Source organism: Psychrobacter sp. NZS113, from assembly GCF_015864825.1.
Lineage (GTDB): Bacteria > Pseudomonadota > Gammaproteobacteria > Pseudomonadales > Moraxellaceae > Psychrobacter.
The window spans coordinates 1-342,144 of record NZ_JADYWL010000002.1; the positions used below are offsets into that span (position 1 = coordinate 1).

Below are 342,144 nucleotides of genomic sequence, written 5' to 3' on the forward strand. Positions count from 1 at the left end.
GTGCCGGTGTTGGATTATTTGCCTTATGCGTTCTTCTGTTATTTGTCTTTGCTATTGACGCTGCTCTTTGGCTTTACAGGGCTGACTATTAGTCGAACAAAAAATCATTAAATGGTAATTACCTTGTTCATTACAAGGAGTAAAATATCGAAGAGGATATTGATAGAATGGCATAAAAATACCCCGATGAGCCTTTTATGGGACGCATCGGGGTATCTTATTTAGCTGTACTAGAAAGATGTTTTTACGCTTACTTTTCTACATTTTTGTTCAAAGTTTTTTTCAAAAAATGGTCGAATACAAATGGCCCAAAGGGTAAAAACGAACCAAGCACACCTGCAGGCATGGCCCAAAGCGGCATTTTTATTCTACCGACAGTAATCAGTAGGACAAGGATATAAGCGATAAATAATATGCCGTGTGCCATACCGATGTATTTTACCGCTTCGGGCATACCCATCATATACTTAAGTGGCATAGCAATGCCCATCAACAATAAGAAAGAAGTGCCTTCTAGATAGCCGACAACGGTTAATACCTTTAACGATGAATGCTGTTCTTTGCTAAGGCCAGTTGTTTCACTACTAGTAGGGCTGGTGGTCTGAGCTTGTGACACGTTGTGTTCCTTTCGATATTATTGAATGCACCATATGATACTGGCTTTGTTCCATGCTTTGAAGGATTGCTTTGTGTCAGTGACTATATAGTCTATTCTTAGGGTAGACCCCAGAACATGTTCTCACTTCAATCTCTTCAAAACTTGTGTATTTCCCATCCGTTCAGCATCATTTATATAGGCTCAGTTTTTACCGCCTTAGCTTTTATTATATGAGTCTTTATGTCTGTTTCAATCCTTACGCCAATAGACTTTAACGACCGCATCAGCGCGCTCTAATGTGAGTCTTTGTTTGAGTAATCGACGCAGTGATTTGGCGGCACCTGCTTCAAGCGCTCCCCAGACCTTATCGATTTTTAGCGGATGCGTGGCTAGATAGTCGCCGACTGTATTGTCTATCAATGTGGCTAACTCTTTTCCTGCATTTACCTGACCTGTTACCAAAGGCAGTACTGTGAATTTATTATCTGTATCGCTGCTGATGTTATCAGTGCCTATTTTTACGTCGTTAAAATAACTTTGATCGCCTTTATCTTGCGTGATACATAGGACGAGCGGTGGTAATGGATTGTCCCAAAGCTCCAGTAAGCGTGCTACGGTCGGCATCGAAGTCTCATCTGCCACTAGCAGCGCTTGGCCCTCATGTAGATGCTCAACTTTCTCTGGAAACTCGCGCTTACTGATTACGCTATCACCTGCTTGCAATGAGCGTGCCCAATTGCCGCCAGAGGTATCTCCGTGTAGAAACACATCAACCCATGCCTGCATGCCATCCGAGGTTGACCATGCTTTTCTTAGTGTGTAATAGCAATGAGAGCGCGAAGGGCGATCATGCTCATCAGTGACGTTATGCTCTAAATCAAATAAGTACGCATAGCCCGCTTCATGAACTGGTATGGGATTAGATGTATTACTTTCAGGCGATGTTAAGATCAGACGTAGCATATTTTTACTAACCAAATAGCTGTCTTGTACGGTAAAACGTTGCTCAGTCAGTTTGATGGTTTTTTTGCCGAGTTTTTTATCTGCACGTTGCTTGAGCAAAATATATTGCGTCTGTAGTTCGCTAAGCTGGGCGATAGACGCGGTAAATGGGATAAAAAAATTATGATCTTGAGCGGCTGTATTTTGAACGTTTGCGCGCGGATGTGCTGAATCGTTCGGCTGTACTCGTAGCGCGATACCTTCAGCATAAATATCAGTCAACTGTATATCTGCATTATCCATCTCATCGGTCGTTAGGGAAGTAAACGCCTTCAAAAATCCAAGCAACTCATCGAAATGTTCTTCATTGATATGAGCCACGGTACTTGGCAGCTCTGGAAGGTCTAATGGGGTATAGCCGTTTTCTTGAATTGGGCGCTCATTTGTGGCAGCTAAAGTAGAAGGCATCATATATATACTCACGAACAACAGTGAATGGGAGGTGAAAAGAATCATATTTTAAGTTAATGATAATTGTTTTTATTACTATTTACGAGTAAAATCAGTTTTTATTGGTTATCCAATATAAATACAATGATTTAAATTAATGATGAGTGTCTCTATGTTACGTGCAAACCAACTGACCATCAGCCGTCAAGGAAATACTCTGTTAGACAATGTCAGCTGTGAGATTGATACCAAGCAATTGGTGGCTTTGGTTGGACATAATGGTTCAGGCAAGTCAACCTTGATAAAAGCATTAGCAGGCGAGATGGCGAGCAATAGCGGTAGTGTCAATTTGGATGAGCGCAGTATCAGCGATTACAGTAGTAAAGAGCTTGCGCGACAAATGGCATACTTACCGCAGCAGTTGCCTGAAGCCGCTGGTTTTACCGTACGTGAGCTGGTTATGCTAGGCCGTTATCCGCATCAAAAATGGCTACAAAAACCCACTCAAATTGATAAAGATAAAGTAATAGAAGCCATGCGTATTACGCAAGTAGAAGCGTTCGCTGATCGTCTTACCGCCACATTGTCAGGTGGGGAGCGTGCGCGAGTTTGGCTGGCGATGTGTCTGGCACAAGACACGCGATATCTGTTACTTGATGAGCCACTGGCTGCACTAGATATGCACTATCAGTTAGAAGTCATTCAGCTGATTCGCCGTCTGGTCGATAAGCAAGGTTTGAGCGTGGTAATCATCGTACATGACATCAATCTGGCTGCGCAGTATGCCGATCGAGTGATTGCTCTAAAAAAAGGCCGCATCTGCCATAACGGTGATATCAAAAGTACCATGCAACCGGACATACTACACAATATCTTTAATGTTGATATGCAACTACTCAGCCATCCTATAACAGGGCAACCTGTCGCCATCGCTTAATGTCTGGCTCATCTTTTTTCTCATACTTGCTTACTTCACTTTATTTGCCCAAAAGATAGGCCGCCATGTTTCCTGCTCTTTATAAAAATAATATCTCAAAAAATGTCTCAAGAAATACTATCAAACCGTCAACCAAAGATGGTTCATCAGAATCTTCAAAAATACGCTTGAAGCGCTTGTCTCTCGTCGTAAGCCTGGCATTGACTACCATGCTGACCGCGTGTCAAGAACCAGTGACTGAGCAAAAAAACGTTCAGGCAGCTGCTCAAACAGACGTTCAGGTAGACGACGCGACTCGCAATAAAATTAATATTGTCTCACCTGATTGGGGTAACGCAGCAACTTTGACAGCGATGGGCTATCCTCCGATCGCGACTGGTGATGTTCGAGTATGGGACAGATGGGTAGGGACACCAAGCCTACCGCCTAACACGATTGACTTGGGTATTCGTTATCAGCCTAATGCTGAATTGGTCGCCCAGCTGCCAGTTGACTTAGTGGTAGATAACTCTTTTTATCAACATGCCCGCAATTTATATGGTGATGTGCCTGCCGAGTCTATTATGTTTGCCGCCAAAGGTGAGACAGCCAATTGGACAGATTATACTGAGCCCACTCGTAAACTAGGTGAGATAATTAATGAGCCAAAATTGGCAGAAGATTATATCGCCAAAAGTAAACAAGACATACATATTGCTAGTGAGCGTCTACAACAGCGCTATCCAAACGTTAAGAAATTTGCAGTGGTACAGTTTGCTGATGCCAATAACATGCGTATGTATGTCGCAAACAGTTTGTTTCAACCAGCGCTCATAGGTATGGGCAGACAGCTTAACGTGTTGGGCAAGGGTAATAAATGGGGGTTTGTACCGATACGCATGGGAGATTTAGCACAGTTAGACGCTGAGACCTGTCTCTTGATTATAGACCCCCTGAGTCCAATCACCCGTGCTGAGATTGATGACAGTTTGATCTGGCAGCGGTTGAGCTATGGCAATGAGCGCTGTGTGGGTGAGCTACCACCAGTATGGATATATGGTGGCATGTCATCATTGGTCAGTTTAGCCAACAATCTATCAGAAGTCACATTACAGGGCGGGGCCGCATCATGAGCCATAATACTGCCGATACCACCATCAATAACGTTGATTCTATGTCTTCACTTCCTCAGCAAGCCAAGCGCGAATCCCAACATAATAATACGGCTCCCAATCCGTCACCAAATTCGCCGTTACCAGAGGTTCCTACTGCTAGCACTTCGTGGCGATTATGGGTGATGCTTGTTGCTCTCATGGTGTTGTCACTATCGAGTGGGTGGGCATTAATCGATCAGGAGTGGACACGGCCTATCGCCGATCTACTAATGCCAAGCTCACAGTTAGACATTGCAAGTATGGCAACGCAGCTACATTTGGTAGCGACCAGTATCGTGGCGTTATTGGCGGGTGGGTTGCTCGGCGTTGTCAGTATTCTATTGCAGCAGCTGGTCAAAAACCCATTGGCATCAGACACCACTTTGGGTGTCGGTGTGGGTGCGCAATTGGCAATGCTAATCGTGACTTTGTTTTTGCCAAGCTTGGCAATTTACGGTGGTATTTATGTCGCCTTTGTCGGTGCGATTATCAGTATGGGTTTGGTATTTGCATTATCAGCGCCCAGTCGTTTTAACCCATTGATTTTGATACTTGCAGGCTTGGTGGTAAATATCTTGCTCGCTGCGGTTGCCAACGTATTGGTGCTGTTCTTCGCTGAGCGTAGTAATGGCATGTTGTCATGGGCAGCAGGGTTTTTGGCACAGAACAGTTGGCATACCAGTACGATGTTAGCCCTAACGGCTGTGGTGATGGCGGCTGTTTGTCTGCCACTGTTAAAGCCATTAACCTTAATGAGTTTGGATGATTCACAAGCCAAACGTTTGGGCGTGCCCATTAATGGTATACGGGCGCTGGTGGTGCTTATCGTGGCAGTGGTGACGGCCTTGGTGGTGAGTGAAGTTGGGCTGATTGGTTTTATTGGTTTGGGTGCTGCTAGTTTGGTTAATGCACTGGGTATCTCTTCTATCAGCAAGCGTTTGGGGGCAGCTTTTGCTCTGGGTGCATTGCTGTTATGGTTGACCAGTAATGTTGCTTTATTGCTAGAGCCTATACTCGATATGCAAATTCCAGCAGGTGCAATGACCGGTATCCTTGGTGCACCATTGATTATCTGGTTGATTCTCCGTCAGCGCCGTGAGCAGATAGAGACGGTGACCTCGATGGTTACTGGCAAGCCCGTATCGGTGCCATTGTGGCGTTGGGGGGTTGGAGTGGTCTTGATAATTGGGCTGGCGTGTTTATTTGTCCAAGATCTCAACGGGTGGGGGCTGAGTACTGATTGGGCGATTACCGAGCAGTATCGACTGCCTCGCAGTTTAAGTGCGGCAGCAACGGGCCTGATGTTGGCTGTCGCTGGTGTACTGCTGCAAACACTCACGCGCAACCCGATGGCGAGTCCAGAGGTATTAGGCGTCAGCTCGGGCGCGGCACTTGGCGTTATTTTAGGATTTCTATTATTACCAAGCCTGGGGCTGTCTGCCGGAGCGGGTACGTTACTGATTTCAGGACTGTCCGGTGCTATGGCAGTGTTATTGCTGGTCATTTGGCTAGCACGCAGAGTAAGTTCGGGCTATCTATTATTGGTGGGTATTGGTATTGCTGCCATGATGGATGGAGTGATGCACATGGTCAAACTATCTGGCGACCCACGCTTAGAGGCTATGCTCAGCTGGCTATCGGGTACCACTTATAGCGCGCAACCAAGCACCGTTTGGTATCTTATTGGCATTGCGCTTATTTTGTTTGTACTTAGTTTGCTAGTGATAAAACCGTTGCGTATTCTTGGGTTGGGTACAGGCGTGGCTCGTAATTTGGGTGTCGCGGTCACACCTGTGACGCTTGCGCTATTAGTACTGGTAGCGGCACTGAGTACAGCCAGTACGCTTGCTGTTGGGCCATTGAGCTTTATTGGATTGATGGTACCTCATTTGGCTACGTCACTGGGAGCAACAAAGCTAGAGCGTCAATTGCCATTAGCCGCTTTGCTCGGTGCAGGTGTGATGGTGATAGCAGACTGGATTGGGCGCTATGTTATCTTTCCTTATGAGCTGCCTGCTGGTACGGTGGCGGCTATTATTGGTGGCGCTTATTTTTTATGGTTGATTCGTAAAGTGCCCGTTGCTGTAAATTGATAGTTTTTGTATTGGCAGCATATTGGTAACACCATGGCCCCGTTTATCAGCAGGTCGGATAAATGGTGCTTTTTTGTGGGTTTAATACGCCATGCTTTGCTGTATGTCATCTGTCGCACTTAACGCTACCGCGACGAAAGCGGCAACTGTCGCACTGTTATTGGTCTGCTTGTATTGGATATGCACGGGTATGTGTGTGCTGACATTGTTTAGCGTCATAAAGTGACAGCCGTCACTATAAAGCTTGCGCACACAATAGGGCGCAATCGCTACCCCTAAGCTTGCAGCCACTTCAGTCACCAATGTCTGCATGTGTTTGGGTTGGCTAATGATATTGGGCGAAAACCCAGCCTGCTTACACAGTGTGATGGTCTCATCAAAGAGACCGACCGCTTCATCACGATTAAAAATAATAAATTTATCGTTTTTTAGCTGCGCCAAATCAATGGTTGTTTGATTGGCTAAGGCATGACTTTGGTTCACAATTGCTACCAACTTGTCGATATAAATACTGTGGCTGATAAAGTCATCGGCAATAGCGCTTGGCAATGGTCTTGAAAAAGCAATATCGATGCGGTCATTGTTGAATGCTTCTATTTGTTCGGTCACCGTCATCTCAAACAATGACACATGCACATGCGGAAATTTTTCTTTATAACTGCGTACCAGTTTAGCCATAAAGGTTAGGCAGGCCGAGCTTAGATGCGCAATATTGAGTGTTCCGACTTGTCCATCATGGGCTCGTTTGACTTGTGTCTTCGCTTGCTCTGCCAAGCTCAAAATAACAGCAGCGTCTTTCAGCAGTTGCTCGCCAGCGGGCGTGATAGTTACCTCACGAGAAGTGCGATTAAACAGCACAACACCCAATTCTGTCTCTAATGATGAAATATGACGACTGATAGCAGGTTGTACGGTATACAGCTCACGCGCCGCTTCCGAAAAGCTCTGGTACTTGGCCACTGCAATAAAGCTTTTGAGTGTTTTTATATCCATATCATTAATTCCTTTTATTAATGCCTTTCATAAAATCTTGCTCAGTCTTAAATTTTTTATCTATACATTATTCGTATGGATTCAATCATATATTATCATTTCTGTTATTAATTAAGGCGCTTTATAATCACCACATGATTGATTAAATGATTAGAGATAAAAATGGATAAGCCCGTACCAAGCCAGTCGTCAAACCAATCGACAAGCCAGTCGTTAAGCAGATTTATTTTACTGTTAATGACCACCGCGATTGCCGCAACTGCCGCCAACCTTTATTACAACCAGCCGATTTTACCGCTCATCGGTCATGAGTTTGATTTGACCAACGCGCAACTGGGTAGTATTCCGGCATTGACGCAGTTTGGCTATGCCTTTGCCTTGTTGTTTATCTCACCATTGGGTGACTCTATTGCGCGTAGACGCTTGATTGGTATTTTATCCTGCTTATTGGTGGCAGCATGCGGCTTTGCTGCCCTGTCACCAAGCTTACCTATACTATTGCTATCAGTGTTTTTGATCGGTGTCAGCGCCAATATTACCCAGCAGCTTATTCCTTTTGCCGCATCCATGGTGTCTCCTGAAAACAAAGGCGCAACCCTTGGTACCCTGATGATGGGATTGACCATAGGTATTCTATTATCCAGAACCTTAAGTGGGTTTGTAGGGGAGCAGTTCGGTTGGCGCAGCGTATTTGTGATGTCTGCCGTATTTGCTGCCATATTTGGAGTATTGTTACGGGTGTTTTTGCCAACCAATACGCCGCATACCACGCTGCGTTACTTTCCGCTTATCAAAAGTAGCTTATCACTATTTGTAAAACATAAATCCCTGCAAAAATTTACCTTAGCTGGCGCATTTTGGTTTGCCTCATTCAACGTACTGTGGGCAACGCTCGCGATTTATGTCAGTGATGCGCCGTTTAATTACAATGCACAGCAAGCAGGATTGTTTGGTGTGATTGCACTGGCAGGCGTGATAGGGGCTAAATCCTCTGGTAAATGGGTCAATAAGTTGGGCTCTAAAACATTAGTGATGATTGCATTGGCACTGGCAGCCACAGGATTCGCTATTACAGGATTGTTTGCAGGTAATTTGCTGTCGTTGATTGTCGGTATTATTTTAATCGACTTTGCTGTATTCAGCGCACAAGTGGCCAATCAGGTTCGCGTCTTTAGTATCAATCCAGCGGCTCAAAGTCGTATCAACGGTATCTATATGCTGGGTTACTATACAGGCGGGGCATTGGGGTCTATGGCGGGTGTCAAAGCTTTTGCCCTATACCAATGGCCAGGAGTGGTGGTGGTGAGTATCGCCTTTATCATCATCAGCGCAATATTCAATGCATTCGCCAAAAAATAAGTGATATCAGTACAGTTATATCCGTAATAGATATCGAAAGGACTAGGGACACATATGAACCAATTAAAAACCGCAGGTAGTTTAACCTTACTGTGTATTGCCAGTTTGACCATTATGGTCGGTACGTTACTGGCACCCGGCTTGGTTAGTATTTCGGCAGGCTTAGGCATTACCGACAACAGCGTGCTATTAATTACCTTGCCGTCATTGGGTGCGGTGGTATTTGCGCCACTGGCTGGCAAGCTAATCGATAAATATGGTGCATATAAACTCTTGATGATTGGTTTGTTTTTATACGGGCTCACGGGCGCCAGTGCTTATCTTCTACATGGGCCAGCACAGGTGTTTAGCAATCGGTTTTTATTGGGCGGCATAACGGCAGTCGTCATGGCGAGCTGCACGGTACTAATCTCCACGTGGTATCAGGGGGAGGCTCGCTTAAAGATGATTGCTAAGCAAGGTATGTCCATTGAACTGGGCGGGGTCATCTTCTTGTTTTTAGGTGGCTTACTGGCTTCACAGTTTTGGGCATTACCGCTATCGATTTATTTAGTAGCGTGGGTGTTTTTAGCCATGCTGCTACTGTTTGTACCACGGCATCATATAACTGCTGTAAACAATGAACAGATTGCCGAGGACGATAGCAAAACCATCATTAGTGGCTTATCTCTAAAAAATGTGTATCTTATCTCAACCTTAGCGATGACCATATTTTTTACCTCAACCGTGTTACTGCCCATCACCATGCATGAATTGAGCTATAACGAATCACAAATTGGTCAACTACTGGCCTTTATCTCTTTGGTGGCGGTCGTTACCGCAGGCTTCATGCCAAAAATAATCAAATGGTTAAATGAACCTAAAGTCTTGGCACTGGCATTTTTAGCATTTGCGTTGTCGTATATTTGCTTTACGCAAGCCAGTACCTTGCTATTAGTATTAGGCGCGCTATTGATTGGCATTGGCTTTGGTTTTAGTATTCCGCTGTTGAACCACATGACTGTCGAGCTAAGTGCTGCTAACGTACGCGGCCGCAACTTATCTTACTTTACGATGGCGGTGTTTTCGGGTCAGTTCTTCACATCATTTATGGAGTACATGCCGGGCGGCGCACACAACGTGTTTATTATGTGCAGCGTGTTCAGTGTCATCATTAGCATGGTTTTATTTGTGAAAGGTCGCAAAGCTGCTTGATAGAGCGCTTGTATTTTTTATAAGGGAACATGAAGGGAAGCAGCTAGCTTGCAGGTCGTGTTAAGCCAGTTGCTTTTTAAGCGTTCGTAAACGGCTTTTAAATTCTGAGCGGTCAACATAACAGCCTTTAAGACGACGCTCGCCCACATTTTCATCAAATGCATTACGTCCGTGCAGGACTCGGCGATTATCAAAAACGACCATTTGACCCGCTGCTAATTTCAACTCAATCTTATAGCGACTGTCTTTTAGTCGAGCCATCAGCTCTCGATAAGCAAGGTAGTAGTCGTACATAACATCACTTGGCAAATCAAAGATATCGGCAAGATGGGCGTTGTATTTGATTTCGACAATATTGCCAAAGTTGTCTAGATTGATGACGGGGTGGTGCTCACGGATATCATGAGCAGTGTCATGAAAACGAAAGGGGATGGCATATTCGGCAAGCAAACGAAAATACTCAGGCTGATCTTCTCTTAACTCTTCTAACACCCTTAGTCCATCCACAAAAGTAGATTCGCCGCCTATACTTTCATTACTCAAAAAATGTAAGAATTGATAGCCTGGAGGCAACTCCTGATTTGGCAAGTCGGTATGCAAAGGTAATGAGAGTGACGTATAAGCCAAATTAATCGGTGACTTTTCTGATATGACATCGAAGGTCATGCCGAAATTAGTCTGCCGCAGGTAATCAACTCGCATGGCTGTTTGTACACCAGCGTCAGAATCGTTCGGCATATTATCAATAATGGTAAGCCCATATTTATCCAGCGCACTCATCCACTCATATAAAGCGCTGTCACTGGTCATGATGCTCTGTTGGTCATACATCGGAATATGGTCAATAAACGTGCCATCCCAACTTTCATAAGGACTGCTATGGTCCTTGGCCAACGCAATAGAATAACCAAACTCACGTAACCAGCTTTGTTCAAAGTGGCTGATATGCGCTTGTTCTGACCATTCAATCGTCAGCGTTGTCTCATCAAAAGAGACGGATAGCGGATGGATATCTTTTGAGATACTCAGCAAATCAAAGCTACGCTCGCCAGTTTGCGGATGAAAAGCAGATGGGCAGTTATCACGCAGCCAGATATAGTGGTACGTACTGTCGATACCATCATTCCAGCGTATTTGAATAGCGCGGTCAATGAGCGCAACGGATTCTATTTGATAGTCAGTTGCTGCGATGTCTAGAGATGGTGTTGCTTGAGGCGTTTCCATTGGAGCAGACCCTACATATACATGAAGTAAAAATATATTTTACGGTATATTGCTAAGATCGGTTATTCAAACACTGAATTACGAATCACCTAATGGGCAATATCAATTAGCATGTGACAGAGCGAGTGATGTGGGTAATCTAATAGGAGGTAGCAGATAACTTGTATTATGGCTCATTGACATGAGGGATATAGTTGAGTTCAAATAATTCCAATATAAGGAAACCGTGTGCAAGCTATTGTATGGCTTTGCGAACGCCATTTTTAGCCCATTTACCGTTTACTGTTCAGATTGAGGACACGCCCTAACTAAGGAAGAATAAATGAGCAATACAAACAACGTCTGGCTGGCAGGCTTTAAATTAACTTCAATTAATTTTTATGATATCTATCCTGCTAATAGTAAAAAATATGACTTTCCTAAGCATTGGAAAGTACTTCAACGTATAGAAAAAACAGCTGACCCTAAGTTATTAGAAATAAAAAAGGTGTTTAAAGAAGAAATGTTGGAGCTATCCAAAGCTAGTAGTGGTTTTTTTAAGACCAATCACTTACCAGACAGCTTGTGGGTAGAGAGTAGTGACACCAAGCTACCGCCATCGTCTGAATATATTTTCAAGGTAAGAAGTGGTGGTGTTGTGTTTACCCAAGCCTGTGCTCAGCTGCTACAGCAGTTTCGCTTAGGGGAAAGTACGCTCACGCCAGTGCAAATCTACGACCTTGAGACACAGCAGCTGTGTAGTGAGGAGACCTTTTATTTTCTTAATTTGTGCGAGCGACGAGAGTACCTTCGAGACTTGGAGTCAGATGGTCTGTTGGTGTCTTTTATGACCGATGAAAAGGCTGTTCAGTATAGCGTTCGTGGTGACATCAAAAGTGGACAGTTACTAGTAGATCAGTCCGTACAGAACTGCGAGCTAGATCTATGGCACGACCCATTGTTGATGAGTTATGTATTTGTGTCCGATGCACTGCATGACGCCTTGGTACAAGCGAATATGGACAGTCAATGGGAGATGGTGTCTTGTCAGCTGGTTTAGATAAGATTACCCGCCAAACCTACTTTTACTGCGACCAGTGAGCACGATATCAGTTATCTTAGCTGATATGCTTATCTCTAGTACTACTAAAAATAAGCTGTTTATTTTGAAGTATATTCAAGCATAATGAAAAAAATTGAGGCTTCGTTCGCGAAGCCTCAATTGGTATAAGTATTCTATTTATCTCAAAACTGCTCTAACCAGTATTGCGTAAGCCCGCTGCCAGTGCATTAATACTACGGATTAATGGGTCTTCAACTTGCAGATTATTCAGCTCGCTGCTGGCTATATTATCTGTGCTATCTGAGCCATCTGCTTGTCTAGCACGCTTTAACAGCTCGATTTGAATATAGTTAATCGGGTCTAGATAAGCGTCGCGCCATTGCAGGGATGAAGCAAGGTTTTGCTGATTGGATAATAAAGAGTCTTGCTCAAGCAGAGAGTTCAATCCTGAATTGGTCAGCGTGTGTTCATCGGTGACCGCTGTCATGATTTTTTCGCGTAACGGCTCATCATCACATAGTTGGCTATAAGCCTCGGCAATATTCATATTGGCTTTGGTAAAGGCCATTTCGATATTACTGATAAACACGCTAAAAAACGGCCAGTGCTTATTCATCTCTTTCATTAATGCTTCGTCTTTTTTGACGCTATCTAGCGCACTACCGACACCATACCAAGCAGGTAGGGTAAAGCGTGCCAATGACCAACCAAACACCCAAGGAATCGCTCGCAACGTAGTCTTACTTGGTAGGCCTTTTTTGCGATGGGCAGGACGTGAGCCAATGTTTAATAAAGAGATTTCTTGTACAGGGGTGACCTCGGAGTAGAACTTATAAAACCCTTCGGTATGATCGGTCAGCTCGCGATAGCGTTTTTCACCTGCATCCGCTAAGCGTGCAAACAGCGCTTCATAATTTGGTAGCTCAGTCGGTTGTACCACAAACCTTGAAGAGCAGGCTTTGAGTGTGCCCGTGATACCCATGGTCAGCTCAAATACAGCGGTATCCGTATTGGCATACTTGGCATATAGCACTTCGCCTTGTTCAGTCACTTTAATCTGACCATGTAGCGTACCAGCGGGCTGAGCGGCGATAGCATTATGCGTTGACCCACCACCACGGCTCACAGATCCGCCGCGACCATGGAACAGTCGTGTTTTGATGCCGTATTGCTCAGCGATATGATTAATGGTTTGCTGTGCACTATAAAGCTGCCACGCCGAGGTAATGATGCCGCCATCTTTCGATGAGTCTGAGTAACCCAACATGATCTCTTGCGTATTATCAGTATTCTGTAGCAGTCCACGATACAGCGGATTATCTAACACGGCAGGCAAGATTTTATCGATGTTTTTAAGATCTTCGATGGTCTCAAACAAAGGTGCGACAGGTAGGTCAGCAGACAACTGGCCTTCGTCATCAATTCTGCATAAGCCTGCAAACCGCATGAGCAGCAATACTTCTAGTAGCTGGCTGGCATTATTAGTCATTGAAATCACGTAACTGCCAAAGGTGTCTTGGCCAACCAATTTGCGTAGGGTGGCGACTGAATTCATCAGTGCCAACTGCTCGCGTGTTTTGTCTGCTAGGTTGTCAGTATAGATGAGCGGTGTGCCCGGTTTTTCCAGCAAGCGTGTCAACCAGTCACGGCGTTCTAGCTCACTGAGCGCTTGATAGTCTGGGAGATTAGAGGCACTGGCAAAAATATCGGCAATGACTTCGCTATGATAAGACGACTCCTGACGGATATCGAGCGCTGCCAAATGAAAGCCACAGGTTTTGACCAGACGAATGACATCGAGCAATAACCCATCTGCATGTGCTGTGTCATGAGTATTCACGCTATGACGGATAATGCGTAGGTCTTCTAGTAACGCTTCTGGGTTGGCATACGCATCTCTTTCGGCCTCGATATCCGCGCCTTTGCTTTGAATGCGGCGATTGGTGGCTTTGACTTTAGTCAGAATGATAGAGAGCAGTCGACGATAAGGCTCATTACTATAATCATCGAGATTATAGTCAAATACCCGCTGATCGAGTTCGTCATAGTTTTTGATTTTGGCATACACCTCAGGCTCGACCGTCACGATCGTATCACTGTGAATGAGCTGGCGGCGCAGTTTTTTGAGCAATACTTGATAGTGGCGCAATACTGTGTCCGCATGCATCAATACAGCACGCTCTGTGGTTTCAAACGTCACAAAAGGATTGCCATCTCTGTCGCCACCGATCCAAGAGCCAAAGCTAATAAATGCGGGTAGTGGATAGTCTGTCAGCTCTGGGTAGATATCGATGATGGCTTTTTTAATGTTGCGATACACTTTAGGAATGGCATTAAACAAACTGGCATTAAAGTAGTGCAGTCCATTATTGATCTCATCATAGACCAGTGGCTTACGTGTACGCACTTCATCAGATGACCATAATAAGTCAATCGTTTGTGCGGTTTGGTCTTTTGCCTGCTCGTAAGCGACACTGTTTTTATCCAGATTGTTTAGCGCGTCGCTGTGTGTGAATAGGCTTTGTAACATGTTCATCGTCGTGCGGCGACGAGCTTCTGTAGGATGGGCGGTGAAGACGGGGATGAACTTTAGCTGATCAATCAGCTCTTGCATTTGCGCAGGTTCGATATTGCGCTCACGGCACTCAAGTAGCGTACGACGGAACGAGCCTTCCCAGCTATGTTCTGACTGCATGCGTTGGGCATGGCGTTGCTCACGTAGGTAGTTTTCTTCACTTAGATTGGCTAGGAAAAAATAGATAGAAAAGCTACGGATGACATTTTTTAAGGTTTGATTGTCTAAAGAGGCAATGAAGTCGATGAGCTGCTGCTTGTTTTCTTCGTTAGGCTCACGGCGCTGTTGAATAAAACCTTTACGCAGTCGCTCAATCGTATGGACTGTTTTTTCGTCAGTTTGGCGAGAAATCGCATCGCCTAAAAATGATCCTAATAAGCTGATGCGCTCACGTAATACGTTATTATCTATCGTCATGATTGCCCTTTTCCTTAAGTTAGTCAATGTGCTTTATCAATCGATTGTCACTGATTCTGATTCTGATTCTGGTTCTGATGGTGATTGGGGTTGATTATAATTGGCACTGTTTAAGCAATTTAACACATTAACCAAGTATCTAAAACCTATCAAACCACAATAATTTAGAAACAAGTTGCTGATTATCAAATGAGGAAATGAGGCAGTAGAAGTGAGTTGTGGAGGGGAGTCGATTGCTTGAATTGATGATTTTTTGGATGGTGTCGTTTGCATGCACAATTCGCGTTAGCGTTGAGAGTACGACCTTCCAACTGTACTGCTGGTACAAAGAAAGGCGTACTACTGATATAAGTTGCTTGCTAGCTGCATTACAGGCTGAAAGCCACAAAAAGATATCAGTAGTACGGCGCGTTATGTATGGTTAGCTATTTTTCACTGGTTTACCAAGATCTACGATGGCTTCTGCATCGATAGTAGTAGGGGACTTTGCTTGCTGACGTTTATCCCACCAAGCAAAGATGTTTGCCAATACAGAGCCGGATACAGAATGCCAGATACAAGCAACGGCAGCAGCGATGGCAGATTCTGCATTACCAGGGAAAAACTTGGTACTTAAACCCGTTGCCAAGCCTGCATTTTGCACACCAACCTCAATAGATATGGTGCGTTTTTTGGCTTTGTTCATACCAAAGAGTGCACCTGAGTAGTAGCCCAATACGTAACCGACGATATTGTGCACGGCAATGGCCAAAATGACGACCAATCCTGATTGTAAAAACTGACTGCCAAATACGGCTGCAACGCCGCCCACGATCGCGGCAAAAGCCAATACCGCAACGCCTGGCATAATGGCACGCACATCGTTAAACCAGTGCTTGTTGTGAAATAAAATATTTAGCATAGAACCAATAGCGACTGGTAACAACGTCACTAAAAGCATAAAGCGGAACATGCCCCAGCCATCCATTTCTACAGATTGACCCACCAGATAATTCAACCACAGCGGCGTCATCAAAGGCGCAATGATGGTCGAGACAGTGGTCATACCTACTGAAAACGCCACATCACCTTTAGCCAGGTAACTCATGATGTTCGAAGACACACCACCTGGACAAGTGCCGACTAAGACCAAACCTAGTGTCAAGCCGGGTGAGAGATCAAAAAGGCGAGCCACGCCAATTGCCAATATTGGCATCACGGTATATTGAATGATAGAACCAATAAAAATATCTAGTGGGCGCTTGGCCAATACTTTGTAATCTTCTTTGCCTAACGTCATACCCATTGCTAGCATGATGACACCCAGCACGATGACTTGGGTATCGCCTGTTACCCAAGAAAAAGTCGCAGGCTCTATAAATGTCACTGCCGCTGCCAAAATAATAACCAATGCTGTAAATCGACTCAATTGCTGACTTATCATCCCTAAAAACTGCATCTCTCACTCCTTCTAAGTCGAAAAATACTAAAGTATAAGTTTAAAACCGTTGTATTTCCAATAGGTTTGGGGTGTTTTTAGCCAACAATAAGTTGCTATTATGACAACTTTAAATGTCTTTTTGGTGCTGATATACCAGAGGCTATTTGATCAAAGTTACTCATACTCGACCATATCGTTACCTTTCTTTAAATTTCAAGAATTCGAGTCCCGTTATAATCAGTTATGATTTTGTTTACTACATCTACAAAGTGTATGCATGAAGCTTTATAGCAGAGTAGAGGTATGGCCAATTGGCTGACCTAGTAACAAATGCCATTCACTATAAATGTTGATATAAATTTAAAAGGTAATAACAATGAAAAACTTAACAATGAGCTTGATTTTAGCAATTACAACTGGTCTTGTAATGGCAGGACCAGCAAATGCTGCAAGCAGCAACACAAGCTCGCATCATAAAGATGAAACGACCATTCAGCATACCCAATCAGCAAAAGAGAAAGCTGCTGCCAAGAAAAAAGCAGATGCTAAAGCTGCGGCTGCTAAGAAACAAGCTGCTGCTAAAGCCGCTGCTAAGAAAAAAGCAGATGCTGAGGCGGCTGCTAAGAAAAAATTAGCGCACGAAAAAAATAAAAATAAGTAAGTAAAATGGTTAAAAGATAATCATTAACGCTAAAGCAAACTCAGAAAGATGATGACCGTAAAATATAATATGTCTATTCTTGTCATTATGTAGAAGCATATAACTTATTTACGTTGCTTATATTTATAAAATTATGTTAGTTATTAAGGCGTGTTTGCTAAACACGCCTTAAGCATATCCGCAGTTAGGAGAGCCTGTTTATGGACGTCCGATTTTATCGAAGTTCAACTTAGCCTACAAACAAGCAAAGCTGTTCAATCTTTCATACCTAATATGCGGACCATGTATGTTTTATACCATTCTGATTATATTTACCGTTAGAGATAAAACACATATTTAAATTAACCAATTACAAGGATTGTTACCATGCCTACAGCAACTAAATCATTGAGTGTTATTAAGCGTCTTTCTTTATTGGCGTTACTGACCACCTCTTCTTATGCCTTCGCGCTTGATGTTAATTTTGTGGACAGTAAATGGGATGGTAAGACCATTCCTGAAGGACAACAGTGTCAAAAATTTGATGGAGTTAAACCCGGTACGCCAAAGCTTAGCGTGTCTGGTATTCCAGCAGGGTCAGACAGTGTCGTGTTGGTATATAGCGACCGCGATTCAAAAAAGATGAATAATGGCGGGCATGGCATCATGAGTTACACCTTGGCAAAAGGCGCCAATAAGGTGCAATTACCGGTTGTGGCTGGACACAGTTATGAGATGCCAAAAGGTTTTGAGATGATAGCAGAGCATCGCGGCGCTGGCTGGGACAAGGAAGGGGCTTATATGCCACCTTGTTCTGGTGGTAGTGGGCATGAGTATTACGTCACGGTTCAAACGTATAAAGGCAATACGGTCACTGCTGAAACCGTGTTAGAGCTAGGTAAGTTTTAATCGGTAATGTGGTATTCGTTATAAAAAACATTATCATTTTTACCTGAGAATCGACTAAAAAATCGTCGCTGTCAGTATTATAAGTACCAATGTCACAAGTACCAGTGTCACAAGTGCTATGGTCGAATATCAATGGCAAGATTGAGGTTTTTTTAATAATTTATAATAACTATTAGGGTGTGTCCTCACTCTGAGCACTAAGCGTTAAATGGACTAAAAATGGCTAAATCTTTGTCAAACTGTATCAAGTAGCTTGCTAATATCTCGATATTATCTTTACTACTTTCCTTGTTTGGCTGTCATTTATCCCGTTTTTAGCCCCATTTTCAAAATGAAGGCACGCCCTAATGTTTACTGTTCATAATAGAGGGGTTTATGAAAACAAAGATACTTTACAATGGCATACTGGTCAGTATGGCATTAACACTAACCGCTTGTAGTCAACTTGCTGAGCAATATTCGGTAGAGGCTGCTAACGATACTAGTCAAACGCTAAAAACTGCTAGCACTGCTAATGGTGGTGTTGATATGACACGCATCAGCCAAGATGCCCTTGTAAAAGCCCCTGAAACTGTCGATTGTACATTAGAAAATGGCGCTGCTGCCAAGTGTGCAAAGATAGTAGTCAAGCACCAACCTGATAACTTAAAAATTGGTCCGTTTTGCCCAGAGACGCTAGATGACAAAGGTGGTGTCTGGAACTGGGATGGCGAAGAATCGGGGCTCTACCGTATCGATGAAAAGTTTTTAACGATGTTAGAGACGCAGGGTTATCAATTCTATGACGCTGACGGCAAGGTCAATATCGTTGATGTGCGTACGACCCAGCCAACGGAAAATAATGCCTGCCTGTCTGCCTCAGCTGACGAATCGGTCGAGATGACCATTTTATTGCCATTATCACCAGTCAAAGCTGACCAAGCAACCAGTCTAGGCACTGTAGCCAAAGTTGGATTGGCTCTTGATGGCGTGCCTATTTTTGCGGACGCGCCTTCAGTGCTACAAACCGGACACATGCCTGCGCTCGACACTTGCGGTGGCCATATTGATCCGGGTGGCTGGTACCACTGGCATGCCACATCAACAGATATCAACTCAGTGTTTGAGCATGAACATGTCGATGCTAGTTGTGCCTTAGAGCAAAAGGCTGATGCCCTGTTCGCCTATGCATTTGACGGTTATCCTATCTACGGTAGCGTGGACAGTGATGGCAAGATACCGACCGATCTGGATGCCTGCAACGGACATACTGGCGCAACCCTTGAAAACCCTAAAGGTGGTTACCACTACCATGCATCGACAGAATTTCCAAACTTACCAAGTTGCTTGAGCGGTGTAGTCGCTAAGGATAACTTCACGACCACTGCCAAACAGGGCATCGGCGCTCAAGGTGGAGGAGGTCCAGGAGCAGGTGGCCCAGGCCAAGGTTTGCCCCCAGGTTTTGATACGGCAGCTACAACACTTGGTGTTTCAGAAACTGAGTTGTTAAGCGCGATTATGAAAAATGGTGGAAGAGAGCTCGATACTGCTGCTGCTGCCAAAGATCTCGGTGTGACCGAAGCGGCTTTGAAAGCGGCCTTACCCAACTAAGATTGATCTCGTTAACCCTTTCAGACCGGCTAAGCTTTTTTATGTGGGTCTCGTTTTATAAAACCTACAAGCGACAACAATGATTTGTGGAGCTTGTAGGTTGGGTAAAATTCTAGTCGTCTCTATTCTTTATCAGACTCATTAAAACTTACTAATTATTAACAATTAATTTATATTATTTCTATACGGAATTAATCAATTATTCATATAAAGAGGATACTATTCATGCAACTTTCTACTGCTAAATTTGGCTTAAGCTGCTTAGCCTTGACACTCGCATCGGGCGGACTGTTCGCTTGTAGTAGCGAGGTGTCGAACACTAGTGAAAGTATGTCTACCAGTGTGTCTAGCAAAAATGCAGATACCGTCATGCCTTCGGTACAACCGTCTTATTTTTTGAGTGATGGCTTGGTTGAGCCTATTAGTAAGGTGTCATGCTCATTGTCAGATGGCAGCACTGGTGAATGCTATAAAATCGTTACCGAAAATAAGCCAAGTGACGTTGGTATGGGGCCGTGGTGTCCGAGCAATATTGCAGATGATGCCTCAAAAGGTGGGATTTGGCTAGAAGGCGGCGAAGTCCATGATGTTGATGGCGAATTCGTTAAAAACTTAGCAGAGTTCTATGGCGACAGTAATTGGAATATGTATAACAAAACTACTGGAAAAATCATGAAAACCTCAACGCTTGAGGAGTGTGTGGCCGCAGCAGATCCTAGAGTTGGCCCAGAATTCCGTAATTATTGCGTTGAGTGCTTGCCAGAGTACGTAGAAGACTTGACCGATACTTTCTTTATTCCGGTCACACCAAAAGCCGCAGCCAGTATTACTGAGTTCGGTGGTCCAGGCCCTCAGGCTAGAGGCCCATCGGTGCGCGGTATTGCTTTTAATGGCGTACGTTTTGATGCGCCAGCACCTGTCAGTAATATCTTAGGCGCTTACACGCTTGCGCCATTTGACGACGCTGGTGGGCATATCAACTCTCATGAAGGTTACCACTATCATGCTGCTACTGGTCTAACGACTAAGATTGAACAAGACGACGGTCATGCACCAATGATTGGCTATGCACTTGATGGCTATGGCATATACGCCAATACTGATGCAGAGGGTAATGAATATACCGATCTGGATGAAGCACGTGGACATTATGATGATGTGAGAGGGTATCACTATCATGTGGACAAAGCAGGCAATAACAACTTCATCAACGGACTGCGTGGTGTGTATGCTGAAGACTAGTTTGTCATCAACGACGGTTGCGTGCTTAGCTGCAGTTGTGCTGAGTATTGTGAGCGTCAATGCGACTGCCCACAACCCCAATACCTCGACTTTTATACTGTCGAAAGCGGCTGATGGCAAATATTTGGTGCGTCTAGATGGTGCTTTGACTGGAATAGAGGCGCAAATTAACGAAACGTACTCGACCGACGCGTATAAAACGGCGGAGGAGTTTCAGCGGTTAGCCAATGAGCACTTTGTTAAGTCATTGACTTTATCTATCAATGACCAGCCCATTAAAGTATTGAACCCCAATGTACAGCTGGGCCATGGCACACAGTTCTCTGCCGAGGCGCAGGGTATTGGCGATACGGTCGAATCTATTGATTTGACCAATACGTTCTTTAAAGACTTGCATGGCAACCGAATGACGGTCGTATTGCTGTCTGACCAATTTCCAAAGACGCAATATACGCTTAGTGATAGCAATGAGCATCATTTAAGTTTACAGTTGGTTGACGGTCAGTGGCAACAAAATAACAGCGATGCATTGCCTATGACAGCTGATGGTGCTCAACCGCATACTCATGATGGAAGTGGTCAAGAGGTGGTACATCATCATGACGAAGACGGCCATGACGTAGATAATCATTCGCATGAATCTGCTGATGATCTAGCACTAGATAGTGTTTTAGATGATGATAAAATAAAATTAGCAAGCACGCCGACATTGGCTGCAGCAGACAAGAGCTTGTTTGGTTCTATCTATGTATTGGGTATTGGTGCTGTAATAGCATTGTTGATAGGTGCAAGGTGGTTTTTTAAGAAAAAACAGTAGGAGCATGGCGCGTGGTGTCAATCTAGACATCACGTTCAGAGCTTTTCCCAAACAATATAAACAGGTCAGCATATTTCAAGGCTATTCAATTGAACACTGTGTCTACGCATCTTTTGTCTACGACTCGTGCGCCATCGAAATCAACACGTCTTAGACATCTGGCTCTTGCATTATCCATATTTTATCTGCTCTATAACGTGACGACTTTGTATAGTGTTTCATTATATAAACTCTACCCATCGACAATTCATAATCTCGCCATGCCGTTCGATAGCGCCATTCCTTTCATTCCAGCTATGATTGTTCCTTATAGCTGGTCGTTGATTTTATTTGTTGTCAGCTTTTTTTTAGTACGGACATCCACGCAATTATCTTTATTGAGTTATCGCCTAATCTTAGCGACCATCTTTGCCTGTTTGATCTTCTATTTTTATCCTGCTCGTTTTTCATTCAGTCGGCCGATACCTGATGATTGGACGCAGTTCGGCTATCAGTTTTTGCAATTGGTAGACAAGCCATTTAATCAATTGCCATCATTGCATGTCAGTTATGCCATATTGCTTGGCGTGTCATTATGGGATATTGCAGGGTCTAGAAAATCATGGGTTTCAGGGGCTTATCGGTTATTGCTTACTGGCATATGTACATTGATTGCTCTTTCCACGGTGTTGACGTATCAACATCATTTGCTAGACATGCTAGGCGGGGCAGTATTGGCCATTTTGGTGCTTATGCTGTCGAATCGAATCCGTAATGCACTGGTAATCAAGTATTTGGCAGTGGGTAGTATCGGGTTTTTGTTAATAGCGATTGCAGGGTTTTGCTTTGCTAATATGAGTATGATAGCGTTTGAGTCTATAGAAACCTTAGCTATTACTATTGCTCTATATTGGTTGATCAGCTTTACAATGTTAGCTTGCGCCTATCAACAGGCCAAACCAATACAGGATGCACGTTGGTTTCAAAAGTCCAATAGTGGACGACTCACCTTATATACTTGGATGAAGTTTGCGCCGATCATTATCATTTATAACGGTATGTCATTTTTGGGTCAATGGTATTTTAAAGTTTGCTCCAAAAGTCAAAGGTATCTACTCACACCATATTCTATCAATGACAGGGTCAAAGTGGTTGCTTCAGCTCGATTGATGCAGACGGATATAAATAATCATTTCACGTATTGGTTGTTTGGCTACGTTTCACTAGGACGGTCGATTTTTCCAGAAAAACTACCGTCTTCAGTTCATTATCAGATTATCGTCATTGATTTAGCTGCTGAGATATCTAGCCACGTTGATCATCTCGAAGCAGCTGCTAAAAATATGACGAGTACATCTGTCCATTATTTATATCTACCTCTACTAGACTTGCAGCCATTAAGTGATGTATTGCTCAAAGATTATATTGATCTATTTAAGCGAATTGATGCTTTGACGCGATCAGCTGAAACGCGAGTGATAACTGCTAATAATGACAGTCATATAGAGGATAGCCTCACCACGCTTATTAATTTCCATTGCGTAATGGGGTTATCACGTAGCATTGGCGTGCAGGTTTTGTATTTATTATATTGTGGTACGCTAACTGTCCATAACTATCAATCATGGATTGAGCATCATTATCCGCACGCGCACCTGAAAGATGCTTATCTACCCCAGTCATTGGTAGAAACGATGGCCAATTATAAATCTATCGAATATCCAACAACTCATTAATGGATACTAATATCAGTAGGTTTAGGTCTATTGGTTTCTCTTTATTTGGTCTTTACCTACTGTTTAATGTCTATTCAACTATGGAAATATCTATGAACGCTTCATTGCCTTGCTTGTACTCTTTTCGTCGCTGTCCTTATGCTATGCGTGCTCGTCTCGGTCTACTATTTGCTGAGTTACCAGTAGAGCTGCGAGAAATCACGCTAAAGAACAAGCCAGAGCAAATGCTAGCGATTAGTCCAAAAGGTACGGTGCCAGTATTGCAGCTTTTAGATGGTTCTGTGATTGAAGAGAGTGCAGAGATCATGATGTGGGCGCTTACGCAAAACGACCCTCAGGGACTGCTCAATGAAAGCGTTTTATCTCACGCTAATGCTCTGATAACACAAAACGATAATGAGTTTAAGCAGTGGCTTGATCGCTACAAGTATGCTGATCGCCATCTTGAAATGACTCAAACAGAATATCGACAAGAGGGTGAAGTTTTTTTACAGAAGTTAGAAGTGCTATTGACTCAGAATACGTATCTACTAGGTAATAGCGTGACGGTTGCTGATATCGGTATCATGCCGTTTGTGCGCCAGTTTGCCCATGTAGATCGTGAGGTTTTTTATAGCTTGCCGTATCCAAAGCTGCAACTATGGCTACAACATTGGTTGGAACACCCGTTATTTGTACAAGCCATGACTAAGTTTCAGCCATGGCAAGAGGGAGATGCGGTAGTGGTTTTCCCTGCTTAAACTTAGCGCATGTTATTGGAGGGTATTTAACAAGCTCTAATAACATACGCATTAAACATCCTAAGCCACTGTTACGTGTAAACGTGCCTCAGCATTGCCTTGAATGGCGTTCGAGTATGGACAAACCGTATGCGTGGTTTCGACTAGCTTTTGTGCTTGTGCCTCATCAATGCCCGATACTTCAACATATAAGTCGACGTCAAGGTTGTAGCTACCATCAGCTTTCATACCAATACCTACTTGAGCTGAGGTTTGAGAAGCGGTAATGGGCAATTTCATTTGCTGCGCCGTCAATGCTAGAGCGCTGTCAAAACAAGCAGCATAGCCCATCGCAAAAAGTTGTTCTGGATTAACGCCTTGTTTATCTTGTTCTTGAAAAGACACCAAATCAAAGCCCAATGATCCATCATCAAGTTTGGTATGGCCAGAACGGCCGCCAGTTGCTGTGGCACGTGTTTTATAAAAAATCTTCATGGTATTGTCCTTTTTATGGTTGGTCGTTGTTGCGTCATTTATGCAATCGAGTTGTTGTAAATCTGCCATATTTTTATGCACACTCAATCTTCTGCTTGTGCCAACGGTGCTGTTTGCACACCATTTTTTATATCGCTTCTATCTAGAGCTGATTGCTTGTCTACATACCCAGTATAAAAAAATATGCAGAAAAACGTTAGAACAAGTCGCTAATAAATTTGCCTATTTCTACAAATATTTATATTATTAAGCAGCTGTATTTTAAAATAAACCACCAATTACAGAGCAATAATAGATGCAACAAACCACCATCGAGCTTTTATTATCGTTACTTCCGAGAAATAAAGCCGTCGAGTCAGAGATTGCAGGTTTATATTTTTATTGTGCAGACAGACCAGAGGCGGTGGTCAGTTATATTCAAGAACCCAGTATTTGTATCGTATTGCAAGGCGAACGCGAGATCTATTTGGGCACGGAGTGTCAGTATTTTGACAATAGTCACTTGATGTTTTGTCCTGTCAATATACCTGTTAATGTACATATTCAGCAGGCAACCATAGAAACCCCTGTGATTGTGATGTCGATGAAGTTAAACCTTGAATGTATTCGTGATGTATTAGCAAAAATACAGCCGCAGCATACGGTTGATGAACGTTATCTCGGTATCAAATGGCAGCTTGATCATGCGTTATTAACCACGTTTGAACGGCTCATTGCGTTGCTGGATTCCCCAAACGACATTGGTTTTTTGGCGCCATTATTTCAGCAAGAAATTTACTATCGTTTGCTGAGTGCTCCGCAAGGTGAAAAACTAAAACAGTTAGTGGTGAATGGCAGTCATACGCATCGTATCACTCAAGCAACCAACTGGCTCAAAGAGCATCTGAGTGAACCTGTGATAATAGAAGACTTAGCGCATCACTGTGGCATGAGTGTGTCTGGATTTCATAAGCACTTTAAAGAAATTACCCAGTTGAGTCCATTGCAGTACCAAAAGAGTCTGCGGCTAATAGCTGCACGGCGTGCAATACAGTCAGGTGACAATCGAATCGCTGATATTGCGCTTCAAGTGGGCTATGAGAGTCCCAGTCAATTCAGTAGAGAGTATAAGCGGCTATTTGGCATCAGCCCTAGCCATGAACTGTTATAGAAAGTCATTATTAAACATGGACAACTCACGCTCGTTGAGCACAAAAAAGCGCTACCGTCACAGGAACGGTAGCGCTTTTTATTCATATCATTATCTAAAACAGGCATGAATAACAGCCGTCTTTACTTAGCCATTTTTTCTGTCTTGTTCAAACTTACTGTCTTTGTCTTTTGCTTTACTGTCATGATGATCTTCTTTATGCTTGGCTTTTTCTTTTGCTCGCATCTCTGCATCATGCCTAGCTTTCTCTTTTGCTTTAGGGTCTGAATGACGCTTTGATTCTGCTTCGTGCTTAGCTTTGGCTCTCATTTCTGCATTATGCTTGGCTTTTTGTTTGGCCTTGAGTTCGGCGTTATGCTTGGCTTTTTGCTTAGCTGCTATTGCATCTTTTTGTTTTTGAGTTAGATGATGCGTGTCTGGTTGAGACGCAGCATTTGCTGTACCCACCATAGCAAAGCAAGTAGATGCAGCAATCAGTGAACTGATGGCGATATTTTTCAAGTTGATGTTTTTCATAGTAAGATCCTTTAATTTTATTATAAGTATGCGTATTTATTAAGTAGTTGAATAGAACGTTGCTCTATCGATTGACGACCACTTTTTTTGTTGTAGGCTCTTCTTTAATCACCACCACTTTTTTCGCGGTAGGTTGTGCTTTGACTACGACCGCTTTTTTCGTATTTTGTTTGGCTTTAACGGCGGCGCTGGTTTTTGCTTTTTCTTTGGCTGCGATGGCATCTTTTTGTTTTTGAGTTAGATGATGCGTGTCTGGTTGAGACGCAGCATTTGCTGTACCAATCACGGCAAAGCAACTAGACAAAGCTAGTAGTGAACTGATGGCGATATTTTTTAAGTTGATATTTTTCATAGTAAGATCCTTTAATTTCATTATAAGTATGCGTATTTATTAAATAGTTGAATAGAACGTTGCTCTATTGAATAAGGAAATCATAACGGATCGCAGCGTTGCGTACGTTTATGAAAGTTAAAGAAAGGTGACTTTTCCATCAGATACTTGTCCATTTTTATCATCTTAAGTACTTTGTGCTAACGATGGGCAAGCTAGTAATACTCTAGAGACGATACTTACTTAATGTCATCACTTCATTTGATCCTAGAGCCTTAATACAGGATGATAACTCTGTCAGTGACTATGTTAAATGGCTATGTTAAATGACGGGCTTAAATATCATTTGAGTGAGCTATGTAATAGGAGAGGTAGCGCTTCAAGGAGCCTATGAGCGTTCAGTCAATTTAATAGAAAGTATAATCATTACCTCTTAGGTCTCAGCCCTAAGTCCTAGCTAGGACACTGCTATAAAAACTATAAATAAGCGTGGACAACCCATGTTCTGTTTGTCCAGTACAAAAAAGCGCTACCGTTTCAAAAACGGTAGCGCTTTTATTAATATCGTTATCTAAAATAGGTATTAATAATAGGCATACTTACTTAGCTATGTTTTCTGTCTTCTTGAAACTTGTCATCTTTATGTTTGGCTTTGAGTGCTGCTTTTTGTTTTGCCTCTTGTTTGGCTTTTAATATTGCTTTCTGTTTGGCCACTTGTTTGGCTTTGAGTGCCGCTTTTTGTTTGGCTACTTGTTTGGCCTTGAGTTCCGCTTTATGTTTTGCCTCTTGTTTGGCTGCTATTTCATTTTTTTGTTTTTGAGTCAGATGATGCGAGTCTGTTTGAGGAGCAGCAGTTGCTGTGCCGACCATTGCAAAGCAAGTAGATACAGCAATTAGTGAACTGATGGCGATATTTTTCAAGTTAATGTTTTTCATAGTAAGGTCCTTTTAATCTCATTATAAGTATGAGTATTTATTGAATGGTTAGAAATATATAAATAGAACGTCGCTCTATCGAATAAGGAAATCATAACGTATTGCAGTGTTACGTACGTTTATGAAAGTTAAAGAAAGGTGACGTTTTCTAGCTAATACTCAACTATTCACACTAACGCACGTGAGTTGTGCGAGTGATAGGTATGTTAGCAATACTCTAGAGAGGATACTTACTCAACATTATCAATCCATTTTTCCTTTTGAGGGCTTGATATATTCTGATAAGCTTTGTTAGTTACTCTATTAAGAGACTACATTATTAATGGATTGTGATACGAATAGAGTAGAGTAGGCGGTTATGACAGTAAGCAGTAAGCTGGCGAATGATATGTTGCTTGGTGAGTATCCAAATCGTTATCGAGAAATGTGTTAGACGGCATATGATTAATAGATAGAGGGTTTTTATAAGACTTAGAAAAGTTATTAGTGCTAACTTAGACGACTTTCCTATAAATTAAGTCCTCAATAGCTCAACACTGACTTGAAAGTAATAATTATCTTTAATACTCACACTGACATTACCTTTATGAGCTTGTGCAATCGTTTGAACGATTGATAACCCTAAGCCCGCTCCTGTGTGCTTGTTGTCTGTCTTATGATGACGATAAAAACGCTCAAATAATTTATCTGCCTCTAGTTGGGTCATTGGCTCATCTAAACGATTGGTCATCACGATTTTTAGAGAAGATGGCTTTAATGTATTTGGTAAGGTCTTTTGTAGACCATTCCTAGTTGTATGAGTCAGCGCAGAGTTTTCAGTCGAAAAGGCTTCAATAGTGATGCTACTATCACTCGCTGCATAATAAGTGGCATTGGATATCAAGTTGGCAAATAACCTCTGCAATAAACTCCCGTCTCCTAATACTGCATGGAAATTACCTGTTTTTTGAAAGGTAATGTCACGATCTTCCGCTACCAGCTCATAGTAAGAGAGAAGGTTGGTCATCATTGACTCGGTATCAATATAATTAAGCTGTGAGTCAGAAAGCCCTTTTTGTGTTTTTGCGAGTAGTAGCATATTGTTGATTAGCGCAGATAGCTGCTCGAGGGTGTCATGCTGATGATGCAGTTGTTCGACATATTCATTGCAGCTTCTATTTTTGCTGAGCATCACTTGAGTTTGGGTACTAAGCGTGGCAAGCGGAGTGCGCAGCTCGTGCGCAATATTATCCGAAAAGCGAGACAACGATTCAAAATTGCTTTCGAGGGTTGCCATCATGAGATTGTAAGATTCAGCCAGTGGTCGTAGCTCTCGAGGCATATCAGTAACGATGACTCTTTCATCCAAGCGTTCAGGATTAATGCCTTTCATTTTTTGGACGATGGTAGATAACGGTGCAAAACCCCAGTAGACACTCATGGCGGCCACTGATATCAGTAGCAGTGTGATTATCCCTAAAATAATACTTAACTGACGATTGAAATGTAATAGGTATTGCTGATGGACATCGATAGGTAAGGCAAGCAGTGCCAATGTTTGGTTGTTTTGAATAATAATGGCATGGTAATTTTTACCATTCATTGCCAATGGAAACTGTTGCTCATGGTAGGTGTCCCATAACGGCAATACTTGGAAGTCTTCAGGTAAAAAGGCTGAAAATCCACTAGGGGCACTCGATAGCAGTTTTCCATTTTTATCAAAAATAAGGGTTTTTATATCGTAATCAAGCCATGAAGTGTGCAGGTGGTCCGCATCAGCAGGTGCAGATAATGTCAAAGCATTGGAGAGATTGGTTTGCTCATCAATGCTATTGACACGCTTACGCAGGTTAAAGGCGGCATGAGACAGCATTTCATTATCCATTTGATCGAAATGGTTACTGACAGAGCGCTGAACCCAGATATAGATGATGGCTTGAGAGATAACAACAAATATCGTTAGTAAGAAAATAGTACGCCATAACAAAGGCAAGCGCCGATTATGGACATTACTATTCATTGTGTGCGTGCTCAGCATTGTCATTTTTATCGTCGGATACATCTAACTTATAACCCATACCTCGTACGGTATGAATCAGTTTTATATCAAAGTCATCATCGATTTTTAGACGCAAACGACGAATGGCAACATCAATGACGTTGGTGTCACTATCAAAATTCATATCCCAGACTTGAGAGGCGATGACAGAGCGCGGTAACACCTCACCATGGTGCTCTAAAAAGAACTGCAGTAGAGAGAACTCTTTAGCAGTAAGTTTTATGGTGGTGTGACCTCTATTGACTGTGCGCTTGGAGAGATCCATCTTTAAGTCTGCGATTTGCATGATGCTGCTTTTATAATCTGCTTGGTTGGCACGGCGTAGCAAACTCTTGATTCTTACAATCAACTCAGCAAAAGCAAAGGGCTTGGTCAGATAGTCATCACCACCAATCTCAATGCCTTTGATTCTGTCACTCAGATCATCTTTTGCTGTCAAAAATAATACAGGCGTATAGTTTCCAGCCGCTCTATAATTGCGAATTAACTCAAAGCCGCTAATGTCTGGCAACATGACATCCATGATTACCACGCTGAAATCATCCGTCATCAGCGCATGATGACCATCTAAACCAGTCATATAGTGGTCTACAATAAAACCTGCTTCGGTTAATCCTTTTTTAATATATTCACCGAGTTTTATTTCATCTTCAACCAGTAATACTTTCATATTTTCTCTATTTAGTATGGTGCGGGTATTTATGACAACTGAAGGGCATGGGTATGAATAGGGTAGAGGCCATTAATACTATCAGATGTTTAGGATTCAAGTTATATCAGTTTTTGATGCGTCACTTCTGTGTCGCAATATATGTTTGATAGAAATGATGTAGTTGGCATAATCATGAGGTTTCAACATCATATTAAAGGAAATGATCGTGTATTAGAATCCAAAGGCATCAACATGACAAAATTGTCATGTTGGTGTCATCTATCAGTCAGAATCAACTGTGTATTCTCCATGCTGATTTAATGGACTGTAATGCGAGTCCTACCAGTTTTAAAATTTCTATTAGCATTTAATTAAACCAATCGGGTTTACTGGTGTGGTCATTCAAATCAATGGCGGCTTGATTGATGTCCATCTAACCACAACATATCTAAATATTAAATTAATATCGGTACGAAACAAATCAGAGGCGGGTTTATGAGACACGAGAATAGCACCTATACATATAGGCATCACAAGATATCGAGTCATATTTTGTTAGTGGCACTGACATCGTTACTCTTTGCTTGTAGCCAACAACCAAGTACGGATGCGCAGCATATACAAAGTCTATCAAACCATAAATCTGCCACTACTGACTCGCAAACATTACAAGCAAGCTCTACTGAGATAGAGCCAGTCATGACTCCTGCAATCGAGTCGTCCACATCACTTAAAAATGTTTCAGTCACTGTCTATAAAACGCCAGATTGTGACTGCTGTGAGGGCTGGATAGAACATATAGAAAATCATGGTTTGAAAGCAAGCGTCCAACATCCTGAAGACTTGTCTTTATTTAAAGATCGTTATGATGTTCCGCAGCAGATGCGTACTTGCCATACTGCGGTTACCACAGATGGCTACGTCTTTGAAGGTCATGTTCCTGCAAAATATATGGCGCAGTTCTTAGCGAGCCCGCCAGCACAAGCCATTGGCCTTGCTGTACCGGGTATGCCAGTGGGCAGTCCTGGTATGGAACAAAAAAATAAATTTATGCCGTACCAAGTAATGCAGATGAATAAAGATGGTACAGCAGAAGTACACGCTGATAGTACTGGTATGGAGCAACCAAGTAAATTTGTACCGTACCAAGTGATTCAAATGAATAAAGATGGCACAACAGAAGTATATGCTGAGATTACATCTGCTCAGCAGCAACTATAACGCACGGCTATATATGGTGTGATCATTATCAATGATAAATACCAAGCACCTTATGCCTATCATAGCTAATATAACAACCTATTGAAAATGAAGTGCTTAAACATTAATTTTGATATCAGTACTATAAATTTAGAACCATGGAGAAGTACGATGATGAACGATACCGCTATGAATGGATCAATGATGAACGGAACCATGATGCAAGGTATGGGCATGGGTGGCATGATGATGTGTATGCTATTTGCACTATTGTTATTTGCAGTACTCATATTAGCTGGTATCGCACTGATAAAACACTTGCGCAAACCAGCAGCAATTGCATAATAAACGGCCTTATCTGGCAGCAGGAGATAGAGATAATGTGTCTGTCCCAAGTCCAAGTCCAAGTTATTAGAGATTGTTTTAAGCTGATGGTTCTCAACGGAGAGTTTGATTCAGTGTGATATACCATAAATAGAGCTGAACAATCTAATAGGGCTGACAATTTAATAAAATTGCCAGTCCTAATGGTATGGTGATGACGTCATTTAATATATTATCAAATGCTTATTAAAAGATTGCCAGTTAGTAAAAAAGGTTATTCAGGGTTGTCATTAATGAAGGTAACCAAAAGCTCGCCCAATACTTCACCTTGATCTTCTTGGAGGAAGTGCCCACCATTAGTAATAATCGTATGGTTTTGACCTTTAGTTCCCGGAATAAGCTTTTGCATTATCTTATCACCACCGTTAGTGACCGGATCTGAATCGCTGAATAGGGTGATGAACGGTTTTGTCCATTTACTCAGTTCAACCCAAGCCGCACGGTTCTTGTCTGAGGCAGGATCATTCGGTGTCGTAGGTACGAGTACAGGGAACTGTCTGGCGCCTTCTTTATAAGACTCATCAGGAAACGGTGCATCATAAGCGTCGATTACCGCCTGTGATAGCTCTGTGGTAGTACCGCTCTTAATAGCACCACCAACATTGAATAGTGGCGTTTCTTGTGAGAATTTTTGCCATTTCCGAAAGCCTTCCCCTGGATCATGATCGCCCGTAGGGAGCATGGTATTACCAGCGGCTACACGGGTAAATTTATCTGGGTGTGCTGCTACAAGGCGAAGTCCGATCAGACCACCCCAATCTTGACAAAACAGGGTAATGTTCTTCAAATCTAATTGGTCAAGTACCGATTGCATCCAGTCGACGTGACGCTGGTAGGTATAGTCTTCACGAGATGCAGGTTTGTCTGAACGTCCAAAACCAGGAAGGTCTGGGGCAATCACACGATGACCAGCGGCAGTTAATATTGGGATGACTTTGCGATATAGATAAGACCATGAAGGCTCTCCGTGTAACAATAATACTGGAGCGGCATCTTTTGGGCCTTCGTCGAGGTAATGCACACGTAGTTCACCCCCTTCGCTATCGTCGACTATTAAGTAGTTTGGCTCAAAGTCGTAATCAGATAGGTTCGCAAAACACGAATCAGGGGTTCTAAGTACTTTCATATATCATCCTTGTTATCGTTTAGGTCCATTAAATGTAACTTCAGGGCTGGGCTTTTGGTACGTGATGTAATAACTATACTCTATCTACTTCGACATTCTATCTACTTCGACGGGTAGTCATCTTAATCAGCAGAGGTATCTACTATAATGAACAAGCTCGCCTTGTATATTTAAAAAATACTTCAAATAAAGACTATATCTTACATACCTTTGTTCATGCAACATAGAGAGTGCTGAAAAAGGTATGAGTGATATGGCGTATCAATAGGGGTAAATTCAAACTTCATTAATAAATGGATTGCTATATATATACTTTATTATTTATGAACAAGCTTGGTATAAGCTTTACCTAATACCACGCCAAAGACAATGTGTAGCATCAAGGTTGCGATAGGTATCATGACACCGCTTGGCATATCTAAGCCAAACATCGCCTTGCCCATTATTGGCATCACGGCAACCATCATCACAAGCCAACCTACAAAACCTATCCCGATACCGAGCCCGACGAAGCTTTTATGTAAATTATTACCAGATGCTAATGCGATGCCAATACCGTAGCCGATAGATCCAATCATAAAGTGAGCCACCAAAGCGATGGCTTTACTACCACCCATTTTGGATGCGATCATCGCGATGATATCGAAATCAGGCATTAGTCCCATCATGCTTTTGAACATGAGTAGCAAAGACATGACGACAGTAGCGATAAATCCTGCAATTATTCCTGCTATATATTTATTCATGACCAATATCCCTTTTTTATGGTTTTATAATTATTCTTTCTTTTTTGAGATAATTTGCTCAACCAGTGTGACAAGATCTGACGCTATAAAGTTAGGAGTTGGAACATTAGGCGCGGGTAACATAGCGTTGTAAGGCCGTGTGAGAAATGCCCCTTGGCAGCCAACTGCTTGTGCGCCAATCGTATCCCAAAGATGAGAAGCCACTAGGCACATATCAGACATCTCAACTGACAGCTCTTTGGCCACCATTTGATAGGTCTCAGGTGCAGGCTTGAACTTCTCTACCGTCTCAACACTAAAAGACTGCTCAAAAAATTCACTCAATCCTGCTTTTTCAAGTGGTGTAGGAGAGGTGCTGCTCGCTGAATTGGTCAATGTCACGAGTCTAAACCCTGCCGCACGTAATTTGGTCAATGCAGGCGCAGCGTCAGGATGAGCGGGCATGTTACTCATGCGAGTTTTGAATTCTTGGATGTCATCATCTGTTAGCGTGACCTGATGGATATCAGCTGTCATCTGTAATGCGCCAACACCGAGCTCACCGAAAGATGTATAAAGACCGGATAAAGTCATGGCTTGAGAATACAGCACCAACTGAGCGAACCATTCTCTTAATATATTCTCGTTGTCGAATACGCGAGCAAATAAAGGTGTGAGGGTGTCGATATCTAGTAATGTCTCATTAACATCAAACACGATGATTGAGGGAGATAGGTTAGAGGACATAAAAGCTCCTTTTGATATATAGGTATTTTGAATATAGGTGCTTTGCATTTATAAGTATTAGAGCAACAGCATCAGTAGCTATTACAGTAACTGCACTTAAGCAAGCATTCAAGTTAATTTGAGTAATCACTCAAATTTAGAGTCGAGTTATATCCAGCTTTTTAAATAGCTCGCTTAACTTGCTTAGATTCTTTCGCTTAGAGGAGTTGGCTATATATCACTGAAGGGCATTGCGAAAGTTTTGAAATTCTTCAGATTGATCAAGTAGACTGCTACCTAGCGAGCGCAAATCATCGACTTGCTCAGGTTGTAAGTGAAAAGTGGTTGGCATCGCATCGAACTTTGCACGTTCGTTTTTATCTTTCACTTGATCAAAGGTTAATACTGAAAAATGCACTTCAACTTTAGGGGAGTCTGAGTCACGCTGAGCATTTACATGCTCACCCCATTGCAAAAACTCTTTTTTAGCCGATGAGACAGTTTCATTATTCAAAGTACCTAATGCGACCTCACTAGCAGCGGAAATAGTGTCGAGGAAACTAGGATCTTTACTCTCTAGTGACCACTCATGCTCTGAGTAGGTCTGCGCATTGGCAATGACGACCAGTACTTGTTTGACCTGGCGCAACTTGTCGGGGCTAAATGCGCCCGCCATATTCGGGACGTCGCCATATTGAGTCACAGGGCTCATCATTGAGCCACGAACGCCTAGATTATCGGTGACGCCGCCATCTACCAACCGAAGGACAGGCATGCGATCTGGCTGTGAATATCGGTCTAATGCACGGGCGATTGCATAACTGCGTGGTAGATGATCGTCTTGATTTAAAGCCTTATCCACCCAAGGTTGCCCACGCTCGGAGCAGTCAGAAAAGTTACGTAGGGCGATGGGAGCAAAGATGCCAGGCACAGACGAAGAGGCCATCACTGCATTGGCTACGGGATAGCTCGATAAATCTGAACATAAAAAGTCAAACTGCTGCTGAGTGAATGAGAACGTCATGGCGTTATTTAGGTCACTAGCATTGAGGATGACATAAGGCAGTTTACCCCGACCCATATCCGCAAAAGTCTTTTGCTGAAACAGACTGCTGTCTAAGTTATCCGCTACCAGATCGCCTCGATTGTATTCAGAGCTGCTCATAGCGATTAGGCTTTTTGGACGTAATGCAAGCCTGATCAGCCGAGACTGCCAGTCTTCATAAAGAAACTCTGGTGCAAACCGCTTAAAAATATCATCACCAAACAAGCCGTAATAAGCAGCGGTGTAACTGCCACCTGATACTGAGGAGATGACATCCACCTCATCTAACAGTCGACGCTCGACGCCATTGATAGTCACTGGCGTGTCACGCAGTTTTTCGAGCACGCCGTAGCTAAGCGCCGCTGCCCGTGTGCCACCACCAGAAAAGGCGAGCACCACAAAGACATCATCTGAGTTTTGAGGTAAATTATTATCAAAGTCGTAACGAGTGGTGGTTTTATCCGCTATGGGTTCGTTCCAGACTCGTTGCGTACAACCCGTCAATAGGCTAGATATAAGCATTAAGAGGAAAAGGATGAAGCGTAATCGAGGCGCAGCTATGTAGTGTGATAGCCTTTGAAGTAGGTGTTCGTAGTAAGTAGATAGATATATACGCATGCAAACTACCTCAAAATATATACAGTCAAATCCACATAAATTCGCTACATCGTCACCCTCGCTAACCATACTAATGTATAGCCTGCACTCGATTTCCTTGTATCGAAATTATTTGAACTCAACTATAGGTCAGGTCTCTTGTCTCTCAGTTATTTCAAAGCGGCTATCCGTGACACTTTTTATGAAGTTTTAGAGAGCGTTTGACGATTATTGTATTGACCTTTCTTATAATAGATAGCTGATGCGTTCGGTTCGCAGTTGATAAGTACGATTGTTGAATATAAACAGTAACGGTATAGCAATGGCCAGTCAAGATTAAATTGAGTGCCCATTCAATTTTGATAGCGGCGTGTTTAAGTTCGATACCTCTAGAAGACAGGTATTTTCGTTTTAATATAGAAATGGTCTGCTCTAAAGAGCGCTAAACAATCATGCGGCAGCCTAAAGTCTGATGATTGAGAATGACCATATATTAGTCATCGTCAGCATACTTATTCGCTAGGATCAGAGCCAGGTGGAAAGTCATGGCGCAGCTGAGATACGTTGTCAGTTGTCACTATATCAGTATAGTTATTTAAATCACTATGCACATATTGGGTAACCGCAGCTATCTGCTGATCATCCATCATGCTATGAAAAGAGGGCATACCGCGCAATCCGTTGATAAGAATGCTAATAATATAATATTTAGACTCCATTTTACTGTTGTTAGCCAATGGTGGGTAGTAACCCGCTCCCTGTGCACCTTCACCTTTGAGCATGTGACAACCCGCGCAGGAGTCGTCATAAAGCTTCTTTCCATTCGTAGCGAAAAACCCAGTCTTACCTTGTGTACTGCCTTCAAATTTGGCTAGCCATTTTTGTAAGTTAGCATCGTCACTCATTTTTGGTATAGCACTGACATCGACGATATCCATAGGCGGGCGTGTCAGTGCTTCTTTTGATAGATAGACGCCGCCCCAAGCCCCATTATTGCGGCTGGCCTGATCGTCAAACACCATGGGCGCTGTTTGCTGGCTGGCGATAGTAGCGGCGTTCTCGGTTCTATGCTGACTACAGCCTGACAACGTTATTAACGCTATCGATCCACCAACAACGAGGGTCATTATTGCCTTACCCGGGCTCAGCGGGCTAGATGATTGGATTGGGTTTGATGTCACCATATTCATGATTGTTCCTAATGTGCCTAGTCTCATTGTTATCATTTTTGCTTCAACGCCAGACTTGTTAACCAAAGACTTATGATTTAAAGACGTGCTATCCAAGTTTCTTGGCCTTTTGATGTAGGCGCTTGGCTGCGTCTAGCCCTGATAGGATTGCGCCTTCTTGCCAGGCAGGGATATGAGAGCAATGCTCACCCGCTAATACAATACGATGGTCAATACTGCAAAGCGACTCGTAATACTGCTGACGGCTCGACTCACTCCAAATACCATAGCAGCCGAGTGACCAAGGAATACGATGCCAAGCGACTGATGTACCTGCACGGAACTCTTTGGTGTATTGCGGATGAATCTGTTTGCCATAGGCGAGAGCCGCACTGATACGTTCTTTTGGTGTTAACGCATTGAATTTATAAGATGCCTCTCCAAAGCCATAAGCACCTAATAACACGCCTGAACCTGAGGTGAATAAGTCTTGTGAAGGGTAGGAGATTTGGGTAATGGGCAGATCCGTATAAGTGATGCCGCCATATATCCATTCATCCTCTTCCCAAAACCGTCGCTTAAACTCAAGACCTACTTTGTAGGAGGAGTCATAAGGCACTGCAGCCATGGCTTGCTTCATTGGCTCCGAGACATTGATATCAATTTGGGTCAATACTGACAGGGGGATATTGCAAATACACCAATCAGCACGAATACTTTTAACACCACTTGTTAAGTTGCTGCTTTCAGAGTTGCTGCCTTTAGAATTATTGGCATCGATATAATCAATCGTGACCCCTGTTTCATCTTGATGAATCTTAGTTACCTTAGCATTGAACTGGATCATATCGCGACATTCGCGGGTGAAAGCATCGCCGATTTTACCCATGCCACCAACAGGTTGAAACATGGCGGGTTGATGTACATGAACCGTATAGTTGTTATAGAGATCAGACCACATGCCTGAACTGAGTAGCTTGTCCATTGGAATGGGCGTAGAGGGTTGGGCATCGGGCATCAGACCACCCCCTGGATAGACGCTATAACCACGATGTTTACCCGTTTCATGGCTTTTGACATAGCGATAATCAGTATTGAGCACGCCCCAACCTTTGAGACCTTCTAACAGTTTTTCTTTGTCTTCTTTAGTCACCATATCATCCAAGCTGCCTTTATTGACGGCTTTGGATAATAGCTCTGATACATAGCCACGGATATCGCTTTGCACGTCACCTAAGCGCTGCGGCGCACCATTGAAATGGTTGGTGCGATGTAGATAAGCACGATCATTGGTTTGAATAAAGGGCTGTAATGCCACATTGAACTTTTTGCAATAATGAAAGACCGCATAGTGATGCACGGGCAGCCGCCATGGCCCACCGTTGAAGTAGTTGCCTTTTTCGAAGTCGCAGGTGACTTCTTCGCCTCCTAATTCCGTGTATTTATCCCCACTGTTTAGCGTCCAACTGCGTCCGCCGCCGCGATTCTGGTACTCAAGGACGGTGACTTTATAGCCTGCTTTGCGTAACTCATAAGCCGCTGTCAATCCACCTAAGCCCGCACCAAGGATTACGATGCTGGCGCCAGCAGGGGCGCCTTTTAGATCTATTTCTTTTTGAAAGCTAGACTCTGAGGCAAAGCCCAATGTGGTCATTGCCTGATACATGGCCGTCGCGCCAGCCGTCTTACCAATCATCGAGAGCAGTTGTCGCCGTGTAGGGGAATGTAGCAAATCTTTCATTTAAATGTCCTTATAGTGCTCAACCTCTATATTGTTATAGTCAATTCTCTATAAAGAGTGACAGCGTTAACCTCGCTTGAAGTATTACATATACATCTACACTCGGTTGCCTTGACTCTCTTTCAAACTGAATCAACTATATAAGAGGCAAACAGTCCGATTTGTTTTTGGGGTTAGCCTTTCTCTTTTATCACTCGCTTAACCTCGTCAGCACTTACATCACTACTGGGTAAACCGCCAAAGTTGATTCGCACATAATTGGTAATACTAGCAATCTGCGCGTGACTCAAGTCTTTTTCAAAGCCTGGCATCTTGGGTGCAGTATTGAATGCACCTTTTGCCCCAAATGCAATCACGCCGATAAGTGCATCAGGTTTAGCACGGCGGATGCTACTGAGACCGACGATAGCAGCATAGCGGGCATCAGGTTGCGCGTAACCATCGACACCGTGACAGCTGGCGCAATGAGTCAGATATAGGGATTTTGGTGAATTACTATTTCCCATTACTCTATTTGGATTGTTATTCTGACTACTGCTTTGATTGCTGATTTGATGACTGCTTTGATTAATACTGACATGAGACTGGTCGGCTTTCGCCTTAGCTAAGTAATCCTTTTGCTCAAGTAAATCATAGGTGATAGAAGTGCTTTTTGGGCTAGGGAGTCGAGCGACATTGACTGGTATTAGGTAATCATCCGTCTTGATTGCTGGGACGACTTTTAGATAGTTAGCCATCGCACTCAAGTCTTCATCAGTGAGATAGCGTGTACTATGTGCTACGGCTTCGGCCATGGGGCCACCGGCATAAGCTTGCTTATCAAGCTTTCCAGTACGCAAATAAGTAACGATGTCACGCTCAGACCAGCGCCCAATACCCGTATCGTTGTCAGGCGTGATATTAGGGGCAAACCACTTACCGAGCGGTGCTCCAGATAGATAGCGATCTTGATCGAGACCTTGGGTGAGATTGCGCGGCGTATGACAAGTGCCGCAATGCTCTAGATTATTTACCAAGTACTCACCGCGCTGCTGTACGGGAGTCAGTCCTGAGCGATTTTCGGTAGAGGGTACATTGATGACATTCCATGCCAGCATTAAGCTGCGGATGTTTAATGGAAATGGCAAATGAGTAGTCTTTTCAGGAGGTTTATCAATGATAGGTACTGTCTGGAAATAAGCGAATAAAGCGCTAATGTCAGCATCAGACATGCCGTGATAGGACGGATAGGGCATGGCGGGATAGATTTGATGCTTTGGCGCACGACCTTTACGAAGGGCATTTTTAAAATCAGATTCGGTATAGCTGCCGATACCATACTGCGTAGAAGGGGTAATATTGGTCGAATAAATATTGCCAATAGGCGTCTCTATCGGTACGCCGCCGCTGTAATCTTCACGGTGGCAAGCCATACAATCTGCCGTACGTGCCACATAAGCCCCGCGATTGGCAAGATCACTATTAAGTGGACTAACATTCGGCAGACTAGTTCTAGCAGGCAGAGTCTCTCTTGGGAAACTGACAGTGTCTGCCATCGCCACCGTAGAGATTGAGCTGAGCCCTAGTGTTAGCATTAGCGTTATTGCTGAAGAAAACGACCATGCTGGCATGACTGTAGAAAGTGGCTTCGTAATGTCCTTATAATGCTGATCAATCATTCTTAGTCCCTTTTCATAAGATGTCCGCAAGTCACCGATAGTGTCTACCAAAATAAAGCAAAGTGATAAAAGTTCATATTTTAAAAACGCAATGTCGTAAAATTAAAACTGACTGCTACAGCCTAGCGGCTTCAACTTTGATGTTTAAGTTAAGGTTTTTAGTCAATCCAAACCAGCCAAATTTGTTTATATTCCATTTTGTTCGATCAATCGTCGCAGTGAAGTCGCCACCGCAAACATCTTTTTTGAGGCTGGGGCTTAGATAACAATCAAACTTCGTGGCTGTTAGGCTAATAGGGTGTGTCTCACCATGTAGCGTCAGCTTGCCATCTACTCTTGTTACCTGTGGGCTTTTCTTATTTTGATCAAAATACCATTTCGTCGACTTAAATCGCGCTGAGGGGAACTTTTTTGCATTAAAAAAATCAGGCCCCGTTAGGCTGTTATTAAAAGATGGGTTGCCTGTATTGAGTGAGTCTATCGGTATGATTAATGAGATGTCACCTGTTCTTAGAATCGGGTCATATTGCAATTGACCTTTGATATCATAAAAGCCACCAGTAGTAGCAGAGGTTTTGAAGCGTTCAATGGCAAACCGTATATGAGTGCTGGCAGGATTGATAGCATAACTGGCGGCATAACTGTCATCTATAGTGCTGACAAGCAGTAATGGGATAATTGATGAGTAGAGATGCAGGGGTTTTTGATCAATAAAAAAGAGGCGCATAGCTACATTCCTTTGCGGGCTATTGATATATAAAGCGTTTATCAACGAGCACTATCCATAGTTCTGCTTAACGATAAGGTGGTTATTGTTTATTATTTATACATTATTTTTCAAGTGGTTAGTAGTGCTATTTTGGTAAATATATCATCATCAGTTCCATTTATACCCACAAGCTCATTTTAAGTGTTGGATGTTTCAATATCAGGCAGGCTGCTGTCGGCATGTCTTTTATTACTATTGGCGCTTTTGGATTTTTTCATTATCGAGTCTTTAAAGAAAAAGGTGGCGAGCGCACATGCTATGGTCAGTGACAGCAGCATCGATACCAATGTATGACTAAAAAAATGGTCACCAAAGAGCATTTTGTATAGTCCCATCGTCCAGCCTAAAACCGTCACACTCTCAAATATTCTATAACGATATTTTTTTAGGGTGGGTAAAAATACCAAACCATACAAAGAAAATCCTGCGCTGGCATGTGCGGCTGGAAAGCATTTGGCTGGTGTGTCGGCGACTATGTTTTGCCAAACATTTAGATACGGCAAACTCCCACCAAAGAGTGTTAAATGGTTGGGGCAACTCACATGTGTTACCCCTTTTAGTAACGCAATAGAAGTAGGGACTACGATAAGAATCGTCAAAAGATAGCTTATCTCACGAGTAGATAAAGGAATGATAAGTTTACGGAGCTTACTGCTATTGGTTGTAAAAGTACTATGCAGAGATTGTCTGTATTTCAAGATTAATACGGTAATCAAATAGAGTGCTAGGAGAATCAATAAGGTTTTAGGTCCATCATAAAAGATGAAAGCATAAGGCTGTACATCCTTTTGGATGAGCCATTGCCCATGGCTATAAAACAGTTCACTAATACGAATATCAAATTGGCTATGCTCAAAAGTTAAAGCCGCAATAATCGTTAAGCATAAGAGCTTAAGCCAAACCCAATCCGTTGAATTATCCTCTAGAATCATTTAAAACCTCAACTAGTCCTATAGTCAATTCTCTATAAAAGAGTTACCGCGTTAACTTCGCTTGAAGTATCACATATACATCTACACTCGGTTGCCTTGTCTCTCTTTTAAACTGAATAAACTATACATACATTATGGTAGTGATACTGCTCACCAAATACTGTTTAAGATAAAAAAGTCGATAATGCCATTAACCACAAAACAAACAGCAACAGTAATGCTAGAAACTGAGCAGCTGAACCGACGTCTTTGGCTATTTTTGCTAATGGATGTTGCTCAGTAGAAGTATGGTCGACACTCGCTTCGATACCAGTGTTGATAAGCTCAACGATTAAGGATAGGAAAGAGGCGAACACCAGCATCATTTTTATATTGACAGCGAAAGGCATAAATATGATGGAGGTGAACAGTAATAGATTGAGCCAGAGAACTTGTCTGAATGCGGCTTCGAACTTATAAGCAGCACGGAAACCATCTATAGAATATCCTGTTGCGTTTAGGAGTCGAGCCAGACCTTTTTTACCCTTGGCATTACTTGCAAAGCTGCCAGTCATCACAAGAGTATCAGGGGTGCTGTTATTTATAGAATAGGAATCTATCTGTTGATGGCCGATAGAAATGGTTTCGACATTGCTTATATTGATGCTCATATTGATGGCTCAATCGTTAGGGATATTTTGAGTGTATGGCAAGGAGTACGTAGTGCTTTCACTCGCCTTTCTTATCTCTGAAAATATAGAGTAAGTGCAATCATTTCTATAATTATTGTTTTAATGATCCCAGTGTAGGAGGTCACTGGTTAGCACTTGGGTATCAGTATGAGCGAGGCGCTGTTAAGAAAGCGTTAAGATGAGAGACTTTTGCTCTTTTATATTTATGCGATGTACTTATGCGATTGTTGAGTGTAGATGCAATACTTCAAGTGAGGTTAACGCGGTAACTCTTTTATAGAGGATTGACTATATAAGAGGCTACGTATAATAAATACTAAAGGTACTACCGCCTGTCTCATTGGCTTGGTGTGTTAGTTGCCAGTCCATATGGGTCATGATGCGTTGCACGATGCTAAGCCCCAAACCGCTGCCTTCAACTTGGTAGCTAGACTGATTTTTTGACAATGATTCGGTATCCAGTTGTTGGCCATTGCTCTGTTGCTCTAGGCGCTCAAATCTTTCATATAGCAAAGGCATCATTACTTCAGGAATACCAAGCCCTGTGTCCGTGACGGTGATTTTTTCGGCATCAATCGTAATGACTACCTCACCATCATCAGTGTATTGAAATGCATTTTTTATTAGATTGCCCAATGCCATTTTTAGTAGCTCGGGTCGTACGTACGCAAAATATTCTTGTTCAGCCATTACGGTGCAAGTCACTGCCTTATTGCGTAGCAAGTATCTTAAGCGCGCCACTTCATTTGAGGCAATATCATTGATGGAGGTTTGCGGTGTGTCTAGCTTTTCAGGTGCACGAGAGAGTAATAGTAAGGCACTGATAATCTCAGAAGTTTCTTTAGCAGTATTGCTAATGCGGTTGGTAAATTCACTTAAGTGACTGTCATGTTCTAATTGTGAGGCCAGTACCTCTGATGCTCCCATGATAATAGTCAAAGGGGTGCGCAGCTCATGGCTGACATCGCCTGTAAACAACTGCTCACGTTTTAGGTATTGCTCTAGTTTATGGTTTTTATCATCGATAGCGCGAGCCAAGACGCCAACTTCTGAAGGTAAGTGTGTCAGTTGGGATAGGTTTTGATGATCGGTTTCTACGGCTTTTTTTAAGTCTAATAGTGGTTTGGTGATTTGCCTAGAAGACAGCTGAGAGAATATCGCTGCGATTAATAAACTCAAAATGACAGCCGCTCTCAAGGCATTGGCAAAAATATCTTCTAAGCTTTCGAAGATTTCTAAAACCGGATAGTGACTCATTACCATCTCAACCCCTTCTACGTAGGTCAAGATATAAGCTTGTTCACCTTGCTGATCGATGAAAAAATGAAGGTTGGCGTGGGTTTTGCCAGACTCCTTGTTTATAGTGATCGACATTTCTTGCACTTTTTCATTCGCCAATGCTTGTAAATTGGCAGGTGCAACATCGTAGCGGTAAATTTTAATACCTGGGTCGGCAGTGTAAATAGGCTGATCGCCGTATTTCTCTTGACTGAGATCAAGCTGCTGTAATAGACGGGCCTTGACCAGCTCTTGTTCTATTCTGCTCTCCGCGTACAGAAAAATACTGACGAAAGTTGCGCAAAGCAATAAGGCAAATAAGAAGTAAGAGATTCGAAACTTGTTAACGATGGAGTCGATACTAAACATGGTATTTACTTCGTAATGAAAGGCAGAAAGAGAGGTGGCCATACAAATAGCTAAATATTCTTTATCACAGGAATAGGTTGTTAAAGCTATCAACGGATTTTATACTTTATCTGGATCAATGATTTGGTAACCCACACCAGGTATCGTGACTATCATGACTTGTACAAAGGGTTTATCGACTTGTGCACGTACACCATGCATATGTGTGCGCAGGGCATCGCTACTAGGAATGTCCTCACCCCATACCTTTTCTTCTAGCTCGTTTTTACTGACGACTCGAGGAGAAGTGCTCATGAGCACATTTAGTATCTTAAAGCCTGTTGGCGTGAGTTTTAGCGACTTTCCTTCACGTGTAATGGTGTGCTCTTCCGTGTTTAACGACAGCTTGCCGACTTCTATACTATGCTGGAAGTGGTCGTCTTGATGTCGACGTATAAGGGCTTTGATGCGTGACTCTAGTTCCACTAGAGAAAAGGGCTTAACCAGATAATCATCAGCACCACTATCGAATCCTGCGACTTTATCTGAAATAGTATCGCGCGCCGTCAGCATGAGTACAGGGGTTTTATTATGTAGCTCATCTCTTAGTTTTTTACACAGTTTTGTACCGTCCATGCCAGGTAGCATCACATCTAATAAAATCACGTCATAACGATTATTAGCAGCGAGCGTTAAGCCGCTAATACCGTTATGAGCATTATCCAACTCAAAGCCTTTGGGCTCAAAAAAAGCATAAATATTGGCCACAATATCAGGATTATCTTCAATAATAAGTATTTTGTACATAGATGTCTCGTGCATAAATGCCAGTCGTGAATGGATTAAAACGCTAACTGGCCAGCTTAAAAAAAGTGGGTTCTGCTGCCACTTCATCGGTTATGATACCGAAGAAACTGAGTAAAGTGGGCGTAATGAAATCATGTGATACGGGCTGATCGGTCATACGAGCAAGACTATGATTATCAATACTGTTACTAGTAGGCGACCAAATGATGACTGGTACCTGCTTTTGGGCATCGGGTGCAATACTATAGGGTAGGCCATGCAAATAAATATTGTTTTCTCCTAAGCTCTCGCCATGATCACTGATATATACCATCACCACATCATAGTCTTGCTCATAATTTTTTAGCGTATCAATAACGTTATCTAAGAAGTAATCGGTATAACGAATGGCATTATCGTAACCGTTGATAACAGACTGGTCATCACATTTGGCCAGCTCATTGGTCATGCAGACAGGGTTAAACTCTTCAAACTCGTTAGGGTAACGCTGGTAATAAGCAGGACCATGATTGCCCATTTGGTGCAGTAAAATAAGCGTATCTTTAGGTGTTTCGCTTGACTTAACAAGTTTGTCAAAACCATCGAGCATACCAATATCTCGGCATTCAACATCGCAGTTAGGGTTAGTCTCAGCGGTTTTGTAGTCTTCAAACGTGACGCGATCGGCCACACCTTTAGAGCTAGAGTTGTTGTCTCGCCAAATGACGTTGACACCTTGTTTATGTAGCGTGTCCAGTACGTTTTCATTATAGTTTGCATTCTTAGAATCATAGTTTTCTCTATTAGCATAACTGAACATACAAGGCACCGAGTAAGCGGTAGATGTCCCGCAAGAGGTCGCTTTTTTGAAACTATAAATGTCTGGCTGGCTAGCAAGTAATGGCATGGTATCGCGCTGATAACCATTGAGACTAATATGATCGGCACGGGCTGTTTCGCCGATGACAAATACCATTAGCTTAGGTTTTGCAGTATTAGTACTGGCTCCAGTAACAGGTGCTAGGCGCTTGGCATCGGTCGCACGCAGTACCAACGTATCAGGCCGACGTAGCTCATCAATGTAATCAGTGCCCAGTTTGATAACAGAATAGACAGGGGTGATGGGGTTGGCGTAACTACGGATTATCTTGTGCTGACGAAAAAAGGTGGCATATTGATCGCCTAAGGGCAAAAGGCATGTGCCTATAAAAGCAAGCGACAGTATCAAAGTCATGATGCGTTGTAAGACAGCACGACGTAAAGGACTACGCTTTATAGGGGTCTTGGCAATCATAAAAGCGGGTATGATGCCCAATAAAATAAAACGAATAAAAAAGCTTGGTGCCATCAGTCCCGTTACTTCAGCTTGGTCCGTCTCCATACTATTGATCAGCATATTGGTGTCAAATATCGTACCGTAAGCATCCGTAAAGTACCCGCATACAGCAGCTATCAATACCATCGCAATAAGCACGATCTTTGCAATTGGTCGATAGCATAATAGCTGGAACAGTAGCCACATGAGTCCGAATAACAGACCTGTGAGGGATGTTATAAAAGCAATATGCGTTCGAAAGGGATAAATATTCAGCACTTGCTCAAAAAAGCCAATATTCGCCGTGGCGACCAAGTAGAGCGCAACGATTATAATCAAATAATGGAGATTAATCTTGCGAGTAGACACTTTGCTTATTCTGGTTGTATCGCTATTTTTAGTATAAGTTTTAGTATCATTGGTGCTAATTAATTGAGGTATTGACATAATCTGGCTTCTCAACAGCGTTATAGGGAATATGTTCCTCACCATAACAAGGGGCTTGTTAAGAAGACGTTAAGGTAGCTGGGTTAAAGAGTCTTATAAATGATTAGCATTAGGCTTTTGGTCGTCCCTAACGCAAGACGCTTTGTCTACAGCCAGTATTTCTCTTGAACATAGGCAACACAGAGATTATAAAATGCTTGAGCGGGCGGAGAGATAGATTTATTGGCGAGTTTAAAGATACTGAACTGTCGGTCCAAAGATGGGTCAACTAAATCTATTCAAACTAGTTCCGGCTCATTCGCAGGGAAGGCAAGCTTGGGTAGAGTTTTTATAACAATGATATGGTTGCTGAAATTACAGCTCAAAACTTTGATATTGAAAACGATACTCAGCATTTTGATTCTATATATGCTAATTAGCAATTTGGCGCTTGCGTGATGTGCTCATCCCAATATGGCGGCGCGCCATAATAGTCTGTCATAAAGTCAATAAAACACCTGACTTTATGGGGCAGCAGTTTTCTATGAGCATAGACGGCATATAAGCCCAAAGGGTCGGGCTCATACTCAGGCAACACTACGACCAACTTACCAGTATGTAGCGCATCACTAGCAATAAAAGTCGGTTGCAGTATTAATCCTGCACCTGCAATGGCTGCTTCAACGAGTACGTCGCCGTTGTTACTGCGGAAGATACTCTGTTCTTTGAGTTGCTTCTTCTTTAAGTACTTATAAATTTGTCCGTTAGTTTCTATATTTATATAGCTGTAATGCAAATAGCGATGCGCTTCTAAATCCTCGAGTTGTTTAGGCATACCATGAATTTTTAGATACGCAGGCGATGCGCATAAAACCACACGAATAGGGGAAATTTGCTTAGCGATGAGTGATGAGCTCTCTAACTGTCCGATACGCAGTGCAATATCAAAGCCTTCTTCAACGATATCAACTTTTCGGTCGCTTAGCTGAAGATCAACGGTGACGGAAGGATATTGTGCTTGAAAATCAGTAATCAGTCTTGCCATATGCTTTAAAGCAAACGAGACAGGCGCACTGATTCGCAAGACTCCCTTGGGGTGCTGCTGTAGGCCGCCTAATTGCGCCGATATTTCATCAATACTCAATAAAATCTGCTGCGCGTGCGTAAAATATTGGCTACCACCCTCAGTTACACTTACTTTACGGGTTGTGCGATTAAGCAGTCGAGTATTTAGCTGCTCTTCTAATTTGGCAACATATTTGCTCACCAGTTGCGGCGAGAGCTGCATAGTGATGGCGGCTTTGCTGAAACTGCCCTCCGTCACGACTGCCACAAAGGCGCGCATCGCATCGATTCTATCCATGTTTTTTCCTGTATTTATCCTAATATCAAATACATTATAAACAATATGTTGATAATTATTCAATATAACTCAGCTTACTCTTTTATATCGTTGATAGTAAAGTGTGCCTATATCATTTCCGACACTATTTATCTTAATCATACATTCTGGAGTAAGCATCAATGACAACATCACTACTAAATAAAGTTTTGACATCGAACGCTGGAGCAGCGGCCTTAGTTCTTCGTATACCAGTTGGCCTGATTTTGGCAGCCCATGGCGCCCAGAAGCTATTTGGTTGGTTCGGTGGTAATGGGCTAGCAGGTACGGCTCAATGGTTAAGCAGTATGGGTATGGAACCTGGTTATTTGATGGCGATATTGGCAGGTGGTGCTGAATTCTTTGGTGGTCTTGCTCTGGTATTGGGTTTGCTAACTAGATCAGCCGCTTTAGCCGCAGCCTTTACCATGTTGGTGGCTATTTTTTCTGTCCATATCAGCAATGGCTTGTTTGCTGACAACGGTGGCTATGAATATGCGTTGACATTAATGGTGGCTTCGCTCGCGTTAATGATACAAGGGGGCGGAAGTTTCAGTATCGACAAAATGCTATCAGGAAAAGTAGAGCAGATTTAATAGTGGTGAGCAGTCGAAAACTTGTGTCATCTAGAGCTGTTTTTGAGCTTAAACATTGATATTTATCGTTGATTTATTCATCGTTGAGATAAAGCATAAGGGAGTAAAAGCGAATGGGCAACGCATCGATTTCAGTCACACAGCCAGTATTTTTTATACCGCATGGTGCGGGGCCATGTTTTTTTATGGATTGGCAACCAGCTGATACGTGGAATAACATGGCTAAATTTTTAAAAAGTATTCCTAATCGACTGCCTGAGCGACCAAAGGCTATCTTAATCATTAGCGCGCATTGGCAGATGTCTGAATTTAGTATTACGGCTGGCGAGCAACCTGAGCTCATTTATGACTACTATGGCTTTCCTGAGCATACCTATCAACTGACTTATCCTGCATGTGGCGCGCCAATATTGGCTGATCGGATTAGCCAACTGTTTACCGATGTAGGTATCACTAATGAAAAAAACACTACGAGAGGCTTTGATCACGGGACTTTTATACCCTTAAAGCTGATTTACCCTGAGGCCGATATTCCAGTGGTACAGCTATCACTACGTAACAATCTAGACCCGAAGGCGCATCTGGCTACTGGTCAAGCACTAGCATCATTGCGTAAAGACGGGGTGTTGATTATTGGTAGTGGTATGAGTTTTCATAATATGCGCGGCTATGGCGATGCAAGATTTACCGCACCTTCAGAACGTTTTGATGAATGGCTGACTAACACTGTGGAAACAGCAAATTTGGATAAGCGCCTCTCAGCCCTTACGAATTGGTCAAAAGCGCCTCACGCGCTTGATTCACATTTATTAGGTGCAGAAGAGCATTTGCTACCGCTTATGATAACGGTAGGAGCAGCAGGGAGTGATGTAGGGCGCAAAATCTATTCTGAGCAAGTGCTAAAAACTCAAATATCGGCCTTTCAGTTTGGCTAAATATGTTGAAACGTTTAATGCATGGTATTTCAGCGTGGTTGTCAAAAATAAAACATCCTTTGAATCTCAGACTCAAAGGATGTTTTAGATTAATACAGCAATTATTAATGACATATCAAAGTTGTCAAAGTGAGAGATAACGTCGCTTATTATTCGTAGTTTGCCACCACATTATTTCCATCAAGTTTGAATTTATAAGTATTGAGCACAATACTCTCATCATCTAAACACTGACCAGTAGCTAGGTTAAAGCGTTGCTTATAGATGGGCGAGGCCACATAAAGGACTTCTTTTGCTGTTCCTGTATCATCTGTAATCGTGGTGCCACCAATCAAACCTCGAGACAATACATTGGCTTGACTGAATGGATCGTAGTTATCAAGAGCAAATAAATCGTTCTGTTTGGTACGAAAAATAGCAATTTGTTTGCCATCTATCAGGGCGCAGACACCGGTTTCAGGAATGATATCGTCAAGTGTACAAATAGTCTGTTGGTTCATGAGGCGGTATCCTTAGTGATGATAATATTGCTCTGTATGAGTGGTAAATCATGAGTGACAAGCTGCAAGTCACAAAAACATGAGTCAAAAAACAGCGCCTTGCTTTTTGTGATAACTAACAAGGCACTCCTCCTTGGCTAGGCCAATTCAACCAGGTTGATGGTTGCTTTTTCCGCATCAGTCGCTGGGCGAATCTGCTCACGATCAGTCACGAAAACGACATTATCATCGCCTTTCTCACTGTTTACAAAATGACGGAAACGTTTGAGTTTTTCGGTGTCGTTAATCGTCGCCGCCCACTCACACACGTAATTGTCGACCAATAACTGCATTTGTGCTTCGAGCTCATCTGCTATGCCCAAGCTGTCTTCAATAATGACGGCTTTTAGATAATCAAGCCCGCCATCTAAGCTTTCACGCCATTTTGAAGTACGTTGTAGTTTGTCCGCTGTTTTGATATAGAACATAATGATGCGGTCGATATATTTGACCATGGTTTCGGTGTCCAGATCGGTGGCGAACAGCTCGCCATGACGTGGGGTGATACCACCATTACCACAGACAAATAGATTCCAGCCATTTTCAGTCGCAATCATGCCAAAGTCTTTACTTTGCGCTTCCGCACATTCGCGCATACAGCCTGACACACCCATCTTGATTTTGTGCGGTGAGCGTACGCCTTTATAACGATCTTCTAATCTCAAGGCGAGGCCAATACTGTCATCGACGCCGTAGCGGCACCAGTTGTTACCGATACAAGATTTCACGGTACGTAAAGATTTACCATAGGCATGGCCAGTCTCAAAGCCTGCTTGCACCAGTTGCGTCCAAATATCAGGCAATTGCTCCATGCGTGCGCCAAACAGATCGACCCGCATCCCACCAGTGATTTTGGTGTACAAATTAAACTGCTTCGCCACTTGGCCCAGTACGATGAGCTTGTCTGCAGTGATTTCACCACCCGGCACACGCGGTACGACGGAATAAGTGCCGTCTTTTTGGATATTACCTAAGTAGTAATCGTTACTGTCTTGTAGTGGTGTCAGCTCGGTTTTGAGTACGTAGTCGTTCCAGCACGATGCCAAAATAGAGGCGACTGTCGGCTTACATATCTCACAACCATGGCCGCTACCATGTTCAGTCAGTAATTCATCAAAGGTTTTGATACCGTGCACGCGAATCAGGCTATATAAATCTTGACGAGAGTAAGCAAAGTGCTCACATAAGTCATTGTTTACTTCAAAGCCCATGGCAGTGAGTTGATAGCTGACCGTATCTTTGACCATAGGGGCACAGCCACCACAGCCACTACCGGCACTGGTCATGGTTTTTACATCGCTGACAGAGTATGCGCCGTTTTCGACGGCTGAGCAGATAGCGCCTTTGGTCACGTTATAACAAGAGCAGATCGTGGCGGTATCTGGCAGATTGTCGATGCCCATCACGGGTTTTTCAACATTGGGTAATATCAGACTTTCTGGGTGTGCAGGTAGGTCAATGTCATTTAAATACAATTGCAGTAAGTTGTTATAGTCTTCGGTGTCGCCGACCAGTACAGCACCAAGCAAGCGCTTGTTATCAGGTGTGGTGACCAGTTTTTTGTAGATGCCCTCAGCAGGATTTTGATACAGATAGCTTAAACTGCCGTCACTCGTGCCATGTGCATCGCCAATACTGCCCACATCCACACCCATTAGTTTTAACTTGGTGCTCATGTCGGCACCCGTAAATGTCTGCTTGCTATCACCAGCAATTTGCGCGGCACAGATACTGGCCATGTTGTAACCGGGAGCCACCAGGCCAAATACTTTGTTGTCCCATACTGCGCATTCGCCTACGGCATAAACATGATCGGCATTGGTGCGACATTGCTCATTAATCAAGATGCCACCGCGCCCGCCCATTTCAATACCGCATTCTGGGTTGTTTTTAATAAGGCCATCTTGCGGTCTAATACCGGCGCTAAATACAATCATATCGGTCGTTAGAGAGGTGCCATCTGTAAACTGCATGGTTAAATGTTGTTCATCACCGCTGGGGTCATCAGAGTTGGGTGCAGTATTAGACAGAATCTCTTTGGTGTTTTTGCCTGTCAGTACTTTGACACCAAGTGCTTCTATTTTTCGCTTTAAAATCTCACCGCCAGCGGCATCAAGCTGAACGCCCATCAATTGCGGCGCAAACTCGACCACATAGGTATCAAGCCCTAGCGTCACGAGCGCTTTTGCGGCCTCAAGCCCCAGTAGACCACCACCAACCACCACGCCTTTTTTGACAGTGGGCAGCTCAGCAATCGCTAAAATCTCATCTAAATCCGCAATGGTACGGTATACGTGGCAATGCGGATGCTCACGGCCTGGGATGGGTGGCACAAAAGGATATGAGCCTGTCGCTAGAACCAACTCAGAGTACTCAATAATCTCGCCTGCCTCAGTAGTAATACGCTGACTGGCCGAATCGATATCCACAATACACTGATTCAAATGCAAATTAACTTTTGATAATTCATAGGCTGTTAAATCTACTAGGTTCAGCTTACTGGCATCTTTATGTTCAAAGTAGCTCGACAAATAAACACGGTCATAAGCAGGGCGGTCTTCTTCAGCAAATACATGAATGTCAAATTGCTGGTGTAGCCCTTGCTCAATTGCTCGTTCAATAAAGTGATGACCGACCATACCGTTGCCAATCACCACCAAATTGCCTTTATTTTCTGTGCTCAATGCAGTGCTACTCATGCGTCTGTCCTTAGTAATGGGGCTGGTTGGGTACGGTCATCGTTTATTTTTTTATCACGCTATAAACGGCTCCGTCCCTCAACAACAGCTGATAAACAGCATTTAATACCTACTATTACAGAGCATTCAATAATCATGCCATAGCACTTTGATTAGCTGGGTTTTTGCGCGTTGCTATTAGACATAAAGGTATGTCGTATCGGGAGCAGTCGCTTATGTACTAAGGTTTTTATATCAGCATGGTTAGCGTTGCTATTTGCCAAAAATCAGGGTGAGCACGATTGTTAACGACAGCGATATCAAAAATTAATGCACCAAAATAGACAATGCATTGCCCCAAGTTGGATGTTATTGCTGTTTATAAGGGAGGCTGATTGAGTGTTTTAAACCTGCTGTGTTAATGCTTTATTAGCATAAGCGTCAGGTGTGGCGATGGTTATAGACCCACCAGTAAAGGCGCTTGGATAATTAACGAGTGCTGACCTTTATACAGATTTGGCAGCGTATACAAATAACTGGCATAACCATTGCACCGCCTGAAACATTGCTACTTATCATTTTTGAATACTGCATTTTTTGAACACTTAGTACATTTAGTACGTTGTCAGAACCCTGAAGTTAATCGTTTGAGGAAGTTGCCTATGTCATCATCAGCCCCCGTTGCGCCTAGTAAAGACAAGCTTAATGTTTTGTCATTTACGGGTAAAAATAAAATCCTTCATTTAGGTTGGATGGCATTTTTCCTTACCTTTTTTGTATGGTTCAACCATGCACCATTTCTATCAGCGATTGGAGAGACACTCAATCTGAGTAAAGACCAAATCAAAACGTTACTCATTTTAAACGTAGCATTGACCATTCCTGCCCGCGTGATTATCGGGATGCTGACAGACCGTTTTGGCCCTCGCATTGTATATACCGCCATTTTAGCCATTGGTGCTATTCCTTGTTTTACCTTTGCGTTCGCTCAGGATTACAATACCTTGGCGTTGTCTCGGTTTTTACTGGGTTTTGTGGGTGCAGGTTTTGTGGTGGGTATTCGTTTGATGAGTGATTGGTTTCCAACCAATGAATTGGGAACGGCTGAAGGTATCTATGGCGGTTGGGGTAATTTTGGCTCGGCAGCAGCGGCACTGTTATTACCGACTATAGCGATTGGGGCTGCAGCAGTGTTCGGTGGCGATGAAGGTTGGCGTTATGCAACAGCCACATCAGGGGTCGTGATGGCGCTTTATAGCATCATTTTTTATAAGATGGCGCGTAATACACCCAAAGGGGCTACTTATTTTAAACCCAAAAAATCAGGTGCCATGATGGTGACGTCATCGGGTGATTTTTGGTTAATGATGGTTTTTAAATTGCCTATGTATTTGGCATTGGCACTATTGGCATGGAAACTATCACCTGATGGTGTAAGCTTACTGAGCCAGTCTAGTGTCACTATGGTCTATATTGGCCTTGCGATACTGTATGTTTACGAGTTCATCAGTAGCTACCGTTTTAATAAAGAGGTTTTCACCACGCCTGTACCAGTGGCACATCGTTATGATTTTAAGCAAGTAGGTATCTTAAATATTTTGTATTTTGCCACGTTTGGATCAGAGCTTGCCGTCGTGTCGATGCTACCTCTATTTTACCAAGAAACTTTTAGTTTATCGATTGTGATGGCAGGGGTATTGGCATCGAGCTATGCCTTTATGAACCTTATGTCACGTCCAGGCGGCGGTTGGCTCAGTGATAAGTTTGGTCGCAAAATAACTTTATTGATTTTGACAGCTGGTTTGGCCATCGGGTATCTATTGATGGGCTTCCTTGACTCAACGTGGCCACTTGCATTGGCACTATTAATTACGATGTTTTGCTCATTCTTTGTACAGGCAGGTGAGGGTGCTGTTTTTGCGGTAATTCCTTTGATCAAACGCAGTATGACAGGGCAGTTTGCAGGGATGACAGGCGCGTATGGCAATGTTGGGTCAGTGGTGTATTTAACGGTGCTGAGTCTGGTGTCTTATCAGGTGTTTTTCTTTGTGATTGCCGCCACAGCAGTGGCTGGATTCTTTGCTTTGTTTTTCTTAAAAGAGCCAGAAGGCATCATTATTGAAGAAATGCCAGATGGTACATTTGCCGAAATACAAGTGAGTCATAGATAGTACGGGGTGAAGACAGATGACGATAGCACACGCCAATAGAAACAATAGTCAAAATGCGGATGGTGATATGTACCAAAACGCTGATGAGATGGCGGTTCATTTTAATACAGGCAATCCGTCATCTTTAATAGGCTCAGGTCAGTTTGTTGCCAATGATGTCAGCCAGAGCATTGATAGCCACGCTATTGATGAGACTGGTGACAGTAAGAATATTGATGATGCTAGTACTGCATTATGGTGGCTTGATTTTTTCACTATGGCAGGTCGCAAGACGGAAAATCAAGACAGTGTACTTATTACCACCTGCTTGCCCTATCAATGTTCAGGTGAAGAATCATCTAGTGCCAATCGCTCAATATCTCAAGCAAGATCTCACCCGCCATCATCAGCCCCATTATTGGTATTGATGGCAGATGGGGTCAGCGCTTGTCAGTTTCCAAAACAGGCAAGTCGATTGGTGGTGAATACCATTGCTCACAAAATAACATTGGGGTTGACCGCACTGGCGCAATCACAAGATGAGACGTCATCCATCAGTTTTGACGATGATCAAGTCGCTAGTCTCATCAAAACAGCAGTCAATAAAGCCAACGATATCCTATATTTCCCTCAAGCGTATCAACGGGTACCGCCGTTGTTGTCTACGTTATCAGGCTTGCTCTGTATCGGTGACCGTATTCACCTGTTTCATACAGGCGATTCTCGAATATACCGCGTTGGGGTAGATTGTCTGACAGTATTGAGCAAAGATCATCGCGTGCACCGCGGCCAAGATAAAGGAGCGCTTGCGGCAGCTATCGGCGCAGATAGCCAGTTAGAGCTACAACAATCAGTATTTACCCTCCATCAAAACGAGTGTTTGGCCATCATGACGGATGGGGTGTATGAGCATATAGAGCCCACAGAGTTGCAGTTTGAGCTGTGCAGCAGTGCGACTGATATATTTCAGTTGATGGCTACTACGCACAAATTGCCGCTAGGGTTTAACACCAGTCAAGCCGTGTGCGAGCAAGCCTTTAGTGCAGGTAGTCATGACAATCTAAGTATGGTCATGCTGAGTATGAACACACGGTCAGCCCATTTTACTTCTATCAATGGCGCTAAAGGTATTGGTCATTTTGATGGCATTGACTTTGATAATTTGGATACAGTCATACATGATGTGAATCGCTATCAGCTGCCAACCGGTTTACAGATAGGCGACCATATTGATGGTTTTACTGTGATTGGTATTATTGCTCGTACGGCTCGCAGTCACGTGTACTGGGTGCAAGATGAAGACAACCATGACTTTGTTCTAAAATCACCCAGTTTGGACTCTGTAGCCGATGGCCACTATCTGCGTGATTTTTTAAAAGAACGCAAAATTGGTTTGAGCCTATCAAAACATCGCCGCGCGGGCGAGTCGGCTTACAATCAAGCTGACCCCAATCGATTGCCTGTCAATCCTGTATCCAACAATATCGGTCATAGTGTGGGTTCTGGCCTCAGTGAGTCGGGGCTACTGCGCTATTATCCGGTACCAGCAAGTACCACATACTTATATCATTTGACTGAATATATCGCTGGTGAGAGTTTACGGGACTTTATGGATCGTCATGCACCTTGTGATGTGTGGCAAACCTTTGATTTACTCACCAAAATTGGCATGGCGGTTCGAGTCATGCATCGCAACTATCTGTTGCATCAAGACATCAAACCCGAAAACATTCTTTTAACCAAATCTGGCGCCGTCAAACTGATTGATTTTGGTTCCGCCAGCTCCTCTATCTTAAAAGACAGCACCCGACCACCAAATGGTGATTTGCACTATGCTGCACCAGAATATTACACCGATGCACCAAAAGGCGTGCATTCTGACTTGTTCTCGATTGCAGTGATTGGTTATGAACTGCTGACGGGGCAATTGCCATTTAATACCCAAACACTAATGATGCCAAACCAAACACTAATGATGCCCGCGCAGCCGCTACGGCAACAGAACGTACCTGACGCCAGCCAACAGGCACTCATGCGTGCGCTGCATGTCAATACTAACGCGCGCTATCAAGCCATTGGTGAGTTTTTACAAGATTTTAACCCCGATAATAAGGCGCACAGCCGCGACCCAGAACCCCTCATTAAGCGTAACCCTCTACTGGTATGGCATGGCATTTGCTTCATAGAGTTTGTCATCATTTTATTATTGTTGGCATACTTTTCATGACACGCTGTTTTGCATTCAATGCTGCTCCGCGCGGCTAAGGGACTTACTGTTTATGTCGTTATCTATATCGCAAGCCGCCACTACGGTAGATACTCATACCAACACTCACGCCTTAGCATCAGACCATCAAAAAAACGCTGGCATCGTTATTATCGGGGCGGGCATGGCAGGCAGTCGTTTTGCCATTGAGCTTGCTCGCACGCAATCAAATGATGACACCGCCCGTTTGCCAATTACGTTAATCAGTAAAGAGCCGCACGTGGGCTATAACCGAATTATGTTGTCACCAGTATTGGCTGGCGACACAGCGTTTGAAGATACTTATTTATATGATAACTCAGAGTATGAACAGCTAGGTATCACCGTACTGGCTGGGGTTGCGGTAGAGACAATAGATACCAAGTGCCAGTGTATTGAGCTAGATGATGGGCAAACACTCAACTATGCCAAGTTAGTAATGGCCACAGGATCAACTGCCCGAGTCATTCCATTCCCCAATCACACAGCTAAGGGCGTGCATGTGTTTCGAAACCTTGCCGATGTGACCGCTCTGATGGACTATGCCCGCCAAGGAAAAACGGGTTTGGTGATTGGCGGTGGCGTACTGGGATTAGAGGCTGCCTGCGCGTTAGCGGCACAGGGCGCGAGCATGACGGTCATTCATATGGACGGTTATGTACTCAATCGCCAACTAGACCTGCCAGCTGCCGAGCTTTTGCAAGCTGAGCTCAGTCGCCGAGGGGTTGGTCTCGCGGTTTCTGCCCATACTGAGGCCATTGAGATGAATGATGCAGGAGAAGTATGCGGACTATCTTTAAAAGACGGGCGCACGCTAGCGGCCGATTTTATCGTGATGGCAGTAGGCGTGATACCCAATACAGCGCTTGCCAAGCAAAGCGGGATCGAGGTTAATCGCGGTATTGTGGTCGATGGTTTTATGCACACCAGTTGTCCCAATGTTTATGCCATTGGTGAGTGTATAGAGCGAGAGGGCGAGCTATTTGGAATGGTGGCTCCGGTCAATCAGCAAGTGGATACGTTGGTCACGGTTTTAAAAGATGACTTAATAGAAAACGATATAAATGTGATAGGCAATAAAGCTGCCGTACCAGATCACTGGGTTCCTTTTGTGAGTAAGCCGTTGTCATTGAAATTGAAAGTATCTGGTATGTCGGCATTTTCTGCAGGGCAAATCGCTTTTGATGACGAAGCCGCTGATACTGTTGAAACCTTCGTGTATCGTCAGCCTGACTTAAACCATTATCATTGTCTGTACCTCAAAGAAAATAAACTCATTGGCGCTGTGCTTTATGGGGACACCAGCGATGGCAGCTTTTATAGTCAGTTGATTATAGATAATGTTGATATTACGCCTATCAAAGACACACTCATATTTGGCGAAGCATATTGTCATTTGGATGAAATCACGCTTAACAATTCGCCAACTACGGAAGTAGATATAGAGCTTGATGATACGGACAAGAACATCAACCATCATAAAGTGGCCGAACTGTTAGAGGATGCATTATGAATGATGCTACCGCCAATCAATCTGCTGCTAGCAAAGTAGTGTCAGCTAATAGCCTACCTAGTAGAGTGCAAAAAACAACAGACCACGTCATTGAAACACATGACATAAGCGCTGCCAAACATATCAAAAAAGCACCGTTGTCATCTGATGGTAATTTGATTGATAGTTCGACTAATGACTTGTTCGATAGCTCGATCACTACTATCCGCACGACGTGCCCTTATTGCGGAGTGGGGTGTGGTGTTTTGGCGAGCGTGAATGAGACAGAGGTTCTGAGTGTCAAAGGAGATCCTGAGCATCCGGCTAACTTTGGTAAATTGTGCTCCAAAGGGAGTGCACTGGCACAAACATTGGGCACCGCGCGCCGCTTGACCGAGCCATATTATCAAAACAAGCAAGCAGTCATGCAACAGCATCAGCCTATGCAATTGGGTAATGATTTTAATGCTATAGACGTATCCGACAAGCCACTTACAAATCAGACAGACTGGGAAACCGTTTTAGATGACGTGGCCATTCGTTTAAATGACACCATCGCTAAGCATGGGCGAGACAGCATTATGTTTTATGTCTCAGGTCAATTGCTGACTGAAGACTATTACGTGGCCAATAAATTTATAAAAGGGTTTATCGGTAATAATAACATCGACTCCAACTCTCGGCTATGCATGTCATCCGCAGTAGCCGGGCACAAACGCGCGTTTGGCGCAGACCTTGTGCCGGGTAATTATGAGGATTTAGAGGCTTGTGATTTATTAGTGCTGGTAGGCTCCAATATGGCGTGGTGCCATCCTATTTTGTTTGGTCGATTTTTAGCAGCCAAAAAAGCCAATCCTAATAAAAAACTGATTGTGATAGATCCGCGCCGTACGGACTCTTGTGAGTTTGCCGATTTACATTTACCAATTGCTGCGGGCACGGATACACATTTATATAATGGGTTGCTGCATTACCTAGATCAGCAGGGTTGCCAGAATGATGAATATGTTAGCCAAAGCTTGGGCGTTGATGATGCGGTGAATGCGGCCAAAGCATGGAGCATTGATAAAGTCGCCAGTGCTTGCCAAGTGTCTGCGGAAAGTATCCGCCAGTTCTATGAATGCGTTGCCGCCACTGATAAAACAGTCACTGCCTTTAGTATGGGCGTCAATCAATCACAAAGCGGAACCGATAAGGTCAACGCCATCATCAACACCCATTTGTTCACAGGGCGTGTGGGCAAAGTAGGGGCCAGTCCATTTTCACTCACTGGACAGCCTAATGCAATGGGCGGACGAGAAGTGGGCGCCCTTGCTAATCTGTTGGCGGCGCATTTAGAACTAGACAATGATGATCACCGGCAGCTCGTGGCAGACTTTTGGCAGTCGCCTCAACCTATATCGCGCAACGTGGGGGTGAAAGCCTGCGATGCTGCCGCTGCCATATTGGATGGTCGTATCAAGGCCATTTGGATTATGGCCACCAACCCTGTGGTCAGTTTGCCAGATGCGGATAATTTTCGCCAAGCGCTTGCTGAATGTGATTTGGTGATTGTCTCTGACTGCTCGGTAGACAGTGACACGGTGAAGTGTGCTGACATTGTATTACCTGCTCAGGGGTGGGGCGAAAAATCTGGAACGGTCACCAACTCTGAACGGCGCATCTCTCGGCAGCGGACATTAATGCCTGCAGCAGGGCTTGCCAAACCAGATTGGTGGATACTGTCTCAAGTTGCCACGCGCATGGGGTTAACGGAATTTGATTACCAACACCCAAGTGAGATATTTAATGAGCATGTGGCATTGACCGCTTATGGCAATACGCACAACCAAAGCCCATCCAATTCTAATAAGACCTATCCTCGTTACCTGAATCTTAGCAAAGACTTGTCTGCTTTAATGACAGATGAGGTGCCAGCCGATAAACCTGCTCAACAACATATTAGCCAGCATATTAATCAGAACGGCAATCAAGCACATCAGCCAATCGCACTCAGTCAGCAAGCATACGAAGAGCTGTTGCCATTTCAATGGGGCGGTACGCGTATCTCTATGATTGATAAGATAAAACCTTTAGCAAATGAGAACAATAATCTCGCGGCTACTGTTACCAAGTTACAGTTAATCGCTATTACACCCTCTAATGAAGCGAGTGTAGCCAATGTACATCGACGTCAAAGAAGGCAAAAATCCCAACTGATTGGTGAGAAACGACCACCCTCTAAACACGAGTTTGAGCATGATACTCAACCTAAAAACCAAGTGGTTCATTTACGCCTGATTACGGGCAGGCTTCGCGATCAGTGGCATACCATGACTCGTACTGGCCTTGCACCGCAGTTAAACCAACATCAGCCAATACCAACACTGACCATACACGCTAACGATGCACAGCAACTGGGCGTTCAAGACAATGACTTTGTGCAACTGCATCGTAAGTATGAAAACTACGAAAAGTATGAAAGCTATGAGAACGGCGTGACCAGTGATGGCATAATCAGTGATATCACGATGAGTACGGCTAAGGATAGTAAAGAACCAGCGAGTACCGTAATGGCGCAAGTTGCCATTAGCGATACGTTGCGCGTTGGTGATGCATTTATGCCTATGCATTGGAGCAATGCTTTTGCTAGCTTCGCTCGTGTAGGTCCCCTTATTCCAACAGTAGTCGATCCGCATTCAGGGCAGCCAGAGCTCAAAAATTCAGCGATCAGTGTCACGCCCGTTCCTATGCAATCATTTGGCAAGATTTTGGTGCATCCTGAGTGGCAAGACGCCGTTATAGTGCAATTACGTACTATTTTGGCCAATTTTTCTGCCCAAGCGTCAGAGAAAGAATTGTCTGAAACAAAATGCGAAGCACGTTCAAATAATATTGTGCCAGAGGCATTACCTGCACTTACTTGGAGTTTGAGTCATCAAAATAATAGTGTATTGATTAATCTCGCTAGCCCGATGGTGGAGGCTAGCAGTACCTTAGCGTGCCCTGAGTTTTGGCAGCAGTTTATGGCCTCTATGCAATCATTATCACAGCCAAACTCTCAAGAGCGTGTCATGCATACAGCGTTTACGGTCGATAATGTACAGAATCAATTACGTTTTATTGTGACGCAATCTGCGCCTGAGACAGACTCAAATAACACTGCTATAAATCGTCAAGTATCTGATGATGAAAGGCTTAGTGCACAACTGATTATGGCTGTTTATGTTGCCCCAACGCAAAAGCTATTACCAAGTGTACGCTGGCTCGATAGCTGCTTTACGGATACTAGCCAAATACCTGTCAATCAACGATATAAATGGTTGCTAGCGGGGCGGCCTGCTAGCGGTTATGTCGATCCAGGTCCTTTGGTGTGCTCTTGTATGTCAGTTGGAAAAAACACCATCCTCAACGCTATCACGCAGCATAGTTGTACTAGTGCGACGGCAGTGGGTAAGCAGTGCCGAGCAGGTACTAATTGTGGCTCTTGCGTTGGGCAAATCAACGCATTAATCGCAGAATGTGCCCCCTTGGAACAAGCTTAGACAGTAGTGTGGCACGTCGCTTGCAACCTTTTATAGGCAACTACTGGTTGAGTGTGGTGTTATGAACAATAAGCCATTTTAGAGTAGGGGTTTATTCAAAACTTTGCTTTTAGTTGCCCATTTTGCTGTATTCACGCTGTTATCAGGAGTCATCACCATGACCAATATATCTGCCGCTACCTCAACGCATGAGACCTATCAGCTAATGGGTCAACACTGCGCAGAAAACGTGCAAACTTGCACCAAAAGAGGCACCGTGCATCTTATAGGCGCAGGATCTGGTGACCCTGAGTTATTAACCTTAAAAGCATGGCGAGTGATGCAGCGTGCAGAGGTAGTGTTGTATGACAGTCTGGTGTCTGAAGATGTTTTAGATATGTGCGCGACCACTGCTGAAAAAATATTCGTTGGTAAGCGCCGCGCCAACCATGCATTGCCACAAGAGAGTATTAACGAGCTACTGGTCAAACACGCGCTGGCAGGTAAAATAGTGGTTCGTCTAAAAGGTGGCGACCCCTTTATTTTTGGACGCGGTGGTGAAGAGCTACAGGAGGTGGTGCGTCATGGCATTCATTTTGAGTCTATTCCAGGTATCACTGCCGCAAGTGCCGCTGCTAGCCGTGCAGGAATTCCACTAACGCACCGTGACCATGCTCAGTCGGTCAAGTTTGTCACTGCTTGCAAAAAAAATGGCGCGCCTAATAATGATTATAGTGAGCTAATGGACAGCAGCCAGACAGTTGTGTTTTACATGGGTTTGCACCGTTTGCATGAGATGACACAAGGGTTGATAGCAAGTGGACGCGACAGCGAAACGCCTTTTGCCGTTATTAGCCATGCCAGTATGCCAACGCAGCAGGTACTTATCGGTACATTAAGTGATATCGCTGATCAGCAAGCTGAGGCAAAACTGCCAACACCTGCACTTTTAATCATGGGTGATGTGGTCGCTTTATATCATGAGTTTGCAGGCTACAACCTTGGCAATCTGGATAAAGCGTCATTTATAGACGTAAACGAAGTCATAGACAGTGAAGTTTTAGCACCCAGTCTTGAGAGTGTTGTATAAGTTGAAGAACGTCTAATAAAACAATCCTAAAAGTGTCTACAGCTAATCATCTCATACTGGGTTAAAACGGGCAGAAAGCTAAAACCAGAATTTAACCCCCGCAGTCAAACTACTGCTATCAACCGATTCATCTTCCTGACGTCGTTGACCACGAGCCTTGCCAAGCGCTGTCTCATAACTAACACCCACATAAGGGGCTAGCTGGCGACTGAACGTCTCATAAGTCAGCCTAACCTCAGCTTCCATCTCATTAAAGCCCTTGGTAATACCATTATCATGGTCATCTTTACTAAAGGCAGTCAATCCCATCTCCGGTATGACCACCCAATGCTGATCCAAACGCCATTCGTACTCTGCACCCAAATCAAGACGAAGTTGACCATCGGTATATAAGTAGGCTCTCGCATCTGTTTCGATGAAATACGGCGCGGTGCCGACAATACCTGCCATCACTGCAGCGTTATCGTTTTCAGTATCGTAAGCGACACCAGCTTCACCATTCCAAAAAATGCTCAGTGGTTTCCAATAAGCAAGGGAGCTCAAGCTATCTATTTCTTTATCATCTTTAGTCTGAGCACTACCTTCGGTACGTAGTCTTATACGATTGCTATCAGTACCATACCAACCCGTCGCCTCAAAGTTGATTTGGTCTTCATCAAACTGATAGCCCAAGTCGTCTACTGACACTCCCCATAATGGCATGCTGCCCATCATCATTGGCTTACCATACTGCCCGTAGGGAACCCCATTTGAGTAGTCTGGACTACGAGCATCAGCTGGTGGCTGCCCGCCTTGCATACCAGACATGTCCATACTGCCATGATCCATATCAGACATATCGCCTGACATGTCCATGCCGCTATGATCCATACCAGACATATCACCTGACATATCCATGCCGCTATGATCCATACCTGACATATCCATACTGCCATGATCCATGCCAGACATGTCGCCTGACATATCCATGCCGCTGTGATCCATATCAGACATGTCGCCTGACATATCCATGCCACTGTGGTCCATATCAGACATATCGCCCGACATATCCATACCGCTGTGATCCATATCAGACATCTCAGCAGCAGTGGCAAAAGAGGATGTGAGCAAGACTAGCGATGACAAACCAATGAATGGCAGATTTTTCTTAGATATTTTCATAATAAGCCTCATATTTGAAGGTTTGTTAAACGACGGCAACTTCTCGGAACATACCAGCTTCCATGTGATAAAGCAGATGGCAATGCCACGCCCATCGTCCAAATTCACCCGTCACATCAAAGCTAATCTTTTGCGCAGGCTGCACCACAATTGTATGTTTACGTACCTGAAAGTCTCCAGATGGCGTGCGCAAATCACTCCACATTCCATGCAAGTGCATCGGATGATTCATCATAGTGTCATTGACTAAGGTAATACGTACGCGCTCGTTTGGCTTAATATTGACAGGCGTTGCATCCTTAAACATGACACCATCTAGAGCCCAAATATAGCGCTCCATGTTACCCGTTAAATGTAGCTCGATCTCTCGGGTAGGCTTACGCTGCTCTGCAAATATGGCCTCATCGACAGAGCGCAGCTGACTATAATTCAGCACCTCTCGATTGATATTGCGCAGATTAATACCGGGATCATCGAGGTTCATACGTGGACTGTCGACACGCATATCAGATTTAAAGTCATACTCAGTCTTAGCATGCTTTGCTTTGTGGCCTTTGTCACCCATCGCACCCATCATATCGGCCATGGTTAGCCATTCGATTTTATCCATAGCAGGTATTGCAGCACGTGCGCCTTTTTTGGTAGCAAGCGTTGCTGCAACATAACCTGAACGGTCTATGTTTTGGGCAAATATCGTATGCGCATCTTTGGTCGGGGTGACGATGACATCATAAGTCTCAGCAACGCCAATACGGAAATCATCAATATCGACGGGTGCGACATCATTGCCATCCGTTGAGACGACGGTCATCTTCAGACCTGGTATACGCACATCAAATATCGTCTGTGCTGAGCCATTGATAAAGCGTAGTTTGACGGGCTGTCCCGCTTTCACTAGTTGTGTCCAATTGGCTGCTGTGGTCTTACCATTCATCAGATAAGTAAAGGTTTTTTCACCAGACAAATCCGTGAAATCTGTCGGCATCATGCGCATCTGATTCCACATTTTGCGCTTGTCGTGAGCGGCTTCTAGATCTGTTGCTGCAATATCGGCCAGCAGCTTTTTGAAGTCTGGTAGATGATAATTGTCAAAGTCTGCACGCTGCTTTAAAAGCTTCAAGAGATTATGCGGATCGCGGTGCGTCCAATCACTCAGCACGATTACATGGTCTTCTTCGATAGGATGACGTTCGCGACCTTTAGGCTCAATAACGATAGCGCCGAGCATACCAGTTTGTTCTTGGAACCCGCTGTGTGAGTGATACCAATAAGTGCCTGATTGCACCAGTTTGAATGTATAGGTAAAGGTGCTGTTCGCAGGAATACCATCAAAGCTAATACCTGGCACACCGTCCATCTCAAATGGAACGAGCAAACCATGCCAATGGATAGAGGTTGATTCATCCATCTGATTATGAACACGTATCACCACGGTATCGCCTTCACGCATCTTTAGCGTTGGTGCTGGCAGCGAGTCATTGATGAGTGTCGCCATGCTCTTTTTACCGTTCACAATAGCGGACTGTTTACTGACGTATAAATCAAACTCTGTACCGGTTAGAATGGGTACGATATGGTCAGATTTATCACTGTTGACGGCTACATTTTGCTGCCCTTTACCGAGCGCACTATTGGCAATAGACGGCAGCGTGGACAGCATGGATGCCCCTAATAGAGTAGAGGACCCTGTCAAAAAACGCCTGCGGTTAAGCATACTCTTGTTCATAATAATTTACCTAACTTAATCCATGAAATAGGAGTTGAGTCTATATAACTGTTGGCTCATTAATAGAACAGAATGAGCTATGTAAAGTGTTAATCAAACTATAATTGCTGCTGCGGTGTGTCAATAGTTGCATAAATAGCTGTTGAGCCATCTTTGTTAAGCTGCATCACTTTATATGGCATAAACTTATCCTGATATTCCATACCAGGGCTACCGACTGGCATGCCAGGTACGGCAAGACCGATCGCATCACTTGGCGGGTTTTTTAGGAACTGCGCCATATATTTGGCAGGGACATGGCCTTCAAAAACGTAGCCATCAGTAGTGACGGCGGTATGACAAGAGCGCATTTGCTGCGGTACGCTGTAGCGCTCTTTAAACAGGGACAAATCTTCAACATTTTGTGCGGTTGCGTTTAGGCCATGACCTTCGGCATAACCGACCCATTCTTTACAGCAGCCACAATTGGCATCTTTATAGACAGTAGCTGACACATTTCGCAAAATAGTTGATTGGGTATCTGAATGAGCACTGATAGGTATTATTTCGGCTTGTGGTTGCTCTCCTGGCTCAGTTTTTTGCGTAGCGGTAGTTGGCTCAGTCGCTGGTGTTGAGTCAGTAGCAGCGGCGTTAGGTTGATTACAAGCGGCAATCGCTAGCGATAATGGCAAGACCACGAACGCTGAGAGCACACGGCCAGATAACAGGTTGTGTTCACTAGAAAATATATTAGTATAGCGTCTCATAAAACCACTCCTAAGCGTCTGTCTGACGATCAAATTTATAAAAATTAAAGCCGTAACACTGACCAAAGTAGTACTGGTAAGGCTTAAAACGCAAATTGCAAAAAGCAGCACCATTGAGCACTGCATCTCTTACGAAAAATCAATGTTGCATTCCGGATCCATCACCTGACATATCCATCTCACCATCAAATGACATGCCCAACATATCATCGTCTATCCTAGTCGTTAACATGGTGTACTGGGCTTCATTTAATTCAGGTAACGATCTGATAAAAGCGACCATTGCCCACATTCTATCATCATCGTGCGAAGCGCCCCATGCTGGCATACCTGATGCCATAATACCGTGTTTAATGGCCCAAAAAGCTTGCTGAGCACCGGCATCGGTCTTATAGCGTTCAACCAATTCAGTATTGGTAAAATTGGGCGGCTTAGGATATAAACTTGCACTAAAATCAGTGTTTTCTACCCCAGGAGATAAGTGACAGCCTGCACACATATCTTTGTAATCGGCACCGCCCGAGCTGATCATGTCTGTCTTTTCTAAGTTTGGAACCGTAATGTCCTTACTAGCATTTGCTATTGAACGTGTACGTGCCGTTTCTAAAAAATTGTAAACCAGCGGACTATGGGCTTGATCAGCGCCGATATTTATCACACCACTGGTCACCACAATAAAAATGCCCACAATAGCGATAAAGACAGTAAACAGTATTCCTAGTAAAAACTTCATAGGTTTGTCCTAAAAATCCATTTTATTAATACCTAACTACGGCTCGACAAAACCATCTAACAATAATATTAAATTTCTACGATCCACTTCTATTAGATCAATGTTTAAGAGTCACTTTTACTAGCAACACAGTGTTTTTTATACATAGCTTTCATTTTTTCCATATTGGCCATCATTGCTTTCATTGATGGATCGTTCATATCCATCTTGCTATGATCCATTTTTTCCATCATTTGCATGTGCTTTTCCATTTTTTCACAATTCATTTGATCTTTTTCAGCATGCATTTTTGGATCATGTGCCATAGCAGAGGTTGAAACAACTAAGGCAACAGCTGTTGCTACGATTGATTTAGATAACCACATAATTAATCCTTTTTTGGTTTGATAATAGTATCGATAGTTGAAATTATTGAATCTGTTTAAAGTATAAATAAAAGTTTCTGACAGGAGCATGACTGCAAAATGACAATATTGTCATCTTGCAGATTTTGAGCAATGCTAAAAGAGTAGTGGGCTTGGTAGACTTATAACTTGAAAAAGAATTTGTCATGACCAAAAAGAGATAGAGTGACAGCGTTAAATCAAATTAGAAGCATTCATGCAGTTATTGGGTGATAAGGTCAGTCTGAGTGTGGTTGTTTAGTATTCGGGTTAGAAATAGCGACGAATACGTTATCCAACTGGTAGAACCAAGCGATTGGAAGTAAACTATTTGATGGCGTTGCTAGAGCGAAACAGGCTGGCGCACTCCATTACATCTTTATATAGTCGGTTCAATATAATTTGGATACAAGGAAGCCGAGGGAAAGTACTACAATTAGTAGACTAAGCGAGACTGACACCGTATCCAATTTATAGAGGATTGACTACATGCTTTTTAAGGCACAACTATAATGATTTATTAAGGAAAGACTATGCATATCACGGCTAATTTTGATGCAGGTAATATTGATATTATTAATTTAGACGATAAAAAAGACATTCAATTAGCGATTCGTCCAGACGTTGGCAAAGAGTTTTTTCAGTGGTTTAACTTTCGTCTATCCGGTCAGATAGGCGAGCAGTACGTTCTCAATATTATGAATGCCGGTGAGGCCTCTTATCTGGAAGGATGGGAGGATTACCAAGCAGTTGCGTCTTATGACCGTCAGGAATGGTTTCGTCTGCCAACCTCTTATACAGATGGCAAATTAACCATCGTGGCAGAGCTGGAGTGCGAAACCATTCAAATTGCTTATTTTGCGCCCTACAGCTATGAGCGTCACCAAGATTTATTGGCGGCAGTACAAATGCATCCATTGGTAACGCTAGAGCATTTAGGCGAAACCCTTGATAAGCGCGACTTGACGCTAGTTAAAATTGGTGATGGGGCTGCTAACAAGCGCAATATATGGATTACCGCTCGTCAGCACCCTGGTGAAACGATGGCTGAATGGTTGGTCGAGGGTTTATTGTATGGCTTGTTAGACAGTGATAATGCGACAGGCAAACAGTTACTAGACAAAGCAAACTTCTACATCGTTCCTAATATGAATCCCGACGGTAGCGTGCGCGGACACCTGCGTACTAACGCGGTAGGAACCAATTTAAACCGTGAATGGGAAAGCCCAAGCTTAGAGAAAAGCCCTGAAGTATTTCATGTGATTAATAAAATGAAAGAAACCGGCGTTGATCTCTTTTATGACGTGCATGGCGATGAAGCACTGCCGTATGTATTCCTTGCAGGCTCTCAAGGTACACCCAGTTATAGTGACCGTCTCGCACATTTACGTGATAAATTTTCAGACGTATTAAAGTTAGCCAGTGCTGACTTTCAGTCTGAGGTTGGCTATGAGATTGATGCACCGAGTGCTGCCAATATGACGGTTGCAACCAATTGGGTTGCTGAGCATTTTGATTGCCTTGCTAATACGTTAGAGATGCCATTCAAAGACAATGACAATCTGCCTGATGAGGAGATGGGTTGGTCACCAGAGCGCTCTGCTAAATTAGGTGAAGCGTCATTAGTAGCTATGCTTGCCGTGGTGGATGATTTGCGTTAGTTTTATTCCAGTAAGAGAAAATTCCAACGTTTTTTTTATCAGTGTAATGCCATTAACATCACAACGATATTAATGGCATTTTTAGGTTTGAGATAACACGAAATTGCGCTTATGGACCGTTTGATAATGCTCAAATTAAAGACAGCCAATACGATGAAAAATGTATTGGCTTATAGTATTTAGGCTTACTTTTATGAATGGTTAAGCCTTAATGAAAATAGCCTCTTCACTCAAGCGTGACTTGGATATTTTTGGATTAAAGTCATCCTCATGATGGTAGTCAAATGAGATGACGACCATCGTAGAATAGCCTTTGCTACGCAGGTCAAACTCGTCATCAATTGCTTTTAAATCTATCCCTTCTATCGGCACGATATCAATACTTAACAGACCAGCCTTCAAGTACGATTTTACCGTGGGCTTCTCTGTTTTCTAGCATTTGATGAGCGCGGCGCAAGTTGCTAGCAGTGATGGCACCTAGCTCGTGAGCCACGGTGGTTTTTAGCTGATCGTTATCAATTAACGTGGCCACTTCATTCAACAGATGATTTTGCTCTATCATGTCAGGCGTGGTAAACATTGAGCGGGTATACATAAATTCCCAATGTAGACTTATACTTTTTAATTTTAGAGCATTCACATTCAAGGCTTCAGGATCGTCAATCAAACCTAATTTGCCTTGAGGTTTTAAGCATTTGATAATTTCATCAAAATGTTCTTCGGTGTTGTTAAGGCTCACCACATAATCGACTTCAGTAATGCCTGTATTTTTTAGCTCATCTGACAATGGATTGTGATGATTAACCACGTAATCTGCACCTAGCGTTTTTAACCACTTGACGCTCTCATCTCGTGATGCTGTGCCAATAATGACGGCTTGTGTTCTGGTTTTTAGCAACTGAGTCATGATTGAACCCACACCACCGGCTGCGCCAACCACCAAAATAGTTGGGCGACTCTCTGTTTGCTGTGCTGAGTTTTCATTAGCATCTTCGCTAGTTGCAACGGGCACTTGCAAGCGATCAAACAACATCTCCCACGCTGTGATGGTGGTTAAGGGTAGGGCGGCGGCTTCAGAAAATGACAGAGACTCAGGCATATGCCCAACAATACGCTCATCAACCAATTGATACTCGGCATTGCTGCCTGAGCGGGTCAAATCGCCGGCGTAATAGACGCGGTCACCTACCGAAAACAAGCTAACATCCTCGCCAACGGCAGTGACCACACCCGCAGCATCCCAGCCAATAATGGCAAATTCACCCTCTGCTGCAGGTCTTGCTTCACGGATTTTATAATCCACAGGATTGACTGAGATGGCTTTTACTTCGACCAAAACGTCACGGCCTGATGCCACTGGTGTGTCTATCGTGATGTCTTGTAATGCCATCTCATTATTGATGGGTAAGTTGTCTTGATATCCGATTGCTTTCATAGTCATAGTCCTAAATTTATGTGTCTGTGGGTATGGAAGAAGCGTTATAGTGCAGGCGATAATACCTGTTGGGTGTGTTGTATCAGCGTATTAAGAGCCGTTTCGTTCAAGGCATCGCTATGCGGTGTGCCAAACGCACCTCTCTTATCACCATGCTCGCCATCTTTAATGTCATTATCAAAATACTGGCCAGTTTGGGTGGTAAACGCATCGTCCGCTGCCAAGGCGACCAAAATATTGGCCCCTTTATCTGCTGGAGACCAATACTGTCCGTAAGCTTCACTGACCATGCGAGTATTAAGCAATGAGCCGGGGTTGACGGCAATCACGTTGATGTTATCGCTCGCTACCTGATCGGCCAGTGCCATGCTCCACATGGTCAATGCCAGTTTGCTCTGTGCATAAGCGTCTTTATCGCTCAGCTTTGTATCTCCTGCCATGGCAGCTAGTGAAACGGTTTGCTGCGCCGCCGAGCTTAGATTAATAATGCGAGCAGGCATGCTGTCGCTAGGTATATTGTTAGAGTCTTTAACGTCTGATGCAGTCATTAACGGTAACAACGCTTGAGTCAATAGGTAAGGGGCAAAGTAGTTCACGACAAAGCGCATATCAAACCCTGCATCGGTCTGAGCGTTTGCTACTTTGAACACACCCGCATTATTAATCAGTACATCCAAATGTATTCCGGCAGCTGTAAACTTGCTTGTTACTGCATCAGCCATATGCTGAACATCGGTTAATGACGCAAAATCAGCCACGAAGCCATCAACGTCTACTTGCTGATTGGTTTGGGTTGCAGCGATTTTTACTTCTGTAATCACATCTGCCAGCTTATTGGCATCTCTACCATGCAGATAGATATTGTGACCCAGTTGTGCAAGTTTTATAGCGGCCAATTTACCAATACCATCGGTACTGCCTGTGATTAAAATAGACTTTTGCATTTGTTGTCCTTATATATTTTAAGAATTCTTATCCATCTGCTGTTCTTAATGATGACTCATAGTAATGCGTTTGATTAACGTTAAACAGTAGCCGTCAGCGAAAACACTTTCAATATATTTTTGAAAGTCTGTATATAGTATGCGTGGCTGCTTGTTTTGTTGGGCCATCACAAATAGTCTTTGTTAAGGATATGATCGAATATCAAGCACGGACTAATATAAAGAAACAATTTCAATAATTTTTATATAATGATAAATGCACTAGTGTCAGCAACCCGTTGTTATCGCTAATTCAATTACAGCTAAGCTAACTAAGGCGACACGATGAAAAATTTGCAGGATTTACGTATTTTTATTGAAACTGCTCGTTTAGGTAGCTTGTCTGCCTGTGCGCGCCACTTAGATCTGTCACCAGCAGTGGTGAGTGCAGCCGTAAAAAGATTGGAAGCCGAAATCGAAACGGTACTGTTTATTCGCTCAACTCGTAGACTGCGTCTGACCAGTAAAGGTGAGCAATATTTAACGCATTGCCGAGATGCCATGGCTATTTTGGACAACGCTTATGCAGGATTACATGATAATGATGCCGAACTGACAGGCACGATTCGGTTGTCTGTATCGTCAGATTTGGGTCGAAATTTGGTGTTGCCATGGTTGGATGATTTTATGCACATGCATCCAAAAGTGACGGTGCAGCTACATATGTCAGACAGCTATGTCGATCTATATGGGCAACAGATTGATCTGGCATTGCGCTATGGTGCGCCCAAGGATTCATCGCTCGTGGCATTACCCATTGTGTTGAATAATCGTCCTATACTATGTGCCTCAAAGTCATATTTGGACAAGGTTGACAATGATATTGGCTTGCCAAAAATCCCTGAAGACTTAACTCAGCATAATTGCCTGTGTTTGGGACATGACGAAAAATATTTGAGTGAGTGGACTTTTGAAAAAGAAGGCAAGATCAAAAGTGTGGCCGTGGCTGGCAATCGGCGAAGTAAAGATGGTGATGTGGTAAGGCGCTGGGCCGTGGCAGGTCAGGGTATTGCACTGAAATCACAGTTAGATATAGCAGCAGACCTAAAAGCAGGCCGATTGGTTGAAGTAGCGTTGGACGGCTGGCAAGTGGCCAATTATCCGCTGTATTTGATTTGTCCAGAACGGCGACTGATAGATCCGCTATTTAATGCGGTTAAAGAATATCTGATTGAGCGGGTAGAGGGAGTGTTGGCATAATTATCCTAATTCGTACAGCTAAGTCTCGTTAAATCCTGATTTGAGTATGCCTTAATAAAACTGCACAGCAAATAAGATTTTTTGAAGGGATAGTTTTTCAAGTAGACTTTTATTAATCTGATAGCATAGGTCATAGCAACTGATTTAAGAGAACGATAATATGAGTAGTATAGATGAAGATGATCTGAGTCTTAAGTTTGATATGTTTATAGACCATATTATAGCTAAAAGAAGTTCTCAGCCGATTCTGAGGGATATCTTTGGACATTCTAGTGGTGATTGGGTGAATTTTAGAAATTATATAAATGAAGATGCTTATAATAATGAATACAAAGGGCTAGATGTATATATTTGTTGGCTAAGCGATATCAACGCAACCAATGACCAATGGAGATTAATTGCTTTCTTCGAAAACAATCAATTGTATTCCCAAATATTAACATTCAATATGAATACTCTTTAGTTTAGAGCTTAATAGAATTAGGCAGTTCATAAAGGCATGCTCTATTAGATCGCTTTAGTCATCTAAAGATCGATATTATAAGCTGTACTGCAATGTTGGCAGAGTTAAGTAATTTGAGTGAAATTTATGAAGTAAACGTAGTCAAGATAAGTGGCATTTACCCTGAAGGTGCTTTATTTTGAACTGATGAGCCACTTGTACTTGGTACAAGTGTAGAGCTACAGTATTTGGCGAAAGAATACATTTTTAAGGTATATCGGATATAGCTACGCCTGACTATACCCGATATATTCTTTGGGCTATCTAGTTATTTTTAGAGCAAGTTACCAATCATCTAGCCCCTTTAAAGCGCAGTAAGCGTAACGCATTCAACGTGACCAATACGGTTGCACCAGTATCAGCCAATACAGCGATCCATAGCCCAGTGATACCCAGTACAGTAGTGATCAGAAATATGGATTTTAGACCAAGTGCAAACATCACATTTTGATGAATGTTGGACATGGTGGCACGTGACAGGGTAATGAGATGAGCGACGTCCGTGACGCGACTTTTTAATAGGGCGATATCGGCCGTTTCAATAGCGACATCTGTACCGCCGCCCATGGCGATGCCCACATCTGCGGTTGCTAGTGCTGGTGCATCGTTGATACCATCACCAATCATCGCTACTTTGCTATTACCTTTCATCTCATTCAACAAGCGTAGTTTGTCTTCGGGCAACAGCTCAGCTTCCCATTCTATCTCTAAATGACTAGCAAGTGCCTGAGCGGTCAGACGGTTGTCCCCTGTAAGCATCACAGAGCGCACACCCATCGCTTTGAGCTGCGCCACTCCTGCCTGAGCATCATCTCGCAACTCGTCTCGTAGCGCAACCAACCCAAGCACTTCACGGCTCTGCTCATCGAACAGAACGGAGACCGTCTTACCTTCGTTTTGTAGTGCTTCAATTTGTGCATTTTGTTCTAGTGATATCGATGTTTCAGTGGCAGCATAAACCGGTGATCCGATGGCTAACGGACGCCCAGCTACCGTTGCATGTACCGCTTTGCCCGCAGTAGCATAGGCATTTGAAGCTATCGGTATAGAGATATTAGCGGCTTTGGCATGATCAATGATCGCTTTTGCAAGTGGATGGCTAGAGGCGGACTCGACACTGGCAAACAGCGCCAACACCTCATTTTGACTTTCAGATTCTATATGCTCTTGTACTATGTGCACCTGTGCAAAGGCAATAACGTCGGTGACGCGAGGCTTGCCTTCAGTCAATGTACCCGTCTTATCAAAAGCGACGACATTCACGCGACCAATGGTTTCTAAAGCGCTACCACCCTTTATGAGTAAGCCGCGACGGGTACCGACAGCCAACCCTGACGCAATGGCGGCCGGAGTGGATAGGACGAGTGCGCAAGGACAGGCAATTAGCAACAGTGCAAAACCCCGATATAGCCAAGTCGCCCATTCTCCTCCCATCGCTAGCGGCGGTATGATAATAACCAGTGCAGCAATAGCCATCACCGCTGGGGTGTAGTAACGACTGAATTTTTCAATAAAGCGGGCAGTAGGGGCTTTAGAGGCTTGCGCTTGCTCTACCAGAGTAATAATGCGCGCAATGGTGTTGTCAGCAGCGGTCTTTTCTACGCGGACTTGCAGCGCTCCTTCCATGTTGATGGAGCCTGCGAATACTGCATCGCCTATCGCTTTGGCAACGGGTATGGATTCGCCAGTGATGGGCGAATCATCAAGACTAGAGTTACCTTGAACAATGACACCATCAGCAGACACCTTATCACCTGGGCGTACCAGTACCAAATCATTGACCTGCAATGAGACTGCAGGAACGTCACGCTGTCCACCTTGTGCATCAAGTAAAATCGCAGTCTTTGGAACCAATGATGCCAATGCTCTGATACCAGCACGGGCACGATCAGCCGCCACACTCTCTAACAATTCACCGACTGAAAATAAGAAGACAACTGCCGCAGCTTCTTCAGCTTCACCAATGATAAGCGCACCAATTGCTGCGATAGACATCAGCATTTCAATTGAAAACGGGGTGCCTGTCATTGCCAAGGTCATAGATTTTCGGACAAAGGGAAAAACGCCCACAATAACGGCAATAGCGAATGCCCACATTCCATAATCAGGAAAAATTAGTGCTAACGCGTAGGCGGCGCTCATCAGGATACCGAGACCAACCACTTGCTTGCCTTTTCGGGTTTGCCACCAACGCTGTTGCTGCGTATCTAATGGATTGTCACCAATGCTGTCTGCTGCGATTGCTTGATCAGTAGTGGCAGATATACCAAAACCAAGGCGCTTGATGGTTTTTTCAACATCACTGAACTGAGTCTCTGAATCAGAGACCAATGTTAGCTCTAACTTTTCAGTCGCAAAATTAAGTTGTATGTCAGAGACACCGGGCATACGTGCTAATGCAGTTTCAATCTTTCTGACGCAACTGGCACAGTCCATACCTTCAATACGATATTGCATAATAATTCGTCCTACTATAAGCGTTCTTTTGATAACGCTATTGTGAACCCTCTAGTGGCTTCAGAGTCAAGTCTGTTTTTAGGTAACTGTACAAACTTGATTTTCTCAGCATCAAACCTTATAGTTACTTTAATGTTTCGGGTTTTAAGATGACTTTGAAATAACTTCAAGAGAACTGTGAGATAACTTTGGAATAACTATGCTAATAAAAATTGGAGAGCTCGCTAAGCGTACAGGTGCCACCGTGGAGACCATTCGCTATTACGAAAAAGAAAAACTATTACCAGAGCCTTCCCGTAGTGAGGGGAATTATCGCTTATATCGTGAAAGCCATATTGAACGTCTACAGTTTATCCTGCACTGTCGCACACTCGATATGACGTTGGATGAAGTACGCACCTTACTGCAGTATTGGGAGGAGCCTAATAGAGACTGCGGCGATGTCGATACCTTGTTAGATGAACATATTCATGCGGTGGAAGTACGTATAGAGGAATTAAAACAGTTAAAGCAGCATCTAAACGTCCTGCGGCAGAAATGCGTCAGTAGGGCGCCAGCGAAGTCATGTGGCATATTAAATGCGCTTGCCGACAACTCCTGCCATGATGAATAATATGAATAACAGTTGTTAATGCCAGAGATATTTCCAAATAACGATATGGATTTGTATAGGCAGGAGATGGATTGTTATGCTGTTTAATGTTGTCAGAGCATACCTGATTGGGCGGTTAGAGGGAGTATCCGTAGTCTATTTTAAGTGGTTTGATTATATCGGTCTGTTTTGAGTGGTCTGTTAATAGGTCTTTGGGGCTTTTAAGGTAGTTCCTTTGGGGTATACCCTAATTAAGTTTCTTAAAATAAAGTCATCAACATCCAAGCGTATTCATAATATAACTAGAAACGAATACATACGATGAAAATATGAAAAACAGGAGACTAATAATGACTGTTAGAAAATATAGTGAATGCAAAGATATTTTTTGGGATGAGAAATCCTTTAACTACTCTTTAGAGGAATTGTGTATTTGGGATATTGAAAAATATTGGAGTCTAGAATATTTTTTAATTAAATTGTGTGCAAGCTTACAAGGTAACGAGGTATTGTACAGAAAGTTCGCGGCAGATTTATACTATCTTGGTCATAGTATAAATAACTTGATAACAAACCAAATACATCCTTCAGAATGTTACATATTAGAGAAATTTAACGAAGACGAGGCATGCGAGTGTCGTGACCGTTTTAATCATATTATGAGAATACTCTGGGGACGAATTCCCTTTGACTTTCATGACTATATGATAACTAGTAACCCACTTATTCAAAAAGAATTGAACTTAAATAAGTGAGATTTATCATTAGACCTCTTTCAAAAGTACCAGTTATTTTACGGAGTTACGAAACTACCTTCGATATTGAGCTATGTTCATAACACCGTAAAAAATAATCTAGGAATTTTAATAAGACAGCTTAGTGATAATGACCTACCTATCAGTTTAACAGTTGTGCGCTCATTAAAGTCGTATCCAATACGGTTAGTTTGATGCCTGTATAGCGCATCGAACATACTCTCATGACAAACGTTATAGCGAATAAAAATACATTAAAAAAATTACTCAATATTTTTTTTGCTTAGAGAGTCGCTCTTTTGAAACTTTAAGATAATATACTTACTCAACACTTTTTCTACCAGTGAATCAAATATATGATTTTCAAAAAAACCAAATTAGTTGCCCTCTTTTTTTCTACTGCTTTATTACCTCTTACGCTTACGAGCTGTCAGAAAGTGCAAAGTGAAGCCAAAAACGAAGCCTCTGAGGGGCAAATAGTTATTGAGGAAATAGAGGCAGAAACTAAAGCTGAAGGCGTACAGAGCTTAGCCGAACAGGGCGATGCAGAGGCACAATTCGATTTGGGTTGGATGTATGATGTAGGAGAGGGCGTTCATAAAGACTATGTCAAAGCTGCGCAGTGGTATACAAAATCGGCTAATCAAGGGTTTCCTGAGGCGCAGTATAATCTTGGTGTGATGTATCGTGAAGGCGATGGAGTTCCTCAAAATTATGCTGAAGCGATCAAGTGGTATACGAAGGCAGCCAATCAAGGCTTTCCTGAAGCGGAGTATAACCTTGGTCTGATGTACACCCAAGGCAATGGCGTAGGTCGAGACCTTTCACAAGCCCTTAAGTGGTATACAAAATCTGCTAATCAAGGATATGTCATTGCACAAAATGATTTAGCCGCAATGTATTACGAAGGCGATGGTATAGAGCAAGACTTGTCGCAATCACTTAAGTGGTATACAGAAGCAGCTGATCAAGAATATGCTCCTGCACAAGCTAATTTAGGTGCAATATATTATCAGGGTAATGGCGTGATACAAGATTTTTCACAGGCTCTAAAATGGTTTGGAAAAGCAGCTGATCAAGAAAATGCTAATGCACAATATAACCTTGGTGTGATGTACACCCAAGGCAATGGCGTAGGTCGAGACTTCTCTCAAGCCTTTAAGTGGTATACAAAAGCCGCTAACCAGGGATATGCTCCTGCTCAAAACAATCTTGGTGCGATGTATCGCGATGGTGTAGGTGCTAATCAAGATAATGCTCAAGCAAAGAACTGGTTTGGTAAAGCTTGTGAAAATGGGCAACAAGAAGGCTGTAATAACTATAGGAAACTAAATAAAAATTAAGTCAGTTTAACCTCAAAAAATCAATGTTATGTACACTGTGAAGTACACTACCATAATCTAAGTGACCAAAACCGCTAGTACCATTACCCTACAGCCAAACATTCAAGTCCTCACTAGGGTACCGAACTAGTTAAAGCACCTGATTGGTTCGCCATAGGCATACCTTAAATTAACTCACAGCTGTAGGGATATTTCGTAGTTAGAACCTAGTTCAAACTGTAATCTATCTCTCAAAACATAACCCTCTTCAATAAACTCTTTTTCTTCAGAACTATTTAAAAACCCAGAATCTACAGGATTTTCTTTTAAATATGTCGATTCGTACTTGTTTGCCCAATGACTTAAATCACTATTCAATTTCCGACTTATTTTTAAACCATCTGGATCAATATTATTTAACTCATTATCTATGTATCCCCATAATGGGAAACATTCATACTCAGGCATCAATTTTATTTCCACTGTCAAATACTCCTATTTGCTAGATATTGGTTTAGTCACCGATGCCAGAAATTTCGTATTTGTTAAATTGATATCTAATACTAGCAGTTCGATGTTTGTATAGCGCACCGATTGTATTCCTATAATGATGTTAAATAACAACCTTTTTACAGTCTAAAATAGGCGGTGAAAAATTGCAAAAAACCACCTATTTTTCCCATAACGAGTTTTACGTTTGATGGCGTTTTGCCATATATTTGCCCAGTAAAGGCAAACAAAATGCTGGTAATTGAAAAGCACCCAGTAACGGTAAAAACATCGTACCCATAAAAGGTGCCGTTATGGTGTAAGCAAGTAATACATTGCGTCCACCACACACCAGCGCAGCGACAATGGCATTTTCATAGCCAAAACGCCGATATATTATATAAGCGGTAAAATAAAACACCAATGCCAATACAGAGCTTAGTGCCAGTAATGACAACGCTTGCCACGGATTATGATCAAAGGTGGTACGAAATCCTGCCATCAGCCCTAGTGGAAACAACATCAGCAGTAAAATATTAAACTGCCCAATTTTGGGATAATAACGTGACAAAATAGCAGGTGAAACGAACCGGCGCACCCCCACAGCTAGCACCATTGGCATAACAATATAAACCAACAAGCGATTGACATAAGTACCAACGTCTACATGCGCATTTTTATCGCCTAATAGCCATAATACGCCTAATAATGTACATGGCATAATGAGCGTAGCAGCGATGGTTTTTGCCGTTGCCAGTTGTGCATCAAACCCCACCGCATTGACCAATGCGCCACTACCAAATAACGGGGCAGTGGCACCAAGACCTGCAATCGCCAACAGCCAATCGCCACGCAAACCAAGCGCGTAAGCAATCAATATTAAAACTAGACTCATGCCGCCGCTTTGTAATAAGGCAAAAACCCACACATAGCTTGTCGCTATACGCTTTAACAGCGCATATTGGTCGATGCCTAGCAAAGTAAAAAACATCAAGAAGAACAGCATTTGGGGTAAATATACCAATACCGCATTGGATACGTTTGGAAAAACAAATCCCGCAATTGCACAAACTGGCATAATCAATGTGCTATGACGCGCAATAAAACGAAGAAGCATGAGCTTTCCTAATAAAAATATTCGTAAAAAGCGGGTATTACTTCTCTTTTTTATAGAGGATTGACTATAGCTCAGCTTTTTATACTGGGTAAATAACTACTTCTAGGGCTTTATACCGATGCTAATGCCTGCTTACAAGCTTCAGCTAAATACGTATCGACCGTATCCTGTTTGAGCAGCCATTTTAGATACCCAGCACCATCCGAATGGGTAACTAAATCTGCAATGGCTTCACCCTTAAACTTACCAAAACTTAAATGCGTGGGTATGCGTGCCATTTGACTAAAGGTATATAGGCTCTCTACGTCATTGATGATATGACCTTGGCTATTCGCTAAGTCGATTAGGCTACCAAGCACTAGTTGAGTGAAGTAAATATCATAAATAGCAGCGTGTGCATGCTTTGCTTGAGCGCGCGCTACATCTCTATGGAAATGATAGAGCAGTGATACCAGTTTATGACTCTCAAGAGTGGGAAGGAGATGATTGGACATTGCGTTGGTACAGATTAATTTAGGGGTATGGGTCACGCCTGCATTTTTTAGAACGCCCATATCATAATCAATATTATGACCTATTAAATATTCAACACTACTGGGCAATCTAAAGTCGGTATGAGGTGGCTCATTCACGACATCTTCTTCACATATATGGGATACAGCCATAGACCCTAAACTGATTTCTTTTAGAGGATTAAAGCGCTTAGATCTTGGTTCCTGTAGGACCTCTACTTTACCATTATTTATATCAATAATAGAGTAGGCAGCTTCAGTCATGTGAGGTTCAACAAGACCTGTGGTTTCGGTGTCGAGTATATATGTGGTCATAGTGTCCGTTTATAGTTTGGTGCTAGATGTGAGTGGTAAAGGCGTAAAATCTTTGATAGTGATAATAACAGCTAAGAGAATTGCTATTAATTAACAAGCTACGATATTAATGGCTAACAGCGATAATTGATTAGCTTGCTTGCTGCATAAATAATCGCTAACTATACCAGTCTTAGCGGTTCTAATACATACGAGATTATTAATAAAGAGGCGTCTGCCTGCGCAAAGACAACCGTAAAGATGGCTGATCTGAAAAAATACCCATACTGAAACTAACCAGTATGGGCATACTACTTACTTTTGTTATAAGTTGGACTGACTCTAGCAACGTTCAACTTACTCTAAGTGATGCACTTCTTGTAGTCCATACACAGGTGTCTCTAAACCTTCCATTCGGGCTTTAATTTGTAGTGACAAATATTGAGAGTAATGTCGAGACTGATGCAGGTTACCACCATGGAACCATAATGCTTCTTGCTGTGTCGGTTTCCACATGTTTCTTAACTCACCTTCCCAAGGGCCTGAATCTTTAGCAGTATCTGAGCCCATTCCCCAACACTTACCAACTTTATCTGCTACTTCTTGGGAGATTATTTTTGCAGCCCAGCCGTTCATAGAACCAAACCCAGTGGCATACACAATCAAATCAGCCTCTAGCTCTGTACCGTCAGTTAGTACGACCGATTTGGGTTTGATATGATCAATACTTACATTGGGTTTCAGCTTTATTTTACCTTCCGCGACAAGCTCAGAGGCACCTACATCGATATAGTAACCAGAACCTCGACGTAAGTATTTCATAAATAGGCCAGTATGATCTTCACCAAAGTCGAGCATAAAGCCTGCATCGGTTAGTCTCTTATAAAAATCAGCGTCTATCTCTGCTACTTTGCGGTATACAGGCTCATGAAATTCCGGCATGATTTTGAAAGGAATAGAGCCAAAAGTCAGATCTGCTTTATAGGTGGTTATCCCATTTTCAACGGCTTCTTCTGAATACAAACCACCTAACACTTCATCCATCAGCGTATTGGATTTGATAATATGCGTTGATGAGCGCTGTATCATAGTGACGTCTGCGCCATTTTCCCATAGGGCAGCACAAATATCATGCGCCGAGTTGTTAGCACCTAAGACAACACACTTTTTATCTCGATATGCTTCACCACCTGGATGCTGGCTAGAATGATGTTGCTCTCCAGCAAAATCTTTCGCCCCTTTAATTTCAGGAATGTTTGGTAATCCGGACATACCTGTGGCTAAAACCAATTGTTTGGGATGTAATACTAAACGTTCACCCGCTCTATCAAGCTCTACATTCCATTGCTGTAATTCCTCATCAAAGGCCGCACTGACACATTCAGTTGATCCCCAATAGTTTAATTCCATAATTTTAGTGTACATCTCTAACCAATCACCCACCTTGTCTTTTGGCGTAAATACAGGCCAGTTGTCAGGGAAAGGAAGATACGGCATGTGGTCGTACCATACAGGGTCGTGCAAACATAATGATTTGTAACGGTTGCGCCATGTGTCACCAGGTCTCGGCTGTTTATCAATGACAATAGTAGGAACTTCTAGTTGTCGTAAGCGAGCTCCTAGACCGATACCACCTTGTCCACCACCAATAACCAAGCAATAAGGTTGCTCGCTATAACCAAGGTTTTTTTCTTCAAGCTCACGCTTTTCCTGCCACGTTAAACGATTAGGATCTGCACCGTGTTCAGCCCCTTTTGAGCGTAGTTTTTTGCGCTTTTCAGGGAAGTCTGTGAGCTCAGTCATCGTGGTCAGTAATGTCCAAGCTTTGCCGTTACGCAGTCGTAAATGTCCATAGCCTTTTGATACTTTGGTCTTAAAAGAGATCCAAGCTTCTATTACGCCATCGTTTTCTACCGCATCTCCATCAAGCTGCCAGTCGTATGGCTCAGTGGTTTCTAACGTATGCGAAAGCATTTCTTTGATTTCATCTTGTCCTTCTAGCGTTTTGATATTCCAAGTAAAAGAAACTAAGTCACGCCAGTAGCCTTCTTTTTCAAAGTATTCAGCAGCTTTGTCGATGTTTTTGGTATGTAGGGTTTGATCGAAACCTTGTAGCCAATTAGTGACTTGTTGGCTTGCGGATAACGTGTGGTCTGTTTTTTGAGCAGTCATAAAATTCCTCTCCCTGGTTATGTTTATCACTCTACCGCCGAACTCCATGTGCAGCAGTAAAAACTCAAAAAATACCAAATAGCATGCTTTACGAAGTGAATTAAAAGTCTAACTGATTGATATCATTGAGTGTTATTTCAATCAAGAAAATTACTATACTTGAGAAAAAGCATAGTCTGTAAAGACAGCGTCTCTTTAGAAGAGTTATAGTCCGTAGAGACTATATCTGTTATAAACAGATGTTGTCAATTACGGTGTATGGTTGTTCTCTAAAATACCCTAAAATAATGTACTTGCCGACCGAAAGAAGGGTATTGTTTGAATCTTATAATAGGTTAGGGCCTTTATGTCGTATGGGATCAGCGATAGTAAAACCTTATAAGAGAGCTCCTGCTTTTGAAAGTCATTTGGTGTATATGCCTGTTTTATAATGCCATCGTATTCATTCAGCGTACTAACAAGCGTGTAGGTTAGGTAGAGATTATGAGACCCATAAAAATAAGGTTTAATTTGGACAAAGCTACAATACAAATTCTTGTGTTGTGGCTTTTTTTACCTTTTCCAAATCAAAAAATATTTCAAGCTTTATAGCGGCTAAAAGTACATTTCAGAACGGTTAAGGTCACTGAAAGCACCCCATGATACCTATGTGCGATAGCTTGGAGATGGTCACTTCCCCTCACATAACCTCATTTAGTACACATTTGTATTTTTCGATGTAATTTCTAATAAGATTATTAACTACGTATAAAATTTACAAATATTGACTCTATGGGTATTAGCTGTGCTTATAGGTGGTATTAATTTATAACGTTTGACTGTGACTTTTCAGCAACATATATTAGATAAGCGTTAACAAAGACTATGAATATCTGATTTTATCCAACCATAGTCGAACTTTTTGAGTATTTACATTAGATTTTTTAATGTTTTTTGAGATTTCTAAGTGTTATTAATTGTTTTGATATTTCACTAGCCTGCATATCGACTAGGAAACAAGCTTTTTAGAAACAAAGGAGTGTACAGAATGAGAGTTTATAGTCACGAAAAACAAATGCTGCATCATCCACAAAGTTATTTTTCTCGCGGGAAGATGCGCCAGCCACAAGAAAAACCAGAACGCTTATTAGAGCTTTTAAAAGCGCCTGAAAATCTGGGTCTAAAAGTAACAACTGCTAGAGATATCGGGATAGAACCAATACTTGCCATACATGACCTTGACTACGTGAGGTTTTTAAAACACAGCTATGATGAATGGATGGCAGTAGAGGAGGATATGGGAGAAGAGGTTCAGACCACCGTCTATATGCCCAATAACAATTTTGGCCTTGGCATCTTAGCAAAAGCGGCTAAATATCAGGCAGATGGTAGTGCTCCTATCGGCAAACATTCATGGACGTCTATCTATTGGTCAGCACAAACGGCACTCAACGCTGCTGACGCCTTATTAAATGATGATGGTGGTCAAAATAACATTCAAGTATGTCTCACCAGACCTGCAGGACATCACGCTCGCAAAAATGCTGCAGGTGGTTTTTGTTATCTAAATAATGCGGCAATTATTGCTCAACACTTACGTCAGAAGTTTCAAAAAATCGCCATTATAGATACTGATATGCATCATGGGCAGGGTATCCAAGAAATATTCTATGACCGTAACGATGTGCTATATACCTCTGTACACGGCAGTCCTATCAATTTTTATCCTGTAGTCGCCGGTCATGAACACGAGAGAGGCGAGGGAGATGGTTATGGTTATAACGTCAATTTTCCAATGTCACACGGCATAGACGAATCAGAATTCTTTCATTTTGTAGATAAAGCAATAGAAACCGTCAAGCTGTTTAATCCAGATGTGATCGTCCACGTCTTAGGTTTTGATGTTTATAAGGATGATCCACAAGCGAAGTGCGAAGTCAGTACTCAAGGCTTTAAAACTTTGGCACAAAAGCTTAAGGCATTAGAAAAGCCAGTAATTGTATTGGTTGAAGGAGGATATTGCATAGAAAAGCTCAATGAAAACTTACAAGCTTTTTTGTCTGGATTTATGTCAGATGCATAAGTAATGAATACTTAATTGTTATTCATTTAAAGGGCTTATTAAGGCAGTTGCTTGGTTAACTCACAACAACAGGGATTTTTAATATGAGTGTTTCAATTATAAAAGCGATCAGCTATGCAGGCGTGTATGTCGGAGCGGTCATCGGTGCAGGGTATGCAAGTGGACAAGAGGTACTACAGTTTTTTGCAGGCTACGGTTTTATCGGAATGTTGGGTGCTTTTATTACGATGATCATGTTGGCGTGGTACGGTACCGTATTTATGGAGTTAGGTTATCAACTTAAAACAAATAGTCACCGTGTGGTTCTCAATTATTTATGTGGCAAGAAAGTAGGGTTTTTCGCTGATTATATCCTTTTATTCTTTATGTTTGGCGTGATCAGTATTATGTTTTCAGGCGGTGGCGCGGCTATACATCAATACTGGGGTATGCCCTCTATCGCTGGCAAGATACTGATTGCCGTAATGACATTATTAACGGTAATATTTGGCTTTACATCCTCTGTTAGAGCCTTAGGAATTATATCTCCATTAATGATTTTGGCAGTGGTGATCATTTCTATCATTACCTTTACGAGCTATTCCGATCAGCTGGCTACCGTAGACGCTAGTATTCAAACACTTCAACCGGTCACAGCAACTTCATTTTGGTGGACGTCTGCAATAGTTTATGTCTCATATAACGTCATTCCAGGAGTATCTACTTTCGCCTCTATTGGTAATAAAGAATCTAACTTAAAAACGGTAAGAATGGCGGGCATCATTGGTGGCATGACTCTGGGTGTTTGTCTGCTTTTCATTATTATGGCTCTCCTATCTGACCTTGAAAATGTGATGAGCTACGAGCTGCCATTTTTAGAAATAGCGCGCGGTATTGGTCCAACTACTGGATTCCTATTTAGCATTGTGCTTGTGGTTGCTGTATTCACAACAGCGGTTTCTAACCTTTATGGCTTCGTTATTCGGTTCTTTGACTCAGATACGGAAACGTCGAAATTTCGTATTTTGACGGTTGTCATCGTGGTGCTGTCTTTACTGGCTTCGCTTTTCCCATTCAGTACGTTAGTAGGCACATTGTATCCAGCTTTAGGTATTCTTGGAATGTATGTGTTGATCTGTGCTTTGTATAAAACGTTCAAGGGTCAGATATTTATGGCTGAACGACCAAAGTTATAACAAAGAGAGCGAAGGGGTATCTTATGCGCTACAAAGTGATCGTTATTGGTGCTGGTATGGTAGGTACGTCTATCGCTTGGCATTTGCAAAAAAATGATTCGCAGGTTCTTTTATTAGATAAGAAGCCACCAGGGTCAGAGACGTCGTATGGTAATGCAGGATTAATACAACGAGAAGCCATTCATGTACATCCATTTCCTAGGCATCTTGCTGAACTAATCAGAGTGTTGCCGAATCAGAATACCGATATACGCTACCGCTTGCCTGCTGTCCTTCGCTACCATCAGGCTTTGTTAAAGTACTGGCAGTTTTCTGACCCTTCTTCTGTCCAAAAAATAGAAAAAGAGTGGAAGACTCTCATTGAGCATTGCACGAGCGAACATCAAGAAATGATTACAGCAGCTGGCGCTGAAGATCTCATAAGACGTGATGGTTGGATTGAGATGCATCGAGATGAGGATATGTTCAGAAAAGCGATTCGTGGGGCTGAACATGCACAGCAACAAGGTGTCGAGCACAACGTTTTATCTATAGCACAACTGGAAGCGTTGGAGCCTAACGGTAATTTTGATAGCTTTATCGGCGCCATTCACTGGTGCAACTCTTGGCAGGTGTCTAATCCAGGGGCATTAGTACAAGCCTACGCAAAAAGCTTTGAAGAAATGAGCGGATCAATAGGTGAGTGCACTGTCAAAGAAATATTGCCTGAGAGCAATGGCTGGCAAGTAATTACCGACCAAGAGACTTTTTATAGTGATGATTTGGTTGTTGCGGCAGGTCCTTGGTCTAATCAGTTAATAAAACCTTTGGGATATGATTTACCTTTATTTCCAATGCGTGGTTATCATCAACATTTTAAAACGACAGAAGAAAACAAGATTTACCATAGCTTAGTTGATATTGAAAAAGGCTTCGTTATGGGAGGGATGCAACAGGGTATTCGTATTACGACTGGTGCTGAAATGACTACTATGGAGGCACCAAAGAACCTCGGGCAATTAGAAGCTGTATTGCATTTCGCTAAAGCTATTTTACCATTAGATCAACCAGTCGAAACAGAGCCGTGGGCAGGCTCTCGACCGTGTATGCCTGATATGAAACCAGTCATAGGAGCCGCAGGCAAACATAATAATTTATGGTTCGCCTTTGGACATGGTCATCAGGGCTTTACCTTAGGACCTATCACTGGGCGCATTATAGAAGAGTTATTACATAACAAACCTATAGTCGTAGATATCAAACCCTTTAAGGCCCAGCGATTTTCTAATATTTAATAAATACTTCTTAATCATTTTATTTTAAAAGCATAAGGATTCATAAAAATGCAAAAAATTAATAGTAATCAACGTATGAGCCAAATCGTTACTCATAATCAGACGGTATATTTATCTGGTCAAGTTGGCGCCATCGATGAAGATGTGGCTGCTCAAACGTTAACCTGTTTGAATAAGGTTCAAAGCTTACTAGAAGAGGTCGGCAGTGATAAATCAAAAATACTGACAGCAACGGTGTGGTTAAAAAGTATGTCAGACTTTGCCGCGATGAACGATATATGGGATAAGTGGTTTGAAGGTGCTCAGCCGCCTGCTCGAGCCTGTGGTGAGTCAGTGCTGGCACATCCTGATTTATTGGTAGAGATTACCGTTATCGCAGCTCAGTAAGTCACTCCGATTAGGGTAAGACATACATATTTGTATTAAGTAAAATACTAAGGAAATAATAATGAGCAACATAATACATGGTGGTCAAGCGATCGTAGATAGTCTTCAGCTACATGGGGTTAGTCGCGCCTATGTTGTTCCTGGTGAGAGTTATCTATCAGTATTAGATGGATTGTATAATGCCGACATCCAGACCGTCGTCTGTCGACATGAAGCTGCTTGTACCTATATGGCAGATGCTCATGGTAAATTTACAGGTCAACCGGGCATTGCTATGGTTACCCGTGGACCAGGTGCGGCACAAGCTTATACTGGTATTCATACAGCATGGCAGGATGGCGTACCGCTTATCTTGTTCGTTGGACTCATTCCTGTTTCCGATAGAAATCGAGAGTCGTTCCAAGAGTTTGACCCTAATCAGTGGTTCTCTAGTCAATGTAAGCGGGTGTTGATATTGGACGAAGTATCAAGAGCATCCGAGATTGTCGCAAAAGCATTTCATGCAGCGTTAGAGGGAAGACCTGGTCCTGTCGTTGTGGGACTCCCTGAAGACATCATTCAGCAGGAGTTCCATGGGCAATTGCACCCAGTGATACCCGTTGCCAAAGGTGCTGTAGGTGCTGATGATCTTGATGCAATAGTAAGCGCTTTATCAACTGCTGAAAAGCCATTGATCTTTGCAGGCGGACAAAACTGGACGACAGAAACGGCGCTACAGTTAACAAAGTTTGCTGAAGACAACTGCATTCCTGTTATTCATGACTGGCGTGCCTCAGATAGAGTGTCTTTTGACTCTCCTGCCCATGCAGGTTACCTAGGTTATGGGCGTTCTGACGAGTGTGCAGCTCTTATTGAGATGGCTGATGTGCTGCTCACGATAGGTACTGTCTTAGGTGATGTTGCTAGTGATGGCTATAAGTTAAGGCAGTCCTTTGATCGGCCCAATTATATTGTCAATCTAGATACCAGTTTGCGTGGTCATAGTGGATCAGTGACTGAGCATATCGTTGCTAGTCCTGTCAGTTTCGTTAAATCCATTAGTCAATCATCGCTGGCGAGCTCGGAATCTCGTGAGACTTGGTTTAATTATTGTCATGAACAACAAAGAAAAGACTGTACCTTTCCAGAAAGACCGCCAGAGACTAAAAGTGCTGTCGATAGCTCAACTGACCAAACTTACGCCAGTATGACTCAAGTCATTCAGGCGATTACCGAACAGTTACCTACAGATGCCGTCTACAGTTTCGGCGCTGGTAATCACTGCTTATGGGCGCAGCGCTATTTACCTACTCATACCTTTCCGAGCCAACTTAGTACTAGAAATGGCGCCATGGGCTATAGCTTGCCGGCCGGTATTGTAGCTGCATTAGAGTCACCAGAACGCCTTTCGATTGTGGTGACTGGTGATGGTGAATTCATGATGAATGAGGCGGAATTATCAACATCCATCCGCTATGATGCGCCTGTTTTAATTGTTTTGATGGACAATCAACAGTTTGGTACTATCCGTCAGCATCAAGAAGCGCATTATCCTGATCGCGTATCTGGTACGCAGCTACAGAATCCTGACTTTGCAGCACTTGCCAATGCCTTTGGCGCTCATGGTATAAAAATATCTAAAAATGATGATATCAAAGCAAATGTGAGCAAAGCGCTAAAAATCGTTATGGACGAGCGTAAAACAGTCTTGTTACATGTAATAACTGACCCTAGTGAGTTGACGCCTTAAGCTCTAACTATTTTTAGTATAGTCAAACCCATATAAATCGGCTACATCGTCATCTTCGCTAAGCATACTAATGTATAACTTGCACTCGGTTTCCTTGTATCGAAATTATTTGAATTCAACTATAGGTTACAAGTCAACTAGTATAATGGCTAGAGAACGTTATAAGTGATGGTTCGTACGAACACGTTATTCTTGTTTATATTTTATGATAAGCTAAAACTGTAGCAAAAAACCTGCCAAGGCTTGTAGAGCTTGGCAGGTTTTATAGTGTTTATTAAACGATAGTAACTAGCATATAAGTATTGAGGCTACCATGATAAATCAAAAACTTGCAGATAGTTTGAACTGGACATTACTTCATGTACTCATCGTTATATGTGAAGAAGGAAGCATCAGTGCTGCTGCTGATCGTCTAAATATAACCCAGTCTGCGGTTAGTCAAAACCTGAAAAAGCTTGAAGAACAACTTGAAAGCCAGCTTATCATTCGTAACACGAAACCCTTGGAGCTTACTCCTATTGGTCGCTATTGCCTTCAGGTTGCTCAGATAATATTTGCAGAGATTACCTCTATCGAAGCGATGCAAGGTAGTAACTCGCATCTCTTAGAAGGGGTCATAAAACTATTGGTGGTCAGTCGAATACACAATCCAAAATATAACGATTTTTTAGTGTATTTTAAAAAGAAGTATCCAAATATCACGTTAGATTTAACTGTGAAAACAAGCATGGATATTTTAGATGATTTGAATAAGAAAACACCTGCTATTGGCATTTGTTTAGCGAAGACTATACCTGATACTCTCACTAAGACACTATTATTTAATCAACGTTACTATCTATATTGTGGTTACCACCATCCTCTGTTTTCAGTAGATGAGATAGAGTTTAGTAGCTTACTAAAAGAAGATTTTATTGCTTTTAATAGTGAAGATATTGGCGATGTGCTTTCACCAATCACGGTATTTAAAGAGAGTCATGATTTAACAGGACGTATTAGTGGCTATACTAATAACTTAGATGAAGCGGTGCGTTTGATCTACACAGGTCATGGCATAGGTGCCTTGCCAGATCAGTTTATAGCGGCCACCCATCTAGAGTCTAAGCTTAGACGCATGCCACCCAAAGAAGGTATTTCAGATATTCCTGTATACATTCTTTGGCACAAACATCGTAACCTATCAGCCATTGAGTCAAAATTTATTGAAGAAATTATCGATTTTGACATATCTTTCTAATGAACTTCCAATTTTAGGATCATATTAGAAACCGAATGTTTTATAACATTACCTATGGAAAGTATAAGTTAAATTATAGTTGTTCAAACTATATAAATGCTGACGTATATAATGGTTCTGAGGTGTCTGTTTTAAAGTTGTTTTGGGTAAGCTTATATATTATTGATACTCTCAATGTCGAGACAACGTTATGTGATTTCCCTTATAAATTATATAACATATCAACATTTACTTTCTTGATACTATAACAGCCGAGCACTTACGTATTACGCGCCATATATTAGAAAATAGTCAAGCAAATGGCAAAAAATTATTAGAAGGCTGGCCTGTATAAAGCGTCAAATAATCGCTTCAATTTACAAGTCTGATTTAATATTTTGAGCGGATACGTTGAAATTGCTTAAATTTATTTGAAATAATTATAATATCTAAACAGAGGAAGAATTTATGAACACACAAGAGAATAAACCACTCACCATCGTTGCCACTATTAAAGCTAAGCCTGAGCATGTCGAGCAAGTAAAATTAGAACTTCTCAAGCTAACTGAAGCCTCACAAACTGATCAAGGTTGTATCCAATATGACCTACATCAAGACAACGCAAATAGTAATGGCTTTATCGTTTATGAGATTTGGGAAGACAATGAGCAGTTACAGCAGCATGTAGAAAGCCCGCATTTTCAAAACTATGTAACAGTGACCGATGGAATGATCGATGAATTTGTTATAAACGAGATGACTATTATTTCGTAAATTTTAATTTAAACTGCAATTTCAAAATTTTCAACTAGATAAACGTGTGAGACTAAAAAGTCTTTTAAGCTATGATTTATATGGCTTGAAAGACTTTTTTGTTTTAAGGATGAATATCATTATCGGCTATTACATCTGGTGGTTGGCTTGGATAGTGCTTAAAGCGTTAGGTGTGGATGGAGTCAAAAATAGAGCTGCGATTAATGTAGAAAAAAGAGCCACTCAGTCAGAGTTAGCAAAATATGGTTGAATAAAATTTCTCTGGTTCCTGCACCACACAACAGGTATAAATTAACAAAAGTAAAAAGAGCACAGGTCAAAATTGGCTATCGCTATTATTACTTACTATAGGTTTCTCAACTGCTCAATCAACCAACGATGTATACCACTATCACTGGTACGTGGATGCCATGCCGCGATGACTTTAAAAGTAGGTGGCAACGCTTCAACCTCAAGCTCTTTGACCTTACTGTTCGGCAATAACCGTGAAGGATAAAATGCAATCATATCGGTCGTATGCAAAATATCTGGTACGGCTGAAAAGCTAGGAACTGACATCACAATATTTCGTTTTAGACCTTTTTCTGTAAACCATTGATCATGAGAGCCGCGTAGATTAGCACGCGAGGGTGATACCACTAGCTGAGGATGCGCAGCCACTTGTGCCAGTGTTAATGGTTCTGTTGGAAGTTTATTTTCACAACCCGTCACGCATAAATGTTGCTCTTCAAACAGAGTGACATACGATAAATTATCTGGGATGAATTCGGGAAAGGTGATCAGTAAATCAAGCTCTCCTGCTGCTATCAGCTGATTGATATTGTCCGAGGCAAAATCACGGACGATCAGCTTCAGATCAGGTGCGTCGCGTCGCGTAATATTAAACAATTGCGGTAATAACGCCTGCGTCGCATAGTCAGTCGCACTAATCGTAAATACGCCTTTGTATGTGTGCGGCATAAAAACCTCTGGCTCTAACAAATCCTCCAACTGTTTTAGGATATCGTCAAGGGATTGCTCCATCGATAGCGCCTTTGGCGTTGCCACCATGCTATTGCCTTGACGAATAAACAGGCGATCATCAAACACCTCACGTAACTTACGCAGCTGCTCACTGATGGCTTGTTGGGTCAGCCCCATTTTACGTGCGACTTGCGAGAGGTTTTTTAGATCAAGCAGCGCCTGTAATACTCTAAGTTGCTTAATATCGAGCCGATTCATTCCATTCATAATGCATACCATTAATAGTTGTATCTTAAACAATAAGTGGTTGTTTCTAATTGTACCCTCAAAACGCTATGCTGACTAACATTGCTTAAGTAATCATTAGATTGGTTATTAATCATCAAAACAGGCCAAACACCTTTAATAACAAGCCATCAGCTGCTTTAAAAGAGACACTTATGACACCAACCATTCTAAATACAAATACACTATTTTCCTCTGTAGAACTTGGGCCTTATACACTCAAAAACCGTATCGTAATGCCACCGTTGACACGCTCTCGTAGCACGCAACCTGACAATATCTCTAATGACTTAATGGCCAGCTATTATGCACAGCGTGCTACAGCAGGCTTTATGGTGACTGAAGGTACGCAGATTGAACCAAGAGGCCAAGGCTATGCTTGGACACCGGGTATCCATTCACCAGCCCAAGTTGAAGGTTGGAAAAAAGTCACGCATGCAGTACATGACAAAGGCGGTATTATTTTTGCTCAGCTTTGGCACGTGGGCCGTGTGTCGCACACCAGCTTACAACCTAACGGTGCTCAGCCGGTAGGACCGTCTGATATTACCGCTGATAACGTCAAAGTATTTATTGAAACAGGTCCAGGCGAAGGTGCTTTGGCCGATCCAAGTGAGCCACGTGCACTCAGTACCGATGAAGTTGGTGAGCTAGTAAATATGTATGCGGCAGCTGCACGCAATGCGCTAGAAGCAGGGTTTGATGGGGTAGAGCTGCATTGTGCCAATGGTTATTTGGTCAATCAGTTTATTTCTGAGCATAGCAACACCCGTGATGACCAATATGGTGGGTCATTGACCAATCGTCTGCGCTTCTTAAAAGAGATCGTCGCTGCTGTCAGTGATGTGGTCGGTGCTGATCGTTTGGGCGTGCGTTTTGCGCCACTATTTGCCAGTACCACTGAGACACGTGTGTACTTGGGTTTGGTAGAGTCAGATCCTCATCATACGTATGTCGAAGCGGTCAAAGTACTGGAACAAGCGGGCATTGCTTACTTGTCTATTGCTGAAGCTGATTGGGACAATGCGCCTGATTTGCCAGACACTTTTTATCAAGCGGTCAGAGAAGAATTTTCAGGTCGTATTATTTATGCCGGCAAGTATACGGTACAAAAAGCCGTGAATATTTTAGAAAAAGGCTACGGTGATTTATTTGCGTTTGGTCGCCCTTTTATTGCCAATCCAGATTTGCCAGAGCGTATCGCCAATAACTGGCCATTGAATGAGGCAGACCCTGCCACTATGTATGGTGGTACTGATGTTGGCTACAGTGATTATCCTTACTATCAAGAATAGCCAAGCACATAAAAGTGAACAAGATAAGGCCATTAATACTAATGGCCTTATTTTTGTTTATAAATTTGGGACTTGTAGGATATTCCCAAACAGTCAACCATCAAGCGACAATTACTGTTTTTGTCGCGTAAAGATTCTTTTATTATTTTATCAATAGGTAGTAGGCAATGAATCAGAATACTAAAGACAGACTGATACGTATATTGGTAGGGTATGTTGGACTTTATCCAACGCTACTGATCGCATTGACGTTATTGAAACCTATGACTCAGGGTTTGAGCCTACCAGTGGTAGTATTAATCGAAACCATCATACTTGTGCCCTTGACACAGCTGGTGTCATTTCCGCTAGCAGGCAAGCTGATTGATATGCTAAGAAGAGAGAAATAATCGTTTTTTGCATAGCGCATTTACCGCAATACTTGTGTTTACCAAGCTGATTCCTAACGAACCTCTAACGAACTCCAAAGCTTGGTTATACAGGTTTGACTGTAAGGTTATTCTTCTACATATTAAAAAAGACCTTCAATTGCTTGAAGGTCTTTTTGGTTTTATAAGTAATGTGAGCTTTCTAAGCATTTAACATAAAAGTCATGCTAACAAATTCTTATGAATAAAGAGCGGTTTTTCATTTCAAAAAGTCAGGTTGCATAAAGGCAGGGTTTGGATAAGTATAAAATCCTTCTCCAGTTGCCGCACCCATTTTATTTTGATCAATCATCTGCTCTTTCAGATATTTAGCGGCCTTTAATCTTGCAGGGTTTTGAGTCGTTTCAGCGGCTAGCTTAGTGATGTTGTAGGCCGTGTTTATACCGATGGTATCCAAGATGCCAAATGGTCCTACAGGCGCACCAGTCACTATCATCCATGTCTTATCAATTGTATGCGGGTCTGCAACCTCTTTGGCTAATAATTGCAGTCCTGCGTCTATAAAGGGCGCTAATAAACTGTTCATTATGTAGCCGGGTTGTTCTTTGTACAGCGGCATTGCAACCATACCAATGGCAGTAGCAAAGGCAACAACGTCATTAAACACCTTAGGATCTGTGCCAGGATGTCCCATAATTTCAGCGACATTATGCATCCAAATCTTATTGGCAAAATGTAGGGCTAAAAATTGAGCAGGTCGTCCCGTTGATTCCGCAAACTGGCTAGGGAGTAGGGTTGAGGTATTGGTGGCAAATATGGTTTTCTCTGGCGCTAGTTTGGCAAGCTTTTCATAAAATTCGATTTTAATGTCAGTAATTTCGGGAATAGCCTCAATCATTAGGTCAGCGTCTTTGACCGCTTCTGCTAAGTCTGAGGTGTAGCTGAGATTATCAAAAGCGTTGTCCAACTGCTCTTGAGTTGCTCTCAAATCCTTTCGAAAAGCTTTGCACATCAATTGAAACTTTGACTTTGCTTTTTCTAATACCTCATCATTGATGTCATAGACACTGACATTAAAACCATGAAATGCGGCTTGAAAAGCAATTTGATAGCCTAGGATGCCGCTTCCAGCGACTGTTACATTTTTATACGTCATTGTATTAATTTCCTAAAAGTAGTGGATATAAGTCGCTAGATAAATGTCTAGAACTTATAGACCTATTATTAGATTGTTTTACCTCATTATTCAACCTTCATTTTTATAAAAATATTAAAGAGAACCCAAAAATATCGGTATGCAAGTATCAGATAAGTTCATACCACTTGACTTATTATTTTGTTAAATAATTCAATGACTTGCTATTAGTACTTATAGGTTTACACCTGATTATTGTACGATGATTGAAAGCTGTTTTGATATCATAATAGCCTTTTAATGACTACTGATGTCAAAGTATTATCGACGAGGTTGTGACAGAAAGGAAAGTATATGCAGTGAGTTATATATTAGTGGTTTTCTATCAAGACAATATGGAGATGGAAGTAGGTGGTAGTGCTACTAGGTAATGACAAGTAATCAATAATAAATCGCCCTAGAATTGTCGTACTCTCTCAGAATATTGAGTTTCCAACAATCTCAGGGCGGTTCACTCGCTATCATTTAGCGTTGCGCTTGCTGTATCTTCTTGGTGCGTGTAATTAGCATGTTTCTAAGTACGTATATCTAAATTATGGTTCGTCAACCGGATCTATCGTCTCTAGCCTAGCCGGACTGGTATCATAAAGAATGGCTTTTACCAGCGATATTCCCATGAGTACCATCACAAAACTAAAGGGCAGGGCACCAATAACCATCGCCGTTTTAATCGCACCTAGTCCTCCGCTTATCAGCAGTACGCCAACAACCAAGGCCAGTATGATGCCCCAAAATATAATATGTGGGCGGCCTTTTGGACCCTCGTTACCACCTGAATTGATGGTATTGATAACTAAAATTGCCGAATCTAACGTCGTGACTAAGTAGGTCAGTAGTAAGACCAGAACTAAAATTGCCATTACCCAAGCAAAACCTGGGGACAACATCACATCAAGCATTGCCAATAATTGAGATTCTTGACCCACGCTTGAGATGGCATCAGTGCCATCTAGTGTTAAGTCAATTGCGGTACCGCCTACCATTGAAAACCAAATAAAACACATCAGAGCAGGTAGGATAACGGTGCCGAATAGATAAGTACGGATGCTACGACCACGTGAGATGCGGGCAAAGAAAACACCAACAAAGGGACCAAAAGCAATCCACCATGCCCAATAAAACACTGACCAGTCTTTTTGCCATGTAGAAAGTGTATCACCGACTACCGTACCATCTGGCTGCCAAACCGTAAATAGCAGCTCAGGAAGTGCGACGACATAGTCAAACACCCCTAAGAAGAAAGATTGTAAACCAAAGAATGTCGAACCGAATATTAAGAAAAAGGCAAACAGAACCAGACTCAATCCCATGTTGATGTTAGACAGCCATTTCACCCCTTTACCTAGCCCAGAAAGCGCAGATAGGGTTGCTATACCAACGATAACGACCAGTGCAACGATAATGGCTGCCGTTGATGACGTGCCATCAGCATTCATCAACCATTCGCCCAAACCAACACGGTACATACTAGAAACGAATTGCTCAACCCCAAACCCTAATGTTTGGGCTACGCCCAAGATAGTGGCAATAACGGCAACGATGTCAATGGTATTACCGAGCTTACCTGATAGCTTTTGGCCGAATAATGGCGCAAGACCTGAACGAATGGTTAGCGGTAATTTGCGTCGAAACGAAAAATAGGCCATCGATAATCCGACTAAAGAATAGCAAATCCATGCGCTGAATCCCCAATGTAGAAAGGCCCATTTATAGGCATAGCGTACATTGTCGGCACCAGAGGCTGTTGCCAACCCTTGAATGACTTCAGGGTTATTGGCAAAATGATACATCGGCTCTGCGGTCGCAAAAGTCAACATACCAACACCGATACCTGCGCCAAAAATCATCGAAAACCATGAAAAGTTGGAGAACTCAGGTTTGTCCCCTGTGTCCCCTAAAATCAACCTCCCATAGCGCGGCACAACGGCCAGAATCAATGCCAAAATCAAAAAGAAGGCGACACATAAGATATACCATGTCGAAAAGTGATTGAGTAAGAAAGTATTGAGCGACCCTAATATCGTCGTTGAATTATCAGGAAAGATGACAGCCCAAACAATGAGCAGACCCAGTAAGATTTTAGCGGTAATCGTAACGTCTTTATTAAACCCTTCATAAAAGCCTTTTGTGGCTACTTTAATCGGCAATTTGGTTAAAGGTTTTCTGCTGCTGTTTTTCATATCTAATCCTTTAGATGGTTTTTTTCTTGTTTAAATGAGCATCAAGCTGCACCGTCCTTTGAGCAGCTTAATTCCTATCATTTAGGGTGTGTCATCAGCCAGATACCAACCAACTTGCATCATGGTTAGCAGGGTACTCCAACTGATGACACTGCCTCATTTAACTTGGTAAAAACTCTTGACTCCAACTATCACTCAAATCGCCACTGGCAATACTGGCATCAATGTCTGTCTCGCTATAGCCAAGTTCTAACATGATCTGACGGGTAGATTGTCCAAATTTTTCAGGTCGAGGCAGTGCGTATATAACGCTATTCGACGGACGAATAGCATAAGGATCAAGCTGAGTCACTGTATGGCCACTTGGATGATCTTCATAAATTGAGAAAGAATAACTACCATTGTCAGTACCTGGTGTGCCATCTGCTGTGCGGCTGTATTCAGCACGTAATGCATTGATATCCGCACAGACGACAGCCGCAATATCGGCAGCTTGCAGACGTTCTACCCAGTCATGAGCAGGCGCTTTTTGAAAAATATTAGACAAGAATGCCGCACGTTCAGTTTTATCCAGCTCACTGAAACCTTGTAAGTCTTCAACGTTTTCGAAGTTTTTTACATCAATTTCATACGCGTTTAATAACAAGTAGTTCCCTGAAGAGGTATAGTAAAAGCGTGTCAACTCATCATTACCGTTGGTTTCTCGACCTGATGGCTCATTGAATAACCCGCGTTTTTCAAAGTCATAGCAATAAGGTATTTGTAGTAGTGCGCTATTGGCGACCAATGAAGTACGACCACGTCCAATGCGGCCTGTACGATATTTTTGATAGAGCGCCACACCAATACTCATGGCACCGCCAAAGCCGCACATGACATCAATGGTACCAACGTGTGCATGTTCTTCAGGAGTATCCATAGCACCGCCGCAACGCAACATGATGCCGGTAGATGCTTGTACCACATCGTCATAGCCTATGAAGTCACTACTCGGACCCTTACGGACACCACTAAAACAATCAAGCTTACAGAATATAGCGTCAGGATTTAAGGCTTTTAAGCCTTCAGTATCCAAGCCCATTTTTTTGATTTGTGTGTCTGTTGCATTCCAAACAATAACGTCAACGGAACGAACCAACTTCTCGAACACTTCTCGTCCTGTGCCTTTGCTAATATCAGCAAGTATGGAACGTTTGCCGACCATTTGAGACATACCATAAATGACAGTATTCCAGCTGTCATATAATGGAGAAGCAGAATCAAGCTTGATAACTTCTGCACCAAAACGCGCCAAATAACAGGCCGAATGCGGGCCTGCAATGACGTTGCAAAGATCAAGTACTTTAATACCGTCTAACCAACCGCTTTTTTCATCAACATTATTGATTGAAGGCAACTTGGTTTTGATTGCCTTTAATTTTTTCAATGCACCTTCAAAGTCGATAGGCAGCGGTGCTTTTGGTTGTAACATCAACTCGCCACATTCTTCTAACCATACAATTGGTCCTGGCTGAATCATCTTGCCATAAGTGGGATCATCAACTTCAATCATGAGTCCTGTTGTTTCTGCATGATCATCATGAATCCACTCTTGTAGCCAACGCTGCGGTGCACCAGGTATGCCGCGTTTCCCAAAAATCTTCTGCCACTCTTTTGATGTACGTAATAAAAACGCCACTTTCATTTTTTCGGCAATACGATCTGCCCAATGTTTTGGCATGGGATAAACCCCAAGCGATGTATCTGATGTCCACTGACTAGAAGGCAAATAAGTATCGTCCTCCTCAGTCAATCCTTCCTCAAGTAATTCGTCGTATAACCCCAATACTTGTAAACAACGCTTGGCGTGATGTTTATGGCTAGGGCATACCACGTAAAACATACGGCCATCTTTACACATATAACTGCGGTAAAAAGGATCTAGCAGTTCTTGCAACGCTTCGTAGTCCATATTCATGGGAATACCTTCAACGCGGCGACGTTGAATCTCAACTTCGCGTTGGGTCAAATAGCGTTTAGGTAGGTTTTCGATATCGATTGAGTTGTAACAAAGACCTTCCATCACAGCCGCAGCAAGTGGAACTTCAATAGCATCGCCAAGTCCTGTGTTTTCACGTGCTTGTAGTGCAAAAACAACGGAAGAGCCTGCCAGCATGGCGCCATACGCAGAGGGTAGTGGTAGGGGTGAGAACGATGGGTTAATGCCCATGAGCACACGGTTTAAACCCATGTCGGTAAACACGCCCGAGCTCGCTGCCACAATGCTTTCATAGGCGCGTAACTCACGGCGATTTTCGTCATTCGATGCAAATCCAGGGATGGACAGTGTGATCAGCTGTGGCCGCTCTTTTCGTAGCGCGACCAGATCTAATCCCATTTCTGCCATTTTGCCAGGGCGAAAGCCTTCGATAACGATGTCACTTTCTAAAATTAATTGCCTAGCTTGCGCCAAGCCTTCATCCGTCTTAAGATCGAGTGTTAACATCAATTTATTGCGATTCAATACCGCATTGGCTGGACTGTGCCACTTTGGGCCTGATGGCGGATCTATATGAACCACGGTTGCGCCTAAGTCGCCAAGCATCATACCGACAGCGGGACCGGCAATATATTGACCAAAGTCGATGACTTTGACACCCAGTAATGGCAATTCAAAAGTTTCTCGCATAGTTATCTATCCTTAGAATTTTATGGTACGACTATGAAAAATTAGAATTCAGTCAGAGCACTTGCCAGTCGTCCAATAATGGAGAGAGTCAGAAGCAAGCAGCATTTTTTGAATACAAACGACTGCTTTTAAGCGCACTGATTATGCAGTGCGCTTAAAAGGTAAGGGCTTTATAATGTAGCGCCTTTATAATGTAGTGTTCTTAAAGGCTAGCGCCTTGAAAGGGCGGTGCTATTAGGTTGGCATAGAGAACTGTTTTTCTTCTCTCAATGCCGCACTAGGCCAGCGCTGCGTAATGGTCTTACGACGAGTGAAGAATCTCACGCCGTCTGGTCCGTACATGGCCAAGTCACCAAATAATGAACGCTTCCAGCCACCAAAGCTTTGAGACGCGACAGGTACGGGTAGTGGAATATTGACACCAACCATACCGACTTGAATGTTGTCAATAAAGTAACGCGCCGCTTCTCCATCTCTCGTATAAATACAGGTGCCGTTACCATATTCGTGATCGTTTATGAGTTGTACGGCCTCGGCCATGGTCTGCACACGCATCACCTGTAACACGGGACCGAAAATCTCTGCCTCGTAGCTGTGCATCTCTTTAGTGACATGATCAATCAGAGTAGGACCTACGAAAAATCCATTTTCATTGCCTTCTGGTGCAGCATCAGAACCATCGATGATGAGCTCAGCACCTTGCTCGGCAGCACTTTTGATGTAATCTAAAATTTTAGATTTGTGTGCTGCTGTAATGACAGGGCCAAAGTCGTTGCTCTTATCTGAATGAAGGCCCAGTTTTAGCTCTTTAATAGCAGGCTGTAGGGCCGCAATCATCTTGTCAGCCGTTTCATCACCGACGGCCACGGCAACAGACAGCGCCATGCAACGCTCGCCTGATGAGCCAAAAGCAGCACCCAATAGTGAGGTTACGACGTTGTCTAAGTCTGCATCTGGCATGACAATCGCATGGTTTTTTGCACCGCCTAATGCTTGGCAACGTTTGCCTTGAGCGGCAGCTGTGGTATAGATGTATTCAGCGATAGGGGTTGAGCCCACAAAGCTAACAGCTTTAACATCTGGATGATGCAAAATAGCATCGACGGCTTCTTTGCCACCATTTACGACATTGATGACACCATCCGGTAGGCCTGCTTGCTGTAAAAGCTGTGCGATGAAAAGTGTGGCACTTGGGTCACGCTCAGACGGTTTTAATACAAAGGTATTGCCGCAAACGATGGCCATCGGGAACATCCACAGTGGCACCATCACAGGGAAGTTGAAGGGTGTGATACCAGCGACGACACCTAGTGGATGAAACTCACTCCAAGAGTCTATATCGGTACTCACATTGCGACTGTGCTCGCCTTTGAGCAGTTCAGGTGCGCCGCATGCATATTCGACGTTTTCAATACCGCGCTGTAGCTCGCCTGCTGCATCGTGAACAATTTTTCCGTGTTCTTCGCCGACCAATCTGCATATTTCATCAGCATTTTGCTCTAACAGCTCTTTAAATTTGAACATGACACGCGCGCGTTTTAGTGGCGAGGTTTTGCTCCATGCGGGAAAAGCCGCTTTAGCCGCAGCGACTGCTTCGCCGATTGTTTTTTCACCACCCAAAGCGACTTGCTTGCTGACATCACCGGTTGATGGGTTGTAAACATCTTGAGTTTGGCTGTCATTATTTGACAAGCTGCCGTTGATAAAATGTCCGATCGTTTGCATAAGTTTAATTCCTTTAAACATGTGAATAATTAGTGGGTTAATAGTAAATGAGGGCTGTTTTAACTGACTGAACTCTCAGCAACAGTGTTGTCATTCCATAGCAAGGTATAAAGTTGAACCATTTCTTCTAGCGTAGGTATTCGAGGGTTGTTGGTGGGTGAACCTGATGCAAATGCTTGCTCACACATTGTATTTATTAGCGCATCAAAATCTGCTTTTTGTACACCAAACTGTGCCAATGTGGGCACGTGAAGCTCATCATTTAAGCTTTTTAGATAATTGACCAAACTGACGTTGGCCTGATCATCTGTCTCGCTGTGGTCCGCTATTCCTAATGCACGTGCGCAGTCTGCATAACGGTCGGGGGCACTAGAGATGCCGAATTCTGTAATAGTTGGCAATAGCATCGCGTTTGATAGGCCATGTGGCACATGAAAAAAGGCACCAATCGGACGACTCATACCATGTACCAGCGCAACCGAAGAATTACAGAACGCAATACCTGCTAAGGTAGAGCCCAGCATCATTGCCTCACGGGCGGTTTCATCTTTGCCGTCGTGATAAGCGGTTTGGATATTGGGTCCAATTAAGCGTAAGGCTGCGAGCGCCTGTTGGTCGCTATAGGCATTACGTTTAGGGCTGATATACGCTTCAATAGCATGGGTCATCGCATCGATCCCCGTATCCGCGGTAGTACGAGGCGGTACGCTGAGCGTGAGGCTATAATCGATAATGGCTGCGACGGGCATAAATCCCATACCCACGCACAATAGCTTTTCATTATTAGCCTCATCGGTAATGATGGTAAAGCGTGTCACTTCTGATCCTGTGCCTGCCGTCGTCGGTATGGCAATAATAGGCAAACCTGCTTCATCCACTTGACGAGGAAACTTATAATCGCGAATCACGCCGCCAAATTTTCCTAGAATCGCAATGGCCTTTGCACTATCGATAGGGCTTCCGCCACCTAAGGCAATCAAACCATCGTAATCTTGTGCTTTTACTTGAGACACGCCGGCCTCAATAGAGCTTTCAGTAGGCTCTGGCACCGTATCTGAAAATACATCGGCATTGATTTGTGCTGCTTTCAAAATGGTTTGTATGTTATCGACATAGCCGAGTTTAACCATCATCTCGTCAGTGATAATAAGGGGTTTTTTCACCCCTAAGCTGGCCAATATTGTTGGCAGATTTTGGCAGGCATCGCGTCCAATTTCCATCGTTCTTGGGAGCAGGATACTGTGTGACATAGTGACTCATCCTTGAATTAATGACTTCAGATATGAGCGTAGTAGGCAGCTCAATCGTCGTACGGACTATTCACAAAAGTGTATAGCACTTAGATATAAAATTCACATAACGATAAATATCTTATCGATATGTGAAAGGTAACAGAATGTTTTTGTAATAGCAAGACGCAAAAACGTAAATTTTATCGTTATAATAAATAAATTTATTTGCTGCGAGTCAGCTAGAGGTTTAAACCAAACAATGAGTAATACTAAAAAGAAGGGCTCAAGCGTTGAGCGTGTCTTACAGATAGTAGAGGTGCTTGCCAGCTCGCAACGGCCAATGAGTGTTAGCGATTTAGCAGAAACATTAGAAGTTCCGGTGCCAAGCATGTATCGGCTATTGGATCAATTGCAGGGTCTTGGGTTTGTGCAGTTAGATTTGCCAGGAAAGGTAACCTGTGGAAAACGCACGTATAAGCTTGCCATGAACTTGTTGCAAAACAGTGATTTCAAAAATGAAAGATTGGCCATACTGAATGAGTTGTCAGCGCAAATAGGGGAGACGGTGGGTATTTCGATTTTACAAGACTTAGATGTGGTTTATATCGATCGCGTTATGTCGGATTGGCCGCTACAAATATTTTTACCTTCTGGCACTCACGTACCTGTTTGGGCCAGTGCTAGTGGTAAATTATTATTATCACAGCTATCAGATGAGAAATGTACACGCATCGTTGAAAAAATGTCGTTACACGCATTAACGACCAAAACTCAGACCGATAAAAAGCAACTGATGCAAACGATTAGTGCAACGCGTGAGACGGGAGTAGGCGTGGATAATGAGGAGTTTATTCCAGGCATGGTAGCGTGTGCGGTCATGATTCCTAATGGAGATCAACAGGTATTTGCGACGGTGTTTACCCATGGGCCGACCGTGAGAAAAAGTCTAGAAGAGCTGCTCAGCTATGTGCCTCTTATGCAAGAGGCGGCAAATGAGCTGTCCGCTATTTTTAATCAAAACTATGAATAGGTGAGTGGTCGATAAAACAGGGCAGTGGACTACTAGCAGTAGATAGCTATTGACTGGACCATCCAACTTAGTATCTTTGTGAAGATTGTGTTGTATTTAACTGAGACCTCACCACGATTTTGGTACTTAAGAATAGTCACTCTCCGGCTACTTACGTTTCAGTAACCTGTTCTGTAAATACTACTTAACACGCCACTACAATAAACCTTTCCCCAAAATCTTAATACTTTTTCCATGGTGTTTATCGCAGCGTATTCCTTTCGAACGTGCCTTGGTTATCCGCTTTACAGAGTGGCTCAGGCAAATCATTCCTGATTAATTATGCTCATTTTAATCGTAAATATTGTAAGTCAGACAATCCTAGCTGATAACTGCCTCGCTGCCTGAACCATGTTCTTTGAGTAATTACGCGCATCTTGTGGATTTAAGGTTTTACCGACAATTCCGGCACTAATCGCCGCGACGGCTTCATTACGTAGATTAAGAATAGGAGTAGCGATACTGCTGACTTGACTGCCAACCTCATCATGAGTGACGGCATACCCCAATCTTCTAGTCCGTTCTAAATCCTCTTGTATTTGTTCCATACTCTCTTGAAGAGAGGGATTCAACTTCAGCTCTGCTTGGAAGTAACTTTCTTGAAATTCAAGTGATCGCATTGCCAGAATTGTTTTACCTGATGCTGAGAGGTGCAATGGCATCGTCTGACCCACATAAATATTGAAAGCACCACTGAGTGACGACTCAACTTTGGAAACAACGACTACTTTATTACCAATAGGAACACAGAGACAGATTGATTTATGAATTTCATTCTTCAAAATTTCAGCAATAGGATAAAAAAATGGAATAATGTTCTGTTTATTATAGATAGTAGACGCGATTTGGAATATTTTCGAACCAATGCAGTAGGACTTATTACGGCTTGGATCTAGAGCGACCATCTGATGTTCAAGCATTGTATTAATTATACGATGACCACTCGCAACGGCAATACCGGTTTCTCTACAAATTTCGGAAAGTGTTAAAGGATAAGCTGTAGATGCCAACAAATCCAAAATCATCATTGTGCTATCTACTGCAGGTGCTTTAGATTTTTCTTTATTCTGCATTTTTTTACTATCCTATTTTTTATATATAAAAAAATAACTGTATTTACTAAATATTTCTGTATTTGTTAAGTATGCAATTAATATGCCTTTCCTCATAAAGCTACTTTCAAATAACGCACTATTCAAGTATTGGATATAAGCGTTTTCCTTGCACTCAAGACTGCTCTATATCACTAAACCTAGCAGGATATAGAAGCAATTACTAACACTTACCATGCAATTTATATAACTATAAAAGAAAGATGTCTGTGTCTACAAGCCATTTATATCCGCATATAAAATCGAATGATTCTTTTCGATATCAAATGAATACTTACTGTCTAACATCTAAACATTTATTAGTTCAAGGGAGTACTTACTCGCTCACTTTTGTGAACTATCTTGTATTTTATTCAGGAATATAAGTAACAACCTACGATCGTATAGATTTTGTTAGCGCCTGACTATACAAGATAGACAGCCATAAGTCACGAGTGCTACGCGATAAACCCAACGTTGATATTTTTTACTTTCTGTTTTGATTGTGCGAAATAAAACACTTAAATATGCATTTGTAAATGTAAGGAATATTTCTATATATGGAAATATTATTCTAAATATAAAAAAGTGTTTGACAACTTATCTAAGCCAATCTAGGATATCTCCAACGACAGCTAGGATGTCTCCGACGACAAAAGGATTATAGTCATGAAAATGGAACAAAACTTCATAAACAATGAATTCGTTCATTCAGCAAACCTCTCTACAATCTCTGTTTACAATCCCACCAATGAAGAACTCATCGCACATGTTCCTTCAGCTACTTCAGAAGAAGCCATTCATGCTGTAGCAGTTGCGGCAGAGGCTCAAAAATCTTGGCGAAAACTCACCAGCATTGAACGTGCAGGTTATTTGCATAAGTTAGCCGATGCCTTGTTGCAACATAAGCATCTTATCGGAACTGCTTTGGCTGAGGAATCAGGTAAAAGCCTTGAAGATGCGACCAATGAAGCCGTATATGCATCCGATATTACTCGCTACCATGCAGAATGGGCCCGCCGTATTGAAGGTGAAATCATCCCTAGCGATTCACCGTCAGAGAACCTACTACTGCAGAGAGAACCAATAGGGGTAGTCAGCTGCCTCATCCCATTCAACTATCCTGTTTACACCTTACTTCGTAAGATCGCTCCGGCATTGATAACTGGAAATACGGTTGTTGTTCGTCCAAGTAATAATACGCCTTGCTCAGCATTCGCTATTGCTAGAGCCGTACAGGAAGCAGGGATTCCCAAAGGCGTTGTCAACATCTTAACAATGGACCATGCCACTGCAGAGATCTTATGCACACACCCAAAAGTTGGCATGATTACATTAACAGGTAGTGTTGGTGCAGGACGCAAGGTACTTGAGTATTCACAAGTTAACATTGCTAAGTCGTCTCTGGAACTCGGAGGCAAAACCCCTGCCATCGTAGAACCTGATGCAGATCTTGAAAAAGCAGCAATGGATATCGTCGCCTCCAAAACAACCAATTGCGGTCAGCTATGTACAGCGGTTGAGCGTGTCTATGTGCACGAAGATATTTATGAGAAATTCGTGGCCTTACTGCGAAAGCATATGAGCGCACAACAATTTGGTGATCGCTCAACAAACCCTAAATTTATGGGGCCGTTGGTTAACGATAATGCTCGTCTAAATATTCATCAGATGGTAGAGCGTGCGATTGATGATGGTGCCACATTAGAAGTTGGTGGCTATATCCCTGAAGGTCTTGGTCATTTTTATCCACCCACTCTTCTGACTAATTGCCGCCAAGACATGGAGATTGTGCAAGAAGAAATATTCGGCCCAGTTTTACCTGTATTGAAATATAGCAATGCTGATGAAGCGCTTGCTTTAGCAAACGACCATCAGTTCGGTCTTGCATCCGTTGTTTATACCGAAAAATATCGCACAGCAATGAAGATTGCTAACAATATTGAAGCTGGTGAAATATATATCAACCGCACCCCATCTGATCCTTATCAAGGCTTCCATGCAGGCTGGAAACGTTCTGGCTTAGGCGGTGATGATGGAAAACACGGCATGCTTCAATATACCCAAACACGCCTCGTAGTTCTCAACTACTAATTTATTATCAGCTAAATTTTAGCCATAACTGTTTGGCGAGGTAATAAAAATTATGAATACTCTTACTCCACAACCTTTATATATAGTTAAAAACCCAAACTCTAATTTCAAGCGTTACTTTCAGTTCTCTCTATTACTACTAGCAGCTGGTGCGATTTATCCTTTACTTTATCTGCGCCAAAACTTTGAAACGTCAATTTTGGAAGCATTTCAGATTACTACCAGTGATCTGGGTAATTACTACTCCATGCTAGGAACCATGTTTCTTATTTGCTACGTCCCTAGTGGTTGGTTGGCAGACAAGGTCTCGCCGCGGCTACTCATTGCTTTCTCTATGGCGTTGACAGGTGGTTTAGGATTATGGTTTGCCGCTATCCCTTCCAAGGAGTTTCTACCATATATCTTTATGGCTTGGGGAATCGGTGCTGGTCTGACTTTTTGGGCATCTATGCTTAAAGGCGTCAAGATGCTGGCTCGCCCAGATGAGCAGGGTCGGTTTTTCGGTATCCTAGATGGCGGACGCGGCTTGGTTGAAGCTATTTTGGCAACTATTGCAATCGCTATTTTTTCTTATGCCGTTGATTCTCAAGGCCAAAGTACTACTGTTGCTTTGAAACAAGTTATCTACATGTATTCTTTTATATGTATTGTCACAGCGATACTGACTTTCATATTTGTACGTACTGACAAAGTACTCGAGAAAGCTACCAGTAAAAGTGGTAGTGGTAATCTGCTTGTAGATTTAAAGACACTCGCCTCTATTCCTGAATTATGGATGGTCGCTGCCGTTATTTTTTGTGGCTATCAGTTGTTTTGGGCAACGTATTCTTTTTCTGCATTTATGCAAGAGGGTTATGAAATTACAGCCGTCACCGCAGGATTTATCACAGTGGCTAAGCTTTGGATGCGACCCATTGGTGGTATTGGTGCAGGGTTTCTTGGTGATAAATACGGTAAAGAAAATATCTTGGCAGTAGCGTTAATAGGTGCTTCTCTAGGTTTGATAGGCATGATTGCATTCCCTCAGTTGAGCTCGATTTACATGTTACTGGCTATCGTACTATTTATAGGAGTCTTGACTTACGCCATTCGTGGCTTGTATTGGGCAATACTCGATGACTGTAATATTCCACTGCATGTAACAGGTCTAGCGATTGGTGTGATCTCCCTTGTGGCCTATACACCAGATATATTCCTACCACAAATCTATAGTTTTATCGCTGATCGCTATGAAGGTATTGCTATCTATAACCTCTACTTTGGTTATATCGCCGGTATGGGATTACTCGGTACGGCTGCCATCCTTAAACTAAAAAAAATGACTTATAAGAAAAAGTCTCTATAACGAAATCTATAGTATTTCAATTAAAAAAATAATGTCTACTCAAAAGGATTTGTCATGAAAGTTGTCTCTTGCGAAACACATATAGTTGCTACGCCCCCTCCACATGTCGGTGGCATGTACTGGATTTTCGTCACCCTAAAAACTGCTTGCGGTATAGAAGGTATTGGTGAAGTATATGCTGCATCATTTCACCCATCCGTTATGAAGTCAGCGATTGAAGATGTCTTTGACCGCTATCTTAAAGGGTATGACCCGCATCATGTAGAACGTTTCTTCCGGGAAGCTTATTCCAGTGGCTTTACACAACGACCAGACTTAACCATGATGGGCGTAATAAGTGGCCTTGAAATGGCTTGTTGGGACATTATTGGTAAAGCAGCAAACAAACCAGTATACGAGCTAATCGGAGGTAAGATTCACGATAAATTGCGTTCATATACTTATCTTTACCCTAAAAATAAAGCTGGAGAGTACGATTACGATAACGTAGATCTAGCAGTTGAATGCGCTATTAAAGATATGGAAAGCGGCTTTACAGCTTTAAAGTTTGATCCTGCGGGACCATATAGCGCTTATTCTGGTCATCAAATCTCATTAGAAGCGCTAGAAAAATCCGCTGTTTTTTGCCAACGAATTAGAGATGCTGTTGGTAATAACTGCGACCTTCTCTTTGGTACTCATGGGCAGATGAGTCCTGCCTCAGCAATAAGACTGGCCAAAAGACTCGAACCTTTTGATCCATTATGGTTTGAAGAGCCAGTACCTCCGGGCCAGTCAGAGGCGATGGCACGTGTCGCTAGCAAGACAAGCATTCCAGTGGCTACTGGCGAACGCCTGACAACCAAGTATGAGTTTCACGATGTGCTTAAACATGGTGCGGCCTCTATCCTACAGATGAATCTTGGACGAGTCGGCGGCATCCTTGAAGCCAAAAAAATAGCCTCCATTGCAGAAGCCTATTATGCCCAGATAGCACCCCATCTATATAACGGTCCGGTGGGCGCTGCAGCAAGCATTCAGTTAGCAACCGCCACCCCAAACTTTTTGATTCAAGAAAGTATTATGACGTGGGGAGGGTTTCATGCTGAAGTCCTACAAGAAAAAATCGAATGGAAAGATGGTTATATCATTCCTTCTGATAAACCAGGATTAGGCATTGAACTAAATATGGAAGTGGTGAAAGCCTGCTCTCCATATACAGGTAAAAAACTTCATTTATCGATGGATCCAAAGCCTTACGACTACAAAGAACAATCCTGCACCAATTGGAAAACTAAGGTGGGGATCTAAATATGGAATATGATTTCATCATTGTTGGTACAGGTTCTGCAGGATGTATATTAGCAGATCGTCTGAGTGAGTCTGGCCAGTACTCTGTGCTAATTCTCGAAGCAGGAGGTAAAGACAATAGTCCTTGGATTAAACTACCGCTTGGTTTTGGCAAAACTTACTACAACCCACAATACAACTACATGTACTACAGTGAACCGGAAACGGCTCTAGCTAACCGAAAAATTTACGCGCCAAGAGGTAAGGTTCAGGGCGGTTCAGGATCCATTAATGCCATGATTTACGTGCGAGGGCAGGCGGCAGATTTCAACGATTGGGCAGCAGCAGGAAATGAAGGCTGGTCTTATGAAGATGTACTACCTTACTTCAAAAAAATAGAACAACACCCTGCAGGCGATACCAAATACCGCTCATCTAAAGGGAAAATTGCTATTACTCCAATGAAAGATGGTGCACACAGTCTTTGTAATCACTATTTAAAAGGCGCTGAAGAAGTTGGCTATAAAATCAATGATGATTTTAATGGTGAGCATTTTGAAGGTGCTGGTATTTACGAGATTAATGCCCGTAAAGGACAACGAGATTCGAGCAATACGGCCTATCTAAAGCCTGCATTAAAACGTGCCAATCTTCATATTCAACATAATACCGTCGCAGAAAAGATATTATTTGATGAGCATAAAAATGCGTACGGCTTAGTAATTCGTCAAAACAACCAGATTGAAACGGTGACGGCGAAACGTGAAATTATTATCTCAGCAGGTGCGGTGGACTCGCCAAAACTGTTGCAATTATCAGGTATTGCAGATCACTCATTACTGGCTAAGCATAACATTCAGATGGTTCACAATGCTCCGGCTGTTGGTCAAAACCTACAGGACCACTTATGTGTTAGTTACTATTACAGGGCCAATATAAAAACCCTGAACGATGACCTTGGTTCTATGTTTGGTCAGGCTAAAGCAGGTCTCAAATACCTAGTCAACCGAGGCGGTCCACTTGCAATGAGTGTAAATCAAGGAGGTGGATTTTTCAAAGGAACCTCTGATGAAGATCTGCCAAATATTCAACTGTACTTCAACCCGATGTCTTATCGCATACCTAACGATCCGAAAGCGACTTTAGAGCCAGAACCTTATTCAGGGTTTTTAGTAGCGTTCAATCCCTGCCGACCAACGAGTAAGGGAGTTATAGAGTTAGCGTCTGCTGATCCTTTAGACCCTGCTTTGATAAAGCCTAACTACTTGTCGACTGAGAAAGATATAAAGGAAGTCATTCAGGGTAATAAGCTAATTCGTGAGCTAATGAATGCGCCAGCTCTTAAAGCCATCACGGTTGAAGAAGTATCCCCAGCCAACCAAGTCACTGACGAAGCAAGCATGCTGCAGTTTTTTAGAGAAAACGCGGGCTCTATTTATCATCTTTGCGGTTCATGCGCCATGGGTCCCGACCCTAAGACGGCAGTGGTAGATAGTCGATTGCGTGTTTATGGTGTGACAGGCCTACGAGTCATTGATGCCTCTATCTTTCCTAATATAACGTCAGGAAATCTCAATGCACCAGTAATGATGGTCGCAGAAAAAGGAGCTGATATGGTACTGCAAGATCATATCAATTAACGATAGCCAATCCTCTATAAAAGAGTGACAGCGTTAGCCTCGCTTGAAGTATCACAGTTACATCTGCACTCGGTTGCCTTGTCTCTCTTTTAAACTGAATTAACTATATACAATAACTAGATGATAAAAAGGCTGCTAACACTATATAAAATATAGTGTTAGCAGCCTTTTACTGTTACCGGTGTTGAATTGTGTACCTAAATACAAGTGTGCGATTGATATGGCCAATCATCTAAGAGCGCGACACAATTTGACAGATAGTATCAATGTCGGTATCGGTATCAAAAATCTGTTTGACAATCAAAAGAGAAGGGAAGAATGCAGCATGTGGGTTTCAGCCATACTTTTTCTTATGCTAAAACTCCTTATATATACCTTGTAAGGAACTCTATTGTGAGCTGTATTCTTTTAAGTTGTAGTTATACTCAACTAATATCAAATTATACAATCAAACTATCTACTAGAAGTTGAATGCTAGTGTCTAACGCATTATTAGCGAATTTCTTATTTTTTAAACTATGATTACAAACCGCTTCCGTTTGTGTAGAAAAATCAGAATAGTGCTGAGTGACGGCCCAAATATGAAAAATTAAATGAATGGCAGAAACGGACTTAATCTTGTTATCTGCAATCCATTCGTCAATCACTGCCACTTTTTCTCGAACCAAGGACTTCAAAGGTCCTTTTAATACGGCCATCAAGTGAGGGGCGCCTTGCATAATCTCTAATGCATACAGTCTTGATGCTGCAGGCGATTTCTTTGAAACTTTATATTTCTCTTCAATGTAGTTTATAAGGGCCTTTCTTGGATCTTGGTTGACATTCATCTCGTTCAAAGGTGATAGCCACTTGCTAAGCACCCTTTCTAAAACGGCAACATACAGAACCTCTTTACTGTCGAAGTAGTAGAATATATTCGATTTAGATATATGAGCTTCTTCAGCGATTTTTTCCATTCGCGCCCCATTTAATCCTTCTTGAGAGAACACAATCAATGCAGCATTGATGATGTGTTCTTTCTTCTTCAATATCTTTGAACTCGTTTCTATCTCTTCTTTTAGCACGTATTCTCTCAATGTATGGTTCCTGATCATAAAGTCATGTAAACCTAATTTTACATGATAATTAAGTCAATTTAGAAAAAGGTTAAATCAACCGAGTGCATATACCCACTGGTTGGTCAAAACAGACATGTCGGCAGCATTTAATCACGCAGCTGTATCGAGTTTATAAGGTATTTGACTATAACGATTTGGTATCAAAAAACCCCTCTTTTTTACTCATTCAACATCATTTTTATCAATATGCACTATTAAAAACTTTCTGCACTATTTTACAACATTCTGCACTATTTTATAACATCCGCACTATTTTCATGCATGTTTTTAAACCATATGGTCTAAAAATTTTTGCATATAAAAACGGTAAGTATTTGATAAATAACAATTAATTAATTTGGCATAAATTATGCTACGTAAAAAACATGAAATAATCTTTATTTCTTTTATAGCTCTTTCTTCCTCAAACTTATAGGTGAAATTATGGAAATAGGTATTTTTTGTCCGATTGGCAACAATGGCTGGTTAATTTCAAAAAACGCGCCGCAGTACAAGCCAACATTTGAGCTTAATAAGCAAATTGTGCAACGTGCTGAGCACTATGGTTTCGATTTTGCGCTCTCGATGATTAAGCTACGCGGCTTTGGCGGGGAGACGGAGTTTTGGGATTATAACCTTGAAAGCTTCACTTTGATGGCAGGATTGGCTGCGGTCACGTCCAAGATAAAAATCTATGCCACATCGGCGACGTTGGTCATGCCACCTGCAATCGTAGCAAGAATGGCATCGACGCTTGATAGTATCTCAAACGGACGTTTTGGATTGAATGTCGTGACTGGCTGGCAAGAAGCAGAATATGGACAAATGGGAATGTGGCCAGGCGATGATTATTTTGGTAAGCGCTATGACTACCTATCTGAGTATGTCCAGATTTTAAGAGATTTGTGGGCGACAGGCCAATCTGATTTGAAGGGTGAGTTCTTCCAGATGGATGACTGTCAAGTGAAGCCCATTCCAAAAGCAGATATGAAGATTATCTGTGCGGGTCAATCAGATACAGGGTTAGCATTTTCTGCAAAACATGCTGATTACAACTTTGTCTTTGGTAAAGGTCTAAACACACCTACCGCTTATGCCGGTATCAATGACCGCTTAAAGGTACACACGGATAAGACGGGCCGTAATGTTCCGACCTATGTTCTCTTTATGGTCATTGCAGATGAGACCGATGAAAAAGCCCAAGCAAAATGGCAATCATACAATGAAGGTGCGGATTTTGAAGCCATTGATTGGTTGCAGTCACAAGGCGGTAAGGACAAAACATCGGGCAAAGATACCAATATTCGCCATATGGCCTCAAGCGTTTCACCAGTCAATATTAATATGGGTACGCTGGTCGGCTCCTTTGAAAATGTCGCCAGCATGTTAGACGAAGTTGGTGAGATACAAGGTACTGATGGCGTCTTACTTACTTTTGATGACTTCGTGCAAGGTGTTGAAGATTTTGGCAGTAAGATTCAGCCCCTTATGAAGAGCCGTATCAATGTCGATACCCCAGTTGCCAGTCAAGCTGTCAGCGAAGCCTAATAAAAGGAGTGGATATGAATTCGGTTAATACAATTTGTGCAGACTTTACCAAGGAATCTTCTCCCGTTTTAGAGTCGTTGCCTGAACCTATCAAGCTAGATCCCTCCCAGACGGCATTGATCGTAGTAGATATGCAAAATGCTTATGCCAGTCAAGGCGGTTATCTAGATTTGGCTGGGTTTGATGTCACAACGACCAAACCCGTCATCGATAAAATTAAGCAAGCCGTGGATATTGCGCACCAAGCTGGCATACAAGTTATCTATTTTAGAAATGGCTGGGACAATAAATATGTGGAGGCTGGTGGTAGTGGGTCGCCCAACTATCACAAATCAAACGCATTAAAAACCATGCGTAAGAATCCTGAAATTGAAGGAACGTTATTAGCAAAAGGGGGCTGGGATTACGAGTTGGTCGACGAGCTTAGCCCTGCGCCTCAAGACATCGTTATAGACAAACCTCGATATAGCGGCTTTGCGAACACCAACTTTGATAGTGTATTGCGATCACGGGGTATACGTAATCTATTGCTCACTGGTATCGCGACTAACGTCTGTGTTGAATCTACGCTTCGAGATGGATTTTTTCTTGAGTATTTTGGGGTGTTATTAGATGACGCTTGTTATCAGGCAGGACCAGTAGAGGCTCATGAGGCCACACTATATAACGTAAAAACCTTTTTTGGTTGGGTCTCTGATGTTGCAAGCATGCAGCAGTGTTTTACAGATAGCTAACGTTTTAATTAGCCAGTTTTTAGCAACCTAAACCATGCTTTTCATACTTAACCTAACCGCAATAGGAATGTAGATATGTCTAAACAAGTGATTATCCCTGAAGGTACCAGCAAGCCATTAGCCCCTTATGTACCCGCTACCAAGGCCGATAACATCGTTTATGTCTCCGGTACTTTGCCTTTCGATGAAAACAACGATGTCGTACATGTGGGCGATGCCGCTGCCCAAACTCGCCATGTATTAACGACGATCAAAAACGTGATTCAAACTGCTGGCGGCGATATGGATGACGTGACATTTAATTCAATCTTTGTAAAAGATTGGGCAGATTATGACGCGGTCAATCAAATCTATGCAGAATTTTTCCCCAATGAAAAGCCAGCAAGATTTTGTATCCAATGCGGGTTGGTAAAACCAGACGCTTTAGTTGAAATCGCGTCCATAGCGCACATTGGATAAAGACCTGTTTGAAAATGACTGCAGTTAGTGAATTTAAAGTTACCTGACATGGAATCCCCTAGCATTGAACTGTAGTAGGGCGCTTTAGTTAACTACACATGTGGCGGAATATTGTTTAAAAGGAAATGACAGATGAATACAGTAATTAAAGAAAGCCAAGTAACGCAATCCTCATTAATGAAACATAAATCTAAAGAATCATTCACCTCTACGGCAGCAAACTTAACTGACATGCAGCAATCTTTTAGAGATGCGATGAGTAATTTGGCTGCCGCCGTCAACATTATCACCACTGAGGGTCCGGCAGGGCGGGCAGGATTTACCGCCTCTGCTGTGTGTAGTGTCACTGACTCACCACCAACCTTATTAGTGTGCTTAAACAGAAGCGCTTCTGTCTATCATTATTTTAAAGAAAACATGGTGCTATGCGTCAACACACTTGCTCTTGAACATAAAGATCTAAGCGGTGTGTTCGGGGGTAAAAAATCTCTGGAAGAAAGGTTTGAACAAGGCAGTTGGTCTACGCTGTCGACAGGCTCGCCTGTACTAGAAGATGCCAGTATCTCTTTTGATTGTAAGATCAAACTCATTAGCTCGGTGGGAACTCACGATATTCTTATTTGTGAAGTATTGGATATCAAACACAAGCCTGATTGTGAAAGTCTCATCTATTTCAATCGAGACTACCATCAATTAAGTAAGTGCACGAACTAAGTATCATCCCTCTACTTTTTAAGGATATTGAAAATGGATAAATGGTTTGTTAAATGGCGTCCCTATACTGGAAACCTAGAAACGACGCCGGTAGGTATCAATGAGTATCTACCCATGGGTAAAAGTGTGGTGTTAGGCGCACAGCACTCATTCGCAATGTTCGGTGCGACAATCTTAGCCCCATTATTAATGGGATTCGATCCTAGCTTAACCATGCTGATTACTGGTATAGGTACGATACTTTTCTTTCTGATTACTGGCGGTCACGTACCAAGTTATTTAGGCTCAAGCTTTGCCTTTATCGGGGCAGTAGCAGCAGTAACAGGCTATAGCGGCACTGGTATCAATCCAAATATTGGCATTGCGCTTGGGGGCACACTGGTCTGCGGGGTCTTATACGCATTGATGGGTCTGCTGGTGATGAAGACAGGTGCAGGGTGGATTGAGAATTTGATGCCACCTGTGGTCACTGGGTCCATTGTGATGATTATCGGGTTGAACTTAGCGCCTGTCACCATACAGAGCGTCATCGGCAGTAGCTTTGATTCTTGGATGGCGTTGGTCACCGTGTTGTGTATCTGTTCAGTCGCCGTATTCACCAAAGGTATGGTCAGACGCTTGCTACTGTTAATAGGACTAGTCGCTGCATATTTTATTTATTTCCTATTAACGAATGTAATGGGTATGGGCAAGCCTATCGATTTTAGTCCAATTGCGAATGCTGCCTGGTTCGGTCTGCCAACACTATATTCTCCTGTCTTTGAGACCAGTGCCATATTAGTCATCGCACCCGTCTTTATCATCTTGATCGCTGAAAACCTTGGGCATTTCAAAGCAGTAGAGGCCATGACTGGCAAAAGTATCTCGCCTTATATGGGTAGAGCGTTCTTTGCTGATGGCCTTTGTACCACGCTTTCGGCTTCGGTAGGCGGCACTGGTATGACGACCTATGCAGAAAACATCGGCGTCATGGCAGCGACTAAAATTTACTCTACAGTCGTCTTTGTCATAGCAGGTGTCTTCGCCATTCTATTGGGCTTATCCCCTAAGTTTGGCACCTTGATCAGTACCATTCCTGTTGCCATTTTGACAGGTGCTTCCATCGTTGTCTTCGGTTTGATTACGATCGCCGGCGCACGTATTTGGATGAATGCAAAAATTGATTTTAGTAAGAATGGCAATATGTTGGTAGCCGCCGTTCCAGTCATCCTAGGCACTGGCAATTATTCACTAAACATTGCTGGCTTTGATTTAGGTGGTATCGGTACCGCTACTTTTTTAGCCATTCTTATGAATCTCGTTTTTAATTTTAAAAACAAACAAAAAGAAATGAGCGTGACCACTGATAAAGAAGTCGTTACATCAGAGCCGCTCTTGAAGCTCAATACATAAATTTAAACACCTATTTGATATTACCTTAAGGAATCGTGTCATGACTGCAGAACTACGCAACGTACAACAATTGATAAACGGCGAATTTACTGAATCGACTACCACAGAATGGATTGATATCACCAATCCAGCCACTCAAGAAGTTATCGCCAAGGTACCACAATCAACACCTGAGGAAATTGATCAAGCCATCAAAATGGCCGCTGAGGCTTTTAAGAGCTGGCGTATCACACCCATCAGCAAAAGAGCGCGTGTGTTTCTAAAGTATCAACAACTGATACGTGAACATATGGATGAACTGGCGGCGCTACTGACGGAAGAACAAGGTAAGACACTGGCAGATGCTAGAGGCGATGTGTTTAGAGGTCTTGAGGTCGTAGAACACGCATCAGGTATCGGTAACTTGCAACAAGGGGGCTACATTGAAAACGTCGCTAGTAGTGTTGATATGTATACCGTTCAGCAGCCAATAGGTGTCTGTGCAGGTATTACCCCCTTTAACTTTCCTGCCATGATACCCCTATGGATGTTTCCAATGGCCATCGCCACAGGCAACACATTCATCTTAAAACCCTCTGAACAAAATCCAATCGTTACCATGAGATTGGTCGAGTTGGCCCTTGAAGCAGGTATACCAAAAGGGGTGTTAAGTGTCGTTCATGGTGGTAAAGATACAGTGGATGCGCTGTGCGACCACCCTGACATAAAAGCGATATCTTTCGTTGGTTCAACAGCAGTTGGTAAGCACGTATATGACCGTGCAGGTCAGGCTGGCAAACGTGTGCAATGTATGATGGGTGCGAAAAACCATGCCGTTATCATGCCTGATGCCAATAAAGAACAAAGTCTGAATCAGTTGGCAGGTGCAGCATTTGGTGCAGCAGGTCAGCGATGCATGGCACTGTCTGTCGTGGTGTTGGTTGGGGAATCTAAACAGTGGGTTGATGAAATTGTAGAAAAATCAGCACAGCTAGTCGTTGCCGCTGGCAAGGATGACAAAGACTTAGGTCCGCTAATATCTAAGCAAGCCAAAGCCCGTGTCGAGCGCTTAATCCAAGCTGGTATAGATGAAGGTGCGCATCTAAGACTAGATGGGCGCGGTTGTCAGGTAGAAGGTTATGAAGAGGGTAACTTTGTTGGTCCAACCATCTTAGATCATGTAACCACTGATATGAGCTGCTATACCGAAGAGATCTTTGGTCCTGTCCTATGCATTATGTATGCCGACACGCTTGAGGAAGCCATTGAGATTATCAATACCAATCCAAATGGTAATGGCACTGCCATTTTTACCCAGTCTGGCGCCCATGCACACAAGTTCCAACAAGATATCGATGTTGGACAAGTTGGTATTAACTTGCCAATTCCAGTACCGCTACCGATGTTTTCGTTTACAGGGTCTAGAGCCAGTAAGCTCGGTGACTTAGGTCCTTATGGTAAGCAAGCGGTACAGTTTTATACACAGACTAAAACGGTGATATCACGTTGGTTTGATGAAGATGCTAGTGAAGGCGTAAATACTACTATCTCTATGAAGTAGCGATACGGCCGTATCAAACGTAGGACGTTATGTAGAGCGTGTGATTAATTGACAACAGGCTCTACATAACAACATACAAAAGCAAATATAAATGCAAATGGTGGATTTTATGAATATCAATACAATACCAGAAATCATTGAAGATATTAAAGCAGGCAAGATGGTCATAATCATGGATGATGAGGATCGGGAAAATGAAGGTGACCTGATTATGGCAGCCAGTTTGGCCAAACCTGATGATATTAACTTTATGATCACACATGCCAGAGGTTTGGTTTGTTTGACCTTGACCTCCGAGCGTTGCAAAAAATTAAAACTACCTCTCATGTGCAAAGACAACCAAGCACCTTACAGTACAAATTTCACCGTTTCCATTGATGCAGCAGAAGGGGTAAGTACCGGAATATCAACGGCAGACAGAGCTCAGACCATTAGAACTGCCGTGTCCCAAGACGTTACCTTTGATGATGTTGTAACCCCAGGGCATATTTTTCCATTAGTGGCTAAAGAAGGTGGTGTTCTAGAACGCGCTGGACATACTGAGGCAGGTTGTGACCTAACGAGACTGGCTGGTTTAGAACCTGCTGCGGTTATTGTAGAAATCATCAACCAAGATGGTGAAATGGCTCGTAGAAATGATCTGATGAAATTCGCCGATACTCATAATCTAAAGGTCGGCACCATAGACGCGTTAATTAAATATATTAAATCTCAAGAGACCGTTGAAAATATAGATAAAATCGAAAATTTCGAAGAAACCGTAACGTATGAATATGATGAAAGCGATGAGCGTACCGTTGAATTGATTTAGTAAATTTAATTTAACTTGATTTTATAAGCTATTAGATACTTTTACCGCAATTTGAAATTTACTAAAATTGGATGAAACCCTATGTTAGTTAAAAAATATCCTTGTAAGAACGACACGACAGAAACGATCGTATTTAGTTCAGGTTTAGGCGGGCATGCTGATTTTTGGTTACCTCAAATTGAGTGTTTTACCGAGCATTATAATGTGATTTGCTATGAACAAGAGGGGGTATCGCCTGATAGCGATCTCTTACCCGATGACTACTCCATGCAAGATTTAGCGGATCAATTAATTGAAATATTAAAACAAGAAGGGCTGTCTAATTATCATTTCGTCGGTCACGCGCTTGGCGGATTTATCGGTATGGAAGTCGCTTATAAAGCGCCAGAGTTGTTAGATAAACTGGTCATCTTAAATGGGTGGGAAAGCCTCGATCCTCACACTATTAAATGTTTTAGCATGCGACAAAGCTTGATAGAAAATACAGGTATAGAAGCCTTTGTACGCGCCCAAGCGATATTTTTGTACCCACCTATATGGATATCAGACAACATAGAAGCACTCACGCAAAAAGAAGATAAAGCAATTGCTAACTTTGCTCCTGTTAAGAACGTCTTAACGAGATTAAAAGCCTTGCAGTCTTATCAACCTCTAATAAATGCTAAGCATATCAAAAACAAAACGTTGGTTTTAAGCAATCTTGATGATGTGTTGGTGCCATGGCAACGCGGACTGGCTTTAGCCGATAATATGCAAAACGCCCAATTTGAGTTAATGCTGACGGGTGGACATGGCAGTACAATCACAGAGACCTGCTCAACCAATAGCAAAATCCTTCAATTCTTATCTAAAATTTAATATCAATTAGGACGTACTATGACTGATTCCCTATCGTTATCTCCAAAAGATCTAGATCAACTGTTTGGTAAGGCCAGATCCTTCAACGCTTGGCAAAAAAAAGACGTGCCAGATACACTAATTGAAGAGATCTATCATTTAGTTAAAATGGCGCCTACCTCGGCCAATTGTTCACCTGCACGTTTTGTATTTCTCCGATCTGATGACGCTAAAGCGCGCTTAGAGCCAGCACTGTCATCAGGTAATATCGAAAAAACAATGACTGCACCTATCACAGTGATTGTTGCTCATGATAATGAATTCTATGAGCAACTTCCTAAATTATTTCCACATACGGATGCCAGATCATGGTTTAACTCTAGCCCTGAACTCATACAAAAAACGGCGTTTAGAAACAGTTCTATGCAAGCGGCGTATCTAATCTTGGCTTGTAGAGCCTTGGGTTTAGATACTGGCCCTATGTCTGGATTTAATAATGAATTGGTGGATAATACCTTTCTTAAAGATAGCAAATGGACTTCAAACTTACTCATTAATATAGGTTATGGTCAAGAAGATCAATTGTATAGCCGTCTCCCAAGGTTAGACTTTGATGAGGCTTGTCAGATCTTATAAGAAAGAATCTATTCATCTACTGAACTGTTTGATTTCGGGATTAATAGACTGAATTGATGACACGTGAAGGATTAGCTGTTTTTGGCTCTATCATATTCAGATGCCAATGCTAAGAATAAGCTATGGGCTTAATGGCCTTTTATGCCAAGCTGTATTTTGCGGAAGTGTTGAAAGTCCATTTCGTAGACATGTCTACGGTTACTTCACTGTAATGGCGAACGGCACAATAAAAACGCTGCATCGAACAGTAATATAGCATTTCTGTTCGATGCAGCGCTGTGTTATGTGTCTCCGTACCACTCGTGTTCTAGCTTAGAAACTGATTGATATGCTCACCAATTTCATCAGGCTTCTCATCAATCAACCAATGAGCGACATCTTCAATCCAAACAAGCTCTGCATTTGGAATCGCTTCTGCCAGCTTTGGTGCATATTCCGGCTTCTGGAAAGGGTCTTTATCACCCCACATGATGAACGTCTGATGCGGAAGGTTGCTAAGTTCGTCAGTAATGGCCTGAGTATATTCTTTATTCAACCGTCTGAGATTGCGAAAAAAGGCATGCTTGCCATCTTCAGTTGACCAAGGTTCGAGATACATCTTAATAAGCTCATCTGTCATGACGCTCTTATCATATACACCTTTTGGTAGGAAGCCTCGCATCATACTTAAAAAGTCCTCTAGACTCATCTCCGACTCAGCATCAGGTTCCTGTAGCGGCTCAAAATCTGGGATAGGCCATGAATCAAAGCAGATGCTATCTATCAAAACAAGCTTTCGAACTTTTTCTGGATAATTGACAGCTATCAACTGAGCAACACCTCCACCAATGTCATGCCCAACAATATCTGCTTGCCGTGCACCTAAGACATCCATGAGCTTCACAATCATGTTGCTTTGCGCATTAATGGATACATCTGCACTTTTTGGTTTTTCAGATTTCCCATAATTGAGAAGGTCGGGGGCGATGACCCGATGTGTTTTTGCAAGTTGTGGAATAATATTTCGCCACATGAGGCTATTGGTTGGAATCCCGTGCAGCAGGATTATTGGACTGCCTGAACCCTGTTCCAAAAATGCAATCTTATGCCCATCAATGTAAGTATAGTTTTCTGTTATTTGAGTGCTCATAGCATCCTCCTAAAGATGAATGTTAATAATCGTGAAATCATTCTATGAAAAAGAGAGACAGATTTTTTTAGCTAAGATAAGCCAATAACTGCCCCAACGTTACAATAGTAATGTGAAGGAATTCTTCAGGAAGTATGCGGTCTCAGTGATCAACGACAACACAGCTATCAAAGATAGCACCAACTGTGTACGAACCTTTATTTATAAGAAGCTTAGTCTCATCACACTATTTCTTCTTCTCGCTTAGTCAAAAGTCTAATGCAATGGTTTTACTGAAATAACGCGACTGTACCAAAGACTGTTGTACTGAAGGTCGTACTGAAGTTAGATAAACCAACCTGACGAAAGTGATATTAATCATACATTAATAACAAAAGCATTATGGCTTCAGCCGTTATAGGTTTGTAGCTCAACCGTTATTAATCGTTAACTACCGTGCAATAGGTAATAAAAAATCTTATTAGCTATAGAACATCAGCTGCTGAAAAGGAAGGACAAAAAGTAGTGAATACTGTTATTAATAATCAAACAGTTGATATAGCTAAAGATGTACAGGATATTAAGAATGGTTTAGGAACGCCAGTTAGCGATTTAAAAATTGAAGTCAATGGTAGAACATATACAAGACATGGAGATGGAGGCAATCAGTTGATTCCAGTCAGCTCTAATAATGCTAATGAGATTTTTACGTTGAGCAGAGGAGAGTATCACAACTTAAAACAAATTATGAGAGACAAAGAAAACATAGATAAAAATCGATCTAATATGTCTAGAAGCGATGCTTTTAACCCTAATGATTCTAAAGAAGCTGTAGGAATTTACAATCTAACTAACTTGAGATAAATATGAAATATTTAAATATTGATTTTGAAAAAGAAGTCAACTTTGAGGAGCTTATTAAATTATTTTTAGATAAGTTTAATGATTTGAAAGTTGCTATAGTAATTAATTCTGAATTATTTTCAAACCTCGAAGGAGATGATGAAAAAGCTAGTATTTTTTGGAATATTTCGGATATTGATATATACAAAGATATAAAGATTCGCTCAAGTATTGATTTTTCTAAAAATATAGATCTGTCAAGATCTGAATTTTTACTATGGCTTCATATGATTTCTATCAATTTAGATTCAAAAATATATGTTCAAATTGATATTCCTGATATTCCTGATAATCCTATTGGTTTTTTTGTTGCATGGCGCATAGATGGTAAATCTAGAAGTTTAGTTCTAGAAGCCGAAGAAGTTTTTGAAGATACTGAGTTTGCTTACTGTGAACCTATAATTGATATGACTAAATACTTAGATGTTTAGAATTAGAAGATAGCCGTTCATTGATATTTTTAGACACTTGAAAAAATAAACTCAGGCTAATCAAAGGCTACGATTCATAAAGAATCGTAGCCTTTTCTATGCCAACAGCCAAATCAACGTGGGCGGCACCACAACCCTTGACATCGGCAATGACCTGACTATCAAAGGCGGCGTGATTAACACGAATAGAGCGCAAGGTACTATTGGTGGTAACGTCAACATCGAATCGCTACAAGACACCGCTACTTATGACAGCGACCAAAAGAACATGGGCTTTAGTGCAGATCTTGATCTTGCCAAAGGTACAGGTTCTAGCCTATCGGTCAATGCTGACTCTAAGATCGTCAATGAACAATCTGGTATTTTCTCCAACGAAGCCGACCTTGTCGCTGAAGGCAAAGGCACCTTCAAAGGTGGTATGTTTGTCACCTCAAAAGAAGCTCAAACCAATGACAAAAGCAACATCGTCTTTAAACAAGGTGTTAGCTCACAAGATATTAAAAATACCACGAGTTATGAAGGTGAGGCATTATCAATTGGTCTAAGCATTGGTAATACCACCGGTAAACCACAAGCCACCATGAACGGCATTGGCTACGGCACAGATAGTGACAGTGATAGCAGTATCACCAAAGGTGGTGTCAGTGGCTACAATGATCCACAAGGCATACTCACCACTGAGAACCGTGAAGCACTTGGCGGTAAGCTTGAGAGTGTGTTTGATGCCAACCAAGTGAATGAGGAGCTTGGGGCGCAGACGCAGATTACACAAGCCTTTGATCAAGAGCGTCGTAACGTCAAGACTGAAATTAATAAGAAAGAGCAGAAACTGCGTGATGAAGCGGAAGAAGCATTTAACAATGGAAATTTTGATCTAGCAGAAGAAAAAGCTTTAGCTGCTAGTGAGCTAAAAAGACAAGGCTTACTATTTGATGCCATCTCTGGTGCTATCTATAGACCTAACAGTAATGGCGCTACAGGTTATGTTGCTAGAGCAGCGAGTCCTTTTGGTGTATTAGGTGCAGCTATCAGTTATGCAACTGGTAATGATGCAGTGACTGGTGGTGTTTCAGCTGGTGCAGGTGAAGCTACCGCGCCTCTCTTATCTCAATTCCTCTATGGTACTAAAGACTCAAGCCGCATTAAAAGCAAAACTTTCAGCACTTCAAAATGCTCAAAACGCAGCAAGTAAAAGTAAAACGCTACCTGATGGACGTGTAAGATATTACACAAAAGAGAAGCCTGCAAGTACATCAGGTAATACTAGAGGAGCATCTTTTGTCACTGAGCATAATCCTAAAACAGGTTTTGTTAGGCAGTGGATGGAAAGCTACAACCATAAAGGTGAAGTTATTAGAGTTAACCCGAAATCAATTAATGGACAGCAAGCTACAGGGCAACATTAGCCACCGACAGGCAAAGAGCTCGGTTGTTAAATGAATTGTGTTTACGAAGACTAGTTTAAAGGTGAGAACATGAACGAAATTATCAAAATCGAATTGTTGGGAATAAAAAAACAAATATTGACTGATTACCAACCTACTAAGGTATCAATACAAGCTATGAAGCTTTTACTTGATTACTCTAGTGAGATACCTTATGAACTTCAGAGTGATCTACACAGCTTAATAGCAATGGATATGGATGAATTCATATTACCTCAAGAGGAATGTATTGAAATTATTGACAGACTAATTGCTTGGTGTTTAGGATGAAAAGGGGAACTAATTAATACTTTCCCTAGTACATTATAGAGTGAGTAAATCATGCAGTTTCTCAGCGTTTATAAGAAAATATCTCAAGATGATCTAGGAGCAGCAGACAGGCATAATAGAGTAGTTTACCGCTCTGAACACTTGAGAAACGATAATTTTTTAGAAAGGGAAAATGATGGAGAAAAATTTAAGGTATTGAGGTACGTGGACGATTGTGATCCTTCCATTTTGATAACAGTTTCAGATATGTTAGAGCTTATTGAAGATATTAGAATAGTAATAAGCGAATCTACACACGATATTGAGATAACAAATCATTTAAAAGAAGTTATTTTCATGTGCAAATTATGTATTTGGAATATAAATGATTTTTATTTAGAAATATCTCCTTGGGGTGTCAATACCGATACGTACCCCAAAGACTTACCTGAGGAATATAGGTTTAATATATCTTGTTTGTAATTAAGATGTTTTTTTACTTGAAAGCCTTGTCATTTCCATTGTCGAATTTTGAAAGAGATAATTATGGAAAATAAAAATTTGAATGTTGAAAATATTAAAATAATGCTAAAAAAACAAATGGGGCGAGATGATTTTTGCAATGATACAGCGTTGTTTTGGTAGGGTTATTTATATGCTTTATTAGAATTCAGCCTAATTGAAGGTGATAATGAGCTATATAATATTTTGCCGCAAGTCGGAAACAAAGAGTGTTATGACTTTTTATTAGGGGAACCCTCAGATATAGAACCTGATTAACTAATTGTTTCAATTTTAAGGAGGTTTTATGGCATTTAAGTATAGTAAAAAAGATTTTCAAGAAGAAATTCCTGAATATTTAGAACTCAGCAACAACCCCCGTCAAGGTTCAATACTTTGGCAAGGCTATTTATTTGGATTGGTAGCAGGTGGCATGCTTAGTATAAACGATTATGAGGACATTCTAGCTACTCTGCCAACTACTGTAACAACATCAATGAATGACAATAATGATTAATTGATTTTAGCCTATAACTTTATAAATTAATCTTGATTTAACTAAAAGCTACGATTTTTCATGTCCTTACGCTAACAGCTAAATCAACGTCGGCGACACCACTACCTTAGACATTGATAACGACTTAAATATCAACCAAAAATTGCCAAGATATTAGACCTCTTGTATAAGTCATCGTTAACTTTCGTGACTCCGTTAGTGGAAGACAATAAACTGCTACTCTTGCAAGAGATCTAAGACAAATTCGTAAATTTACCCTGCGTAAGTAAAATATTTATTCGCTTATTTGTATCAGTACCAGTAAAATGCGAGACTGTTTTCTACACTAGTTTATGAGTAACCAATGATACGTTTAACTGAAATTAAATTGCCATTAAATCATGCACCTGAAGATCTAACGACTGCTATAACGACAAAACTTAAAATTTCTGCTGAGCAAATGGCGTCATTTGTGATGTTTAAACGTGGTTATGATGCCCGTAATAAAAGAAATATCCAATTAATTTATACGCTAGACATCACACTGACCGACACAGATTTAACCAATGATTTACTGGTTCAATTTGAGTCCGACAACCATGTTAAGGCAACACCAGATACCAGCTACAAATATGTAGGCCAAGCGCCAGAGAATTTAACTGAGCGTCCTGTCGTTATTGGTTTTGGTCCTTGTGGTTTATTAGCAGCACTTACCCTGGCTCAAATGGGTTTTAAACCTATTATCATTGAACGCGGTAATGAAGTAAGACAACGTACCAAAGACACCTTTGGCTTTTGGCGTCAGCGTAAATTAAACACTGAATCAAACGTGCAATTCGGTGAAGGTGGAGCAGGTACCTTTTCCGACGGTAAATTATATAGCCAAGTGAAAGATCCAAATCATTACGGCCGTAAAGTAATGACAGAGTTTGTAAAAGCTGGCGCACCAGATGAGATTTTATTTGTTAGTAAACCGCACATAGGTACTTATAAGTTAGTCACCATGGTAGAAAAAATGCGTGCCGAGATCATAGCGCTCGGTGGGGAAGTCCGTTTTGCTACTCGCGTAGATGACCTGCATATCACTGACTCAAAAGTAACTGGCGTGACACTTAATAGTGGCGAAACCTTAAAAACTAGCCATGTTGTTCTTGCTGTTGGTCATAGCGCCCGTGATACCTTCCAAATGATCCATGATAAAGGCGTGTATGTTGAAGCAAAGCCTTTTTCAATTGGCTTTAGGATTGAACATAAACAGTCAACCATAGACCAAGCACGTTTTGGTGACAATGCTGGAAACGAGATACTTGGCGCTGCGGATTACAAACTGGTGCATCATTGTAAAAATGGTCGTTCTGTCTATAGCTTCTGTATGTGTCCAGGCGGAACCGTGGTTGCCGCCGCATCAGAAGAAGGCCGTGTTGTCACTAACGGCATGAGCCAATATTCAAGGAACGAGCGTAACGCCAACAGTGCTATTGTTGTAGGCATTGACCCAGAGCGAGATTACCCAAACCATCCTCTTGCTGGTATTGACTTACAAAGACAACTAGAAACCTTAGCGTTTGAATTGGGCGGCAAAGACTACAGTGCACCAGCGCAAACCATTGGTGATTTCTTAAAAGGCAAACCAGAATCAGAATTAGGCGATGTAAAACCGTCTTACACACCGGGCATTACCTTAACCGACTTAAGCAAAGCACTGCCAGACTTTGCCGTAGATGCCATACGTGAAGCCATTCCAGCATTTAATAAAAAGATCAAAGGATTTTCATCTGACGATGGGTTACTCACTGGCGTAGAAACCAGAACATCATCACCAATCAGCATTAAACGCAACAAAGAATTCCAAAGCATTAACACCAAAGGCTTATTCCCGGCAGGCGAAGGCGCTGGCTATGCAGGTGGGATATTATCCGCAGGGATTGATGGCATTAAAGTGGCCGAAGCTGTGGCAAAATCGATGTTGAACATAGAGTGAGAGCGGCTTTCGGCAGTTATTGGAGCAGATCAGGTTTCAGTCAAATATTGTAGTCTATTAACCAATGCGGTAAAAGAGCTGACGCTAGCCGGTACTACCCAAATCTTCTTTGATTAGTATCGCTAGTGAGTTTGCCTCAGTCCTAAAGCCAGTGCGGTCTTGTGCTATTAACCATTCTAACCAACCATTAATAATTAACAGTCACTGTGACCTTATCGGTATAGTTATCTGGGGTAACATCTGAATTGGGTACGGTGACATAAACAGTGTGGATTTGTGCCACGCCGCTACCAGTCTGCGCAAGCCCGTTACCAACGGTTGTTGCTGTGGCAGTATTGCCCCATATTGTGCCAGTAGCACTGGCAGCCGAGCGCAGCTGATACGGTATTTGCTCTGTATTACTGCCTGTACCTGTTAGCACACCTGCACCATTTATATTGCCATTAGATGGCAATAAGCCTATATAGTAAGGCGCATTGGTAGTACAGGTAGTGTTAATGGTGTTATTGCTAGCAGCAATCAGGCTTTGACTGGCAGGGCGGCTGCCTAAATTAAAATCTGTTACAGTGCTAATTACGCAGCTAGGTATAACTGTAGCTTGTACAGTAAATGGTAGTGCTTTGGTGACGGTATCTGCCAGCAAAATGATTTTATCTGTTTGGCAATTAGGGGTCGCCAATAAAGCCGCTATGAGTGCTGTTCTATCAGAGTAGGTGATAGCGGTATTGGTGGTATTAAAGGTGTTGATATAACTACCAATGGCAGCCAAGGTATTGTTATTGTTGGCTAACAGTGTGATTGTGACTGGCACATTGACAGTAATACTAGCGCGCGGGCTTAGGGTGTGAACTGCCGATTGATACATTGCGCTTGAATCAGTACCCCAAACCTTATTGCTCCTACTTGGCAAGGTCATGGTAAAGGCTAACCGTGAGTCGTTAAGGGTGTTTTTCATATAACGCGGAAGCACCGTGCTTGAGTTGCCGCTACCATCATTGCCGCCATCGGCTGATAAACAGACCGACACGTTCATGTTGAGTAAGTAGTCTGTATTGGTACAGGTATAAGTAATGGTGGCATTAATAGTGGCATTATCGGCATTGCTTGGCGTAACCGCCGAGCTGATGTTAATGGTGCTAGGGTTCATACTGGCAGTGCAATTGGCCGCCAATATGGCGTTAGCATTGCTTGGCAACCAACAAAGTAATGCTAGCGCCAACAGGCATAAACCGTAATAGCATTTTATCGACTGCTGTATTGATTGCATCAGTGTTTCACCTTGTTGCATATTAGCGGGCCAATTAAGGGAATATCGCCATTGTTACGAGTAGCATCATCGAAAGTCACATAACAAACCTGATTGTCAGGCGTAGTTACTTTAATACGATTATTCGTGGCCTCTAGAGAGTCTATATAAACCTCGCCATCAAACCCGACCACTGCTGTATCGCCCTTATTTTTCTGAAATAGCACCTCAACCGTACTGCCTATTGGTATAAGCTGCTGCTGCGGGTCGGTTAAAATAAGTGATGCTGAGCGCACGGGTGCCATATCAAAGTTGACCACCATGCCAGCTTGCTCTGTTGGAGTGGCTTCAATACTGACTTTGTCGATTTTAATATTGGCAGGCAAGTCCATTGGGTTGATGGCAATTTTGTTTTCTTGGTAAGCATTGAGAGGGGTCACAAGTAGTAAGCCTTTGCTATTGGTGGTGCCAATCGGGCTATTTTGTAGCAATATTGGCACATCGGCCATGCCATTGGTCGATACCACGGCAAAGCTGCTGTTTACTCGGCGGCTAGGAAACACCCCGCCACCCATCATCACTAAAGAGCCGGTTGCGCTGCTATAAAAATCGTGGCTATCATCATTGATATTAATACCTGCATTTACTTGCCCATAACGACCAAGATGCGTTAATTCGGCTACCAAATCGTTATTGTTAGCACTATTACGGGTTTGTGCGCGCCAGCCAGTACCGCCATCATTGGGGGCTGCTTGTGCCACATCAGCCACAAAAAACGTATCATTGCCCTGTTGTTGCAAGCTACTGCTGGCTGATCCGCGTTCGCCTAGCGCCATAGATGCTCCAATCAGCACGCTATCGTTGCGCGAGTTCTGTAAATCATGGGTTACATTAACGCTTAGCAGTAAGCGGCGCCCAAAATTTTTGCGCCAGTAGGCACTGGCAAGTTGGGCGTCTTCTTGGTCTTGGGTGTGGTAGCCAATTTGATTGTAACTTACTCCAAACCCGCCCAGATTGTTTGTATTCAGTCCTACCGAAATACGCTCGCTGCGCTGTGCAAGTGCAGAACCATACTGGGTGCCAATGTCGCGGTACGTACCCTGCGTGCCTGTGGCATTAAGCCCAATATTAAAGCGATTATTGTGCCATGCATAACTCGCGCTGTATTGTGTACCTTTTTGGCTATCGGCCTTGTTTGAGTTACTTCGAGTGGCAGAGGTGTGGCTACCTGCCAGTGACGCAAACAGTATGCCGCCAGCCTCTCCTAACAACCACGTACCACCAATTCCTGCGTTATAAAGACCATCTGTCAGCTCGGCATGAGTTTCTGCCGTAAAGTGGTTGTTCATGCCATAACGCAGTGTGCTACTGGCGGCAATATCATTGCCATAATCAAAAGATTTTATACCGTAGTTTTTACGCACATGACCAAGCTCAGCCGACCAATCTACTAGCCCTGCTTGTAATAACTGCGGTGTATTATATAAGGAAAAATCAAGTGTTTGGCTTTGCCCTAAGGCATCCGTCACCACCAACTGCGCTGTACCAGCGCCGCTAAAACTGGGTGCGGTATTTAGTTCAAAAGGGCCTGCGGGCACATCGCCGCTATATTGTTTGAGGCCATTTACGTAAAGCTCAACAGCTGAAGGCAGTGTGGCTGTACCAAAAAACGATGGTAATGGTGTGGTGGTTTTATAAGGCTGTAGCGTAAAATTGGTACCTATTTGCAAGCCGCCCAAGCGTGTTGGGCGGGTCCATGACAGCGCACCCGTTAATATGTCACCGGCCTGAATAGTTATTAACTGGTCTGGAAGCGACTTACGCCAATTGGTGTCTAAGCGTACGGTTTCGGCATCCCAGTGATTGCGCCCACTCCATTGGTTATTGGTGGTTGTGAGAGCAGTGCTGCTTAATACTCCTGAGGCATTAAATCCTCGTACCTCTGTATAAGCACTTATACCGGTACGGTTGTTCGAGTCATGCGTGCCATAAAGGTTGTAGTTTAGTAGAAGCCCAGGCGAAGCAGTGGCAATAGGGCGTGTGGTACGCTGTGTATTATAGGTAGTGGTTTTTAAATCTAGCAAACCAATAGGGGCAACAATGTTTACGGTTTGTAGGCGGGCATTGTAGTCTGTATGAACACCCGTTAAACCATTAAGGGCAATAGGATTAATGCCTGCTGGTAAAATAAAGCCAAGCTGTTGCAGCACATGGCTACTTGCCCATAATTGGTTATCATCATACATAAAGTGCACTAAGCCCATATTGGTGCCGTTTAGTGTTGTCTCTAAATATAAATCAATCCCTTTTACCATGCTGTTACTGTCAGGGGTTACAGGGTGCTGTGACACCTTTTGATGATTTGAGCCTGCGGTAGCAACGTTATTTAAGCCTTCCGCTTGGCTGGCAGATGTGGTGACGATATGCAGCGCAATACTAATGAGTAGGGTGGTCCAGCGTGACATTGGGTGTTGTCTGATCTCCATTAATCATCACCTTGAAAGTACCGCTTGTCATCGTATCAAGGGGCAGTTTTAGTGGCCAGCTCATGGTAGCACCCGGTAAAACATAGCCCAATAAGCCTTTATTGATATCAAGACGTTGGTTATTGCTATCTATAAAATAAAGCCCAGCCAACTGGGCGTGGGCCGCGCCATTATTGCTAACTTGTAGCAGCGCATCCTCTGTGCCTATCTGCTGCTTAAGATGCCATTGCAATGCTGGACGTGCAGCCGTATTTGATGATTGCACAAACACAGGCAGCGAGTAGCTCAATACAAATTGCAGGCCATTTTTTTGAGTCGCAGGTTGGGTTGGCAGCTCATCGATTGATAACCGAAAAGCGTCTTCTACTGCGCCTTTCGGCTGCGTACTAGTACGTATCACTCTAATGAGCTGCTGCTCACCAGGGTTTAGGGTAATCATGGGCGGGCTTGCCAACAGGGCACGCGAAGCGGTAAGTTGATTACGATTGTCTTTTTGTGACCAGTGATAAACACGTACTTGCGCATTGACCACATCATCACCAGTATTACTAAGCGTTAATCCACCTGCATTTTGCTGGGCATGCAAGGTTAACGATATGGGCGACACCTGAAGTCCACTCGCCATTGCTACACCAGATAACAAAAGTAATCCAGCAATCAGTCCTTGCTTTGCAATATTTATTGCCCAGTGATTCAGCATGGTTGGTATTCAACTCAATTGGATTTTTAATGTTTGTACATTGCGCTGAGGGCTGCACCGTCATAGTCATCTTGATAACAGCCCTCACTAATCAGTTATTAATACCTATTAATTAATAAATTACTGCAACATTGACCGTATCTGAGTAATCACCAGGTTGTACATCGGTAGTAGAGGTAACAGTTGCAAACACCGTATGGGTGTTGGCGCTTGCTGCCAAACCGGCACCAATGCCTGACACGCCGTTACCTGCAGCCTCAAGTGTTGCGGTATTTCCCCATGCATCGCCAGCGGCTGCTTGGGTCAATTGGTAGCTCACGGTATCACTGCCTGGGCCTGTCATGGTGCCTGCCCCTAAAGTATTGCTGTTAGATGGCGTTAAGTTGACAGCATATGGTGCATTTTTAGAACACGTCACAGCAATAGCTGCTGCAGATGATTGTTCGCCAATGGTGGCTGAAGCAGTACCTGCGGCATGGCTCCCAAAATTAATGTCTTGAGTGGTTGGGCTTGCGACAACAGCGCAAACTGAGGTAATGGTGAGATTGACATTGAAAGAGCCATTAGCCGTTGCTGCATTGGCTGATGAAACCGCTACTAAGCCACTAACAGCCAATAATGTGATGGTAGACACGTATTTGTTTAACTGCATGGTAAGCCTCCAAAAGTACGTTTATAAGCACTTTTATTACCACCTTAACGCAATATAGCAAAGCAGGTGATAACCTCCAATATTGCTAGTAAGCCTTGCCTACAAGGTGAAATAAACACTGCATATATTCAGGTAAATAAATGAACAAATTTTGTTACTTAATTATTACATGAATTATATTTTATTGCACTATAAATGTTAAGTTTTAGTTGCCATTATATATCTATTCTTTATATTTAATAATAAGAATATAACAACATTGAATGATATATATATGAAAGATAGAACGATGCTTATTTGAATGATCACTAGCTACTAATCACTTACAGTATATAGGTAACTGCGTATCGATAATAAAATTGTGCCATAGAAAATAGTGCAGACAAGCTATTAACAAAGCTGTACTTTTAATGATTATGGAATTTGCAAAAAACCACTATGTTTTGCCTGGATAAATACCATAAAAGATGGGTTGAGTAAATCAAAACTCCTACAGTTTTCTGCACAATAATGAACATAATTTTATCTTTTTGCCGCTTTACGAGTGTTTTTAATAGGAATCAGAGAGTATTGTGTTTTGTGTTGTGCTTATTAGTAAAGTAAGACAATTAATTTTATGCATAAATAGCAATGGGGGTGTTAAAACCCTAATATTAAGCCCCTTACCTAGATAAAAACATGCGAGCGCAAAAGCCTTTCAAGCTATGAAGTATAAAGCTTGAAAGGCTTTTTTGTGTTTTTAGGATGGTGGATTACTCTTGTTGACCTAGGCTGTCAAACCTATAGACATTCATTTGGAAAATTTTAGTCATACAACCTGACGATCATAATCAAACCACTTATAGCAGACTGATGAGCCGGTTATTTTGGGAACGACTCAAAAAATATTGTATATCGTAAAACTACAGATGCAATCGAGGGTTTACTCTGTGTTCTTCGGAGATACAGCGGCATATGTGAGGCCTTCGTACTCCATTGAAACACGAGTACCGCCACCTCCCTCAAGTGTCTGACCAATATTGGTCAGTGAGCCGATGATGGCGGTGTTTCCAGTCGCACGCGCAAACTCGCAAGCCGCTGCAACTTTTGGCCCCATAGAGCCCGCAGGAAGATCAAACTCACTTAAAGCGTCTGGGTGTGCCTGCAAGATGCTTCGTTGTTTGTCAGTTCCAAAGTCTGTATAAACATACGCCACATCCGTGGCAATCACCAATAACTCACATTTAAGGCTGCGGGCAAGTAAGGATGCGCACAAATCTTTATCGATTACTGCCTCGACCCCTTGCAAACAGCCATCTTCATCAAATGCCGTTGGGATACCACCTCCGCCTGCACAGATAACAATCGCACCTTTTTCAAGTAGCCACTGTATGGGTTTTAGCTCAAATATTTTTTTGGGCTTAGGGCTTGCAACCACTCGCCTAAAATATTGACCATCGGCTTTAACAACCCAGCCTTTTTGCGCACTTAGCTTTTCTGCTTCCTTTTTTGAGTATACAGGGCCAATAGGCTTGGTTGGATTGTTAAAAGCAGGGTCTTTACGGTCGACTTCTACTTGAGTGAGTAGGGTAGCAATGGATGAGTCTCTCGGCAGGACATTCCCAAGCTCTTGCTCGATGATGTAGCCAATCATACCTTCCGTTTCTGCGCCCAAAACGTCTAATGGGTAAGTATCGACTTCAGTGTAAGCCGCGCCTTGCAACGCAAGCAAACCGACTTGGGGGCCATTACCGTGAGCAATGACTAACTCGTTACCCTCCGTAACCTTGCTGATTTGTTCAACGGCAGTCTTGATGTTTTGGCGTTGGTTTTGAGCAGATAACGGCTCTCCACGTTTTAATAAAGCATTACCACCTAAGGCAATTAGTAACCTCATGATATTTTCCTACGCATTGTCTTCAGTTAACGTCATATCAGTAGCACGCGTTGCTAATGTGATACATTAGATATTACCAAGCGCAGAAACTAGAACGGCTTTAATCGTATGCATACGGTTTTCGGCTTGCTCAAATGCGATGTTGTAAGGTGATTCAAATACCTCTTCGGTCACTTCGATACCATTTGCGAGCTGTGGGTATTTTTCAGTGATTTTTTTACCAACCTCGGTATCTGAATTATGAAAAGCGGGCAAACAATGCATAAATTTTACTTTTGGATTACCAGTGGCTTTTATCAGATCCATATTGACTTGATAAGCCATTAGCGCATCGATTCGCTCAGCCCAGCTCTCAATAGGCTCACCCATCGATACCCATACGTCGGTATGAATAAAATCAACCTCTTTTGCTGCCGTTTTTACATCTTCGGTGATGGTAAGACGCGCACCTGATGCTTTGGCAAAGTCTGCACAAGTGGCTAAAAAGTCTGCTGCAGGCCATAAGTCTTTAGGGGCGCAAAGGCGTACATCCATACCCATCTTAGCACCCATTAAATATAATGAGCGGCCCATATTATTACGTGCATCACCAAAATAAGCATATTTAATCTGATGGATTGATTTATCGGTATGCTCACGCATGGTCATTACGTCTGCTAGCATTTGTGTGGGATGAAACTCATTCGTTAGTCCATTAAAGACAGGAATATCCGCATATTCTGCTAACTCATTGACAATTTTTTGACCGAACCCGCGATACTCGATGGCATCATACATACGGCTCAACACACGAGCGGTGTCTTTCATGCTCTCTTTGTAGCCTATTTGTGATGAGTTCGGGCCAATAAACGTCACATTGGCACCTTGGTCATATGCCGCTACTTCAAAAGCACAACGAGTGCGGGTTGAGGTCTTCTCAAAGATCAGCGCAATGTTTTTGCCCAAAAGGTGTTTTTGTTCTGTGCCCGAGTATTTTGCTCTTTTTAGGTCACGAGCCATATCCAAAAGATACGTAAGCTCGCGTTCACTATGATGCATAAGACTCAGTAGATCACGGTTGTGAAGATTGAAACTCATGATGGTTCCTTAATTTTTAGTATGTGTTTATTTTGGATGGACTATCACTGTATTTGGCACCGCTATGAGCAGGTAGGGTTCAATATGCCCTAATCCGTTGGATCGCGAATGATAGGACAAGTCATGCAGTGACCACCGCCACGGCCACGGCCCAGCTCGGAGCTTGGAATCGTAATCACTTCAATGCCTTGTTTACGCAGTAACGTGTTGGTATAAGTATTGCGGTCATAAGAGATGACAACGCCTGGCTCAAGGGCAAGGACATTGTTACCATCATCCCATTGCTCTCGCTCAACTTCGTAGCTATTGCCGCCTGTTTCGACCACTCTTAATTTGTCGACCCTTGCGGCTTCTTCTATCACTTTCAAAAAATGTCTGTCATCTTCGCGCACATCTATACCGTGTGGCTTGCTTTCATCAGGACGAATATGAAAGGTCGTAATATGATCTGTCACTGCCGGAAACACGTTGACCAAATCAATATCGCAAAACGTAAACACGGTGTCCAAATGCATTGCAGAACGTTGCTTAGGTAGGGCCGCTACGATGACATGGTCAACCGAACCATCGATGAATAAAGTTTTGGCCAGTCTGGTAATCGCTTGTTGTGACGTTCGCTCACCCATACCAATCAGCACGGTTTTGTTGCCGATAGGCATGACATCACCACCTTCTAAACTACAGCCACTGAGATCTTCTTCAGTGTCATCCATCCAAATTTTGAAATCAGCGCCTTTAAAGTCTGGATGAAATTTATAAATAGCAGAAATTAGCAGCGTTTCTTGCTGGCGAGCGGGCCAATACATCGGGTTAAGCGTCACACCGCCATATATCCAATTTGAAGAATCACGAGGGAACTGAGTGTTTGGCAGTGGTGGCAATACAAACTCAGTCGTACCTGACAGTGCGGATAATTTTTTGAGTGACGCCCCAATATCATTCGGTAACTCTTCAGTGGTGACGCCGCCAATTAAAAACGAGGACAGTTTCTTGTGCTCAAGTTTGGTCAACCAATCTCTCACTTCGCCAGCCAATAAAGTACCGACGTGATTATCAGTGATTTTGTGATCCATAATCCACTGCATGGCATCGTTATTATCAAGGGTTTGTGCAAGCAGTTGATGCATCTCAACCACCTCAATATCGCGATCTCGCATCTTTGTGACCATATCATAATGATCACTTTTGGCCTTGCTCACCCACATGACATCATCAAATAATAAGTCATCACAGTTTTGCGGTGTCAGTCTTTGATGGGCAAGACCTGGAGAGCACACCATAACTTTATGTAATTTACCGACTTCTGAATGAACACCTAAAGACTTGTCAGACATTTTTGTATCCTTATGCGGTTTGGGTGCAAGTATCTCACCACTGTTTAGAGGACGAACAATCTGAAAAAAGCAACTGATATGAAAATTACGACGAACGGTTTTTTGTGATTACAAATGAAAGCGCTTTATTTAGTATGGTCACTACAAGCTTAACGTACCGCTGTACAGGCCATAGGCTGCATAGATGGCACTGATAGTAATGACTGCAAGCACCACTTTTTCGGCTGTATTGAACAGCTGATACTTGTGCTCTCTACGTGCTTTTATATAGAGAACCACGCCAGGAAGATACAATAAAGCGGATAGTAAAAAGTACTGAATACCGGCTGCATACAACAGCCAAACACTATAAAACAGTGCGGTTACCCCAATAACAATGTCTTTTTTGGCGCTCTCGGATGCTTTGTAACCCTCTTTGCGATAGGCCACCAAAAATCCATAAGCGGCAGAAAAGAAATAGGGAATCAAAATCATGGAAGTGGACAGATAAAAAATATTGTTATAAGTGCTTTTACTAAAGTAGGTGATGATTAAGAATAACTGTGTCGCTGCAGAAGACACCAATAGTGCATTTACCGGCACATCAACGGCATTTGTTTTATAAAAGAACGTCGGCATGGTTTCGTCTTTGGCGGCAACGAACAAAACTTCGGCGCAGAATAGCGTCCAAGCCAATAAACCACCGAGCAGCGAGACGACCAAACCGACTGAGATAAAGGTCGCGCCCCACGGGCCAACGGCATACTCTAGCAAATAAGCCATCGACGGGTTTTTCATCGCTGCAAGCTCAGGGAGTGATCTAACACCCATTGCCAAAAAGTTAACCAGCATTAATAGCACTAACGTAAAAATGAACCCCAATACGGTGGCTTTGCCAATATCAGATCGTTTTTTGGCGCGTGCAGAATACACACTGGCCCCTTCAATACCAATAAATACCCATACCGTCACCATCATCATGTTTTTAACTTGATCAGGGACTGACCCTAGATCCGTCTCTCTGCCCCAAAAGTCGCTATTAAACAGATCCATATTAAAGACCGTAAAAATAATGACAATAAAGGTGAACAGCGGTATCACTTTAGCGATGGTGATCAACGTATTGACTGAAGTAGCCGTCTGGATACCTTTAGTAATCATGAAGTTGTATGCCCACAATAATACAGAGGCACCCACCAATGCAGTTAGGGTATTACCATCTCCAAACACATTAAAAAAATAACCCAGCGTACTAAATATCAGCACGTAGTAACTGACGTTGCCCAACCAAGCAGAGAGCCAGTAACCCCATGCAGAGTTGAAACCCATATAGTTACCAAAACCTGCCTGCGCGTAGGCATAGACCCCGCTGTCAAGCTCAGGTTTGCGATGTGCTAAATTTTGGAATACGAAGGCAAGCATCAGCATGCCAACGCCAGTGATTACCCAGCCAATCAATGAGGCACCAGGGCTTGCGGTTTCAGCGATGTTTTGCGGTAATGAAAAGATACCACCGCCTATCATAGAGCCTACGACAAGGGCAATGAGTGCGGTAAAGTTTAGATTTTTCTCAGATGGATTATGCGTTGTTTCAGACATGGTGAAGACCTTTTATTCTCTAATTGAGAAATATATGAAAGCAACAAAATAGATTTGGTCTTGAAGAATACTTAAAAACAGTGTTTAATATATGGAAACTCCACAATATTAGCATGGAATATCATAGTTTTGTTAGCTCAATGGCCATCATTAAAAATATTTATGTATCTATACCAGTTAAATGACTGTGATAACTCATGATGAAAAAATTTGCTATGGCAGTAGGTTTTTTACAACTAGTAGCCTGAGTCGGTCAAAAAACTTGCAGAGATATATTAAACGAATCATAGGATGCTCAAAATAAATGCAGTTTATGATGGTGTATTGGGGTGGTATCGAGTACCATAACCACAATATAATTATGGATTTATTGGTATTTCTTACTAGGTCGTGTCCTAATCGGCCCAATATCTGATGAATCAACTGTATGCCGAATATCTTATATAAATCACTCACCATTCCGCCTTGGTGTAGAAATTGTCTTGTATCCACACAGCGCCAATATTGCCAGTCATCGTGATCAACACGAGATGTGCATGATCTGATTTCCTATATTCAACACGCCCTATACTAAAAAATCATTAAAATTTCAAATTGAGGACATGCCCTAATACGGTTAAAAGACGTATGGGCTGGTTATTTTCTGTTTTATTTCCGCATATAAATAATATATAGGAACCGTTATGAAGAAAGCCTGGGTTTTGATTCTATTGCTTGTCGTAGCCGCTGCTGCCGGTTGGTATTACTGGCAACAGCAGCAACTTGCACAAGCCCTACCGCTAGGGATAGTCAGCTCAAACGGTAGACTGGAGCTTGAGCGGTTTGATATTGCTAGCCTTTATCCAGGCAGAGTTGAGCAAATGCTGGTGTCAGAAGGGGAAGATGTCGATGTCGATCAGCTGCTTGTTAAGCTGTCTTCCTCGCAAAGCGAAAGTCAGTTAGTGGCGGCACAGGCAACTGAGCAGCGCGCACATGAAATGGTGTCACAGGCACGGGCGGGTCGTACGCAAGGAGAGCAGGCAATGGCGCGTGCCAACGCCCAAATTGATGCGCAGATTGAACAGCAGAAAGTAGCCAAAATGGAGTTGGATAATGCCCGCAAGATGCGCCGCGAAGATTTGGTTTCAGACTCAGAAGTAACCAAACGCCAAGCGGCATACAATGGCGCGGTTGCGGTCGTGCAAGCGGCTAGAGCAGCGTACGCAGAAGCGCAGGCAGCCGTTCAACAAATCGATGCTCAAGTAGCGGAAGCAAATGCTGGCGTCAATCAGGCCAAAGCTCAAGAAAAATCTGCCGCATCGATGAATGACGATATGTTGATACGCAGTCCTAAAGCTGGTCGCGTGGAATACCGAATTGCCGAGGTTGGCAGTGTGATTGCAGCAGGCAGCAAAATGGTTAGTCTGCTAGATACAGAGGATGTGTCTATGAATCTTTTTTTACCTAATGGGCAGATGAGTGGCTTACAAGTCGGTAATGACGCGAGAGTCGTGCTGGATGGTCTGGATAGTGTGTGGCCAGCAGAAGTCTCGTTTATTGCATCACAAGCACAATTTACGCCCAAATCAGTGGAAACGCAGAACGAGCGCGAAAAGCTGATGTTTAAAGTGCGTATCAAGTTACCTGTGGCAATAGCCAAAGAATACAAAGGCCTACTCAAGAGCGGCATGACAGGTAATGGTTATGTGCGTGGCAATACCGACGTAGCATGGCCGAGCAATCTTGCTATAAACCTTCCCAAAAAAGGCCAATCCTAGTTTGTAACGTTCGAGTATGACAGCGGAAAATGAGGTCATAAATTATTCAGATGGTTTTACAACCGAAGAGTTATCTTTATGAATAAATTAACGACACAAACTGTGAGATAACGTATGGATAGCCAACATACCGCCGTTGAAATTAACACTGTTTCGCATACATATGGCAAGACGGTTGCTCTTGATAATATTTCCCTAAATATTTTACAAGGGAGCACTGTTGGGCTAATTGGTCCTGATGGTGTTGGGAAGTCAACGTTGTTGTCTCTTATTGCAGGGGTCAAGGTCATTCAAAATGGCTCTGTGCAAGTATTCGGTAAGGATATGGCAGAAAAGTCTGCACGTGAGGCGTTGTCAAAACGTATCGCCTTTATGCCACAAGGCTTAGGGCATAATCTTTATCCAACCCTGTCGGTATATGAAAATGTGGAATTTCATGCGCGACTGTTTGGATTGAATGCGCATGAGCGCCATGTACGAATAGCCCGTTTACTTGAGGCAACTGGGCTAGCACCATTTCCTGATCGTGCGGCTGGCAAGCTTTCGGGCGGAATGAAGCAAAAACTGAGCTTATGCTGTGCGTTGGTGCACAATCCTGATTTACTGATTCTTGATGAGCCAACCACAGGGGTAGACCCCTTATCACGCCGTCAGTTCTGGTCATTAGTGGCCTCGTTACAAGCTGAACGTGAAGAGATGACAGTCATCGTGTCGACAGCCTATATTGATGAAGCCAAAAATTTTGAATACCTGCTAGCGATGGATGACGGCAAGCTCTTAGCCAATCAGCGGACGCAAACCGTCATGACAGAGCTAAATGTCACGTCACTTGAAGAGGCGTACATCAAGCTATTACCACCAGAGAAACAAACGAATGCAGGCGCATTGGTTATCACGCCATTTGTCCCTGATCCTGATGCACCGCCAGCTATTGAGGCAAAAAATCTAACCAAACGTTTTGGAGATTTTACGGCGGTTGATAATGTCAGCTTTTGTATTGAAAAAGGTGAGATCTTTGGTTTTTTAGGCTCTAATGGTTGTGGCAAATCGACCACGATGAAGATGCTGACTGGATTGATTGATAAAACAGAGGGTTCAGCCAAACTGCTGGGTCAATCTATCGATGCAAGTGATATAGCGACAAAAATGCGCGTCGGCTATATGTCGCAGTCTTTTTCGCTCTATGAAGAGTTGAGTGTACGTCAAAATTTAGAATTGCACGCAACCCTTTATCAAATAGAAGGAGAGCGTGGACAACAAGCTGTAAAGGATGCGTTAGATAAATTTGACCTCAGTGCTGTGGCGGATACAGCGCCAGCCTCATTGTCACTAGGTATCCGCCAAAGATTACAGCTGGCAGCAGCTTGTCTGCATCATCCGGAAGTATTGATTTTGGATGAGCCAACCTCAGGTGTCGATCCTGGTGCTCGTGATATGTTTTGGCGACAGTTATTGACGCTTTCACGGGAAGATAAAATCACGATATTTATCTCTACTCATTTTATGAATGAGGCCAGCCGATGCGATCGTATCTCTTTTATGCATCGTGGTCGCGTGCTGGTCGTTGGTACACCGACAGAGCTGACACGTAATAAACAAGCAGAGGATCTCGAAGAAGCTTTTGTAGAGTATCTGCTTGAAGATGAAAAAAATAACACTGAACCCACCAGCCCAAACGACTCGACTGAAAACACACCAGTAGAATCAGCGACCATAGCGTCTGAACCTGATAGTCAAACCAACGAAACCGACACGCTTAAGTATTGGTTTACCACTGTTTGGACATTTGCCACTCGCGAATTTAAAGAGCTATTACGCGATAAAATCAGGCTATTTTTTGCTATCGTTGGACCCATTATTTTGATGGTCATGACTGGTTGGAGTATCTCGTTTGATGTGCACGATTTACCGTATACGATACTTGATCAAGATCACTCTGTACAAAGTCGACAGTTGACGGAGTACTTTTCTGGCTCAGAATATTTTACATCTACGTCACCCGTACACTCTATAAAAGCAGCCGAATACGCGCTTAGAAGCTCTGAGACGCAATTGGTCATTGATATTCCAGTGGATTATGGACGTGATTTATTGGCCAATAGACAACCAGAAGCGAGCTTTTACATTGATGGGACAGTGCCATTCAATGCGGCCAATATTGAGGGCTATGTAGGAGGGATTATGACGATATATATCACAGACCTTCTGCAAGATACTGGCTTGCCTATCGATTTAGACCCTGCCGCTGAAGTGGTTCCACGCTTTATGTATAACCAAGACTTTAAAAGCGTGAATGCGGTCATCCCCAGTGTACTAATGATGATACTCATGTTGATTCCAGCAATGATGACCACGCTGGGAGTGGTGCGTGAGCGCGAAATTGGCTCAATATCAAACCTCTACACGTCACCAGCCAGTGTGCCTCAATATCTGCTCGGAAAGCAGCTGCCTTATGTCGCTCTGGGGCTGATCAATTATCTCATACTTGTGCTCATGGCCATATTTTGGTTTAAAGTGCCCATAAAAGGCTCTTTTTGGGCAATGTCTTTTGGCGCATTGCTGTTGGTCTATGTGTCAACAGGATTGGGGCTTTTAGTGTCTAGTTTGGTTCGAACACAGGTTGCAGCGCTGTTTGTTACCGCTATCGTTACTCTGATACCCACCATTAACTACTCTGGGTTATTGTACCCGCTATCTAGTATGGACGGCTTCGCTTATGCCATTGGTGTCGGCTTTCCTGCATCTTGGTATCAGCGTATCAGTATTGGCGGCTTTACCAAAGGGCTGGGTTGGTCTAGCTTTTTGACTGAGTATATGGTCTTGACAGCTTTTGCCTTGGCATTTATCACACTTGCCTCTATTTTCCTGAAAAAGCAGGAGGTATAAATGCAGACTTTTAAAAATATCTGGACGTTGACCATCAAAGAGTTGCGCAGTCTGTTTGGAGACAAGATACTGTTTCTCATGATTGGCTTCGTGTTCTCTGTCACTATCTATACTGTGGCAGAAGGTATCAATACGGATGTACGTAATGCGCCCGTAGGTATTATAGATTTAGACCGTACGGCGCTGACCAGACAAATTCAGGATGCCCTACAACAACCTTACTTTCTGCCTCCTGTCGATGTAAAACGCGAAGATGTTGGTGAATTGATGGACAAAAGCAAGCTGATTTTTGTGTTGGAGTTTCCACCTGGGTTTGAACGGGATGTGCTGGCTGGACGAAAACCGCAAGTTCAGCTGCTAATTGATGCGACCACCATGACTCAAGCAGGTATTGGGCAGGCTTATATTATCCAAATATTCAATCAGGAAGTGAGTGATTTTTTAAAGCAAGAAGATATACCCTTGTTAGTCAAGCCAGTACTGAACATGGTATTTAATCCAAATGGAGACAGCTACTGGTATACACCAGTTATGGAAGTGTGCAATATGATTGCGCTCTTGGCAATAGGGCTGTCTGGTGCTGCCGTTATTCGTGAACGCGAACGTGGCACCATCGAGCATCTCTTGGTGATGCCCGTTAATACAATAGAAATCGTGATTTCAAAAATACTTGCCAATGGCTTGGTGATTCTATGTGCCTCCATGTTATCGATGATTTTTGTGGTCCAATATCTGCTTGGTATTCCCATTAACGGATCACTGCTTTTATTCGGTAGCGGTGTAATCGTGTATCTTTTCTCCATATCTTCTCTAGGCATTATGCTGTCAACCATAGCACCGAGTATGCCGCAGTTTGCCTTATTGATGTTGCCCGTCTTAGTCGTATCGTTACTTTTATCTGGCTCTATAGCACCGCGCAGCAATATGCCTGAAGCGGCACAAATGATAAGCGAATACTGGCCCACGACCCAGTTTGTCAGTTTTACACAAAATGTTTTATTCCGTAATGCTGGCTTGGACATTGTTTGGCCTGAGCTATTAGTCATGACAGGTATTGGCGTCGTGTTTCTTATTTTTGCTTTAGCACGATTTAAAGCGATGCTTGAACAGCTGGGATAATGCGCAAAACAGCATGGCTCAATTTGGCTCAATAAGAGCCAGTCATAGGTATAACGATATCTTAGGATAGGTCCTATGAAACGTCCTAGGGCGTGTTTGATATTCGATAATGGCACTGAATTAAAAATAATGATAGAGAATACAAGGAGAAGAAGCGCATGTTTCCATTATCCAAAATTGTGAGTTTGGGAGCATTGGTCTTGATCTTAAGCGCCTGCCAAAGCACACAGGTTGTTCGCCAGAGTGACATTTCTATTCCGACAACATTTGACGAAAACAAAGCGGCGAAGGGCAGTCCAGAAATTAGCCACTGGTGGCGACAATGGCAAGATCCGCTATTAAGTCGCCTGATAGAGCAAGGCTTACAAGACAGCCCCGATATTCGTATCGCTAAAAGTCGTTTTGCAGAAGCATTGGCAATCAGTCGTCTTGCCACTGCTGATCTTGGGCCACAAGCTGGCGTCAATGCTTCAGCGGGCATTATAAATGGTTCGGCTCATCTGTCTGCAAATGACAACCTCAGTCGTCTATTGGGTGCTAGTACTGCGCTGTTGGAGACGCACCAAGACATAGACAGCAGTTATGCTAATGTGGGATTTTCTGCTGCGTGGGAGCCGGATATATTTGGCAGAAAACAAAGTGATGCTGATGCGGCCCGTTATGCGGCGTTGGGTGTACAAGAAAAAGTATATGGTGCGCAAATGCTACTGGCAGATCAAATTGCTGATCACTATTTTCAGGCTCGTGCCGCCCAGCAGCGTGAAGTCATTACCGCTCGCAATGTAGAGATATTGACGCGCTTTGAGCGATATATAAAAGGGCGTTTTCAAGCGGGTCAAGTCACCATGTATGAAGTCAATAATGTCCAAAGTAAACTCAATGCCATGCGTGCGAAAAAAAGCACAATCAATGCAGAATATGCCACACACGTACGTAGCATAGCCGTACTTATTGGGCAAGTACCGCAAGGTTTTGAGCTGCCTTCCGCGACTGTAAACATTCTCAATCATCAACCGAGTGCGCCCAGTGGCCAAACGCCCCAAGGGTTGCTAGAACGTCGTCCAGACCTACGTGCCTATGGCGCACAAGTCAATGCCTATTCTGCCAAACTGGCAAGTGCCAAAGCTGATCTACTGCCACGTTTTTCCATTCGTTTTTTAGGTCAAGGCGGGCGTATTGACATTGATAGTGATGTGCCAGATTTGAAAGGTTGGGGCAGTATATTGAGTGTGGGTATACAGGTTCCCATTTTTACAAACGGTCGGATTAAGGCCAATATTGACAGCGCAGACGCTCGTTTGCAAACGGCGCTGCTACAGTATGATCGAAGGCTACTGCTCGCGCTTGGTGAGGTGGATAACACCTATCAGGCGCATCAGGCACTAGAGCAGCAACAAAAATTGCTGAACAAGTCTTATCAGCAGTCTGCCAAGCGTGCCAGCGATGCCGAAAAACTGTTTCGTTATGGTTATCAAACGTTAGATGAAGCTCTGACAGCGCAGCTGGACTCAGAACAAATACAAGAAAACTTGATTTACTCGCAACTTGCTCGAGCACAAATGCTACTGAACCTTTATAAGTCACTGGGAGGAGGGTGGGTAGAGAATGTCACTGCGGAGGTATCATAAATTCAGACAGCTTATGAGAGGTTATACTCACTTATTAAGGTGATAGGAGAGTAAGCCGCTCAATTTGAGGTTGATACAGTAATAGAGATTATGTTGTCGACGATAGTATTCGATATATAGAGCTTAAAGGCGAAAAATAGACTATGGTTAAGACCGTTTTCTACGGTGGTGAGGGAGGGTTGGTCACTACAAGATTTAATAGAGAAGGGAATACTGAAAAAATCTGAATCTTCGGAGATTAGTACGAGCTCTATGACGATGATACCGCATCACTCGATTGCTATTCTCACCAGTAGTCGTGCTGATATTGAAGATCCGCGTGTACAGCAGCTTGCTGACGATATTATAAAAGCGCAAAAGCGTGAAATTGATGAAATGAAGCAGTTAATTGATGAGTTGGAATAAACAGTCACAAATTCTGAGCACTCTGTATTAGGTAGCATTAAGTAAGTAGCCTATTGAAAGGTATATGTTCACACGCCAGTACTATATCATTACTTATACTAAGGAAATAACAAGCAAGGAGTACTCATCATGATTATTATGATGCACGGTATGATGAACGGGCCTATGGATAGCATCATGAATGGATCGATGATGCACGAGATGAGCTGGGGGATGATGGTTCTCTGTTTAGTATTTGCCCTGCTGTTTTTGGTCATATTGATATTAATTATTATGTCGCTACTCAAACACCTGCGTAAACCAGATTGAGTCTTATTCTTAGCTAAGTTATTAAGCGTATAAAGTAAGAGTAGAGACAACGGCTATCAGCGGTTGATATGACTGAATCAGAATCTTTACTTATGCTCTTCAAGGAGTAGTTTTTATGAAACATGTGGCCAAGCAAGCGCATATCAAAAGCGGTAAATACGACAAAGTGCCAGAGGGTTACAGCGGAACCGTTTATACCTGTCCGATGCATCCAGAGGTGAGAGACGTTACAGATAGCGGCTGTCCCATATGCAAAATGTCTCTTAAACCTGAAGACACTGTTGCCGAGATGGTAGCAATGAAAGATGACCATACAAGCTGTCATAGTCCGTCAAATACCGAGGCCCATCCTACTAAAAAAAGTAAGTACGACAAAGTACCGGAAAATTATAGCGGTACCGTTTATACCTGCCCTATGCATCCCGAAGTGAGAGATGTTAAAAAAAGCGATTGCCCAATATGCGGTATGTTTCTCAAACCTGAGGGCGAGGTTACTGATTCAAATGATAATGAAGACAGTCATGCACACCGTCATGGAAAGGATACTGACCGTACTAAGGTAAACTCTATAAAAGGTGGCAAGTACGATAAGGTGCCAGAGGGTTACAGCGGAACCGTTTATACCTGTCCTATGCATCCCGAAGTCAGAGATATTGAGAATAGTGGTTGTCCCATATGTGGCATGGCACTTGAATCAGAGACTGTTGCTATTGGTGAAGAGGATACCTCAGAGCTCGATGACATGACTCGGCGTTTTTGGATTTGTACCGTGCTGACCGTCCCTTTGTTTTTGTATGCAATGAGCGATATGGTAGGTATAAATCTGGACAGCTTCATTCAAGGCGGTCAGGGCGATATCGCTGGGCAGATTGCGCAGTGGATTCAGTTGGCGCTTGCGGTACCAGTGGTGTTATGGGGAGCAGCACCTTTCTTCGTGCGAGGTTGGCAATCCATAAAAAGTCGCAACCTAAATATGTTTACCCTAATTGCGATAGGTGTAGGTACAGCGTTTGGTTTCAGTCTGATAGCAACCTTTATTCCGGGCATTTTCCCAGACAGTTTTAGGGATACATCCGGTCGAGTCGGTGTTTATTATGAAGCAGCAGCAGTTGTCACGACGTTAGTACTACTAGGTCAGGTTCTAGAGCTTAAAGCTCGAAGCCAAACTTCTGGCGCAATTCGTGCTCTTCTTGAGTTGGCACCACCAAATGCAAGGCGGGTAGATGAGCAAGGCGTTGAGACAGAAGTCTCCCTTGACGAAGTTATCAGTGGCGACAAATTACGGGTTAAGCCAGGAGAGAAACTCCCTGTAGATGGTATTGTGCTTGAAGGCAGCAGCAGTATCGATGAGTCTATGGTAACGGGGGAACCTATTCCAGTTTCCAAAGTAAAAGGCGATACGGTTACTGGCGGCACGGTAAACGGCACTGGTACTTTACTGGTTGAAGCGGTTGACGTGGGTGATGACACGGTATTGTCCAAGATCGTCAAAATGGTTGCTGAAGCCCAGCGCAGTCGCGCACCAATACAGAAACTGGTGGATAAAGTGGCTGGATGGTTTGTGCCAATTGTCCTTATCTGCTCTATCATAACTTTTATCGTCTGGGTTATCTTCGGACCTGCGCCTGCCATGGCCTTTGCACTGGTCAACGCTATTGCAGTGTTAATCATCGCTTGCCCTTGTGCTTTAGGACTCGCCACGCCTATGTCGATTATGGTCGGTACTGGTAAGGGTGCTCAGAATGGCGTGCTTATCAAAAACGCTGAAGCGTTAGAGAGCATGGAAAAAGTCGATACCATCGTTGTCGATAAAACGGGAACATTAACCGCAGGCAAACCAGAGCTCACTGCTATCGAAGCACTTGGTGGCTTAGATGAAAATGAACTGCTTATACTTGTCGCTGCGGTAGAGACTGCCAGCGAGCATCCTTTGGCAGAAGCTATCGTTAAAGCTGCGCAAGAAAAATCTCTTGATATTGCTAAAGCAAGTGATTTCAGCTCAACCACTGGCGAAGGCGCGCAGGCACTGGTCAATGGTAAGCAAGTCGCTGTAGGCAACTCAAAATTTATGCAACGTCTTGATAGCTTTGACAGTACGCTTTCAGAACGTGCTGATAAGCGCAGAAAAGACGGCGAAACGGTAATGTTTGTAGCAGTAAACGGCCAAGCTGCTGGTTTAATATCAGTCGCTGATCCGATCAAGCCGAGTACCAGCGAAGCGATATCTTTACTGCATCAGGCTGGACTAAAGGTGGTCATGCTAACAGGTGACAACGAAATAACCGCTAGAGCCGTTGCCAGTCAGTTAAATATTGATGAGGTACATGCTGACGTCTCTCCAGAAGACAAAAACCGTATTATCAAAGAGCTACAAAATAGCGGTAAGGTCGTGGCTATGGCGGGTGACGGTATTAACGATGCTCCCGCTCTTGCACAGGCTAACGTTGGCATTGCCATGGGCACAGGGACAGATGTGGCTATGGAGAGTGCTGGCATCACGCTAGTGAAGGGTGATCTGATGGGAATTGTCAGAGCCCATAAACTGAGTCATTCTACGATGCGAAATATCAGACAAAATCTGTTTTTTGCGTTTATCTACAATGCGTTTGGTATACCGCTTGCGGCAGGCGTTCTGTATCCATTCTTTGGGCTGTTGCTCAGTCCAATGATAGCGGCCGCTGCGATGAGTCTGTCTTCAGTATCTGTCATTGGCAATGCGCTGCGATTGGGTCGCTTGAAACTGTAGTTTTGGTACGGTAAAGCAGTTTTTAAATCATGCTTACATTCAGTGAGATATCAGCTGTTTTGACAACAGTTCCAACTGCGAGCGTTCCTGCGATAAATAGTGCTACCACGGCAATCGTTGCAATCAGCACTGAAAGTGGATAGTCCCGTGAAGGGTTTTTTAGCTCTTTGACATGCACAGCTTGCATCTCCATTCCAGCAAAAAATAGGAAGACACTTGCAGCTGAAACCATGTTTTTAAGGTGACTAAAATCTGGCAGGAAACTGGTTTGCATGTCCAGCTGGACCGGATTACCAGTCGCAACATATACTATAGCGAGCAAGATTAAGACTGCACCTGGAATAATGGTACCGAGCATGCCACCAAAAAAACTGAGTCGCGATGATGCACCAATTCCGCGAAAAGAAATAAAGGTGACCGCCCAATACACTACAAGTAAAACAACGATTGTGTAAACCTTATTTTCAGCAAGTGCTTGATCAAAGCTTTGCGGCCACCAAATATAAGCAAGAGCTGCCGCTGCAAACACAAGCACCGTCGGAAAATAAATGACAATCGCCTGCCATTGATAATAGATCGCAGCGAACCCCCATCGTGGTCCGAATGCCTCTCCAACCCATCGAAAAACGCCGCCTTGCTGTGGGTATGCTGATGCCAGCTCAGCTGCCACCAGCGCTACAGGAACAAGAAAAACAAGCGCCGCAAACACATAATAAAAAATCGAGGTAAGCCCGTATTCTGCCATAGCTGGAAGACCACGTAAGCTTACGATTGTAGTAATATTCATGACCACAAAAGCCATTAAGCCAATGGTTGCAACTTTTTGACGTTGATAGTGATGTGCCAGATTTGAAAGGTTGGGGCAGTATATTGAGTGTGGGTATATAGGTTCCCATTTTTACAAACGGTCGGGTTAAGGCCAATATTGACAGCGCAGACGCTCGTTTGTAAACGGCGCTACTGCAATATGATCGAAGGCTACTGCTCTCGCTTAGTGAGGTGGATAATACTTATCAAGCACATCAGGCGCTCGCGCAGCAACAAAAATTGCTGAACAAGTCTTATCAGCAGTCTGTAAAGCGAGCAAATGCTACTGAACCTTTATAAGTCACTAGGAGGAGGGTGGGTAGAGAATGTCACTGCGAAGGCATCATAAATTTAGACAGCTTATGAGAGGTTATACTCACTTATTAAGGTGATAGGAGAGTAAGCTGCCATATAACCCTTAATTTAATTAGATAATTTAAATACTTATTTAATATATAAATTACCTTATTTAATAATAATATAACTGTTATATAAATTTTTCTTAACAATAAGGCAACATATTCCAAGCTTGCAAAGGTATCTACTGTTTATAGGTCGACACACACAATGATTTTTCAATCATATATAGGAACGTTAGATTATGCCTTTACACAACCGAAATCGGATAGATCCTATTAGCGAAGACGTTTACGAAGACCCAATGAGTAATACGCTACTCAATAAATTTCAATTGCCTCAAAACAGTACCCAGCCAGAAGTTGTTGCTCAGTTTATAAAAGATGAGCTGCTTCTCGATGGCAATGCCAAGCAGAATCTGGCTACATTTTGTACAACATGGATGGAAGATGAGGTTCATGACATCATGGACTTATGTGTCGATAAAAATATGATTGATAAGGATGAATATCCACAGACTGCTGAAATGGAAGCGCGTTGTGTTCATATCTTAGCGGATCTATGGAATAGTCCACAAGCTCATACGACTCTTGGTTGCTCAACTACGGGCTCATCAGAAGCCTGTATGCTTGGTGGATTAGCCATGAAATGGCGCTGGCGTCAAAAACGTGAATCAGCAGGATTAGATACTTCAAAGCCTAATTTGGTCGTTGGGCCGGTACAGATTTGTTGGCATAAATTTGCGCGGTATTTTGATGTTGAACTTCGCCAAATTCCACTTGAAGGTAATGAGGTTGGTACCAATCCCGAAAAAATAAAAGACTATGTTGATGAAAATACCATTGGTGTCATTCCTACCTTAGGTGTGACTTACACTTGTGTGTATGAAGACGTCGCTGCGATGGCAAAAGAGCTAGATGATATTCAAAGCGAAAAAGGATGGGACATACCTATTCATGTAGATGCCGCTTCGGGTGGATTTATAGCGCCCTTCATTCAACCTGAACTTGAGTGGGATTTTCGTATCGATAGAGTGAAGTCTATCAATGCGAGTGGTCATAAATACGGTTTGGCACCACTAGGTGTCGGCTGGGTAGTTTGGCGCTCAGAAGAAGACTTGCCAGAAGATTTGATATTCTATGTAGATTATCTAGGTGGAAACATGGCAACCTTTGCGCTTAACTTTTCTCGACCAGGTGGTCAAATTGTCGCGCAATACTATAATTTTTTACGATTAGGCTTTGAAGGTTATAGAGGTGTTCAACAAGCTTGTGTGGATACCGCTCAATGGTTGGCAGATGAAATCTCAAAGTTAGGACCATTTGAGATGTTTTATGATGGACGAGGTGGACTGCCCGCCCTTAGTTACACCTTAAAAGAAGGAGAGTGGGGTTTCAATCTCTATGATTTATCTGACAAGGTTCGTCAACATGGTTGGCAAATAGCCTCTTATCCGCTACCACATGATCGTCAGGATACGGTTATTCAACGCATCTTAATTCGTCATGGTATCAGTCGAGATATGGCAGCGTTATTATTACATGATATCAAAGCCGCTGTTAAATACTATAAAGCGCATCCAGTTTCACATTCTAGCTCTACTCGTACCTTTCATCACACATAGAAGAGCATTATGAGCAATCCTACTGTAGTCGGTCAGATATTCGATAAGATAGAGCCTGTTACTGCTTCAGGCTTACATGGATTTTTTCAGCTTCTGGATAATCAGCCCATAGTATTTATTTTATTATCCTTAGCTTTAGGTACTTATATTGGTAATCGTAGCATCAAGAAAATCTCTTTAGGGTCAACAGCGGGTACTTTGCTTGTAGGGGTTGTGCTCTCGATGATTGCACAATCTGTTTATGGTATTACCTATGCCATACCGGGGGTTCTTTCAACCTTTATGCTGCTCCTATTTATGTATGCTTTAGGACTTAAAGTTGGACCTCAGTTTTTTTCCGGATTAAAAAAAGGTGGTTTGGCGTTCATTAGTATCGGCGTCATTGTTTGGTCACTAAACTGGGTTATCTGCTTTTTTGGGGCAAAATTTGCAGGTTTGGCACCTGGATATGCAACAGGACTTATCTCTGGTAGCTATACCATAACGGCTATACTGGGAGTGGGGCAAGGCGCTTTATCGAGCGGTGCCTATATACCACCGTCAGGAATAACAGCGGAAGAAGTTGGTGCCAATATGGCCGCTGCCTATGCCGTTAGCTATGTCTTATCTACTGTTGGTATTATTTTACTCATTCGCTATTTACCTAAGATTTTTGGTTACAACTCTGCTGAAGAGGCTAAAATCGCTGAAGTTAATTATAATGGCGGTGCTACAGATCCTTTACCTGGAGCACCTCAGGCATTAACGCTGGGTTTTTCACCGTATGATTTACGCGCCTTTTATGTGACTCACAAAAATATTCTTGGCAAAAGTATCTCAGCGTTAGTCAAAGAATATCCGCAAGCGCCTATCTTACGTTTGGTTAGAAATGGCGCGATTATAGAGTTATCAGATGATCCTATCGTTCAACTGAACGATATCGTTACTGTTAGAGCCAATATTCACGATTTAATCTTTGTAGACAATGAACTCATTGGTCCTGAAGCTGATGATCAATTGGCCCGCAATGTCCCTATAGAAGTTGCAGATATTCACATCGGCTCTCATGATATCTCAGGTCAAAAAATTCATGACCTCAGCGAGTCTGGAATAGGAGGCGTTACTGTTCAAGCTTTATTTAGAGCAGGTAATGAAATCCCACTAGGTCCTAAAACACAGATTTATTTCGGCGATGTGATTAGATTAGCAGGTCCAGATGTGGCCTTAACAGTGGCAGGGAAGCACTTGGGAGGACGAGTAATATTACCAACCATGAAGTCTGAAATAATTTATCTCGCAGTTGCGATGGTTATCGGATATTTAGTCGGTATTATAACAGTCCGAATTGTAGGTATTCCATTTGCACTAGGAACTTCAGCAGGGTGTATTCTTGCCGGGATTGCCGTTAGTTATTTTCGCAGTCGTAACCCTGAGTTTGGTGGTCCAATACATGAAGGCGCCAGAAGCTTTTTGCAAGATTTTGGTTTAAACGTTTTTGTGGCGGTTTTAGCCGCTAACGTTGGGCCTAAGGTCATTACAGCTTTACATGGCGATACTCTATTATGGTTAGCAGTAATCGGAATAGCAGGTGCGTTAATACCACCGCTCGTTGCTTTCTGGATAGGGGTGAAATTTTTTAAACTTAACTCAATTATTGCTGATGGTGCCGCAACTGGCGCTAGAAATAGTACACCTGGATTAAATGCAATTATGGAAGAGTCAAAAAGTTCAGTTGCCGCTATACCTTATCCCGTCAGTTATGCGCTTACAACCGTTTTGGCCTTGATTGGTGGTTATATTTCGATGATTTTATCTTGAGTTTTTAGGACTGAAATTAGTAGATGATGATTATTTCAAAATTCCAATATTGACAAGCTTACCTAAGAATAATAAGGGCCTGAGAAAGCTATAACTCTTATACTGAACCGTTCCGGCATTGTCGGAGCATCAATACCCTAAAGAATGAGCGTTGAAATTAACGGTTCAGTATCCTGTTTAAAAGTATGTTCAGATACCTGCTAGAATACCTTTGAAATGCTTTTATGCAAAGGTATCGTAAGTTATAATTTTGACATATTAAGTAATAAAAAAACCCCACAGCGTATAGGCTATGAGGTTTTTTTATTACTTCTGATAATATTTATTGGTGCGCCCACCAAGACTCGAACTCGGATCGATCGCTTAGGAGGCAACTGCTCTATCCTGTTGAGCTATAGGCGCATTATGGAATGACATTGTAGAAAAAACCAACCATAAAAGCAATCAACAAAATATAAATAAAGACAATTTGTGCTCATTCACCATTGCTAAGGGCATCAGCGACATTGGTTGATCCAGTTTCTGATACTTGTTGTGTACGTGATGTTGGATTAAATAGATCATTGACGCTGTTTTTATAGCCTTCAATATTATAATAATCGTATTCTTTTAAGATATCTTGTCCTGTGCTTGAGAGCAAAAAGTTGCGGAACGTAATAGCAGCCGTATTATCTGTCAAAATGACCCCTTCAAGCGTTTGCTCATCTTTTAACGCATAGCTAAAAGAATTCAGAGTGCGTGCTTCTATATTGATATTACCCTCAGCATTTTCCTCCTCTTCATCACTAAACAGACCGTATTTACTGGGCTCATCTGCATTGTTGATAGGGGCTTTACTTTGCTTGATTTTATCTTGAGTAGCTTCAAGCTCTGCTTGCAATGGTGCGAGCCTTTCTGTAGATAACCTATCATTAGCGATAATCATATCGACATCAAATATAAATTTTGACTGCTTGCTAGTATCGTTATCTACTAAAGTTAGTATGTCGCTTGCAGGGACGTAGTTTGCCACTACCTGTATGTGAGGATATCGAGACTCGAATCTAGCAATGATATCGTCTAGAGGTATCTGTAGACTCTTTGCAGCTTGCAAATATACAGCACTATCATTTAGTGAGTTTGCATCATCTTGTGTATTAGTCGCCGTTGATTCATTTTTGTTTGCCATGATTGGTAAAGGGTCTGTATTTTTGCGGTTACTGGTATATAACCAAGCAAAGATGGCAATGAAGATGACGAGTAATAGTAAAATTAGCCCAGCTAGCAGCAGTTTGTAGTCTTTCATATATAACTGCTCTTTTTTTAATTGTTTTACGTTGGGTTTACATAAAAAGTTGTGATGGATTTATAATATATTTTAGATCTTTTGGTGCAATACCTCATCCGCTAAATCTGCAAGCATATCTGCGAAAATATCTGTTTCTAAAGGTAGTGCTGTTTTTTGCTCGTTATCATCACTACTCGTTTTATTCTCTGTGTTTGATGATACAGGAGGGGAGTTTGAAGACGAAACAGATGGATTGTCTGTTGTTCTTGCAGGTGTTGTTTGATGCGCAGCTAAAGGTGACTCACCTGAGACAAGTTTGTCTGTCAGCCATTTAAAGCCATGTGCTTCCCACCATGCTTCAAAGCGTGGTAACGTGCTCCCGCGCACAGTGACTGGTAAGTTTAATGTGCGAAGCTTTTGTGCCAGTATAGGGTCGCTAATGGCTTGATGAATACTAAGATAGAGCGATTTACTATCATCAGTGTAAGGTTGCCTGTTTTGCCATGATCTATCATCAATTTTCATACGTGGCAGTTGCCACAGTTCACCGCGATAGTAAACGACGTACAAACGTCGTTTAGGGTGAACAAAAATGGCATCAATAGGGCGCAAGGGCATAATATTTCGTTATCCCGTTGATAAAAAAGGGTGAGGGTCGATAAACTAGAACATTTATTTTGACAGAAACGACGATAGTATTTTTTGATTATTACCATTCGACTGAAAACGACATTAGATGTCGCGAACCGTTATAATGCTAGCATATATACTAGTAAACCATGGCTATCAATGGCACACTAATCATCAGCGTATTTTCATCATTTTTGTGAGTCAATAACCAACGATAGCTGTCGTTATCTTTATAGTATATAAAACCGCAATATTAGCAGAAATAAATGCTGACCACGACTGCAAAATATAGATTAACCAGTGTCGTTCAGTATATCCTTACTTTCGGTTTATATACCTAGATAGTTTTTCAAATCTAAGAATGACATATTTACATGGTTATTATAACAAGTTTATTTTATCTAAATTTTTGCTAAAACGATAGATATCTCAAGACCTCTAAGCAAGATTCGTCCGTTTTGCGCTTCCATACCTCCAATCAGATTAGTGTCTATGTTTACCATTATCCAATCGCACCGCACCGAAAACCTTGTTGATCAATTGCTTGTACAATATCAGTCCAAGGATCAGCCTGTTTTTGAGCCTTTTATTGTCATTGTGCCCTCAATGGTATTAGGTGACTGGTTGGATAAAACCATTGCCAGTCGCGCCGGTATTAGTACATTGGTGCGGACTAAGTTTTGGGGTCAGTATCAATGGACATTGATGCAAGATGTGCTAACTCGCCATAATGCATATTTACTAACGCAAAACCCTGAAGCGCAAACTCTGAATGTGCCTGAAGTGGCGGTGTTGTCGCCAACGGTGATGCAATGGCGATTGTTTGGATATTTGACTTACTATCAAGAGTCGATTGTTGCAGATGAAAAACATCCGGTTCATCCATTACTGGCGTCTTTGATTGATGAACCGCAGGCAGGTGCTCAGCAAGATAACGTGCTAAAAGATAATGTGCGACAGGATAAGGCGCAACAAGATGCCCGTATTTGGCAGCTGGCTAGCGATTTGGCGAGGGTGTTTAACCGCTATTTGACCCATCGTGAAGATTGGCTAGCATTATGGTCGAACAACGAGCCGTTGAACGTAGGTGAGTTGATAGCAGATAAAGATGCATTGTCACTGCGCTTTGATAAATATGCGCGTGGCACGCCTGAGTGGTTGGTCGAGCATTATGTTGAGTTGGAAGTTGCCCAAAGATTCTTGTGGTCGAATTTATTCGCTGATGTTCATCTACACCGTGTGGCACTTGAGCGTGCGTTCTGGTCGGCCTTAAAAAATAACAAGGCAAATGAGCGTGACCAGTTGCCAACCATACTACGTATTTTTACCATCCAGCAACTGCCACAGACCGAGCTCGACTTTCTACAGCGCTTATCGCAATACATGAATATCACGCTATTACATTACAATCCATCAAAGCTGTTTTGGGCAGATATCGTTGATAAGTCATGGTTACAACGCCAGCAGATTATTAATCCCGAAAGCGTGTTTTTGCGTGATTACGGCCACAGCTTGCTGTCGCGCTTGGGTAAGCAGTCGCGTGATGCTTTTGCCATGCTTGCCAACTTGTCGGGCAATGAGCAGTACGACGATGCACTGGTTGAATGGCAAGATAATTTCGATGATACGCTGAGCATTGATTTTAATGGTGAGTTTGCTGCTGAGTATATCGATGATGCTAGTAGCGCTCAGAATAGTCCAAGTTTGTTAAAGCGTTTACAGAACGATGTGCTGATGCTTGATGAGCAATCGACCCAGCAAGCAACGGCTGCTACAGTCTCGCAAGCAGTGAGCAAGCAACTAGAGTCGAGCTTTGATGAAGAAAAGCCAGCAACGGCTTGGTATGAAGATGAAGCGTTAGAGAATAAGCGCTTTGAGATAGACCGTTTTTGGGCAATATCTTCTCAAGATAATAGCCTAAGCATTCATTCGTGTCATAGTTTGCAGCGCCAGCTTGAAGTGTTGCGTATCATGATTGGTCATTGGCTAAATGAACCTATCAAACTTGGTGAAAAGAAACGCCATATATCTGACATTGTTGTACTGCTACCCGATGTTGAACGTCATCATGCACTGATTGGCTCTATTTTCGTCAATGGTAAAGGTCAGGATGGTTTGACCTTGCCTGCCAAGGTAACTGGTGTTGTCGATGCAGATATTCGCCAGTTATGGGAAGCCATTATTGGTTTTTACAAACTATTGGGTAGTCATAGTGCCCGTTTTGAAGCTGCTGAAGTCTTAGACTGGCTCATGTTACCGCCTTTATTTGAAAGCTTTGGACTGACTCATGAGCAAATGAGCCGTGGTTGTGACTTGTTGGTAGAGGCGGGCTTTATTCGCGGTTTTGACGAGCTGCATCTTAAGCAAACGTTGGACAGTAATGATTACGACTATCGCTTTAGCTTTGCGCAAGCATTAGACAGATTGACCTTAGGTCTGGTCATGCCAGAGGCTGAGTTGAGCGACTGCTTGTATCCTTTAGATGAGGATGAATGGCCAAGCACTGCGTTGCCAGAAATGACATTACCGCTACCACAAGTGAGCCTAAATGATGCGCTGATTGTTGAAGCGCTTTGCCGTATTTACACTGGCTTGGTCGCACGTCGTGATGACCATACACAAAAAATGAAAGCGGAAGACTGGCTCGATCAGATTGAGACACAAGTTATCCATCGCTACTTTGGCGATGTGGACCAAACGCGTACCATGCGCGCCATTTACAACGCGATGAATGGTTTTAAATCTAGCTTACGGGCCAATCGTCACTATAGACAGTACGCTAGTGGTGATATCGACAACAGAGAAGTGGAGCAGAGGCTGGCAGGTGTGGAACAATTGCCGCTCAAGCTGAGCTTTATGCTAGACAGTATCGAAGCGGAGCTAGAGAGTCAGCAGGTCAGTGCTGAGCCAACTGGGGTAATTACCTTTGGTCGGTTTGGTGCATTAAGAAATGTGCCGTTTGAGTTGGTGGTTATGCTCAATATGGATCTCTCTGAGTTTCCGGGGCGTGACCGTGATAACCGCTATGATTTGATGAAAGCGACCAATGCACGCCGCGGTGACAGAGTCAGTGAAGATGATGACAACGGCGCATTTTTAGATGCGCTATTGTGTGCGCGCAGTGCTTGCTGGATGTTCTATAACGGTCAAAGCTTGACGGACACCCACGAGCATCTGCCAGCCAACCCAGTGAGTGAGCTATTACAGTTCTTGCAAGGCGAGGTGCAATGGCAGGTGAACTCTCTGGAGACATTACCTGAGAATATTGATCCCACCACCGAGAGTCTCAAGCGCTATTTGCCTAAACTGATTAAGCAGTGGCTAGTGACTGAGCATCCTGCATTGCCTTTTCATGAGAGTCTGTTTGAGACAGAAATGGAAGGCGCTGATGTTTTTGAGCAAGCGTCTTCTGATATTGATGCTAATGCCAACGTTAATGCCAATATTAATATCAATGCTCAGGATGCTAGCCCTGTCGATATGATTGATGAGCTGGATACTTTATTAAATACAGCCATGCGCAAAACCAAACTGGCTCAGAAAAAACAGTTTCCGCCTGCGCCGCTTTGGCAAGCGGTGTTTGACACATTGAAGGGGCGAGTATCTAGTGAGCCTATGCAACTGGTCGGCTTACCTACAAAAGCACAGTATGAGTCAATCGCTCAGGTGCTGGGTCAAGGCTTGGGACAACTAGGTAAAGTAGACAATCAAACCTTGTCTGCATTGGTCGAACTATTGGCGCTAGATACAGCTGTTGATGCTAACGATGTCAATAACATGACAGAGGCGCTCATCCAAGTGTTATCTGATAGCGTATTTAACATTGGAGAGATTGATATTGAAGGAGTGTTGGCTTACCAAGTGCGCCATCCTGCCAAAGCGTTCTTACGGTCTCAAAAGGTACATGTGGTACAAGGTGAAGAAGCGCTGTCGCAGCAAGAGCCGCTATTTCTAAACAGTTTAACCACCTATAAAATAAAAGATCATTTGATTAAACAGTTGGTTACTGATGAGAATAAGAAAAACGATAGTAATGCAGTGGCTGAGACCACCACTCCAATCCTAATGTATCAAAAAATTATGCCCGCTGGTGTCGCTCGCCAAACCACGTTACCCAATCAACAAAAGAAACTGCAACAACAATGCTTGGAATTTAAAGAGCAGTTAATTGCTAATGGCTTTGATGAGAGCAGTATTCTCAACGAGAGTGGAGCAGATGGCGCTACAGTCTTACACCTATTGACGCCAACCGCCGAGCATCCTGTTCAGGTAGAGCTAAAAAGTATATTGAGTAAGATGGATAATGATTCAAGCAATCAGACGAATATAGAGGGTATAAAAACACTGCTTAAGCTGTTGCCAAAATCCATTAAGATTAAAGGCTCAGTACCAATATTAGCACCAATATCAGTTATTCAGGCGGGTGTACCTTATGCTCAGCAATCCCCCAAGCAATGGTTAAATATACTGCCCAATTCTGCTAGCCCTAGGCATTTGCTCAAGTTTTGGTTGTCACATTTGTATTGGCAAGTGGCTAGACGTACCACTGCCGAGCAAGTGGCATTAAATGATGGCGTAAGTATTTGGCGCTTCAATAAGGCCAGCTCACAAGTTGGTAACTATAAAGATGTAATCGCATTTAAACTAAGCCCAATTATCTATGAAGACGCTGTGATTGAGTTGATAAAATGGGCGTTTTTTGGCAAGTTAACGGGTCAAGTGCCTATTACATTACTGCCAGAATATGCACTTAATTACCTTGATAAGTATCTAAAGCCTGAAGAAGGTGACGGCAACAGCTACTGGCCAAAACGTGCCGACTTCTCGGACTGGTTAAGACCTAACTACAATTCAGACACGGTATATGATACTTGTTCGCAGCATGCCATTTGGCAATACGTACTGCGTGATCAAGATTCATTCAAAGCGCTATCAGCAGCTCTGACTACATTAGCGCAGCCACTGTATGAGCCGATGTTTAATGCGTTAACTAACTTAGATAGTTAGCCAGTTATTTAGAATCTTTCTTTTTGTTCTCTTGCTCTAATAAATAATAATTAAAAGTATGCGCCTATATGACAGACTTTACCGACCCAACCAGTACCATTGACTTGTCTACACAACCGAATTTATTTGATGAATATTCAGATGAGCTGACTTTATCTGCTGTGCCTGAACGTAAAAATGATGTTATACCGGCAGTTGATGTTGATCTGACAGGTAAACACCTGATTGAAGCCTCAGCGGGTACGGGCAAAACTTGGACGTTGACCGGTATTGTACTACGCCTACTGATCGAAGCGCGACGTGCGCCAGAGCAGGTCATTGCCACGACCTTTACTCGAGCTGCCGCTGCCGAAATGCGTCAGCGTATCCATGATCGTTTGGTGGATTTCTATCAGTTATTACAATGGGTCAATAGCCTAAGTGCTGATACTGGCAATAAAGAGAATCTCTATCCCAATATACTACAGGTCATGCCTGAGGGTAATAAAGATACAAAAGCAGGCAATAATTCAGACGTAGACGCAAACGTTGAAACCGATATTGACGAGTTAAATCAAGACCTTGCTACTGATAAGGAAGTGGCGGCTGAGCAACGTAAACAAGCAAAAAAAGACCGCGAAGATTGGTTGGTTAATCAGGCCAAATATGTGCGCTTAGATGGCATCATGCAAGATCCTATCAACTTGCATCTCGTCGGCTATTTGCTAGATCACGTGTACAGTTACCCAATGGCCGAAGCTATCAGGCGTACTGCATTGGTACTAACCACCCTAGATAAGCTATTTGTAGGTACGCTCGATAGCTTGGCGCAAAAATGGCTGACGGAGTACAGCAGCGAGACTGGTCACCAGCAGGGTATGGGGATTATTGAAGACAGCAGTATTGAGCAGGTGACTGACAGTATTATCCATGATGAGCTGCGTCAGTTTCAGAGCCGCTTATACTATGAGCAGCCTAAACTCTATGCGCTAATGGATCAGCAAGGCAAGCTTTCTGCAGTGGGCGATCATAAAAAATATGTAACGCGCTCGCTTAATTTTATCTCTGCGCCGATTGATGAGATAAGACTTGAGAAAAGCTTTGACTTTGATGCCTATGAAAAGCTAATCAACGAGTTTTCTCAGTTAGATTTAGCAGATATCCAGCCTTACTTAAATCCTGACTATAGAAAGTCTCAAGGTTTCAATGGACGTTCTAACTTATTTAAACAGTTTGATGCCATTATCGAGGTGCATCAAAAGATATCGCAGTATCATCTGACATTTAATAGCTATTTGAATGAGAGCGAGAATAAGATTCTGACATCATTGCAGGATTCTAGATATCCCGATGAAGATGGCAAAATTAAGAACTTCAATAAGAATAAAGAAAAAGAGCATCAGACGCTTTTTGAGTTAGAGACCATTGGTAAGTTGATGGCTATCTTAGACATGCTTGATAGTTTAAACCAGCATATTTTGTTGGTATTGGCCGATCTTAACCGTCATATTGTGCTGGCTGTGCGTAATAGACTGCCAGTTATTTTAGAAGAGCGTGGTGAGACGACTTTTAGCCTGCAGATGGTACGCTTAAACCAAGCATTAACTGGTCGCCAAGGGGACAAGCTGGCGCGTTATATTCGTCATCACTATCCTGTGGCATTGATTGACGAGTCGCAAGATATCAATGGCGAACAAGCCATTATGATTGAAAGCATCTATTTGCCAAAGAATAAGCGTAAACAGTCGGACAGTGATAAGCAGGCAACCACTAAGAAAGCAAATCATGAGTTTCTGTTATTGGTTGGTGATCCGAAACAGGCTATTTATGGGTTTCGTGGTGGCGATGTGTCCAACTATAACTATATGAAAGCCCAATTTGATAAAAGTGCTCTTTGGACGCTTGATATCAATCGCCGTTCGAATGCCGGTGTGATTAACGCATTGAACTGCTGGTTTGGCATGGCTGATGCCACAACTGCTGAGAATAAGCTGTCGCAACTGGGTACTGGGATTCACTACCAACATATCAAAGCAGCAAAACCGGAATATGGGCTGTCTTGGTTTAATGAGTCAGATAGGCTGGATAACGTATTGGTGACAGAAGTGCTTTCTGCTCAGCCAGTGAGCTTGTTGCACCTGCCTTATGACAAGGACAAAGAGTTTGATTACGATGAGCATGAAATAACAGCTCGCCATATAGCCACTTTGCTTAATAGTGGTCAGACACTTAAAGGTAAGCCGATACAGCCCAGTGATATTGGGGTGCTGGCACGTGCCAAAAAAGATCTGAAAAGGGTCGAAGATGAGCTGGTAAAACTTAATGTGCCGACCTTGACTACCAGTGATGTCAGCATCTTTGAGACTATTATGGCAGAAGATGTGGCGGCGCTACTAAGTGCCATGCTATACCCGTATCGTCATGACATGATTAATCGGGTGTTGACCAGTCATCTATATGGACTGAGTATTAAAAACATCAAAGCCATGATGACGGACCATGAGTCAGGCATTACTGAGGGCAGCAGTACAACAAGCTTCCATTCACAAAACTCTAATTCGAAAGACCTCCCAGCCAATGAAGCTACTGATAATAAAAAGAGCTATCAAGATTTTATTACCTATTTAAAAGAAGGTGCACAGCGTTGGCAGCACTTTGGCATATTATCAGCGCTACATTATTTATTAGATAAAAGCTCTGTGCAGCCGCAAGGCGTTTGGCAGGCCCTAGCTGCACATCCAGAAGGTGACCGTCATATTATGGACTTGCGTCATGTGATGGATATTTTGGCGCAGTATGGTCTAGGCATGGGTGAATATGAGCTACTAGCTTGGTTCAGGCAGCATATAGATGCAGCGCCTAATAGTGATTGGGCTAAGCAATATCCGCTACCGACAGAGTCTGGTGTGCAGCTAATGACCATTCATAAGTCAAAGGGGCTTGAGTTCCCTATTGTCTATGTATTGGGAATGGGTGATGCCAGTAGGAAGTCTGGCAACAAAGAAGACTATGGGCTGTATTTATACAACGCGCAACAAGCGCCCTCAACGTTAGTGCAGCAGTCGCCAGATAGTCAATCGACGGGAAATCAGCGCCGCTTCTCACCACTGCAAGGCTCTGCTACTGTCGAGGATTATTATACTGATATCGAAACACAAGAAGGTTTTGATGAGATAAGACGGCTTGGTTATGTGGCATTTACTCGGGCCAGTGAGCAGCTTTATGTGGTGCTGCGAGATCCGAGTAACAAGACAGGGTTTGAGTTAAAGCCAGTGTTTTATTGGTTTGAATCGCCAGAAGCAAAGTTCGAGCTACCTGATAGGCTCAAAGGCATTGTAGGCATGCTCAGAGGGCATAAGATTAATGAGTTCTATGACAATAATTACGTAAACAATGATGCCAACTCAGCAGGTATAAATGACAATGTTCAGATGGCTGCTATCAAGTCAAATGCTCATAATCCTACAACAGAGGCTATTGAGTACGCGCCATTTGCTGAGGTAATGAAAACCAATTATTTCTATGGTTGGGCTAAGACCAGCTTTACCGCTTTGGCACGTCAGCTAGATGAATCTACACAAGCAATGGCGATAGTGGATGAGCGTATTGACGATGCGATAGACATTGATATGACAGAGTCTTCTGTTTCAGACCTCTCTTCACTGAATAGCAAAGATTCTCTCGAACAAGACAGTGAACTAAGCCTCAAGTTAGAAGATGATATCCGCTTTACCTTCGTAAAAGGTGCCAATGCTGGTACGTTTTTGCATGAGATATTTGAACAAATTGATTTCACTAATAAAGCCCAGTGGCCTCAGGTTATTGATAGAGCGATTAGTAGCTATCAGTTGCCGCTTATATATAGCAGTGCTGAACAACAGAGCCGCAGATCACAAGTCAAGAAACAAAGAAATAGCGATGGGTTTGATCTTGAGTCAATAGATACAGCGAAGCATGAGGCATTAATCAATTGGATTGAAGAAGTGTTACATGCGCCGCTATTATCTTCTAATCAATCCTTGATTTCTCTTGATAAAGGTAAGCGATTTGCTGAGTTAGAGTTCAATATGGGGTTGTCAGAGAACTTCAAAGCCCAGGATATCAGTAGGCTTTTTCAACAGTATTTACCTGATGAAATAGATAAGCATGTCACTCTAGTTCCGCAAAATAAAGCACATCTATATCGTTATCTGCGTGGTGAGATTGACTTAGTGTATGAGCATGCTGGCAAGTATTATGTGGTCGATTATAAAAGCAACTTTTTAGGAAACAGCCTAAGCGATTATAATGAGAATACGCTCAAACAAGCAATGTCTAAGGCGGGGTATTGGCTACAAGCAGCGATTTATCAAGTGGCTTTACATCGGTTCCTTGCGATGAGAATCAGTGATTATACGGGTAACGAAGATAAGTACCTAGGCGCTGTAGAGTATGTGTTTTTACGCGGCGTGTATGATCCAAATGCTAAAATCGTTGACACTACCTCTCAAGATAATAATAAACCTAGCAGTAACAACTCAGAGAAACATGGCTGCTATGGATTGGTCACTTGGGATATTCCCATCGACTTTGTTAAAGGTTTAGACGCACTATTTGGCACGCCAGATTAATAAACTTTATATGACAATTAGATGGGCAAAAATTGTTATAACATTTAATCAGATCAAAAAGAGACAAGCACACGATGAGTAATAATAACAACAAGAGCAAGTCAGCCATTAGCTTACAAGAGAGTTGGGCCAGTAATCTCAGTGATTATATTTTGCTACGTCGTCAGCAAACGCATGTAGCGTATAACGTGACAGATATAAAGGTAGAGGCTGAGAGTAAGCATATCGGTAAGACAGAGGATAACGGCTTATTTACGGCTCTATTCGTTATGTTGGCCACTCATTTGGATGAGGGTCATACCGTATTGACCATTGAGGCAGCTGAGCATGACACGCTGCTACACGGTCAAATCAATGGTGAGTTGATCGCACTATATGCGTGGCAGCAAAACTTGCTAGAGATGATGGCAACGCCAATACTCGCATTGATGGACGCTCAAATACACACGCCATCAGAAGACGACCCTTCAATTGAGTCACCATTATTTGGCGCATTAGATGCTTTGTTTAGTAAACGAGCTCAGTTATGGACGCAGCTAGCACTTAGCAACCATGAAAGAGAAATGATGGTCAAACGGTTTGATACGATAGTTATGTTATATCAGCGCCTGAAAAATACGGACTTAACGACTTTCCTTCAGTCAATTCACGAGCATGAGTTATTTTCTGACGTCAATATAGATAATAGTAATATTAAAAATAGCCTAAGCAAAAAAAAACCTATTATATACCAGATACAGGAAATCGAAACAGGTAACGAGACAAAAATATCGATCACCTTTTGGTTGCACCGTGCTTGGCAAGCAGAGTTTAATTTAGCAAAAAATATCAGCAATATCTTAAATCAGCAAGTAAGCCCTTTACAGATAGCAATGCCTGAAAACCTTCATGAACACCAAGTAAAGGCGATCAATGTCGCTAATAATAATGCGTTTAGTATTATTACTGGTGGCCCAGGCACAGGTAAAACATATACAGTCGCTCAGTTAGTCATTGCGTTGCAACAGGCGACAGAGAGTAGGGGCGATGATCTTGAGAACATTAGATTCAGTACGGACAGTGCCAGTCTGGCATTGGCAGCACCGACCGGTAAGGCTGCTCAGAGAATGCAGGAGTCTCTGCAGGCGGCTCTAGACGCGGCGAATGTTGAGCTACAGTTGCAAGAAGCAAAAACCATTCATCGCTTGTTAGGTATTGGGCGGACAGGCAGGCCGCGTTACAATGCTGATAACCCACTAGGGGAAGATATCATCATCGTTGATGAAGCATCCATGCTTGGGGTAGAGTTGGCCAATTATCTTGTGAGTGCGGTAAAACCGGGTGCAAGGCTGATACTATTAGGCGATGCGAATCAGTTAGCAGCGGTAGATGCAGGGGCTGTACTGGCTGATCTCTGTCGTATTTCACGACTACAAGCCATTCATGCAGAACTAACCGAAAGCCGGCGATTTAGCGCAGAGTCGGGAATAGGAAAGCTTGCCTCTCAAATTAATAAAGTAGAGGTAGATACACAAGCCATTTGGAAGTTGTTAAGACAAGATGAAGCGTTGAGCTTTCAATATGTCAATACGCTGCAAACGGAGTCTATATTAAATGATAAAAAAGAAAATAGCCTAAGCAATAAAAATTTATTAATAAAAATCAGCAAAAATTACCATCCATACGTGAATAAGGTTCAAAATTTACTAAAAAATCCAATAGAAAAATCCATGCCAGAATCAGTAAAAAATACTATAGCGCTATTAATGGCAATATTTAACCGATTTAGAGTCTTAAGTGCTGGCCATAATGGCGAATGGGGTGATCATTATATTAATAATTATCTCACTCAGTGGCATCTTGCTGAGCTAAAGCTACCATTAGGTCAAAATACATGGTTCCATGGTAGACCTGTTATGATTCTACAAAACAATTATGAACTGGGCTTGTTTAATGGTGATATTGGTTTTTGCTTGCAGACTAGCGATGATAGAAGCCGACTAGAAGTGTTTTTTGAGAATAAAACACAAGGGATTGCGGTCAACTTGCTAAATGAAGAGGTGATTGCCACTGCATATGCGATGACCATTCATAAATCACAAGGATCTGAGTTTGACCATGTGGCCGTTACTTTTGATAATAGTCATGCAAGACTACTGAGTAAGGAGCTTATCTATACAGCTGTGACTCGTGCTAAGAAACAAGTGACCATTTATAGTACCAAGCCGGCTTTCGAACGCGCTGTCAAAACACCAACTGAGCGCCATACAGGTTTGGCATTACAGTTTTAGTCGCTATCGTGAACTGACTTTATTCATGACACAATACTCATGGCACAATAAAAAAGCATCCAAATTGGATGCTTTTTTAGGATTTAAATGCTTTCAGATACTTAAATATAGGGCTTAAACTTTGTCTTCTTTGATAGCGTAAATGCCTGGTAAGTGACGTAAGTAGCCGTGGAAATCCATACCACAGCCATAGACGTAACGGTCAGCGACATTGATGCCAACAAAATCAACGTCAAACCCTTCTACTTTACGATCGTGTTCTTTGTTGAGCAAAACACATGATTCCAGTGATAAAGGCTTTTCTTTGCTTAATTCTTCGACGACTGTTTTTAAGGTAATACCTTCGTCAAAAATATCATCAATCAGTAATACGTGCTCACCCTCGATGCTAACATCAGGTTTGTATTTCCAATCTAACTCATTGGTACCTTCGTTATCGCGATAACGTGTCGCATGGATATAATGCATGCGATGGTAGAAGGTTAGGTGAGTCAATAACTGGCCCGCTGGGATAAGTCCGCCATTCATAACGACCATGACGATTGGGTTTAGACCAGCATAATGCAGGTTAAGTTGAGCAGCAAGACGTTCGTAAGCAGCAGCAACTTCGATACTGCTGATAAGGCACTCTGAGTTGCGTAATGTTTTTTCGATTTCTTGGTTACTGATTTGGGTCATCGGATGCGCCTTCGGTAAAAAGTGCCGCTTATTTTAGCAAATTTTAGTGAAATTTCCCAATAGCATATGACTTTTGGGGCAAATTTAATCTAATACTAGGTCTTATTCTGGTTTTTCTACGATAAAAGGGCGATAGTAGTTCGCTAAACGATTTAATGAGCTATCAGGTAGGTCAGGCAATAGCTTATTCAGTGCCATACTCATACCTTTATCAATGGCAGCTTTAGCGACTGGTACTGATTTGCGTTTAATCATCCCCAACTTTAAAGTTTCAGCATAGTTACTAATGAAATGCGTCAATGTTTGGTTATTCATTGTTTCAAGTGCTGTTTTAAACGCTTTTACATCTACATGATCAGGGGTGATGGCAGAAAAACCTTTATTAATAATTTGGCCATCTACCTCAGATAACTTAAAACCTACTCGTGTTATCCCATCATTATCAATAAAAGTTGCTCTATCTCTCAAAAAATGAAAGCTAGGGAGTACTTCTTCGTTATTCTCTTTACCGAGTAAGATATTAAGCAGTGTGTCTGCCGTTTTTTCAACGGTAACAACTATCTTCTGCATAGAGGCTTTGCGTTCAGGGTTTGGTGTAATCTCAACCAGCCCGACCAATAGATTGTCGATCAAATCACGTGCCGTTTGATGGGTGAGTGCATCACGATAAGGATAGTAGTCTACGGCCTCATTGGACGCAATTACTTGTTCAGCGTCAACGATTATAGCTTTTAGTTTATCTGAAGGTATGAACCCAAAATAGTGCGCCATGATGCTTCCTTTATTCGCTGTTTTGATGATTGGCTAATGTTATATTTATCGTTAAATAAGTGCTGTTTTTACAGGACACTTGTTTAAACCTGTACCGAGTATTTACTTAAAATTTATCACAATACATCTCATTTAGTGACTTTTGATAATTGTATAGTCTAGGTTTTTTAGCTAGTAATCATATTAAAATATCGCTATTATTCTGCTACAACGGGGTGGGCCGCTCGCGGCACACTAATTTATCATATTTTAAATATTTTGATTTAAAAAGCTTGAACTCATAAGGCTATCTGCCACTTGTCTAGGGAGAGATAAGATGAATAGTGCTATTGTACTACTATTTGGCGTCGCCGCCATGCTCTGCGGTTACGTGTTTTATTCAAAGTTTATCGCTACAAAAATTCTAGCACTGGACGACAGTCGTCCCACGCCAGCTCATACTATGAAAGATGGTATAGATTATGTCCCCACCAATAAATATGTATTGTGGGGACATCATTTTACCTCAGTCGCAGGGGCAGCACCGATTATTGGTCCTGCTATCGCTGTAATATGGGGTTGGTTGCCTGCCATCATTTGGATTGTGTTCGGCACAATTTTTATGGCGGGCGTACATGATATGTCGGCTATTTGGGCAAGTATGCGTAATAGAGGCCAGTCAATTGGTTCTATCGCTGGTACCGTTATGGGTACCCGTGTGCGCAGTCTGATGATGATCGTCATCTTCTTGTTATTGCTGATGGTCAATGCTGTATTTGGCGTTGCTATCGCTAACATGATGATCAAGACTCCATCTGCTGTCTTGCCAGTTTGGGGCGCTTTAGTCGTTGCCTTTATAATTGGCCAGTGTATTTATCGCTACAATATGAATTTGGTTTGGGTATCAATTATCGGAGTAAGTGCGTTATACGGACTTATCTATCTTGGCCCTATGTTCCCTATTGTATTGCCTGAGACTATTTTCGGGTTGCCTGATAATGCAGTATGGATTCTTATTTTATTTGCCTATGCAGCGGTTGCTTCGCTATTGCCTGTATGGATGCTATTACAACCACGTGATTATATTAATGGTTTACAGTTATTTGTCGGTTTGATTTTATTATACGCTGCGATTTTTATCGCGACGCCTGATATTGTCGCGCCAGCTATTAATACATCATTACCAATGGACACACCTTCACTGATGCCGTTGTTGTTTGTCACGATTGCTTGTGGTGCTATTTCAGGGTTCCATGGTTTGGTCGCGACAGGTACGACTTCTAAGCAGATTGATAAAGAAGGAGACGTCCGTTTCGTTGGTTACTTCGGTGCATTGGGTGAAGGTATGCTCGCACTGGGTGCCGTTTTGGCCGCAACCGCAGGTTTTGCTACGCTTGGTGATTGGGAAGCAGTTTACCAAAAATTCGGCGACGGTTCGATTGGTGCCTTTATTGATGGTGGTGCAACCATCTTGAATGCTGGTGTTGGTATTGATATGGTGCTATCACAGACCATGCTTACGGTAATGGCTGCATTGTTTGCAGGTACTACGATGGATACTGGTGTACGTCTGCAACGTTATATCTTCCAAGAATTTGGTGAGATTTATAAATTGCCTGTACTTAGTAAAAGTATTGTCGCAACATTGCTCGCAGTCGGAACTTGTCTATTATTAGCATTTGGTGCTGGTGGTATTGATGGTGCTGGTGGTATGGTTATCTGGCCACTATTTGGTACAACCAATCAGTTAATGGCTGCCTTAACCTTAATGATCGTAACGGTTATCTTGTTACGTAAAGGCAAACCTGTCTGGTTTACCTTAGCGCCGTTGTCGTTCCTATTGGTCATGACCGTATTCGCACTATTGATTCAGCTTAAAACTTTTTTCACGGATGGAAATTGGCTGCTTATCATTATGGACATCATCATTTTGATAGCGACTATTCTAGTCACGTTTGAGAGTCTATCTGTATTGCGCAAAGAATGGTCGTTACATAAAGGTAAAGGCAAAATCGAAGATGATGCCTAATATCTGATACCTAATAAGTGTCAATCATTTAAGTGCCATCGAGTATTTAATTAATAGGCCAGTACATATATTGTAAAAAATAAAAAACGCTAGCAGCCATTGCTGGCGTTTTTTGTATCAAATAGGCATGATAGATAACAAGACGTAGGAGATGAAAAGTTATGGACGATACCAATATGTCAAATAATGCTAAACCAAGCGATACCATATCGAACGATATGCCAGATATTCAGCCATGGTGGAAACGGTTTACTGCTGGGCTAAATGAGTTTTATCATGCACCATACCGTCAGACGATGGCACGTGCAGCACGTGATGAAGAAGATTTTTTTATGCTACTCATGTTTGCTGAGAGTTTAGGTATTGATAATCCTGCCAGCTTTTATACGCTAGAGTTGCAGCCTTTATTTTTAGAAAATTTCCACGAATGGCATACTAGAATGGGCATGGATAGATGTCCCTTTGACCACGTTGGATGTTGCTAATAGCAGCTATAGTCAAAGAACTCTAAAATGGGTACAAGGCAGCCGACTGCAGATTGTACAAGTAGTACATCTAAGGAGGATAACGCCATAGCGGTTTAGTATTTCACCGACTATATATTGATTAAAAAAGAGAGATAAGCATGGCATTACATTCTTTACAGGCATTGGTAGAGCAACTAGTAACACAACCGATTATATTTATCGGTGGAAAAGGCGGTGTGGGAAAGACTACGACTGCCGCTGCACTTGCCAGTTACTATGCCAGCCAACAGAAAAAGACCTTAATTGTCTCAACCGATCCAGCACACAGTTTAGGCGATGTATTAAATGTTCGACTGAAGAACGAAAAAACAGCGATATCACCTTATCTAGATGCGATTGAGCTAAACCCTGACACTATCGTTGATGAGCATTTTGCACAAGTTGAGCGCACCATTACAGCCTATGCCAATCCAGATATGATGCCCAAGATTCGAGAACACCTAAAACTGTCAAAATCAGCACCAGGTGCACAAGAAGCGGCGATGCTTGAGTCTATGTGCCAACATTTAGTGAACGCTGCAGATGCAAATTATGATCACATTATTTTTGATACGGCACCAACAGGGCATACTCTGCGGTTACTGGTGCTACCAGAGATGATGGGTGCGTGGACGGACGGACTGCTTGCACAGCAGCGCCGACAGTCTAAATTGCGCTCGGTGGCAAATCATTTGGACAGTCACAATCAAAAAAATGATAAAAATGATGTGGCAAATCCATTTGCAGCAAAAAAATCCGACCGTTGGGAGCAAGCTGTATCTGTGTTAGAAAAACGCAAGCAGCTGTTTCGTCAGGCAGGAATACTACTTCATGACCGTGCACAAACAGCGATTGTGTTGGTCATGACTGCCGACGTATTGCCATTGGCTGAGACCAGACGCGCCATCAAACAGTTAGAAGAAAGTAAGCTCACGCCAGCAGCAATAGTCATCAATCAGCTGATAGCACCGACTCAGTCTGATGATTTTTGGCAGCGTCGAGCAGATAGGCAGCAGCAACTCGTGCAGGATATAGAACAAAGCTTTACCAAGTATCCGCTATATCCGATTTATCTGCAGCAAACTGATGTACGTGGTACTGATGCACTCAGTGCTTTATTGCGACCAGTACTATAAATATTCGAGAATAACACTGACAGTTCTTTTATTTGCCAAGTGTGTAATTATGATCAGTTTGGCTAGTCATTATTATACGACTGCAATTTAGCTGAAAGCGACCACGCCATATCTGCCCGTAACAACTGAGCTTGTTCAGATTTTCCACTACTAAGTGATGACCATTGCGGCTTGCCACGTGCTTTTTTTAACTCACTTGGTAATTTATGCGTTGGCCATGGCGTCACTAAGTTGTCGTCTTCATTTTGTTCTGATTCAACGTTATTTTTTGCGCCTTTATATATCAGCTGGGTCGCATCTGTTGCAGCATGTCCACGATGACGTAGTGCCGTGAGTAAATCTATCGAGCGAGTGGCTAATAGTGTCAACGTAGCAGGATCAATGTATAAGCGTTTTACCCCTGAGATCCTATCAGCAATACTACTGGTGTTAGATAATAACCCTCCTGCAATACCACCAATCGCTGCACCCAACCCCAATGTGGTGCCTAGTGCTGCTGCATCAACACCTAAGCCTAATAGTGCGCCGGCTGCTGCCCCAGAGGTCGTGCGTATGCCGTAGCTCTTTAACAGCTCAGGGTCAAATGGGTCTTGCTGGTATGCTTGTAATTCAAGGGGCGTTGCAGCAACTGCATTGTCATAAAACTTATATAAATTAAGCAAATTATGCTGCATAGCACGCTCGCTTTGGCGAACAGCTTCCTGCATTTGTGCCAACACTGGCATAGGATCGTCGCTGTCATTAATCTCACGAACGAAAGCGGTGACATTGATCAGAAAGTCAGCAATGATAATATTTGCTTCATCACTCAATTTTGCCCAATTTTCCGTCCGACGCTGCATCAGCTGCTCAAGCATCTCAGAGTGGGTAAGCATGGTGGCTAGGTTTTTCCATAAGCGCATTTCATCTTCGAACTCAAAAGCAACCGAATCAAAACGCGTGGATATATGCAAGTTTCGTCTTGCCAGCATCGTCTGCCATTCGTCGATATTGGCATCTTGACTGTCCGTGAAATTAAAGACAGGCATCACAGGGATAGCAACCCAAGATAAAATAGCCAGCTCATCTTTATACTTACCCAACACTGGCTCACGCGCATCAACGACATAGATGGCCATATCGCTTGCCAGCAGTTGCCGAATCACTTTGGCTTCTTGGCTATAGTCATAGTTGTCTGAATGGTCTACACCTTGAGCAATATCCGACGCTAAGAATTGCTGCAATCGTTCAATACCATCACGCCGACTGGCCGTATTATCTTCTAACCAATCCATCAATCCTGAGGCATCTTCTAGACCAGGGGTATCATATAGTGCGACTAGCACTTCGCCAGTTTGGCTATCTGTCAGTTGCGCCTGCTCGACATGCCGTGTGGTGGCAGCCTCGTTTTTAACTTCACCAAAATAAACGTCACGTAACAAGGTACGCAAAATAGAGGTCTTACCGGTATTGGTATGACCAACGACCGCCAGTTTGAGCGCTTCACCACTGGCTACCGTTTTCTTAGTCATCGTGGCATCAGTAGTAACAGCATCAGGCGCTACTGCATACCCTTTATCCGCAAAGAGCCCAACTGGTTTGTCATTGTTTTTATTATTATCATAATTGTCGTGGTCGTTATTCATAATAGAATCTTATATTAATGATGAATATTCAAAAGCGTTATGCGGCACTGGGTGGTCTGAATAATACTTTTAACTTCTGCTTAAATCCTTTGGCACGAAAGACACGCTGCCACATACGATAAAACACTCCAAAGATTAAACCAATAATATTATCGTGACTGGCTTCACCAACTGCACCGTATTGAACTGGGTTATTGATGGTATCTTCTTCTACATAAGTACCAAACCAGCGATCAAAGATGATAAGCACGCCGCCGTAGTTTTGGTCAATGTATTCATCGTTGGTACCATGATGGGCACGGTGATTGGATGGAGTATCAAAAATATACTCAACCCATTTCGGAAATTTGCCAACGGTTTCCGTATGGATAAAAAACTGATAAATAAGATCAAGTGCGTAAAAGAAAAATACCCATACTGGATGTACACCAAGTAGCATCAACGGCACAAAGAATAACCACCAACCTGTGACTGAGTACAGTAAACTTTGGCGCATCGCAGTGGATAGGTTCATATTATCATCAGAATGATGCAATACATGGGCAGACCAAAACCAATTCATCCGGTGCGAGGCACGATGGAACCAATAATAGCTAAACTCAACCGCGATAAATATAGGAATAGCCGTCAGCCAAGTGACCTCAATGGTAAACAATCGATATTGATATAACCATAAACAGATGGGTACGACGATAAGGGCTTGTACCACCAGCTCAAAACCCAAGTAAGAGCCACCCAAGCTAAAGTTGGTCATTGCACGTCTCCAACTAAAACTTTGACCATTACCGCGCTTAGATTGATAAAACCACTCTGCTAGGAATAATAAGAAAAACGGTCCACCTGCCAGCGGTAATAGCCACTCTTGCCAGTGCGCAGGCAAAATACTTGTTAGCATTGGGTGCCATGACTCAGGAGAAATGGTCAAAATCGTTTGATTCAGCGCCTCTTTATAACCATCCAATATCTGACCATATTGACTTAGCATCATCAGGTCGTTATCTGCTGCTGTCATACTGGACTCCTTTCCATTATGAGTTATCCTTAGCCTACCGACGAGCTTTGAAATACCTTTCTCTAACCCTCAGCATTCACCAAACCGATTTTTCGAGCAGAAAGCGCTGTCTGCCACTGCTGATAGCGAACGCCTTGGTTTTCCACTTGTTGTGATGCCGAAGCATTTGCAATGTTTGAAGTCTCATTATTCACGTGATTGGCAGTCGGGCGAGTATCACGAAGCAGTTTTACAATCAGCCCCTCTGTTGCATGACTGGCAATCTGATCAAGCTTACGCAATGTACCACGGTCAGGCAGCGCTTTATTATGAATACCCAGTACAACTTGTACTGGGTGACTGTCTAAATACGTCTTTAACCGTGCCATATCGTCACGATCATCTAATATGCCAAAATTTTCCACATCGCCTGCAAGTGTGTTATCAAGACCTGATTGCCACCAATTATCTTGCTCGGTTGGGTATTCAAGTAGCGCAACCAGTTTCTTGCCAGCACTCACGGTTGCTTTTGGTGCGACAGGGGCAGGTGCTTCGTTAAAATCATCGGCGTCTACCACATGACGTTGCCAAAAATTCAAAATCTTTTGATAATAGGGCAGTTTTATGTCCAAACGCATTTTTTTACAACGGAACATCAAAGCACAAAACGCCCAAGCAATCGCTCGTGGTACGATGCCATACATCAGCAAGCTACCAACCAATAACCCTGCCCATTGCCGTGCGACAGATAATGGCATGGCATCTGTCACCAATCTGCTCTGTGCGATAGCGGTACTGTCCGGCACCCCAAATCCCACCATACTAGGTAGCCAGCCTAATACCTGAGTCAAAGTAATAAGCGCCTGATCAGACAGTAAGGTCGACTCCCAACTAAAGCTGTACTGGCGCACAACCAACAAAAATACAATCGCCAGTAGCATGCCGGTCAACGTCGCGAGCCACAATTGATGGCTAAATCGACCGAGATACCATCGCATACCACTATGCTGCAATTGACGTTCGTACAAGTTAACCGCTGCCTTAGTCACATCATCTTTGCCACGTATGAGGTAACTGGGACTGACAAAACTGGCAAACCAATTAGAAGATTGCTTGCCTTGATTAATCAGCGTCATGGCCAACCAGCCCAAGAGCATAATAGTATGAAACCCTAATAGACAAACCAACACATAAAAGAAGTTAACCACATTGGCCTGTAATAGCGTAAACAGCCCTAAAAATCCTGAAATACACCACACCACGCTCATCACGATCATGATGCCTTTGATACGGCCGTCAATTTTACCCAAAACTTGTGCCAACGCACCGTTACTATCGATACGTGAGGCTCGGCGATGCAGCTTTTGGATGGGTTTGCCATCTTCGCCTTGCAGTTTTTCTGTGATGAGTAGCGGGTCAGTGGCAAACACATGCTGCTGTGTCTCAAGCGTGCGTACCAACTCAGTCAATTGATCTTGGGGTGATAGCATAATGCGATAACATCCGTATAAAAGCGTTGATTTAGAATGGTCATAATTGATTATTGTAGCGTATATATAATAACGATAGCCTCTATATCAACGATTTTATTTTTAGAAAAATGGAATCCATAAGGGACTTATAGTTGGCGGGCTTCATTCGTAACTACCCACCCTTTAAACATTTCCATCATGGTAAAGACCATAAAAGTACGCCAAAATGAACCGTATATACGACAACAAGAACGATAAAGTTTATAAAAGCTCAGTCAAAAATAATCCAAAAAAGGAATCGTCATGAATAATAAAACCTATCTAATCATCGGTGGTACAGGTGGCATTGGTAAAGCCATGATAGAGCAGCTGACCGCCAGTACAATACAGGACACGCTTGTCTTTGCTACTCACCATAAGAATATACCTGATTTCGAAGCACCCAACTTACATTGGATATCGATGGATGTCTGCGATGAGAGCAGTATCGAGCAAGCGGCTGACATCATGAAGCAGCAGACAAATCATATCGATTGGGTCATTAACTGTGCGGGATTATTGCATACTGACACGCAGCAACCCGAAAAAGCCCTACGTCAGATGGAGACTGAGTTTTTCTTACAGAATATGCAAGTGAATGCCCTAGCCAGTTTACTTATTGCCAAGCACTTCAAACCACTACTGGCAAAAGCCACACGTAGCAATGACACGCCCGCAATTTTTGCGACGATATCGGCGCGAGTGGGTAGTATCAGTGACAATCAATTGGGTGGTTGGTATAGCTATCGTATGAGCAAAGCGGCACTCAATATGGGGATGAAAAATCTGAGTATCGAATGGGGAAGGTCGCTTAAAGACGTATGTGTGGTGGTCATGCAGCCAGGAACGGTCAACACGCAACTCTCAGCACCTTTTCAGAGTAATGTGGCTGACGGACATTTATTCTCGCCAGCCTATAGTGCAGAGTGCTTGCTAGAAGTATTGAGTAATATGACCACTACTCAATCAGGCAGCTTTGTAGATTGGGCTGGAGAGTCCATACCTTGGTAGTCTTAACAATGTTTTCACAGTATTGATGATCTATATATTGAGAGTTAAGAGCATCAATATTGATTTAGGTCATCAAATACAACAAGCCTAGAACAAATAAAGCCGCCATAATCAACAGTAAAAAGCTTAGTACTTTACTCGTCGTAGAGGACGCACCTGTACTTTCCTTTTTTACTTTGACTTTTTTGACAACGTGCAGAACCATTTTTACATGTTCGATATTGTCTTCGAGATAATGCTCACCCTCTGGTACAAACCCTAGAGATTCGTAGAAGCTAATTAAGTAAGCTTGTGCAGAGATGATGATAGGGCGTTTTTTACCGTATTTTTTACGGCAATGCGCAATGGCATGATTCATCATATCTCGTGCCAAACCCTCCCCTCGATGGGCGGCTAATACCAGCACTCTGCCAATAGAGGACATAGAGGCATCGCTTACTTTGGTCGTCGCATCGGATGATGATAAGTTAGACCGTAACTTATTAAATTCAGGCGGGATAATGCGACAATACGCCACCAACGCCTCGTTCTGATGCGCAATCAAATGCAGGCAATCAAAATCCAGCTCATCCATATCTTGATAAGCACAGTTTTGTTCGACCACAAACACTTGCGAGCGGGCTTTTAAAATATGATATAGATCAACGGAGGTTAACTCATCGAACGTTTTAATAGAAAAGGTACAGGTCATAATTAAGCAGCTTTTAACAAATTGATTATTGAGGTTAAGTACAATATTAAATGGCGATTAAACATCGGAACGGTTCAAGTAATGCGCATTATAACGATTTAAGTACGTATTAACCATTCCTAACCATGTAGGGTTTGACTGATTTTATCCAAGTTCAAGCTATCAGACATGGCGCTAAAAATCTCAAAATACTTACCACGTTTTTTATACAGTTCTTCATGCGTGCCTGTCTCTACCACTCGGCCATTTTCTATCACCACCAAATCATCGGCATCAATGATTTGCGCAATATTGTGCGATACGATAATCACGGTTCGATCTTCTTTAATCAAATCCAAGCTTTTTTTGACTTGCTGACTGGCAATTGCATCAAGGCTGGCCGTGGGCTCATCCAAAAATACGATGGGTGGATCCTTTAAAAACATTCTTGCCAGCGCAATACGTTGCTGCTGACCACCAGATAATGATTTTGCTTCGCTCTCATAACCCTGTGGTAGCTGAATGACTTGCTCATGAATAGAGGCTTTTTTGGCAGCAGCTACAATGTCTTCATCGCTCGCACTCATGTCACCATAACGAATATTTTCCCCAATCGTACCTGAAAAAATATGGTTACTTTGCAATACAAGCCCAATTTTTTGGCGCAATGCCTGCGTATCATAGTCGTCTAAATCATGTCCATCTAAGCAAATACTGCCCGCGTCTGGCGCATAAAACTTTACCAGCAAGTTGATAATAGTGCTTTTACCTGCGCCACTCAGGCCCACTAGTGCAGTAATACGGTTGTGTTTTATGGCGAAGCTGACATCGGTTAGGGCCTTTGTGCCGTTAGGATAGGTAAAATCGACGTTTTTAAGTTCGATATGACCTTGCAATTTATCACTTTGTAAACCGCCAAGGGTTTCAATTTGGCTGTCATCTTCTAAAATATCGAAGAAGCCTTCTGCATAAGTTAAGGCATTATTGATTTGGTCATAAATACGATGCAGCTGACGGATAGGGGCGGCGACATTTTGAAACAACATGACATGAAACAAAATCATACCGATGGTCATCTCACCTTTTAAGACAAAATACGCGGTAAGTAAAATAATAACCACCACGCCAATCTGTTCGATAAAAGTTTTGATGGCATCATAAATAAAGGCAATGCTACGAATACGTAGCTGATTGTCAGTCATGTCTTTTTGGATAACTAAATGCTTTTGGGCTTCGATTGGCTCACGTACAAAAGATTTGACCACGCTGATGGCATTAATTAAGGAGATGACCAAGCCGCTTTTGGCTTCGCGATAGCCGCGCATTTGTCGACGAAATCCTTGTAAACGATTGGCTTGTTTTTGACTAATAAAGAAATAAATGGGCACAATAATAAGCCCGACCATACCTACCCAAAAATTGGTCGAAAACATGATAACAAGTGACACAATGGCACTGGCAAATAGCGGCAGCATATCAATAAAAAAGTTTTGTACCAAAGTGGTGAGACTACTTACGCCTAGATCGATACGGGTTTGTAGTTTGCCACTGTCGTTATTGCTACTGGTATAAAACGACATGCGATAGGTCAATATCCTCTCGACCACCTTTTGAGACAAATCCCTTGATAGATTGATGCGGATTCTTTCACCAAAATAGCGCTGCCCAAACGAGATAAAAATGGACAGTAGCTCTTTTATGAGTAGCACGGCGCTAATAATACTCAGCATACGTACACCAGCTGCCCAAGGGTCAGCAAGGGTAGCGATATCGGTTAAGGTATCTACGGTATAACGCAAAACAAAAGCATTGACCTGCGCGGTAAAAGAGCCGAGCACAGTCAGTACTAAGGTCAGTAAGATTAATGCTTTGTAAGGTGCAGCAAACACAGCCAACTTTTTAAGGATAGACCACAGCAAAGCGCCCCGTTCTACTTTATTGGTGGGCGGCTTGTTATTAAGTGGTACACGGCGCGGTGGTGTTGGCATATCGAAAAACAAACCTAACGTTTAGGGTGAATTTTTAATCTAGCTCAGCTCGCAAAAATAAGTCAGATATCAGTTTGTCATCTTCACACGCTTGCTTAAAAGCTAAAATGAAAGCGCTTAAGACCTTTTTATCTGAAGAATAAGCCACAAACATGCTACCCTCTGGATCAAAATTTACTAGATTTTCCCATTCAGGATGCTGTTCTTGCAAAAATACAGCTGCTAAACTTCCCCAGTCATAACCGTTGCCTTCAAACCCCTCATCTGCACGTGTGGCGAATATATCCGCCTTATAAGAGCCGACGTCACTCAAACATACAGACGCGCTATCTTTATGCTCTACCCAAAAAAAAAGGGCTGATTTTTTGCTCAAAATCTAGATCACTCATGATGCTATACCTTTAGACATTAAAATCTCAGAATATATAGCATATTATCAGAATTATCGGAGAAATAGAGTGGTTCATCCATTTTAGATATGCGATATCATGATTGGTAACCCGTTCTCATCGATCTAAAATGCATCAGCTGGCACAAAAACCTCACCAACCATTATACGGCGAGCTGAGCGACTCATTGATACTTTCTTGGCTTGCCAGCGGCCATCGACTTGCTCTGTTTTTCCACCGACCAGCAACGTACCGGATGGGTGACCAAAACGTACTTCATCGAACTTCTGACCACCAGCGGCCTCATTTACCAAGGTTCCTTGTGTGGTTGCCGCTGCTGCAATGGCGACGGCAGCTGTACCCATCATGGCATGATGCAATTGCCCCATGCTCATAGCACGTACCACCAAATCAATCTCGCCAGCATCAACCGATTTGCCACTAGAGGCGGTATAGCTCTGTGCTGCGCCTACCCAAGCGACTTTAGGAATATGTTGGCTGGTCTGCGCCTCGCTCACATCTTTAAACAAGCCCATCGCAACGCCGCCTTTAGCGCGGATAGTCTCAAGCTTGGCAAGTAGCTCACCGTCGCTGTTGATATTGCCTTGCAACTCAGTACCCGTAAAGCCTAAATCTACTGCTTTCAGAAAGATAGTTGGGATGCCTGCGCTGATAAAAGTGGCTTTGACGCTGTCGGTAGTTAAGCCACAACCAGATACATCGAAGTCATCGACCAAGTTGCTAGTAGGGAACATATCGCTAGTGGCATCGACAGGATCAATAAATTCAATTTTAACTTCAGCAGCAGGGAAGGTTACACCATCTAATTCAAAGTCGCCTGTTTCTTGAACTTGTACCTTGTTTTTCTCATCCAAATAGACAGGCACATGCGCAATGATGGTTTTTCCAATATTCTCTTGCCAGATACGCACTTCACAAATACCGCTATCTGCATTGTCATTGATGCTGTTATTGATCTTATCAGCGTCAACCAGTCCCATATTAATGGCACAGGCACCAACCGCTGCGGTTAAATTGCCACAGTTTCCTGCCCAGTCAATCATAGGTTTGGCAATATTGACTTGCCCAAACAGGTAATTCACATCGTGATCTGATTTGTCAGAGTTCGATAAAATAACCGTTTTTGAGGTGCTAGAGCTACCATTACCTAAGCCATCGATTTGTTTGCCGTAAGGATCTGGACTACCGATGACACGTAATAAGAAGTTATCGCGCGCTTGGCCTGCGACTTGGCAACGCTCTGGTAGATCCGATAGTTTAAAAAACGTGCCTTTTGAGGTGCCACCGCGCATATAGGTAGCAGGAACGGATAGTTGCGGGGCAAAAGAGGGTGTTGATTTAGAATTGGTTTGGGCCACTGTATTAAGTCCTTTTTATATTGTTATAAGATTAGGTATGATGCCATCAGCAAGTAAACATGCATGACTAAGAACGTTCGTTAATAATGATAGCGACAAGAGATAATCGTCAGATAGTTATCATCAACGGCATATACCAACCGATTGGCATCATCGATGCGTCTTGACCAAAATCCAGATAGGTTTTCTTTTAGGGGTTCAGGTTTACCAATACCTTCAAACGGATTACGCTTACATTCGGTGATGAGCTTATTAATACGTTTGAGAGTTTTTTTGTCTTGTGTTTGCCAATACAGATAGTCCTTCCACGCAGCATCTGTCCATGCTAGTTGTTCACTCATTATCAGACCTTTTGGATTGATTAAAATCTTTGAGTTCAAGCATTCTCAATGTCGCTATCCGTATGCTCATTACCTGCTGCTAAATCAATTAGCTCACGCGTAACGGTCTTGCCAGCTTGATATTGGGCAATAGATTCCGCTAAGTGTGCCGCATTGGCAGGAGATTTTAATAGATAGACAGTTTCCATCAGGCTGTTGTAATAATCAAGCGACATAACTACTGCATCATCAGCGTCACGGCGGGTCACGATAGTGGCGTTGGCATCATCATTCACCGTATCTAGAACGGACTTTAGGTGCTTTCTGGCTTCTGAAAAACTAACGACTCTCATGGCTTACTCCTTTCATGATGTACTTTATAACTTGTACAATATAAAGTACATATTACGCCATTGGTTAAGTAAACTCAACATTTAGCTGTTATCTAATACTTAGGTATAAGTTAGAAAAACCAATGTATAGAACGCAAAAGAAATAAAAGCCGATGTCATATAAACAGGTTATACAACATCGGCGACTTTTATACTTTTTTGTTTATCATGCTAAAAACCTACATGATAATCTTAAACAATATCCAACGTACCCTCGATAAACTCTTTGGCAAAACGTTGCAGCATACCGCCTGCGTTATACATTTTTACTTCATCAGCAGTATCAAGTCGGCAGATAATAGGGGTTTCAGTGGTGCTACCATCAGCACGTTGGATCACTAGAGTCATCAACCCGCCAGCAGAGACATCACCAGTCACATCAAACACTTCGGTACCGTCAATGTTCAAGGTCTCACGGGTAACACCTTGCTCGAACTGTAGTGGTAATGCACCCATACCGACTAAGTTTTGACGATGAATACGCTCAAAATCTTCTGCAACGACTACTTCTACGCCTGCTAGACGCACACCTTTGGCAGCCCAATCACGGCTAGAGCCTTGACCATAACCATCACCTGCGATAATGATAAGTGGCTGCTCACGGTTCATGTAGGTCTCAATCGCTTCCCACATACGCATGACTTGACCTTCTGGCTCAACACGCGCCAGTGAGCCTTGGATTACCTCACCATCTTCATCGCGTACCATTTCGTTCAATAGTTTAGGGTTGGCAAAGGTGGCACGTTGTGCGGTTAAATGGTCACCGCGATGGGTGGCGTATGAGTTGTAGTCCTCGGCAGGCAAGCCCATGGTATCTAAATACTCACCAGCAGCTGATTCACCCAAGATTGCATTTGATGGCGACATATGGTCAGTTGTGATGTTATCACCCAACACTGCCAACGGACGTAAACCTGTTAGCGTATTCTTTTTCGCCATTTTGCCTTCCCAGTACGGTGGGCGGCGGATATAGGTCGTCATTTCACGCCAGTCATACAGTGGGCTTAAAGCTTTACCGGTATCTTTTTTGGCTTCATCAAACATAGGGATATAAACGGCATTGAACTGCTCAGGTTTAACTGCTTTGGCAACAATGGCGTCAACCTCATCATCATCAAACCAAATGTCTTTTAGATAGACATCATTGCCTTGTTGATCTTTGCCCAATGAGTCTTTTTCGATATCAAAGCGAATGTTACCAGCGATGGCGTAAGCGATAACCAGTGGCGGCGATGCCAAGAATGCTTGCTTGGCATACGGATGGATACGACCGTCAAAGTTACGGTTACCAGACAGTACTGCTGTAGTGAACAAATCATTATCGATGATTTCTTTTTCGATATCAGGGTCCAGTGCACCACTCATACCATTACATGTCGTACAAGCAAAACCAACCACGTCAAAGCCGATCTCTTGTAGCTCAGGCATCAACCCAGCTTCTTCCAAATACATTTTGACCGTTTTTGAGCCGGGTGCTAATGATGATTTTACCCAAGGCTTACGTAACAATCCTTTGGCATTAGCATTACGGGCGACGAGGCCTGCAGCAACCATATTGCGTGGGTTTGAGGTATTGGTACAGCTAGTAATGGCAGCAATAATAACCGCACCATCTGGCATCATGCCGTCTTTTGGTTCTGGTAGCTTTTCATCAGCGCCATGAGCGATACCTTTAGCAACCAAATCTGTGGTTGATACACGTGCATGCGGGCGAGAAGGGCCTGCCATATTACGTACGACTGCTGATAGATCAAACTCAAGCACGCGTGCGTATTCGGCTTTTTCCATGCCGTCAGCCCATAGGCCAGTTTGCTTGGCATACTGCTCAACCAATTTGATCTGAGCCTCAGAACGACCGGTTAGGCGTAGATAGTCGATGGTTTGCTCATCGATATAGAACATCGCTGCGGTGGCACCATATTCTGGTGTCATGTTGGAGATAGAGGCACGGTCACCGACGGTTAATTGGCGCGCGCCGTCACCGAAGAATTCAATATAAGTAGACACCACGCCGGCATCACGCAAAAACTCAGTCATCGCGAGTACCAGATCCGTACCCGTAATGCCTTTTTGCAGTTTGCCCGTTAGTTTGACGCCCACATAATCAGGGAGGCGCATATATGATGGATTGCCCAGCATGACGCTTTCAGCTTCTAATCCGCCAACGCCGATGGAGATAACACCCAACGCATCAACCATTGGCGTGTGGCTATCCGTACCAACCAAGGTATCGGCAAAAGCGACTTCTTCACCCGCTTTGTTTTTTACCACTTGTACCACGGGTGACATTTTCTCTAGGTTAATCTGATGCATGATACCATTACCTGGTGGTACGACATTCACATTATTAAAAGCGTACTGACACCAGTTGATGAAGTGAAAGCGGTCATCATTACGGCGCTCTTCAATCGCGCGGTTCTTCTCAAATGCATCTACTTCAAAGCCTGCGTGCTCAACGGCTAGTGAGTGGTCAACGATGAGCTGAGTTGGCACGATTGGATTTACTTTTGACGGATCGCCGCCTTGTTCAGCGATGGCATCACGTAGGCCTGCCAAATCAACAAACGCGGTCTGACCTAAGATGTCATGACATACCACGCGGGCAGGGTACCAAGGAAAGTCGAGGTCTTGCTTGCCTTCGATATGCTGCTTTAGTGCATTGGTTAACTCTTCTGGTGGGCAACGGCGAACCAAGTTTTCACACAATACTTTTGAGCAGAATGGTAGTTTGTCATACGCACCAGCTTCGATGTTTTCGACAGCCTCACGGGTATCAAAGTAATACAAATCAGTATCGGGCAGTGGCTTTTTAAAGGGTTCATTCATTGGTTGTACTAGTGCATTGTCCATAAGTCACCTTTAGCGGTTGGCTGGTTTAGATTAAAATTAATAAAAGATATTCTCTTAGCAAAATCGTTGTGTTTCTCGTTTTTAGTGATAAAAAGCGATAAATAAAGACTTTGCTAAAAAAATAATATTGAGGTCATTAAGAAAAAGAGGTTTTAGCCGCCAAATATAAAAATATATTTAGCAGCTAAACAGGTTATCGGTCATGACATATCATGTCATGACCGATAACCAAAAGAGATATTAACGCGCACTCATATCTGGTACTGGACGTAACTCTTCACCAGTATATTCGGCACTTGGGCGAATGATACGGTTGTTAGCACGTTGCTCAAACACATGAGATGCCCAGCCTGTTAAGCGAGAGCAAACAAAGATAGGTGTGAATAGCTTGGTAGGGATGCCCATAAAGTGATAGGCCGATGCATGGAAGAAATCAGCATTACAGAACAGTTTCTTCTCACGCCACATGACTTCTTCACAGCGTACTGATACTGGATATAACACTTCATCACCAACGTCCGCAGCTAGCTTCTCAGCCCAACCTTTAATCACGACATTACGTGGATCTGACTCGCTATAGATCGCATGACCAAAGCCCATGATTTTGTCTTTGCGTGCCAGCATAGCCATCATTTCTGTCTCAGCTTCATCAGCTGAACCAAAGCCTTCAATCATATCCATCGCGGCTTCGTTCGCACCGCCATGCAAGTGACCACGTAATGAGCCAATCGCGCCTGTGATACAAGAATGAATGTCAGATAAAGTAGAAGCACAAACGCGAGCGGTAAAGGTTGAAGCGTTGAACTCGTGCTCTGCGTACAAGATAAGAGACACGTTCATCACTTTCGTGTGTAGCTCGTTTGGTTTCTCACCTTTTAGCAGATGCAAGAAATGACCGCCGATGGTTTCATCATCCGTTTCGGTTTCGATACGCACGTTATCATGCGTAAAGCGATACCAGTAGTTGATAATCGATGGGAAAACAGCAAGCATGCGATCGGTTTGATCGTTTTCTTCTGCAAAGTCAGTCTCGGTCTCAAGGTTACCAAGCATAGAGCAACCAGTACGCAATACATCCATTGGATGTGCAGTCGCTGGGATACGCTCTAATACGTCTTTTAGTGCTTGTGGCAGACCACGTAAGCCTTTTAGTTTGGTTTGATAAGCATCAAGTTGGCTCTGATTTGGCAGGTTGCCGTACAGTAGCAAGTAGGCCACTTCTTCAAAGATGCATTTGTCTGCCAGTTCTGACACGTCGTAACCGCGATAGGTCAGACCTGAGCCTGACTTACCAACAGTAGATAGTGCCGTCTTGCCAGCGACTTGACCACGTAAACCTGCGCCTGAAAGTTCTTTCTGTGCTGCCATGATTAAATTCCTTTTGTGGGTAGCTTTTTTGGGTAAAAAACGGTGTTTCCGATAATGAATTTATTGGTTAATAACTGACTATAGCGCCAGTTGAGCATTACGCAGGCTGTTCAGGCTGTGGGCCACCTAAATCGACATTGCAACGCTTAAATTCGGCTTCGATAGGCACGTTTAGCACTTCCATTGCGCTGCCTTCGCCTTCTGCATTATTAATCTTCATATACTTAACGCCAAGCGGTGATTCCCTGAATGTTTGAATTTCCGTCATCTCTTCTGGAGTAGGTTCAGCCATTGGCGTTGCAATTTCTTCGCCATTCATGACGAGCAATTGCTCATTGCCAAAAGCAATCAACTTTTTCCCCACCTCTGACGTATAAAAGTCATCCAACTCTTGCAGCTCTGCATCGGTAAACTGATTCTTATAGAAGCTGTCGACTTCTACTTTACCTAAGTCTTCATCGCGCGACTCAAGGCAGCTTACTTGCTCTGCACTGAGTGTACCGCTATTGATAATCGGTGCAAATAATAGCTTGTTGACAGTGTCTAGCGTAATTGTTGTCATTACTAGGTCGTCTTGAGTGGCGGGTGCAGCAGCCTTATCTGTAGCAACGACTTCAGCAGTGCTTGCATCGCTAGTCGTGTCGTCAGCAGTTTCTGGTGTTTTATCACAGCCCGTCGTAAGCAACAACGCAGCGAGCGTGCAGCTAAAAATTGAAGATTTAACGATAGAACTAGGGGTAAAAAATGACATAAATAACCTAAAGGTAAGTGAAGATGAGTGTCGTAAAGATAACAGCAGTAGCAATGTATCTTTTGGCGTTGCTAGGTGATAATTAAGATCACTAATTAAACTAACTAGCAACTAGCTACTAATCATTAACTATTTGTTATCAGCGAATAGCTTGTCTAGCGTTTGCTCAAATTCATGATAATTCAAGAAATCATACAATTCCATACGAGTTTGCATGGTATCGACAACTTTGTCTTGTGTACCGTCGTTCAGTAAATGCTGATAGACGTTTAATGCCGCTTTGTTCATCGCACGGAAGGCTGATAGCGGATACAGCACCATATCGACTCCAACGCCATGCAGCTGATCAGTAGTATATAAATCAGTCTGACCAAACTCAGTCATATTTGCTAGCACAGGAATGTCTAGTACATCGGTAAACTTACGGTACATCTCGATATCGGTTAACGCTTCAGCAAAAATCATATCTGCGCCAGCTTCTTGGAATGCAACAGCACGTTCAACAGCAGCATCAAGACCTTCTACAGACAAGGCATCTGTACGCGCCATTACTACAAAGTCAGGATCGGTTTTGGCATCTAGTGCCGCTTTTAGACGGTCGACCATCTCTGAGATACTAACGATTTCTTTATTAGGGCGATGTCCACAGCGCTTTTGCGCCACTTGGTCTTCGATATGTACGGCTGCCACGCCTGCTTTTTCCATTTTTCTAATGGTCTGGGCAATGTTAAAGGCGCCACCAAAACCAGTATCGATATCAACCAATAGCGGTGTGTCAATGGCATCGGTGATACGGCGAGCATCTTCTAAGACGTTATCGAGACTGGTCATACCCAGATCAGGCAAGCCAAATGAGGCATTGGCCACGCCGGCACCAGATAGATACAACGCTTGGTGACCCACTTGAGTTGCCATCATTGCGGTATAAGCATTAATAGCGCCAACAATCTGTAGTGGTTGGTTGTTATCGTTTTTTTGTTTCAAGGCACTACGGAAGCGCGCGCCAGCAGATGATAAAGTCATGTTTTAATCCTTACTTGGAGGGATGATAATCTCTTTATTGTTATCGATTATACCCAATTATCGACCACTGAGAAGGGGGCCTTTACCATTTTTAGTTAAATTTATTAATTTATCTATTAACTTAATTTAATAGTATTTAATATATAAATAGCTATATGCATAGATCAATGTTTCATATGCACTACTATTCATTTTAGTAAAATAATTTCATCAATCACCCCTTAATATTTACATTTATTTACAAAGACAAATTGAGTGCCCATCTGATTTTCTAAACATCACAAAAGAAAAAAGCCCTAATAGCGAGGCTAAAAGGGCTTTAAAGAGTATTAGACGTGATATGGATAAGTGTTTAGCCAAAGAGGCCTGCAAGGTTGGCTAAGAATAATAAGGCAACGCCACCTAGGAACAGTAAGCTTATAATTGAATAAGCATTCATACCTGCTGATAGTTTTTGATGCTTCTTAACCAATGAATAATTTAACCAACCAAAGATAGGGGCAGAAACAAACGCTGATATCATAGCGAACTTCAACATAACGCCCAGTTGTCCAGTGAAGAAAGTGATAATTACTAAACCGCCACCAATAGCGTAAGTCGTCCAAAAGGCGACTTGTTTTTTATTAATATCGCTTTCACCTTTCAGTAAACGCCAGCACTCAGCATTCGCACGGCCATAGCCATCAGCACAAGTAATGGTCGTGCCGAACATACACATGAAGGCGATAAAGGCGACCAGAAGCCTTGACCATTCACCGATAGTAGCCGTATACATATTGATAAGCTGATCAATATAAGCGACGCCTGCGGTTTGAATCTCCTGACCAGAACCATACTGAACGAAAACACCTAATGATAAAAAGAATAGCGCTAAAATAGCAGAAACCAAAAATCCCACATTAAAATCAAGCAAACCTTGTTTGTGAGTGGTGTGATCGGCTTTGACTTTGGCAGATGTCCACATTGAGGTAATGGCAGCAAATTCAAGCGGCGCTGGCATCCAACCCATGAGTGCCACAATAAAGCCTAACGTTGCTAAATTCCAAGGAGAGGTGGGAATAAAGTCAGGCGTCATCACCGTTGGTTTGCCAGCAGCAATCATTACTGCCAACACCGTTGCGGAGACCAGAGCAATCATAATCCACTTAGTCACACCATCAAGTAGTTTATAGTGGCCGGCAAGTAGAAAAAACCATGATACTGCTACGATGATTAATGATAGCGCCATCGTAGATAGACCAATGGACGCGGGTAGCATAAAGCCTAGTATCACTGCAGCAAGCAGGGTCACCGCTCCTGTACTAATCACTGCTGATAGGATAGATAAGACAAAGTAAATCCACAAATATGCTTTTGAGCGTTTAGCATAACCTGCGATCAAGCTTTCGCCCGTATCATAGACATAATCAGTGCCGAAGCGAAAGAACGGATACTTAAACACATTGGCTAAGATAATCATAATGGCCAGCTGCCAGCCATAGATAGCACCAGCCTGCGTTGATGAAATAAGGTGAGAGCCGCCAATAGCAGCAGTCGCCATTAGAATACCAGGACCAAAAATGCGCCAGCTGAAGCCTTCTTGGGCAGTGCCAGCCATGTCGGTGTTGTTGAGTTGTTGTGCGGTCATGAGTCCCTCGAAATAGTTAAATAGCCAGCCATCACGTCCTGTGATGTACTGCCAGCAACCATTACAGCAATGTGTACAAAAAAATAAGCGGTGACTGTATCACACCTTGTACGGCTCGTAATAATGATTATTTTTACGGTCAACACCAATAGATAGTTAATGATTGGCCGTTTTTTAGCTGGGCGTGATAGCGAGATTAGCACTTAACAGTCAAGGTTGACAATACTCACATAAATTTCTGCTGACGATAGGTAATACCGCGCTGCTCATAAACATGATAAATAGCAGTGAGTAAGTTAGGAATACTAGGATGAACGAAGTCTCTTAGCGTGTGTAGATAGATAGGGGAGGTGACATTCTCATGCACCAAGCTTTGGTAACTGATTTGCTCGGTACGCACCGTTTTTAGGCTGGCAGGTACGAGGGTAATACCTTCACCAGCAGCCACCAAACCCAGTGCTACCTGTAAGTCACTCACTGTTGTGGTCATAAATGGTGAAATGCCGTATTGTGCAAACAAATGTAGTAATGGTTCGGTAATAGGCGTATTAAGTATGGACTGCTTTTTTGTTGTACGGTTGTTTTTTGTATGAGCGGTCAACTTTGCGCTCTGTGCGTTCGATGTCGATACGGTTGTGGCTATCGGCAAATGCGTTTGATGATATAGAATCAAGCGGTTGTTTGCCAAGTCTATCAGGCGCTGCTCACGTATATGCGCTAAGGCGTGTGCTTTTGGCAGCGCGACGACGTAACGCTCATGCCGTAGTAATATTTGCTGTATCCAAGGGTCTTCGTGGGCAAAACGACCAAAGCCAATATCGATTTCACCGGATTTGAGCGCCTCTATTTGTTGGTATGAGCTGATGTCTTTTAGATTGACTTCTATATCGGGGCTAGATTGCTTGAGCATCGCAATTATTTCGGGAAGTAAACCATAAAGCACAGAAGGCACAAAGCCAATGTTTAGAATGCTACTTGGCGCAGACAATCGTTGAGTCATACTGGTAACGGTGTCAATCTCTGTCAGTATGGTGCTGATTTTATCGTAAAAAAATGCGCCTGCTTCGGTCAGATCTAGCGGCCTATGATAGCGATCGATCAACTCTACGCCCATGTCTGTTTCGAGTTGTTTGAGCAAACGACTTAGGCTTGGTTGTGATAAGCCTGTTTTGGTTGCGGCTGCACTAAAGCTGCGCAAATCTGCGATAGCGATAAATGCATTAAGCTGTTTTAAGTCCATATCCTCAAACCTGTTTTTATATATTGTCTTTATATTCATCAGTGTAGTAGCAATATTATGCTAGATATATTTTACAAATATTATTGATATCAAATAAATTGTGCTTGAAGATAATACAGCGAGCAACTATATTGTTTGTTTACGATATAGTTACAATTTAGTGATAAATTTCACAACTCATTCTAGCAGTCATTTAATACCAGTAGAATAAACTGGTTTGGTATTATTATATGAGCGACAAAAAAACGGATGTTGAGATAGGTTTTGAAGAAAAGTTGGCGAAAATTACCAATAAAAAATCGCGTACTCGCACCAATAACGATATCTATGATCGCTTCATCAGTCGTGTCCAAGGCACTGAAGATGGCTGTAATGATAACAATAATACGCAGTCACGAGATAAAGTAACAGATTCCATTGCTGCCGAAACAGCAGATACCGAGACAGTTTTTGATTTCTCAAATCAGAAAGCATTTGTAGAAGGAGTGTTCGATACAGATAAATCATTAGAAGTGGAATCTGATGATAATCATTTGGATGATGACAATAACAATGCCATTGATTCAGGCTCTGACGTACAATCTGATCCCGAAGCGACTATTTATGATGACTGGGATACTCAAGAGGCGCAGATACCAGAGGTGGTTAGCGAGCCCGAGCCCGCAGCAACAGCACAGAAAAAGCTAGCAAGCAGTAAAAAATCGCTTATTATGGGTATTGTTTTTGGCTCATTATTAATTGCCGTTATCGTCGCAGTGCTTATTTTCACTGGCGTTTTATCCACTTCAACCAATACCGCTGTACCTGATAATGCAGGATCAAGCCTCAATAACAATATTGAGACCATTGAGACAGAGGTAACGACAAACAGTATGCCTGCTGATGATATTGAATCGGAAACAAGCACAGATGAGAGTAAACCTGAGACTGAGCCAAGCGCTATAGACACACCAGTAGCACCGTCGCAACAAGATGGAGTAGCTAGTGAGAGTCAAAGTAGTACAACCAATGATGCAGAGGCAACTGAGGTGCCATTATCAGAAGCTGCATCTAATGAGTCAGAAGCTGATACTACTATCAGTTATGAAGCGTTCAGACAAGAATCACAAAATACACTATATCGTGATACCAATGACTAGGTTTCACATACCATATGCTTTGTATAGTCAAATTCATATAGATCCGCTACATTTTCATCCTTGCTAACGATACTAATGTACAGCTCTTGCACACAACTTGCTTGTATCGAAATTATTTGAATTCAACTATATGGGTGGCCAGATACTCATCGCTCTATTTAATGTTAATGGAATTGCCGCTAAGATGGTACTGTCTTCAATGAAATCCTCTCTACACTGCCACACCGAATAAACGTCCAATCATCGATGTGGCCAGCATTGCAATCGCTCCCCACGAAATGATCCGAATGACAGCAGGAATGACGGGCGCGCCGCCCAAACGAGCAGATATCACACCTAACAGAATGAGACCAAGTAAGGTAATGAATGCCAATGACCAGACCAATGTCTGCGCTGGTAATACCATGACACCAATCACGGGTAATATCGCTCCAGCAATGAACGATAATCCTGAAGCAATGGACGCATGAATCGGCTTTGCTTGACTAAGATCGGTCAAACCAATCTCGTCACGAGCATGTGCTTCAAGAGCATCATGTTCAGTTAAAGCCACTGCCACTTGATGAGCCAACGTGTGATCAAGTCCGCGCGTCTCATAAATTTTCGTTAATTCAAAGAGCTCTCGATCAGCATTATGTGTCAGCTCATACTGCTCTTTGGTTAAATCGGCTTTTTCGGTATCTGCTTGCGAAGACACCGAAATATACTCGCCAGCCGCCATTGACAATGCACCTGCTGTCAATGCTGCTAGTCCGGTCAATAGCATGGTTTGGCTACTAGGATTTGCCGCTGCCACGCCGACCAGTAAGCTGGCAGTTGAAATCAATCCATCATTCGCACCTAATACGGCTGCTCTTAACCAATGATTGCGGTTGCTAAGATGAGGCTCGTCATGAATAGAATGATTCATAGATATCCTTAGAGAGTGGTTAGACACTTAAGACTTAATTACCTATTATCACCCAGTTTTTTTATAAAGTAAGATTTCTTTAACTTCATTATTAAATGTATAAATGTGCTCATAAAACGAGCTTTCATCTCATCCAGTCATTTTTTGGCTCATACTAAATAAATGAATTATTTAGCCATTGCACTTTCTAATATCGTATAGGCCGCTTTGACCCTATCTGCATTAGGATAGTTCTTATTTGCTAAAATGACGATGCCTGATTTTTTGGTAGGGATATAAGCGATATATCCGCCAAACCCATTGGTAGCACCTGTCTTATTGACCCACACGTTGTTTAAAACGGGTGTAGTATGGTTGTCTGTGGTAATCGTTTGAGAATTAAGTACTACCTCCATTGAATTGCCTTCAAGCAAGGTATCCAGTGAAGTAGGAAACGGATACATCTCCCATGCTAACCCTTGTGTAAAGGCGCTCGCCTGATAGTAACCTTTTCTATTATTCTTCAATGATTGCTGAATATCCTTATCGAGAGACACCAGCCCCATATTGGCCGCCATATAGCGAGTCATATCTGCACTGGTTGATTTGATCCCGTAGGCTTCTGCATCCAACATACCAGGGTTGACTCTAATGGCGTCGCCAGCAGCGTTATAACCAAACGCATAATCAGCCATTCTATCACTAGGAACATTGACAAAAGTATTTGGCATGTTGAGTGCTGGCAGGATTTTATTTTCCATCAGCTGCGTGTAGTCAGAGCCCATACTTAGCGCAGATATATAGCCAAACAGCCCGATGCTGGCATTTGAATACAGACGTTTTGAGTTGACAGGGAATACAGGCTGCCAAGATTTATAATAGCGGAACAGTGCTTGATTATCGGTGACGTAATCAGGTACTTGAAGCGGTAGACCACCTGCCGAATAGGTGGCTAGATTAATCAGTTTGGTATTTCCGATAGCACTGTTTTTTAGATAAGGAATATAGTTATCAGCGGTATCTTCTAATGATAGCGTGCCATTCAGTTCAGAATAACTGGCTAGAGTAGCGGCAAATGTCTTGCTGATAGAGCCTAATTCAAAAATCGTGTTTTCTGAGACAGGTATTCGGGCTTGTTTGTCTGCTAGTCCGTAGCTATAGAAATAGGACTCGCCATCGATAATAATACCAAAGGCCATGCCGGGGATATCATGCTCTTTCATCAATAATTTGGCTTGCTTATCAACCTCAATTTTCAAAGTCTCATTATTGCTTGCTGCTTGTGCTGCTCCAGACATTAATGAGGCTGCAACTAAAATGGTAAGTCCGACTCGATTTAAGGTGTTTTGCACTGATTTTTTCATTATGTGGTTATTTGTCCGCTTTGGTGGTTTATATTTTTCTAATTAGGATTTGGTTGTTTTTTCACAAGCACTTGTATAAATTTACTTTGAATTGACGATGCATCAGCAGCTGGTATAGCAATGGCTGTATTCTTGATGATTCAGGCATGTTGTCGCTATTTTTACCAAAACCGTATTTACCTTCGACAGTTACAGCAGCGCTATTTTTAATTATGGCAAAGAAGTTATATAACTACAATGATGACTGAAAATGTAAATCTATAAAACTAAATTCTCCTAATAACCTAGTGCAGTAAGAGTAGTACAGCGATGATCAAACACAAAAAAAGCAGATACCATAATCAGTATCTGCCTTTTTATATATTCAAAATCACTCAGTTAAAAGTTCACTATATATTAGATATATAACGACTTTTTTTGCTTATTAAGCTTGAGGCGTGATTAAGTATTTCTCGCCTGTTGCTTGTTTGCCATAAGCAGCGATTGACTGTAAGTGCAATACTTCTGCTAATGTTACTTCATGCTTGTAGCTGCTCGCAAATGTGGTTGTGATTTCTTCTGCCACACGTTGGCGTATTTTCACGACGGTTTTGATGCCCAGTTTGCCTAGCGCATTGAATAGCAAGAAGCCATTCACACCCCAAGAAAAACCAAAGTTACGGTTTAGGGTGATAGGGACACGATTTAGCGCGCCATAGATGTACGCTTGTTTGAATGTATTAGAGCCATACGCTGTTTAAAACGGATGTAGTGTGGTTTCCTTTTAATAATAAACATTAATAAATTTACCCCTGTATCTTTGCTCATATAATATATGCTTCTAGCTAGTCTCTTGAATTGCAATATTATGCTTTTTAGCAATGTCCATTTCTCAAGGTATTCAATGTTTATTAAAAAATTAAGCAAGATTGTTCTTATAGCCGTGAGCGCTGCTCTCATGACATCTTGTATTGGTAGGGCGCCTGCAACTTACATCGGTGATTTAGGCGGTTTCCCTGTTGATCTACCAAGAAATCCGGTTCATTTAGTTGAGTATGACGGTGATCCTGCATGGGGTAAAAAACGAGAGGGTAAAAAACCTAAACGCAGCTATGACTCAAAGATCAATAGCTTTGGCTTTGATGTGCGTTATACCGATAACACCATATTCGATAAGCGCAATAAAAGTCATAAACATGCTTATGATAAAGAACAGTACTTACCTAATGACCCTTGGGTATCGGTCAATGTCTCCTCTGGCGATAGATATTATGGAGCAGGTGCTATTCATCGTATGGGCGATGGAACACTTAATCCTAGCAAAGAAGCAGGTTCTGTTCATCAATATGAACAGCTTAATAACGATCAATACGGGTTGGAAGTTTATGCGCCTCCAGGTATAGATCCTAAGACTGACCGTCCTTATCGTGAAGACAGGTATGCAGAAGATGTGTTTATTCAAAGGGATAAAAAAGGGCAAATTATAACTTATATAAAGTGTAGTAATAGAGATGTCCCTAGGCCACCTTGTGATCATCGCTTTGATCTAGAGCCAGAAATGGCTTTACATGTCAATGTGCAATATTCACGGCATAATATCGCTGATTGGAAACAAATTGAACAGGTGGTTAGACAACAGATTTTAAATTTTCGTAAAATATCGTATGGTTAAATTGTTTTACAGGACGTAAGGGCTAGGGCTTTGATTGTGTAGTTAAATCTATGTAAAGCCAAGTCAATAAAAAAGCAGATACCATAATCAGTATCTGCTTTTTTGTATAAATGCTTTCAGGTTTTGATTAAGCTTGAGGCGTAATCAAATATTTCTCACCTGTTGCTTGTTTGCCATAAGCAGCGATTGACTGTAAGTGCAACACTTCTGCCAATGACACTTCATGCGTATAGCTACTTGCAAACGTGGTGGTGATTTCTTCTGCCACACGTTGGCGCATTTTAACGACGGTTTTAGTACCCAGTTTGCCTAGCGCATTGAATAACAAGAAGCCGTTCACGCCCCAAGAGAAACCAAAGTTACGGTTTAGCGTGATAGGGCCACGGTTCAGCGCGCCATAGATGTACGCTTGTTTGAACGTATTAGAGCCATAGACACTGTATTCTTCTACATCAACATTGATAGCCGCTTCCATGCAGTTAAGAATATCGCTGCTCAATTGACCGCCGCCGATTGGATCAAACGAAATCGTGGCACCTGTTTCAGTAATGGCGGCTGTTAAGTCAGCAATAAACGTATCGCTGCTTGAGTTGACCACATATTTTGCACCCATATCGCGCAATAGCTTTTCTTGCGAGTCTTTACGGACAATATTCACTAAATCAACACCATCTGCCATACAGATACGGTTTAGCATTTGACCCAGGCTAGATGCCGCTGCTGCGTGTACGATGGCTTTGTGGCCTTCAGCGCGCATGGTTTCGACCATGGCTAGAGCAGTCAGTGGGTTCACGAAAGAAGACGCGCCTTCTTTAGCTGTGGTGCCTTCTTTTAGCTCTAAGCAGCTCTGTACGTTTGCGCGAAGATATTGACGGTATGTGCCGCCGCCGATTACAGCAACGGTTTTACCCATCAATGCTTGTGCGGCATCTGATGATCCTGCGGCGACTACGGTACCTGCGCCTTCATTGCCGACTGGCGTGTTTTTACCAACGCGAGTTTTGACAGATGGCATGAACTTAGCTGGCACGTCAGCCGTGATAACTGGGTTTTCGTCTGTACCTGACTGTACGGCAGTTGACATATCAGCGACGCTGAATAGAACAGCTAAGTCAGATGGGTTTAAAGGTGCAGCTTCAATACGAACAACAACTTCGTCGGCACCCGGTTGTGGCATGTCGATTTCTTGCAAAGCCAAGGTTAGTTTATTGTCTTCGCTGATGGTTGAGGTCAGTTGGATGTTTTTATCAGTCATAAGATTTGCTCCTGCAAATAGTTATTTTTTGACCAATCACATTACGGCATTGGCCCTATTTTTTGGTCGTTTAGGTGTGAGTAAGAATTTCAATAGTGATTGTTTTATCGTCAAATGCTTTTTAGAATTGAACGGGTTAGCATCAAACTAGCCAGCGTTTGCGGCTTTAATTTGAGCCGTCACATGCTGCATGAACTCAGGCATATTCGCTTGGCTATCTGCCTGAACGCTTTGTGCAATGTCAGTTTTACTCATGGCTTTGTTCCATTCTTTCATGCCGTCCACTTCTGCCAGTACATCCCACTCAAGCTGAGTAGATCCAAAAGCGTTGACAATGGTGTTGACGTGATGCACATAGATGTCAGCCATGGTGAATTGCTCGCCTGCAATCCAAGGAGAGAATTTACATAGGCGATTCATGGCAATAATACCGCGGCCCAATACTTGACGTACTTCATCTTTGATTGCGTTAGGTGCTTGAGTACCAGAAAACACATAAGGAATCAGTCGGCGGCATGGTAGCTCAAAGTAAAGCTCTGCTATTTTCATAATCTGACGTACAGCCGCGCGTTCTGCTGCATTGGTAGGGTATAGCGGCTTTTCAGGATAGGTTTCTTCAAGGAAGTCACAAATCACGCTAGATTCCGACAGATTAAAACCGTCAGGCATGGTGATTGCAGGTACTTTACCCACTGGACTGACGGTTAGTAGATCATCACTACCAGCGTATAAAAGGTCCTCTTGGAATGGAATGCCCTTATATAAAAGAGCGTGTTTTACGATGTTGTAATAGTTGCTTGCAGCAAAGCCGTGCAAAGTAATCATAAGTCATTCTTCCATTGTTGACGTAAAGGTTATTTTTAATCGTGTTTTCATTGCGACGTTTAAGTTAACCACATTATTACTGGTTTTAATGTGGTTATATATAAGGAATAACGTGAATCACTATTGCTATTAAGACAATAATAGAGCGAGAATACTTAAATATTTATATAAATGGAGAGGTTAGTTGGATCAATTACGTGCTATCAAGTATTTCAGCAAAGTCGTAGAAACGGGCAGTTTTACTAAGGCGGCAAGTGCCTTTAATGTGCCGCCATCGTCACTATCTAGACGGGTATCCGATTTGGAGAAAAGTCTGGGCGCGACATTATTAAAGCGCTCAACCCGAATCGTTAAACTGACCGAAGTAGGGCAGGTTTATTACAATGACATGCAGCACATATTGAACCAACTAGAACAAAGTAAAGAAACGGTGCGCAGTTACCAAACCACGCCAATGGGACGCTTACGAATCAGCTCGATGGTGGGTTTTGGTGAAAAGATACTGCTGCCATTGTTAGACGAACTTGGTAAGTTATACCCAGAGATTGTATTGGATGTCAGTCTCAGCGATGAGCTATCAGCATTAGGCCGTGACGATGTAGACATTGCAATTCGCGGTGGTTATGCACCCAATGAGCGTGTGATTGCTATTAGGTTAATGGACAATGGGTTTATTCCCGTTGCGTCTCCCAGTTATTTGGAGATGTATGGTACACCCAATCATGTGATGGAATTAAAAGAACATAAAGGCCTGTATTTCAAAGCGCCAAATGGGCCAACGCCTTGGTTATGCCATGTGGACGATCAGTGGCATGATGTCTCGGGGCTAGCCGTTGCGATCTCAAACAATGGACCATGGCTTGCCAAAAAGGCTTGTAATGGTGAAGGTATTTTAATGTCAACCCACTGGGCATTGTCATCATATCTTGAGTCGGGCGCGTTACAAGAGATTAAATTTGAGCATCCGTTAGCGATTACGCAACATGCTGATATGGCTGTGTATTTGCTGTATCAAAAGCAGCGTTATCTCGTACCCAAAGTGAAAGCCGCCGTCGATTTCTTGGTTGAGAAAATAAAAGTGAAAAATGCGCAGTAAGGTTTCATAGATTAAAAATCACATCAACTCGATGTGATTTTTTATGCAGGAAACGATTACCAATATCTCCAATTATTCTATCGGAACCGATCTTTTATATTTGACAGATTCTCGTGTGGCTAGCCAAATAAGAGGGATGATAATCAATGCTGAACCTATCAATAAGCTGATATCTGGTATCTCATGAAACCACACGATGCCGATAAACACAGCTCCTAACAGCCCTGTATATTCTGCACTAGAGATTTTATGGGCTTCCACTGCTCGGTAGACCAGTACGCAGATACTCGCATAAATCAAAATAAACAAATTTGATCCCGCTGCTATCCATAGCGCATACCAACTCAAAGGTTCATTCTCCCAAATAGCCAAACCAAGCCCAAATGGAATACCCACTAAATTGGTCAAAAACAATGTTTGTGCAACGGTGTGATTCGAAGGCAGTTTGCGAACCAATAGATTGTTCGTCGCCATGGTTAAGGCAACTATCAGCGCAAATATAGCACCCATATTAATTTGCGTGGGCTTTACAATGATAAGAATGCCAACGAAACCTAGCATTGCCACAACGATGCTTGGCGCTGTGAGCCGGTCTTTATAAAACAAAAACCCTAACGGCAACATCAACAAAGGAGCGGTATAAAAAATAGCATTCACCGTTGCTAGCGGCAATGCCTGAATAGATAACACCATAAATACCGCACCAAATAACCAAATATGGCCTCTGACAAAGTGCCATTTTAAGTTGCTAATTAATTTGGTTTTTTTGTTCAAAAAGCAAAAGGGCAGTAGCATCAGAACAGCTGTCAGCTGACGCAATAAAACGAATTGATAGACCGCTGCGCCATCTGGCAACTCTTTGATCAACGCATCTGACAAGATAGCAATCATGTTTCCCACAACCAATAGAATCATGGCAAACCCAACACTCATCTTTGGCATTATCATTCTCACACCTATCTCAAAATACATGAAACTTTAAATTAAGCCATTGGATCTAATGGTCAGGTAAGCAGTATATTCATATATTTACATGACGTATAATGATATAAAGCCCTTTAGTATTAGCTGAGATAATAATGAAACTACCGCCATTGCGCGCGATACAGTGTTTTGAATCCGTTGCAAGACTGAATAGTTTTTCAAAAGCAGCAGAAAGTCTCAACGTGACGCAAAGCGCTGTGAGTCATCAAGTCCGAACGCTTGAGGAGTACCTTGGCGAAGCGTTGTTTTATAGGCAGGGTCGGACACTTTCGTTGACAGAAATAGGGTCGCGTTATTTCACAGAAGTAAATCAATCATTGGCTGCTATTTCGAATACCAGTCAAGCCATTCGGAATGACCAACCTGGGCATATTCGCCTAGCACTGTATAGCTCGGTGGCTGTTAATTGGCTGATTCCTCGATTGCAAGACTTCCATAAACAACACCCAGAGATTGAGCTCACCTTAAACATGGTGACAGACCAAGATGACTATAATGAGCAATGTTCTGACTGTTTTATTACCGTCCATCCGCCAAAGCGTAACGTGGTCAGCACGTTTTTGTTCGCTGAAAAGCTATTCCCTGTCTGCGGTCAAAAGCTTTGGGAAGAAATAAAAGACCAACCCTTGCCTGAGGCATTATGGCAACACCCCATACTGTCGGTCAGATATTCTGGGAAAAGTGAAAATGCGGCCAATGATTGGCTAAAGTGGTGCAAAGTAGGAGGGTTTGAGCTGCCGAGCGATGTAAAAATAAATCAGTTTAGCCACGTACTTCTTGCAGCACAGGCCGCACGTTATAACTTAGGTATTACGCTTATCGACAACTATATGATGCTAGAACAAACCCATCAGCAAAATCTTGTTAGAATCCCAATGCATGAATTACTCACTGGCGACAGCTTCTATTTCTTTTATAACGACTTAAAGTCAAATCAAGCTGACATTATTAAATTGAGCCGTTGGTTGGAATCCCAGTGCTATTAAAGAGTGTTATCAGTGACTACTGTTAATAAGCGCCATCAGAATACTCCTTAGCCTATAATGGTTTTAAGGTTTTTCTAGAGCTTGCTTTTACTGAATTTTCCACATCAGATAATATTGACTCGTTATGCAGTCAGTCAAAACCTCACTTCAAAGACTTACTGAATGTCCATCATAAAAGCCTGCCATAGGCTGATACCCAAATACCATACAATAATCGGTAAGAATAATAACAGTAGGCCCCCTTCAAATAAAAAGGCGTGTAACAATCACATTGACACTGCCTCATGAGTATCCAAGCCATACAACCAGCTTGCCAGCGGCACAAATATGATTAAGCCAATTATTTCAATAACCTACTAATAATACATTCTCTGTTTATTTATAGTGGCTGGCATGTACCTCTAGCATATATATTTTACTAAATACATCTATACATATAGATGTCTTGTCATTATTAAATTATTCTGATAGTTTACATAACGAAGATATTTTTATCTAAACTATCTTCGCAACGTACATAGTCAAAATAGATGTTATCAGAAAGCCTTATTTGCCAAAAACGTCAAAACGTAAAAGGTTGTAATTATGTTAGATTTAGCAAATATGACGCCACAAGAGGTCAGAGCACTAATTGGTAAGAACGAAATCAACAAGCCGACTTCTGGCATGTGCAAAGGTCACATACAAGCAAACCTAGTCATAGTACCCAAGAAATTGGCCTATGATTTTTTATTGTTTGCGCAAAGAAACCCAAAATCTTGTCCTATTTTAGACGTGACAGATATTGGCAGTTCAGAACCAAGGTTGATGGCGAAGGGCGCAGACTTAAAGTCTGATGTCCCAAAGTATCGAATATATGAGTTTGGTGAGCTGGTGGCTGAGGTCTCAGACCTAACAGACTATTGGAGAGACGACTTGGTATGCTTTCTTTTAGGATGTAGCTTTTCCTTTGAGTCTGCCATGCTCAATGCGTCTATTCCTGTCAGACACATCGAAGACAATCACAACGTTCCTATGTATATCACAAATATAGAAACTGAGCCTGCAGGACAGTTTCATGGAAAAATGGTGGTCAGCATGCGACCGATACCTTATCCATTAATCACCAGAGCCGTACAAGCCACCTCTCGGTTTCCGCAAGTACATGGCGCGCCTATCCATATTGGAGACCCTAGTGTCATCGGTATCACAGACATTCACTCTCCCGATTTTGGTGATGCATCACTCATAAAGGAAGGCGAAGTGCCTGTATTTTGGGCTTGTGGTGTGACGCCTCAAAGCATTGCAATGACCAGTAAACCAGAACTGATGATCACGCATGCTCCAGGGTACATGTTTATCTGCGATCCAAAGGATGAGGATTTGGCAGTTCTGTAATTTTGGATGACAACGCTATTTTAAAAAGCCCTTTTAAAATGTAAGGGCGTCCAATCTTATTTGTCCAAAAAGCTTTCAATAAATAAAAATGTAGTGTTTAACAGTAAGGCCCTAGTTATATCAGCGACAGTTATATCAGCGACAAAATTTCTTATAAAACATAATTATTCACTTTCACTCTAATGGAACAGACAATCATATGAATATAAACTTTACGGATCTAGAAAAGCTAATCAAGATCGCAGAAGGCGCTGATATACAATCTTTAGAGGTGACCGATGGCGATGCACGCATCTCTATCATTTGTCAGGCTAGTGGCAATACCTCTCACTCAAAAACTGCTCATTCAGAAGCACACACAGTAAGCTCCCATAATAACACTCCTAATAATACCAGTGCAGACAACAACGCTATTGATGAAACGGTGACGACAGAGGTCACTAATTCATCTAGCTCTTCATCTTCATCCCAAGTATTAGCACCTATGCTCGGTACTTTTTATCTTCGCTCTGAGCCAACCGCTGAGGCGTTCTTTGAGGTGGGCGATCAGGTAGCAGTAGGGCAGACCCTATGTATCATTGAAGCCATGAAAATGATGCATGAAGTAAAAGCAGAAGCTGACGGTACGATTCAAGAAATTCTGATCGATGAAGGTGACGTCGTAGAATATGCACAGCCCTTATTTATTATAGCGCCAGATAGTTAAAGTCAATCAATAGCCACTCAATATTGCATAGACGCTGCACAAACACTGTATTTGACACTATATTTTTAAGGGAATAAACATGTTCACAAAAATCTTAATTGCCAATCGTGGCGAGATTGCGCTACGTATTATCCGAGCTTGTAAGCAGCTGGGTATTAAATCAGTCATTGCTCATTCTGAATCAGACAAAGACTCGTTACCCGTGCGCCTAGCCGATGAAGCAGTATGCATCGGGCCTGCCAATGCTACTCACAGCTATCTCAATCAAAGAGCACTTGTCTCTGCAGCAAAAATCACCAACGCACAAGCCATCCATCCAGGCTATGGCTTTTTGTCTGAAAACGCAGACTTTGCTGCTTTGATTGAAGACTCAGGTCTCACGTTTATTGGCCCAACAGCTGACAATATCAGAAACATGGGCGACAAGGTTGAAGCCAAAAAACAAATGACAATGGCTGGCGTACCCTGTGTGCCTGGTTCTGATGGCGCATTGCCTGCTGATTCAGAGCAAGTTATCAAGATTGCCAGTGACGTTGGTTATCCAGTCATTATCAAAGCGGCAAGTGGTGGTGGCGGTCGTGGGATGCGCGTGGTCGAAAAAGAAGCTGACTTACTCTCTGCTATCTCTATGACGCAAACAGAAGCCAAAGCCAATTTTGGTAGCGCTATCGTTTATCTCGAAAAATACTTACAAGCACCGCGTCATATCGAAGTGCAAGTCATGTCTGATACTCACGGCAATGCGATTTATTTAGGCGAGCGTGATTGCTCTATGCAGCGTCGTCATCAAAAAGTCATTGAAGAAGCGCCAGCACCCGGTATCACCGAAGAGCAGCGCCAAAAAATCGGCCAAGCCTGTGTCACAGCTTGTGAGCAAATGCAGTATAGAGGCGCAGGCACGTTTGAGTTTTTATATGAAAACGGCGAGTTCTTCTTTATCGAGATGAATACTCGTGTGCAAGTTGAGCACACCATCACTGAGATGGTAACGGGCGTGGATATTGTGCAAGAGCAAATCAGAGTAGCTGCAGGACTGCCACTGGCATACAAACAGAATGATATCGCCATTACCGGACACGCTTTTGAGTGCCGTATCAATGCTGAAAACGCGCAGACATTTTTGCCAAATGCTGGACGCATAGACTACTGCCACATGCCAGCAGGGTTTGGTATCAGAGTAGACAGTCATGCTGAATCGAACTACACCGTGCCGCCATCTTATGACAGTTTGATTGCCAAGATATGTGTACAAGATCGTTCAAGAGAAAAAGCGATAGAAAAAATGCGTGCGGCCTTATCGGAGGCGCAAATCACGGGTATTGATACCAACATTGGTTTGCATCAACGTCTGTTTGAAGATGAGGTGTTTTGTCAGGGTCAAATGAGCATTCATTATCTAGAAGAGTGGATACAAGACAATATATAAATCCAGTCTTGCCCGCAAAAATGAAAACCAAATTTGGCATTAGCGTCAGAATTAAGATAACAGATAATGGAGCCCATACTGATGGAACTACAATGGCAAATATGCAGTGAAACCAATCTAGCGTTGTTTTTTCCTAAACCAACCACCTTAGAAAAACAACAAAAATGCTGGGCTTTATCAGACAGCATCCAGAAAATGCCAGAAGTTATCGAAGTAGTGATTGGCATGAATACGCTCAGTGTATTCATCGTTCCATTAACGTGGGCTGAGCTGAATACTTTTAAAGACAAGCTTTCAGATCTACTCAATGATATCCCTTCAAAAACCATCCAAGGTAAGCACGTCGAGATACCAGTGCATTACGGTGGAAAATATGGCCCCGATCTAGCGGCCATGGCGAATGATCTAAATCTCTCAGTTGAAGCCGTTGTCGAGCTACATACTAAAGCCACTTATACCGTTTACTTTATCGGTTTTCAGCCAGGATTTCCTTATCTTGGCGGCTTGTCTGAGTCCTTATACTTCCCAAGACATGCTGTACCTAGAACCCAAGTACCCGCAGGCTCAGTGGGTATCGGTGGTGAGCAGACAGGGGTTTATCCTTTTGATTCTCCAGGCGGTTGGCAGCTACTAGGCCAGACGGATACTGCTTTATTTGATTTAACCAAGACCTCTCCGACGTTGCTTAACGCAGGCGATACTTTGACATTTAAAGCGATTGATATTCATCAATAAGCGATAAATAAAAGATGCATGAATCAAAAAGACAAATAAACAGGTGGTATCAATGAAAATTTTAACCGCAAGTGCCCTTGCCAGTATTCAAGATTCGGGACGACTGGGTTACCGCAGTATGGGTGTGGGTAGAAATGGTGTAATGGACAGCTGGGCGCTACAAGCTGGTAACGCTTTGATGAAAAATGAGGCCAACGAACCTGCTATTGAAATAGCGCTCGGTGAGCTAACCATACAGTTTGAAGAAAGCGTCAGTTTTTGCTTAACAGGTGCTTTATACGAGGCATATTTAGACGACAAGCGTGTTCCTTGCTATTGGCGTATCAATGCGACAGCTGGGCAGACGCTCAAACTTTTACGTCCGCTACAAGGTATGTATAGCTATTTATGTGTGCACGGTGGCTTCGATATTGAGCCAGTATTACAGTCGGTTAGCACCAATCTCAAAGCAGGATTTGGCGGATTTGAAGGCAGATACCTAAAAGCCGATGACAGATTAACGGTAAAAACCGAATCAAACCTGCCTGTCATTGGGGTGGCTCGACTTGCACCAACCGATATCATTAGAGTGATAAAAAGCAGTGAGTATGATTGCTTCACTGAGTCGTCTCAACAAGCTTTTGAAAATCAGCCTTGGAAACTACAAACCAGTAGCAACCGTATGGGTTACCGCCTTGAGGGAGCAACAGCGCTTGAATTTAGTAAGCCTGTAGAAATGAGCTCACATGGTGTTGATATTGGTATGATTCAGGTGCCACCACAAGGGCAACCGATTATTTTGATGGCGGATGGGCAAACAACGGGTGGCTATCCGAAAATTGCAACCGTGATTCAAGCAGACATAGGTCTGATGGCACAGATTAGATTTGGCAAAACCTGTCAGTTCGTCGTTGTGTCATTAGAGCAAGCGTTAAAGGAACAGCAAAACAGACAACACTATATCGATCAAATAAAGGAGTATGCCAATGAAAATTGATTTAAATGCTGATGTGGCGGAAGGCTGCGGGCAAGACGATAAATTACTAACGATAGTCAGCTCAGCGAATGTCTGCTGCGGTCTTCATGCTGGTTCTTACAGCGAGATGCTAGCCACGTTGCAATTGGCAAAAGCAAACAACGTGAGCGTAGGCGCACATCCTGGTCTAAACGATAGAGAAAACTTTGGCCGTATTCATGAGCCGTTAAGCGAAGCCGATTATCGTGCTTTATTGGTGTATCAGTTGGGTGCAACCAAAGCGCTCTGTGACTTGGTTGGTGTGTCATTAGACTATGTAAAACCGCATGGTGCATTGTACAACCAAGCTGCTATTGATGAAGACTTATCAGATATTTTGGTGAGTGAAATCAAACGATTTGATCCAAGCCTAAAGGTCATGGGTTTGTCCGGCGGCTACTTGGTTAAATCAGCTAAGAAGCATGGTTTAGAAGCCATATCAGAAGTGTTTGCCGATAGAAACTATGAAAAAGACGGCTCGCTGGTCTCTCGTAGCAAAGACAACGCCCTGATAACCGACACAGACGATGCGGTTAAGCATGTGTTGCAGATGATTACTGAAGGGACGGTCACCAGTGTCTGTGGCCAAACTGTCCCCGTAGAAGCGCAAAGTATTTGCCTACATGGGGATGGCGAACACGCCATTTTATTTGCAAAAGAAATCAAGAAACAACTAGAGCTCAAAGGTATCACTATCTCTGCCTAATAAATATCCGCCTCCTAGGGCATGTACTCAACTCAATTGAGGGTAATATAAATGGGTTAAAAATGGCTAAATCTTGCCAAACGGCGTCAAATAGCTCACTAATATCTCGATATTATCTGCGCTATTTTCCTTGTTTGACTGCCACTTATCTCATTCTTACCACCATTTTTAAAATGAGGATACGCCCTGATTATTTGATTAAACAATCCCATACAGCACAAGGATATTTATGAGTACCCTAAAAAAACACAATACGGCCATTTTAGGCGCGGCCTTTCTGATGGCGACATCAGCCGTAGGGCCAGGGTTTTTGACCCAAACTGCCACATTTACCGAAAGCCTTATGGCAAGTTTCGGTTTTGTTATCTTAATATCTATTATTATGGACATTGGCGTTCAGCTTAACGTTTGGCGCATCGTTGCTGTCTCTAAAAAACGTGCACAGGAAATCGCCAACTTGGTGTTTCCTGGTGTCGGTTACTTGCTTGCTTTCTTGATTATTGCGGGTGGTCTTGCTTTCAATATTGGTAATATTGGCGGGGCAGGGCTTGGTATGCAGTCCATGTTCAATATATCACCCATCACAGGTGCATTGATTAGTGGTGTGATTGCAGTCGCTATCTTTTTGGGCCGAGAAACAGGTCCTATAATGGATAAATTTGCTCAGTTAATGGGCTTTATCCTGATTGTGTTGATTATTTATGTGGTCTTTAAATCTGATCCGCCACTAGCAGAAGCTGTCAGCAAAACCATCATGCCAGACAAAATTGATGCAGTCGCTATCGTGACGCTAGTAGGTGGTACAGTTGGGGGTTATATTACTTTCTCAGGCGCGCATCGCTTATTAGAAGCTGGTGTCAGCGGAGAAGAGAACTTAAGCTCAGTAACTAGAAGCTCGGTCTCTGGTATCTTAATTGCCTCTGTGATTCGTGTGTTTTTATTCCTTGCCGTATTAGGTGTGGTATCTCAAGGCTTTGCATTGAATCCTGCCAACCCAGCCATGTCGCCTTTTGAGTATATTTTAGGAAATGCAGGTAAAGTTATTTTTGGTATGGTGATTTGGGCGGCTTCTGTGACCTCGGTGATTGGTGCTGCTTATACCTCTGTGTCTTTTATGACCAACTTCCATCCATTTATTGAAAAGCACAAACGCTACTTCATTATTGGTTTCATCGTGATCTCGACAATGGTGTTTGCGACTATCGGTAAGCCAGCCCAAATACTAGTACTGGTTGGTACACTAAATGGTTTGGTATTGCCTATCGCTATGGTCATCATTTTGATTGCCGCCTACAGAAAAAATATCGTTGGCAATTATAAGCACCCGATTTGGATTGCCGTATTTGGCTGGATCATCGCCATCGTCATGAGTATTTTGAGCGTCATGACCATTGCTAAATACCTTGGCATGAGCTAAACATTAATTTAAGGAATGTATGATGGATATAGAGCAAATAGCACGTGTGGTCAAACTGGTTGAGAGCAGTCAGTTGCATGAAGTCACGATTGCAGACAACGGGCAGTCTATTAAGGTGGTTAACAGTCTAGGTGTGCAGAGTAATGTAAGCGCTAATCCTATAGACGCGATGACTACTCATAAGCCTGAACAGCAGGGTAGTGATGTCTTGCAAGTAGGTGCCACTTACGTTGGGCAGGTCTACTTAAGTGAAGATGATGCAACAGATAACTTAGTCAAAGAAGGCGACCACATTCAAAAAGGTCAAACCGTTTGCTTCATTGATGAGTTGACCCGTTTGCAGCCAGTGATTAGTAATAAAGAAGGTATTGTCACGGCAGTTTTGGTTGAAAGTGGCCAAAACGTTGAATACGGACAGCCTATTTTTGAGTTAGCTCGTAGTTAAAACAGTTAACGTAGTTTTGGTTAAATCAAAATATAAACCCTTTAAGCGTCATCGCTTAAAGGGTTTTTTATGTGCTGAGTATTTGTATTGGCCTCATCATGTATTTCGTACATCTGATATAAGTTATTTACTCTGTCCTAGATCCTCTAAGATAGCGCAATCTGCATTATCATCGCCTGCACAATGATCAAAAGAATTCTGTAGCGAATTGACCATCTCTTGCAGTTGGGCAATTTTTTGGTTTAGCGTTTCGATATGCTCTTGTGTCAGTTGCTTAACATCTGCACTCTGACGGTTGGCATTTTTGCGCAAATATAGCAACTCTTTCATTTGCTTGGATGAGAACCCCAAGTCACGAGAATGCCTTAAAAAGCATAAGTCGTCGATATCGTCTTTAGAGTACAAGCGATAACCTGAATTCGAGCGATTTACGGTTTCTAGCAAGCCAATCTGCTCATAGTAGCGAATCATTTTGGTAGAGATACCGGATTGCTTTGATGCTTGACCAATATTCATAATTGTCCTTCTAACTCAAAAAGGGTTTAAACAACAATATTTAAACCCTATATGGATATGCTTTACGATTCTATATTCACTCTGTAGCGGTTTAGTAGTTCGCTGACTATGCTTTAAAGTACTTGAGTCGTAGCGCATTACCCAATACGAAAACAGAAGACAGTGCCATGGCGCCTGCCGCAAAAATAGGTGAGAGCAGGATACCAAAAGCGGGATACAAGACACCTGCGGCAATCGGAATCAAAGCAACATTATAAATAAACGCCCAAGCCAGATTTTGTCTGATATTACTGATGGTGGCTTTACTCAAAGCAATCGCGGTAGGCACACCTTGCAGACTACCTGACATTAGCACCACTTCAGCCGCCTCAATCGCCACATCTGTGCCTGTACCAATGGCCAATCCAACATCGGATTGAGCCAATGCAGGGGCATCGTTAATGCCGTCACCAACAAATGCTACTCGGCCATATTGTTCTTGCAACTGGCGTATCGCATCCACTTTGCCTTCAGGCAGTACTTCTGCCACTACCTGATCGATATTTAATGTTGCGGCAATCGCTTGGGCTGTGTGGCGATTATCGCCTGTAATCATGGCCACTTTTAAGCCTAACTGATGTAGTGTGGCAATGGCGGCATGAGTCGTCTCTTTAATAGGATCTGCAACGGCGATGATAGCGGCCAATTGCTGATCAATTGATACATAGAGTGGGGTTTTACCTTCTTGCCCCAAACGTAGCGCATCTTGTTCAAAAGGTGCAACATCAAGCCCCAATTGCTGCATGTAACGATCTGCGCCAATGTGAATCACTTGGCCTGCCACGTTTGCTTGAATGCCTAGACCAGTCATCGCCTCAAAGTCAGTGATAGGGAGCAATTGAATACTCTGTTGTTCTGCGGCTTGTACAATGGCTAAGGCAATGGGATGTTCAGACTTTGCTTCAACCGATGCCACCACACGTAAGACTTGTTCTTTCTCAAACCCTTGTTGGACTTGGAAATCCGTTAAGGTAGGTTTGCCTTCAGTCAATGTGCCTGTTTTATCAACGGCAACTACGCTCACGTCCTGAAGCATCTGTAGCGCTTCACCTTTACGGAATAGCACACCCAATTCTGCACCACGACCCGTACCGACCATAATAGAGGTGGGAGTGGCCAATCCCATTGCACAAGGGCAGGCTACAATGAGTACGGCAACCGCATTGATTAAGCCGAAGGTCAAGGCAGGGTCAGGGCCAAAAATTAACCAAACTATAAAGGTCAATGCTGATAAAAACATCACCGCTGGTACAAACCACATGGTGACTTTATCCACCAATGCTTGAATAGGTAATTTAGAGCCTTGGGCTTGTTCTACCATACGAATGATTTGTGCTAATACAGAATCTTCACCGATGGCCGTTGCTCGAATATTCACGGTGCCATTTTGATTGATAGTACCGCCGACCACTTGATCGCCTGCTTGTTTTTTCACAGGGACAGGTTCACCAGTAATCATAGATTCATCAATATAACTGTGACCGTCCACGACTTCACCATCGATAGGCACACGCTCGCCTGGGCGGATTTCAACTATCATTTTTGCAGTGACGTTTTCTACAGGGACTTCAATAACTTTGCCATCTTGCTGTACACGGGCCGTTTTTGCCTGCATGCCCACTAAATGCTGGATGGCTTGAGAAGTACGCCCTTTGGCCTTTGCTTCAAAATAACGACCTAATAATATCAAGCTCACAATCATGGCAGCGGCTTCGTAATAGACGTGCACCGTGCCTTCAGGTAACGTTTGCGGGATAAAGGTCGCTATGAGGGAAAAGCCATACGCTGCGATAGTACCAATCGCCACTAGCGAATTCATATCTGGCGCAAAACGCAATAAGGCTGGCACGCCTTTCTGATAAAAGCGTCGGCCTGGAAAGAGTAGTACCAGTGTGGTCAAAACAAACTGTATTAGCCAACTTTGCTGAGTGCCGAGGTTATTCACTACCCACATATGAAAGGCGGGAATCATATGCGAGCCCATTGCTAGAATGAATACGGGCAGTGACAACAGCGCAGAAAGCCCTAAATCTCGTTTCAGCTGATTTTGCTCCGAGGCTTTCTTATCTTGTCGATCACTTTGGTCTTGCTCTATCAGTTTGGCCTCGTAGCCTGCTTTTTTAACGGCCTCAATCAATTCACTCGTTTGTATTTGCGCATCGCCTTTAATCCAAGCGCGCTCAGTCGCAAGGTTTACAGTAGCTTGTTGCACGCCAGCGACTTTGGCCAAGGATTTTTCTACTCGTCCAACGCAAGAGGCACAGCTCATACCTTCTATGGATAGCTCGATGGGTTTGGTTTCCGTCACCTTATAGCCTGCGCGCTCTACTGCTTTATTTAACTGGGTGACATCTACAGGTCGCGATGAGTAAACAGTCGCCTGTTCAGTGGCAAGATTTACCTCGGCTTTTTCGACGTGCTCAATGTTTTTTAATTGTTTTTCGATACGCCCGACGCAAGAGGCACAACTCATGCCTTCAATGCTTAGCACTTCATGATAAGTAGGGGCTTTAGTATTTTTTGTTTTCATAACAACCTCTGTCGTTTTTAATTCTATTTTTAATCTATAGTGACAGCATATAGGTTGACATCATGGTAAGGTCAAGCGTATTTCTATAATACTTTCAAGAAATTACTCCTAAGCCTTGCTGTGATGACGAAGTAAAGGTGCGGAAGGTTAAAATGAGAGGAGTGGTAGATAACAAAGAAGGGTATTGCCGATAACTTATCTCATGGAAACAAGGGCGGCTCCCTACCTAGTGAGGACTTAAATATTTGGCTGTGGGCTAATGGTATCAACGTTTTAATTGGTTAAAACAGTCACAGTGTACTCCATGGTGTACTTACCATATATACTCTATTCGTGATTAGTGCGCTATATAGGCATCGAACCGTAGCCTTTGTCACTAGTTCTAATACTATTCTATGTGTTTTCTAGTTCATCTGAATAAAAGCTTCTTATCGTAAACGGCCATTTAAAGTGAGGGATTAAGAAATGCTCACAGTACAACATATATCGTTTGAAGATCATCAAGATTTTGATGATTTTGAACTACAAGGTGACGATTATTTCAACTTAACAGTTAATCTACTATTAGGTAATGAAATTGGGAGTGACATATACTATTTCAATTTAGTAAATTATTATAGAGAAAATTCTGATAGAACAGTTATCGAGCAGAATGCTATTCATTTTAGAGAAAAGGGTGTATTCGTAACGAAGGTATTTGATAAGTATAGTTTACTTAACTTCGTTAACACTTTAGTGGAAGAGAACACTTCTAATAAAAATTCAGATGAACAGTCGACTAACTTATCAAAATATTTTCATTGGGAGTTTGATAACTATATTCCATACCTAGAGTAATTTCCTGTTTAGATACGATTGGACGCCGTAAGAGGTTGGTCATACTAATGTATACCTATGGCGAACTAATCAGGCGCTTTCACTGGTTCGGTGCGCTATACAGGCATCGAACTATAGGCTATGTTCTCGTGTTTACCATTTCAATAAAAGAAGCGAGTAAAACAAATGGCAACCTCAATTTATGATGTAGATATACCTAGCAATCTAACAGGCTTATTGGCAAGTTTGGTTGGACGCAAACTGGTCAATATTATTAGATTTAATTATGTACCTGAAAAGGAACTTATTGAAGATTACTATATGGAGCCTAAGGAATTTTTCTGTTGTTCGCTAGGGCCTTTTTTATTCTATTTTGAAGATGGGTTAGTGATTGGTGGAATCAGTGATTCAGGACAAAACACAGTCCGTATGTGGGTAGAAAAAAAAGAGAATGGTGAACATAGCGAATGGTTACAAGAAGAGGATGAAGACGCCGTTCCTTTTTATGCCAAGGATTACGATGACTGGAAAATTTATCTCAATCAAGTGGTCAAATCAGTAACCATCATTAAACAAACCTCTGAGACTCATCCTATGATAATGAGCTTACCAAGCGAGCGAGGTGTATTACTTGAGTTTGAGAACGGCTCTGGGTTTATTATGTCACATGGACTCAATGATCATTCAGACGATACTACACTTGTAAAGATGGATGGAATACATCCATTTTTTGATGGTAATCTGATTTATATTCCTGTTGTATGACAGATATTTTATTTAGAAATAAGTCCTTTTAGTGCTAATGCTCATACCTATCCATCTGATCTTCCCAAAGAATATATTCTTACACATATTCTCTCTAAGTAATAAAGATGTAATAACAAGTTATACCCAAGGGAACTAGCTATTTCACCCTTCAAACCAATTAATAGACTACTTAAAATAGACTGGATTTGCGGAACCACTAATAATAGACCGCGAGCCTTGATACTCTAGATCATCCTTAACTAGACGTTTCTCAAATTGTGAAGCGTCCTTAGAAAATTGTTTATCAATGCATATTATGCGGAGATTATCGCGGTTATTCTACGCATTCTACGCATTCTACGCATTCTACATGTATAGGCGCATGTTCATGGAAATGATAGCGTATCTACGTTTCGGTTCAGTGATAAAGAACAGCCATTAATTTGACTACGATCAGGATAAAGTAAGACGAATATAGGTCAAATACACTGCTTATGTTTATACCATGCAAGGCATTGATGCAAAAAACTCAGTAAGGTTATCAATAACCTTGAAATAGGGTAGGATAAATGACTAAGAATAAGATAAACTGCCTCCGCGAGCGTTGACTCGGTTCAGCGCATTTCAGATTGAGCAGCGATATTTTATTACTAGAAAGTAAAACCCCAATAATAAAGAACGTTGATAGCAGTGACAGAATGAACTGTCACAAGCATTTTTGCTAGATTAATTATGAAAGCATACTTTATACAAGACCATTGATATTAAGGCACATCACTATGGAAGAAGTACCAAATACGATAGAACAAAGACCCGTATTCATGCCGAAAGTCAACAGTGACAATTTGGTAAAAACGGATATGGTTATGTTTGAGCGACATGTGGGATTTGCGAGCAGACAAAAGAAAAAGTCCATCAATGACCTACAACAAGTCATTCGCAAAAAGTATGGATTTAAGCAAGTACTCGAGCTCTCCAGCAAGTCTGGCAATAAACTAAGTTTTCCGCTAAGCCCGTTCAGTTTACAGATTACTGATGAGCATGATGGCAATCCATATAGTGTCGAAAATGCTTTTCAAGCCAGCATGATCTTTGAAGATGGTGGTCCTTATCTTGATTTGCTAACAGTAGCGCCAAGACAAGCCCGCAAAGATGAGCGACTCACAACCTCAGGTGAGCTCATTGGCTATAATTACTTTGGTATGGAGTGGGGCGTAGAGCCGTTAACAACATTTTATGACTGGCTGTACGTGAATGCTCTAAAGCAAAACCCTCAGCTACATGAGGAAGTGATTCAATATCAAGGGTTCACTGATATCACTTTTAATCCTAAAAAATCTATTCATAGTGCAGCGTATGCGTTAGCCTTATTTGTGGCGCTACATAAACGAGAGTTGCTCGATAATGTCGAAGATCCGATGACGTTTTATGACTTATGCAACGGTTTTAAAATCAGTAATACTGAGCATCTGTTGGAAGATGGTTGGGTCTGATAATTAGACTACTGCATCTATTAGTAGTTAGTAGGCATTAGATAGTAGGCAGATATAACAAAAGAGCACAGAAGATATTCTGTGCTCTTTTTTCGTTTATTAAGTCAATATTCACGCTAGTTATATATTCGTCACTACTATAGTCAAGGAAGTCTAAAACAGGTACAAGACAGTCGGCTGCAGACGATACAAGCAGTACATCTAAGGAGGTTAACGCCGTAACCGTATAGTAGTCCGCTGACTATAATATATCGAAAAAACCAATAAGTAGGGGTTGACAGAAAATCATCAGAGGTAGATACTACGCGTCATTAATAATAATGATTATCATTTACATTATTATTCAATAAAAATAAGCAGTATTTTAAGAAATAAGCGTCAACACTTACTTTTAAATGTTTATCCAAGACGACTGACAATAACAAGGCTGAAGCTATGGACACGATCCTTTTAGACAAACCACTTGATAACGAATGCTACTTACACCGTCAAGAACAATTTGAATCGAAGGTTCGTAGTTATCCACGTAAGCTACCCTTTGCGATTCAGTCTGCAAAAGGCGCATGGATTACCGATGTTGAAGGTAATGAATATATAGATTGCCTATCAGGTGCTGGCACGCTGGCACTTGGGCACAACCATCCCGTAGTCATAGAAAGCATCAAAGCGCTATTAGATAGCAACCTACCGATGCATACATTGGACATTACCACACCCTTAAAAGACAAATTCAGCGAGTTCATGTACAAGTTACTTGCGACCAATAGCGATGAGTATTGCTTGCAGTTTTGTGGCCCGACGGGTGCTGATGCGGTAGAAGCCGCTATTAAACTGGCCAAGCAAGTCACGGGTCGTTCAGGTGTTGTCAGCTTCAGCGGTGGCTATCATGGCATGACACATGGTGCGCTGGCGGTGACAGGGAACTTGGCACCTAAACAAGGTATCGAAGGCCTGATGAGTTCGGTGCAGTTCTTGCCTTATCCTAATATGTATCGCTGCGCGTTTGGCTTGCCTTTTGAGCAAAGCATTCATGCCCACATGAGCTACTTTGAAAACTTCCTAAAAGATGTAGAGAGCGGTGTGGTGAAACCAGCCGCAGTCATTTTAGAAGTCATACAAGGGGAAGGCGGCGTCAATCCTGCGCCAATAGAGTGGCTGAAGCATGTGCGCCGAGTGACAAAAGAGCTGGGCATCATGCTGATCATCGATGAAGTACAAACAGGGTTTTGCCGTACAGGACGTTGGTTCGCTTATCAATATGCGGATATCGATCCCGACATGATTGTGATGTCAAAAGCAATCGGCGGTGGTCTGCCACTTGCGGTATTAGGTATCAAAAAACAATACGATGTATGGCAGGCAGGCAATCATTCTGGCACGTTTAGAGGCAATCAATTAGCCATGGCGACTGGCCTTGCCACCCTCAATTACTTAAAAGACAACAACGTTGCTGATTATGTTTTAGAAATAGGCGCATGGTTCATGTCGCAGCTAAAAACACGCCAACAGCGCTATCTAAAAGTGGGCCAAGTCAGAGGACGTGGTCTCATGATTGGTATAGAGATTATCAATCCCAGTCTACCTAAGCAAAATGATGGCAGCTATCCAGCAGACAGTGATGTGGCTGCCAAAATTCAGCAGTCGTGTTTTAAGCATGGATTGGTGATTGAAAAGGGCGGGCGCGGTGGCACCGTACTGCGATTATTACCACCCCTCAATATAACCAAAGATGAGTTGCAGCAAGTCTTGCAAAGGCTTGATATGGCGCTAGAGGACAATCAATAATCTTGCCAGCGCCTTAGCATGATTCATACTTTTATAAAAAACTCTGATAACGACTCTAATAATAAGTCACTTATTTGCGATTTATACCATCGTAGAATAAACAAGTGAGGACATTTTGCATTTATTAAACCAGCAAACCAGTGAGCAATATGTCACGCATATGCAAAAAACCAGCGCTGTCATCAAACAGTGGCTAGACGACAATAATGTGTATTTGGGTGGCACACCGCAACAAGTGCAAGCGACCAATACTTTTAGCATCCGTCAGCAAGGCCGAGACATCGACACGATACTCGCTGATATTCAAAACAAGTTTTTACCCAGTTGTGTGTCGACGGCCAATGCGAATTGCTTAGCTCATTTGCATCCACCCACACTGGTTATTGGTCAGATTGCTGAGATGATTATCGCGGCCACCAACCAAAGTATGGACTCGTGGAACCAAAGCCCAGCAGCGACCTATATTGAAAAATACTTGATACATTGGTTGTGTGAACGTTGTGGGTTCGATGACATCTCTGGTGCCCTCTTTGATGAACAGACAGGCCTTAACGCTGATGGCGTCTTTACCAGTGGTGGTACGCAAAGTAATCTGATGGGTTTACTGCTGGCACGCAATCGATTCTATAAGGCTAAGGGCGTTGATGTGCAAAAGGATGGTCTGATGGGTCGGTCTGTTTGCAAAATCCTGTGCTCAGACCAGGCGCACTTTTCTATCGAAAAAAACGCGGCGCTACTAGGTCTAGGTCAAAAATCCGTCATTAAAATAGCGACCGATGCATCAGGCGCTATGCTGATGTCTGACTTACAACATCAGATAGATAAGCTAGGTGCTGACAATGTGATGGCTATCATTGCAACGGCTGGCACAACGGATTTGGGTGCTATTGACCCTCTAACTGCTATTGGCAAAATTTGCCGTGATGCACAGATATGGCTACATGTCGATGCAGCATGGGGCGGGGCATTGTTATTATCACAGCGCTATCGACACTTGATTGACGGTCTTAATCAGGCTGACTCTATTACCTTAGATTTTCACAAACATTTCTTCTTACCGATTAGCTGCGGTGCTTTTCTCTTACGAGACAATCAAAATTTTGAGAGTATTCGCCATCATAGCGAGTATCTAAACTCTGCTGATGATGAACAAGACAATATCCCAAACTTGGTGACGTACTCTTTGCAGACCACACGACGTTTTGATGCCTTAAAGCTGTGGATGGCGCTTGACTTACTAGGGACAGATGACTATGCAACTTTGATTGATAACTGTCTGGATACCGCCAAGCAAGCGGCACAGCTGATTGATGCAAATGAAAATTTTGTACTGGTACATGAGCCTATTATCAGCAGTGTTTTGTTTTACTTTACACCTAAAGATACCGCGTTATCTGATGAGCAACTCGCTCAGCTCAATCGTCAAATTGCGCAAGAATTATTGATCAATAATATCGCCAATGTGGCCACCACCCAGTTTGAGCAGCGCCTTTGCCTTAAATTTACCATTCTAAATCCCAATACCCAAATCAATGATATTGCAGACATCATTGAGCAGATGGCTATTGCTGGTTTTAACCAACTTAATTCTGACAACCTGAACGTTGATGGGAAAAAATAACATGATGCAGTATAAAACGCTTGATCGTCTCACACTACAAAATCTAATCAATGCTTACTGTTTTGAAACTGGGCGCGGCGATATTATTGCCGTAGAGCAGCAGGATGATATACAGAAGCAGGCCTCACAAAATAAGCCTTTATTAGTGCTAATGCTATTACCTTCGAACACGGTAATGGTCGTACCTGTCGATAGAGTGAGCCAATTGGGTCAACATCGTTTGGCGGGTACGCCGCTTACATTGAATAAGCAGGTAAGCATACGATCAGACTCGAAACTAGACACGCAACTGGACGACCCTTTGCAAAACAGCCGATGGATAAAATCCTCTGCTATGAGCCTAGCATCTTTGATTATTGAAGACATTGTGCATCGTTATAAAGACAAAGCGACGCTAGATGCCAATGGCGTATTAAAACGCTGGATTGAGAGTTATGAAGGGCTACAGACTATTTTAGAGCATCGTAATGATGAGATTGATGACATCATTGACTATCAGCAAGACTTTATTCAAACCGAACAAAACCTTATTTACGGTCATGCCATGCATCCTACACCCAAAGGCCGTGCCGGCTTTTATGGTGCCGAATGGGCGAAGTATGCGCCCGAGACCAGTAGCAAAACCCAGCTGCATTATTGGCTAGTGCATCCCAGCTGCATTGCAGAAGAATTCGTAGATGGCGATAGTATTACCACAGCGCTCAAATCTAAATTACAAGCTGATATGAGTGGCTATCAGCAGCAACTTGTCGATGAGCATCCAGACTATAAGCTGTTGCCATTGCACCCTTGGCAAGCAAGGTTTTTGCAGCAGCAGCCGTGGTATCAAAAACTGCTAGAACAAGGCCAATTGTTTGATTTGGGTGAGCTTGGTTGGCATCTGCATCCAACGACATCAGTACGCACACTAGCGGCCTTCGATGCGCCTTGGATGTTCAAGTTGTCGTTGTCTGTAGCGATTACCAATTCTGTGCGGATTAACCTGCCCAAAGAATGTAAACGCGGCATGCATGCCTGCCGAATCTGGCGTAGCGACTATGGTACTCAGCTCAAAACCGAGTACCCTACGATTGCGGTATTGAATGACCCTGCTTGGATCGCCTTACGTATTGATGGAAAAATCATTGATGAAACCATCTGTATCTTACGTGACAATCCTTTTACAGAGGATACGCAAGTCACCAATCTTGCCAGCTTAAGCCAAGACCATCCAACTCGTCTTACCAATCGCTTAGAGACATTGTTTAAGTCTATCCATAAACAGACAGATGTGCCTTTAGAACAGGTGGCTGTCCAGTGGTTTGACACTTATTTGCAAGTTGGTTTTATACCGCTGATTCATATGTACTATCAGCATGGGATTGGTTTTGAGGTACACCAGCAAAACAGTCTCATCGAGCTAACAGACGGCTATCCTACTAAATTCTGGGCCAGAGACAATCAAGGGTTTGGCTATATTGCGGAGTACGCCACGCCGCTCATTGATGCTTATCCAGAGCTTATTAGCGAAGGAGAGTGCGTTATTCCAGAAGACTTTGCTGACTCAAGATTTGCCTATTATTTAGTTGGCAACAGTATATTTGGCTTAATCACTGCTATTGCTCGTACTCAACTTGTGAGTGAGGATGCATTAATCACGATGTTTAAAGAGTGTTTAATGGCCTTAGAGCAACAATACCCGCATCGTTCGTTATTTGACTTGCTGTTACGTAGCCCTACATTGCCGTTCAAGGGCAATCTACTCACCAGACTCTATGCGCTCGATGAGCTGACCGCACCTGTTGAGACCCAGTCTATTTATGTCGACATCCCAAACCCTATGATGACGTAGCACGTCATATTGGAACGACAAAATTAGCACACGATAGAAGTTAGGGTTCGATAGAAACGAACACCAGAATTAACGTAACTACCAAATCACTAAGGGGCGACAGTGTTAGATATTATTGGGATTGGCGTAGGGCCGTTTAACTTAAGTTTGGCGGCATTACTGACAAAGACCGACGTAACCGCCAAGTTTTTTGAGCAAAAGGCTGAGTTTAATTGGCATAAAGGCATGATATTGCCGAGCACCACACTGCAAGTGCCTTTTATGGCAGACTTGGTGACACTGATAGATCCAACCAGTCCGTATTCTTTTTTGAATTATTTGCATACTCAGCAGCGATTGCTTAAGTTTTACTTTTTAGAAGAGTTTAAAATTTATCGTAAAGAGTATAACCACTATTGCCAATGGGTAGCTGAGCAGCTAGATAGTTTGAGCTTTGATGCGGCAGTGATAGACGTAACGTTTAACGACAGTAATGATGGGTTTGTGGTGACCGTCTGTGAGCAGGGCATTCAAAACACCTATCATGCTAAAAACTTAGTTATAGGCACTGGCACACAGGCCACGCTACCACCATCGTTGCAAGACATTGCCAAACAAGCGCCTAACCGCTGTATGCACACCGCCCATTTTGCAGATAATTTTGACTTGGACAGCCTCAATGCTAGTAGCCTTGATCTGAATAGCACCAAGACAGAAGGCAAACTGACCAAAGTGTTGGTGTTGGGATCTGGGCAATCTTCCGCAGAGGTATATCGAACGCTGTTTGATCAACAGTTTGATGGCGATGATAGCACTGATGACGACCCTAAATTTCAGTTAGATTGGATGACTCGCTCGGCAGGGTTTTTCCCTATGGAGTACTCCCCATTAGGTTTGGAGCATTTTAGCCCTGCGTATACAGACTACTTTTATCATTTAGACTCAGCAACCAAACCTCAAGTCACTGCCAAGCAAGACCTGCTCTATAAAGGCATGGGCTTTGAGACCATAAAGGGTATTTATCATCGTCTCTATGAGCGCAGTATCACTAATCAAGATCTGCATTCGACGTTGCTGTCTAACTGTGAAGTAATTGAAGCAACACTGACAACAATGCTAGAAGATTCAGAGCAGACAGACACTATAAAACTGGTAGGTAGACAGCGTGAACAGAATCAAGATTTTACTGCTGAGTATGATTGTGTGATTGCTGGTACAGGCTATCGTTACGGTCTGCCTGAGTGCTTAAGTACGCTACTGCCTAGCATCGCACACGATGCGTTTGAACAGCCAATCATTGATCGAGACTATGTGCTTAAATATGTACTGACGCATCAAAAAGATATCTCGACTGATGGCAAAATTTTCGTACAAAATCAGGAGGTGCATACCCATGGTGTTGGGGCACCAGACTTGGGGCTAGGCGCTTATAGAGCAGGGTGTATCGTCAATCAATTAACAGGTAGGCAGACTTACGATACCGAGGCCTTAAAAGTGTTTCAAAATTTTGGCGCGTAGTGCTTTATAAGACTCATATTTAACAGAAACGATATTAAAAAACATTAACCACATATCAAAATAATAATTAGGAGCAAGTCATGCCGACCATCACCCAAAACCTACCCGATACTTTTAGTATTGAAGCTTATCAAAAGACGTTTGCATTGAGACCTGTCAATTATCCAGAAGACATGCCGCTACTATATAAATGGATGCATGCTGAGCATGTGGTTGATCAGTGGCAGCTACATCTCCCAATGCCGCAGCTAAAAACACATTTTGAAAAAATGCTGGCTGATGATCATCAGCGTCTCTACCTTATAATTTGTGATGATAAGCCGATTGGCTATACAGAGATTTATGAAACGGCTCGTGACCGCTTGTCTCATTATTATAAAGCCAAGGAGACGGACATGGGTTGGCATATTTTGCTTGGCGATCCAGCGGTGGTTGGTAAGGGCTATCTAAAGCCAACAGGTATGATGATTACCAAGTTTATATTTGAGCATACTGAGGCCAAAAAAATCGTGGGTGAGCCTGATAGCAAGGTTGAGGTATATCAGTGGGTGGCCGATAGCTTTGCCTATAGAGTGCAACGTCTGATTGAGATGCCAGAAAAGACCGCCGCCCTGTATTTTTGCAATCGCGATGAGTTTTTGGAATCTAGAGGTTATCTCAGTTTTTATGGTGCCACTGCTTAATGAGCAACACGTCTATAAAAAAGGTATCTACCAATGAGTCGCCTATAAATGAAGCCTCTAAGAGTAGCAGTCATGGCTTGACCGACAAACAGGTACAGCAGGTATTACTGACATTACTACTCGGCGGTACGGTCGTCAGCTTTAGTAATAGTGCGCTCAATCCAGCGATTCCTGTCTTTATGTCTGTATTTGATGTCGACATTGTGATGGGCGGCTGGGTGCTAAATGCCTATGTATTGGCCATGAGTGTGGGGCTGATGCTGAGTGGCTACTTAAACAAAAAGTTCCCTTTTAAGCATGTTTATTTGGCGGCAATTTTTGGGTTTATGCTGGGCTCAGCCCTTGGCATGCTAGCATCTAGTATGAGCTTTGTTATCATTGCCAGAGCTATACAAGGGCTGAGTGGCGGTCTGATTATTCCACTGTCTATTGGCATGCTGTATCAGATTTATCCGCAGCAGCAGCATGGCAGAGTAATGGCGCTATGGGGCATTGTTATTATGATGTCGTTGGCGTTTGGCCCTTTGGTAGGGGCTTATTTGGTTGAGCAGTTCGCGTGGTGGACACTGTTTGCCATTACCTTGCCACTCAGTGCGGCGGTCATGGCGATGGTATGGCGCCTAATTCCTGACATACGCTCGCATGATAAAAAAAGCCCTTTCGATACCATCGGATTTGTCAGTTTGCTTGTTTGGCTGCTTGCGATGATGGTTTGGCTGAGCACGCTAAAGATAGACTTCACTAGTGGATTATTCAGCAGTGACGGCTTCTTAAAGATAACCACGTTGGGTTTGTTGTCTGTCGGATTTTTACTGTCCGCGATGGTTTGGTGGGCATATGAGCGTCGTCAGCGTCACCCGTTATTGAACGTGCGCTTGTTTAACAATAAAACCTATTTGCACAGCAATATCATTAGCATTAGCCAAACAGTCGGTTTGATGCTGTGTCTCTTACTATTGCCTGTTTTGATACAAGATGTGATGGGCGAAAGTGCGTTATGGACAGGTATTGTCCTGATGGTCGCGACGCTCATAGCCAGTATCACCACGCATTACGCTGGCAAGATGGTAGATAAGCAAGGTGCCAGAGGGATTGGCATCGTAGGAATTGCGATTAGTGCACTGTCTACTTTGATGCTGGCATGGTGCTTGTATCAGCCAACACTTTGGCTGTTAATGCTAATTATGAGTATGCGCGGTATTGGAGTGGGTTTGGCGTATCTGCCGACCACGACGGTTGGTTTTAGTAGCTTACCCAAAGAATCAGTCACTGAAGGCGCCGCACTTAATAACATCAGTCGCCGCATCATCTCTACCATATTTATCACGCTGTCCACCCTTTATATAGGCAGTCGAAGTGCGCAGTTATTAGCAGCAGGTAGTAGCCAAGGTATGGCAAGCTCGATTCAAGAAATACTGGTGGTCATCGCGGTGATTTTATTATTCACGATTCCTTCAGCGTGCAAATTACCACGATCCCCATAAACAAATACCCCGTATCGGGGTTTACTTTAACTTATTAACGTAAATAATTATCATTCGCTTTATATACATCTAAATTTATACTTTTATTTGATTCAATTTTCAGACAGGAAACTTATATCTATGTTCAAGCATCTAGCAAACTCTACCAAAAACAATAATAGCCATCATAGTACTGACGTTACTTGTGCGACTAAACCGTGGCAAGCACCTGTTAATTCTCAAATTATGGCACGCGCTGAGCAACGGGTGATTAAGCAATTACTACAAGCATTACTATATGAAAATATCATTGAGTTTGAATTTGAAAGTGCGAATAACGCTCATGACAGTGCTGATAGTGAGACTCTGCTGAATTTTGTTATCAAGGCAGGTGATGATGTCAGTTATACCGCGCAAGGTTATGTTCATTATAGTTTTGACATCATCCGTTTTAATGAGCTAAATGTGCAGCGAGTGGTTAACGGTGCTGCTCAAGATGTCATTCTTGAGCATGTAATCAGTGATATCTTGCTCAATATTGAAGGTGCAGAGCTCAAAGACAGCTTTATCAAAGAGCTGTGCCATACCTTAGTGAATGAAACACAATCTCAGATACTGATGTCTAATATACCTGTGCCTATTGATACGCTCACTTATGAGCAACTCGAAGGCTATTTGACGGCAGGGCATCCTTATCATCCGTGTTTTAAGTCTCGTATTGGTTTTGATTTGCAAGATAACTATGACTATGGCCCAGAGTTTGATCAAAACATCGGCGTGGTGTGGTTAGCAGTCAAAAAAGAGCTACTGGTGAGCAATACCACTACTGGTATCGATATAAATGAATGGGTGAAAGATTATGTGGGTGCTGATGAATTTGATGCACTCAATGCCAAACTCACAAAAGTACTTACAATCACAAATAAGCAAGACGAAGGTACAGCTAGTCATGAAGTAGACGAGACGGCTAATAATTATTGCCTAATACCTGCACATCCTTGGCAATGGCAAAATACCTTAATTCAAGCATTACAACCATTAATTGCCACGCAAGAAGTTATCTACTTGGGTAGTGCAGGTCATCAGTACCGCGCTCAGCAGTCTATTCGCTCACTGACGATGCTTGGTAATAGCGATGACAATGGTAACAATGACGTCAATAATAATAAAGCCTACTTAAAGCTGAGTATGCATCTGATTAATACCTCAAGCACGCGAATACTAGCAAAGCATACCGTGATGAATGCGGCTGTTGTCACCACTTGGTTAAATCAACTGATTGCAGATGACAAGACTGCTCAAGCATTACCCATTGCGTTTTTAGGTGAGACCGTTGGCGTTAGTCTAGACCATGAGGCGCTACGCACACGTGGCTACCAGCATCCAAATATGTATGGCGGGCTAGCTGCGATTTGGCGAGAAAACGTGAACCAGTATCTATCAAAAGGTCAAACAGCATTTCCGCTCAATGGTGTGAGCTATGTCAATGCTGATGGCTCGCATTTAATAGCACCTTGGCTTGACAAATATGGTGTAGATACATGGATTGCGCAGTTGATTAAGGTCACTGTCACCCCTTTATTACATATCCTATTTGGTTATGGTGTGGCATTAGAGTGCCATGCGCAAAACATCGTCTTGGTACATGAAGATGGTTATCCTGTAAAAATATTACTAAAAGATTTGCATGATGGGGTTCGCTATTCACCTGAGCACTTAACCCAACAACACTTGCGTCCAGATTTTTATAGCTTGCCACCTGCACATGCAGCCTTAAATAGAGGCTCGTTCATCGAGACCGAAGATACAGATGGCATTCGTGATATGACGGTTGCTTGCTTATTCTTTGTGGCGTTGTCAGACATCGCAATTTTTATGCAGACGCATTATCACTATTCTGAAGTGGCGTTTTGGCAACAGGTCGCTGACTGCGTGACCGACTATCAAACCTCTCATCCAGAGCATCAAGTACGGTTCGACTTGTTTGATGTATTCGCTGAACAAACGCGCATTGAGTCATTGGCTAAGCGCCGATTATTCGGAGATAAAGCATTCCCGATTAAATACATCAACAACCCATTGTTTAAAAGTCAGGGGTAAGACGATGCATACATTATTTCCTGTGCAGAATTCTGCGAAAAATGGCCACCTTGATGCAAATCCTGATTCAGATGTCGAGGCTGTTCAATGGTCGCTGATTAACCATTTGGTAGAGTGTTTCTTATTAGAGCAGTGGGTGGATGAGCACCTTATTCAAGTGAAAACCACCACTGAGTACTTGGCAAATCATCAAACGTCACAAGCTCAAGATGCGCATCAATTTTTAGCGTCGCTACCACAGCAGTATCAAGACTTCTTTGACCAAGATAACTCATTGATAGTGATGAAACTGGAACAAGATAGACAGTTATTACTATTGGTAGAGCCTGCTTACGCTTCACAGTGGCGACTGTCTAAATCCTGTCTGCCTGTCGTACATAACAAGCATCATGTAGATAGCGCTTTGCTAGAGCCAGTAAGCTCAGCACAGCACTTGTTAGACATCTTTTTATCAATGATGGATAGTGCCGCATTATCTGATGTTGGTGTCTTAAAGCTAAAAGAGAGCTTAGAGGCTTCTTTTATAGCTCAGCAACAGTCATCATTGGCAAACATCACAATGGCAGTTTGTCAGTATCCGCATTGGCATCAAACCTTGATTGCAGCGGAGCAGTGGGCCTCACTGATGGATCGTCCGTTTCATCCACTAGCTAAAGGCAAGTTAGGCTTTACTTCACAAGAATACCAACGTTATATGGCAGAGTTTAATCAGCCTATCACGCTGGTATGGGTCGCCATTGCCAAAAGCCATCTCATGGTAGCAGATCATTTCAAAGACAAGACAATACAAAATCCAGCGGCCTACCTTTTGGACGCTACGCAGCAGCAGAAGTTGATGCGAGAGCTAGATGACAAAGGCATAGCGGATACGCACATTGCGATGCCCGTACACCCTTGGCAAATGACTCATGTGGTTGATGACATGTATGCCGATGATCTTGCCAGTGGCACAGTTGTCGCCCTGACTTTTGAAGCGCTTATCACTTATGCCAGCTCATCCATGCGCAGTATGTTAATTGATACGGATACACCAAATAGCATTAAGCTACCTATAGGTGTATACGCACTGAACTCAAAACGCTACTTGCCAGCCCTAAAGCTAATTAATGGTGAAAAAAACCAAGCCATATTGATGCAGGCAAGAAAGTTAGATCCGGTACTATCAGCACAGCTACGGTTATGGGATGAGCGCCTATGGTGGGGTTATATGTCTCCGTCTCATCTACATGATAAAAGCGCTATTAATCCTTATTTTTATCAAGAAAAACCCACGCATTTAGGCGCGATGCTACGTCAATTACCAGTAGATCTGTGTGACGATACGATTCAACTGTTACCCATGGCAAGCCTGGGTATGTTGGTTTACAAGCAGGGTGTCAGCCATCACATTTTTGATGGCATTGTTCAGGAGGGTATTGATAGTACTACCCAGAATAGTAGCCAAAACAGTGCTCAAGACAGCTTTCAAGAAGGCTCGCCACAGAATAAAAAACTCGCTGTCATAGCGTGCTTTAAGAATCTTTGTGATGTGTTTTTGGGGACGATGCTGCGCTGCTTACGCCTAGGGTTTGCGCCTGAGATGCACGGGCAAAATATTGTTATCGTATTAAAGGATAATCGTTTTACGAGTCTGTTATTGCGTGACCATGACTCCGTACGTATCTATCTACCATGGCTGGCACGTCATCAAATAGCAGATCCTGAATATCTAAGCCCACCAGATTTTAAAAATCGTCTATATCGAGAGACGCCGCAAGCGCTGATATTTTATCTACAGTCGCTAGGGTTACTGGTTAATCTTCGAGCGATTATCGAGTCATTGGTTGAGCGCTATCATATCAATGAAGAGACTCTGTGGCACGAGGCAATGACCAGTATTGAGGAGTCCTTGGTGACTATCGATTTTGATGACGATCAACGTCAGATACTTCGTGATGAGCTTTTGAGCAATTCACATTATCCGCATAAAACATTGCTACTGCCTGTGATTGCCCGTGGTTCTGACCCTCATGGCAGTATGCCAGCTGGAGAAAGCAAAACGATCAATCCGTTCAAGCGTGTTAAAAAATCAGCTAGCCAACGAACCCATTTAACTAACTAATAGCTACTTAGCAATTAGCAATGCGATAAAAGTTATCGAGAAACAAAAAAGCTAAAAAGTGCGATAGTGAGAACATTATGACTGAAATCGACATTAACCACCTTATAGATACTTATAAAGAGATAGGCACCTCAACCATTGGTCATCTAACGAGGGAAGGGTATTTGCCAGATATCAAAGCGCTGAATCCCTGCACAGCTACCATAGTTGGCCGAGTGTTAACAGTGCAATTAACCTCTGACAACACGGATGTGATCAACCAAGCACTGATTCGAGCAGCGCCTAATGATGTGCTATGTATTGATGCTCAGATACTAGGCGTCACCGCATGTTGGGGAGCACTGCGCACTTGCGCCGCTATCTATGAGAAGCTATCAGCGGTCATTATTATTGGACAGGCGACTGACTCGGTACAAATTCAGCAGTTGGACTTTCCGGTATTTGCACAAGGTATCAGTGCTGTGACCACGTTCAAAAGCAATCAGGCGCAAGGAAGGTTAGCATCCGATATTGTCTATCGCTTTGGTAAGCAGACTACGACGATTCGTTCAGGCGATATCGCCATTATAGATAATGATGGCGTATTTATCTTGCCTATTGATGTGGCACAACAACTATCAGCAGATTGTCAAAAAAAGCACAAAGCAGATGAGGTGAAGTTTCAAATATTTTTTGATGCTTATCGCAATGATCGGTTAGATAAGTTATTTGAAAACCAGTGACTTTATCCATAATAGAGCGGTTCGGCCGCGCCTAAAATGGCTATATAACATCACTTACAACAACAAGTAAATTCATATGGAAATAAAAACAATTATCATTTACAATGCTATTCACAAAGTTAGTACACACAGTATTATTAGCTAAATATAACTGATACCACTATTTGACTACCCAACTAAGTGAAGTGAATATGAAAAGCCATCATCAAGTTGCTCTATCCGTTCTTACCCTCTGTATTAGCCAGCAGTTATATGCACAAACTAATGACAATACAATATCTGTAGCCGAAGAGGCTTCAGCAGATTTGGCTTCGAGTGCAGCATCAACTGAGACGCCTAATGTAACTTTAGATACCATTAAAGTCACTGCGAGTGCCAGAACAGGTACTGCGCTGGCTCAGAAAATTAGTGAGATGCCAGCTGTTACGCAAGTGATTACTGAAAGCGAATTTCAGCTGCAGGCAACGGGTGACCGTACCACTGGCGACATATTGGCACAGCTGATTCCGAGCTTAGGTACCAGTAGTGGTTCGACCAGTAACTATGGTACTACCATGCATGGCAGACCGGTACAGTATTTAATCAATGGCGTACCGTTAAGTAGCTCACGCAGTCTGTCACGAGAGCTGAACAGTATCGACCCTGCACAGATTGAGCGAGTAGAGGTATTGTCTGGCGCCACCAGTATTTATGGTGCAGGTGCAGCAGGTGGACTAATTAACTTGGTTACCAAATCAATGACAGGTTATGGCCCTATCAGACAAACGAGAGTTGGCGTTAGTAGTAGTCGTAATTTTGACTCAGATTCATTGGGTTATAGCGTTGGGCAAACATTAGGATATGGCGGCGAGCGTGCATATGGCCGTGTGGATGTAGATTATAAAAGTACCGGTGGTAAGTTCGATAGCAGTGATGACCGTATTAGCCCAGATGTCAACCAAACAGATCAGCAGGATACCGAGTCATTAAGTGTTAATACCAGTTTTGGTATGGAGCTCAGCGACACTAAACATGTTGATTTGGCCGTTACTTATTATAGAGATGAGCAAGACACTGACTACGGTCCAGACTATGGTGATGGTCTAGCCGTATTATACGGTGCCACGCCGTCTTTAGTAGCGATTGAGGGTGCCAACATAGAAAACCAGCCTTATACCGAAAAAAGCTCGGTAAATTTAAGTTACAGTGATGATGACTTTGTAGGATCAGGTTCTAGCTTAAGCTTGACTGGTTACTACAGAAACGAAAAGGGACGTTTCTATCCTTCCGTTAAGTCTGTAACAGTACTAGATGATTATACTTACTACAGCGGTGGTAATCCATATTTCATTACTCAGTCAGAAGCGGAAATCGACGTGATGGGCCTGCGTGCAGCGATGCAAACGGAAACAGAGTTTGCTGGTAAAAATGTGCTATTGAGTTATGGTGCTGATTTTGAACGCGAAAATAGTGAACAAACTTACTATGGACAAGATTTTACGGAATTTTATACTAGTAACGGCTTAACCTCCCAGGCAAATGGACTTACTTACAGTGGTGGGCCAGATACTACTATTGATAAATGGGGTGCTTTTGTTAATGCTGATGTAGATTTGACCGATAAGTGGCATACCAGTGCTGGCGTACGTTATCAAAAACTGACATCGGAGACGGATGCCTTTACACCGATTTACGAACAGCTGATGGAAGAGTATTACGCCAATGACCCTTCAACTGATTATGAAGCAGGGACAGTAGAAGCTGGTAGTACCGACCATGACAAGGTACTCTTTAATCTTGGTACTAGCTATCAGATAACACCAAAAGATCAACTGTTCGCCAATTTTTCACAAGGTTTTACCACGGCAGACATACAGCGAGCGCTACGTGATGTACGTGCAGGTTTTGTGGTCAATTCAGAGAATGTACAACCAATTTCAATCAACAACTATGAGTTTGGTTGGCAAGGTAAGCATGGCGATACAGCGGCACGCTTGAGTGGTTTTTATAACGAGTCAGATAAAGTCGTACGCTTTACTGATGAGTATACTGTAGAAGTTGTCGATACTGATCAACGCATTTATGGTGTTGAAGGGTCACTTACTCATGATCTTAACGATCAATGGCAAGTAGGTGGTAGCGTTGCTTATACTCGCGGTCAATATGACTATAATGGCGATTGGCTCGAGCTTGACGCGGTGAACGTAACACCACTTAAAGGCACAGCTTTTGCTCAATACAACTTTGATAGCGGTAGCAACATACGTCTACAAGCATTGGCTGTTGGTGGCGATGATAGAGCCTATAAAGACCAACAAGAAGACCCAGATTCTAGTGCATTACCTGTCACAGGTTATATGACAGTAGATGTATTAGGACAAGTAGAAATGCCAGTAGGGAAAGTTGGCTACGGTATCTACAACTTACTTAACAAAGATTATCTGACGGTATATCATCAAACGACCTTTGGTGACCTGAACCGTTTATCAGCGTCAGGTACTACTTATGGTTTAAACTATACCGTTGATTATTAAATTGAAAAACATAAAAACCCTTCACGCTATGGAAATTTAGCGTGAAGGGGTTTTTACGTTTTGATTATCGTACATACCACTATCTACTCGTCGCAGAATCGACATCATTACTTTTTAGAGTTATTTCGGAGTCCATCTATATAGTTTGCCCAATCCTGCATCATCTCTATTCTAATATCTATCTCATCAAGTCTGTTGTAAGCACCACCATGCGTGTCTTTGATTCTATGACCCAGCTGTAATTCTGTGACGATATCTGAATAACGCAACTCAGGCTGTTCCATCAGTAAGGTTTTGGCCGATGCTCGAAACCCATGCGCACATTGCACATCTTTGTATCCAAGCCGATGAAATATCTGCACCAACGTGGCTTTACTAATATAAGCATTGCTTGAACCGCGCATCGAGGCAAACACATATTCTTTATGGCCTGTGATGGACTGTATGTTTCTTAGACGTGCAATCACTTGTGTCGCCAATGGTACGACTAAATGCGAGACCATATCATCACGACCTTCGCCTTTAATAGGGGAGAATGACCATAAGTTATTTTCCCAATCTATATCATCCCAACGCATAGACCGTAAATCGATACTACGTACAAACACATAAGGCAATAAGTTCATCGCCTCTAATGTGATGTTGCTTGCACCTCTAAAATCAGACATATCTGTTAAGAGGGTCGCAAATTGATCTGGCTTGGTAATGGCTGGCAAATGATTACCTGAGTTGGCAGGTGCAAGCTCACCACGGGTATCAATCGCCACATTTCTATCACAAAGTCCTCGTGCAACAGCGAATGAAAACACCTTTTCAGTATATAGCCGAGTGCTTGCACCAACGAAGGTCGCTTGGTTCTCATTGTTTTGGATAGACTCACACACGCTTAATATCATCTCGCTTGTAATATCGTTCATTCTTAAGTCGCCAATTTCGCGGCGCATATATCCGAGACACAAATCCCAAAACTTAAGGGTAGAGTCACTGAATGATGGTTTTTTAGATTTTCCTTGTTGGCGACCTGATGTTTTGTGATCTCGCCATGCTTGTGCAATTTCAGAAAACGTCGCGTTCTTTAGGTGTGCATATTTATTAGTTTGCTCTTTTTGATGAATGGCTTTAGGGTCGGAGCCTTTGGCAACCATATTAAGTATGGTCTCAGCTTTATACTTAACTTCGTACAGACTGATGTCTTCGACTTTACCCAACATCATCCTAGGTCGTTTACCATCGATGTGTGGATGAGAATAACGCAGGTAATATTCCTTTTTACCGTTTGGATAAATACGCAAGCTTAAACCAGCCACACCTGAGACGCTGACCGAATAGTCTTTATCTCGACATTCAAATTTGTTGATGTCATTTGCATTGTCGACAGCCATGATGTGTATCCGTAAATATGATAAGTAAGATGAATAACAGATTTAGGGTTTATAACTTATGAAAAGCGCCTTATGTAAAAGCATAAAGAACTATTGGACACTGGTATGGACACCAGTATTTAGAATAATAATCAAAAAAACCTCTATTTATAGCGGTTGCAATACTTAATTATCCCCAAGGTTCACTTGGGGATAATTATAGCATAATGGCCAAAATAAGGAGTAGGTCATGTCACTGTTGGTCTACACACCATTTTTGCTAGTTATATTGATAGATAATTAAACGTCATTTTGGTACAGACAGTCCATTTGGTAAGCAGTTGAGAGAGTTTTCTACAAAACACATGCTCCTGTACTCGCACAGAATATAAAAAGTAGGGTCATAGTACTGTTCTGTGCAAATTTGAGAGAGGTGAATTTAACGAGTAATATATATCGAATACCCAGTTATATTAAAAATTATCACTAGGTCACGTATCAGTCTGAGAAGTTGCTTAACGATAGAGGAGACAAGTCGTTATGGCTAATTTTTCTAGAAGTGCAAGATTCTATTAAGCCAGAACTAGCTGATTTTTACAGGAAAAATATTGAAGGGTAAACAGACGGCGATAAGGTTACTATATTTTGGAAATGAGGTTTAGAAAGTTGGTTTAGAGTAATTCTTTAATTAAAGTCTAGATAGATATCTAAAACCTAAGGCCTTAAGACGAGACTCCTGACTTATTCTGATCATTTCTGACAAGCTTATATTTATTGCGGTAGTTAAGCGTTAAACCTAACATAAAGACGCTACTTGATATTTTCCTACCTCTATAAATGTTTTACTTTGGTGCAGCTACTGCTTTTCTTTAGTGCGTAGAATTTATACTCTATATCTTATATAACTCTAAGTATTTGTTTTTGCTTGTTTGTTTTTTTGGCACAATAAGTGCTTATACTATTCTGTGATATGAAAGGTACTGGAGAGATAGTAATCAATATTGAACCTCAATAATAAGACATATAACGTTAACACCCTTCATAGAAAATTTTAAATGAAGTACCAGAGTGGTCTTCATTTAATAATTTCGGGACGACCCGAACAGCAACTAAGCTTGCTGATAGATTCTGGACGACCAGCATACTCTATGCTTACGAAAGGAGCTTAATAAAATGTCAGTTTTTGAAAAAACGGTGCATAAAGCATTTACTAAACTTCCCATCGTGGATATTTCTTTACTATTTTCTGATGATTTAAATAAAAGAGAGGTAGCTGCAAGTAGTTTAGATAAAGCCGTTCGAGAGACAGGTTTTTTATACTTAAAAGGCCATCAAATTGCCCCAAGTTTAATCAATGACCTCAAAGAGGTGGTTAAAGAATATTTTAAGCAAGATCAAAACAGCAAAATGGAAAACTATATCGGCCTTTCAAAAAATCACTCAGGGTATGTACCGCGTGGCGAAGAGGGGTTTTATAGTACAGACAGTCAAAAACCTGACTTAAAAGAAGCTTATGATATTGGTCCAGATTCACCTAGTTTAATGGCTAGATTTGAAAAAGAGGCTTTTACACAATGGCCTAAAAATGGAGCATTCAAAAAAAATGTTAGCGCTTATTATAATGCGATGCTTGAGCTAAGCAGAGTATTATTTCAAGGTTTTGCCTTAGCGTTAAAACTACCTGAAAATACATTCACTCAGTATCTTACAACCCCTCCTAGTCAATTACGTCTAATTCATTACTTTGATAACCCTGAAGCACAAGAATCTGATTCAGGAATCGGCGCACATACAGATTACGAATTCTTTACCATTTTATTACCAACGGCTCCAGGTTTACAGGTACTTAATGGTGCAAATGAATGGATTAATGTGCCGTTAGTAGAGGATTGTTTTGTTATCAATATTGGCGACATGATGGAACAAGTATCAAACGGGCAGTACGTTGCCACCTCTCATCGTGTTAGACAAGTAAAAGAAGAGAGGTACTCATTCCCTTTCTTCTCAAGTTTGGATTACGAGACCGTTGTTGCTCCTATTTCAAAGTTTGTTGATGAGCAAGAAGCCTCATCTTATGAACCCATTATTTGTGGTGATCACCTCCTCGCACAAACAATACAAACCTTTAGTTATCTCAAAGAAAAATCTGCTCGAGGTGAAGTAAATCTACCTGAAAACTCTCGTTCACTTTTGTCTTTTGGGCAAGCAGCGATAAAGGAAGGTTGATCATGAATATCAAAGAACTCATCGAACGTCATGGTAAAAAATCGGCTAATTCTGTCCCTGACTGGATGATTGGCTGTTTTAAGCGCATAAGTATCTCGTTCGCAAGTGGCGAAACGGATATTGATACACATGTGTTTTGGTTACAGGGTCGAAACTTAACCATTGATCTACGCCTCCCTATTGAAGCTGAAATGGTAGTTAAAAAATCGTGGGAAAAATGCTCTTCAGAGGAGCTTTATCAATTAGCCAATTATGAAGGGTGGTCTGCTGATAGTACTTGGAACAATGAGCAATTAAGCTGGTCAGGTGGCACTGGCTTTCAAGTGCATAACCGTTGGCCTGAGCCTGCCATTCTTTCTCGTGTCGGGGATTGTATGATCGAAGCTTCACCTTATGGATCGTATATAGAAGACTGGCGTATTACTTCTCGCGAAGCTGGAGTGTTATTGAGTCTTGAATTAATTAATGAAGAAAATGTAACAACAGGAGAGCTACGTCATCAAGGTGGCGCATTAATTATTAATGCGAATTGGGCTGGATTGGTACTCGGACGAGTAAATGAAATCGTTACAGATAAAGGTGATACCCAGTTAAGAGATAAGATTAAACGAGAACACAAAAACATCCCATTTTTAAAGCAAGTTTTTAATTTTGAAACTTCTGTTGCAAAAGGGAGCTTAGAGCAAGGATTTAAAATCGAATTCTCTACTAAACCAAAAAGAGTCGGAGAATTGATCTTCGAACTTGATGGGTTTGAATTTGATGAAGAAAACAACGAAGTGCTTCAGTTTTTTGAAGAAGGCAACCAACGAATAAAACGTCGTTTTTCTATCGATACAATAGAAGCTGAATTTGCTTATTCAGGCCAAACACAATGGCATGAAAAAGCAAAAGAGTGGTTTGATGCCGAACAAGAAACCGTCGGCCGGTATTTAAAAAAATTGACGTAAGAATATATCTATTACTTGTAAAAAACCTTGCACGTTGGGTTCCATGTGGCACCCAACCTAACGATTAGAATTGAACATATTTGCTTTCGCTATTGCTAGTATCACTTAGCGTCACGGACTAATAAGACATAGTTCTTAGTCATGACCAAGTCAGCAGCATTCTCAGAGGCCATGTCATAATCAGCGGGATTGCCAGATTTTGGGTCACTGCGTTGCGCACCTGCACCATGCCAGTCGTAATACGTTGTTGCACTTGAGTTCTTTTTACTAAAGGCTTTACCGAAAGAAATATAGTCGGCTGTGTACTTAAAATCACCTTGGGTCGTATTGGTCCATACCCACGTAGGGTCGGCCACGGTATTGTCAGCACTTAGTGTAAAAAACTGCGTATCAATGGCCGGAAATTCACCTGCTTTTCCATCATAATCTACGATACTTTGCAGCTCTTTGGCATTTGGCAAACGCCAGTCACTATGACCTGCGAGCTTGGAATTTTTAGCGACTTTTAGAGCGTCCTGCCATGTGTATCTTGTCTCATCATCTGCTTGCTGCCACATCAATCCAGTCGCATTATCAGTTACTGTGCCATCATTATTGGTAACAAAATCGTTGACGCCATAGACGTTTTCTGGCGCTCGTACGCAGCGCACAAAGTTGCCTGGTGCTTGTACAGTTTTGTTGTCCGTACCAAATACATAGCCTGTTTCATACGCTTTGATATGTCCATCGGCGAAGTTAAAACCAAACGCGGCATCGACATTTTCGGTGTTGTGTACTGGTCCGCGAGTATATTTGGTGCTTGACCAATACTGCCCGATATAAGCCATGCGTTGGTCGTATTGAAAGTCAAAATAGTCGGTATCAATGTAAGGCGTATTATTGCTATTGTCACTAGGATCAACTATCTCACCTCGAAAATCAGCAAGAGAATACAGTTCTTTAATAGTTGCTAATCGCCAGTCATTATAGCCACCTACCTCTAGGTTGGCACAATAGTTAATAGCATCATCGTACTGATAATGTTGATAGTCAGGTGTCTTTTGCCACATTAGGCGAGTCACGTTGTCTGTCACCGTGCCATCTTGATTATTGGTATAAGACGCTTTTATACCTTTAAACTGAGCATCTTGCCCGTATAGTGCATCACTGAAAATAGGGCAGGTAATAGCCGTACCTTCATTATCAAAACAAAGCTGCTGCTGAGTGTAAATAATCGGATAGGTTAGTCCAGTTTCGTTTAATGATGGCGAGTTTATATTTGCTTGGTTATTACTGTTAATTAATGGCTGAGAGCTACCACTACACGCGCTCAATAGACCCATAATGCTAACGCTCAACAATGTGCCTACCAATCTTCTAGACAGTTTAGGGTAGTGATATTTATCATTTAAAATATGAATTTTCATAGTAAGCTTTCTCGGTTAGCGTCTTGCTTGATTTGAATGATTTTAATCAAAAAATATTAATACAAACGATTTCATTGATGAATATGTGACGAATGACTATTCTTTTAGAGGTGTCATTGGATAAAGCATGCGTTTTAGCACGATGTCTTTACGAATAAAGTGATGATATAAAGCAGCGCCAGCATGAACAGCAATCAATACCCATACAAAGTAGGCGCCACCTTTTTTATGAATAAAGTCCATAGGTGCTTCAAACTGCGCCCACGTCAGACCCATCCAACCTTGGATAACGGTTTGGAATATTTGAGTATCAGAAAATTTAGGGATTTCGAATAAGAAAAAAAGTTGTGAAGGACCACCAGTGCCAAGATAGCCTGTAAGTGGTATGACAATCATCACGATATATAACAAAATATGAGCGCCATGTGCAGCCAAATGTTCCATTTTGGTACCTGGAACGTCTTTAGGCTGTAGGTTCATAAATTTCCAAATGACTCGAAGTACAATAAATACAAAGACAGAAACACCAATCGCTGTATGAAACGAGAATAAGGATTTTGCTAGGTCAGTTTTGGCCGTCACAAACCAATGTTGGTAATAGATGATTGCATAGTTGCTAATAAATGCGAGGGCGACAATCCAATGTAGTAGGATGGCGATCAAACCATAACTATATTTTGTATTTTTTATGGGAATAGTAGACATGGTTTGCGCTCAATTTATTTATAAGTAATCTGAGAGTGGAGAATAATTTTACTTTCAAGAAATTATATGTTAGCATGCTAACTATGAATAAAGCAAACCATGAACATATCTTTCATTACTTACTACATTCGGCTACGTTAGTAGAAGAATATCTGCGCAATGAGCTTTTGCCATTAGGCTTAGGTCATCATCAGGCGCGCGTCATTGTAGCGCTCAACCAGATGGGCGAAGCCTCACAGGTTGAATTGGCTCGTGAGTTTGGGATAACGGCGGCCAGTATGAGTACGATGACGACACGCCTTGAAAAAGCAGGTTATATCACTCGACAACAAGACCCATTAGCTAAGAAAAGAAATTTGATTAGTCTAACGGATAAAGGCATCTTATTACTGGCAGAGATAAACAACGTATGGGACGGAGTCGATAGTCATATAAAGGATAAGATAGGCGAAAAACAGCTATCTTCCTTGGCTGAAGGAGTCTTGGCCCTAAGAGATGGGCTGGGCGGTAAATAACCTGGCAAAGAAGATTAGGCTGCGTATACAGCGTTAGCCTCGCTTGAAGTATCAGAGTTACATCTGCACTCGGTGACCTTGTATTTATTTGAAACTGAATTAATTGAAACTGAATCAACTTTAGATTTTTGTAGAAATGTCAAAGAACACCTTGATACTTACCAATAAAGTATTTGATTGCCTGCAAAAATACTTCTTATCTATAATCGGATTTGTTATTGAGATGATTGATGGAAGAAGTAATAACATAAGCATGAACTTAGTCTTTTATAGACCCTATTTAACTTATGCGTACCTAAAATTAGGTTCACGAGTTAAAAGAGGTAATTACCTTGTAAAAACAATAATCTATATTAAAGAGAGAAATAAATAGTTCATGAACCTTAATATGTGACATATCCTGAGTATAACAACCCTTATTTAAACTGTTGAGAGTCTTAACTGAGACACCTATAAGCTTTAGTATTAAAAGTAAAATCATCAAGCTACTACGACTGGACAAATCGTCACAAATGCTTGCGCAGAGTATTCAGATACTGGGTCTTCGCCGCATCAAATAGCTAAACAGCATAAGACTAAGGTTAGGCAATGGCTGTTTGATAAGCTTGGAAAACGCTAAGCAGAAATCTGACACTCTATTTGTATTTGGTGAAGGTATTATCGTTGCAGCACAGACGGGGCAGGAATCACTAGAGCTATAGGATGATGTTTTTAAAGGTTTTTCTTAAAGCGCTTGCAACAAGTCTTCAGTATTTATAACCGTAGCAAATTATGCATTCGATTCAAACCCTAACAAAATTGTCTATATAAACACCTTATCAGAATTTTGACACCATTTCTCCTAATAAAGTATGGCTCTATGAGCCAGTGACACCACTAAGCTGTATATAGCCAGTTCAATACTAAAAAATACTGGTTAACACCTGATAAAACAAAACTTTTGTCATCATATTGTCATGACGGTATCGTATCCTTGAGCCCACTATAAATGGTGGTTGCGTATCACTGATGTCTTTATTCATTAAGTGATTCATTGATGATGGCAGACGCATCAATATAAGGTTTATCTATGAGTGTTGCTGGTCGGCTTGGTAGTATTTCCACACGTATGCTGCTTATTTTAGCATTGGCTTTTTTACTAATTATCTTAATGGTGTACTGGGTTATCGAAACCCAAGCTAAGCCGCGCATACTGGAGATGACCTCAGAGACAGTGGTTGAAACGGGTAACGAAGTCATTAATAGCATTATGGCGAATATCAGCCACGTCGATGGACTGGCAAAGGCAGCCAGTGCGATGGCTGGCGGGTTGCCAAAAGAAGACCGCCTTTATAAAGAAACCTTTGGCAATCTCATGCAACAAACCGATCAACGGATTGTGGGCGGCGGCGTGTGGTTTGATCCAAATATGTATGCTCAAAACCGAGAGCGCCAGTCGTTTGTGTGGGCGCGTGATGACTCAAGAAACATGCAGCCGTTAGAGTATTATAATCAAGTGCGCCAAACGCCGAGTCCCTATTATCGAGAGTGGTGGTACATTCCTGCGATGTACGCACGTCACGACCACTGTGTCTGGAGCCGGGCCTACGTCGATCCGCAAAGCAATCAGCCGATGATGACTTGCGCCAAGGCATTATATGACAGTCGCAATCAGGCTTTTGATGGGGTAGTGAGTTTTAATCTGCTATTAGATAACCTCGATGACGCCATGAAAAAGTGGCAAGATAAGCTGGGTGGTTATGTCTTTTTGGTAGACTTGGACAATCGATTTTTGACCTTTCCTGATCAATCTATAGTCACGCAAGTGACTGAGGACAACCCCCAAGGCGAGATGGTAACTGCACATCAATTGGCCGAGAAAAACCCTGCCTTTGCACCTATTGCGGACAGCCTAGATGATATTAACCAAACACTCATCGATGAGGCCGTTGCCAAAGATGAAGGTCGTTATACGCTCGCGGCACGTAGTATTTTGAGTACGACTAACCTGAATAAAATCGGCGAACAAGAATCCAAGTTACTGTCAGCATTACTGCTATTAAATATTGACCAAACGTTTAACTTGGTAGACAGTCACTTGATTGAGACCATCGCTGTGCCCAATGACTTTGTGTTGCAGCAGCCCGCCACCGCCTTTGTGTTTCGTATGCCATTTACCTATTGGAAGATGGTCATCGTTAAGCCCAATAATGACATGATGAGTGTGGCAAATGCATTGTCGAACCAGCTGATTCAAACCATGCTACTGGGCTTTATTCCTATCCTGTTGTTGACCGCGTGGGTGTTCCGTCGCTACTTTACGCGACCGCTAAAGTATATGGCACTAGCAGTGGCTGATATGGGCGCATTAATTGAGCAAAAAAAATATCAACAATTAAGCGCGCTTAAACTGCCATATTCAAATGTCAGCGAAATTCAAATAATCAGTGAGCAGACCAACCAATTGATCGACCGCGTCGTCGAAAATGAAGGCGCACTTGCTGAAATCAATGTTCATCTAGAAAAACAAGTCGCCGCCCGTACGCAAGACTTACAGCAAGCCATGGATGAGTTAAAAGCCTCACAAGTGCATCTGGTGCGCTCTGAAAAAATGGCGACATTAGGTCAAATGGTGGCAGGCGTGGCACATGAGGTCAACACGCCGCTAGGCTATGTGCGTAGTAACATGGATCTGGTCGGCGATAATCTCGTGCGTTTTGATGAGCTGCTACAGCATACCGATCAATTATTGCATGCGTTAAAAGCGCCAACTATCAACCAAGAGCAAGTCAAGCAGCTGATAGAGCAAACGCTACAATGCTGTGACGAGATTAAAGAAGATGAAGTCAGTGAAGATTTGACCAACCTAATTAAGGACGGACTGTATGGTGTTGATCAAATTGCTGAACTGGTCGTCAGCTTGCGCGATTTTTCTCGAATTGATGAATCTAAGGTAAAAGATATCGATATCAATGAGTGTATCAATACATCATTGATTATGGCTCGCAATAACTTAAAAACGCTAGACGTCAAAACCAATTTAGCCTCGCTGCCGCTGATTCAATGTAATCCTTCGCAAATCAACCAAGTACTATTAAACCTATTTAATAATGCCGCCCAAGCCATACCGAGTGATCATAAAGGGACATTACAAGTCACGTCGTCTGTGGATAAGGCGCAGCAACATGTTGTGGTACGCATTATAGACAATGGATCTGGTATCAAAGAAGATGTTTTAAATCATATCTTTGAGCCGTTTTTTACCACCAAAAAAGCAGGCGATGGTACAGGATTGGGATTGGCCATTACAGCACAAATTATGGAGCAACATGATGGACGCATTGAGGTTAGCTCAATAGTTGGGGAGGGCACGACATTTACCCTCATGCTACCGATACAGTCTATCGCTCATGAAAAGAAACCTTCGCAAGCCTTATTTGAAAGTTAAGAGACTTCCAGCCACTTATTTAAAGAGAGCGTCATGCAAAAACCAAAAATCGCTTTTATCGATGATGAGCCGCGTATCTTACGCAGCTTAAAAATGCATTTTCGCCAGTCACATGACGTATTTATTACAACCGATGCTACTGAGCTGATGGAGTATGTCAGCCAGAATGAGGTGCAAGTGGTCATCAGCGACCAACGCATGCCAGATAAGCAAGGTACGGAAGTATTAAGTGACATTAAAGCGGCTTCGCCAAATACTATTCGTATCTTGTTAACCGGTTATGCGGATCTAAATGCCGTGATGGATTCTGTGAATGAGGGCGAAATTTATCGCTATATCACTAAGCCATGGCAAAATGATGAACTTAAAAAAATCGTTAATAAAGCCACAGAAATTGCTCAGAAAACCCAAGAAATCACGCAAAACTCTATGGAAAAGAATGCGACTCAAAACCATGCTGGTAGTAGCACTGTTAGCAATCGCAATATACTGGTATTAGATGACGATGAGAGTGTCTATCAACAAATAAAAAGTCATTTTAAGAGCTCTTATACCGTGAGCTGGGCCAGTAACCTTGAACAGGCCGCGAAGCTATTACAAAAAAAACGCTTTGGCGTCACTATTACGGATTCGACGCTCAATAAAGAAAATATTACACCCATCGTTTATGCCTTAAAAAACATCCAGCCAGATCTGATGGTTCTGATGTTGACGGAGTTCAAAGATGCCCATATGGTCATTGATTTGATTAATAAGGGTCAGGTGTATCGCTGTCTACCACGTCCGACTAATTTTTCTATCATGAGTATCAGTCTTAATCGTGCTTTTGATCATCACGAAAGATTGGTGCAGCAGCCGATACTGGCGGCGCGCCATCATGTCGAAGAAGTGCCAGAGTCAGAGGCTTTTAACTTTTCTGAAAGGCTCAAAGGTTTCTTTGCCAAATTCAGAGGTTGGCGCATTAGTAGATAGAAAGAATAGGGTATGCTAAACATTCTCTATTCATGGTTTGAAAAATCATCGGCTTATATTTGTATGAGAGGCGTTTTTATCGATACCAGCTTCAATCGATACATTATAATCCCATGAACTTATCATCGGGTACTGTCTATTTAACATAATATACATTATGCGAAAACAAACCAACGGTTTGAATAGTTAGGCAAATAATAATTCATATCGTTTTTCATCTAAAATTTATCTTATCTCAGATATTTTTATATCATGTTTGATTATTTGTTAACGACAATTTTCAAGCAAATGCTTACGCAAAGTTTTACCGTCTTGATCTAAGATTACATCCGCGACTTGGCAATCAGTATCATCTTTATTACTGCCATCACATGACAACTCATAATAAATATCACTCCCTTGGGCTAAGCTGACTTGAACAAATCCTTGTTCAGTTATTGAAAACTTTTTGTCCTGCGTATAGTCAGGATCTTGAGAATTCCAAAGTACATCGTGATCTATATTGCAGGACATTTGATTCTTATCGAAATACGCTTGCTCAAGCTGCATGGCTACTTGTAAGTCAGCATTTGCATACTGCTGTAGTACCACAGGATTGCTCATCCCTTGATCATCGATATCTTGTTGATACATCTTTTTGATGGTCGTAAGCTTTATATCGGCCATCGCAGCTTGTTTACGGTCTGATTTTGCCACATCCGCTGTAGCAGCACCGACAGTCGTCAGCCCTATGGTTAATAACAATGTCAGCGATTTATATGTTGGCATGTCTTTCTCTGCGAGCTTCTATCCTATAAGTGTTACGGTCTATTACATCATACCTATATTAGGACTCTGCTGTATTATCGTATCATTCAGGTTTACTTGCCAAAATATCAATGACATAGCGCTTTTATGATATTTTCTTATTCGTTCTCATGACAATTTATGGTGGTTTATTAATGACTTATTAGTTAGTGATTTAGTTAGTGATGTTTCTTTCGCTAATAACTTTCGATAATAACTGTTGCAAGGATGCTTTTATGACTATATTACCTAGTTTTTTTAAGGGAAAATCTGCCAAATTAACCTATAGTAGCCTGTTATTGCTTACTCTGAGTACAACTGGTTGCCAGTCTGCTTCTGAGTCCAGTGAGTTTATCGTATCTCAACCGACCAACAGCTCATCAACACCTATTAGTGCTGATATCAGTCAACAAACCCTTAGACAGCAAGCCCTGCGCATACAACGTGCGTTGGCTAATAAGGACTTTGCTAGAATAGCCAACGATATTCATCCCACACGTGGTGTTCGTTTTTCAATGTATGCTTATGTGCGCCCTGAGTCTGATAAGATTTTTAGTCGCGAGCAATATGAAAAGTACCTACAACAGTCCAGCATTCAATTTACTTGGGGTGAAAAAGACGGCACCGGTGATTTATTAATCACGCCGCTGCCGACATACTTGGATACTTGGGTAGATAGCAAGAAATTCAATAGCGAAAACATCAGGGTCAACGAGTTAACCAATAACGGCAATTCGATCAATAATCTAAAAGAAATATATCAAAGGTCAGACGTTGTAGAGTTTTACTATAAAGGCACTGAAGAATATGCTGGTATTGACTGGCGCGTACTACGTTTGGTGTTTGATGAGTACCAAGGTAAGCGTTATCTAGTGGCCATTATTAATGACCAATGGACGGTTTAGATGAGAGAATAAGTATTTGATTTATTGAATAAATTGTATTAAAAAGGGCAATGCGTCATATATGATGCACTGCCCTTTCTGCCTAGCTACTCATCTTATTTTCAGGTAAAAATGAGATGTATTAAAAAGCGAGTTTTTACTCATGAACATGCCCGTGTTCAAGTTCAGGACTATGTTCAGGCCCACCCTCAGTCTCGCCTTCAAGACTGTTTTCATTTTCTTCCTCTTCTATATAACCCTTTTCACCCATAAAGCAGCCAAAGATTTTATTTTCACCTGGTGCGGATGCATGGTAATGGTATCCGCGAATGGCGTCTGTTTCACCGCCACACTGATCAACACCTTCTGATGTGATAGTCGTTTTGTCTGATTTTGCGTAAATAGCATAACCATCTAACGCATATCCTATCATGGCAGGATGTCCATCCTTTTGAATACCAAGCTCAGTACAACCAGTTGCTGCATGATAATGATAGCCTTCGTGAGGATTGGCATGTGCGCCGCAGTCATCAAGGACTCCTAGCGTATGAGAGCTTATGATTAAGTCTAACGGTGCTGGCGGACCAAATAACACACCATTTAACGCAACACCTGTATTGTCACGACCTTCAATAGCTATAGGCTCGGCAACGGGAACTGGTGTTTTAGGTATCAATACGGTTTTTTTGACACCACCATCAAGCTCTTTGATCAAACAAGAGAGACAAAAATTATTAAACCCTGGAATTGGACGAGGATCCCCTGCTACTTCACAACCTCTCGCGCCATCTACAACTGTTACTTTTCCCGTTTTCACATTATACATTTGCCATTCTTTATCTTTATATAATGTTGATAAATTCTGAATAAACGCCCCATCAACTTGATATAAAGTGCCTTTTCCATCAATCCACGTACCACCCTCTTTTGCACTCGACTCAATGGTAGGTGGGCAATAAGGCCCTTCTGGCGACGTGTCTGGATCGGCAGGTGCACCAGCAATTGTTATACGATAACAACTGGTTTTAGTGCCACCGCTCAGCGTGCAATCAACTGTTTCGATGTCACCGATAACAGCACCGTCAATAAATAATGCAGGATCAACTGGCATGCTAACAACTTTGCTAGCAGGTTCGACGTGTGTAGAAGCACAGCCATATAATAAAACCGAAAACAATAAAGCAGGAACGAACGTTAAGCTTTTATTCATTATGATTACCAAAATTTATGAAAATAAAACGCATGCTTTAACAGTGCCAATTATTATCTATTACAACACTGTATATTGCATCATAATACGATAAAGCTCGGTTTTTCTAAAGTATTTATTTCATATATCTACATAGTAAGATTCTATCTGTTTTTCTAATTATGATGAACCTGGTCTTTTGAATCTACCAACATGCAGCAGGACAAGCCATCTATAATTGCCTATTAAGGAAGGCTTACTGACCACTTTTATTTTGATAATAAAACTGTTCATCAACCTTCTAATGACAACATATTCATAATCAGTTTAATCAAAGTCTCTTTTTGATTTGGATCAGATTCAGCGACCAATAAAGTTAATGCCGCAAGCCCGGTATTATTGATAACCATGTCACCTTTATCATTCAGCAGTCGGTTATTACGGTGTAAAAAATCCACAAATAGAAACGCACCGCTGCGTTTATTGCCATCAGTAAAAGGATGGTTTTTTACCATAAAGTATAGTAGATGTGCCGCTTTACTCTCGATAGTTGGGTACGCAGGCTCACCAAAGACCGTTTGTTGTAAGTTACCCAATACACTATCCAAACCATCACCACGAGGTTTAGCAAATAATTCAGTCGCCTCACCCCTATCTATCAGCTGCGATTTCAAATCAGTTAGCGCTGCCATCGCCTCAGCCGTACTAGGTAAGACACCACCATCTTGTCCTGCAGGACTATCCAGCAGACCTTCATCATAGCGCTGTAACCATAAAAACGTCTGCGTATAACGACTTATAATCTCAACCAGTCCGCGACCTTCATCGGTTCTAAGCTCGGGACTTTGTGCCGTTTTTTTGATTAGTTTTAGCGCTTGTTGCAATTCAGTAGAGTTTTTATCGAAGCGCTGTTGATTGAGCGTATAGCCTTGTACCAAGTATTCACGTAAGCGCTGCGTTGCCCAACGTCTAAATTGCACACCTTGAGGAGATTTGATGCGATAACCGACTGATATAACCACATCTAAGTCATAAAAAGTCACCGGACGGTCTGAATTTGCAATATGCATTTTTTGCATATTGCTTTTTTCATCGATTTCTTCGTCTTTTATGGCATTGGCGATATGACGAGAAACCACTGATTGGTCACGACCGAATAACTCAGTCATTTGTGCTTGCGACAACCAGACTGTCTCTTGCTCAAAACGTACATCTACTTGTGCCTTTCCATCAGCACTTTCATAGATCTCTACTTTTGCTACATCGTCATTTATAACGTTAATCATCTCAGCTTCCCAATCCTAATAAATGCGCTTACGCTGTCTTTATTGTTTTCAGTGTATAAACCATACAGCTTCTAGAATCAATCCTACTCATCTTGACTCGAGGATTTTGCTATCAAAATAACCGCACATACCACCGTGCGACTTTTGATATTGGTTGTCCATATCTCTTAATATTAGCTGAGTTTTACTACCAAAATTAGAACCTCAAATCTTCAATTGATTAGCCCGTATTGAAGGCTTTAGGTCCTATACTTTTTCTTCATAGTGGTGTTTGCTTAAAGAACTTGATCATAATCTCATAAATATCCGGATAAGCATCAATGAGCTTTTGCGGCGTTTCAAAAAACACTTCACTCAGAACCGCAAAAAACTCCGCAGGATTGGTCGAACCATAACGATCAAGCCCTGACTTGCGATGCGTTTGAAAATCTTCAAAATCGCGACTCATGACCTGTGTCCACCGAGCAGGATCCATATCAGGTTGCAGTGGAGGAAAGCCATTGGCACGGCCATTCATCATATCTAGCTTATGCACAAACTCATGAATGACAACATTATGCCCGTCACGCTCACCTGAATGTTTGGCGTCCTTCCACGATAGAATAACAGGTCCTCGCAGCCACGCTTCCCCGCTACGGTGCTGACTTCCCTCATGGACGATACCGAACTCATCTACGGTGGTGCTGTCGCTCTTGTACGAGCCCGGATAAATGATAATGGATGACCAGCCAGCGTACCAATCGAGACTTAGATTTAATATTGGCAGACAAGCTTGCAAGGCAATAGATTGTTTGACTGCATCGGTAATCTCAAACCCTTGCGCGCCTGTGATGGACTTATCAGCCAGAAATAACGTTGCTAGCTCAAATAAATGTGTCATCTCGTCAATACTTAATCTATCGAGTATCACAATACGCTCAGCCGCCTGCATCCAGTCAGCCTGAGTAAATTCGCTGTTGTCTAATATGCGCTGCTCACGCCAATCCTTTATGATGCCAAACATACACGCCATCCCTATTCTTTTAATATTTCGAACACGTTGGTATTACTGAATATAAGTATTGTAGCGGTAATCAGTAATACGCATTTATAATTAATATATTGACATGCATAAGCAAAAAACGCTGCTCATAAATGAATTATTGAGCAGCGCAGGCGTACATCTACACATTAATATTTAAAATTGATATTGCAAACCCAGCTGTACCGAGCTGTCTTTATCATCACGTGCAAAGGTAGTATCGCCATTTAGATACGCGTATACATTGTTATGAACCTTGTTGCTAACACTCAGCTCAAAACGTCCATAGTCGTCGTCTTTATCTGCTTGAGTGATGCTAACCTCTCTTGTTTGACCGTCAGCTAAAGACGTTGTCGATAAACTATCTATTGAACCATCCTCGATCACATGCACATAAGCGATTTTGCCTTGAAGCTTGGCAGGCGTGCCCATCAAATCAAAACCGTATTGTAACTGGTAACCAAGCTCTGAATCCCATGCTTCGCTAGACGTGCTATCAACCTTAAGCGCAGTACGAGAGTTGTCATTGCCACTAGTATAGCCATCTATGTCTATATCACTGTAATTGAGACCCAAAAAGACACCATGCGCGACGTTTTTCTTGATAAGGAAATTGTAGCCAAGCTCATTGTATGCGCTGAACACATCGGCATCCGTATCACCGCGTTCGCTATTATTGATAATATTTATACCATCATTACCATCCAGTTTTACAGTTCTATTAACGTCCAAGTCATGTTTAGATAAGCTCAGAGATGTCGTGTTCCACCAAGCCGTGTCTTTGCCGCCCAGTAACGAGTAGGCTTGAATGCCATAGCTCCTATCTTTTTCAATGCCATTTTCTACGCTTTTATTGTTTTGATTGCCGGCTTGCACACCTGCGCCAACGCGCCAGCTAGGCTGCACAATATACTCACCATATAGACCAATATTGGCGAGAGTGCCTTCTTGTGCATTATCAGCATTTACATAGCTTTGAGAGCCATCTACCCAAACCTGAGTACGCGACTCGGAATCAAAAGGCTCCGCATCATCGATAGCATTTAATGCCAAAGCATTGGCGCGTTCTAGCACTGCTGAGTGTGAGTCGGTGGCATTGATTTTTAACGCGGCGCCCATCGTGTTTTGCAGATTAAGCGCGCTTTTGGTTGATGCGATGATATCAGCATTGGTTTGCTCCACAATCAACCTGCTGATGATACGAGAATAGTCACGCATTCTTTGCGCTATGCGTTCTTCACCAAACGCAGCAGTAAGTACTTCCTCATTGTCTAATGCAGGGTTATGCCACGTATAGCCGCCCGGAATATCTGGGTTTTCAGTTTGCGTGTAACCATCATAATCAGGCCCAAGGCCCCAGTTGGTTGCCTCAAATCCAACGACCTGCATGACACTATCAAAAGATTCCTGATCGCTGCAACACCCAACGCCATAAGGCTCGTAGGGTTCGGTCTCGCCTGGTGCAATAATGGCTGTATTGACCTCTAATGTAATACCAAGCTCTTTTGCAATGCTCAGCGCATTTTCACGCAAACTTACATTGGCAGCTACTTCATTGCCATCATCGTCGTAAGCATTTCGCCCTGCATTGGCGTACATTTTGTCGCCTGTAATCAGACTGTCTAAGTTAATCATGCCCAACGCTGTTGATTTTTCTGCGTCCGTTAGCTGATCAACAAACGCCTTTGAACCATTGAGACCACCCTCCTCTGCACCAAATGCCACAAACTGAATGTCGTGCTCTGTTTCAATGCCCGTCAGGTTTTTGGTCAACTCAGTTAAGACGCCAGACCCAGAAGCATTATCGTCTAATGCTTCTAGATTTTCGTAATTTGGATAGGCGACTGCAGAATCATAATGTGCGCCGACAAATAGCGTTCTGTTAGTATCAGCACTGCCTTTTTGGGTCACGACAACGTTATTACTCGTTAACGTCTGACCTCTGAATAGACCACGAGGCGCTACAAAATCAAAAGTTTGACGATTGACTTGGTTGTTACTGCCATCGATAGTCATGCGCTGCTGCATATAATCAGCAGCTTGGACTTCTTTATCGGAACCTGTATAACGACCAGCATAGTCACGGGCAAGCGTCAGCGCCGTTTCTGTACCATAATCACCGTAGTTGGCCTCTGCAAATACTTGCGAGCCTGTAAGCAATGTCAGCGCCGCAACCACTGAAATCTTAAGCGGTGATAACTTAGTATCCAAACTGCTTCTCCTTGGTTAAAGAACTGTAATCAACAGTAAAAAATAACCTAAAATAATGCAGTTTACAAGATAAAAGACATATGTCTGCTTATTTAATTTTTAAGTAAAATCATTATTTAGACGCTATGTACCTACCTGTGATCAATACTTACGAACTGCTGATTTATCAAGCCGTTTAGGAAGGCTTTACTACTACTGATGCTTAACATTAGTTATTTCAGTTATATCAATGGCATCCAACTGTACTGCTACCACTCGCAGCGCCATTGATTTCCAATCCAATTTTATGTCATCGGTAAACACCATGTGGTGGCTAATACTGACGTACCCATGCACGATGGCCCATATATCTAGCGCTATTTGTCGACGTTCCGTTGCGCTAGCATCCTCTGACAAATAAGAACCCGCCACTCGTACCAATTTTGCAAAGGCGCTATCTCTGGCAGCAATGGCCTCGATTGAGGGCTGATAGCCTGCATCAGACTCCCCAAAAATCAGTCGATAATGCGCCTCATATTTCTCACCGACATTGAGATACCCTAGGCACGCCTCTAGCACTTGTTCTTTATTTGCCTTACCATCCGGAATGATATTCATGGCTTCACGAACGAGATTGAATCCCTCTATGTACAGTGCATCTAGTATGCCTTGCTTACCTTGGAAGTGACTGTATATACCAATAGTGGACAATCCTGCACGTTTGGAGATGGCTCGCACGCTTAAGGCATCCCCGCCACCTTCTAGAAAAATCTCAGATGCGGCATTTAGTATTTTGGTTCTGGCATCCATTAGGTTCTCACTATGTCTTGACAATTATAACAGTGTTATTCTAGTATATAACACTGTTATGTACAAACAATTATGGATTGATTGTATTGGTAAAAATTTAACTTAAGAGTAAGGACGCTATGAGTATTCAACAGCTAGAAACAGACTATTTAATCATTGGTAGTGGCGCGGTGGGCATGGCTTTTGCCGACGTACTACTTACAGAGACAGATGCTAATATTATTATCGTCGATAAGCATCATAAGCCAGGTGGCCATTGGAATGACGCCTATTCATTTGTCACATTGCATCAGCCATCGTCTTTTTATGGCGTTAGCTCACGTGAGCTTTGCGGCGGTATGATTGATAAGATTGGTTTAAACAAAGGCTTGTCCGAGCTGGCATCAGGCGCAGAAGTCATGTCGTACTTTGATAAAGTCATGAAGCATACGTTTTTACCGAGTGGCCGTGTGACATACTTCCCGATGTGTGAATACAAGGGCGAAGGGAAATTTTCATCGTTACTATCTGATACCAGCTATGAGGTCAAGGTCAACAAAAAAATCATTGATGGCACTTACTTTAAAACATCAGTGCCTGCGACTCATACCCCCAATTTTGAGATTGCTGAAGGCGTGAAGTTTGAGCCATTGAATAATTTACCAAATTTAAATAAGCCACGTGATGGTTACGTGATCATTGGCGGCGGAAAAACAGGTATTGACGCGGTTTTATGGCTACTAGAGAATCAAATTGACCCAGACCACATTACATGGATTATGCCAAGAGACGCTTGGCTGATCGATCGTCAGAACACCCAGCCTTCTCGTGATTTTTTTGTGAACACTATAGGGGCGCAGGCTACTCAGGCAGAAGCGATTGCTGAAGCTGAAAACATCGAAGACCTTTTTAATCGTTTAGAAAAAGGTGGCGTACTAATGCGTATTGATCCAAATGTACGCCCGCAAATGTTCCATGGCGCCACCATTAGTAGTGAAGAGCTTAAGCAGTTGCGCCGTGTTAAAAACATTGTGCGTAAAGGACGCGTGACCCGTTTGGATACTGACAAGATTTATTTTGGTGATGACAGTATTGCTACCACGCCCAACACGATGCATATTGATTGCTCTGCACGGGCAGTACCAGTGACAGAGACGTACGATGTATTCAAAGGTGATACTGTGGTGGTACAAACCGTGCGTACCTATCAACCTGTATTCAGTGCGGCGTTCATCGCTCATATCGAAGCCAATTATGATGATGAAACTGTCAAAAATGAGTTGTGCCAAGTCGTGCCAATCCCAAATCATGATACAGACTTTTTGGTTGGGCTTGTTAAACAAATGCAGAATCAAATGCGTTGGTCAAAAGAGCCTGCGCTACGTGAATGGATGATCAACAATCGCTTAGATGGCTTCACTAAATTGGTACGTGCCAGCGAAGATACGCCACCTGAAGAGCTGGCTATCCTTAAACGTTTAAAAGCAGCAGGACCAAAAGCCGCTGCTAATATGCCTAAACTGATGGGTGAAATCATGCAAATAACGGCAGCGCGTCAAGCCAAGACCTCTAATGCCTAAAAAGTAACTAGTAAGAACAACTGTCAAGGAAGCTACTATGCCAGAATTTCAAACCAACAAAGCAAACCTAACCCAAGCCCGCCTACAAGAAACACCTATACACACTCTCGGCGATGGCGAAGTACGTGTAAAAGTTGATCGCTTTGCTTTTACTGCAAATAATATTACTTATGCAGTCATGGGCGACCAATTACGATACTGGCAGTTTTTTCCGCCAAATGGTGACGAGCCTGAGAAATGGGGTATTATTCCAGTCTGGGGCTTTGGTGATGTTGTTGAGTCCGATAGTGACACACTGCCAGTTGGTGAGCGCCTGTTTGGTTACTTCCCGCCTGCCAGCGAATTAATTATTACCCCTAAGCGAGTCACGAAAACCAGCCTGCTCGATGGTAGTACCCATCGTGCCGAGCTGCCGCCTGGCTACAATATGTATCAGCGTGTCAATCATGAACCTGGTTATGACCGTGCCAATGACAATCAGCGCATGCTATTGTTTGTATTACATTTGACCTCATTTTGCCTGCATGATTTATTGAAGCGCAATGATTGGTTTGGTGCAGAACAAGTGGTGATTATCAGTGCCTCTAGTAAAACCAGTATTGGCCTAGCTTATGGCCTCACTGATGATAAAGATGCGCCGCACGTTATCGGCCTAACTTCAAACCGTCATATAGATTTTGTTAAGTCAATTGACGCTTATGATAGTGTGCTTAGCTATGACACCCTTGAGCAGATTGACGCCAGCAAACCAACAGTCATTGTCGATATGTCGGCCAATACCGATGTACTCAGCAGGCTGTATAGACACTTAGGTGATAACATGCGCTACACCAGCAATGTCGGTCTTACGCACTGGGACGAGCCACGTCATACCGAAGGTATCATCCAAGCGCGTAGCCAACACTTTTTTGCGCCCAGTCATGTACAGCAATGCATGAAAGAATGGGGCCCTGAAGAGTTCAATAAGCGCTCTATGCGTTACATCATGAATAGCACTGCAAAAACTAGTGTGTGGTTAAAGATTCAGGAGCTTGATGGGATCAATGGCTTGCTAGAGGTTTATAAAGATATCTGCGAAGGTAAAATAGCTGCTGATGAAGGTTTGGTAGTAGTCATGGGTGACGATGATTAGACGGTTTATATAAAGGCCTGACTATAAAATTCATCGACTATTTGTCATTAGTAAAAAAAGCAGAGAGCCTAGTCAACAAGCTCTCTGCTTTTTTGTGCTTTATACACTGACTACAGACATACGCCCTACTCATGATTTTTAAACTTAAAAACTGTGGTTTAAATTTCGGTTTAACGTACCCACCCTTCGTCTTTTAGATAACCATGTAGTCCTTCGGCGAACTGTCTGTAGCCTGCCGCATTGGCATGAATTCTATCCGATTTTAATGCGTCATCTGACAAAATAGTCGACCAGCCATCAGAGTATAGTGGGATGTCTTCAGCTTCCGCAATATCTTCATACAATGGATTATCACTGGCTTTGCCAAACAAGGCACTAGTACTCAGATGCGGCTCAGCGATTAGAACAACGTCGATATTTTTGGACTGCAAGGTATCGATAGTCGCGATGATATTAGCTCGCGTGGTATCAGGAGCAATGCGCTGCAATACATCATTACCACCCACACCCAGCAGTACCAAATCAGGATTTTGCTCAGTGATCTCATGCACGCGAGTAAGCACGTCTGCAGAAGTATCACCATTGACACCCGCATTGATAACTTGCCATTTGCTTAGCTCTGCTAGTACCGTAGGATACGCTGTTTCAGTACTTGCTCCATAGCCATACGTAAGCGAATCTCCCAAAGCTATTACCGTACTGCCCACTGGTAAAGCCGTTTGCGTTGGCTCATTACCGCAGCCTGTCATACTAATGGCAGCAGCAAACCCGATACTCGCTAGCCCTAAAACCTGCTTACGAAATGTCATGCACACCTTCTCACTTTATTTTTACATCAGTGTTGTTTATCTCAATGGTTTTATACCAATTGGCTAATCGTTGAATTAAATTTATTACAATTGATTTAAGTTTATTTAAAATCTACTGCCTAACGCTTGTTGTATATCAATCAATATACGTTGTATAGTTAATACCGGAGATAGATTACCTGTTGGGCGCAATACCATTGCTACGCGGCTTAGCATAGACAGTGTATTCATCATAAAGTATAACTTTACCAAGGATACGTGAGGTATTTATGAATAAAACAGCATCTCAAAGTCAGTCTACCAATAAAACCCAGAATAAAGAAGACTCTGAAAATCAAATCCAGAGTCAGTCCATAAAATCACCCAATACCAAAAATCCTGCCTCAACAACGGTAAAAGACACTTTAGAAAAACCCGAGAAAAACACACAAAGTTTCGACGAGCTGCAGATAAGTAAGGGCAAGTATCGCCCAGTAGCACAATCCGTTGGCAACTGGCTTGATAATATCAACATGGATGCCCTTAACTATCTAAACGAACAAGCCGAAAATATCTTTTATCGTAAAGGTGTCACCTTTACCGTCTACAGCGATGCCAAAAACATCGAGCGAATGATACCGTTTGACATTATCCCCCGAATTATCGCTGCCAGTGAGTGGCGACAGATAGAAGCTGGTTGTAAGCAGCGCATCACCGCCCTCAATGCATTCTTGCATGACATCTATCATGACCAAGCCATTATGAAAGCCGACATCGTGCCTGCCAGCTATGTCTATGCCAGTGGCTGCTATGAGCCTTGGATGATGGGTATTAAGTTGGACAAACCAATCTACTCACATATCAGCGGTATCGATCTGATCCGTGACGAGTCTGGCAAGTTCTGTGTATTAGAGGATAATCTACGTACCCCGTCTGGTGTCTCATACATGCTTGAGAGCCGTAACATATCAGAGACACTATTGTCTGATATGTTTTCTGACACGCCTATTATGGGCATCAGTGATTACCCCAATCGCCTCAAAGCCTGTCTTGCCAGCTCAACGTCTAAATATGATCCACAAATCGTTATTTTGACGCCTGGCCGCTTCAATAGCGCCTACTATGAACATGCATTTTTAGCACACGAAATGAGCGTGCCACTCGTACATGGTTATGATTTGGTGGTTGAGGACAGTAAGGTCTACATGCAGGGTATCCGTGGCAAGGTGCAGGTCGATGTGATCTACCGACGCATTGATGACCCCTATATCGACCCTTTAGCCTTTCAATCTGACTCGATATTGGGCGTCTCAGGGCTGATGAGTGCTTACCGTGCTGGTAATGTCGTGATTGTGAATGCGCCAGGTACAGGTGTGGCTGATGATAAGAGCCTATATCCTTTTGTACCAGATATGATTAAATTCTATTTAAATGAAGAGCCTATTCTACCCAATATAGAAACCTATCAATGCCGTAAGCCTGATGAGCTCAAATACGTGCTTGATAATTTAGATAAGCTGGTCGTAAAAGAAACCCAAGGCTCAGGTGGCTACGGCATGCTCATCGGTCCAACCTCCACCAAACAAGAGATTGAAGACTACCGTCTGCGCCTACTTGAAAACCCAGCCGGCTTTATTGCCCAGCCGACTATCTCGCTATCTACCAATCCGACTGCTGTCAGCGATGGCATCGCACCGCGCCACATTGATTTGCGTCCCTTTATCTTAAGTCACGGCGATGGTTCTGTAGATATTGTGCCAGGGGGGTTGACTCGTGTGGCCATGGTGGAAGGCTCCTTAGTCGTCAACTCATCTCAGGGCGGCGGTATCAAGGACACGTGGGTCGTCGATGACAGTCACCTGCAGTCTACGACCAAAAAACCAAACGGCAATGGTGAATCGGGTAAATGCTCGCCTTTATCATCAGAGACCAATACCTCGGATCACGCCAACTATTATGATCGTGTACAGCCTAAAGAAGCCGGTTATGAGATGCTAGATGATGCACCGATGATCCTGCTACTTTCCACCGCCAGCCACCTCATATGGCTAGGCCGATACAGCGAGCGCCTGTATTACTATGATGATGTCATGAAAAAATTGGTCAAAGACGATCTCAAAAAATCACAGCTTAAGCATTTGATTAGCCACTTAGGTTTTGATGTAGATGCAGATGAATCGTTTAAGGCCATAAAAGCGCAGATGATGTCTGATTTGGAACAAAACATCATACCAAACATCGTTCAATCGATAGAAGACAATGTGCAGGAGGCAAAAGGCGTCATTGGTAAAGACACCGCTGAGTTATATAACTTGATTAAGCGGCTCTCAAGTGCTGGTACTTATCGTGCTGCGACCTTGCAGCTACACGCATGTAATGCCGCTATGAAACAAGAGCACCCAACCGTGACTTGTTTTTGGCAATTAGGGCGTCATTTTGAGCAGCTTGAGCGGGCTGTGCTACTCGAAGAGGACTCAATAGAAGTCAGTCTTGAATTCAAATACTGGATCAATGAATTACCAGAGAACACGCGCTGGCGTGAGCTGACACGTCTGGCCAATCAGATGATTAGATCGAAGAAATTTAGTGATTTTGAGCTGATTAGCAAAGAGTTTAATATCATTTTGCGTCAAGGTGTCTAGCCGAAAAATGATGATACATGCTAAGGCGTGACCTCTCTCCAAAACAGAAAAATAGGAAGCTATTATGAAACTTCAAATCAGCCATCAAACCAACTATTATTATGGCGAGCTTGCACAGCGCAGTGTCCAGTATATACGTATGACCCCAATGCAAATGCCGCATCAAATTATTCACAAATGGGAGGTAATGCTTCCCAAAGTGGCGACCAATCAAAAGGACGGCTTTGGCAATGACTGGCTCACGCTAAGCCGTAATGAGGCACATAATAACTTGCAGATGCAAGCGTCAGGTATCGTAGAGATTGATACAGAGACCAAACGTTTAGAGGATATGGCACATGTCCCCTATCTGCTCTTTACGGTACAAACGCCATTGACCAAATGTTCACAAGAGATGCGTGAATTTGCGGCGCCCTATCTAAAAAAACCAACCCATGACAGCCTAAAATCGATGGCTAATGCCCTCATCATGAAGATGCCGTTTGTGAAAGATGTGACCCATGTAGGTACGACAGCGACTGAGTCTTTTGCGACAAGCGCTGGCGTGTGCCAAGATCACACCCATGTATTTTTGGGCTGCTTACGTGATCAACAGATTCCAGCCCGCTATGTGTCAGGCTATCTGTATGACGATACCGAAAACCATATGGCCAGTCACGCATGGGCAGAGGTGTGGCTGGACGGCTATTGGTATACCTTTGATATCTCAAATCAGCTGTTCCAACCAAGCTCTCATGTCTACGTTGCCATTGGTCGAGACTATTTAGACACAGCTCCTGTCCGCGGTGTTAGAATGGGCGGCGGCTATGAAAATCTTTACAGTCAAGTACTGGTTTCGAGACTATCATAGGCTATTTTTAAGCCTATTCCACTAAGGATAAGTTATGACTTACTGTGCCGCTATACGCCTGAAAGAAGGGATGGTTTTTGCTAGCGACACGCGTACCAATGCTGGGGTTGATCACATATCAACCTTCAGAAAGCTCTATCAGTATGGCATTGAAGGTGAGCGCTTTATAGTATTGCAAACAGCTGGCAGCTTAGCGACATCGCAGGCGGTGTTTAACAAACTGCAAAACGATATTGATCAGCGCCTTGAGAGTAATCTTAATACAGTAGCCACTTTATTTGATGCCGCCCAAATGGTTGGTGAATGTATGCGTGACATTATGAATCATGCAAAAGCAGTCGCTAATGCTAGTGTCGATGGCGCGTTTACCAGCTCTTTTATGCTCGGTGGTCAAATCAAAGGGCAGCCGCCTGAGCTTTACATGATTTATCCTGCAGGTAATTGTATCAAAGCCACTGAAGACACACCGTTTTTTCAATTGGGTGAAAGCAAGTACGGCAAACCAATTCTAGATCGTTCTGTCAGCTACAATACGGATGTGAGGCATGCCGCACGTGCGTTGATGTTATCATTTGATTCAACCATTCAATCCAACTTGTCAGTAGGCATGCCCATAGATTTTGTACTTTATGACAATGACAGCCTAACCCTGCCTAATGGCCGACGTATTGATGAGAATGATGAATATTTCAATAGCATTCGTCGTCAATGGTCAGAGGAGCTCCGCCGTATTTTGGTTGAATTGCCTAAATGTCCTGATGGCTATTGGGGATAAAAGTTCCGTATAAAATCATATTTTCTGCACTAAAAAGCCCTTTGTGATAGACAAAGGGCTTTTTATTATCAACTAATAATTAGGCAATAAAAAACCGGAGTAGCGCTGAATAAACAACCCGACTCCGGTTTTGCTTTAAAGACCTTGAATGCCATCATAGTGATGTCACACTCAATTGTTGTGTAATCTACCTCATGACCTGGTACATGGAAGACTCACTGGACTGCACCTAGATAAAGGCCCTAGTGCATTAGCTCAATCACGATTGCGTGATTGCGCCAGCGAGCTAATGACACTAGGGCCTTTATCTAGGTATTAGCAGGACTGAAACAGTCTTCCTTGGGTAAAATGTAATGGCTTGACTCGTGGACGACGCAACGTCGCCCCTCACCGTAAACGGTGAAACGCTAAATCTCACAACCCGTTAAGTGTGCCTCATAACAGTTAGTACTGTCAATACATAATTAGCAAGTCTCTTTGCTTGCGACATCTGCTGTCGTTAGCTATTTATTTTGTGACAAAAGTTCTTGATGTTTGTTACAAAACACGGTTACATAGGGCATACAAATACATCGTAAGCTGACAAAATAAAAATTAAGGCAAATTTCTATGAGTCTGTCCTTCGCACAAATTCAGCAAGCTTGGCAAGTTCAAGACCCTAGCTTGGTTGATAAGTTATGTTTATTAGCAACACAAGTTGATGATATTCCTGAGTCGCCCATCCCTGAGCACGAACTGACATTTGAGCGATTTTTAGATAAGATTCTAAGTCATCAGTTTCGGGAGCAAAACCCCGAAGTACAGTTTGCAGAGCGTGTGGCAATGATTGCCAAGCTTGAGGCAGACGAAGGCATCTACCCTCTCCCTGATCGCTACAAAATCCATTTAATATTGACTGCACTTTGGGAAGATGGCAGCGCGTACTCCAGAACTATTCTAAAACAAGCCATTACGGCTTTGCCAGTCAGCTATGGTGTGTGGAAAGGTTTGAAGCGCATTTATAAGCAAGCTGAATTTTCTCAAGATTATGAGATATTTGGACAAATTGCCGCCAAGATTGATTTACAACGCTTTAATCAAACCGCCAACTCTGCGGTCAGCCTCGCCACCAAAACCTATATGAGTCTCAGAGCATGGCGTTATCTGCGCCAGTTGGGTCAGCAAATGCCAATTGGCTACATTGATGCCGCCGTCTCTGTACTCGCCAGCTATGAAGAAACCATGACGGCAGGCAGCCTTGAACAAACGAACAGCTGGGTACTTAATCATATCTGTTTCCATAACAGCCTTGATTATGGCGTCAATCGATTCAGCAGTCGCTCACCTCGCAAGCTCTTTGATGCAAAAGGTCGCGCTTTCGCTGAGGCATGGCAACGAGACCCTGAACCACTTATTGAGTTACTGGCCATCGCCAAAAATGAGGCTATCAGACAGTTCGCAACCGATAGCCTAAAGCATGACTTTAAGACCCAACTACGTGATGTGAGTGGTGCGACGCTACAATATTTATCTGCCGGACAAGCGCACAGCAAAGCGCGTGATGAGATGATTGTTTGGCTATTAGAAAACGCACCACATTTTGAAAAGTCTAAATTTCAAACATTGGGCTTGCATCAAGTGGTGCTACAACTACTCCATTCACACTATCCTGCCGCTTATCAGTATGCGATTGGCTATGCCAAAAGCTACGCTCAAAACTTATCACTCACTGAGCTGATGCTACTGGCCATGTCAGATTATGAGCCTGTTAGAGTATTTGCCATCAACAGTATCTTGAGTCGTGATCCTGTTGCTGATATCGGTGTCAATGGCTGGGGTCAGCTATTAGACACAGAGCATCACTATCAAACCGCGAGCAAACAACTTAGCAAACATTTTACGAGGCGCGATTTAACCCCTGAGTGGTTTTTTGAACGACTGACTAGTGGCAGAACACACAGCGTAAAATTTGCCATAAAAAAACTGCCTGAGCTTTATAGTGCCAAAGAGCTAGGGACTGAATATTTTATACGCGTTGCCCAGCAGCTAGATATACCAGAGCAACAGGACTTCTCTGCTTATAACGACAGCGACTGCATGGATTTTGCGTTGGATCAGCTCAGACGTTTGGATTTGAGCCAAGTAAACGCTGCCGTGTGGCAAATGCTGCTATTACATCCACTATCGCAAGCGACTATTACCGATTGGTTTGATGAAGATGTGCTGTCAGCAGCAACGCTTGATATGAGCTATTGGCATGCGCTTGCCTATGAGCCTGATTGGCAAGTGAGTGAATATATTGAACAATTAAAATCTGCTGACACTCCTATTAAAAACTGGCAAAAGCACTTGGCCTTTGATGAGTACTTAGCAGAAAGCGTAAGGGATTGGCTGTCTGATGTACGTCGGTTTTCGCCGATAGATTTAGGTTTCGATTGGCTTATGAATCTTGCGCATAGCGATCAGGCACTCTATCGTGAATTTGCTATTGAGCGCATTAACAAAGGGTTCTTGCCTGCCGACTTTATCGCATATCTCGACAGCAATGAAGGCGCCTCTATTGACACCGCTTCCAGTAATGGTACTGACAATAAAGACTCAAATAGCGACGCTGCTACTGAAGTAGATTTAACCGGCCAACGCTATCTATTCACAGGCAAGATGCAAAGCATGACTCGTGGTGAGGCCGAAAAAGTTGTGAAAGCAGCTAATGGTGCCATCAGCGGCGCTGTCAACGGCAAGTTAGATTACTTGGTCATCGGTGATGATGGCTCACCGTTATATGGAAATGGCCGTAAAGGTAGCAAGCAAGTTAAAGCCGAAAGCTTAATCGCTGATGGTGCGCCGCTAAAGATTATTTCCGAAACCGCCTTTTTACAGATGCTGACTGGTCAATCGAGAGAGGTATCTGAAAACGATACTTTTGCAGGTGCCAACGCACTGTGGCATATGGCAACAGATGACGCTACTGCACCTATCAGCGAGCTTGCGATTAGCTACCTCAGTCATCATCATGAACAGATCTGTATGGCACTGACAGACAGACCAGTCGATCCCGATGCGATTATCCCTTCTTCATTCTTTGATGCGGAGCGCGTCATTCCTTTACTGCAACACCGTAACAGCCAGCTGCGAGAATTTGGCTTATTACTGAGTGAGTATGAGATGGCGACGTGGCAACCAACGCCAGCCCTATGGCTGATGATGGCAGAATCTCCCTATACGGATATCACTCAACTGCTAAAGCGTGCGCTATTGAACAAGCCATCCATTGCCAATAGACGTTATCACATCCAGTCAGAACAATTGAATGCTGGCATGCTGAACGCTTTGATTGAAAGCAAAGCGCGAGTCGCTCGCCAAATCGGCATCACCTTGCTGCAGCGTCATGCCAATTTCCAAGATGTGCAGTCTTTATATCGATTGACCCAAAGCACAGACCGTGAAGTACGTTATGCCGCTGTGACCATGCTATGGAAACACTACAAGGCGCGTCACGTGTCTCCAAACTGGCAGCCAACCAGTAGCGATAGTAAAGATAAAGATGCTGCACGAGATAAAGACAGCAGCGCTCAACCAGTCATAACAGAGCAGTCAGATAAACGTTTGGCAAGCTTGCCTGCAGAAGTCGATCAACTACTAATGCTGCTACGCCGTGGTCTCTTTGAGCTACCGCCTGGCCGTTTAGGCGGTTCGCAAGAGCCTGCTGCTCATGACAGCAGTAAGCATAAACAACAACGTTATTCAGATAAAAACTCAGCATCACCACAATCATCAGAGGCAGATGAGTCAGATAGCAATATCACACTAAAACCCATATCTGCGAGTCGTGCCAAACTGGCATTGATTGAGACCTTTCGTGATGTGGCATTGGCTGACAGCACCTTTGCGGCGCTCGTTATGCCCACACTGTTCACCTTTACGCACTCGGCAGGCAAGATGGAGCGTCATGCGTGTTTGGTTGCCGTCACACGGTTATTGCATCGCTATCCTGAGCTATCTAAAAGTCTGCAGCCAGTGGCATCGGCTTAACGGCTTTAGCAAACAGATATAGATAAAAGATACTTAAAAAAATATGACGTCACCTCAACTGAGATAACACCATGAAAACAATAACACTCCCCTATTGGGGTCAAATTATTGGCTTAGTCAGTAAGGCCAACAGCACCCAAGCGGCAACTCAAAAGACAACCAAGCAAGATGGGCGCAGTCTTTTTATTACTCGCCAGCAGCAAGCATCTGCCACGGTCTTATATGTCCTCGATCAACAAGGTGAGCAATTTAGCTTATCGACAACTGCACTGCCTTGTGTGATGCAAGCCATCACTAAAATAGATGATAGTACGGTGGTAATGATTGGTGACGATGGTCATCTTTATCAAACGGATTGGCAAGCCAAGAAAGTTAAGAAGACCAGTGCCAAATCCTTACTCGATGCACCTGAAAATAATAACAGTACTATAGGCCGTGCCGTAGCAATGGCACCACTACAAGATGCACTGGCTATTTTATATCCGAAACACATCGTGGTATGGCCTTATCAAGACAGCCAAGCCAGCAGTACTGTCATCATTGAGACTTATTCGTCTTCTATAGCAACATCAAGTAAGGAGTCTGCATTAACAGCGCTAGCAACGTCAAGTGATGGCTCGTGGCTCGTGGTGGCAGATAAAACAGGAGCTGTTAGTAGCTATCAATGGGTATCAGATGATGCACAGCTCAATCTGAGTAGCCGAAAACAGCTCCACCAAGGTAAAGTAAACGCGCTTTGTTTTGAGCCGGTCGGTCAATACTTCTTCTCCGCAGGCGCAGATAAGTGCTTGTATCGTACTCATGTCCAAGGCGATCTACACCCAGTTGATAGAGCCAAGTCTAGCCAACACAGCGAAATGATCACGGCGCTTTGTGTCTCAGACACTCGGCTATTCACTACCGCCGATGACAAGAGCGTCAAATCATGGGCATTTGACAAGGGTCAACCAAATAGCTGCAAAGAGGATCTGACCAAGGCTCGACAGATCGTCTTATCTTCTTACGCTGAACAACCAACACTCATCGTAGTCAGTGCTGATCAGAGCCTACGTTTCATACCTATTGACCATACTAAAAATGCGTCACAGAGTAGTACGGCACAAAACAGTAAGCTGCTGCCAGTTACTTATATCATCAAAGACGGCTATCAGAGAATCAGCCAGTTACTGACAGATGCCTCAAACAATAACGATGTGTCGTTTAAAGAAGGCCTAGCGCTGCTACAGGCGCAAGCAGATAACCAAACGTTAGAGCTGGTCAAAAAATTACTTGCTGATAGCGATACGCTCACGGCCAATCAAGCATTGCAATTGGTGCAGTGGATTGCGACAACAAAACTGGATAAAACTGCACAGGTTTTAGAGCAGCAACTAAGCTCGGCGCACAGTGCAAAAGTACGTCTTGCTGCTTTTCATGCCTTGGCCGACCGCGCAAGTACGGCAAAGCGCCCGCTGCATTATCTAGAAGAAGCCTTTAAAAACCGTTACTACGAAGAAGTGGTAGCTTCTGCATTACAAGGTTACCTAAAGGTCGCGATGAAGGATGCTACCAGCCAGCGCCGCATCTTACCTATTTTAAGAGACGCGTTGTCACACAGTTTTGCGAATATTCGTAAGCAAGCATTGGCCTCACTTGAGACCTTATTGCCAGACAACAGCCCGCAAGCAGATTTGATGGCACTAGACTGTAATCAGTCAGACATTGTCCAGTCAGGGTTGATTCGTCTGTATCAGCGCGGCATGCTAAACCACCTTGAAGTCTCGCGTCAGCTGATGCTGCTACAGAATCATCGTAATACAGAGATTAGGCAAACGGCGTTTTACGTCTCATTACTGTCTCAGCCTAAATTGATAGAGGCGTTAAAACAGCAAGGCGACACGCAAACATTACGTACCCTAACTGATTTCGATGACTTTCGCTTACTACGCGGCACGCTACTAGATAACGCTAGTAACACAGCGGCGAATGATAATAAGGTTAAACAATCCGATGAGGCGATCCGTTTAACCTTATCCACGCAAGACTTTATCTCGCAAGCAGATAATACCCAAGCATCTAAGAGTAAGGCTAAAACGGCAAAATCCAAGAAGCTTGCTACTGAATCTATAAACCTAAGCAATGACACGTTAGAGCCCTTATTACAAAGCTTAAGCAATAGTCACGAAGATATCAGTTTCCGAGCGGCTTATGCGCTGGCTTGCCTACAAGACAAACGTGCGTTTGGCACCCTGATTAGCCTAATGAGCCATGATGACAGCGCCATCATCCGTGCTGGTGTCGCCACCGCGCTTGGTCATTTAAATATAGAAGACGCCAAAGCAGTCCTACCGACATTACTGGACGATAAGGACGCTGGCGTGCGCCAAGTCGCTATGCAAGCCTATGGTAAGTTGTCAGACAATGTCTTGTCTTGGGCAGCGACAGGTTTTGCTTCTAAACATCAAGACATTCATGAGCAGTCTTTAGCACTGTTTTTAAAGCATGTAACACCAGATGGCCTAAATAGTGGTGATAGCAGTGATAAAAGCGCACAGATGTCGTCAGAGATGACAGATATATTGCTACAAGCGTTAAACAACCCTTTTACCAGTATTCGGTTAGAAGTGGTTAAAGTTCTATTAAACCGCCAATTTAAGCAGTCATCTGACAATATTTCTAAAAACGTTTCTGACAGTGCTATCGTTGACATTATTGAGCTATTGCAGCAAAGCCTCTTTGAAGATGTGCATCAAGTGGCGATAGAAGAATGGCAACGACTGTTGCTATCGATGACATCGAAGCATAAAACAAATAAAGTTGAAGAAACTGATAGTCAAAAGACCAATCAAGCCGTTTTAACCTTGTTTTTTGCAGATATGTTTGCCGCTATCCGTAAACAAGCCTTTGATATTGCACTTAAGCAAAGCAAGCATTTAGGGTTTGCTGACGTCATGTTAAGCGCGCTTGCCAGCCCTTATGCGGATACCAAGCAACTGGCCCTTACGACGGTGCAAGCCAGAGCGAATACGACTCAGCTGACACAGTTGATGCCAGCTCTCGTGGCTATGTTCGCTGATGACAGTATTGAGCTGCGTAAACAAGCTTTGACGGTTGCTTTGGCGCTGACAGAATTACAACCTACTATTTTAGCGGATTACAGTAGCCTAGATGATAGTAGCACCGATGATCAACCGAATCATCACGAAGCATTGATTACCGCAGCCTTAAACAGCCCTTATCCTGATATTCAGCTAACAGTCGCTCAACTACTGGCCAGCCAATCACGCCTCTATGCTGACGAAGAACAGGCACAGCGGAGTGATGAACAAGCGTACGAAGTCTTTAAACACTATCTAGAACTGCCTATGCCCCCTCAAGGCAAGAAAAGTGACAGCTATACCCAGTGGCACAATCATGTAAGCCAAGCGCTGTCTGGCTTGTCTAAACTGGCATACCCATCAAAGCATGATGCACTAGGTTGGTATGCTAAATATCTACACCACCCTGATGCTGATTTTAAACTTCTTGCACCAAAGATTACTCAGATAGTCTCGCTTGAGGACATTGATCTACTGGTGAAATGGCAGAAAGATGAGCACGCCATTATCAGTCAATCAGCCAGTTTATGTTTGGCTATTTTAGGTGACGCTCGCGGGCAGTACTTCCTTACTCATGACATTAAAGACGAGACAGACAATCTTAGTACGCTTGTTGCACCGATGACCCCTACGCATTGGCTTCAAGCACAGCATGGCTTGACCATCACTCATGCCAGTCAACTACAGCCTTTGTTTGAGTCAGAGTCCTATGCAATAGCGGCCAGACTGTTATTAATATTTAATGATTTAAAAGATCACTGGCAAAATGGCTTGCAAGCTCCTGAAAAGAACGTTACCAGCACTGGTCGACCTAATCAGCTGATAGGAGCATTAAGCTTTGCGGATAATGACACGGCAGTAGTCTATGCCAACATACTCGCTCGTTACACGAATGACGTACAACACCCTAATAACCAGCCAGCACTATCGTCAGCATGGCAGTATTTGAGTGATTACTTGTCACGTCAATTAGGCAGTGTTTTATCTTCTCACTCTGAAGTCATCACAATGATGATGGATGCCATGCCAAACACGGCAGATAAAGGTGGTATTAAAGGACAGTCGCATAATACGGTCTCTATCCGAGCAAGTATTCTAACGACGGTGAGTACCGAAAACTTACAACAGCTCGCCAACCTCAGTCGACACCAGCAGCCATTGGTACGCGCCCAAACTATCGATGTTATCTGCAACTTATCTGAATTATTCGCTCATGACTACTATGACGATGAGAACGATGTTTTTGAGACACTACAAAAATGGCAACGCAGTTTGCAGGCATTGTTAAGTGCTCACCCTGTATCAGCCTCTATTCAGGATGTTTCAAACGACGATGCGCAAACAATAGGTAGCTCTCCTACTGACAAACAAGACAGTTCTGAGGCGCATTACCCATACCAGTCCCTTGCTTTTGGTGCTTGGATTGGCGTCATACGCGCAGGCGATGATTATTATGCTAATAGCAGCACCACAGACCAAGCCATTCGAGGGCTAATGTGGCTTGCTACTCAATCATCAGAGCTTAACACCAATAACAACACTAATAGCAATGAGGATTGGCGAGACAGTACCAGTCGCGTGTTGTTGCCACTACTCAACCACAGTAGTTTTGACACTCGTGAGCTGGCTTGGTCATGCTTGTATAAGCTAAACATGCCTGCCAAAAAGCTGGCTGACTATGCCATGAGCACGCCCTACCGCGATATTGTCAAACGCGGCTTGGACTTATTGCTAGATACCGCAAATAACAATGCCGTACAGCAGCAAAGTAAACCATCGAATACAGCTACTGTCAGTAGTAGCGCTGATCAACAAATCATTGATTTGTTAAAAACCAATAATCACACCTTAGCAGAAGAGACCTATCAGCTGCTAAAAGGCCGACTAGGCCATCTGCCAGCCAGCTTGCTTGGGCTACAGACTTATTGTCAGTCGTTACTGCCTCAGATCGTTGCGGAATGGAAACAAGTCATTGTCACGCCTTTTGCAAACAGTCAATCGCCGTCAGTGCAGCGTCAAGACAAACTGACGTTTTTGCTGCACGCTGTGAAGAGTGATGACTGGAATGCAAAGTATCAAGCACTGAGTCAATTGGTCGAGTTTTATGACGTACTCTTTGCAGACAGCACGCTATTTGATAGCTTATTTGATTTTGCTGAAGACGCTCAAGCCAGTAATGAGAAATACCGTAGCTGGCAGCTGCTTGTCGATGCACTCACGTCGTACCAACTCATCAATAAGAACACTTTAGAGGGTCGTTTAAATAGCAGCTTTGATATTGCTATGGCTGAACAGGTTGCCAATGAGGCGCACTTACGATTACTAGCCTTACTTGATGATCCACATATCAACAAACCTAAACAGGTCATCTACTCGGATATCGCTGACCTGCGTAACACAAATCTCGTGGCGCCATTACTACAGCGTTTAGAGAATTTGTTTGAGCATACGCCGCAAAAAAATAAAGAGGAGCGTAAATATTTATTTGATACCTTAGTAAAAATCAGTGGTTACGATCAAAAAATTGAGGATTATTTGGAGGAGCGTGAAGATACGCGCTGGTTACAACGTCAGCACCTTAGAGACTCGCAAGTCTTGCTGTCACTGTTTGCTACGCTTATGAATCATAGTGATTATGCGCTTGCCGCACAGCTATTACCGTCACTGGCATGGGTACAATCGGACGACAGTGATTTATCCTCGCGCATTGATACTGCTTTAGCGCTAGCCTACGAGCAGATGCCAGCTAACCATACCTTTAAATTGGTCGAGGCACTGGCATATCGAGCCAAAAGACGACACGGCAGCATTGCCTCATTACAAAACGCCCTGCGTAATAAAGACGCTGATGTGCAATTTGCCGCGGCTGAAGGACTGGCTAAGTGCGGTCACGCTGATGGAGTCAACATCTTGATGGCCACGATAGATTACAACCCTGATGCTGAATTCCGCAGCTGCAGTGTGTTAGCCATTGGCGAGTTGCTAGGCAACAGTAACAACCAAAATGCCAACTCGCCTGTGGACAATGCTGATAAGAACTTACAGGTTCACACCTTATACAAAGCCTATGATAAGTTAATCAAACTAGCAGAAGATGACGAGCACTACTTGCAAGACGTGGCCAGTGAAGCCTTAGGTCGCCTTGCACAAGGTGGTGACTTTGAGCACAGTTCGCATATTTTTGAGCTATTAAAATCGCACTTGTCAGACCCCGCAGTCCATTTCACCAATCCCGCCATTGTCCATTGGTTAAATGGACTGCGCTGGCTCAACACAACGCCTGCTTGGGAACAAATCCGCAGCTATATACGCACTCACCTTGATAAAGTCATATTTTTCCGTCCGCAAAGGCATGCGGTATGGCTATTGCAGATGAATAATAACGATGCCAATAAAGAATTAATATTAGATATTTTAAAGCAAAACAATTTAGACCGTGCTGTGCTTATGGCGGCTTATACGGCGGCACAGAAAACGTGGGGCAGTCTTGCGACGCAGGTTTACCCTTATGATTGGGCAGCCATTCAAAGCCATAATACTGACTTTATAGAAGAGACTGAGCGTTTGAGCCTAAAGCGTATTATTGATAATAGCAGCATCGATGAGCTGGCAACATTCATCACGCAGCATGGTGCGCAATTGCCAGCCGATACCCTGATGGCACTGCAAAATGCCATTATGGCCAAGCAAGACATGCCAACATCGCAGCTTACCGCGTTGATTACGAGTAGTAACACACTGACACAGCATATTGGACTGTGTTATCTGACCCAGTATCCAACTAACTATTTAGACAAAGAAATGGTTGCGACGTTGCAGCAGCGTTTTGACACTGCAAGCGAGCAATGGCATACGCTTATCAACACCATCAACCGCAGTCCAACGACCATCAATAATAGTCAGTGGATTAGCATGGTTGAGCAAGTGGGTGGCACCATCAGACAACTGGTTTGGCTAATCATGCGTCATGTTTCTATCACAACTGCTAAAGGTGCTGTCGATAAAGTGGCAGCCAAGCAGATCGCGGCAATGCTTGAGTGGCTCAATGATGCTCGTCAACCATTGACCATCACTTCCGTCCCACTGCTCTCTACGACTGTTAGCGGTTGGTGGCAGCAAGCGCTGTTAGGACTACTGGCCAGACCAGTCGCTGAAGATAAGATGCTATCAAGTATCGTGCCAACGTTGAGCGTTGTCTCGACAGCAACTCAATCGCAGCTCACTTATGACAACCAAACCTTACTGTCAACGCTACTAACTCGTATTGAACAAAGCGGCACATCTACCCAAAAATCCATAATAACTGTAGTAAAGAATGCGCTAAAACATAAGGGCTCGTCTACCGAGATACCAATCAATCAACAACTGCTACAGTGGATCAGAGCAAAAGACGCTGATGCACTCTATCATTGTGCGAGTAATGACAACATGGAGATGACGGTTCGCATCCGTGCTATCGAAGCGCTTGGGCAGCTACATGATCCAAATATTGAACAATGGCTGACGATGCTCATGGCACATGAAAACTCAGACATTCAGAAGCTTGCTTATAAAGTACTACGCCGCTGGCAACGTGCCATGATACGAGCACAGCAAAAGCGTCCGTTGGTATCTGGCAATATGGAATCGCAATCTAGCTCGACCATCGCAGCACAAAATAGTCAGGACAGCAGTCAAAAAAGCAATCAGGGTGAAGGAGACAGTCAATGACTATAGATAATCAATTAGACCAAGCATCAGAAACAGAGTCAGAAGTAGTAAACACTGATGGCCTGGTGATGCAGTTGGACTACGCCGCACCCAGCCAAATCAGTCAAGTTAACGAATCGTCAGATTCACTGGCGGAGGCGCAAACGACCGAACACACTCAGCATGTGGCACTATTTGCTCAGCTGAATCGGTCGGAGGTTAACTTCCACGGTAAGGTCAAGTCTTCCCTTGTCTTTCGTGACAGTTTGCTAGCTCTATTTGATGTGGTCAGTAGTGACTACCGTTATGTGCCAAAAGACCGCTCAGCGTACACGGTATTTATGCAGATGCGCCGTGCCAGCAGCAATAAGAACCTATTTACTGCGCAGCGTGATTATTTCACGTGGCTATTCGATAACGACCCACTCGCCTTTTGTATTTTGGATCCGATTATTCAGGTGCACGAGCAAGGTGTTAGCTTTGAGGTATTTAGTCGTGATGAAGGCTGCTATGCTCAATTGACATTGACCAATGAGATTTTTGAGCAAAGTGTCGAAGCTACGCTCGGCACCACCAGCATTGATTATAGTGCGGCGTTGTTTAACGGTATTGAGAAAATTCGCGATCATCAACAAACGATATTAGACATTGGTCATGAAGCAGTCGGCTTACAGTTACTCGAAACCATGCCAGAGACGGATAATGGCGAGGTAAACAGTACAGATGCTGCGGCCAGTACTAATAGTGCTGTAGCCACGCCCACCGTAAAAAAACAGATCATAGAAAAGCGCATCAATGTGCCCAAAAGCTGGATCAGAGCGCTGCTACAGGTACAGTCTGCAGGTCAATTGCCACAAGACACCATCCATCTTGATCCAATCGCACTGTATAACGTGCTGTTTGAGCTACGCATGCATGCTGATATCAAAGGCAAACGGCGTGGATTGTTGATTGAACTCAGACCTCAGCAGCTGCCAGTGATTATATTAGAGCCATTTGACATCACTGTTACTAGCCAAGTCAGCCAACAGCAAAAGCCTTATCAAGGTCAACAAGCAAAGCTGATTCGCTTATGGGGTCGCCGTCGTCTCAGCCTATTAAAACGTCTGTTGCCACATACTGACAGCGTTTCGGTATCGCTACTGGGTCAAGGCATGCCAAGCTATTGGACACTAAAAGGCAAAGGCTTTCATTTCACCTTTGCTATGACTGGCTTTAGCCAAGCCAATTGGTCACAGTCATTGAACTTTGACTTATTACTGCCTAAGCGTCCACAGCAAAACACAATTAGTGCGGATAGAAAGCAAGCATCTGCACAAGTAAGTGAGCAAGTATTAGAAAGTACTGATAGTGGTTTAGTAAAGGTCGTTGATAGCCTTACTCACCGCCCAAGTACTGTAGACGCATTAACCCAGCAGCTAACAACGCAAGAGTCAGAATTACAGTCAGCACCTATCACGGAAGCACAAGTGCGACAGTGGCTGCTAGCGGGAACGCAGCAAGGTTTGATTCGTTATGATATTGCGCAAGGGAGCTATTACTATCGTCCATTGACGCAGACACCGCTTGATATGGCGCAGTTTGCTTACCATAATGAGGCAGAAAAACATGCCTTTGATTTGATTGGCCGTGCGGATGCCGTGCAGAAGTTCTCTGTCGAGACTGTCGCTACCAAAGGCGTGAGCATCAGTGCTGATGTCTATGTTGAAGAGGATCGACGTACTTACCACAGTCAGCTGCAATTAGGCGATGAAGCACTGGTCAGCCGAGCAGAATGTAGCTGTCCGCAGTATTTACAGCACCGACTCACACAAGGTGTGTGCGCGCATCTTATTGCATTACGTCTGAGTTACAACAATTACGATAGTACTACTGCCAAAAACGACAGCTGGCATGACACCCGAATATTGAGTCAGCGTGTACCTGTTCGTCACTCTATTCGCCATTCCACTAAAGCTACCACTCAGTATAAAAACGAGGCTATCACAGCACCTTCAGATTTGGTGATGGACTTATCTGCATTGTCACAGCCCTCAGAACCATCATTAGATAATAAGACAGACAATATAAAAGAGAGTATCAAAGACAAAGCGATTGCTACAACAGACGAGACTTGTATCACTTATATCTATCTGACTATCGCACATAAAAAAATAACGATTGAGCAGACCACGGGTGATGACAGCACGCATCAGCACTTTGTGTTTAACCAACCTGCTCAAGCCAAAGCAGCTTATTTACAACATATTGCCAGATTTGAAGCCAAAGGCTTTATCGAAAACCAAGGGGTGTAAGGTATGACGATGCAGACAGAGCAGCAGAATGATTATATAACCCCTGTGCCTAATGCCACGCCCTTTGAGCGAGAGTGGCAGCAACTATGGCAAGACATCGAGTCAGCAGGTGGGCGCTATCAATACGTTCAGCAGCAGCTGGTCAAAAACGGCTTTATGGTAGATCGCCAACCTGTCGATAACATGAGCCCAAAAGAACGGGATCGCTATAAAAAAGCCTTGAAAAAAGAGGCAGCAGAAGAAAAAATCCTCAAAAAATCAGCGTGGCAAGCGTATAAAGCCCACCATATTGTCCATCTTGGTCACCAAGTCTACTGGTCAGATGACACCAGTGCCGATAAATGGGATATCAAAAATGCGTCCAATCGCCTTATTGAAAATAAATTGCCACTACTCAACAAGCATACTGAGCTGGCAGACGCAGTTAACCTAACCGTGCCCCAGTTGAAAGGACTCTGCTACCAAAGGGACGTCGCAACCAATCTCGCCTATTCGCATTTCACTATTGCCAAACGCAATGGCACAGCGCGTCAAATATGGTCGCCCATTCCACGTTTGAAGTTTGTACAGCGTTGGATTTTGAATCAAGTCTTAAACAATTTAACGACGCATGATGCCGCACATGGCTTTGTACGTGGCAAATCTATCGTGACCAATGCTGCTGTACACAGCAACAGTGAGCTACTTATTAAGCTGGATATTAAAGATTTTTTCCCTAGTGTCAGCTGGCGCCGCGTCAAAGGCGTATTCCGTCATGCCGGTTATCAAGAACAAATATCCACGCTACTGGCGCTATTGTGCACCGAAGCACCCAGACAAGTCATCAAACAAGATGGCGTTACCTACTATGTGGCATTAGGTGATAGAGCTTTGCCACAAGGTGCACCCACTAGCCCTGCATTAACGAACATCGTATGCTTAAATTTGGATCGCCGCTTATCAGGGTTGGCAGAAAAGTTAGGCCTACGTTATAGCCGTTATGCCGATGACTTGACCTTCAGTTTTACCGCTATTGAAAGCGCCAAACCAAAATCGAAGGCTAAAACAACGATTAAAGCAACGACTAGCACCGCAAAGAAACAAGCCGATACGCAGCACAATAAGCTAATTGGACAACTGCTTGGCTCAGTCCATAAGATATTACGTGAAGAAGGTTTTGCGCTGAATAATGATAAAACGCGTGTGATTCGTAAAGGCAATCAGCATAACGTTACTGGTATGGTGGTCAATGGTAGCGGTGTGCCAAGGGTCTCACGCCAAATCAAGCGCATGTTACGAGCAGCCGTTCATAACTTAGAGTCAGGCGGTACATTACGCGCTGATGAAACTTTAAATACACTGTCAGGATATGCTGCTTGGATAGCCTCTGCAGAGCCAGAGCTAGGACACAGTTATCTAGCTAGAATCGAGCGTTTACAAGTGCAGCAAGAAACACCTGCATAAATATTTATTTATATTTGCACAAAAATGAGTATTAGAAAATCCTATTTCTAATACTCATTCAAATGAAGCATGTTAGTGCAGAATTATATTTTCATTAGACTAATAAGAACGGTGCAGTACTGCTGTCTTTTGATTGAGCAACGTCATATGGCGTACCTTGAGCAACAATCAATCCACCTTCTACGCCAGCCCCCGGCCCAATATCTATAATCCAGTCACTATTGCTCGCCACTTGCATATCGTGTTCAACCATAATGACGGTATTGCCCGCATCGACGAGGCCATTTAACTGTGTCATGAGCATAGACACGTCAGCAGGATGTAGACCTGTGGTTGGCTCATCCAATATGTATAATGTGTCGCCTCGTTGCACACGCTGCAGCTCAGTGGCAAGCTTAATCCGTTGCGCTTCGCCGCCTGATAATTCGGTAGCAGGCTGACCCAGACGTAAGTAGCCAAGTCCAACTTGTAACAATGCCTCTAATGCACGCAAAATAGGTGCTTCATCAACAAAAAACTCATGAGCCGCTTCAACCGTTAAGTTTAATACTTCAGCGATGTTTTTGTCTCGATAAGTGATTGCCAGTGTTTCATCATCATAGCGTTGACCATGACAAACCTGACAAGGTGCATAAACGCTTGGCAAAAACAACAGCTCAACACTGACAAACCCTAAGCCTTCGCAATTTGGGCAGCGGCCTTTGGTAGTATTAAACGAAAACCTGCCAGCATCATAGCCTTTTTCTTTTGCTTGTTTGGTGGCCGCAAACAGCTTACGTACATTGTCAAACAGGCCCGTATAGGTTGCCAAATTAGATCGCGGTGTACGCCCAATCGCTTTTTGATTGATATTAATAAGGCGACGGGCGTGCTCCATGCCAGCGACAATTTCACCGCCGGTTACCGACTCAAGCTCCTGCTCAAGTAAATCCGCCTCACCGACAGGCGCTTCTGTAACTGTCTTTTGACCCAATGCTTCACTGATAAGCTCTACCAACGCTTGGCTGACGAGGCTTGACTTACCTGAGCCTGATACCCCTGTGACACTGGTCATGACCCCAAGTGGAAACTCAACGTCTAATCCTGTGATATTGTTTCGCTCAACGTTGGCAAGCTTAAGCCAGGCTGCTGGCTGCCTTGTACGAGATTTAGACTGAGCGTTAGACGTAGTATTGGCAAAGAGATATTGACCAGTATGCGACTGCTTAACCTCACGAAGGCCCTCTATAGGCCCACTATAAACAATCTGGCCGCCATGCGTGCCTGCCTTTGGCCCGACATCGACTATCCAATCGGCATGTCTAATAACGCTAACGTCATGCTCAACGATAAACACTGAATTGCCAGCCGCGATTAGCTCATCCAACGCGCCTAGCAATGCTTGAGTATCAGCGGGATGCAGACCTGCCGATGGCTCATCAAGGACATAGACTACGCCAAACAGCTGCGAGCGAATTTGAGTGGCTAAGCGCAATCGCTGTAACTCACCAGGAGAGAGTGTCGGGGTGGTACGCTCAAGCGAGAGATAGCCTAACCCTAACTTTGTTAGCGCTTCAACACGAGAGAGAATATCACTGGCGATACGCTGGGCGACGATGGCTTTTTCACGGTTTGGTGTCTCATCAGCTACCTTAGTACGCGCTGTTTTTTCCAGTTTTTGTGCCATTTCAGTTAGCGTTAGCTGTGATAGCTCTCCGATATCGAGTCCTGCAAACTTAACCGATAGCGATTCTTTCTTTAGTTTTTTGCCGTGACATTCTGGGCACTCAGATATCTGCATAAACTGCGAGACACGTTTTTTGGTACGTGGGCTTTGAGTGGTGGCAAAAGAGTGCAAAATGAAGTTTTTGGCACTGGTAAAAGTACCCATATAGTTTGGCTTTTCGCCGTTTTCTATCGCGTCACGCGTTTGCTCAATGTTGTATTCAGGATAGACAGGCACTGCCGGCGTATCATCCGTAAATAAAATCCAGTCGCGTGTTTTTTTCGGTAATGTACGCCATGGTTTATCAATATCGTAACCCAATGTGGTCAATATACGACTGAGGTTTTGTCCTTGCCACGCTGGTGGCCATGCTGCAATCGCACGCTCACGGATGGTCTTGGTGTTATCTGGCACCAGCAGCTCTTCAGTGACCTCAAACACGCGGCCAATACCTGAACAAGTCGGGCAAGCACCATCTGGCGTATTGGGAGAGAACGCATCGGCATATAGTATCCCTTGATCTGCAGGATATTCTCCTGCTCGTGAGTACAGCATACGCAGACTATTGGATATCGTTGTCACGCTACCCACGGACGAGCGCACCGATGGCGTGCCTCGTTTTTGCTGTAAGGCGACGGCTGGTGGCAATCCTTCTATACTATCGACATCTGGCTCATCAACCTGATCAATGAGTCGTCTAGCATAAGGAGATACCGAATCAAGATAGCGGCGCTGTGACTCGGCAAATAACGTGCCAAATGCCAGTGACGACTTTCCTGAGCCTGATATACCGGTGAAGACTACCAGTGCATTACGCGGCAAATCAACATCAACGTTCTTTAGGTTGTGAACGCGTGCACCTCTTACTTGAATGTTTTCTTGTTCAGGGTTATAAAGAGTGTTTCTCACTGCGCTTGTTTTACTTGTTTTACTTGTTTTACTTGTTTTTTCTTCTAATTTTTTTGGGTTCGCCATAACGTTATTGTTCCTATAAAATCGTTGTTTATTCTTAATGTGTTTAGTTCTCTTTATTTAATTAGTTGTATTTATTCAATTAACAGAAAGGTTAACATGTACTTATACATGCCTATGGTGAGGCTTACGTATCAATAGCATAGATAGACAAAACGATAACTCAAGTCACCCAATCATTAATAATAAAAAACCCGCATTAATGCGGGTTTTGTTTAGCAAAAAATGCTATTAAGGTGCTATTAAGATAATGACAACTTGTACATTAAGACACGACTAATCGCATCAACTGAGTGCTGATATAACCGCCAAACGTCCCTACTGCATAACCTAAAATACCCAAAAATACCCCGACAGGAGCCAGTGACGGATGAAAAGCCGTTGCTACAATTGGTGCAGAGGATGCACCGCCAGTATTTGCATTGGAACCGACTGCTAAAAAGAAGAATGGTGCTCGAATGAGTCGAGCGACAGCAAAGATAATCACGACGTGAATACTCATCCATAACAGACCGATTAGTAACAGTCGCCACTGTGAGACGATACCAGCCAGATTAATTTGCATACCAATAGCAGCAATCAATATAAAGATAAATACGGTGCCGATTTTTGATGCACCCACATGATCAAGCCGACGAATTTTAGTAAAAGAAAAGATGACACCTATTAAGGTGATAATCACCACCATCCAAAAGAACGAGCTGGCAAAGCTATACTGGACTGCCCATCGGTATGGTGCGAAAAACCCTGCAATTTGACCACCGATAAAGTGCGCTACTCCTACCATAGCAAAGCATAAACCAAACATCACCATCAAATCATTTAAGGTTGCTGGTCGTTCATTATCACGCTCATAATTTTCAACAGCTTTAACCACTTTATCAATACTGCTGGTATCCGCCCGCAAAAATCGATCTATTTTCTCGCTGTGTTTAGCCATGACTAAGATAGCCAATAACCATAATGAAGCATTGGTGGTATCGACCAAAATCATCATGCCAAACAAATCATCACTAACCCCAAACAGCTCTTTCATCGCGGCTTGATTGGCCGCCCCGCCTATCCAACTACCCGCCACCGCTGAAAATCCGCGCCATAGCGTGTCATCTGTGAACATGCCAGGCGATATCCATTTAGCAATTCCTAAACTGATCGGACCACTAATGATAATAGCGATACTAGCCGCGAAAAACATCGCAATCGCTTTCCAACCCAGGCCCAATATTTTGGGCACATCCATCGATAGGGTCATCAGCAGCAAACTTGCTGGCAGCAGATAAGTAGCAGTAAATCCGTAAATCTGTGAGCCAATACCATCAGCGAAGACGCCTAAGCTATTCAGCGTCGCAGGTATAAAGCAGCACAGTACAATACCTGGCAATACAGCATAAAACCGTCGCCAAAACCTACCGGGTAAACTTTGTGTATAAAACACTAAGCCGATAATGGCCATAATGATGCCAAAGGCCAATGGCAGACTATCAATGGTTAAATGAGAAGTGTCGGGCATCCAATGGCTCCATTGCGCACGATAAAAACTTGTCAGTATAGAGAAGGCAAAAAAAACGTGCAAGCCACTATCGAATACAAAGCTAACTTTTACTCTGTTAGCTAAGTTAATCCTATTAATTATGCTCGAAGAGTATTAAGGCGGACAAAAACAAAGTTAGCAGACACAAAAAAGCCAGATAACAAGTATCTGGCTTTTCAATGCTGGGTTATACGATTAAATTAAGTGATTTTATTAAAATCATTATTAACCGTTAACGATAGCGTTATTACGAGTTATTACCACGGTTGCCGCCGTTTGGACGACCTTGGCCACGGCTGTCAGAACGACCAGCTGGACGACCTTGGCTGCCGCTTGGACGACCGCGACCCGTTGCAGCACGCTCACCACGTGGAACGCCAGTGCTATCACCGCGGCTAGGGCCACCAGTGCGCTTGCCTTGATAAGGCTTGCCACCTGAACGCTCATTTGGTTTGCCTGACGTGTCACGTGGCTTACCTTGATAACCGCTGTCATTGCTAGCGCGTTGACCAGTTGATGAGCTGTCGCTTGAACGACCACGAGCATTAGCAGGATTACCTTGATAGCCACCGCTTGAACGACCACGGCCTTGACCATTACCACCGCCGTTAGAGCGACCACGACCACGGCCACGACCATTACCTTTGTTTTCGCTAGGTACGTATGTTTTCTTAGGTTCCATACCTTCGATGATGCATACTTCCATTTTGCGATCTAAATAACGGTTGATAGCGTTTAGCTGTGGACGGTCATCCATGCTACATAAGCTGATAGCAATACCAGTACGACCAGCACGACCACAACGACCGATACGATGGACGTAATCTTCAGTTTGGCGTGGAAGATCATAGTTGATAACGTGCGAGATTGCTGGGATGTCTAGACCACGAGCAGCAACGTCAGTCGCTACTAGGATTTTAACTTTACCATTACGCAAATCTTGAACGATACGGTTACGCTTGCTTTGTGGCAAGTCACCATGTAGGAAGCTTGCTTTATGACCAGCTTCTTGTAACTGTTTTGCTAGTTTTTCAGTACTACGTTTGGTAGCAGCAAAGATAATGATCTGTTCCATATCTTGCTGGCAAACGATTTTGTCAAGTAAACGGTTTTTGTGATCGAAATCATCACAGTAGTACACTTTTTCTTCGATGTGTGCAGATTCTACTTTGATTGATACACGCTCAGGGTTCTTAGTGAAGCTGGCAGCGATTTTACCTACTGGGCCATCCCAAGTTGCAGAACACATGATGGTTTGACGATCAGTAGGAGCAGCGCGCAAGATGTCACTGATGTCATCAGCAAAACCCATGTCTAGCATGCGGTCAGCTTCATCAAGTACCAATACCTCTAGGCTTGATAGATCAACACGACCAGCATTGATATGGTCAAGTAAACGACCAGGAGTTGCAACGATAACTTGAACGCCTTTTTTCAAAGCAGTGATCTGACCATTGTACGGTGCGCCGCCAACTAGTGGTACACAGAACAGACCGCGCATATCTTTAGAATATGTACGAACGCTGTCATGTACTTGCTGAGCAAGTTCACGCGTTGGGGTTAGGATAAGTGCTTTAGTTAGTTTGTCAAAGCTAGTCGCACGGCTCAAACGATCAAGTACTGGGATAACGAAAGCGGCAGTTTTACCACTACCTGTTTGCGCTGACAATAACAAGTCACGACCCGCTAGAGCAAAAGGAATAGCTTGTGCTTGGATAGGCGTTGGGTTGGTGTAGCCACTGCGATCAAGTGCCGTTAGAATAGGCTTAGCGATGCCAAGATCCGTAAAAGTAACTTGGTTTTCGTCAACAGCGTCATTAGTAGCCGCTTGAGTGTCAGTGTTTGGGGTGTCAGTGCTTTCGATGATACCGTTTTCAGCGGCGATTGCAGATAAGATGTCAGTCATAGTAATCCTTGGTAAGTATAAGCTGCTGTAAATTCAGCAAACTTGATGCATACCACTGATAACCGTTCACCACGCTGCCTTTATTAAAGAATTACCGGACCACTGTAGGAGTGTCGATAATCAGAAACCCAGCCAATAGAGCTGACGTTTCTACAATAAATGCGTTCGTGCTGTCTGACGTATTTTGGTGGTAGTGCCGAGTGTCTTATCCTTGCTTGATATACGCGCATTATCGATGCTTTGTCTAAAGCAGATAAAGGCAAACAGCAACCAATCTAATCCATACTCATGGAACAGTAGATAAGATATGAGTCAAAAATAACTGATATTTTAAAAGGTTATTTAAGTACACAAAATCATCGGCAACAATTACTTATGGTCATCCTAGACCCAAAATCGCAGGCGATGTTATCAATCTCATAATTCACGCAAGCTATAAGCTAACGTGGCGACGTAGTATATCATAATAAAAGTACAGTTGTACCTTTTATTTGATAATGATAGAAATAATCTTGGCTTAGCCTGCAAGGTTAACTTTTAACCACGTATGTTAGCCATGTTTAATATATGCTAAATGTATGACTTATTGTGCTGTTTTAACGTCAGTGACATAGGTCGGTAGTTGCCATGCCCCACCAACTTCAATCATGCGGCACAGCCCAGTACTGCTCTGATTGCTTTTTTCAAACGATTTTCCTGTCCATATCCAATCAGTCTTAGTTAAGCAGTCACCAATACCACGACCTTTTTGTACTGAGGTGACTATACCTTTATCGTAGTCAGTAGCGTTGGTTGTTACCAGTGTGGGATTGTAAGGTTTGGTGTCATTGATGACCCAGGCACCCGCCCCTGTATTATAAGCACTCGTCCAGCAGTCATGCTGTGCTATCAATTTCGAGCTGTTCAGGCGACTAACTCGCCATGGTGATTTATCTGACAAATTTGGGCAGTCACCATCGACATCTTTGATAGTGCCTTTCATGAGTGCAGCCAATTGCGACGATTTCATGATAAACTTTTTCTTATCATTCACGGCGGCATTTGGTTTAGGCGCGACAAAACGTAGGATAGGTGCCGCTTTAGGTGCTAATACTCCGCTATTAGGTTTAACTGCACTGGCATGATCAATAAAAGCGCTCGATGTCCCTACTCGCCCCTGTGCTTCGTCCGCTTTGAGCATAACGGCACTAGCGCCTTTATCAGATAGCTGCCAACGTGAATTGCGCAGTACCAGTTCGATATTGCTTGATTTGGGCAGCGCCTCTAACAGTGCGGTCACTTGCGCTTTCGTCAATTCGGCACTACCGGCTGTGGCCGAAAACGGCTGAGTTTCACCATAGTCTTTATCATTAATAAACAATGATATACGGTGACGGTTACCCAATTTCATCAAGGCTTTAGAAGAGCTTTCTTTGGCCCCGCCAATTTTTACTTTGCCATCTACACTCGCATTCGCACCTGCACGGCGTGTGAGTAATACAGATATAGGGAATTCGCTATTGTTTTCTGCTTGATAGCCTGCCAGCCGGCACGTACGAGTATTGTCACAAGCAACCTGCCAATCTTGGCTGGTTAACTCAACGCCTGAATGCGCCATACTTGCCGTACTGAATAAAGTAGTGCTGATAGCAGCAAATACAGATAATCGTATTTTGTTTTTTATCATTAATAAGGATGTCTTTTTTGTTTTTTTAGAATGAAGTCTTAGACGAGTGGTATCGTTCGGGCGTGAGTATGGAGAGACATCTATATGTCGATAGTTCTGAGCAGCCTTGATCTGAGAATAGCAAACAGCAAAATGATTATTGCTTGTCTGTAGTGATATATCCATCAGCTTACGGTTGTCGTCATTCATAGTCATTACTCATCAATAGAAGCAGTACAAGTACCTACCCATCAAGGCAGTGTCTGCTATCTTAACGTATCAATGTTTCTATCTGTTATACTAATGTACTATTATGTAAACGGGCAAGTATATGATTATTTTAATATAACTATATATAAATACAGAATAACTGCGAGTTGGATGGTTATAAATGTCTATAAAATAAGGCTGATAAGCAATCCGCTTATCAGCCTTTTGGTTATTAATATCTGTATTGCTCAGCTGTAGTCAAACTCTAAAAAAAGGTACAAGGCAGCCGACTTTAGATTGTACATATAGGAAGGCTAACGCCGTAGCAGTTTAGTCGTTCTCTAATTATAGCTAACCCATTGATTGCAGAGGCAACTCTACAGCACGCTTAATCGCTGGTCGCTCAGCAATAGCCTTTGCCCAACGTTTTACGTGAGTATAATCATCTACTTGTAAAAACTCTGCTGCATCATAAAGCTTACCAAGCACCAGCTGACCATACCATGACCAAATGAGCATATCTGCGATATTGTAATCCGCCTCATCGTTACCACACATATACTTGTTGTCTTTTAGATGAATATTAAGTACATCAAGCTGACGTTTGGCTTCCATCGTATAGCGGTTGATTGGGTACTCTAATGGTTCGGGCGCATAAGCATAGAAATGTCCAAAGCCGCCGCCGAGAAACGGTGCACTACCCATCTGCCACATCACCCAAGACAGACAGTCTGCCCGCGCTTTGCCAGCTGACAAAGGGATAAATTTACCAAACTTTTCTGCTAAGTACATCAAAATGGCACCAGACTCAAAGATAGCAATAGGCTCACCGTCGTTTCTGTTAGAATGATCGACCAAAGCTGGGATTTTTGAGTTGGGGTTTATGGTCACAAAGCCAGAGCCAAATTGCTCACCCTTAGAGATATCGACTTTATACGCATCGTACTCAGCGCCTTTGACACCAATTTCAGCCAGCTCTTCTAATAGCATGTTTACCTTGACACCATTCGGTGTATTCAGCGAATACAACTGTAGTGGTGCATTACCTACTGGTAGCTCTTTATTAAAACGTGCGCCGGCTGTCGGGCTATTGATATTAGCGAACTTACCACCGCTTTCTTTATCTTGTGTCCAAATTTTTGGTGGGACATATTTATTGTTATCCTGACTCATCATTTATCCTCAGTTTATTTTTATGGATATAGCGAGTGTTTACTATAACGAGAACCACTCCCTACATTAAAGTCCTCTCTTGTAATCAATGTAAGTGCAGTTAGGTTTTTTATTTTGCCGCTTTGACAGCGCACCGTTACCTTGAGTCACTTTTATTATAACGCTCTAGTCGTTAATATACTTTTTTGCTTGTTTTATAATCAGATATCCAATGAGATTTACATGGTAACGCTAACCCCAACGCAAGATAAATACTTACCCTATGTGCTAGCGGTCGCACTGTTCATGCAGATTTTGGACGCCACTATTTTAAACACCTCCTTACCGCAAATGGCACAGGCGTTGGGTGAGTCACCACTGAAGATGCAATGGGCAGTGATCAGTTATGCCTTAACCTTGGCTATATTCATTCCTATCAGTGGGTTTCTGGCGGATAAATATGGCACACGTCGGGTATTTCTATCGGCCATCGTCATTTTTTGTATTGGCTCGTTGCTGTGTGCTGCCTCACCTACGCTAGATTTTTTGATTGGCTCACGCATCGTGCAGGGTATTGGCGGTGCGATGATGACGCCTGTGGCTCGTTTGATACTGGTTAAGTCTTATCCTCGCAACAAGCTCCTCACTGTGATGAACTTTGCGGTGATACCGGCATTAGTTGCACCTCTAGTCGGCCCAGTATTGGGTGGTTATATCGTACAATATGCCAGCTGGCATTGGATATTTTTGATTAATATTCCGATGGGCATCGTCGGTTTTATCATGGGCAAAAAACTGGTTCCTGCATTATTTGAGGATACCAAGCGTCTAGATTGGACTGGGTTTTTATTATTTGCAGCAGCGGCTTGTGGGTTTACGCTGGCGGTAGAGTTTGGCTCACAGGCAGGACGAGAGCTTTATGGATTATTCTGTGGTCTGGGTGCGGGCCTGCTGATAGGCGCTTATATCTGGCATGCCAAAAAGCGTGATTCGCCACTATTTCCTTTGAGCCTATTTGACATTCGCACATTCCGTATCGGTATTACGGGTAACTTGTTTACGCGACTCGGCATCAGTGCGGTTCCGTTCTTACTACCGCTACTATTACAGGTGGTGTTTGAGTACTCACCTTCACAGGCAGGCTGGTTACTGGCCCCTATTGCTGTAGGTGCTATCGGTATCAAGCCATGGGTGAGCAAAATTATTCAGCGTTACAGCTATCGCACCGTATTGGTTTATAACACCTTTTTTATGGGTTCTCTTATCATTGTGTTGGCACAGTTCAATGACGCATCACAATGGCTGTGGTTCATACCCATCTTGACTGTCATGGGTGCTTGTAATTCTATGCAGTTCAGCGCGATGAATACCATTACCATTGGTGACCTTCATGGTACACAGACCAGTAGTGGCAACAGCTTAATGGCAGTCAATCAGCAATTGGCAATTAGCTTCGGTATTGCCTTTGGTGCAGCAGTACTTAACTTGCTGCGTGAGAGGTTTGAGCTAGATACCTTGGCCGCATTCCAAACCACCTATTGGATACTTGGTATTCTAACCATACTCTCAGGATTGTACTTTTTACGTCTAAAGCCTGAAGATGGTCGTGGTCTATACTAGAGTGTGCCGAATAGAGTCTGTCGAATTTCAGACATAAAAATGCCAGCCTATGTTTTGGTTTATGACCAATCATAGGCTGGCAAGCTTAGACAATATGATCTATTTATCTATCACATCATCTTATGGCGCGTCATCATCACTCATTTGTGATTGGATGTATCGTTCTAGCCCAACAGTCTTAATCAAATCTTCTTGTGTGTCTAACCAGTCTTCATACTCTTCATTGCCATCTTTTAAGATGACCAATAACTGGCGAGATACGTAGTCAGATTTTGTTTCACATAACGTGATGGCGTCTGTGATAATTGCAAATTTTTGCTTTTCTAAACGCAAATTGCAGTCAATCATTTCCGGCACATCTTCAGCGATGAACATCTTGCCATAATCTTGCAAATTCGGTAAACCGCCTAGCAATAAAATCCGTGCAATCAAATCATCAGACCATTTCATCTCGGCAATAGACTGCTTATAAAAGCTTTCATTAAGGGCTTCTAATCCCCAATGACGTGCAATGCGAGCATGTAAAAAGTACTGATTAATAGCAATCAGCGACTGTCCAAGTACTTTATTTAAAGCACGAATGACCTCTTTATCCCCTTTCATTATCTCTCTCCTTATTCATTTATTATTTAAGCTAAATATTATTCATCTAATTATCTAGGACACACCCTAGCATAATGTTAGATGAGATTAGGAGTGACTTCAGCCATTTGGCTTTGTAGATAATTTGGCAGACCAATCATATCAATTAGACGCAGTTGTTGCTCAAGCCAATGAGCATGGTCTTCTTCAGTGTCTTTTAATTGCTCAACCAACATCTCACGTGTGACATAGTCGTGTTCTGCTTCACAGATAGCAATGCCATCTTTTAAGTGCTGCTGTACTTGATACTCTAGGTTAAGGTCAAGCTGAAGCATTTCGGGAACGGTAGCACCGATGTTGATAGCATCAACCGTCATTTTAGGTGTGCCACTTAACATTAAGATACGGCGAATGATGGCTTGGGCATGCAATGTTTCATCAGCCATCTCATGATGGATACGGTCATACAACTTGCCATAATGCCACTCAGCATACATTTCTGAATGAATAAAATACTGATCACGAGCGGCAAGCTCACCACCTAACAAAAAATTCAAATAATCAATGACTTTTGGGCTACCTATCATAACTTATACTCCCCTATTTATACTTCACTGCTCACAGTGCATTCATAATTACCCATATAAGGATAGTGTTATTAGCAAACTGAGTAGTAGATATCAAAACCAACAAAATGCCTTACAGCGTCAGACATATATAGTAGCATACCGGCTCTGATATCGCTTGTAACGTTAGGAACTAAGAATAAGATGCTAATTGAGAATAATAATTAGCTAGCGTCCATTCTGACTATCAAAGGCGGCTGAGGTCAATAAAATAGGTGTATTGGTGAAGTTATACGGACGCTTGCAACTTACTCTTTATATATAATGGTTAAAGAGTAAGTGAAGTATGTTGGACATTTTGTGTGAGGCTAAAGCTCATTGTTGTTTCAAAGATTGACGGTGCTTAAACGGCGTAAGCTAAGACATCAAGTTTAGCATGGTGCTCTTCTAGGTAATCATTGACCATAGGTTCGCAGCAACCACAGCAAGTCGCTACATCAAGCGTGTCTTTCAAACCATCAAGCGTATCAATGCCTGAGGCAATAGCTGCCTTAATTTGCTTTTCTTTTACGTCATTGCAGATGCATACGTACATGAACTGGCTCCTATGAATATTACTATTCAATAACTACTGACTGATCATTTTATTGCTTGACCTATAATAACGATAACTATTATCATTTTCAATAGTATTTGGCATATTTTAATCACAAAGATGTTTTTTTAAGGGTCGGCGTGACTTGGCAAGAATATTGCATATATTAATCTATGTAAGCGAATATAAATATTTATGTTATGATATAGATGAATGGTAGTAAATTTACGATAAACTGTAATTTAGTTTACTTTTTAATCGATTTTTTAGATAACTACTGCTATATTGACCATCTATCAACAATAACCCCATAGGGATTATTTTATGTCTGATAATAATTTTACGATAAGACCGATTGAATTGTTTAAAGTTCTATCTGATCCAACGCGTTTAAAAATATTTCAAATTTTATTTAACAAAGAATCACGTTGTGTCGGAGAGCTAGTAGAAATATTAGATCAACCTCAACCAACAATATCGCGTCATTTAAATCATTTGAAAAAATTAGGTATTTTAAACTGTGTACGTGATGGTACCTGGATGTGGTATGAAGTTGCCGATGATTTGCCAGAATGGTGCCAAGAGGTTCTAGAGATTACTTATAAGCAAATATCTACCAATGATATTGCTCTGCCAAAAGCAGGATAGATATAAGTGATATCGAGAAAAACTAAGGTATCGACTAACGCAAAAAAGACCTATTTATCATAGGTCTTTTTTATGTCTGCTAACAATATGACTATGAGAATGTGGCGGTAATAATATAACTCTAGCAATATGACTTTAGTAACGTGGCTATGCCATATTCAATTATGTTAGATCTAAAAATTCACTGATAAAGGCACTGGCTGGCTGGTGTATCAGCTCTTCTGATGTCCCTACCTGCTCTACTCGACCTTGATTCATGACTACAATTTCATCAGATACTGCGCGTGCTTCTTCTTGATCATGCGTGACCATAATACTGGTAATACCCAGCTCATGATGGATATTTTTCAACCAAGTGCGTAGCTCTTTTCGCACCTTGGCATCCAGTGCGCCGAACGGCTCATCAAGTAATAATAATTTCGGCTTTACTGCAAGCGCTCGTGCGAGTGCAATGCGCTGACGCTGACCACCTGATAGTTGGTGTGGATAGGCATTGGCAATTTGAGGTAACTGTACGAGGTCTAACAGCTCGGCCACACGCTTATTGATGTCAGCTTTGCTTGGTCGCTCATGCTTTGGCAACAACGTTAGACCAAACGCGACATTGTCAGCGATGTTTTTGTGACGAAATAAGGCATAGTGCTGAAACATGAAGCCAATATGACGTTTTTGCACAGGCGTATTGGTCACATCCAGTTCATCAAACAATATTTGCCCTGAGTCAGCATATTCAAGACCAGCGATGATACGCAATAGCGTCGTCTTACCACAGCCTGAAGGCCCTAGTAATGTCGTCAGCTTGCCGGTAGGTACCGTGATATTGATATTGTCTAATGCGGTAAAATTACCGAATTTTTTATTAACGCTGCGAATCTCGATGCTCATAATAGTATCTCTTATTATATCTTTTGTCGTGTGGTCCATACTCTATAAATTGGATACAGTGTCAGTCTCGCTTAGTCCACTATTTGTAGTACTGTCACTCGGCTTCTTCATACCTAAATTACATTGAACCAACTATATCGTGGCAGATGGTCTAGACGACATTACTGCTTATTATTGCCTGCGTTATGCTTATCAGTGCTTATCTCATCAGTACTCAATGATAGCTCAGGTATATTGGCTAATCGCTCAGATTTAGCAAATTTACGCTCTTGTAGCTTCGTCATGACTTGCTGAATGAGTAGCGTCACAAGAGCCAATGCAGCAAGTAAGCTAGATAAGGCAAAAGCGGCGGTAAAGTTATAATCGTTATAAGCAATCTCGACTAATAGCGGCATGGTATTGGTCTCACCGCGAATGTGACCTGATACCACACTAACAGCACCAAACTCACCCATCGCCCGCGCATTGGTCAAAATCAAGCCATATAACAGTGCCCATTTTATATTTGGCAACGTCACGTGCCAGAAAGTCTGCCAACCAGTCGCGCCCAACGTTAAGGCTGCTTGCTCTTCACTGTCGCCTTGAGTCTGCATCAGCGGTATTAGCTCACGTGCGACAAAAGGAAAAGTGACAAATAACGTCGCCAAGACAATACCAGGAACCGCGTAAATCACTTGGAAGCCCATGCTCTCAAGCCAGCCACCAATGGTAGAGTTAAGCCCAAATAGCAATATGAACATCAAGCCTGCGACCACTGGCGACACTGAAAATGGCAAATCAAGTAACGTAGTGACCAACTGCTTCCCTTTAAATTGATAGCGAGTGACCAACCATGCAATCGCGATGCCCATCACCATATTAATCGGCAAAACGATGGCAGCAGTAATTAGTGTCAGCTTAATGGCTTGTAGTGCTTCTGGATCGACCAGTGAAGCAACATATAACTGCCAGCCACCCTTGAAGGCTTCATAGAACACCGCTAGCAACGGTATCACTAGCATTACCACCATGAACAGCACAGCGATACCGATAAAGGTACGGCGTATCCATGGCGTATCTTTGGTTGCCGCGTTACTTTGGTAGTCGTAGCTATTGGATATTTGCATGTTAGCGAGCTCCTACACGGCGCGACAGCTTCCACTGCACAATATTAATGGTTAATAAAATCACAAATGAGATGAGTAGCATAAATAGTGCGACCGCAGAGGCGCCTTGAATGTCAAACTGCTCAAGCTTACTGATAATAATCAGCGGTAAAATCTCAGACTGCATCGGGATATTGCCCGCGATAAAAATAACTGAGCCATACTCACCCGTCGCACGGGCGAACATCATACCCGCACCCATTAATAGTGCTGGTAGCAACTCTGGCAAGATTACTTTACGAAAGGTGGTTAACCGATTGGCACCCAATACGGCTGCAGCCTCTTCAAACTCAACTGATAGCTCAGCGAGTACTGGCTGCACGGCACGGACGATAAAGGGGAAGCTGACCACGACCAGCGCCAACCAAATACCTATCGGTGTAAAGGCCACCTGGATATCAAATTTGGCAAACCACTGCCCCATTAGACCGTTAGGCGCATACAGAGTGGCAAGCGAGATGCCAGTGACAGCCGTTGGTAAGGCAAATGGTAAATCAACCAAGGCATTGATCAAGGACTTGCCCCAAAACTCATAACGTACCAATACCCAAGCGACCAATGTACCAAACACCATATTGGTGAGCATGGCCAAAAATGACATCCATAAGCTCAGCTTGATAGCAGCAGTCACTTGCGGCTGGCTAATGGTTTCCCAAAATCCCGTCCAGCCCATCTGCGTTGTCGTATAGGCCATCATGGCAAACGGCAGCACCACCAATAGCGATAAGCTAAAAACAGTAATGCCCATGCTTAGACCAAACCCGGGCAGCACATTGCGTTGACGCAAGCGTGTCAGCCAACCTTTCTTAGGAAGGGGTTTGCTGGTAGAAGATGTGGGTGCACTCATAGTGATATCCTGTTGCCCAACTGATGGTACTTATCGTAAGACCATGTTATATCGAACTTATTATTAGTATGCTTACGGTATAAAGGACATAGTGCGTACGACCATGTCCTTTATGGAGTTTCTTATGAATGACTACATCACCTGATTTACAGCAAAGCAATCACCTTTACTAAATGGCTAATCAGTGATCATTCTTATCTTATTCATTTTCTATTGCGGTGCATTGATGGCCAGTTGGTCAAATACGCCACCATCGCTGAAGTAGGTACCCATGATGTCATCCCATGACCCAAAGGCATCATTCGGACGGAACGTTTCAACTGGTGGTAATTTATCACCGTTTTTATCAAGCACGCTTTGCACGCTAGGACGTAGATATAGATTAGCGGCTAACTGCTGTGCCGGCTCGCTCCATAAGTAGTCCAAATAAGCTTTTGCTGCGTCCGTTGTGCCTTTCTTATCCGTTACTGATTTGACAATCGCCACTGGGCTTTCTGATTTGATAGAGTATTTTGGATAAACGATATCGACTTGACCAGCACCAAAATCAGCTGCTGCAAGGTTGGCTTCGTTTTCAAAAGTAACCAAAACGTCACCGATACCACGCTGAACGAATGTAGTCGTTGCAGCACGTCCGCCATTTTCATAAACTTTGACATTTTTTAGCATGTCTTTGACGTAGCCTTTAGCCTTGGTTTCATCCTGATTGAAAGCATGTAGACCATAGCCATAAGCACCTAAGAATGCATAACGACCATTACCCGTGACTTTCGGGTTTGCCATCACAATCTCAAGACCGTCTTTGGTCAAATCTTCCCAATCATTAATGCCTTTTGGATTGCCTTTACGTACCAAAAATACGATGGTGCTGGTAAAAGGCACAGCGTTGTCAGGGAACTTACTTTCCCAATCTGATTCAACCAAGCCTTTTTTCTCAAGCAGCTCAATATCAGACCCTTGATTCATGGTGGCAACATCTGCTTGTAAACCGTTAGCCACAGACAATGCCTGTTTGCTTGAGCCACCATGTGACTGTTTGATTAGGATATTACTGTTTGGGTTTTCAGCTTTGTAATGCTCAACGAATAATGGGTTGTAGTCTTTATAAAAATCACGTGCCACATCATAAGAGACATTTAGCAACTCGATATCTTGAGATTCTGCTGCTGCGCTACCACTTGCATCTGTCTGCTCGTTGTTGCTACAGCCGACCAGACCAAGTGTCAAAGCAACACTGGCAATACTGAAGGCGTTCAGTGTTTTACTTTTTTGTTGATAGCGCACAGCGTATGTCATAAATCCCTCAAAGATATCTGTTAAGTAATGCAAGTATGCTAACAGCGTCATCTTATTATGTTTAATGATGAATATGCGTATGTTATTGCCAAAACGGAATAACAAGAGCGTAACGTTAAACTTATCAATCAGTTGACAAAATCCTACTAGAAGAGCCTCGTTGTTTATAGAGACTCAAAAGCGGATACGATTGACGGTATTTTTTATCTGACAGCTGGTAAATTAAGTATGACTTTGTAGATTGCTTTATAGACTACTTTTTCACACTTGCCAGCTGATCGAATCGTCCGCCATCGACAAAGAACGTATCCATAATCTGCGTCCAATCACCAAAGACAGCCACTGGCTCGAAAGTTGCAATTTCAGGCAATGTATCTCTATGAGCAGCCAGCACTTCTGCATTACTAGGGCGCATGTACATCTCTGCCATGAGCTGCTGAGCAGGCACATCCCACAGACCTTGTAAGTAAGCACTTGCGGCATCTGTCTTACCGCTCTTATCCGTAACAGCTGTGACGACCGCCACTGGATTAGCAATCACAATAGAGTAGCTTGGATAAACGATATCGACTTTTCCTTTAGCAAATTCCTTGGCAGCCAAATGTGCTTCATTTTCAGTGGTAATGAGCACATCACCTAGCCCGCGCTGGGTAAAGCTGGTCGTCGCCGCACGCGCACCATTGTCATAAGTGACCACGTTTGCGAGTAGCTTTTTGATAAAGTCATCCGTTTTGGTAGAAGTGTCTACACTTTCTTTGAATTGATGCAGACCGTAGCCATAAGCACCCAAAAAGGCATAGCGCGCTGTGCCACTGGTTTTTGGGTTTGGTATGACCACATCGATATCATTGCGTGCCAAGTCTGACCAGTCTTTGATATTCTTTGGGTTACCATTGCGTACCAATAGCACCATGGTACTGGTATAAGGCACTGCATTATTAGGGAATGCCTGCTTCCAATCAGTGGCTACTAGTCCTTTTTCTACCAGCAGATTCATATCGCTTTCTTGGTTTAAGGTTGCCACATCTGCTTGCAAACCATTGGCAATAGACAGCGCTTGCTTACTTGAGCCACCATGTGACTGATTGACCTTGACCTTACTACCTGGATGCTCTTTTTCATAACTTGCACTAAATAAGGTGTTGTAGTCTTTATAGAAATCACGTGATACATCATAGGAGACATTCAATAAGCTAATATCTTGCAAGTCTCCCGCTGTCGATGTGTCTTGCGATGTAGATTCATTAGAGTTACAACCTGCTATGAGCACCGTAACGGCCAGTACGCTACCCACTTTTAAGGTGATATTAGACAATTTTGATTGTATGGCTGATTGCATGATTTTCTTCTTAATAGATGGTTGGGCGTTGGCAAAATAGTGGGCACTTTATTATTAATATTGCAGCCCAACGTATTTCGAAAATCACCCTATGGATAATAAAAGATATGCTAGCAGCTTGTGTGCTGGACTCTTAGTGACGAATTCGCTTATCGAGTGGTGAACTTGGCATAAGCAATTTTTTTGACTATCTTTAACTAACTGTTTTTACTTCTATTTATGAGATATTGTAATAGTGTGAGTTTCTGGATAAGCTTTCATAGAAAAAGGGACCAAGCGATAATCGCCTGATCCCTTCCTTTAAATACAGCTTTTTGGATATCGTTAAATACCGTAGTCAGTCAGATGCTGTTATATAGTCGGTTCAATATAATTTGGATACAAGGAAGGCGAGTGAAAGTACTACAAGTCGTAGACTAAGCGAGCCTGACACCGTATCCAATTTATAGAAGATTGACTATACCGCAGAAGCACCGGTCAATTTAACTTCAGCACGCTCTTCTTTTGCGATACCTGCATAGTAATCACGCAATATTTGTAGCACTTCTGGGCGACTAAAGTTCTCTGGTACCACTTCATCTTCTGATAGCGCTTTACGTAGCTTTGTTCCAGATACTTTGACATGCTCAGAAGCGTCATGCGGGCAAGTTTTGTCTGAAGCCATCGCATTACAAGCGTTACACCAGAACGTCCAGCCAATTTTCAATGGTTGAGTAATGAGATCATCTTTACCCACGTGATCAAAGATGGTCTGTGCATCAAAAGCACCATAATAATCACCAACACCTGCATGGTCACGGCCCACAATCAGATGGCTACAGCCATAGTTTTGACGGAATAGCGCATGTAACAACGCTTCACGTGGGCCTGCATAGCGCATGTCTAGCGGATAACCGGCTTGAATCACAGTGTCTTGTCTAAAGTAGTTATCAATCAAAGTTTTGATCGCTTCTTGACGGACGTCTGCTGGGATATCACCGGGCTTCAATGCGCCCAATAATGAGTGAATCAATACGCCATCACAAATCTCGATAGCAATCTTGGCAAGATATTCATGTGAGCGGTGCATTGGGTTACGTGTTTGGAATGCCGCAACTGTTTTCCAGCCTTTGGCATCCAATATTTCACGCGTTTCAGCTGGCGTTTTATAAATCTCTGGATATAGTGTTGGGAACTCACCTTCGCTCAATACTTCTACGCTACCTGCGATATTGACGTCATCTTGACTCAATACTTGCTGTACACCTGGATGCTCGCTATCAGTCGTCGTAAAGACTTGCTGGCACTCATGGTTTTTATCGATGGTATAGGTTTCTTCTACCGTTAAGATGCCCATGACTTCACCGTCTTCGGCGACCAATGCGACTTTGTCACCTTGACTCAAGCTATCAGCAGTGGCTTTAGGTGCTGACAGCGTAATAGGAATTGGCCAAAACAAGCCTGCGTTGTCACCGCTTTGCAAGCGCATGTTGTCTACCACACCTTGCCAATCCGCTTGGTTCATGAAGCCGTTCAGTGGTGTAAAGCCGCCAATACCGAACATAATCAAATCGCCGCGCTCACGAGAGCTTAAGGTAATGGTCGGTAATGTGCTGGCAAGTTGCAATGCTTGATCGCGTGCTTCACCGTTTAACAATAGTGGTTTGAGTACATCGCTGCCATGTGGAGGAACGAGTTGTGATGGCTTTTGATTAGAGATAGTAGATGTCATAGTAATTTTAAAACCTCAATGTATAGAAAAAAGAGTTGAATAACAGCAAGTGAATGGCTTAAAAGGTAACTTTATGAATAAGACGCTAACGATCGTCAGTTAAAATCGTGCATTACCAGATATTAAATTTTAGGGGTTAAATTTGATAAGCATAGGCTACCTAACTTTCGTTATGAAAATTTATGCTGTGTTTGGATATGTATATGTCTTAAAGGAATTTATGTTTTGAAGCACAAGCTTATATGATGTAAAGCTGAACGGTACACATTGCGATCGACAACAAAATATATTACACACGCAAATCATTTTCGTCGCTGCTTTTAAGTCTAAAAACAAATTTGAGATTACGTCATGTATCAATATAACTACGCTGACCAAAACTTAGTAGAGGAACGAGTCGCCCAGTTTCGCGACCAAACCGAACGGTTTTTGGCGGGTGAGCTGCCAGAAGAACAGTTTTTGCCACTGCGTTTGCAGAATGGCCTTTATATTCAGCGTTATGCGCCGATGTTACGTATTGCTATTCCTTACGGCCTACTAGCCAGCTATCAACTGCGTAAATTAGCAGAGATTACCCGTAAGTACGATAAGGGTTACGGACACTTCACGACCCGTACCAATATCCAGTTGAATTGGCCAAAACTTGAAGAAGTGCCAGACATATTGGCGGAGCTGGCATCGGTACAGATGCATGCCATTCAAACCTCGGGCAACTGTATTCGTAACACGACTACCGACCCTTATGCCGGTATTCATCAAGAAGAGATTGCGGATCCACGCCCTTATTGCGAAATTATCCGTCAGTGGTCTACCTTTCATCCTGAATTTGCTTTTTTACCGCGTAAATTTAAGATTGCTGTCGTTGGTACTGCCAATGACCGCGCGGCGACGCAAGTACATGATGTTGGATTGCATGTAAAAACCAATGATGCAGGTGAGATTGGTTTTGAAGTATTGGTGGGTGGCGGTCTTGGCCGTACACCAGTGATTGGTAAGGTGATTAACGAATTCTTGCCACGTCAGCATCTACTTAGCTATCTAGACGCTATTTTGCGCGTTTATAACCTGCATGGTCGCCGTGATAATAAGTACAAAGCGCGTATCAAAATATTGGTCGAGAGTATGGGCGGTCCTGCCTTTGCTAAATTGGTCGATGCTGAGTGGGAAGCCCATACCAAAGATGGTCCACTGACACTGACCGATGCAAACTTTGACACGGCCATCAGTTTCTTTACCGAACCTGACTATGTTGGTTTTGATGCCCTACAAGTACAATCTGACTTGCAACAGCAGCTCAATGCGAATAAAGATTTTGCCGATTGGTATAACCAAAATACAGTCGCGCATAAAATAGCAGGCTATCGCGCCGTCGTGATTTCTCTAAAAGCAGGCTTGGTCAACGGAACCTACGTACCATCTGGTGATCTCAGTGAATCACAAATGGACGCTCTCGCTGATCTATCAGATAAATATAGCTTTGGTGAATTGCGCGGTACTTATCAGCAGAACCTCGTATTCTCTGATGTGCAAACCAATCAGCTATATGAGCTATGGCAACAGCTGTCTGAACTGCATTTAGCACGTGCCAATATAAACACGCTAACCGATATGATTGTTTGCCCAGGTTGGGACTATTGCTCACTCGCCAATGCCACAACTCACAACATCGCTGAGCAAATCGAAAAGCAATTTGATGATCTCGATTACCTTTATGACTTGGGTGAAATTCGCCTAAATATGTCTGGCTGCATGAATGCCTGTGCTCATCACCATACCGGTGATATCGGTATCCTTGGTGTTGATAAAAAGGGTGAGCATTGGTATCAAATCAGCCTAGGCGGTAATTCTAGCAACGATGCCAAAGTCGGTAAAATATTGGGTAAAGCAGTACCAGCCGAAGATGTGGCGATTACCCTACAAAAAATACTAGACGTCTATTTAGAGCAGCGCGTGAGTAATGAGAACGACGTAGAAGCCTTTAGTGACTTGGTCAATCGCGTTGGCGTGGCACCTTTTAAGGAGAAGGTCTATGGGTAATCATCACGTATTAAATAACAATGGTATCGATATCAGTCAGACCGATACCTGGCTAGCACTCACCACTAATGAGCTACCAGAAGGTATTGCCCTAACCCACACATCATTACTTGAGCTATTGCATAAGTCAGAAAAAACAGATGTGCTATTGCCACTTGATGATTTGTTAGACGCTACAGGCAAGATTGCTGGCGGACTATTACAGCAAGTACGTGAGTTGCTGTCCCAGCATACTAGCCGTACTGGCGTTTGGGTGACATCGGATAGCGATACGGATGTATTGGTTGGCTTATCAGAATTTTTATTACAGCAAGACTTAATCGTCATTCATGTGCCGTTGTTTGTCGATGGTCGCGGCTTCAGTTTTGCACAGACGTTACGCCAAATGGGTTACGAAGGCGAGATTCGTATGGCTGGCAAGTTTGGCCGTGATCAAATCGCTTATCTGCTACGTTCTGGTGCAGATAGCTTTGTGCTCAGTGAGCATGACATGCAATCGATTTCTGATATTGGTCAAGCATTTAATGCGCTTGCCAGTAGCTATGATGGTCGAAACGCTGCTGCATTGCCGATGTTTGCTAACGCTTAATTTACCACCCGTTATTTATTGAACTTTTACCAAATTTATTGTTAAACCAATCCCATTGTAAGGAATGTATCATGAGTCAATTACACCCAAACCTAGATATCGAACAAGCCAACCAAGAGCTAAACGGTAAGTCGCCAGAAGAGATCGTTTCATGGGCACTAAGCCAAGCTAAAAACCCAATCATTACTACTAACTTTCGTCCTTACGAATCAGCGATTTTACATCTAGTTGCCAAGCAGCGTCCAGATATCACTGTATTGTGGGTAGATTCAGGCTATAACACGGATGCGACGTATCAATTCGCTAATAAAGTCATTCGTGACCTCAATCTAAATGTCGTTACTTATATCCCTAAGCAAACTGCTGCACATCGTGACGCGACCATGAATGGTATTCCTGGTATTGATAATCCACAGCATGATGAATTTACTGACCAAGTAAAACTTGAGCCATTCCGCCGTGCGTTAGATGAATTGAAGCCTGACGTGTGGTTCAATGCGATTCGTAAAGATCAAACAGAATTCCGTCAAGGCCTTGACGTGCTTAGTCTATCAAAAGATGGCGTGTTAAAAGTAGCACCTTTATTTGAAAAAACAGATGCTGATCTAGACGTGTATCTTGAAGAGCATAACCTACCAAATGAGTTTGACTACTTTGATCCAACGAAAGTAGAAGAAAGCCGTGAGTGTGGTTTGCATACTCAGCTGTAGATAACGACTAAGGTATTAGGGCGCGTCTTCAATTCACTCGATAGTCATCTCAATGGGCTAAAAATGGCTAAATCTTGCCAAACATCGTCAAATAACTAGTTAATATCCCGATATTATCTGCGCTATTTTCCTTGTTTGACGGCAATTTATCTCATTTTTATCACCATTTTTGAAATGAAGACACGCCCTAGTAGTATCAAGCAAAAAAGAAGCGGTGATTTCAATATCATCGCTTCTTTTTTGCGTTTAATATAGTCATTCATTAAAGGGTCTTCTCATCAGACGATAGCGCATTGTGCAGATGTTAAAAGACTCATTTGATATTTTTATACAACGTTTTAACGTTTTTTGGTATAACATTACGTTATTCTATGAATTACCTTTGAAGGCTGTGCGCCATCACTCCATTGAGCCAACCCTTTAAAACCCAATTATGAACGAAATTGCCGTCTTTGCAGATAATCACGCGCACCGTGTCACTCAAGGTTGGTAATAGTTTTACCGCTCTCATCAATATGGATATTTGTTATGCCCTCTATACAAAAAAATGACTCACTCTACGAAAAGCTCCATGATAAACTGCCTCCTGTCGGTAAAGCGGCGTCTTTTCTCACTGGTGCTAGCGTCCTCACTGCCAATAGCATCTTCGTTGGTCTACCCATCTGGACTTTGGGTGCTGCGAAAGTATTAACCAAGTCAAAATACGCTGACGATGCACTCATTGCGATTACCAAGTACTGGATTAATAGTAATAACGCTGTGATTAATCATGCATTACCTCATAAAGACTGGCGTATTAATATGCCTGATGATCTGAGCGAGGACAAACAATACCTACTCGTGAGCAACCATCAGTCTTGGGTTGATACCAGTATCGTCCAATACATTAGTCAAGATAGATTACCTTTGACGCGGTTCTTTACTAAGTTTAATTTGATTTACATTCCTGTTATCGGTCAGGCGTTTTATTTCTTGGACTTTCCGATGATGAAGCGCTTTTCTTCTAAAGCGATGGCAAAAAATCCAGAACTTAAAAAACAAAATTTAATCGAAGCCAAGCGTGCGTGTCGCCAATTAAAAGACAAACCCTTTGCGCTACTTAACTATCTAGAAGGTACGCGCTTCACCAAAGAAAAACATGACAAGCAAGACTCACCCTATCAGCATTTATTAAAACCACGGGCTGGTGGTCTGTCATTGGCAATCAATGCGTTAGGTGATCAGTTAGATTCGATTTTAGATGTCACTATCGTGTACCCAGATGGCACCCCTGACTATGATGACTTATGGAAAGGTAATATCCGTCGTTTGGGCGTCGATGTGACTCGCCTAAAGATACCTGATGAGCTGTTTGCCGCGATTATGGATGGTGGTTACGACCGTGATGAAGCCACGAAAAAAATGATGTTTGATTGGTTAGAGGATATCTGGCAACAAAAAGATGCACGTATGACTAAAATGCTCAGTGAGTTTGAGTAGGCTTTGGAATATACTAAAAATAGTTAATAGACCTCTTGCATAAGTAAGTTATCGCTAGCCTTCGTGACTCCGTCAGTGGGAGCCAATAAACTGCTACTTTTGCAAGAGAGCTAATATATATCCGTTATATAGGATTCCGGGTAGTCTCTCAATTTATTCTAGATATGTCTGATTATTTAGCGACATAAGGGTAGTTAAAATCATGAGAAAAATATACGTATTCCTCTTCCTTGTCATCTATACCACTAATTGAAACTATTGAAAATTTTTGCTCTAGAGGTTTATAAATATTTTGCTTTAATTTTGGATCGTCAGTATTTAAACAGATTTTTTCTCCTTTTTCTATAATATGATATTCATCATCTACAGGATCTATTGTTAACATTGTACGACTTTCGTCCTTAGGAACATATAAATTAAATATCTCTAAGTTGCTCATTTTTATATATTCTATTTGTATAGGTTGATCATTTAGAGCTGTTGTTGCAAACAAGGGTTCAAAACACAAATCACCCTCATCATTGGTTGATATTTCAATATCGCCTTCTATTGCAGAAGAATGATGAGGATTTTTATGGCAGCCAGAGGTGCTAATTATCAGTGCTAAACAAGTAGTTAACATAAGACAAAATGTAAATGGCTTCGACAGATTACCTATAAACATTTAAAATCCTTTTGATGATATCGATAGAAGATTCAATACAGTAAAAATTACTTGTTTCTACCATACTTTGGGACTAGGTTTTTTAAAGTTACCACCTATAACGGTTTCATAGTCTTGTAGAGTAAGTGTTTTGCTATTAGTAGCATAAGGTTTCAGATTAAGGTACTCACGTAGCGCATAATAATCTCCGACAATAGCAGCTTGTTGCTCTAATCCGTAATCACTTAAGTCTTTGAAATTAGTGTCGTCTCCTGAAGTATAGAGTTTATAGAGATAAGGATCTCCTAAAGTAGCTAATGCTCCTAAAGTAATTCCACGAGTTTTCACAGCCTTACCGTGTTGATGTTGCCAAACATGGGTCATCTCATGTATAAAAGTGCGTCTGTCTCTATCGCTTACACTTTTTGAATTTAAATTTGAAAAATCTTCCTCATAAGCAGTACCAGGAAAATATATATTTCCATCAGGTGACATAGCTCTGTTATCTTGTTGAACCGGCTTCCACTTCCCATTATAAATACCTACCCCATTTTCTTCCCCCTTTTTACCAAAGTTAATAGCATCTCCAAACACACTTTTAGCGGTTATTAATTCACTTGACGTCATATCACGCCTTACAGGCTTTGGTTGATATTGATCTATTTGACCTCCAGGCCCCGCCAAGTTATTAAACAAAGTGTCTGGATCAGACTTTGGGAATATCAAAGGCTCTTGCTTCTCAACCCCTATCACCTCAAAACCACTTTCGCAGAATGACTGCTGAACCGCAATTAACTTCGCACCACAACTGGTGATATCGCCTACACGGGCAATCGGTGCGCCATCAATAATAAATGAGAAGTCCCCCGTAAGAATAGTTGTTAGTTTTTTACACTTTTTGCAGATGACTTTATCACCCTTACGAGAAACTGGTATTCCATTATGAGTCGTATTTGGTGATCCAGTGAGGACCTGACCACCATGAGTTGTTGTAGCACCTACGGTGATATAAGCCGCCATAGCATTACCCTAAACTATATTTTTCAGATAGGCCGATATTATTACATATAGACAAACAATTATCTACTTTTAGAAAACCTATTCCGTTTCCTATTGAAAATCACTCCTCTCATATCAAAAACGAATATACTAATGCCAATTCACCGCGTGAGACGTCGCGCACGATACCTCATAATAGTGGTATATTTTACATTGAATGAATTGCTGGTGATGCTATGAACACTTTTCCATTATTTTTTAAATTAGAAGACCGCAAAGTGCTTATCGTTGGTGGCGGTGATGTAGCGCTACGCAAAGCGGATCTGCTTAGTCGTGCTGGGGCGGCAATCACTATCCTTGCCCCCGTTATTAGTGATGAGATACAAGCCTTGCTCAATGATAGTAAGCATCAGCTCATCTATGAAAATTACAATAACACCTATATGTCAGGCGCACGCGTCATTATCGCAGCGACTGATGACGAAACACTGAATCATCAGATTCATGCTGATGCTACTGCCCTAAACATTCCAGTCAATGTGGTTGATACACCGCATTTATGCGATTTTATATTTCCAGCCATTGTTGATCGCAACCCTATTGTGATTGGTATCTCATCTAATGGTAAAGCACCGGTACTAGCACGTTTACTACGTGCCCGCCTTGAGACGTTAATTCCACAAGGTTATGGCAAATTGGCCAAATTGGCAGGCGAGTTCCGTACTGAGGTAAAATCCAAAATTCCTACCTTAACAGGGCGTCGCCAGTTTTGGGAGCGAGCTTTTGAAGGCAAAGTCAGTGAGCTCATGTTTGCTGGTAATGAAATCCAAGCCACTGCACAGCTACAAGCCGACTTAGATAGCACTGCTGCGAATATTGCCAGTGCTATTGAATCACCAACCCATACTACTGTGGTAGCCGCTCCTGTAGTCGACAACGAAACCTCTTTGGATACTACCATTCCAGTTGGCGAGGTTTATATTGTGGGCGCAGGCCCTGGTGATCCAGAACTGCTCACCTTTAAAGCACTACGCCTGATGCAGCAAGCAGACATTGTCTATTATGATGCCTTGGTTTCGCCGCAAGTCTTAGACTTGTGCCGTCGTGATGCGGACAAAGTGTTTGTAGGCAAAAAACGTAGCAACCATGCTGTTGCTCAGCTTGGTATCAATGAGCTGTTAGTCAATAGTGCCAAAGAAGGTCGCCGTGTGGTTCGTCTAAAAGGTGGCGATCCGTTTATCTTTGGACGCGGCGGTGAAGAGATTGAAAGCTTACGGGCACATGGCGTTCCTTATCAAGTCGTGCCAGGTATCACTGCTGCCAATGCAGCGGCCAGCTATGCAGGTATTCCGCTTACCCACCGTGATCACTCGCAATCGGTACGCTTTGTCACTGGATTTTTAAAGGCTGGCGCACCAAACAGCAACTTTAAAAACTTTTTGAATACCGATGAGACGGTTGTGTTTTATATGGGTCTGTACTCTTTGCCTCGTTTGACTGAAGGCTTAATTGATGCTGGACGAGCTGATAGTACTCCTATTGCCATCGTATCCAATGCCAGTATGCCCAATCAGCAAGTATTAACCGGCACACTTGCCAATATCGTTGAGTTGCAAGAGCAACACCAACTACCAACGCCTGCGCTACTTATCATGGGAGATGTCGTCGCCCTGCATGATAATTTGGCTTGGTACAACTTACAAAATCAGCAGCACAGTCAAAGTAGTGACGATCTAGCGAAGAACTGGTTGCGCGAAGGGTCAAGAGGTAAAGTAGAAAAACAACCAATAGACCAACAAGCACATGCGCTCTCTATGATATCCAGTTTGGCTACGCAGCAAGAGGAAGGTTTAGAGCAACTGATTATTGATTAATTTTTAGTATTAACTCTCAACAATAAAGAGCTCTATCGATAATAATATATTGGTAGGGCTCTCTTTTTAACGCATTCCAACAGCGCAAACCACAAAAAATCTTGCTAGAATGACAGCTTCCCATTAACTGTCTTTAAGTGCAATTATGTCTACACCTGCCACTGCCACTGCCACTTCCAATTCAATGCCTACTCGACCATTAACCATCCTACATACCTCCGACTGGCATCTGGGTCGTCGGCTCTATGGTCGCATGCGCTATGAGGAATTCGAGGCGTTTTTGAGCTGGCTTGAAGAGACAATTAGCACGCAAAAAGTCGATGTATTAATCGTTGCTGGTGATATCTTTGATACCATGACGCCAAGTAACAGAGCCCAAGCGTTGTATTTTGAGTTTTTAGGTAGAGTGTCCAAGTCATGCTGTCAACACGTGGTGATAGTCGCGGGCAATCACGACTCCCCTACTTTTTTAGATGCCCCCAGTCAGGTGCTTAAGTTCTTAAATGTTCATGTGATTGGCACTGCTTGTGACGATTTAAACAACGAAGTATTGGTTTTGGATGATGCAGAGGGAACGCCGCATTGTATTATCGCCGCTGTTCCTTACTTGCGTGACCGCGATGTGCGTAGTAGTAGCGCTGGCGAGTCAGCGGATAGCAAAGATGCCAATGTTATAAAAGGTATTCGTGCACACTATGATGAAGTAGCTAGCATTGCAAAATCCAAGCAATCTGAACTTATCGAAGCGCATAAGCGGCATATTCCTATCGTTGCGACAGGGCACCTATTTGCAGCTGGCGGTACCACAACAGATGATGATGGTGTACGCGAGCTTTATGTTGGCTCACTGGGTAAAATCTCTGCTGATATGTTCGATGAAAGCTTTGATTATGTTGCGCTTGGTCATTTGCACGTGCCACAGCGGGTCGGTGGTCGTGAGCATATTCGCTATTCAGGCTCACCCATAGCTATGGGCTTTGGAGAAGCAAAGCAACAAAAACAAGTATTACTAGTAAAGTTTGGTGCTGCAGACAATGTCATATCAGATCTAGACGTTACCCCTGATAATTATATTCCTCAGCTTATCAATACAGACTCTCATATTAAAACGACCAAGATTGAAAAGTCAGTAGAAAAAACCGTTAAAAAAGTGGCTATTCAGGCAGAGCCTTTGATGGATGACTTGTTTGGTTTTGATGAGCCATCGGACAATGATAATAATGATGTAGCAGAAACTGGTGTCACAGAGAACCTTACTGCTCAGCAAGACCTAGATAATCAATCAGTGCCTACTCATGCTGCCACTACCAATAAAATACTGCTTCGCGATAATTTAAGTCAGATGCAAGTAGTCTCCTTACCCATTCCAAAATTTCAGAAATTGGCACAAGTCTCAGGTAACTTAGCGTCTATTCATCAGGCTATTAATCAAACTACTCAACTACTTGAGTCAAAAGAGTCTGTTTGGCTAGAAGTTATTTATACCGGTGATGATATTGTTAGTGAATTACGTGAGCATATTCAGGCCATGGTAGAAGGCTTGCCATGTGAGGTATTAAAAATTAAGAATACTCAAACTTATAATAAAGTCCTTAACCAACAGCAAACCTCTGAGACGTTACAAGACCTAAATGAAGAAGAGGTATTTGAGCGTTGCTTGACCGCGCATAGTATTCCTGATGAGCAAAAGTTAACCTTGCGTGATGCGTACGATCAAATCGTTTATAACCTGCGCCATGCAGATAGCCATGCCGAATAATAGTAAGTTATTCAATATCATTTCTAATCACTGATGTCTTTATCAGCTTTCAACACTGCCCCATATAAAAATAAGACCTGCCCATGCGACTGATTGAACTGCGACTCAAAAATTTAAATTCCCTAAAAGGCGAATGGCACATTGATTTTAGTGACCCCGCTTTTCTCAATGAGGGCATTTTTGCTATTACTGGGCAAACAGGTGCTGGCAAGACCACCATACTGGATGCCGTCTGCTTAGCGCTATACAGTCAAACGCCAAGATTGGGTGATATTACGGGTTCAACGAATGAGATTATGACCCAAGGTACTGGTGAATGCTCAGCAGAAGTTATCATCGAGATAAATTCTAAACGTTATCAATGCTATTGGTACCAACATCGTGCCCACAAAAAAGCAAAAGGCAACTTATTACCGATTAAGCACGAGATTAGTGATGTTGAAACAGGCGCTATTTTAGAAGAGAAAAAGTCTAAAACATCTGCCTATATCCAAGATCTAATCGGTATGGATTTTAATCAATTTACCCGTTCCATCATGTTGGCACAAGGCAGTTTTGCGGCATTTTTGAAGTCTGATATTGGTGATAGAGCCGCCATTTTAGAAAAAATAACGGGTACGGCCATTTATGCCAAAATATCGTTAAACGTGCACGAGAAAAAACGCTCTGAGGAAGAAGTGCTTGGCAATCTACAAGCAGGCGTTAATAGCTTATCCCTATTAAATATTGAAGATGAAAAAAGACTGGCTGCAGAATTAGACACTCTGAATCAGCAGCAAATCAAACAACGACAAACATTCAAAACCTTGAGTGAGCAACTACAGTGGCTAGATAGCGTCTATCAACTACAACAGAACCTCTCGGTTTATCAGACTGAGTTCGCAACAGCGCAACAGATACAGAAAGACTTTATCCCAGAAGCACAACGCTTAGATATTGCGACTAAAGCTTTAGAAATTGATAGCCAGTTTCGCGCGATGTGCTATAGCCGAGAGATGCTCAGTAAGTTGGATGCTGAGCAACAGACATTGCTTAGTAAAATTCCGACACAGCAAGAAGCGCTTGGGCAAGCTTCAAGTCATCTAAATGAGGCGAGTACTTTTGAAAAGAACGCCACGGATAACTTACAAACTGCTTTACCCATTATTAAAAAGGTGCGTGAATTAGATGCTGATATAAAACAGCAAGCTCATGCTTTATCAAATGACAATCAACGTAAAGGCGTACTGGTGAATAATACTCAACAATTACGTCAAGAAATAGCTAGCCATAAACAAACAGAGCAGGATACTAAGACTCAGTTTGACAGTATTGAAAAGTACTTTAATGACTATCCAGAGGTAAACGATCTCGATACAGATATGGCAACCTTTGATAGCAGTTGTAGCCGATTAAAGGCATTGCTAGAAGACAATGTGCGCTTAGCTACCGATAAACGAACATATGGTCATCAAGCCAGCCAACTACAAGCAAGTTTCGATCAACTGTCTAAGCAGCAAGACGCCGATACCTCATTAATAATACAACATCGTGAGCAACTTGCCAGCTTACAGCACCAGCAAGCAACACTCATCCAAAAAAAATCGCTGGCTAGTATGCGTCGTGATCAAGAACATGTTGATCAAATTAATAACCAAACTAATCGGGCCAGCTTCAAGTTACAACGACTGTCCGAACTTACTAGCCAAATAAAAAGAACCACGCTTTCGCTACCAGTACTTAGCCAAGCGTTAACGACTTTAGAACAACTAATTACCAGTCATCAATCAGACATTCAAAATGTTAAGCTCAAACGACAAGATAAACAAGAGCATCTGAATCTATTACAAAAGGTCGCTAAGCTTGAAGACTATATAACAGAACTACAAGACGGATTGCCCTGCCCGCTCTGTGGCGCACACGAACATCCTTACGGCAAAAATCATCCTTTATTAGACAATAATATCGACGACAATGCCGACCAAAGCCAACTGTCTAGAACACAAAAGATTCAGCAGGAAATGGATGCACTAGAAACTGTTATAGTCAATCTTGAGCAGACGGTATCAAAACACCGTCTTGAACATGCTACAAAGAAAGAAACGCTCAATAATCAACAACAGCAATTAGTGCCGTTACAGCAAGAGACAGAGACCTTATATAGTGATATTCGGGTTTATCTGGCCTCGTTATTCGATGATAAAAATAATTACTCTGAATCCATTGCAGCGCTCATTCATCCACTGACTCAAGTGACGGATAACGTCAATGATGCGATTGACGTGGACAACTCTTTATCTTTATTGGATGCCGCCAAACACAACCTGATTGATTACAAGCAGTCTCTACAAACCATGACGGGCCAATACGATGTGCTGACACAACGTATGGCACATATTAGTACTGCAATCGAAACCGATGAAAAGCGGCAACAAGTACTTATTCGCGACGTCAGTAATTTGGCAACTGATATTAAGCTTAATACACAGAAAATTGAGAGTATTGAAGAAAGTATCGCTGTCAACTTCTCTGAATTGGCACCTATTATGACCACTGTTTCGTCTCTAGCGTATAAACACCCTATAGAGAACCATAAAGAGTATTTATCTGTAGCTGTTAATGCAGCAGACATCAATGATGCACTCAAGCAACTGAATGATAGTGTTACTGAGCAGACCGTAATAGACAACTCAGACTATGACCCTCATATCGAAAGGCTACGTCAACAGCGTAGCGCCCTAAGTCAGTTAAAGCAATATTGCCATGGCCAAAAAAACAAACAACAGCAGCTAACCAACACGATAAGCAGCTTAACAGCACAGATTGGAGCCAAACAAGCACAGCTTACCAATGACGAAAAATCGCTCGAAGAACTAGAGCGCTTAACTATTAATAAAACCAGTGCTATCGAGCAACTAAGGGAAAATAGAAAAGAGATTTTCGCAGATAAAGAGGTAGATGCTGAGGAGACTCAATTACGAAGTGCGGTCGATAAGGCTCAAGCTAGTAAGATCACGGTACAAAGGCAGCTAGATACCATTCAGCAGACATTAGAACAATTAAAGGTTAGACAGCAACAGCTAGCAACAGAGCTACAATCTGCAACTGGTACGCTCAATACGCAACAAAGTGAATTTACGGATTTACTATCAGAATCACAGTTCGCCGATGAAGCTGCCTTTGTCAGTTCACGCCTGCCTAAACAAGAGCGCGAAGCACTACACATACGTAAATCAGCTATCGATAATGCCTTGCAACAGGTGAAGTCACAGCTAGATAGTACTCAGCAATTATTAGCGCAAAAACTTGCTGCTCCTATGACAGATAAGGATAGAGAAACGCTTGCTGGCGAGTATCATCAAATACAGACAGATATTGATCAACTAAGTCAGCAGATAGGTGCAATTGACCAAAAACTCAAAGACAACGACAATCAAAAAGGCAAACAAGTAGCACAACTTGTGGCTATCGATGCGCAAAAACAGAAGCTACAAGTTTGGCAGCAGCTACATACGCTAATTGGTTCAGCTGATGGTAAAAAATATCGTACCTTTGCCCAAGGATTAACGTTTGAAGTTATGATTAGTCATGCCAATACGCAACTGCAAAAGATGAGTGATCGTTACCTACTCATCCATGACGACCACAATCCGCTTGAGCTCAATGTGATTGATAACTATCAAGGTGGCGATGTTCGTAGTACTAAAAACCTCTCTGGTGGCGAAGGCTTTATCATTAGTTTGGCACTCGCGTTAGGGTTATCACAAATGGCCAGTCACAATATTCGTGTGGATTCGTTATTCTTGGATGAAGGCTTCGGCACACTGGATGAAGAGTCACTTGATATCGCCCTCGATACGTTAACGAGCTTACAACAGGAAGGTAAGTTGATTGGTATTATCTCTCACGTGCAGGCACTAAAAGACCGTATCTTGACCCAAATTAAGGTCGAAAAACTCTCTGGCGGCTTTAGCCAAATTAGCGGTCAAGGGTGTCAGAGAGTTGTCGGTGAAAAAGCCTCGTAAGTTAATCCATGTTTCAATAATAGAGTTTCTGTAATCAAGAGCTAAATACTCTGACTCTTGTTTGATTAGACAATAAAAAACCACCGTTAATTAATAACGGTGGTTTTTTTGAAATAGTATTTTATTTAGTTAGTGACTTATTCAATCACTCATTTAGTTACTTAGTTAATCACTTAGTAACTAAACCACTCAACTCACTCATCAACACGGATAGTGTAGACAGGCTGATTTGACTGTCTGCATCATTAGCATGAAGCTGATCTAACTTGCTCATCTCTGATGTGACAGACTCTAGATGGTCTAAGTGACGTGAGCGCCACTCGCCAAATGCTTGTTTCGCATCCGGTTTAGATAATATGGCATCCATCAACAGACGCAAGCTACGTGACAGCTCGTTCATCAATGCATGGCGTGCGCGACGATCCCAGTAATCTTGCTGTGGTAAGGTGGCAATATTGTCCATCATCCAGTCTAACTGCAAGACATGGTAGGCTTCAAAGTATAGCGTTGCAATCTCATCAACAGGACGCTCATACAGCTCTGCTAACAGCGCGGCATCGAGGGCATCCACATGATAAGGCAGCATAGCAAACAATGCAGCATCACTATTAGACAGATCTTCCTGCATCAGGCTGGTCGTATCTTCTTGCAAGTACGCTGCAAATTGCTGCTCAATGAAACCACCTGGTTTCGTGAGCTTTTCAACGCTATCGCTAAAGCGGCTAATCATATCAGCGACTTGCAAGTCTTGACCAAAGGCATTGATAAACCACACAACACCGCTCTCAAGTGCATCACGCAGACGTAGCTCAAGATTTAGCAACAACGTAGCATCGACTTGATTGTCCAACGACTCAAGCGTTTTCCAAGCTTTTGACACATCAAAGACATCACGGCTAATCGCATAGCCACGCACGATGGTAGCTAGTGATTGATCGGTCTCTTCGAACAGACGGAACAATGCTTCGATACCCAAACGATTGACCACGCTATTGGTCAGATAAGTACTGATAATTTCACGATGTAAGCGATGCTCTGTCATTTCATTAAAGAAGCGTGACGCTAGCTCATCAGGGAAGTACTTACGTAACTCGTTGATGAAGTATGGGTCATCTGGTAAATCAGAGGACAACAAGTTGTCATATACCCACATCTTACCGTAAGCCATCACGACGGCTAACTCAGGATTAGTCAGGCCAGCATTCGCTTTTTGGCGTTTGGTCATCTCTTCATCTGATGGTAGATATTCGATTGCACGGTCGAGACGCCCCTCGCCTTCTAGCATTTGAATAAAGCGTTGATGATCGCTTAGATTCGCTGATGCACGAATGTGACTCAGTTCAATCGCTTGAGGCTGTAGGTAGTTTTGGCGCAGTACCAACTCTGCCACGTTATCGGTCATGCTCTCTAGCAGCTCATTACGCTGTTTTAAGGTCATGTCACCTTGCTCAACCACTTTACCCAATAAGATTTTGATATTGACTTCGTGATCTGAACAATTAACGCCGCCTGAGTTATCGATAGCATCAGTATAGACTCGACCACCCGTTTGTGCGTATTCAATACGGCCTTGCTGCGTGAATCCTAAGTTACCACCTTCACCAATCACTGCACAGCGAAGCTCATTACCGTCGATACGCAGTGAGTCATTCGCACGGTCACCGACATCAGCATGCGTCTCATTAGCGCTTTTGACATAAGTACCGATACCGCCGTTCCAGAGGAGATCAACAGGCGATTTCAATAATGCACTGATTAAATCATTAGGTGCGAGACTGTCTTCATTGATATCGAAGACTGCTTTCATCTCTGCACTGATAGCGATTTTTTTGTCTTGGCGTGAGAATATACCACCACCTTGACTGATTAATGAGGTTTCATAATCTGCCCATGATGAGCGTGGTAATTCAAACAAACGTGCGCGCTCGGCATAAGAGGTCGCAGTGTCTGGATTAGGATCAATGAAGATGTGCAAATGGTTAAAGGCAGCAACCAGCTTGGTATGAGTTGAAAGCAGCATACCGTTACCGAATACATCACCACTCATATCACCAATACCGACGACAGTGAAGTCGTCACGGTTTTGGATGTCCATACCGCGCATACGGAAGTGACGTTTGACCGACTCCCAACCACCACGTGCCGTGATACCCATGGCTTTATGGTCATAACCTACTGAACCACCTGAAGCAAAGGCATCATCGAGCCAAAAGTTGTACTCTGCTGCTAAGGCATTGGCGATGTCAGAAAAAGTCGCTGTACCTTTATCCGCAGCAACAACCAAGTATGGATCGTCTTCATCATGTCTGACTGTATTGGCTGGCGGGACAATCACGCCGTCTACGATGTTGTCTGTAACATCGAGCATACCGCGCAAGAACGTCTGATAACAAGCGATACCTTCTGCTTGGAACGCTTCACGACCATCCGCCATGGTTTTAGTTTTGACGATGAATCCACCTTTCGAACCAACAGGCACAATCACTGCGTTTTTTACCATCTGTGCTTTGACTAGGCCCAATACTTCGGTACGGAAATCTTCCATACGATCTGACCAGCGCAAACCACCACGGGCAACCTTGCCACCACGTAAATGCACGGCCTCAACACGCGGTGAGTACACAAATATCTCAAACATCGGTTTAGGTTTAGGCAAGTTAGGAATATCTGCTGCCAAAAACTTAAACGACAAACGATCTTTACGCTGACCATCGGTATCAGTCTGGTAGAAGTTGGTACGTACCATCGCGTTAATTAAATCCAAGTACCAACGCAGGATACGGTCTTCATCTAGACTATCGACATCTGCTAGCGCAGCAACGATGCGTTCTTGAATTTTCGCAGTTTTTTCTGTGCGTTCAATTTCACTATACTGAGGATTCATGCGAGCATCGAACAGATTGCCGAGTGCCACACTGATATCACTGTTTTTTACCACAGTCTGCTGGATGTAGTTACTAGAGAACGGTGCTCGAGCTTGCATCATATAGCGTGACAGTGCTCGTAATAACACCACATCATAAGTATCTAGATTGGTCGTCAGTACCAGCTCGTTAAACGAGTCACTTTCAACACGTCCCGCCCAAATTTGTTTGAGGCTGTCTTCGAACTGACCGCGCACCACTTGCATGTTGACGGTATCGACATGTTCTAAGGTCAGCTCATACTCTTGCATCCAGATAGACTGCTCTGGCAGGTCAAACTCATAGGTTTGTGCTGAAATAACTGACACACCAAAGTTTTCAAGAATTGGCAGGACTTTTGACAAGATAACAGGCTGCTCACGACCATAGAGCTTTAGATGTAATTGATTGCTTGCATCGCCTGTTGATTGGTATAAATGCCAAATCATCGGTTGCTCTGCGGTCAATCCAGCCAAGCGCTTGGTATCTTCAACCGCTGTACGCGCATCGAAACGCTCTTGATACGCAGCAGGGATGTAGTTTAAAAAGCGGCGGTTTAAGGCATTTGCTTGCTGCTCACCAACATTATCAAGCAATACTTTTTGATAGTCATCACTCCATGACTCCATCAATGCTGACAATTTGGCTTCTAGTGCTGTCGTATTGACGTCGTTTACTTGACCAGGCACTGTGCGTACATGGACATGCACACGAGCATGTGCAGATTCATTGAACTCAGTGGTAAAGCCTGATGAGGTTCCACCATAGGCATCTTTTAGCACATTTTGTACTTTGATACGCAGCTCGGTGTTGAACTTGTCACGTGGGATATAGACCAAGCACGAAACAAAACGCTGATAATGATCAATACGGCTGAATAGACGTAGGCTCTTTTTGTCTTGTAATTGACTGATACCAGATACGATTGGATACAGCTCTTCGACGCTGGCTTGAAACAAGTCATCACGGGGTAACGTATTAATCACATGCATCATTTTATGATGGGCATGACCGTCACGTGGCAACTCTGCCATGGCCATAATCTTATTGGCTTTTTCACGTAATAGCGGTATTTGCTGTACAGTCAGCTGGTACGCTTGCGAAGTCAATAAACCGATGAATCGATATTCACCAACCAGCTTACCGTTGTCATCAAACTTATGAATGCCTAAAAAGTCCATATATACTGGGCGATGTACAGGAGATACACGGCTTGATTTTGACAGCATCAATACGCGTGGCTCAGTCAATAATTGCTTTAACACTTTAGGCAATTGACTAAAGCTTTCTGACAATTTGTCTTCTTCAGCACCGCGCAGTAAACCAAGACCACTATTGCCAATGGCAAATAAATCCAAGTCCACAGAGTCGGTATCAACTTCAACAGATTGCCCACCCTCTAGGCGGTATTCACGATAACCCAAGAATATAAAATGATCGTCTAATACCCAATCTAAAAACGCTTGAATCTCTTGCTGTGAATAAAACACTTCTGGCAATGGTTTTGTAGACAGCTCTGCTTTAATATCTGTCAGCTTCGATCGCATTTGCGTCCAGTCACCAACGACTGTATCTAGCGTATCGATTTTAGCCAATAGCATTTGTTGTAGCGCGTCCAAATCTTCGTCATCTTGATAAGCAATTTCGCAATGAATCAAAGACAAATGCGAAGTGGCACTTTCATGTGCGCCTTCGATATGCGTAATATCGCCATCATCGTTACGATCAACGCTAATAATGATATTGTAAGTACGATGTACATCGATACCTGCCGCTTCAAGACTCATCAAAATCGTATCGACTAAGAACGATCGGTCATAGGCCACGATTTGGATGACTGTGTGCGAACTGTGAAAATGCTGCTCTTCCGCTTTAGGATTGAGCACAGTCAGTTGTGGACTACTGCGATCATAGGCCTTGAGCAAAGTGAAATGATGTAGTGCCATGCCCGCCAAATCAGCATTGCTGATGACTTTTGCCGTTTCTTGATGGAGCGGCTGGTAATAGCTATGAATAAAATGGTCAAACAATGACTTATCTTTTTGTACATAACTGGTCGCAATATCGCTTATCTGGCTAATCCGCTCTGTTGCGATACTAAGAGAGTTTGGCATGTTCTTTATCCTTTTTTATAGATCTGGTCTATCTATTATTTATTTGAGTTTATTAATGAGTAACATCACTGGCAGCGCATGAATATATTGAATACTATTGATGCCGCGAGGCAGTATAGCCATTTATACAAATTATTCTAATTTTTTCTTACTTTTTTAAGTTTTTCTCCTATATTTACTACTATATTTTGCTGACATGCAGTAATCAGGATATAACGCCATTAATCTAGTGAAGTGTAACGCAACTAGGGCGCTAGCTGAAGCGTGCAACATCATTTCATGAATCAGCAACATGTCGATAACATTTACTAATGAGATAAAATGCACTTTTGCTAGTCTTTGTTATTGATTGGCTGCTGGCAAGTGATACTCATGGTAATCAGTACGACTTTTTTGTTAGAATATGCCGGTATATTTGAGAGTGTGTGACTAACTCATTATTAATTTTAATGCTAAGGGCGAGACGTATGATGAATATTTTGGTAATCGGTTCAGGTGGTCGCGAACACGCGCTGGCATGGCAGTGTGCGAAAGACGATAAGGTCAATAATATCTACGTCGCTCCTGGTAATGCTGGTACTGCACTTGAACCTAAATGCCAAAACGTAATCTTAGAATCTACCGATGATAACGCTAGCGAACATAACGCAGTGATAGCGTTTTGCCAAAATAACGATATCGACATGGTCATCGTTGGACCAGAAGCGCCTTTGGTCACTGGTATCGTTGATGCTTGTCGTGATGCTGGTATTAAAGCATGGGGACCGACAGCATACTGTGCACAATTAGAAGGTTCAAAAACCTTTGCTAAAGAATTCATGGCACAAAACAACATTCCAACAGCTACTTATCAAGGCTTCACAGATGCAACAGCAGCCAAAGCTTATATCGATGAGCAAGGTGCACCAATCGTTATCAAAGCTGATGGTCTAGCTGCTGGTAAAGGTGTCATCGTTGCTGAAACGATCGAACAAGCACATGATGCTATCGACGATATGCTAGCAGACAACAAATTTGGTGATGCGGGTAGCCGTGTGGTTATCGAGCAGTTTTTGCAAGGCGAAGAAGCCAGCTTTATTTGTATGGTTGACGGTGAAAACATCTTACCGATGGCAACCAGTCAAGATCATAAGCGTGCTTTTGAAGGTGACACAGGGCCAAACACGGGCGGTATGGGCGCATACTCTCCTGCACCAGTCGTTACTCAGGATGTACATGACAAAGTAATGAGTCAAGTCATTCAGCCTGTAGTTGATGCCATGAAAGATGCTGGCCATCCTTATACTGGATTTTTATATGCTGGCCTTATGATTGATGACGCAGGTGACCCTTATGTCATCGAGTTCAACTGTCGCTTTGGCGATCCAGAGACTCAGCCTATCTTGATGCGTTTACAGTCCTCAATGGTGGATTTGGTCGCCCAAGGGCTGGCTGGTCAGTTGCCTAGTGATGCCAAGTGGGATGCCCGCCCTGCTCTCGGTATCGTTGTTGCGTCTAAAGGCTATCCAGAAACCTCTTCAAAAGGTGACGTTATCGCTGGCTTGCCAGAGTTAGATAGCAGTAATGACAATGCCGTTAAAGTATTCCATGCGGGTACTGCATTTTCTAACGCTGACGAAGCCAGCACTGAGAATGAAGTGATAACCAATGGTGGCCGTGTATTATGCGTGACTGCGCTGGCAGACAATATCGCTGATGCTCAACAAGCTGCATTAGCCGTAACAGGTGCGATTAGTTTTGATGGTGCACAGTATCGTCGTGATATTGGCCATCATGCCATTGCTCGCGAAAATGCTCAGTAAATTAATTACCGCAAAATCAGTTAGCCATTTAACTGGGTAAAATCCTTTTATTCTATTATTCGACCTAGCAACACGCTAGGTCTTATTTTTTGATACAGTTTTATTTTCTGATCAGCAGCATCTATTAGCATATTTCTACAAAATGATACCCAATAATTTAGCAAAATTAAATGTTAACATAAGTATTAAAGAGGTTATTCAGCCTTAGTATTATCAACAGACGCATCAACCAGATATGCTTTATATGATACAATTTTACCCCTATGCATCGTATCTCCCTTGTATTGTAGGTTCCTAACCCACAAATCAATACCAACCGGATGAATGATTATATTTATGGCAAATGATACGTCTAAACCTTCTAGCAATAAGCAATCCATCGATAACTTAAAAACCTCAGGGTTTGAGCGTCGAATGTCGATTGCCAAAACTTCCTTAAACATTGGTCGTCGTTGGGCAGGTAATAGCGTGTCTGGCATGTTTTTGAATAAAGAGACACGTACAGCGCGTAACCAAGCTTTTATGGAAGAACAAGCGAATTACCTTGCATCAGAGCTCGGTAAGCTAAAAGGTTCTGTCGTAAAGATTGGCCAAATGCTGGCGATTTATGGTGAGCACATTTTGCCACCTGAAATCACGCGCGCGCTCCAAACCCTAAATGATGATACGGCCACGTTGTCATGGCCAACGATAGAGCTTACATTACGTCAGTTGCTAGGTAAAAAGTTAGATGAACTAGAAGTTGACACTGTCCCTATTGGCACCGCCTCACTTGCCCAAGTACACCGAGCAACAGTCATCGAGACTGGCGAGCAAGTAGTACTGAAGATCCAATATCCAGGTGTGGCTGATGCTATCAACTCTGACCTTTCTCTGTTCAAGCAGTTATTAAAAGTTAGCAACATCGTTCCCCAAACTCGCTCGCTTGATGCTTGGTTCGAAGAGATACGTGACCTACTCCATCATGAAGTCGATTATGAAGCAGAAGCTGCAACCACAGAACGTTTTTATGAGCGCCTAAGCAACGATCCGCGTTATGTCGTTCCTAAGATTAACCGCAGTTATTCAAAGAAGCGTCTACTGTGCATGTCTTACGAGCCAGGCATCACGGTTGTCTCTGATGCCTTACAATTACTCCCTCATGAGCGCCGCAACGCCATTGGTCAAGCTGCTATCGAAATCATGATGCAAGAGATTTTTGTTTGGGGTGAAATGCAGACAGATCCAAACTTTGGTAACTATCTAGTTCGAGTCAGTGACAATGAAAACGATATAGATAAATTAGTATTACTAGATTTTGGTGCGATTCGTCAGTTTGATAATAACTTGTTAACCATTGCCCACGGCTTGTTAAAAGCTGGCTACCGCCATAACCATCAAGCGATGAATCTAGCAATGACTGGTTATGATTTCTTTGATAGTATGAGTGGCAAAGTACGTTCTGATATCGCTTCGCTATTTCTGTTGGCGACAGAGCCATTCAGTGATCCAGCGATGAATCCTGATATTCCGTCTGACTGTCTGGATGAGAGCAACCGCTATATCTGGGCCAATAGTAAGCTGCACTCGCGCCTTTCTACAGAAGCCACACGAGCAATGCAGTCTTTCGAATTTAACCTGCCACCGAAAGAATTTATGTTTATTAGTCGTAAATTCATTGGGGCTTACACTTTTCTGACAGTTTTGGATGCTTATACCGATTCAAACAAGCTCGTTAAACCTTATTTATAGCACTGAATAAGCAACTATTTTTTGGCCGTCTTTTAGTGACGGCTTAATTTTTAATTAACCTCATTTGCTTAGGCTATTTTATATTTATTACTTCTGACTATTCCGATCTCTCTTCATCTTAGCATTATTTTTACTTAGGCTATTAACCCTTCGCTTATATTACCAACTTGCCATTCATCAAACCTTGTCTTATACCCTTCTGGCTTACACATGCTCAACTCCCAACATGTTTCTCCGCGCGCTAGATACTTCACTTCAAAATGTGTACGCTGGCTGTCAGCCGCTACTGTATATCGAGTGTTTGGTAAGCACCATACCTTGGTTGCCTGCTGCTCTGCATTATCCATATATGCTTCTATATTGGTTACGAGCACTACCTCGCCGCCTACCTGCAAACGTGACAATAGAAACTCAAAAAATGGCATATTTAACCACTGTTGATTAGGATTATGCTGTTCAGGATTGGGATAAAGAATAAAGATTTTTGCCAAACTGCTTGGTTTGATAGCATGCACTGTCCATGCAATGGCATCAGCATGAATCGCATCTAGGTTCGGTGAAGATTGTATTGCTGCTAGTTTGGCAAACGCTTCGAATTTGTTGCGTGTACGCTCAATCGCTATCAAATGCTTATCAGAATTCTGTAATGCAAAACCAAGTGCATGCTTGCCCTTCCCGGCACCAATCTCTAATAACAAAGGCAGATTGTTTTCGTTTTCACCAATGATGCTTGGCAAGATAAAGTCACGCGGTGCTGAGAGTCTCTGAGGTTGAAATGCACGCTCTTGTTGATGCGTAAGCTCGATATTGTCAGTCATTTACTATCCTTAAAGTATTTGTCTTTTGCCATTATTCGGCTGCATGCTATTATATAGTCAATCCACTGCAATAGTAATATGACGACAGCTAGCAATGCTAAAACCGTCTATTAATCATCACGTAGGCGAACCTACTGACTGTCATTCACTATTAATAATTCAAATAAATCGAGGATGCTTTCACTCTTATTATGACTGACCCTACCCCCAACACACCACCCAAGACCTATCCGTGCCCACGCTGCGGCACCCAAACAGCATGGCAGGATAATAAATATAAGCCGTTTTGCAGTAGTCAATGCAAACTTATTGACTTAGGTTCATGGGCAAATGAAGACTACACTTTGCCTGCGGAAACCACGCCTTTTTCCGACGAGCTATAACCAATTATTTTTCTTTTTACTCACTGATCATCTTAAGGATGTTTTATATGTCTGCTACTTACCTGATGCCTACTTATAACCGCCAGCCAATCAACTTTACGCGTGGTTCTGGCAGTTGGTTATATACCAAAGATGATACGCCTTATTTAGACGCGCTGACTGGCATTGCTGTCTGCGGATTGGGCCATTGCCATCCACAGGTGACCGATGCTATTCAACAACAAGCGGCGACTCTAGTACATACCAGTAATCTATTCGGTATTGACTGGCAAGAGCGTGCAGGAGAGATTCTGTGCACAGCATCTCGAATGGATAGCGTGTTTTTTGCCAATAGTGGTGCTGAAGCAAACGAAGCCGCACTAAAAATGGCAAGACTATACGCACATAAGCAAGGCTTTAAACGTCCAAAAGTTATTGTAATGGAGCAATCATTTCACGGCCGTACATTGCTATCGTTGTCTGCCACTGCCAATCCAAAGGCGCGTGAAGGCTTTTATACATTAGATGATGACTTTATTCGTGTTCCATTTGGTGATATCTCAGCCATTAAGCAAGCAGCGCTCGATTATGATGACATTTGCGCTATCTTTGTAGAGCCCATTCAAGGTGAAGGTGGACTGAACATCGCTGCCAACGGGTTTACATATCTTGAAGAGATACAAGCAGAGTGTGAAGCTAACAACTGGCTATTTATGTTAGATGAAGTTCAGACAGGTAACGGGCGTACTGGTAAGTATTTCGCTTATCAACACAGCAATGCTCGTCCTGATGTATTGACAACGGCTAAGGGCTTGGGCAATGGTTTTCCAGTGGGAGCCTGTATGGTACGTGGACGTGCTAATGGTTTATTTGGTGCGGGTAGCCACGGCTCAACGTATGGTGGCACGCCATTAGCAAGCCGCGTGGTACATACTGTCTATGATGTACTCGGCAACAGTAATATAATGGAAAATGCGGTTACTGAAGGGCTATTCATTCGAGAGACATTAGTCGATACACTGGGACAACACGGTGTGAGCAGTCGCGGTGCAGGGATGATGATTGGTATCGCCTTGCCTGAAGACATGGATTGTAGCCAACTGGTAGATCGTGCACGTGATGAGCAAAACTTAATCATCAATGTCACTGGTGGCCATGTTATACGTTTGCTACCGCCACTTAATATGAGCCGAGATGAGAGCACTCAAGTAGCTGAACGCTTGGTGGACTTATTAAAACCCTCTTTTTAAAGTATGACTCATAACTATCAATATCATAGTCAACTCACAATAATCTGGATATGTGTAAGTCAGATTAGTGAAAGCCCTATAGATAATGGATCAAGGGATAGCGCGCTTAACACTCTATCTAGTTGATATAAAGCCGAGTATCATAAAAAAAGCCTATAGACATAAACTATCTATAGGCTTTTTGCTGACTGCTAATTACTTAACTTCTAGCATGTCATTAAATTAGCACTTACCACTAAAGACTTAATGAGCGTGAAAATACTTTTTCAACACCTCTAAACAGCGAGTTATTTTAGCGGGTTGCTGTTCACCATTCAAAGTAACGGCATATAGCACAAAGCTTGGCAACTGATAACCAGTCAACACTTCAACCAGTTCACCACTCTCAAGCTCTTTCTTTATATCCATTTCTAACATTCTAACCAAACCATGACCTTCTTTGGCCAATGTAGTCGCCATAAAGACATTGTTGGTATAAATACGTGAGTTCATTTTTGTGCGTGTTTTTTTGCCAGTCTCTGTTTGAACCATATCAATTTGGTTGGCATCTTTCATGATTTCAATACAAATCAGCTGATGATCTGCCAAATCTTTAGGCGTCTGTAACTTGGTATGTTGACGTAGATATTGCGGTGAAGCAACGAGCATTTGGCGCACGTCTGTTAAAGGATGACTGCTCAGACTAGAGTCATTCATTGATGGGCTCATACGTATTGCGATATCGATACGTGCGTCAATCATATCGACATAATGATTGTCTGCCAAATAGGTGATACTCAAATCATCATGTGCTGCCATCCACGTAGACAATGCTGGCAAAATATGATTCACACCCAGCTCAGGCGTCGTCGCCACGCGTAAGCTACCTGCCAACTCATCACGCAATTGATTGACCTTGATTCGGCCTTGTTCAGCAGCACTAACCACATCTTTTGCGGCCTCGTAAAAACTCTCACCTGCTTCTGTTAAGCTCAGCTTACGAGTTGAGCGATGTAATAGCACGACGCCCAAATCATTCTCTAATGACCTAATTTGCTGACTAACTGCACTGGTGGTAATACCTAGCTCACGAGCTGAGCCACTAAAAGAACCATGTCCGACCACACTGGCGAACACAGCCATACCGCGTAAATTATCCAACATACTTTCACCTAAGCTACATTTTAGTTTTTAATATAACTTAATCATTATAGAGGATTTTTAATTTCCTTATAGCAATTAAGCATACTTCTATTATTCGAATTGATCTATTTTATAAGCAATAAAAGTAAAAACATCAAGGTGATAGTACAATATCACCTTGATGTTTTATGTAGGAATTGCGTTTGACAACTATATCCAATTTTAAATAATTTTAACAATATTTTTTCTGACTGCTTAATACAAATGTACTTTACCCATCCTTCCTTCACCACGCTCAATTAAGTATTGCATCACTGGAGTATTTAGCAGTTTTGACTCTGCTACTGCCTTAGCTTGTACTAAGCGTTTTTGTTGACGACGTTCAGGTGTCTTATCTTCAGCATGCATTACACTGCCATCAATTTTTAAGTCAATCTCCGCTTGGGTAAACTGCTGTTGCAATTTGGCTGCTAACTGCTGAAAGGTCGTTTGTAAATGTCGACTGTCCACACTGGTCACAAAGACTGCCTTACCATCACATAAACCTGTCATCATACCTTGACGAGCAAGCGCTAACTCATCTTGGGCCAAGACATCTGCCTCACGAGCCGTCTGTAACCAATAGTCCCATTTCTCTGGATTCCACTCACCCATGAGCTCTTGTGGTGGGCAACGTAGCAAGGTACGTGGGTCATCAACTTGCGAGGTTAACTGAGAATTATTTACGTCAGGCTCAACGACTGGTTCAGGCTCAACGACTGGTTCAGGCTCAACGACTGGTTCAGGCTCAACGACTGGTTCAGGCTCAACGACTGGTTCAGGCTCAACGACTGGTTCAGGCTCAACGACTGGTTCAGGCTCAACGACTGGTTCAGGCATGGCACTAGTCACTGACTGTGCTACATTTTCATCGTAACTGGCGGTTTGCAGTTTATCATAACTCTGCGCTTGATAATCCATATCATATGACTGTAAAGGCGGTTCTGAAGCTTCATGTGTGACAGCACCTACAGATTGCGTAAAAGATGCCTCACTGTCGTAAGTGTTGCTCAATACTTCATCAACTGGCAACGGGCGAAAGGCTAGTAAACGTAGAATACACATCTCAAGCGCTTGCATAGGTGTACTAGCAAGTTTCACACCTTCACGAGCCTGCACAACAATCTCGTAATAGAGTTGCAACACATCTGGGCTGATATGCTGTGCCAGTACAGTGATATTCTGTGCCTGAGCTTCATTTACATTGAGCGCGACTTCAGGTAATAACTGGGTTAATGCCAATTGATGAAGTAACTCAGCTAGCCCATCAAACATACTGGTGGCATCAACCATCTGTGCACGCATTTGCTCGATATGGGCTGCAACAGCAGATTTATCATGGTTATAGATATCTGTAATCAAACTGACCAAATCAGCTGCATCAATCAAACCAAGCATCGCATTAACGGTAACGTCATCGAGCGCACCTTGACCAAAAGCGATCGCCTGATCTGTCAACGACAACGCATCACGTACTGAGCCTTTAGCAGCACTTGCCAACTGCCACAGTGCTGGCTGCGTATAAGCCACTTGCTCTTGGGTAAGAACATTCGCCAAGTGTTCGCTCAGCAATGTCTGTGGTAGCGGACGCAGCACAAACTGTAAACAGCGCGAGATAATAGTGATGGGCAGCTTTTGTGGATCCGTCGTCGCTAGCAAAAACTTTACGTGCTCAGGTGGCTCTTCTAGTGTTTTGAGCAGCGCATTAAAACTGTGCGTAGACAGCATATGCACTTCATCGATGAGGTAAACCTTGTAACGACCTTGACTTGGCGCATAAGGAACATTGTCTAGTAGCTCGCGTGTGTCTTCAACTTTAGTACGAGACGCGGCATCAATTTCGATCAGATCAATAAACCGTCCTTGATCGATGGCCACGCAATTATCACACACACCGCAAGGCGTACTGGTGATGCCCATATCGCAATTCAAACACTTGGACAAAATACGCGCAATCGTCGTCTTACCCACACCGCGGGTTCCAGTAAACAGATACGCATGATGCAGGCGATTATAATCAATCGCATTAATCAGCGCTTGCGAGACGTGCGTTTGCCCAATCAACTCGTGAAAGTTTTTGGGGCGATATTTGCGAGCTAAAACTTGATATTGCTGCGTCATAGTAAATGCCAATATAAATAATACAAATATAGATAAAGTGTCAAACCAGTGAGCTATATTAGGTTTAGATTATAACTGCGCCTGAAGTTGTGCTAAACGTTCATATAAACGCTGAGTATTTGCATCAATCACTGAACCCGTCTGATGAAAGATATCAAGATACACCTCAGTATTTACACTCTCCTCACAAGGTCTGAACTCTACGCCAATCAAAAACAAATCATCCATCACTGGATCTTGTATTTGGGCATTGAGATCTGACAATAAATCCTGATAAGAGAGGCGCACATTATCTGCACTCAACGGACTGCTATCATCTTGCGCATAAAATACCATAAGATAATGGCGTCCAAAGATATAATAAGAATGCTCATGTCGAACATAGCCATTCCAGCGAGAATCTTGATCAATGGTTCTATATGCTAGTATTTTTTCTACTAGGCAAGCATAGGTGTACATTGACTCATCTGCCAGAATATCAACCTGCTCTTTTGGTAATGGCTGCCCCACTTCGTGATAGCGCTCAATCAAACTGTTGAATAGTTTGTACCACATCCGAGTGTTTTTCCGAACCTCAGCCATCAAGGCATTGGCAAACACTTCTTGATTAGGTTCTGTGGCCTTAAGCAAACGTGCTTCTATTTGATCGATTAGTTCACCCTCAAGCAACTGCTCTTGAACCCTGATCGCTCTTTTATGAAAGTCAGGAGACTGTAAAAACTGTGTTAGCAGTGTCGATTCGTTTTGAAACGACTCAAAACCTGTTAACTGACCACGATGAAAGTCTAGGAAAGCCGTCAAATCGCTTGGGGTGATTAACTGATTGAGGATATCAGAGAAGTTTTGATGACTAAATACTTGTAATACACTTTGCTCATCGTCCAAGTCTAAAACACAGTCTTCAGCAAAAAACTGACTGCCATATTCGTAACCAACCGTATAAGAGGATGATCCCGATTTATCGTCTTGATGATTGATAGAGAGTGAGGTTAAGCCAACAAAATAAACGGCTTTGCCATCTTTCGAGATACTGCCATCAGCCATCAACTTATCGTTTTTTTGATAAAGCTGAGTGTGACGTTTGATTAATTGATTAACAACTTCTTTCCTCCACTCACGAACTTGGGCGCTATCTACTTCTTGCTTATTCGCTTGCATCACAACATTATTAACGATCAGATAAATAGTTGCGCCAGAAAACTCAAAAACAAAATCATAACCCTGAAAATTATCAGAATCAGCGATTTTATCATCAGGTAGTTCGTATAAAGATAGGAAACATTGCTGAATCATTTTTTGCCAAAGCGAAGGTAATGCTTGCTGAATATCCATAACGTCCCTATAAATGAAATGTCATAAAAAAGCTTACACCCATTCTATTTAAATGAGCAAAAGCTTTTTTATGTTCAATTGAGTATCAGTATGGATTTATAGCAAGCAAATCCACTTTAGTCTTCGTGCTTGCGGCGCATGTGTGGGAACAAAATCACATCACGGATACTGGCAGAGTCAGTCAATAGCATTACTAAACGGTCAATACCAATACCTTCTCCTGCGGTTGGTGGCAAACCGTAAGATAAGGCTTCAATATACTCTTCATCGAAGTGCATGGCTTCATCATCGCCCGCGTCTTTTTCGGCAACCTGACCGCGGAAGCGCTCAGCTTGGTCAGCAGGGTCATTAAGCTCACTAAAGCCGTTGGCCAGTTCACGACCACCAACGAATAGCTCAAAACGATCAGTAATCTCAGGATTGTCATCACTACGGCGCGCTAGTGGTGAAGTCTCAGCTGGATACTCAGTGATAAACGTTGGTTGGCGTAATTGATGCTCAGCAGTTTCTTCAAAGATAATCGTTTGCAATTTACCCACACCAAAACCGTCTTTTACTTGCTGTTTAAGTACTGTTGAGGCGTACTCTGCTAGATACTCGCGATCGTTGATGCGCGCCATATCGAAGTTTTCTGCATATTTTGCAATTGCATTAGACATAGACAGACGTTCAAACGGTGCTTTTAGACTGATTGCTTCTTCTTGATAGGTGATTTCAGTGGTATCTAATATATCCAATGCCAATTCGTTAAATAAACGCTCAGTCAAATCCATCAGATCATGATAATCAGCATAAGCCTGATAGAACTCAATCATGGTGAATTCAGGATTGTGGCGAGTAGAGACACCTTCGTTACGGAAGCTACGGTTAATCTCAAATACTCTCTCAAAACCACCAACAACCAAACGCTTTAAGTAAAGCTCAGGTGCAATACGCAGATACAGTGGCATATCTAACGCATTATGATGCGTCTCAAATGGACGCGCAACAGCACCGCCCGGAATAGGATGCATCATTGGCGTTTCAACTTCCATGAAGCGCTCATTCAACATAAACTTGCGAATACCGCTAACGACCTGACTACGGATCATGAACGTATCACGAGTCGTCTCATTGGTCATTAAATCAAGGTGGCGATTGCGATAGCGAGCTTCTACATCAGCCAAACCATGAAACTTGTTCGGCATTGGGCGTAGTGATTTAGTGAGAAGATTAAACTCCTCAATATGTACGTATAAGTCACCTTTACCCGAGCGACCGATATAGCCAGAGATACCAACGATATCACCCAAATCTAATGATTTGATAGAAGCAAGTGTTTCTGGATCCAATTCTTTGCGTGCAACATACAGCTGGATGCGACCCGTCATATCCTGAATGACAATAAACGAGCCACGATTAAGCATCACACGGCCAGCAATATTAACCTGAGTCTTGTCGCCATTAGCAGCCTTTTCTTCAATCTCTTGCTTAGAGATACCATCAAAATCAGCTTGTAAGTCTTTAGCATAATCAGTGCGCTTAAACTGATTGGGATAAGGTTGTTTACCAGAAGCCGTAATATCATCTAATTTGGCCTGTAATTGAGCAATCAGCTCATTGGCTTCTTCTAGTGTTGGGGCTTGTTCTTCTTGGGCTTGATTATTCTGGTTTTGCTTTGACATAACACTCTCAAATTTTGATAAGTTAAATTGTAGATTTAGAAAATTATATGATTAATCTATACACCACAACCCTCTTGCAACATTGCTTTGAATAATCTGACGATAACCATAAGGTTTATCGTCAGCAGTACAGGTTCTAATCGGGTTTGGTGTACTAACTTTATAGTTATCGCTTTACTTACTACTAAAGTTCTATTGATCACCACCGCCAATACTCGCCATTAGATCTGCTTGATGCTCACGTAATAATGCATCAAGAATCTCATCCAAGTCGCCTTCCATAATAGAGTCGAGCTTATACAAGGTAAGATTGATACGGTGATCAGTCATGCGACCTTGTGGAAAATTATAAGTACGGATACGCTCCGAGCGATCACCACTACCGACCAAGTCTCGACGTATAGAGTCAGCCACATCGACCTGCGCTTGCACTTTGGCTTGTTGGATTTTAGAGACCAGCATCTTCATAGCATGCGCACGGTTTTTGTGTTGGCTACGCTCTTGCTGACACTCTACCACGGTACCCGTTGGAATGTGGGTTAAACGTACGGCTGAGTCAGTGGTGTTAACGTGCTGACCACCTGCACCACTTGAGCGAAAAGTATCCATTTTGATGTCAGCAGGATTGATATCAACGGTATCATCAATCTCAACTTCTGGCATGACCGCAACCGTACAAGCTGACGTGTGAACACGACCTTGGCTCTCGGTTTCAGGGACACGCTGTACGCGGTGAGCACCGGATTCAAACTTTAAGCGACCATATACGCTATTGCCGGATACACGCGTAATGATTTCTTTATAACCGCCATGCTCACCCTCATTGGCTGATAGCACTTCCACCGTCCAACCTTGCGTTTGAGCGTACTTTTGATACATACGGAACAAATCACCAGAGAAAATCGCTGCTTCATCACCGCCTGTACCAGCTCGAATCTCCAAAAATGCTGGTACTTTATCATTAGGGTCTTTTGGTAGCATCATGACATTGAGTGCTTCTTCCATCTCTACGATGGTATCACGCGCGTTATCAATCTCTTCTTGCATCATCTCTTTCATGTCAGGATCTGAAGCATCGGCCAACATAGCTTCTGCATCGGCCTGATCCGTTTCTGCACCTACATAGTTCTGCCATAAAGTAGTGATATCCATCAAGTCGCTGTGCTCGACAGACAATTCACGGAATTTATTATTATCGCTGATGACACTAGGGTCTGATAATAAGGCGGTGACCTCTTCATAACGGTCTACCATCTGGTCTAAACGCAGGCGTAAGGATTCTTTCATAAAAGGACTTTTAATTGGATAAGAGGAATAAGAGAGTAATTATAGCAAATTTTTCACCGTAAATTAAAACCTCTGAGTAATCTTGTCGTTATTCTAAGCAATCTAACCATTATTTTGCTAAACATCTTCACTTATTCGGTAATACCATCACTTTGTACCGTTATTCAAGCTTTGTAAGACGCATATCAAAAAATTTGGACAAAAAAATAGCCAAGATTATTCTTAGCTATTTTTATCGTCACAACAGTTATCTAATGACAGTATTAAACCTTACGAACCAATACTGAACCAATTGAGTAACCGGCACCGAATGAGCAAATAACACCCAAATCACCTGATGCTAGTTTGTCTTTGTAGCGATGGAATACAATCATTGGACTGGCTGAACTGGTATTGGCGAACTCAGCGATGACGCTTGGCACGATGGCTTTATCGGCTTCTTTACCGACGACCGTACGTAAAATCAAGTCCAGCATATTAGCATTGGCTTGATGTAGCCACATCATCTTCACATCACTAGCTTGCAATTCGTTTTCAGTCAAATGCTCAGTGATAACCTCTGATACTTTTGGACAGACTTCACGGAATACTTTACGACCGTTTTGCAAAAATAACTTGTCAGTTACTGGTGCTTTAATATCTGGGTACATTTCAGTCTGTGCGGCTAAATACTCTGAGCGATCCATAAAACCATATTCGTTTTTGATGTTGGTCGAAAACTGTGTAAATAGCTTAGAGTTCAGAATCTCATAACCTTTTGGCGTGTCAAGATCTTCAACGATAGACGCGGTCGCTACATCACCAAAGATGAAGTGGCTGTCACGGTTACGCCAGTTCAGATGCGCTGAGGTAATCTCAACGTTGACCACAGCAATACGCTTGGCCAGACCAGAAACGATAGAACCATGTGCTTGTGATAGACCAAACGTCGCTGCACTACACGCGACATTCATATCATAAGCAAAACCGCCAATCATACCAATCTCGTTTTGAATCTCGATGGCGACTGCTGGGTAAGTACGCTGAAAGTTTGAGCAAGCAAGGATAATACCATCTAAGTCATTGGCTTCTAATCCAGCATCAGCCAGCGCATCTCTTAACGCAGCGGCGCCCATTTCTGCCATAACAGACAGCTCTTCACCCAAATTGCGATAGGCAATCACTGGTGCCATGATTTCAGGATTCAAAATACCGTCTTTTTCCATCACATAACGTGACTTGATTCCAGACACTTTTTCGATAAATGCGGCTGATGAAGGCTGAAGCGCAGTAACCGTCTCTGCAGCTATCTCGTCAGCATGCTCTGTATTATAATTTTCAACATACTGGTTAAATGATTCTACTAACTCTTCGTTGCTGATGCTATAAGGTGGGATGTATAGGCCTGTGCCTGTGATACAAGTCGTCATGATAAGCTTCCTTGTCTACTACTATAGTGCTTAAAATAAGCATAAAGGTTAAAAAATAATAGTCATTTACTTTCGGTGAATGACTGTAAACTTAAAATCAGTGGCTTTATTATGCCTGAATATTATAATTTTTCTAATACTTTGTTACAAATAACCTGTTTGTTGCGAAAAACAAGCAAAGATTGCCAGAATTTTGCAGCAGCTACGCTATAATTGGCGCTATTTATTATATTGAACTCACCAAAAGTACATATAAACGCTAATATTTGGAAATGCTAATGGCAGAACTTCTCAACTGGTTATTTGGGCAATACGCTGACTACACCACTTTATTCATTGTTCTCGAATTGATTGCTGTCGTTTTTGGCGTAGCAAGTGTCCTTCTGGCCAGCAAAACCAATGTGCTGGTATTTCCTATTGGACTGGTAAGTACCGCTATATTTGTTTATTTATTATGGAAATGGCAGCTATTCGGCGATATGTTCATCAATGCCTATTACAGTATTATGAGTATCTATGGATGGATTAACTGGTCAAAAAACAAAGACAACAAGAAACAGCAAGAACAACTGGCTACCACTAGCCAGCAGAAAAATGTGCCGTTAAAAGACAGTGATGTTCAGAGTAGCATTCAGGTTGAACGCTTGAGTACAACAGATATCCCCATATTGGTCACACTAGCCACGGCGACTGTCGCCTTTGTCGCTACCGTTTATTACTTCCGCCCAGTGATTAATAATGGCTTTAGCTTCGATGGTGCCGTCCTCGGTCTGCATTTGTTTACTTGGGTAGACTATACTGACATGCTAACCACTGCGCTGTTCTTAATGGCAATGTGGCTTATGGCAAGACGTAAAATTGAACACTGGTTACTCTGGATCGTCGCCGATGCTATTTCGGTGCCTTTATACTTCTATAAAGGTTTTACCTTTACCGCACTACAGTATGTGGTTTTCACCCTCATCGCAATCTGGGCTTATTATGAATGGCAACGACGCTATCGTACACAACATCGCAGACAACCTCAGACAGCGTACGCCTAAATCGGTCACTAAAATTGCGGTGTTAGGTGCAGAAAGTACGGGAAAAACCACCTTATGTCGTGATTTGGCAGCGCATTTTAATAGCCCTTGGGTACCGGAGTATATGCGCATGTATCTACAAGCCAAATGGGATAATGAGCAACTGACTTGTACGTGGGATGACTTGCTCCCTATCGCACAGGGTCAGATAGTGTTAGAAAATAAACTTGCCACACAAGCAGTTGAAATAGCAGAAGGTAACCATTATTTATTTTGTGATACCAGTCTGTTTGAGTTAATGGCGTATTCTAACTGGTATTATAACGACTGCCCTACTGCTCTTAAGCGTGCAGCATTAACACATCATTATGATTTGGTTTTATTAACTGAAGTGGATATCCCTTGGGTCGCTGACGATTTACGAGATAGCCCACACCAGCGTGATGAGATAAGTGCATATTTTGCAAGCCAACTGACCCATCACCAAAAGCGGTTTTATCGTATCGGTGGTAATAGAGAGCAACGAGTACAGCAAGTGGCTAAACAGCTTGCTCAAATGCATCAAATCTAACCCCATGAATATATGACCTATAGTCTTACTTTTAGGAACCTTAAGAGATATCCATGCTAAAAAATATTGAATACTACTTAGAAAAAACCATATTTAATAGCCGCTGGATACTGGCGCCTTTTTATTTAGGATTGGTTTTAGGCATTATTTTATTATTTATAAAATTTATCCAAAAGCTTTGGGGTATGTTTGCAGATATTCTTGTCGCTTCTGAAGCAAGTGTGATCGTAGACATACTAGTCTTGGTTGATATTTCGCTGGTTGCCAGCTTACTACTCATCATCATATTCAGTGGCTACGAGATTTTTGTGTCCAAAATCGATACAAATGATCATGATGATCGACCTAACTGGATGGGCAAAGTAGACTTCTCCGGGCTTAAACTAAAAGTCATCGGTGCCATCGTTGCTATTTCTGCGATTGATCTTTTAAAGTCATTTATGGACATCACAAGTGGCATGAGCGAAGGTGATGCGGATAAGCTCATGTGGAAAGTCATTATTCACATGACATTCGTTCTGTCAGGCTTGCTATTTGCCATTATGGATAAAGTCGTTGGCGATACTAAAAAACACTAGCGCTTATTTTTCCACATACTCTCCACTGTTCTTACATATTTTTTCTTCATCCCTCCTCTATCCTTTTCTTTAAACCTGCTGACTGTTGTATTGACAGTTTTGGACTAAAGATTTATATGAGGAGCTCCCATGCAAAAGACACTACTGATTAAGTTATCCATCATCGCAGGGCTATGCGTTCTGTTTGCCATTGGTCTCAATATGATTGGCTCAGTCATCTATGAGAGGCAAAGTTATTCAGAGTCGGTCATCAGAGAAATCGCTCAACAGCACGTCAACCCGCAAGAAGTCATTACACCATTTATCGCCATTCCTACCACAGTCACACCTGAATGTGAGATTACAGGGTCCGAAGCAACCAGTAACTGCGCCGCCTCCTACTCAAAAATTGAAACCGTTTTTGCCAATCAAACCCAAGCGACTCAAGATCTTGAGGTAAACACTGATACTTATAAGCGCGGTGTTTATCATGCGATCAGTTATAACGGTGCGCTGAAATTTGACCAAAACTATACTTTTGATTCAGCCCTTACTAGCTTAAACGACTCTAACAGCACGAACAGCCAATCATCAAATTTAGTCGATAGCGCTACAAACCCCTCTATCAATACAATGAAACCTGAAAAAACCATCATTCACTGGAATAAAGCCAAATTAATTATTCCTGTATCAGATCTACGCGGTGTAGCGACACTACCCACAGTGACCATTGACAATAAATCAATACAAGCAACATATCCACAAACACCCATGTTGAAAGAGCTGACCTATGTAGAGGTGGCAATTCCTCAAGATGTATTGAATCCTCCGGCGAAGCCTGCTGCTAGCCCGCAGGATAACGAATCATTATCTGGTATAGACTTGACCAATCAGCCATCCGATACCGAAAGTACTCAAGCGATTAGTATCATAGTAGACTTACCTTTAGCAGGTATTAGCAACTTGAATACGGTTCCTACTGGGCAGAACTTTAGCCTAACCATGCGCAGTAACTGGCATGCACCCAACTTCATTGGCAAAGCCCTTCCAAATGCTAAAAAGTTCACCGCGAAAGGTTTTGAAGCCAATTGGCAGAATCAATATTTAACCGTCACTAATAACCAATATTTATCACATTGTATCGGTAGCGCCAATAATGAATGTGCTGTTACGAGTCAAGCCAGCCTTGATACCAGCAGTCAGTCGATGTCTCGCAATGACTTAATTGCAGTAGAAGGTGGCACAATGCCTGATAGTATGCGCCTCAGCAGCTTTGGGGTTAGTTTTGCCGAGCCCAATGATGTGTATTTACAAACCCAACGAACGATGAAATATGCGCTGCTATTAATCTTAGTATCGTTTGGTACCTTCTTCTTATTTGAAGTCATTAAATCCAGCCGTATTCACCCGATTCAATATCTATTAGTCGGTTGTGCGCTATTTGTCTTTTATGTGTTATTACTACCACTTGCTGAGCAGATAGTGTTTTGGAAAGCGTATGCCATTGCGGCTAGCGCCTGTGTCGGACTCATTGGCTGGTATACCTACTACGTGTTCGGTGGCGTAAAACGAGCAGCGATATTTACCGTCACACTCGCAGGATTATACGCGTCGTTCTTTGGTATACTCACCACAGAAGACATGAATCTATTACTGGGTTCCGTATTCTGCTTTGTACTACTCGCCTGTGTGATGGTCATGACTCGTAAGATTGACTGGTATAAAGTCGCTTAAGTTCATTAAAATATTTAGAAAGGATGACACCTTAAACAATTGAAATTTGGGCTGTTCCTATCTGTGTAATAGGTCTGCATAAAAATACAAAGAACAGCCCACGCATTTTCTCATCTCACAATTTCGCTCTTCAACGCTGTTGCCCAGTTTCGACAATCATCCTCACAGCGTATACACAGCTGATGAGCGTCAGAGATAGTGTCAATATAGCCACAATGCATACAAGCATAATAAACGCCTGACTCTACTTGCTCGACTGGCTGGTACTGCTTGGGGAAAAGTGGCATGCCATAGCCTGTGTTTTCGGGTGGATATAACAAAATACTGAAATTGCCATCTGTTTCTAACAGTCCTGTACGTACCTGACCTAAATGCTCAACGCCTTGTTGACGCATTTCAGCAAAAAACTCATCATGCGACATCTTGCCCTTTTTAATCTTTTCAAGTACCAACAACCCATCTTCGACGATATATAACGACTTACCCTCTAGTAAATCTTCGAACGGCTGAAACTTCATCATGGCCCACGTACACAATCGATAAAGAAAAATCACCGAACCCATGATCAGCACTGCCTGAATGATCGGCAGATCTTCAGTAAACATGGGGTCGCCTGCGATAGAGCCCAATGATAAAATGATGGTTAACTCAAAGATTGACAACTGACGGACGCCACGCTTACCAGTAAAGCGTAAAAACAAAATAATGAGAACAAACATGACGGTGACACGTACTAATATTTCAAGTGCAAATGCCCACGTTGTGTCATAAATAAAAATACCTGCCCAATCCATGTTATCGTTTCCTACGTATAATTTTTATTTGACTGATTAAATGAGATTGATCGCCTATTCGTCTTACAGGCCTTATCATCAATGCAACTATCGTTATTCTCATTTAAAAAAGATTTTTGATTATAATTACGACAAAATATCACTTCTTTTGGACCAGCTATTGAGCATATTTTGAATGAGCAGCCTCATTTTCGCGAAACAGTCAGTCCTAAGAAGTCGGTATTATAATACAGCCAAAACTCATAACCAAAAGCATGTACTCGCTTGTTTGAAGCGCCACTTCTTCATTGTAGGAATTATTGTGAAAGCCACGCTTTATACTGTTATCGCATTAATAGCATTTGCTGCAAACTCTCTCTTTGGAAGGATGGCGTTAGCAGCAGGCTATATAGATGCCTGGAGCTTTACCATTATTCGTTTAGTGAGTGCGGCTGTCTGTCTGGCTATCATCATGACGGTCTATACCTATCGACTACGACGTCAAGCGCTCTATCTAGGTAGCACCTCTTATGAAGCCATTTTGAATGATAAAGGCAGTTGGCTAAGTAGCGCCAGCTTGGTGATTTATGCACTTTGCTTTTCGATTGCCTATGTGGAGCTAGATACGGGCACTGGTGCACTGATTTTGTTTTCAGCAGTACAGCTCACGATGATTGGCTGGGGCATTTATAAAAAAGAACAATTAAGCGTATTGCAGTGGATCGCCTTTATCGTTGCAGTCGTCGGATTTATTTATTTAATGCTACCGTCAGCAGCTGTGCCTTCATTATTCGCAGCGGTACTCATGACAATAAGTGGTATAGCTTGGGGCATCTATAGCATACGTGGAAAATCATGCGTGTCACCGCTACGCGCCACTGGATTTAACTTTATCCGAAGCCTTGTCGCTGTTCCTGTCCTGCTACTAATCGGTATGATATATCTCGATAATATTGGCTTAGAAAATATCAATGTAAGTGATATCACCATCACAGGGATACTGTTGGCATGTGCATCAGGGGCGATCGCATCAGGCATGGGCTATAGCATTTGGTATATGGCAATGCCGCTGCTAAAAAACACCCAAGCAGCAGTGGTACAGCTTTGCGTGCCTGTGCTGGCGGCCATACTGGGCGTGGTGTTTTTATCTGAGCAATTGACCATGCAGTTCGTAGTGGCAAGTACGGTGATATTGGGTGCGGTGTTAGTATTTATTTTGAATAAGAAAGCAGTAAGAGTTTAAAAAACTCTAGGGTCTATTAGTCACATCTAGTCACGCCATTTAAAGACATTCTGGAAAACTATTCTTTTTGTTGCGAGAAAAAATAGAAAGACCCTAACATTATAAAAAAAAGTAGCTACTTGCATAGTGGTCAACTGTCTATCAGTCATCCCAAGCCGTATCATCAATGAACATATTTACACATTGAATAATATTAAAATGGCTAAATATCGTCAGAAATTTTGCCAATATGTTTATATTAATGATAACTGTTTCCATGCTTATCTACAATTTTCCCATTTTAAGCCTCACATTTTAAGTCTCACAATCTAACTGATGATACGCATAGCTAACGCGATCGTACATCTAGAATCCTTCAGCATAAAAACACAGCATTTGTATATAAATACCATGCATTAGTTGCGCATAGACCACTGCTCCACTCTGCCTCCTGAATCTTTCATTCTGGATATTGTTGCTGCTCAGGCATCCAGTCAATATCGTAATCCATACTGATAACTCGAAAATCGCTCTCAACATTACCGCCATATCTTATTGCTGCCAAGTCACCTCTTAACAGTTCTTGATAGCCTATATTGAGACTATCTAAAGTGCCGCGTAAATTCGGCAGCACCCGCTCACCCCACACGACATCAGGCTATATATTGATAGGCCGATTTCGATAGTCACTGGGTAATTCGCTCATAAATAGCTCTAATGCGTATTCAGCTGCCTCTAACATATGAGCATAGGCATCATGCATCTCTTTAAAGTAGGCAGGTGAACTGTAGCACTCCAGTAAATAAATCTCTTGCGGTCGTATGGTGTATTTACCCATAGGACAGTCGGTATTCCTTTATGGTCATTTCACTATAAAAATATTACTGCGTTAACTTTGCTTGAAGTATTTAATATACATCTATACTTGGTTGCCTTGTACTACTTTTAGATTGAATCGACTATATCTCTATTTTATATCATCACGTTTCTGGCTATGACGACGCTATATCCAGCATTCAACTCGACAATCGGAAGCCATTGAGTTTCTAGTAAAAGCTAACAATAGTCAATTTTAATATAAAGTATGACTCAGTTTTACTAAAAGAAAACGCTTATTAATCTTTTGAAGTAAAAAGCAAAAAAAATAGTTGACTTATATATTCATTTTTCAACATATATGTTATATTCATTATTATGGAACTATCAAAACGACTTCTCTAAATGTCATTATCACAATACCTTGGGAGAAACTAATATGATTCGTTTAAGCTACACTCTCAAATGCTGGATGCTAGGTATCACCTATTTTTCCGTGTTTTACTTCATAATTGTTATGAGTGACCCTAGTTTTGCTAAATATGTTTATGCATTAGCACTAAGCACTCTACTATTCCCTGTTGCCAAGCGTGCTGTCGATGTGATGACAGATTTCTTTGCACCGGATATTGAGTTATTCAACGGATTGTTACCATCTATCTTAATTAATGTCGTCATCTGGATATTCACCCCAGTTATTGTTGCACTTACCATAGTTGCCTACATACTGTATAGCATGGGTGTGGTAACAGAAAATATCAGTCATTGATTTTAACTCAATAAGTTTACATCACAAGCGAACTCAAAATATCTCAAGCTCAGCATCGTTGGCAAAGTGTAGAAGCATGAAACGTCTATAATGATTAAAACGTATAGCTGCTGTTGTAGATGACCTACCATCACAGTTCATCAGTTAATTTTATCTTTTGATTTATTTCTTACTCACATTAAAAAGCGCCCCTAATTAGGAGCGCTTTTTTATTGTCTATTCAATCATATTAGATGATATTGTCATCTATAGCCGTTTGGATATATAACTTCGCCGTACTAGCACTGTCTTGATACAAGTCATAGCCAACTTGGTCAGAAGTTACCGACTTAGTCATGTCAGATACATTGACGGTATCGATGGCATCTCCTTTGACAAACAGCTCGTTATTAGTATCTGTCATGCTAATAACATCACTTAATCCTAAGTTGAGTGTTTGAGCAGTATTATTGGTCATATTAATGCTTTCAAAGTTAGTGACGTTCGTCAAATCAATATTCGCTACAATACTCGTATCATTAATTACTAAAGTATCAACATCTCCACCACCATCGATTAACACATCATCTTTATCAAAAGTTAGAATATCATTACCATCACCACCTAACAAAGTATCTGCACCGCTCAGACCAACTAAAGTATCGTCTCCTACGCCTCCACTTAATGTTTCAGCTTGGTTAGTACCTACTAGATAGTCATTATCAGCATTACGAGTAATATTTAATACTTGTGTAGATGACACGACATCGCCATCGTTATCTATTACTGAAAAGGCGATATTTTCTTGATAACCGTTATCTGTGGCCCTAGCTTGATACTCAAAAATACCTGTTTCAAAATTTAGTGACACAACACCGCCTTCAATCGTGTCGATAGCTATTGTCGTTGTTGCTAGATCATAGCTGGAGCGGTCGTCACCTTGTACCGTCATGCTGCCGTCAGTAGCATTATATGTATATGTAGTACTGTCTATAGTAATAGTTAATACATTGCCACCATCTGCTCCATACCCATATTCAGAAACCGTATCTGATAAGAGATTCCCTCTAATCAAATCTCTACTAATTTCAGGTTGGCGATCACTTAGTGAGTCAACTAAAATATTACCTAACTCAGTTATATCATCTACTTTATCTGCAAGATCATCATTATCTACTCCTAATTGTCCATCATAGGCAATTGGCAATACAACATCAATATCAAAGTCAGATCCAAATGTATAAGCATACGACTTAATACTGTTGGCCGTTAAAAAATCTGTCCAAATAGTTTCTTCATTTGGTTGAATACCATAATCTGCTTCATCTCTAGTCGTATCAAGAGGAGGAGATAATGAGTCGACCCCACCTTGCGCATAAGTAGGCTCGCCATCTGTCAAGAAATAAGAGTAATTCTGAGCACCAACAATTTTACCATCGTTGCTAAAACCTTCCATACTGATATCAAGGGCTGCATCATAGTTGGTAACACCAGTAGTGCCTGAAATGCTGTTAATGTAGGTTTTCGCCTCATCAACAGTCATCCATGCATCTTGGGTTTCCGCTGTAGTTGAGAAGAGAGTTATCTGTACCATGGTATCACCAAATTCATTATAAGCATCAATCAACTGAATCATTGCTGCTTTAGCAACCTCTAAGCGGGTCTCACCAGTAGCTGTTATGGCATTCATACTACCCGATATGTCCAAGATAAGAGATAAATTTGAACTTACAGAATCTAAGACAATATCTACCGTCCCTTCGGCAACAAGAGGACTATCATCTTCAACTGTGACCACAAGATCAGCAATTAGTGAGTCATCATTACCATCATTCACAATAGCACCGAATGTCACTGCAAGTTCATCTTCAGTATTATTTGTTGGATGATCAATAGCATGTAATAACGTCACATCATAAGATGCAACAAAATCGGATCCATTAGATGTAATATCATTGACTTCTATCGTCATTACATCAGTTGCTGGCTCACCTACAACCAAAACTGCCTGGCCAGTTAGCGTATCTGTAGCATCATCCCACGTCCATGTAACAGCATTACCCTCAACAGTGATACCACTTGGTCCTGTTAACGTGATATTAAAGTCAGAAATAGACACATTATCTACATCAGTGAATGTAATCTCACCCGTTACGGTCGCGTTATTTGTAGTGTCATCACTTCCGATTGCATCGACAGTACCACCTTGAGAGATGAGACCTTCTTCCGAGACTCGGGTTGAAGTTGCCGAAACGATTGGCGCATCATTCACAGGGGTGACGGTGATGTCTAAGGTGGTGCTATCTGTTAAGCCGTCAGGGTCAGTCACAGTGTAGTTGACCGTCGGTACAGTACCATTGAAGTCCGGTGCTGGATCAAAGGTGTAGCTGCCATCCGCATTTAAGGTCAGGTCACCGATAGGAGCACCAGTGCTGTCTTCGATCGCTGTTGCGGTACCTAGTACCAGTGCAACTTGGGTACCACTGCCATCAATGTCTACGGTCGCTGATTGAACGGTCAAGATATCGCCATCCACATCAGTGTCATTAGGCAGTACGTTGTCCGTTAAGGTGACGTCTTCATTGGTGGTTTTTACTTCTGGAGCGGCCACGGGCGCATCATTCACAGGGGTGACGGTGATGTCTAAGGTGGTGCTATCTGTTAAGCCGTCAGGGTCAGTCACAGTG

General features: G+C 42.7%; 255 protein-coding genes, 1 tRNA gene and 3 pseudogenes. 133 read left to right on the top strand and 126 right to left on the bottom strand.

Annotated features, from left to right (window positions below; all coding sequences use genetic code 11):
* Positions 1-250: 250 nt before the first annotated feature.
* Both I6E61_RS02895 and I6E61_RS02900 read right to left on the bottom strand, forming a co-directional pair.
* Complete coding sequence (locus I6E61_RS02895) at positions 251-616, bottom strand: DUF3817 domain-containing protein (RefSeq protein WP_197129521.1); 366 nt, start codon at positions 614-616, stop codon at positions 251-253.
* Positions 617-847: 231 nt separating this feature from the next.
* Positions 848-2,011 (bottom strand): SIP domain-containing protein, encoded by a 1,164-nt coding sequence (locus tag I6E61_RS02900; RefSeq protein WP_197129524.1) that lies wholly within the window; start codon positions 2,009-2,011, stop codon positions 848-850.
* Positions 2,012-2,162: 151 nt separating this feature from the next.
* Between I6E61_RS02900 and I6E61_RS02905 the strand changes: the two genes are divergently transcribed.
* The 3 genes from I6E61_RS02905 (at position 2,163) to fhuB (ending at position 6,153) form a co-directional block, all read left to right on the top strand.
* Positions 2,163-2,927, top strand: a complete 765-nt coding sequence (locus I6E61_RS02905) for an ABC transporter ATP-binding protein (protein WP_197129527.1) — start codon at positions 2,163-2,165, stop codon at positions 2,925-2,927.
* 65 nt (positions 2,928-2,992) lie between these two features.
* On the top strand, positions 2,993-4,039 hold the full coding sequence (locus tag I6E61_RS02910; protein WP_227685652.1) for an ABC transporter substrate-binding protein: 1,047 nt from the start codon (positions 2,993-2,995) through the stop codon (positions 4,037-4,039).
* Positions 4,036-6,153: a Fe(3+)-hydroxamate ABC transporter permease FhuB gene (gene fhuB / locus I6E61_RS02915; protein WP_227685653.1), complete on the top strand. Its 2,118-nt coding sequence runs from the start codon at positions 4,036-4,038 to the stop codon at positions 6,151-6,153. Before I6E61_RS02910 ends, fhuB begins: the two co-directional genes overlap by 4 nt.
* A gap of 81 nt (positions 6,154-6,234) precedes the next feature.
* On the opposite strand, the gene I6E61_RS02920 is transcribed toward fhuB, so the two are convergent.
* Positions 6,235-7,146 (bottom strand): LysR family transcriptional regulator, encoded by a 912-nt coding sequence (locus I6E61_RS02920; protein WP_197129530.1) that lies wholly within the window; start codon positions 7,144-7,146, stop codon positions 6,235-6,237.
* A 162-nt stretch (positions 7,147-7,308) separates the two neighbouring features.
* Here I6E61_RS02920 and I6E61_RS02925 point away from each other — a divergent pair, with 162 nt between their 5' ends.
* Together I6E61_RS02925 and I6E61_RS02930 are read left to right on the top strand one after the other, a co-directional pair.
* Complete coding sequence (locus I6E61_RS02925) at positions 7,309-8,505, top strand: MFS transporter (protein WP_197129533.1); 1,197 nt, start codon at positions 7,309-7,311, stop codon at positions 8,503-8,505.
* Between the two features lie 54 nt (positions 8,506-8,559).
* Entirely contained in the window at positions 8,560-9,699 is a 1,140-nt protein-coding gene (locus I6E61_RS02930) for an MFS transporter (RefSeq protein WP_197129536.1), read from the top strand.
* A gap of 60 nt (positions 9,700-9,759) precedes the next feature.
* Here I6E61_RS02930 and I6E61_RS02935 read toward each other — a convergent pair whose 3' ends face one another.
* Entirely contained in the window at positions 9,760-10,923 is a 1,164-nt protein-coding gene (locus I6E61_RS02935; protein WP_197129550.1) for a TauD/TfdA family dioxygenase, read from the bottom strand.
* A 322-nt stretch (positions 10,924-11,245) separates the two neighbouring features.
* Here I6E61_RS02935 and I6E61_RS02940 point away from each other — a divergent pair, with 322 nt between their 5' ends.
* Positions 11,246-11,962 carry a hypothetical protein gene (locus I6E61_RS02940; protein WP_197129554.1) on the top strand — a complete coding sequence of 239 codons (717 nt, stop codon included), beginning with the start codon at positions 11,246-11,248 and terminating at the stop codon, positions 11,960-11,962.
* Positions 11,963-12,158: 196 nt separating this feature from the next.
* On the opposite strand, the gene ppc is transcribed toward I6E61_RS02940, so the two are convergent.
* Both ppc and I6E61_RS02950 read right to left on the bottom strand, forming a co-directional pair.
* On the bottom strand, positions 12,159-14,957 hold the full coding sequence (gene ppc / locus I6E61_RS02945; protein WP_197129557.1) for a phosphoenolpyruvate carboxylase: 2,799 nt from the start codon (positions 14,955-14,957) through the stop codon (positions 12,159-12,161).
* A 421-nt stretch (positions 14,958-15,378) separates the two neighbouring features.
* Complete coding sequence (locus tag I6E61_RS02950; RefSeq protein WP_197129560.1) at positions 15,379-16,395, bottom strand: bile acid:sodium symporter family protein; 1,017 nt, start codon at positions 16,393-16,395, stop codon at positions 15,379-15,381.
* Positions 16,396-16,753: 358 nt separating this feature from the next.
* Here I6E61_RS02950 and I6E61_RS02955 point away from each other — a divergent pair, with 358 nt between their 5' ends.
* From I6E61_RS02955 to I6E61_RS02985, 7 genes are all read left to right on the top strand, one after another.
* Positions 16,754-17,038, top strand: coding sequence for a hypothetical protein (locus I6E61_RS02955; protein ID WP_197129563.1), 285 nt, complete (start codon positions 16,754-16,756; stop codon positions 17,036-17,038).
* A gap of 366 nt (positions 17,039-17,404) precedes the next feature.
* Positions 17,405-17,926, top strand: a complete 522-nt coding sequence (locus I6E61_RS02960) for a hypothetical protein (protein ID WP_197129566.1) — start codon at positions 17,405-17,407, stop codon at positions 17,924-17,926.
* A gap of 375 nt (positions 17,927-18,301) precedes the next feature.
* Positions 18,302-19,516 (top strand): YHYH protein, encoded by a 1,215-nt coding sequence (locus tag I6E61_RS02965; protein ID WP_197129569.1) that lies wholly within the window; start codon positions 18,302-18,304, stop codon positions 19,514-19,516.
* 225 nt (positions 19,517-19,741) lie between these two features.
* Positions 19,742-20,758 carry a YHYH protein gene (locus I6E61_RS02970; protein ID WP_197129572.1) on the top strand — a complete coding sequence of 339 codons (1,017 nt, stop codon included), beginning with the start codon at positions 19,742-19,744 and terminating at the stop codon, positions 20,756-20,758.
* A complete protein-coding gene (locus I6E61_RS02975) occupies positions 20,745-21,575 on the top strand; it encodes a hypothetical protein (RefSeq protein ID WP_197129575.1) in 831 nt (276 codons plus the stop codon). The genes I6E61_RS02970 and I6E61_RS02975 overlap by 14 nt, the downstream gene beginning before the upstream one ends.
* A 98-nt stretch (positions 21,576-21,673) precedes the next feature.
* Positions 21,674-23,290, top strand: a complete 1,617-nt coding sequence (locus I6E61_RS02980; protein WP_320158568.1) for a phosphatase PAP2/dual specificity phosphatase family protein — start codon at positions 21,674-21,676, stop codon at positions 23,288-23,290.
* 92 nt (positions 23,291-23,382) lie between these two features.
* Positions 23,383-24,030 (top strand): glutathione S-transferase, encoded by a 648-nt coding sequence (locus I6E61_RS02985; protein WP_197129581.1) that lies wholly within the window; start codon positions 23,383-23,385, stop codon positions 24,028-24,030.
* A 60-nt stretch (positions 24,031-24,090) separates the two neighbouring features.
* Here I6E61_RS02985 and I6E61_RS02990 read toward each other — a convergent pair whose 3' ends face one another.
* Positions 24,091-24,504, bottom strand: a complete 414-nt coding sequence (locus I6E61_RS02990) for an organic hydroperoxide resistance protein (protein ID WP_197129584.1) — start codon at positions 24,502-24,504, stop codon at positions 24,091-24,093.
* A gap of 295 nt (positions 24,505-24,799) precedes the next feature.
* Here I6E61_RS02990 and I6E61_RS02995 point away from each other — a divergent pair, with 295 nt between their 5' ends.
* Positions 24,800-25,654 (top strand): AraC family transcriptional regulator, encoded by an 855-nt coding sequence (locus I6E61_RS02995; RefSeq protein ID WP_197129587.1) that lies wholly within the window; start codon positions 24,800-24,802, stop codon positions 25,652-25,654.
* Between the two features lie 126 nt (positions 25,655-25,780).
* On the opposite strand, the gene I6E61_RS03000 is transcribed toward I6E61_RS02995, so the two are convergent.
* From I6E61_RS03000 to I6E61_RS03020, 5 genes are all read right to left on the bottom strand, one after another.
* A complete protein-coding gene (locus I6E61_RS03000; RefSeq protein ID WP_197129589.1) occupies positions 25,781-26,170 on the bottom strand; it encodes a hypothetical protein in 390 nt (129 codons plus the stop codon).
* A 64-nt stretch (positions 26,171-26,234) separates the two neighbouring features.
* On the bottom strand, positions 26,235-26,522 hold the full coding sequence (locus I6E61_RS03005) for a hypothetical protein (protein ID WP_197129592.1): 288 nt from the start codon (positions 26,520-26,522) through the stop codon (positions 26,235-26,237).
* Between the two features lie 582 nt (positions 26,523-27,104).
* A complete protein-coding gene (locus I6E61_RS03010) occupies positions 27,105-27,437 on the bottom strand; it encodes a hypothetical protein (RefSeq protein WP_197129595.1) in 333 nt (110 codons plus the stop codon).
* 514 nt (positions 27,438-27,951) lie between these two features.
* Positions 27,952-29,436 carry an ATP-binding protein gene (locus I6E61_RS03015; RefSeq protein WP_197129598.1) on the bottom strand — a complete coding sequence of 495 codons (1,485 nt, stop codon included), beginning with the start codon at positions 29,434-29,436 and terminating at the stop codon, positions 27,952-27,954.
* Positions 29,429-30,145, bottom strand: a complete 717-nt coding sequence (locus tag I6E61_RS03020; RefSeq protein ID WP_197129600.1) for a heavy metal response regulator transcription factor — start codon at positions 30,143-30,145, stop codon at positions 29,429-29,431. Before I6E61_RS03020 ends, I6E61_RS03015 begins: the two co-directional genes overlap by 8 nt.
* Before the next feature lie 477 nt (positions 30,146-30,622).
* Between I6E61_RS03020 and I6E61_RS03025 the strand changes: the two genes are divergently transcribed.
* Both I6E61_RS03025 and I6E61_RS03030 read left to right on the top strand, forming a co-directional pair.
* Positions 30,623-31,348, top strand: coding sequence for a DUF411 domain-containing protein (locus tag I6E61_RS03025; RefSeq protein ID WP_197129603.1), 726 nt, complete (start codon positions 30,623-30,625; stop codon positions 31,346-31,348).
* A gap of 150 nt (positions 31,349-31,498) precedes the next feature.
* Positions 31,499-31,672, top strand: coding sequence for a hypothetical protein (locus tag I6E61_RS03030; RefSeq protein WP_194196843.1), 174 nt, complete (start codon positions 31,499-31,501; stop codon positions 31,670-31,672).
* 253 nt (positions 31,673-31,925) lie between these two features.
* Here the strand turns inward: I6E61_RS03030 and I6E61_RS03035 are convergent, their stop codons facing one another.
* The 14 genes from I6E61_RS03035 to I6E61_RS03100 all read right to left on the bottom strand — a co-directional run bounded on the left by I6E61_RS03035 (position 31,926) and on the right by I6E61_RS03100 (position 48,386).
* Entirely contained in the window at positions 31,926-32,837 is a 912-nt protein-coding gene (locus I6E61_RS03035; RefSeq protein ID WP_197129606.1) for a haloalkane dehalogenase, read from the bottom strand.
* Between the two features lie 317 nt (positions 32,838-33,154).
* On the bottom strand, positions 33,155-33,583 hold the full coding sequence (locus I6E61_RS03040; protein WP_197129608.1) for a DUF6789 family protein: 429 nt from the start codon (positions 33,581-33,583) through the stop codon (positions 33,155-33,157).
* Between the two features lie 30 nt (positions 33,584-33,613).
* A complete protein-coding gene (locus tag I6E61_RS03045; protein WP_197129618.1) occupies positions 33,614-34,309 on the bottom strand; it encodes a haloacid dehalogenase type II in 696 nt (231 codons plus the stop codon).
* A 217-nt stretch (positions 34,310-34,526) separates the two neighbouring features.
* Positions 34,527-35,951, bottom strand: coding sequence for a patatin-like phospholipase family protein (locus I6E61_RS03050; RefSeq protein WP_197129621.1), 1,425 nt, complete (start codon positions 35,949-35,951; stop codon positions 34,527-34,529).
* Positions 35,952-36,442: 491 nt separating this feature from the next.
* Positions 36,443-37,120, bottom strand: a complete 678-nt coding sequence (locus I6E61_RS03055) for a cytochrome c (protein WP_227685654.1) — start codon at positions 37,118-37,120, stop codon at positions 36,443-36,445.
* 88 nt (positions 37,121-37,208) lie between these two features.
* Entirely contained in the window at positions 37,209-38,840 is a 1,632-nt protein-coding gene (locus I6E61_RS03060; RefSeq protein WP_197129624.1) for a flavin monoamine oxidase family protein, read from the bottom strand.
* 173 nt (positions 38,841-39,013) lie between these two features.
* Positions 39,014-40,450 (bottom strand): cytochrome c, encoded by a 1,437-nt coding sequence (locus tag I6E61_RS03065; protein ID WP_227685682.1) that lies wholly within the window; start codon positions 40,448-40,450, stop codon positions 39,014-39,016.
* 163 nt (positions 40,451-40,613) lie between these two features.
* Positions 40,614-41,225, bottom strand: a complete 612-nt coding sequence (locus I6E61_RS03070) for a YceI family protein (RefSeq protein ID WP_197129629.1) — start codon at positions 41,223-41,225, stop codon at positions 40,614-40,616.
* Between the two features lie 179 nt (positions 41,226-41,404).
* The gene (locus I6E61_RS03075) at positions 41,405-42,199 is read right to left on the bottom strand and encodes a PAP2 family lipid A phosphatase (RefSeq protein WP_197129632.1); all 795 of its coding nucleotides are present in this window, start codon (positions 42,197-42,199) and stop codon (positions 41,405-41,407) included.
* Positions 42,200-42,363: 164 nt separating this feature from the next.
* Positions 42,364-42,753 (bottom strand): diacylglycerol kinase, encoded by a 390-nt coding sequence (locus I6E61_RS03080; protein ID WP_197130729.1) that lies wholly within the window; start codon positions 42,751-42,753, stop codon positions 42,364-42,366.
* A gap of 417 nt (positions 42,754-43,170) precedes the next feature.
* Positions 43,171-44,559, bottom strand: coding sequence for a HAMP domain-containing sensor histidine kinase (locus tag I6E61_RS03085; RefSeq protein ID WP_320158563.1), 1,389 nt, complete (start codon positions 44,557-44,559; stop codon positions 43,171-43,173).
* 57 nt (positions 44,560-44,616) lie between these two features.
* On the bottom strand, positions 44,617-45,303 hold the full coding sequence (locus tag I6E61_RS03090; protein WP_197129635.1) for a response regulator transcription factor: 687 nt from the start codon (positions 45,301-45,303) through the stop codon (positions 44,617-44,619).
* Positions 45,304-45,346: 43 nt separating this feature from the next.
* Positions 45,347-47,044: a phosphoethanolamine transferase gene (locus I6E61_RS03095; protein WP_197129638.1), complete on the bottom strand. Its 1,698-nt coding sequence runs from the start codon at positions 47,042-47,044 to the stop codon at positions 45,347-45,349.
* Between the two features lie 415 nt (positions 47,045-47,459).
* Positions 47,460-48,386 (bottom strand): LysR family transcriptional regulator, encoded by a 927-nt coding sequence (locus tag I6E61_RS03100; protein ID WP_197129640.1) that lies wholly within the window; start codon positions 48,384-48,386, stop codon positions 47,460-47,462.
* 161 nt (positions 48,387-48,547) lie between these two features.
* Between I6E61_RS03100 and I6E61_RS03105 the strand changes: the two genes are divergently transcribed.
* A complete protein-coding gene (locus I6E61_RS03105) occupies positions 48,548-49,000 on the top strand; it encodes a DoxX family protein (RefSeq protein WP_197129643.1) in 453 nt (150 codons plus the stop codon).
* 113 nt (positions 49,001-49,113) lie between these two features.
* Complete coding sequence (locus tag I6E61_RS03110) at positions 49,114-49,935, top strand: class III extradiol ring-cleavage dioxygenase (protein WP_197129646.1); 822 nt, start codon at positions 49,114-49,116, stop codon at positions 49,933-49,935.
* A 149-nt stretch (positions 49,936-50,084) separates the two neighbouring features.
* Here the strand turns inward: I6E61_RS03110 and nirD are convergent, their stop codons facing one another.
* Complete coding sequence (gene nirD, locus I6E61_RS03115) at positions 50,085-50,435, bottom strand: nitrite reductase small subunit NirD (protein WP_191115282.1); 351 nt, start codon at positions 50,433-50,435, stop codon at positions 50,085-50,087.
* Between the two features lie 137 nt (positions 50,436-50,572).
* The gene (nirB, locus tag I6E61_RS03120; RefSeq protein WP_197129649.1) at positions 50,573-53,173 is read right to left on the bottom strand and encodes a nitrite reductase large subunit NirB; all 2,601 of its coding nucleotides are present in this window, start codon (positions 53,171-53,173) and stop codon (positions 50,573-50,575) included.
* 641 nt (positions 53,174-53,814) lie between these two features.
* On the opposite strand from nirB, the gene I6E61_RS03125 reads away from it, so the two are divergent.
* The 5 genes from I6E61_RS03125 to cobA all read left to right on the top strand — a co-directional run bounded on the left by I6E61_RS03125 (position 53,815) and on the right by cobA (position 63,632).
* Positions 53,815-55,323 (top strand): NarK family nitrate/nitrite MFS transporter, encoded by a 1,509-nt coding sequence (locus I6E61_RS03125; RefSeq protein WP_194196420.1) that lies wholly within the window; start codon positions 53,815-53,817, stop codon positions 55,321-55,323.
* A gap of 16 nt (positions 55,324-55,339) precedes the next feature.
* A complete protein-coding gene (locus I6E61_RS03130; RefSeq protein WP_320158564.1) occupies positions 55,340-57,529 on the top strand; it encodes a protein kinase in 2,190 nt (729 codons plus the stop codon).
* A 52-nt stretch (positions 57,530-57,581) separates the two neighbouring features.
* Positions 57,582-59,060, top strand: coding sequence for an NAD(P)/FAD-dependent oxidoreductase (locus tag I6E61_RS03135; RefSeq protein ID WP_197129652.1), 1,479 nt, complete (start codon positions 57,582-57,584; stop codon positions 59,058-59,060).
* The gene (locus I6E61_RS03140; RefSeq protein WP_197129655.1) at positions 59,057-62,563 is read left to right on the top strand and encodes a nitrate reductase; all 3,507 of its coding nucleotides are present in this window, start codon (positions 59,057-59,059) and stop codon (positions 62,561-62,563) included. Before I6E61_RS03135 ends, I6E61_RS03140 begins: the two co-directional genes overlap by 4 nt.
* A gap of 205 nt (positions 62,564-62,768) precedes the next feature.
* Positions 62,769-63,632 (top strand): uroporphyrinogen-III C-methyltransferase, encoded by an 864-nt coding sequence (gene cobA / locus I6E61_RS03145; RefSeq protein ID WP_227685683.1) that lies wholly within the window; start codon positions 62,769-62,771, stop codon positions 63,630-63,632.
* Between the two features lie 78 nt (positions 63,633-63,710).
* Here cobA and I6E61_RS03150 read toward each other — a convergent pair whose 3' ends face one another.
* The 5 genes from I6E61_RS03150 to I6E61_RS03170 form a co-directional block, all read right to left on the bottom strand.
* Complete coding sequence (locus I6E61_RS03150) at positions 63,711-64,793, bottom strand: copper resistance protein B (RefSeq protein WP_197129661.1); 1,083 nt, start codon at positions 64,791-64,793, stop codon at positions 63,711-63,713.
* A 25-nt stretch (positions 64,794-64,818) separates the two neighbouring features.
* Positions 64,819-66,519, bottom strand: a complete 1,701-nt coding sequence (locus tag I6E61_RS03155; RefSeq protein ID WP_320158565.1) for a copper resistance system multicopper oxidase — start codon at positions 66,517-66,519, stop codon at positions 64,819-64,821.
* A gap of 98 nt (positions 66,520-66,617) precedes the next feature.
* Entirely contained in the window at positions 66,618-67,265 is a 648-nt protein-coding gene (locus I6E61_RS03160; protein WP_197129664.1) for a DUF411 domain-containing protein, read from the bottom strand.
* Between the two features lie 139 nt (positions 67,266-67,404).
* Positions 67,405-67,998: a cytochrome c gene (locus tag I6E61_RS03165; RefSeq protein ID WP_197129667.1), complete on the bottom strand. Its 594-nt coding sequence runs from the start codon at positions 67,996-67,998 to the stop codon at positions 67,405-67,407.
* Between the two features lie 104 nt (positions 67,999-68,102).
* Positions 68,103-68,363, bottom strand: coding sequence for a hypothetical protein (locus I6E61_RS03170; RefSeq protein WP_197129669.1), 261 nt, complete (start codon positions 68,361-68,363; stop codon positions 68,103-68,105).
* Between the two features lie 551 nt (positions 68,364-68,914).
* Between I6E61_RS03170 and I6E61_RS03175 the strand changes: the two genes are divergently transcribed.
* The gene (locus I6E61_RS03175) at positions 68,915-70,042 is read left to right on the top strand and encodes a M14-type cytosolic carboxypeptidase (protein ID WP_197129672.1); all 1,128 of its coding nucleotides are present in this window, start codon (positions 68,915-68,917) and stop codon (positions 70,040-70,042) included.
* Between the two features lie 201 nt (positions 70,043-70,243).
* On the opposite strand, the gene I6E61_RS03180 is transcribed toward I6E61_RS03175, so the two are convergent.
* From I6E61_RS03180 to I6E61_RS03190, 3 genes are read right to left on the bottom strand one after another with little or no spacing between them, the layout of a single operon-like run.
* Complete coding sequence (locus tag I6E61_RS03180; protein WP_197130846.1) at positions 70,244-70,444, bottom strand: hypothetical protein; 201 nt, start codon at positions 70,442-70,444, stop codon at positions 70,244-70,246.
* Positions 70,419-71,477: a zinc-binding alcohol dehydrogenase family protein gene (locus I6E61_RS03185; RefSeq protein WP_197129674.1), complete on the bottom strand. Its 1,059-nt coding sequence runs from the start codon at positions 71,475-71,477 to the stop codon at positions 70,419-70,421. Before I6E61_RS03185 ends, I6E61_RS03180 begins: the two co-directional genes overlap by 26 nt.
* Positions 71,478-71,521: 44 nt before the next feature.
* Positions 71,522-72,421, bottom strand: coding sequence for an SDR family NAD(P)-dependent oxidoreductase (locus tag I6E61_RS03190; RefSeq protein WP_197129678.1), 900 nt, complete (start codon positions 72,419-72,421; stop codon positions 71,522-71,524).
* Positions 72,422-72,745: 324 nt separating this feature from the next.
* On the opposite strand from I6E61_RS03190, the gene I6E61_RS03195 reads away from it, so the two are divergent.
* Both I6E61_RS03195 and I6E61_RS03200 read left to right on the top strand, forming a co-directional pair.
* Entirely contained in the window at positions 72,746-73,660 is a 915-nt protein-coding gene (locus I6E61_RS03195; protein ID WP_197129681.1) for a LysR family transcriptional regulator, read from the top strand.
* A gap of 160 nt (positions 73,661-73,820) precedes the next feature.
* Positions 73,821-74,123 (top strand): hypothetical protein, encoded by a 303-nt coding sequence (locus I6E61_RS03200; protein ID WP_197129683.1) that lies wholly within the window; start codon positions 73,821-73,823, stop codon positions 74,121-74,123.
* Positions 74,124-74,453: 330 nt separating this feature from the next.
* Here I6E61_RS03200 and I6E61_RS03205 read toward each other — a convergent pair whose 3' ends face one another.
* Positions 74,454-76,619: a heavy metal translocating P-type ATPase gene (locus I6E61_RS03205; RefSeq protein WP_197129686.1), complete on the bottom strand. Its 2,166-nt coding sequence runs from the start codon at positions 76,617-76,619 to the stop codon at positions 74,454-74,456.
* Between the two features lie 199 nt (positions 76,620-76,818).
* On the opposite strand from I6E61_RS03205, the gene cadR reads away from it, so the two are divergent.
* Positions 76,819-77,232, top strand: coding sequence for a Cd(II)/Pb(II)-responsive transcriptional regulator (gene cadR / locus I6E61_RS03210; protein WP_227685655.1), 414 nt, complete (start codon positions 76,819-76,821; stop codon positions 77,230-77,232).
* A 1,090-nt stretch (positions 77,233-78,322) separates the two neighbouring features.
* Entirely contained in the window at positions 78,323-79,309 is a 987-nt protein-coding gene (locus I6E61_RS03215; protein WP_197129689.1) for an SEL1-like repeat protein, read from the top strand.
* 174 nt (positions 79,310-79,483) lie between these two features.
* Here I6E61_RS03215 and I6E61_RS03220 read toward each other — a convergent pair whose 3' ends face one another.
* The 4 genes from I6E61_RS03220 to I6E61_RS03235 all read right to left on the bottom strand — a co-directional run bounded on the left by I6E61_RS03220 (position 79,484) and on the right by I6E61_RS03235 (position 83,872).
* The gene (locus tag I6E61_RS03220) at positions 79,484-79,771 is read right to left on the bottom strand and encodes a hypothetical protein (protein ID WP_197129692.1); all 288 of its coding nucleotides are present in this window, start codon (positions 79,769-79,771) and stop codon (positions 79,484-79,486) included.
* A gap of 208 nt (positions 79,772-79,979) precedes the next feature.
* Positions 79,980-80,894 carry a lantibiotic ABC transporter permease gene (locus tag I6E61_RS03225; RefSeq protein ID WP_197129695.1) on the bottom strand — a complete coding sequence of 305 codons (915 nt, stop codon included), beginning with the start codon at positions 80,892-80,894 and terminating at the stop codon, positions 79,980-79,982.
* Positions 80,895-81,004: 110 nt separating this feature from the next.
* On the bottom strand, positions 81,005-81,721 hold the full coding sequence (locus tag I6E61_RS03230; protein WP_197129698.1) for a 3'-5' exonuclease: 717 nt from the start codon (positions 81,719-81,721) through the stop codon (positions 81,005-81,007).
* Positions 81,722-82,057: 336 nt separating this feature from the next.
* On the bottom strand, positions 82,058-83,872 hold the full coding sequence (locus I6E61_RS03235; RefSeq protein WP_197129701.1) for an NAD(P)/FAD-dependent oxidoreductase: 1,815 nt from the start codon (positions 83,870-83,872) through the stop codon (positions 82,058-82,060).
* A gap of 1,027 nt (positions 83,873-84,899) precedes the next feature.
* Between I6E61_RS03235 and I6E61_RS03240 the strand changes: the two genes are divergently transcribed.
* The 7 genes from I6E61_RS03240 to I6E61_RS03270 all read left to right on the top strand — a co-directional run bounded on the left by I6E61_RS03240 (position 84,900) and on the right by I6E61_RS03270 (position 92,489).
* On the top strand, positions 84,900-85,934 hold the full coding sequence (locus tag I6E61_RS03240; protein WP_197129704.1) for a histone deacetylase family protein: 1,035 nt from the start codon (positions 84,900-84,902) through the stop codon (positions 85,932-85,934).
* An 83-nt stretch (positions 85,935-86,017) separates the two neighbouring features.
* Positions 86,018-87,109, top strand: a complete 1,092-nt coding sequence (locus I6E61_RS03245) for a beta-carotene 15,15'-monooxygenase (RefSeq protein ID WP_197129707.1) — start codon at positions 86,018-86,020, stop codon at positions 87,107-87,109.
* Positions 87,110-87,132: 23 nt separating this feature from the next.
* The gene (locus I6E61_RS03250; RefSeq protein WP_197129710.1) at positions 87,133-88,383 is read left to right on the top strand and encodes an FAD-binding oxidoreductase; all 1,251 of its coding nucleotides are present in this window, start codon (positions 87,133-87,135) and stop codon (positions 88,381-88,383) included.
* A 48-nt stretch (positions 88,384-88,431) separates the two neighbouring features.
* A complete protein-coding gene (locus tag I6E61_RS03255; RefSeq protein WP_197129713.1) occupies positions 88,432-88,770 on the top strand; it encodes a RidA family protein in 339 nt (112 codons plus the stop codon).
* A gap of 61 nt (positions 88,771-88,831) precedes the next feature.
* Entirely contained in the window at positions 88,832-90,499 is a 1,668-nt protein-coding gene (locus I6E61_RS03260; RefSeq protein ID WP_197129716.1) for a thiamine pyrophosphate-dependent enzyme, read from the top strand.
* A 313-nt stretch (positions 90,500-90,812) separates the two neighbouring features.
* On the top strand, positions 90,813-91,736 hold the full coding sequence (locus tag I6E61_RS03265; RefSeq protein WP_197129718.1) for a LysR family transcriptional regulator: 924 nt from the start codon (positions 90,813-90,815) through the stop codon (positions 91,734-91,736).
* Positions 91,737-92,183: 447 nt separating this feature from the next.
* The gene (locus tag I6E61_RS03270; RefSeq protein ID WP_197129720.1) at positions 92,184-92,489 is read left to right on the top strand and encodes a putative quinol monooxygenase; all 306 of its coding nucleotides are present in this window, start codon (positions 92,184-92,186) and stop codon (positions 92,487-92,489) included.
* Positions 92,490-92,834: 345 nt separating this feature from the next.
* On the opposite strand, the gene I6E61_RS03280 is transcribed toward I6E61_RS03270, so the two are convergent.
* On the bottom strand, positions 92,835-93,719 hold the full coding sequence (locus I6E61_RS03280) for a LysR family transcriptional regulator (RefSeq protein WP_194196441.1): 885 nt from the start codon (positions 93,717-93,719) through the stop codon (positions 92,835-92,837).
* A 173-nt stretch (positions 93,720-93,892) separates the two neighbouring features.
* Here I6E61_RS03280 and I6E61_RS03285 point away from each other — a divergent pair, with 173 nt between their 5' ends.
* Positions 93,893-95,032 (top strand): alkene reductase, encoded by a 1,140-nt coding sequence (locus I6E61_RS03285; protein ID WP_197129724.1) that lies wholly within the window; start codon positions 93,893-93,895, stop codon positions 95,030-95,032.
* 167 nt (positions 95,033-95,199) lie between these two features.
* Positions 95,200-95,421 carry a hypothetical protein gene (locus I6E61_RS03290; protein ID WP_197129727.1) on the top strand — a complete coding sequence of 74 codons (222 nt, stop codon included), beginning with the start codon at positions 95,200-95,202 and terminating at the stop codon, positions 95,419-95,421.
* 238 nt (positions 95,422-95,659) lie between these two features.
* On the opposite strand, the gene I6E61_RS03295 is transcribed toward I6E61_RS03290, so the two are convergent.
* From I6E61_RS03295 to I6E61_RS03315, 5 genes are all read right to left on the bottom strand, one after another.
* Positions 95,660-96,556, bottom strand: coding sequence for a 3-hydroxyacyl-CoA dehydrogenase (locus I6E61_RS03295; protein ID WP_197129729.1), 897 nt, complete (start codon positions 96,554-96,556; stop codon positions 95,660-95,662).
* A 572-nt stretch (positions 96,557-97,128) separates the two neighbouring features.
* A complete protein-coding gene (locus I6E61_RS03300; RefSeq protein ID WP_197129732.1) occupies positions 97,129-98,775 on the bottom strand; it encodes a BCCT family transporter in 1,647 nt (548 codons plus the stop codon).
* A gap of 160 nt (positions 98,776-98,935) precedes the next feature.
* Complete coding sequence (locus I6E61_RS03305) at positions 98,936-101,443, bottom strand: CoA transferase (RefSeq protein WP_197129735.1); 2,508 nt, start codon at positions 101,441-101,443, stop codon at positions 98,936-98,938.
* Positions 101,444-101,677: 234 nt separating this feature from the next.
* Positions 101,678-103,168, bottom strand: a complete 1,491-nt coding sequence (locus I6E61_RS03310; protein ID WP_197129738.1) for a CoA-acylating methylmalonate-semialdehyde dehydrogenase — start codon at positions 103,166-103,168, stop codon at positions 101,678-101,680.
* A gap of 59 nt (positions 103,169-103,227) precedes the next feature.
* Positions 103,228-104,418, bottom strand: coding sequence for an iron-containing alcohol dehydrogenase (locus tag I6E61_RS03315; RefSeq protein WP_197129741.1), 1,191 nt, complete (start codon positions 104,416-104,418; stop codon positions 103,228-103,230).
* 241 nt (positions 104,419-104,659) lie between these two features.
* Here I6E61_RS03315 and I6E61_RS03320 point away from each other — a divergent pair, with 241 nt between their 5' ends.
* Entirely contained in the window at positions 104,660-105,430 is a 771-nt protein-coding gene (locus I6E61_RS03320) for an IclR family transcriptional regulator (protein WP_197129744.1), read from the top strand.
* 350 nt (positions 105,431-105,780) lie between these two features.
* Here the strand turns inward: I6E61_RS03320 and I6E61_RS03325 are convergent, their stop codons facing one another.
* Positions 105,781-106,542, bottom strand: coding sequence for an IclR family transcriptional regulator (locus I6E61_RS03325; protein WP_197129747.1), 762 nt, complete (start codon positions 106,540-106,542; stop codon positions 105,781-105,783).
* 693 nt (positions 106,543-107,235) lie between these two features.
* Between I6E61_RS03325 and aldA the strand changes: the two genes are divergently transcribed.
* From aldA to I6E61_RS03345, 4 genes are read left to right on the top strand one after another with little or no spacing between them, the layout of a single operon-like run.
* Positions 107,236-108,654 (top strand): aldehyde dehydrogenase, encoded by a 1,419-nt coding sequence (gene aldA / locus I6E61_RS03330; RefSeq protein WP_265091279.1) that lies wholly within the window; start codon positions 107,236-107,238, stop codon positions 108,652-108,654.
* Between the two features lie 52 nt (positions 108,655-108,706).
* Entirely contained in the window at positions 108,707-109,999 is a 1,293-nt protein-coding gene (locus I6E61_RS03335; RefSeq protein ID WP_197129753.1) for a nitrate/nitrite transporter, read from the top strand.
* A gap of 54 nt (positions 110,000-110,053) precedes the next feature.
* Entirely contained in the window at positions 110,054-111,289 is a 1,236-nt protein-coding gene (locus I6E61_RS03340) for a mandelate racemase/muconate lactonizing enzyme family protein (RefSeq protein ID WP_197129756.1), read from the top strand.
* 2 nt (positions 111,290-111,291) lie between these two features.
* On the top strand, positions 111,292-112,908 hold the full coding sequence (locus I6E61_RS03345) for a GMC family oxidoreductase (RefSeq protein WP_197129758.1): 1,617 nt from the start codon (positions 111,292-111,294) through the stop codon (positions 112,906-112,908).
* Between the two features lie 440 nt (positions 112,909-113,348).
* On the opposite strand, the gene I6E61_RS03350 is transcribed toward I6E61_RS03345, so the two are convergent.
* Positions 113,349-113,972, bottom strand: coding sequence for a TetR family transcriptional regulator C-terminal domain-containing protein (locus tag I6E61_RS03350; RefSeq protein ID WP_320158566.1), 624 nt, complete (start codon positions 113,970-113,972; stop codon positions 113,349-113,351).
* A 477-nt stretch (positions 113,973-114,449) separates the two neighbouring features.
* On the opposite strand from I6E61_RS03350, the gene rutA reads away from it, so the two are divergent.
* The 9 genes and pseudogenes from rutA to I6E61_RS03395 all read left to right on the top strand — a co-directional run bounded on the left by rutA (position 114,450) and on the right by I6E61_RS03395 (position 122,676).
* Positions 114,450-115,553 carry a pyrimidine utilization protein A gene (rutA, locus tag I6E61_RS03355; RefSeq protein ID WP_197129778.1) on the top strand — a complete coding sequence of 368 codons (1,104 nt, stop codon included), beginning with the start codon at positions 114,450-114,452 and terminating at the stop codon, positions 115,551-115,553.
* A gap of 14 nt (positions 115,554-115,567) precedes the next feature.
* Positions 115,568-116,287 carry a pyrimidine utilization protein B gene (gene rutB / locus I6E61_RS03360; RefSeq protein WP_197129781.1) on the top strand — a complete coding sequence of 240 codons (720 nt, stop codon included), beginning with the start codon at positions 115,568-115,570 and terminating at the stop codon, positions 116,285-116,287.
* A gap of 75 nt (positions 116,288-116,362) precedes the next feature.
* The gene (rutC, locus tag I6E61_RS03365) at positions 116,363-116,746 is read left to right on the top strand and encodes a pyrimidine utilization protein C (protein WP_197129784.1); all 384 of its coding nucleotides are present in this window, start codon (positions 116,363-116,365) and stop codon (positions 116,744-116,746) included.
* Between the two features lie 132 nt (positions 116,747-116,878).
* Complete coding sequence (gene rutF, locus I6E61_RS03370) at positions 116,879-117,460, top strand: NADH-dependent FMN reductase RutF (protein WP_197129788.1); 582 nt, start codon at positions 116,879-116,881, stop codon at positions 117,458-117,460.
* A 33-nt stretch (positions 117,461-117,493) separates the two neighbouring features.
* A complete protein-coding gene (locus I6E61_RS03375) occupies positions 117,494-118,852 on the top strand; it encodes a solute carrier family 23 protein (protein WP_197129791.1) in 1,359 nt (452 codons plus the stop codon).
* 40 nt (positions 118,853-118,892) lie between these two features.
* Complete coding sequence (locus tag I6E61_RS03380; protein WP_197129795.1) at positions 118,893-120,392, top strand: CoA-acylating methylmalonate-semialdehyde dehydrogenase; 1,500 nt, start codon at positions 118,893-118,895, stop codon at positions 120,390-120,392.
* 109 nt (positions 120,393-120,501) lie between these two features.
* Positions 120,502-121,128: pseudogene (gene ribB / locus I6E61_RS03385) on the top strand (3,4-dihydroxy-2-butanone-4-phosphate synthase); the annotation flags it as partial.
* Positions 121,129-121,284: 156 nt separating this feature from the next.
* Positions 121,285-122,061, top strand: a complete 777-nt coding sequence (gene rutD / locus I6E61_RS03390; protein WP_197129800.1) for a pyrimidine utilization protein D — start codon at positions 121,285-121,287, stop codon at positions 122,059-122,061.
* A gap of 18 nt (positions 122,062-122,079) precedes the next feature.
* Positions 122,080-122,676 (top strand): malonic semialdehyde reductase, encoded by a 597-nt coding sequence (locus tag I6E61_RS03395; protein ID WP_197129803.1) that lies wholly within the window; start codon positions 122,080-122,082, stop codon positions 122,674-122,676.
* 307 nt (positions 122,677-122,983) lie between these two features.
* Here the strand turns inward: I6E61_RS03395 and I6E61_RS03400 are convergent, their stop codons facing one another.
* The gene (locus tag I6E61_RS03400) at positions 122,984-123,805 is read right to left on the bottom strand and encodes an alpha/beta fold hydrolase (protein ID WP_197129806.1); all 822 of its coding nucleotides are present in this window, start codon (positions 123,803-123,805) and stop codon (positions 122,984-122,986) included.
* A gap of 504 nt (positions 123,806-124,309) precedes the next feature.
* Here I6E61_RS03400 and I6E61_RS03405 point away from each other — a divergent pair.
* The 7 genes from I6E61_RS03405 to I6E61_RS03435 all read left to right on the top strand — a co-directional run bounded on the left by I6E61_RS03405 (position 124,310) and on the right by I6E61_RS03435 (position 129,790).
* The gene (locus tag I6E61_RS03405) at positions 124,310-124,648 is read left to right on the top strand and encodes a hypothetical protein (protein ID WP_197129809.1); all 339 of its coding nucleotides are present in this window, start codon (positions 124,310-124,312) and stop codon (positions 124,646-124,648) included.
* A 2-nt stretch (positions 124,649-124,650) separates the two neighbouring features.
* Positions 124,651-125,118: a hypothetical protein gene (locus tag I6E61_RS03410; protein ID WP_197129819.1), complete on the top strand. Its 468-nt coding sequence runs from the start codon at positions 124,651-124,653 to the stop codon at positions 125,116-125,118.
* 76 nt (positions 125,119-125,194) lie between these two features.
* Positions 125,195-126,310 (top strand): hemagglutinin repeat-containing protein, encoded by a 1,116-nt coding sequence (locus I6E61_RS03415; protein ID WP_320158569.1) that lies wholly within the window; start codon positions 125,195-125,197, stop codon positions 126,308-126,310.
* A 283-nt stretch (positions 126,311-126,593) separates the two neighbouring features.
* A complete protein-coding gene (locus I6E61_RS03420; protein WP_197129824.1) occupies positions 126,594-126,833 on the top strand; it encodes a hypothetical protein in 240 nt (79 codons plus the stop codon).
* Positions 126,834-126,884: 51 nt separating this feature from the next.
* Positions 126,885-127,295, top strand: coding sequence for a hypothetical protein (locus tag I6E61_RS03425; RefSeq protein ID WP_197129828.1), 411 nt, complete (start codon positions 126,885-126,887; stop codon positions 127,293-127,295).
* A 325-nt stretch (positions 127,296-127,620) separates the two neighbouring features.
* Positions 127,621-127,830 carry a hypothetical protein gene (locus I6E61_RS03430; RefSeq protein ID WP_197129830.1) on the top strand — a complete coding sequence of 70 codons (210 nt, stop codon included), beginning with the start codon at positions 127,621-127,623 and terminating at the stop codon, positions 127,828-127,830.
* Between the two features lie 343 nt (positions 127,831-128,173).
* Positions 128,174-129,790: an NAD(P)/FAD-dependent oxidoreductase gene (locus I6E61_RS03435; protein WP_197129833.1), complete on the top strand. Its 1,617-nt coding sequence runs from the start codon at positions 128,174-128,176 to the stop codon at positions 129,788-129,790.
* 187 nt (positions 129,791-129,977) lie between these two features.
* Here I6E61_RS03435 and I6E61_RS03440 read toward each other — a convergent pair whose 3' ends face one another.
* From I6E61_RS03440 to arcD, 8 genes are all read right to left on the bottom strand, one after another.
* Complete coding sequence (locus tag I6E61_RS03440) at positions 129,978-131,078, bottom strand: spore coat protein U domain-containing protein (protein WP_197129836.1); 1,101 nt, start codon at positions 131,076-131,078, stop codon at positions 129,978-129,980.
* Positions 131,057-133,522, bottom strand: a complete 2,466-nt coding sequence (locus I6E61_RS03445; protein ID WP_197129839.1) for a fimbria/pilus outer membrane usher protein — start codon at positions 133,520-133,522, stop codon at positions 131,057-131,059. Before I6E61_RS03445 ends, I6E61_RS03440 begins: the two co-directional genes overlap by 22 nt.
* Positions 133,473-134,222, bottom strand: a complete 750-nt coding sequence (locus tag I6E61_RS03450) for a molecular chaperone (RefSeq protein ID WP_227685656.1) — start codon at positions 134,220-134,222, stop codon at positions 133,473-133,475. The genes I6E61_RS03445 and I6E61_RS03450 overlap by 50 nt, the downstream gene beginning before the upstream one ends.
* A 112-nt stretch (positions 134,223-134,334) precedes the next feature.
* Positions 134,335-134,874 carry a spore coat protein U domain-containing protein gene (locus I6E61_RS03455; protein WP_197129842.1) on the bottom strand — a complete coding sequence of 180 codons (540 nt, stop codon included), beginning with the start codon at positions 134,872-134,874 and terminating at the stop codon, positions 134,335-134,337.
* 922 nt (positions 134,875-135,796) lie between these two features.
* Positions 135,797-136,750, bottom strand: a complete 954-nt coding sequence (arcC, locus tag I6E61_RS03460; RefSeq protein WP_197129845.1) for a carbamate kinase — start codon at positions 136,748-136,750, stop codon at positions 135,797-135,799.
* Between the two features lie 66 nt (positions 136,751-136,816).
* Entirely contained in the window at positions 136,817-137,827 is a 1,011-nt protein-coding gene (locus I6E61_RS03465) for an ornithine carbamoyltransferase (RefSeq protein ID WP_197129848.1), read from the bottom strand.
* Between the two features lie 89 nt (positions 137,828-137,916).
* A complete protein-coding gene (gene arcA, locus I6E61_RS03470; protein ID WP_197129851.1) occupies positions 137,917-139,161 on the bottom strand; it encodes an arginine deiminase in 1,245 nt (414 codons plus the stop codon).
* Between the two features lie 141 nt (positions 139,162-139,302).
* Positions 139,303-140,739, bottom strand: coding sequence for an arginine-ornithine antiporter (gene arcD, locus I6E61_RS03475; protein WP_197129853.1), 1,437 nt, complete (start codon positions 140,737-140,739; stop codon positions 139,303-139,305).
* Between the two features lie 683 nt (positions 140,740-141,422).
* On the opposite strand from arcD, the gene I6E61_RS03480 reads away from it, so the two are divergent.
* From I6E61_RS03480 to I6E61_RS03510, 7 genes and pseudogenes are all read left to right on the top strand, one after another.
* Complete coding sequence (locus I6E61_RS03480; protein ID WP_197129855.1) at positions 141,423-142,496, top strand: HlyD family secretion protein; 1,074 nt, start codon at positions 141,423-141,425, stop codon at positions 142,494-142,496.
* Between the two features lie 114 nt (positions 142,497-142,610).
* Positions 142,611-145,382: a ribosome-associated ATPase/putative transporter RbbA gene (gene rbbA, locus I6E61_RS03485; RefSeq protein WP_197129857.1), complete on the top strand. Its 2,772-nt coding sequence runs from the start codon at positions 142,611-142,613 to the stop codon at positions 145,380-145,382.
* Entirely contained in the window at positions 145,383-146,501 is a 1,119-nt protein-coding gene (locus tag I6E61_RS03490; protein ID WP_197129859.1) for an ABC transporter permease, read from the top strand.
* Between the two features lie 158 nt (positions 146,502-146,659).
* A complete protein-coding gene (locus I6E61_RS03495) occupies positions 146,660-148,129 on the top strand; it encodes an efflux transporter outer membrane subunit (RefSeq protein WP_197129861.1) in 1,470 nt (489 codons plus the stop codon).
* A 258-nt stretch (positions 148,130-148,387) separates the two neighbouring features.
* Positions 148,388-148,534 (top strand): annotated as a pseudogene (locus I6E61_RS03500) (DUF305 domain-containing protein); the annotation flags it as partial.
* Positions 148,535-148,663: 129 nt separating this feature from the next.
* Positions 148,664-148,843, top strand: coding sequence for a hypothetical protein (locus tag I6E61_RS03505; protein WP_194196465.1), 180 nt, complete (start codon positions 148,664-148,666; stop codon positions 148,841-148,843).
* 115 nt (positions 148,844-148,958) lie between these two features.
* A complete protein-coding gene (locus I6E61_RS03510) occupies positions 148,959-151,589 on the top strand; it encodes a copper-translocating P-type ATPase (RefSeq protein ID WP_197129863.1) in 2,631 nt (876 codons plus the stop codon).
* Positions 151,590-151,611: 22 nt separating this feature from the next.
* Here I6E61_RS03510 and I6E61_RS03515 read toward each other — a convergent pair whose 3' ends face one another.
* Entirely contained in the window at positions 151,612-152,391 is a 780-nt protein-coding gene (locus I6E61_RS03515) for an amino acid permease (protein ID WP_227685657.1), read from the bottom strand.
* 606 nt (positions 152,392-152,997) lie between these two features.
* On the opposite strand from I6E61_RS03515, the gene I6E61_RS03520 reads away from it, so the two are divergent.
* Positions 152,998-154,377 carry a glutamate decarboxylase gene (locus I6E61_RS03520; protein ID WP_197129870.1) on the top strand — a complete coding sequence of 460 codons (1,380 nt, stop codon included), beginning with the start codon at positions 152,998-153,000 and terminating at the stop codon, positions 154,375-154,377.
* A 9-nt stretch (positions 154,378-154,386) separates the two neighbouring features.
* Positions 154,387-156,174: an aspartate:alanine exchanger family transporter gene (locus tag I6E61_RS03525; RefSeq protein ID WP_197129873.1), complete on the top strand. Its 1,788-nt coding sequence runs from the start codon at positions 154,387-154,389 to the stop codon at positions 156,172-156,174.
* A 326-nt stretch (positions 156,175-156,500) separates the two neighbouring features.
* Here the strand turns inward: I6E61_RS03525 and I6E61_RS03530 are convergent.
* The 3 genes from I6E61_RS03530 to I6E61_RS03540 all read right to left on the bottom strand — a co-directional run bounded on the left by I6E61_RS03530 (position 156,501) and on the right by I6E61_RS03540 (position 158,059).
* A tRNA-Arg gene (locus I6E61_RS03530) sits at positions 156,501-156,576 on the bottom strand.
* Positions 156,577-156,649: 73 nt separating this feature from the next.
* Positions 156,650-157,459 (bottom strand): hypothetical protein, encoded by an 810-nt coding sequence (locus I6E61_RS03535; RefSeq protein ID WP_197129876.1) that lies wholly within the window; start codon positions 157,457-157,459, stop codon positions 156,650-156,652.
* A 72-nt stretch (positions 157,460-157,531) separates the two neighbouring features.
* On the bottom strand, positions 157,532-158,059 hold the full coding sequence (locus I6E61_RS03540) for a hypothetical protein (protein WP_197129879.1): 528 nt from the start codon (positions 158,057-158,059) through the stop codon (positions 157,532-157,534).
* Between the two features lie 504 nt (positions 158,060-158,563).
* Here I6E61_RS03540 and I6E61_RS03545 point away from each other — a divergent pair.
* From I6E61_RS03545 to recD, 3 genes are all read left to right on the top strand, one after another.
* A complete protein-coding gene (locus I6E61_RS03545; protein ID WP_197129919.1) occupies positions 158,564-163,078 on the top strand; it encodes an exodeoxyribonuclease V subunit gamma in 4,515 nt (1,504 codons plus the stop codon).
* A 68-nt stretch (positions 163,079-163,146) separates the two neighbouring features.
* Positions 163,147-167,667, top strand: coding sequence for an exodeoxyribonuclease V subunit beta (locus tag I6E61_RS03550; RefSeq protein ID WP_197129922.1), 4,521 nt, complete (start codon positions 163,147-163,149; stop codon positions 167,665-167,667).
* A gap of 74 nt (positions 167,668-167,741) precedes the next feature.
* Positions 167,742-169,937: an exodeoxyribonuclease V subunit alpha gene (gene recD / locus I6E61_RS03555; protein WP_197129925.1), complete on the top strand. Its 2,196-nt coding sequence runs from the start codon at positions 167,742-167,744 to the stop codon at positions 169,935-169,937.
* 114 nt (positions 169,938-170,051) lie between these two features.
* Here the strand turns inward: recD and I6E61_RS03560 are convergent, their stop codons facing one another.
* Together I6E61_RS03560 and I6E61_RS03565 are read right to left on the bottom strand one after the other, a co-directional pair.
* Positions 170,052-170,615, bottom strand: coding sequence for a hypoxanthine-guanine phosphoribosyltransferase (locus I6E61_RS03560; protein ID WP_194196491.1), 564 nt, complete (start codon positions 170,613-170,615; stop codon positions 170,052-170,054).
* Between the two features lie 102 nt (positions 170,616-170,717).
* Positions 170,718-171,386, bottom strand: coding sequence for a hypothetical protein (locus I6E61_RS03565; RefSeq protein WP_197129928.1), 669 nt, complete (start codon positions 171,384-171,386; stop codon positions 170,718-170,720).
* Between the two features lie 316 nt (positions 171,387-171,702).
* Here I6E61_RS03565 and I6E61_RS03570 point away from each other — a divergent pair, with 316 nt between their 5' ends.
* The 3 genes from I6E61_RS03570 to I6E61_RS03580 all read left to right on the top strand — a co-directional run bounded on the left by I6E61_RS03570 (position 171,703) and on the right by I6E61_RS03580 (position 175,036).
* A complete protein-coding gene (locus I6E61_RS03570) occupies positions 171,703-173,394 on the top strand; it encodes a carbon starvation protein A (RefSeq protein WP_197129930.1) in 1,692 nt (563 codons plus the stop codon).
* A gap of 218 nt (positions 173,395-173,612) precedes the next feature.
* On the top strand, positions 173,613-173,879 hold the full coding sequence (locus I6E61_RS03575) for a cory-CC-star protein (RefSeq protein WP_194196816.1): 267 nt from the start codon (positions 173,613-173,615) through the stop codon (positions 173,877-173,879).
* A 140-nt stretch (positions 173,880-174,019) separates the two neighbouring features.
* Positions 174,020-175,036 carry an ArsA family ATPase gene (locus I6E61_RS03580; RefSeq protein WP_197129932.1) on the top strand — a complete coding sequence of 339 codons (1,017 nt, stop codon included), beginning with the start codon at positions 174,020-174,022 and terminating at the stop codon, positions 175,034-175,036.
* Positions 175,037-175,098: 62 nt separating this feature from the next.
* Here I6E61_RS03580 and I6E61_RS03585 read toward each other — a convergent pair whose 3' ends face one another.
* From I6E61_RS03585 to I6E61_RS03595, 3 genes are all read right to left on the bottom strand, one after another.
* Complete coding sequence (locus I6E61_RS03585; protein ID WP_197129934.1) at positions 175,099-176,661, bottom strand: DUF3482 domain-containing protein; 1,563 nt, start codon at positions 176,659-176,661, stop codon at positions 175,099-175,101.
* A gap of 37 nt (positions 176,662-176,698) precedes the next feature.
* The gene (locus I6E61_RS03590) at positions 176,699-177,673 is read right to left on the bottom strand and encodes a sterol desaturase family protein (RefSeq protein WP_197129936.1); all 975 of its coding nucleotides are present in this window, start codon (positions 177,671-177,673) and stop codon (positions 176,699-176,701) included.
* Positions 177,674-177,735: 62 nt separating this feature from the next.
* A complete protein-coding gene (locus tag I6E61_RS03595; protein WP_197129938.1) occupies positions 177,736-179,142 on the bottom strand; it encodes a DUF2868 domain-containing protein in 1,407 nt (468 codons plus the stop codon).
* Positions 179,143-179,427: 285 nt separating this feature from the next.
* On the opposite strand from I6E61_RS03595, the gene I6E61_RS03600 reads away from it, so the two are divergent.
* Positions 179,428-180,174, top strand: a complete 747-nt coding sequence (locus I6E61_RS03600) for an SDR family oxidoreductase (RefSeq protein ID WP_197129940.1) — start codon at positions 179,428-179,430, stop codon at positions 180,172-180,174.
* 64 nt (positions 180,175-180,238) lie between these two features.
* Here I6E61_RS03600 and I6E61_RS03605 read toward each other — a convergent pair whose 3' ends face one another.
* The 12 genes from I6E61_RS03605 to I6E61_RS03660 all read right to left on the bottom strand — a co-directional run bounded on the left by I6E61_RS03605 (position 180,239) and on the right by I6E61_RS03660 (position 194,171).
* Complete coding sequence (locus tag I6E61_RS03605) at positions 180,239-180,865, bottom strand: GNAT family N-acetyltransferase (RefSeq protein WP_197129943.1); 627 nt, start codon at positions 180,863-180,865, stop codon at positions 180,239-180,241.
* A 119-nt stretch (positions 180,866-180,984) separates the two neighbouring features.
* On the bottom strand, positions 180,985-182,832 hold the full coding sequence (locus tag I6E61_RS03610) for an ABC transporter ATP-binding protein (RefSeq protein WP_197129945.1): 1,848 nt from the start codon (positions 182,830-182,832) through the stop codon (positions 180,985-180,987).
* A gap of 34 nt (positions 182,833-182,866) precedes the next feature.
* On the bottom strand, positions 182,867-183,205 hold the full coding sequence (locus I6E61_RS03615) for an Imm51 family immunity protein (protein ID WP_197129947.1): 339 nt from the start codon (positions 183,203-183,205) through the stop codon (positions 182,867-182,869).
* Between the two features lie 141 nt (positions 183,206-183,346).
* Positions 183,347-184,600, bottom strand: a complete 1,254-nt coding sequence (gene prpF / locus I6E61_RS03620) for a 2-methylaconitate cis-trans isomerase PrpF (protein ID WP_197129949.1) — start codon at positions 184,598-184,600, stop codon at positions 183,347-183,349.
* An 80-nt stretch (positions 184,601-184,680) separates the two neighbouring features.
* Positions 184,681-184,941, bottom strand: coding sequence for a Txe/YoeB family addiction module toxin (locus I6E61_RS03625; RefSeq protein WP_037025847.1), 261 nt, complete (start codon positions 184,939-184,941; stop codon positions 184,681-184,683).
* 35 nt (positions 184,942-184,976) lie between these two features.
* On the bottom strand, positions 184,977-185,273 hold the full coding sequence (locus I6E61_RS03630; RefSeq protein WP_197129951.1) for a type II toxin-antitoxin system Phd/YefM family antitoxin: 297 nt from the start codon (positions 185,271-185,273) through the stop codon (positions 184,977-184,979).
* A 231-nt stretch (positions 185,274-185,504) separates the two neighbouring features.
* On the bottom strand, positions 185,505-188,138 hold the full coding sequence (gene acnD, locus I6E61_RS03635; RefSeq protein WP_197130746.1) for a Fe/S-dependent 2-methylisocitrate dehydratase AcnD: 2,634 nt from the start codon (positions 188,136-188,138) through the stop codon (positions 185,505-185,507).
* Between the two features lie 264 nt (positions 188,139-188,402).
* Positions 188,403-189,530 carry a 2-methylcitrate synthase gene (gene prpC, locus I6E61_RS03640; protein WP_194196505.1) on the bottom strand — a complete coding sequence of 376 codons (1,128 nt, stop codon included), beginning with the start codon at positions 189,528-189,530 and terminating at the stop codon, positions 188,403-188,405.
* A 97-nt stretch (positions 189,531-189,627) separates the two neighbouring features.
* Positions 189,628-190,281, bottom strand: a complete 654-nt coding sequence (locus I6E61_RS03645; RefSeq protein WP_197129953.1) for a DUF2059 domain-containing protein — start codon at positions 190,279-190,281, stop codon at positions 189,628-189,630.
* Between the two features lie 129 nt (positions 190,282-190,410).
* Positions 190,411-191,304: a methylisocitrate lyase gene (gene prpB, locus I6E61_RS03650; RefSeq protein ID WP_197129955.1), complete on the bottom strand. Its 894-nt coding sequence runs from the start codon at positions 191,302-191,304 to the stop codon at positions 190,411-190,413.
* A 352-nt stretch (positions 191,305-191,656) separates the two neighbouring features.
* A complete protein-coding gene (locus I6E61_RS03655) occupies positions 191,657-192,931 on the bottom strand; it encodes an NRAMP family divalent metal transporter (protein WP_227685658.1) in 1,275 nt (424 codons plus the stop codon).
* Positions 192,932-193,157: 226 nt separating this feature from the next.
* Positions 193,158-194,171, bottom strand: a complete 1,014-nt coding sequence (locus I6E61_RS03660; RefSeq protein WP_197129958.1) for a LysR family transcriptional regulator — start codon at positions 194,169-194,171, stop codon at positions 193,158-193,160.
* Positions 194,172-194,401: 230 nt separating this feature from the next.
* Between I6E61_RS03660 and I6E61_RS03665 the strand changes: the two genes are divergently transcribed.
* Positions 194,402-195,310, top strand: coding sequence for a hypothetical protein (locus I6E61_RS03665; RefSeq protein ID WP_197129961.1), 909 nt, complete (start codon positions 194,402-194,404; stop codon positions 195,308-195,310).
* A 211-nt stretch (positions 195,311-195,521) separates the two neighbouring features.
* Here the strand turns inward: I6E61_RS03665 and I6E61_RS03670 are convergent, their stop codons facing one another.
* The 3 genes from I6E61_RS03670 to I6E61_RS03680 all read right to left on the bottom strand — a co-directional run bounded on the left by I6E61_RS03670 (position 195,522) and on the right by I6E61_RS03680 (position 198,200).
* Positions 195,522-196,220, bottom strand: a complete 699-nt coding sequence (locus I6E61_RS03670; protein WP_197129964.1) for a VIT family protein — start codon at positions 196,218-196,220, stop codon at positions 195,522-195,524.
* Between the two features lie 167 nt (positions 196,221-196,387).
* A complete protein-coding gene (gene ampC, locus I6E61_RS03675; RefSeq protein ID WP_320158567.1) occupies positions 196,388-197,551 on the bottom strand; it encodes a class C beta-lactamase in 1,164 nt (387 codons plus the stop codon).
* Positions 197,552-197,987: 436 nt separating this feature from the next.
* A complete protein-coding gene (locus I6E61_RS03680; protein WP_227685659.1) occupies positions 197,988-198,200 on the bottom strand; it encodes a hypothetical protein in 213 nt (70 codons plus the stop codon).
* A 246-nt stretch (positions 198,201-198,446) separates the two neighbouring features.
* Between I6E61_RS03680 and I6E61_RS03685 the strand changes: the two genes are divergently transcribed.
* Positions 198,447-199,214, top strand: coding sequence for a hypothetical protein (locus I6E61_RS03685; protein ID WP_227685660.1), 768 nt, complete (start codon positions 198,447-198,449; stop codon positions 199,212-199,214).
* Positions 199,215-199,341: 127 nt separating this feature from the next.
* On the opposite strand, the gene I6E61_RS03690 is transcribed toward I6E61_RS03685, so the two are convergent.
* Positions 199,342-200,469: a zinc-binding dehydrogenase gene (locus I6E61_RS03690; protein WP_197129970.1), complete on the bottom strand. Its 1,128-nt coding sequence runs from the start codon at positions 200,467-200,469 to the stop codon at positions 199,342-199,344.
* Positions 200,470-200,616: 147 nt separating this feature from the next.
* A complete protein-coding gene (locus I6E61_RS03695; RefSeq protein WP_197129973.1) occupies positions 200,617-201,294 on the bottom strand; it encodes a glutathione S-transferase family protein in 678 nt (225 codons plus the stop codon).
* A 184-nt stretch (positions 201,295-201,478) separates the two neighbouring features.
* Here I6E61_RS03695 and I6E61_RS03700 point away from each other — a divergent pair, with 184 nt between their 5' ends.
* Positions 201,479-202,390: a LysR family transcriptional regulator gene (locus I6E61_RS03700; protein ID WP_197129977.1), complete on the top strand. Its 912-nt coding sequence runs from the start codon at positions 201,479-201,481 to the stop codon at positions 202,388-202,390.
* Positions 202,391-202,462: 72 nt separating this feature from the next.
* Here I6E61_RS03700 and I6E61_RS03705 read toward each other — a convergent pair whose 3' ends face one another.
* Complete coding sequence (locus I6E61_RS03705; protein ID WP_265091277.1) at positions 202,463-203,338, bottom strand: DMT family transporter; 876 nt, start codon at positions 203,336-203,338, stop codon at positions 202,463-202,465.
* 131 nt (positions 203,339-203,469) lie between these two features.
* Between I6E61_RS03705 and I6E61_RS03710 the strand changes: the two genes are divergently transcribed.
* Positions 203,470-204,360, top strand: coding sequence for a LysR family transcriptional regulator (locus I6E61_RS03710; RefSeq protein WP_197129980.1), 891 nt, complete (start codon positions 203,470-203,472; stop codon positions 204,358-204,360).
* Between the two features lie 155 nt (positions 204,361-204,515).
* Here I6E61_RS03710 and I6E61_RS03715 read toward each other — a convergent pair whose 3' ends face one another.
* Entirely contained in the window at positions 204,516-204,626 is a 111-nt protein-coding gene (locus I6E61_RS03715; protein ID WP_197129983.1) for a chlorhexidine efflux transporter, read from the bottom strand.
* Positions 204,627-204,945: 319 nt separating this feature from the next.
* On the opposite strand from I6E61_RS03715, the gene I6E61_RS03720 reads away from it, so the two are divergent.
* The 8 genes from I6E61_RS03720 to I6E61_RS03755 all read left to right on the top strand — a co-directional run bounded on the left by I6E61_RS03720 (position 204,946) and on the right by I6E61_RS03755 (position 212,166).
* Positions 204,946-205,737, top strand: coding sequence for a putative hydro-lyase (locus tag I6E61_RS03720; protein ID WP_197129986.1), 792 nt, complete (start codon positions 204,946-204,948; stop codon positions 205,735-205,737).
* Positions 205,738-205,936: 199 nt separating this feature from the next.
* Positions 205,937-206,443 carry an acetyl-CoA carboxylase biotin carboxyl carrier protein gene (gene accB / locus I6E61_RS03725; RefSeq protein ID WP_197129989.1) on the top strand — a complete coding sequence of 169 codons (507 nt, stop codon included), beginning with the start codon at positions 205,937-205,939 and terminating at the stop codon, positions 206,441-206,443.
* A 79-nt stretch (positions 206,444-206,522) separates the two neighbouring features.
* A complete protein-coding gene (gene accC, locus I6E61_RS03730) occupies positions 206,523-207,869 on the top strand; it encodes an acetyl-CoA carboxylase biotin carboxylase subunit (protein ID WP_197129992.1) in 1,347 nt (448 codons plus the stop codon).
* Between the two features lie 81 nt (positions 207,870-207,950).
* Positions 207,951-208,604, top strand: coding sequence for a 5-oxoprolinase subunit PxpB (pxpB, locus tag I6E61_RS03735; protein ID WP_197130002.1), 654 nt, complete (start codon positions 207,951-207,953; stop codon positions 208,602-208,604).
* 52 nt (positions 208,605-208,656) lie between these two features.
* Positions 208,657-209,580: a biotin-dependent carboxyltransferase family protein gene (locus I6E61_RS03740; protein ID WP_197130005.1), complete on the top strand. Its 924-nt coding sequence runs from the start codon at positions 208,657-208,659 to the stop codon at positions 209,578-209,580.
* On the top strand, positions 209,570-210,304 hold the full coding sequence (gene pxpA / locus I6E61_RS03745) for a 5-oxoprolinase subunit PxpA (RefSeq protein WP_197130008.1): 735 nt from the start codon (positions 209,570-209,572) through the stop codon (positions 210,302-210,304). Before I6E61_RS03740 ends, pxpA begins: the two co-directional genes overlap by 11 nt.
* Positions 210,305-210,533: 229 nt before the next feature.
* Complete coding sequence (locus tag I6E61_RS03750; protein ID WP_197130011.1) at positions 210,534-211,721, top strand: NRAMP family divalent metal transporter; 1,188 nt, start codon at positions 210,534-210,536, stop codon at positions 211,719-211,721.
* 22 nt (positions 211,722-211,743) lie between these two features.
* Positions 211,744-212,166: an acetyl-CoA carboxylase biotin carboxyl carrier protein subunit gene (locus tag I6E61_RS03755; RefSeq protein ID WP_197130013.1), complete on the top strand. Its 423-nt coding sequence runs from the start codon at positions 211,744-211,746 to the stop codon at positions 212,164-212,166.
* Between the two features lie 123 nt (positions 212,167-212,289).
* Here I6E61_RS03755 and cueR read toward each other — a convergent pair whose 3' ends face one another.
* On the bottom strand, positions 212,290-212,682 hold the full coding sequence (gene cueR / locus I6E61_RS03760) for a Cu(I)-responsive transcriptional regulator (RefSeq protein WP_197130016.1): 393 nt from the start codon (positions 212,680-212,682) through the stop codon (positions 212,290-212,292).
* 106 nt (positions 212,683-212,788) lie between these two features.
* A complete protein-coding gene (locus I6E61_RS03765; protein ID WP_197130019.1) occupies positions 212,789-215,251 on the bottom strand; it encodes a heavy metal translocating P-type ATPase in 2,463 nt (820 codons plus the stop codon).
* 465 nt (positions 215,252-215,716) lie between these two features.
* Here I6E61_RS03765 and I6E61_RS03770 point away from each other — a divergent pair, with 465 nt between their 5' ends.
* The 13 genes from I6E61_RS03770 (at position 215,717) to I6E61_RS03830 (ending at position 234,623) form a co-directional block, all read left to right on the top strand.
* Entirely contained in the window at positions 215,717-216,088 is a 372-nt protein-coding gene (locus tag I6E61_RS03770; protein ID WP_197130022.1) for an Imm8 family immunity protein, read from the top strand.
* A gap of 165 nt (positions 216,089-216,253) precedes the next feature.
* Complete coding sequence (locus tag I6E61_RS03775) at positions 216,254-216,832, top strand: hypothetical protein (RefSeq protein ID WP_197130025.1); 579 nt, start codon at positions 216,254-216,256, stop codon at positions 216,830-216,832.
* A gap of 761 nt (positions 216,833-217,593) precedes the next feature.
* On the top strand, positions 217,594-218,307 hold the full coding sequence (locus I6E61_RS03780; RefSeq protein ID WP_197130028.1) for a hypothetical protein: 714 nt from the start codon (positions 217,594-217,596) through the stop codon (positions 218,305-218,307).
* Between the two features lie 435 nt (positions 218,308-218,742).
* On the top strand, positions 218,743-220,092 hold the full coding sequence (locus I6E61_RS03785) for a diaminobutyrate--2-oxoglutarate transaminase family protein (protein WP_197130040.1): 1,350 nt from the start codon (positions 218,743-218,745) through the stop codon (positions 220,090-220,092).
* A gap of 115 nt (positions 220,093-220,207) precedes the next feature.
* Positions 220,208-221,713 (top strand): aspartate aminotransferase family protein, encoded by a 1,506-nt coding sequence (locus tag I6E61_RS03790; protein WP_197130042.1) that lies wholly within the window; start codon positions 220,208-220,210, stop codon positions 221,711-221,713.
* Position 221,714: 1 nt separating this feature from the next.
* Positions 221,715-223,544, top strand: coding sequence for an IucA/IucC family siderophore biosynthesis protein (locus tag I6E61_RS03795; RefSeq protein WP_197130044.1), 1,830 nt, complete (start codon positions 221,715-221,717; stop codon positions 223,542-223,544).
* A 102-nt stretch (positions 223,545-223,646) separates the two neighbouring features.
* Positions 223,647-225,041 carry a lysine N(6)-hydroxylase/L-ornithine N(5)-oxygenase family protein gene (locus I6E61_RS03800; protein ID WP_197130046.1) on the top strand — a complete coding sequence of 465 codons (1,395 nt, stop codon included), beginning with the start codon at positions 223,647-223,649 and terminating at the stop codon, positions 225,039-225,041.
* A gap of 80 nt (positions 225,042-225,121) precedes the next feature.
* Positions 225,122-225,724 carry a GNAT family N-acetyltransferase gene (locus tag I6E61_RS03805; RefSeq protein ID WP_194196539.1) on the top strand — a complete coding sequence of 201 codons (603 nt, stop codon included), beginning with the start codon at positions 225,122-225,124 and terminating at the stop codon, positions 225,722-225,724.
* Complete coding sequence (locus I6E61_RS03810; RefSeq protein WP_197130049.1) at positions 225,724-227,208, top strand: MFS transporter; 1,485 nt, start codon at positions 225,724-225,726, stop codon at positions 227,206-227,208. The genes I6E61_RS03805 and I6E61_RS03810 overlap by 1 nt, the downstream gene beginning before the upstream one ends.
* A 120-nt stretch (positions 227,209-227,328) precedes the next feature.
* Positions 227,329-229,287: an IucA/IucC family siderophore biosynthesis protein gene (locus I6E61_RS03815; RefSeq protein ID WP_197130052.1), complete on the top strand. Its 1,959-nt coding sequence runs from the start codon at positions 227,329-227,331 to the stop codon at positions 229,285-229,287.
* Positions 229,288-229,291: 4 nt separating this feature from the next.
* Positions 229,292-231,388, top strand: a complete 2,097-nt coding sequence (locus I6E61_RS03820) for an IucA/IucC family protein (protein WP_197130055.1) — start codon at positions 229,292-229,294, stop codon at positions 231,386-231,388.
* A 77-nt stretch (positions 231,389-231,465) separates the two neighbouring features.
* Positions 231,466-232,110: an RraA family protein gene (locus tag I6E61_RS03825; protein WP_197130058.1), complete on the top strand. Its 645-nt coding sequence runs from the start codon at positions 231,466-231,468 to the stop codon at positions 232,108-232,110.
* Positions 232,111-232,301: 191 nt separating this feature from the next.
* Complete coding sequence (locus I6E61_RS03830; protein WP_197130061.1) at positions 232,302-234,623, top strand: TonB-dependent receptor; 2,322 nt, start codon at positions 232,302-232,304, stop codon at positions 234,621-234,623.
* Positions 234,624-234,730: 107 nt separating this feature from the next.
* On the opposite strand, the gene I6E61_RS03835 is transcribed toward I6E61_RS03830, so the two are convergent.
* On the bottom strand, positions 234,731-236,005 hold the full coding sequence (locus I6E61_RS03835) for a site-specific integrase (RefSeq protein ID WP_197130062.1): 1,275 nt from the start codon (positions 236,003-236,005) through the stop codon (positions 234,731-234,733).
* Between the two features lie 1,152 nt (positions 236,006-237,157).
* On the opposite strand from I6E61_RS03835, the gene I6E61_RS03840 reads away from it, so the two are divergent.
* Complete coding sequence (locus tag I6E61_RS03840) at positions 237,158-238,210, top strand: isopenicillin N synthase family oxygenase (protein ID WP_197130064.1); 1,053 nt, start codon at positions 237,158-237,160, stop codon at positions 238,208-238,210.
* Positions 238,211-238,212: 2 nt separating this feature from the next.
* Positions 238,213-239,160 (top strand): hypothetical protein, encoded by a 948-nt coding sequence (locus I6E61_RS03845; protein WP_197130066.1) that lies wholly within the window; start codon positions 238,213-238,215, stop codon positions 239,158-239,160.
* A gap of 101 nt (positions 239,161-239,261) precedes the next feature.
* Here the strand turns inward: I6E61_RS03845 and I6E61_RS03850 are convergent, their stop codons facing one another.
* A complete protein-coding gene (locus I6E61_RS03850) occupies positions 239,262-240,566 on the bottom strand; it encodes a DUF1566 domain-containing protein (protein ID WP_197130068.1) in 1,305 nt (434 codons plus the stop codon).
* A gap of 96 nt (positions 240,567-240,662) precedes the next feature.
* Positions 240,663-241,271, bottom strand: coding sequence for a cytochrome b (locus I6E61_RS03855; RefSeq protein WP_227685661.1), 609 nt, complete (start codon positions 241,269-241,271; stop codon positions 240,663-240,665).
* Between the two features lie 83 nt (positions 241,272-241,354).
* Here I6E61_RS03855 and I6E61_RS03860 point away from each other — a divergent pair, with 83 nt between their 5' ends.
* The 3 genes from I6E61_RS03860 (at position 241,355) to I6E61_RS03875 (ending at position 246,185) form a co-directional block, all read left to right on the top strand.
* Positions 241,355-241,786: a MarR family winged helix-turn-helix transcriptional regulator gene (locus tag I6E61_RS03860; protein ID WP_197130071.1), complete on the top strand. Its 432-nt coding sequence runs from the start codon at positions 241,355-241,357 to the stop codon at positions 241,784-241,786.
* A gap of 1,069 nt (positions 241,787-242,855) precedes the next feature.
* Positions 242,856-245,213 carry a PAS domain-containing sensor histidine kinase gene (locus I6E61_RS03870; protein ID WP_197130074.1) on the top strand — a complete coding sequence of 786 codons (2,358 nt, stop codon included), beginning with the start codon at positions 242,856-242,858 and terminating at the stop codon, positions 245,211-245,213.
* A 33-nt stretch (positions 245,214-245,246) separates the two neighbouring features.
* Positions 245,247-246,185, top strand: a complete 939-nt coding sequence (locus I6E61_RS03875; RefSeq protein WP_197130077.1) for a response regulator — start codon at positions 245,247-245,249, stop codon at positions 246,183-246,185.
* Between the two features lie 267 nt (positions 246,186-246,452).
* Here the strand turns inward: I6E61_RS03875 and I6E61_RS03880 are convergent, their stop codons facing one another.
* The gene (locus I6E61_RS03880) at positions 246,453-246,953 is read right to left on the bottom strand and encodes a hypothetical protein (RefSeq protein ID WP_197130079.1); all 501 of its coding nucleotides are present in this window, start codon (positions 246,951-246,953) and stop codon (positions 246,453-246,455) included.
* Between the two features lie 254 nt (positions 246,954-247,207).
* On the opposite strand from I6E61_RS03880, the gene I6E61_RS03885 reads away from it, so the two are divergent.
* Positions 247,208-247,876, top strand: coding sequence for a hypothetical protein (locus I6E61_RS03885; RefSeq protein WP_197130081.1), 669 nt, complete (start codon positions 247,208-247,210; stop codon positions 247,874-247,876).
* A gap of 136 nt (positions 247,877-248,012) precedes the next feature.
* Here I6E61_RS03885 and I6E61_RS03890 read toward each other — a convergent pair whose 3' ends face one another.
* The 5 genes from I6E61_RS03890 to I6E61_RS03910 all read right to left on the bottom strand — a co-directional run bounded on the left by I6E61_RS03890 (position 248,013) and on the right by I6E61_RS03910 (position 254,351).
* Positions 248,013-249,065 carry a YHYH protein gene (locus tag I6E61_RS03890; RefSeq protein ID WP_197130084.1) on the bottom strand — a complete coding sequence of 351 codons (1,053 nt, stop codon included), beginning with the start codon at positions 249,063-249,065 and terminating at the stop codon, positions 248,013-248,015.
* 272 nt (positions 249,066-249,337) lie between these two features.
* On the bottom strand, positions 249,338-250,330 hold the full coding sequence (gene rhuM / locus I6E61_RS03895) for a virulence protein RhuM/Fic/DOC family protein (RefSeq protein WP_197130087.1): 993 nt from the start codon (positions 250,328-250,330) through the stop codon (positions 249,338-249,340).
* 259 nt (positions 250,331-250,589) lie between these two features.
* Positions 250,590-251,333: a zinc-dependent peptidase gene (locus tag I6E61_RS03900; RefSeq protein WP_197130090.1), complete on the bottom strand. Its 744-nt coding sequence runs from the start codon at positions 251,331-251,333 to the stop codon at positions 250,590-250,592.
* A 174-nt stretch (positions 251,334-251,507) separates the two neighbouring features.
* Positions 251,508-253,562, bottom strand: a complete 2,055-nt coding sequence (locus I6E61_RS03905; RefSeq protein WP_197130109.1) for an autotransporter domain-containing protein — start codon at positions 253,560-253,562, stop codon at positions 251,508-251,510.
* Between the two features lie 192 nt (positions 253,563-253,754).
* Positions 253,755-254,351 carry a TetR/AcrR family transcriptional regulator gene (locus I6E61_RS03910; protein ID WP_197130112.1) on the bottom strand — a complete coding sequence of 199 codons (597 nt, stop codon included), beginning with the start codon at positions 254,349-254,351 and terminating at the stop codon, positions 253,755-253,757.
* A gap of 119 nt (positions 254,352-254,470) precedes the next feature.
* Between I6E61_RS03910 and I6E61_RS03915 the strand changes: the two genes are divergently transcribed.
* Together I6E61_RS03915 and I6E61_RS03920 are read left to right on the top strand one after the other, a co-directional pair.
* Positions 254,471-255,910 (top strand): FAD/NAD(P)-binding protein, encoded by a 1,440-nt coding sequence (locus I6E61_RS03915; protein WP_197130115.1) that lies wholly within the window; start codon positions 254,471-254,473, stop codon positions 255,908-255,910.
* Between the two features lie 37 nt (positions 255,911-255,947).
* Positions 255,948-257,042 (top strand): DUF2855 family protein, encoded by a 1,095-nt coding sequence (locus tag I6E61_RS03920; RefSeq protein WP_197130118.1) that lies wholly within the window; start codon positions 255,948-255,950, stop codon positions 257,040-257,042.
* A gap of 170 nt (positions 257,043-257,212) precedes the next feature.
* Here the strand turns inward: I6E61_RS03920 and I6E61_RS03925 are convergent, their stop codons facing one another.
* Positions 257,213-257,851, bottom strand: a complete 639-nt coding sequence (locus I6E61_RS03925) for a GDSL-type esterase/lipase family protein (RefSeq protein ID WP_197130133.1) — start codon at positions 257,849-257,851, stop codon at positions 257,213-257,215.
* A gap of 539 nt (positions 257,852-258,390) precedes the next feature.
* On the opposite strand from I6E61_RS03925, the pseudogene I6E61_RS14275 reads away from it, so the two are divergent.
* From I6E61_RS14275 to I6E61_RS03960, 7 genes and pseudogenes are all read left to right on the top strand, one after another.
* A pseudogene (locus tag I6E61_RS14275) lies at positions 258,391-259,683 on the top strand (circularly permuted type 2 ATP-grasp protein); the annotation flags it as partial.
* A gap of 853 nt (positions 259,684-260,536) precedes the next feature.
* Positions 260,537-261,322, top strand: coding sequence for a transglutaminase family protein (locus tag I6E61_RS03935; protein ID WP_194196557.1), 786 nt, complete (start codon positions 260,537-260,539; stop codon positions 261,320-261,322).
* Between the two features lie 34 nt (positions 261,323-261,356).
* On the top strand, positions 261,357-262,097 hold the full coding sequence (locus tag I6E61_RS03940; RefSeq protein WP_197130139.1) for a peptidase: 741 nt from the start codon (positions 261,357-261,359) through the stop codon (positions 262,095-262,097).
* Between the two features lie 609 nt (positions 262,098-262,706).
* Positions 262,707-266,108, top strand: a complete 3,402-nt coding sequence (locus tag I6E61_RS03945; protein WP_197130142.1) for a BRCT domain-containing protein — start codon at positions 262,707-262,709, stop codon at positions 266,106-266,108.
* Between the two features lie 71 nt (positions 266,109-266,179).
* A complete protein-coding gene (locus I6E61_RS03950; RefSeq protein ID WP_197130145.1) occupies positions 266,180-273,895 on the top strand; it encodes a HEAT repeat domain-containing protein in 7,716 nt (2,571 codons plus the stop codon).
* Positions 273,892-276,168, top strand: a complete 2,277-nt coding sequence (locus I6E61_RS03955; RefSeq protein ID WP_197130148.1) for a hypothetical protein — start codon at positions 273,892-273,894, stop codon at positions 276,166-276,168. Before I6E61_RS03950 ends, I6E61_RS03955 begins: the two co-directional genes overlap by 4 nt.
* Positions 276,169-276,171: 3 nt before the next feature.
* On the top strand, positions 276,172-277,611 hold the full coding sequence (locus I6E61_RS03960; RefSeq protein ID WP_197130151.1) for a reverse transcriptase family protein: 1,440 nt from the start codon (positions 276,172-276,174) through the stop codon (positions 277,609-277,611).
* A gap of 94 nt (positions 277,612-277,705) precedes the next feature.
* Here the strand turns inward: I6E61_RS03960 and uvrA are convergent, their stop codons facing one another.
* The 5 genes from uvrA to yghU all read right to left on the bottom strand — a co-directional run bounded on the left by uvrA (position 277,706) and on the right by yghU (position 286,753).
* Positions 277,706-280,291 (bottom strand): excinuclease ABC subunit UvrA, encoded by a 2,586-nt coding sequence (gene uvrA / locus I6E61_RS03965; RefSeq protein WP_197130154.1) that lies wholly within the window; start codon positions 280,289-280,291, stop codon positions 277,706-277,708.
* 262 nt (positions 280,292-280,553) lie between these two features.
* A complete protein-coding gene (locus tag I6E61_RS03970) occupies positions 280,554-281,798 on the bottom strand; it encodes a DUF819 domain-containing protein (protein ID WP_197130157.1) in 1,245 nt (414 codons plus the stop codon).
* A 268-nt stretch (positions 281,799-282,066) separates the two neighbouring features.
* Positions 282,067-283,725 carry a DEAD/DEAH box helicase gene (locus tag I6E61_RS03975; protein ID WP_197130160.1) on the bottom strand — a complete coding sequence of 553 codons (1,659 nt, stop codon included), beginning with the start codon at positions 283,723-283,725 and terminating at the stop codon, positions 282,067-282,069.
* Positions 283,726-284,308: 583 nt separating this feature from the next.
* A complete protein-coding gene (locus tag I6E61_RS03980) occupies positions 284,309-285,580 on the bottom strand; it encodes a DUF1176 domain-containing protein (protein WP_227685662.1) in 1,272 nt (423 codons plus the stop codon).
* Between the two features lie 351 nt (positions 285,581-285,931).
* Entirely contained in the window at positions 285,932-286,753 is an 822-nt protein-coding gene (gene yghU, locus I6E61_RS03985) for a glutathione-dependent disulfide-bond oxidoreductase (protein ID WP_197130162.1), read from the bottom strand.
* Between the two features lie 222 nt (positions 286,754-286,975).
* Here yghU and I6E61_RS03990 point away from each other — a divergent pair, with 222 nt between their 5' ends.
* Positions 286,976-288,352 carry a DHA2 family efflux MFS transporter permease subunit gene (locus I6E61_RS03990; RefSeq protein WP_197130165.1) on the top strand — a complete coding sequence of 459 codons (1,377 nt, stop codon included), beginning with the start codon at positions 286,976-286,978 and terminating at the stop codon, positions 288,350-288,352.
* 120 nt (positions 288,353-288,472) lie between these two features.
* Here I6E61_RS03990 and bfr (I6E61_RS03995) read toward each other — a convergent pair whose 3' ends face one another.
* From bfr (I6E61_RS03995) to I6E61_RS04005, 3 genes are all read right to left on the bottom strand, one after another.
* Positions 288,473-288,955 (bottom strand): bacterioferritin, encoded by a 483-nt coding sequence (gene bfr / locus I6E61_RS03995; RefSeq protein ID WP_197130168.1) that lies wholly within the window; start codon positions 288,953-288,955, stop codon positions 288,473-288,475.
* 77 nt (positions 288,956-289,032) lie between these two features.
* Complete coding sequence (bfr, locus tag I6E61_RS04000; RefSeq protein ID WP_197130171.1) at positions 289,033-289,521, bottom strand: bacterioferritin; 489 nt, start codon at positions 289,519-289,521, stop codon at positions 289,033-289,035.
* A gap of 382 nt (positions 289,522-289,903) precedes the next feature.
* A complete protein-coding gene (locus I6E61_RS04005) occupies positions 289,904-290,095 on the bottom strand; it encodes a bacterioferritin-associated ferredoxin (RefSeq protein WP_110923492.1) in 192 nt (63 codons plus the stop codon).
* A 324-nt stretch (positions 290,096-290,419) separates the two neighbouring features.
* Here I6E61_RS04005 and I6E61_RS04010 point away from each other — a divergent pair, with 324 nt between their 5' ends.
* Positions 290,420-290,743: a helix-turn-helix transcriptional regulator gene (locus I6E61_RS04010; protein ID WP_194196571.1), complete on the top strand. Its 324-nt coding sequence runs from the start codon at positions 290,420-290,422 to the stop codon at positions 290,741-290,743.
* Positions 290,744-290,905: 162 nt separating this feature from the next.
* Here I6E61_RS04010 and I6E61_RS04015 read toward each other — a convergent pair whose 3' ends face one another.
* The 6 genes from I6E61_RS04015 to sat form a co-directional block, all read right to left on the bottom strand.
* Positions 290,906-291,628: a sulfate/molybdate ABC transporter ATP-binding protein gene (locus I6E61_RS04015; RefSeq protein WP_197130174.1), complete on the bottom strand. Its 723-nt coding sequence runs from the start codon at positions 291,626-291,628 to the stop codon at positions 290,906-290,908.
* Between the two features lie 161 nt (positions 291,629-291,789).
* Entirely contained in the window at positions 291,790-292,734 is a 945-nt protein-coding gene (gene cysW / locus I6E61_RS04020; protein WP_197130177.1) for a sulfate ABC transporter permease subunit CysW, read from the bottom strand.
* Position 292,735: 1 nt separating this feature from the next.
* On the bottom strand, positions 292,736-293,620 hold the full coding sequence (cysT, locus tag I6E61_RS04025) for a sulfate ABC transporter permease subunit CysT (protein ID WP_197130180.1): 885 nt from the start codon (positions 293,618-293,620) through the stop codon (positions 292,736-292,738).
* Positions 293,621-293,830: 210 nt separating this feature from the next.
* Positions 293,831-294,916 carry a sulfate ABC transporter substrate-binding protein gene (locus I6E61_RS04030; RefSeq protein ID WP_197130183.1) on the bottom strand — a complete coding sequence of 362 codons (1,086 nt, stop codon included), beginning with the start codon at positions 294,914-294,916 and terminating at the stop codon, positions 293,831-293,833.
* Positions 294,917-295,169: 253 nt separating this feature from the next.
* Positions 295,170-296,255, bottom strand: a complete 1,086-nt coding sequence (locus tag I6E61_RS04035) for a sulfate ABC transporter substrate-binding protein (RefSeq protein ID WP_197130186.1) — start codon at positions 296,253-296,255, stop codon at positions 295,170-295,172.
* A gap of 457 nt (positions 296,256-296,712) precedes the next feature.
* Positions 296,713-297,966 (bottom strand): sulfate adenylyltransferase, encoded by a 1,254-nt coding sequence (sat, locus tag I6E61_RS04040; protein ID WP_197130189.1) that lies wholly within the window; start codon positions 297,964-297,966, stop codon positions 296,713-296,715.
* A gap of 351 nt (positions 297,967-298,317) precedes the next feature.
* On the opposite strand from sat, the gene I6E61_RS04045 reads away from it, so the two are divergent.
* The 4 genes from I6E61_RS04045 to I6E61_RS04060 all read left to right on the top strand — a co-directional run bounded on the left by I6E61_RS04045 (position 298,318) and on the right by I6E61_RS04060 (position 302,781).
* Positions 298,318-300,003 (top strand): nitrite/sulfite reductase, encoded by a 1,686-nt coding sequence (locus I6E61_RS04045; protein ID WP_197130192.1) that lies wholly within the window; start codon positions 298,318-298,320, stop codon positions 300,001-300,003.
* The gene (locus I6E61_RS04050) at positions 299,996-300,592 is read left to right on the top strand and encodes a DUF934 domain-containing protein (protein WP_197130195.1); all 597 of its coding nucleotides are present in this window, start codon (positions 299,996-299,998) and stop codon (positions 300,590-300,592) included. The genes I6E61_RS04045 and I6E61_RS04050 overlap by 8 nt, the downstream gene beginning before the upstream one ends.
* Before the next feature lie 71 nt (positions 300,593-300,663).
* Positions 300,664-301,302, top strand: coding sequence for a phosphoadenosine phosphosulfate reductase family protein (locus tag I6E61_RS04055; RefSeq protein ID WP_197130214.1), 639 nt, complete (start codon positions 300,664-300,666; stop codon positions 301,300-301,302).
* Positions 301,303-301,830: 528 nt separating this feature from the next.
* A complete protein-coding gene (locus I6E61_RS04060) occupies positions 301,831-302,781 on the top strand; it encodes an acetyltransferase (protein WP_197130217.1) in 951 nt (316 codons plus the stop codon).
* Positions 302,782-302,953: 172 nt separating this feature from the next.
* On the opposite strand, the gene I6E61_RS04065 is transcribed toward I6E61_RS04060, so the two are convergent.
* Both I6E61_RS04065 and I6E61_RS04070 read right to left on the bottom strand, forming a co-directional pair.
* Positions 302,954-303,445, bottom strand: coding sequence for a hypothetical protein (locus tag I6E61_RS04065; RefSeq protein ID WP_197130220.1), 492 nt, complete (start codon positions 303,443-303,445; stop codon positions 302,954-302,956).
* 57 nt (positions 303,446-303,502) lie between these two features.
* Positions 303,503-304,444 (bottom strand): PAAR domain-containing protein, encoded by a 942-nt coding sequence (locus tag I6E61_RS04070; RefSeq protein WP_197130223.1) that lies wholly within the window; start codon positions 304,442-304,444, stop codon positions 303,503-303,505.
* A gap of 215 nt (positions 304,445-304,659) precedes the next feature.
* Here I6E61_RS04070 and cysG point away from each other — a divergent pair, with 215 nt between their 5' ends.
* From cysG to I6E61_RS04085, 3 genes are all read left to right on the top strand, one after another.
* On the top strand, positions 304,660-306,297 hold the full coding sequence (gene cysG / locus I6E61_RS04075) for a siroheme synthase CysG (RefSeq protein WP_197130226.1): 1,638 nt from the start codon (positions 304,660-304,662) through the stop codon (positions 306,295-306,297).
* A gap of 145 nt (positions 306,298-306,442) precedes the next feature.
* Positions 306,443-308,056, top strand: coding sequence for an exonuclease SbcCD subunit D C-terminal domain-containing protein (locus I6E61_RS04080; protein WP_227685663.1), 1,614 nt, complete (start codon positions 306,443-306,445; stop codon positions 308,054-308,056).
* Positions 308,057-308,139: 83 nt separating this feature from the next.
* Complete coding sequence (locus I6E61_RS04085; RefSeq protein WP_197130229.1) at positions 308,140-312,060, top strand: AAA family ATPase; 3,921 nt, start codon at positions 308,140-308,142, stop codon at positions 312,058-312,060.
* Between the two features lie 169 nt (positions 312,061-312,229).
* Here the strand turns inward: I6E61_RS04085 and I6E61_RS04090 are convergent, their stop codons facing one another.
* On the bottom strand, positions 312,230-317,077 hold the full coding sequence (locus I6E61_RS04090) for an NAD-glutamate dehydrogenase (RefSeq protein ID WP_197130232.1): 4,848 nt from the start codon (positions 317,075-317,077) through the stop codon (positions 312,230-312,232).
* Positions 317,078-317,547: 470 nt separating this feature from the next.
* On the opposite strand from I6E61_RS04090, the gene purD reads away from it, so the two are divergent.
* Together purD and I6E61_RS04100 are read left to right on the top strand one after the other, a co-directional pair.
* Positions 317,548-318,879, top strand: coding sequence for a phosphoribosylamine--glycine ligase (gene purD / locus I6E61_RS04095; protein ID WP_197130768.1), 1,332 nt, complete (start codon positions 317,548-317,550; stop codon positions 318,877-318,879).
* A gap of 336 nt (positions 318,880-319,215) precedes the next feature.
* On the top strand, positions 319,216-320,610 hold the full coding sequence (locus I6E61_RS04100; RefSeq protein ID WP_197130234.1) for an AarF/ABC1/UbiB kinase family protein: 1,395 nt from the start codon (positions 319,216-319,218) through the stop codon (positions 320,608-320,610).
* Between the two features lie 134 nt (positions 320,611-320,744).
* Here I6E61_RS04100 and I6E61_RS04105 read toward each other — a convergent pair whose 3' ends face one another.
* The gene (locus I6E61_RS04105) at positions 320,745-321,428 is read right to left on the bottom strand and encodes an SAM-dependent methyltransferase (RefSeq protein ID WP_197130237.1); all 684 of its coding nucleotides are present in this window, start codon (positions 321,426-321,428) and stop codon (positions 320,745-320,747) included.
* A gap of 191 nt (positions 321,429-321,619) precedes the next feature.
* Between I6E61_RS04105 and I6E61_RS04110 the strand changes: the two genes are divergently transcribed.
* Together I6E61_RS04110 and I6E61_RS04115 are read left to right on the top strand one after the other, a co-directional pair.
* The gene (locus I6E61_RS04110) at positions 321,620-321,811 is read left to right on the top strand and encodes a DNA gyrase inhibitor YacG (RefSeq protein ID WP_110923510.1); all 192 of its coding nucleotides are present in this window, start codon (positions 321,620-321,622) and stop codon (positions 321,809-321,811) included.
* Between the two features lie 47 nt (positions 321,812-321,858).
* On the top strand, positions 321,859-323,040 hold the full coding sequence (locus I6E61_RS04115; RefSeq protein WP_197130240.1) for an aspartate aminotransferase family protein: 1,182 nt from the start codon (positions 321,859-321,861) through the stop codon (positions 323,038-323,040).
* A gap of 243 nt (positions 323,041-323,283) precedes the next feature.
* On the opposite strand, the gene I6E61_RS04120 is transcribed toward I6E61_RS04115, so the two are convergent.
* The 6 genes from I6E61_RS04120 to I6E61_RS04145 all read right to left on the bottom strand — a co-directional run bounded on the left by I6E61_RS04120 (position 323,284) and on the right by I6E61_RS04145 (position 332,014).
* Entirely contained in the window at positions 323,284-324,183 is a 900-nt protein-coding gene (locus I6E61_RS04120; RefSeq protein WP_197130243.1) for a LysR family transcriptional regulator, read from the bottom strand.
* A gap of 234 nt (positions 324,184-324,417) precedes the next feature.
* Positions 324,418-326,322, bottom strand: a complete 1,905-nt coding sequence (dnaX, locus tag I6E61_RS04125) for a DNA polymerase III subunit gamma/tau (protein WP_197130248.1) — start codon at positions 326,320-326,322, stop codon at positions 324,418-324,420.
* A 69-nt stretch (positions 326,323-326,391) separates the two neighbouring features.
* Positions 326,392-327,654 carry a hypothetical protein gene (locus I6E61_RS04130; RefSeq protein ID WP_197130250.1) on the bottom strand — a complete coding sequence of 421 codons (1,263 nt, stop codon included), beginning with the start codon at positions 327,652-327,654 and terminating at the stop codon, positions 326,392-326,394.
* A 116-nt stretch (positions 327,655-327,770) separates the two neighbouring features.
* A complete protein-coding gene (lysS, locus tag I6E61_RS04135) occupies positions 327,771-329,318 on the bottom strand; it encodes a lysine--tRNA ligase (protein WP_197130253.1) in 1,548 nt (515 codons plus the stop codon).
* 192 nt (positions 329,319-329,510) lie between these two features.
* Positions 329,511-330,605, bottom strand: coding sequence for a peptide chain release factor 1 (prfA, locus tag I6E61_RS04140; protein ID WP_110923516.1), 1,095 nt, complete (start codon positions 330,603-330,605; stop codon positions 329,511-329,513).
* 263 nt (positions 330,606-330,868) lie between these two features.
* Positions 330,869-332,014, bottom strand: coding sequence for a beta-ketoacyl-ACP synthase III (locus I6E61_RS04145; protein ID WP_197130256.1), 1,146 nt, complete (start codon positions 332,012-332,014; stop codon positions 330,869-330,871).
* A 278-nt stretch (positions 332,015-332,292) separates the two neighbouring features.
* Here I6E61_RS04145 and pnuC point away from each other — a divergent pair, with 278 nt between their 5' ends.
* From pnuC to creD, 4 genes are all read left to right on the top strand, one after another.
* Positions 332,293-333,057: a nicotinamide riboside transporter PnuC gene (gene pnuC / locus I6E61_RS04150; RefSeq protein WP_197130259.1), complete on the top strand. Its 765-nt coding sequence runs from the start codon at positions 332,293-332,295 to the stop codon at positions 333,055-333,057.
* On the top strand, positions 332,996-333,607 hold the full coding sequence (locus I6E61_RS04155) for an AAA family ATPase (protein WP_197130262.1): 612 nt from the start codon (positions 332,996-332,998) through the stop codon (positions 333,605-333,607). Before pnuC ends, I6E61_RS04155 begins: the two co-directional genes overlap by 62 nt.
* 53 nt (positions 333,608-333,660) lie before the next feature.
* Positions 333,661-334,185 (top strand): TIGR00645 family protein, encoded by a 525-nt coding sequence (locus tag I6E61_RS04160; protein ID WP_197130264.1) that lies wholly within the window; start codon positions 333,661-333,663, stop codon positions 334,183-334,185.
* A 129-nt stretch (positions 334,186-334,314) separates the two neighbouring features.
* Positions 334,315-335,898: a cell envelope integrity protein CreD gene (creD, locus tag I6E61_RS04165; protein ID WP_197130267.1), complete on the top strand. Its 1,584-nt coding sequence runs from the start codon at positions 334,315-334,317 to the stop codon at positions 335,896-335,898.
* Positions 335,899-336,008: 110 nt separating this feature from the next.
* On the opposite strand, the gene I6E61_RS04170 is transcribed toward creD, so the two are convergent.
* On the bottom strand, positions 336,009-336,692 hold the full coding sequence (locus I6E61_RS04170; RefSeq protein ID WP_197130270.1) for a DUF421 domain-containing protein: 684 nt from the start codon (positions 336,690-336,692) through the stop codon (positions 336,009-336,011).
* Between the two features lie 301 nt (positions 336,693-336,993).
* On the opposite strand from I6E61_RS04170, the gene I6E61_RS04175 reads away from it, so the two are divergent.
* Positions 336,994-337,914, top strand: coding sequence for a DMT family transporter (locus I6E61_RS04175; protein ID WP_197130273.1), 921 nt, complete (start codon positions 336,994-336,996; stop codon positions 337,912-337,914).
* A 439-nt stretch (positions 337,915-338,353) separates the two neighbouring features.
* On the opposite strand, the gene I6E61_RS04180 is transcribed toward I6E61_RS04175, so the two are convergent.
* Together I6E61_RS04180 and I6E61_RS14145 are read right to left on the bottom strand one after the other, a co-directional pair.
* Positions 338,354-338,527 (bottom strand): hypothetical protein, encoded by a 174-nt coding sequence (locus tag I6E61_RS04180; protein ID WP_197130276.1) that lies wholly within the window; start codon positions 338,525-338,527, stop codon positions 338,354-338,356.
* Between the two features lie 24 nt (positions 338,528-338,551).
* Positions 338,552-338,731 carry a hypothetical protein gene (locus I6E61_RS14145; RefSeq protein WP_227685664.1) on the bottom strand — a complete coding sequence of 60 codons (180 nt, stop codon included), beginning with the start codon at positions 338,729-338,731 and terminating at the stop codon, positions 338,552-338,554.
* A 495-nt stretch (positions 338,732-339,226) separates the two neighbouring features.
* Here I6E61_RS14145 and I6E61_RS04185 point away from each other — a divergent pair, with 495 nt between their 5' ends.
* Positions 339,227-339,478 (top strand): hypothetical protein, encoded by a 252-nt coding sequence (locus I6E61_RS04185; protein WP_197130279.1) that lies wholly within the window; start codon positions 339,227-339,229, stop codon positions 339,476-339,478.
* A 229-nt stretch (positions 339,479-339,707) separates the two neighbouring features.
* On the opposite strand, the gene I6E61_RS04190 is transcribed toward I6E61_RS04185, so the two are convergent.
* The coding region (locus I6E61_RS04190) for an Ig-like domain-containing protein (protein WP_197130282.1) at positions 339,708-342,144 on the bottom strand (2,437 nt) is incomplete at its 5' end.

Bases quoted from the DNA above. Each gene is read 5' to 3' on its own strand.
- I6E61_RS03175 (WP_197129672.1), top strand. From the start codon at position 68,915: ATGCATATCACGGCTAATTTTGATGCAGGTAATATTGATATTATTAAT.
- arcA (WP_197129851.1), bottom strand. From the start codon at position 139,161: ATGTCTGACAAGTCTTTAGGTGTTCATTCAGAAGTCGGTAAATTACAT.
- I6E61_RS03445 (WP_197129839.1), bottom strand. From the start codon at position 133,522: ATGGAGATCAGACAACACCCAATGTCACGCTGGACCACCCTACTCATT.
- accB (WP_197129989.1), top strand. From the start codon at position 205,937: ATGAATATAAACTTTACGGATCTAGAAAAGCTAATCAAGATCGCAGAA.
- pxpA (WP_197130008.1), top strand. From the start codon at position 209,570: ATGAAAATTGATTTAAATGCTGATGTGGCGGAAGGCTGCGGGCAAGAC.
- I6E61_RS04005 (WP_110923492.1), bottom strand. From the start codon at position 290,095: ATGTACGTATGCATCTGCAATGACGTAAAAGAAAAGCAAATTAAGGCA.
- cobA (WP_227685683.1), top strand. From the start codon at position 62,769: ATGGGTCAACACTGCGCAGAAAACGTGCAAACTTGCACCAAAAGAGGC.
- I6E61_RS03645 (WP_197129953.1), bottom strand. From the start codon at position 190,281: ATGTCATTTTTTACCCCTAGTTCTATCGTTAAATCTTCAATTTTTAGC.
- I6E61_RS03580 (WP_197129932.1), top strand. From the start codon at position 174,020: ATGGCATTACATTCTTTACAGGCATTGGTAGAGCAACTAGTAACACAA.
- I6E61_RS03335 (WP_197129753.1), top strand. From the start codon at position 108,707: ATGAATACTCTTACTCCACAACCTTTATATATAGTTAAAAACCCAAAC.
- I6E61_RS02995 (WP_197129587.1), top strand. From the start codon at position 24,800: ATGCAACAAACCACCATCGAGCTTTTATTATCGTTACTTCCGAGAAAT.
- I6E61_RS02975 (WP_197129575.1), top strand. From the start codon at position 20,745: ATGCTGAAGACTAGTTTGTCATCAACGACGGTTGCGTGCTTAGCTGCA.
- I6E61_RS02940 (WP_197129554.1), top strand. From the start codon at position 11,246: ATGAGCAATACAAACAACGTCTGGCTGGCAGGCTTTAAATTAACTTCA.
- I6E61_RS03300 (WP_197129732.1), bottom strand. From the start codon at position 98,775: ATGAAAAACAGCAGCAGAAAACCTTTAACCAAATTGCCGATTAAAGTA.
- I6E61_RS03080 (WP_197130729.1), bottom strand. From the start codon at position 42,753: ATGACTGGCAGCTTTGCAAGTAATGCCAAGGGTAAAAAAGGTCTGGCT.
- I6E61_RS02965 (WP_197129569.1), top strand. From the start codon at position 18,302: ATGAAAACAAAGATACTTTACAATGGCATACTGGTCAGTATGGCATTA.
- I6E61_RS03225 (WP_197129695.1), bottom strand. From the start codon at position 80,894: ATGCTTCTTCGTTTTATTGCGCGTCATAGCACATTGATTATGCCAGTT.
- I6E61_RS03010 (WP_197129595.1), bottom strand. From the start codon at position 27,437: ATGAAAAACATTAACTTGAAAAATATCGCCATCAGTTCACTAATTGCT.
- rhuM (WP_197130087.1), bottom strand. From the start codon at position 250,330: ATGATTAACGTTATAAATGACGATGTAGCAAAAGTAGAGATCTATGAA.
- I6E61_RS03320 (WP_197129744.1), top strand. From the start codon at position 104,660: ATGAGTAATACTAAAAAGAAGGGCTCAAGCGTTGAGCGTGTCTTACAG.
- I6E61_RS03465 (WP_197129848.1), bottom strand. From the start codon at position 137,827: ATGAGTTTCAATCTTCACAACCGTGATCTACTGAGTCTTATGCATCAT.
- recD (WP_197129925.1), top strand. From the start codon at position 167,742: ATGAGTAATAATAACAACAAGAGCAAGTCAGCCATTAGCTTACAAGAG.
- I6E61_RS03270 (WP_197129720.1), top strand. From the start codon at position 92,184: ATGAACACACAAGAGAATAAACCACTCACCATCGTTGCCACTATTAAA.
- pxpB (WP_197130002.1), top strand. From the start codon at position 207,951: ATGGAACTACAATGGCAAATATGCAGTGAAACCAATCTAGCGTTGTTT.
- I6E61_RS03575 (WP_194196816.1), top strand. From the start codon at position 173,613: ATGCCAGATATTCAGCCATGGTGGAAACGGTTTACTGCTGGGCTAAAT.
- cysT (WP_197130180.1), bottom strand. From the start codon at position 293,620: ATGAGTGCACCCACATCTTCTACCAGCAAACCCCTTCCTAAGAAAGGT.
- I6E61_RS03165 (WP_197129667.1), bottom strand. From the start codon at position 67,998: ATGAAGTTTTTACTAGGAATACTGTTTACTGTCTTTATCGCTATTGTG.
- I6E61_RS04090 (WP_197130232.1), bottom strand. From the start codon at position 317,077: ATGCCAAACTCTCTTAGTATCGCAACAGAGCGGATTAGCCAGATAAGC.
- I6E61_RS03450 (WP_227685656.1), bottom strand. From the start codon at position 134,222: ATGCTGAATCACTGGGCAATAAATATTGCAAAGCAAGGACTGATTGCT.
- I6E61_RS03440 (WP_197129836.1), bottom strand. From the start codon at position 131,078: ATGCAACAAGGTGAAACACTGATGCAATCAATACAGCAGTCGATAAAA.
- I6E61_RS02935 (WP_197129550.1), bottom strand. From the start codon at position 10,923: ATGGAAACGCCTCAAGCAACACCATCTCTAGACATCGCAGCAACTGAC.
- I6E61_RS04115 (WP_197130240.1), top strand. From the start codon at position 321,859: ATGTCTGCTACTTACCTGATGCCTACTTATAACCGCCAGCCAATCAAC.
- I6E61_RS03085 (WP_320158563.1), bottom strand. From the start codon at position 44,559: ATGGCCACCTCTCTTTCTGCCTTTCATTACGAAGTAAATACCATGTTT.
- I6E61_RS03590 (WP_197129936.1), bottom strand. From the start codon at position 177,673: ATGACAGCAGCAGATAACGACCTGATGATGCTAAGTCAATATGGTCAG.
- I6E61_RS02905 (WP_197129527.1), top strand. From the start codon at position 2,163: ATGTTACGTGCAAACCAACTGACCATCAGCCGTCAAGGAAATACTCTG.
- I6E61_RS03565 (WP_197129928.1), bottom strand. From the start codon at position 171,386: ATGGCGCACTATTTTGGGTTCATACCTTCAGATAAACTAAAAGCTATA.
- I6E61_RS03885 (WP_197130081.1), top strand. From the start codon at position 247,208: ATGACTATATTACCTAGTTTTTTTAAGGGAAAATCTGCCAAATTAACC.
- I6E61_RS03195 (WP_197129681.1), top strand. From the start codon at position 72,746: ATGAAAAATTTGCAGGATTTACGTATTTTTATTGAAACTGCTCGTTTA.
- I6E61_RS03425 (WP_197129828.1), top strand. From the start codon at position 126,885: ATGCAGTTTCTCAGCGTTTATAAGAAAATATCTCAAGATGATCTAGGA.
- rbbA (WP_197129857.1), top strand. From the start codon at position 142,611: ATGGATAGCCAACATACCGCCGTTGAAATTAACACTGTTTCGCATACA.
- bfr (WP_197130168.1), bottom strand. From the start codon at position 288,955: ATGAAAGGGGATAAAGAGGTCATTCGTGCTTTAAATAAAGTACTTGGA.
- I6E61_RS03140 (WP_197129655.1), top strand. From the start codon at position 59,057: ATGAATGATGCTACCGCCAATCAATCTGCTGCTAGCAAAGTAGTGTCA.
- I6E61_RS03770 (WP_197130022.1), top strand. From the start codon at position 215,717: ATGCTCACAGTACAACATATATCGTTTGAAGATCATCAAGATTTTGAT.
- I6E61_RS03750 (WP_197130011.1), top strand. From the start codon at position 210,534: ATGAGTACCCTAAAAAAACACAATACGGCCATTTTAGGCGCGGCCTTT.
- acnD (WP_197130746.1), bottom strand. From the start codon at position 188,138: ATGAATGAACCCTTTAAAAAGCCACTGCCCGATACTGATTTGTATTAC.
- I6E61_RS03960 (WP_197130151.1), top strand. From the start codon at position 276,172: ATGACGATGCAGACAGAGCAGCAGAATGATTATATAACCCCTGTGCCT.
- I6E61_RS03975 (WP_197130160.1), bottom strand. From the start codon at position 283,725: ATGACTGACATCTTATCTGCAATCGCCGCTGAAAACGGTATCATCGAA.
- I6E61_RS03155 (WP_320158565.1), bottom strand. From the start codon at position 66,519: ATGAACAAGAGTATGCTTAACCGCAGGCGTTTTTTGACAGGGTCCTCT.
- I6E61_RS03690 (WP_197129970.1), bottom strand. From the start codon at position 200,469: ATGACTGATAAAAACATCCAACTGACCTCAACCATCAGCGAAGACAAT.
- I6E61_RS04100 (WP_197130234.1), top strand. From the start codon at position 319,216: ATGGCAAATGATACGTCTAAACCTTCTAGCAATAAGCAATCCATCGAT.
- I6E61_RS02920 (WP_197129530.1), bottom strand. From the start codon at position 7,146: ATGGATATAAAAACACTCAAAAGCTTTATTGCAGTGGCCAAGTACCAG.
- I6E61_RS03400 (WP_197129806.1), bottom strand. From the start codon at position 123,805: ATGAGCACTCAAATAACAGAAAACTATACTTACATTGATGGGCATAAG.
- I6E61_RS03605 (WP_197129943.1), bottom strand. From the start codon at position 180,865: ATGACCTGTACCTTTTCTATTAAAACGTTCGATGAGTTAACCTCCGTT.
- I6E61_RS03455 (WP_197129842.1), bottom strand. From the start codon at position 134,874: ATGCAGTTAAACAAATACGTGTCTACCATCACATTATTGGCTGTTAGT.
- I6E61_RS03775 (WP_197130025.1), top strand. From the start codon at position 216,254: ATGGCAACCTCAATTTATGATGTAGATATACCTAGCAATCTAACAGGC.
- I6E61_RS03835 (WP_197130062.1), bottom strand. From the start codon at position 236,005: ATGGCTGTCGACAATGCAAATGACATCAACAAATTTGAATGTCGAGAT.
- I6E61_RS02990 (WP_197129584.1), bottom strand. From the start codon at position 24,504: ATGAAGATTTTTTATAAAACACGTGCCACAGCAACTGGCGGCCGTTCT.
- I6E61_RS03610 (WP_197129945.1), bottom strand. From the start codon at position 182,832: ATGCCAACACCACCGCGCCGTGTACCACTTAATAACAAGCCGCCCACC.
- I6E61_RS03560 (WP_194196491.1), bottom strand. From the start codon at position 170,615: ATGACCCAAATCAGTAACCAAGAAATCGAAAAAACATTACGCAACTCA.
- I6E61_RS03295 (WP_197129729.1), bottom strand. From the start codon at position 96,556: ATGACGTATAAAAATGTAACAGTCGCTGGAAGCGGCATCCTAGGCTAT.
- I6E61_RS03305 (WP_197129735.1), bottom strand. From the start codon at position 101,443: ATGCGAGAAACTTTTGAATTGCCATTACTGGGTGTCAAAGTCATCGAC.
- I6E61_RS03105 (WP_197129643.1), top strand. From the start codon at position 48,548: ATGACAACATCACTACTAAATAAAGTTTTGACATCGAACGCTGGAGCA.
- I6E61_RS03525 (WP_197129873.1), top strand. From the start codon at position 154,387: ATGAGCAATCCTACTGTAGTCGGTCAGATATTCGATAAGATAGAGCCT.
- prfA (WP_110923516.1), bottom strand. From the start codon at position 330,605: ATGAAAGAATCCTTACGCCTGCGTTTAGACCAGATGGTAGACCGTTAT.
- I6E61_RS03325 (WP_197129747.1), bottom strand. From the start codon at position 106,542: ATGCAGAATAAAGAAAAATCTAAAGCACCTGCAGTAGATAGCACAATG.
- I6E61_RS03235 (WP_197129701.1), bottom strand. From the start codon at position 83,872: ATGACTGCTCAAAAAACAGACCACACGTTATCCGCAAGCCAACAAGTC.
- I6E61_RS03070 (WP_197129629.1), bottom strand. From the start codon at position 41,225: ATGCGCCTCTTTTTTATTGATCAAAAACCCCTGCATCTCTACTCATCA.
- I6E61_RS03845 (WP_197130066.1), top strand. From the start codon at position 238,213: ATGAATATCAAAGAACTCATCGAACGTCATGGTAAAAAATCGGCTAAT.
- I6E61_RS04070 (WP_197130223.1), bottom strand. From the start codon at position 304,444: ATGGCGGCTTATATCACCGTAGGTGCTACAACAACTCATGGTGGTCAG.
- I6E61_RS02930 (WP_197129536.1), top strand. From the start codon at position 8,560: ATGAACCAATTAAAAACCGCAGGTAGTTTAACCTTACTGTGTATTGCC.
- I6E61_RS03020 (WP_197129600.1), bottom strand. From the start codon at position 30,145: ATGAAAGTATTACTGGTTGAAGATGAAATAAAACTCGGTGAATATATT.
- I6E61_RS03185 (WP_197129674.1), bottom strand. From the start codon at position 71,477: ATGAAAGCAATCGGATATCAAGACAACTTACCCATCAATAATGAGATG.
- I6E61_RS04170 (WP_197130270.1), bottom strand. From the start codon at position 336,692: ATGGATTGGGCAGGTATTTTTATTTATGACACAACGTGGGCATTTGCA.
- I6E61_RS03375 (WP_197129791.1), top strand. From the start codon at position 117,494: ATGGATAAATGGTTTGTTAAATGGCGTCCCTATACTGGAAACCTAGAA.
- I6E61_RS03260 (WP_197129716.1), top strand. From the start codon at position 88,832: ATGAGCAACATAATACATGGTGGTCAAGCGATCGTAGATAGTCTTCAG.
- I6E61_RS03035 (WP_197129606.1), bottom strand. From the start codon at position 32,837: ATGAAAGTACTTAGAACCCCTGATTCGTGTTTTGCGAACCTATCTGAT.
- cadR (WP_227685655.1), top strand. From the start codon at position 76,819: ATGCTAATAAAAATTGGAGAGCTCGCTAAGCGTACAGGTGCCACCGTG.
- I6E61_RS03150 (WP_197129661.1), bottom strand. From the start codon at position 64,793: ATGAAAATATCTAAGAAAAATCTGCCATTCATTGGTTTGTCATCGCTA.
- I6E61_RS03230 (WP_197129698.1), bottom strand. From the start codon at position 81,721: ATGACCACATATATACTCGACACCGAAACCACAGGTCTTGTTGAACCT.
- I6E61_RS03310 (WP_197129738.1), bottom strand. From the start codon at position 103,168: ATGCAAACGATCGGACATTTTATCAACGGCAGCTTGTCAAATAATGAC.
- aldA (WP_265091279.1), top strand. From the start codon at position 107,236: ATGGAACAAAACTTCATAAACAATGAATTCGTTCATTCAGCAAACCTC.
- I6E61_RS02925 (WP_197129533.1), top strand. From the start codon at position 7,309: ATGGATAAGCCCGTACCAAGCCAGTCGTCAAACCAATCGACAAGCCAG.
- I6E61_RS03950 (WP_197130145.1), top strand. From the start codon at position 266,180: ATGAAAACAATAACACTCCCCTATTGGGGTCAAATTATTGGCTTAGTC.
- I6E61_RS03430 (WP_197129830.1), top strand. From the start codon at position 127,621: ATGGCATTTAAGTATAGTAAAAAAGATTTTCAAGAAGAAATTCCTGAA.
- I6E61_RS03585 (WP_197129934.1), bottom strand. From the start codon at position 176,661: ATGAATAACGACCACGACAATTATGATAATAATAAAAACAATGACAAA.
- I6E61_RS03395 (WP_197129803.1), top strand. From the start codon at position 122,080: ATGACTGATTCCCTATCGTTATCTCCAAAAGATCTAGATCAACTGTTT.
- yghU (WP_197130162.1), bottom strand. From the start codon at position 286,753: ATGAGTCAGGATAACAATAAATATGTCCCACCAAAAATTTGGACACAA.
- I6E61_RS03030 (WP_194196843.1), top strand. From the start codon at position 31,499: ATGATGAACGATACCGCTATGAATGGATCAATGATGAACGGAACCATG.
- prpB (WP_197129955.1), bottom strand. From the start codon at position 191,304: ATGACTTTATCATCTGCTGGCGCGCGCTTCCGTAGTGCCTTGAAACAA.
- I6E61_RS03875 (WP_197130077.1), top strand. From the start codon at position 245,247: ATGCAAAAACCAAAAATCGCTTTTATCGATGATGAGCCGCGTATCTTA.
- I6E61_RS03200 (WP_197129683.1), top strand. From the start codon at position 73,821: ATGAGTAGTATAGATGAAGATGATCTGAGTCTTAAGTTTGATATGTTT.
- I6E61_RS03545 (WP_197129919.1), top strand. From the start codon at position 158,564: ATGTTTACCATTATCCAATCGCACCGCACCGAAAACCTTGTTGATCAA.
- I6E61_RS03825 (WP_197130058.1), top strand. From the start codon at position 231,466: ATGACTGAAATCGACATTAACCACCTTATAGATACTTATAAAGAGATA.
- accC (WP_197129992.1), top strand. From the start codon at position 206,523: ATGTTCACAAAAATCTTAATTGCCAATCGTGGCGAGATTGCGCTACGT.
- I6E61_RS03665 (WP_197129961.1), top strand. From the start codon at position 194,402: ATGAGCGACAAAAAAACGGATGTTGAGATAGGTTTTGAAGAAAAGTTG.
- I6E61_RS02970 (WP_197129572.1), top strand. From the start codon at position 19,742: ATGCAACTTTCTACTGCTAAATTTGGCTTAAGCTGCTTAGCCTTGACA.
- ppc (WP_197129557.1), bottom strand. From the start codon at position 14,957: ATGACGATAGATAATAACGTATTACGTGAGCGCATCAGCTTATTAGGA.
- I6E61_RS03240 (WP_197129704.1), top strand. From the start codon at position 84,900: ATGAGAGTTTATAGTCACGAAAAACAAATGCTGCATCATCCACAAAGT.
- I6E61_RS03290 (WP_197129727.1), top strand. From the start codon at position 95,200: ATGAATCAGAATACTAAAGACAGACTGATACGTATATTGGTAGGGTAT.
- I6E61_RS03810 (WP_197130049.1), top strand. From the start codon at position 225,724: ATGAGCAACACGTCTATAAAAAAGGTATCTACCAATGAGTCGCCTATA.
- I6E61_RS03850 (WP_197130068.1), bottom strand. From the start codon at position 240,566: ATGAAAATTCATATTTTAAATGATAAATATCACTACCCTAAACTGTCT.
- I6E61_RS03265 (WP_197129718.1), top strand. From the start codon at position 90,813: ATGATAAATCAAAAACTTGCAGATAGTTTGAACTGGACATTACTTCAT.
- I6E61_RS04080 (WP_227685663.1), top strand. From the start codon at position 306,443: ATGTCTACACCTGCCACTGCCACTGCCACTTCCAATTCAATGCCTACT.
- I6E61_RS03160 (WP_197129664.1), bottom strand. From the start codon at position 67,265: ATGAGACGCTATACTAATATATTTTCTAGTGAACACAACCTGTTATCT.
- I6E61_RS03840 (WP_197130064.1), top strand. From the start codon at position 237,158: ATGTCAGTTTTTGAAAAAACGGTGCATAAAGCATTTACTAAACTTCCC.
- I6E61_RS03520 (WP_197129870.1), top strand. From the start codon at position 152,998: ATGCCTTTACACAACCGAAATCGGATAGATCCTATTAGCGAAGACGTT.
- I6E61_RS03315 (WP_197129741.1), bottom strand. From the start codon at position 104,418: ATGTCACACAGTATCCTGCTCCCAAGAACGATGGAAATTGGACGCGAT.
- I6E61_RS04085 (WP_197130229.1), top strand. From the start codon at position 308,140: ATGCGACTGATTGAACTGCGACTCAAAAATTTAAATTCCCTAAAAGGC.
- I6E61_RS03100 (WP_197129640.1), bottom strand. From the start codon at position 48,386: ATGGATAGAATCGATGCGATGCGCGCCTTTGTGGCAGTCGTGACGGAG.
- I6E61_RS03915 (WP_197130115.1), top strand. From the start codon at position 254,471: ATGAGTATTCAACAGCTAGAAACAGACTATTTAATCATTGGTAGTGGC.
- I6E61_RS04035 (WP_197130186.1), bottom strand. From the start codon at position 296,255: ATGCAATCAGCCATACAATCAAAATTGTCTAATATCACCTTAAAAGTG.
- I6E61_RS03015 (WP_197129598.1), bottom strand. From the start codon at position 29,436: ATGAATAGTAATGTCCATAATCGGCGCTTGCCTTTGTTATGGCGTACT.
- rutB (WP_197129781.1), top strand. From the start codon at position 115,568: ATGAATTCGGTTAATACAATTTGTGCAGACTTTACCAAGGAATCTTCT.
- purD (WP_197130768.1), top strand. From the start codon at position 317,548: ATGAATATTTTGGTAATCGGTTCAGGTGGTCGCGAACACGCGCTGGCA.
- bfr (WP_197130171.1), bottom strand. From the start codon at position 289,521: ATGATAGGTAGCCCAAAAGTCATTGATTATTTGAATTTTTTGTTAGGT.
- I6E61_RS03495 (WP_197129861.1), top strand. From the start codon at position 146,660: ATGTTTCCATTATCCAAAATTGTGAGTTTGGGAGCATTGGTCTTGATC.
- I6E61_RS03780 (WP_197130028.1), top strand. From the start codon at position 217,594: ATGGAAGAAGTACCAAATACGATAGAACAAAGACCCGTATTCATGCCG.
- I6E61_RS03280 (WP_194196441.1), bottom strand. From the start codon at position 93,719: ATGAATGGAATGAATCGGCTCGATATTAAGCAACTTAGAGTATTACAG.
- I6E61_RS02985 (WP_197129581.1), top strand. From the start codon at position 23,383: ATGAACGCTTCATTGCCTTGCTTGTACTCTTTTCGTCGCTGTCCTTAT.
- I6E61_RS04015 (WP_197130174.1), bottom strand. From the start codon at position 291,628: ATGAGCATCGAGATTCGCAGCGTTAATAAAAAATTCGGTAATTTTACC.
- I6E61_RS04055 (WP_197130214.1), top strand. From the start codon at position 300,664: ATGAGTCAATTACACCCAAACCTAGATATCGAACAAGCCAACCAAGAG.
- I6E61_RS03655 (WP_227685658.1), bottom strand. From the start codon at position 192,931: ATGACCGCACAACAACTCAACAACACCGACATGGCTGGCACTGCCCAA.
- I6E61_RS03855 (WP_227685661.1), bottom strand. From the start codon at position 241,271: ATGTCTACTATTCCCATAAAAAATACAAAATATAGTTATGGTTTGATC.
- I6E61_RS03055 (WP_227685654.1), bottom strand. From the start codon at position 37,120: ATGAATATGGTGACATCAAACCCAATCCAATCATCTAGCCCGCTGAGC.
- dnaX (WP_197130248.1), bottom strand. From the start codon at position 326,322: ATGACGCAGCAATATCAAGTTTTAGCTCGCAAATATCGCCCCAAAAAC.
- I6E61_RS03205 (WP_197129686.1), bottom strand. From the start codon at position 76,619: ATGCAATATCGTATTGAAGGTATGGACTGTGCCAGTTGCGTCAGAAAG.
- I6E61_RS03190 (WP_197129678.1), bottom strand. From the start codon at position 72,421: ATGCAAAAGTCTATTTTAATCACAGGCAGTACCGATGGTATTGGTAAA.
- I6E61_RS04030 (WP_197130183.1), bottom strand. From the start codon at position 294,916: ATGACATACGCTGTGCGCTATCAACAAAAAAGTAAAACACTGAACGCC.
- I6E61_RS03510 (WP_197129863.1), top strand. From the start codon at position 148,959: ATGAAACATGTGGCCAAGCAAGCGCATATCAAAAGCGGTAAATACGAC.
- I6E61_RS04130 (WP_197130250.1), bottom strand. From the start codon at position 327,654: ATGGATATTCAGCAAGCATTACCTTCGCTTTGGCAAAAAATGATTCAG.
- I6E61_RS03630 (WP_197129951.1), bottom strand. From the start codon at position 185,273: ATGAGAGTCGTTAGTTTTTCAGAAGCCAGAAAGCACCTAAAGTCCGTT.
- I6E61_RS03490 (WP_197129859.1), top strand. From the start codon at position 145,383: ATGCAGACTTTTAAAAATATCTGGACGTTGACCATCAAAGAGTTGCGC.
- cysG (WP_197130226.1), top strand. From the start codon at position 304,660: ATGAACACTTTTCCATTATTTTTTAAATTAGAAGACCGCAAAGTGCTT.
- I6E61_RS03050 (WP_197129621.1), bottom strand. From the start codon at position 35,951: ATGCGTATATATCTATCTACTTACTACGAACACCTACTTCAAAGGCTA.
- I6E61_RS03480 (WP_197129855.1), top strand. From the start codon at position 141,423: ATGAAGAAAGCCTGGGTTTTGATTCTATTGCTTGTCGTAGCCGCTGCT.
- I6E61_RS03870 (WP_197130074.1), top strand. From the start codon at position 242,856: ATGAGTGTTGCTGGTCGGCTTGGTAGTATTTCCACACGTATGCTGCTT.
- I6E61_RS03110 (WP_197129646.1), top strand. From the start codon at position 49,114: ATGGGCAACGCATCGATTTCAGTCACACAGCCAGTATTTTTTATACCG.
- rutD (WP_197129800.1), top strand. From the start codon at position 121,285: ATGTTAGTTAAAAAATATCCTTGTAAGAACGACACGACAGAAACGATC.
- I6E61_RS03900 (WP_197130090.1), bottom strand. From the start codon at position 251,333: ATGTTTGGCATCATAAAGGATTGGCGTGAGCAGCGCATATTAGACAAC.
- I6E61_RS04185 (WP_197130279.1), top strand. From the start codon at position 339,227: ATGAGTGACCCTAGTTTTGCTAAATATGTTTATGCATTAGCACTAAGC.
- I6E61_RS03595 (WP_197129938.1), bottom strand. From the start codon at position 179,142: ATGCTATCACCCCAAGATCAATTGACTGAGTTGGTACGCACGCTTGAG.
- I6E61_RS03000 (WP_197129589.1), bottom strand. From the start codon at position 26,170: ATGAAAAACATCAACTTGAAAAATATCGCCATCAGTTCACTGATTGCT.
- I6E61_RS03600 (WP_197129940.1), top strand. From the start codon at position 179,428: ATGAATAATAAAACCTATCTAATCATCGGTGGTACAGGTGGCATTGGT.
- I6E61_RS03515 (WP_227685657.1), bottom strand. From the start codon at position 152,391: ATGGCTTTTGTGGTCATGAATATTACTACAATCGTAAGCTTACGTGGT.
- I6E61_RS03940 (WP_197130139.1), top strand. From the start codon at position 261,357: ATGACTTACTGTGCCGCTATACGCCTGAAAGAAGGGATGGTTTTTGCT.
- cysW (WP_197130177.1), bottom strand. From the start codon at position 292,734: ATGCAAATATCCAATAGCTACGACTACCAAAGTAACGCGGCAACCAAA.
- I6E61_RS03420 (WP_197129824.1), top strand. From the start codon at position 126,594: ATGAACGAAATTATCAAAATCGAATTGTTGGGAATAAAAAAACAAATA.
- I6E61_RS03815 (WP_197130052.1), top strand. From the start codon at position 227,329: ATGTTCAAGCATCTAGCAAACTCTACCAAAAACAATAATAGCCATCAT.
- I6E61_RS03970 (WP_197130157.1), bottom strand. From the start codon at position 281,798: ATGCCCGACACTTCTCATTTAACCATTGATAGTCTGCCATTGGCCTTT.
- I6E61_RS03095 (WP_197129638.1), bottom strand. From the start codon at position 47,044: ATGTCAATACCTCAATTAATTAGCACCAATGATACTAAAACTTATACT.
- I6E61_RS03345 (WP_197129758.1), top strand. From the start codon at position 111,292: ATGGAATATGATTTCATCATTGTTGGTACAGGTTCTGCAGGATGTATA.
- I6E61_RS03130 (WP_320158564.1), top strand. From the start codon at position 55,340: ATGACGATAGCACACGCCAATAGAAACAATAGTCAAAATGCGGATGGT.
- nirB (WP_197129649.1), bottom strand. From the start codon at position 53,173: ATGAGTAGCACTGCATTGAGCACAGAAAATAAAGGCAATTTGGTGGTG.
- I6E61_RS03125 (WP_194196420.1), top strand. From the start codon at position 53,815: ATGTCATCATCAGCCCCCGTTGCGCCTAGTAAAGACAAGCTTAATGTT.
- I6E61_RS03060 (WP_197129624.1), bottom strand. From the start codon at position 38,840: ATGAAAGATTTGCTACATTCCCCTACACGGCGACAACTGCTCTCGATG.
- I6E61_RS03025 (WP_197129603.1), top strand. From the start codon at position 30,623: ATGAGACACGAGAATAGCACCTATACATATAGGCATCACAAGATATCG.
- I6E61_RS04060 (WP_197130217.1), top strand. From the start codon at position 301,831: ATGCCCTCTATACAAAAAAATGACTCACTCTACGAAAAGCTCCATGAT.
- I6E61_RS03045 (WP_197129618.1), bottom strand. From the start codon at position 34,309: ATGTCCTCTAACCTATCTCCCTCAATCATCGTGTTTGATGTTAATGAG.
- I6E61_RS03535 (WP_197129876.1), bottom strand. From the start codon at position 157,459: ATGAAAGACTACAAACTGCTGCTAGCTGGGCTAATTTTACTATTACTC.
- I6E61_RS03040 (WP_197129608.1), bottom strand. From the start codon at position 33,583: ATGAATAAATATATAGCAGGAATAATTGCAGGATTTATCGCTACTGTC.
- I6E61_RS14145 (WP_227685664.1), bottom strand. From the start codon at position 338,731: ATGGGTAAATACACCATACGACCGCAAGAGATTTATTTACTGGAGTGC.
- I6E61_RS03925 (WP_197130133.1), bottom strand. From the start codon at position 257,851: ATGACATTTCGTAAGCAGGTTTTAGGGCTAGCGAGTATCGGGTTTGCT.
- I6E61_RS03435 (WP_197129833.1), top strand. From the start codon at position 128,174: ATGATACGTTTAACTGAAATTAAATTGCCATTAAATCATGCACCTGAA.
- I6E61_RS03740 (WP_197130005.1), top strand. From the start codon at position 208,657: ATGAAAATTTTAACCGCAAGTGCCCTTGCCAGTATTCAAGATTCGGGA.
- lysS (WP_197130253.1), bottom strand. From the start codon at position 329,318: ATGTCAAAGCAAAACCAGAATAATCAAGCCCAAGAAGAACAAGCCCCA.
- I6E61_RS03755 (WP_197130013.1), top strand. From the start codon at position 211,744: ATGGATATAGAGCAAATAGCACGTGTGGTCAAACTGGTTGAGAGCAGT.
- I6E61_RS03695 (WP_197129973.1), bottom strand. From the start codon at position 201,294: ATGATTACTTTGCACGGCTTTGCTGCAAGCAACTATTACAACATCGTA.
- I6E61_RS03135 (WP_197129652.1), top strand. From the start codon at position 57,582: ATGTCGTTATCTATATCGCAAGCCGCCACTACGGTAGATACTCATACC.
- I6E61_RS03990 (WP_197130165.1), top strand. From the start codon at position 286,976: ATGGTAACGCTAACCCCAACGCAAGATAAATACTTACCCTATGTGCTA.
- I6E61_RS03785 (WP_197130040.1), top strand. From the start codon at position 218,743: ATGGACACGATCCTTTTAGACAAACCACTTGATAACGAATGCTACTTA.
- I6E61_RS04045 (WP_197130192.1), top strand. From the start codon at position 298,318: ATGTATCAATATAACTACGCTGACCAAAACTTAGTAGAGGAACGAGTC.
- I6E61_RS03380 (WP_197129795.1), top strand. From the start codon at position 118,893: ATGACTGCAGAACTACGCAACGTACAACAATTGATAAACGGCGAATTT.
- I6E61_RS04105 (WP_197130237.1), bottom strand. From the start codon at position 321,428: ATGACTGACAATATCGAGCTTACGCATCAACAAGAGCGTGCATTTCAA.
- I6E61_RS03075 (WP_197129632.1), bottom strand. From the start codon at position 42,199: ATGATTCTAGAGGATAATTCAACGGATTGGGTTTGGCTTAAGCTCTTA.
- arcD (WP_197129853.1), bottom strand. From the start codon at position 140,739: ATGTCTGAAACAACGCATAATCCATCTGAGAAAAATCTAAACTTTACC.
- I6E61_RS03570 (WP_197129930.1), top strand. From the start codon at position 171,703: ATGAATAGTGCTATTGTACTACTATTTGGCGTCGCCGCCATGCTCTGC.
- I6E61_RS03625 (WP_037025847.1), bottom strand. From the start codon at position 184,941: ATGAGTGAACAACTAGCATGGACAGATGCTGCGTGGAAGGACTATCTG.
- I6E61_RS03340 (WP_197129756.1), top strand. From the start codon at position 110,054: ATGAAAGTTGTCTCTTGCGAAACACATATAGTTGCTACGCCCCCTCCA.
- I6E61_RS03860 (WP_197130071.1), top strand. From the start codon at position 241,355: ATGAATAAAGCAAACCATGAACATATCTTTCATTACTTACTACATTCG.
- arcC (WP_197129845.1), bottom strand. From the start codon at position 136,750: ATGAGGTTACTAATTGCCTTAGGTGGTAATGCTTTATTAAAACGTGGA.
- I6E61_RS03090 (WP_197129635.1), bottom strand. From the start codon at position 45,303: ATGTACAAAATACTTATTATTGAAGATAATCCTGATATTGTGGCCAAT.
- I6E61_RS03410 (WP_197129819.1), top strand. From the start codon at position 124,651: ATGAAATATTTAAATATTGATTTTGAAAAAGAAGTCAACTTTGAGGAG.
- I6E61_RS03065 (WP_227685682.1), bottom strand. From the start codon at position 40,450: ATGCCAGCATGGTCGTTTTCTTCAGCAATAACGCTAATGCTAACACTA.
- I6E61_RS04065 (WP_197130220.1), bottom strand. From the start codon at position 303,445: ATGTTTATAGGTAATCTGTCGAAGCCATTTACATTTTGTCTTATGTTA.
- I6E61_RS03285 (WP_197129724.1), top strand. From the start codon at position 93,893: ATGACACCAACCATTCTAAATACAAATACACTATTTTCCTCTGTAGAA.
- I6E61_RS04155 (WP_197130262.1), top strand. From the start codon at position 332,996: ATGAATGGCAACGACGCTATCGTACACAACATCGCAGACAACCTCAGA.
- I6E61_RS02955 (WP_197129563.1), top strand. From the start codon at position 16,754: ATGAAAAACTTAACAATGAGCTTGATTTTAGCAATTACAACTGGTCTT.
- I6E61_RS03720 (WP_197129986.1), top strand. From the start codon at position 204,946: ATGTTAGATTTAGCAAATATGACGCCACAAGAGGTCAGAGCACTAATT.
- I6E61_RS03880 (WP_197130079.1), bottom strand. From the start codon at position 246,953: ATGCCAACATATAAATCGCTGACATTGTTATTAACCATAGGGCTGACG.
- I6E61_RS02900 (WP_197129524.1), bottom strand. From the start codon at position 2,011: ATGATGCCTTCTACTTTAGCTGCCACAAATGAGCGCCCAATTCAAGAA.
- I6E61_RS03705 (WP_265091277.1), bottom strand. From the start codon at position 203,338: ATGATAATGCCAAAGATGAGTGTTGGGTTTGCCATGATTCTATTGGTT.
- I6E61_RS03540 (WP_197129879.1), bottom strand. From the start codon at position 158,059: ATGCCCTTGCGCCCTATTGATGCCATTTTTGTTCACCCTAAACGACGT.
- I6E61_RS03830 (WP_197130061.1), top strand. From the start codon at position 232,302: ATGAAAAGCCATCATCAAGTTGCTCTATCCGTTCTTACCCTCTGTATT.
- sat (WP_197130189.1), bottom strand. From the start codon at position 297,966: ATGACATCTACTATCTCTAATCAAAAGCCATCACAACTCGTTCCTCCA.
- I6E61_RS03505 (WP_194196465.1), top strand. From the start codon at position 148,664: ATGATTATTATGATGCACGGTATGATGAACGGGCCTATGGATAGCATC.
- prpC (WP_194196505.1), bottom strand. From the start codon at position 189,530: ATGGCAGCACAGAAAGAACTTTCAGGCGCAGGTTTACGTGGTCAAGTC.
- I6E61_RS03670 (WP_197129964.1), bottom strand. From the start codon at position 196,220: ATGAATCATTCTATTCATGACGAGCCTCATCTTAGCAACCGCAATCAT.
- I6E61_RS03710 (WP_197129980.1), top strand. From the start codon at position 203,470: ATGAAACTACCGCCATTGCGCGCGATACAGTGTTTTGAATCCGTTGCA.
- I6E61_RS03685 (WP_227685660.1), top strand. From the start codon at position 198,447: ATGTTTATTAAAAAATTAAGCAAGATTGTTCTTATAGCCGTGAGCGCT.
- I6E61_RS03245 (WP_197129707.1), top strand. From the start codon at position 86,018: ATGAGTGTTTCAATTATAAAAGCGATCAGCTATGCAGGCGTGTATGTC.
- rutC (WP_197129784.1), top strand. From the start codon at position 116,363: ATGTCTAAACAAGTGATTATCCCTGAAGGTACCAGCAAGCCATTAGCC.
- I6E61_RS04110 (WP_110923510.1), top strand. From the start codon at position 321,620: ATGACTGACCCTACCCCCAACACACCACCCAAGACCTATCCGTGCCCA.
- I6E61_RS03920 (WP_197130118.1), top strand. From the start codon at position 255,948: ATGCCAGAATTTCAAACCAACAAAGCAAACCTAACCCAAGCCCGCCTA.
- I6E61_RS03980 (WP_227685662.1), bottom strand. From the start codon at position 285,580: ATGAATGACGACAACCGTAAGCTGATGGATATATCACTACAGACAAGC.
- I6E61_RS03820 (WP_197130055.1), top strand. From the start codon at position 229,292: ATGCATACATTATTTCCTGTGCAGAATTCTGCGAAAAATGGCCACCTT.
- I6E61_RS03005 (WP_197129592.1), bottom strand. From the start codon at position 26,522: ATGAAAAATATCAACTTAAAAAATATCGCCATCAGTTCACTACTAGCT.
- I6E61_RS02960 (WP_197129566.1), top strand. From the start codon at position 17,405: ATGCCTACAGCAACTAAATCATTGAGTGTTATTAAGCGTCTTTCTTTA.
- I6E61_RS03795 (WP_197130044.1), top strand. From the start codon at position 221,715: ATGATGCAGTATAAAACGCTTGATCGTCTCACACTACAAAATCTAATC.
- I6E61_RS03910 (WP_197130112.1), bottom strand. From the start codon at position 254,351: ATGGATGCCAGAACCAAAATACTAAATGCCGCATCTGAGATTTTTCTA.
- I6E61_RS03765 (WP_197130019.1), bottom strand. From the start codon at position 215,251: ATGAAAACAAAAAATACTAAAGCCCCTACTTATCATGAAGTGCTAAGC.
- I6E61_RS04145 (WP_197130256.1), bottom strand. From the start codon at position 332,014: ATGACGACTTGTATCACAGGCACAGGCCTATACATCCCACCTTATAGC.
- I6E61_RS03945 (WP_197130142.1), top strand. From the start codon at position 262,707: ATGAGTCTGTCCTTCGCACAAATTCAGCAAGCTTGGCAAGTTCAAGAC.
- I6E61_RS03955 (WP_197130148.1), top strand. From the start codon at position 273,892: ATGACTATAGATAATCAATTAGACCAAGCATCAGAAACAGAGTCAGAA.
- uvrA (WP_197130154.1), bottom strand. From the start codon at position 280,291: ATGGCGAACCCAAAAAAATTAGAAGAAAAAACAAGTAAAACAAGTAAA.
- I6E61_RS03255 (WP_197129713.1), top strand. From the start codon at position 88,432: ATGCAAAAAATTAATAGTAATCAACGTATGAGCCAAATCGTTACTCAT.
- I6E61_RS04160 (WP_197130264.1), top strand. From the start codon at position 333,661: ATGCTAAAAAATATTGAATACTACTTAGAAAAAACCATATTTAATAGC.
- I6E61_RS03890 (WP_197130084.1), bottom strand. From the start codon at position 249,065: ATGAATAAAAGCTTAACGTTCGTTCCTGCTTTATTGTTTTCGGTTTTA.
- I6E61_RS04050 (WP_197130195.1), top strand. From the start codon at position 299,996: ATGGGTAATCATCACGTATTAAATAACAATGGTATCGATATCAGTCAG.
- rutF (WP_197129788.1), top strand. From the start codon at position 116,879: ATGAATACAGTAATTAAAGAAAGCCAAGTAACGCAATCCTCATTAATG.
- I6E61_RS03935 (WP_194196557.1), top strand. From the start codon at position 260,537: ATGAAACTTCAAATCAGCCATCAAACCAACTATTATTATGGCGAGCTT.
- I6E61_RS03805 (WP_194196539.1), top strand. From the start codon at position 225,122: ATGCCGACCATCACCCAAAACCTACCCGATACTTTTAGTATTGAAGCT.
- I6E61_RS04010 (WP_194196571.1), top strand. From the start codon at position 290,420: ATGTCTGATAATAATTTTACGATAAGACCGATTGAATTGTTTAAAGTT.
- I6E61_RS03550 (WP_197129922.1), top strand. From the start codon at position 163,147: ATGACAGACTTTACCGACCCAACCAGTACCATTGACTTGTCTACACAA.
- I6E61_RS03660 (WP_197129958.1), bottom strand. From the start codon at position 194,171: ATGGACTTAAAACAGCTTAATGCATTTATCGCTATCGCAGATTTGCGC.
- rutA (WP_197129778.1), top strand. From the start codon at position 114,450: ATGGAAATAGGTATTTTTTGTCCGATTGGCAACAATGGCTGGTTAATT.
- I6E61_RS02950 (WP_197129560.1), bottom strand. From the start codon at position 16,395: ATGCAGTTTTTAGGGATGATAAGTCAGCAATTGAGTCGATTTACAGCA.
- I6E61_RS04120 (WP_197130243.1), bottom strand. From the start codon at position 324,183: ATGTTGGATAATTTACGCGGTATGGCTGTGTTCGCCAGTGTGGTCGGA.
- pnuC (WP_197130259.1), top strand. From the start codon at position 332,293: ATGGCAGAACTTCTCAACTGGTTATTTGGGCAATACGCTGACTACACC.
- I6E61_RS03215 (WP_197129689.1), top strand. From the start codon at position 78,323: ATGATTTTCAAAAAAACCAAATTAGTTGCCCTCTTTTTTTCTACTGCT.
- fhuB (WP_227685653.1), top strand. From the start codon at position 4,036: ATGAGCCATAATACTGCCGATACCACCATCAATAACGTTGATTCTATG.
- I6E61_RS03250 (WP_197129710.1), top strand. From the start codon at position 87,133: ATGCGCTACAAAGTGATCGTTATTGGTGCTGGTATGGTAGGTACGTCT.
- creD (WP_197130267.1), top strand. From the start codon at position 334,315: ATGCAAAAGACACTACTGATTAAGTTATCCATCATCGCAGGGCTATGC.
- cueR (WP_197130016.1), bottom strand. From the start codon at position 212,682: ATGAATATTGGTCAAGCATCAAAGCAATCCGGTATCTCTACCAAAATG.
- nirD (WP_191115282.1), bottom strand. From the start codon at position 50,435: ATGAACCAACAGACTATTTGTACACTTGACGATATCATTCCTGAAACC.
- I6E61_RS03170 (WP_197129669.1), bottom strand. From the start codon at position 68,363: ATGTGGTTATCTAAATCAATCGTAGCAACAGCTGTTGCCTTAGTTGTT.
- I6E61_RS02910 (WP_227685652.1), top strand. From the start codon at position 2,993: ATGTTTCCTGCTCTTTATAAAAATAATATCTCAAAAAATGTCTCAAGA.